This window comes from Bradyrhizobium sp. STM 3561 (assembly GCF_045571455.1).
GTDB classification, from domain to species: Bacteria; Pseudomonadota; Alphaproteobacteria; order Rhizobiales; family Xanthobacteraceae; genus Bradyrhizobium; species Bradyrhizobium vignae.
The window spans coordinates 7,399,714-7,850,023 of the sequence record NZ_CP120695.1; the positions used below are offsets into that span (position 1 = coordinate 7,399,714).

Genomic DNA, 450,310 nt, shown 5'->3' on the forward strand with positions numbered 1-450,310 from the left:
GACAGAGCAGTTGCGAAACCATCATGTTTCGCCACTGAGCAAAGCCTCGATGGGACTCAGCGATCACGACTTGTCGTGCGCGTATTTCTCCAGGACCAGCCGATTGTACTCGTCTCTCACGGCTCTCCGCGAGACATGCCCCTTCCGGTCTTTGGCGATTTTCAGAAGGTCAGGGTCGGTCGGTGCCCGTGATTTCCGCCTAAATCTCGCAAAGAGGGGGCTCGCAGGCTTCGACATCCTTCCAAACAGCCGGTCAAACCATCCCATGGTGTCCTCCCGGACAGGCCGCGAGCCAGAAGACTATCACCATGAAATTAGGTGTTCAACGCACAGTGTGACCGCACCTTTTCGTAGAGGCGGAACCGAAAGCCGATCGATCGCAACGCTTCTGACCCGTCGGGCAAAATACCCACCTCGCAACCAAACCCGTCAACCCCTTTTCATAAAAATATTCCGCTTTACCGAAATTCGGATTTGCTGCACTATTCCGCCATCCCGGTCCTCGAAGAGGGGCGATCGTACGTCGTAACGAACGTGGATCGGGGTGCGATGGACGCGGCAGCGCCGGGCACGCGAAGCGGGAGCAGGGCGAGATGAACCTCGTGAGGTCCTGGCTAGCGTGCGGACGGACGGCGCTGTGTCCGGCGAAGCTACTAAAGCGAAGCCGGGCCGACGCGTACGGCAAAACCGTGTGGTCCTGACCGTCGTTGCTACGGTCAAGCCTTGCGGAGATGCTTCGAGGCTCAACCGGGCCTGGAGGTATCGCCAATTCGCAAGGCGACGGAGGCCAGAAGGAACTCGGCTCCGGGGAGCAACTGTGTTGAAGTAGCCCGGCGATCGGCCGGCCTCAAGGCTGGCGCTGGCGCGCCACCGCCTCCGGCGGCTTCCGGCCTTGACCCCGTCCGCTCGCCGGTCTTCAGGGCGTGCAAGCGCTCGGCGGAAGCCGAGCGGAGTTGCTCACTTCGTACCGGCCGGCGTCCCATTTCTCGCCGCGTGCGATCATGACGTTCAGGATCACGATCAGCTTGCGCATGCAGGCGGTGAGCGCAACCTTCGGCTCCTTGCCTTTGGCGATCAGGCGATCGTAAAAGGCCTTGAGCACGGGGTTATGCCGGGTCGCGGCTCCCATGGACGCCATGTAGAAGACGTTGCGGACCTTGCGGCGTCCGCCCTGGATATGACGGACGCCCCGACGTTTGCCGCTGTCGTCGTCATAAGGCGCAGCACCCAGCAGGGCCGCGGCCACTTTGTTGCCTATCTGGCCGAGTTCCGGCATCGCCCCGATCAGTCCGGCGGATGTGCCCCCGGCAAGACCTGGTACGCTCTCGATGATCTCGGCGAGTTCGGCAAAACGCGGTGTGGTCTTGATCAGGGCTGCGATCGCTGCTTCCAGCTTGGCAATTTCGGCGGCGAGCCGCTTCAGCAGGCGATTTTGCATCTTCTGCACGACGTCAGGAGTGGAATGCTCCGTCCTGTTTCGCAAGCTCGTCTGCACGTCAATCAGAGCCTGGCGCGCACTCACGATCTGCGCCAGCTTCTCGCGTGCCGCATCGTAGGCTTGCCCCCTTGCCTCAATGAAGGTCTCGGCGAACCAGGCAATCATCTCCGCATCGATCGGATCGTTCTTGGCGAGCTGTCCAGCCGATTTGGCGAAGTTGCGCACCCGCTTTGGATCCACCACCAAGCCTTCGATACCATCCTGGCGTAGCACCTTGGCCCACTCCCGCTCATAACCACCGGAAGCCTCCATGGCGGCTTTGCCGACCTTGTGCTTGCGAAGCCAGCGGATCAGCGCTCGCCGACCTTCTGGGCTGCTCGCGAACGTCTGCCGTTGTGACAATGAGCGAATGCACACATCCACCTTGTCCTTGGCCACGTCGATGCCAGCGACAAGGACGTCGTTTTGTGCCATCATCTACTCCCTTCCTTGCTCGGTTCGGGCTCGAAGCCCATGCAACTGTTCGGGTTGAGGAAGACCACCGGATCTGTCCCTCGCTCCCCGACAGGCTCAAGGCCTTTGAGCACGAACGGGCTCAGATCCAGCGACGGGCGGTTTTGCGAGAACCGCCCGTTCGCACATTCTGGCAGATTTTCTGGACACAAGAGCAGGCATAAGCCGTCAAACCACTGCGCAGGGAAGGCCGTGTGTTGGGCTTCACCTGTATGCCGCTGTGCAGTTTTCTGCGTGTGCTTTCGCGCAGCGGACCGTGGGTGCCAGCCGGCACCCGGCCTTCCCCGGCCTTCCCTGCGCCCTTGTGTCCCCGAAATCTGCCAGAATGTGGCAACGGGCGGTTGGATCAGAACCGCCCGTTGCCGGAACTGAGCCCGTTGCGCCCAAAGGCGACAGAGCCTGCTAAAGAGCAAGGGACAGCTCCGGTGTCTTCCTGAACCCGAACAGTTGCAAGGGCTGCGAGCCCGTACCAGGCAAGGAAGGGAGTGGATGATGACACAAGACGATCTGGTTGTCGTCGGCATCGATGTCGCTAAAGACAAGATTGATGCGTGCATTCGGACCGTAACGGAGCGGAAGACTTGCCCAACAACCGCGGCGGGGCGACGGAGCTTGATTGCATGGCTTCGCAAGCATCAGGTCGGCAAGGCAGTGATGGAGGCAAGCGGCGGCTACGAGCGGGTATGGGCCAAGGCGTTGCGCCAAGCAGGGCTGGAAGTACGGATCGTCGATCCCAAACGGGTTCGCCACTTTGCGGAATCGGCGGGACGCCTTGCGAAAAATGACAAGATCGACGCGGAGATGATCTCCTGGTTCGCCGAGACATTCGGCGAGGCTCCCAGCCAAGTCGACAATCCCGCTCACGAGGAGATGAAGGCACTGGTGAAGGGACGCCAAGGCCTGCTTGACGTCAGGGCTCGCCTGGAAATGCAGAAGGAGCATGAGGCGCCGGCCCTTGTTCAGAAGGCTCGCGCGCGTCTTCTTAAGAAGCTGGCTGACGAAATCGCCGCGCTCGAGACCGCGATCGCGGCGACGATCAAGACAACGCCGGACTTTGCCAAACGTGCCGAGATCATCCAGAGCGTACCAGGCTTTGCTGAGGGGACCGCAATGGCGCTGCTTGGAGGACTACCGGAGCTGGGGCAGGTGAGCGACGAAGTTGCCGCCGCGTTGATGGGCGTTGCTCCTTATGACGATGATAGCGGCAAACGTCGAGGTGAACGCTGCATCAAGGGTGGCCGCCGCTGGGTGCGAAATGCCCTCTACATGCCCTGTGTCGGTGCCGCAACGCTGAACAATCCGGTGTTCAAGGCCTTCTACGAACGGCCGCCAAAGGTCGCGATCGTCGCCTGCATGCGCAAGCTGATCATCATCCTCAACACCATGATCGCGCGCGGCGAGACGTGGGATCCGAAGAAATACAGGGTGGCCTGACGAGCGCGCCTATCTCGCGCTCGGACCTCGGCCGAGCGCATGCAAAGCCAACAGACCGGTGAGCGGACGGGGTCAAGGCCGTCAGCCGCCGCAGGCGGGGGCGCGCCAGCGCCAGCCTTGAGGCCGGCCGATCGCCGGGCTACTTCGCCACAGTTGCTCTTCACAGAAGAGGGACAAGGAAACGAGCAAAACTCGGGCGTTTCGGGCCGCGAGAATGCTGCGGCGTGTGTGGAACACTGGTGCTGACGAAACGACCGAGCTTTCTGGCCTTGCGGGTTGCTTGTCTATTAGCGGCGGGCGGCGATCGCCGTCAGCTCCAGCCTGACGCCTGGACCGAGGTCCGCAACGCCAATGGCGGCACGCGCCGGCAGATGGTCCGCGGCGAAATAGCGCTTCCACACCTCGTTGAGCGCCGCCTTGTCGGCGAGATCAGTCAAAAAGATCGTCACCTGCAGAACGCAGGAGAGATCGGAGCCGGCCCCCTCGAGCAGGGTCTTCAACTGGCGCAGCACGTCGTCGGCCTGGCCTGCCATGTCGAGCCCCGCATCCTCGGGAACGATGCCGCCGAGATAGAGCACGCCATTATGCTCGACGATCTCGTGGAGCAGTCCTTCGTAGGGCAGGGAACGTTTGATCACGATCGCGTCTTCGGTCTGTTGCGGGCACGCTGGCCAGGCGGAGGGCTCGCTTGGGAGAACTGGTGCTGCCAGACAGGATTGAACTGTCGACCTCTCCATTACCAATGGAGTGCTCTACCACTGAGCTACGGCAGCATGTGCTGGGATCAGAATCGGCCGCCACGGGGGCCTACCAAGCGGGCCGATATCTGCCACAAGCCCCCCTCCTGTGCAAGCTTGCAAGCCCCGTCAAAACGAGAAAATCGGGTCGATATCGGGGTCAAAATGCCCGTTTTCGCTCGAAACGCGCGACTTTCCGCCAATTCGGGGACAATGCCCCCGCCAACTGGCCAGTTGGTGCAAGGCCCGGATTTGATCCATTTCGCGTTTCGCACGATCGGATCGCGTCGGCCTCTTGAGCTGCCATACTTCGGTGGCATCCTGCCGCTGATCCCGTGAATGGACCTTTGATGACCGACCAGAACGACAAGAGCGCGAGCCAGGCGAGAGCGTCCCGCGATGACCGCCTGAAATCCGCGCTGCGCGAGAACCTGAAGCGGCGGAAGGCGCAGGCGCGCGAACGCGCCGCAATCACCGACCCCTCGCAGAACGACGATCGTTCCCTAGATGAGGGGGCCGCCGGCAACAAGGCCGGCCGCTAGAATTTTGGAGTGCATGCAGTGGCGATGGGGCACGACCAACCGCAACGAACCGACCGTCACGCGCAGATGTTGCGGTTCACGCGCCCCGAGCAGACCTTTCCGGCGCTGACACCCGCCGAGATCGCGCGGATCAGGCACTTCGGCGAAATCCGCACCTACGCGGATGGCGAGTTGCTGTTCGAGACCGGCAAGCCCGGGCGCGGCATGTTCGTCGTCCTGAAGGGCCATGTCGCCATCACGCAGCGCGACGGGCTCGGTCACGTCACCCCGGTGATCGACCAGGGGCCGGGGCAATTCCTGGCCGAGCTCAGCCAGCTCTCCGGCCGGCCGGCGCTGGTCGACGGCCGTGCCGAGGGCGACGTCGAGACGTTGCTGCTGCCGCCGGACCGGCTGCGCGCGCTGCTGGTCGCCGAGGCCGAGCTCGGCGAGCGTATCATGCGGGCGCTGATCCTGCGCCGGGTCAATCTGATCCAGGGCGGCGTCGGCGGCCCGGTGCTGATCGGACCGTCGAACTCCGCCGGCGTGGTGCGCCTGCAGGGCTTTCTCACCCGCAACGGCCAGCCGCATCATCTGCTCGATCCCGATCGCGATCGCGACGCCGCCGAATTGATCGCGCGCTATTCGCCCAAGGCCGAAGACTGGCCGCTGGTCGTCACCGTTGACGGTGCGGTGCTGCGCAATCCCAATGAGACCGAGCTTGCACGTGCCATCGGCATGATCGGCGGCGCGAAAGGCGACCGCATCTACGACGTTGCGGTCGTGGGCTGCGGACCCGCCGGGCTCGCCACCGCCGTGTATGCGGCGTCCGAAGGACTGTCCGTCGCCGTGCTCGACACCCGCGCCTTCGGCGGCCAGGCCGGTGCCAGCGCGCGCATCGAGAACTACCTGGGCTTTCCGACCGGCATTTCCGGCCAGGCGCTGACCGCGCGCGCCTTCACCCAGGCGCAAAAGTTCGGCGCCGACATCATGATTCCGGTCACGGTGAAGTCGCTCGACTGCACGCGCAAGGATGGCGTATTTTCGGTGGCGCTCGAGGGCGCCGATCCCTTGCGTTCGCGCGCGGTGGTGGTCGCGAGCGGCGCGCGCTATCGCCGGCCCGACATCGCGAATCTCGATAAGTTCGAAGGGCGCGGCGTCTGGTACTGGGCCTCGCCGGTCGAGGCGCGGCTCTGCGCCGGCGAGGAGGTGGCGCTCGTCGGTGCCGGCAATTCGGCCGGACAGGCCGCGGTGTTCCTGTCGGGCCACGCGAAAAAAGTGCTGATGATCATCCGCGGCGGAGGCCTCGGGGCCAGCATGTCGCGCTATCTCATCGAGCGCATCGAAGCGACGCCGAACATCGAATTGATGTTCAACACCGAGATCACGGCACTCGAAGGCGACGAGGCCTCGCTGCTGCGGCGCATCCGCTGGAAGAGCCGGCTGTCCGACGACGAAGATTCCGCCGACATCCGCAATCTCTTCCTGTTCGTCGGCGCTGATCCGGCCACCTCGTGGCTTGACGGCTGCGGCGTCACGCTCGATCGCGGCGGCTTCGTCGTGACAGGCGCGCAGTCCGAGCAGAACCAGGGCAAGCTGGTGGCGCCGCTGGAAACCTCCGTGCCCGGCGTCTACGCCGTCGGCGACGTCCGCTCCGGCTCGGTCAAGCGCGTCGGCGGCGCCATCGGCGAAGGGGCGCAGGTCGTAGCCTCCCTGCACGGCTATCTCGGCGACGCCGCAAAACCGGCGCTTTAGTCAAGCAGAAGGCAAGCGCATGGCAAGCCGAATCCGGCTTGCCATCGAGCCGCGCGATGCGTGACTATCCCTCATCCTGAGGAGCGCGCTTGCGCGCGTCTCGAGGGATGAAGGCCCGGATGCATCTGGGCCTGCATGGTTCGAGACGCCTGCTTCGCGCGCTCGTCACCATGAGGAATTACGATAACAAGTTTCAACGGGAGAACTAAATGGCTGAAATCGTCGTGCTATACAAAACACCAAAGGATACTGACGCCTTCGACAAGTATTATGCCGAAACGCACATCCCGCTCGCGAAGAAACTTCCCGGCCTGAAGAAATACGCCGTCAGCAAGGGGCCGGTTGCATCTCCCGCAGGTCCTTCCGGAATCCATCTCGTCGCCATCCTCACCTTCGACAGCGTGGCCGACATCCAGGCGGCATTCGCCAGTCCGGAAGGCAAGGCGACCGGCGCCGACGTGCCGAAATTCGCCAGCGGCGGTGCCGACATGCTGATCTTCGACACCAAGGACGTGTGAGGGATCGATCCAACCTTCGTCGAAAGCCTGAATGCCCGTAGATCCCGGATGGAGCGCAGCGTAATCCGGGGCAGCTATTGCATGTGGCACGTTTCCCGGATTCCGCTTCGCTCCATCGGGCTACAAACTAACAACTGCCGTCATGCGCGACGGCGCTGCAAGAAATTCAGCCATGCGTTTGTCGATTCGCACGATGACGCGTGGCTGCACCTCTGTATGTGGCGACAACGCAGGTGGCAATTCCATGAGGGCCGTAATACTACTCTCATCATCTCAATGCGGAGAGTAGGAGAGATGTCATGGTCCTTGGGTTGAGCCTGCCTGCCGTCACGCTGGTCCATGTCATCATCAGCCTGATCGCGATCGCCGCCGGCCTGGTCGTGATGTTCGGTCTGCTCGGCTCGAAGCCGATGCGAGGCCTCACCGCGATCTTCCTGCTGTTCACCATCCTCACCAGCGCCACCGGATTCCTATTCCCGTCCAGGGAGCTGCTGCCCTCGCACATCATCGGCATCATCTCGCTGGTGCTGCTCGCGATCGCCTGCGTCGCGCTCTACGGCATGAGGCTCGCCGGCGTCTGGCGTCCGGTCTACATCGTGACCGCGATGATCTCGCTGTATTTCAACGTCTTCGTGCTGGTGATCCAGTCGTTCCTGAAGGTGCCGGCGCTTGCCGCGCTCGCGCCCGCCGTACCGCCGGCGCCGCCATCGGGGCCGGTATTCGCCGTCGTGCAGGGTATCGTGCTGGTGTTTTTCGTGGTGCTGACGATCGGCGCCTGGCGCCGCTTCAGGCCGATGGCGTTTGCCTGATCACACGATTCTCGACGTTCCCAGTTGATGCGGGGCATCGCATTCGGAACGTCGCATAACCATCTGCAGATCGTCGGCGCGTGCCTGTTCGCGCGCACCAATTTCACCGAAAGAGAGTAATCCATGCCCACCATCACCAAAGACGGCGTCGAGATCTTCTACAAGGACTGGGGCGCGGGCCAGCCGATCGTGTTCAGCCATGGCTGGCCGCTCTCTTCGGACGACTGGGACGCGCAGATGCTGTACTTCGTCACGCGCGGCTATCGCGTCATCGCCCATGATCGCCGCGGCCACGGCCGCTCGGCGCAGGTCGCCGACGGCCACGACATGGATCATTATGCCGACGATCTCGCCGCGCTGACCGCGCATCTCGACCTCAAGAATGCCATTCATGTCGGGCATTCCACCGGCGGCGGCGAAGTCGTGCACTACATCGCGCGTCATGGGGAAAGCCGGGTGGCGAAAGCGGCGATCCTCTCGGCGGTACCGCCGCTGATGGTGCAGACGGCGGCCAATCCCGGCGGGCTCCCGAAGAGCGTGTTCGACGATCTCCAGAAGCAGCTCGCCGCCAGTCGCACCCAATTCTATCGCGACCTCCCCGCCGGCCCGTTCTACGGCTACAACCGCCCCGGCGCAAAACCGTCGGAAGCGGTGATCCAGAACTGGTGGCGCCAGGGCATGATGGGCGGTGCGAAAGCGCACTACGACGGCATCGTTGCGTTCTCGCAAACCGATTTCACCGAGGACCTGAAGAAGATCAACGTGCCTGTGCTGGTGATGCACGGCGACGACGATCAGATCGTGCCCTATGCCGACTCGGCGCCGCTCTCGGCCAAGCTGCTCAAGAAGGGCATTCTGAAAACGTACAAGGGATTCCCTCACGGCATGCCGACAACGCACGCCGAAACGATCAACGCGGATCTCCTTGCGTTTTTCAAGGACTGAGGCTCTTGCCCTGGAGGGCAGGGTCGATCGCGCGAAGCGCGAGCGGGGTGAAGCGATCTCTCCAATCGGGCACTGCTCAATGCGGAGAGACCGTCACCCCACCCCGTCTCATATTCCGCAGCGCTCCAGGTGAGACGACAAGATCCCTTCGTCAACCATGAAGGCTTGGTGGTGCGGCTGTTGCCGCAGCCTCGCCGCCGGCTGGGCCCGGTGAACCTTGCCGGCTATCCCGGCGGACCGACCTCATTGCGAACGGCCCTGGCGTCAATAAATCCATTGGGTCGGCCGATTGTCGCAGCCGTTGACAGCCGACGGCGAAAGGTCGGTGCTACGCCGGATTTCCCCCGCGGCTCGTGACCTCGACCGAGCAGATTCGGCCGCGCCATGATCCGCGTTGCCCGGAGGGTATCCGCGCGGGATGCTGGAGATGACGGATATCAATAGCCTCTGACCTGCTAGTTTGTACGGAAATTTCGCGGCCCGCGCGCGTTGAGTCCCGTCCGCTCCAAAGGAGAAGTGTCGGCGATGTCGCCCCAGCTCAAACTGATCGCGCTCGACGCCGACGATCTCGCGGTGATCTCCACCCATGTCCAGGACGCCCGAGTCCAGACGTCCGACATCATCTGGCGGCAGAGCGAGAAGCGGCTTGTAGTCGGCATGAGCCGGCTGGATTGGGAGCAGACATTGGAGGGCGAGGCCGAGCCGCGCCGGCTGGTCGCCGCGCTCCGTTTCGACCGTGTGCTCGCCTGCAAGTCGCGCAACATCGACCTCGCTGTGCCGGAAAAGGTGCTGGACCTGATCGGCATTGAATTTCATCCCCAGGATGGGCGGCACGAGGAGCCTGGCGGCAGTGCCCTGCTTTTGTTCGCCCAGGGCGGCGCCATCCGCCTGGACGTCGAGTGCCTGGAATGCGAGCTGACCGACCTCGGGGCGGACGAGTTGGGAGTGGGAATTGAGGGGGAGGGGTGACGTGGCCGGTATACCAGCCAAACGGGCTCAGCCCTCGCCGGAACGGCATCTCCCGAGGGTTGACGCAGCTTCCCCGCCGCGCCATTGAGCAGGGGACCTGCGCCGATCCGCCCCTCAAGACCAGCCAGAAGCCAAGCGAAACATGCCCGTTCGCCTCGACCGCAGCAGCGCCGATTTTGACCAGCGATTCGCCGCCTTCCTCGCCGCCAAGCGCGAGGCTTCGGCCGACGTCGAGGCCGCCGCGCGCGCGATTGTCGATGATGTGGCCAGGCGCGGCGACGCCGCCCTGCTCGAGGCCACGGCAAAATTCGACCGCTTGAGGCTCGATGCATCCTCCTTGCGCGTCTCCGCCGCTGAGATCGAGGCCGCCGTGAAGGCCTGCGACGCCGCGACGCTGGACGCGCTGAAACTCGCGCGGGACCGCATCGAGACCTATCACCGCCGTCAGCTCCCGAAGGACGAGCGCTTCACCGACCCGCTCGGCGTCGAGCTCGGCTGGCGCTACACCGCGATCGAATCGGCCGGCCTCTACGTGCCCGGCGGCACCGCGGCCTATCCGTCCTCGGTGCTGATGAACGCCGTGCCGGCGAAGGTCGCCGGCGTTGCACGTCTCGTGATGGTGGTGCCCTCGCCGGACGGCAAGCTCAATCCGCTGGTGCTGGCGGCCGCGCATCTCGGTGGCGTCACCGAGATCTACCGTGTCGGCGGTGCACAGGCCGTCGCCGCGCTCGCGCACGGCACCGCGACGATCGCACCGGTCGCAAAGATCGTCGGGCCCGGCAACGCCTATGTCGCCGCCGCAAAGCGGCTGGTGTTCGGCAAAGTCGGCATCGACATGATCGCCGGCCCTTCGGAGGTGCTCGTCATCGCCGATGACACCGGCAACGCCGACTGGATCGCCGCCGACTTGCTGGCGCAGGCCGAGCACGACGCGAGCGCGCAATCGATCCTGATCACGGATTCGGCGCGCCTTGCCGCCGATGTCGAAAAGGCGGTCGAGGCGCAGCTGAAGACGCTGCCGCGCGCCGCGATCGCAAGCAGTTCCTGGGCCGATTTCGGCGCCGTCATCATGGTGAAGAACCTCGAGGATGCGATCCCGCTCGCGGATGCCATCGCTGCCGAACATCTCGAGATCATGACGGCGGATCCGGACGCGCTCGCCTCAGAGATCCGCAACGCCGGCGCGGTGTTCCTCGGGCCGCATACGCCTGAAGCGGTCGGCGACTATGTCGGCGGCTCGAACCACGTGCTGCCGACGGCGCGATCGGCGAGATTTTCCTCGGGGCTCTCGGTGCACGACTTCATGAAGCGCACCTCGATTCTGAAATGCGGACCCGATCAATTGCGTGCGCTGGGTCCAGCCGCGATGACGCTCGGCAAGGCGGAGGGGCTGGATGCCCATTCGCGCTCGATTGGATTGCGCCTCAATCTGTCATGACAAAGCCGCCCGAACAGGACGACTCGACCAATCGCATCGTCGCCGTCACGCTCGACGAGGACTCGATCGGCCGTTCCGGGCCGGACATCGAGCATGAGCGGGCGATCGCGATCTATGATCTGATCGAGCAGAACCTGTTCGCGCCCGATGGCGCCGAAGGGAAGGGTCCGTTCACGCTGCATATCGGCATCACCGGCAACCGGCTGATGTTCGATATCCGCCGCGAGGACGGCACGCCCGTGGTCGCGCATCTGCTGTCGCTGACGCCGTTCCGGCGCATCGTGAAGGACTATTTCATGATCTGCGACAGCTACTACCAGGCGATCCGCACCGCGACCCCGGACAAGATCGAGGCCATCGACATGGGCCGCCGCGGCATCCATGACGAGGGATCGCGCACGCTGCAGGAGCGGCTGAAGGGCAAGGTGCGGGTCGATTTCGAGACTTCGCGCCGGCTATTCACGCTCATCACCGTCCTGCATTGGAAGGGGTGAGCGCGCATGATCCCGAAAAGTGGGAACCGGTTTTCGGATCGGATCATGCGCCAAAACGAAAGAGCGTAAGCGATGGCGGGTCCGCCACGCGCACGCGATCCGCAATCGGTGCTGTTCGCCTGTGCGATGAACAGCGTGCGCTCGCCGATGGCCGAGAGCCTGCTGCAGCACATGTTTCCGCAAGGCCTCTACGTGAAGTCGGCTGGCGCCAGGAAGGGCGAGCTCGATCCATTCGCAGTGGCCGTGATGGCCGAGCTTGGCCAGGACATTTCGGCTCACAAGCCGCAGACCTTCGAGGAGCTGGAGGATTGGGAAGGGCTGAATTTCGACCTCATCATCACACTCTCGCCCGAGGCGCATCACAAGGCGCTGGATCTGACGCGGACACTCGCGGCCGAGGTCGAGTACTGGCCGACGCAGGATCCCACCACCATCGAAGGCAGCCGCGACCAGAAGCTCGCGGCCTATCGCGAGCTCTGCGACCAGCTCCTGATGCGCATCCGGCGGCGCTTTGCCAAGGCGGGCGCGGCGAGCGGGTAGCAAGCGGCGTCCGTAACACCCGCGTCACAGAGCGTAGGCACATGCGTGCTGGGCCAGCCTCGAATCACCAAACCACTGGTTCCCGGGTTGTGAAACCGGCCCCCTTCCGATAGGTTCCGCGCGCAATTCACCCCGCTTCATCCCCCCAAATCACCTGATGCTAGGCCGCCCCAAATTCGTACTTGCCTCCGGTTCGCCGCGTCGGCTGTCGCTGCTCAACCAGGCGGGCATCGAGCCGGACGCGCTCCGGCCAGCCGATGTCGACGAGACGCCGAGGCGGGGTGAGCTGCCGCGCGCCTGCGCCAATCGGCTCGCGAGGGCAAAGGCCGATGCAGCACTCAAATCGGTGCAGCTCGACGACGAGCTGCGTGGCGCCTTCATCCTCGCCGCCGACACCGTGGTGGCGGTCGGCCGCCGCATCCTGCCCAAGGCCAATCTGGTCGACGAGGCCGCGCAATGCCTGCGCTTGCTGTCGGGCCGCAACCATCGCGTCTACACCGCGATCTGCCTCGTCACGCCGCGCGAAGCCTTCCGGCAGCGCCTGGTCGAGACCCGCGTGCGCTTCAAGCGACTCTCGGAGGATGACATCCAGGCCTATATCGGCTCCGGCGAATGGCGCGGCAAAGCCGGCGGCTATGCCGTGCAAGGCATCGCCGGCTCCTTCGTGGTCAAGATGGTGGGGTCCTACACCAACGTCGTCGGCCTGCCGCTCTACGAGACCGCGACGCTGCTCGGTGGCGAAGGTTTTCCGATCCGTTTCGGCTGGCTCAACGCCACCGCAGTGTGAGTCGGCGGCCAAGCCGGCGCAGCCCGCTTCGGGCCCCTGCGGAATGCGGGGGTTGCCGTCGAAGGAACCCGTTTGCCGGCCGGCGCTTAAACCCCTTCACCTCAGGTAAACTGCCGACGTCATGGACGACGAAGTCAAAAAACCCGCAAGCCCGCTCAAGACCTGCCCGATCTGCGGCAAGCCGCAGTCGCAGGCCACCCGCCCGTTCTGCTCCTCGCGCTGCCGCGACGTCGATCTGAACCGCTGGCTGAAGGGTTCCTATGTCATCCCTGGCCGCGACGACGATCCGGATGACGTCGAATAAATAAACGATATCAATTCTTTGCGTGAATGTCCGGTCCGCCGCCGGCCAATCGCGGCAAGCCCGTCCTTCCTTGTGCACAGCCGGGCCGTGCCCGGGGAAGCCTCTTGGCGAAGCCGGGTGGACAGGCCGCCCCGAGCCCACTATAAACCGCCCGCTCGATGGGCTTTGGCCCCTCTCTTGGAGCACGCCCAGGTAGCTCAGTTGGTAGAGCATGCGACTGAAAATCGCAGTGTCGGTGGTTCGATTCCGCCCCTGGGCACCATCCCGCCTCAGCGTTCGGGTTTGACGAGGGCCGCTTCCGCTCCGATTGCATCGGAACGGGGCTCCAGATTCTTGTTTTGACGCGTTTTACGCGAAGCCGGTGTCCACTTCGTTGGGAAACGCTCCAGCCGGTTACTGCCGCTTGCCCCGAGCGGAAATGGCCGCAGAGTGCGGCGAACCGAGCTATAGTGCAGTCAATGCACCGCTCGAGAGAACTCCGCGGCCGCGGGGGGGCTGCGACCGATCCGATGAAGGTCCGGATCGAGCCGATGTTGCCTCAATGGTGCGCCGATACGCCCTTGACGCACTGGGTCAACAAATCTGCCGTGGCGGATTGCCCGACATCACCCAGGCTGATCATGCCGACCATCCGCTTGCTCTTGTTGATCACAGGCAACCTGCGGATCTTCAGTGTCTGCATGTGATGCACGGCTTTCGCCAGATCGTCGTCCTCCCGGCAGCAATGGATGCCTTCAGTCATCACGTCCCGTGCTGTCATGCGCGCGGCGTTGAAGTCCCTGCGCGCAAGCCCTTTGCAGACGATGTCGCGGTCGGTCACCATCCCGATCAAATGGTCGTCTTCGCCGATCGGAATGCAGCCGATGTCGTGGCCTTGCATCAACTTCGCGATCTCGGTGATCGGGGTGTCGGGGCTGACCCAATCGACGCCCTTGTGCATTGCCTCTTTGACTTTCATGGAGGACCTCCGTTGCGAACGCAGCCCCCGCGACTTGACTATACAACGAACCGGGCGCGACCGCACGCGTCGCCGCGACGGGCGTGCCGGGAATCATCCCCACTGTCATGCCGCGTCAGTCGTGCATACTGAAGCGTCCATGCGGTGCGTTGGCCGTCAGGCGCGCGAACTGCGCATGGGTGAGCTGAAGCAGCGTCTCGTGATCGCCGGCCTCGATATAGACCTGAGGCTGGTCGCGGATGCTGTCGTCGACGACGAGATCGAGCCCGTAGCACCGGCCGACCGCCGGAACGGCTCCGTGCGCGCAGTCCGCGAACAGCCGGTTGATCTCGGTCTCGTTGGCCATCACAAGATCTTCGCCGAGCCTCTCCTTCAAGTCCGGCAGGTTGAGATGGTGCGATGCTGGCAAGACCGCGAGCATATAGCCCCCGTCATGCCGCAGCACGACGGCCTTGGCGAGGTGATCGCCCGAGATGTGGCAAGCCTGCGCCGTGCGCGCGGATGACATGGTGAAGGCGTGAGGGATCTCGGCATACTCGATGTTCTCGGCAGCCAGATATCGGTGCAATGTGTGGGCAATGGTCATGGCGTAGCCTTTCGGATGGGTGTGCGAGCCATCCACCGTGAGGCTGCCCCCGCCGCACGATGGGCGGCCGCGTGATTGCCGGGCTTCAGCATAGGCCTTGCCCCCGAATGCCGCAATCAGAGCGTTTTCCCGGCAAAATGGCCCGTTTCCTGGATGAATTGTATTTATGTCTCAAATGGATAGGAGTTCGCAGCTTTGGTTTGAAGGGAGTGGCGCTGTGCGTATCGGGCGGGCGAGCGCCGAAGGGGCGCCACGTCCCTGACGTCGAACATCTCCGGCTGCGCCTGAGCCACTAACGCCGTTCGCTATACGCGCCCGGCTGCCGCTGATATGATGCCGGGACGGTAAACGGCAGCTCGCCACCATACTTTTCTGCGATGCCGGCTTTCTGATCGGACTCGATCCCGCTCGCGCCCTTTTTGCGTTGCCTCGACAAGAACGCTGAACAAATTCGTCAAGGGCTGCTGTGTCCCCGCTCACATTGGGAGATGTGCCATGGCTGCATCGGACTGGCGTCTCGAAGGCGAATGGATGAAGAATTGCAATTGCGCGTTTGGCTGCCCTTGCGATTTCAACGCTCTACCGACCCACGGCTATTGCAAAGGCATGGTCGGCATGCGGATCACGAGGGGGCATTTTGAGGGCGTCAAGCTCGACGGCATTTGTTTTGCCGTCGTGGTGGATTTCCCCGGCGCACTGCATCAAGGCAACGGCACGATGCAGCCCATCGTCGACCAGCGTGCCACGCCGGAGCAGCGACAGGCCCTGTTCAACATTCTGTCGGGCAAGCATTCGGCCGAGGGCACGCTGTTCCACATCTTCAGCCTGATCGTGACGACCATTCGCGACCCGGTTTTCGCGCCGTTCGAATTTTCCTTCGACAAGAATGGCCGTATCGCAAAACTCGTCGCCGGCGATGTGCTCGAGACCGAGGTGGAGCCGATCAAGAATCCCGTGACCGGCGCTCCCCATCGCGTTCAGGTGGTCATGCCCGAGGGCTTCGAGCACCGGGCTGCCGAGGTCGCGTCCGCCAATATCCGCTCGACCGGCGCGATCTCGTTCGAGACCCGGGGTACGCACAGCTCGCTCGCCAATGTCGTGCAGACGCCCGAGGGCGTTGCGGCGTGATGCGGCGCTGACACCGAGACGACATCCCGGTGTCAGCTCCTCATCGCCATCCTGGACAACTCGATGCAGGGGCGCCCGATGTTGGAACAGCTGCTCCACCGCGACCGGCTGATCGTCGCGATCGGGACCGCCGCAGTGGTGGCGCTCGCCTGGGCCTACCTCGCTGCAGGCGCCGGCATGGACACCGAGATGATGGCCGACATGCCGGACATGGCGCCGATGCCATGGACGCCGGACTATGCAGTGCTGCTGTTCGTGATGTGGTGGGTGATGATGGTCGCGATGATGGCGCCGAGCGCGGCGCCCACCGTGCTCTTGTATGCGAGCGTCAAGCGCAAGCAGGAGACTGCATCCCGCGCCGCAATCGATGCCTGGATCTTTCTCGCGGGCTATCTCGCGACATGGGCGGGATTCAGCGTCTTCGCGGTGCTGACGCAATGGGCGCTCGAGCGCTTCGGGTTGCTGTCGATGGCGATGGCAAGCACCAGCGCCATCCTCGGCGGCCTCATTGTGGTTGCCGCTGGGCTCTACCAGTTCACGCCGCTCAAGCATGCCTGCTTGCGCTACTGCGACAGCCCACTGCTATTTCTCAGCCGACACTGGCAACCTGGAACGCGCGGGGCATTCCGCATGGGACTTCGCCATGGCAGCTACTGCGTCGGCTGCTGCTGGTCATTGATGGTCCTGTTGTTCGTCGGTGGCGTGATGAATCCTGTCTGGATCATCGCCATCGCGCTCTATGTCGCCGGTGAGAAGCTGCTGCCGTTTGGCCGAAGACTGAGCCATGCGGCAGGCGGGGCCCTCATCCTGTCCGGTGCGATCATGCTTGCACGCGCGATGTGAGAAGCCCCCGCGCGGGTGTGGTAGGACACCATCACTGTCAATACCTGGACACCGCCATGCTGCTCAAAGCCGCCATGCCCCCGTGGTCATACGGACCTCGCAAGCCAAAAGCTAAGCTTTGTTCCAACCGAAACTTAAGGCTGTCCTGACTAGATTCGGGCCATGGACAGGCCCGCGTCCCGCTTTCGGCCGTGGCCGTCTCTGTGCAATCGAGGCGGAGAGAGGCGATGCTGTTTTCGGCGATCAGCACTGTTCGGCCGCTGTGGCTGGCGCGAGCGGGCATGATCATGCGCCCGAGATCACTCCGCAGGGCGGCGCTGACGGTTCTGCGCAATGCGCCACTGCAGATCGCATTGTTCTTCCTGCCCCTGGTCTGGATCGGCTACTTCGCGATCACGTCATCGGAGCGGGCGGACGCGGTCGAGCAGGCGCGGTCGCACGGCGATAGCGTCGCCGAATTGTTCGAGGAAAACACCGAACGTATTTTCGAACAGGTCGATCAGTCGTTGCTGGTGGTGCGCGCACTTTACGCCCAGGACCCGCTGACCTTCAGCCTGAAGTTCTGGTCCGACAAGACCCGCATTGCGAGTGGCGACGTGGTTCAGTTCTCGCTGATCGGACCGGACGGCTACTTGCTCGATACCACGGCGGGCTATTCCGGCCCGCCGCTCTATCTCGGCGATCGCGAGCACTTCATCGAGGCCATGGCGCAAGCCGATGATAGCCTCTACGTGGCGAAGCCGGTGGTGGGGCGGGTGTCGCGCCAGTGGACCATCCAGCTCGCGAGAAAGGTGTTCGACCTTGCCCGGAATCCGGCCGGCGTAGTCGTCGGCTCGATCAGCGTGGACCTCATCGGCAAGTTCTACGAAACGGCAAAGCTGGGAGCCGGAGGAACGCTGGTGCTCAGGAATGCGAACCATGTCGTGCTCGCCGCGCGCGGCGTGGACCAGGGCTCCGTGCTGGGACAACGCGCGCCGAACCGCGTCGAGGGTGAGCTGGGAGACGGCTTCTATGCACAATATTGGAACGAGAACCGGCCGAACCGCAGTGACCGGCTGATCACCGCGCGCAGGTCGCTCGCGTTTCCGCTCATCCTCACGGTCGGCATTTCGGAGCAGGAGATCTATTCCCGCGCCGCCTTCAGACAGAAGGTCTATCTCGGCGGCACGTTGCTGCTCACGTTCATCATCGTGGCCGCCGCGGCATTCCATTGGCGGCGGCAACAGGCGCTGGATCGTGCCCACCGTGAGCTGCGCGATTTTGCCGGCAAGTTCGAGGATGCGCTCCGAAACCTTCCGCAGGGCTTGAGCATGTTCGACGGCCGTGACCGCCTGATCGCGTTCAACCGGCAATGGCTCGAACTCTATGGGCTGGTGCCTGAGGAGATCCGGATCGGCATGGATTTCCGGGATGTATTCGCGAAACAGACCGCCGTGCTCGACGTCGGGGCTTATCTCGTCGATCTGAAGAATCGGCTCGCTCAATCGGAGCACACGTCCAACACCGTCCAGTTTCCGGATGGACGGGTCGTCTACATCTCCTACGGCCGGCGCGAGAGCGGTGGCTGGGTCGCCACCCACGAGGACATCACCGAGCGCAAGGCGTCCGAGGACCGGATCGAGAAGCTCGCGCACTACGACAGCCTGACCGGCCTTGCCAATCGCAATCTGTTCAAGGAGCGTATTGACGAGGCGCTGGCCGGCTCGCGCCCTCTGGAGCCTACGTTTGCAGTACTCCTGCTGGATCTCGACAAGTTCAAGTCCGTCAATGATGCGCTCGGCCATCAATGCGGCGACGCGCTCCTGAAGCAGGTCGCCGTCCGGATCAAGGCGCAGATCCGTGACATCGACATGGCGGCCCGGATCGGCGGCGACGAGTTTGCCGTGATCGTGGCGCCGGGCCGGGCCGCGATGCGCGGCGGCGCTGCAAGTCTGGCGGCGCGGCTGGTCCAGGCCATTGCCGAGCCCTATCATATCGATGGCCATCCGGTCGTGATCGGCTGTAGCATTGGCCTTGCACTCGTGCCCGAGCACGGCACGCGGGTCGACGAGATCCTTCGCAACGCCGATCTTGCGCTCTACAGGTCGAAGAATGCCGGCCGAAGCTGCTTCCACGTCTATTCAGCGGAGCTCAAGGCCGAAGCGGAGCAGCGCAACGTGCTCGAGATCGAGCTGCGCGAAGCGATCTGGCGTGAGGAGATCGAGGTGTTTTATCAGCCCGTGATCGAGCTGGGCACCGGTCGGGTAAAATCGGTCGAGGCCCTGGCGCGCTGGCATCACCGCAGCAGGGGCTACATTCCTCCGGCAGAGTTCATCGCCGTTGCGGAGGCGGGGGGACTGATCGTCGAGCTCGGCAATCAGGTGCTCGCCAGAGCCTGTCGCGATGCGACCAGCATGCCGGCCGACGTCAAGGTCGCCGTCAACCTCTCTGCCCTGCAATTTGCCGGCACCAATCTCGTCGACGCCGTGACGTTTGCGTTGGTGGAGAGTGGCCTTCCGCAAACCCGGCTCGAGCTCGAGATCACCGAGAGCGTATTTCTCGCCGACACAGAGGAGAACCTCAAGACGCTTCAGCGCCTCAAGGCGCTCGGCGTCTCCATTGCCCTCGATGATTTCGGTGTCGGTTACTCGTCATTGTCCTACCTGACGGCGTTTCCGTTCGACAAGGTCAAGATCGACAAGTCATTCATCGACCGGATCGATCGAAGCGAGACCGTCGCCGTGCTGAAGTCCATCGTGCAGCTCGCGAAGACGTTGAAGCTGTCGATCGTCGCCGAGGGGGTCGAGTCCTCTGAACAGGTCAGAAGGCTCCAATCACTCGGCATCCCGCTCGGCCAGGGATTTCACTTCAGCAAGCCCGTGCCGCTCGCCGGCCTCTCCTGGCAAGACCGCACGGGGCGCCGCAAAGGTCGGGCGGCGTGAGCCGAATGCCTTCGGCGTTTGTCATCATGGCGCCACTGCAGCCCTTGCATCCAAGAGCAGAAGCTGAGCAGGTGATCTTCCTTCGTATAAATTGCCTCGGATTATGAATGCCTTAGACGATAAGGCTTGGTCGGCCCACTGACACGTTCGGCCCCCGACGAGAGCCGAAGCAGCGCCGCGCGGAGCTAATTCCCAAGCCAGATCGCGGCCCGACATTTCCTGGCACTGTGCTTGCTCAAGCAGGGCCCAAGCCAGGCCTCGGCGAAGAGGCCGTTTCAGGTTGAGGCAAGCGATGCAGGAAGTGTCCCGTTCTGGTGCTGCTGATGAACTCCGGCTCGACGCGTTGATCGCGGATTTGTGGTGGCGCGTTCGACTGATTAACACCGATATTCTCGAGGAAGAAGCTCGCGCCGGGGTGTTCGACGTGCACCAGCCGACTTACCCGCTTCTTGCGCTCAACCTTCGCGCCCGACGCGATAATCTGGTCGAGACGATCGGCATGCTCGAGCAGCGTGCGAGATCAACGTCGGAGGCGGCTTGAGAGTGGCTTGCGGCTTACACCGGCAACGTCAGCAACGGCGGCAGCCTGCAGGCTGTCGCTTCGAGGACGGGGCCGAATGCAACGAGCATCATCGCATGGCTCGAATGCCTGTCGGCGGCATGAGTTGAATTCACGCCGCGCCTGCCTGTGATATTGGTGGCCCCGACAACCCCGCGAGGCCTCTATGCTCCCCATTCCCGCCGATATCTTCACCGAGCCCGAGGACGTCTCGCCCGACGGACTTGCCAATCTCGGCCCGCTCCGCCGTCTTGCCGGCACCTGGCAGGCCGACAAGGGCATCGACATCAATCCGAAGGCGGAAGGGCCCGAGCGGCGGACGTTCATCGAGCGCATCCGAATGGATCCGATCGATCCGCAGGCCAACGGGCCGCAGCTGTTGTACGGGCTGCGCTATCACATCCACATCAACACACCCGAGGAAGACATCACGTTCCACGACCAGGTCGGCTACTGGCTGTGGGAGCCGGCGACCGGTCTGGTCATGCAGACGCTGGCGATCCCGCGCGGACAGGTGCTGCTGGCCTCGGGCAAGGCCGGGCCCGATGACAGGACAATCTCGGTCACGGCCAAGCGCGGCGACACCGCTTACGGGATCTGCTCGACCGATTTTCTGGAACAGGCCTTCCGCACCGATGCTTACCGCTGCGACATCACCTTCAACGACGATGGCAGCTGGACCTATCTGATCCAGACCGAGTTGTTCGTGCGCGGCGCGCCGTTCAATCATCGCGACACCAACACGCTCCAGCTCGTCGCGCCGCCAAAGCTCAATCCGCTGGCGTTGATCGTGAACGCGCGCGCCAAGGAGAATGCAGGCGGCGATGGATCGGCGGCCTGAGCGCTACTCGGAGGATTGCATGAAGCCGTATGTCATCTGTCTGATGCACTCGAGCCTCGACGGCCGCACACATCCCAGCCGCTGGCGTCCGAAGGGCGCAGGCACGGATTGGTTCGAAAAAATCCACGACGAGCTCGGCGGCGATGCCTGGGTGATCGGCCGCGTCACCGGGTCGGAGTTCGCCAAGGGCAAGCCTTATCCCGCGACGAACGCGAAATTTCCACGCGAGAACTGGTTTGCGCAGCGCGATGCGAAAATCTATGGGGTCGTGCTCGATGCCCAAGGCAAGATCGGCTGGGGGCGTGCGGACATCGGCGGCGATCCGATCGTCGTCGTGCTGACCGAGAACGTTCCGGATTCGCATCTCGCTGGCCTACGCGGCGAGGGCGTGTCCTACATCTTTGCCGGTAAATCCGAGATCGACCTGGCCCTGACGCTGGACATTCTCAGCCATGAACTCGGCGTGAAGCGTCTGCTGGTCGAGGGCGGCGGCGTCGCCAACGGCGCGTTCCTGCGCGCCGGCCTCATCGACGAATTCAATCTGGTCCTCAGCCCCGCGATCGACGGCGCGAAAGGCGCCCCCTTCGTGTTCGATTCGACCGAGGCGGACAGCGAGCGGCGCGCGCCGATCACGGCGATGACGCTGGAGAGCACGCGCGAGCTCGGCGGCGGCGTCCTGCTGCTGCGATATCTGATCGAGAACGATCCTCAAGCCGCGAGCCGGTAAGGCGCGGCCATGTCCGATACATCCGAGCACATCGTGATCGTCGGCGCGGGCGCGGCCGGCCTGATGGCGGCGCGCGAGCTGGCGCGTGCCGGCCGCAAGGTGACGATCCTGGAAGCGCGCCAGCGCTGTGGCGGTCGCATTCATCCGCTACCGGTCTCCGAGTTCGGCTATCCCGCCGATGGCGGCGCCGAGTTCGTTCATGGCGAGGCGCCGGTCACGCGCGCACTCCTGCGCGAGGCCGCGCTGTCGCTTCAGGAGATCGAAGGCGAACAGTGGAGCTTTGACGGGACGAAGCTTTCGCGCGAGGATCGCCTCGATCCTCACGAAGCGGAGCTTCAGGCCGTGCTAGGGGACTTGAAGGACGACCTCACGGTCGCCGACTTCCTGCGCCGGCATTTTTCCGGGGACGAGTACGCGTCGATGCGCCATTCGATCGAACGGATGGTCGAGGGGTATGACGCGGCCGATCCTGAGCGCGCGTCAACGCTAGCGCTGCGCGCGGAATGGATGGATGGCGGACACGCTCCCCAGGCGCGCATCGATGGTGGATACGGCGCGATGATCGACGTGCTGGCCGCCGACTGCCGCAGGCACGGCGTGACTATCCGTCTCGGTTGCGTCGTATCGGCCATTGCGGAGGAGGGCGGCGCGGTAGCCGTTCGATGCGCCGGCGGCGATGTGCATGCCTGCGATCGCGTGATCCTCACCGTGCCGCTGCCGCTGCTGCGCGAGATCGCGCTGCCGGCGGGGGCGCGCGCGAAGCTTGCTGCTGCCGACGACATCGGCTTTGGCAATGTCATCAAGATCGTACTGCGCTTCGCACGGCCATGGTGGCGCGAGCGCAAGGAAGACCTTGCGGACATGACCTTCCTGCTGTCGGACCAGGCGATCCCGGTGTGGTGGACGCAATATCCGAGCCAGCATGCCGTGCTTACGGGCTGGTTCGGCGGTCCGCGCACGATGGAGCTGGAAAGCCTCGATCCGCAAGGCCTGATCGAGGCCGGGCTTGGCTCGCTCGCCGCCGTCTTCAGCCTGCCGCGCGATGACATCGCGCGCCAGCTGGTGGCCGGAGCTGCGGCCAACTGGGCGCATGATCGCTTCGCGCGCGGCGCCTATTCGTGGGCGACGCCGCGGACGCGCGAGGCACAAGCGATCCTCTCGCGTGCAGGCGGGCGGGTGCTGTTTTCCGGCGAAGCACTCTATCGCGGCCGCGACATGGGCACGGTCGAGGCGGCGCTCGCGAGTGGCCTGGAGACGGCGGGGATGATCTTGCAGGGATAGCAAAAGAGGCCCGCATCTCTGCGGGCCGCTTGCGTCTTACCAGCGTCCGCCGCCGAAGCTGAACGTCACGCCGGGACCGCCGCCGTAGTACCCATAGGGGCCGCCGCCGTAATAGCCGTGGCGCGGGTAATAGCCGTAGCTTCTGTAATAGGGCCGGTAATAGCCGTGATGAGGACGCCAATGATGGTGGTGACCATGCCAGCGATGGTGCCTGCGCTGTGCGCTGATGTCGGTGGACTGGCTTTCCTGCGCGGTCTGCCTGGCGCTCGTGCCACCGGCTGCGTTCGCCGCCGATCCGCCAGTAAGCGCCGCAGCGCCGACGGCCATCGCGACAATGAGATATTTCATGTCATCACTCCAGTTGAATGTCGTGTGACAACAGATGAGCATCCAGCGTGTTCCCGCCAGTGCGGGCGTCGAAACGACGCAGATGTGAGGTCCGATCAACACGCGTTAACGTCTGTGAATGTTCGAATGCCGCGCGTTCTATCTTCGCATGACGATGCGTCGGCTGCGGACTTGTGCCCCGAACGCAGCGCAGCGTCTCCTAGATGATGCGATGCTGAGCCGGGGCCCATGTTCCTGGTGTGTCGGCTGCGTGGGTCCCGGCTCTGCGCAGCAGCGCAAGGAACGCTGCAGCGCGTCCGCGACACGGGAGTGAGCACGCAAATTTTCGCGCACACTCTCACGGATGCGGATCGGGAAAGCCGTGGCGCTCGGAGAGCGCGGCGAGGATTGCGTCCTTGTCGGCGATGAAGGCGCGGCCCTGGTGGCTGCCGGTCTGGTGCGGCGACGTCGCCCCAGTCGCGAGCACGAGCAGGGGCAGCGATTGGTTCTCCTCGCCGACCAGCGCAATCACGGCTTGCCGAGGCCGTGGCCAGGGGATTCGTTCGACATCGAGCTTTTCGGCGAGCTGTGGAAACGAGGCCAGCACGCCCTCGATCAGCGCGCAGTGCCAGCAATAGAAGCTTTGGCCGGGAAAAGCCGGATCCTCGAAACCGGGCTGCAGCAGAAACAGGCGGTCGCGCGTCATGGGTCGTTCCGAAGCTTGGCCGCGATGTCACCGGGGAATCACTGACGTCGTGAAAGGACGCCATGGCGAGGCCAATCAGTCAATCGGCTCAACTCAAGTGATCTACAGGCAGCCTGCCCTTGATCAAGCGCAACTTTGACCGCGCGCCGCGCGATGCAATGTCGCCGCGACATTCGAACGGGACGTCGAGGCAGGTCATGAAGCCGTATTTCATCGGCGGTGGCATTGGATCGCTCGCGGGCGCGGCGTTCCTCGTTCGCGATGCGCAGCTGTCGGGGCACGACATCGCGATCTAGGAGGCGCAGCCGCTGGTCGGCGGCAGCTTCGAATGGCACGCAGCTCGCGAACGGCGCCTACTCGCTCCGCGGCGGGCGCATGCTCACCACCGACCATTACGAATGCACCTGGGATCTGCTCTCGAGCATTCCCTCGCTCGAACATCCCGGCCTCAGCGCGAGGAGATGGTCGCGTTCAACGTGGAGAACCCTGCGCACTCCAGGGCACGGTCACTCGCCGTGATCTGAGCTACTTGAACGGGTCCTGGATCGACGGTGCCGACTGGCGAATGCGGCGCACGCTGACCGGCGTGCCGTCGGAGACGAATAGGAGCTCGTAGGTCCGGCCATCGCTGTCGGTCGCCGAGCAGGTGACGTCGTGCACCTTCCTGGCGGCGAAATTGCCGGTCTGGCGGCAGATGCCGGTGGAGGTCTGCTCGGCCGGCACCGGCAGGCCGTCGACCCTCGGGCGGTCCTTGGAGTTGAGCAGCATGCGGTCGATCGGCAGCTCGTAAGAATTGTCGTCGGCGCGCTTGCCGTTCTCGCCCGAGAACGACACGACGTGGCTGTCGTCGCTGGGATCGTCGACCGCGACCGCGAAATTGACCCGGCCCTTGTCGCCGTGGGCATAGGCCACTGTCTTGCACGGGAAGGTGCGGCCTGCGACCCTCAACGTCTTGCAGTGGCCGGACATCAGCGCCAGCAGATCGATGAAGGCGTTCTGCTGCAACTGCGGATTGTCGAGCGGAATGGGTTTGGAAGTCTCGGCAAAACAAGGACTTGCCAGAGCCACGGTCAAAGCGGCGAGGACCGGTCGGCAGAGGCGCATCGTCGGGCTCGTGTGCCAGAGGGCCGTGGCGGCGGAAAGGTTCCGCACCATAACGATCGTATCGCAAATTGGTTGCGATCTCGTTTGTTCTGCAAGTCCCGTCTGGAATACCACCTTGTCACCCCGACAGCGATTCGTCCAAATCGCCCAATCCGTCCCAAGAGGCACCTGCCATCAGAGCGGTGTTTTTTTCGTGGCGGAGCTAGCCTATCGCCCCCTGCCAGCGCTTATCGCGCAGGGACGGCCGGCGGTGCAGACGGGCGTCCAGCACGGCACGGGCGCGGGGCAGCTCACCGCTGCGCATGAGCGCGACGATAAAGGTATCCTCGATCAGCTCGCGTTGGGCATGGCTGCCGCCGATGCGCACGACCTCGCCGAGGAGCGGCGCGAGCATCTGCACGCAAGTCCCGTAATCCTCATCGACGAAAGCCGCGAGCGCCCGGAAGATCGCCGGCACCACGGGGCCGGCCGGCAGCTTACCGTCAGCGAGCCGCTGCTCGATCACCGCAAGGCGCGCGGCCAGCGCCTCGCGGTTCTGCGTGGCGGCCGCGAACAGCGCCATGTGGACGTCGGCAAAGGACAGGCTCGACTTCGGAAACAGCTTTTGCGCCGCGGCGTCGGCCTCGCGCCACAGCGCCTGCGGCACGGTATGACCGTAAGCCGACAGGCGCCAGAGCAGGGAGGCGCTGTCGGTGATGACGTTGAGTGGCGGCGCCCGCGTCGCGGTGGGCTGAAGCACGTCGGCATAGATCGCAAGCGCCCGTGCGGCGTCGCCATGTTCGAGCGCGCCGAGCGCCTGATGCCAGCGGATATGGCCGTGCAGGATTCCGGCGCGGTCGTAAGTCGGAATCCAGTCGTCGACGAGACGATCGGCCGCGTCGATCGATCCATCCTCGAACATCGCGTGCAGGACCGCATGTGCAGCGTGGGCGTTGGCCCGGCGCAGATTGAAGCCGCGCTCGGTGACGGCGCGGCCGCGCGCGACGTCGCCATTCTCCGTCATCGCCCAACCGGACATGGTGAGGAACCACCAGTCCTCGCCGTAATGCTGCGCGACGCGCTCGCAGAGCTCGTGCCGGGCCCGATCGTGGTCGGCCATGCCGGAGAAGGCGAACAGGCCGAACGCGCCGAGCGGCAGCGACAGCACCACGGCGTCGCGGGGCCATGCGTCGACGTGCTTCAGCGTCGATGCGATCGCCTCCGGCAGCCGGCCCTCGATCGCGAGCGCCAGCGTCTCGACATGCGAGCGCTCGCGCTCGGCGCCGCGCTTGGCGACGAGCTCGCGCGCGAGCGCCGCCTTCTGCCGCGCGAGATCGCCCTGCTGGTAGAAAGCATGCACGCGGCCGCGGGCGATATGGGCCAGCGCGAAGTCCGGGTCCGCCGTGATCGCGCACTCCAGCGTCTCCGCCGTGCCGGTCCACCCCGAAAGCATGAGATCGACGCCCTCGCGATAGGCGCTTGCTGCCTCATGCGAGGTGGTGGAGAGCGGAAAGCCGTAGCGGTCTTCAAGCGCCATCGTGGTCTCCCGTTCTCACGCCGTCCGCGCGCGGCGGCCCTCGATCGGATAGGCCGGGTCGTTATAGCCGGGCGTCGACGGATGGCCTGGCGTCACCAGCCGGTCGATCAGCGCCTCATCCTCCGCGGTGAAACGATAATCGAGTGCGCTGATGTAGCCGTCCCATTGCTCCTCGGTGCGGGGACCTGCGATCACCGACGAGACGAAGGCGGAGTTGAGCACCCAGGCGACTGCGAACTGGCCGGCGGTGATGCCCTTCGTCTCCGCGTGCGTCTTGATCTCCTGCGCGAGGTGAAGCGATTCCGGCCGCCATTCCGTTTGCATCATGCGGGTGTCGTTGCGGCCCGCGCGCGTCTCCTTGTCGGGAGCTGCATCGGGCCTGTACTTGCCGGTGAGCACGCCGCGCGCCAAGGGACTATAGGGCACGATACCGAGGCCGTAATAGGAACAGGCCGGGAAGTGCTCGACCTCGGGCATGCGGTTCATGGCGTTATAGTAAGGCTGGCTCACCGCAGGCCGGTCGATGTCGAGCCGATCGCAGATGTTGCAGATCTCGGCAACGCGCCAGGCACGGTAGTTCGAGACGCCGAAATAGCGCACCTTGCCGGCGCGGATCAGGTCGCCCATCGCGCGGACCGTCTCCTCCAGCGGCGTCGCATGATCTTCCTTGTGCAGATAGTAGATGTCGATGTGATCGGTGCCGAGCCGCTTCAAGCTCTCGTCAGCCGCCTGCAGCACCCAGCGCCGCGACAGCCCGCCGCGATTGGGATCATCGCCCAATTCGTTGTTCATGGGATTGGCGAGCTTCGTCGCGAGTATCCAGGCGTGGCGTTTGCTCGCGATGGCATGGCCGACGACTTCCTCGGATGCACCTTTCGAATAGGCGTCGGCGGTGTCGATGAAATTGATCCCGGCGGCGTGCGCCTTGTCGATGATGCGTTGTGACGTGGCTTCATCGGTCGGTCCGCCGAACATCATGGTGCCGAGACAAATCGGCGAAACTTTCAGGCCGCTGCGGCCGAGCTGGCGGTATTGCATGGGCGGGTCCTTGATATTGGTGGAGGGCAGCATAGCCAGCTACAGTCGCCATTGCGAGCGCAGCGAGGCAATCCAGAAATGTGTCCGCGGAGGGATTCTGGATTGCCTCGCCGCGCTCGCAATGACGAGGTTGGGGACGACGACGAGTGTGTGGTTGCGGCGGTGGCAACCTGACCGAACAGCTACCCCGGCCCCTTCAAGATCTTGAACACGCCATTCGCCATCACGATGCAGCGGTTATCCACCGTCACTTCGGTGCTCATGAAGATCAGGCTGCGGGTCGAGCGGACCACGCGCGGGCGAGAGATCAGGATGTCGCCGATCTGGCCGGCTTCCACGAAGTGCGTGTCGAGCTGCACCGTCGCCATGTACTCCTTGCCGGAGACATAGCGGGCGGTCATGCCGCAGGTGCGGTCGGCGAAGGTCATCATCACGCCACCCTGGACCATGCCGCGGCGGTTTTGGTGCTTGTCTTCGGTGGCGAGTGCGAACTCGTAATGACCGTCGACCCTGCGCTCCCACAACGGGCCGATCAGGTGCAGGAAGCCCGTGGTCTCCAGGATGCTCCAGCCGTCGGATTTCAGCCTTGCGGCGGCCTTGTTGGTCATGTCGTCGTCCGTTCCTTGGCCTTGCGAGCTCATTTCATCGGGGGCGGACGTGGTGTAGTCAAGCATCATGAGATCGTTCGACGATGCCACACGACGGAATATCGCGGATGCCTGCGCAGCCTTCACGCGCCTGCGGGGGGATGACGCGCCGGCGACGCTGAAGCGCGCCGCGGTGGCGGTTGCGCTGACCGCGGGCGAGGGCGACGACACTGCGCTGCTGCTCACGCTGCGGGCATCGCATCTGCGCGCCCATCGCGGTCAATGGGCGCTGCCCGGCGGCCGCTGCGATCCAGGCGAGACCCCGGTCGAAGCGGCGTTGCGCGAACTCGACGAGGAGCTTGGTCTTCGGCTCACGGATGCGGACGTGCTCGGTGCGCTGGACGATTACCCGACGCGTTCCGGCTATCTGATCACGCCGGTCGTGGTCTGGGCGGCCGATAGCGCCGCGATCAGACCGAACCCAGACGAGGTCGCGTCGGTTCATCGCATCGCGCTCGCCACGATCGAACGCGAGGACGCTTTCGATTTCGTCGCGATTCCCGAAAGCAGCCGCCGCGTGATCCGCTTCCATCACCAGATGAGCCTGATCCATGCCCCGACGGCAGCGCTGATCTACCAGTTCCGCGAGGTGCTGGCGGGCCGGCACACCCGCGTCATCGACCTGGAACAGCCGATATTTGCCTGGAAGTGACGATGGTAAACGGCGCGTTAACGTGACGGTTACCGGATGCCTGCTAAGAGGGCAGCATGCATCACATATCGATTCGACGCGTCCTGACGCTGGTTCCATTCGCGTTCGTGCTGCTCGCACCGGCCGCGCGCGGTGGCGAGGCCGACACGCTGCCGCCGGCCGTTCGCAATGCCAACGCCCAGCTGCTGTCGCAGTTTTTCGCGCAAGGTGGGGCCTCGCCGGCGGTGCTCGAATATCGCCGCAAGCTCGCCGAATATCAGGCCGCGCGCGCCGCCTTCGATGCCGAGGCCGGCGCCTATTGGAGCCAGATCTCGGAGAAGCGGAAGACCCGCAATGCCAAGCGGCGCAGCGGACAGCAGATCACGCTCGACGATTACGTGCTGGAGCATCCGCCGATCTATACCGGGCCGAAGCGTCCGGTGAACCCGGAGCCGGAGGAGGCGCCTGAACGCCCGCCCCGGAAGCCCATTCCGGTGGTCGCCGATTTGCTGCGCGCGGCGCAGGAGCTCTACCAGTTCACGCCGCAACGCCCGTCCAGCGAGCTCGAGTTCAAGCGCGCCTATGCGCGCTACGCGCTCGCCTCGGGGCTGACGCGCGAGCAGGCGGTGCGGGTCTATTCGTTCGAGACCGGCGGCACCGGCGGTTACGACGTGCAGGCGGGCATCGAGCATGGCGGCAAGCGCGCGATCTCGACGGCAATAGGCTACAACCAGCTGTTGACCACCAACAGCGTCGAGCTGCTTGCTGAGCAGGGGCATGAATTCATTCGTGCGCTCTCGGAGAAGGTGGCGCGAACGTCAGGACCTGCGCGCCAGGCGCTCGAGCACAAGCTCGCCGTGCTCAAGAAGATGGTGGGGCATGCGAAGTCGGTGCCCGACACCTGGTCGGAGCACGAGAAGATCGGCAACACTGCGCAGGGCTGGGCCATGCATGCGATGGTGCTCGACATCGACATCGGACCGATGCTGCAGACCCACAAGCTGCTGACCTCGGTGCTGTTCGCCCGCGCCAAGGGCTACAGCCGTCCGCTCACCGCGGCCGAGCTCGAGATGATGAACCTCACCGGCGACGGCACCGGCCTCGACATGGTGACGATGCCGCAGGCGATGCGCGAGCAGGTGCCGACCTCGAACTTCTTCCAGCGCGGCGGCTATGAGCGCAACCCCGTCGCGATCCGCCACAACACGGTGGCGAAGCTGCTCGCGGTGACGGATGAGCGGATGGACTCGAACAGTAGCAAAGCCGGCGCAAGGGAGCTGGCGGGCGCGTTTTAGCTCTCCGTCCTACCCCATCTCGCCGTCATGCTCCGGCTTGACCGGGTCATCCAGTACGCCGCGGCCTCTCGCTTCAAGCACAACGGCCTCTGGAATACCGGATCACCCGCTTTCGCGGGTGATGACGCCGAGAGTGTGGCGGCTGTGTCGCCCCGCCGCCTCAAGCCCTACTGATCCGGCCCGAACTTGAACTTGCCGTCACCCTCCAGATACGGTCCGGTGCGCATGTAGAGCTGGCCGTTGTGGCCGATGAAGAACAGCGTGCCCTTGGGCACTTTCTTGGCGCCCTTCAGCAGCTCGCCGGCGTTGCTGGTGCCCATCTTGTAGGAATAGGTCTTGCCGTCCTTGTCGTAGGCGTAGCCTATATCGGGCTTGAGCTCCCAAGGCGTCGCTCCCGTTTGCGCCAATGCGGGCCCTGCGAATGCGCCGAGCGCGGCTACGATTGCAAATGTCTTGATTGAAAATGTCGTCATCCCATCCTCCACGGTCGGGACATTCCAGGCTTGAACAAACCACGAACGATGTGTCCGGGTCAATTTGCGAAAGCGCCACAGCGCATCACGTCTTGCCCAGCAGCTTGTGATTTTCCCTTCGTCCCCTCGCGACTATGTTCCGCTTTCCGTCTAGAACGCAACTCGACAAAATTGTTGGTGGGGATGATTCGGATGCGCCATGTGATCAAGCTTTGCTGGGCTGCTTTAGTGTCCCTGACGGCGCTGGCGCCGGCAGCCCGGGCCGATGATTACCAGCTCAGCCACAACCAGCGAATTTCGTGCAGCCGCGGCCTTGCGCCGGGCAAGCTGAACACGGCGACCTGCAAGTCCTACACCTATCTCTTCAACACCAAGACCTCGGAATATTTCCGCTGCCAGGTCTCCCTGGCGCTGACCCGCGACAACAAGGAGGTCATCAACGTCCAGGCCGACGGCGGCTGCACCAAGAAGCCGCGCATCTTCGAGACCGACGGCCACTACGACTTCGATGCCACCGAGACCGAGCCGCCGAACACCAACTCGTTCTTCGGCCCCGGCGGCTATTCGGTCTGGGCCGTCGACGTCACCGCACAGAAGGTGCGCGGCTGCATCATCATCTCCTCCGGTCTCGGCTCCGACATCTCCAAGTGCCTGGATATGACGTTCCAGTAGCACTTGCCAGCTGGGCGAGGCGCGCTCCACCGCCTGACTGCGCCACCTCGCCGCACCCGCTGGTTCCCGAAAATCGAACCAAAGCGGCCACTTGCCGCAGTCCTGTTTTGTCTTTTGGATGGGTTGACCCGCACCCCTCATCCGGCCAATTTCGCCGCCGGTTTGGGGAGTACAACAACCATGAAACGAACGATTTTCGGCGTGGCCGCGGCTCTTGCTCTGGCGGCATCGGCACCTTGCGCGCAGGCGCAATCCTTCATCAACGTGCTGACCGGCGGCACTTCGGGCGTCTACTATCCGCTGGGGGTCGCGATCGGAAAGATCTACGGCGACAAGATTCCGAACGTGAAGACGCAGGTGCAGGCCACCAAGGCGTCGGTCGAGAACCTGATCCTGCTGCAGCAGGGCCGCGGCGAGCTGGCGTTCACGCTCGGCGACTCGCTGAAAGCGGCCTGGGACGGCGAGGAAGAGGCGGGCTTCAAGACCAAGCTCGACAAGCTGCGCGTGATCGGCGCGATCTATCCTAACTACATCCAGATCGTCGCGACTGCCGACAGCGGCATCAAGACGCTCGCCGACCTCAAGGGTAAGAGCCTGTCGGTCGGCGCGCCGAAGTCGGGCACCGAGCTGAACTCGCGCGCGATCCTCGCTGCCGCCGGCATGAGCTACAAGGATCTCGGCAAGGTCGAATATCTGCCGTTCGCCGAATCCGTCGACCTCATGAAGAACCGGCAGCTCAACGCCACACTGCAATCGGCCGGGCTCGGCGTCGCCTCGCTGAAGGACCTGTCGACCTCGAGCCCGATCACGGTGGTCTCGGTGCCGAAGGAGACCGTCGACAAGATCGGCCCGCCCTTCGTCTCGGCGATCATTCCGGCCAACACCTATACCGGCCAGGACAAGGACGTCCCGACTGCGGCCGTAATCAATTATCTCGTTACGAGCTCCGCCGTATCGGACGATCTCGCCTATCAGATGACCAAGCTGGTTTACGAGTCGCTGCCGGAGCTCGCCAACGCGCACGCCGCCGGCAAGGAGATCAAGCTCGAGACCGCCGCCACCGGTAGCCCGGTTCCGCTGCACCCCGGCGCGATCCGCTATTACAAGGAAAAGGGGCTGATCGAGTAACTCTCGTCAGTCATTCCGGGGCGATGCGCACCATCGAACCCCGAATCTCGAGATTTCCGGGTTCGCCTTTGATGGGCCGCCCGGGAATGACGGAGAGGAAAATCGCGAATGCCCGGGACTCTCCCGGGCATGACGTTTTTGGAGCCCGTGCCAATGCTATCAGGCACGGACAGGCTGAGGACGATTTGAAATGCTGGAAAAGGCAGAGGCCAACGAGGCCCCCATCAAGGTCGAGTTCGACAATTTCGAGCATGGCTTCCCCGAAGGCTTTGGCCCGGGCTGGTGGGGCCAGCTCGCCTACTGGATCGGCATCGCATTCGCGAGCTTCCAGCTCTATGTCGCCGCCTTCAACTATCTGCCGAGCCAGGTGGTGCGCGGCGTCCATGTCGGCTTCCTGATCCTGCTCACCTTCGGCCTGATCGCCAACTTCACCGCGAAGAGTCATTTTGGCCGCGCGCTCGGCTGGGTGATCGGGGGCGCCGGCTTCCTCTGCGGGCTCTATCAGTGGATCTTCTACGCCGATCTGATCGCCCGCGACGGCGATCCGACCCGGCTCGATCTCGTGGTCGGCACGCTGCTTGCCGTGCTGATCTTCGAGGGTACGCGGCGGCTGATGGGCGCGGCGCTGCCGCTGATGTGCGGCGCCTGTCTGCTGTATTGGTTCTTCGGCCAGTATCTGCCGTCGCCGCTCAACCATCGCGGCTATGATTTCGACCAGATCGTCACGCATCTGTCGTTCGGCACCGAAGGTTTTTACGGCGTGCCGATCTACGTTTCGGCGACCTACATCTTCCTGTTCATCCTGTTCGGCTCGTTCCTGGAGCGCGCCGGTATGATCCAGCTGTTCACCGACGTCTCGCTCGGCCTGTTCGGCCGCACCCGCGGCGGACCCGCCAAGGTCGCGGTGTTTGCCTCGGGCATGATGGGCACCATCTCCGGCTCGGGCGTCGCCAATGTCGTCACCGTCGGCCAGTTCACCATCCCCCTGATGATCAAGTTCGGCTACCGCCGCGCCTTCGCGGCCGGCGTCGAGGCGACGGCCTCGATGGGCGGGCAGATCATGCCGCCAGTGATGGGCGCGGTCGCCTTCATCATGGCTGAGACGCTCGGCGTGCAATATTCGGAGATCGTGAAAGCGGCCGCTATCCCTGCGATCCTCTATTTCGCCTCTGCGTTCTGGATGGTGCATCTCGAAGCCGGCAAGCACGGGCTCGTCGGCATGAAGCGCTCGGAGATCCCGAGCGCCTGGAAGGCGCTGGTGACGCGCTGGTATCTCGTGCTGCCGCTCGCAGCGCTGGTCTACATGCTGTTCGAAGGCTTTACGCCGCTCTATGCCGGCAGCATGGGCCTCGCGTTGACCGTGACGTTGATCCTCGGTACCGCCATCACGACGGGCGCCTCGTCGATGGTGATCCGATATATTTTCTGGATCGGCCTTGCGCTGGTCGTTGCCGCGCTGTCGCGTGACGGCCTCCAGATCGTGCCGGTGGCGAGCGTCGTCGTTGGCCTAATCGTGATCACCGCCTTCATCCGTGGCGGCTTCAAGGCCTTGCGTGAGTGCCGCGATGCGCTGGCCGAAAGCGCCAAGTCGGCCATCACCGTCGGCATGGCCTGCGCCATCGTCGGCGTCATCATCGGCATGATGTCGCAGACCGGCGTCGGCACCATCTTCGGCAGCTGGGTGATCGGGCTCGGCGAGAAGAGCCTGTTCCTGGCGCTGGTCATGACCATGCTGCTGTCGATCCTGCTCGGCACCGGCATCCCGACCATCCCGACTTACATCATCACCGCCGCGCTCGCGGCGCCCGCGCTGGCGAAGCTCGGCGTGCCCTTGATCGCGAGCCACATGTTCGCGTTCTATTACGGCATCATGGCCGACCTCTCGCCGCCGGTCGCGCTCGCCGCGCTGGCAGCGGCGCCGATCGCGAAGGAGAATCCGGACAAGATCGGCTGGGAGGCGATGCGCATCGCGCTCGCCGGCTACGTCATCCCTTTCATCTTCGTCTATTCGCCGGCCCTGATGCTCCAGGCCGGCGATCCCATGGCGGCAAAGCTCGGCTTCTACGGGGCGGTGGCGCTCGCGACCGTCAAGGCGCTGGTGGCGATCGGGCTGTTCGGCATGGTCGCGATCGGCTTCCTGTTCACGCGGCTGACGATTGTCGAACGCCTCGTCGCGCTCGGCGCCGCGTTCTGCCTGCTCGGCGAATTCCCGTTCAGCGACACCGCGGGCTTCGTGCTCGCTGCGGCGCTCGTGCTGTGGCAATGGCGGCAGCGTCCGCCGGCAGCGGTCGAGGCGGTGTGAGCCTCTGCTTCGCAACGGCGGTCGGTGTGAAGGCGCTGGTGCTGTCCGCGTTCACGCTCGTATGGACGCATTCGATCGCGAAGGTCGACTGGCAGGAAGACTGGCGCGTCACGCCCGCCGGCCTCGAGCTGGTGCAGGCGCGCGTCAAGGGCACCGGCCCCGGCATGGAGCCGCCGCCTGAGGCGAGGCTGGTCGACGGCTGGTTTCAATGGCGGCCGCAGCGACCGCGGATGCCGGAGGTCGTGCTGGGCAATTCGGGCGCGGCGGGAGAGTGGCGGCTGTGCCATGACGGGAAGTGCCGGACACTGTCGGAGATTGTCGGGCATCCGATCGGTGCTAACGTCACGACGATGAGAGTTTGCAAGGATCCGTAGAACCGCAGCCCGGATGAGCGCAACGATATCCGGGCTACAAGAACAACACGGGAGACACAGGATGGATCGGCTCAAGGGCAAGGTTGCGATGGTGGTGGGCGCCGGCTCGATCGGGCCCGGTTGGGGCAACGGCAAGGCGACCGCAGTGACCTTCGCGCGCGAGGGCGCGCAGGTGTTTTGCGTCGATCGCAATGGTGCAGCGGCCGAGGAGACCGCGAAGATCATCACCGGAGAAGGCGGCAAGGCGATGGCGTTCACGGCCGACGTCTCGCGCGCCAGTGAGATCGAGGCGATGGTGGCGGCGTGCCTGAAGGCCTATGGCCGCATCGACGTGCTCGACAACAATGTCGGCATCGCCGAAATGGGCAGCGTGGTCGAGGTAAGCGAGGAGAGCTGGGACCGCGTCTTCAGCGTCAATCTCAAGAGCGCCTATCTGGCCATGAAGCACGTCATCCCCGTGATGGTGAAGCAGGGCGGCGGCTCGATCATCAACATCTCCTCGATCGCCTCGATCCGCCACATGGGCATCTCCTACGTCACCTACGGCACCTCGAAGGCGGCGATGAACCAGATGACGCGCACCACGGCGATCGAGTTCGCGCGCCATCATGTCCGCGTCAACGCGATCCTGCCCGGCCTGATGAAAACGCCGATGGTCGAGCACTCCGCAGGCCTCGCCAATAGTTACGCCAAGGGCGACGTCGAAGCGATGTGGCGCGCACGCGATGCGCAAGTGCCGATGGGCCACATGGGCGATGCCTTCGACGTCGCCAACGCCGCGCTGTTCCTGGCCTCGGACGAGTCGAAATATGTGACGGGCATCGAGCTCGTGGTCGATGGCGGGATCACGTGCAAGGCGGGGGCGTAACCCAACTAGCTCCGTCATCCTGAGGTGCGAGGCGCGCGATGCAGAGCATCGCGCGGGGAGCCTCGAAGGATGAGCGGCCCCGGTGCAGCCGGGCCGTCGCTCTTCGAGGGCCGCTGAAGAAGCGGCCACCCCAGGGGTGACGGGATCACATTGGTGTTGCCGCTACAGAGTTACTGCGCCAGCGCCAGAATCCCGCCGGCAAATGCGTGCCACGCTGCCGTCTCGCTGACCGGCCAGTTCAGCACCTTCACCGCCAAAAGCGCGAGTGTGCCGCAGATGTAGACCGGATGCACGCGGCCCTCGGTGCGCCAGTCGCGCACCATGGCGACGCCGAGCAGAAGGGCGGCGACCACAGCCGGCGCAATCGTCACGGGTACCGGCGGCGGGCCGGGCGGTCCGGGAGGTGCGAGGAAGGTCAGGAACCAGCGCGCAATCGCAGCGTCGAGGATCGAGACCGCGGCGAGCAGCATCAGGCGCTTGTGGATCTCGGGCCTGCGCGTATTCATGATCCCAAGCACGAACACCACCGCGAAGAGCGCGATGCCGCTGAGCGGCACGATCGAGAAGGCGATGCCTGCATCGGCCTGGCCAACGGCAGCGGCGTTCTTCATCGAAGTCACGGATGCGAAGAAGCCAAAAATGACCATCGCGGTCGCGATCGAGACGCCGGCAATGCCGAGCGAGCGGTGGTTGACCACGCGGCCGGAAGCCGCGAGCCAGGTCTGGAGCACGAAATAAAGCGTCCAGGTGAAGAACAAGAGCCCGTGAAAGTGGATCACCGGGCTTGCAGAGAATGTCCGGTGAGCCAGCGGCACCCAATAGGTCGGCGCGAAGCCGAGGAAAGCCGTCGCCGCGCAGGCGAGTGCCATGTGGAGATAAAAATATCGTGCAGGCGACGCATCACGCGCGCGTACACGACGGTCGTCGATCAGGGTTGTCATCAGGAGTGAGTCCGGGGAAGCGGGATTTGGTTCAACGCCTCCCCGTCCACCCTCCAGTGTCGTCCCGGACAAGCGTAAGCGCCGCCGATCCGGGACCATAGCCACAAGAGGGAGTTGTATCGCTCGCTGGCAACTCCGGGTCTTCGCCAAACAGAATTTCGTGGCTATGGGTCCCGAATCGGCGCGCGCTTTGGGCGCGCTTGTCCGGGACGACAGCGGAGGTTTAACCCCCCGCGCTCAATTCTGCGCGATCGAGCTCCTCCTCGAGCCGATGAAACGCATCGTCGCCGATCACCTCGGTGGCGCGCAGATCGAAGATCGCCTTGCGCGCCGCTTCGATGGCGCGGCGGCGCAAGGGATCGGCGGGCAATTCGCCGTTGGCAATGCCTCCGTTCGGATCGGTCTCGGTCTGCATCAGGATGGCGCGATATTCGAGCCGCAGGATCTCCGCCTCCTCCGACGGATCGCTCTCGATGGCATCGAGCGCGGCGCGATAGGCGACGGCGCGCCCGCGGGCGACCTCGATGCCGACGGGATCATCGTCCTTGAGGTCGAAGGCGAGGATCAGCGGCCGCAGCGTCAGGCCCTGGATCACCAGCGAACCAAGCACCACCGCAAAGGCAATGAAGACGACGAAGTCGCGATAGGGAAAATTCTCAGGGAGGGCAAAGGCAGTGGCGAGCGTGACGAGGCCGCGCATGCCGCACCAGGAGATGATGAGGCCGCCCTTGGGCGAGGCGACGGCCTCGGGGTCCTTCGGATGATAGATCCCCTGCGCCACCAGCACACGCAAGGTCATGCGGTAGAACGTCACCCAGCCGAGGCGCACCAGCATGACCGTGAGCAGGATCCAGGCGGCGGCCACGCAATATTCCCAACGCACGTCCGCGTCGAGCCGCGTCCAGATCGGCCGCATCTGCATGCCGATCAACATGAAGGCGAGCACGTTGAGCACGAATACCATCGTCTCCCAGACCGCATAGGAGGGCACCCGCAGCCGCGCCGGGATGCGCGCGGGCGCCGTGCGTGCGACGGTGATGGCATAGACCACGATGGTGAGGATGCCGGAGAGGCCGAGATGCTCGGCGGTGATCCAGACCAGGAAGGTGGTGGCGAACTGCACGATGATGGCGCTCGGCGCCTCCGTCACCCGTTCCATGAACAGCGGAATGATTCGGCCCGCGAGCAGGCCGGCGATGACGCTGCCGACCAGCGCCAGCGCCATGGTCGGAGCGACCTGGCTCCACGTCAGGTGCTGAGTGGCAACTGCGCCGACCGCGATGCGATAGATCAGGAGCGCGGTCGCGTCGTTGAGCAGGCTCTCGCCTTCCAGCACCTTGACCATGCGGTGGGGCAGCTTCACCTGGCTCAGGATCGCGACCGCCGCCGCGGCGTCCGGCGGCGCGACGATGGCGCCGAGCGCGACCGCGGCGGCCCAGGGCATGTCAGGCATCAGCCGGTGCGCGGCATAGGCCACGCCGGCCGTGGTCAGGCCGACCGCGGCGACGACCAGGGTCGAGACCGGAACCCAGTTGTTGCGCAGATCGCGCAGCGAGGTGTCGAAGGCGGCATCGAGCAGGACCGGTGCGACAAAAAGCGCCAAGGCGAGGTCCGGCTCCAGCACCCAGGACGGGCTCGATGGCACGAAGGCGACCAGCGCGCCGCCGATGGCGAGGAAGGTCGGATAGGGGACCTTGATCCGCCGCGCCAGCGCCGATAAGCCAACGGCGCCGAGCAGAAGCGCGATGATCCATTCGAATGTCGACACGACAGTCCCCGAGATCGATTTGAGCGGCGCCACAAGCTAACACCAGATCCGGCCGTATGATGGAAAATGCGGCCCCAACGCAAGAGTGAAGCAAGACCTTCCGACTGCAACAGCATGCGTTTTCAAAAACTCATCCCATGGTCAGCTGTCGCGGTGCTCTCGGCGCTTCCGACCGGCGCGGCTCATGCTGCGACCGGCGGCGAGCCGGCGGCCATCACGCAGGTCGATATCGCGCCATGCCTCGCGGCCAGCGCGGCCGACGACGTCGACAAGGCGACTTACGCCTGCGCGGCCGTGATCGACAACGAGAAGACGACGAAGGCGGACCTGGTCAAGGCGCTGATCGCGCGAGGTGCGCTGCTGGCACGGCACGACCAGATCGATCGCGCGATCGCCGACGACACCCGCGCCCTTTTGCTCGATCCCACGCTCGCGGACATCTTCAACGCCCGCGGCGAGCTCTGGCTGAAAAAGGGCGACAAGCCGAAGGCGGTGCAGGATTTCGGTGCCGCGCTCAAGATCGATCCGAACCACGAGAAGGCCAGGGCCAATCACAAGGCGATGGCGCGCGAGCTCGAGCGGATCGGCGCGCAGATGGCGGTCGCCGGCAAGCCCAGCTTCAACTGCGCCCGCGCGACCCTCGCCGTTGAGAAGACGATCTGCGGCAATCGCGAGCTCGCCGATCTCGACCGCGAAATCTATGGGTCCCATCTGCGCGCCCTCCGCGAGGCCCGGAGCCCGACGGAGGCACGCAAGATCCAGCGCGAGCAGGACGCCTTCGTCGCCCACCGCAACGCCGAATTCGGGCGGCCGGGGTACGATCTGAAAAAGGCGATGCAGGAGCGCTTGCAACAGATCAACGGCGTGGACGGATATTGATGCCGCTCTCTGCCCTTCCGGACCGCGGCGGGAGGGAGAGCGCGCCGTTTGAACCCGTTGCTGGATGGCGGCGACAACGGGGAAAGTCCCTGTCACGGAGTCCAAAGCCATGTGCGGCATGCCCCGTTCCGCGCAAATGTCCTCGTTTGCCAAAACCTCGCTTCGCGCCTTCTTCCTTGGCGCGGCTATGGGCCTGACCCTCATCGGTCCGGCTGCCGCCGGCACAGATTGCGTGCCGGGGAGCAAGGCTGCTCCCGCGGAGCTGATCTCTGCGTGCAGCGTCATCATCGACCAGACGGCCAATCCGGTGTCCGAACGCGCCATGGCGCTCGTCGCTCGTGCCGAAGCCAATGCGCGAACTTCCGGAGGCCAGTCGCAGGCGCTACGCGATCTGGACCGCGCCATCGCGCTCGATGGCAAGAACGCAAAGGCCTGGCGCGTGCGCGGCAACCTCCTGCGCGAAGCCGGCGGCGACCTCAACCGGGCCGCGGCAGATCTGACCAAGGCGATCGAGCTCGATCCACAGGATGCGGAAGCTTACGAGCTGCGCGGCGTGGTCTACACCAACCAGCATCGCTTCGACCGCGCCATTTCAGATTACGACCAGGCCATCAAGCTGAGGTCGGATTTCGCCCAGGCCTGGTCCGACCGCGGCGCGACCTTCTATCTGCGCGGCGACTATGACAAGGCCGTCGCCGACCTCAGCGAGGCGCTGCGGCTCGATCCGAACCGGGCGCGCAGCTACACCAACCGCGGCGCCGCCTATAAGAAGCTCGGCGAGCTCGACAAGGCGATCGCAGACGACACCGAGGCGATCCGGCTCGATCCGAAGGTGCCGGAGTATTTCGACAACCGCGGTCTCACCTATGCCGCGATGAAGGAGTATGACAAGGCGATCGCCGATTACGATCAGGCGATCCGTCTCGAGCAGCGGGTGAACTTCCTGACCAACCGCGGTGACTCCTACCAGTTCAAGGGCGAACTCGGTGCTGCACTGTCGGACTACAACGACGCGCTGAAGCTCGATCCGAATTTTGCCAAGACCTACAACAACCGCGCCGTGCTCTACAAGAAGATGGGCGAGCGCAAGAAGGCCCTGGCCGATTACGAGGCGGCGTTGCGGCTCGATCCCGCCAATGAGAACGCGCAGAGCGGCCGCCGCGCGATGATCGCCGAGATCGCAAAATTTGGCGGCGAGCCGCCCCGTGTGCTGAACGCCGCCGCCAGCGACCCGTCGTTCGACTGCGCCTCCGCCAAGCGCGAGGTCGAGAAGGTGATCTGCGCCGATCCGCAGCTCGGGGTGCTCGACCGCCAGATCGCCGAGGCTTACGAGCGTGTGCTGAAATCCGCGAGCAAGCGCTCGGCGGATGGCCTGCGCAAGTCCCAGCGCGATTTCCTCGCCACGCGCGATGCGAGCTTCCGTCGCCCCGGCTATGACCTGAAGAAGGTCATGCAGGATCGCTTGCAGCGGCTGAATGCGATGGAGGGATAGGCGGGGTCTTTCCTCTCGTAAGATCATGGCATAGCCAATGAAGAAGCGTGGCGGATGGCTCGCCCGCAGCCCATCCTTCGAGACGCCCGCCGATGGCGAGCCCTCAGGATGAGGGCGGAGTGCGCGGCAGCAATTTCAGCCGGCACTAACGTTGCTTAGCCTCATCCTGAGGAGACCGCTGGAAGCGGTCGTCTCGAAGGACGAGGCGCTTGTTCAGGCCGCCACCAAGAAGGCATCTGCGACAACCTCCGGTAAGAACTGGGAGAGGAAGACACGTCCTTTTCAGCTTGAACCGCGGCCCGTTCCCGGGAAAATAGCCATCAAACAAGGCCAGCAATTGATCCTGGTCATGGCGGGACGCCAGTCCTGCCACAAGGGTCGGGGCCAGGCCATAAAGGGAACGGGAGCGCGAAATGAACGTCCAGGGAAAGAGCCGTTATCATGAGGTCCATGCGCGCTCGCTGGCCGATCCCGAAGGCTTTTGGGGCGAGGCGGCCAAGGAGATCGACTGGATCGAGCCGCCGAAGAAGATCTTCGATCCCTCGCAAGGACCCTATGGCCGCTGGTTTGCCGGCGGTATCGTCAACACCTGCTACAACGCGCTCGACCGCCACGTCGAACGCGGCCGCGCCGACCAGGTCGCGCTGATCCATGATTCGCCCTTGACCAATTCGGTCACCAAACTCACTTATGCCGAACTGCTGAACGAGGTCCAGGCGCTCGCCGCCATCATGCAGGAATTCGGTGTCGGCAAGGGCGATCGCGTCATTCTCTACATGCCGATGGTGCCGGAGGCGGTGGTCGCGATGCTCGCCTGCGCGCGGCTCGGCGCGGTGCACTCCGTGGTGTTCGGCGGCTTTGCCGCGAAAGAACTCGCCACACGGATCGACGATGCGCAGCCGAAGCTCATCCTTTCCGCGAGCTGCGGCATCGAACCCGGCCGCATCGTGCAGTACAAGCCGCTGCTCGACGAGGCGATCAGGCTTGCCGGCAGCCAGCCGAAAGCCTGCATCGTGCTGCAGCGTCCGCAGCTCACCTGTGAGATGACGCCAAGCCGCGACTACGACTGGGCAAGCCTGCGCCGCAAGGCGATGAACGACGGCAAGAAGGCACCTTGCGTGCCTGTTGCGGCCACCGATCCGCTCTACATCCTCTATACCTCCGGCACGACCGGCGTGCCAAAGGGCGTCGTGCGCGACAATGGCGGTCATCTCGTCGCGGTGGAATGGTCGATGTTCAACCTCTATGGCGTCAAGCCGGGTGAGGTCTGGTGGTGCGGCTCCGACATCGGCTGGGTGGTCGGCCACAGCTACATCGTGTACGGGCCGCTGCTGCATGGCGCGACCTCGATCATGTACGAGGGCAAGCCGGTCGGCACGCCCGATGCCGGCGCATTCTGGCGCGTGATCTCCGAGCACAAGGCGGTGGCCTTCTTCACCGCGCCGACCGCGTTCCGCGCGATCCGGAAAGAGGATCCCGAAGGAACGTTCATCCGGCGGTACGATCTCTCCAAATTCCGCACGCTGTTCCTCGCCGGCGAGCGTGCCGATCCGCCGACGGTGGAATGGGCGGAGCAGCAGCTCAACGTGCCGGTGATTGACCATTGGTGGCAGACCGAGACCGGCTGGTGCATCGCCGGCAATCCGGTCGGACTCGGCATGCTGCCGGTGAAGCACGGCTCGCCGACGGTGCCGATGCCGGGCTACCAGGTCGATGTCGTCGATGAAGCGGCAAAGCCAGTGGGGCCCAACACCATGGGCTCGATCGTCATCAAGCTGCCGATGCCGCCGGGCTGCCTGCCGACGCTGTGGAATCAGGACGAGCGCTTCAAGGAGGCATACCTCAGCGAATTCCCCGGCTACTACAAGACCTCTGATGCCGGCTACAAGGACGAGGACGGCTATGTCTTCGTCATGGGCCGCACCGACGACATCATCAACGTCGCCGGCCATCGGCTCTCCACCGGCGGCATGGAGGAGATCTTGGCCTCGCATCCCGACGTCGCCGAATGCGCCGTGCTCGGCGTCAAGGACGCGATCAAGGGCGAGGTGCCCTGTGGCTTCCTGGTGCTCAAGGCCGGCGTGAAGCGCCCGCCTGCCGAGATCGAGAAGGAGATCGTCGCGCTGGTGCGCGACAAGCTCGGCCCGGTCGCCGCCTTCAAGCTCGCCATCACCGTCGGCCGTCTGCCCAAGACGCGCTCCGGAAAGATCCTGCGTGGCACCATCAAGAAGATCGCCGATGGCGAATCCTGGACCATGCCGGCGACGATCGAAGATCCCAAGGCACTCGACGAGATCGGGGAGGCGTTGAAGGGACGGGTGTGAGGAAGTCCGCGGTCATCATACGCGTGAGGCGCGAGGCCGTCCCTCCAACCTCAGCTGTCATCACCCGCGAAAGCGGGTGATCCAGTACTCCGCGGCTGTTGTGTGAGCCAATGACCGCTGCGGCGTACTGGATTCCCGGGGAATGACAGCGCGTGAGCAACGGCGGCCAAGGACTTACATTCTCCGCATTCCGCGCTAAACAGGGCCGGCCAACAGGGGACCTCGTATGCCACTTGCCACCGTGCCGCGCCTGCTTGCAGCTATGCTGCTCGCCATCGCTCTCTCCGCCTGCTCGGCACGCTACCAGACGCCGGTGGCGATGGGCGGCGACGACGACGACGCGGTCTGTCAGGGCCGGGGCTATGCCCAGGGCTCGCCGGAATACGTGGCCTGCCGCAAGGACCGCGACGTCCAGCGCAATGCCGCCATCGCCCGCGCCGACCGCCGCCAGCGCGATCTCGGCGAATACATGCTGAACCATCCCGCGCGGCCGTGAGCCGCCCCAGCCTACGAGGCCGTCATGAACGAAGACCAGTTCAACACCAGCCTGCGTAAATTCCTGAAGCAAGTCGGTGTCACCTCGCAGCGCGAGATCGAGAAGGCCGTGCGCGACGCGATCGCGGCGGGCCGGATCAAGGGCCACGAGAAACTCAACGCGAAGATGGTGCTGACGATCGACAACGTCGGACTCGTCCACGAGATCAACGACACAATCGAGCTGGGGTGATCCGCCGTTCGGCGAGCCGCACATACGACTCCCGCGCCGACAATCGGCGCGATCTAGATCGCAAGCCCAAATAAAAACGCGGCGGGTCGGCCCGCCGCGTTCAAACCGGATTCGAAAGCGAACCGACAGAGGAGAGTTACTCCTCTTCCTCCTGCTTCTTGCCGCCGAGCGTCTTCAGCTTGGCGAACACGGCGTCGACGTTGAGATCGTCGCTGGATTTCTCCGCGGGCTCGTACTCGTCCTTGCGGGTGGTCTCGGAGGCCGGCAGCAGGGTCGCACCGCCATAGGTTGCGTCGATCGGCTTTTCCTTGGCGGCTCGCTGTACCTCGAAATCGAGCTCGATCTGCGAGCAGAGGCCGAGGGTGACGGGGTCGATCGGGGTCAGGGACGAGGTGTTCCAGTGGGTACGATCGCGTACGCTGGCGATCGTGCTCTTGGTGGTGCCGACCAGGCGCATGATCTGGGCGTCCTTGAGCTCCGGATGGTTGCGCAGCAGCCAGAGGATCGCGCTTGGACGCTCGTGGCGACGCGAGACCGGGGTGTAACGCGGTCCCTTGCGCTTGGGCTGGGGCGGCAGCACCACCTTGCTCTCCTGGAGGCGGAGCCGGTAATCCGGGTTGTTCTCGCCCTTCTCGATCTCCTCGCGGGTCAGCTGGCCGTTGGAGAGGGGATCCATGCCCTTGATGCCCTGGGCGGCGTCGCCGTCGGCGATGGCGCGCACCTCGAGGGGGTGCATTTTGGTGAAATCGGCGACCTGGTCGAAGGTCAGCGCGGTGTTGTCGAGCAGCCAGACGGCGGTCGCCTTGGGCATCAGAGGTGCGTTGCTCATGGCAAATCTCCTTTGTGCTTCGCCCACCCCTCTGGAGGCGAAACCGGTGGTCATCAGCGATGACAGGGAATTCGCGCTATATAAGCCCGGAGGGGGTAGCCATGCAATGGTTCTGCTATAGATAGTGCCTTGACACCGCCTGAAAGGGGGCCCAATTCCCTTTGAACTGCTGTAAGGTTCAAGCCGACAGCTTTAAGCCCTATTCCATCCATCGACCGCCCCCCGCCAGAAGGCGAAACGGGTGATTCGGTCCCGAGATCGCTCAATGTCAGCCAAACCAGACCTCAAGATCGTGCTTTGTTCTCCCCGTGGTTTCTGTGCCGGGGTGGTCCGGGCGATCGACACCGTGGAACGGGCACTCGATAAGTACGGCGCCCCCGTCTATGTTCGCCATGAGATTGTGCACAACAAGTACGTCGTCGATGGGTTGAAGAAGAAGGGCGCCATCTTCGTCGAGGAGCTCGCGGAGATCCCGGAAAATACCACCGCTCCGGTGGTGTTCTCGGCCCACGGCGTGCCGAAGTCGGTTCCGGCCGATGCCCAGTCCCGCAATCTGTTCTCGCTGGATGCGACCTGCCCGTTGGTGACCAAGGTGCACCGCGAGGCTGCGATCCACTTCAAGCGCGGCCGGGAGATCTTCCTGATCGGCCATTCCCACCATCCCGAGGTGGTCGGCACGCTCGGCCAGCTTCCGCCTGGCGCCGTGACCCTGATCGAGACTGCCGAGGACGCCAAGACCATCACGCCGCAGGACCCCGACAATCTCGCCTTCGTGACCCAGACCACGCTGTCGATCGACGACACCGCGGAGATCGTGGCACTGCTCAAGGAGCGCTTCCCGAACATCAACGGGCCGCACAAGGAAGACATCTGCTACGCCACCACCAACCGCCAGCTCGCGGTCAAGAAGGTGGCGCCGGTGGTGGACGCGCTCATCGTTGTCGGTGCCCCCAATTCGTCGAACTCGCAGCGTCTGCGCGAGGTCGCCGAGCGCGAGGGCTGCAAGATCGCGGTGCTGGCGCAGCGTGCCACCGACATCGATTGGGGCAAGTTCGGCAACATCGCCAGCCTCGGCATCACCGCGGGCGCCTCCGCGCCGGAAGTGATCGTCGAGGAGATCATGGACGCCTTCGCCGAGCGCTACACGCTGCATGTGGAGACGGTCTCGGCCGCGGAAGAGAACGAGTTCTTCCCGCTGCCGCGTCAGGTGCGCCCTGAAGCTGCCGCCGAGTAGACTTTTATGGCGGTCTATACCGACGTCGCCGCCGACGAGCTTGCGGATTTCCTGAAGCAATACGATCTCGGCGAATTGCTCTCCTACAAGGGCATCGCCGAGGGCGTCGAAAACTCCAACTTCCTGCTGCACACCAGCCAGGGGTCGTTCATCCTCACGCTCTACGAGAAGCGCGTGGCGAAGAACGATTTGCCGTTCTTCCTTGCGCTGATGACGCATCTCGCCGAGCACGGCGTCGATTGCCCGTTGCCGGTGAAGGGACGCGACGGCGAGGCGCTGCGCGAGCTGTCGGGCCGCCCCGCCGCGATCATCACCTTTCTCGAGGGCGTCTGGCCGCGCAAGCCGAACGCGACCCATTGCGCCGGCGTCGGCGAGGGGTTGGCCCGGATGCATCTTGCCGGCGCCAATTTCGCGGTCCGGCGTGCCAATGCGCTGTCGGTCTCGGGCTGGCGGCCGCTGTTCGACGCGGCATCGGGCCGGGCCGACGAGGTGCAGCCGGGCCTGCGCGCATTCCTCGCCGCCGAGCTCGATCATCTCTCCAGCGGCATCTGGCCGACCAACCTGCCCGAGGGCGTGATCCACGCCGACCTCTTCAACGACAACGTCTTCTTTCTCGGCGACAAGCTCTCGGGGATCATCGACTTCACCTTCGCCTGCAACGACATGCTGGCCTATGACGTCGCGATCTGCCTCAACGCCTGGTGCTTCGAGCCGGATCACTCCTTCAACGTCACCAAGGCGCGCGCCTTCCTCAACGCCTATGGCCGCGTGCGAAAGCTCACAGAGGCGGAAGAGGCGGCGCTGCCGCTGCTGGCGCGCGGTGCTGCGATCCGCTTCCTGCTGACGCGGCTGGTCGACTGGCTCAACGTGCCGCCGGGCGCGCTGGTCAAGCCGAAGGATCCATTGGAATATGTTCGCAAGCTGCGCTTCCACCAAAGCGTGACGAGCGCGCGCGACTATGGGCTGACGCCGTCGGGGCTGGTGGCGTGAGCGAGCTTCCCAATGTCACGATCTATACCGATGGTGCCTGCTCGGGAAATCCAGGGCCGGGCGGCTGGGGCGCGATCCTGAAGTTCGGCGACAAGGAAAAGGAGCTGAACGGCGGCCAGCCACACACCACCAACAACCAGATGGAGCTGATGGCGGCGATCTCCGCGCTCGAGGCGCTGAAGAAGCCGTGCAAGGTCGATCTCTACACCGACAGCCAGTATGTCCGGCAGGGCATCACCGGCTGGATCTTCGGCTGGAAGCGCAACGGCTGGCGCACCGCCGACAAGAAGCCGGTGAAGAATGTCGAGCTATGGCAGCGTCTCGATGCCGCGCTGAAGCAGCACGAGGTCCGCTGGCACTGGGTCAGGGGCCACGCCGGTCACCCCGAGAACGAACGCGCCGATCAGCTGGCGCGCGACGGCGTCGCGATGGCGCGCTTGCAGCAGAGAGTGAGGGAGTAGCGCACCGTCGTTGCCTCATTCTCAACTGTCATCGCCCGCGAGGCGGGCGATCCAGTATCCCAGAGGCAGTTGTGATTCAGCCGAGAGGTCTCAGGTACTGGATGCCCCGGTCAAGCCTGGCTTGACCGGGGCATGACAGTGTCATTTGCGGCTAAGAACTGCGCGTATGGCTCAGAGCTGCCCGAGCAGCGTATCCCCGCCGGAGACCTCGACCTTGCCGGGCATCGCTTCGAGGTTCAGCTTCTTCACCACGCCATCCTCGACCAGCATCGAATAGCGCTTGGAGCGAATGCCCAGACCGTTGGCGGAGGCATCCAGCTCCATGCCGATCGCCTTGGTGAAGTCGGCATTGCCATCGGCCAGGAAGACGGCCTCATCGCGCTGGTCGGTGTCGCGCTTCCAGGCGTTCATCACGAAGGCATCGTTGACCGAGACGATGGCGATGGTGTCGACCCCTTTGTCCTTCATGGCATAGGCGTTGAGGAAGATGCTCGGCAGATGCATCTTGTGGCAGGTGCCGGTGTAGGCGCCGGGCACCGCGAACAGCGCCACCTTCTTGCCCTTAAAGATATCGTCGGTGCTCTTCACCTGCGGGCCTTCCGCCGTCATCACGCGGAATTTCGCCTCGGGCAGCTTGTCGCCAATCTGGATCGCCATCGTCAGTCTCCCTGAAAATCGGTCCCGCTTTTTAGACCGGGCGGCGGACCTGCACAATATTGCCGGCGGCGGAAGCGGCGAAGGCGGCGGCCGTTCACCATGATGTCATCAGCCGGAAAATCCACCATGATCGAGGAAGGCCTGCTCTTCCTCCGTCGTGTCGCGACCGAGGAGGCGGTTGCGGTGGGGAAAGCGGCCGAACCGCCGGATGATGTCGGCGTGCTCGCGAGCGTATTTCAGGTTCTCGGCATTGTCGGTGTTTTGAAACAGCGCGACGCAGTGCAGCTGGTCAGCCAGGTGCTCGGAATGCATGAAGGGCAAATAGAGGAATTCGAGCAGCATGGGATCGAGCCTGCGGTCGACGCCTCGACCGATGGCGCGGCGGGCGACGTCGCGTGCCTGCGCGTCACTGGCAAAGGTTTGTGGCGTGCCGCGGAACATGTTGCGGGGAAACTGGTCGAGCACGATGACGAGCGCCAGCGCGCCCTCGTCCGTTGTCTCCCATGCTCCGAGTTCACCGGCGACCGCCTTCTGCCACAGGGCGAGAAAGCGGCGCCTGATCTCGGCATCGAAAGCATCGTCGCGCTTATACCAGCGCTCGCGGCCGCCCTCGCGCCAGAAGGCGAGAATGCTTGATGGCTCGATGTCGCCAACCTCAGTCATCGGCCAGAGGCGTCGCCTTACGCCGCTTCCGCCTTCTCGTCGCGAAGCTGTCGGCGCAGGATCTTGCCGACATTGGTCTTCGGCAGGTCGTTGCGGAATTCGATGTGCTTGGGCACCTTGTAGCCGGTGAGCTGCTCGTGACAGAACTTGATCACGGCTTCCGCGGTGAGGTTCGGATCCTTCTTCACCACGAAGGCCTTCACCGCTTCGCCCGACTTGGAATCGGGGATGCCGATCACGGCGCATTCCAGTACGCCCGGATGGCTCGCGATCACTTCCTCGATCTCGTTGGGATAGACGTTGAAGCCGGAGACCAGGATCATGTCCTTCTTGCGGTCGACGATCTTGGTGTAGCCCTTCTCGTCCATCACGCCGATATCGCCGGTGCGGAAATATCCGTCGGCGGTCATCACCTTGGCGGTTTCTTCCGGCCTGTTCCAGTAGCCGGACATGACCTGCGGGCCCTTGGCGCAGATCTCGCCGGGTTGGCCGAGCGGGACTTCGTTGCCGTCGTCGTCGCGGATCGAGATCCAGGTCGAAGGCACGGGAATGCCGATCGTACCCGTGAACTCCGTTGCCGTCGCCGGATTGCAGGTCAGCGTCGGCGAGGTCTCCGACAGGCCGTAACCTTCGGCAATGAAGCAGCCGGTGAGCGCCTTCCACTGATCGGCGACGGGGCGCTGCACCGCCATGCCGCCGCCGTTGGAGATCTTCAGCTTGGAGAAGTCGAGCTTCTTGAAATCGGGATGGTGCATCAACCCGTTGTAGAGCGTGTTCACGGCCGGGAAGCTGTTGACCTGGTATTTCGCCAATTCCTTGATGAAGCCGGGAATGTCGCGCGGGTTCGGGATCAGGAGATTGCAGCCGCCGGCGCGCACCGCCAACAGGTAGCAGGCCGTCAGCGCGAAGATGTGATAGAGTGGCAGCGCGCAGACGATCATGAGCTGGTCGACATGCGGCGGCGCGGCGAGCGCCGGCTGGAGCCAGGCGTCGTTCTGCAGGACGTTGGCGACGATGTTGCGATGGAGCAGCGTGGCGCCCTTGGAGACGCCGGTGGTGCCGCCGGTATATTGCAGGAAGGCGACGTCGCCGGGCGACAGCTTGGGCTTGTTGAAGGTCATGCCGCGTCCGGCCGACAGCGCGTCGTTGAAGGCCACCGCCCCCGGTAGCGACCAGGCTGGTACCATCTTCTTGACCCGGCGGACGACGAGATTGACGATCACGCCCTTGAAGCCCAGCAAGTCGCCCATGCTGGCGACGATGACGTGCTTGACCTGCGTCTTGGCGATCACTTGCTCGACCGTGTGAGCGAAGTTCTCCAGCACGATGATCGCTTCGGCGCCGGAATCCTCGAGCTGATGCTCGAGCTCGCGCGGGGTATAGAGCGGATTGACGTTCACCACGGCGAAACCGGCGCGCAGCACGGCGGCGGTCGCGACCGGATATTGCAGCACGTTCGGCATCATGATGGCAACACGGGCGCCGCGTTGCAGTCCGCGGCCCTGCAGGTAGGCGGCGAGCGCGATCGACATCTGGTCGAGGTCGCGATAGCTGATCGACTTATCCATGCAGATGAACGCCTTGCGGTCGGCGAACTTGGTGAAGCTCTCCTCCAGCAGGTCGACCAGCGATGTGTATTGCGTCGGCTCGATATCGGCGGGCACGCCGGGCGGATATTGCTTGAGCCAGATGCGCTCCATGGAAGACTCCCCTCATTGATCAGAGCCCGTTGTGTCTCGGGCTTGCCGCATTGCCGCCAGTATCCAGCTTGCCGGAACGGGTGGCAAGCCGTCGTGGCTTAGGGCAAAGGTCGGGTCGCAGCTACTGGAATCGTCGCAAACCGCGCTGCCGCAGGTGCGAAGCGCGGGCTACCATGCGAATGCCCAGGGGACGTTAACTGTTGTTCGCCGGCTTGGCGGCAGCGGCGGGCTTCGTTGTAGCCTTGGGCTTGGCAGGCTTCGCCGCCTGATCGCCGCTTGCCGCAGGCTTCTCGGCAGGTTTGGCCGCAGCATGCTTGGCTCCGGCCGGCTTGGTGGGCGCCGGCTTGGCCGCGGTCCTACCGTCGCTCTTGCCGTCGGCCTGCTTGGCGTTCGGTTTCGCCGCCGCCGTCTTGGTGTCCTTGGGCTTGTCCGTCGGCTTGTCGGCCGCGTCGGGCTTCTTGGCGACGCGCGACTTCTTGCCACGTGGCTTGGACGCGGTCTGCTGGTCGGCGTCGGCCGCGACCGCCGCGATCAGCGCGGTGCCGGTGCGGGTCGGGCCGGTATAGACCAGCACGGGTTCGACCGCCGCGGGGGCCGAGGCCATCAGCTCGGAAGCCTTCATCAGCGGCGGCTGCAGGCCCGCCGTGAAGAAGGTGACCTGGGCCTCGCCGCCGGTGGCGGAGGCCGATCCGGTCGTCCCGCCACCGGCCGCAATCAGCGCATCGTCGTCGTCGGTGGCCGGCCGCTTGCGATGGCCGCCGCACATCTCGTCGCGCAGATTCGGCGGAGTGGCGTCGACCGGCACGAGATTTTCGACGGTGCCGAGCGAAGGGCGCAGCCAGGTGAGGTTGTCTTGAGCGAAGCCGCGCTCGAGCAGCTGCGCGGCCTTCACCGCGCGCGCCGTGCCGGAATTGGCGCCCAGCACCACCGCAATTAGCCTGCGGCCGTTGCGCGTGGCCGAGGCGACGAGGTTGTAGCCGGAGGCACAGATGAAGCCGGTCTTGAAACCGTCGGCGCCGGGATAGCGGCCGATCAGCTTGTTGAAATTGCCGGTGACGCGCTTGCCGAACCGGATCGCCGGGATGTGCACGAAATATTCGTATTCCGGCAGGTCGCGCAGGAACGAGCGCGCCAAAATGCCGAGGTCACGCGCCGACGTGATCTGGCCGTCGGCGGGCAGGCCGTTCGGATTGACGTAGCTCGTCTGCGTCATGCCGAGCTTTTTTGCGGTGTCGTTCATCATCGCGGAGAAGCCGTCGATCGAGCCGCCGACGCCTTCGGCGAGCACCACGGCCATGTCGTTCGCCGACTTGACCATCATCATCTTCAGCGCGTTGTCGACGGTGACCTGCGTTCCCGGGCGAAATCCCATCTTCGAGGGCGATTGCGAGGCCGCGGTCGGCGAGACCGTGAGCAGCGTGTCGAGCGTCAGCCTGCCGTCCTTGACCGCCTTCAGGGTGACATAGGCGGTCATGATCTTGGTGACGGAGGCCGGGTACCACGGGACGGTCGCGTTATCGGCCTGTAGGACCTTGCCGCTGTCGGCCTCGATCAGCAGCAGCGCTTCTGCGCTCGCCGCGCGCGGCGCGAGCACTGCGGCACATGCGAGCGTCGCAGCGAACAGTTTGAACAGAAGTTTGCGAAGCAGCGGGCGAAGGGCGTGCACTATCCGATTCCGGTCCTTGGAGATCCGCCTGATACGGACGGCTCTCGTGATCTGATTGTCGATTCTGAAATCCGGCGCCGCCGCTTGCGGCGTGGCAAACCTATACCGGCTGGTGCGTCGATAATAGGGGGATGGGCACGGTATTCCGCAATGAAATGGGCCGAATTTCGACGATGCTGTGGGGACTTGCTGGAGCATGATCCGGAAAAAGCGGCAGCGGTTTTCCGAAAAGATCATGCTCAAACAATAACCTAAAGCGCGATGACGATTGATCCTGATCGCATCGCGCTAGGGGGATTTGGCGGCCGTCGCGGCAGCCTCGGCCGCCGTCACGCTGGCCCGTGCGTTCTCCTGGACCATGAACTGGGCCCTGGCGAGCTCGGCGAAATGGCCGCCTTTCGCCACGAGTTCATCGAAAGTTCCGCTTTCGATCACCCGGCCGTTCTCGAACACCAGGATCCGCGTGGCGTTGCGGATGGTGGAGAGGCGATGGGCGATCACGAAAGTGGTGCGGCCCTTCATCACTTCGTCGAGAGCGGCATTCACCTTGGCCTCGGTGACGGCGTCGAGCGCGCTGGTCGCTTCGTCCAGGATCAGGATCGGCGGATCTTTCAGCAGCGCGCGGGCGATGGACAGGCGCTGGCGCTCGCCACCGGACAGCATGCGGCCGCGCTCGCCGGCATTGATCTCGAAGCCACCGCTGCGCTCGATGAATTCGAGCGCCTGCGCGCGCTCGGCAGCTTCGCGCATCTCGGCCTCGGTCGCGTCGGGCTTGCCGACCTGCAAGTTCTCCGCAATCGAGCGGTTGAACAGCAGCGCTTCCTGGAACACCACGCCGATATTCCGCCGCAGCGAGGTCAGCGTGACGCCGCGCACGTCCATGCCGTCGATCTTGATGACCCCGGATTGTGGATCGAAAGCGCGATGCAAGAGCGCAATCGCCGTCGACTTGCCGGCACCGGTCGGGCCGACCAGTGCGATGGTCTGACCGGGCAGTGCGGTGAAGGAGAGGTCCTCGACCGCAGGGCGCTTGCCGTCATAGGAGAAGGTGACGTCGTGGAACTCGACGAGGCCGGACAACCTGCCGGCATCGATCGCGTCGGGCCTGTCGTGGACCGCGGGCACGGCGTCGAGCACATTGAAGAACTCGCGCAGGCGCGGGGCTTCCATGAACACGTTGTTGATGAAGCTCACGACCTGCTCGAGCTTTTGGATCAAAAGTGTCGCAAAGCTCACGAACATCACGATCTCGCCGACCGAGGTGAGCCCCTGGTCGTGCAGCGCGATGCCGAGGGTGAAGATCGCGAGCACGGTGATGGTGGTGGAGGCGCGCGTGATGACGGTGACGAGCGCCCACCAGGACAGCACCGGCATCTGCGCGGCCAGCAACTCGTCGGCGACGGAGCGCAGCCCTTTGACCTCGGATTCGACGCGGACGAAGCTCTGCACCAGCGCGACGTTGCCGAGCGCGTCGGAGGCGCGCGCGGAGAGCTCGCTGTAATGCTCCTCGACCTCCATCTGCATGCCGAAGGTCTTGCGCACCACGAAGGTCGTCAGTGCGGTGAAGACGATGCAGAGCACGAACAGCAGGATCGCGAGCCGCCAGTTCAGGTACAGCGACAGTGGCAGCAGCACCACGACCGAAAGGATCGCGGCAAAGTGCTCGCGGAAGAAGCCGAGCCATAGCCGCCACAGCGCATCCGTGCCGTTGAGCATCACCTTCATCAGCCGGCCCGAATGGGTACCGGAGTGGAAGGTCAACGGCAGTTGCAGAATGTGCTCGAAATAGTCGGTCAGCACCGCCTGGCGCTGGCGGTGCGAGAGCCGGTCGGCCTGCAAGGCCACGAGCGCGCTGCACGCGATGGTGAAGAGCCCGAACGCGACCCAGGCGGCCAGGAATGGCCAGGCCGAGTTCGATCCGGCCACCGTCTTGCCCGAGAGCACGTCGACGATACGGCCGAACAGCACAGGCTCGGCGAATTGCGAGCCCGCGAGCAGGAGATTGGCGACCGCGAGCAGCCAGCCCAGCCGCGCCTCCTTGCCGAGCAGCTCGAGAACGCGGGTGTAGAGACGGAGCACGGACATGCGGACGACGAACTCGAGCGGATAACGGAGCCCGTATTCTAACCAGGGATCGCGCGTGAGATATAGCGGAAGCCGTCAGTTTTTCTCAATTGATCAGCCGCTCCGCCACCGCCGGCAGGAACTGGTCGTCGAAGACGTCGCGCGCCATCGGCCGCTTGCGGAATTTGAAGTCCTGCGCGATCTGGTCGATCGAGCGCTCCAGGCGCGCGGGCTCGACGCCGCCGAGGCCGTTGCGCTTGACCTCATCGGTCAGGATGTTGTCGGCGAGGACGGTGCGCAGGCGCTCCAGCTCGAGGTTGCGGTCACCGTCTTCGATGCGGCTCGCCGCCTCCTCCGCCGCACGCCCCGGCTCCCTGACGGTGGCATTGATGCCCGCGATCAACGCGCGAACGAAGCCCTTCACGGCGTCCGGCTTTGCTGTGGCGAAGGCCGGATTGACCACCACGGCAAAGCCATAGGCTTCGCAGCCATAATCCGCATAGCGCAGCACGACGAGATCGGCTCCGGGCACGCCGCGGTCGCGCAGATTCACCGCCGAGAGAAAGCTGAAGCCGGCGACCGCATCAACTTGGCCCGCGGACAGGATCGGCTCGCGTACCGCCGCGCCGATCTTGTGGAATTTGACGCGTGATGCCTTGATGCCGTTCTGCTGCGCCAGGGCCGGCCATAGCCGCATCGACAGATCGTTGTCGGCAACGCCGACGGTCTTGCCGTCGAGATCGGGCAGGAGGTGGATGCCGCGGCTCCTGCGCGCGACGATCGCATAGGGAGCGCGGTTGAACAGCACGAACACCGCCTTGACCGGCGCCACGTCGTCCTTGTCACGGAAGCGGATCAGCTCGTTGATGTCGACGAGCGCAAGCTCGCTGTCTCCCTTGGCGACGCGTGCGAGCGCCTCCGGCGATCCGCTCGCACTGTTGAAGGACACGTTGAGACGCTCGGCGCCGAAGCCGCCGTCCTTCGCCGCAAGGAAGAACGGCGCCATGCTCGCATCGATGGGACGGTCGAAGGTGAAGTGGATCGCTGTGGAGGGGACGCCGCTCTCGGCCCCCGTGGCCTCGCACGCAATCAATGCTGCGAACGAGATTGCAAGGGCCAGCAGGCCGTGAAGGGCGATCGTCTTGAATCCTGACATCGATTGCGCCGGTCCCGCATTGTTATGGTTTCGTGACGCTTGCAGCGCCGGCCCGCGGCAAGCGTGCGCGCGCCAACATGAACGGCGGATGAGCGGCGGTTGCGTCACGATTACGCAACCCCGTTCAGCTCGTGTTGGGGTTGGGGAACCCAACTTAGGTACTGCGGGTTTGAGAGGCATGAGCCTGTCCGCAGGCGTCGATTCCAGGTCCCAAAGGAGGGCCCAAGACATGTTCGAGCGATTCTCCAAGTTTGCGGGCCGAAAGGCCGTTCTTGCCACGGCCGCGGTGCTGGCGCTGACCACAATCGCCCCGACTGCGTCATATGCGGGCGGCCGCCACTGGCATGGTGGCGGTGGCGCGGCTGCTGCCGCGGCTTTCGCCGCCATCGGCACCGGTCTTGCCATCGCCGCAAGCCGTGACGCCTACGCCTATGACTACGGTCCGGGCTATGGCTATTACGGCGGTCCCGTCTATTACAGCGCCCCTGCCTATGGGCCGTATTATGGTCCAGGCCCGAACTTCCCGTATCAGCGCTATGGCGGTACGGCACCGTCCGAGTTCTGCGGCCAGGGCTACTATCAGAACTGCTACTAGCCGAAGGGTGACCATGACAGGCCGTCGCGCTTGCCGCGCCGGCCTGTTTTCTGCTTTTATTGCCGCGCGTTAACACGCCCGCCATTTGTTTAGAGTAGTTTTGAGTACCATGAGTGATTCGCTTGAGCGGCTATATCTGGCTGTGCTCGCGGCCAGGGATCTCGATCCGGCAACATCGCGGACGGCCCGGCTGTTTCAGCGTGGGCCCTCCAAAATGGCGAAGAAGCTGGCCGAAGAGGCCATTGAAGTCGTCATCGATGCGGTCAATGGCGATAGTGAGGCCGTGATCCGTGAAAGCGCCGACCTGCTCTACAACCTCACCGTGCTGTGGGCTTCGGCCGGAGTACGTCCGGAGGACGTCTGGCGGGAAATGACGCGGCGAGAAGACTTGCTCGGTATTGCCGAGAAGCTGCCGAAGTCGCCGATGAAGCTGCCCAAAGTCGCGTCACCGCGCATGGCCTCTCGGCGGCCAATTGTCGCGCTCGAAGGCCGCGCCGGGCGCAAGCGCCACTAGAAACGTCAAAAATCGCCTCAATCTCGGCATGGACAAATCCGTCTCATGGTGCTTCATCGCGGCGCCATGCTGAAACGTATCTACGACTGGTGCATCGACGCCGCCCACAAGCCCTACGCGCTCTGGATCATGGGCGCCGTGGCTTTTGCAGAAAGCTCCTTCTTTCCGGTCCCGCCGGACGTGATGCTGATCCCGATGTCGCTGGCGCGCCCAAAGCGCGCCTGGATCTATGCAATGGTCTGTACCATCACATCGGTGGTCGGCGGCATCGTCGGCTACGCCATCGGCGCGCTGCTGTTCGACTCGGTCGGCCAATGGCTGATCCAGGTCTACGGCCTCGGCGACAAGGTCGACGCCTTCCGCGCCTCCTATGCGGAATGGGGTGCGATCATCATCCTGCTCAAGGGGCTGACGCCGATCCCCTACAAGCTCGTCACGATCACCTCGGGCTTTGCCGGTTACAACATCGTCCTGTTCGTCCTGTGCTCGATCGTCGCGCGCGGCGGACGCTTCTTCGTCGTGGCGATCCTGCTCAACCGCTATGGCGACTGGATCCGGGTCCGGATCGAGAAGCATCTCGGCCTGTGGGTTGCGATCGGCGCCGCGGTGCTGGTGCTCGGCTTCGTGGTGGCCATCAAGCTGATCTAGCGCCAGCGGCTTTGCCGCCGCGCCGGCTTCGGTTACGGTTGCCGTCATGATGGTTCGATCCGGCAATCCGGCCATGCGGTTCGGGACGCTGACGTCAGCAGCGATGCTGCTTCTGCTCGGTGGCGGCGGGACAGGGTGGACACAATCCGCCCCGCCGGCGCTCGGCCTCCAGGAGCAGGGATCGACACCCGCTCCATCGGCGCCGCCGGCGCACGAGGAGAATCCCGGGCTGATCAATGAAATGGGCAAGCTGTTCGACAAGCTGCCCTCGTTCTGCCGCCGATCAAAAGCCCGAGCGAGACCATGAACGACCTGTCGCGGCTGGCCAAGCCCTCGACCATGGTGTCGGGGCGCGTGGTCTGCCCGGTCTCGTCCAACGGCGCGCCCGACTGCAAGCAGGCCGCCGACCAGCTCTGCCAGGGCAAGGGTTACAAGGAAGGCAAGAGCCTCAACGCCGACTCCGCAGAGAAATGCTCGGCCAAGGTTCTCATCCCGGGCAGGCAACGTAAGCCGGATGATTGCCGCACCGATACTTTCGTGACCAGTGCGCTGTGCCAGAATTGACGTGATGGCCCAGCGCACAAGCAACAAGGAGCGCCCATGAGCCGGACGGAGCACGACTTCCTCGGACAGCGTGAGATCGCCGACGACATCTATTACGGCGTCCAGACCATCCGGGGTAAGGAGAACTTCCACATCACCGGTATTCCGATGAGCCAGGAGCCCTACTTCGTGAAGGCGCTTGGCTACGTCAAGAAGGCTGCCGCCATGGCCAATCGTGATCTCGGCGCGATCGACGCCAAGGTCGCGGATGCCATCATCGTCGGCTGCGACCGCGTCATCGCCGGCGACATGATGGATCAGTTCGTCACCGACTTCATCCAGGGCGGTGCCGGCACCTCGACCAACATGAACGCCAACGAGGTGATCGCCAACCTCGCGCTGGAATCGCTGGGCTTCACCAAGGGCGACTACCAGCACGTCAGCCCCAACGATCACGTCAATTACGGCCAGTCGACCAACGACACCTATCCGACCGCCTTCCGGCTGGCGCTGATCCTGCGGCTCGAGAGCTACATGACGGCGCTGCGCCAGCTCCAGGAGGCCTTCTTCGCCAAGGGGCGCGAGTTCGACCGCGTGCTGAAGATGGGTCGCACCCATCTGCAGGACGCGGTACCGATGTCGCTGGGAGCCGAGTTCCGCGGTTGGGGCACCACGATCGGCGAGGAGGTCGATCGCATCTCGGAGGCACGCGCGCTGCTGCGCGAGATCAATCTCGGTGCCACCGCGATCGGCACTTCGGTCACGGCCGCGGTCGGCTATCCCAAGCTCGCCGTTCGCCACCTCGGCGCGCTCACCGGCGTCGACTTCGTGCTCGCCGGCGATCTCGTCGAAGCGACCTCCGACACCGGCGCCTATGTGCAGCTCTCAGGCGTCCTGAAGCGCACGGCGAGCAAGCTGACAAAGATCTGCAACGACATCCGCCTGCTCGCGTCGGGCCCGCGCGCCGGCCTCAACGAGATCAACCTGCCGCAGCTGCAGCCGGGCTCCTCGATCATGCCCGGCAAGGTCAATCCGGTGATCCCGGAGGTGGTCAACCAGACCAGCTTCCTGGTCATCGGCCTCGACACCACGGTGACGCTGGCGGCCTCGGCGGGCCAGCTCCAGCTCAACGTGATGGAGCCGGTGATCTCGTTCGCGCTGTTCTTCTCGATCCGCACCATGGAGCGCGCGGTCAACAGCCTGCGCGAGAATTGCGTCGTCGGCATCACCGCCAACGAGGAGCACACCCGCAATATGGTGCTGAACTCGCTCGGCATCGTCACCGTGCTGAAGCCGCTGCTCGGCTACAAGCAATGCGCCGAGATCGCCCGCGAGGGCTACAAGAGCGGCAAGTCGCTGCACCAGATCGTCGTGGTCGAGCGCAAGCTGCTGACGCAGGAGAAATGGGACGAGATGTTCTCGTTCGAGCGGCTGATCAACCCGGATTTGATTGGGTAGGGGCTGTCATCCGCAGCTCTCGCCTCGCACAATTGCGAGGAGCTCTTGCGACGAAGCAATCCAGCGTCCCTCCGCGGAGACAGTCTGGATTGCTTCCCTGCGCTCGCAATGACGGAGGAGGCGGATGAGTAAGAATTCCGCTGCTTGGAATTGCGGTAACTGCATCCGCTGCGGCGCCAAAACGCAATACTTGACAGTGGAAAGATTGCCTTGTTGGTATGGCTCCCAACTCCAGTTTGACCGCCAGAAGAGGATCGTTCCGCAATGTCCATGCCTGCCTTGTTCAAAGGGCGCCTGTCGATCCCCGTGATCGGCTCGCCGCTCTTCATCGTCTCGGTGCCCGATCTCGTGATCGCGCAGTGCAAGGCGGGTGTGGTCGGCTCGTTTCCAGCGCTGAATGCGCGGCCGCCGGAATTGCTCGACGAATGGCTGGCGCGGATCACCGAAGAGCTTGCGGCCTATGACCGCGCGCATCCCGACAAGCCGTCGGCGCCGTTCGCCGTCAACCAGATCGTGCACAAGTCGAACAACCGGCTCGATCACGACATGCAGCTCTGCGCCAAGTACAAGGTGCCGATGATCATCTCTTCGCTCGGCGCGCGCGAAGAGCTGAACCAGGCCGTGCACGGCTGGGGCGGCATCGTCTTCCACGACGTGATCAACCAGAAATTCGCGCACAAGGCGATTGAGAAGGGCGCCGACGGCCTGATCCTGGTCGCAGCCGGTGCCGGCGGCCATGCCGGCACCATCTCGCCGCTGGCTTTCGTCGCAGAAACGCGAAAATGGTTCGATGGCCCGATTGCGCTGTCCGGGGCGATCGGCAATGGCAAGGCGATTCGCGCCGCACGCATCCTCGGCGCCGACTTCGCCTATATCGGCTCGGCCTTCATCGCGACCAAGGAGGCCAATGCCGTCGAGAAGTACAAGGAAATGATCGCGGGCTCGAGCGCCGACGACATCGTCTACTCCAACCTCTTCACCGGCGTGCACGGCAACTATCTGAAGCCCTCCATCCTCGCCGCCGGCATGGATCCGGAGAATCTTCCGACGTCCGATCCCTCCAAGATGAATTTCGGCACCGACGCCTCCGGCGAGCGCGCCAAGCCGAAGGCCTGGAAGGAAATCTGGGGCTCGGGCCAGGGCATCGGCAGCATCGACAAGGTCGTGCCGGCCGCCGAGTTGATCGCGCGCTTCAAGAAGGAATACGACGAAGCGATCGATCCGCCGTTGTGATTGCCGTGTCCCGGACGTGGTGCGGCGCGAAGTGCCGCGCCGCCGAGCCGGGACCCATCGCGCAACGACTGGACCCCGGCTCAGCAGCGCACCGCTTACGCGCTGCGCGGCGTCCGGGGAACGCGCCGTGAGAGTGAGTACCAAATGTCTCCCATCTACCGCGTCGAAGGCAACAGCGTCGTCACCAGTCCGGATGCCGCCGGTCCCTGGGACCGGCGCATGCAGCACGGCTCGGCACCGGCCTCGCTGGTGACGTGGGCGGCCGAACGGATCCCGACGCCAGTCGCGATGGACATCGCGCGCGTCACCATCGATCTGATGCGCCCGGTGCCGGTCGCGCCGCTCACGATTGCGACTGAGGTCCTGCGCGAGGGCCGCAAGATCCAGCTCTGCGAAATCAAGCTGCTCGCCGACGGCGTGCAGGTGGTCGGCGCCACCGTGCTCAAGATCAGGCGACAGGCCCAGGCGCTGCCGGACGAGGTCAAGGAGCTGCCGATCACGCTGCCGTCTCCAGAGGACTCGCTGGTCGAGGACGGTCACGCCGCCACCAGCCCGTTCGTGCGATCGGTGTCGATGCGTGCCGCGCGCGGCCGCTTCGGCCAGGCCGGTGCCGGCGCGATCTGGTTTCGCGTCGACCACCCCCTGATCGCCGGTGAAGCGGTCTCGCAGGCGATGCGCGCGGTGGTCGCCGCCGACTTCTCCAACGGCACCGCCTCCTCGCTCGACTTCCGCGCCTGGACCTACATCAACGCCGATCTCACCGTGAGCTTTGCGCGCCAGCCGATCGGCGAGTGGATTTTGCTCGATGGCGATTCCTGGATCGGCCCTGACGGCGCGGGTCTTGCGATGTCGCGGCTGGCGGACAGGCAGGGCTATTTCGGCCGCGCCGTGCAGAGCCTGGTGATCGAGAAACGGTAAGGAGCGCGACGCCAGCGTATCACTTTCGCTGTCATGCACCGGCTTGGCCGGGGCATGAAGTACGCCGCGGCCTACCTGTTGAATCACAGGCGTCTCGGCGTACTGGATCGCCCGGTCAAGCGGGCGATGACATCTATTGTGTGGTCGCTGTGTCGAATATGCGGAGGCTTGCGGCCGCGTGGACCAATTGAACGGCAGGCTTCCGCCGCCGCGGAAGGGATGCTTGCCATCCTGCCAGTTCACAGACCGTAGAAGATCTTGATCTCCCACAGCACCACGATGATAGCCGTGATCAACGTAACCGCGGCGACTGCACTTTCCAGGGAAGCGACTCTCATGTCTTACTCCGCTTCCCAGCCCCATCAGCGGTCTAGGTGATTCCCTGATTCGCCGGCAATCGGGTGGGCATCGCCGACGCGCACTCCGTTGCCCGCTGTGGTGCCGGGGCCACAACGACACCGTAAGATCCCGGGGTTTTTACCCCACCATCCGGTCCCGCCCGCTCCAGAAGCCCGCGCGCAGCACCTTCTTGTCGACCTTGCCGACGCCGGTCATCGGCAGTTGCTTGACGAACTGGATCTGTTTCGGCGCATGCGCCGAGCCCTTTCGCGTCTTCACGAGATTAATCAGCTCGTCCGGATCGGGCCTTGCGCCGTCACGCGGTACGATGATGGCGGTAACGGCTTCGCCCCATTTCTCGTCGGGAATGCCGACAACCGCGACCATCGCGACGTCGGCGTGCTGCGACAGCACGTCCTCGACCTCGCGCGGGAAGATGTTGAAGCCACCGGAGACGATCATGTCCTTCTTGCGGTCGAGGATGCAAATGTAGCCGCGTTCGTCCCTCCGCGCGATGTCGCCGGTGTGGACCCAGCCGTTCTTCAGCGTCTCGGCGGTGATGTCCGGCCGCTTCCAGTATTTCGCCATCGCATGCGGGGCGCGCACGCAGATCTCGCCGGCCTCGCCGGTCTTCGCTTCCCGGTCGTTGTCGTCGAGGATCTTGACCTCGCACGCCGCGATCGGGAAGCCGCAGGACAGGAACAGCTCCGGGTTCTTGGGGTCATGATCAGATTTGCGCAGCACCGAGATCGGATAGCATTCGGTCTGGCCGTAGAGCTGCGAGAACACCGGGCCGATGCGTTCGATGCCTTCGACTAGCCGGGTCGGCGACATCGCGGAGGCGCCATAGAGCACGAGCTCGAGCGAGGACAAATCGGTCTTGCCGAGCGCGGGCTGATCGAGCAGCACATAGATCATGGTCGGCACGAGCAGCGTGAAATTGATGCGCTCGCGTGCGATCGTGGCCAGCACGGCTTCGGGATCGAAGCTTTTCAGCATGTGCACTCTGCCGCCGCGCATCAGGGTCGGCAGCACCTTTGTGCCGGCGACATGGCTGATCGGGGCGACCGTCAGATAGCGCGCACCCTCCGGGATTTCGAAGTCGGCGAGGATCGCGGCAGCGGCTCCGGCATTTTCGCGGTGGTAGCGCAGCGCGCCCTTGGATTTGCCGGTCGTGCCACCGGTGTAGTTCAGCGTGGAGAGGTCGTCAGAGCCGGCGAGGCATCGCGCGCTAAAATGGCCTCCGGTCTCGATCGCCTGCAACAGGTCGGTGCCATAGTCGGCCGGTCCCATGGTGAAGACCGCCTTCAGCCGGGTCGCCCTCGTAGCGAGCTCGCCGCCGCGGTCACGGAAGGCGACCGCATCGACCACCAGCATCTCGGCCTCGGAATCCTCGAGCTGGAACAGCTGGTCCTCCAGCGATCCCAGTGGATGCAGCCAGGTGATGCAGAGCCGCGCCAGTTGCGCGGCGACGCCGGCGCACCAGGTATCGGCGCGGTTCGCGGTGAGGAAGGCGACGCGCGCGCCGGGCTCTAATGCAAGCCGCATGAAAACGCCCTGGATGCGTCCGATCAGGTCGATGGTGCCCTGATAGCTCAGCGATCCCTCAGGCCAGGCGAAAGCGGTGCGATCGGGATAGCGCGACAGCGCCCGTAGCGTCTGTGCGCAAGCCGGGGATGATGCGTGGAGCGGATCAGACATGTGTTTCCTCGTTGCTTTGTCATCGGCTTCTGGCGTGCCAATGTTGCTGACGACGCTAGCACAGAGACCGCGGGAGGAAACGACAAAGCCCGCGAGAGGGAGGCATGCATGCCATCGGACCGACTGCAACGCTTCGGTGATCGTCTCGCGCTGCCGCTGATCGCGGCGCCGATGTTTCTGGTGTCAGGCGTCGAGCTCATGGCTGCAGCCTGCCGCAATGGCGTGATCGGCAGCTTTCCCACCGCGAATTGCCGTGGCGCGGAACAACTCGATGAATGGCTCACCGAGATCGAGACGCGGCTGCGGCGGCACGAGGACGAAACCGGCCATAAGGCAGCGCCGCTCTGTCCGAACCTGATCGTCCACCGCTCCAACGCGCGGCTTGAGCAGGACCTCGCCGTGCTGCTCCGGCACGGGCCGGAGATCGTCATTACGTCGGTCGGCTCGCCAGCACCGGTGCTGAAGCCGCTGCATGACGCCGGCACACTGGTGCTGGCGGATGTCGCCTCGATCCGCCACGCCAAGCGCGCGGTGGAAGCAGGCGCGGACGGGCTGGTGCTGCTCACGGCTGGTGCGGGCGGGCAGACGGGCTGGCTCAACCCGTTCGCCTTCGTCCGCGCGGTACGCGCATTCTACGACGGCATCGTCGTGCTCGCGGGCGGCATCAGCGACGGCCGCGCGCTGCACGCCGCCGACGTGCTCGGCTGCGATCTCGCCTACATGGGCACGAAGTTCATTGCAACGCGGGAGAGCATGGCGGATGACCGGTACAAGCGGATGCTGGTCGAAAGCAACGCGGACGACATCCTGCTCACCACCGCGTTCACGGGACTGCAGACCAGCATGTTGAGGCCGTCGATCGTCGCCGCCGGGCTTGATCCAGACGATCTGCCGGCACGCGGCGCGATCGACATCGCTGAGGATATCGACGTCGCCGCGCGCGAGAACCGGCCAAAGCGCTGGCGCGACGTCTGGAGCGCCGGCCACTCGGCTTCGGGGGTGACCGACGTGCTCGCGGTCGATGATCTCGTCGCGCGAACAGTCGCCGAATATCGTCAGGCGTGTGCGCGGTAGGCTGTTCGCCTCTCTCCCGCCTACGGGAGCGGCCGATGCGCGCCGATCGATGCGAAGCATCGTCCGAGCGCGGCGGGTGAGGGGGAGCCTCCGCGAGTCCAACTGCCACCTTGGTTTCGGAGAGAGCCCTCCATCACGGTTGATCCCGCACGCTTCCGCTCCGTTCATTTAACGGCAGATTAACCATCGCCCGCCAAGAATCCCCGTCACGGCCGCCAATCAGGAGCGAGAGGGACAGGCGATGGACTTCGATTATCTCAACGGCAAGAGAGCTGCGACGCTGGACGAGATCCGCGTTCGCGTCGCCCATGCGCTGGCCCGCCACCCGCTGTGCCGCAATGTGCGCTTCGACATCGTCAGCGTTCCCCGCACCCGCCGTGGCGGCAATTGGACGGTGACGCTGCAATCGGTCGAGCCGCGCGCGGTCTGGGAGGCCTCGGAGATCGTGGCCGACATCCAGGACGCCTATGATCTCGCGGCAGCTGCCTGATCTGCTTGGGATCCCCGGGCGATGTCGTCGTAGTCCGCGCGATTGCCGCCGCGATGGCACGGTTAAGCCTTAATTATCGCCCAGTTTCCGGGCAGTGATCACTTGAACTTGAAGCCAGACTTGAACTTGAAGCCAGACTTGGACTTCCAGACTTGGACTTGCAGACTTGGACTTGAAGTCGGACGCGGAGGGACGTTTGTCCAAAGCCATCACCATCGTCGCGCTGACCTGTTTCCTCGTCCTCGGCGCCGCCACCACCGCAATTCTCGGCCGCGACAGCGTGCCCAGCATCAGCGCCGAGATGATCGCCCAGACGCCCCCGCCCAAGCCGCTCGCAACGAACCGCGCCGCCAAGGCCGACCGTCTGCTCCCGACGCTCGCTCTGGCCTCGGCTGCAATCGAGCCGGTCCAGGTCGCCGCCGACAAGCCTGCCCAGGCTCCCATGCTGACCGAGCCGCTGCGCCAGGCCTTCGCCGCGGCCACGCCTTCTGATTTCCCGATGCCGAAAGCAAGCGCGCACGAGGCGCCCGCCGCGACCGAGGTTCCAGCCGTCGAAGTTCCGGCCAAGCCGAAGGTCGTCGCCAAGCCGCAGCCGCAGAAGTCCTATTCGCTGCTGTCCGACGTGCAGATCGCCGGCATCAGGGATCGCCTGAAACTGTCGTCGTCGCAGGAATATTACTGGCCCTCGGTCGAGACCGCGCTGCGCAACGTCGCCCGCAGGATCCAGGCGAACAAGCTGTCGAATCCAAACGCGCCGCCCAGCGCGCAGATCGATCCGAACTGCGAGGAGGTGCAGCAGTTGAAGTCGGCCGCGATGCCGCTGCTGTTCCAGCTCCGCGACGACCAGAAGGAAGAAGTGCGCAAGCTCGCTCGCCTCATCGGGCTCGAGAAGGTCGCGCAGCAGATCTGACATGCGCGGTTCCTCTTTGAGGAGCCGCGGCCATCAGGAACATCTGGCAATCCCCACGCGTTGCCCGCTCCAAAACAGGAGTGGATGAATGCGCGCCGCGACAGCCTATTTTGTCGGTGCCGGAACCATCATCGCGGCCATCGCCATCGGTCTCGGCGGCGGTATCGTTGCCGGCAACATCATGAATCCGGTCGCGCCCAAGCAGGGCCCGAACACCGGCAAGATGACGCAGCGCACGGAGGCTTCCACGCCAGCGAGCGCGAATGCCCCGTCCGAGCGCGTCAATTATCTCACCGGCTCCCAAGCCTTTGGCGCGATGATCGCAGTACCCGCGCAGGCCGAAGCAAAACCTGAAGCCGCAAAGCCTGATACGCAAACCACGTCGGCGAATGCTGGACCACCGCCGCCGCAGTCCTCGCAAGGCGCTGCAGTCGAGCCGTCCAAGCCGGCCCCGGCATCGTCACCACAGGCAGCAAAACCTGCCGAGCAGCAGGCCGCCACCGAGCCGTCATCCCCGTCGAACAACGCCTATGCCAAGGCCAGGGATTCCGACATGAAGCGCGCCGCGTCCGAACGGCGCCGAGCCGAGCGTCGCGAGCGCTGGGCCGAGCGCCGGCACTATGAATTCCGCGAGCCGCGCGGCATGCGCGACCGCACCGATTGGGACGACGTTGCGCGCAACATCCGCGAAGATTCCGATGCGCGCGATTCCGCGAGCCGGCCGCGCGGCGGCTTCCCGCAGATCAGGCTGTTCGGGCCTGACGACGATTAGCGCCTAGTCAGTGATCGCCGCAGCTGCGCATTCGGCAATCAGGATCGTCGGCGTCTGGATGTTGCCCGAGATCATGATCGGGGACCACCGAGGCATCGGCGACGTGCAGCCCGTCGATGCCGCGCACCTGCAATCGTTTGGGATCGACCACGGCCAGCTCGTCCGCGCCCATCCGGCAGGTCGAGGCGGCATGATAGAGCGTCGTGCAATGGCCGCGGACATAGTCGGCGATCTCGGTGTCGCTGGTCGCTTCCGCGCTCGGCGTAACCTCGCTTTCGATCATCTCCTTGAGCGGTGATTGCGCTGCGATGCGACGGTTGATGCGCACGCCTTCGATCATGGTCACGATGTCGCTGCCACTCGGGTCCGACGCGAAATAACCGGGATCGATCGCGGGATCTTCGATCGGGTCGCCCGAGCGCAGCGTGATCCGGCCGCGGCTCCTCGGCCGCTGCAAGGTCGCATGCAGGGTGATGCCCGGCTTGGACGACAGGAAGCGCACATAGTCGCGGTGCGGGCTGATCGCGCCATAGAGCTGGAGATCGGGCTCGACATCGGGGCGGCTGTCATCGCGCCGGAGCCGCCGACCATCTTGCCGTGCGGCCAGTAGATGCGCCGTCCGCGGCAGCCTGCTCGCGGCCCGGTGTGAAAGCCCCAATCGACTGATGTGTTGAACATCGTCGGCCAGTCCGACGGAATGTCGGAGGTTGGGCGGGGCAGCGTGACCGGCCTCCAGCACCAGCACCTTGCGGCTTGGATCGGCCGACAAGCGGTTGGCCAGCACGCAGCCGGCCGAGCCGGCGCCCACGATGATCGTGTCGTACGTTGAAGGGCACTCCGCGAAGACATTCATGCCGCGGGCGCTTGCAAGATTCGTGCTTTGCCGATTGGCGCAGCTTAATTCCACTCCCCATGGACAACGGGGAGGTCCACCGCCATCATCGCGCCACGGCTATTTCAGTCCGGCGCGCCGCAAGCCCTGGAGGTAATGCGCACGATCCTCCTCCCGCAGCATCGGCAGCTCGCGCGTGATCCAGGCAAGCGAGACCTCGGGCTGGGCGCGGCGCAGGCCCTCCAGGGCGGAAGCCGCGAGCACCGGATTGCCCAGCATGCCGGCGGCGGCCGTCAGCACGCGGTGTGCGCCGACGAAATCTCCGCGCTGGCGCATCGATTCCCGTGCCATCCGCACGGCCCCCTCATAGTCGCGGCCGACGAACCGGGCATAGGCAGCAACCCCGCAATAGATCGCCGCGAGCGGGTCGCGCGGGCTCAGCCGCAGTGCGCGGCGGGCGGCGGCATCGCCGTCCTGCCATCGTCCGGCATAGCACAGCGTCACGCCGTGGAAGGCATGCGCCATGGCAAAATTCGGATTGAGCCTCAAAGCCAATTCGAATTCAGCCAGCGCGTCGTCGAAGCGGCGGCGGAACAGATAGGTGTACGCGAGGCCGTGATGGGCCCAGGCATCCTCGCGGTCGGCCTCCACCGCCGCGAGCGCCGCACGTTCAGCGACCGGCGCGGTCGCGGCCATGTCGGCCCAGCCCATATGCGCGCCGAACATATGGCTGGTCGCGAGCAGGCCGAGCGCCTTGCCGTAGGCGGGATCGACCGCGACGGCTTCCTCCAGCAGCTTTTGCGCGACGGCATTGTCCTCGCGGGTGATGCGCCAGTAATGCGACAATGCGCGCATCACGAGGTCCCATGCATCCAGGCTGCCCGGCGGCTTCTGCTGGGCTCGGAAGCTTTCGGCGGCATAGAGCTGCGGCTCGATCGCGGCGACGATCGCCTCGGTGATCTCGTCCTGCACCGCGAAGATGTCGGCGAGCTCGCGGTCGTAGCGTTCGGCCCAGAGATGGCTGCCGGTCGAAACGTCGTTGAGCTGGGCCGAGATGCGCACCCGCTCGCCGCTCCGCCGCACGCTGCCTTCGACGACGTAGCGCACCCCGAGTTCCCGCGCGACCTCGTGGATGTGCACGGCGCGGCCCTTGTAGACGAAGGAGGAGTTGCGCGCGACGACGAAGAACCATCGCAGCTTCGACAGCGCGGTGATGATGTCCTCGCTGATGCCGTCGGAGAAATAATCCTGCTCGGCCTCACCGCTCATATTGGTGAAGGGCAGCACGGCGATCGCGGGCCGCTCGGGTAGCGCGAAAGCTGCCTGAGGTTGGGCGATGCGGACCGGTTCCGGCGGAACCGCGCCGTGTTGTGTCTGGACATCACCGACGAAGCGAAAACCCTTGCGGGTGATGGTGCGGATCAGCGCCTGGCTCGCGCCATCGTCGCCGATCGCCTTGCGCGCCGCGTTGATCCGGCTGGTCAGGGTCGATTCGGACACACTGCGCCCGTGCCAGATCTTGTCGATCAGCTCGTCCTTGCTGACCACCCGGTCGCGGTTCTGCATGAGGTGGACGACGAGATCGAAAACCTGCGGCTCCACGGCAACGGGAACCTGCTCGCGGCTCAGCTCGCGCCGGTCGGTATCGAGAAGGTGGTCCCGGAACAGAAACTGCACGTCGAGAACTCAGGCCTCATTTCGAAATCGGGCAAGCAAAACGACAAAATGAAATTTGGGTCGAAAATCGTGTGTCTGGCGAAGGTGGCGCTTGGTTCATCGCGATTGCGTGATGGCTGCCATGCCGTTTCCGGAGGGGAATACGACCGCAGCTTGAATGTTGCGGTCTGGGGCCGATCGCCGAGGCGATCATATTCGTCCATCCAACACCGTCATCCCGAGGCTCTTCGTGCGCTGCTGACATCGTGCGCGACGCGCCGTTGTAAAGCCGGAGCGCGGCAGATGTGGCGAAAGGTGAATGTCCATTGCCGAAAAACGTGGCCTGCGTAAGCTGCCTTCACACCAAACACCAACCACGAAGAAACGCTCATGCCTGCTTTCCCCGCCTCCACCACCGTGCTCGACTCCTTGCTGTTTCGCGACGCCTTCGGCACGCCCGAGATGCGCGAGGTGTTCTCCGACGTCGCGACGGTTGCGCGCTACGCCGAGGTCGAGGTGGCGCTGGCGAAGGCGGAGGCGAAGTGCGGTGTGATCCCGCAGGACGCCGCCGCAGCGATCGCGGCGCGGACCGAGGTTGGCGCGCTCGATTTCGATCTGCTGCGACAGGAGACCGACATCGTCGGCTATCCGATCCTCCCTTTGGTGCATCAGATGGTGAAGCAATGCGGCGAGGCCGGCCGCTACGTGCATTGGGGCGCGACCACGCAGGACATCATGGACACCGCCGTGGTGCTGCAACTGCAGGCCGCGCTCGAGATCGTCGAACGCGACATCGCCGAGCTGCGCAAGATCCTGGCTGATCTGTCGAAGCGCCATCGCGACACGGCGATGGCGGGTCGAACTCACCTGCAGCAGGCGCTGCCGGTCACCTTCGGCTACAAGACCGCGATCTGGCTCGCGATGTTCGACCGCCACGCCGAGCGGCTGGCGCAGCTGAAGCCGCGCGTGCTGGTCGGCCAGTTCGCCGGCGCTGCCGGCACGCTGGCCTCGCTTGGCGACAAGGGGTTCGAGGTGCAGGAGGCGCTCTGCACCGAACTGAAGCTCGGCGTTCCCGCCTCGACATGGCACGTCGCGCGCGACGGCTTTGCCGAGGCGGTGAACTTCCTCGCCCTCGTCACCGGCTCGCTCGGCAAGATCGCGCTCGACATCATGATCATGGCCTCGACCGAGTTCGCCGAGGTCTACGAGCCCTTCGTCAAGGGGCGCGGCGCCTCCTCGACCATGCCGCAGAAGCGCAACCCGATTTCATCGGAACTGATGCTTGCGGCATCCAAGGCGGTGCGCCAGCACGCCGGCCTGATGCTGGACGCGATGGTGCAGGATTTCGAGCGAGCTACCGGTCCCTGGCACGCCGAATGGATGGCGATCCCCGAAAGCTTCGTACTGACCGCCGGCGCGCTGCACCAAGCCAAGTTTGCGCTCGCAGGCCTCATTGTGGACGAGGCGAAGATGAACGACAATCTCGCGATCAGCCGCGGCCTGATTGTGGCCGAAGCGGTCATGATGGGGCTCGCGCCGCAGATCGGCCGGCAGGAGGCGCATGACGTCGTCTATGACGCCTGCCGTCGGGCCACCGAGAAGGGAATGAGCCTTGCCGATGCGCTGTCCGCCGATTCACGGATATCGAGCCGCATCGACCGCGCCACAATCGAGGCGCTCACCTCACCGAAAAATTACCTCGGGCTCGCGCCCGCGATGGTCGACCGGGTGCTGAAATCGGCAACGCGTTGAAAACCAAAATGCGTGAAACCGCGTATCTTTCACGCCTTGCAAGACGCTCGCACACTTGTGTCTTGCGATGCTAGACTTAGATTGAGTGAGAGACTTTCGGCAGAGGGCCCGGCATGACTGATCAACGCAATACTTCCACTCCCATCGATCCCGCGAAGCTCGACCGGCTGGCCGAGGTGGCGGTGAAAGTGGGCCTGGGCTTGCGGCCGGGACAGGACCTGCTGCTGACCGCGCCCGCGATCGCGCTGCCGCTGGTGCGGCGGATCGCCGTGCATGCCTACAAGGCCGGCGCCGGCCTCGTGACGCCGATCCTGTCGGACGAGGAGATGACGCTGGCGCGCTACCGCCACGGTCACGACAACAGCTTCGATCGTGCCGCCGGCTGGCTCTACGAGGGCATGGCCAAGGCGTTTTCGGACAACACCGCACGGCTCGCCATCGTCGGCGACAATCCCATGTTGCTGTCCGGCGAGGATCCTTCCAAAGTGGCGCGTGCGAGCAAAGCCAATTCGATGGCCTATCAGCCCGCGCTGGAGAAGATCGTCAATTTCGACACCAACTGGAACATCATCGCCTATCCGAGCCCGTCCTGGGCGAAGCTGGTGTTCCCTGATGATCCCGAGGACATCGCGGTCGGCAAGCTCGCTGATGCGATTTTCGCCGCGTCCCGTGTCGATCGCGAGGATGCGATCGGCAATTGGGCGAGCCACAATGCGGTGCTGCGCGAACGCACCAATTGGCTCAACGGCCAGCGCTTCCGCGCCTTGCAATATTCGGGTCCCGGCACCGACCTCACCATCGGGCTTGCCGACGGTCACGAATGGGAAGGCGGCGCGTCACTCTCCAAGAACGGCATCAGCTGCAACGCCAATATTCCCACCGAAGAGGTCTTCACCACCCCGCATTGCCGCCGCGTCTATGGTCATGTCGTGAGCTCGAAGCCGCTGTCCTATCAGGGCACGCTGATCGACAACATCGCGGTGCGCTTCGAGGACGGCAAGATCGTCGACGCCAAGGCCTCGCGCGGCGCTGAAGTGCTGAACAAGGTGCTCGACACCGACGAGGGCGCGCGGCGCCTCGGCGAAGTGGCGCTGGTGCCGCATTCCTCGCCGATCTCGCAGAGCGGACTGTTGTTCTACAACACGCTGTTCGACGAGAACGCCGCCTCGCATATCGCGCTCGGCCAGTGCTATTCGAAATGCTTCGTCAACGGCGCCCAGCTCACGCCGCAGCAGATCGCGGCGCAAGGCGGCAACCAGAGCCTGATCCATATCGACTGGATGATCGGTTCGGCCGAGACCGACATCGACGGCATTTTGGCCGACGGCAGCAAGGTGCCCGTGTTCCGCAAGGGCGAATGGGCGAAGTAGCGCTGCTGCTCGTCATGCCCGGGCTTGTCCCGGGCATCCACGTTCTTCTTTTTCCGTAGCAGGGCGTGGATGGCCGGGACAAGCCCGGGCATGACGATCCTTGAAGGTTCAAGCTCGCAAGCGTCAACCCTCACGCGGCCGCGTTGCGCAGCATCGGGTTGTTGTCGATGCTGAAGCGGTTGAACAGTGTCGTGAACGGGCTGCCATCGGTGGCGCGCACGATGGCATCGGAAGCCGCCACGGCCTCGTAAAGCGCGCCGACGGGATCATCCTTCTCCGGCAGCTCGAGCGCGTCGCGGATTTCTTCGCGAGCCTCATTGACCTCATGCTCGTGGTCGAGTGTCGCCTCAAGCGCATCCGCGCGCGGCGCATTTCGGCGAGGTCGCCGCCTGCGGCTCCTCGTCCGGCGCGAAGGAGATGTCGAGGCTGCGGAGCCGGGCGACCACCTCGCCGTTGGCGGTCAGAACCTCGGGCGTGAGGGGCATCGGTGCGGCTCCTTCCGATACTTCGCGCACTTTGTCGCACCCCGGAAAAGATCGGTTCATGTGTAGGGATTTGCAGGGAAATCGCGACGTTAACCGTTTCGCACTTGCAACTAGGGGCTGATTGTCGAGCTCTGCGTAAGAAAGAATTAAAAACCGGCTACTAGCGTCCCAGCTTCTTTCGAAGCAATCCGGGCCGAGACCCGCCCATTCATATTTATATCTCCTGGGGACGCAGATGTCGCGCGCATTGATTGAAATCGGTAGTTGCAACGTGGACCTCGAGCTGCGGCCGATCGAGCCGTCCTGGATCATCGAGGGCAATCCGGTATCCCGCTCGCGCGTCCTGTCGACCAGCGCGGACGGCACTGCCCAGACGATCATCTGGCACTGCACCGAGGGCCGCTTCAACTGGTACTATGACATCGATGAGACGATCATGATCATGGAAGGATCGATCGTGCTCGAAAGTGATGGCATGCCGCCGAAGCGCTACGGCCCCGGCGACGTCATTTTCTTCCGCGACGGGGCGCATGTCAAATGGCATGTCGAAGGCCACGTCAAGAAGATCGCCTTCTGCCGCAAGACCAACCCGGTGATGATCGGCTTCCTGATCCGCGCCGTCAACAAGCTGAAGAAGATGTTCGCGTTGACCGGCGAACGCCGTCCCGCCTCGCTGATGGGTGCCGGCTAAAGCGGACAACAAGGTTTTTCAAGGACGCTTCCCAGCGGCCACGACGAAGAGGGGTCGGGACCAGCATTCCGGCCCCTCTTCTCGTTTCATGGGTCCGCTGGTGTCATAGCCTTGCGCCGTCGTGCTTTGACCTCCACCATCAGCCGAAAATCCTGTGCCGCTGCGGACTTGGCTTCGCCGAGCCAACGGAAGGAATCGTCCGTGATCTCGGTAAAGCTCCAGCGCGTCAGCTCGCCGGATTCGGTCGTGCCCTCCTGCACGATGTCGTTGCCACGCGGACGGCCGATCTGCTGCCGGAACACGCGGCGGCCCGGATCGAACCAGGAAATCCGCCACGCATCGATGGCCGGATCGTAGACGCGCAGCGTCGTGCCGTACCAATTGCCGGCGATCGGAAAGGCTGGGCTGCCCGCAGGCCGGGGAATGATCCAGACGTCCTGAATCGCACGGCCTTCCAGCACCCAGCCGAAGTGGATTTCGCCAATTGCCGTGTGCCTGGCGCCATCAGGCGCATGTACCGTGATCTCGCTGTTCCAGTCGCCAACGAAGCGGCCGTAAAGCCGAAGCGCCGCCTCGTGTTCGGGATGCGGCCCGCTCGCGTGCAGAAGTCTCGCAAAGTCGCTCATGTTGCTCTCCTGTTGCGGAGATTTCAGCACGAACGAGCCGCGGGCGACTTGGAGAAAATTGCCGTCGTCAGGTCTTGCGGCTGCGTTCAGCGCGCGAGATGACGATAACGGTGACAACGACGAGACCCACCAGGATCATGCGAGAGAACGGCTCTCCGAGCACAGGGGTGCCGAGTAGCATCGCGATCACCGGGTTGACGAAGGTATAGGTCGACACCAAGGAGGTCGATACGCTCTCGAGCAGCCAATTGTAGGCGACGAATCCGATCACGCTGCCGGAAATGATCAACCAAAGCGCTGCCGCAAAAGAGCCGATGACGAGGAACCGCTTGTTCATGATTGCTCCGACTGACGTGGCTCTCGGAGCAACCGAATCGTCGACGGCTGATGCGTTCCGGTTCTGGCGCTCAGACCCCGTCGAGGATGATCACGGTCGGGCTCGTCGGCAGCGTATCCCGCGACATCCGGAACGAGCGCTCGATGCGCCGGTCGATTTCGAACTCCTGGCCGATCCGGCGCATGAAGTCGTCTAGCGGGGTGGCGAAGCGGTGCATCGGCAGCACCACCGAGGCGCGCAGCCGCTTGGTGATCTCGGAGATGCCGTCCAGTGACATGGTGTAAGTGCCGTCGATCGGCACCATCACGATGTCTAGCCGTCCGATCTGGGCAAAATGGCTGTCGTCCAGCTTGTGGTGAAGGTGGCCGAGATGGCCGATGCAGAGGCCGGCCGCCTCGAAGATGAAGATGGAATTGCCGTCGCGGATCATGTCGCTGCCGGCATCGTCGCCGTAATAGCGGCGGATGTCGGTCGTGACGTTGCGGATGAAGGTGTCGCTGATACGCTCCGACACGATCGCCGGCTTGCCGTCGTCGCTCCAGCCATGCAGCACGTGGGGAATGCGCTTGTCCGGGTACAAAGAGTAGTGCGTGCTGTGCGCCCGGTTCATGGTGACGACATCGGGCAGCCGCCCGACCTGGTATGCGCCGCTATAGTCGGTCGCGATGCGCAAGCCGGCGGGCGTGTCGATGAAATAGGTGGAGTGGCCGGCATAGGTGATCTCGACCTCGGCCGCAGCTGTCGCCTGCCTGAAGACGACCGGCATGACCCGCGGCGCCGCATTGGCCATCGCCAGGCATTCGCTGCGCTGTGGCTGCTGGGCGAAGGCAGGGGTCAGCAGCCAGCCGAGGAACGCCAAAGCCGCCAGCCATAGTCGTGACATCACTGATCCGTCCGCCATTCAGTCGACGATCCGGTCACTGTATCTTCGAATTGTTCCGGCGTCATGCCGCCGAGGGCATGATTCGGAAAAGTGACGCAGCTCAGAAGAGCTGGGCGGTGACATAGTGGGTCGCACCGCTGGTGTTCTGGACGCTCAGCGCATAGGTCGAGACATCCGCGGCGATGCCGGTCCAACCGAGCTGCAGCGTACCGGACCCGAATCCGATATAGCCGCTGGTGCCTATGGTTCCGAACGCCGGCGACGGCGTGATTGTCGGTGCACCACCCTCCGGTACTGCCGGTCGAGCTTGCCGACAGGTTGATGTTCTGCAGGTCCTGATAGGGAAAGCCGCTCTTGACCACGGGTCGTCCGCTCGTCCGCTCGTCCATGAGCAGGCCGAGATTGTTCGAGAACGTGTAACTTGTCGGAAGATTGCCGGACCACGTGTTGGCGAGCGCCATCGGCATGGGTACGGTCGTGCCGGAGAGGTCGTTGCCGACGAAGCTGATGTTGCCGCTGGTGCCGCTTTCGCGCGCCCAGACCGCCGGCGAGTCATTGCCGCAGGTCGCGTTCTGCACGTTGTTCAGGGCGAGTAGCAGTCGATCTGGAAACCTGCCAGCATGACGTTCGAGGCGCCATCGACGTTCAACACGCGGACCGTCGAGCTGCTCAGCGCGACGAGGATCATCTTGTTACTGACGCCGTCGGAGTTGCCATACCCAAAGGCGGAATAGCCGATCAGGCAGGCGCCGCTGGGAATAACGAGATTGTTGATCTTGTAGGTGCCCGGCGGGATGACCGCCACCGCGGGACCTGCGAGAGCGGCGGCGAAAGCTGCGGTACTGTCGACCGTGTTGGTTGGATCGGCGCCGAACTCGGGATCGGTGACCAGGTTGATCTTCAGATTTCCCGTTCTGGCCTGCAGGGTGGCGATCAGGTTCGCCATATAGGTTTGAAGGATGGCGATGGTCTGTGGGGCACCTGTCAAGAGATCGAGTCCTGATGCTGGAGGGAGGGTGTCTGAAAAAGAGACGATGCTGTCCGAAACTTGTCGGCTGTGTCCGCTCGTGGGACTTCAACTCTAGATTTTTCAAGTCATCGACGGTCAATCAGTCGAAGCGGGCGCTGCGTGGTTCCGCGACCACGTGCCACATTAAGCATGTATTCAACCCTTGCTTGTGACAGTCGCGTTTTCTGCCTACCCGTTTCCGATGGCCTCGGCTGAAAACGTCACCCGATATCATGCGCTCGACAGTTGGCGCGGCATTTGCGCCTGCATGGTTGCGCTGTTTCACTTCGACGTGATCAGCCATCTGTCCTTCCTGCCACTCACCAGACACGCCTATTTGTTCGTCGACTTCTTCTTCGTATTGAGCGGCTTTGTCATCGCCTCGAATTATCGCTCGCGCCTTGCCGAGGGCTTTGGCACCGGCCGCTTTCTCGTGCTGCGGCTGGGGCGCATCTATCCCCTGCATCTCGTGACGTTGCTGCTGTTCATTCCCATTGATGCTGCGAAGGACGGCATCCGTCCCAACCTTCTCCAGGCCATCGTCACAAACGTCCTTCTGCTGCAGGGCCTCGGCATCAATCCGCAAAACTGGCTGAACTTCGCGAGTTGGAGCATCAGCACCGAGTTCGCCGCCTATGCGATCTTCGCCGTCGTCGTAAGCCGGATCGGGCCGGCGATCTTGCCCTGGCTGCTCCCGATCATGGTCGGACCGGCCGTGCTCGCCACCATCAGCCCCGATGGGATGAATGCGACCTACGACTATGGTCTCGTGCGTTGCCTCTATGGCTTTGCGCTCGGCGTTGTCTGTTTCGATTTGCGAGAGCGCTTCCCGGTGTTGCGCGCACGCCTGGGGCCATCAGGCGAAACATGGCTCGAGGCGGCGAGCGTCATGCTCGTCGTGTTCTATGTTTCGGTCGCCGGAAGCAACGTCATACTGCAGGTGGCGTCGCCCATGGTGTTCACGCTGGTCGTTCTGGTGTTCGCGCGTGAGGCCGGTGCGGTCAGCCGTCGGCTGACGGCGCCATCCATGCTCATGATCGGCACACTGACTTATTCGATCTACATGCTGCATCCGCTCGTCAGAGCCGTTGTGCGGGCGATCCTCATGGTCGTCGAACGTCTCGGGCATATGGAGCTGTTTGTTTCCTACGCGCTGAGCTCGGGCCATGAACCGACGAAGGTGGTCTCCCTGAATGGATCGCTCTGGCTGGGGGATCTCCTGCAAATTGCAATGCTGCTGTCGACCGTGCTGCTGTCGGTTGCAACCTATCGCTTCGTGGAAGAGCCCGGACGGAACTGGGTCAGGCGCCTGACGGATCGGCGCAAGGCTGCCGCAGTGCGCAGCGCGCAGCCGGCCTTCGAGACCTGACGTGGCAGGATCGCGCGCTAGGGTATTCGCGCCAATCCGCCGCTTGCCTCGATCAGTTTCACGGCCCTCTTGTCGAAAGAGACGAAGGTATCGGCTCCAAGCCAGTTGCCCTCGTGGGCGATGACACCATCGGCGAAATCACCCCCGGCATCAAGGAACGCCAATCCGGCCTCGGCTGCGGGCCGGTCAACAACCGTATTGGAGGCATTGATTAAGTGCCGGATCGAAGCCGCGATATTGGCAGCCGAAGTCTTGTAGCCTCGAGAGAGAACCCAGGTCAGCTCGCATAATGCGGGGATCGAAATGGCTATGAGGTCTGCCTTCTTGAGAAGGGCTTCGGCCACCTTGCTCTGTTCGGCGTGATCTTCGACCAGAACCCGCACCAGGACATTGGTATCGGGTGTTATCTTCATCGCTTACCGGCCCAAGCGTCAGCAATGACCTCGTTCATTTCCTCGATCGACAGTGATCGATTGTTCGTTTTCCCTTTCAGGAAGCCGAAGGCATCCGAAATCTTTCCGGTTGGTCGAGCGGCTTTCACCTCAACTCGTCCCCCAGGAAGTTTTTCTATCGAGATCTTGTCGCCCGGATGTACACCGAGGTGTTCCAGGAGATCCTTCCGGAGCGTAACCTGCCCCTTTGCCGTGACAGTGAGCGTACTCATCGGAGCCTCAATCCTTGCTCCCCGATAAGTAAGGCGATTTAGCCTTACTTTCAAGTGAGTAGGCCCCCACTCCCGCTCTTACTCCCGCCTGGGGCTGAACTTCCAGGTAAGGGCGACGAGGCTCGCGGTGATCAGGCCGCTGATGAGGCCGGCCAGCGGCAGGGCGAGCAGCAGCGCGGCGGTCGCGGCCCAACCGATCGAGGAGAAGGCTTCGGCGAAGGTTGCAAGCCGCGAAGACGTCTGGCGGCGGCGGAATTGGCTGCGCCTTGCCTGCACCCGGAACCAGAGCTGGATCGCGGCCGCCGAGGCCGCGCTGACGATGATCGCGCCGGCACTCACCGCGGCCTGGAGCGGCGAGGCGAAGGCCAGCGCTCCGACCAGTGGGCAGAAGATGACTGCGATTGCGATCAGCACCACCTCGATCTTGGCGCGGATGACGCTGGACGGCGTCAACGGTGCTGTTGCGACCAGGTCGGGGGCGTCCTCGCCGGAGATCGTCAGCCAGGCGAGCCCGCCGGCGAGCTGTCCCGCCGCCATCACGATCACGGGCGTGATCAGCGTCAGAGCCGCGGAGCTTTCGGCAAAATTGCGCCAGAGCAGCAGCGCCGGCGGCACCAGATAGAGCAGCTGCATCAATGTCTGCGAGATCAACCAGTGATCGCGCCACAGCAGCATGAATTCCTTGCGCCGCAGCGCCTGCTGGCGCGATCCGCCGCGGAACGGGCGCTCCGTGGCGCGGACGCGGCCGGACGTGCCGTACGCCGCCGCATCGATCGCGGTGTCGGCGAATCGATGCGAGAATATCGCCATGACGCTTCCGAGCAGCACCAGAGCGAGCGCGAGAAGCAGCAGCAGCGCCTCGCTGTCGCCCATGGTTGCCCGGGCCGGCCACCACCAGATGCTGCCGATATCAGGCGCGTAGGCGGCAAGGCTCCCCGAGGTCAGGATGGTGAAGCGCGACAACGTGCCGTAGGAGATGATCGCGGCGATCTGAAGCGCGATCACGAAACCGGCGCCGATGATCGCGGCGAGGATCTGGGCAATCAGGCGCGTTCGCGCCGGGCCGATCAGCCGGAATAGGAGAATGGTGACGGCGATGGCGATCGCCGCGGCCGACAGGCCCATCGCAACGACGACGCCGAAGGCGGCGAGCCAGCGCACGCCGCCGCCGATCACGAGAACGTCGATGAAGGGCGTCCCGAACAGCAGCGCGAGCACGGTGACGGTCAGTGCGATCGCGGCGATGCGGACCGAGAACAGATTGGCCAAGGTCGCCGGCGAGGACATGATCAGGTCGAGATCGGCGCGGGCGTAGAACACCCGCGTCACCGATTCGATCGCCTGCGACAGCATCAAGGTCCAGGCGAGAAAGATCGTCGCCGAAATCACGATCAGCGAGGATTTGTCGAGCGGCAGCTGCAGGTCGGCGAAACGGCCGATCACTGCCCAGGCCGGCAGGTGCAGCAGCGCGGCGAAGCAGACGAGGCCGATCACGGCAGCGCGCGTACGTTTGCGCCGGCCGCCCGTCATCATGGCGACCCATTCGCGCCAGGCGAGCCGCAGCTCGTGGCGGGCAAACCAGGACAGCGCGGTTGCCGAGCTCATGCCGCAGCCTGAAGCGTCACCAGCGCGATGAAGAGATCCTCCAGGCTGGTGTCGGCATGGCCATTCCGCTGGCGCAGCTCGCTGAGCGTGCCCTCGGCGACCAGGCGCCCGGACGCGATCACACCGATGCGGTCGGCCATGCGCTCGGCGACCTCGAGAATATGCGTGGTCATGATCACGGTGCAGCCGGCACGCACGCGCGCGCTGAGCAGGCCCTTCACGTGGCGGGCGGAGACGGCATCGAGCCCCGTCAGCGGCTCGTCGAGGATGATGAGGCGGGGATCGTGCACCAGTGCTCCCGCGAGAGCGACCTTCTGGCGCATGCCCTTGGAAAAGCCCTCGCAGCGCTCGTGCCGGTGCGCCTCGAGCCCGAGCGAGCTGAGCAGCTCTTCCGCGACCGGTTCCGAGGCCGACGGGGCGATGCCCCAGAGCCCCGCGACGAATTCGAGATATTCGAGCGGGGTCAGCTTGTCGTAGATCATGGGCTCGTCGGAGACCCAGGCCATCACCTGCTTGGCGGCGGTGGGATTCTCCAGCGCATCGGTGCCGAAGATCGAGACCGCGCCGGCATCGGGCCGCAGCAGGCCCGCAACCATGCGCAAGCTGGTGGTCTTGCCGGCGCCGTTGGGGCCGACCAGGGCGTAGAATTCGCCGGCGTGAATGGTGAGATCGAGGCTGTCGACCGCCAGGCGGTCAAAACGCTTCGTTAACCCTCGAACTTCCAGCGCCGAGTTGCCCGGCTTCATGACGGCCATACCATCCGGTTTTGCATCGCCCGCGACCTTGACTTGAAGATGTTTCGGCACCGTGAATTTACGGCCGACAAATTCCGCCATCCGGGTTGGACTAAAGGCAAGTCACCGTTTGTTGACAGCGCGCGGGCGTTCAGGCTGAATTGATGCCGGACAAATGGCGCTAAGCAGCGAAACGACTGCGTAGCGACTGGACACAAGATGCGGCAAGGTGGTCACGAAGAACCGCTGGTTGCATCGGGAGGATGCGCGGCGATGCTGGATTTCGTTCAGCAGCTGGTCAGCGGTGTTGCGCTCGGCTGCGTTTACGGCCTGATCGCACTCGGTTTCGTGCTCGTCTACAAGGCCACCGAGGTCGTCAACTTCGCCCAGGGCGATCTGATGATGCTGGGCGGCTTCTTCGCCTTCACCTTCATCGGGATGATGGGCCTGAACTACTGGATCGGCTTTGCCGGTGCAGTGGCCGCGATGGCGCTGTTCGGCATGCTGGCCGAGCGCGTGGTGGTGCGGCCGATCCTCGGCTACCCGCAATTCTCGATCATCATGGCCACGATCGGCCTCGGCTATTTCCTGCGCTCGGTCGCCGGCATGATCTGGGGCACCGACGATTTGAAGATCGAGACGCCGTTCAGCCAGGGCGTGCTCCGCATGGGTTCGCTGGTGCTCGCCTACGACAAGCTCTCGGTGATCGCGGCGACGATGATCCTGTGCGCGCTGCTGTGGCTGTTCTTCAACAAGACCATGCTCGGCACCGCGATGCGCGCCAGCTCCGAGAACATGCTGGCGGCCTACTATATGGGCATCCCGGTCAAGCGCGTGGTGTCGGTCGTCTGGGCGATCAGCGCGGCGGTCGCGACCTGCGCCGGCGTGCTGCTGGCGCCGATCACCTTCATTCACTCCAATGTCGGCCTCGTGCTTGGCCTGAAGGCGTTTCCCGCCGCGGTGCTCGGCGGCTTCGGCTCGATCCCGGGCGCCGTGGTCGGCGGCGTCCTGATCGGCGTGATCGAGAGCATGGCCGGCTTCTACCTGCCCGAGGGCTGGAAGGACGTCGCGCCCTACGTGGTGTTGCTGACCGTGCTGCTCCTGAAGCCCGAAGGCCTGTTCGGCCTCCACGTCCGCAAGAAGGTCTGAACATCATGCGCTTCCTGTTCAAGACCGATTACGAGGACGATATCAAGCTGTTCCCGCATTCGGGTTACATCATCTCCTACGGCCTCCTGCTCGCGCTGCTGCTGATCGCGCCCTATGTGCTCTCCAGCTATTTGATGAGCCAGCTCGTCTTCGTCTGCATCTATGCAACCGTCGGCGTGGCGCTGCTGATCCTGACCGGCTTCACCGGCCAGGCCTCGCTCGGCCACGCCGCGTTCCTCGCGATCGGCGCCTACACCGCGGCCTATTTGCAGAAGTACAACGTGCCGTTCCCGGTCTACTTCCTCGCCGCCGGAGCCTCGACCGGCATCATCGGCGCGATGGTCGGTTTTCCCGCCCTGCGCCTGACCGGCATCTACCTCGTCATCGCCACCATCTCCTTTGCCCTGATCGTCGAGGAGATCCTGGCGCGATGGGAGAGCGTCACCAACGGCAATGAAGGCATGCGGGTCAAGACGCTGTCGCTGCTCGGCGTCACCGTGCCGCGCGACAGCCCGACATTTTATTACCTCTGTCTAGCCGTGCTGGTGCTGACCATCGTCGGCACGCTCAATCTCCTACGTTCGCCGACGGGCCGCGCCTTCGTCGCAATCCGCGACTCCGAGACGGCGGCGCGCAGCATGGGCGTCAATGTCGCGCTCTACAAGGTCAAGTCGTTCGCGATCTCGGCGACGATCACCGGCTTTGCCGGCGTGCTGTTCGCGCACAAGCTCTCCTTCATCTCGCCGGAGATGTTCACGCTGCAGCTCTCGATCGAGTTCATCATCGTGATCCTGATCGGCGGCACCTTCAGCCTGCACGGTGCGGTGCTGGGTGCGATCTTCATCGTGATGATCGATCCGTTCCTGACCTATCTCAAGGACGACATGCCCGGCATCATCGCCGGCATCGCCGCAACCTTCGGCGCGAGCCCGGCGACTGCGGGAAATATCCAGTCGAACGCCGCGGCTTTCGCTTCGCTCAATGGTTTGAAGGGAGCGATCTACGGCATCATCATCGTGCTGTTCGTACTGTTCGAGCCGCTCGGGCTCTACGGCCGCTGGCTGAAGATCAAGCTCTTCTTCCAGCTGTTTCCGCTCTACAAGCGCGCCACCTTCAAGCGGCAGAAGATCTACGTGAAGTCGGAGCGCAACCGATGAGCTATTTTCGCGCCGAGAACCTGTCGCTGCATTTCGGCGGCCTCAAGGCGGTCGATGCGGTCTCGTTCGCGGTGGAGAAGGGCGAGATCCTCTCGATCATCGGGCCGAACGGCGCCGGCAAGAGCTCGATCTTCAACCTGATTTCGCGGATCTACCGGCCGACCTCGGGCCGCATCTTCTTCGAGGACCAGGACATCACCGAGCAGCCGCCCTACGACATCGCCAAGCTCGGCATCGCCCGCACCTTCCAGAATATCGAGCTGTTCGAGAACGCGACCGTGCTGTCGAATTTGCTGGTCGGGCGTCACCGCCATTCCACCACGCAGCTCTGGCAGGAGCTGCTGTTCCTGCCGAGCGTACGTGCCAACGAGAAGGTGCATCGCCGCAGGGTCGAGCAGGTGATCGAATTCCTCGATCTGGAACCCTATCGCGACAAGCTGATCTCGGGCCTGCCTTACGGCGTGCGCAAGGTGATCGAGCTGGCGCGTGCCCTGTGCTCCGAGCCGAAGCTGATCCTGCTCGACGAGCCGTCCTCCGGCCTCAACGTCGAGGAGACCGACGACATGTCGTTCTGGATCCGCGACATGAAGAGCGAGCTCGGCGTCACCGTGTTGATGGTCGAGCATGACATGTCGCTGGTGAACCGCGTCTCCGATCGCGTCATCGCGCTGAACTATGGAAGGGTGCTCGCCATGGGCTCGCCCGCCGAGGTGCAAGAACACCCCGACGTCGTCGCGGCGTATCTGGGAGCCTGACGCATGGAAGCCGCGGTGAGCCCGGACATCATCCTGAAGCTCTCCAACATCGAGAGCTATTACGGGCCGATCATGGCGATCCGCGGCATCTCGCTGGAGGTGCCGCGCGGCCGCATCGTCACGCTGCTGGGCGCCAACGGCGCCGGCAAGACCACGGTGCTGAAGACGATCTCGGGCATCCTCGATCCGCAGAAGGGGACGATCGAGTTCATGGGCAAGCCGATCCAGCGCATGGAGGCTGACCGGATCGTGCGGCTCGGCCTCAGCCATGTGCCGGAAGGACGCGAGGTGTTTCCGTTCCTCTCCGTGCGCGAGAACCTGATGATGGGCGCCTATCCGCGCAAGGACCGCGATGGCGTTGTGGAGGATCTGGAGCGCGTCTACGGCTATTTCCCGCGACTGAAGGAGCGCATCGACCAGCCGGCCGGTCAGCTCTCCGGCGGCGAGCAGCAGATGCTGGCGATCGGACGCGCGCTGATGAACCGGCCGACGCTGCTGCTGCTTGACGAGCCCTCGCTCGGCCTGTCGCCGCTGCTGGTAAGGGAGATCTTCACCATCATCCGCCGGGTCAACGAGGAGCAGGGCATGTCGATCCTTTTGGTCGAGCAGAACGCCAAAGTTGCGCTGGAGACGGCGCATTACGGCTATGTCCTGGAGATCGGCCGCATCGTGATGAACGACACCTGCGACCGCTTGATGCATTCCCAGGACATCCAGGAATTCTACCTTGGCGCCAAGGAAGCGGGCGCACGCGGCGAGCGGCGCTGGAAAAAGAAGAAGACATGGCGGTGAGGAAGAGCTGGCAGTAAGATGAGCTCGTCATCCGCAACATAGACCGCCGGCAAGGCAGGCAGCGGAGGCAGGCGACAGGGAGGAGAGGCGCATGGTCCGACCGGCGGTGCTGACGGTCGCTGATACGATCGCAAAGAGCTTTCTGCGCGCCGCCGAGACGCGGGGCGATCGGCCTGCGATCCGCGAGAAGAAGTTCGGCATCTGGCAGCCGACCAGCTGGCGCGAATGGCTCGCGATATCGAAGGAGATCGCCTACGCGCTTGGCGCCATCGGCTTCCTGCCCGGCGACGTCGCTTCCATCATCGCCAATGCCGTGCCCGAATGGGTCTACGCCGATATGGGGATATTGTGCGCCGGCGGTGTCTCCTCAGGAATCTATCCGACCGATTCCCCATCCCAGGTCGAGTATCTCGTCAACGATTCCCGCACCAAGGTGATCTTCGCCGAGGACGAGGAGCAGCTCGACAAGATCCTCACCTGCCGCGCGCGGTGTCCGTCCCTGCAGAAGATCATCGTGTTCGACATGGAGGGGCTCAGCGGCTTCTCCGACGACATGGTGATGTCGCTCGACGAGTTTCGCGCGCTCGGCCGCAACCACATGCTCGGCCGCGAAGCGCTGTGGCAGGAGATGATCGACAGCCGCAGCGCCGGCGATCTCGCGATCCTCGTCTATACGTCCGGCACGACCGGTCCGCCCAAGGGCGCGATGCACGCCAACCGCAGCGTCACCCACCAGATGCGGCACGCCAACGACTTCATCCCGGCGCGAGAGGACGAGGACCGGCTGGTCTTCCTGCCGCTCTGCCACGTCGCCGAGCGCGTCGGTGGCTATTACATCTCGGTCGCGCTCGGCTCGGTGATGAATTTCGCCGAGAGCCCGGAAACCGTGCCGGACAATCTGCGCGAGGTGCAGCCGACCGCCTTCCTCGCGGTGCCGCGGATCTGGGAAAAATTCTACTCCGCCATCACCATCGCGCTGAAGGATGCGACGCCGCTGCAGCAATGGGTCTATCGCCGCGCCATCGGCATCGGCTATCGCATGGTCGACTACAGGCTCGAGGGCCGAGCGCCGCCGCTATCGCTACGCATCGCCAACCGCATCGCTTACCTGGTCGCCTTCCGCAACATTCGCCGCATGATCGGGCTCGACCGCTGTCGCATTGCGTTCACCGGCGCAGCGCCGATCGCGCCCGAGCTGATCCGCTGGTATCTCGCGCTCGGCATCGACATGCACGAGGTCTACGGCCAGACCGAGAATTGCGGGGTCGCCACCATGATGCCCGCGGACAGGATCAAGCTCGGCTCGGTCGGCACCGCCGTGCCCTGGGGCGAGGTCGCGCTGTCGCCCGACGGCGAGATCCTGATCAAGGGCGACTTCCTGTTCATGGGCTATTTGAACCAGCCGGAGAAGACCGCGGAAACCATCGATTCGCGCGGCTGGCTGCACACCGGCGACGTCGGCACCATCGACAATGAGGGCTTCGTCCGCGTCACAGACCGGATGAAGGACATCATCATCACCTCCGGTGGCAAGAACATCACGCCGTCCGAGATCGAGAACCAGCTCAAATTCTCACCCTATATCTCGGACGCGGTCGTGGTCGGCGACAAGCGGCCCTATCTCACCTGCCTCGTGATGATCGACCAGGAGAACGTCGAAAAGTTCGCCCAGGATCACGACATTCCCTTCACCAACTATGCGAGCCTGTGCCGCGCGAGGGAGATTCACGACCTGATCGGGCGCGAGATCGAGCAGGTCAACGGCAACTTCGCCCGTGTCGAGACGATCAAGAAGTTTTATCTGATCGAGCGCCAGCTCACCCCGGAGGACGAGGAGCTGACGCCGACCATGAAGCTGAAGCGCGGCTTCGTGAACAAGCGCTACGCCGCCGAGATCGAAGCGATGTATCGCGAGCGTGAGGTGGCGTGACGCGTCTGCCTAGTCGAGAAGCGAAGGGGCTGTGGCCCTCGCCCTTCGTCCAACACGGGCCTTTAGGAGAGGAGACGTCGATGTCGAAATCGTTCAGCGCATTCGGCCTTGCTGTGAGTGCCGTGGTGCTCACCTGTCTGCCGGCCGGAGCGCAAACCAAGGTCACCAACGAGGGCATCTCGGCGACCGAGATCGTCATCGGCACTCACCAGGATTTGTCGGGTCCGATCAAGGGGTGGGGCGTGCCGGTCGCAAACGGCATGAAGATGGCGACCGAGGAGATCAACGCATCCGGCGGAATCAACGGCCGCAAGATTCGACTGGTCGTCGAGGACAGCGGCTATGATCCGAAAAAGGCCGTGCTGGCTTCGCAGAAACTGATCGAGCGCGACAAGATCTTCGCGATGGTGGGGCCGATGGGGTCGCCGACAGTGCTCGCCGCGCAGGACATCCTCTTCGACGCCGGCGTCCTGCAGCTCTTCCCGCTGACGGCGGCCGAGTTCACCTTCAAATTCGATCCGGCCAAGCCGCAGGAGCGATTGAAGTTCAACAATCTGCTGCCCTACGTCGAGAGCACGCGGGCCGCGCTGAAATACATGATGGAGTGGAAGAATTTCAGGAAGCCCTGCATCATGCATCAGGATGATGAGTACGGTAAGAACGTGCTCGACGGCTTCAACCAGCAGCTCACGGCCATGAAGGTGCAGCCGGCCTCGATCACGAGCTACAAGCGCGGCGCCTCCGATTTCAGCGCCCAGGTCGCCAAGATGAAATCCGATGGCTGCGACCTCGTCGTGCTCGGCACCGTGCTGCGCGAGACCATCGGGGCGATGACCGAAGCCAAGAAGCTCGGCTGGGACGTCACTTTCCTCGGCGCCACCCCCACCAACGTGATGGAGGTTCCGGCGCTGGGCAAGGACGCCGTCGAGGGTCTCTATGCCGCCAGCGGCTTCGAGATTCCCTATGAGGACACGGCCAAGGGCAAAGTGAAGGATTGGCTCGTCAACTACAAGAAGATGTTCGGCACGGACGCCAACACGCAGGCCATCATCGGCTACAATGCGATGATGACGTTTGCGTTCTACGCGAGCAAGGCCGGCAAGGATCTCACTGGTCAGAAGATGCTGGACGCGCTCGAGTCGGGCGAGAAATTCCTCGACATCTTCAACTCGCCGCCGACCAAGTTCTCCAAGACCGACCATCTTGCCAACACCATCACCCAGGTGCAGCAGGTCAAGGGCGGCCGCTGGGTGCTGGTGAAGGACAATCTGATGTTTTGATGCTTCTTCGCCTCTCCCCGCCTGCGGCAGGCCTATCGCATATGACTCGTTGCGGCGGCCTGCGCGCACGCCTCGTCCTTCGAGACGGCGCTTACGCGCCTCCTCAGGATGAGGCCAATCGGCGTCAGTGCCGTTGAAACTGGCGCCGCGCACTCCGTCCTCATCCTGAGCAGCCCGCCTTAAGCGGGCGTCTCGAAGGATGGCCGCAGAGAAAAGCGCTCAAATGCGATAGCCCTGCTACGACCCCCCGCCTGCCGTCCCCGAATTCACCGGGGCCAGTTCGTCCTCACGGCAGCGCCAGCCGTCGGCGGCTTTCACGAAGGCGAAAGTTCGCTGGATCCGCAGGCGGCGCGTGACGTTGAAGGCTTCTGCGGAGCGCTCCTTGTTGCCGGCTCCCGGCTGCGGACGACCCGTCCTCGCGTCCCAGCAGGTCCCGGTGCAGGTGGAGGCGACCTTGCTGCACATGGTGAAGGGCGCCAGCACGGCCATCTCGATCTCGCCCGTGACCTGCGCCTCCTGCTCGGTCACCTGGCTGTCGAGCGCATAGACGCGGTTGATGCGCAGGAAGTTGCCGCAGGAATTGGCCGCATGGATTCGCGCGGCGCAGAAATCGACGGCGTCGGTGTCGGGCGAACGGGCCGCGACCTGCCGGCCGAACACCTTTTTGGGATCGCCCTTCGCCGCGCGGATTTCGTCGCTCTTGCGCTTCAAATGGTCGGCGAGGCAGTCTTCCGCGGATTCCAGCTCTTGCAGCGGCACGTTCTCCTTGCCGACCAGATTGCATTTGCGGTCGCGCTCTCGTGTCCACCTTCCATATTCGGCGAAGGCAAAGCGCGCGGCGGTCGGGTCCAGCTTGCCGATCAGACCGAGCACCTGGCCGTTGAGCTCGGTTTCGGCAAGCGCCAGCGACGGCTCGGCGCAGATCAGCGCGCCCGCCGCGGTATTGGCCGCGAGGCAGTCGAAATCAGGGTCGCGCACGATAGCGGCGCGCTCTTCGGTGACCTTGAGCAGGCACCCCTTCACCCGGTCGAATTCGTCGGCGCGGATCGCGGTCTGGCCGACGATGCCGCAGCTGAGGTTGCGCTGGCGGATCCAGATCGCATTCTCCTCGATTGCGGGAAGGCGATCGGGCAGGCGGGCGAGCCGCGCCTCGATCGCGATGCTCAGCTTCTCGGCGGCGGCGGCAAGCTCGGCGTCAGCGCAGAATAATTGGTTGCCGGGATCGCGAATCTGCTGGCAGTTATTCTTGGCAAACAGCGGCAGCCTCTCGGCGACCGAGCGGTCGGATTGCGCGGACGCGGGCGCCGCCGAGAACGCCAGCAGCGCAAGCACAGACAGCACGATGAATCGCATTCCAGTCGCCCCCGCATGGAAGGCGCCATGCTAGCGTCTGGGATCGCGCGGCGAAATGGGTTTGTGTTGGGAGTGCAGCCGAGGTGATCAGCGCGCCTCGCCGGCCGCCATCGAGACCTGCACCGGTTCGTCGACATACTTCATCACCGCCGACCGGTAGAGCACGAACAGCGGCTGATAGCTCCGCGTCGCGTCGTCCCGGACCATCGTCATGCGGCGATTGTCGAGCATCAGCCACTGGCCGTCGAGCTTCGCTGCGGCAATCGCGTGCTCCTCGCCGGCCCTGACGTCGCGCACCACGACGATGCGGAGGTCTTCAGCGGCAACGCCCGCCAGTCGCAGCGCGGCCAGCTTGGCGATGGCATAATCCTCGCAATCGCCGGCGCCACGCGCGAAGGTCGCAAGCGGCGAGCTCCAGACGTCGTCGGTGCCGTCATTGGCGGCGTGGATGGCGAGGTTGATGGCGCGGTTGGTCTCGCCGAGGCGCGCGCGGCCGTCGCGGGCGCGGGCCTGGTCAACGATGGCGAGCAGTTTCAAGGCCGCCGGGGACGCGCAATTGTCGCGGTCGCCGTCGCAGAGTGCGAGCTGCACCATGTCGTCGTCGAACTTGTCCCTCAGTGCGGACCATTTCTGCTGCAGGCTGCCGGACGAGATGGCGAATGCGAATACGCCGAACGGTTCGGCGGATTTGCGCACGAGGACGCCGGCGCCCGGCGACAGCAGCGTGCCGGCGCGAAGCTCGGCGGCCGATCCGAGCAGGACCAAGCCGCACAAGACAAGGATTGCGCGCCAGGCGCGCGAGCGAGCAGCGGTCTCCATCTGACATCCCCTTCCCGGGCTTCGCGAGATATCCTCGATCTCGACGTGCCGGGCTTTGTTGCTTTCGCGGAGATAGTGTGAGGCGGGCCGTTTTGTTCTGCTTAACGCGCCCAGCACGGGCCCTAAAACCGGGTGACAGGCTGAAACGGACATGCCCGAATTGCGTAAAATTTTACGATTCGAGGGCAAGGAGGGCCTCATTGCCGCGAAATCGAGCCAGTTGCAGGCAGAAGTTGCGGGGCTGCCGATTCCGCCTCTTATGGCTAAGAGCCCGCTATTTCACGGGTTCTGTTAGTTAGCTCACAGATTTGGCCCCGTATTTGCCGCAGGATGTTGCAGGGCACCACGAAGGAAAGATATGACGCAAGTATCGGTTCAACCAACTGTACGATAGATGACTTGGGGTGACGGGAAATGCGTGCATCTAAGCTTGTTTCGACTTCAGAATGCTTGAAATATTACTTTGCCTTTTCTGGGAAAGCGCCGCCCTGGGGCGGCTGTTATGGCCAAGTGACGCGAAATCACACAAGCAGTAGACGGTTTCGCTAAGGACTTGGTAATGCTAAGCAAGCTTAAGCAGTCGATACTTACTTAGATTTTAACCTCTTTACGGTGCCCGGTTGAATTACGCTGGCAAATTTGACGCCGCGACCTCCTTGAACGGCGAGGGTTCCAGCGCGTCCGCCTATGTCCATGCCGATCCCTCTGTGGCCAAGCCCTTCATCGCAAAGGCGCATGGTCATGTGCCTGATGGCGCGTTCATTGTTCCCGACCCCAACCTGATCTTCAACGGCGAGTTCAAGCGCGCCGGCCTCGATCTCGTGCTGTCCCATGAAGGGCATGAGTTCGTGGTTCACGACTATTTCAGGGGCGACAAGCGCGCCGCGATCGCCTCGCCCGACGGCGCCCACCTCACCGGCGACATCGTCAACGCCCTCACCGGCCACGTCCAGATCGCCCAGGCTGCGCCCGGCGCCGCCGCGGCTCAGGTCATCGGTCATGTCACGAAGCTCGTGGGCAGCGCGACCGCGATCCGCAACGGCGTCTCGGTCATCCTGAACAACGGTGACAATGTCGAGAAGGGCGACGTGGTCTCGACCGGCGCCGACTCGACGCTCGGCATCACCTTCATCGACGGCACCGTGTTCGGCCTGTCCTCCAATGCGCGGATGGTGCTGAACGAGATGGTCTATGACCCCAACGGGTCGAGCAACTCCTCGCTACTCAGCCTGGTTGCGGGCACCATCACCTTCGTCGCCGGCGAGACCGCCAAGCACGGCGACATGAAGGTCGACACGCCGGTCGCGACCATGGGCATCCGCGGCACCGCGGTGCTGACCCAGATCAACTTCGTCGTTCCCGCCGGCGGCGGCGATCCGCAGCCGCAGGCGAGCTTCCAGGTGCTGGTCGAGCCGAATGGCACGACGGGCTCCTACATCCTGTTCGACAAGATCACACTGCTGCCGATCGCGACGGTCAACCAGGCCGGCCAGATGATCCAGATCAGCGGCGGCAACGTCTCGATCTCTAATGCGCTGATGTCGCCGGAGGTGCAGAAGCTGATCACGGACGTGTTCACGCTGAAGTTCACCGACAACAACACCAACACCAAGCTGACCACGAACTTCACCGACACGATCACACCGTTCGGCCAGGACCTGGTGTTCAAGTCGGGATCCGGCCCAGTCGTCATCGCGACGTTCGTCAACCTCAATCCGCAGGGACATGACAATCCTGGCACGTCCACGCCGCCCGTCGTCCGCATTCCCGGCCAGCCGATTGCGCAAAGCTTCGATCTCGGCGGCAATGTGAAGACGGCGTTCGCGCTGACCGAACGCGCGGACACCACCGGCGACACGCATGCCGACACGGTTTCCGGTCTGATCAGATTCGTCGATCAAAATCTCGGCGATCGGCCGTCGGTGAGCATGAGCCTCGCCGAGGCGCCGAACTATGTCTACAAGAACGCCGGCCAGCAGGACGTCACCAGCTCGCTCACCGCGCTGCAGAGGCAGGATATCGCGGCGACGCAAATCCACATCAGTGTCGTTGCCGACCCAGCCAACAACAACAACGGCTCGGCGGTCTGGACCTACACGATCCCGGACAAGGTCTTCGACTTCCTGGCCGCCGGCGAAACCCTGACGCTGACCTACATGGTCCGCGTCGATACCAATTTCGTAGTCAGCCCCGAGTCCGCGTTCATCCCGATCACCATCACGATCACGGGGACCAACGACAAGCCGACCGTCGCGACGTCGGGCGGAACCGTCATTGAGAAGGTCGGGACCGGCAACGAGGCCCTCGACACCATCACGGGCACGGTCACCTTCGCCGACGTCGATCTGACGGACCGGCCGATCGTCAGCGCGGCGCTCTCGTCGAGTCAGCCGTTCAAATATCTCGATGCGCAAGGCCACGACGTCACCGCGACGCTGACGCCGCAGCAACTCGCCGCGATCGCAGCCGTCGAGGTGCCGCTGACGGTGGTGCAGGGCGCGGGGAACGCCAACAATGGCTCGGCGACCTGGACCTACAGCGTCCCCGACCACTTGTTCGATTTCCTCGCCGAAGGCGAGACGCTGACCCTCAACTATGTGGTGCAGGTCGATGACGGACATGGCGGCGTGGTCAGCACGCCGATCACGGTGTCCATCAACGGTGCGGACGTCAACGTCGAGGGCACCAACGACGTGCCCACGATCGTCGAGGACTCCACCACCTCGACCGGTGCGGTGACCGAGGATGCGGCGGCCACGCTCACCGCGAACGGCACCATCACCTTCAGCGATCCTGATCTCACGGACACGCACACCGCGAGCTTCGTCCTGAAGTCGACGAATTCGACCGTGCATCTGCCCGGATTCAACGACGGCACCTCGCATATCGGCACGTTCGCGCTTGAACCGGTGAGCGAGAGCCCAGGCGTCAGCTCCCGCGGGTCGGTCGGCTGGACCTTCACGATCGACGACAACGATCCGGTGCTGCAGTCGCTGGCCAAGGGCCAGACCATCACGCAGATTTATACCGTTACGATCGACGACCATCACGGCGGGACGGTGACCAAGGACGTCACGGTCACGATTACCGGCACCAACGACGCCCCGACCATCACGAGCGATGCAAGCGCGGCCACGGGGACCGTCACCGAGGACGCCGGCGCGACGCTGTCGACCGGCGGGACGCTGGCGATCCAGGATCTCGACCTGGTCGACACGCACACCGCGCAGGCCGTGTTCAAGTCGGCGACGTCGAGCGCGCATTTGCCGGGTTTCGACGGCAACACGCAGCTCGGGACCTTCACGATCGATCCGTCGGTGACCGAATCCAACAGCGACACCAGCAACGGTGCTACGCTGGGCTGGCACTTCACGCTCGGCAACGGCAATCCGGTGCTGCAGTCGCTGGCTGAGGGGCAGACCATCACGCAGGTCTATACCGTCACCTTCACCGACAACAACGGTGCGCAGGTATCCCAGGACGTCACGGTCACGATCGTCGGTACCAATGACGCGCCCACGATCACCAGCGATGCAGCAGCGGCCTCGGGGAGCGTCACCGAGGATACCTGCGCCACTCTGTCGATCGACGGCACGCTGGCAATCCAGGATCTCGATTTGATCGACACCCACACGGCGCAGGCCGTGTTCAAGTCGTCGACGTCAAGTGCGCATCTGCCGGGCTTCGACGATGACACGCCGCTCGGCACTTTCACGATTGATCCGTCGGTGCACGAATTCAACACCGACACCGACAATGGTGCGACCCTGGGCTGGCACTTCAGTCTCGACAACAGCAATACGGTGCTGCAATCGCTGGCCGAGGGCCAGACCATCACCCAGGTCTACACCGTCACCTTCATCGACGATCACGGCGCGCAGGTCTCGCAGGACGTCACCGTCACGATCAACGGTGCCAACGACGCGCCGACGATCACGAGTGATGCCGACGCGGCGAGGGGCGCGGTCACCGAGGACGAGGGCGCGTCGCTGACGACCGGCGGCACGCTGGCGATCCAGGACCTCGACCTGATCGACACCCACACGGCGGAGTGGTCGTTCAAGTCGTCGTCCGTCAGCACGGATCTGCCGGGCTTCGGGACCGGTTCGCATATCGGCACGTTCTCGATCGATTCGTCGGTGACCGAAGCCAGCAACGGCGCGACGCTGGGCTGGCATTTCACTTTGGACAATGACGATCCCGTGCTGCAGTCGCTGGCGGAAGGGCAGACCATCACTCAGGTCTACACCGTCACCTTCGACGACCACCATGGCGGCAAGGTTAGCCAGGACGTGACCGTCACGATCACCGGCACCAATGATGCGCCGGCGGTTTCCTATGTGACGTCGGACTACATGAATTTCGACGGCCAGACGATCGCCGTCGGCGAGGTGCCGACTGCGGCCACCGATGACGTGACGCTGGACGGCTGGGTCAACTGGAACGGCGCAGCAGATGCCGGTCACGGCCAGATCCTGTTCTACAACGGCAACACCTCGACCACCGGTTTCGGTCTCCTCGGCACCGTCAACACTGATGGCACGATGGAGCTGCAGATTCTAGCGGGCGGCCGCCAGATCGCCGATACCGGCGTGGCACTCACGGCGTCGCAGTGGCACAACATTGCGCTGACCCGCGAGAATGACACCTTCAAACTCTATCTCGATGGGCACCTCGAATATTCGCACTCATGGACGGTCAACCCGATCGACGGCAGTCCGTCGAATCCGTCTGCGTCCTACATGATGATTGGTGCCGCGAGCGACTCGGGCGCAGCGGGCTTCGGGGCGGAAGGCTTCTACGGCGCGATCGCCGATGTCAGCGTTTGGACCACCGCGCTCACGCAGGCGCAGATCCAGTCGATCGATTTCACCGCGCTCACGGGCAGTGAGACGGACCTTGCAGCGTATTATCAGCTCAGCGACGGCAGTGGGACCACGGCTTCCAATGCCGTCAACCCTGCCAAGAGCCTCGCAATCGAGGGTGATGCGGACTGGACGAGCGGCACCTCCGGCCCGGGTGGGACCATCGCCGATCTCATGGAAACCAATGCCGGCCAGCTTGCGCACGGTGTGCTGGCGGTCTCCGACGTCGACACGATCGATCACGTCACGGTATCGGTCAGCCAGCTGCAGGTCTCTCTCGACGGCATAGCGCAAACCGGCAATGTCGGCGGGCTGTCCCATGAGGCGCTGTTGAACTATCTCGCCGTTCCGTCCGGCGATATCCTGAACGGCACCGCCACTCACGCGCAGTTCAGCTGGTCCTTCAACTCGCAGGGACAGGCCTTCGACTTCCTCGCCGCCGGCCAGACGCTGTCGCTGCAATACACGATCGTTCCGTCGGATGCCCATGGTGCTGGCGCGGGCGCAGTCGTCACCGTCAATATCACCGGCACCAACGATGCGCCGAAGCTTGCCGATCTCCACATCGGCCCGCTCACGGACACGGCTGCGACCGACACCTTCCCTAGCCTCACCGGCCACCTCGCCGGGACCGACGCCGACAGCGGTGAGACGGCGACGCTGACCTATGCGGTCCTCAATGCGGATTGTCATGGGACGGCGACGGGACTGTACGGCTCGCTGACGGTCAACCCGGACGGCAGCTACAGCTACGTTCCGAACGCCGCCGCCATCAACGCGCTGCCGGAAGGCTCCTACTCGGATGTTTTCACGGTGCAGACCACGGACGTGCATGGCGCGACCGGCACTGCAACGCTCACGGTAGACCTGACTGGAGCCAACGACGACAGCGGCCCCGTCATCGATACCACGCACTTCTACGTCTGGCACGACAACGAGGGCGGCACTGATCTCATTACCCATCTAGCGGTCCTCGACACCGATCCCGACGCCGCGACGCATGACTTCAAGATCACGGCGGTCACCGCCCATGATCCGGACAGCAATGTCGATCCGGGCGCAGCGTGGGGATCCCTCGATGACATCAACTCGGTCCTCACGGATGGCGTCACTTATTATCCGGGCGAGACGCCGCCGAATACCGATCAGATCACGCTTACGGTTACGGACAAGACCACCGGCCTGTTCGATACCGTCCACTTCATCTTCAACGAGGCGGGCGACACCGGCCAAGGCGTCACTCTGGAAGGCACCGACGGCAAGGATGTCATTTTCGCGACCGAGACGGGGGACACGCTGACTGGAGGCGCCGGCAAGGACCAGTTCGTGTTCTCGCCGGGCTCAATCGGCTATGGCCCTCAGCCGATCACCGATTTCACGCACACCATTACCGATTTCACGACTGGCGTGGACAAGATCGACCTGCGCCAGTTCTCGGACGTGAGCTCCATCAACGATCTCACCATCGTCCAGCAGTCCGGCGATGCGATGGTGACGTGGCAACAGCAGATCACTCGGCGCGAGGGGGCGCCTGTCATCGAGCACGAGTCCCTGCTGCTGCATAACGTCATTGCCGCGAACCTCAAGGCCGGCGATTTTATCGTCAATGCCTGATTGCCGGCGCGCCGCGCGTCTGCACACGCGATCCGCGCTGCCGTTCGCCGCAAAAGCGTGATATCCAGGCCCTATGAAGCGTCTCAATATCCTGCGGCGGTGGTTTGCCCAGAAGTTCGGCTTTGCGCGGCTGATGTGCCTTGCGCTGCTGGTTCTGTTTGCCGGCGCCCGCCTCTGGGATCCGCCGCCGATCCAGGAATTGCGGCTGCGCGTCTTCGACATGTTCCAGTTGATCGATCCGCGCCACAAGACGGCGCGGCCGGTCACCGTCGTCGACATCGACGACAAGAGCCTCGCCAAGCTTGGCCAGTGGCCATGGCCGCGCACGCGCATCGCCGACATGATCCAGAACCTCACCAACAACGGCGCGGTGGCGATCGGTTTCGACGTGGTGTTCTCGGAAGCCGACCGGCTCAATCCGGATTTGGTCGCGGGTCAGATGCGCTATCTCGATGACGCCACCCGCGGCAAGCTGCGCGAGCTGCCGTCCAACGACCAGATCCTGTCCGACGCGATCAAGCACTCGCGCGTGGTGCTGGGCGAGACGGGGCAGCAGAAGGTCACGTCGGAAATCGACAAGACGCTGCCCTTCACCGGCGTTGCCACGGTCGGAGAAGAGAACGCCGAGCGTTTCCTGTTCGAGTTCCCCGGTCTGCTCCGCAACGTCCCTGTCATCGAGAAGGTCGCGGCGGGGCGCGGCCTGTTCAGTATTCCAATCGAGCGCGACGGCTTGATCCGGCGCGTGCCGATGATCATGCGCGCGCAGGGCAACATCATGCCCTCGCTCAGCCTCGAAATCCTGCGGGTCGTCACGGGAACACCAACCCTGCTGGTGCGCACCGACAAGACCGGCATCCGCGCGATCCACATCAAAGGCGTCGAGATTCCGACCGACGAGAACGGTCAGCTCTGGGTGCACTATGCCCGGCAAGATCCATCGATCTACGTCTCGGCGGCCGATGTCCTCGACAACATGGTGCCGCCGAGCAAGCTTGCCGGCAAGCTGGTGCTGGTCGGCACCTCCGCGGTCGGTCTGAACGACATCAAGACCACGCCGGTGTCGCGGGCCATGCCGGGCGTCGAGATTCATGCCCAGGTGCTCGAAAGCGTGCTGACCGGCGCAGCGATCTCTCGCCCGAATTACGCGCTTGGCGTCGAATTGCTCACCGCGATGATCATCGGCATTCTGGTCATCATCTTCACCCCGAATCTCGGCCCCGTCCGTCTGGTGCTTGCCGGCGCGATGTTCGCGGCGATCCTCATCGGGGTGTCCTGGTTCTTCTACGCGCGGTACCGCTATCTCATCGACTTCACCTATCCGCTGCTCTCGACCACCGCGATCTATCTGACGCTGATCTTTGCCAGCTTCGTCCGCGAGCAGCGCCAGCGCGTGCAGATCCGCGGCATGTTCGCGCAATACATGTCGCCGGTGCTGGTCGAGCAGCTGGCGCAGTCGCCGGACAAGCTCGTGCTCGGCGGCGAGGAGCGCGAGATGACGATCATGTTCTCCGACGTGCGCGGCTTCACCACGATCTCGGAGAGCTACAAGCATGATCCGCAAGGGCTGATCGCGCTGATGAACCGCTTCCTGACGCCGTTGACCGACGTCATCATCGAGCGGAAGGGTTACATCGACAAATACATGGGTGACGCCATCATGGCGTTCTGGAACGCGCCGCTCGACGATGCCGAGCACGAGGTCAACGCCTGCGAGGCGGCGATCCAGATGCTCGAGAAGATCGATGCCGTCAACAGGGAGCGCGAGCAGGAAGCGGCCGACGGCGGCCATGTCTACATCCCGCTCAACGTCGGAATCGGTCTCAACACCGGCATCGGCGTGGTCGGCAACATGGGCTCCGACCTGAAGAAGAATTATTCGGTGCTCGGCGACAGCGTGAACCTGGCCTCGCGCTTGGAAGGCCAGTCGAAGGAGTACGGCTTTCCCATCATTGTCGGCTCCAGGACCGCACTCGCCGCCAAGGAGAAGTTCGCGATCCTCGAGCTCGACTTCATCATGGTCAAGGGCAAGACCGAGCCGGAAGTGATCTACGCCATCGCGGGCCGCGAGGACGTGATGCATTCGGGCGCGTTCCAGCGCCTGCGCAACATCACCATCGAGATGCTCGGCTGCTACCGCAGCCGCGACTGGCAGGGCGCACTAGATGCGATCGAACGGGGCCGCAAGAGCGAGGACGCCGACACGCTGGAGAAGCTGTTCAGGCTTTACGAGGCGAGGATCAGGGATTTCCAGGTCAATCCGCCGGCGGAGGGCTGGACCGGGGCATATGCGCTGCTGACGAAGTAGGGATGTGGGGTGGGCTTCGCAGTCGCCCACACTCCGTCATTGCGAGCGAAGCGAAGCAATCCAGACTGCCGCTGCGGAAAGATCCTGGATTGCTTCGCTACGCTCGCAATGACGAGTCTGCTGAGGCGATTGTGCGCAATAACCCCGGGCGGTCGCCCCAACGAAGGCCGCGACGACCACGTTCATTGAGGCGCGTGCTCGGGCGCCCCTCACTCCACCCCGATCGTCGTCAGATCCTGGAACCAGTGCTGCGCCTGCACGAAGTGCTTGATCTTCGGCGACAGTGCATGCGGGTTGGTGTCGTGGACGACCCAGACCAGCGTGGCATCATCCACGATCAGCGCATGCGCTCGCGCCAGCAATTCATCTTGCTTCGCGCTATCGAAGGTCTGCTTGGCCTCGTCGATCAGCGCGTCGACTTTCGGGTTCTTGTAGCCGCCCCAGTTGACGCCGACAGGCGCGATCTGCCCCGAATGGAAGAAGCGGACGATGGCGTAGAGCGGGTCCGAGGTGACATAGGCGATGTTGTTGGCGGTGATGCCGGCGTTCATCTCGTCGGCCGCGCCCTTGCGCCAATGCGTATAGAGCGTCTCGAGCTCGACGACCTTGAAGTCGATCTCGATGCCGATCTCCTTGAAGCTCTGCTGCAGGAATTCGTTCATCGGCAGCGACAGCATCTGCCCGGTGCCTCCTTGCGCGATGATGAAGGTGGTCTTCAGCGGTTTTGCCTTGGAGTAGCCGGCCTCCTCGACGAGCGTCTTCGCTGCAGCCAGGTCATATTTCAGTTCGAAGCTGGGTTTACCGAACCATGGACTCGACGGATCGACCTGCCCCTTGGCGGGCTTGGCGAGACCGTTCATCAGGCCGACAACCGCCTCCCGGTCGATCGCGAGGTTCAGCGCCTTGCGCAAGCGGATGTCGGTCCAGGGCGAACCCGGCAGCACGCTGAGGTGATAATTCCACACATGCGGCGTGACGTTGTCGACGAGCTTCATGCCGGCCGCCTTCAGCTGCGGCACCGCATCCGGCGCCGGCGTCTCGATCAGGTCCACTTGTCCGGCGAGCAGCGCATTGGTGCGCGTCAGCGCTTCCGGCATCGGCACCAGCACGATCTTGTCGGCCTTGGGAATCCGCTTCTTGTTCCAGTAGTCCGGATTCTTGCTGAGCTCGGCGAGCTCGCGCGGCACCAGCTTCGTCAGCTTGAACGGGCCGGTGCCGGAGGGCTGGCTTGCGAACTTGTCCCAGTCCTTACCGAGCTTTTCGTACTGCGCCGGGCTCGACACCAGGAACCAAAGCATCTGATAGGGGAAGAAGGAATCGACCGTCTTGGTGGTGATCTCCACCGTGAAGTCGTCGATCTTGGCGTAACTGGCGACGGAGGGCAGGCGGGTCTTCACCTGCGCGCTCTGCCGCTTGTCGAATTGCGGCGCTTTATCGTTGAGCACCTTGTCCAGATTCCAGATCACCGCGTCGGCGTTGAACTCGCTGCCGTCGTGAAACTTCACGCCCTTGCGGAGGGTAAAGCGCCATTTGGTCTTGTCGGCATCGTCGACCTTCCATTCGGTGGCGAGGCCCGGCACCAGCTTGCCGGGTCGATCGGCGACATCCATTTCCCAGGCCACCAGCGGATCGTAGATCGTGTAGGCGGTGAACTGATAGGCGCCGGCGCCGCGATCGGGCTGGCCCGTCGTCAGCGGAATGTCCGCCATCGAGATGCCATAGCGCACCACCGTTTCGGCGCCCGCTGAGATCGCGGACAACGCCAGCGCAAGCACGGCGAGACAGGTCGACAGACGAATACGCATGGCCCAAAGCTCCCAGGAGACGTCGAAGCCAAACGTGCAATCTTGATGCCAGAATAGGCAGCGCGCCGTTTCCGCCGGTGCGTCATCACAAGGACTTGTCGCCGCATGGGCAATTTGCAGAATAAGTTTCTCCCTGGCATAGCCATTGCATACGATTGCATCAAAATTAATCATCGAAAGCCGGAAGAGGACTGAGGCGATGCTAATCAAGAACAACAAGACCCGCGCGGCGCTGATTGCGCTCTTGGCGCTCGGCAGCGCGGCCGCATGGCCACGCGCGGTAGCTGCGGAAACTGTGCTGCGCATCGGCATGACCGCTGCCGATATTCCGCGCACCCTGGGCCAGCCCGATCAGGGTTTTGAAGGCAACCGCTTCACCGGCCTCACCATGTATGACGCGCTGACCGGCTGGGATCTGTCCTCCGCCGACAAGGCGAGCGTGGTCATCCCCGGCCTTGCCACCGAGTGGAAGGTCGACGATGCCGACAAGACAAAATGGATCTTCAAGCTGCGCCCCGGCGTCAGCTTCCATGACGGCTCGCCGTTCAACGCGGATGCGGTGGTGTGGAACGTCGAGAAAGTGCTGAAGCAAGACGCGCCGCAATTCGACGCCAGCCAGGTCGGCGTCACGGCCTCGCGCATGCCGACGTTGGCCTCCGCGAAGAAGATCGACGACATGACGGTCGAGCTCACCACCAAGGAGCCCGACAGCTTCCTGCCGATCAACCTCACCAATTTGTTCATGGCGAGCCCGGCGAAGTGGCAGGCCTTCTACGACAAGGCGGAAGGTGCCGATGCCAAGGCGAAGTCGCAGGCCGCGTGGACCGCGTTCGCCAAGGACGCCTCGGGCACCGGCCCGTGGAAGATGGCAAGCTTCACCCCGCGCGAACGGCTCGAGCTCGTCAAGAATGCGAACTATTGGGACAAGGCGCGCGTGCCCAAGATCGACAAGATGGTGCTCTTGCCGATGCCGGAAGCGAATGCGCGCACCGCCGCGCTGCTCTCCGGGCAGGTCGATTGGGTCGAGGCGCCGGCACCGGACGCGCTGCCCGAACTCAAGCAGCGCGGCTTCAAGCTCTACGCCAACGAGCAGCCGCATGTCTGGCCCTGGCAGTTCTCGCGCGTCGAGGGCTCGCCCTGGAACGACATCCGCGTGCGCAAGGCGGCGAACCTCTGCGTCGATCGCGAAGGCCTCAGGGACGGCCTGCTCGCCGGCCTGATGGTGCCGGCAACCGGCACCTTCGAGCCCGGCCATCCCTGGCGCGGCAATCCCATCTTCCAGATCAAGTATGACAAGGCGGCTGCGCAAAAGCTGATGCAGGAGGCCGGCTATGGTCCCAACAAGAAGCTGACCGTGAAGACGCAGACGTCTGCGTCCGGCTCGGGCCAGATGCAGCCCTTGCCGATGAACGAGTACCTCCAGCAGGCGCTGGCCGAATGCTATTTCGATGTGCAGCTCGACGTCATCGAATGGAATACGCTGTTCACCAATTGGCGCCGCGGCGCCAAGGATCCCAGCGCCAACGGCTCACACGCGACCAACGTGACCTATGCAGCGATGGACCCGTTCTTCGCGCTGGTGCGCTTCCTGCAATCGGGCATGGCGCCGCCGGTCTCGAACAATTGGGGCTTCATCAACAACCCCAAATTCGACGAGCTGGTGAAGAAGGCGCGTCAGACCTTTGATCCCGCCGCACGTGACGCCGCGCTCGCCGAGTTGCACGCGGCCTCCGTCGACGATGCGGCCTTCCTCTACGTCGCCCACGACGTCGGCCCGCGCGCGATGAGCCCGAAAGTGACAGGCGTCGTGCAGCCGAAGAGCTGGTTCATCGACTTCTCGCTGGTGTCGATGCAGTAGTGAGGCGCTAGCAAGGTACTCCGTGCACCCTCTCCCCTTGTGGGAGAGGGTGGCTTCGCGACAGCGAAGCCGGGTGAGGGGTCTCTTTCCGCGGACACCCCTTTCGCGTTCGTAACGACTGTATCCGCGGATAGAACCCCTCATCCGGCGCCGCAGCCGAAGCTTCGCTTCGGCGTCGACTTAAGAAACGGCCGCCGGAGGCGGCCTATGCCACCTTCTCCCGCAAGGGGAGAAGGAAGAAAGAAGACCAGTGCTCGCCTATACCGCCAGACGCATTGTCTATGTCGTCCCCATCGTCATCAGCGTGGCGCTGGTTTGCTTCCTGCTCGTGCACATCACGCCGGGCGATCCGCTGGTCGCCGTGCTGCCGGCCGACGCGTCGCAGGAGCTCGCCGCGCAGCTGCGCGCCGCCTACGGCTTCGACCGCCCGCTGCCGGTGCAGTTCGGGCTGTGGCTGCTCCGTGCCCTTCATGGCGACCTCGGCAATTCCATCGCGACCGGGCGCCCGGTTCTGGCCGAGGTCATGCGCGCGGTCGGCAACACCGTCACGCTCGCGATCGCCGCCGCCGTCATCGGCTTCACCATGGGCATTTTGCTGGGCCTGATCGCCGGCTATTTCCGCGAGACCTGGATCGACAAGGTCGCGACCTCCTTTGCCATCGCCGGCGTCTCGGTGCCGCATTACTGGCTCGGCATGCTGCTCGTCATCATCTTCTCGGTCCAGCTGAACTGGCTGCCCGCGGTCGGCGCCGGCCCCAGCGGCTCCAATTCCTGGGCCTGGGACTGGGCGCACCTGAAATATCTGGTGTTGCCGGCGATCACGACCTCGGTGATCCCAATGGGCATCGTCACCCGCACCGTGCGTGCGCTGACCGGCGACATCCTCTCGCAGGATTTCGTCGAAGCCTTGCGGGCCAAGGGCCTGCGCGAAACCGGCGTGTTCCGCCACGTCATCAAGAACGCCGCGCCCACCGCGCTCGCGGTGATGGGGCTTCAACTCGGCTACATGCTCGGCGGCTCGATCCTGATCGAGACCGTATTCTCCTGGCCAGGCTCGGGCTTCCTGCTCAACTCCGCGATCTTCCAGCGCGACCTGCCGCTGCTGCAGGGCACGATCCTGATCCTGGCGCTGTTCTTCGTCTTCCTCAACCTGCTGGTCGACATCGCCCAAGCCGCGATCGACCCGCGCATCAAGCGGGGCTAGCGGGATGAGCGAGCTTCCCTTGTCAGCCACCGCCGACGCCGCGCTGCAGGCCGCGCCTGCCACCAAGGCGCGCGGCTATTGGGCGACGGTCGGACGGCGCATCATGCGCGATAGGGTCAGCATGGCCTGCGCGCTGGTGCTGCTGCTGATCTTCCTCTCCGCGATCCTTGCACCGTGGCTCGGTCTCGAAGACCCCTACAAAGGCTCGATGATCCGCCGCTTGCGCCACATCGGCACGACAGGCTATCCGCTCGGCACCGACGAACTCGGCCGAGACATGCTGGCGCGGCTGATCTATGGCGGGCGGTTGTCGCTGGTGATCGGCATCCTGCCGGTGATTCTGGCCTTCTGCATCGGCACCTCGCTCGGTATCGTCGCCGGCTATGTCGGCGGCAAGCTCAACACCGCGATCATGCGCACGGTGGACGTGTTCTACGCCTTCCCGTCCGTGCTGCTGGCGATCGCGATCTCCGGTGCGCTCGGGGCCGGCATTCTCAACTCCATCGTGGCGCTGACCATCGTGTTCGTGCCGCAAATCACGCGCGTCGCCGAAAGCGTCACCACAGGCGTGCGCAACATGGACTTCGTCGAGGCCGCGCGCGCCTCGGGCGCCGGCGCCTTCACCATCATGCGCGTGCACATCCTCGGCAACGTGCTGGGCGCGATCTTCGTCTATGCGACGAGCCTGATCTCGGTCTCGATGATTTTGGCCGCCGGTCTCTCCTTCCTCGGCCTCGGCACGAAACCGCCGGAGCCGGAATGGGGCCTGATGCTGAACACGCTGCGTACCGCGATCTATGTCAATCCATGGGTCGCAGCCCTGCCGGGTGCGATGATCTTCGCGGTCTCGATCTGCTTCAATCTGCTCTCGGATGGCCTGCGCAGCGCCATGGACATCAGGAATTAGCGAATGATGAGAGTGACGCACACAGTTGCGGTGCTGGAGGTGCTACACCTCTCCCGAAGGGAGGGGTCGGATTGCATCTCAAGATGCAATCCGGGTGAGGGGTTACGCTCGATCGAGTTTGTCGCGCCCCCTCACTTGGCGCTGCGCGCCGACCTCTCCCCGATGTGGAGAGGTGAAGGACAACGGCCATGAGCGAAACCAACACCTCCGTCGCCATGCTGGAGCAGGTCGAGGACGTTGGCGGCGTCGCGCAGCCGCTGCTCCAGGTCAACGGCCTGACCAAGCATTTCCCCGTGCGCGGCGGGCTGTTCGCTGCCAAGCGCACCGTGCGTGCGGTCGACAATGTCTCCTTCTCCGTCGCCAAGGGCGAAACGGTCGGCATCGTCGGCGAGTCCGGCTGCGGCAAGTCCACCACCGCGCGCCTCTTGATGCATCTGATGCCGTGCGATCACGGCGACATCATCTATGACGGGATGACCGTCGGGCAGTCGTTGAGCTTACGCGAGCTGCGCCGCGGTATGCAGATGGTGTTCCAGGATTCCTACGCTTCGCTCAATCCGCGCCTGACAATCGAGGAATCCATCGCCTTCGGCCCCAAGGTCCACGGCATGGCGGACGGCACGGCCCGGGCGCTGGCGCGCGAGCTGCTCGGCAAGGTCGGCTTGCGCCCCGAAAACTTCGCCAACCGCTATCCGCACGAAATCTCCGGCGGTCAGCGCCAGCGCGTCAACATCGCCCGCGCACTGGCGCTGTCGCCGCGGCTGGTGATCCTGGACGAAGCCGTCTCGGCGCTCGACAAATCCGTCGAAGCGCAGGTGCTCAATTTGCTGGCCGACCTCAAGCGCGAGTTCGGCCTGACCTACGTCTTCATCAGCCACGACCTCAACGTCGTCCGTTACATCTCTGACCGCGTGTTGGTGATGTATCTCGGCGAAGTCGTCGAGCTCGGCCCGGTCGACCAGGTCTGGGATCAGCCGGCGCATCCCTACACGCGCGCCCTTCTCGCGGCGATGCCGTCATCGGACCCCGATAGGCGCACCGAGACGCCGCCGATCACGGGCGATCCGCCCAATCCGATCGATCCGCCCTCGGGCTGCCGCTTCCACACCCGTTGTCCGTTTGCGGAGCCGCTCTGCGCAAATGCGACACCAAAGCTCACGGCGCTGGATAATATGGGCCATGAGGCCGCGTGCTACATGGCTATACCGGGTTCAGGCCATAGCCGCGCGCCCAGGGAGAAGACCGAATGACGAGACCGACACCGAAAGAGATCAAGCCGATCGCGCAAATTGCCGGCGTGCCCGTGGACGACGAGATCGCAACCCGCATCTCCAATGCCATCGGACCTGCCTTCGAAGGCTTCGCCGCCATCGCCGGCACGCTGCCATTCGATCTCGAGCCCGCCGGCCATGTGCTCGCGCAGACGCGGAAGGTGTCGAAATGAGCACCGAGCCTGCCTTCATGCCGCTTACCGAGGTCGCGCGTGCGATCGCGATGAAGCAGCTGTCCTCCCATGAGGTGACGCGTGCGCTGCTGCACCGCATCGCGCAATGGCAGCCGCATCTCAACGCCTTCATGTCGATCGAAGCGGAAGCGGCGCTGAAGGCGGCGGATGCCGCCGATGCCGAGCTGGCCAAGGGCAATGTCCGTGGTCCGCTGCACGGCGTGCCGCTCGCGCACAAGGATATGTATTATGACGCGGGCCACGTCTCGACCTGCGGCTCCCTGATCCGCCGCGATTTCGTGCCGACCGTCACGTCCACCGCCCTGCAGCGGCTGAAGGACGCCGGCCAGGTCCGCCTCGGCACGCTGCACCTCGCCGAATTCGCCTATGGTCCGACCGGGCACAACGCCCATTACGGCCCGGTGCGCAATCCCTGGAACGTCGCGCATATTACCGGCGGCTCGTCTTCGGGCTCCGGCTCGGCGGTCGCCGCGCGGCTGACCTATGCCGCGCTCGGCTCCGACACCGGCGGCTCGATCCGCATGCCCGCGCATTTCTGCGGCGTCACCGGTCTGAAGACGACCGTGGGCCGCGTCAGCCGCGCCGGTGCAATGCCGCTGTCGCAATCACTCGACACCGTCGGCCCGCTCGCCCGCACCGCCGAGGACTGCGCGCTGTTGCTGGCGCTGATGGCTGGCCCCGATCCCGCCGATCCGACCTGCAGCCACGAGCCGCTGTCGGACTATGTCGCGGCGACGAACGGCTCGCTGAAGGGTCTCAAGATCGGCGTCCCTGCGTCTTTCTACGTCGACGATCTCGACAGCGAGGTCGCGCGCGTGCTCGACGAGACCATCGCGGTGCTCAAGCGCGAAGGTGCCGACATCGTCAAGGTCGAGCTGCCGGACCAGCGGCAATTGTCGTCGGCCAGCCAGCTCGTGCTCGCCGCCGAAGCTGCCGCCTTCCACAAGCGCTGGATGATCGAGCGTCCGCAGGATTACGGCGCGCAGGTCCTGATGCGGCTCCAGAACGGTCTCGCCGTTCCCGCCATCACCTATCTCGAGGCCATGCGCTGGCGCGGGCCTGCGCTCGCCGCCCACAACGCCGCAACCGCCGGCGTCGATGCGGTGATCGCCCCGGCCTCCCCGGTGCCGGCGCCGACGATCGAGGAGAGCGACGTCGGCGGCGGCTCGAACGCGCCGGCGCTGTTGCAGCGGCTGACGCTGTTCACCCGCCCGGTGAATTTCCTCGGCCTGCCGTCGCTCACCGTGCCCTCCGGCTTCACCAGAAGCGGCTTGCCGGTCGGCATGCAGCTGATCGGCCGCTCCTTCGATGAAGCAACCCTGCTCACCATCGGCGCCGCGTTCCAGCGCGCCACCGACTATCACGACCGGATACCGAAACTGCCGTCATGACAAAACTCGTCGAGATCTCAGGCCTCAACATCCGCTTCACCGGCGAGCGCACGGTCTATGCCGTGAACGACCTCAGCCTGTCGCTCGGCAATAGCGAGGTGCTGGGCCTGCTCGGCGAATCCGGTTCGGGCAAGAGTGTGACGCTACGTGCGCTGATGCGGCTATTGCCGAAGAAGCGCACGCAGATCTCCGGCACTGTCAATGTGATGGGACAGGACGTGCTCGCGATGAACGACGAGCAGCTATCGTCCTTCCGCGGCCAGACCGTCTCGATGATCTTCCAGGAGCCCGCGCTCGCGCTCGATCCGGTCTACACCATCGGCGCGCAGATCGCCGAAAGCGTGGTGCGCCATGAAGGCAAGAGTTTTGCAGAGGGCAGGGCACGTGCGCTGGAGATGCTCGAGGTCGTGCGCATTCCCTCCGCCAAGCGGCGGCTCGATGCCTATCCGCATGAAATGTCCGGCGGCATGCGCCAGCGCGCGATGATTGCCTTGGCGCTCGCCTGCCGGCCAAAAATCCTGCTGGCCGACGAGCCGACCACCGCGCTCGATGCCACCGTGCAGATCCAGATCCTTCTGCTGCTGCGCGAGCTGCAGCGCGAGTTCGGCATGTCCGTCATCTTCGTTACCCACGACATCGGTGTTGCGATCGAGATCTGCGATCGCGTCGCGGTGATGTATGCCGGCCAGATCGTGGAGCAGGGGACGCTTCGCGACATCGTGCGTTCGCCCGTGCATCCCTATGCCAAGGGCCTGCTCGCCTCCACCATCCACGGCGCCAAGCGCGGCGCCCGCCTGGAGACCATCCCCGGCACGCCACCCTCGCTCGCCGAGAAGCCGCACAATTGCTCCTTCGCTCCCCGCTGCGCCGTGGCCCAGCCGCGCTGCCTGGAGCAATTGCCTGCGAGTGTCGAGGTGGGGGCAGGACGAGCGGCAAGGTGTGTGCTGGCAGGGCCGGTGGTTGCAGCGTAGCCACCGCACAACCGGCGAGCCGCGAACAGCATTCACACCCCATTCATCGCGGTTCCCGTTCCATGGCTCCGTTCACGGAGAGGGACCTTACTTATGTACATTTCGAACGAAGGCCTGCTCGTCATCCTGTTCGTTGGCCTGGTCGCCGGCTGGCTTGCCGGCAAGGTGGTGCGGGGCGCCGGGTTCGGCATCATCGGCGACATCGTGGTCGGCGTCGCCGGCGCGCTGGTGGCGAGCTTGCTGTTTCCGAAGCTCGGCATTCGGCTCGGCACCGGCCTGGTCTCCGAGATCGTTTATTCCGCGATCGGCGCGGTCATCCTGCTGCTGGTGGTGCGGCTGGTGCGTGGCGGCGGCCGGCTCTAAAGCATGATCCGGAAAAGTGCGAAGCGGTTTTCCGGAAAGATCATGCGTAAACAACAAGCTAAAGCGCGATGACGATTCATCCAAATCTCATCGCGCTTTAGCCAGCCGCTCGGTTCGATCGGTCGGAACTTGTCGCCTCGCCAGAGTTGGGGAGGACGGCGGCCTCTGCACCAAAAAGCCGCAAAGCCTGTGAAATACCGGACTTGCGTGTGGGGCCGTCAGGGGTAGATGTGGTCCGTCAGGGTTCTGGATGAACTCGGCTGCGTTGGACGCAGAGCGAACGTGATGTTAATCCGGGGCGTGTACCCTGAATGCCCGTGAAATCAGGGGCTGTGGCCCCCACCTGAAAGAGATCAGACTGATGGCAGCCATCCCTGGCGTCCGCCGTTCGGAGCTCGGTGATGCCTTGCGCGCTTGTCGTACGGCATTCATCGGCGTCGGCCTGATGAGCTGCATGATCAACCTGCTCTACCTGACCGGGTCGATCTTCATGCTGGAGGTCTACGACCGGGTGCTGCCGAGCCGCAGCATTCCGACCCTGGTCGGCCTCATCATCCTCGCCAGCTTCCTCTATATGGCGCAGGGCGTGCTCGACATGATTCGCAACCGCATCCTGGGGCGGATCGGTACCTCGCTCGACGAGGCCCTCAACAAGCGCGTGTTCGACACCATCGTGCGCCTGCCGCTCCTGGTCGGCAGCCGCAACGAAGGCCTGCAGCCGCTGCGCGATCTCGACAATGTCCGCTCCTTCCTCGGCGGCATGGGCCCGAGCGCGTTCTTCGACCTGCCCTGGCTGCCGCTCTATCTCGCCATCTGCTTCGCCTTCCACGTCCTGATCGGCGTCACCGCTTTGGTCGGCGCCATCATCCTCGTCGGGCTGACACTGGTCACCGAGTTCATGTCCCGCCAGCCGGCGAAAGAGGCGATGGGTCTCGCCGCCCAGCGCAACGATCTCGCCCAGTCCAGCCGCCGCAACGCCGAAGTGATGGTTGCGATGGGCATGGCCGGCCGGATGAATCAGCGCTGGAGCGAGGCCAACGAAAAATATCTTACGGGCAATCAGCGTGCGAGCGACGTCGCCGGCGGTCTCGGCGCGGTCGCAAAAGTGTTGCGCATGATGCTGCAATCGGCCGTGCTCGCGGTCGGCGCCTATCTCGTCATCCACCAGGAGGCGACCGCCGGCATCATCATCGCCGGCTCGATCCTCTCCGCCCGCGCGCTGGCGCCGGTCGATCTTGCGATTGCGCACTGGAAATCCTTCGTCGCCGCGCGTCAGAGCTGGCAGCGCCTCACGCGTCTGCTGGAGCAGATGCCGGCGCAGACGATGCCCACCCAGCTGCAAGCGCCGACCAGCCGGCTCTCGGTCGAAGGCATCGCCATGGTGCCGCCGGGCGACCAGCGTCTCGTGGTGCAGGACATCACCTTCGCGCTCGCCGCGGGCAACGGCCTCGGCGTGATCGGCCCGAGCGGCTCCGGCAAGTCGTCATTGATCCGCGCGCTGGTCGGGGTCTGGCAGCCGGTGCGCGGCAAGGTGCGGCTCGACGGCGCGGCGCTCGATCAGTGGTCAAGCGACGTGCTCGGCCGCCATATCGGCTATCTGCCGCAGGACGTCGAATTGTTCGGCGGCACCATCGCGCAGAACATCAGCCGGTTCGATCCGGCGGCGACCTCTGAAGGCATCATCGCGGCTGCGAAAGAAGCCGGCGTGCATGAGATGATCATCAAGATGCGCGAGGGCTACAACACGCAAGTCGGCGAGCAGGGCGCCGCGCTATCGGCAGGCCAGGCGCAGCGCGTGGCGCTGGCGCGCGCGCTCTACGGCAACCCCTTCCTGATCGTGCTCGACGAGCCCAACTCCAATCTCGACACCGAGGGCGATGAGGCGCTGACCCGCGCCATCCGCTCAGCGCGCGAGCGCGGCGCGATCGTCGTCGTGGTGGCGCACCGTCCCATCGGCGTCGAGGCGGTCGACCAGATCCTGGTGCTGCGTGACGGCCGCATGCAGGCCTTCGGACCGAAGGAACAGGTCCTCGCCCAGGTGCTGCAGCCGCGCGTGACGCCGCCGGCACCGATCAAGATCGTCAGCGAAGGCGGAGTGGCCAAACCATGAGCACAAAGTCATGAGCACGATGGCCATCGGCGGCTCGAAGCCTGCCGCGAAGAAGACCGTGCGCGAGTCGATCAAGTTCCACCTGATGCTCGGTCTTGGGATCGTGCTGGTCCTCGTCGTAGGCCTCGGCGGCTGGGCCTCGACGGTGCTGATCTCGGGCGCGCTGATCGCGCCGGGTCAGATCGTGGTCGAATCCAACGTCAAGAAGGTGCAGCATCCGACCGGCGGTGTGGTCGGCGAGGTGCGCGCCCGCGACGGCGACCTGGTCAAGGCCGGCGACATCGTGGTGCGGCTCGACGACACCGTCACCAAGGCCAATCTTGCCATCGTCACCAAGAATCTCGACGCCGCGCAGGCGCGTGCGGCCCGATTGCAGGCCGAGCAGCGCGGTCTCGACAAGATCGAATTCCCGCAAAGCCTCCTTGAGCGCGCCGACGATCCCGACGTCAAGGCGCTGCTCGCCGCCGAAACCAAGCTGTTCGACGTCCGCGTCAACGGCCGCACCGGGCAGAAAGCCCAGCTGCGCGAGCGCATCACGCAGCTCAACGAGGAAATCGCCGGTCTCAGCGCCCAGGAGAAGGCCAAGGATCAGGAGATCGCGCTGGTGCAGAACGAGCTCACCGGCGTGCGCGAGCTCTACGACAAGCGTCTGGTGCAGATTTCGCGCCTAACCCAGCTCGAGCGCGATTCGGCCCGGCTCAATGGCGAGCGCGCGCAGTACATCGCCTCACGCGCCCAGGCCAAGGGCAAGATTACCGAGACCGAGCTCCAGATCATCCAGATCGACAAGGACGTGGTCAGCGAGGTCTCCAAGGACCTGCGCGAGACCAACGACAAGATCGGCGAGCTGATCGAGCGCAAGGTCGCTGCCGAAGACCAGCTCCGCCGCGTCGATATCCGCGCCCCGCAGGATGGCATGGTGCTGCAATCGACCGTGCACACGGTCGGCGGCGTCGTCACCGCGGGCGATACCCTGATGCTGATCGTGCCGCAGGCCGATGATCTTCAGGTCGAGGCCAAGGTCAATCCGGTCGACATCGACAAGCTCCAGATCGGTCAGAAGACACTGCTGCGCCTCTCCGCGTTCAACCAGCGCACCACGCCCGAGCTCAACGGCGTCGTCAGCCGCGTCTCGCCCGACGTCACCACCGACCAGCGCACCGGTCAAGGCTACTACACCATCCGCGTCTCGATGCCGCCCGAGGAGGTCGCCCGGCTCGGTGACGTCAAGCTGATTCCCGGCATGCCCGTGGAAGCCTTCGTCCAGACCGGCGACCGCACCATGTTGTCCTATCTGATGAAGCCGCTGCACGATCAGCTGATGCGCGCCTTCCGCGAGAAGTGACGCGCGACAGCGCGTCATCTTCCCTCGCCATTGCGAGCGCAGCGAAGCAATCCAGCCTGTCTCCGCGGACAGATTTCTGGATTTGCTTCGATGCGCTCGCAATGATGACTTGGCTGTCAGTTTGCTATACTGCGATTGCAAACAGCAAACCCGGCGGTCGAACAATGCAATCCCCACCCTCCATCGCCACCGAATCCTTCTCCGATGCGTCCGCGGCCGTCGCGCGGCTCGAAGAGATCTACGAGCGCAATACTAGGGTCTGTACCTAATTAGCGATCTCTGATTCCTTCGCACCAAGTTGATTCGGGATGGGGGACTTCGGTGCGCAAAGGGCTGTTCTGGCTGAACGACAAGCAGTGGGCTCAGATCGAGCCGCATCTGCCAACGAACCAGACCGGCCCGGCGCGCGATGACGATCGACGCATCATCAGCGGTATCATTCACATGCTTCAGTGCGGCGCACGCTGGCGCGATTGCCCGCCCGACTATGGTCCTTACACGACGATCTACAATCGTTTCAATCGCTGGGCTAAGCGCGGACATTGGCAGGCGATCTTTGAAGCGCTCGCCCGCTGCGGCAAGGATGGCGTGACCTTGTCCATCGACTCCACCTCGATCAAGGCGCATCGCTCGGCGAGCGGTGGAAAAGGGGGGAGCATGAACAGGCGATCGGACGCTCGCGCGGTGGGCGGACCACGAAAATCCACGCGCTGAGCGACCCTGATTGCAGACCTTGCGCATTTCATCTCACTCCGGGACAAGACGCAGATATTGCCGCAGGGCCGGCCCTTTTGAAACTCGCGCCGCCCATGTCTGCCCTCATTGGGGACAAAGGCTACGATGGCGACGGCTTTCGCGCCGAAATCGCCAATCGCGGCGCAAAGCCCGTCATTCCAAACAAATCCAACAGGGTGACCCTCCACACCTTCAGCAAACGCGCCTACAAAGGGCGCAATGTTATCGAGCGCTGTTTCTGCCGGCTCAAGGATTTCAGGCGTGTCGCAACTCGCTACGACAAACTTGCCAGGAACTTCTTGGCTGCCGTGCACCTCGCCGCCATCGTCGCCTATTGGATCAATTGAGTCTGAACCCTAGGTTCCTACGCGATCGTTTCGAAGCTTACGTCAATGGCGAGGCGATCACGTCGCGGGTCCGGGCCTATTATCCCTTCGTCCGTCTCACCACGGCGACGCATGCGCGGCTGGATTCGCGTCTCGCTTATGGCTTCGTCCATGGTCCCGGCGTGCACGAGACCAGCGTCACGCGGCCGGATCTGTTCCGCGCCTACCTCACCGAGCAGATCGGATTGCTGCTCCAGAACCACGCGGTGCCGGTCGAGATCGGCGAGTCCGCCGAGCCGATCCCGATCCACTTCGCCTATCGCCGCGACATCAACATCGAGGCCGCCATCACCACCGGCGAGAACTCCGCCGTCACGCGCTCGCTGCGCGATGCGTTCGATGTGCCCGATCTCGCGACGATGGACGATTCGATCGCCGACGGCACTTTCGAGCTCCAGCCGGGCGCGCCCGAGCCGCTGTCCCTATTCCGCGCCGCCCGGGTCGATTACTCGCTGCGCCGGCTCTATCACTACACCGGCACGGACCCTGAGTATTTCCAGAACTTCGTGATCTTGACCAACTACCAGTTCTATGTCGAGGCCTTCGTACAACTCTGCCAGCAGCGGCTTCAGTCCGGCGAGGCTGGTCTCGATGGCTTCGTCGCGCCCGGCAATGTGATCACATGCAGTGGCGGCGTCACCAGTGGGACGGCGCCGGAGCGCGCGCCGCAGATGCCGGCTTTCCATCTGATCGCGCCCGGCTATCGCGGCATTACCTTGATCAATATCGGCACCGGTCCATCCAATGCGCGCAACGTCACTGACCACGTCGCGGTGCTGAGGCCGCACGCCTGGTTGATGCTCGGCCATTGCGCGGGCCTGCGCAACACGCAGCGCCTCGGCGACTACGTGCTCGCGCACGGCTATGTGCGCGAGGATCACGTGCTCGATCGCGAGTTGCCGCTTTGGGTGCCGATCCCAGCGCTGGCCGAAATGCAGGTCGCGCTCGAGGAGGCGGTCGAGGATGTCACGGGGCTCGAAGGCTTCGAGCTCAAGCGCCTGATGCGCACCGGCACGGTGGCGAGCGTCGACAACCGCAACTGGGAGATATCCGGGCCCGACGTGATCCGCCGCCTGTCGCAATCGCGCGCGGTCGCGCTCGACATGGAATCGGCTGCCATCGCCGCCAACGGTTACCGCTTCCGTGTTCCCTACGGCACGCTGCTGTGCGTCTCCGACAAGCCGCTGCACGGCGAGATCAAGCTCGCCGGCATGGCCAGCGAGTTCTACCGCCGCCGTGTCGGTCAGCATCTCGAGATCGGCCTGAAGGCGCTGGAGCGACTGAAGCAGCAGGAATCCGAGCGACTGCATTCGCGCAAGCTTCGCAGTTTTGCCGAAGTCGCGTTCCAGTAGGAGCGAAGCTGCACTTTGCTGCTGACAATTGCAGCGATTTTCCGCATTGTCCGGTGGTGGGGCTCGACCGGGAAGACTTGATGCCGCTGACGCGCGACAAGATCATCGGCCATGACCTTGAACGGCTGGCCTTTCGCTTCACCATGCTCAATGACGGCGATGTGGTGCAGTGCCAGATCAGCGACGCCGCGATGGACGAGCTCGCGGGCATGCAGGGCACCGAAAGCAGTGCGCGGCAGGCGCAATTCCTGTCGCTGCGCGAGACCATCGAGCGGCTCGCGTCGGATCTCTACGACGAGGCGCCGCGGGTGAGGGGGCACGTGGTGCGGTTCTTCACGCGGCATTTGGGGCGGTAGCTGCTGCTATCGCTCCATGGTCGGCTGTCATCGCTCCTCACTCTCGGTGTCATGCCCCGGCTTGCCGCCTTAGCTAAAGCTTCGGCGGCCGAGCACTCTTGTGGCCCCGACGTAGCCTTGGCGGAGCCGGGACCGGGGCATCCAGTACGCCGCGGCCCACCAATTCAATCACAACCGCCTCGGAGTACTGGACCGCCCGGGCTGAACAACAAGCCGGGCGATGACCGTAGTGTTGGTGGCGAGGCTATCCCGGCTCATTTCATCCGCACAGCAACTCACCCCTCGAGCTTCCGCAGCAACAGCTTCAGCGCGGTCGCCGCAAACACCTGCATGTTCGCGAACCGGTCATTGCTATCAGTTTCCAGCGTCATCACCTCTGACGCAGGGCCCGCAACCGCCATGCAGCTATGGCCGGCGGCATCGCCGTAGCGGTTGCCGGTGGGCCCGGCGGCGCCTGTCTCAGACAGGCCCCAGTCGCAGCCAAAGCGGCTCCGCATCTGTTCGGCGAGGAGTTTGGCGTAGGGCTCCGATGAGGAGCGAAAGCCCTTCATTCCTTCGTCCGAAATATCCATCAGCACGCGCCTGGCATCGCGCGTGTAGACCACGGCGCCGCCGAGGTAATAGGCGGAGGCGCCGGGCATCGCGAGCAGGCTGGCCGAGATCAGGCCGCCGGCTGACGATTCCGCAACCGCAATGGTCTGTTTGCGCGCCATCAGTTGGGCCGCGACCTGTTGCGCGATGCCGACGAGTTCTTTCATCTCTGGTACCCCATTCCTTCGCAACCGAGCTCAGCCTTCCTAGCATATGACAGGATGATTGGCCGAGTTGCGGGCGACGGGCAGGCCTGCTTGAATGGCGGGTGCAAGAAGCGACATGCAAGGAAACGTGAGAAGGGAAACGTGATGGCGTCCCTGATTGCCGGCGGCATCGATTGCGACGTGCATCCGGCCGTGCCGCATCTGACCAGCCTGCTGCCATACCTGAACGATTATTGGCGCGATCAGGTGACGACGCGCGGCATGGTCGACCTCGTCTCGCAATCCTATCCGCAGAACTCGCCGATCACGGCGCGGCCGGACTGGCGGCCGGAGACCGGCAAACCCGGCGAGAGTCTGGAGACCATGCAGCGCCATGTGCTCGATCCCTTCCAGCTCAGCTACGCCATCTGCAATCCACTGTACGGCGTGCAGATGGTGTTCTCCGAGGACATGCAGGCCGCCTTCTGCCGCGCGCTGAACGATTGGCTGGCGAAGGAATGGCTCGATCGCGACGCGCGGCTGCGCGGCTCCATCGTGATTCCCACGCAAAGCGTCGAGAAGGCGGTCGCCGAGATCGAGCGCTGCGCCCAGGACAAACGCTTCGTGCAAGTGCTCATGCTGGTGATGGGCGACACGCCGCTGGGCAAGCGAGCGCTGTGGCCGATCTATGAGGCTGCGGAACGACTGGAACTTGCCGTCGGCATCCACGCCGGTTCCGCCTATCACAATCCGCCGACCGCCGTGGGCTGGGGCTCCTATCACATCGAGGATTATGTCGGGCAGGCCCAGGCGTTTCAGACCCAGCTCACCAGCCTGATCGTCGAGGGCGTGTTCGCCAAATATGCGCGGCTGAAAATGGTGATGCTGGAGTCCGGCGTCTCCTGGATCGCGCCCTATCTCTGGCGCCTGCACAAGTTCTGGCGCGGGGTGCGGATGGAGACACCGTGGGTCGATCGTGCGCCGCTGGAGATTGTGCGCAGCAACATCCGCTTCTCGTTACAGCCATTTGATGCGCCGCCGGAACCTGAGACATTAATTCGCCTGTTTGAGCATATGCAGTCCGACGAATTGGTCCTATTCTCCACGGACTATCCGCACTGGCAGTTCGACGGCCAGGACGCGCTGCCCGAAGGTCTGTCCCCCGATCTCGTGCGCAAGATCATGATCGACAATCCCCATGCAACCTACCCCCGCCTGACGTGAGCCCGCTGCCAAAGGAGGCAAGGCGATGAATATCCAGTTCCGCGAGAGCCAAGAAGCCGCTTCCCCACTGACCGTAAGAACCGCGATCGCGGACTGCGACATCCATCCGGCACGCGCCACCCGCACCGAGCTCTATCCCTATCTCGCCAAACGCTGGCAGCATCACCTCGAAGTCTACGGCGTCCACGCCTATCAGGGCATGATGGAAGGCCCGCCCTATCCCAAGGCCCAGCCCAACGCCTCGCGCCGCGATGCCTATCCGCCGGAAGGCGGTCCGCAGGGCTCCTCGCTGTCCTTCATGCAGAAGCAATTGCTCGATCCCAACAATGTGCAGCTTGGGGTGCTCAATCCGCTCAACACCGGACAGGGCATCCGCAATCACGAGCTCTCGGCAGCGTTGTGCTCGGCGATCAACGACTGGCAGATCGATAAATGGACCAGCAAGGACAAGCGGCTGAAGGCATCCATCGTCGTCGGTAATGAGGATGGGCTGTCGGCCGCCGCCGAAATCCGCGAGCGCGCCGGCGACAAGAACTTCGTGCAGGTGCTGCTGCTCAGCCGCAACGTCGAGCCGCTCGGCCAGCGCCGTTACTGGCCGATCTATCAGGCCGCGGAAGAGGCGGGCCTTCCCGTCGGCGTGCACGCCTTCGGCTTCGGCGGCAATCCCATCACGCCGTCGGGCTGGCCGTCGTATTATATCGAGGAGATGGTCGGCCACTCGCAATGCCAGCAATCGGCGCTGGCGAGTATCGTGCTCGAAGGCGTGTTCGAGCGCTTCCCGAAACTGAAGATGGTGATGATCGAGGCCGGCTTCGGCTGGGCGCCGTCGCTTTGCTGGCGCCTCGATAAGGCTTGGCAGCGCCTGCGCAGCGAGGTGCCGCATGTGAAGCGGCCGCCGTCGGAATATATCCGCGAGCAGGTGTGGTGGACGACGCAGCCGATGGAGGATCCGGAGCGGCGCGAGGATCTGTTCGACCTCATCAAATGGATCGGCTGGGACAAGTTGCTGTTCGCAACCGACTATCCGCATTGGGACTACGACGAGCCGTCGCGCGTCTTGCCGGCCGGCGTCAGCGAGGCCAATCGAGAGGCGTTCTATCTCGGCAATGCGAAGAAGCTCTACGGCATTTCCTGATGGCAAGACACGTCATTGCGCCGGTGGACGAGCTTCCGCCCGGCACGCGAAAATTCCTGGAGATCGACGGACGGCCGATCGCGGTCTTCAACATCAAGGGCGAATATTTCGGCCTGATGAACCGCTGCCCGCATCAGGGCGCGGCGCTGTGCGAGGGGCCGCTGATCGGGCTGGCGCAGTCAAAGAATCCCGGCGAGATCGAGTACACGAAACTCGGCGAGATCATTCGCTGCCCCTGGCACGGCTGGGAGTTCGACATCCGCACCGGACAATCCTACTGCGACCCTCGCCGGTTCCGCGTGAAGGCCTATCCGGCCAATGTCGAGCCGGGCGCGAGCGTGGTGAAGGGACCGTATGTTGCCGAGACTGTTACGGTCAGCATCGAGAGCGATTATGTGGTGGTGGAGCTGTGAGCTGCCGCACGGCAGGTGCGCTCCCTCGCCTTCTCTTAGTCTTAGGGGGATAAATCGCGTCCTTCAGGCTTTGTTCTGCGCAGCCGCGAGCACCCATTGCCGGAACGCGGCAAGCTTCGGCGCCTCGCGGCGGCCCTCCGGCGCGACCAGGTAGAACCCGGCATCGGCCGGCAGCGCGATCTTGAAGGGGACCACCAGCCGGCCCTTGGCGATGTCGTCCTGGACGTAGGAGGTCCGCCCCATCGCGACGCCGATGCCGTCGATCGCGGCCTGGATGGTCATGAAGATCATGTCGAAGGTGATGCCAGGCTGCCTCGCGATGTCGGCCGGCAGGCCCGCCGCGGTCAGCCACAGCCGCCAGTCGTCGCTGTTGGCATTGGATGTGTGCAGCAGCGGATGGTTGCGCAGATCCTCGGGCCGGCGCAGCGGTTTGTCGCCGCGCAGCAGTGACGGGCTGCACACCGGAAACAGCTCGTCCGCCATCAGCCATTCGGCGCGCACGCCCGGCCACTGGCCGCGGCCATAGCGGATCGCGGCATCGACATTGTCGCGCTGGAAATCGACGAGGCTGGTCGAGGTGGTGATGCGCACGTCGATGCCGGGATGCTGCTCCTGGAAATCGGTCAGCCGCGGCAGCAGCCATTTTGCCGCGAGCGAGGCCAGCGTCGAGACCGTCAGCACCTTGTCGTCGTCCTTGCGCAGCAGCCGGTCGGTCGCAAGGCGGAGATCGTTGAAGGCGGCGCGCACGCCCGGCAAATAGTCGCGCGCCTCCGGTGTCAGCGCCAGCGCGCGGTTCTGCCGGATGAACAGGCGGATGCCGAGCTCCTCCTCCAGCCTGCGAATCTGATGGCTAATCGCGGTCTGGGTCACGTTCAACTCGCTGGCGGCCAGCGTGAAGCTGAGATGGCGCGCAGCGGCCTCGAACGCCCGCAATCCGTTCAGGGATGGCAATCTGGCAGTCATTTGGCAGCAGGATGCATGACGTTATTTCATGCGAAAAGGTACAAATTGTCGTTTGTCGCAGCGCAGAAGGAGGCAGATATTAGCAATGAACTTAGCTCCAGGAGCTGAAAATGTCTACGTTGACCGACAATTCGATGACAAATCATCATGCACTCGGGCTGCTCTACCAGATCGGCGAGACCCTTCACGTCTGGCACGAGCGCTACCGAACCCGGCGCGAACTGAGCCACTGGACCGCCCGCGACCTCCATGACGTCGGGCTGTCCTGGTCCGACATCGCCTACGAGGCCGACAAACCCTTCTGGCGGGCCTGATTGGCCGCCAGGCCGGCGCCGCCTGTCTGTGGGGCGCCGGCGGTCCCTTTTCCGCATGGCGTGTGTCATGAGCGCCCTTCGCCTCGAAGACCTCAAGCAATATTCCGACGTGATGCGCACCCGACACGGTGAGCGGCTCGATCTCCGCTTCGTCGAGCCGCGCGACACTGACGAGCTGCAGCACTATTTCCGTTCGCTCTCGACCCACTCCCGCTACAACCGCTTCTTCGGCGCCGTCAGCGAATTGCCGAAAGGCCTGCTGCGAGATTTCCTCGAGGTCGGCGAGCGCGATCGTTTCACCATCGTGGCGACGATGATGGTTGACGGCTTCGAGACCATCGTGGCCGAAGCGCGCTATGCCTTCCATACCGAGACCGCGACGCTCGAGTTCGGCCTCTCGGTCGATGATCGCTGGCACGGCCACGGCATCGCCACCGCGCTGATGAAGAATCTCGAATGCCGCGCCGCCGCGCTCGGCGCCGAGCACATGTTCGGCGACACGTTGCGCTCCAACGAGGCCATGGTCTCGCTCGCGCGCAAATCCGGCTTCGCCTTCGTCAACCATCCCGACGACTGGAAGCTGGTGCGCTTCGACAAGGAGATCAGCGTTGGCCCGAAAGAGATCCCTTGCGCGAGCTGGCGCCTCGCCGCCCTTTCCCGTCAGGCCGACAACCCCTCAGCCTCGGCCTGACAACACTCCGAGCCCGGCCTGGCCCAGCCAGAGCCGGGCATTTTTTTCGAGACGAACTCAATCGTATCCCGCAAGAGCGCCGACCCATTCCTCTGCAATCCAGATGCCCCGTTCGCTCGAAGCGGTGAGTATCGCCTCGATGTCTTCAGGTTCCGCCTTGGCCGACGGTATCAACTCGTTCAAGTGATGGAACGTGACATAGCCCGTCTTCTCCGCCAGGACGGCGGATGACCCCAGAGATATCCATTCAGCGCTCCTTGAAATAGGGTACCTGCTATGAAGTAGGGTACCTGCTATATGGAGTCAGCTGATAGTCGGGGTTGCTCGGAGGACCAATCCTACTTCCCCGTGAATACCGCCTTGCGCTTCTCGATGAAGGCCTGAACCGCTTCCTTGTGGTCGGCGGTCGTGGTGAGGCGGACCAGCCGTTCGGCTTCGTGGTCGCGCGCGGTCTCGAAGTCGAACAGCAAGGCCTCGTCGAGATTGTCCTTCATGTAGCGCAGCGCGAGGCGTGGGCCTTCGGCGAGCGATTTGGCCAGCGCGAACGCCTCAGTCTGCAATTTGTCATCGGGCACGACGCGGTTGACGAGGCCGATCGCTTCGGCGCGTGCGGCATCGACACGGTCGCCGGTGAACATCAATTCGCGCGCCCGCGCGGTGCCGACGAGGCGAGTGAGCAGCCAGGCGATGCCGTAATCGCCTGACAGCGCGATGCGGGCGTAGCCGGTGGCGACGAAGGCCGATTGCGCGGCGATGCGAATGTCGCAGGCCATGGCGATGGCGAGGCCGGCGCCGACCGCGGGGCCGGGCAGGGCGGCGATCGTCGGCTTGCGCACCGACACCAGCGCTCCGGTCAGCAGCCTCTGCCGCTCCTGCAGATCGGCGACCTTGTCGTCAAAGGACATGTCGAGCTTTGCCCTGTCGCGATGCGCGCCCATGCCCTTGACGTTGCCGCCGGCACAAAACGCTTCGCCCGCGCCAGTCAGCAGCAGCGCGCCGACATCAGGATTCTCGCCGCAGCTCCGGATCATGCTGCGCAGCGCCGGCGTGAGCGCGTCCGACAGCGCGTTGCGCGCTTCCGGCCGGTTCAGCGTGATAATCGCGACGCGGTCGCGGATGACGCAGAGCAACTCGTTGGTGCCGGTGTCGATGGTGGTTTCCGTGGTCATTGATCCTCCCTGCCGTCATTGCGAGCGAAGCGAAGCAATCCAGAAATGTATCCGCGGAGACAGCCCTGGATGCTTCGTCGCAAGGGCTCCTCGCAATGACGGTTGTTGTGGCGACGTTATCGCCTCAAAAATTCTCCACCCACGGCCGCAGCTCCAGCTCCCAGCTCCAGGCGCTGCGCGGCTGCTGCAACACGTTCCAATAGCTGTACGCGATCGCACCGGGATCGAGCATCGAGTCGGGCTTGTCGTCCGGTTCGGTGCGCGCCGCGCTCCTAATTCCGCCGTCGATGACGAAATGCGCGACATGGATGCCCTGCGGCGACAGTTCGCGCGCCATGCTCTGCGCGAGGCCGCGCAGCGCGAACTTGCCCATCGCGAACGGGGCCGACTGCGCATAACCTTTGACGCTGGCGGAGGCGCCGGTGAACAGGATCGCGCCGTGCTTGTTCGGCAGCATGCGTTTGGCCGCCTGCTGCGCCACGAGGAAACCGCCATAGGCGCTGACCGCGATCGCCTGCGCGACGTCGGCCGGGACGAGGTCGATGAACGGCCCGCGCGTGCGGCCGCTGGCGTTGTAGACGACGAGGTCGGGCGTGCCGATCTCGCGTTCGACGAGGCCGAACAGCCGCTCCACCTCGTCAGGCTCGGTGGCGTTGCAGGCATAGGCCTTGGCCCCGATCTCGGTGCAGAGCGCGCCGAGCTTCTCGATCCTTCGCGCGGCGAGCGCGACGCGGATGCCTTGCGCTGCAAGCAGGCGCGCCAGCGATGCGCTCAGGCCTTCGCCGGCGCCGACGATGAGGGCGATCTTGTATTTCGGATGTTCCATGGCGTGATCTCTCAGGACGGGGAGCCGTTGATCTATGCATGGCCCGCGCGAACAACCAGCCAGAGCGCCCACAATTCCGCAGGGCGAATTGCTCCCTCGCCACGGTCATGCCGCCCTGACGATTTGCGGCTTTATCGGCGTCCGCCTCTGGAGCATGATCGACATCATCCCAAGCGGCAAGCGCAAAGAATTGCCGTCGGGCGGAAACGACGAGGACGATCATGCACAAACCGGCCACAGCGCAGCCACAAAATGTCGCGGCCGCACCATCCGGCCTGCTGGCGCCCGATACGTCAGGCATGAATTTCTACCGCGCCGATCCGGCGCTGGCGGACCTCTTGCGCATCCATCTGCCGGATAATCTGTTCCGCCATATCGAGCCGCATCTCGACCGCCTCGGCGAACTCGCCGGCGGCCATCTCGACGAATGCGCGCGGCTGGCCGACCGGCACACGCCCATCCTGCATCAGCGCGACAAGTTCGGGCGCGACGTGCAATGGATCGAATATCACCCGGCCTACCGCGAGTTGGAAAAGGCTGCATTCGGTGAGTTCGGCATCCACGCGCTCTCGATCCGCAAGGGCATCATGGGCTGGCCAGACAAATATCCCGTCGTCGCCAAGCATGCTTTCACCTTCCTGTTCAACCAGACCGAATTCGGCATGGGCTGTCCGATCAACGTCACTGACGGCTGCGCGAAGCTGCTCGCAAATTTCGGCAGCGAGGCGCTGAAGGCGAAATATTTGGACGGCCTGACCTCGACCGACATGAGCAAGCTGACCCAGGGCGGCCAGTTCATGACGGAGAAGGAGGGCGGCTCCGACGTCGGCACGCTGACCACGCGCGCGGTGCAGGAGGGCGATCATTGGCGTCTCTACGGCGAGAAATGGTTCTGCTCGAACGCCGATGCTGAGGTCGTGATGCTGCTGGCGCGCCCCGAAGGTGCCGGCCCCGGCACGCGCGGCGTCGGCCTGTTCCTGATGCCGCGCTTCCTCGATGACGGTGCGCAGAACCAATACCGGATCGTGCGCCTCAAGGACAAGCTCGGCACGCGCTCGATGGCGTCAGGCGAGATCAAGCTCGAAGGCGCGATCGCCTATGCCGTCGGCAAGCTCGACCGCGGCTTCGTGCAGATGGCCGAGATGGTGAACTCGTCGCGGCTCTCCAACGGGGTCAAATCGGCCGCGCTGATGCGCCGCGCCTATCATGACGCGATGACGGTGGCGACCAACCGCGTCGTATTCGGTCGGCGCATCATCGATCTGCCTCTCGGGCGGCGGCAAATGATGAAGATCATGCTGCCGGTCGAGCAGGCGCTGTCGATGAGCTTTCTCACCGCGGACGCGCTAGACCGCGCCGAAGCCGGAAGCCAGGACGCGGCGGCGCTGCTGCGTATCCTGACCCCGACGCTGAAGTTCCGTGCCACGCGTGACGCGCGAAAGGTCTGCGGCGATGCGCTCGAGATGCGCGGCGGCATCGGCTACATCGAGGAATTCGCCACCGCCCGCCTGCTGCGCGATGCCCATCTCGGCTCGGTCTGGGAAGGCACCGGCAACATCGTCGCAATCGATGCGCTGCGACGCGCCGTGGGCCGTCACGGCGCGGAGTCCGCGCTTGCTGCCGATCTGCACGCCCGGCTCGACGACAGCGTCTCCGTGCCGCAGGCCTGGCGCGACCATCTGCGCGGCCTCACAGATCGCGCGGTCGGCTTCGCACGCGAGGTCGCGGGCAGGTCCGAGAACGAGGCTGATGCGCGCCGCGCCACCAGCCTGCTCTATCATGTTGCAAGCGCCGTCGCGCTCGCCTGCGAGGCGCATCGCATCCACGAGAGGCGCGGCGATGCGCGCCGACTGCTGCTGTCACGCCTCGTCATTGACCATCGGGTTTCGCCGAGCGACCCGTTCCGGCTGACGGAAAATGCAGCGCAGACGAAGATCGCCGAACTGCTGCTCAGCGATCGCGCAGGTGGCATGAGCGAGGTTGGCGAGCTGGTTCTGGCAGCGTAGGCTCTCCGTCCACCTCTCCCCATGGGAGAGGTGGAGTCCCTGCAAGGCAACGAAATCATAACAACGAGGAAACACCGATGAAGGCCGCCGTCCTCTACGAAGTCAACAAGCCGCTCGTCATCGAGGACATCAGCCTGCCGAAGCCGGGTCCGCGCGAGGTTCTGATCCGCACCGCCGTCGCCGGCCTCTGCCACTCCGATCTGCACTTCATGGAAGGGCTCTATCCGCATCCGCTGCCTGCGGTGCTCGGGCACGAATCCGCCGGCGTGGTCGAGCAGGTCGGCTCGGACGTCACTTACGTCAAGCCGGGCGACCATGTCGTGACTTGCCTGTCCGTGTTCTGCGGCACCTGCGACAACTGCACCACGGGCCGGACCGTGCTCTGCACCGACACCACGGTCAAGATGATGCCGGGTCTCTCGAACCGGATGCAATGGTCGAAGCCGGAAAAGCTGCACCAGTTCCTCAATCTCTCCTCCTTCGCCGAGCAGATGCTGGTGCACGAGAACGCCATCGTCAACATCAGGAAGGAGATGCCGCTGGATCTCGCCGCACTGATCGGCTGCGGTGTCATCACCGGCTACGGCGCGGTCGTGAACACCGCGAAGGTGACGGCCGGCGAGACCGTGGCGGTGATCGGCTGTGGCGGCGTCGGCATGGCCGCGATCAACGGCGCACAGATCGCCGGCGCCGGCCGCATCATCGCCATCGACACCAATCCGGCCAAGCTCCAGCTCGCGACCAAGCTGGGGGCGACCGACATCATCAACCCGGCGGACGGCGATGTCGTGAAGCAGGTGCGCGATCTCACCAATGGCGGCGTGCATCATTCCTTCGAGGTGCTCGGCCGCAAGGAGACCGCCGAGCAGGCTTTTGCGATGCTCGCCTCCGGCGGCACCGCAACGATCGTCGGCATGATCCCGTTCGGACAGAAGATCGAGCTGCACGGCTTCGACTTCCTGCGCGAGCGCAAGATCCAGGGCTCCTCGATGGGCTCGAACCACTTTCGCGTCGACATGCCGCGCCTGGTCGATTTCTACTTGCGCGGCCGGCTGCACCTCGAGGACTGGATCTCGGCCAAGCTGAAGCTGAACGAGATCAACGAGGGCTTTGCCAGCATGAAAGCCGGCAAGACGCTGCGCAGCGTGATCGTGTTCGATAGCTGAGGGGCGCGCGGAGCGCGAACCCGGAATCTCGAAATTGTTCTGCTCCGTCATTGCGAGGAGCTCTTGCGACGAAGCAATCCAGACTGTCGACTCGGAAAGATGCTGGATTGCTGCGCTTCGCTCGCAATGACGATCAAGGCTAATCGTCAAATAATGGCGGCGGTTCGAACCCGCCAAATTCGCGCTCGATCAGCTCGGCGAGCTTGAGGGGCGTGCGGTCCTCGAGGAAGGGGCCGACGATCTGCACGCCGACCGGCAGGCCGTCTTTCGACAGGCCGAGCGGAACGGCGGTCGCAGGCAGGCCCGGAAGCGTCGCAACGCCCGGCCAGGCAAGCTGGTCGGAATAAGGGTAGTCTTTGCCGTCGATGCTGATGCGTCGCAGGCGCTGTTCCGGCAAATGATCATGCGGAAAGGCCGGTGTCGGCATGATCGGCAAGATCACCGCGTCGAAGCTGTTGAACAGCGCGCGCCATTGCGCACGCAGGCCGGCGCGGCTACCTGCGTCGAGCACCCAGGCGCGGTGGCTCGCGGTGATGCCGCGCAGTCGTTCGGCGCCGAGGCTCCGGTCCTCCGGCGACAGCCGGCTCGCCCGTGCCTGCGCATCCGCCAGCGCGTCGGGAGGTAAGAACGCGCCGAGGAAGCCCAGCAGCATGCGCATGTAAAGCCACGACGTCTCCGCGAAGTCCGGGAGCAGCGCGCTCTCGCGCGCGACGGTGACGCCGGCCCTCGCAAGATCGGAGAGGCCTACGCCGCCCCGATCAATATCCCCACTGCCAGCACGATGGCGCCGCCGAGCACGATCTGGAATACGGCCTGGAGGAACGGCGTGTCCATGTAGCGCGAGCGGATGAAGGCGATCGCCCACAACTCGAAGAACACGACGACGCAGGCGATTCCGGTCGCGATCCAGAATGCGTTCGCCCAGCTGTCGGGCACGAGATAGGGCGCGGTGTGGCCGAGCCCGCCGAGCGTCGTCATTGCGCCGCAGGTGATGCCGCGCAGCCAGGGCGAGCCGCGCCCCGTGAGCGAGCCGTCGTCGGACAAGGCTTCCGCAAATCCCATGCTGATGCCGGCACCGATCGAGGCGGCGAGGCCGACGAGGAACGTCTGCCAGTTCTGGTGCGTGGCGAACGCGGCCGCGAACAGCGGCGCCAGCGTGGAGACCGAGCCGTCCATCAGGCCGGCGAGGCCCGGCTGCACATATTGCAGCACGAACATCCGCCGGCGCGTGCGGTCTTCCTCCGCGCGCACGTCGGGCTTGAGGATTTCGCCGGTCAGCCGTGCGGCGGTGTGCTCATGGCTCTTCTCGGCTTCGGCGAGATCGCCAAGCAGCCGGCGCACGTTGACGTCCTCGGCCTGCTCGGCGGCTTTCGCATAGAAGCGCTCGGCCTCGAGCTCCATGGTCTCGACTTCCCTGCGGATGGTGTCGAGCGGCAGGTTCTTGGTCAGCCAGATCGGGCGGCGGCGCAGAAAACCCTTGACGTCCTCGCGGCGGATCGGCGGCAGGTGCTGCCCGAAGCGCTGCTCATACATTTCCAGCAGCATGTGACGGTGGCCGCGCTCCTCCTCGGCCATCTGCTCGAACAGCTTTGCCGAGTCGGGATAGCGCTCCTTCAGATCCTCGGCAAAGGTCATGTAGATGCGGCTGTCCTCCTCCTCGGAGGAGATCGCGACCGCCAGCACCTCGCGCTCGGTCAGATCGGCAAAATTCTTCACGGCGGCCCTGTTTCAATTGTTTAGAATTATTCTAAACTATATAGGACGCCACCGTTTCCGGGTCAAATCAGGCCGTGCCGGCCTTTGCGAGAAAGTCGAGCAGCAACCGGCTCACCTCGGCCGGCTGTTCCTGCTGCACCCAATGGCCGGCGCCGTCGACGAGATGGCAGCCGAGCATCTTCGTGCACGCGCGCCCCTGCATCGTCTCGAACACGCCGGGACGCTGGTAAGTGCCCCAATCCTGCTTGCCCGAGATGAAGCAGGAGGGCACGTCGATGCTGCGGCCCGAGAACAGCTGCATCTCGTTGTTGAGCATGCCCGACGTGCCGTAGCGATACCATTGCAGCCCGCCCTGGAATCCGGTGCGGCTGTATTCGGCGCTGTAATAGGCGAGATCGCTGTCCGGCAGCCATTGGTTGGCGGCGACCGCGGCCGGCGACGGCATTTCCTTGGCGACGGTCTCGGCCATGGTCTCGCCGAGGTCCATCACGTAATAGGTCGGCAGCTTTGCGAGCTCGTCCGCCGACCACGACTTCAGCGGATAAGGCTTATTGTCGGCCCAGTCCGCGCTCTTGTGATGATAATAGGCGCGCAGGAAATCATGCACGCCCTGCGGCGCCCGGTGCATGTCGGCGTTCGCCTCGCGCGTCGAGTAGTACCATTGATAGTGTTTTCGCGGCCGCGGCAGCGCGGCGAGCTCGCGATGCACGGGATCTTCGAGCGCAGGCTTGCGCGGGCCATCGACCGTGTCGAACGGCAATGGCGGCGCGCCGCCGAACGGCGCGCTCATCAGCGTCACCGAGCGAAACACATCCGGCCTTATCAGCGCACACCACGCCGCGACCGGGCTGCCGAAATCATGACCGGCCAGGTCGACCTGCCTGTAACCGAACGCTGACACCAGTGAAAGCGCGTCGCGCACGAGGTTCGGAAGCGAGAACGGCGTAAGATCACCGTCATAGTCCGCGGACCATCCGGTGGTGCGGCCATAGCCGCGCTGGTCGGGCGCGAGCACGTGGTAGCCGGCGGCGGCCAGCGCCGACATCACCTTGCGCCAGGAGAAGGCGAGCTCGGGAAAGCCGTGCAGCAGCAGGACGCAGGGACGGTCCCTGGTTTCGAAGCCGGCCTCGAGCACATGCATGCGCAGGCCGTTGATGTCGTCGACATAACGCGAGCGGATGCCGGCGGGAAGGGGAATGTCGGGCAGATCGGCCATGATTGCTTCCTCGTCATGGCCGGGCTTGTTCCGGCCATCCACGTCCTTCGTCGCCATCGATTGTAAGAACGTGGATGCCCGGGACAAGCCCGGGCATGACCGAAAAGTAAGGTCGCCTTAAACCGCCACGCAGACGAACCCGTTGCCCTTGCGCCTGATCTTGCCGACCGACGGCGAGGGGAAATGCGCGGTGCAGCACAGCGTGTCGCTGTCGCAATAGCGCTCCAGGAAGCTGCGGCGCGTTTTCGCCGCCGCGTCCGGATCGACGTCGAACTTGATCGAGAGCTCCGGATAGTGCGTCTGCAACGGCGAATGCATGAGATCGCCGGAGAATACCGCGTCGTCCTTGCCGCGGCCCATCGTGAAGGCGACGTGACCGGGCGTGTGGCCCGGCGTCGGCAGGATGCGGACGTGGTCGCCGATCGCATGGTCGTTGCCGACGAGCTCATGGCGTCCCGCCTCCACGACCGGCAGCACGCTATCGGCGAAAGGGGGGATCTCCGCCTTCGCATTCTGTGCGGACCAGTGATCGAACTCCTGCTTCGCGAAGATGTAGCGCGCCTTCGGGAAGGTCGGGACCCAGCGACCGTTCTCCAGCCGCGTGTTCCAGCCGACGTGATCGACATGCAGATGCGTGCACATCACGAAGTCGATGTCATCGACCGAGAACCCCGCGGCGTTGAGAGCACGCAAATACGTGTCGTCGGTCTTCATGTTCCATTTCGGCCGCTGCGGCCGCGGCTTGTCGTTGCCGATGCAGCTGTCGATCAAAATGGTGTGGTGCGGCGTCTTCACCACATAGGACTGGAAGCACAGCAGCAGCACATCCTGCTGGTCCAGCGCCTTCGCTTCGCGCATCCATGCCCGGTTCTCGGCCAGCACTTCGCCCGTCAGCCCCGGCAGCATCTCAAGCGCCGGGACGAACGAGGTTTCCTGCTCGATGACACGATGGATGGTGAGATCGCCGACCGAGTATGTGAGGCTCATGAGAACTCCTGCGACTACGCCGGAGGCGGCACCGAAATCTTCATGGAGGGCCGCTCCAGCATCTTCTGGTGGAAGGCGTCGAGCTTGGGATAGGCCTTGCGCCAGCCGCAATCGGCGAAGCGGAAGTCGGCATAGCCGAGCACGCAAACGAGGCCGATCTGCGAGATGTCGAACGGGCCGTTCAGCACCTCCGGCATGTTCTCGAAGCGCGCCATGCCGGTCCAGGCCCTGTTCCAATGATCGTCCGACCAGGCCTGCCATTGCAGGCCCTGCGGCCGCACCATCTTCTCGTAGCGGCACAGCAGCATGGAATCGAGCATGCCGTTGATCAGCGAGTGGTTGGTCTTGGCCTTCCAGCGCCGCGGGCCGTAGTCCGGGACCAGGCTGCCGCCGGCCAGCTCGTTGAGATATTCGACGATGACATAGGAGTCCAAGATCACGTCGCCGTCGTTTGTGATCAACACCGGCAGCTTCTTCAGCGGCGTGATGCGCGAATAGTCCTCGTTGGCGGTGCCCGGCGCGACGGTGGCCGGCACGAGCTCGATCTTGTCGATCAGCCCGAGCTCGATCGCGGCGATCCGCACCTTGCGCGCAAAGGGCGAGGCGGGGGAGAAGGTGAGTTTCATGAGGACTATTCCCTGCAATCGATCTTTTGCGAACGGTGTCTCCTCCGTCATGGCCGGGCTTGACCCGGCCATCCACGCGTCGCGGTGTGGTCAGACTGCGAGACGTGGATGCCCGGGTCAAGCCCGGGCATGACGACGGAGTGTGATGCGCGTGCGGCCTACGCCGCCACGATCTCCTGGCGCTGCTCGCCGAGGCCCTCGATGCCGAGCGTGACGACATCGCCGACATTGAGGAAGGTCGGCGGCTTCATGCCGAGGCCGACGCCGGGCGGGGTGCCCGTCGTGATGATATCGCCGGGCAGCAGCGTCATGAACTGCGACACATAGGAGATGCACTTGGCCATGGAGAAGATCATGGTCTTGGTCGAGCCGGTCTGGCGGCGCTGGCCATTGACGTCGAGCCACATCGACAGGTTCTGCACGTCCTTGATCTCGTCCTTGGTGGCGAGCCACGGCCCGAGTGGCCCGAACGTGTCGTGCGACTTGCCCTTGGTCCACTGGCCCAGGCGCTCGATCTGGAATGCGCGCTCGGAGACGTCGTTGCAGACGCAATAGCCGGCGACATGGTTGAGCGCATCGGCTTCCGAGACGTACTTCGCACGGGTGCCGATGATGGCGGCGATCTCGACCTCCCAGTCGAGCTTGGTCGAGCCACGCGGCTTCTCGACCGGATCGTTCGGGCCGGACAGCGAGGTGTTGGCTTTCATGAAGATGATCGGCTCGCTCGGGATCTCTGCGCCCGTCTCCTTGGCATGGTCGCTGTAATTGAGGCCGATCGCCACGAATTTGGAGATGCCGGTGACGGGCGCACCGAGCCGCGGCTTGCCGGAGACGGAGGGCAGCGAGGCGGGATCGAGTGCCGCCAGCTTCTTCAGGGACTCAGGCGAATAGGCCTCGCCGGTGAGGTCCTTCACATGCGCCGACAGGTCGCGCAACTGGCCGGATCTGTCGATCAGGCCGGGTTTTTCCGCACCCTTCTCGCCATAACGAACAAGCTTCATTCTCGTTTCTCCCTGGAGATTGGACCGATCGGTTAATAGCTTCATGGAACAGGGCGGCAGGAAATTCAACCGCTCATAACGGGCCGCATTGCAGGCTTCTGGATTCGATGGGTGCGATCGTGTCCCGGACGCGGTGCAGCGTGCAACGCTGCTCCGCAGAGCCGGGATCCAGATCACTTGTGCCCGATTTGGCGCGGTATGGACCCCGGCTCAGCAGCGCATCACTTCGTGCTGCGCAGCGTCCAGGGCATGAGACCTACGCCAGCGCCACAAACCTGAACGCGTCCCCGTCGCGCCGGATGTGCCCGGCCGCGAAATGCCCGCCGATCACCAGCGTCGGCGTGTCGGCGAAGCGGCCGAACAGCGCTGCCCGCGTCTTGGCAGACTGCGCCCGGTCGGAATCGGCGGTCGAGGACCAGTCGAGATGCGCCATCTGGCAGGGATGATGGGCGACATCGCCGGTGAGCAGGCCCTGTTCGCCCTCAGACTGGATCAGGACACTCATGTGGCCGGGGCTGTGGCCCGGGGTCGGGACAACGCTGATCTCCTCACAGAGCCGGTGGTCGCTCGGAATCAAATCGGCCCTGTCAGCATCGACGATCGGCTGCACGGAATCGCCGAACACGGCCTGCTTGTCCGGCTCCGTCGAATGGTCGCGCCAGTATTCGTATTCGGTCTTGCCGAAAACGTAGCGCGCCGTCGGGAAAGTCGGCACCCATTTGCCGCCGGACCATCTCGTGTTCCAGCCGACGTGATCGACGTGAAGATGCGTGCACAGCACGGTATCGATGCTGTCGGGCGGAAAGCCGGCCGCCGTCATCGTCTCCAGAAATGGCGTGCTGCGGTTGTTCCAGGTCGGGACGTTGCGCCCCTGCTTGTCGTTGCCTAGGCCGGTATCGACCACGATACGCCTGCCGGGCGTCTCCACCACCAGCGAATGGATCGACATTTTCAGCCGGCCTTCTTCAGTTGCGAAATGCGGGATCAACCAGGGCAGCTTGCGGATTTCCTCGTTGCTCGCGAGCGGCAGAATGAAGCGGGTCGAGCCGACCGTCTCCAATTCCACAACTTTGGTGATTTTGACCCTGCCAACCTTCCACCGCATCCGGCACCTTCCCGTGTTCTTGCTTTGGCGCCGAAAGATGCGGCTTTCCGCCATCAAGGCAATGGATCATCTGGCGCAATGCGGCGTTATCGCGGGAACCGGAGGAGGAGCCATGCCAGAGCTTGCAATATCCGCCGACAAGGTCGCCTTCATCATCGAGAAGGCACGCGAATTTGACGTCAAGGAGGCGGGCTCCGATCCGGATTCCGGCTCCAACCCGAGCGATGACGATGCGGTCGATGTCCTCGATGACGATGGCTCCGACCCCGTCATCCAAGAACTCGGAAGCTTCATGATCGCTTTGAATGAGGACGAGCAGCTCGATCTCGTCGCGCTGACCTGGCTCGGTCGCGGCGACGGCACGATCGAGGATTGGGACGATCTGCGGGCCCGCGCCGTCGAGGCGCGAGGGGAGTATCGCAGCCCGCGTCGCGAAACGGTGCACTATCTGCTTGGCGAGCCGATGCTGGGCGACCTGCTCGCCAATGGGCTCGACGAATTCGGCATCGACTGGACCGGCGAGCGCCTCACCGCCGATTCCTCCGATCCCAGCGCGCGGGACGAGGACGAATCGACGAAGCGGCGGTGACCAATATCATGTCGTGTCGCTTGCGAGCCCATCGCCGCGCCCCTTAAGAATGCGGCGCGGGAGCACACCTGCGGTGCCGACTACAGCGTGCCCGGGAACGCACCACCATCCAGCAGAATGTTCTGCCCGGTGATGAAGCCGGCCTTGGCGCCGCACAGGAAGGCGCAGGCGTAGCCGAACTCGTCGGGCTGGCCGAAGCGGCCGGCGGGGTTGAGCTTGGCGCGCTCGGCCAGGATCTGCTCAGGGCTGACGCCGCGCTTGTCAGCTTCGGCCTTCGCGGTGCCGGTGAGCCGATCGGTCTCGAACGGGCCCGGCAACAGGCCGTTGATGGTGACGTTGTTGATCACCGTCTTGCGCGAGAGGCCGGCGATGAAACCGGTGAGGCCGGCGCGCGCGCCGTTGGAGAGGCCCAGGATGTCGATCGGCGCCTTCACCGCGGCCGAGGTGATGTTGACGATGCGGCCGAACTTGCGCGCCATCATGCCGTCGACCGTCGCCTTGATCAGCTCGATCGGCGTCAGCATGTTGGCGTCGATCGCCTTGATCCAGTCGTCGCGGGTCCAGTTGCGGAAATCGCCGGGCGGCGGGCCGCCGGCATTGTTGATCAGGATGTCGGGCTCGGGGCAGGCCTTCAGCACCGCCTCGCGGCCGGCCGGCGTCGTGATGTCGCCGACTATCTCGGTGACCGTCACATCGGGATAGGCCTTGCGGATCTCGTCAGCCGTCTTCTTCAGGGCCTCGGCGCCGCGCGCGGTCAGCGTGACATGAACGCCGGCCTCCGCCAGCGAGATGGCGCAGGCGCGCCCGAGGCCTTTGCTGGATGCGCAGACGATGGCGCGGCGACCTTTGATCCCAAGATCCACTGTTTCACTCCCGTAAATGTCAGGCAGGTTTTGGACGGGACGCACTCTAGCCAACTGTGACGCCTCTGATAAGAGAGACGCTCGCACCAAAATGCATGCGCCTCCGTGCGGCGATGCATATGCGCCTGATCAGATGCGCCGCTCCTGCTTGAGGCGGTCGATCGCGGCCGCAGCCTCCGGCGGCAGCGACTTGAATCCCATTTGGCCGTCAGCCGAGAACAGCGGCCGCAGATGCGAGCCGGCGAGGAACTGCGGCTGCCGGTTGGCCGGCACGATCTGGTCGAACACCAGCACCAGGGTTGTGGCCACGAGGCCGACCCTGATGGCGCCGAGCGCGGCGCCGCCGAGCCGGTCGCCGATGCCGGCCTCGCCGATGGTGTCGTTCAGCGCGATGCGGCCCATATGGCCGAACAGCATGCCGACCACCACGAAGATGGCGAAGAACCAGATCCAGTTCTGCAGCAGCGGCGAGTTTGGATTGGCGGCGATTTGCGGTGCGATCATCGGCATCAGCGCCACCGCGACCGGCGCGGCGAGGAGATAGGCGAGAATGGTCATGCCGCTGCGCAGCAGACCGGTCCTGAAGCCGAAGCCGACCGCGACGGCGAGCACGGCATAGACCGCGAGATCGAAACTGTTCATGAGCGAAAGCCCTGCCTGACGAATGAACGCCGAACCGATCATTCCGGTTTCAGATCGTTAAAATCGTCTGTACTGATGGCTCCAAAAGCGAAGGGTTATCGCCAATGTCAGACCTATTCGACGTCAGTCAAGAAACCATCCTCGTCACGGGCGCGAGCCAGGGGCTGGGCCGGCAGTTTGCCCGGGTGCTGGCGGCGCATGGCGCGGCCGTCGCGCTTGCCGCGCGGCAGACTGACAAGCTGAATAGCTTGGAGGAGGAGATCCGCGGCAAGGGCGGCCGCGCGGCTGCGGTCGCGCTCGATGTCACCGACACGGCCTCGATCGCGAAGGCCGTCGATGCGGCGGAAGCGGCGCTCGGTGCCGTCACGGTGCTGATCAACAATGCCGGCATCGCCATCGAGAAGCTCGCGACCGAGCAGACCGAGGCCGATTGGGATGCCGTGATCGGCGCCAATCTCAAGGGCGCCTATTTCCTCGCGACCGAGATCGCCCGCCGCATGATCGCGCGCAAGCAGTCAGGCAACATCGTCAACATCGCCTCCGTGCTCGGCACCGGCGTCTTGAAGGCTGTCTCGCCTTACGCGATCTCCAAGGCCGGCATCATTCAGGCGACCAAGGCGATGGCGCTGGAGCTCGCCGGGCAGAACATCCGCATCAACGCGCTCGCGCCGGGCTATATCGACACGGAGATGAACCACGCGTTCTGGTCGACGCCGGCAGGCGAGCGCCTCGCCAAACGCATCCCGCAGCGCCGCGTCGGCGCCGAGTCCGATCTCGACGGCGCGATCCTGCTGCTGGCATCGAAGGCGTCGCGCTACATGACGGGGAGCGTGGTGACGGTGGACGGCGGGTTCCTGCTGAATTGATTTTCTCCATCGTCCCGGAGAAGCGCGATTCACTCAGGTGTCGTCCCGGCGAAGGCCGGGACCCATAACCACAGGATCAAGTTGGCAGCGCGCGCAGCGCCGGCGTCTCCATCGCAGACCCGTCGGCTCGCAATGACGGTGTTTGACGATCTACGACATGAGCCGCATCAACTTCTCCAGCCGCGCGATCTTGCCGCCGTAGGGCGGATAGAGATCGGCGAGGCGGTTGAACTTGGAGCGATAGAACACCGGCTTCAGCTTGCTGAACGTCCTAAAGCCCCATTCGCCGTGATAGACGCCGCTGCCGGAGGCGCCGACGCCGCCCATCGGCTGGTTGATTTGCGTGAAGTGAAACAGGCAATCGTTGATCGTGACGCCTCCCGAGACGGTGCGCGCCAGCACCTCATCGCGCGCGCTGCGTTCCTTGCCGAACCAGTACAGCGCCAGCGGCCGGTCGCGGGCGTTGACGAAGGCGATCGCCTTCCGCCGCATCGCGAGTGCCGAGCACCGGCAGCACGGGCCCAAAGATCTCCTCCTGCATCACCGCCATCGCCTCGGTCGCACCAAGGATCAGCGTCGGCGGGAATTTGCGATGCGCCTTCCAGTTGGGATCATCGGGCTTTGCCGGTTGCAGGATTTTTGCGCCACGCTGCGCCGCGTCCGCGACCAGGCCTTCGAGCCGGGCATAATGCCGGTCGGAAACGATGGAGGTGTAGTCCTCATTTGAGGGATCGGTGCCGAACATGCGCCGCATCTGCGCGCGCACTTTCTCGGCCAAGGCCTGCAACGAGCGCTCCGGCACCAGCACATAATCCGGCGCGATGCAGGTCTGTCCGGCATTGAGCAGCTTGCCGTAGGCGATGCGCTCGGCTGCCTCGTCGAGATCGGCCGAGGCGTCGATGATCGCAGGCGACTTGCCGCCGAGCTCGAGCGTAACGGGCGTCAGGTTGCGCCCCGCGGCCTCCGCGACCAGCCGACCGACCCGCGTCGAGCCGGTAAACATGAGATGGTCGAATGGCAGGCCCGCAAAGCCCGTGGCGATCTCGTCCTCGACGCCGGTGACCAGCACCTCCGCGGCATCGAACTTCTCCCCGACCGCCTCTTTCAGCAGCGCCGCGAAGTGCGGGACCAGCTCGCTCGGCTTGATGATGACCCGGTTGCCGGCGGCAATGGCGCCGATCGCGGGCGCGAGCGTGAGCTGGAGCGGGTAATTCCAGGGCGCGATGATGCCGACGACGCCGAGCGGCTGTGGCATCAGCCGGTTGCGTGCGGGCAGGAGTTGCAGCGCGGTGGCGACGCGCTGCGGCGTCATCCAGGTCTTGAGGTGCTTTGTCGCATGCCGGATCTCGGAGAACACCAGCATGATCTCGGCGATGGTGGTCTCGACCGCCGAGCGGTGGCCGAAATCGGCCGAGATCGCCTGCCGGAAGCGCTCTTCATTGTCGGCGACGACGCTGCGCAGCCGCGCCAGCCGGTCGAGCCGCTCGGCAAGGTCCGGCGCCGGCTCGCTCCGCGACCGCACGATCATGGCGTGCAAGGCCTCCTCCAGCGTCCGCAGCGGGGCGGTCGTCAGGGATTTGTCCACGGCTTTCCTCCCTCGACCGGCGTTCCAGCCTTAATCTTGTTGCCGCAAGCTGGCCCTTTGTGGAACTTCTGGCAAGAGCGCGCGGAACGGAGCCGAAATCCGTCCATCTCCCTGTCATAAAGTCGAAAAAAACGTTCCCGCAGCCCTTTCCAAAGGCACCTCGCCTTGATACATACGCCCCGCACCCGACGGGCACTGCCCCCGGGTTGCCTTCCAAGGAAGCCTTTGGGACGGAAGAAGCAAGCTGCGCGAACAGCGCCGGCCTCAACCGACCGTCCCGGCATTTTGGCGAAGGCGCGCAAGTGTTTAACGCGGGGTGGAGCAGCCCGGTAGCTCGTCAGGCTCATAACCTGAAGGTCATAGGTTCAAATCCTATCCCCGCAACCAAATTCGGATTTCACCGGATCCGATGCGAAAATGGCCCGCTTGATGCGGGCCATTTTTTGTTTGGGCGGAGATTATTGCAGGGCCGTTTGGCCTCGTCGGCAGGCTCGGCTCGGCGAGACGTTGCAGCGGTGCGGACTTCTGGTCGCTCAGTCGAATGTGCAGCTCCCGCAATTCCCGAAGGCGGTTACATCCACCACATTCATCTATCTGCCGATGAATAGAATCATTCCGGCCTCGTTCGGATTGAACCCGCGGGGAAAGACAGTGCGATCATCGTATGTCGCGCCGCTCAGCCTTGCCCCGGCAAGACGTACACCCGTCAAATCGGCGCCCCTGAACCATGTGAGACGCCAGTTAGGCAACTCGCTGACGGCATTGGCACCGGAAAGATCGGCGCCGACCAACTTCGCGTTGGTGAAATCCGCACCGCCGATATTGGCCTGACGCAAGTCGGCACCTGACAGATCAGCTCCAATGAAATCGGTCGAACCGCCTAGATTGTCGAGCCCACAATTGGCACCGCGAAGGTCGGCTCGGCGCAGATTGGCGTCATTGAAGGTCGCGCCGCGCAGATCGCAACGCGCCAAAATGGCGCCTTCGAGCACCGCATCGTGAAACATCGCCCAGTAAAAGTTCGCTTCGGTCATGTCGACGCCAGCGAGCTGCGCGAACATCATGTCGCGGCCCTGCTGCACCGTCCTGGCCAGCGAGCAGTCGTTGGGCGGCAGGCGCACCGTGCGGTCCAGAGGATCATCCTCTTCAGGCAAATCATTGGGATCATCAAATCTAACCATGCACCTCTGTCGCGCGATCTGACGTTTTCGTTCGATCCGGGAGCGATTGCGAAAGATCAATGGCTTGAAGGAGGTTCACTGCGTTCGTGACGCGGGAGGTGCCTCGATCTGATCGCAACTTGAAGCGAATGCCGGTATTGGTATTTGCGCCGCCCCGATACGGAAATGGCCCGCGCGAAGCGGGCCATTTCCGTTTTAGATTCGGCCGCTCTCAAAAGTCCCTGATTGCCTTTCGGTCCCGACCAGCTTCGGGGGTGCTTCCCCGCACACCAAGCGATCAGGCTGAAACTTGATCGTCTTTCCGCCCTCGACGAACTCCGCAGAATTGCGCGGCGTTCCAGCCGACCCACGTCTTCGAGGGTCCCAAGATCAAGGGCCGCACGTCGACAGCACCGATCAAGAGCAGCGAGCTCACCATTCAACGATGCGGTTGTGGCGACAGCGCTTGACCGACACGGAGCTGACGGCGGCGTCTTTACTCCGTGGGGCCCGGAGCGTGCGAGATGCGATTGCTGTGACCCTTGATCAAAGCCGAAGACGGCGAAAGATCAGTCCCTGTACGGGCAGACCATCGTCAGATAGAGCAGGGTTGGCGCCTTGTCCTCGCCGTTGGCATATTCCCACTTGAGCCGGATCTCGTGTCGGTGCGCAAACGCATCGCTGGCTGCATGCGTGATGATGTTCGTCTTCATCGGGATCGGCGGCTCGGAGTTGAAGCATTTGCGGACGCTGGCATCGAGCAGATCGCAGCGAGTCAGCGGAATGACGCCGGGCTCGTCGTTGGAGAGCGGCGTGCAGTTCGGCTGGGTGCTGAGATCGACGCGAGCCCGGCCCTTCTCCTTGTGCCAATACGCAGCGCTCCCATCCGGCCATCTGTCGGCCGGCGTCAGGATCAGGTGGTATTGACCATACTCGAGGGTCGGCAGATGAATATCCGGCGACGCCTTCAGAATGTCCACGCTCCGCTGCATGTTTTCCAGCGGGAAATAATTATCGTTCATCAAATCCTTGAATGAAGCCCCGGTGTAAGTTCTCGAGCCCATCGCCTTTCCCTCAATATTTCCTTGGCTTTGCGAATATACATACAACTCCGGCAACGCTGATCAGTCTGGCCGACCTCACGCCGTCGAAAATGTGCCCCATCTTTGCTGGGATTGTTTACGCTACCACTCAGGACTGTGCTTCGTCCAGATCGCCAACCGCACCGTGCCCGCTGACTGAGGAGCGAGCGCGATTGCTAAGCGGTTCTTGATAGGTATTGTTGTCGAAAGTTGCAGGTGGATTCTGATCGACAGAAGAACCGCGACCCTTGAGGCGCAGGGATGCATTGCTTCGCATGTCAGTCGGCGATCGATCCGGACGATAGCTGGTGCTCCAAATGCGGGGCCGCAGTGCGCAAGCAGGTCGATCCCGATAGCGAACGTCGTTTTGTGACGATCCTGCGAGCTGATGTCGTGGATTCCACGGGTCTTGTTGCCGAATTGGAGCCGGAGGAGGCCGTCTCGCGCCTCGAGCCGGCGCTGGCAGCGATGAGGGCCGCGGTACGTCAGTTTGGCGGAATTGTCAGCAAGGAGTTGGGGGACGGGCTGGCGGCGGTCTTTGGCGCCCCGATCGCCGACGACAACCATGCACCCTTGGCCTGCCACGCGGCCATCGAGCTGGTCCGGCGTGTAGGCAGCCTTGGCGATCCCGGACTTCAGGTCCGCGTCGGCCTCCACTCGGGCCATGTGGTGGCCTACATGGTCTCCAGCGAGTTTTCCAAGGTTTATGAGATTGGTGGCGCAGCCCAGCATTTGGCCGCGCGGCTGGAGTCGGCGGCTGAGGCAAACCAGATCTATGTGTCGGAAGCCTGCCAGAAGCTAGCAGACGGGCACGTCCGCTTTGATTTTCTTGGTCGCAAGAGCCTGCGTGGCTTCAGCGAAGCCCTGCCTGTGTATCGCATTGTTGGAGCGAGCGATCTTTCGAGTTGGCGGGTGCGGCGTGCGCGTAGCGTTTCCCGGTTCGTTGATCGCACGATGGAGCGGGCGCTGCTCTGGCGTGCCGCGGAAAGGGTTCCGACGAGTCGGCAGACCGTTCTGCTGATGGGCGACGCCGGCATTGGAAAATCGCGGCTTGCACACGAGTTTGTGCAGGATCTTCGGACCGATGGTTGGCTGCTGGTCGACGCCGAATGCAGCCCTAACCTTCAGGGGGCGCCATTCAGCACCTTGAAGCGTCTGGTGCTTTCTATTCTCGAGGCCGTCGCAAAGGACTGCGCTCGCCGTGGAGATCCTCGAGAGGATTTGTCGGCGGTGCATCGGCTTGCAATCGATGCAGTGCTGGATTTGCCCATTTCCGATCCGCGCTGGAGCGAACTGGAGCCTTACGCGCGTGGTCGCGCGATTTCCGAGGCAAGTTGCGCGATCGTGGAAAGCGTGGTCCGTGGAAAGAGCGCCATTCTGCTCATAGAGGACTTACACTGGGTCGATCGAGCCAGCGACAACGTTATTGCGGCGATTGCGTCGCTCCAGACTCCCAATCTGTTCGTGTTCCTGACGAGCCGACCGAACGGAATGCCGGAATGGATCGCGCGTTGTCGTGCCGAGGTCATTGCGATGCGTCCATTGGACGATGATTCAGGATTGGCGATGCTGACCGACATGCTTGGCACATCAGCGACAAATGGCGACTTGAAGAACCGGATCATTTCCCACACGGCAAACGTCCCGCTATTCATCGAGGAGGTCTGCCGGGGCCTGAAAGATAACGGTACGCTGCGCGGTCAGTGGGGCGATCTGGCTCTCGTTCGGCCGATTGAAGAGCTGGGTATCCCCGCGAGCATCCAAGGCGTGATTGCAGCGCGGCTGGATCGCGTGTCGAGGCAGGAGCGCCTCGTCTTGCAAGTGGCTGCCGCATTGGGGCCGCGATCGAACGAAGCGGTCGTGCAGAAGGTCTCGGAGTTGCCTGAAAGCGCCTTCCAAGATTGCCTTGCGGCGCTCGACCGCGCTGAGCTTCTCGTTCGGATCGATAGCGACCTCGAGAACTCGCTTGAGTTTCGGCATGAAATGGTCCGCCAAGTTACGTATGAATCGATGGTCGAAAAGGTGCGCGAGAGCATACATGCGCGCGTTCTTGCGGCTTTCGAGAGCGACGGTACGTGGAGAGATGATCCCGACTCACTCAGTTACCATGCGGTACGTGCCAAGGACTGGCCGAAGGCGTTCAGCTACGGGAGAAGCGCCGCACAAAAGTGTCTTTTGCGTTCGGCATATGCTGATGCGGTCGACTATTTCCAGACGGCGATGAGTGCGCTCGACAAAACCCCGATGACGCGTTCGCGCGAGATGAATGCCATCGATCTTCGGATGGAAGCGCGCATGGCTTTCATCTGGTCCGGCCGGATTGCCGAGTGGGTCGAGCTGGGAAAGGAGGCCGACCGCAGGGCCAACGAGATCGAAGACGTCGGTAGGAAGGTTGCCGCCATGACAGTCATGGCCGGCGGGCAGAACTTCTACGGGACGCCCACCGAAGCTGTTGCTCTCGGTGAGGAAGTTGTTGGTCTTGCCGAGGAAACAGGTAATCCGGGGTGGCGCAACCTCGCACTATACAATCTCGGCCAAGCGTACTTTCTTGCCGGGCGCTATCGCGAGGCAGAGCAGACCTTCGCACGGGCCCGTACTCATCTCTTGGGGATGGAAGCGAGTGCGCCTTTCGCCACGCCCCCGAAATACACACTCCTCCTCTGCTGCATGATGAAGAGCTTCACCCACACCGTCATGGGCCAGCTCGACGCCGCCGAGCAGCTCCAGCGCGAAGCCGCCACGATCGCCGAGGAGACCGGCCGCCCCTACGACCGCGTCGCCGCCGCCTATAGCGGCGGTTGGCTGAAGCTCGGGCAGAACGATCCGGCGGCGGCCGCCGCCATTCTCGAAGACGGTTTTGTCCTGGCGCAGAAGCACGGCATCCGGCTGTTCGTGCCGGTGCTCGCCTGCCATCTCGGCATCGCCTATCTGGAGCAGGGGCTGTTGGAGCGGGCGCGCGGCATGCTGACCGAGGCGCGCGAGGAGGCGAGGGCGGTCGGCTATACCTCGGCGGTGCTGCGCAGCTCGATCTATCTCGCGCTCGTCACCCACCGCCTCGGCGATATCAGGGCCGCGCAGAACATGCTGCGCGAGGCCCGCAACACCGCCTGTCAGCAGGGGTTTTCGGGCCTCGAGGCCGAAGCCCTGTTCGGCGAAGCCATCGTGACCCCGCCATCGGATGCGGCGAACAAGGCCGCTATCTTTGTCGCTCTGCGCGCCGCCATCGCGCTCGCCTCCGACAGCGGCGCGCTGCCGCTGAAGCACAAGGCCGAAGCGATGCTGAGCGCGATGCTGGCGAGCGGCGACGAGTTCACCTGACTCTGCCTCGGGCCGGTCCGCGATGCTGCTGCGGCCGACCTCAGCGCCGCTGCGAGCGAATTGAGGCCGATCGACCGGTTGTACGTCCCCGCGAGCCTCACTTCACGAGCGGGCAGCCGCCATCCTTCAGCGGCCGGAACGCCTGGTCGGCCGGGACTTCGGCGAGAAGCTTGTAGTAATCCCACGGGCCCTTCGATTCCTCGGGCTTCTTCACCTGGAACAGGTACATGCTGTGCACCATGCGGCCGTCCTCGCGCAGCACGCCGTTATCGGTGAAGGCATCCCTTACCGGCAGCGCGCGCATCTTGGCCATCACCGTCTTTGTGTCCTTGGTGCCGGCGGCCTGCACGGCCTTGAGGTAGTGTAGCGTTGCACTGTAGGTCGCGGCCTGATTCATGGTCGGCATGCGCTTGACGCGCTCCAGGAAGCGCTTGCCGAAGGCGCGGGTCTTGTCGTTGAGGTCCCAGTAATAGGCCTCGGTGATGATCAGGCCTTGCGCCAGCTTTAAGCCAAGGCTGTGCACGTCGGAGATGAACATCACGATCGCAGCCAGGTTCTGGCCGCCGGCGACGATACCGAACTCGCCGGCCTGCTTGATCGCGTTGATAGTGTCGCCGCCGCCATTCGCCAGGCCGATGATCTTGGCCTTGGACGCCTGGGCCTGAAGCAGGAACGAGGAGAAATCCGCCGTGTTGAGCGGATGCTTGACGCTGCCCAGCACCTTGCCGCCGGAGGCCTTCACGACGTCACCTGTGTCGCGCTCGACCGAATGGCCGAACACGTAATCGGCGGTGAGGAAGAACCAGGTATCGCCGCCATTCTTGACGATGGCGCTGCCGACCGTGTGCGCGTTGGCATAGGTGTCGTAGGTCCAATGCGCGGTGTAGGGCGAGCAGGATTTTCCGGTGATATCGGAGCTCGCCGCATCCGTCACGATCATGATCTTCTCGTACTGCCTCGACAGCTCCATCACCGCGAGCGCAGTGGCCGAGGTCGGCAGGTCGATGATCATGTCGACGCCTTCGGTCTCCCACCATTTGCGGGCGATGGTGGAGGCGACGTCGGGCTTGTTGAGCACGTCGGCACTGATCATCTCGATCGGCTTGCCGAACATCTGACCGCCAAAATCCTCAATCGCCATTTTGGTGGCCTCGACGTTCCCCATGCCGCCGATGTCGGAATAGACGGATGAGAAGTCGGAGAGCACCCCGATCTTGAGCGGCGCCTGCTGGGCATGAGAAGGGCAGATGGCAAACGCAGCGAGTGCGGCCGCAAATGCGGCGAACATAGTCCGGCACATGGTATTCCCCCTGATATTATAGTTGGTGCACGAATCCAGATTTGCTGCTCCGGAGTGTCAATTCTTGCGTGCTGGCGCCGCGCGGGCCGGCTAATTTGACGCAGCCAATCGTGCCGACTACGTTTGCGCAAACACAAAACGCTTGAATGCGGTGGGCCGGCGGATGCTCAGGCCACCATTCACGCAGGGTAAAGATTCAGGGGGAAGGACATGACCGGCGACACCGCAGCCAGCATCTCGAAAGCGCGCGAGCATTCCATCGGCGATCTCCTGCGCCGCTCGGCGGGCCGGGAGCCGAACAAGCTCGCGGTGAGCTGCGGCAATGTCGGCTGGAGCTTTGCCGAGATGGATGCGATCTGCAACCGGCTCGGCCGCGGCCTGCTGGGACTCGGCGTCAGGAAGGGCGACCGCCTCGCCGTGCTCTCGCGCAATTCGCACGCCTTCGCCGCGCTACGCTTCACCGTGGCGCGGATCGGCGCGGTGCTGGTGCCGATCAACTTCATGCTCAATCCGGACGAGATCAATTTCATCCTGAAGAGCTCCGGCGCCAAGCTGCTCGCGACCGGACCCGATTTCGTCGAGCCCGGACGCGCGGCCAGCGCCAAGGATTGCGCGGTCGAGAAGATGATCTGGCTGCCCGGCGAGGATCCGGCCACGGCGCCTGCGGGCCTCACCACCTTCGACGATCTCCTCGACGCCGACGGCTCCTTCCTGGACGCTTCCGTCGACAGCCGCGATCTCGCGCAGATCGTCTACACCAGCGGCACGGAATCACTGCCCAAGGGCGCGATGCTGACCCATGAAGCCGTGATGTGGCAGTATGTCAGCTGCATCATCGATGGCGGCATGAGCGTGGAGGACAAGTTCCTGCACGCGCTGCCGCTGTATCACTGCGCCCAGCTCGATGTGTTCCTGGGACCGCAAATCTATCTCGGTGCCTCCGGCGTGATCACGGGCAAGCCGACGGCCGACAACATTCTGGCGCTGATCCAGGCACACAAGATCACCTCGTTCTTCGCGCCGCCGACGATCTGGATCGCGATGCTGCGCTCGCCGAACTTCGACAAGACCGATCTGTCCACCTTGCAGAAAGGCTATTACGGAGCCTCGATCATGCCGGTGGAGGTGCTGCTCGAGCTGCAGCGCCGCCTACCCAACGTCAAGTTCTGGAATTTCTACGGCCAGACCGAGATCGCGCCGCTCGCGACCGTGCTGCGGCCGGAGGATCAGCTGCGCAAGGCCGGTTCGGCCGGCAAGCCCGTTCTCAATGTCGAGACGCGCGTGGTCAACACGGCGATGGAGGACGTGAAGATCGGCGAGGTCGGCGAGATCGTGCACCGTTCGCCGCACCTGCTGTCCGGCTATTACAACGATCCCATGAAGACCGCGGCGGCCTTCTCCGGCGGCTGGTTTCACTCCGGCGATCTCGCCACCGTCGACGAGGAGGGCCACATCACCGTGGTCGACCGCGTCAAGGACATGATCAAGACCGGTGGCGAGAACGTCGCGAGCCGCGAGGTCGAGGAGATGGTCTACCGCATCCCCGCCGTCTCCGAAGTCGCCGTCGTCGGCCTGCCTGATCCGCGCTGGATCGAGGCGGTGACCGCGATCGTCGTGGTCAAGAGCGGCGAAACGCTGGACGAAGACACCGTGATCAAGCACTGCGCCGGCCAGATGGCGCATTTCAAGGTGCCCAAGCGCGTCATCTTCGTGGATAGCCTGCCGAAGAACCCGAGCGGCAAGCTGCTCAAGCGTGAGCTGCGCCAGCGTTTCGTTGGCGGCGAGACGCTCGACAGGGCGATCCAGAAGAATTTTGGCTGAGGGCTGGATTGCTTCGCGGCGCTCGCGATGACTGAGAGGAGGAGGTTGCGGGAACCCAATCTTCTCCGCGTTGCGGCCCTCAATACTTCTTCACCGCCGCGCCAAAGGCCAGCCACAGCGCCATAGACGCGAGGCCGAAGCCGCCGAGCAGCAGGAAGGTCGGGCCGTAGCCGATCCATTGCGCGATCCAGCCGCCGAGTGCGGGACTGAGGCTCGCGCCGACGCCCTGCACCGTGATCACGGCGCCCTGGCCGAGATTGATGCGGCCGGTGCCGTTGAGCGAGCGCGCGACCATGCCGGGGACGGCGACAGTTTGCAGTCCGGTGCCGATGCCGTCGAGCACCTGCATCGGCACGACACCCCACCATCCCGTGACGAAGAAGGCAAGCACGCCGCGGACGGGTAAGAACATGAAGGAGACCAGGATCACCGGCCAGTAATTGCGCTTGCTCGCCGCCTTCATCGCGATCAGCGAGGTCACGATCATCATGCCCTGTGCGATCACGATGGTGGTTGCGACGAAGCTCGGGCCGTTGGCCTGGCCGTCGGCCACCGCCGCAAGTCCATAGAGCGGCACGATGGCGGCGTTGCCGAGATGGAACAGCGCGAGTGTCAGCGCCAGCACGAGCAGCGGCTTGTGCTTGAGCAGCATCGTGAGCGCATCCGGCGGAGCTTTGGAATCGTCCTCCTTGCTGCCGCGCGCGGCGCGATCATCGATCGCCTGGGCTGGAATCATCAGCACGCAGGCGATCGCGATGGCGCCGAATATGGCGGCCAGCAGGAACACGGCGACATACCCGAACTTGTAGCCGAGATAGCCCGACAACGCGGCGCCGACCATGTTGCCGGCGTGGTTGTACGCCTGGTTGCGGCCGTTGAGCGCGTTGAAGCCCTTCTGCTTGGCGATGCCGAGCGTGATACCCGTCACCGCCGGCACGATCGCCGCACTCGCCAGCGATTGCGCGACCTGGGAAAAGGTGACGGCCCAGAAGTTTTGCGAGATCAGGATGATCGCGGAGGCAAGGACCACGCAGATGCCGGGGATGACGACCCACATGCGCTTGTTGCGGCTGGAATCGATGAAGCCGCCGATCGGAGTGGTGATCAGCATGCCCGCAACGTTGCCGATCGTCATTGCGGTGCCGATCAACCCGCTGGCCCAGCCGCGCTCCTGCAGGAAGACGCCGACGAACGGTCCGATGCCGGACTGCATGTCGGCCATGAAGAAGTTGAGCGCGAACAGGGGCCAGATACGAGACGGTGAAGGGCGCGATGTCATCGAGACGCTCAACGCAATGTTGCCGATCGACTGGGATCTCGCATGAGGCGGAGACTGCGGGCTCATAGGTGCCCGGGCGGACCAGAACCTAACCTGCGCTCATCACGTTGGTTCCGATCGCCCTTGCGATCGCGGCCCCGCGACGTCATGTCATACTTGCGACGGTCTCAATAGGACTACGGCCATGCCACTCTGGACCTGCGAAACCTGCGGCGCGCAATTTCCGGATAGCGGACATCCGCCCGCATCCTGTCCGATCTGCGAGGACGAACGCCAGTATGTGAACTGGAAGGGGCAGACCTTCATGACGCGCGAGACGGTGGCCGAACGTCACCGCGTCGTCTGGCGCGACGATCTCGGCCTCACCGGTCTCGCCCTCGAGCCGAGTTTCGCCATCGGCCAGCGCGCGCTGCTGGTGCCGCAGGCGGATGGATGCATGATGTGGGACTGCGTGCCGCTGGCGACGCCGGAGGCGATCGCTCACGTCCGCTCGCTCGGCGGGTTGAAAGCGATCGCGATCTCGCATCCGCATTATTATGGTGCGCTCGCCGACTGGAGCGATGCCTTCGGCGGCGTGCCGGTCTATCTGCACGCGGACGATGGCCAATGGGTGACGCGTCCACATCCGTCGATCGTGCACTGGACCGGCGATCAGCATCGCATCTCCAATGACGTGCTGCTGCTGCGCACCGGCGGCCATTTCGCCGGCGCCACCATGCTGCACTGGGCACGCGGTACGGACGGCGCGGGCGCTCTGCTCACCGGGGACATCGCGCAGGTGACGATGGACCGCCGCTTCGTCAGCTTCATGTACTCCTATCCAAACTACATGCCGCTCAACGCAGCCGCGGTGCGGCGGATCGCTGCTGCCGTCGAGCCGCTCGCCTTCGATCGCATCTATGGCGCCTGGTGGGGACGCAACATCGCCAGCGCTGCCAAGGCCGCGTTCGCGGCATCGGTGGCGCGATATATCGCGGCCATCGCCTGAGACCCGGCGCCCGATCGGATTTGTCTTGCCGGTCCATAATAAATGTACTATAAGTACAGTTATTGAGTGTGACGCAATGGCGCGTCTGCTGCTGGCATGATCGATGCATCGCCGCTGCCGCGTCGCGTCGTGGGGGCCGCGAGCGAGAGTGGGACGCACAATGGCTGAGCGCGATTATGAGATCTTCGAGGCCGGCGACGTCGTGCTCCAATCCGGCGTCGTCTTTCCGAAGCTGAAGCTCGCCTACAAGACCTACGGAACGCTCAGCCCGGCCAGAGACAGCGTCATCCTCTATCCGACCTCGTTCAGCGCGCAGCACTTCGACACCGAGTGGCTGATCGGGCCTGACGGCGTGCTCGATCCCTCGCGCTATTTCATCGTCATCCCGAATCTGTTCGGCAACGGCCTGTCATCCTCGCCGTCGAACTCCGCCGCGCCGTTCCCCGAACTCAGCTATCACGACGCCATCGCCGTTCAGCATCGCCTTCTCGCCGAGCGCTTCGGCATCACAAAGCTCGCGCTGGTGTATGGCTGGTCGATGGGCGGCATGCAGGCCTATCACTGGGCGGCACTGCATCCTGATATGGTCGCGCGTGCCGCGGTCGTCTGCGGCAGCGCGCGTTGCGCGCCCTACAACTACGTCTTCCTGGAAAGCGTGAAGGCCGCCTTGACCGGCGATCCCGCTTTCCGGGACGGCCGGTTCGTCGAAAGGCCCGTCGCCGGCTATCGCGCCATGGGACGCGTCTATGCCGGCTGGGCGATGTCGCACGGCTTCTATCGCGACGAGCTCTGGCGCGAGGCCGGCTTCACCTCGCTCGAGGACTATCTCGTCCGCGCCTGGGATGCGACTTTCGCGCGGCGCGATGCCAACGATCTCCTGGCGCAGATCGGCATCTGGCAGCGCGGCGACATCAGCCGGTGCTCGGCCTTCGGCGGCGATCTCGATCGCGCGCTCGCCGCGATCAAGGCGCATATGCTGCTGATGCCGGGCGCGACCGATCGCTATTTCGACGTCCGCGACAACGAGGACGAACTCGGCAAGCTGATCAATGCAAAGTCAGCCGTGCTGCATCCGATCCCATCGCTGCACGGCCATCGCGCCGGCAATCCCGTCAACAATCCCCGCGACCAGGCCTTCATCAAGGCCGAGATCGCCGGGCTCCTCCGCAAGTAAGACAGGCACCCGATCATGACTGATGCAACCGTTTCCGAGTCCGGCCATCGCCTGAAGCCGCTGAGCCCGGCGATGCTGCGCGAACTGTCGGCCCGCTCCAATTTCCAGGGCGCGGTGCGCAGCCTTTGCCATTACGGCGTGGTCATTCTGGTCGGGTCGTTGATCTGGAAAGTCAGCTCGAGCTATGGCGTCCTTTGGGCGCTGCCGCTGATGGTAATACAGGGCTATTTCGTCGCCTTCCTGTTCATGGCGGTGCACGAGACCGCGCACAAGACCGCGTTCAAGAGCCGCGGCCTCAATCTCACGGTCGGCTATCTCTCGGCCTTCATCATCGGGCAACCTTACGAATATTACTGCTTGTTCCACTGGGACCATCATCGCTACACCCAGGATCCCGAGAGGGACCCGGAGCTGATCGTCGGCGTGAAGCCGAAATCCGACACCCAGATCGTGATCGCCTATAGCGGCTTGCTCCAGGTTGCGGGCCGCCTCCGGCTGATGCTCGGCCATGCCGTCACCGGCAACGTCACGGTGCCCTGGATCCCCGAGAACAAGCGCGCCATTATCGTGACCGAAGCGCGCGTCTATGCCGCCCTCTATGTTCTGCTGCTCGCGCTCTCGCTGTGGTTCTCCTCCGCGCTGCTGCTCATGGTCTGGGTCGTTCCGCTGGTCATCGGGCAATTCTTCCTGCGGCCCTATCTCTTGGCCGAGCACACCGGTTGCGATCGTACCCGCAGCGCCTTCCAGAACACCCGCACCACCTATACCGCTGCCATCGTCAAATGGTTCGCGTGGAACATGCCCTATCATGTCGAGCATCACGCCTATCCCTCGATTCCCTTTCACGCATTACCGAAACTGAACGAGATCGTCGACGGCGAGATCGTCCATCGCGGGCGCGGCTACATCAGGACGACGCGCGAGACCTGGGCGTGGTTTCGCCGACAGCGGCAGGCCGGCTGACACCAAAATCGCTTGAACGAACGCAAAACCCCGGCCGCAATGCGACCGGAGCTTTGTCGTGAACGCGAGTTATCAGTAGATCCCGTAGGCGCAGACATTCACGACGCGCACGCGCAGGCCGTGGCGGGTCCGGACGACGCGCTCCTGGTAGCAGTTGCTGACGCCGGTGTTGACGTAGATGCCGCCATAGCCCCAGCCCGGGCCCCAGCCATGACCCCAGTGATGGAAGCCGTGAGCCGAAGCGGCGGTGGGCGCGAGAGCGGCAGCGCCGAGCGAGCCGGCAGCGATCAGACCAAGAGCGAGCTTACGAAACATCTTCATTCTCCAGTTTGGCGCGAGGCCGTTGTTGTGTCCCTGCGTCTGCGTCGGCGCGAGCCGCGAACTCGTTCATGGCGCGAGGGAAGAATCGTGTTTCAGGATTGTTTCGTCGCTGCGGCAAATGTGCCGCTGTCAGGCTCTTCGTACCGCGCGATAGCGCACAGCCATCGCCTGTGTCAGCTCGGCCATCTTGTCGCGGAGATCGGCGGGTTCCAGCACTTCGGCCTCGGGCCCGAGCCGCAGCAATTCGGCTGCGGCGTGCCACGACGTCTTGCCGACCGGCAGTCGCGCAATGCGCCAGCCGTCTGCGTCGGCCGTCTCATCGAGCTGCGTGCGTGTCTTGACGTAGGGCTGGCTCAGCGCGTCGAGCAGCTTGACGCCGAACGGCGACAGCCGCACGATCGCGACGTTGGGATGCATCTCGGCCTCGAGGCGAAGTGTCGCGGCCTGCCAATAGGCGGCGAGATCGAAATCGGCGGGGCGATCGAAGCGGTCGTCGAGCGCCGTGCAGTCGAGCACGCGCGCGACGCGATAGGTTCGCACGCTGCCGTCGACTTGCCCGGCGAGGTACCAGCTGCCGCCTTTCAGCACGAGGCCGAGCGGGGCGACGCGGCGCTGCCTCTCCGCGCGCCAGCTCTGGTAGCGGATCTTGATCAGCGTGCCGCGCAGGACGGCGCCGGCGATGCTGCGCAGGTGCTTCGGGTCTTCCGCTTCGCCGAACCAGCCCGGCGCGTCGAGGTGAAAGCGCTCCTGCATCCGCCCGGCGTCCTCGCGCAGATTCGCGGGCAGCGCCGCCATCAGCTTGTTCTGCGCGGCGATCATCGCCGCGTCCAGCCCGAGCGCTGCGGCCGGGCCGGGCAATCCCGCCAGGAACAGCGCGCCGGCCTCGCTCTGCGACAGCCCGTTCAGCCGGACGCGATAACCGTCGAGCAGGCGATAGCCGCCTTCCGCGCCGCGGTCGGCGTAAACGGGAACGCCGGACGCGGCGAGCGCGTCAATGTCGCGATAGATCGTGCGCACCGACACCTCGCAGGCCTCGGCGAGCTCGGGCGCGGTGACCTGTCCCCGGGCCTGGAGGGTGGTGAGGATCGACAGCATCCGGCTCGCGCGCATGATCCCTTAAACCATACCTGACACAAGATGTCAGGTATGGTCCGCTACAAGCTGCGCCGTTGCCAACCCGCCAGATGGAGAGTGCCATGACCGATCCGATCCGCGTCACCCTGTTCTATTCGCCGCAGACGCGCGCCACCGGCACGCGGGTGCTGCTGGAGGAGCTGGGAGCACCTTACGATCTCCATATTCTCAACATGAAGGCCGGCGAGCAGCGCAAGCCCGCCTATCTCGCCATCAACCCGCTCGGCAAGGTGCCGGCGGTTCGCCACGGCGAAGCGCTGGTGACCGAGCAGGTCGCGATCACCATCTATCTCGCCGATCTGTTCCCGCAGGCTGGGCTGACGCCCGCCCTGAACGATCCGCTGCGCGGGCCTTATCTGCGCTGGATCGCCTATTACGGATCGTCGTTCGAGCCGGCCCTGATCGACAAGTTCATGCAGCGCGAGCCGGCGCCGATCACGCAATCGCCCTATGCCGATTACGACACCATGCTGGGTGCGCTCGAGGCCCAGCTGGCGAAAGGACCCTATCTGCTCGGCGAGCGCATGACGGCGGCCGATATCTTGTGGGGCGTCGCCTTCAGTTGGACCATGATGTTCGGCATCGTCCCGAAGAAGGACGTCTTCGTAAGATATGCCGAGCGCATGACCGCGCGGCCGGCGTTCCAGCGCGTCACCGCCGCCGACGCCGAGATGGCGGCGCAGCATGCCGCTGCGGCGGGTGGATGAGAGTTCAAAACCGCGGTGCTCTCTTTTCGGCGAACGCCTTGATGCCTTCCTTGATCTCCTCGCCGCGCATGCTGTCGCGGTGGCGCTGGTCGGCGGCTTCCTCATCGAGCTCACCGCGGGCGAACTCGTTGATCGCGCGTTTCATGCCGCGCATCGCCTGCGGCGCGTTGCCGGCGAGGAGGCCAGCGAGCTTGTCGACCTCCTCGTCCAGGAATTCCACCGGCACCATCGCGGTGAGATAGCCGATGCGCAGCATCTCCGGGGCGCTGATCTTTTGTGCGGTCAGGAACAGCTTCTTCGCATTTTCCACGCCGAGGCGGGTCACGTAGCGTTTGATACCGCTCGGGTAATAGTGCAGCCCAAGCCGCGCCGCCGGCATGAACATTTCCGCGGTATCGACGCCAATGCGGAAATCGCAGGCGAGCGCGAGGTCGGTCGAGCCGCCATAGACGCCACCATTGAGCCGGCAGATCGTCGGCACGCCGAGATCCTCGAGCCGGTTGACGACCACCTCGAAGGCCGAGCCCGCGCTCTGCTGCTCGCTGGCGCTGACAGCGCGTTCTGCCACCGAATTGAGATCGTAGCCCGCGGAGAAGGCGCGTCCGGTGCCGGTCAGCACCAGCACGCGAATGTCGCGATCGGCCTCGACCCGGTCGAACAGTCTCGTCAATTCGCCGAGATCCTCCGCCTGGAGCCGGTTGAGATGCTTCGGCCGGTTGAGGCGGATGGTGGCGCGGGCGCCGGTGATCTCGAGCAGGGGGCTGGATGCCGCCTCGGCTGTGTCCGACATTCTTGTCTCCATTACTTGTTCTCGAGCGCACGCCGTTTTGCTTCCGCGTCGATAGTTTCGGCGAGATCGGGATGCCGCGCCATCAGCACGCGGAAATCGATGAGGTCGAGCACCAGAAGCCGCGACACTTTCGTGGTCGAGACGTTCGCGCCGCGCTTGTTGTTGCCGAGCAGCGCCATCTCGCCGAAGAAGTCGCCTTCGCCGAGCTGCACCTTCTTGCCGGGCAGATCGACCTCGACCTCGCCGGCGGCGATAAAATACATGCAGTCGCCTTGCGCACCTTTGCGGATGACCGTGGTGCGCGCCGGCAGCTCGATGGTGCGCAGCATGTGGGTGACGTCGGCGATGGCCGCGGGTCCCAGGGTCGCGAAGAACGGTACCTTGCTGACGGACTCCCAGGTCTTGAGGAAATTGTCGCGCCGCGTCTCCGCGGCGAATCCGGTCGCCAAAATACCGGTCCAGAGGCCGAACACGCCGAGGCCGGAGATCATCACCAGGGCCGCCACCAAGCGCCCTAGCGGCGTGACCGGCACGACGTCGCCATAGCCGGTCGTCGTCAGGGTCACCACCGCCCACCACAGCGCGGCCGGTACGCTGCCGAAGGTCTGCGGCTGCACGTCGCGCTCGAGGAAATATTCGGCGACGGAAGCGAGGAAGACCACCATCAGGAAGATCACGAGCACGCTGAGCAGCGGCCCCGATTCCAGCACCAGCACGCGGCGCAGCTGCCGCAGGCCGGGAATGCCCGGCACCACCTTCAGCACCCAGAGCACGCTGAGCAGCCAGGCCGTCTTCGGCTCAACGCCGAGGAGAAGCGCGACCGGCACGGCCAGCGCCCCGATCGCGTCGACGATGCCGGCGGAGGAGGACACATAGAGCGAAAGACGCCCCTGCCGCGCCATGTGGCGCAGCCGCACCAGCCATTCGAACACGAAATAGGCGAGGCAGGTCCAGAGCAGGGCGTCGACCCAGCCGCGCGCCTCTTTGGCCTGGCTGTCCGTCAGCAACACCATGCTGAGCACGCCGACGATCACCGCGACATAAGCCGCCTTGGTCATGTTGCGGCCGGCCGTGGCGGCCGTGAACTGGGCCAGAGCGGAGATCAGCGGCTTGGACATGCGGGAAGGCTATTCGGTCTCGGGGCAAGTCTCGAGGCCCCGGTTGGGACGTCGACACCAAAGTGCCCGCCCGGGCGGAGGCCGTCAACGATGGCGCAGGCCGTTTTGCAGGCGCCGCTGCGCCGGGCCTTGCCGGTCCGTGCCGCCATCGCTGGCGGAGTGGCTATCTGAAGTGTGGCGGCTCGTCGTAGCCGCGACGGCTGCTGAAGAACAGCAGTACCATCAGCCCGACGCCGACGATGACGGAAAACCCCGCACCCAGCGCCAGCGCCACATAACCTTCAGTCGGGATCGGCTCACCTTCGACCGCCATCGCGGAATAGGCGAAGTAGCCGGCCGCCGCAAGCATTGCCAGAAGGAGGGTGATCAGGAGTGCACGCATGCCGCGTTCTCCGGTTGTAACTGAAAGCCAACGGTTGCGGATGGGCAGGGTTCCAGACCGCCGGCTCACGATCAGGCGGGACATCATAGCCTCAGTGCCGTGCCCCGGGCGCGGCGCAGCACGTATTGATGGCAGCGCATGGTGTGGTGGGTTCCTGGGTCCCGGCTCGGCGCCGCAACGCCTTCGGCATTGCAGCTTGTCCGGGACATGAGGGTGGTGGGTTGGCCCAGCCCGGTGGATCAGGCGCTCTGGGCGGTCTTCACCACCACGACATTGCTGTCGTCCAGCGGGGCCGGGCCGGCATCGCGCGCGGTCTTTTCAGCTTCGCTGGCATGACGTTTCAGATAGTCGCGGCGCATGCCGATTTCGTCGCGGACGAATTCGTAGCCGAGCTTGAAGGTGTCGAGCCCGTCGGTACTGATCGTGCCGTCTCTGAGGCCGATCACGGCGCCGCGCAAGATGGCCTCCAGCTCGTCTTGGAGGCATTCGAGCTGATCCAGCGAGTGGGCGTGCTCGATCCGCTCGCCGATATCGAGAATCGCAGTCGAGAGCTCGCTGGCCTTCTCCGGTGCGATGCGGGTGATCTTGGCGTAGATCGCCGCGAAGATCGAGCCGATGACGCTGAGCGCGGCGGCGCCCAGATACATCATGTCGCTGTACTTATCCATGAACGACTTGGTGTCGTCGTTGATGTAGTCGGCGGCGCCCCGATGCGCGATCACGAAGGCGTCCTTCTCGACGGAGGCTGGCTCTATCCTGGTGGCAAAGCCGTTGTCGAGTCCGAGTGCGGACTTGTTCTCGTAAATGGTGCGTGCGAGCTCGCCGGCGGTGGTCGGGGACATCCTGGATTGTGCGACCAGCAGCCATTCGAGCCCGATCGTGTCGAGATCGTCGTCGGGAATTTGCGGCGAGGTCGACAATGTACCCGCTGTCAGCGTCTCGTCGGAAATACCCGGGAATTTGCGCGCCAGCGCCTTGGCCTCGTCGATCGCGTTCAGCGTGAAGCCGCCGCGTTTGGCGGCTTGCTCATAGGACTTGTCCCGCACCGCCTTCGAAGCGTGGACGATGGCGACCACTGCGCCGAAGCCGTTTGACGGCGCAAACAGCTTGTCGAGTGTTGTGCCCTGCGGCGCCATCTGGATCTTCGCAGCGTCAGGGCCGTCGGGAACGTCGAGGATGCTGCGGACGAAGGCGAGCGAGGCTTCGTTCTCGGCGACGACCGCGACCCTCTTCTTCTTCAGCTCGGCGAGCGACTTGATCTTCTTGTTGCCGGGACCGAGCAGGAGCACGAGGTCGTGCTCGAGGATCGCGAGTGTGCGCGCCCGCAGCGGTACCCTGGCATCTGTGCGCAGCACGGTGAGGTCGGCTTGCCTGCGGTCGAACTGGACGACCGCCTTGGCGTTGTCGGCGTTGCTGACGATCTTGATCCGGAAGCGCGAGGCGTTGTTCTTCAGGAGAGCAGCGAGCTTGGCCGCGAACAGTGCCTCGTCGCTGTTGGGTCCACCGACGGCAAAGGTGAGCGTTTCCGAATTGTGCACCAGCGCGCGGCCGGCCCAGACGGTGGCAAGCGACAGCAGCAGGGTCAGCACGACGTAGAGGAAAACCTGCTGCTGGTTGGTCTTGATCACCTTGGTGCGCCGGGGCGGAGGCACGGTCGGCGATGCGGTGGGGCCTTCAGTACCCATGGCAGCACTCTGGCCTTACTCTTTGATGGCGGGTAGTGCGCTCATGGGCGGACGCCCCGTAATTCGTAAACGCCTGAAAAAAAGAACGATATTCTCTAGCGGCGATGATAGCGCCGGGCTAGCGGAATGCAAAGTTCGAGCCGGAGGGTAACCTTACCCGATGTGGCCGCGGCTATTGGTCATCCTATCACGTTAGCCACAGTTGGCGATTTTCCGGTTCCACCCGGCTGCATTCCGCCGCGGGAGATGTCATAAATCACGCGTCCCGGCGATTTGACCGGTCCAAGAAGAAGTCGCGCTGAACGCTCCAATTCTTCTCGTCACGTCAATGAGGGCGTCAGCTTGTCGTTTCCAACCATGTTATCGGCGATTCCGGTTGAAGCGCTCATTGGCTGGATGTTGCTGCTCACCTTCAAGCACATCATTGCCGATTTCGTTCTCCAAACCGCCTGGATGGCGCACGGCAAGGACCAGAAGCATGGCTGGGCCCTGCCGCTTCTGGTGCACTGCCTGGTCCACCTTGCCGTTGCGCTGCCCCTGATCGTGATCGTGGCGCCAAAATTCTGGTTCGTGGCCTTCATTGATTTCGCGATCCACATCACGATCGACCGCGCCAAGGGATTCGTCTCCGCCAATTTCGGCGTCGACCTCGCGCATCCCTGGTTCTGGACCCTGATCGGAGTCGACCAGGCGCTGCATCACCTGACCGGCTTCGGCCTCTCCATCTTCATGGCGGCGAACTGAGGGCTGCGCAGTCATTCCGGGGCGGTCCGCAGGACCGAACTATGGAGCGCAATTGCGCTCCTGAGAGAATCTCGAGATTCCGGGTTCTCGCTTCGCGATCCCCGGAATGACAGCAATCAGCAAAGCCCGCCCTCCTGATTCGCGGGTCACGCGCAACTACCCCGGACGACTGCCGCCCGGCGTGGTTAACCTTTCGTTAGAGAATTGCGCTGCATCTTCCGCACACGAGGGAGAACTGCAATGTTTTCAAGCCGCGACACCTTTGAAGGCGATTTCTGCCCGGTCCGCGACGAGCTCCTTGGCGAGATGTATCGCGCCAGCGAGAGTGGCCTGCCGAGGCTGGTTGAGAGTGTTTCCCCTGATGTTCGCGCCAGGCTGGCGCTGTTCTGCTACCGCCGCAGCCATCTGCACTCGCTGGCGGTCGCGATCGCAGCAAGCTGCAGCGAGCGCGACCTGATCGAGAACGGCGGCCGCGTCGGCTCGACGCTCTACACGCTGTCGCGCGAAGGCACGGCGAAATCCTCATCGTCGCTGTCGGGCGGGCGCAAGCCGATCACGCTGTCGACCAAACCGCTCTCGGTACTCGCACCGCTCGATGACGAGCTCGACGACGAGATCAGCGAAGCCGTTCCGGCCTAAACGGCCTCTATCATCGGCAACCCGAACTTCCGCCGCGCCATCGCGCATTCGGCATCGCCCGGCATGCAGGTGCGGCACACGTCCGGCCGCACTTCATAGATGCCGCAGGCCGTCGCTTTTCCGATTTCCCCCTGCAAGGCCGCGCAGCGATCACCCTCGCAGCGCATGCCGGACTGGCGCGCGTTGACCAGCGCGTCGGGAATCGCGGCAAGCTCCTCGTCGCTCTCGATCGAGAAGCGCGGCCAGTTCTCCGAATAGCTGCAGCAGGCGCCGCAACCCTGGCAACAGCTCGACAGGTCGATCTCTTCCATCGTCCTCACGTATCCTTTGGCGGACCCCAGACCAGGCTCTGCCGCCATCTTGCGCGCAGCACGTCGCGCCGCTCCGGATATTTCTCGTCGAGATAGGTCGCCTCGACCACGCGATCGGTGCGGAAGCTGCGGAAGTCGCCGCGCAGCTCGCACCAGGCTGCCAGCAGCCGCACCGCTTCGAGATAGCCGACCGAAATCGGCCAGATCACGCGCTCGCTGGGGCGGCCTTGCTCGTCGCGATAGCGCAGCATGATCTTCTTGCCTTCGTGGATATGAGTGCGGGTGCGCGCCATGTCCAGGCGGTCCGGCTCCCTGTTCCAGCTCGGCCGCGCCCGGCTCGCCGGCTCCAGCACGAAGGGCCGCAGGCGCTCAGGCACGGTGTCGGCGATCTTGGCCATCAAGTCTTCGGCCGCGCGCGCCAGAGCGGAGTCGGCGTGGCCTGCGACCCATTGCGCACCCAGCACCGCCGCCTCGATCTCGTCGGGTGTCAGCATGAGCGGCGGGAGGTCAAAACCCTTTTCCAGGATGTAACCCATCCCGGCCTCGCCGCGGATCGGCACGCGCTGGCCGATCAGGGTTGCGATGTCGCGATAAATGGTGCGCTTCGAGGTCTCGAGCTCGGCTGCGATCGCGTCCGCCGTCAGCGGCTTACGCGTGCGCCTCAGCACCTGGATGATTTGAAACAGCCGGTCGGCGCGTCTCATGACAGGTCTCTTATCGCTGCTTTTTCTCGGTGGTCTTTCTCAGAAGGCGGCGTGCGGCTGCTGACAGAATGTTGGCAGCAGGTGAGTTCTATACCGGGGCAACACATCGACTGAAGAGGATTTGTCCATGATCATTCCAACCCATTTCGGCCCGGCCGGCCCGTTGTGGCGGAGCCAGCCTTTCCAGGTGCAGGCGTGGCAGGCTTGGGCATTCAGCCGCCTCGTTTCGCTCGATTTCACCATTGTCGACCTCCGCCTTGCGCTCGGGACCGCCGTGACGCGTTCGCTGGTTCATGCCGCGGATGCGCTGGTCCGCCATTTCATGGGGCTCGCCTGGCGAGGGGCCCGCTTTGCAGAAGATATCACGGCTGCTGCCACCATGGTGGCAGCAGCAGACCGCTAGGTTCCTTCTCGTTCGACAGGTTCAGGAGAGCTCGCATGATCACGCTTTACGGCTTTGGCGCTGGCTTCGGCCTGCCGGAAATCAGCCCCTTCGTCACCAAGACGGAGGTGCAGCTCAAGATGGCGGGGCTGCCATACCGGAAGGAGCGGGCAATGCCGCCGGCTTCGCCCAAGGGGCAGCTGCCTTTCATCGACGACGGCGGCGAGGCGGTGGCCGATTCCACCTTCATCCGCGCCCACATCGAGCGCCGCTACGGCTTCGATTTCGATGCCGGCCTCTCGTTGCAGGAGCGTGCGCAGGCTTGGGCGTTCGAGCGCATGATCGAGCATCACGTCTACTGGGCGCTGGTCGGCGCCCGCTGGGTGGATCCGGTCAACTTCGCCAAGGGCCCTGCGCATTTCTTCGACGGTGCGCCGGAGCACAGCCGCGAAAAACTCCGCGAGGACGCACAGTTCCGCATCGCCGAGAACTATCTGCTCTCCGGCCTCGGCCGCCATGCGCCCGATGACGACGTCGATCTCGCCGTGCGCTCGCTGTTCGCGCTGTCGGTGCAGCTCGGCGACAAGGCGTATCTGATGGGCAACAAGCCCTGCGGCGTCGACGCCACCGCCTTCGGCGCACTCGCCGGGATCTTGACGCCATTCTTCGAATCTGGACTGCGGCAGCGGGCCGAGGGATTTCCAAACCTCACGGCGTATGTCGACCGCATGATGGACGATTACTATCCGGAGTTCGCCTGGACCCCGCTGCGGCAGGCGGCTTAGCGCTTGCAAGTCGGTTATTCGTGAAGCGCCGAACTCCCGACATCGTCATGGCCGGGACAAGCCCGGGCATGACGACCCAGGCGGCAATTTGATCCCGAAGAAGAACAAAAGAGCCGGCCCGATGGGCCGGCTCTCGTCGTCTCAAAACTGTCGCTCTGCCTACTTCACCAGCGAGTACTTGCCGTTCTTCACCGTCAGCAGGATGCGCGAGCGCTCGTCGAGGCCGTAGCGGTCCTTTTCGGTGAAGTTGTAGACGCCTTGACTCGCTGCAAGCTCCTTCTCTGACAGCAGTGCCTGACGAATCGCTTCGCGGAATTCCGGCGTTCCGGGTTTTGCGGTTTTCAGCGCGGTGGGGATCACGCGCTTCAGGATCTCGAATGCATCGTAGGAATGGCCGGCGAACTGGCTGCGGCTGTTCGGACCGTACTTGGCTTCATAGGCCGAGTTGAGCGCGAGGCCCGGCTTCTTGGTGGCAGCTTCGTCCGGCTGGTCTTCGGGGTCCATCACAGGACCCGAGGCCATCAGCACGCCCTCGGCCGCTTTGCCGGCGATGCGGATGAAATCCATGCTGGCCGCGCCATGGGTCTGGTAGATCAGGCCCTGATAGCCGCGCTCGCGCAGCTCGGTCTGCGGCAGCGCGGCGGCGGTGCCGGAGGCGCCGACCAGGATGGCGTCGGGATTGGCCGCGACGAGCTTTAGCACCTGTCCGGTCACCGAAGTGTCAGGACGGGCGAAGCGCTCCTCGTCGACGATGGTCATGCCCATCGGCACCGCCTGCGCCTTGAGGTCGTTGAACCAGAGATCGCCGTAGGAGTCCGAATAGCCGATATAGCCGAGCGTCTTCACACCCTTGGCTTTCATGTGGTCGTACAGAACCTTGCCCACGATCGGAATCGGCTGCGGCATTGCCACCGACCACTTCATGCGCTCCGGCGTGATCGGGAAGGGTGCCAGACCAAAGTGCGGGATGCCGGCTTCGTTGGCGACGTTGGAGACCGCGATCGTCGGCGGCGTCAGCGCCGAGCCCATGATGATGTCGGCCTTGGATTCGGTCACGAAGCGCCGGGCGTTGGTGGTCGCGGTGGTGGGATCGCCGCCGTCGTCGAGCACGATCACCTTCAGCGGCACGCCGCCGATCTCCTTGGGCACGAATTCCAGCGCGTTGCGCTCGGGAATGCCAAGCGCCGCGCCCGGTCCGGTCGTGGTGGTGGTGATGCCGATGGTGATTTCGCTGGTCTGGGCCAGCGCAGGCAGTGCCGGCAGCGCCAGTGCGGCCGCAGTGATGGCAGCGGTCAAATAAAAGCGTTTCATCTATTCCTCCCTTGACGTCGTTCTTTGAAAGCAGAAATCGGGGGCCAATTCAGCCCCCTCTTTTGGTGATGCGGCGATTTAGCGTCCCGTGAATTTGGCGACCATCTCCGGCGGAAACGGTGCCGATTTCAGCTTGTCGGGGTTGGCAGGATCGCGGCCGACCAGGACGCGGGTCTCGAACCCCTCGATCGCCAGCGCCTCGCCCTTGTAGACGTCGTGCTTCACCTCGAAGCTCGAGCGCTTGATGCTCTCGATTCTGGTTTCGATGGTGATCCAATCGCCATAGGTCGAGGGGATGTAGAACTTGGCCCGCGTGTCGACCATGGGAATGCCCACCAGGCCGTACTTGCGGACCAGGTCCTGCTTGGAGAAGCCGGCGACCTCGAACAGGGTCGAGGTCGAATCGTCGAACATCGCGAAATAGCGCGGGTAATAGACGATGTTGGCAGGGTCGCAATCACCCCACTGGATCTGGACCTCGCGCCGGTTCACGAACATGGCTTATGCATCCACTAGCGCTGTGCCACGCCTCTCCCGGAGGGAGAGGTCGAATTGCTCCTTGCGATGCGCAGCATTGTCAAGAGCAATTCGGGTGAGGGGTTACGGTCCCTCGATAGGGCAGGGCCCCTCACCCAGCGCTGCGCGCCGACCTCTCCCGATGGGAGAGGTAAGGTCGAGGTCGCTGTTGCAATCCCGCTCATCAATTTACTTCGGCGCCATGCGCAGCGAGCCGTCGAGGCGCACCACTTCGCCGTTCAGATAGGCATTCTCGACCATGTGCAGGGCGAGTGCGGCGAACTCGTCGGCATTGCCGAGCCGGCGCGGGAAGGGGATCGCGGCAGCGAGCGAGTCCTGGGCTTCCTGCGGCAGGTTGGCGAGCAGCGGCGTCAGGAACAGGCCGGGCGCAATCGTCAGCACGCGAATGCCGAACTGCGCGAGCTCGCGCGCGATCGGCAGCGTCATGCCGACGATGCCGCCCTTGGACGCCGAATAGGCGGACTGGCCGATCTGGCCGTCATAGGCCGCCACGGAGGCGGTGTTGATGATGACGCCGCGCTCGCCGCTCGCCTGCGGCTCCAGCTTGGACATCTCGGCCGCGGCGAGGCGCAGCATGTTGAAGGTGCCGATCAGATTGACCTTGATCACCTTGTCGAAGTCCGAAAGCGCCATCGGACCGTCACGGCCAACGACGCGTTTTGCCACGCCGATGCCAGCGCAGTTGACCAGCACGCGCGCCGGGCCGTGGGCCTTCGTCGCCTGCGCGATCGCGGCTTCAGCGGACGCGGCATCGGAGACGTCGCAGGTCACGGCCACGCCCTTGATCTCGGCCGCAACCGTTTCGGCAAGCTTGGTATTGAGATCGCACACCGCGACCTTGGCGCCCTGCGCCGCCAGCTTTCGCGCGGTGGCCGCGCCAAGCCCTGATGCGCCGCCGGTGACGATGGCTGCCTGATCCTTCAACAACATGGCGTTCTCCTTCGATGATTTCTCAAGCGACCGATATCACACGGTCCGACGGATTGGCAGCGTAGAGCTCGTCGATCAATGCGGTGCGATGTTCCAGCACGGCGCGCTGGTTGATCGAGCCCTTGTCGGTGACCTCGCCCTTGTCGATCGACAGCGGCGTGTCCATCAGGATCGCGCGCGTGATCCGGGTCGAGGAGCCCGTGGCCTGGCTGAGGAAACCGGTCAGGCGCTCGCGGAAAGCCTCGCGAACCAGCCGGTCGCGCGTCGCGACGACCAGATCGTCGGCCGGCAGCGTCGGGTTGATCAGGCGGCAGCCGTCGAGATCGAGCACGACCAGCGCGCAGATCTCGTCGCGGTTGATGCCGGCGATGACGACGTCGCGCACCAAGGGCGCGCAGGCCGCAACGAAGCGCGCGCGCAAGGGGCCGACGCTGACCCAGGTGCCGCTCGCCAGCTTGAAATCCTCGCTGACGCGTCCGTCGAAGTCGAAGCCGGCGTTGAGATCATTCGGGTCGGCGGGCTTGAGCGCGTCGCCCATCTTGTAAAATCCTTCCTCGTCGAAGGATCTTGCGGTGATGTCGGGCTGGCGCCAGTACCCCGGCATCACGTTCGGTCCCTTGGCGCGCACCTCCAGCTTGCCGTTGTTGGGCACCAGCTTGGCCTCGTTGCCTGACACCGGGAGTCCGACATGACCGGAGCGGCTGGTGCGCGGATTGACCGACATGAAGAACGGTGCGGTCTCGGTGGCGCCAAGGCCGGTCAGCATCGGCACGCGATAGCCCTTCTCCTTCACCGCGAGCTCGTCGAGACTATTCCAGACGAACGGCGATAACGCGGCGCCCGAGAAGAACATCGCGTGCAGCCGGTCGAAGAACTTTGCGCGCAGCCCCTGGTCCTCGCGCAAATAGGGCAGCAGCGATTCGTAGCCCTTGGGCACGTTGAAATAGACCGTCGGCGAAATCTCCTGGAGATTGCGCACGGTCTCCTCGATGCCGCCGGGCACCGGTTTGCCGGCGTCCAGATACATCGAGCCGCCATTGTAGAGCGTCAGCCCGATATTGTGGTTGCCGCCAAAGGTGTGATTCCACGGCAGCCAATCGATGATGACGGGCGGCTCGTCCTTGAGGAAGGCGAGCGTTTCGCGCAGCATCACCTGATTGGCGCAGATCATGCGCTGGGTGTTGATGACGGCCTTGGGATTGCCCGTCGAGCCCGAGGTCAGCAGGAATTTTGCGATCGTGTCGGGGCCGATCCTGCTATGGACGTCGTCGAGGTCGCCGCGGATCGGCGCGGCCATGAGGTCGGCAAGCAGGGTGACGTCGCGGCCCGGCACGCTGCCGTAGGACGCGGCGATCTCGGTGCCGAGCGAGACGTTGGCGGCAAGCGCATCGGCGAACTTGTCGGCGTCCTCGGCGAAGACGAGGCCCGGCGTCAGCAGCTTCATCAGGTAAGATAGCTTGCCGTAATCCTTCGACACCAGCGAATAGGCCGGCGACACCGGGCAGAACGGAACGCCTGCGTACAAAGCGCCGAAAGCCAGCAGCGCGTGGTCGATCGAATTGCCGGAGAGGATCACGACCGGCCGCTCCGCCGACAGGCCGCGCTGGATCAACGCGGAGGCAATGTGCCGGCTCGCGGTGAGCAGCTCGGCATAGGTGATCTTGCGCCAGCCGCGGCCGCCTTCACGTTCGGCCATGAAGACGCGGTCCGGCGTGGTCGTGGCCCAGTGATGCAGGCGATCGGTGATGCGGACCGGATAGTCGCCGAGCGGCTGCTTGGGCCTGAGATAGATCGTGCCGTCTTCACGCCGCTCGATGTTGACGACGGGATCGCCGAACGAGATCGGCCGCAGCGGGAAAGTGCTCGCGCCGCGCTCCATGCTGGAAGAGGACGGCTGCGCACTCATGACTTCGGCTTCACCTTTGCGGTCTTGTGCTCGAGGAATTCGCGGATCCTGCGCTTTGCCTCTTTATCGCTCTGCGCGACGGTCGCCATCAGCGACTCCATCAACAGGCCGGTCTGCGGATTGGCCTCGGCGATCATCGGCAACGCCTGGAGCACGGCGAAATTCGTCAACGGCGCGTTGGACGCAACCTTGGTCGCGAGCTCCAGCGCCTTGCCGAGCCCGTGGCCGGCCTCGGTCAGGTATTGCGCGAAGCCGTAGGACGCGCCTTCGGTCGCGCTATAGACGCGGCCCGTCAGCATCATGTCCATCATCCTGGCAACGCCAATCAGCCGCGGCAGCCGCACCGAGCCGCCGCCACCGACGAAGATGCCGCGCTGTCCCTCCGGCAGCGCGAAATAGGTCGAAGGCTCGGCGACGCGGATATGCGCAGCACAGGCAAGCTCCAGCCCGCCGCCGATCACGGCGCCCCTGAGCGCCGCGATGACGGGCACGCGGCTGTACTGGATGCGGTCGAACACCCGATGCCACATCTGGGAATGGAGCAGGCCGCCCGTGGCGTCATGCTCGGTCAATTCGGACAGGTCGAGACCGCTGGAGAAATGGTCGCCGATGCCGTGGATGACGACCGCGCCGATGTCCTCGGGCAGGTTCGCGAAACACTCGCCGATTTCCAGGATGATGCCGTCATTGAGCGCATTGCGCTTGGCGGGCCGGTTCAGACCCACGGTCAGAACCCGGTCTGCCCGCTCGATCCGGAGTAGCCCGGAGGCGCCCGCGTTCGCGGTCTCGGCGTTTCCCTGTGTCATTTGCGTCCTTGTCAGAATAGTTATGTTGTATAACGAATTTTGAGGGAGTCAATATGGGACAGGGTTCCCGCCCCAAGGGGGCGAGGACAGTGGCGACGGCCGCGCCGCGTCTTTGGTCGCAACACCCCGTCGCTAGCCCATCGCCACTCCGTCGCCCTTGGCGCCGTGCTCGCGCTGGTCGAGCCACAGCGTGCCGAGTGCAAACGCCAGCCAGCCGAAATCGTAGGCAAAGCCCATGATGAGGACGATCCCGCCGGGAAGCGGTCCGACGGCGGCACGATCGACGAACTCCGCCAGGTTCGCGGCCGGCGTCGGATGGATGGCGATCTTGCCGTAATAGGCGACCGCCTGGATGACGAGGATCCAAACATAGTTGCGACGCAGCCGCCGTCCTGCGGCGCGGACGAACGAGATGTGGTGACGGGGTGCGGTGTAGTCGCGCGCGAGAATGGCCTGCCAGGTATCGTCGTGTGCTTCGCCCGTGAACATCGGGGCGTAGAAATTCTTCTCCAGCCAGCGCGCGCGAGCCCGCCAAACGTTGAAATAGCGATAGCGCCGCGCCTCCATGGCGAGGAACACGGCGACCAGCAGGCCGACGAGCACCATCGGCAGTGGCGATGCTCCCGGGGTCGAAAAAGTCGTCGACAGCGCGATCCCCATCGTGACGATCGCCCAGTTGGTCGTGTTGTCGAGCCGCGTTCGCCAGATGGTCGAGCGATAGACCTCGCCGCGGTAGAGGTGGGCAATAGCGCCCATTTCGGCAGGATCGAAGCGGTGCTGCGGGCTCGAGCCGCTGGAAGCCATGAGGGACATGGTGGCACTCCCCTGGTCTGCGCAACCTTGCGCCGGACCATCCTGAAACCAGCCGAGCCCTGGGTCAAAGGCGGATTGCGATGCGACTTTCACGTCGCGTCGGGCGCACGTCTGCCTTCTCGCGGTGCGTTTCACTCGTTGTGCCAGACAGCGCTCCCTCGAAATGCTTGGAGGCGCAGGGTAGCTAGCCGCCGGCTGGTACCCGCGCTCCCTGTGCGCAGTTGAGGTATTGCTACTATCGGTTGCAGGAAATTGAATGCCTGCGGGCCAACTTCGTTGGCCGTCCAAGGGACGCACGGACTCCCTCACATCACCTGATGCACGTCGATCACCACGCGGTCCGCATGGCGCGCGGCGGAGGCCACGAAGATGTGCTGCATCAGCCAGCGATACATCTCGTGACCCGTCTCGAATTTCGGTACGGTGCGGAAATAGATCAGCTTCGGATCGACCGGCTCGCCGTGCTTCAGCTTCTGCAACAACTCGACCGTCCGAAGCGCATGCCCTTGTTCTCTACATAGACGATTGCGCCATCGTCAGTCTCGAAGGCGTATTTCGCCTCCAGATCGATCAGCTCGTTGGGACGGATTGTCTGGAAGTCCGCGCCGAACGGCATCACCTTCCCGATGATGGTGCCCGTCACCTCGCCGCCGATGATCGGGATGATGCGACGAACGCCGATGCCGGTCTCGCCGGCGGTGATGACGTCACCGATGCGCGCTGTGATGGTGAATACGTATTTGGTCTCGAGAGTGGGGGTCATCGATCACTCCAACTGTCATGTCAGAAGGCGCCGGCGTCTTCGCCTCTCCCCGCAAGCGGGGCGAGGGGGCTCACCGCCGTTGTGGCGACTGTCCAGCCTCAAAACGTCAATGCGCCATCATGCGCGTCGGCAGCCAGGTCGCCAGCAGCGGGAAGGCGATCAGGATCACGAGGCGCACGAGATCCGTCGCCACGAACGGGATCACGCCCTTGAAGATGGTGGAGAACGAGACGTCCTTCACCACGCTTTTGATGACGAAGACGTTCATGCCGACCGGCGGATGGATCAGGCCGAGCTCGACCGTCATCACGATGATGACTCCGAACCAGATCGGGTCGAAGCCGAGATGCATGATCACGGGGAAGATGATCGGCACGGTGAGGATGATCATCGCCATGGCGTCCATCAGGCAGCCGAGCACGAGGTACATCACCATGATCAGCGCCAGCACGCCGTAGGGTCCGAGGCCGAGCCCGGTGAGGAATTCAGTGACCTTCTGCGGCGTCTGAGTCACCGTGAGGAAATAGCCGAAGATCAGCGCGCCGATCAGCACGGTGAACACCGCGGCCGCAGTGCGCGTCGCCTGCAGCAGCGAGGCCAGCACCTTTTCGCGGTCGAGCCGGCCGGTCAGCACGCCGATGATGAAGGCGCCGGTGGCGCCGACGCCGCCGGCTTCCGTCGGCGTGAAGCGCGGCAGGAACGGCAGGCCATAGAGGCCGCCGATGACGAAGACAAACAGCAGCACCGGCGCCCAGATCTCCTTCAACCCGGCAAAGCGCTCGCGCCATGGCATCACCTTCCCCTTGGGCAGGAAGTCGGGCCTGAAATAGCCGATCAGGAAAATCGTGATCATGTACATGGTCATCGCCAAGAGGCCCGGGATGATGCCGGCGATGAACAGCTTTCCGATGTCCTGCTCGGTGATGATGCCGTAGACCGCAAGCACGGTGGAGGGCGGCAGCATCGCGCCCAGCGTGCCGCCTGCCGCGATCACGCCGGTGGCAAACGATTGCGGATAGCCGAAGCGGCGCATCTCCGGGTAGGCGACGGCGGAGAAGGTCGCGGCGGTCGCAACGGACGAGCCGCAGATCGCGGCAAAGCCGCCGCAGGCGCCGACCGTGGCAATGCCGAGCCCGCCGCGCAGATGTCCGACGAAACCGTTGGCGGCGCGGAACAGCTCGCGGCTCATGCCGGAATGGGAGACGAACGAGCCCATCAGCAGGAACATCGGAATGACGCCGAAGGTGTAGTCGGTCACGGTCCGCATCGAGGTCTGGCCGACCAGTTTCAGCGCCGGCGTCGCGCCGACCAGATAGGAGAAGCCGGAGACGCCGACGAGGCCCATGGCCATGCCGACGGGCACGCGCAGCAGCATCAGGAGAAATAAGGAAACGAAGCCGATAACGGCGACGGCATCGGTGCTCATGGTTACTCCGTCGCCTTGATCTTGGGGTCGTGCATCTCTTCGGGGTGGAAGATCAGCCGGTAGGTGCGGATCGCGATCAGCAGCACGGCGGAGACGTCGCCGATCCAGGCGACCGCGAAGAACGGCCAGGTCGGCATGTGCATGTCGAAGGTCTGGACATTGTCGTTGTAGGTGCCGCGCACCTTGTCGAACAGCGTCCAGGTCTGCACGGTGACGACGAACAGCAGCACCAGTGTTGCGAACACGTCGATCCAGCGCTGGTAGCGCGGACCGACATTGCCCCAGACGAGGTCGACCGTGATGTGGGTTCCGCGATAGGAGGTCGCCGCGATGCCCCAGAAAATGAGGATGCCGAGCAGCATGCGGCCAATGTCGAAGCTGTCGGGGATCGAATAGTTCAGCGTGTTGCGCAACAGCACCGACAGGAAGATGTCGAGCGCGACGAGGCCGACGAAGCCGGCCGCGATCCATTCGATCGAGTCGATCACGCGATCCATCCAGGCGCGCTTCATGGGGTGGTCCTATCGAGTGGCGTCATTTTGGGCTCAGGTCTCGCTGCGCATTTCGCCTCTCCCCGAATTCGCGCGCAGCGTGAATTCCGGGTGAGGGGGACTCTCCGCGAGTCTATCTGTCAGCAACTTTGCGGAAGCAGCCCCTCACCCCAACCTTCTCCCCGTAAGAACGGGGAGAGGGGGAGAGAGAGCCTGCCATCGCCTCACTCCGCGAGCGCGTTGTACTTTTTCAGCGAAGCCTTCAGATCCGCCAGCGCCGCGTCGGGATCGGCGCCGGCCTTCTTGGCGCCCTCGCCCCAGGTCTTGACCAGCGGTTCGGCGGCCTTCTTCCAGGCGGCGGTCTGCTCAGCCGTCAGCTTGTAGACCTCGTGGCCGGATTCCGCCTTCACCTTGTCGATGCCGGCATCCTCGAACTTGCCCCAGTGCTCGCCGACCGCGCCCGCCATCTCGATCGAGCAGTTCTTGTCGATCGCGGCCTTCTGCTTGTCGGACATCGCACTGTACTTGTCCTTGTTGATCACGAACACGAAGGTCGTGGTGTAGAGCGGCGCCTCCATGTCGTACTTCGTCACCTTGTCGATGCCGAACAGCACGAGGGAACCCCAGGGGAAGGTGACGCCGTCGGCGACGCCGCGCTCGATGATGTCGCGGACCTCGGGCGCCGAGGACTGCACGTTGGTGCCGCCGAGCGAGGTCACGAAGTTCGCCATGGTGGCGTGGGCGGGGCGGATCTTCATGCCCTTCACGTCCTCCGGGTTGACGATCTTCTTGGTGCGGGAATGGAACGAGGAGGGCGAATGGACGAAGGCGAGGCAGTATTTGACGTCCTTCATCTCCTTCTCGGCATATTTGCGATACCAGGCGTCCAGCCCCATCGAGCCGCCCTTGGCGTCCGAGATCAGGAACGGCAATTCGCCGGCGCCGATGATCGGGAAGCGGCCGGGCTGGTAGCCGGGATTGACGTAGGTGACGTCGGCGATGCCGTCGCGCGCCATGTCGTAATGGTCGAACGCCTTACCGAGCTGCTGGGCCGGAAACACCTTGCCGGTAATGGTTCCGCCGGAATCCCTGTTCACCGCGGCCACCCAGTCTTCCAGCGATTTCTGCAGCGGGTGCGACGCCGGCACCCAGTGCGAGACCTTCAGGTCGAAGGTCTTGTCCTGCGCGAGCGCTGGGCTCACGCTTGCTGCCAGCAGCAACGCCAGACAGGCTTTTTTCATCACGCGTTCTCTCCCTGTTTTCGACGGCGGGCTTCGATGGCCCGGTCTCGTTAATTAACATGTTATCTAATCGGCCGGCACGTTCAAGCCGGAACTGACGCGCGCCTTGCCGCGCCATCTACGTCAGCCATGTTGCATGGGTTTGTCGCTGCTCGGACGACGAACGCTCCCCTTTTGCCAGACCGTTATATGATATAATTATCGTCTGCGGGCCTTCGCCACAAGCAGGCCGCGACGAAGCCTACAGCATCGGGAGGAGCAAGTATTGCGGACAAAAGTCGCAATCATCGGGGCCGGACCGGCCGGATTGTTGCTTGGGCAACTTCTGCACACATACGGCATAGACAACGTCATCCTGGAGCGGCAGAGCCCGGACTATGTGCTCGGCCGCATTCGCGCAGGTCTCCTGGAAGAAGGAACCGTCGCACTGCTCGATCAGGTCGGCGCTGGGGCGCGGGCCCATGCCGAAGGCCTGGTGCATGAAGGCATCGAGCTCGCCTTTTCCGGCAGCCGTCACCGCATCGACATGAAGGGCGCGACCGGCAAGACGGTGATGATCTACGGCCAGACCGAGGTCACGCGCGACCTGATGAATGCGCGGAAGGCTGCGGGTCTCGTCTCGGTCTATGAGGCCAAGGACGTGCAGCCGCATGATTTCGACGGCAGTCACCCGCGCGTGACCTACGTCAAGGACGGCGTCACCCATACGCTCGATTGCGATTTCATCGCCGGCTGCGATGGCTTCCACGGCGTCAGCCGCGCCAGCGTGCCGTCTTCGGCCATCGAAGAATTCGAGCGGGTCTATCCGTTCGGCTGGCTCGGCATCCTCTCGGACACGCCGCCGGTCAGCCATGAGCTGATCTACTCCAACCACGCCCGCGGCTTTGCGCTGTGCACCATGCGCTCGACCAAACGCAGCCGCTACTATGTGCAGTGCGCGCTCGACGATCATGTCGATCAATGGCCGGACGACCGCTTCTGGGACGAATTGAGACGCCGGCTCGACCAGGAGGCGGCCGATAGCCTGGTCACGGGACCCTCGATCGAGAAGAGCATCGCGCCCTTGCGCAGCTTCGTCGCCGAGCCGATGCGCTTCGGCAAAATGTTCCTGTGTGGCGATGCCGCCCACATCGTGCCGCCGACCGGCGCAAAGGGATTGAATCTCGCCGCCAGCGACGCGCATTATCTGTCGAGCGCCTTGCGCGAGTTCTACGACGAGAAATCCAGCGCCGGCATCGGCGCCTATTCCACCAAGGCGCTGGCCCGCGTCTGGAAAGCCGTGCGCTTCTCGTGGTGGATGACCTCGATGCTGCACAAATTCCCCGACACCGGCACCATCGGCGCCCGCATCCAGCTCGCCGAGCTCGACTATGTCACGCAGTCCAAGGCCGCGATGACTTCGCTGTCGGAGAATTACGTGGGACTGCCGTTTTGAGACGGTGCCCGCCCCACAATAGGTGTCATGTCCCGGCTTGATCGGGGCATCCAGTACGCCGCGGCCTCTCGGTGTCGACGCGCCGCCTCTGGAATACTGGATCACCCGCTTTCGCGGGTGATGACAGTCTTGAGAATTTTGCGACAGCGTCGCCATTTCAAACACTCGCGCAAATCCCGTTTAAAACTTTGTAGGCGGTGAAACCGTCATTCACATCGCGTTCAATGGCGGCAGCCAACGACACGCGAGACAGCCATGACCTCCACTGACATCCCCGCCGGCTTCGAGCCGCATTTCCGCAAGGCGCCGCTCACCGATCCCTGGGAGCCGCTCTATTCGAAGAAGACCGAGAAAGGCGTCACGGTGGGGCTGCGCCTGGCAATGCCGCACACCAACGCGCGCGGACTGATCCATGGTGGGCTGATCGCGGCGCTTGCAGACGCCGCCATGGGCTACAGCTGCGCCCACGCGACGAACTGGACGACGTCCTTCGTCACCATCTCGCTCTCGGTCGACTATGTCGGCGCGGCCGAGATCGGCCAGTGGCTCGCGGTCGAGGGCGACGCAATCAAGACCGGCAATACGATCTGCTTCGCGCAGTGCCTGATCAAGGCCGACGACGCCGTGATCGCGCGCGCCAGCGGCACGTTTCGCGTCGTGCCGAAGAAGGGGTAGCCGCGCTCTCGTGTCCCGACTCTGCGCCGCTGCGCGCTTGTCCGGGACACGCCTTACCCAAACCGCCACTCCGCCGTCTCCACCACGAGATCGATGAACGCGCGCACCTTGGCCGAGAGCAGGCGCGAGGTTGGATAGACGATGTGGATCGGCAGCGCCGGCTGTTCGTATTTCGCCAGCACGACTTTCAAGCGCCCGCGCTTCAGCCCCTCGGCCGCCTGATAGGCCAGCACCCGCGTCACGCCGCCGCCGGCCGCGGCATATTGCAGGGCGGCGTCGGCGCTGTTGCTGGTGAAGCGCGGCGACGGCGTCACCTCGATGTCGCGGCCGTCCTGCACGAAGTGCCAGCTGGCGGACGGGCCGAACTGGATGGTCTGATGTTCGCGCAGCGCCTCCGGCGTCTTCGGCTCGCCATGGCGCTTCAGATAGCTGGGCGCGGCCACCACGATCCGCCGCATCTCGCCGACCTGGCGCGCCACCAGCGAGGAATCGGCGAGATGGCCGATCCGCACCGCGGCATCGACGGCGTCTTCCACGAGATTGACGAGGTGATCGGAGAGCCTGAGCTCGGCGGCGACCTCAGGGTAGCGCTTGAGATAGGCGGTCATGACCGGCCCGACATGCAGCCGGCCGAAGCCGACCGGCGCCGACACAACCAATCGCCCAGTCGGCCGGTTGCGCTCCTGCCGCGCCGAGCCGTCGGCCTCCTCGACATCGGCGAGGATGCGCCGCGCGCGCTCCAGATAGCGCGCGCCGACGTCGGTCAGCGTCACTTGGCGCGTGGTCCGCTGCAGCAGGCGGGCGCCGAGATGCTCCTCCAGCGCCGCGATCATCCGTGTCACCACCGACGGCGACAGGCGCAGCTTGCGTGCCGCCGGCGCAAAGCCGCGCAGATCGGCGACAGTGACGAAGACGTGCATGGCGTCGAGGCGGTCCATGGCATTATTGCATATGCCGCAATGATGAAGTGTCAAGCGGCTAGATTGTTCTAGTCGGCGGAAGCTCCATCTTGATCGACGAAGACGCAGAGATGCGCCGGAATTTTAGGAGAGGTTCCGATGACCACCGCAGCCCACACCTATGCCAGCGACGTCGCCTTCTCGCCGGCGGTGAAGGCGATCCAGGCCCGCAAGGGCTCGCGTGAGGCCTATGCGGATAGCGAGCAGCGTGGCTGGCGCACCGAGGTCGACGATAACGTCGCCGCGTTCCTGGCCGACGCCAACAGCTTCTACTTCGCCACCGCCTCAGCCGAGGGCCAGCCCTATATCCAGCACCGCGGCGGGCCCAAGGGCTTTCTCAAGGTGCTGGACAAGCAGACGCTGGCATTCGCCGACTATGCCGGCAACCGGCAGTTCATCACCCAGGGCAATCTCTCGGAGAATCCCAAGGCCTATATCTTCGTGATGGACTACGCCCATCGCCGCCGCGTGAAGATCTGGGGCGAGGCGCGCGTCGTCGAGGACGACGAAGCGTTGACCACGTCGCTGATGCCGAAGGGCTATCGCGCGCGGCCGGAGCAGGTCATCCTGTTCAAGATCGCCGCCTGGGATACGAATTGCCCGCAGCACATCCCGCAGAAATTCGACGCAGGCGATGTCGCCGCGGCGCTCGCGGCGAGGGACCAGCGGATCGCGGAGCTGGAGGCGGAGCTCGCGGCGTTGAAGGGGGAGAAGGGGACGGGAGCGTCGTAACGCCCTGCTTACTTACCCTCCAGGGGAGGGTAAGAGTCACAACACGCTCGCGCCTTCGTGCTGGAAGCCGAGATAGCTCGCCGCCACGCGCTCGTTCGCGGCGATGTCGCTGGCCTTGCCGCTGAGCACGAACTCGCCGAGCTCCATCACATAGGCCTGGTCCGCGATCTTCAGTGCGGCCTGGGCGTTCTGCTCGACGAGCAGCACGGAAACGCCGCTGGCGCGCAGCTCGGTGACGATGCGGAAGATGTCGGCGACGATGATCGGCGCGAGCCCGAGGCTCGGTTCATCCAGCATCAAGAGCTTCGGCTCGCCCATCAGCGCCCGGCCCATCGCGAGCATCTGCTGCTCGCCGCCGGACAAGGTGCCGGCGAGCTGCTTGCGGCGCTCCTTGAGCCGCGGAAACAGCGCATAGATCCGCTCGATCGAGGACCTCGCCCGGCTCCGCTCGATGCGGAAGGCGCCCAGCTCGAGATTGTCCTCGACATTCATGGTCACGAACAATTCGCGGTGCTCCGGGACGAGACCGAGGCCCATCGCGACGCGGTCCTCGATGTCGAGCCGGGCGAGATCCTGGCCGGCAAAGGTGACGCGGCCCTTCAGCGGCAGGATGCCCATGATGGCGGACAACAGCGTGGTCTTGCCGGCGCCGTTGGCGCCGACGATGGTGACGATCTCGTTGGTGCCGACCTCGAGCGAGACCGAGCGCACGGCCTCGACCTTGCCATAGGCGACATGCGCATCGGTGACGGACAACAGCGCGCTCATGCCGCCACTCCGAGATAGGCCTTGATCACTTCGGGATTGGTCTTGATCGTGGCGGGCGTGCCCTCGGCGATCTTGGTGCCGAAATCGAGCACCACGATGCGGTCGGCGAGGTTCATCACAAAGCCCATGTCGTGCTCGACCAGCAGCACGCTCATCCCGCCGTCGCGCAAGTCACGCAGCAGCGTCGCGAGGCGCTGCTTCTCCATGTGGCGGAGGCCCGCGGCCGGCTCGTCGAGCAACAGCAGCATCGGATCGACACACAGCGCGCGGGCGATCTCGACGATGCGCTGCTGGCCGAGCGAGAGGCTGCCGGCAAGCTGGTGCATCTGCTCGGCGAGGCCGACGCGCTCGATCTGGCGCGCGGCTTCCGCGAGCAGCTTGGCCTCATCAGCGCGGTCGAGCCGCAGCATCGAGGAGATCGGACCGGAATGGCCGCGCAGATGCGCGCCGATCGCGACGTTCTCCAGCACGGTCATGTCGGGGACCAGCTTGACGTGCTGGAAGGTCCTGCTGATGCCGAGCTTGACGATCTCCTGCGGCGGCGCGTTGTCAACCTTCCTGCCGAGCACCGAGATCGAGCCTGATGTCGCCGACAGCACGCCGGTGATCAGGTTGAACGTCGTGCTCTTGCCGGCGCCGTTCGGACCGATCAGCGCGACGATCTCGCGGGCCTGGACGTCGAAGGAGACGTTGTTGACCGCGACCACGCCGCCGAACTGTTTTCGCGCTTTCTCCACCTGAAGCAGAACGCCGGACTCGCCAACCGTGCGGGCGCGATGTTCCAGCTTCAGCGAGGTGTCAGGCTTCCTGCCACCCGTGCGCTCGGGCAGGAACGATATCAGCCAGGGCCACAGGCCGCCGGGCGCGAGCTGCAGCAGCGCCACCAGCATGATGCCGAACACGATGGTCTCGACCTGGCCGGAGCCGGGCAGGATCAGCGGCAGATAGCTTTGCAGCACCTCTTTCAGCACCACGACGATCGCCGCGCCGAGCACGCCGCCCCAGACATACCCGGCGCCGCCGACCACCGCGATGAAGAGATATTCGATGCCGGCCTGTGCGCCGAACGGCGTCGGGTTCACCGCGCGCTGAAGATGCGCGTAGAGCCACCCCGAAAGCCCCGCGAGCACCGCGGCATGGATGAACACCAGGAGCTTGGCCCGCGGCGTGTGCACGCCGAACGCCTCGGCCGCGACATGGCCGCGCCTGAGCGCGCGAATGGCGCGGCCGGTGCGGGAGTCCAGCAGGTTCATCGTCAGCAGCGCCGAGACGATCACCGCGACCCAGATCGCGTAGTAGATCGAGCCGGGCGAGAGCATCTTGAACGCACCGATCGACAGCGGCGGGATGGCCGAGATGCCGTCGTTTCTCCCTAAGAATTCCAGCTTGCTGAAGAGATAGAACAGGCCAAGCCCCCAGGCGAGCGTGCCGAGCGGCAGATAATGGCCGGAGAGGCGGACCGTGATCAACCCGAGCAGCACCGCCAGCGATCCGCTGACCACGAGCGACAGCGGCAGCGTCAGCCACGGCGACAGGCCGTAGGCCGTCGACAGCACCGCGGTGGTGTAGGCGCCGAAGCCGACGAAGGCGGCTTGCCCGAACGAGGTGAGGCCGCCGACGCCGGTCAGCAGCACGAGACCCATCGCGACCAGCGCCGCGAGACCGATATTGTCGAGCAGCACGATCCAGAACGGCGGCATGCCGGGGACGAACGGGATCGCCGCCATGAGAGCTGCGAAAACGAGAATGGGAAGCCGGCTCTGCATGCGCGTCAGTCCTTCTCTTCCTCGACTGCGGGAGCGGCGAGCGAGCGCAGCAGCAGCACGGGGATCAGCAGCATGAAGACGATCACCTCCTTGTAGTTGGAGGCATAGAAGGACGAGAACGCCTCGACGATGCCGACCACCAGCGCCGCGGCGGCGGTGAGGGGATAGCTGACCAGCCCGCCGATGATCGCGGCGACGAAACCCTTCAGGCCGATCAGGAAGCCCGAGTCGTAGTAGAGCGTCGTGATCGGCACGATCATGATGCCTGACAGCGCGCCGATGACCGAGGCCAGCAGGAAGGCGATCTGCCCCGACAGCGTGGTGCGGATGCCCGCAAGCCGCGCGCCCAACCGGTTCACCGCGGTCGCGCGCAGCGCCTTGCCGTAGAGCGTCAGGCCGAAGAACAGCCAGAGGGCGACGATGAAGGCGATGGTGATGGCGTAGACGGTGATGCTCTGGCCGGTGAAGCGCAGCGCGCCGGCAGTGAAGGCGCCGGACAGCACGGCAGGTCCGCGTTGGCCTTCGGCGCCGAAGAACAGCAGGCCGAGGCCTTGTAGCGCGAGATGCACGCCCACCGAGGCGATCAGCAGCACCAGCACGGAGGTGTGCGCCAGCGGCTGGAACGCGATGCGGTAGAGATAGAGGCCGATCATCGCCACGATCACCAGCGACAGCGCGATGCAGACCGGCACCGGCGGCTTCTGCGCGGCGAAGTAGAGGGTCAGCGCCAGCACGATGGAAGGCAGCACGATGTTGGTGATGAAGCTGCGAACCACCAGCCGCGCATGCAGCGCCCTGCGCGCCACGAACAGGTCGAAGGCGAAGGCGCCGATGCCGAGCGCGAGCGCGAGCTTGGCCGTGCCCGGCATCTGGCCCGCCGCCAGCGAGGCATAGGTCAGCGCGCCGTAGGTGACGAATTCGCCCTGGGGAATGAGGATGACGCGGGTGACGGCGAACACCAGCACCAGCGCCAGGCCGAGCAGCGCATAGATTGCGCCATTGGTGATGCCGTCCTGCACCAGGAACAGCATGATGGTGGTATTCAAGACCGGACGCTCCCCCTAATCCGGACCGGTCCTCTCGATTGCGGTGGACGGTCCGCTCACAGCCATTGAAAAACGCATGCGATATTTGATATGGTCCATAACAATTATCAAATATAACATCAAGGGTGGGAAGCGACCCCTCCCGAATTTAGCGGGATTACGAGCACGAGGCGATGACCGTTTCCAAAACCGCTGAAAAGACCTCCGAAAAGCCGGCTGACGCGGCCAAGGGCCGCAAGGATGCGGCCGAGCCGCAGAGCGAAGCTCTCCAGCTCGGCGAGCTATCCGAGCAGCTTGGCTATGTCCTGAAGCGGGCGCAGCTCAAGGTATTCGAGAACTTTCTGCGCTGCATGGCCTCGCTGCAGCTGACGCCGGCGCAGTTCTCGGTGCTGCTGCTGGTCGAGAAGAACCCCGGCCGGAACCAGACCGAGATCGCCTCCACCCTCGGCATCCTCAGGCCGAATTTCGTGGCGATGCTCGACAATTTGGAGAGCCGCGACCTCTGCGCGCGGATCCGCTCCACCAACGACCGCCGCTCGCACATCCTGGTCCTGACCGACAAGGGCAAGGCCGTGCTGGCGCGCGCGAAAAAGCTCGTTGCCACCAAGCACGAGGCCCGGTTGAACGATCTGCTCGGCCAGGCCAACCGCGAGGCCCTGATCGCGATGCTCGCGAAGATCGCGAACGAGTTTTGAGCCCCGCGGCTACCGGCGGTGGATCCTCACTCTCTGCCGTCATCGCCCGCGAAGGCGGGCGATCCAGTACTCCGAGACGGTTGTGATTTGTCGATAAGCCGCGGCGTACTGGATTCCCCGCTTTCGCGCCTCAATCCACCAGGATCACGCGGATATCATTCACATTGGTCAGCGTCGGCCCCGGCTGCAGCAGATCCCCCGTGGCTTCGAAGAACGTCGTCGCGTCGTTGTTGTCGAGATAGGCCTGCGGCTGAAGCGCCAGCGCCTTCATCTTCGCAAACGTCGCTGCGTCGATCAGCGCGCCGGCGGGGTCGGTGGGGTGGCCGGCACCACCATCGGCGCCGTCGGTGTCGCCGGCGAGCGCCGAAATGTCCGGCGTATCCTGGAGCAGCTCGGCGAGCGCCAGCGCGTATTCCTGGTTCGGTCCGCCGCGGCCATGGCCGCGCACGGTCACCGTGAGCTCGCCGCCGGAGAGGATCGCGACGCGCTTGCCCTGGGCGCGGGCTTGCAGCGCCAGCCTGGCATGATCGGCGGCGACCTCGCGGGCCTCGCCTTCGAGATCGGCGCCGAGATCGATGGTCTCGTAGCCGGACTGGCGCGCGAGCTTCACCGCGGCGTCCAGCGATTGCTTGGGCCGCGCGATCAGCTCGAAATGCGCACGCGCAAACGCCGCGTCACCCGGCTTGCAGCTCTCGTTATTGGGATCGTCGAGCGCGCGGCGCACCGCATCGTCGACGTCGAGCCTGTACTTGGCCACGATCGCGCGCGCATCCGCCAGCGTCGTCGCGTCGGGCACGGTGGGGCCCGAGGCGATCGCGGAGGGCTCGTCGTGCGGCACGTCCGAGATCGCGAGCGTGACGATCTCGGCGGCATTCCTGCCGGCGCGCGCCAGCCGGCCGCCTTTGATGCGCGACAGGTGCTTGCGAACGACATTCATCTCGCCGATCGGCGCACCCGAGCGCAGCAGCGCCTTGTTGACCGCCTGCTTCTGCACGAAGCTGATGCCCTCCACCGGCGCGATCCAGTTCGCCGAGCCGCCGCCGGTGAGCAGCACCAGCAAGAGATCGTCGGGCCCGGCCTCGCCGGCGAGCGCCAGCGTGTCGGCGGCGCCCTTCAGGCCGGCCTCGTCGGGCACGGGATGACCGGCCTCGACCACGCGGATGCGGCGCGTCGGCACGCCGTAGCCGTGGCGCGTGGTGGCGATGCCGACCAGCCGCTCCGGCGCGAGCTTGAGCGTATCGAGATAGTGCCGCTCCGCCGCCGCGGCCATCGCGCCGGCGCCCTTGCCGGCGGCAAGACAGATCACGCGTCCCTTGGGGGCAGGCCGCAAATGAGGGGCCAGCACCACGTCGGGATGGGCGGCGGCGACGGCGGCGTCGTAGAGCGCGCGGAGCAAAGGACGGCGGTCGGTCATGGACGATGGCCTTGAGCAGACTGAGGTGGCGGCGACAAGGTCGCCGGCCATCTGCCTACCGCATCGTGCGGCAAAGCGTAAGCGGCCTTTATCATCATTCGATTGTGCAATCGCATGATCATAATCCACGCGCAAGCAAAGCCCCCTGCGATCGTCTCGCGGGGGCTCGTCGTGTGTTTCGCGCTAGCCGCCGGCTTCCGCGTCGATCACGTCGCCGAACAGTTCCCATCGCTCGCCCTTGAAGCGTTGCAGCTGCAGTGAGCTGATCGGGGCGAAGTCGGTCGCCGACGTGTTGATCTTGATGCCGGGTAGCAGCACCTCGGTGCGGAAGTCCTTCAGGCTCGCGGCTTGTTTCATCACATTCGCGCGCGTGAGATCGTCACCGCAGTTCTTCAGCACCTGGACCAGCGTCTGCGCGACGCCGTAGCCGACGATCGTGCCGTTGTCCGTCTTGTCGCCTTCGGGGAAGTACTTCGTCATGAAATCGAGAAATGCCTTCATCCCGGCGTCGTTGGCCCATTGCGCATCGGTGGTGTCTTTCAGATAGGCCGCCGAGATGATGCCTTGCGCGTTCTCGAAGCCGGCGGGCTTGATCACGCTGCCGACCGAGGCGGAGACGTTGTTGAGGAAGTGGATCGGCTTCCATCCGATCTCGGCGTTCTTCTTGATCGCCTGTGCCGCGAATTTCGGCGTGGTGATGTTGACGAAGATATCGGCGCCGGTGGCCTTCAGCTTGACGATGTGGTTGTCGATCGTCGGTTCGGACGTCTCGTAGCTTTCCTCGGCCACGATCATGCTGGCGGCCTTGGCGCCGAGGCCATCCTTCAGGCCCTTGAGATAGTCCTTGCCGTAATCGTCGTTCTGGAACAGGACGGCGATCTTCGCGTTCGGCATCTCCTTCAGGATGTACTTCGCATAGATCTGCGTCTCGCTCTGGTAGTTGGGCTGCCAGCCCATGGTCCAGGGGAAATCTTTCGGATCGTTCCACTTGGTGGCGCCGGTGGCGACGAACAGCTGCGGCACCTTCTTCGAGTTCATGTATTTCTGGATCGCCGAGTTCGACGGTGTGCCGAGCGAGTTGAAGATCAGCAGCACTTCGTCGCTCTCGACCAGCTTGCGGGCCTGCTCCACCGTCTTCGGCGGCGAGTACGCATCGTCATAGCTGATGAAGTTGATCTTGCGGCCGTTGATGCCGCCCTCGTCGTTGACCTTCTTGAAATAGGCGGCTTCGGTGCGTCCGATGATGCCATAGGCGGAGGCCGGTCCGCTGTAGGGCATGATGTTGCCGATCTTGATCTCGGTGTCGGTCGCGCCGGTATCGTATTTCTTCTGGGCTGATGCAGATGAGGCCGAGGCCGCGATGAGCGCGAGCGCCAATGATGCGGCCGCAAGCTTGCCGGTGACAGCAGGCATTCCAATCTCCCTGTTTTTCTTGGTGTGTGCGTCCCTTTTCTTGTCTCGGGTTTTTTGGTGGCGCGACCGCAATTCAATACGATTTGCCCGAAAGCTTCAAGGAAAAGCCCCTGCGACTTGGCCGCAGGGGCTGCGTCTTTAGTCGTTATTCGCGCCTGTCGATCCCCTAGCCTCCGACGTCGCTGCTGAGAACGTCGCCGAACCGCTCCCAGGCTTCCCCCTTGAAGCGGATGAGCTGCAACTGGGAGATCGGAGCAAAGTCGGTGGGGCTGGTGTTAACCTTGACGCCCGGCAGCAGGCCGAGCGGTTCGAAATCCTTCAGGCTGGCCGCCTGCTTCATCACGTTCTCACGCGTCAGATCGTCGCCGCAGGCCTTCAGCACCTGCACGAGACCCTGGGACACGATGAAGCCGTACATCACCGAGGCGTCGGCCCGGTTGGCCTCGGGATAGTATTTGTCCAGGAACTCGTTCCAGGCCTTCATCGCGGGATCGTTCTTCCACTGCGGATCGGTGGGATCCTTGAAATATTGCGAGGAGATGATGCCCTGCGCGTTCTCGAAGCCTGCCGGCTTGATCACGCTGCCGATCGACGCCGACACGTTGTTGAGGAAATGGAGCGGCTTCCAGCCGATCTCCGCATTCTTCTTGATCGCCTGCGCCGCGAATTTCGGCGTCGTGATGTTGAAGAACACGTCCGCGCCGGACGACTTCAGCCTGACGATGTGCGAGTCGATGGTCGGCTCGGAGACTTCATAGCTGTCCTCGATGATGATCATCGAGGCCTTGTTCCCAAGTCCGTCCTTGAAGCCTTTCAGATAGTCCTTGCCGTAATCGTCGTTCTGGTAGAGCACGCCGATCTTGGCGTCGGGATGGTTCTTCAGGATGTACTTTGCGTAAATCTGCGATTCGCTCTGGTAGTTGGGCTGCCAGCCCATGGTCCAGGGGAAATCTTTCGGATCGTTCCACTTGGTCGCGCCGGTGGCGACGAAGAGCTGCGGCACCTTCTTGGAGTTCATGTATTTCTGGATCGCCGAGTTGGGCGGCGTGCCGAGCGAGTTGAAGATCAGCAGAACCTCGTCGCTCTCGACGAGCTTGCGGGCCTGCTCCACCGTCTTCGGCGGCGAGTAGGCATCGTCATAGCTGATGAAGTTGATCTTGCGACCGTTGATGCCGCCTTCAGCGTTGATCTTGCGGAAATAGGCTTCTTCCGTCTTGCCGATCACGCCGTAAGCGGAGGCCGGTCCGCTATAGGGCATGATGTTGCCGATCTTGATTGCGGTGTCCGATGCGCCGGTATCGTATTTCTTCTGCGCTGACGCTACGGTGGACAGAGCGGCAGACAGCGCGAGGGCAGCCGCAAGGGCCCCCAAACGCACATGCATTGCAGGCATCTCGATCTCCCTGGGTCTGTTGAATGTGTCGCTTGTTCTTGATTGGGAGCGCTCGTCTCGTGCCCTCCGGCTCACATTGAATACCCTTCTCCCGCACCCAGCAAGAAAAACGCCCCCGGCGAAACCATCGTCGAGAGCGTGATTTGATCGATGCGGTGCGGAATATTTCCATGCGGCAGTACTGCCGCGCCCGCGATCGCGCGAACCTGGAGTTGCGTCACTCCGATCTAATTAACTCCAAATTGCGGCTGCTCGCGACGGCTCTATTGTCCGAGCTCGCTCGAGATGATGTCGCCGAACAGCTCCCATTTCCGGCCCTTGAACCGCATCATCTGGAGCTGTTCGATCGGGGCGAAATTGTCCGGCGCGGTATTGATCTTGATGCCGGGCAGCAGCGTGTCGGGTGCGAAGTCCTTCAGGCTGGCGGCCTGCTTCATGACGTTCTCGCGGGTGAGATCGTTGCCGCACATCTGCAGCACCTTCACCATGGTCTGCGCGGCGGCATAGCCGAACGCGACGCCGGCATCGAGCTTGTTGGCCTTGGGGTCGTATTGGGCGAGGAAGTTGTAGAATTTCTTCATGCCGTCATCGGCATCCCACTGCGGATCGGAGCCGTCCTTGGTGTAGCTCGCCGACAGGATGCCTTGCGAGATCTCGAACCCCGCCGGTTCGATCACGCCGCCGACCGAGGCCGAGACGTTGGAGATGATCTGGACCGGATGCCAGTTGATCTCCGCGGCCTTCTTGATTCCTTGCGCCGTGAATTTCGGTGTGGTGATGCTGATGAAGACGTCGGCACCGGAGGCTTTCAACTTGACCACGTGCTCGTCGACCGCCGGCTCCGAGGTGTTGTAGGCCTCTTCCAGCACGATCATCGAAGCCTTGGCGCCGAGGCCTTCTTTGAGTCCCTTCAGATAGTCCTTGCCGAAATCGTCGTTCTGGTAGAGCACGCCGATCTTCGCCTGCGGCCTCTCCTTCATGATGTACTTGGCGTAGATGCGCGCTTCGCTCTGGTAGGAGGGCTGCCAGCCCATGGTCCATGGATATTGCTTGGGCTCGTTCCATTTCGACGCACCGCTCGCTACGAACAATTGCGGCACCTTCTTCTCGTTCATGTATTTGCGGATGGCGCTGTTGGTGGAGGTTCCGAGCGAGCCGAAGATCAAGAGCACCCCGTCGCTCTCGACCAGCTTGCGCGCCTGCTCGACCGTTTTCGGCGGCGAATAGGCGTCGTCATAGGAGATGAATTTGATCTTGCGGCCGTTGATGCCGCCCTCAGCATTGATCTTGTTGAAATAGGCTTCTTCGGCCTTGCCGATCGCGGCATAGGCGGAGGCCGGACCGCTATAGGGCATGATATTACCGATCTTGATCTCGGTATCGGAAGCTCCGCTGTCATATTTTTTCTGCGCCAGCACTTCGCTGCTCATTGCAGTGCACAACGCGAATGCGACCCAGAGCGTCGCAACCTGAAAACGAACGGCAGTCATTGTTCTCCTACCCCGAGCTGGATCGGCGCCGCATTGAACAAGATTGCGGCCAGACGTCAACAAAAAGCCCCCGCAGTTGCCTGCGGGGGCTCTTCGCGCTGAATTGTTGCATCAGCGTGTCATTCGGAGGCGACGTCGCCGCTGATGATCTCGCCGAACAGTTCCCACCTCTCGCCCTTGAAGCGCATCATCTGGAGCTGCGCGATCGGAGCGAAGTCGGCGGCGCTGGTGTTGATCTTGACGCCGGGCAGCAGGGTATCCGGCGCAAAGTCCTTCAGGCTCGCCGCCTGCTTCATGAGGTTGGCGCGGGTGAGGTCGTCACCGCACATTTCCAGCACCTTGGCCAGCGTCGACGCGGCGCCGTAGCCATAGACCATGCTGGTGTCGGACTTGTCGGCACCCGGCATGTACTTGTCGACGAACTCGTTCCACCTCTTCATGCCGGGATCGTTGACCCACTGCGGATCCGTCGAATCCTTGGCATAGGCCGCCGACAGCACGCCCTGCGCGCTCTCGAAGCCGGCCGGCTTCATCACGCTGCCGACCGAGATCGACACGTTGGTGAGGATCTGGAGCGGCTTCCAGCTGAGCTCGGCGGTCTTCTTGATGGTCTGGGCCGCGAACTTCGGCGTCGCATAGATCAGCAGCACGTCGGGATTGGCCGCCTTGATCTTGACGATGTGGCCGTCGATCGAAGGCTCGGAGACCTCATAGCTCTCTTCCATGATGATCATGGAAGAGGCCTTGGCGCCGAGCCCGTCCTTGGTGCCCTTGAGGTAGTCTTTGCCGAAATCGTCGTTCTGATAGAGGATCGCGACCTTGGCATCGGGCTTCTCCTTCATCAGCCATTTCGCGTAGATGTGCGCTTCGCTCTGGTAGGAGGGCTGCCAGCCCATGGTCCAGGGGAAGTTCTTCGGATCGTTCCACTTGGTGGCGCCGGTGGCGACGAAGAGCTGCGGGATCTTCTTGGCGTTGAGGTATTTCTGGATCGCCGTGTTCGAGGGTGTGCCGAGCGGATTGAAGACGGTCAGCACCTCGTCGCTCTCGACCAGCTTGCGGACCTGCTCGACGGCTTTCGGCGGCGAATAGCCGTCGTCATAGGTCACGAAATTGATCTTGCGGCCGTTGATGCCGCCCTTGTCGTTGATCATCTTGAAATAGGCTTCTTCGGTCTTGCCGATGATGCCGTAGGCCGACGCCGGACCGCTGTACGGCATGATGTTGCCGATCTTGATCTCGGTATCGGACGCGCCGGTGTCGTATTTCTTTTGGGCGAGTGCAGCGCCGGAGGTGAGAGTGATGGCCGCCGTTGCCGTGACCAGCGCGGCGGATCGCAGTGTTCTTCCGAAAAGCAATTGGGTCTCCTTGGTTAACGACTGTCCTTGAGAGTTTTCAGTTCTTCCTGAGCTTGCCAGCGAGTTGCTGGCCCAGGATTGCGGCCTGTCTTGCGCCGTGCGGCACGAGGTAGATGACGAGGAACAACAGCACCCCGAACACCGCGCCGGAAAGGCCCTTGGAGATGCTTTCCGCCATGTTCGGCACGAAGATGATGAAGGCCGCGCCGACGAACGAGCCGGGCAGCCAGCCGACGCCGCCGACGACCATGCCGAGGAACAGCGAGATCGCGAGCGTGATGGTGTAGCTGTCGGGCGCGACGAATTGCACGGCGATGGCGCCAAGCGAGCCGGCAACGCCGGTGATGCCGGCGGACACTCCGAAAGCGAGCGTCTTGTAGAGCGCGACGTTGACACCCATCGAGGAGGCCGCGATCTCGTTGTCGCGGATCGCCATGAAGGCGCGGCCGGAGCGGGAGCGCAGCAGGTTCACCGAGAAGATGTAGATCGCGACGGTCACGACGAGCGTGAAGTAGTACAGCCACATGTCCTGCGACATCGGCAGGCCGAACGGTGCGTCCGGCTTGGTGACGACGAGGCCTTGCACGCCGCCGGTCCAGTGCTCGAGGAAGTTCAGTTTCAACAGCTGTGGCATCGCGGTGGCGAGTGCGAAGGTCGCGAGCGCGAGATAGACGCCCGACAGCCGCAGCGCCGGCTTGCCGAACAGGTAGCCGAATGCGAAGCAGACCGCGGCGGAAATCGGAATGGTCAGCGCGTAGTTGATGTTGGCGTGCTCCATAAGCACCGCCGAGGTATAGGCGCCGACGGCGTAGAACGCGCTCTGGCCGAGCGAGAACTGGCCGCTTCCGCCGGTCAGGATGTTCAGCGCCAGTACCGCGAGCCCGTAGATCAGGAGCATCGTCATCTGGAAGATGATGAAGTTCTTGACGAACACCGGCACGATCAGCAGCGCCGCCAGCACCAGCAGCGAGGTGCCGGTGCCCAGCGTCATGGCCCGCTTCGGAACCGCCTCGACCGCTTCGTGGCCTTCGGCGACGACTTCTTCTGCAGCGCTCATGATCAAACTCGCTTGACGATGTGCCGGCCGAACAGGCCAGCGGGTTTGACGACCAGGACGGAAATGATCAGCGCGAGCGCGATCGGAAGTTTCAGCTCGTTGCCGACCCCTGGGATGTAGGTGCCGGCGAGATTCTCGAAGACGCCGACCAGGAAGCCGCCGACCACGGCGCCGAACGGGCTCGACAATCCGCCGAGCACCGCCGCGGCGAAGCCGTAGATCAGGACGCCGCCCATCATGTTCGGCTCGAGGAACACGACGGGAGCGATCAGCATGCCGGCGATCGAGCCGATCGCGGTCGCCATGCCCCAGCCGAGCGCGATCATCCAGCTCGTGTTGATGCCGACGAGGCGGGCCGATTCAGGCACCGAGGCGGCGGCGCGCATGGCGAGGCCGATCCTGGTGTACTGGAAGAAGAAATAGAGGCCGAGCAGCAGCAGTACGGTGACGCCGATCATGCCGGCCTGGTGGGTGGAGATCAGCTGGCTGCCCAGGAACGGCGCGGAGCCGAACGGGGTCGGATATTGCTTGATGGTGAAGTCCCAGATCAGGCCGGCCGAGGAGTTGATGATCGCAAACAGGGCGATGAAGCCGGCGACGTTGGTCAGCACCGGTGCCTTGGCGAGCGGCTTGAACAGGATGCGCTCGATCGCGATGCCGGCGACAAAGGAAAATGCCAGCGTAATGATGAAGGCAGCCCAGTAGGACACGCCCCACTGCATCAACTGCCAGGAGATGAAGGTCGAGAACATCGCCATCTCGCCTTGCGCGAAATTGAGATGGTCGATCGCCTGGTAGATCATGACCACGGCGAGCGCCATGCAGGCATAGATCGCGCCGGTGGCGATGCCGGCCAGGACCTGGTTGGTGAAAAGCTCCATGGACCTCGGGCTCCCCTATAGCGCTGCGAGTTGGGATTGAGCGAGAACGGCGTCGGCGACGACACCTCTTCCCAGCGGGGAGAGGTCGGATTGCGAAGCAATCCGGGTGAGGGGGCGCCGCTCCAACGAGAGACCGTAACCCCTCACCCGATTTGCTTTCGCAAATCGACCTCTCCCTTCGGGAGAGGTGTAGCGAGCGCGCGGATAGATCGATTCCATCGATGCACCCACCTCAATAACCCAGATAGGATTTGCGGATTTCTTCGTTGTTCGCGATGTCCTTGGCCTTGCCCGACATCACGATGCGCCCGGTCTCGATCACATAGGCCTGATCGGCGAGCTCGAGCGCGAGCTGGGCGTTCTGCTCGACCACCAGGATCGACACCTTGTCCTCGCGGTTGATCTTGCCGAGGATGCCGAACAGATCGCGCACCACCAGCGGCGCGAGCCCGAAGGAGGGCTCGTCCAGCAGCATCAGGCGCGGCCGCAGCATCAGCGCCCGAGCGACCGCCAGCATCTGCTGCTCGCCGCCGGACAGCGTGCCGGCCTGCTGGGTGTGGCGCTGCTTCAAGACTGGGAAATGCGCATACATGCGCTCGATGTCGGAGACGATGCCGGCGCTGTCCTTGCGGGTGATCGCCCCGAGCTGGAGGTTCTCCTCCACGGTCATGTTGGTGAAGGTGCCGCGGCCCTGCGGCACATGGGCAATGCCGTACCGCACGATGTTCTCGGTCGAGCGGTTGTTCAGCGGCTTGCCGTCGAACTCGATCGCGCCGGTCGAGCGCACCATGTTGCAGATCGCGCGCAGCGTCGTGGTCTTGCCGGCGCCGTTGGCCCCGAGCAGCGTCGTCAGCGATCCCTCGTTGAGCGAGAAGGACAGGCCATGGAGCGCCTGGACCTGACCGTAATAGGCGCGCAGATCCTTGACGTTGAGCAGTGTCGTCATTGGTCTTTGCTCCCGAGATAGGCCTTGATGACGTGAGGGTCCGCCTGCACCTGGGCGGGGGTGCCTTCCGCGAGCTTCTTGCCGAAATTGAGCGCGACCACGTGGTCGGCGATCGACATCACGAGGCCCATGTGGTGCTCGACCAGCAGCACGGTCATGTGGCGCTCATCGCGGATGCGGCGGATGAGGTCGCCCAGCACATAGACCTCCTCATGATTGAGACCGCCCGCCGGCTCGTCGAGCAGCAGGATCTTCGGGTCGGCGGCCAGCGCGCGCGCCAGCTCGACCCGCTTCTGCGTGCCGAAGGGCAGGCCTGACACCACGGTGTGGGCGACGTCCTCGAGATCGAGATAGGCGAGGATCTCGTGCACCTTCTTGTTGACCTCGGTCTCGCTGCGCCGGACCCAGGCCAGCCTTAAGGAGTCGCTGATGATGTCGCTGGAGGTCTTCGAATGCGCGCCGACGCGGACGTTGTCCATCACCGACAGATTCGGGAACAGCGCCACGTTCTGGAAGGTGCGGCCGATGCCGATCTCGGCGATCCGGTGCGGTGGCCGCGACAGGATGCTCACGCCTTCCATCAGAATGTCGCCGGACGACGGCTGGTAGAGCCGGCTGAGGCAGTTGAACAGCGTGGTCTTGCCGGCGCCGTTGGGCCCGATCAATCCGAGGATCTGGCCCTTGTGCATGTCGAAGGACACACCGTTGAGCGCAACGATGCCGCCGAACACGACGCTGACGTCGCGAACTGCGAGCAGGGGCGATGTCCCCCGCGCGAGCTGTGCCTGCGTCATCTCGTCTCGCTCACGTTCTTCAGTGAGCGATGGGGCGATGCGAACCGCTCCCGGTGACGACAAAGGCTATCTGAACCCCTCGGCCACACGCGCAACTTTTCCTCCTGATTTCAGCTTTTTGCTGATGTCTTTTTTGGAATGCGGCATCAGACCCCCGAGCGCCGCTTCGATGTTCCTTACCATCGCAAGCAGACGCGGTCCAATGTCGTTGATCAAACGCTCTTCCGTGAAACGGAATGCTGGCGCGCCGCAATTGAATGCGTAAGGTCCGGTTCCGTCGTTGAGCTTGAGCGCCACTCCGGCGGCGCCGATGTCGTCGTGCCAGTCTCCGACCGAAATGGCGAAGCCATACTTCGCTATGATCTCGCCGGACCGCTCCAAGCCGTCGCGCATCTTCGGCCAGCGGCTGCCGTAATGTTCGCGCAGAATGCGCGACACTTCAGCGCGACCCTCTTCGTCGAGGGCCCAGTAGTAGGCGCGCCCCATCGCGGTAGTTGCAATCGGCACGCGCGAGCCGACGTCAAGTTGAACACCGACCGTCTCGCTGCCGCGACTTTGCCCGAAATAGATCATGCTGTGACGATCGCGGCCGCCGACGGCGACGGCGCCGCCGGTCGCGCGCATCACTTCCTCGCGGAACGGCTCGGACAAATGCCGAACGCCCAGATTGGCTAATGCCGCATAGCCGAGGGACATCGCTGCAGGGGCGAGCTGGTACTTCTCGAACCGGGGAACCGGCGTCAGATAACCGAGCTTGGTCAACGTGTAGGTCAGCCGCGACACGGTCGGCTTGGGCAGCTTGGTGCGGGCCGCAATCTCCTGATTGCCGAGGAGGCCGTCATTGGGTTGGAACGCGCGCAATACATCCAGTCCGCGGGAAAGCGCGACGACGAAATTCCGATCGGTCGCAGCCTTCTTTCCTGTACGCTTCATCCCTGATCTGCTTCTTGCGCGGAGTCGTTGACAACGTCCGTGCTTCAAAATAACCCTGCCGTCAAGATGCGGAATTAAATTCCGCACCGCGAAATCGAACAAAAGTAAATCCCCACCAAGGAGGGACACCGTGAGCGAAGTGGTCAAGCTTGAGCGTCATGACGAAGTCGGGATCGTCACGGTCAACAGTCCGCCGGTCAATGCGCTGAGTGCCGCAGTCCGCGGTGGTATCCTCGAGTGCATCAAGGCCGCAATCGCCGATCCCGCCATCAAGGGCATCGTGCTGACCTGCGCCGGCCGCACCTTCATCGCCGGTGCCGACATCACCGAGTTCGGCAAGCCGCCGAAGCCGCCCGCCCTCAACGACGTGCTGTCCGAGATCGAGAATTCGCCCAAGCCGGTCGTTGCCGCTATCCACGGCACTGCGCTCGGCGGCGGTCTCGAGGTCGCGCTCGCCTGCCATTTCCGCGTGGCGGTGAAAGAAGCCAAGCTCGGCCTGCCCGAGGTGAAGCTCGGCCTGTTGCCCGGCGCCGGCGGCACCCAGCGCCTGCCGCGCGCGGTCGGCCCCGAGCTCGCCGTCAAGATGATCGTCGGCGGCGACCCGATCGGTGCGGCGGAAGCGCTGAAGAACGGCTTGATCGAGGAGATCGTCGAAGGACCAGCGTCCGGCGGCGAAGCCTTCGTGCGCAAGCTCATCGCCGAGAAGCGTCCGTTGCGCCGGCTGCGCGACGACGATTCCAAGCTCGCGGCCGCCAAGGCCGACCGCTCGATCTTCACGAATGCGGTTGCCGCCATGACCAAGAAGTCGCGCGGCCTGGAGGCGCCGTTCGCGGCCGCCGACGCCGTCGGCTATGCCATCGACCTGCCCTTCGACGAAGGTCTGAAGAAGGAGCGCGAAGGCTTCCTCAAGCTCGTCGCCAGCGATCAGTCCAAGGCGCAGCGCTACGCCTTCTTCGCCGAGCGCGAGGCCAACAAGATCGCGGGCGTCCCTGAAGGCACCAAGCCGCGTCCGGTCAACCGTGTTGCCATTCTCGGCGCCGGCACCATGGGCGGCGGCATCGCGATGTCCTTTGCCAATGCCGGTATTCCGGTCACCCTGATCGAGACCGGCGAGGAGCAGCTCAAGCGCGGCATGGGCGTGATGCAGAAGAACTGGGAAGCGACCGCTGCGCGCGGCGGCATTCCGGCCGATGCGCCCGCCAAGCGCATGGCGCTGATCGACGGCAAGGTCGGCATCGAGAATGTCGGCGATGCCGATCTCGTCATCGAGGCCGTGTTCGAGACCATGGCAGTGAAAAAGGAGGTGTTCGGCAAGCTCGACCAGTACGCCAAGCCCGGCGCCGTGCTCGCCTCCAACACCTCGTACCTGAACATCGACGAGATCGCCAAGTCGACCAAGCGTCCGCAGGACGTGCTCGGCATGCACTTCTTCTCGCCGGCCAACGTCATGAAGCTGTGCGAGATCGTCCGCGCCGACAAGACCGCGCCGGATGCTCTCGTGACGGCCGTCACGATCGCGCGCAAAATTGCAAAGGTGCCGGCCGTTGTCGGCGTCTGCGATGGCTTCGTCGGCAACCGCATGCTGGCGCAGCGCGGCAAGCAGGCCGAGAAGCTCCTGTTCGAGGGCGCCCTGCCGCAGCAGGTCGACGCGGTCGTCACCAAGTTCGGCATGCCGATGGGACCGTTCGCGATGGGCGATCTCGCCGGACTCGACATCGGCTGGCGCTCGCGGAAAGACCGCGGCATCAAGTCGGAGATCGCGGACGCGCTGTGCGAAGCCGGCCGCTTCGGCCAGAAGACCGGCAAGGGCTACTACAAGTACGAAGCCGGCTCCCGCGCGCCGCTGCCCGACGCGGAGGTCGAGAAGCTGATCGACGAGACGCTTCTCCGCCTCGGCCGCAAGAAGCGCGTCGTCAGCGACGAGGAGATCCTCGAGCGCATGATGTACCCGATGATCAACGAGGGCGCGAAGATCCTCGAAGAGGGCATCGCGGCGCGCCCCTCCGATATCGACGTGGTCTGGCTCTACGGCTACGGCTGGCCGATCTATCGCGGCGGCCCGATGTACTGGGCCGACACCGTCGGCCTCAAGCACATCGCCGACCGTCTCGCCTTCTATGCCAAAGAGACCAACGACCCCAGCCTCGAGCCCGCGCCGCTGCTGAAGAGGCTCGCGGCGGAGGGCAAGACGTTCGCCTCGCTCGCGGCGGCGTCGAAGGCGGCGTGATGGCCGCTGCTGCCCCTGCCCGAAGGGCGAACTATGGTGCGCAGCTGCGCACCTGAGAATCCCGAGATTCCGGGTTCGGCTCTTCGAGCCGCCCCGGAATGACGGTCTGCGTGGTTTAGAGAAGCAATGATCCATCCCGGCGAACAGTTTTATCCCGAGGGCGTGCGGTGGGACGACACCATCGTCCAGGGCACGCTGCCCGACCTCTTGTCGAAAGCCGCCGCCGATTACGGCCCGCGCACTGCGATCGAGTTTCGCGACCGGCCCATGACCTACACCGAGCTTGCCGCGATGGTGGATCGCGCCGCCGCGGCGTTCTTGCGGGCCGGCTGCGGCAAGGGCACGTCGGTGGCGTTGTTCCTCGGCAACACGCCCGACCACCCCATCAATTTCTTCGGCGCGCTGAAGGCAGGCAGCCGCGTCGCGCATCTGTCGCCGCTCGATGGTGAGATCGCGCTGACCCACAAGGTCTCCGACTCCGGCTCGCGCGTGCTCGTGACCTCGAATCTCCAGGCGCTGCTGCCGACCGCGCTGAAATTTTTGGAGAAGGGCCTGATCGATCGCCTCGTCGTCTGCGAGGACGATCATTGGGGCAAGGTCGGCACGCCGCAGGCGGCGATTCCCGATGATCCCCGCATCGTCACCTTCAAGACCTTTGTCGAGGGCGCGACCGCACCGGCACAGTGGCCGTCCGTGACGGCCGACGACGTGGCGCTGCTGCAATATACCGGCGGCACCACCGGCCTGCCCAAGGGCGCGATGCTGACCCACGGCAATCTCACCGCGGCGGTGTCGATCTACGACGTCTGGGGCAAGCCGGCGCGCGCCGCCCGCGGCGACGTGATCGAGCGCGTGATCTGCGTGCTGCCGCTGTTCCACATTTACGCGCTCACCGTCGTGCTCTTGTCCTCGCTTCGCCGCGGCAACCTGATCTCGCTGCATCAGCGCTTCGACGTCGAGGCCGTGATGCGCGATATCGAGGTGAAACGCGCGACTTATTTTCCGGGCGTGCCGACGATGTGGATCGCGATCGCCGCGCTCCCCGATCTCGACAAGCGCGACTTCTCCTCGCTTGCCACCATCGGCTCCGGCGGCGCGCCGCTGCCGGTGGAGATCGCGAGCTTCTTCGAGCGCAAGATCGGCAAGAAGCTGCGCAGCGGCTGGGGCATGACCGAGACCTGCTCGCCCGGCACCGGCCACCCGCCCACCGGCCCGGACAAGCCCGGCTCGATCGGCCTGATGCTGCCCGGCATCGAGCTCGACGTCGTCGCGCTCGACGATCCCAAACGCGTGCTGCCGCCGGGCGAAGTCGGCGAGATCCGCATCAAGGGCCCGAACGTCACCAAGGGCTACTGGAACAAGCCGGAGGGATCCGCTGAGGCCTTCGTCGACGGCCGCTTCCTCACCGGCGACATCGGCTATGTCGACACCGACGGCTATTTCTTCCTGGTCGATCGCAAGAAGGACATGATCATCTCCGGCGGCTTCAACGTCTATCCGCAGATGATCGAGCAGGCGATCTACACCATTCCGGGCGTGCACGAGGTGATCGTGCTCGGCATTCCCGACCAGTATCGCGGCGAGGCCGCGAAGGCCTTCATCAAGCTCAAGGCGGACGCAAAGCCGTTCTCGCTGGACGAATTGCGCGCGCAGCTCGCCGGCAAGCTCGGCAAGCACGAACTGCCGGCCGCGGTCGAGTTCGTCGACGATCTGCCGCGCACGCCGGTCGGAAAATTGTCGCGCCACGAATTGCGCCAGCAGCAGAAACCGTCACAATCCACCAAAACCGCATCAGGAGGTCGTTCTTGACCGACGCCGTCATCGTTTCCACTGCCCGCACCCCGATCGGCAAGGCCTATCGCGGCGCGCTCAACGCCACCGAGGGCGCAACCCTGCTCGGCCACGCCATCGGCGAAGCCGTCGCCCGCGCAAAAGTCGACCCGAAGGAGATCGAGGACGTCGTGATGGGCGCAGCCCTCCAGCAGGGCGCGACCGGCGGCAACATCGCGCGCAAGGCGCTGCTCCGCGCCGGTCTGCCCGTCACCGTGGCCGGCACCACCATCGACCGGCAATGCGCCTCGGGCCTGCAGGCCATCGCGCTCGCCGCGCGTTCGGTGATCTTCGACGGCGTCGAGATCGCGGTCGGCGGCGGTGGCGAGTCGATCTCGCTCGTGCAGAACGACAAGATGAACGGCTTCCACGCCCAGGATCCGGCGCTGCTCAAGATCAAGGGCGAGGTCTACATGCCCATGATCGACACCGCCGAGGTCGTCGCCAAGCGCTACGGCATCTCGCGCGAACGCCAGGACGAATATTCGCTGGAGAGCCAGCGCCGCACCGCTGCGGCCCAGCAGGGCGGCAAGTTCAAGGAGGAGATCGCGCCGATCACGACGCAGATGGCGGTCACCGACAAGGCAACCGGCGCCGTGTCGATGAAGGAGGTCACGCTGTCGCAGGACGAAGGCCCGCGCCCCGAGACCACGATCGAGGGCCTCGCCGGCCTCAAACCGGTGCGCGGCGAGGGCTTCACCATCACCGCCGGCAATGCCAGCCAGCTCTCCGACGGCGCCAGCGCCTCCGTCATCATGAGCGACAAGGAAGCCGCCAAGCGCGGCCTTGCGCCGCTCGGCATCTTCCGCGGCTTCGTCTCCGCCGGTTGCGAGCCGGACGAGATGGGCATCGGCCCGGTCTTCGCCGTGCCGCGCCTTTTGAAGCGCCACGGTCTCACCGTCGACGACATCGGCCTCTGGGAGCTCAACGAAGCCTTCGCGGTGCAGGTGCTGTATTGCCGCGACAAGCTCGGCATCGATCCCGACAAGATCAACGTCAATGGCGGCGCGATCTCGGTCGGCCATCCCTACGGCATGTCGGGCGCGCGCCTCACCGGCCACGCTTTGATCGAAGGCCGCCGCCGCAAGGCCAAATATGCGGTCGTCACCATGTGCGTCGGTGGCGGCATGGGCGCTGCCGGGCTGTTCGAGGTGCTGCAGTAACGGGCCCCGTCGTTCCCGGGCATTCGCGGCACGCGAATGAACCCGGAACCTCGAGCCAAAATTTCGAGATTTGCGGGTTCGCGCTTCGCGCGCCCGGAATGACGAATAGGGAATAACGTTCACAGGAGGATCCGATGGATCTCGCATTCACGAAAGAAGAGCAGGCGTTTCGCGAGGAAGTGCGGCAGTTCTTCCGCGACAACGTGCCGCCGGATACGCGGCGCAAGCTGGTCGAGGGCCGGCATCTCACCAAGGACGAGATGGTGACGTGGTGGCGCATCCTCAACAAGAAAGGCTGGGGCGTCAGCCACTGGCCCAAGGAATATGGCGGCACCGGGTGGACCGCCGTGCAGCACTACATCTTCAACGAGGAGCTTCAGGCGCATCCCGCGCCGCAGCCGCTCGCCTTCGGCGTCAGCATGGTCGGCCCCGTCATCTACACCTTCGGCAACGAGGAGCAGAAGAAGAAGTATCTGCCGCGCATCGCCAATGTCGACGACTGGTGGTGCCAGGGCTTTTCGGAGCCCGGCTCCGGCTCCGACCTCGCTTCGCTGAAGACGAAAGCCGAGCGCAAGGGCGACAAGTGGATCATCAACGGCCAGAAGACCTGGACCACGCTGGCCCAGCACGCCGACATGATCTTCTGCCTCTGCCGCACCGACCCCTCCGCGAAGAAGCAGATGGGCATCTCCTTCATCGTGTTCTCGATGAAGTCGAAGGGCGTCACCGTGCGTCCGATCCAGACTATCGACGGCGGCCATGAGGTCAACGAGGTGTTCTTCGACGACGTGGAAGTCCCGATCGAGAACCTGATCGGCGAGGAGAACAAGGGCTGGGACTACGCCAAGTTCCTGCTCGGCAACGAGCGCACCGGCATCGCGCGGGTCGGCGTCTCCAAGGAGCGCATCCGCCGCATCAAGGATCTCGCCTCCAAGGTCGAATCCGGCGGCAAGCCGATCATCCAGGACCCGGCCTTCCGCGAGAAGCTGTCGGCCTGCGAGATCGAGCTGAAGGCGCTCGAGCTGACGCAGCTGCGCGTCGTCGCCGACGAAGGCAAGCACGGCAAGGGCAAGCCCAATCCGGCCTCGTCCGTGCTGAAGATCAAGGGCTCCGAGATCCAGCAGACCACCACCGAGCTCTTGATGGAAGTAATCGGCCCGTTCGCCGCGCCTTACGACGTGCACGGCGACGACGGCTCGAACGAAGCCATGGACTGGACCGCCCAGATCGCGCCGAGCTACTTCAACAATCGCAAGGTCTCGATCTACGGCGGCTCCAACGAGATCCAGCGCAACATCATCGCCAAGGCGGTGCTGGGGCTGTGATTGCAACTCGTCGCCATGCACTCGACGTCATGGCCGGGCTTGACCCGGCCATCCACGCCTAGCGGCACGGAGAAACGTGGATGCCCGGCACAAGGCCGGGCATGACGACATCAGATACCGGGAGAGTAGAGAAACATGGATTTTGATTTGAACGAGGAGCAGCGGCTTCTCAAGGAAAGCATCGACGGCCTCTTGACCGATTCCTACGATTTCGAGAGCCGCAAGAAGTACATGGCGGAGAAGGGCGGCTGGAGCAAGACCGTCTGGCTCAAGCTCGCCGAGCAGGGCCTGCTCGGCCTACCCTTCAGCGAGGCCGACGGCGGCTTTGGCGGCGGCGGCGTCGAGACCATGATCGTGATGGAGGCGCTCGGCAAGGCGCTGGTGCTGGAGCCGTATCTCGCCACGGTCGTGATCGGCGGCGGCTTCCTGCGCCATGCCGGCACCGATGCGCAGAGGGCCGCGCACGTGCCCGGGATCATCGACGGCAGCAAGACGCTGGCCTTCGCGCAGCTCGAGAAGAACTCGCGCTACGATCTGTTCGACGTCACCACGACCGCGAAGAAGAAGGGCGATGGCTGGATCATCGACGGCGAAAAATTCGTCGTGCTCAATGGCGAGAATGCCGACACGCTTGTCATCACCGCCCGCACCAGGGGTGACCGCCGCGACAAGACCGGCATCGGCGTGTTCCTGGTCCCGGCGAATGCCAAGGGCGTCGCCAGGAAGGGCTATCCGACGCAGGACGGCCTGCACGCCGCCGACATCACCTTCACCGGTGTCGAGGTCGGCCCGGATGCCGTGCTCGGCAACCCCGAGGATTCGCTCGCACTGATCGAGCGCGTGGTCGATGACGCCCGCGTCGCACTCTGTGCCGAGGCGGTCGGCCTGATGGATGAATCGCTCAAGACCACCGTCGAGTACATCAAGACCAGAAAACAGTTCGGCGTCGCGATCGGCTCGTTCCAGTCGCTCCAGCACCGCGCCTCCGACATGTTCGTCGCCGCCGAGCAGGCACGCTCGATGTCGATGTTCGCGACCATGGCGAACGATTTCGAGAGCGCCAAGGAGCGGTCCAACGCGATCGCCGCGGCCAAGGTGCAGATCGGCAAGTCCGCCAAATTCGTCGGCCAGCAGTCGATCCAGCTCCACGGCGGCATCGGCATGACCATGGAGGCGAAGATCGGCCACTACTTCAAGCGCCTCACCATGATCGAGAACACGTTCGGCGACACCGACTACCACCAGCGCCGCGTCGCGGACGCGGGCGGGTTGATCTGAGTATCACCACCGTCACGTCACTGCGAGCGAAGCGAAGCAATCCAGGATCTTTCCGTTGAGGCAGTCTGGATTGCTTCGTCGCAAGAGCTCCTCGCAATGACGGAGGCCGTTGAAGCATCGAGGCAACGACAATGAAAAACACCCCGTTCGATCTCACCGGCAAAGTCGCGGTGGTCACCGGCTCCAGCCGCGGCATCGGCCGCTGCTCTGCTGAACTCCTGGCGAAGCTCGGCGCCAAGGTCGTGGTTTCCTCGCGCAAGCTTGAGCCCTGCAAGGAGGTCGCCGACGGCATCATTGCTGCCGGCGGCGATGCCCTCGTCATCCCCTGCAACATCGCGCGCAAGAACGAGGTCGAGGCGCTGATTGCAGGCGCGACCAGGCATTACGGAAAGATCGATATCCTCGTCTGCAACGCCGCGGTGAATCCCTATTACGGCCCGCTGCTCGACATCACCGATGAAGCCTTCGACAAGATCATGGGAAGCAACGTCAAGAGCAACATCTGGCTCTCCGCGCTGGCGATCCCGCAAATGGCCGAGCGCGGAGGCGGCTCCGTGATCATCATCTCCTCGATCGGGGGCTTGCGCGGCTCGACCGTGATCGGCGCCTACGGCATCTCCAAAGCCGCGGACTTCGCACTGTGCCGTTCGCTCGCCGGCGAATGGGGCCCGAAAGGCGTCCGCGTCAACTGCATCGCGCCCGGCCTCGTCAAGACCGATTTCGCCCGCGCCCTCTGGGAAGACGAAGCCAACCTGAAGCGCCGCACCGCCACCACGCCGCTCCGCCGCATCGGCGAACCCCACGAAATTGCCGGCGCCGTCGCCTATCTCGCCTCCGACGCCTCGAGCTTCATGACCGGGCAGGCCATCGTCATCGACGGCGGAGTGACGACGGCGGCGGTGTAGGGTTTGACCACTTGCAATTGTATTGAACTGGCGCTTCACTTCACCCTCCCCTGGAGGGGACCCCTCCAGGGGAGGGTAAGAGAAGGGCCGCGCGAGCCGCTACGTTCGGCGGTGCTTCAAGGGTGTCGTCTCTGCCTCGCGCGATCCGTACAGCTCGACATAGATGCATTCGAGAACGGCGGTCAGATCACTCGTGATCTCCGAATTCCAGAATCGGATGACTCGATAGCCTTCGTTCTCAAGCCAGCGTTGACGTTCGAAGTCGCGTGCGGCCGTATCGTCTTCATTGTGGTGGCCGCCATCGAGCTCGATGATGAGGCGCTTGGCTGGACAGAAGAAGTCGACAATGTAAGGACCAATTGGAGCTTGGCGGCGGAAGTGTGAGCCTTGGAGCGGGAGCTCCTTCAGCGCACGCCATAACATCCGCTCGTGCGGCGTGGTGTTGGCTCTCAGCTTCTTCGCGGCCGCGCGTCGGATTGATGTTGACACCATTGCTGTGGCTTCACCCCACCCCGCTCGCGCTAGGCGCGAGCGACCCTCCCCCTCCAGGTAGGGGAATCGCATATGGTGCTGGCAGGGTGTTGCCAAGCGGTTGGAACTGGATTCTTTGGGTGTCTCTCGATTCCAGAGGGAGACCTGAATGCGCAAGCTCAAGCGCCTGTTTCGACCGCTCAAGGACCCGCGCGCCAGCAACACCCGACATGATCTTGTGGAGATCCTCGTCATCGCCTTGGCGGCGACGCTGGCTGGCGCCAAGACCTGCACCGAGTTCGAGTTCTTTGGCCAAGGCCGCGAGGAGCTGTTGCGGCGCTTCCTGGAGCTCAGGCACGGCATCCCAAGCCACGATACGTTCAGCAATGTCTTCCGTGCTCTGGACCCGAAGGGGCTTGAAGCGGTTCTGCGCAAGTTCAGCAAGAGCTTCGGCATCAAGGGGGTGGTCAGCATCGACGGCAAGGCGCTGCGCGGGGCCTACACGCGGGGCCGGCAGGCCACGCCGCTGCATATGGTCAATGTCTGGGCCGCAGGCACTCGCATGGCATTGGCCCAGAGAAAGGCTCCCAACCGCAACGAGGTTGCCGGGGCTCGCGAAGTCCTCGCGCTGCTCGATCTGGACGGGGCTCTTGTCACCGCCGACGCCTTGCATTGCCGGCCCGATACCGCGCAGGCCATCCTCGATCGGAAGGGGCACTACGTGTTGGCCATCAAGAGCAACCGTGGCCGGCTCTTCAAGGCCGCCAAGACGTTGGTCGATACAGCCCGAAAGCCCGCGCGAGCGAGTCAACGAAGAGCCACTGCCCACGGTCGCGCCGAGCGCCGGCAGGCCATCGTCGCGCCGGCTCCTCAGTTGGCGAAGCAATACGACTTCCCCGCTATCGCCGCAGTCGGTCGCATCGACAGCTGGCGCGCAAACTCTGGCAAGACCGCCCGGTCCGATACTTCCTCGCCTCGCGCCTGCTGTCGGCCAAAAAGCTGCTCGAGGTCGTGCGTGCTCACTGGAGCATCGAGAACAACCTGCACTGGGTCCTCGACGTCCTGTTCGACGAGGATGCCTGCCGCAGCCGCAAGGATCACGCCGCCGAAAATCTCGCCCTCATCCGCAAGCTGGCCATCAATACCCTGCAGGCAACGCCCGGTCCTGCCCGCATCAGCCACAAAATGCTCCAAGCCAGATGGAATAATGACTTCCTTCTCTCCGCCCTCGCCCATATGCGATAGCCCTACCCCTCCAGGGGAGGGTAAGCGAGACCTACCTTGACCTTGCCGTCCTAATCCGCTCCCTTTGGCGCGACACAACGACTCCTCTCTGGGAAAACGCCAAGGTTAACTTCCATGTCTTTCGTCCTCGCCATCGACCAGGGCACCACCTCTTCGCGCGCGATCGTGTTTCGCGGCGATATTTCCATTGCAGCGAAGGCGCAAGCCGAGTTTCCGCAGCATTTCCCGGCCTCGGGCTGGGTCGAGCACGAGCCGGAGGACATCTGGACCTCGACCGTGATGGTCTGCCGCGAGGCCATCGAGCACGCCGGCATCAGCGCGAAAGACATCGCCGCGATCGGCATCACCAACCAGCGCGAGACCACCGTGGTGTGGGATCGTGCCACGGGCCAAGCCGTGCACCGAGCCATCGTCTGGCAAGACCGCCGCACCGCCGACATCTGCGCCAAGCTCAAGGCCGACGGCCATGAGCCCGTGATCTCTGAGAAGACTGGCCTGATCATCGATCCCTACTTCTCCGGCACCAAGGTCGCCTGGATCCTCGACCACGTCCCCGGCGCACGGGCACGCGCCGCGCGCGGTGAGCTGATGTTCGGCACCGTCGATTGCTACCTGCTCTGGCGCCTCACCGGCGGCAAGGTGCACGCCACCGACGCCACCAATGCTTCGCGCACGCTGCTGTTCAACATCCATACCGGCCAGTGGGACGACGAGCTCCTGGAGATCATCGGCGTGCCGCGCTCTATGCTGCCCGAGGTGAAGGATTCCTCCGCCCGCTTCGGCGAGAGCACCCCGGATTTGTTCGGCGGACCGATCGCAATTGCCGGCATTGCCGGCGACCAGCAGGCCGCAACTATCGGCCAGGCCTGTTTCCGCCCGGGCATGATGAAATCCACTTACGGCACGGGCTGTTTTGCCTTGCTCAACACCGGCACCACGCCGGTCGCCTCCAAGAACAAGCTGCTCACCACCGTCGCCTATCAGCTCGAGGGAAAACGCACCTACGCGCTCGAAGGCTCGATCTTCGTCGCCGGCTCCGCCGTGCAATGGCTGCGCGACGGCCTCGGCATCATCAAGCACGCCGCCGAGACCGGACCTCTCGCCGATCAGTCGGACTCCATGCAGAGCGTCTATCTCGTCCCCGCATTCGTCGGCATGGGCGCGCCCTATTGGAATCCGCGCGTGCGCGGCGCGCTGTTCGGCCTCACCCGCAACACCGGCCCTGCCGAGCTCGCCCACGCCGCGCTGGAGAGTGTTTGTTACCAGACCTTCGACCTCTGGGCCGCGATGCGCGCGGACTGGCCGAGCTCGGAAACCGCCAGCGTCGTGCTGCGCGTCGACGGCGGCATGACCGCCTCCGACTGGACCATGCAGCGCCTCGCCGATCTCCTGGACGCGCCGGTCGATCGCCCCGTGATCCAGGAGACCACGGCGCTGGGCGCCGCCTACCTCGCCGGCCTCAATGCGGACGTCTATCCCGAGCCGACCAAATTCGCCGACAACTGGCGCCTCGAACACCGCTTCAAGCCGAACATGAGCGAGGCGACGCGGCAGCGGAAGCTCGCGGGATGGGCGAGGGCGGTGAAGGGCGTGCTGGCGAGCGATGAGGGGGAGGGGTAGGCGTAGACACAGCCTCGCAGCTCGATGCCGCGAGGCGCGCGCAACTGCCTTCACGTCGTCATTGCGAGGAGCTCTTGCGACGAAGCAATCCAGACTGCCTCCTCGCAAAAGATTCTGGGTTGCTTCGCGGAGCCTGTCGTCGGGCCGCGCTATGCGCGGACCCGTTGGCTCGCAATGACGGAGTGCGGCGCTGCTGTCTTTCCTCAAAAGACACCGCCCGCTAGCCCATTACGAAGGGAAGCAACGAACCATGATCCTCCCCGACGGATATTCCGACGTGCCCGCCGGCAAGATCGCCGCCGTCGTGACCCATCTGGAGATGACCGCACCTCCCGCGCGCCGCGACGATCCGCCCGGCGCATGGAGCTTGCGCAAGGTCGAAGCTTCGCCGCTTCCCTGGTACCGCGATCTCCACCGCCGCGTCGGCGAGGACTGGCTGTGGTTCTCGCGCGCACGCATGACCGACATGGAGCTCGCCGCAATCATCCACGCGCCGGGCATCGAGGTCTATGCCTTGGCCGTCGACGGCCGCGATGAAGGCCTGCTCGAACTGGACTTCCGCGAGCCCGGCCAATGCGAGCTGGTCTATTTCGGCGTCACCGCCCCCTTGATCGGCACTGGCGCCGCACGCTTCCTGATGAACCGCGCGCTGGAGCTTGCCTGGTCACGCGACCTCCGCCGCGTCTGGGTCCACACCTGCACGCTCGATCATCCCTCCGCGCTCGCGTTCTACCAACGGTCCGGCTTTCGCCCCTTCCGCCGCCAGATCGAGATCGCCGACGACCCACGCCTCGACGGCACCGCGCCGCGGACGGCGGCGAAGCATGTGCCGATCATCGAGTAGAGCCCCGGCCGCCTCCTCCTCCGTCATTGCTGTCGATGTTCAATAATTCGCTGATTGGATCGCGGTGGTCTTGGTAGCGGCGAGCACATGCGGGTGCTGACCGCTGCGAAGCTGGTGCGAGCCAAACGGATCAAGCAGTGGACGATGTATAGGCGCAACGAGACCGCGATCGCTCCGATCAAGCGCGCGATCCAGGACGGCCTATGAGCGTGGAGCGCATGAGGCCGTCGCCGCGTCATTGCGGCCGGCGCAATGCTCCATTTCCGATATATTTGTTGCGCCGCATCGACCTGGTCGTGGAGACTGGCCGGCCCTGCCTTGTCCAATGATCGAGAAGAGCGAGAACCATGTTCCTGATCGGCCAATATGATTCCCCCTTCGTCCGCCGCGTCGCGATCGCGCTGCGGCTTTACGGGCTCGCCTTCGAGCACAGACCGTGGTCGACCTTCGGCGATGCCGACAGGATCGCGCCCTACAATCCGCTGCGCCGCGTGCCGACCCTGGTGCTCGACGACGGCGAGGCGCTGATCGAAAGCATGATCATCCTCGATTATCTCGACGATCTCGTCGGACCCGAGAAGGCGATGCTGCCGCGCGGCAGCACCGATCGCCGCAAGCATTTGCGCATCTGCGCGCTCGCCTCCGGTCTCGGCGACAAGGCGGTCAGCCTGCTCTACGAGCGCGTGCTGCGGAAGGAGCAGCTCGCGCTGTGGGTCGAGCGTTGCCAGGCGCAGATCGCGGACGTGCTTGCCGTGCTCGAAGCCGAGCGCGCCAAGGTGACGACGCCGTACTGGCTGGGGATGCGCATCGGCCATGCCGACATCGCGGTCGCCTGCGTCGTCCGCTTCACCCGCGAGGCACACCCGCAGCTGTTCGAGCCTGCGCGGTACCCGGCGCTCGCGGCACATAGCGAGCGTTGCGAGGCACTGGCCCCGTTCAAGGAGATCGTGCAGCCATTGGCGCCGCCGAAGGGCTGAGGCGGGCTCGTGTCCCGCTCTGCGGCGCAGCGTGCAACGCTGCGCCGGGACCCAGGCGGCACGCGTCGCTGGAGACGTGGGACCGCGGCTCTGCAGCGCATCGCTTCGCGCTGCGCAGCGTCCGGGGCACGAGACCGAGAGCAGGGTGAGGGGCGCTCCCATCCGCCGGAGTGCGAAGGCCGGCACTGCAGCTGATGATGGAATATTACCCCTGTTTTGCCCGACGTCGCAACCCGTTTTCGGCAAGACCGAAATTGCGCAACCTTTTCAACCCCATCGCTACTGTGCATGGGGTTGTTTTCTCATTTTTTGTTTTTAGGCGCGCTTATCCGGCCCCCGCGCGCTTCTTCTGCCAGACGAGGTGCACCGCGCAGGTGCAGCCCGGCGGATGCGAGGCGAGGTCTTTCGGCATCTCGTCGTTCGCCGGCTTGGCCGGGAAGGCCTTGTCTGTTCCCTCCTGCGACGGGATGTAGTTCAGCACCGGCGCGAGCCAGCGCTCGGCTTCCGCGACGCTCATGCCCTTGCGTGCCGCGTAGTCCTCGACCTGATCGCGCTCGATCTTGCCGACGCCGAAATAATAGCTCGCAGGGCTGGCGAAATAGAGCCCGGACACGGACGAGCCCGGCCACATCGCAAAGCTCTCGGTCAGCTTCACGCCGGCGGTGGCTTCCGCATCGAGCAGCGCGAACAGCGTTGACTTCTCGGTGTGATCGGGCTGGGCGGGATAGCCGGGCGCGGGGCGGATGCCCTGATACTTTTCGAGGATCAGTTCCTCGTTGGTGAGCGCCTCGTTCGGCGCATAGGCCCAGAACTCGCGGCGCACGCGGGCATGCATGCGCTCGGCAAAGGCTTCGGCGAGGCGGTCGGCCAGCGCCTTGCACAGGATCGAGGAATAATCGTCATTCGCGCTTCTGAAGCGGTCGGCGACCGCATCCTCGCCGATCCCGGCGGTGACGACGAAGCCGCCGATATAGTCGGGAACGCCGGCGGGCGCGATGAAGTCGGCGAGCGCCGCATTGAAGCGGCCCTCGCGCTTCTCGAGCTGCTGGCGCAGCGTGTGCAGCGTCGCGATGCTCTTGGTCCGGCTTTCATCGGCATAAAGCACGATGTCGTCGCCTTGCGCATTCGCCGGCCAGAAGCCGATCGTGGCGCGGGCCCGGAACCATTTCTCCTTGACGATGGTGTCGAGCATCTTGCGCGCATCGTCGTAGAGCGAGCGCGCGACCTCGCCGACCTTGGCGTCATCGAGGATGGCGGGGAAGCGTCCCGCGAGCTCCCAGGTCTGGAAGAACGGCGTCCAGTCGATGTAGGGCACGAGCTCGGCGAGGTCGTATTCGTCGAAGCTGCGGGTGCCGAGGAAGGTCGGCTTCACCGGCTTGTTCGCGACGAAGTCGACCGGCACGCGGTTGGCACGGGCGTCGCTGAGCTTCAGGCGCTTCTTGTCGGCCTGCGCGCGCAGATGCGCCTCCGAGATCTTGGCGTATTCGGCCCGCACTTCGGCGGCATAGGTCTCGCGCTTCTCCGGCGAGAGCAGCGCAGAGGCGACGCCGACCGCGCGGCTGGCGTCGTTGACGTGGACGACGGGACCGGCGCGATAGCTCGGATCGATCTTGACAGCCGTATGCACGCGGCTCGTCGTGGCGCCGCCGATCAACAGCGGCAGCTTCAAGCCTTCGCGCTGCAACTCGCCGGCGAAGAACGCCATCTCGTCGAGCGAGGGCGTGATCAGGCCTGACAGCCCGACGATGTCGGCCTTCTCCGCCTTCACGGTCTCGACGATCTTCGCCGCCGGCACCATCACGCCGAGATCGATGACCTCGAAATTGTTGCACTGGAGCACGATGCCGACGATGTTCTTGCCGATGTCGTGGACGTCGCCCTTGACGGTCGCGAGCACGATCTTGCCGGCCGACGAGGAGCCTTCGGTGCCGATGCCGCTGGCGAGGTTGCGCGCCTTTTCTTCCTCCATGAACGGCATGAGATAAGCGACGGCCTGCTTCATCACGCGCGCGGACTTCACCACCTGCGGCAGGAACATCTTGCCGTCGCCGAAGAGGTCGCCGACCACGTTCATGCCGGCCATCAGCGGTCCCTCGATGACATCGAGCGGGCGCGAGGAATTCTTGCGGGCCTCCTCGGTGTCCTGCTCGATGAATTCGGTGATGCCGTGCACCAGTGAATGCGACAGGCGCTTCTCCACCGGCCATTCGCGCCAGGCGAGATCGGCTTCCTTGGTTTCCGACTTCTTGCCGCGGAATTTCTCCGCGAGCGCCAGCAGACGCTCGGAGGCGCCGGGATCGCGGTTGAGGACGACGTCCTCGCAAGTCTGCCGCAGCTCCGGATCGATATCGTCATAGACGATCATCTGCCCGGCATTGACGATGCCCATGTCCATGCCGGCCTTGATGGCGTGATACAGGAACACCGAGTGCATGGCCTCGCGCACCGGCTCGTTGCCGCGGAACGAGAAGGACAAATTGGAGACGCCGCCCGAGACATGCGCGCCCGGCAGGTTCTGGCGGATCCAGCGCGTCGCCTCGATGAAGTCGACGCCGTAATTGTTGTGCTCCTCGATGCCGGTCGCGATCGCAAAAATGTTCGGATCGAAGATGATGTCCTCAGGCGGGAAGCCGACCTTGTTCACCAGGATGTCGTAGGCGCGCTTGCAGATCTCGGTCTTGCGCGCGAACGTGTCGGCCTGGCCGACCTCGTCGAATGCCATCACCACGACGGCCGCGCCGTGGCGGCGGGCGATCCTCGCCTCGTGGATGAACTTCTCCTCGCCTTCCTTCATCGAGATCGAGTTGACGACCGGCTTGCCCTGCACGCATTTCAGGCCGGCCTCGATCACGGAGAATTTCGAGGAATCGATCATGATCGGCACGCGCGCGATGTCCGGCTCGGCCGCGACGAGATTGAGGAAGGTCACCATGGCGGCTTCGGAGTCGAGCAGCCCTTCGTCCATGTTGACGTCGATGACTACCGCGCCGTTCTCGACCTGATCGCGCGCGACCTGGAGCGCGGCGGCGTAGTCCCCGGCGGTGATCAGCTTGCGGAAGCGCGCCGACCCCGTGACGTTGGTGCGCTCGCCGACATTGACGAAGGGGATCGCGTCCGTCAGCACGAACGGCTCGAGCCCGGAGAGCCGCAGGCGCGGCGCGATCTCGGGCACGATGCGAGGCTTGTGCGGGGCCACCGCGGCGGCGATCGCGGCGATATGGTCCGGCGTGGTGCCGCAGCAGCCGCCGACGATGTTGACGAGGCCATCGCGCGCGAACTCGCCGATCAGCCGCGCCATGTATTCGGGCGTCTCGTCATACTGGCCGAACTCGTTGGGCAGGCCGGCATTGGGATAGGCACACACGAGCGTATCGGCGACGCGGCCGATATCGGCGATGTGCGCGCGCAGGTCTTCGGCGCCCAGCGCGCAGTTGAAGCCGATGGTGATGGGCCTGGCGTGCCGCACCGAATTCCAGAACGCTTCCGGCATCTGCCCCGACAGCAGCCGGCCGGACTTGTCGGTGATGGTGCCCGACACCATCACGGGCATGTCGATGCCGAGCCCTTCGGTGATCTCGGCGATCGCATAGAGCGCCGCCTTGGCGTTGAGCGTGTCGAAGATGGTCTCGACCAGCAGGAGGTCGACGCCGCCGTCGATCAGGCCGCGGATCTGCTCGCCGTAGGATTTGCGCAAATCGTCGAAGGTGACGGCGCGGTAGCCCGGATTGGACACGTCGGGCGAGATCGAGGCGGTGCGGTTGGTGGGGCCGATGGCACCTGCAACGAAGCGCGGCTTGCCGTCCTCGGCCTCGACGCGGCGGGCAGCATTGCCGGCGAGGCGGGCGCCTTCGCGCGCCATCTCATAGACAATGTCGGTGAGGTCATAATCGGCCTGCGCGATCGAGGTCGTCGAGAAGGTGTTGGTCGCGACGATGTCGGCGCCGGCACGCAAATAGGCGGCGTGGATGTCCTCGATCGCCTGCGGCTGGGTCAGGATCAACAGATCGTTGTTGCCGCGAAGGTCGCGATGGAAATTCTTGAAGCGCTCGCCGCGGAAGGCGGCCTCGTCGAGCTGCAGATTCTGGATCATCGTGCCCATGGCGCCGTCGAGCACGAGGATGCGCTCGCGTGCGGCGTTCAGCAGGGCAGTTCGCTTGGCGGAAACGGGTAAGGTCATTTTCTCTTACGCTGCCTTCTGGGCGGTCTTGGCACGGATGCCGAGCAAATGGCTGATCGCGAACACGAGATCGGCGCGGTTCATGGTGTAGAAGTGGAAGGTATCGACACCGTGCTTGGCGAGCTTCTGCACCTGGCCGGCGACGACGGTCGCCGCCACCAGCTTGCGGGTCTCGGCGTCGTCATCGAGGCCCTCGAACTTCGCGGCGAGCCAGTCGGGCACGGTGGTGCCGTTCCGGGTGACGAAATTGCGCGCCTGCTTGAAATTGTGCATGGGCATGATGCCCGGCACGACCGGAATGTTGATCCCGCGCGCGCGGACGCGGTCGAGATAGCGGAAGTAAAAGTCGTTATCGAAGAACACCTGGGTGATCGCGCGCGTTGCGCCGGCGTCGACCTTGGCCTTCAGCGTGTCGATATCGGCATCGAAGTCGCGCGCCTCGGGGTGCTTCTCGGGATAGGCGGATACCGACACCTCGATATCGCCGTGCCGCTTCTTGATTCCCGCGACGAGGTCGGCCGAGCTCTGATAGCCGTCGGGATGGCTGGAATAGGGTGTTCCGATGCCGCCGACGGGGTCACCGCGCAAGGCCACGATGTGACGCACGCCGACCTCGTGATAGCGGTCGACGATCGCGTCGATCTCGCCGCGCGAGGCGCCGACGCAGGTCAGGTGCGCCGCCGGCAGCAGCGCGGTTTCTTTGAGGATGCGCGCAATGGTCGAATGGGTCCGCTCGCGGGTCGAGCCGCCGGCGCCGTAGGTCACCGAGACGAATTTCGGCTCGAGCGGGGCGAGCCGCTTGATGGTCTCCCAGAGATTGCGCTCCATCTCCTCGGTCTTGGGCGGAAAGAACTCGAAGGAAATCGCAGGCCGCTTCAGGTGCCCGTCTTGCCCATTGGCTTGGCCAGGCGTCGTCGCGTCAGTCATGGCACCACTCACTCCAGGGTCTCGCTCAGCCACAGCGGCCAGCAGCGGCATCCAGCTCGGGGAGGCCTAAGATAGGGCAAAGTCCGTTGGATCGACAGCCCATCAGGGATGGGAAGTGGCCCACTTGGGCCAGGAATTGACGAATTATTGAACGTTGATCGATCTGAGTGGGAAGTCGGCGCAAAAAATATTTCTATTACAAATCAGTGCATTGGCTGGGGTCTGATCGACGTTAAGCGCCTCTCTCCTACGTGGGCGGCGCCAGCATTGCGTCATTGTAGCTGTCTCAATCCCACCCTTCCGCTCGGTCGGGCGTGACGAGCGCTCCGCTGGCACGCATCTGACCTGCGGAGCTGGCCCATTGCCGCTGCGCGGACGTCCATTACCTTAAGCCGCCATGATCCCGCTCTCAGTCCTCGACCTCTCCGTGGTCACCACCGGCACCAAGCCTGCCGCGGCGCTGCGCAACAGCATCGACCTGGCGCGCCACGTCGATGGGCTCGGCTATGTCCGCTACTGGCTCGCCGAGCATCACAACCTCGCGTCCGTCGCGAGCCCCGCGCCCGATGTGATGATCGGGCAGATCGCGGCGGTGACGAAGCACATCCGGGTCGGCTCCGGCGGCGTGATGCTGCCCGACCACGCGCCGCTGGTCGTGGCCGAGCGCTTCAAGATGCTGGAGGCGCTGTTTCCCGGCCGGATCGATCTCGGTCTCGGCCGTGCGCCGGGCACCGATGGCGCCACAGCCTACGCGCTCAGGAGCCGGCTCGACCGTCGCGAGGGCGACGATTTCCTGGAGCGGCTGCACGAGCTGATCCTGTGGGAGACCCGCGAATTCCCCGCTGGGCACCCCTACAACAGCGTCGTTGCGATGCCCGACGATACCAGGCTGCCGCCGATCTGGCTGCTTGGCTCCAGCGATTATTCCTCGGAATTGGTCGCCCAGGTCGGCATGGGCTTCGCCTTTGCCCATCATTTCGCCTCCCACGACGCAATCGATGCGATGGTACATTACCGCAACCGTTTCCAGCCCTCAGCCTGGCGCGCGGCGCCGCATGCGATCCTCGCGGTTGCTCTCATCGCGGCCGATACGGACGAGGAGGCCGAAAGGCTCGCCTCTTCCTTCGACCTCAACCGCCTTCGCCGTGACCGTGGTCAATATCTGCCGCTGCCGAGCGTCGAGGAGGCGATGGCCTATCCGTATACGGACGCCGAGCGCACCTCGATCCTGCGCAACCGCTCGCGCCTGTTCGTCGGCAGCCCCGCGACGGTGCAGAAGAAGCTGCAGCCGCTGATCTACGCGAGCAAGCCGGACGAACTGATGGTGATCACCGCAGTGTACGACCACGAGGCGCGAAAGAAATCTTATTCGCTGCTGGCGGAGGCGTTCGGGCTTGGTAGGACAAGTGGCTTAAGCGATTGATCGTCATTCCGGGCGATGCGAAGCATCGAGCCCGGAATCTCGAGGTTCCCAGGTGCGCAAGTGCGCACCATAGTTCACGCTTGGCGTGCCCCGGAACGACAGCTTCAATCCTGCGTCTCGCTGAATGTCGCCCGGAACGGATGTCCCGGATACACGCCGACGATGCGGAATTCGCGCGAGAAGAATTTCAGCTCCTCGATCGCGAAGGCGAGGCCCTTGTCATCGGGGTGGCCGTCGACGTCGGCATAAAACTGCGTGGCGAAGAAATTGCCGTCGACCATGTAGCTCTCGAGCTTGGTCATGTTGACGCCGTTGGTGGCGAACCCGCCGAGCGCCTTGTAGAGCGCCGCCGGCAAATTGCGCACGCGGAACACAAAAGTGGTGACGAGCGGGCCGGTGCCTTGCGGCGCCCATTTCGGCTCGCGCGCCAGCACCACGAAGCGCGTGGTGTTGTGGGCCTCGTCCTCGATGTCGTCGGCAAGGATGTCGAGGCCGTAGATCTTGGCGGCCAGGCGCGAGGCGATCGCAGCGACGGTCTTGTCCTTGCGCTCGGAGATATCGCGGGCACTGCCGGCGGTGTCGGCGTGCACGATCGGCTTGATGCCGAGTTTGCGGATGATGCGCCGGCACTGGCCGAGCGCATGCACGTGGCTCTCGACGCTCTTGATGTCTTCGAGCTTGGTGCCCTTCACCGCCATCAGCTGATGCCGGACCGGCAGAAACCATTCGCCGATGATGAAAAGTCCGGAGGCCGGCAAGAGATGATGGATGTCGGCAACGCGGCCCGCGACCGAATTCTCGATCGGAATCATGCCGAGATCGGCCTCGCCCGAGGAGATCGCCGACAGCGCGTCCTCGAAGGTGGCGCAGGGCATCGGCTCGGCGTCGGGATAGGCCTCGACGATGGCGATGTGGGAATTGGCTCCGGGCTCGCCCTGGAATGCGATCTTCATCTTGCTCATGGTCGGCCTTGTAGCAGCGGCTCAGGATTTGGAAAGGATGCTGCGCGCGGTTTCGAGATCGGGCGGCGTATCGACGCCCCGGGGGACGCTGTCGACGATCATGATGTCGATGCGCATGCCGGCCTCCACCGCCCGCAGCTGTTCCAGGCTTTCCTGGCGTTCCAGGGGCGAAGGCGGCAGCGACACGAACCGCTCCAGCGCGGCGCGGCGATAGGCGTAAAGGCCGATGTGGTGGTATCGCGGTCCGTTGCCGTAAGGAGCTGTGGCGCGGGTGAAATAAAGTGCCCGCAACCGCTTCGGCCCGATCGGCGAACCGATAGCCTTCACCACGCTCGGGGCGAGGTCCTCCTCCTCGGTGTGGATCTGCGAGGCCAATGTGACGATGTCGACCGCGGGGTCGTCGAAGGGCGGCAGCACCTCGCGGATCGTTGCCGGCGTGATGGTCGGGAAATCACCCTGGAGATTGATCACGATCTCGGCCTTGCCCTCGGGATCGAGCTTTTGCATGGCCTCGTGAATGCGGTCCGAGCCGGAAGGGTGGTCGGCGCGGGTCATCACCGCCTCGCCGCCATGGGCGGTCACCACCGAGGCGATCTCGTCGGTGTCGGTGGCGACCGCGACCCGGCCGATTGCCGCGGCCTCGGCACGGCGCAGCACGTGCACGATCATCGGCAGACCTGCGATATCGGCGAGCGGCTTGCCGGGCAGGCGGGTGGCGGCCATGCGGGCCGGGATCAGCACCAGGATGCGAGGATCGGTCATTTGGATTCAAAGGTCCGGGGTCGAGAGCCTGGAAACCGGGCGTTTTCCGCGCCGAGAAATGGAGTGGGGACGGGCTGAAAGCCGGGTCGCTTATACGGGTTGCCAGACCCCGGGCAAACCGATATCTCAATGACAAAACTCGGGGAAACAATAAGGAACGTTTTGATTCTCCCGAGGCTCGTCCTGGCGGCCATCCGGGCCGCTGTTTCCTTCTTGCGGTGGGGCCTGGCCGGAAATGGACTCTTTCGAACTCAATAAGATTCTCGGTGCCGTGCTCGGCACCTGTCTCGTTCTGCTGGTGACGAGCTTCACCGCCCAGGCGCTATTCTCCCCCAAGATGCCGGAAAAGCCGGGCTTTGAGATCGCGGTGAAGGAAGATGCCGGCCACGGCAAGGAAGGTGGTGCCGCCGCCGCAGCGTCCTCCGAGCCGATCGAAAAGCTGCTCCAGACTGCCTCCGTCGAGAAGGGCGCTGCCGCCGCCAAGAAATGCGGCGCCTGCCACACATTCGAGAAGGGTGGCCCGAATCGGGTCGGTCCGAACCTCTATGGCGTTGTCGGCGAGCCGAAGGGCGAAGGCCGCGGCTTCAACTTCTCGGCCGCCATGAAGGCCAAGGGTGGCACCTGGACCTTCGACGATCTCAACAAGTTCATTGCCAACCCGAAGGGCTTCATTCCGGGCACCGCGATGGGCTTCGCCGGCATTCCGAAGGACTCCGAGCGCGCCGACGTCATTGCCTATCTGAACTCGCTGTCGGACCATCCTCAGTCGCTGCCGACCGCGTCGAAGTAAGGCCTCCAGAACTCATTCGGAATGTGCGGCCGGGCTGAAAAGCCTGGCCGTTTCCTTATCCGGACCTCGCGACGACGTTATCGGGGCGTTTGGCCGCATGCGATGGGTCGTCGGGGCTTCCAAGATGAGGAAAAAGCAACATATTCCGTCGAAACCTCGCCTATATTGGGAACTTAAAGGAGTAGCCTCCTTCAAGACAGGGATGTTGATTTGGCCATTACCCGACGCGATCTCCTGCTCACCGGCACTGCTGCCGCAGCGCTTCCCGCCCTTGGTTCCGTCGCGGGCGTTGCCGTCGGCTCGGCGCATGCGCAATCAGCAGCTGAGCTGCCCTGGCGCCATGCGCTGTCGCTGTTCGGAAAGGTCAAGTACCCCGCCGACTTCAAGCGCTTCGACTACGTCAATCCGGACGCGCCCAAGGGTGGCGTGGCGCGCCAGATCGCCGTCGGCACATTCGACAATTTCAACATCGTCGTATCGGGTGTGAAGGGGCAGGTGGCCGGTGCGATCGCCTTCATCTACGAATCCCTCACGACGCCCTCGCTTGACGAGGTCTCGACCGAATACGGCGCGCTGGCGGAAGCGGTCAGCCACCCCGATGACTTCTCCTTCGTCACCTATCGCTTGCGGCCGCAAGCCAAATGGCATGACGGCAAGCCCGTGACGCCGGATGACGTGATCTTCTCGCTCGATTCCTTCAAGAAGAACCATCCGATGTACTCGGCGTACTACAGCCATGTGGTAAAGGCCGAGAAGGTCGGCGAGCGCGAGGTGCGGTTCGTCTTCGACGCACCCGGCAACCGTGAACTGCCGCAGATCGTGGGACAGCTTATTGTCTTGCCGAAGCATTGGTGGGAGGGGACGGACGCGCAGGGCCGCAAGCGCGACGTTTCCGCCACGACGCTCGAAGTGCCGCTCGGTTCCGGCCCTTACCGGGTCAAGGAATTCGTTGCAGGACGATCGATCGCGCTGGAGCGCGTCAAGGACTATTGGGGCGGCGATCTGCCTGCCAATGTCGGCCGCAACAATTTCGACGAGCTGCGCTACGACTACTTCCGCGACGCCACTGTCGCGATCGAGGCCTTCAAGGCCGACCAGGTCGATTGGCGCACCGAGAACAGCGCGAAGAACTGGGCGACAGCCTACGATTTCCCGGCGGTGACCGAAAAGCGCGTGATCCTCGAGGAATTCCCCAATCGCAGCTCGGGCGTGATGCAGGCATTCGTGCCGAACCTGCGCCGCGCCAAGTTCAGCGATCCCCGCGTGCGTCGCGCGCTCAACTACGCGTTCGACTTCGAGGAGATGAACAAGCAGATCTTCTACGGTCAGTACAAGCGCATCAGCAGCTATTTCGACGGGATCGAAGATCTGATGGCGACCGGCCTGCCACGGGGGAAGGAGCTCGAGATCCTCGAGACCGTCCGCGCCCAGGTCCCGCCCGAAGTCTTCACCACCGCCTACACCAATCCGGTCGGCGGCAGCCCCGAGGCCGTGCGCGACAATCTTCGCGAGGCGCTGCGCCTCTTCAAGGAGGCGGGCTACGAGGTGCGCGACCGCAAGCTGATCGACGTCAAGACCGGTGCCCAGTTCTCTCTGGAACTGCTGAATTCGGATCCGAGCTTCGAGCGGATCGCGCTGTTCTACAAGCCGTCGCTGGAGCGGCTCGGCATTGCCGTCAGCGTGCGTACCGTCGATCCAACTCAATACGAGAACAGGACCCGCGAGTGGGATTTCGACATGGTCACCAACTCCTGGCCCGAATCGCAGTCGCCGGGCAATGAGCAGCGCGAATTCTGGTCCTCCAAGACGGCCGACATCGCCGGCTCGCGCAATGTTGCCGGCATCAAGAATCCGGCGGTTGACAAGCTGATCGAGCGGGTCATCTACGCCACCGATCGCGACGATCTCGTTGCCGCGACCAAGGCGCTCGACCGCGTGCTGCTGTGGAATCACTACGTCGTGCCGCAGTGGAATTATCCAAAGCTGCGTACCGCGCGCTGGGATCGCTTCGGCCGGCCGGGGGAATTGCCCAGATATGGTCTGTCCGGCTTCCCGTTCATCTGGTGGTATGACGCAGAGAAGGCAGCGCGGATCGCAAAGAAGTCGTGAAGGACAACCCCCGCATGACGCAGATGTCACGCCGCCATGTGTTGGTCTTGGGCGTTGGCGGCGCCCTCGGGGCGTCGCTGGGTGCGCAGCCGCTACGCAGTGCGCGAGCGTCGGAAGCGGCGACCGAGGCGCACGGCATCTCGGCGTTCGGCGATCTCAAATATCCGGCCGACTTCCATCATTTCGATTACGTCAATGTCGACGCGCCGAAGGGAGGCACGTTCTCGCTGATCCCGTCGGTGCGCTCGTACAACCAGTCCTACCAGACCTTCAACTCGCTCAACGCTTTCATCCTGAAGGGCGACGGCGCGCAGGGCATGGACATGACGTTTGCACCGCTGATGGTCCGCGCAAACGACGAGCCCGATGCGATGTACGGGCTGGCCGCCCAATCCGTGCGGATATCGCCGGACAAGCTGGTCTATCGCTTCACCATGCGGCCCGAGGCGAAATTCCACGACGGCACGAAGCTCACTGCGCATGATGCGGCGTTCTCGCTGACGGCGCTGAAGACCAAGGGCCATCCGCTCATCATCGTGCAGATGCGCGACATGGTCAGCGCCGAAGCGCTCGACGATGCGACGCTCGTCGTCACTTTTGCCAAGGGACGCGCCCGCGACGTGCCGCTCTATGTCGCCGGGCTTCCGATCTTTTCGAAGGCGTACTACGCGTCTCGCCCGTTCGATGAATCGTCTCTGGAGACTCCGCTGGGCTCTGGTCCGTACAAGGTCGGCAAGTTCGAGGTCAATCGCTATATCGAGTATGAGCGGGTGAAGGACTGGTGGGCTGCCGATCTGCCGCCCTGCCGCGGCACCTACAATTTCGATGTCGTGCGCTATGAGTTCTATCGCGACCGCGATGTCGCCTTCGAGGGTTTCACCGGCAAGAGCTATCTCTACCGCGAGGAGTTCACCTCGCGCATCTGGGCGACACGCTATGACTTCCCGGCCGCGAAGGATGGCCGCGTCAAGCTGGAGGTCGTGCCCGACGACACGCCGTCCGGCGCGCAAGGCTGGTTCATCAACACGCGGCGCGACAAGTTCAAGGACGCGCGCGTGCGCGAGGCCCTGATCAACGCCTTCGATTTCGAATGGACCAACAAGACCATCATGTACGGGGCTTATGCCCGTACCGTGTCGCCGTTCCAGAACTCGGACCTCATGGCGGGCGATGGGCCTCCTTCGCAGGAGGAGCTCAAGCTGCTCGAATCCTTCCGCGGTCAGGTTCCCGACGAAGTGTTCGCTGCGCCGTTTACGCCTCCGGTGTCAGACGGCTCCGGGCAAGACCGCAGCCTGTTGCGCAAGGCGCAGCAACTGCTGAACGAAGCCGGCGTGCCGATCAAGGACGGCAAGCGGGTGCTGCCGAATGGCGAGGTGTTCAGGATCGAGTTCCTGCTGGATGAGCCCTCGTTCCAGCCGCACCATGCGCCCTACATCAAGAATCTGGCGACGCTCGGCATCGAGGCGAGCGTGCGTCTCGTCGATGCCGTGCAACACAAGGCGCGCCAGGAAGATTTCGATTTCGACATGACCATCCAGCGCTTCAGCATGTCGGCGACGCCAGGCGATGCCATGCGCGCGTTCTTCTCCTCGCAGGTGGCGAACACCAAGGGCTCGTACAATCTCGCGGGCGTCGCCAGTCCGGCGATCGATGCAATGATCGAGAAGATCATGGCGGCTGACAGCCGCGAGGAGTTGACGATCGCCTGCCGCGCGTTCGATCGTCTGTTCCGCGCCGGCCGCTATTGGGTGCCGCAATGGTACAACAAGACGCACCGGCTGGCTTATTGGGATCAGTTCGGCCATCCGCAGAAATTGCCGCGCTATGCCAACGGCGTCGGCGCGCCCGACATCTGGTGGCATGAACCCGCCAAGGCGGCCAAGCTCGAGCAGGCAAAATAGCCATGAGCGCCTATATCGCCCGCCGCATCCTCCTGATGATCCCGACGCTGCTCGGAATCCTCTTCGTGTCCTTCGTCGTCGTGCAGTTCGCGCCGGGCGGCCCGGTCGAGCGCGTGATCGCGCAACTCTCAGGCGCCGATACCGGCGGCACGTCGCGCATTTCGGGCGGCGGCGATTTTGCGCAGCGCGCACCTGGGCAGGTCGGTGCCGGCGGCGATGCCATCAATTCGAAATATCGGGGGGCGCAGGGGCTCGACCCTGATTTCATCAAGAAGCTGGAGGTGCAGTTCGGCTTCGACAAGCCGGCACCGGAACGCTTCCTGCTGATGGTGTGGAATTTCGCTCGCTTCGATTTCGGCAAGAGCTATTTCCGCGACGTCAGCGTGCTCCAGCTCATTAAGGAGAAGCTGCCCGTCTCGATCTCGCTCGGACTGTGGCTGACGCTTCTGACCTATCTGATCTCGATTCCACTCGGCATCCGCAAGGCGGTGAAGGACGGCACGCGATTCGACACCTGGACATCGACAGTGCTCGTGCTCGGCTATGCGATTCCCGGTTTCCTGTTTGCGATCCTCCTGATCATCCTGTTTGCCGGCGGCTCCTTCTTCAACTGGTTCCCGCTACGCGGACTGACCTCGGACGGTTGGTCGCAGTTTCCCTGGTACTGGAAGATCCTCGATTACTTCTGGCACCTGACGCTGCCGCTGATCGCCATGGGGCTTGGCGCGTTCACCACCATGACGTTCCTGACCAAGAACTCGTTCCTGGACGAGATCCGCAAGCAATACGTCATGACTGCGCGGGCCAAGGGCTGCACCGAGAGCCGGGTGCTCTATGGCCACGTCTTCCGCAACGCCATGCTGATCGTGATCGCCGGCTTCCCCGGAACCTTCATCCACGCCTTTTTTTCCGGCTCGCTGCTGATCGAGACCATCTTCTCGCTGGATGGGCTCGGGCTGCTCAGCTTCGAGAGCGTGCTCAACCGCGACTACCCGGTGGTGTTCGGCACGCTCTACATCTTTTCGCTGGTCGGTCTCGTGATCAATTTGATCTCCGACCTGACCTATATGTGGATCGATCCTCGGATCGACTTCGAGGCGCGGGAGGTCTGATGACGATTACCGCGCCGACGCCGATCGAGACCACGGCCAAGTCTCCGCTGGGAGGGGTCGTACCGATCACGCGCAAGCCCTACGCGCCTTCGCCACTCAACAGGCGGCGTTGGCAGAACTTCAAGGCCAACCGGCGCGGCTATTGGTCGTTCTGGATTTTCATCGGCTTGTTCGTGGTCTCGCTGTTTGCGGAACTGATCGCCAATGATCGGCCCTTCCTGATCAAATTCGACGGCCGTCTCTATTGGCCGGCCTTCGTGACCTATTCTGAGACGACCTTCGGCGGCGATTTCGAGACGGCGGCGGACTACCGCGATCCCTATTTGCAGAAGCTGATCAAGGACAAGGGCGGCACCATCGTCTGGCCGCTGATCCGCTATTCCTACGACACGCATAATCTCGACCTGCCGACACCGGCACCGTCGCCGCCGACCTGGATGCTGACGGAGAAGCAGTGCAAGCCGGTGGTGGAGAAGAAGGGGCTGAAGAGCTGCCGCGACCTCGAATACAACTGGCTCGGCACCGACGATCAGGGCCGCGACGTGGTGGCGCGATTGATCTACGGCTTCCGCATCTCGGTGCTGTTCGGCCTTTGTCTCACCATCGTTTCGTCCGTTATCGGCATCGCGGCGGGAGCGGTGCAGGGCTATTTCGGCGGCCGGGTCGATCTCATCTTCCAGCGCTTCATCGAGATCTGGACGGCGATTCCCTCGCTCTATCTTCTCCTGATCCTGTCCTCGGTCCTCGTGCCCGGCTTCTTCGTGCTGCTCGGAATCCTCCTGCTGTTCTCCTGGGTCTCGTTGGTCGGTCTGGTGCGGGCCGAATTCCTGCGCGGGCGCAATTTCGAATACATCCAGGCGGCGCGGGCGCTCGGCGTGTCCAACCCGGTCATCATGTTCCGTCACTTGCTGCCGAACGCGATGGTCGCGACCATGACCTTCCTGCCCTTCATCGTGTCGAGCTCGGTGATGACACTGACGGCCCTCGATTTCCTCGGCTTCGGCCTGCCACCGGGCTCACCTTCGCTCGGCGAGCTGCTGTCGCAGGCCAAGGCCAACGTGCAGGCACCGTGGCTCGGCTTCTCAGGTTTCTTCTCGGTTGCGATCATGCTGTCGCTGTTGATCTTCATCGGCGAAGCCGTGCGCGACGCCTTCGATCCGCGCAAGACGTTCAGGTAAGGTCATGGACGCCATCAACCAGCCCCTGCTCAGCGTGCGCGATCTCTCGGTGGCCTTCCATCAGGCCGGCGCCACCACGCTCGCGGTCGACAAGGTCTCGTTCCAGATCAAGCGCGGCGAATGCGTCGCGCTGGTCGGCGAGTCCGGCTCCGGCAAGTCGGTCAGCGCGCTCTCGATCCTCAAGCTGCTACCGTACCCGAACGCCTCCCATCCTTCGGGCAGCATCCGTTTCAAGGGGCAGGAGCTGATCGAGCAATCCGAGCGGCAGATGCGGGAGATCAGAGGCAGCGACATCTCCATCATCTTCCAGGAGCCGATGACCTCGCTCAATCCGCTGCACACGATCGAGGCGCAGATTGGCGAGATCATCCAGCTGCATAATCCGACCAGCAATGCCGAGGCGCGCAGACGGACGCTGGAGCTGCTCACGCAGGTCGGCATCCCCGAGCCCGAGACGCGGCTGAAGAGCTATCCGCACCAGCTCTCCGGCGGTCAGCGCCAGCGCGTGATGATCGCGATGGCGCTCGCCAACGAGCCGGATCTGTTGATCGCGGACGAGCCGACCACGGCGCTCGACGTCACCGTGCAGGCGCAGATCCTGGCGCTGCTCGCCGAGATCCGTTCGCGGCTCGGCATGAGCCTCTTGTTCATCACCCACGATCTCGGCATCGTCCGCCGCATCGCCGATACCGTGTGCGTCATGAAGGGCGGCGTGATCGTCGAACAGGGGCCGGTCGAGCAGGTCTTCAAGACCCCGAAACATCCCTATACGCGCGACCTGCTCGCCGCGGAGCCGAAGCCGGATCCCGCGCCGCCGCAGCCGAGTGCGCCGGTGGTGATGTCGGCCGATGATCTCAAAGTCTGGTTCCCGATCAGGCGCGGCCTGATGCGCAAGACGGTCGGCCACATCAAGGCAGTCGATGGCGTCAGCGTCGCCGTGCGCAAGGGCGAGACGCTCGGGGTGGTCGGCGAATCCGGCTCGGGCAAGACCACGCTGGGGCTCGCACTGCTGCGGCTGATCTCCTCGAATGGCCGTATCGTGTTCTTAGGCAAGGACATCCAGGGCCTGCGCTTCAAGGAGATGCGCCCCTTCCGGCGCGACATGCAGATCGTGTTCCAGGATCCGTTCGGCTCGCTCTCACCGCGCATGTCGGTCGCCGACATCATCGCCGAGGGCCTGTCGGTGCATCAGCCGAAGCTGTCGCGTGAGGAGCGCGAGGCACGCGTCGTCAAGGCGCTGGAGGATGTCGGGCTCGATCCGGAGACGCGCTTCCGCTATCCGCATGAATTCTCGGGTGGCCAGCGCCAGCGCATCAGCATCGCGCGGGCGGTGGTGCTGGAGCCGGATTTCGTCGTGCTGGACGAGCCGACCAGCGCGCTCGACATGCTGTTCCAGGCGCAGATGGTCGATCTGCTGCGCGAGCTCCAGCGCAAGCGCGACCTCACCTACATGTTCATCTCGCACGACTTACGCGTCGTCGCCTCGCTCGCCAGCCATCTCATCGTGATGCGCGGCGGCAAGGTGGTCGAGGAGGGGCAGGCGGCCGAACTGTTTCGGAATCCGAAGACGGATTACACGCGCGCGCTGTTCGCGGCCGCGTTCCGGCTGGAGACCGCGGGGAACGGGGCGGTCGCGACGTAGCGTTCGTGATTCCGGGGCGCGCGCAGCGCGAACCCGGAACCCAGAGATTATGGTGCGAGGTGCTCAGGTGCGCAATTGCGCACCATAGTTCAGGCGCGATGCGCGTGCCCCGGAATCACAAGAACAATCAGAGCCGCTTGATCGCGACGACCTCGCTGCCGGCCTGCTTGATCCGCGCAATCGCGGGCTCGATCGGTTCGATCACGGTCGCCATGTGATGGGCATTGGCGTGAACCATGGTGCTGCCGTCGCGGACGATGGCGACATGGCCCTTCCAGAAGATCAGATCGCCACGCAGCAGGCTGCTCCGCTCATGCGGCTCCAGCGCACGGCCGAGACCGGCGAGCTGCATGTCGCTGTCGCGCGGGCAGCCGATCCCGGCTGATGCCAGCGAGACCTGGACCAGGCCCGAGCAATCGATGCCAAAACTGCTCTTGCCGCCCCAGAGGTAAGGTGTGCCAATGAAGCGCTCGGCCACTGCGACGAAATCCGGCTCGTAATGATCGAGCGGCGCGAGGTGAGTCCGTGGCAAGAACGTTCCGTCCCGCGTCACCGCGAAGGCCCCGTCCTCGCGCGCGATCGTGAGCCTTGATCCCAGGACCAGCGTGGCAGCCGGCGGCAGCTTGATCGACGGGCCGGGAAACGCAAACGTCCGGAGTGCGCTGACCTTGTGCGTCGGCGCGGCCGTCGGCTTCAACAGCGCCGCGTCGGGCAGCCAGCCGACATAGCCGTCGCCATTGAGCTGGCCCCAGGCCCAGCCTTCGCCGTTGCGGTCGTAGACCGTGACGCGCTCGCCCCGCAGCGCCTCCGTCATCAGCATCGCATTCGAGGATGGCTGCTCGCGCAACGGCGCGAGCGCGTCGATGACCTCGAATTCTTCGCCGGTGACGAAGCGCTCCGCCGCAACCTTGCCTTCGAGATACTTCGCGGCGATGTCGCCCCGCGCCGGCGTCAGCCTTGGATCGTGTCCTGGATCACGCATAGCGCTCGCTCAGCAATGCGTAGATGGCGCGCGCGGCCTGGCACTCGCCGCCTTCGGGCCGCGCCGGCTTCGCCGACGGCGTCCAGCCGTAGATGTCGACATGCAACCAGCTCTTGGCGTGCTCGACGAAGCGCTGCAGGAACAGGGCGCAGGTGATCGAGCCGGCAAAGCCGCCCGACGGCGCATTGGTGATGGTCGCCGTCTTGGAGTCCAGCCAGGAATCGTAAGGCGGCCACAGCGGCATGCGCCACAACGGATCGTTCTCCTTCGCCGCGCAGCGCGCGACGTCGACGGCCAGCGTCTCATCATTGGTGTAGAAGGGCGGCAGGTCCGGCCCCAGCGCGACGCGCGCCGCGCCGGTCAGCGTGCCCAGGTCGATCAGCAGGTCCGGCTTCTCCTCGTCGGCCAGCGCCAGCGCATCGGCGAGCACCAGGCGTCCTTCCGCATCCGTGTTGCCGATCTCGACCGTGATGCCCTTGCGCGAGGTAAAAATGTCGAGCGGGCGGAAGGCATTTCCGGCGACCGCATTCTCCACCGCCGGGATCAGCACGCGCAGCCGCACCTTCAGCTTCGCATCCATCACCATGCGCGCCAGCGCCAGCACGTTGGCGGCGCCGCCCATGTCCTTCTTCATGATCAGCATGCCGCTCGACGGCTTCAGGTCGAGGCCGCCGGTGTCGAAACACACGCCCTTGCCGACCAGCGTCACCTTGGGATGATCAGGATCGCCCCAGCCGATGTCGATCAGCCGTGGCGCGCGGCTCGAGGCCATGCCGACGGCGTGGATCAGCGGGAAATTCGTCTTCAGATCCTCGCCGATTGTGCAGGCGAAGCTTGCCCCGAACTCGGCCGCGAGCGCCTGCGCGGCCGCCGCGAGCTCCGACGGGCCCATGTCGTTGGACGGCGTGTTGATGAGGTCGCGCGCGAGCATCGCGGCATCGGCAATACGCTCGATCTCGGCCGGGTCGACACCGTCAGGTGGGACCAGCCGGACCTCGGGGCGATCAGCCTTGCGGTAGCGGGCAAAGCGGTAGCAGCCCAGTGCGAAGGCGAGCGCCGCCAGTCGCGCATCGTGCGGTGCATTGGCAAAGCGATAGGTGCCCGGCGGCAGCAGGCCGGGCAGGGCGCCCGGCCGGAACAGGTCGCGCGATCTGGCGCCCTCGTCCTCGAGACCGAACAGCACCTGCGCGATCGCGCCATCCGGCGCGGGCAGCGCCAGATAGCTGCCTGGCTTGGCGGCAAAGGCGCTCGCCCTTGCGAACTGGCGGTGCGCCGGTGGCAGCGTCTCGGCGACCTGATCCCAGCTCGACTTGGTGACGAAGGTGATCGGGGTGGCGGTGGGTGAGGTCTCGAAGACAGAAGGCATTGGCGGGTCCGGATCGTCGGATCAAGCGGGTCATGCGAACGGACCAGACTTCGCAGAGTTTCGCCGCCGCTGCAATCGGCTTTGCCGTCACCGTTCAGCTAGCCGCTACTCGCCGCAAGGAGGCCATGCTAGGTTCCGGAGAGCGGCCGCCTGAAGTGGAGATCGCCGGCGACCGATGAGGAAGCGCCGGGAGGAAATGCGATGGAATTCGTGTGGAGCGTGGTCACGTTCATCGGCCAGGCCATCGAGGCGATTTTTGGCTATGTCGAGCATCACCATTGGATCTTCGCGTTCCTTGCCGGCGGCTACGTCTTCTATCTCCACGACCGCTCCGTGCACGCGCGGTTCGACGCGCTCGACAAGCGCGTAGACGAAATCCGCAAGCGGCTCGCCGTCGAATATTGACCTGGCGAGACGAAACCGTCCTCGGCGGATCTCGTATCTCACGTCGACGACTGCCGTTCGCAAAAGCACCGCCGCAGGGCTTTACTAGCGTTGTGGTTGTGGCATTATTGACGAATATTTAAAATTGTGCCGTCCGCTCCGCATACACCGAACGCGGACACGCGGCGGCACGCGGTTGATACCTGTCCAGGTTCGTTCTTGGCTGATACGGCCTGAATCTGTTCGTCGAAGCATTTCTCTCATCGTTTGGGCGGCGCAGCATTTGCAGATGAGCGGCGCAAAATGGATAGATCGTTCGTCATTGTGCAGATTTCCGACCTGCATCTGGACGGGTCGGGCCGGCTGCTATCGACCGTCGAGACACTCAGGGCCGCGATTCGCGAAAAGATGACGGGCGTCACGGATGTCCCCGATCGCATCCTGCTGATCACGGGGGATCTGGTGGACGATCCGAATCCGCGCGCGCTCGACGAGGCGCTCGCCGTGATCGCGACTTTCCGGCAGACCGGGCTGTTCACCGACATCCAGGCCGTTGCCGGAAATCACGATGTCAAGCGGCCGAGCCAGCGTGCCGGCCGTCACGACGCCTATGATTACCTGCATCTGCCACGAACCTCGAAGAGTGTCTATTACCGGCAGGCAGGCCTCGAGCTGGCGCTGCTCGATTCCAATCGCGCAAGCCTGATGGCGCTCGCGAGCGGCAAGATCGACGAGAGCACTTACAAGGCGATGGTCGCAGAGTCCGCCCGGCTCAGCGCCGAACTCGCGGCCAGCATGGGTTCTGCGGGGCGCGCCGATTATGCCGAGCCGGCGGAAAACCTGGTCCGTGTGCTGGCCCTGCACCATCATCCGCTGCCGCAGGCGACCGGCGAAGGAAAGCGCTTTCTCGGCGTGCCCGACGAACCGCTGATGTATCTCGCCGCGCCCGCGACCTTCCTCGAGGCTGCCATCTCGCTCGATGTCGATCTGGTTCTGCACGGTCATCGCCACGTCGAGGGACTGACCCGCTATTCCGTCCCCGATCCGCGCGCGACATCGAGCGAGAGCAGGGAGGCGTTCTGGCGCACGATCTACGTGCTCTCATGTCCATCCTCGACCGGCCAAGCCGGCGACGCCGCCGGCTTCAACCTCATCCATTTCGGCCCCGCGTCCCGTGGCTGGCGCACGGAACATCGTTTCGCGATCACCCGCTATTCAAGGCTGCGCAACGATGCCGCCTTCACGCTGCTCGATTCGAACCTGCCTGACGGCGTCATCAGACTGCCGGCAGCGCGGAACTTTTCCCGTGATCCGGCCGTCCAGGCGGCGATCGAGGTCGCCTCATCCGCCTCAGTGAAGCGGGATCAGATCGCGGCGATCACCCGCCGGCTGTTCATGCGCCGCAGCTTTTATGATGAAGCCGACCCGAACTGGGCGGATGCGCTCTACGCCTACGTCGTCTCGTCGCATGCCTGGACTGAGCTCGAAGGCAAGATCGCGAGGTCCGCGCCCAGATCTGACATCGACACGCTTGCGGCGGTGAGAATGCTGCTCGGCCGATTGGTCGAGCAATCCGCCGAGGTGCTCGGCATCGATAGCGCTCAGCTCGGTGAACTCTGCGGGAGGGGTCTGATCAACTGTGACGACTTCCTGCGCCAAGTGCCGCGGTTGCCCTGCGAGGGCGTCGACGTTCAGTGGCAGGCGCGGCAGAGACTGCAACTGCTGCGGGACTTGGACGAACAGGTGAAGACGCTCGGCCTCCATCTGGATCTCGGCGGTGAGGTGCCGTCGTAACAATCGCCGCCGTGAGAGGAGTAGGCCCGAGACGGCGTTAACCGGCCGTTAGGGTTAACATTCTATTGCTGACGCGTTCGGCTCGATCAAGCGGCTCGAGAGTCAAGGCGTCATGCGTCAACGGATCAGTCTTACCCGGCTACTTGCCTCCACGTCGCTGGTCGCGATGCTGGCGATGGGACTCGGCGGCTGCACGGCCATGTCGAAACTCTCCGAGGTGACCGGCTCGGTCGGGCCTCGGGCGGAGGCGGTTCCCACCGATCGTGCGCCCACCGATCCAGCGCGTGCGGTCGAAGTCTATGGCGAGCGCTACCGCGCCAATCCCAAGGATGCCGACGCCGCGCTCGCCTACGGACAGGCCCTGCGTGCCAACGGTCAGCGCGCCCAGGCCGCCGCCGTGCTTGAGCAGGCGACCATCGCCAATCCCGGCAACAAGGCGCTGCTTGCCCTGTACGGCCGCGCACTCGCCGACAACGGCAATTTCCAGCAGGCTTACGACGTTCTGTCGAAGGCGCATTCGCCCGACAATCCCGACTGGCGCCTGCTTTCGGTACAGGGCACCGCGCTGGACCAGATGGGCCGTCACGAAGAGGCGCGATCCTATTACGCGAGCGCGCTGAAGATCGCACCGGGTGATCCCGGCGTGCTCTCCAATCTCGGCCTGTCCTACATGTTGTCGAGAGACCTGCCGAAGGCCGAAGAGGCGCTGCGGCAGGCCTACGCCTCGCCGCGTGCGAGCGCCCGGGTGCGGCAGAACCTCGCTTTGGTCGTCGGTCTCCAGGGCCGCTTCGCGGAAGCGGAGACCATCGTGAAAGCGGACCTGCCACCGGACCAGGCCGCGGCCAATGTCGCCTATCTCAAGGACATGCTGAGCCGCAGCGACGCCCCGCGCGGCGCACCGAAGCGGACGCCGGTTGCCTCGCTGAGCCAGCCCGACTGATCGGATCCGACCGTCTGATCTCGGCTTGATTGGTGAACGGCGCGGTTCGCTCGGGCTCAGTGCATCTCTGTGATCTTGATGCCGGTCGGTCCGAGAATGACCACGAACAGCACCGGCAGGAAGAACAGGATCATCGGCACCGTCAGCTTCGGCGGCAGAGCGGCGGCCTTCTTCTCTGCCTCGTTCATGCGCATGTCGCGGTTCTCCTGCGCCATGACGCGCAGCGACTGGCCGAGCGGGGTGCCGTAACGCTCCGCCTGCTGAAGCGCCAGACACACCGACTTGACGCCCTCGAGCCCGGTGCGACGTGCCAGATTCTCATAAGCGACCTTGCGATCCTGCAAATAGGACAATTCGGCCGTGGTCAGGGTGAACTCCTCCGACAGCGCGATCGACTGGCCCACGATTTCGTTCGCAACCTTGCGGAACGCCATTTCGACCGACATGCCGGATTCGATGCAGATCAGGAGCAGATCGAGCGCGTCGGGAAACGCACGCTTGATCGAGAGCTGGCGCTTGGAGATCGCATTCCTGAGGAACAGCATCGGCGACTGGAGGCCGAGATAGGCCGCGCCGATGCAGATGCCGATCTTGACCGGCATCGCCTGCTCCATATGCGCGATCACGAAGACGTAGAGGGCCGAGCCGATCAAGAGCACGATCGGGGCGACCATGCGGGCGAACAGGAAGGTGATGTACGGCGCCTGGCCGCGGTAACCTGCCATGATGAGCTTGTCTCGCGCAGCCTCCTGCGCGAGCCATTTGGTCAGATTGAAGTCCTCGACCACCTTGGAGACGAGTTGCTTCGGCGTCTGGCGCAGCGAGACCTTTTCGTTCTTGTGAAGACGCTCACGCTCGCGCTGCCGGATGCGTTCGCGTTCGCTCGCCACCGCTTTCATCCGCTTGGAGAGGCCCTCGCCGGCGAACAACGGCATCACCAGGGTATAGACGGTGGCGCTCGCGGCGATGGCCGCGAGCAGCATGGTCATGAAGCGGACGTCGTGCAGTTTCGAGACGAGGAATTCGACCATACGGCACCGTCAGAAATCGAAATTGATCATCTTCTTCATCACCATGATGCCGATCGACATCCAGACGACGCAGCCGACCAGCATCAGCTGTCCGGTGGGATGAGTCCAAAGCAGCGAGATGTATTGCGGCGTCGTGAGGTAGACGAGGAACATCACGATCGGCGGCAGCGAGCCGATGATGCCGGCGGAGGCCTTGGCCTCCATCGACATCGCCTGGATCTTTTCCTTCATCTTCTTGCGGTCGCGAAGCACTTTGGAAAGATTGCCGAGCGCTTCGGAGAGGTTGCCGCCCGACTTCTGCTGGATCGACACCACAATGCCGAAGAAGTTGGCCTCCGGAAGCGGCATGCGCTCATAGAGCCGCGCGCAGGCCTCGCCGAGCGGCATCCCGATCGCCTGCGTCTCGATGATGGCCAGGAATTCGCTGCGGAGCGGCTCGGGCGAGTCCGCGGCCACGACCTTGATCGACTCGAACAGGGGCAGGCCCGCCTTGATACCGCGGACGATCACGTCGACCGCGTCGGGCAGCGCAGCCAGGAACTTGGTTTCACGACGCTTCTTCAGGAAGCCCAGAGCCCAGCGCGGCAGGCCGAAACCACCGGCAAAGGCGAGACCGGCAGCGCCGATCAGGCCGCCGCCGGCGAACAGAGCGACCGCGAAAAATACGCCCGCCACGACGGCGGATACGGTCCAGAATTTCTGCGGCGTCCAGTCTAGCCCCGCCTGCGACAGGCGGACGCTGAGCGGAGCGCTCTTCTCCTGCGCGCGCCGCGCCTCGAGGTCCTTGAGCGTGGTCTCGACCTGCTCACGGCGCGAGCGTTGGGTCTTCTCGGCCTGGCGGGCCGTGGGAGCTTCGGCGCGCGCGACCGAGGCGCGCCGGCTTTCCGCCTTTCGTTCTCCGGACAGCAGCGGATAGAGGAATACCCAGGCGATGCCACCGACCGCTGCGGTGGCGAGGAAGGCGAGGGCGAGGACCTGCATGTTCATGGCGGTGCTGACCTGCTCACGTCTTCGGCGCGACTTCCGCCGCGTCGAGCGCCGCGGCAAGGCGCTTCTCCTCGCCGTAATAGCGGGCGCGTTCCCAGAACTTCGGACGGCCGATGCCGGTCGAGCGGTGGCGGCCGATGATCTTGCCGTTGGCGTCCTCACCGACCATGTCGTAGAGGAAGATGTCCTGGGTGATGATGGTGTCACCTTCCATGCCCATCACCTCGGTGATGTGGGTGATGCGTCGGGAACCGTCGCGCAGGCGTGCGGCCTGGATGATGACGTCGATCGAGGCGCAGATCATCTCGCGGATGGTGCGCGAGGGCAACGAGAAGCCGCCCATCGTGATCATGGATTCGCAGCGCGACAGCGCCTCGCGCGGGTTGTTGGCGTGCAGCGTGCCCATCGAACCGTCATGGCCGGTGTTCATGGCCTGGAGCAGGTCGAAGGCTTCGGGTCCGCGAACCTCACCGACGATGATGCGTTCGGGCCGCATACGCAGGCAGTTGCGCACCAATTCGCGCATGGTGACCTGGCCCTCGCCTTCGATATTGGGCGGGCGGGTTTCCAGCCGCACCACATGGGGCTGTTGAAGCTGGAGCTCGGCGGCGTCCTCGCAGGTGATGACGCGCTCGTCGTGCTCGATGTAATTGGTGAGGCAGTTGAGCAGGGTGGTCTTGCCCGAGCCGGTACCACCGGAAATCAGCACGTTGCAGCGAACGCGGCCGATGATCTGAAGGATCTCGGCGCCTTCGGGCGTGATCGCGCCGAACTTGACGAGCTGATCCAGCGTCAGCTTGTCCTTCTTGAATTTGCGGATGGTGAGCGCGGGGCCGTCGATCGACAGCGGCGGCACGATGGCGTTGACGCGAGAGCCGTCGGCGAGGCGCGCGTCGCAGATCGGCGAGGATTCGTCGACGCGCCGGCCCACCTGGCTGACGATGCGCTGGCAGATGTTGAGAAGCTGTTGGTTGTCGCGGAAGCGGATGCCAGTGCGTTGGATCTTGCCGCCGACCTCGATGTAGACGGTGTTGGCGCCATTGACCATGATGTCGGCGATGTCGTCGCGCGACAACAGCGGTTCGAGCGGGCCGTAGCCGAGAACGTCGTTGCAGATGTCGTCGAGCAGCTCCTCCTGCTCGGCGATCGACATCACGATGTTCTTGATCGCGATGATCTCGTTGACGATGTCGCGGATTTCCTCGCGCGCGGACTCCGAATCGAGTTTGGCGAGCTGGGCGAGGTCGATGGCCTCGATCAGTGCGCCGAAGATGGTCGCCTTGACCTCGTAATAATTGTCCGAGCGCCGGCTCTCCATGGCCGGAGGCGGCGGGGCCTTGGCAGGGGCAAGCGGCGGCGAGGCGACGGCCGGCGGAGGCGGAGCGCGCGACACCGTCGGCGCCTGAGCCTGGGCAGGCTCGAGCGACACGGCGCCGGGCTTGGGCGCCCGAAAGTCGGTGTCTGTTCCGCTACGCTTACCGAACACTTAACAACTCCATGCGGCGGCTTATCTTCCCCGCAACTTCTCAATCAGAGGTGAAAGCAGGGACGACTTTTGTTTCTTGGTCTCGCTGCGGCCGGTCAGACGCTGGGCGATCTGCAGGAACATCTCGATCGACTTGTGGTTCGCGGATATCTCCGCGATCATCTGGCCGTTGTTGGCCGCCGAGCCGAAGATCTGCGGCTCGAACGGGATCGAGACGACCGGCTGGCTCTCGATCGCCTTGGCGAACTCCGCGGCGGCGATTTCGGGCCGTTTCGGCACGCCGACCTGGTTCAGGCAGTAGAGCGGCGGCCGGTCGTTGGGGCGCGCGGCCTTCAACAGATCGAACAGGTTCTTGGTGTTGCGCAAATTGGCGAGGTCGGGCGCGGCCACGATCAGGATATCGTCCGCTCCGATCAGAGCGCGCTTGGTCCAGCCCGACCATTGATGCGGAACGTCGAGCACGATGCAGGGCATGGTGGAGCGCAGCGTGTCGAACACGGCGTCGAAAGCGTCGGTGCCGAAATCGTAGACCCGGTCGAGCGTGGCAGGCGCCGCCAGCAGGCTGAGATGGTCGGTGCATTTCGACAGCAGGCGGTCGATGAAAGCCGTGTCGACGCGGTCGGGCGAGAACACGGCATCGGCAATGCCCTGCGGCGGATCCTGATTGTAGTCGAGCCCGGCGGTGCCGAAGGCGAGGTCGAGGTCGGCGACGACGGCGTCCATCGCGAGGTCGCGTGCGATTGCCCAGGCGACATTGTGGGAGATGGTGGAGGCTCCGACGCCGCCCTTGGCGCCGACCACGGCGATGATGCGGCCGACCGCCTTGGCTTCCGGCGCCGAGAACAGGTTGCAGATCGAGCGCACGACATCGATCGCGCCGACCGGCGCGAGCACGTAATCGCTGACGCCGCGGCGCACCAGCTCGCGATAGAGCGTGACGTCGTTGATGCGGCCGATCACGACCACGCGGGTGCCGGCGTCGCAGACGGTGGCGAGCTGGTCGAGGCCGCCCAACAGATCGCTGCGGCCGTCGCTCTCGAGCACGATCACGTTCGGCGTCGGGGCCGAGCGGTAGGCCTCGATCGCGGCCGCCATGCCGCCCATCTGGATTTTCAGATGGGCCTTGCCGAGACGGCGATCCTCGCCGGCCGACTGGACCGCGGCGGCAGTCTCCACGGTCTCGCAGAAGGCCTGGACTGAGACGCGCGGCGCGGGCGCGATATGCTCCTCGACCGGCGGAGGAGCTGCTGCCGGCTGCTCTTCTTGTGTCTGGCGCGCGTAGCTGATCATTTGCCGGTGTCGCTCAGTTTGGCCTTGTCGGCGTCGGGATAGGTGGTCGCCGTCGTGGTTCCCTTGCGATACTTCTCCAGGCTGGTGATGCGCCGCGCCGTATACGACGGAGTTTCGGGCCGCGGCTGCTCGAGGTCCGATGGATTGTCGACCATGGCCGCGAGGTTGCGCTGATGGGCGCAGCCGTAATTGTAGTAATCCTTGTTCTCGAACCAGCGCTTGTTCTTCATCGAGGGGCCGATGTCCTCCGGCCACAGGCCGCAGGGGCCGGCGACCGCCGCGATCTTGGAATAGGTCAGCCGGATCGGCGGCAGGAAACGCTTGTCTTCCGGTTGATACGGGTGGACGCTGACGCCGCGTGCCGGAACGCCCGCCGCCGCCAGCATCGCCTGGATCTCACGCATCGTATCGGCAACCGGACGAGCATTGGGCGTATTGGAGGGCACGTCGATGCGAATGGCGCCGGTGCCTTCGTGCAACCATGCCGATGCGACGCCCATTACGTCGGCGCGCTGGGCGGCGGTCAATCCACCGCGGGCATGGCCGACGAAGACGACGATCGAGCGGTTCTGCTCCTCGACCGCGATCGGGTGGCGCTGCTTGTAATCGTCGGGAATCGAGGCCGTGAGGACCTCGTCGTGCTGGCAGCCGCCGAGCACGAGCGCCATGCCGACGAGCGCGCCACCGAGGCGGATGGCGCGTTTGCGAAGCTGGGGTGGTCTTGTGATCATCGTGAAGTCCCCGTTCCGCCTCAGTCGGTGATGAAGCCGTAGGTGCCGCGGTAGCTTTTGGCCGGTTCGGTCCGTCCGGGCACGCCGTAGAGCCGGTTGATATTGCCGATCAGCTGGGCCTGCGGATCCGCAGGCGGTGCGAAGCCGTCGTCCGGCCGCGACAGATCCTTTGGTGCCACCGCGCGAACGACATAGGGGGTCACGATCACGACCAGCTCGGTCGCGTTGTTGACGAAGTCGCGGCTGCGGAACAGCGTGCCCAGGATCGGGAGCTGCATCAGTCCCGGCAATCCGCTGATCGCCTGCTTGGTCTGCTGCTGGATCAGACCGGCCATCGCCATCGCGCCGCCGGAGGGAATTTCCAGCGAGGTCTCGGCGCGGCGGGTCCTGATCGAGGGCACCGTCAGCGAGTTCACCGAATTCGAGGTCACCGCCTGCGACAGCGTGATCGCATTCTCGTTCGACAGTTCCGAAACCTCGGTCATCACCCGCAGGCTGATCTTGCCTTCGCTCAGCACCACGGGAGTGAAGTTCAGGGAGATGCCGAACTTCTTGAAGCTGATCTGGGTGGTACAGACATGCGTGGTGGGGTCGCAGGCATAGCCTGCCGGGACCGGGAATTCACCGCCGGCGATGAACGTCGCCGACTCGCCGGAGATCGCGGTCAGGTTCGGCTCGGCCAGCGTGCGGATCACGCCCGCGGTTTCCATCGCGCGCAGGGTGGCCTGCACCGACGGCGCGGCGCCGAACTTCGTGGTCAGGTTATTGCTGTCCACGAGGTTCTTGCCGAGAGCCGTGAACGGATTGGAGTTGGAAAAGCTCACCACCGACGTGCCGTAGTTGAGGTTGGCGGTCAGGTCGATGCCGAGCTGCTTGATGATGCTGCGCTGGACTTCCGCCACCGTCACCTTGAGCATGATCTGGTCGCGGCCGCGCACCACGATCGAGTTCACCACCTTCTCGGGGCCGCCGGCCAGGCGCGCGGCGAGATCGTTGGCCTGCTGCGCCTCCATCGGGTTGGCAGCCGTGCCGGTCAGGACGATACCATCGCCGAGGCCATCGATCTGGATGTCGGCATTGGGCAGGACCTGCTTCAGCGCGGCCCGTACGCCGTTGAGGTCGCGCTTGACCGCGATGTCATAGGCCGCAATCTGCTGACCGGCGGAATCGAAGAAGACGATGTTGGTCTGACCGACCGCGGCGCCGATGATATAGGCGCGCTGCGCCGAGCGGACCACCGCATTGGCGATCTTGGGATCGGCGACCAGCACGTCCTTGATGTCGCGCGGCAGGTCGATCACGATGGACTTGCCGACGCCGAGCGAGAGGAAACGCGCGTTGATCTGGCCGTCCATCGCGGCCGGAGCCACGGGGCGGTAATCGGCAGCGACCGCCGGGTTGAGCGCCAGCGCGAGGGCGGCCGAAAACGACAGGGCACGGACCAGTGAGGTTCGCATCGTCGCCGAATTTGCCCTGCATTTCATATCGACTGTCTTCATCGTGCCTTAGCCGTCTGACTTGGAATGCCGTAGCGAATGATCGAAACACCCTCTCGCTTCTGCGCGGAGTCATCGAGCGTGATTTCGCTCATCTTGACGTCGACGATACTGCGCAGCGCCAGTGACAGCGTGCCGCTCTGCCGCGCCGCGGACAGCGTTGCGGTCTGCGCGGGAGTGAGCTCGAGGGTGACGGTCTTGCCGATCACCGCGTTCTGGCCGTCCTTCTCCTTGGGCGCCTGGTCGATGGCGAGGACGCGGATATTGGCCAGGATGATCTCGGAGGTGACGACGTCGGGGGCGCCGCTGCCCTGGTCCGGGTTCTTCGACCGGCGCGTGAGCAGGACGTCGACACGGTCGTTGGGCAGGATGAACCCGCCTGCGCCGGTCTCCGGCGAGATCTCGGTCGAGATCGCCCGCATGCCGGTGGGCAGGATTGCCGCCATGAAGCCGGAGCCTTCGGCCTTGACCAGTTTCTGGTCGCGGATCGGCTCACCCTGAATGAACGGAGCCCGCGCGATCGAACCGGCCACCTGGGTCGCACCATCGGGGCGCTCGTTGCGGCGGATGAAGGTGGTGCTGGCGGTCGCGGCCGGCCAGGTCTGCCATTGCACGTCTTCGGGCTTTACGGTCTGGCCGAGGCCGATGTCGTTCTTGGCGACGAGGACGTCGACGGTCGGCAGCTGCGCGACCGGAAGCGGAGGCGGCGCAGAATTGTCGGTGCCGCTCGCCAGGTACGCGGCGATGCCGCCGGCGCAGATGGCGACCGTCAGGACGACAATGCGTGCCCTATTCATACGCTTCAACTTTCCAACAATACGCCGCGACGCTACCGCCGCCGTGATCGGCAGTTGACCAGCTATTCGTCAAAGCATGGTTAATGAGGCGTATCTGTAAATCGCCTTAACGCCGGGTTTACCCGGTGCGTTCAGCGCAGTGCGAGGTGAGTGAGGTCGATCGCCTTCACCCATTCGGTCTCCGGGTAGACCATCAACGCGCTCAGCGCGAGCGCGATACCGTAAGGAATGCCGCTCTCCTTGTCGTGCAGCCGTGCGAGCCAGGCCTGAGCCGCGAGCCCGTAGGGCAGCGGCCATTGCCGGACCTGGAGCAGGAGCAGCGTCAGCGCGCCGCCGAACAGCGAAGCGTAGAGCAGGAAGTTCATAAGATGTGCAAAGCCGAACCAGAGCGCGACGGACGCCGCGACTTTGGCATCGCCGCCGCCCACCCAGCCCATGGCAAAGCAGGTGAAGGCCACGACCAGCAGAACCGCACCGGCGCCGATATGGCTCAGCATCTCGTGAGGTGCCATGCCACCGGCGAGGGCGAGCACGAAGAAGCCCGCTACCAGCGCCAGCGAGACGCGGTTCGAGATCGTCATCGTGAATAGATCACTCGCGGCGGCGAATGCCATCAGGGCCGGGAAGAGCAGAAGGCGCGCAAGGTCGAGGATCATGAGCTGCGTCTTGAGGCCTGGTTTAGTCGCGGATCGGGCGTCGCCGCATGCTAGCCGGCAGTGCTAAACAAACCGACAACGGCAGCAATGGTCTGAACAGCAGAACCCGCCGATAGCGAGTTCACAACAGGCTGGCAATGCGCGCGCCGAGTACGATCGTTGCGAGCAGCAGCGCAAGGCAGACCCAATAAGTGGGCGAGCCGGCCTGCGACGCGCCCGCATCGTTCGCCGTCACCGCAGCATCGGTTCTGTACTTACGCAACGCCACTGGAACTCGCCGTCTTCAAAAAACAAAGGCCCCGGAGATCCGGGGCTTTTGCCGTCGTTCGTCGGCTGCTTACTTCAGGCTGGACTGGATCGAGGTGAACTTGGTGTTCAGCGTGCCGCCGAGCTGGTTGACGACGGTGATGATGGCCAGCGCGATGCCGGCGGCGATCAGGCCGTACTCGATGGCGGTGGCGCCGGATTCATCCTTCGCGAAACGCGCAATCACGTTCTTCATGAATAACACTCCGTCTAGTGGGATCGCCTCGCTCGGCGCTGTCTTTGACGCGATGACCATGAGAGCCGAGCTCTTTCGGTAGAGTTAATTCGATCGGGTAAACCCACGCCAGGCGCGATGCTTTTGCCCAGAGTGAATTTCGCCTTAAGACGGCAGCTGCAATTCGTTCCGGTTCCGGATGCATCGGCAGCGCGGCGCCGGCTTCACCCTCCCTTAAATTTCGCGGAGTAGGCCTAAGCAGGACCGGAATTCGCAAGAGAGGCGACGATGTCGAGCCTGCCCATGCAAGTTGCCCTGATGCTCGGCGAGACCATCGTGAAGGTGATCCCCGTCACCTTCGTACTTGCTGCGATCTTCACAGTGCTGGAGCATTTCTGGGCCTGCAATCCCGGCGTGCCGTGGTGGCGCAAGCGGGAGATTCTCACCGACATCTGCTACTGGTTCTTCGTTCCGGTGTTCGCCCGCACCATGCGGATCGGGCTTCTGATCGTCGGTGCCGGCGTCGTCTTCAACATCCACGACGCGGACGAACTCATCGCCTTCTACGACGATGGCCACGGTCCGCTGTCGCAGCTGCCTCTATGGATTCAGGGCCTGCTGTTCCTGGTGCTATCCGATTTCATGCTGTACTGGCTGCACCGGCTTTTCCACGACGGCGGCTTCTGGAAGTACCACGCCGTCCATCATTCGTCGGAGGAGATCGGGTGGATCTCCGCGGCCCGTTTCCATCCCGTCAATCTCTTGCTCGGGACGATCAGCGTCGACGTCGTGCTGCTGATGGCCGGTATCTCCCCGAACATCATGATCTGGGTCGGCCCGTTCACCACCTTTCATTCGGCCTTCGTGCACGCCAACCTGAACTGGACCTTCGGACCGTTCAAATACGTGCTGGCGACGCCGGTATTCCACCGTTGGCACCACACTTCGCTCGAAGAGGGTGGCGACACCAATTTCGCCGGGACGTTTCCGATCTGGGACGTGCTGTTCGGTACCTTCCGCATGCCGGAGGGGAGGCTGCCGCAGGATTACGGCAAGGACGAAGCGACCATGCCGAAGGAGATCGGAGGCCAGCTCGCCTATCCGTTCCGCCATTAGGAGAGACCAGTGGGGCCCGCAAACGCCAGTCCGTTCAAACAATCGTCGGCGAGTTTGCGGAACGTTCACGAATTGGAGGCAGGTTGGCCGGGTCGGGCACCGGCTCCGCTGTTATCTCATCGCTTCTGCCGGTTTGTGACGTCCCGGGGTAAGAGTATGCGTAAAGAATTACTGCGCCGTCATGCGCGCGTCTGTCTTCTGGTTGCCGCCGCGGTGCTGGCATGGCCGGCCGCTGGCCTTGCCGAGCCTACCGCCGACATCATCGCCGTCAATGTCGATCAGGCCAAGCTGGTGCGGCTGCCCGGCAAGGTGGCGACCATAGTGGTCGGCAATCCCTTGATCGCCGATGTCACGCTCCAGCCGGGCGGCATGATCGTCGTGACCGGGAAGGGCTATGGGGCCACCAACTTCATCGCGCTCGACCGGGGCGGCGAGATTCTGGTCGACCGCCAGATCCAGGTTGAAGGCCCGAGCGACCGGCTCGTCACCGTCTATCGCGGGATTGAGCGCGAGTCCTACAGCTGCGTACCGCTTTGCCAGCGTCGCGTGACGCTCGGCGACAGTGACACCTATTTCAACAACACGATGAGCCAGGCCGGCTCGCTCAGCAGCAGTGCCAGCAGCGGCGGTGGTGCCGGTGCGGCCGCCAAACCCAACTAGCCGACCGGCGGGTCTGCCGGGGGGGATCCCCGCCAGGCTCCTTGCGGATTCGCGCGCGGCGCGTTTCCGTGCGCTTCGGTTGGCGTCAGGTTAACGCATTCCTAACGGCGCGGTCCGCCGGACGCGGATCGCTTGAAACATTTAGACAATCAGTTTCCGCTATTGAACGGGCAGATGATCGCCCGTTGCTGGGGAATTTGACCATATGCCATCGCCCGCACCTACGAGGTTCACGCTCCGGAAAGCGCTGGCCCGGTTTCGCGGCAACCGCCGCGGCTCCGCAGCCGTCGAATTTGCGCTGGTCGCACCGATGTTCTTCGCGCTGTTGTTCGCCGTCATCGAGACGGCGCTGATGTTCTTCTCGAGCCAGGCGCTCGAGACCATCGCGCAGGACTCCGCGCGCGCGATTCTGACCGGCCAGGCGCAGGCGCAGGGCGGCTCGGTGGCGGCCTGTCAGACCACCCCCAACACGGTCTCTGCTTGCGATCAGACGACGTTCAAGACCTATGTCTGCAGCCAGATTCCGGCGCTGTTCGATTGCAGCAAGCTTTACGTCGACGTTGTCAGCACCAGTTCCTTCGGCGCGCTAAGCCTCACCAACTATGGCAATTCCTGCAACTTCAATCCCACCACCGGCATGCAGTACAATGCCGGAACTTCCGGTCAGGTCGTCGTGGTGCGGCTGTTCTATCAATGGCCGCTCTTCGTCACCGGGCTCGGCTACAACATGGGATGCAGCAACAAGCGGCTGATGGTGGCGACCGTGGCGTTCAAGAACGAACCCTTCTGAGGCAGATGGATCTGAGCGGACCGATGCAGGCGATTGCGAATATCTGGAGGAATGCACGTTGCTTCGTGCGCGACTTCGTCGCCGACAAGCGCGCGCTTGCGGCGACCGAATTCGCGGTGATCGTACCGCTGATGCTGGTGATGTTCTTCGGCACCGTCGAGTTTTCGTCTGCCGTGGCGATCGACCGCAAAGTCACGTTGATTGCACGGACACTGTCCGATTTGACGTCGCAGTCGACGACGCTCGCCGATGCCGACATGCAGAACACGTTTACGGCAAGCATCTCGATCGTCATGCCTTACGACGCTACCCTCGTGAAGGGCACGATCTCCCAGATCTACATCGATGCCAACAGCATCGCCACGGTCCAGTGGAGCAAGGCCGGCACCATTGCGAGCGGCGCGACACAAGCCACGCTGGTGACCTCGGCTCGGAAGGCCGGGGACAAGGTCACCACGATGATTCCCCCGACGCTCTTGATTCCGTCGAGCTATCTCATCCTGAGCGAGGCCAACTACACTTACACGCCGGCAGTCGGCTACGTGTTGAAGTCGAGCATAACGCTGGGCGATCTCTCCTACACGCGGCCGCGCCAGGTCGCCTGCGTGCCTTACAACGGCGTACCGTCGACGTGTTGAATTTGCGAGCCGACCCTGGAATAAAAAAGGCCGTGCGTCACGCACGGCCTTTTTTAGTTGCCTTGTTTGCTCTGCCTCGCTCGAGCCGGTCGGGGCTCAGGGCCGGCGGGCTCAGCTCGCAGCGCGGAGATTGTCCGCCGCCGACTTGCCGGAGCGGCGGTCGGACACGATCTCATAGGAGATCTTCTGGCCTTCGCGCAGCGAGCCGAGACCGGCGCGCTCCACGGCGCTGATGTGGACGAACACGTCTTGGCCGCCGTCGTCGGGCTGAATGAAGCCATAGCCCTTGGTTGCGTTAAACCACTTCACGGTTCCCATGCTCACGGGGGTAGTCCCTTCTCAGATAACACAATGTCGAAGCCCGCTCGCACGGGCAGGTTAGATCGAATTTCTGGAAGGGTCGTCAGCGTGTCTGAACCGGCTGTACCGGTGGATGCTAATGTCGTCCGGCCGAAAATCGATTAATTCATTTTATCGGAAACAGGGGCCCGAAACAATCCGGACGTGCACGATTTTTTGATCCACCGTGATGTCAACGGCAGATCATCATACAGGTCGGAGTTTTATCTCGCGCCCCCGCGCAGTAGCCGATTAGCGGCGGCGGAACTGGCCGCCACGCTGTCCGGGACGGGGCGGTCCGCCCGCCGTGCTGGGGCGTTCGTCCTTGTGGCGGAAAATCAGCCGGCCCTTCTCGAGGTCATACGGCGACATCTCCACTGTCACGCGGTCGCCCGCGAGCGTCTTGATGCGGTTCTTCTTCATCTTGCCGGCGGTATAGGCAACGATCTCGTGTCCGGCGTCGAGCTGCACGCGGTAGCGGGCGTCGGGGAGGATTTCGGTGACCAGTCCTTCGAACTGGATCAGCTCTTCCTTAGCCATGAATTTCTCCAGGTCGTGGACGGCTAGTGCGAATAGGGTTTGCGGTTCGGTTGGCTGTTTGGCCGACTCTCGCGGCGCAAAAAGGCAACGCCTTGTATCCCATCAGGCGTCCCGGCGCTATGCGCGGAACGCTGTTCCGGACGGTCGACAGGCGATGAGTGCATCTTACCACCGGACCGGCGGCGGCGAGAACCCTTGGACGCATTCGGGCGGCTGCCGGGCCGTCCGTCAGCATGCCTTGCCTCGGCGTGCCGGCCTTCACCGTGCCTGCCGTCGCCTTGCTTGCCGGCACTATGGTGGCGCCCATCGGCATGCCGTTCGTCGCCACGCCGCCCGTCGCCATGCCGTGCGCCTTTTGGGCGCTGGCCGGGACGGCCGCCTGGCCGGCCCTGTCGTTGCTGCGACGGGGCGGGGCCGGCATCGCGACGGCCGGCGTCGGTGCGATGGTCCTCCTGCGGCAGGGCCACGCGGATCAGCCGCTCGATGTCGCGGAGATAGCTGAGTTCCTCGCCGCCGGCGACCAGGGAGATCGCGGTGCCGTCGGCGCCGGCACGCGCGGTGCGGCCGATGCGGTGGACGTAAGTTTCCGGCACGTTGGGCAGGTCGAAATTGATGACGTGGCTGATGCCGTCGACGTCGATGCCGCGGGCGGCGATGTCGGTGGCAACCAGGGTGCGGATCTCGCCCGAGCGGAACTGGGCGAGCGTGCGCTCGCGGTGATTCTGCGATTTGTTGCCATGGATGGCGTTGGCAGCGATGCCGGCCTTGGCCAGCGTCTTCACCACCTTGTCGGCACCGTGCTTGGTGCGGGTGAAGACCAGAGCGCGGTTGATCGTTTCGTCTTGCAGCAGCTTGGTCAGGAAGGCGGGCTTGGCCGAGAAGTCCACCTGCAGGATACGCTGGTTGATCCGCTCGGCGGTCGAAGACACTGGGGTCACCGCGACACGGGCGGGGTCCCGCAGCATGGAGTCCGCGAGCTCGGCGATATCCTTGGGCATGGTGGCCGAGAAGAACAGCGTCTGCCGCTTGATCGGCAGCTTGGCGACGATTTTGCGGATGTCGTTGATGAAACCCATGTCGAGCATGCGGTCGGCCTCGTCGAGTACGAGGAATTCAACGCTCGAAAGCCTCAAGCCGTTGCTATGCACGAGGTCGAGCAGGCGGCCGGGGGTGGCGACCAGTACCTCTACGCCCGGCATCAGGGCGCGGACCTGGCGGCCCATCGGCACACCGCCGATGGCGAGCGTCGAAGACAGGCGGATATGGCGGCCATAGGCATTGAAGCTGTCGAGGATCTGGCCGGACAGCTCGCGGGTCGGCGACAGCACCAGGACGCGTGCTGTCTTGGGCTGCGGCTTGATGCGGTTCTCGAGCAGGCGATGCAGGATCGGCAGCGCGAAAGACGCGGTCTTGCCGGTGCCGGTCTGGGCGATACCCACGACGTCGCGGCCGGTCAGCGCCAGCGGGATGGTCTGGGCCTGGATCGGGGTCGGGGTGACGTAGTTTTCTTCTTGGAGGGCACGGGAAATGGGATCGGCCAGGCCGAAGTCCTGAAAGGAAGTCAAAAGAGGGGTTCTTTCCATGTCAAAAGCGGACGCCCGGCGCATTCAGCGCGGCGCGCGCAAAAGGGTGTCGAGAAGACACCTGCGTGTTTGGGGTGTCGGATGGCTTGGGTGATATGGGGCAAGCCAGAGGCCCGGAGGGGCTTAAGAACACGCGGCTCGCTACGACCCATTGATTCGCAAGAGGTCTCCGCCGCTTATATGGAACATCGAGGAGGCGCTTTCAAGGCAACTCGGTCTCAAACAGCGGTTGCGGCGCAGAAATAGTGATGCCGGAAATTTAGCCAGATTTGGTAATTTGCTCAGAAAATAGCCTGCATGCCGCTTTCGCATACATTTAAATTGCCTGTAGTTTAGGCGGAATGACTGCGGCGAAACTTGGATTTCTGGCGATTTTATAAGTAGAGTCAATGAGTTGATGGGTGCTCAGTCCATGGCATGGTTCTTGCGATTCCGTTAATCGCAGGCGGCCATGGGGCCGTTTCGCAGCGTTTTCACGTCTGCGTCAGGGAGATGAGACACTCATGTTTAGCAAATCCACCCACGATATCGCGGCGTCATTTTGCCGCCGCGGCGTGCTCGCCGCGACGGCCGGACTGGTGCTTGGTCTGGCTTCATTGACTGGCGCGAAGGCCGCGGACGGCACCATCAAGGTCGGTGTACTCCACTCCCTGTCCGGCACCATGGCGATCAGCGAAACCACGCTGAAGGACACCATCCTCTTCCTGATCGACGAGCAGAACAAGAAGGGCGGCGTGCTCGGCAAGAAGCTGGAGGCCGTCGTCGTCGACCCCGCGTCGAACTGGCCGCTGTTCGCCGAAAAGGCGCGCGAGCTGATCACCAAGGACAAGGTCTCGGTCGTATTCGGCTGCTGGACCTCGGTGTCGCGCAAGTCGGTGCTGCCGGTGTTCAAGGAGCTCAACAACATCCTGTTCTACCCCGTGCAGTACGAGGGCGAGGAGAGCGAGCGCAACGTGTTCTACACGGGTGCCGCGCCGAACCAGCAGGCGATCCCCGCCGTCGACTACCTGATGAAGGAAGAGAAGGTGAAGCGCTGGGTGCTCGCGGGCACCGACTACGTCTATCCGCGCACCACCAACAAGATCCTGGAAGCCTATCTGAAGTCCAAGGGTGTCGCCCAGGAAGACATCATGATCAACTACACGCCGTTCGGTCATTCCGATTGGCAGACGATCGTGGCCGACATCAAGAAGTTCGGCTCGGCCGGCAAGAAGACCGCAGTGGTCTCGACCATCAACGGCGACGCCAACGTTCCCTTCTACAAGGAGCTCGGCAACCAGGGTATCAAGGCGAAGGATATCCCGGTCGTCGCGTTCTCGGTGGGTGAGGAAGAGCTCGCCGGCATCGACACCAAGCCGCTGGTCGGCCATCTCGCTGCCTGGAACTACTTCGAGTCGATCAAGACCAAGGACGGATCGAACGAGAAGTTCATCAAGGACTGGCAGGCCTACACCAAGAATCCGAAGCGCGTGACCAACGATCCGATGGAAGCGCACGTGATCGGCTTCAACATGTGGGTGAAGGCGGTCGAGAAGGTGAAGTCGACCGATCCGGACAAGGTGATCGATGCGCTTCCCGGCATCGAGGCGCCGAACCTGACCGGTGGCGTGTCGAAGATGCTGCCGAACCACCACATCACCAAGCCGGTGTTCATCGGTGAGATCAAGGCCAACGGCCAGTTCGACGTGGTCTGGAAGACCCCCGGCCTCGTCGCGGGCGACGCCTGGTCGAAGGAGCTCGAGGGCTCCAAGGACCTGATCGGCGACTGGGTCGGCAAGAAGTGCGGCAACTTCAACACCAAGACCAACAAGTGCCTCGGCTCGGGTTCCTGATCCCGACCTGACGCTCCATTGCACGACCGGAGAGGGCGGCGATCCGGCCGCCTTCTCCACTCATTTCTGCCGGGGTCATTCACAGTGCCAGCCCATCTGTCTGCCCGTCTCTGCTCGCTTGCACTCTCGTTGTTGCTGATCGCGTTCGCGCTGCCGGCCTTCGCCGGTCCGTTCGAGGATGCAGTCGCCAAATTCGCCAATGACGATTTTTCCGACACGGAAGAGGCGATCGGTGTGGTCGCGGGCAGCGGCAACAAGCTGGCCTTCCCGATCATCAGCGCGCTCCAGGACGGCCGCCTCATGGCGGATCCTGACAGCAAGAAGGTTTACGTCACCGGCACCGACGGCAAGTCGATCGATGCCGCGACCGGCGAGACCGTTGCCAGCGTTCCCGACAGCGCGAGCGCGGTTCGCCTCAACAACCGCCTGCGCCGCAGCGTCGATGCCGCGCTCGGTAGCCTGACGCTGCAGTCGCCGGACGTCGGGACGCGCCTGCAGGCTGCGCAATCCGTCTTCAAGTCGCATGAAGAGACCGCGCTTGAGGCGGTCGATGCCGCGCTCGCCAAGGAAACCAACCGATCCGTCAAGGCCGCGCTCGGTGAGGCCCGCGCGGCGATCCTGCTGTTCAAGTCCGATGCGACCGAGGTCGAGAAGCTCGAGGCGGTGGCAACCCTCAAGGCGCGCGGCGACCAGGAGGCGCTGGCGCTGCTTACCGGCATGGGCGACCAGCCGGCGTCGGTCACCAAGGCCGCCACGAGCGCGATCGGTTCGATCCAGAACTCGCTCGCGGTCTGGTCCATGGTGCAGAATGCCTGGTACGGGCTCTCGCTCGGCTCGGTGCTGCTGCTCGCCGCGATCGGGCTCGCCATCACCTTCGGCGTGATGGGCGTCATCAACATGGCCCACGGCGAAATGGTGATGCTAGGGGCCTACACCACCTTCGTGGTGCAGGAGGTGATCCGCAGCCGTTATCCAGGCCTGTTCGACTATTCGCTGCTGATCGCCGTGCCGCTCGCCTTCCTCGTCGCGGGCGCGATCGGCGTGCTGATCGAGCGCAGCATCATCCGCTTCCTCTACGGCCGGCCGCTGGAGACGCTGCTCGCGACCTGGGGCCTGTCGCTGGTGCTGCAGCAGGCGGTGCGCACCATGTTCGGTCCGACCAACCGCGAGGTCGGCAATCCGTCCTGGATGAGCGGTGCGTTCGAGCTCGGCCAGATCACCATTACCTATAACCGGCTCTGGATCCTTCTCTTCACGCTCGCCGTGTTCGCGATCCTGCTCGCGATGCTGCGCTACACCGCGCTCGGCCTCGAAATGCGCGCGGTGACGCAGAACCGCCGCATGGCGGCTTCGATGGGCATCGCCACCTCGCGCGTCGACGCGCTCACCTTCGGCCTCGGCTCGGGCATTGCCGGCATCGCCGGCGTGGCGCTGTCGCAGATCGACAATGTCAGCCCCAATCTCGGCCAGAGCTACATCATCGACAGCTTTATGGTCGTGGTGTTCGGCGGCGTCGGTAATCTATGGGGGACCCTCGTGGGCGCCTTCACGCTCGGCATCGCCAACAAATTCCTGGAGCCGGTCGCCGGCGCCGTGCTCGGCAAGATCGCGATTCTGGTTCTCATCATCCTGTTCATTCAAAAGCGGCCGCGCGGCCTGTTCGCGCTCAAGGGCCGTGCGGTGGAAGCATGACCCCTCACATGCTGACGCGATCGCTGGACCGCGGCGCGACGATCTTCCTCGCGATCGTCGCGGCCTGCGGCATCCTCATCCCGCTCTCCAACCTGCTGCTGCCCGCGGGCTCGTTCCTGCAGGTGCCGACCTATCTCGTCGCGCTCTGGGGCAAATATGTCTGCTACGCGATCCTGGCGCTCGCGATCGACTTGATCTGGGGCTATTGCGGCATCCTCTCGCTCGGCCACGGCGCCTTTTTCGCGCTCGGTGGTTACGCCATGGGCATGTACCTGATGCGGCAGATCGGCACCCGCGGCGTTTACGGCAACCCGATCTTGCCCGACTTCATGGTGTTCCTGAACTGGCAGAAGCTGCCCTGGTACTGGTATGGCTTCGACATGTTCTGGTTCGCAGCGCTGATGGTGCTGGTCGTGCCCGGCCTGCTCGCCTTCTGCTTCGGCTGGCTCGCCTTCCGCTCCCGCGTCACCGGGGTGTATCTCTCGATCATCACGCAGGCGATGACCTATGCGCTGCTGCTCGCCTTCTTCCGCAACGATTTCGGCTTCGGCGGCAACAACGGCCTGACCGACTTCAAGGACATTTTGGGCTTCAACGTGCAGGCGGAGGGCACGCGTGCCGCGCTGTTTGCGCTGAGCTGCCTGGCGCTGATCATCGGCTTCCTGATCTGCCGCGCCATCGTCTCGTCCAAGCTCGGCAAGGTGCTGATCGCGGTGCGCGATGCGGAATCGCGCACGCGCTTCCTCGGCTACCGCGTCGAATCCTACAAGCTGTTCGTGTTCACGGTATCGGCCTGCATGGCCGGCGTCGCCGGTGCGCTCTACGTGCCGCAGGTCGGCATCATCAACCCCTCGGAGTTCGCGCCGGGGAATTCGATCGAGGCGGTGATCTGGGTCGCGGTCGGCGGCCGCGGCACGCTGGTCGGCGCCGCGCTCGGCGCCGTCGTCGTCAACTACGCCAAGACATTCTTCACCTCGGGCGTGCTCGCGCCATACTGGCTGTTCATGCTGGGCGCGCTGTTCATCCTGGTGACGCTGCTGCTGCCGAAAGGCATCGTCGGCACCTTCAACGCCTGGTGGGCCTCGACCAGGGAAAAAAGCACCGCTGCAGCCATTGCGAGCGCCGCGGCCGAAAATGGCGTCGAACCCAAGATGGCGGAGTAGGCGCAATGAACGTCATGGATACCCGCGCGACCTCCGCAATGCTTTACCTGGACGGCGTGCACGTCTCCTTCGACGGCTTCCATGCCATCAACAATCTGTCGCTGACGCTCGAGCCCGGCGAGATGCGCGCCATCATCGGCCCGAACGGCGCCGGCAAGACCACGATGATGGACATCATCACCGGCAAGACCAAACCCGACGAGGGCACCGTGCTGTTCGACGGCGTCACCGACCTGACGCGCCTCGACGAGACCCGCATCGCCGAGCTCGGCATCGGCCGCAAATTCCAGAAGCCGACCGTGTTCGAGAGTCAGACAGTGCAGGACAATCTGCTGCTGGCGCTCAATGTCGATCACTCCGTCCGCGGCACGCTGTTCTGGCGCGGCAGCAAGGCGGAATCCGAGCGGATCGACAAGGTGCTGGAGACGATCCGCCTCACCGACGCCCGCAACCGCCTGGCCGGCAGCCTCAGCCACGGCCAGAAGCAGTGGCTCGAGATCGGCATGCTGCTGGCGCAGGACCCAAAACTCCTGCTGGTCGATGAACCCGTCGCGGGGATGACCGACGTCGAGACGCATCTCACCGCCGAGCTGCTGAAGGAGATCAACAAGACCCACACCGTGATGGTCGTCGAGCACGACATGACCTTCGTGCGCGAGCTCGGGGTCAAGGTCACCTGCCTGCACGAAGGCACGGTGCTCGCGGAAGGTACCATCGACCAGGTCTCGGCCAACGAGCGGGTCATCGAAGTCTATCTGGGACGCTGAGCCATGCTTGAGGTCAAGGACATCAACCTGTTCTACGGCGCGGCGCAGGCGCTGCGCGGTGTCTCGATTTCGGCCGCGCCGGGCAAGGTGACTTGCGTGCTCGGGCGCAACGGCGTCGGCAAGACTTCGCTGCTCCGCGCCATGGTCGGGCAATATCCGATCTCCTCGGGCGCGATCGTGCTCGACGGCAATGATATCACGGGCTTGAAGCCCTACGAGCGGGCGCGCAAGGGTATCGGCTTCGTGCCGCAGGGCCGCGAGATCTTTCCGCTGCTGACGGTCGAGGAGAACCTCAAGACCGGCTTCGGCCCGCTCAAGCGCGAGGACAAGCACATCCCGGACGACGTGTTTTCGCTGTTTCCGGTGCTGCAATCCATGCTCGGCCGGCGCGGCGGCGACCTCTCCGGCGGCCAGCAGCAGCAGCTCGCGATCGGCCGCGCGCTGGTGATGCGGCCGAAGCTGCTTTTGCTCGACGAGCCGACCGAAGGCATCCAACCCTCGATCATCAAGGACATCGGCCGCGCCATCTCGTACCTGCGCAACCTCGGCAACATCGCCATTGTGCTGGTCGAACAATATCTCGACTTTGCCTGCGAACTCGGCGACAGTTTTGCCGTGATGGATCGCGGCGCGGTGAAGTTCACCTGCGACCGCTCCAATCTCGACGCGAGCGAGATCAGCCGCCAGATGGCGCTGTAAGCCAATCTGTCGCGACCGGCTGGGGAGGCAGATGCGCAGCGACGTTTCAACCACGTCAGGGGTTTTCGAGGCGAATCGCGCCCGCGGCGCGGTGCGGTTCGACGTGCACGCACGTGACGGCGTGACGCGACGCGGCACCTTGCATGAATCCGGTTCGCTCCGTGTCCGCTTTCCCTCCCCGGAAGATCAGGGCCTGTCCGGCGTGTTCGTCAACACCGCCGGCGGAGTCGCCGGCGGTGATCGCTTCGACATCGAGATATCGGCGGCGGATCGCGCGCGATTGACGCTGACGACGGCGGCGGCGGAGAAGGTCTATCGCGCGCCGGGGCCCGCGGCGCAGCTCAATATCTCGCTCAAGGCCGGCGCAGGCGCGCATTTGTCCTGGCTACCGCAGGAGACGATTCTGTTCGACCGCGCCCGCGTGCAACGCCGCTTCGACATCGCGCTCGACGAGACTGCCTCGCTTCTGCTTTGCGAGATTGTCGTATTCGGCCGTACCGCCATGGGCGAGCGGATGGAGCAGGGCGAATTTGTGGACCGCTGGCGGATGCGCCGCGCCGGCAAGCTGGTGCTCGCAGAAACCGTCCGGCTCGATGGCGATATCGGCGCAAAGCTCGCGCGATCCGCGGTCGCCAGAGGCGGCGCGGCGATTGGCACGGCCCTGATCGTGCCCGGTGACGAGGCCTTGGTCGAACGCATTCGGGAAGCGTCGGAGTCTTGCTCCGGCGAGGTCGGAATCTCGGCATGGAATGGCTTTGCAATGGCGCGCTTCTGTGCCCAAGATGCGGCGCGCTTGCGCGCCGAGATGATGGCCGCGCTGGCGCGCACCGGCGCGGCCCTGCCACGGCTCTGGCTGAACTGATGATTGGCTGAATTGACGTGTTGAACGGAAGAGATTTCGCATGAACCTGTCTCCCCGCGAAAAGGACAAGCTTCTGATCTCGATGGCGGCGATCGTGGCGCGCCGCAGGCTGGACCGCGGCGTCAAGCTCAACCATCCCGAAGCGGTTGCGATCATCTCCGATTTCATCCTCGAAGGCGCCCGCGACGGCCGCACCGTCGCCGAACTGATGCAATCCGGCGCGCAGGTCCTGACCCGCGACCAGGTGATGCCGGGCATCCCCGAGATGATCCATGACATCCAGGTCGAGGCGACCTTTCCGGACGGCACCAAACTCGTCACCGTGCACGAGCCGATCAGGTAACTAGAATTCACCATTCCGGGGCGCCCGCAGGGCGAACCGGAATCCAGAGGTTTTGGTTTCGAGATTCCGTGTTCTCGCTTCGCGAGCCCCGGAATGACGAGGAGGATAGAATGATTCCGGGCGAACTCTTCATCCAGGACGGCGAGATCGAGCTCAATGCCGGCCGCAAGACCGTGACGCTGACGGTCGCCAACACTGGCGACCGGCCGATCCAGGTCGGCTCGCACTACCACTTCTTCGAGACCAACCCGGCCCTGAAATTCGATCGCAAGAAGTCCCGCGGCATGCGCCTCGACATCGCCGCCGGCACCGCCGTCCGCTTCGAGCCCGGCCAGACCCGCGAAGTGCAACTCGTCGCCATGGCGGGGAAGAAGACGATCTACGGCTTCCGCGGCGACGTCATGGGGAAGCTGTGACCTCCACAGGAACGAGCGCGGCGCGGCACGGTTGAGACCGAAATGGAGGTCCTTGCCATGCTGTCACCCGTTTGTCTCGTCTCGGAAGCTGCCGAGCTTGCCGCACGCCGCCATAACGGCATGGCGCGAAAAGGGCGCGGCAACGATCCTTACATCAACCATCTCGCCGAGGTCGCGAACCTGCTCGCCACCGCGACCGAGGGCGCCGACGCCGAGTTGGTCGCAGCCGGCTGGCTGCATGATACGATCGAGGACACCGACACCACGCGCGAGGAGCTCGCGCAGATATTTTCGGAGCGTGTCGCTTCACTCGTCGTTGAATGCACCGACGACATGGGTTTGCCGAAGGCCGAGCGGCGGCGCCTTCAGGTGCTCGAAGCGCCGAACAAGTCCCCTGGCGCCAAGCTGATCAAGATCGCGGACAAGATCAGCAACACAGAGGCGCGCATTCAAACCGACCCGAGTGCCGAGGAACGCGACGATCTCGCCGATTACGTCGCGTGGGCCACGCAGGTCGTCGCCGGCTGCCGTGGCGGCAATGCGTGGCTCGACACGAAGTTCGACGATGCCGTGAAAGCAGCGAGGGCGCTGCTGTGACCCACCAGACATTCAAACGCAAACGGGGCTTGTGATGTCCGTCAAGATGAAGCGATCCGTCTATGCCGACATGTTCGGCCCGACCACCGGCGACAAGGTGCGCCTCGCCGACACCGACCTCATCATCGAGGTCGAGAAGGATTTCACCACCTACGGCGAGGAGGTGAAGTTCGGCGGCGGCAAGGTGATCCGCGACGGCATGGGGCAGTCGCAGGTCACCAACAAGCAGGGCGCGGCCGACACCGTCATCACCAATGCGCTGATCGTCGATCACTGGGGCATCGTGAAAGCCGACGTCGCCATCAAGGACGGCATGATCTCGGCAATCGGCAAGGCCGGCAATCCCGACATCCAGCCCGGCGTCACCATCATCATTGGTCCGGGCACGGATGTGATCGCGGGCGAAGGAAAGATCCTCACGGCCGGCGGCTTCGACAGCCACATCCATTTCATCTGCCCGCAGCAGATCGAGCACGCGCTGATGAGTGGCGTCACCTCGATGCTGGGCGGCGGCACCGGCCCGTCGCACGGCACCTTCGCCACCACCTGCACGCCCGGCCCCTGGCACATCGCGCGGATGATCCAGTCGTTCGATGCCTTCCCGGTCAATCTCGGCATCTCCGGCAAGGGCAATGCCTCGCGGCCCGCGGCGCTGGTCGAGATGATCAAGGCCGGCGCCTGCGCGCTGAAGCTGCACGAGGATTGGGGTACGGCGCCGGCCGCGATCGACAATTGCCTGTCGGTGGCCGACGATCACGATATCCAGGTGATGATCCACACCGACACGCTGAACGAATCCGGCTTCGTCGAGGACACGATCAAGGCGTTCAAGGGCCGCACCATCCACGCCTTCCATACCGAGGGCGCCGGCGGCGGCCACGCCCCCGATATCATCAAGGTGGCCGGCTTGAAGAACGTGCTGCCGTCCTCGACCAACCCGACGCGGCCGTTCACGCGCAACACCATCGACGAGCATCTGGACATGCTGATGGTGTGCCACCATCTCGATCCCTCGATCGCGGAAGATCTGGCCTTCGCCGAAAGCCGTATCCGCAAGGAGACCATCGCCGCCGAAGACATCCTGCACGACCTCGGCGCGCTCTCGATGATGTCCTCGGATTCCCAGGCCATGGGCCGCCTCGGCGAGGTCATCATCCGGACCTGGCAGACCGCGGACAAGATGAAGAAGCAGCGTGGCTCGCTGCCGCAGGACAAGGGCAAGGACAACGACAATTTCCGCGTCAAGCGCTACATCGCCAAGTACACGATCAACCCCGCGATCGCGCATGGCGTGTCGAAGCTGATCGGCTCGGTCGAGAAGGGCAAGCTCGCCGATCTCGTGCTGTGGTCGCCGGCCTTCTTCGGCGTCAAGCCGGACTGCATCGTCAAGGGCGGCACCATCGTGGCTGCGCCCATGGGGGATCCCAACGCCTCGATCCCGACGCCGCAACCGGTGCACTATCAGCCGATGTTCGGCGCCTTCGGCAAGGCGAGGACCGCGTCCTCCGTCGTCTTCACCTCGAAGGCGGCTGTCACCGGCGGCCTGGCGCGAAAGCTCGGGATCGAGAAGAAGCTCTATGCGGTCCAGAACACCCGCGGCAAGATCTCCAAGAAGAGCATGATCCACAACGACGCCACGCCCGATATCGAGGTCGATCCGGAGACCTACGAGGTCCGTGCCGATGGCGAGCTGTTGACCTGCGCGCCCGCCGAGGTGCTGCCGATGGCGCAGCGATATTTCATGTACTGAAATAGCGCCTCGACGCATGTCCCGCGAGTATATTCGGAGTGCGTGTCCGGGGACGGCTTTTGCCGTTTTGCGTTCGGTCCCGCCTGGTCTAATGTCCCGCCCGGTATCGTAACCTCTAGAAGAAAAGCCGGGAGGATTTCTCGTGATCTACGTCGTCGCCACCCTGACCATCAAGCCCGAGACGCGCGCCGAATTCATTGCAGCCGCCACCGCCTGCATCAAGGAAACGCGGAAAGAGCCCGGCAACATCGCCTATGATCTGCATGAGAGCGTCACCGATCCCAGCAAGATGGTATTCGTCGAGCAGTGGGAGAATGCCGAGGCGCTCGTGCCGCATCGGACCATGGAGCACATGAAGACCTTCGGTCGCGTCGCGGTGAAGTGCTTCACGGCGCCGCCGAAGATCGAGGTGATCACGCCCGAGAAGGTCGAGACACGGTAAAGAGGTAAGACGCATGATCCGGGCGACGCAGGTCAAGGGACAGCACCGCTTCACGGAAGCGCCGGCGGACACGGTCGTGCTCGATTTCGACGATCGGCACCGCCGCCGCATGGCGATGACGGGCACGCGGGGGCTCGAATTCCTGCTCGATCTGGAGCACGCCGTCGCGCTGCGCGGCGGCGATGCGCTGGTGCTGGAGGACGGAAGACTGATCGAGGTGGTGGCGGCGCCGGAGCCGCTGCTGGAGATCCGCGGCCGCGATCCGCATCACCTCATCCGCGTCGGCTGGCATCTCGGCAACCGTCATTTGCCGACGCAGATCATGGCCAAGGCCCTGCGCGTCCGTCGCGACCATGTCATCGAGGCCATGGTGAAGGGCCTCGGTGCGCGCGTGACCGAGATCGAGGCGCCGTTCGATCCCGAAGGCGGCGCCTACGCCGATGCCGGCCATGGGCACGACGATCATGCGCACCACGGTCACGGCCATCACGATCACCATGATCATCACGGCCATGGTCACCACCATCATGATCATGCCGCGCATGACCATAGCCACGAGCACCACCATCACCACGACGAGCATTGCGACCATCCCGACCATCACCACGGCCACAACCATGCTCATGACCACAAATGAGCCGGTCGGCGTCGGTGACCTCGCCCAGGGTGAGGCGGCGGCGCTGTACCGGGTGATGACCTGGCTGTCGCCGGCCTTCCCGGTCGGTGGTTTTTCCTATTCCAGCGGCCTCGAATGGGCGATCGAGGCGGGCGACATCACCGACGTGACGACGCTGGCGGATTGGCTCGATGCGATGCTCGGCGACGGCTCCGGCTTTTGTGACGCGACGTTTCTGGTCCACGCCTATCGCAGCACGGAAGCGGACGAGACGACGGCTTTGAACGAGATCGCCGAGCTCGCCGCCGCCTTCGTGCCGTCGCGCGAGCGGCAGCTGGAGACGACCTCGCAGGGCCGCGCCTTCATCGATATCGTCCGCGCCGCGTGGGATGCCGACGGGCTGGATGCCACGATCGCGGCATGCAGCACGCCGCTGGTCTATCCGGTCGCCGTCGGTGTTGTTGCGGCGAGGCACGCCGTTCCGCTGGCACCGACGCTGCACGCCTTCCTGCATGCGCTGGTCTCGAACTGGATTTCCGCGGCCAGCCGGCTCATTCCGCTCGGCCAGACCGATAGCCAGCGCGTTCTGGTGAGGCTGGAAGCCGCCGTCGCCGCGACCGCCAATCGTGCGCTGAATGCGACATTGGACGATCTCGGCAGTGCCACCTTCCGCGCCGATCTCGCCAGCTTGCGGCACGAGACGCAATATACGCGGCTGTTTCGGTCGTGACCTGTGCGGCCTTTAACCCATTAAGAGAGAGCGAGTTACATGTCGAAATCTCACGGCCCCTTGCGTGTCGGCGTCGGCGGCCCGGTCGGATCGGGCAAGACCGCGCTGATGGACCTGCTCTGCAAGACCATGCGCGAGCGCTATGACATTGCCGCGATCACCAACGACATCTACACCAAATGGGATGCGGAGTTCCTGGTGCGTTCGGGATCGCTGACGCCGGACCGTATCGCCGGCGTCGAGACCGGCGGCTGTCCCCACACTGCGATCCGCGAGGATGCCTCGATGAATCTCGCTGCGGTCGCGGACATGCGCGCGAAATTTCCGGGGCTCGATCTCGTTCTGATCGAGTCCGGCGGCGACAACCTCGCTGCCACTTTTTCTCCGGAGCTGGCCGACCTCACGATCTACGTCATCGACGTCGCCGCCGGCGACAAGATCCCATCCAAGGGCGGCCCCGGCATCACCCGGTCCGACCTCCTGGTCATCAACAAGACCGACCTCGCGCCCCATGTCGGCGCCTCGCTGGAGAAGATGGAGACGGACGCCAGGCGCATGCGCGGCGAGCGTCCTTTCGTGATGACCAACCTCAAGAAAAGCGAGGGCCTCGACCGGATCGTCGGCTTCATCGAGACCAAAGGCGGCCTGAAACGACAGGGCTGACCGGACGCGACCACTTGGCGCAGGCGTTTTTCGCCGTTAACGCCCGGGGCAACGCCGTAACCGCGGAACAAATTTCGGACACGGCGATTAACTACCTCCGGCGCGCGGGGGCGAATTCATCCCGTCCAGACCATCGGCCGGGCGGATTAAGCTTCTCGGGCGACCCAAGTTGCGTACCGATGCCTCCTCCTCCATTATCTCCGGCACTGGGGTTCACCCTGTTTCGGCAGATGGCCGTTCGGGCGGCGTTCATATGCTCCATGTTTATTGCCGACCTCCTGCTTTCGCCTGAGTAGTCGCGTGGTCAGGCTGGGCTTCATCATCGGCTTCATCGCTCTGCTGGGAGCCTTGCTCTCCGGGCTTGCGGCCTACCGCGTCCACGACCAGGAGCTGGCGCTGGATCGGATCGCGCTCGCGCGCGCGATCGACGTTCATGCGAGTCTGGTTCAGGACCGCCTCACCGAGCGGGAGCTGCTCGCGCGTGTCGCCTCAGGCCTGTTCCGCGCGCCATCCGTGATCAAGCCGAACATGCTGGAGCCGCTGCGCTCGGCGATCTACGCCTTCAAGACCGATTTCGTGGTGGCCGGCTGGATCGCCCGGCTGAAGCCGAACGAGCTTGCGGCCGCGCAGACCGCCATTGCCGGCGCCGGCTTCCCAAATCCGCAGCTTCGCTCCTATGACGACAAGCCGATCAATACGGCCGAAATCACCCAGCCGATCGACGTGCTGATGGACCTCGAGCCACGCAGCAACGAGACCAAAACGCTGCCCGGCCGCAGCTACGATCAGGATCCGGTTCGCAGCGCGATGCTGACGCGCGCGCGCGCCGAGAAGAAGTCGGTTGCCTCCGATCCGGTGCCGTTGGTCGGCGGGAACGGCGCGATCGGCATCATCGTGGCTGCGCCCGTCATTCCCGAGGGAGCGATGGAGCCGGCCGGGTTCGTCACGTTTTCCTACGAGCTCGCCTCGCTGATGCTGACCAATGATGACATGTCGTTGTTCGCGGTCGCGCTTAGGGATCCGCGCAAGGAAGGCGGCGAACTGATAGCCAACGATCAGGGTGTGGTCTCGACACGCATGATGGCGGACGGACCGGCGCCCTCGGCGACGCGCACGGTAAGCTTCGGCGGCCGTGATTGGCAGCTCGGCTATTACGCGAAGACCAACTCGATGCGCCGCGCCGAGCAGACCGCGATCATCGTGGCGGCGATCGGATTTGCGATCACGGCAATGGTGTGCGGCCTGTTCGGTTATGTGGCCTACAACAATCTGCGGCTCAGCCGGGAGATCCAGGTCAGAATCGGCTTCGAGCGCCGGCTGACCGCCGTCATCGACGAGCTCAACCATCGCGTCAAGAACATCCTCGCGGTGATCCAGTCGATCGTGACGCGCACCTTGCGCCATGGCTCGGACATCGACATCGCGCGCGAGCTCTTGATCGGACGCATCCACGCCATGTCCAACGTGGTCTCGCTGCTCAGCGAGAGCCAGTGGCAGGGTGTCAAGCTGAAGGGCCTGTTCGAGGCGCGCGCCATCCCGCATGCCGACCGCATCGCCGTCACCGGTCCTGATATCGCGGTCAGCGCACGCGCGGCGCAGAGCCTCTCGCTGCTGTTCTTCGAGCTTGCCTCGCATTCCGACGAGGGTCTGTCGCTGGTTGGAAAGCATCCTCACATCACCGCCACCTGGACGGTGACAGGCGAGGAGGGCGACGAGGTGTTCCGTTTCCGCTGGGAGGAGTTCAACACCAGCGAGGCGACGCGCCGGCCCGACTCCGATTTCGGCCTGATCCTGCTCGACCGCGTCGCGCCCGAGGCGTTAGGGGGCACCGCCAAGCGCTTCTTCACGGACGTTTCCTACGTCTACGAATTGACCGCGCCGATGGAGACGGTGGTCGACATGACCGAGCGCGACCGCACCGACAAGATCTCGGCGCCGGTCAGGCCTGTGCGCAGCTAACCCTTCGGCCGCAACACGAGGTTGACGAGGTTACGTGCGTAAGCCGGCGTGACCGGCGCGATGCCGAAGACATAGCGATAGAACAGGCTGCCATAGATCGCGTCGTAGAGATCCTCAGGAAGCCCTTCGGCCAGAATGCTGCCATCCTTCTGGCCCGCGGCGATCATCTCGACCAGCAGGTCGCGGCGGAATTGCAGATAGCGCGCGTAGAACAGCTCCGCCGAGCCGGTCTTGGAGATGCATTCGGAGATGACAGCGAGCTGGACCCTGCCGAACTCGCCCTGGAGTGCCTCGGCATAAGCGGCCGCATGGCGGCGCGCGCGCGCCGCGGGGCTGCCGGAGCTTGCCGGGGGCAGGGGCAGCATCTGCGCGGCGTGGTGAAGAAAGGCGTCGATCAAAAGCGCCTCGCGGGACGGCCACCATTTGTAGATCGTCATCTTGGAGACCCCGGAGTGCCGCGCGACCGCGTCGATGGTGGTGGCGGCAAGGCCGGTGGAGGCCATCAGCGCATAGGCACTTTCGAGAATGGCGTTGCTGGTCTCGATCGACCTTGGCCGGCCGCGCCGGGGCGCGCTGTCAGCCTCGTCACCCCCGCCTTTCCCCGTCGCCACGCCCGGTCTCCTCACGCAGAGTTCCGGCATAGCGCAGCCGCCGCCTTCGGCCTAGCAGAATCGCACGATTCTTCTTCTAAAGCGCGATGAGATTTGGATGAATCGTCATCGCGCTTTAGCTTGTTGTTTACGCATGATCTTTCCGGAAAACCGCTTCGCACTTTTCCGGATCATGCTTTAGGCCTGTTGCCGCAGGGCCGCGGGCAGGTCCTGCCGCTTCGACCAGGTGATGTAATAGGCGAGTGCGGTCATCGCGGCGAAGCCCGCAAGGCTCACGACGATCTGCATCACGATCAGATTGGGGCCGGTGATCAGGATCAGATGGCCGGCGAAGGACAGGAACACGCCGACGCAGAACACGGCAAGCCATTCCTCACCGCATCTGATGACCGCCTGAAGCGGCTTCAGTTGCAGGCCAGGATGATCGGCCGGAATGAGATGGGTGGCGACGAGCGCGAGGGCGAGGAAGTGGAGCACGCGATAGGGTGCGAGATTTTCCTTGTCGGTCGGCGCGATGTTGTTGAGCAGCAAATCGGGCAGGTAGGCTGACAGCGCCGGCGAATGGCGCATCAGGGTAACCGCCATCGCGAGGACGAGGTACGCGCCTGCGAGGATCCGCAGCCAGATCATGCCGCGCAGCATGCGCCCCGATGCGCCTGTGACGGCAAACCAGCCGCCCAGCACCATCAGCATCTGCCAGCACAGCGGATTGAAGGTCCATTCCTGGTCCGGATAGACCCGAAAGTTCCAGTCGAACCAGCGAGCGGCGACGTACAGCGCGATTGATGCCGCCAGCGTCAGGTTCGGCCATCGCAGCAGGCCCCACAGCACGAGCGGAAAGAACGTCATCAGCGGGATCATCAACTGCAGCAGGTCGAGGTTCAGCGGCTCTTCCTGGAGCACGAGACCACGGATCAGGATGCGCAGCGGGTGCTCGAGAATCCCCGAGATGTTGTACTCGTGGATGATCTCCGGCGCCATCGATTGCGAGGCGACATAGGCGATGGTGTCGATATAGATCACGAACAGCACGACATAGGCAGCGTAGAGCCGCCAGACGCGGCGAAAGATCCGCGTCGCCGCGACCACGTAGCCGCGCTCCAGCGCCATCCTGCCATGGATGATGGCAACGCCGTAGCCCACCACGAACACGAAGAGATCGGCCGCGCCGCTGAAGCCGAAGTTGCGCAGCGTCAGAAGGTTGACGACGTTGTGCGGAATGTGGTCGACGAACACCGACCAATTGGCGATGCCGAGCGTCAAATAGAGCCTGGCGTCGTGCTGGAATGCGGCGAGGTTCGCCTTGACGGACGGTTTCATTGAGTAAAATAGCTTTGGGAATCAGGGTGATGCTTTTACCGGCAACCGTCTGCCCATCCGAGTAGCGTTTCCGTGAACGGCAGGCATTCGTGCCGGACGCGCAAAATTGCGCGGCGTCGCCTGTGTCGATTTCAGATGGATGCGCTCGCAGGACTTGCGACGAAATTTTCTAACCCATTCTGACCGTTACTCGGCAGGTTCGGCCGACACCTCGTCGGATGCACCGGCGCGGCTCGCCAGGATACCGAGGGCGACACCGCCAATCGCCAGGATCGGCAACAGCCGCTTGATCCCGATGGCGCGAACGATCTGAAGTCCGGTGGCGAGGAGCATCGGATCTGCAAGCATGCTCTGCGCCGCCGACTTCGCGGCCCGCTCGGCCGCGATCTGGGCACGCTTCTTCACCTCGCGCTTGTAGCCCCAATAGGAGCCTGCCGCGGCGAGGGTCAGCAGGAAGAAGATGCCGGCGCCGGTAAGACAGGCCTGCACCGGGCCATATTTCTGCAGCACCGAGATGAAGGCGGCGGCGCAAAGGAAGCATGTCGTCACCAACAGCGCGAAGGCCGCGCCTGCGGCAAGGGAGGTCAGCCGAACAGTCGTGCCGGTGGATGCACTGATCCCGTCGATGATGCGCTGAAACATGGCCTTGCTCCTCAAATCCCCCACAAGCCGAACCGCCACACGCCGGCACCGGCGGCGCCGCCATCTCGAGCTCCGTTCCGCAAACCTACCGGCGCCAGGCGACGCCGATCAGGAAACCAATGCCGAGCGCGAGTCCGACGGTCGCGAGCGGCCGCTGTGTGATCGCCTCTTCCAGCGTCTCCTCGATCGAGCCATAGGCGTCCTGTGCTGCCTCCATCATCGCGCTGCCGCGCTCCGACATGTCGTCGATCGTGGAATCCATGTTCTCGCGCGCCTGGCGGTAGCCGCGGCGAGCCTGCCTGCTAGTGGAATTGGCGAAGGTATTGAGTGCGTCGGTGATCTGCTCGGTGAGGGCGGCGATATCGCTTTTCACGGCTGCTACATCCTTCTCGAGGCGTTCTCTGGTGGCTTTGTCGGTCCAGTCTCTCATCCCGGCTTCGGCATTGCTCGTGGACATCGGGAGCTCCAAACTGTTGACGGCTGAGATGTGCGGAGAACGTTTCGTCGACGGGTAAGTTCCGTTCGCTGAAACCGCTCAGGCCTGCGGCAGCTGCGGCGAATCGGCCGGCAACAGATGCTCCTTGAGGATCAGACCAACGATCAGGAGCGGCGACGACAGGAATGCGCCCATCGGGCCCCACATCCAGGTCCAGAATGCGAGCGCAAGCAGAACCGCAAGCGCGTTCAGCGCCAGCCGCCGGCCGATGATGGTCGGGGTGACGAAGTGTCCCTCCAGGAAGGTGAGGCCGCTGAAGGCGAGCGCGGCCATCAGGCCGCCGCCGATGGTCGGGAAGGCGACCAGCCCGACGACGACCAGCACCGCGAACATCGCCACAGGCCCGATGATCGGGATGAAATTGAGCGTTGCCGCCAGCGCGCCGAGCCCGGCGGGATTGGGCATTCCGGTGAGCGCGCAGATGAGGCCGGTGCCAACGCCCACACCGATGTTGATGACGGTCACGGTCAGGAGATAGTTGCCGAGATGGACCTCGATCTCGTTGAGGATCCGCAGCGTGCGCAGCCGCGCGTCATGGTCACTGAAGGTCATGATCATGGCCCGCCGCAGGTCGCGCCAGCTTGCGATGAACAGAATGAGGGTGACGAAGAACAGCACAAATTCGGTAAAGGTCGGTGACAGGAATTCCAGCGTTGGTTGCACCCACTCGAACTTCGGAATCTGAAAGTTAGGGAATTGCTCCGACCCGCCGACCATGCCTTGCAGCTCGCGCCACAGCGCCAGCGGCCGGTCGAACACGTGCAGCTTGTCCCTCAGCTGCGCGCCGAGCTCCGGCAGACGCGTGCTCCACTCCATAATCGGCGAGGCGATCAGCGCGAAGACGAACGCGACCACCGCAGTCCCAGCGACCACGATCAGGACGGCTGCGAGCGCGCGCGGCACCTTGCATCGCTCGAGCAAGCTCGCCGCCGGGGACAGCATGGTGCCGATCACGAAGGCCATCACCACGGGCAGGAAGAATGCTTTTCCGGCATAGAGCACGGTGGCGACCGCAATCAGCAGGAGGCCTGCGAGTGCGAAAGCGATGAACTCGGTGCGGCGGATGACTGGCGGCAGCTCACCGTGGCTGTCGGGAAGCGGTTCGCTCTCGCTGTTGCCGGAAATCAGGCGTTCACTGGGAAGGACGCGCACAATATCTCTCCCGCACGGAAACGCGATCCGCGCGCCCATTGACGACCTCACAACGCGTGGACGGCGTGCCGGTTCCATCGCGCCTTCGTGAATAGCCGCTCGCTTGACTGTGACGTCGCTGCCGCATGCTGCGCCGGAACTTCGATCCAGCCGGCGGAGTTTGTTGGGCAGCGCATCACCCTGATGCACATATCCAACGGGGCAGCACATGAAAAAGTTGTTTGCAGTCCGTCGCAGCTTCTCGCCGCGCGCCGTTACCGCATTCGTTTTCGCAACCGCTCTGCTCGCAGTGCCCTTCGGGACGGCGAGCGCGCAAACGTTCGGCTACGCGCGAATCCAGCCGTGGGCGTACCCGCAGGACCAGGGTTACTCTCATGACGGCTTCAACGAGACGCCGCAGGCCGCCGGCGAGGACGCCCAATTGCCCGATCGGCTGCGCAAGCAGATCGTCAGCTTCGACAGGAGCGAGCCGGCCGGTACCATCGTCATCGATACCAACAATACCTATCTCTATTACGTTCTCGGCAATGGCCGCGCGATCCGCTACGGCGTCGGCGTCGGCCGCGAAGGTTTTACCTGGTCCGGCGTGCAGAGCGTCAGCCGGAAGGCCGAGTGGCCGGACTGGTATCCGCCGGCCGAAATGATCGCGCGTCAGCCCTATCTGCCGCGCTTCGTCGCCGGCGGCCCCGGCAACCCGCTCGGTGCGCGTGCGATGTATCTCGGCTCGAGCCAATACCGTATCCACGGCACCAACGATCCCTCGACCATCGGCAAGTTCGTTTCGTCCGGCTGCATCCGCTTGACCAACGAGGACGTCATCGACCTGTTCAATCGCGTCAATGTCGGCACCAAGGTCGTGGTGCTGCCGAAGAACGCTCCCTTGATGGCCAAGGGAGGCGATAAGGGAGGCGATAAGGGAGGCGACAAGGCCGTCGACCCCGTGCGCAAGCGTCCGGCCGCGACGACGTTGCCGTCGGGCAGGCAGGCGTTGAACATCACGACATCGGCCGTCAACTAAGCATGAGCGAGGTCCTATGAGCAGACGCCTGGTTGGCAAAGTGGTTGGCGGTACGGTGATCTTGATCGCCGTCTCCGCTGGTCTGGTGTCGGCGCATGCGGAGGATTTCTTCTCGGCATTGTTCGGCGGCTTCCGGATGCGGCCGCCGCCGGAGATCCGGATGCCGTTCCCGACCGACGACATGCCGCGCTATGACGCGCCGCGCCAACGGGCCTCCTATGGCGGCGGCACGGCCTATTGCGTGCGCGGCTGCGACGGCCGCTATTTCCCGGCACAGGGAAGCGACGCCGAGAGCAAGGCGCAGTCCTGTAAGAGCTTCTGCCCGGCGTCGGAAACCTCGCTGGTCTACGGCAGCAATATCGACGACGCCATGACGGAGACTGGAAAGTCCTATTCCGACCTGCCGAACGCGTTCCGCTATCGCAACGAGATCGTCGCGGGCTGCACCTGCAACGGCAAGGACCCGGTCGGTCTCGCCCAGGTCAAGGTCGAAGACGACCCCACCCTGCGCAAGGGTGACATCGTCGCGGGTGCCGGCGGCCTCGTGGTCGCCAGCCGCAATGCCAACGACGGCCGCGGCGTCGCGATGAATTTTTCGCCGTTGCCGGCGTCGGTGCGCGCCAAGTTCCGCCAGGTCCCGGTGGTGGCGAAGGAGTAGGGACGCGGGCGTTGGCTAAGTTGCCGCGCTAGCAGCCTTGCAAGGCTTGTCGTCCCGGACAAGCGCGCCAAAGCGCGCGCAGATCGGGGACCCATAGCCACAGGGCGTGGTTCGGCAAAGCCTCGGAGTTGCCAGCTCGCGCGCCAATTGTCCGCTATGGCTCCCAGATCGGCGCTCCGCTCGAGACAACGCTACGCGTCGCCGGAAGCTGCGCTTGTCCGGGAGGACACCGATCGTGTTGCGCCGGCGTACCCTTCGCACGTGCCAGGGCGGGCATCAGCTCGTCGCGGATGCCGCGGATGTATGTCTCGATGTCCTTGTCCATCTGGATGTCGGAGGTCAGCTGACGGTTGCTGGTCGATCGGTCGGAGCGGATGTTCGCCATCGCCTTGAACACATTGGCGGAGGTCGCTGCTACCGCGAGGATCCGGTTCGCCTGCTGAAGCCGGCACCATGAATTCCATGCACTGATCGAGAAGCCGATCACGACGACGAGTGCGGTGGACAGGATCACCGCTTTCAGCAGCGTGGAGACGTTCGAACTTCGAGCGACCAAAGGGATGTATGCAGCAAAGGCGTCGGCCAGCGGCAGACGCTCGAATCGCATTTGGCCTCAAAAGGCTAAAAAACTTAGACAGCAATAGTGCCGTACAATTACAGGCGGAATCGCGCTGCCGACAGAAATACAAAAGATTTCAATAGGTTGCCAGGATGGAACCGGCGCGCTCTGCGAGCGTTAGGACAACGTCAGCAACTTGCCTGAAGGGGGAGCCAGCGATGCTGGTCGGTGTACTCGTCACCTTTCTCGTCGTCATTCTGGTGCTTTATCTCATCAACATGCTGCCGATGGATGGTCGCGCCAAACAGATCGCGCGCGTGATCGTCATCATCATCGGTATCGTGTCGCTGCTGAAATATCTCGCGGTGTTCTAACGAGACGCGGAGCCCGAATGGAGCTTAAAGCGAAATCCGGGTCATGCCTCATGCTGCGAGGGTCCCGGATTACGCTTCTGCTCCGTCCGGGCTGCGCTTCCTCGAACGATAAGCCCCGGTGTGAGCCGGGGCTTCGTCATGCTGTGTCAGTGTAGCGACTTCAGCCAGTCGTCGACGTCTTTGCGAACCTGGTCCTTGGCCTTGCCGTAGCGTTCCTGGAGCCGGCCCTCGAGCTGCTCGCGGCGGCCCTCGATCAATCGGAGATCGTCGTCAGTGAGCTTGCCCCATTTCTCCTTGGCCGATCCCTTGAACTGCTTCCAGTTTCCTTCGATGCGATTCCAGTCCATGACCATCTCCCGTGGTTGATGGCCCGACAACGCTAGGCGTGCGCAGGCGTTCCGGGCCCGCCACGACGTTTCACGCGACAAAAAACCCCGGCTCACGCCGGGGCTTTTGTCATTCAGTGAGATGGCTCAGCCGAGCGCTTTCGCCTCCCGGCGGCGCGCGGTGAGGATGTATTCGGTGTAGCCATTCGGCTGCTCGCGGCCCTTGAAAATGAGGTCGCAGGCCGCCTTGAAGGCGACGCCGTCGAAGGCGGGCGCCATCGGCTTGTAGATCGGATCGCCCGAATTCTGCTTGTCGACCACGACGGCCATGCGCTTGAGCGATTCCATCACCTGGGCCTCGGTGATCACGCCCTGGTGCAGCCAGTTGGCGAGATGCTGGCTGGAGATGCGCAAGGTGGCGCGGTCTTCCATCAGGCCGACATCGTGGATGTCGGGCACCTTGGAGCAGCCGACGCCTTGGTCGATCCAGCGCACGACATAGCCGAGAATGCCTTGGCAGTTGTTGTCAATCTCCTGCCTGACGTCGTCCGGCGCCCAGTTCGACTTCGACACCGGAATGGTGAGGATGTCGGAGAGTTTTGCGCGCGGACCGCCCTTGGTCAGCTCCTCCTGGCGCGCGATGACGTTGACCTGGTGGTAGTGCAGCGCGTGCAGCGTCGCCGCGGTCGGCGAGGGGACCCAGGCGGTGGTGGCGCCGGCCTGCGGGTGAGCGAGTTTCTGCGCCAGCATGTCCGCCATCTTGTCGGGCGCGGCCCACATGCCCTTGCCGATCTGGGCGTGGCCGGGCAGACCGTCGATCAGACCCATGTCGACATTCCAGTCCTCGTACGCCTTGATCCAGGCCTGCGCCTTCATCTCGTTCTTGCGGATCATCGGGCCCGCTTCCATCGAGGTGTGGATCTCGTCGCCGGTGCGGTCGAGGAAGCCGGTGTTGATGAACATGATGCGCTTGGAGGCGCGCTGGATGCAGGCCTTGAGGTTGACGGTGGTGCGCCGCTCCTCGTCCATGATGCCGACCTTGAGCGTGTTCTCGGGCAGGCCGAGCATCTTCTCGACGCGGTCGAAGATCTCGCAGGTGAGCGACACCTCGTCGGGACCATGCATCTTCGGCTTGACGATATAGGCGGATCCCGTGCGGCTGTTCCTGACCTTGGAGTTGCCCTTGAGGTCGTGAATGGCGAGCAGGCCCGACACTGCGGCATCGAGCAGGCCTTCGGGGACCTCCTCGCCCTTCTCGTCCAGCACCGCATCGGTGAACATGTGGTGACCGCAATTGCGCATCAGCAGCAGGCTGCGGCCGTGCAGCTTGAGCTCGCCCTTGCCGTCAGGCGTCTTGTAGACGCGGTCGGCATTGAGCGAACGCGTCAGCGTCTTGCCGCCCTTCTCGAAATCGGCCGACAGCGTGCCGTTCATCAGGCCGAGCGTGTTGCGGTAGACCAGCACCTTGTCCTCGGCGTCGACCGCGGCGACCGAGTCCTCCATGTCGAGGATGGTCGAGACGGCGGCCTCCAAGATCATGTCGGCGACGCCGGCCGGATCGTCCTTGCCGATCGCGCTGCTGCGATCGATCTTCACCTCGACATGCAGGCCGTTGTTGACCAGCAGCACAGCTGACGGCGCGGCGGCATCGCCCTGGAAGCCCGCGAACTGCGCGGCGTTCTTCAGCGCGGTGGCGTTGCCGCTCTTGAGCTTCACCGCAAGCTGGCCCGCGACCACGCTATAGGCGCTGACGTCGGTGTGGCTACCGGTCGCGAGCGGCACGGCGGTATCGAGGAACGCCTTGGCCTTGGCGATCACCTTGTCGCCGCGCGCCTTGTTGTAACCCTTGCCGCTTTCGGAGGGGTCGTGAGGGATCGCATCGGTGCCGTAGAAGGCGTCGTAGAGCGAGCCCCAGCGTGCATTCGCCGCATTCAGCGCATAGCGCGCATTGGTGAGGGGAACGACGAGCTGCGGGCCGCAGATCTTGCCGATCTCCTCGTCGACATTGGCGGTCTCGACCTTCTGAGTCGGCGGCTCCGGGACGAGATAGCCGATCTCCTTCAGGAAGGCGGTGTAGGCGTCGAGGTCGAACGCCTTGCCCTTGTTGGCGCGGTGCCAGTCATCGATCTTGGCCTGCAGCGTGTCGCGGAAAGCAAGCAGTTCGCGGTTCTTGGGGCCCAGCTCGTTGATGATGGCGGCCACCCCGGCCCAGAACGCATCCGGCGCGATCCCCGTTTTCGGGGCCGCTTCCTTGGCGATGAAGTCAAACAGGACGGGAGCGATCTTCAATCCGTGGACGTCGACGCGTTTCATGATGGGCTTTCTTGTTGGAAATGGCTGTTTTTGGCTGCTTTTGACCCGACAGCAGCAAAATGCGCCCACGAAGGGCAGCTTTCGGGACCTATTAGCCCCAAAATCGGGGCGGTGAGAAGACCCCCAGGGGCTTGTCAAAATGTCAAGAAGAGGGGGAGAAGGCCCCACGCACCGGTGTCATTCCCCGCGAAAGCGGGGAATCCAGTACGCCGCAGCTTCTCCGTATCCCAACGCTGTCTCTTCAATACTGGGTCGCCCGGGCAAGCCGGGCGACGACAGCGGGGACTAAAGCATGATCCGGAAAAGTGTGCAGCGGTTTTCCGAAAAGATCATGCTCAAACAATAACCTGAAGCGCGATGGTGATTCATCCTGATCCCATCGCGCTTTAGGGCGGACTCAAATATTCGCAGCGAGGTCCACGACTTCGTCGAACAGGACGCCGGTCGTCTTCAGCATGTGCTCGATCTCGTCCGCCGCCTCGGTCACCGTCCGCTTCGACGTGTCGATCACGAGCTCGGCGGCCTGGGGTGCCTCATAGTCGTTGCCGATGCCGGTGAACGATGCCAGCGCGCCGGCGCGTGCCTTCTTGTAGTGGCCCTTGGGATCGCGCTCCTCGCAAACTTCGGCCGGCGTCGCGACATGGATCTCGCGGAACGCGGTGTCGGCGATGCGGCGCGCGGCGGCGCGATCCTCGCGCGCGGGCGAGACCGCCGCGACGATCGCGATGTGGCCGTTGCGGGCGAGATGCGTCGCGACCTCGGCGAGGCGGCGGATATTCTCGCTGCGATCGGCGGCGGAGAAGCCGAGATCGTTGTTGAGCCCGGCGCGCAGCGTGTCGCCGTCGAGCAGGATCGGCGAGCCGCCATTGGTGAACAGACGCCGCTCCAGCGCCCGCGCCAGCGTCGACTTGCCGGAGGCCGGCAGGCCGGTGAGCCAGACCACGGCACCGTTGTGGCGATAGCGCGCGGAGCGCTCGTCGGGCCGCAGCGCCGATTCCACCGGCACGATGTCGACAGGCATGGCGCGTTGGCCGGCATCGACCGACAGCACGAGGCCGCCGCCGGCGATGCGCCCGGACACCTCGATCACGAGACGGCCGGTGCGTGGATTCTCCGTATAGGGATCTGTGGCAATCGGGTTCGACAGAGAAATGTCGATCTCGCCGACATGGTTACGGCCGATCGCCTTGTTCTCGGTGCTCGACAACTCGCCGGGATCGACGGCCTTCTCGATCGCGACGACGGTGGCGCGGCTTTCCTTCGGCCCGCAGCGCACCAGCAGCTGGTCGCCCTTGGCGAGCGGCTTGTCGTGCAGCCAGAAGATCCGCGCGCGCAGGCGGCGCGTCTCGCGCGGAGCACTGCCCGCATGCGCGATGATGTCGCCACGCTCGATGAACAATTCGCGGTCGAGGGTGATGCCGACCGAGCGGCCGGCGCCATGCCGTCCTGCGAGTGGTGTCACCGGCCAGCTCTCGACCGTCTTGATTTTCGCGATCTTGCCCGCCGGCATGATCACGATCTCGTCGCCGGCAATCAGGCTGCCGGACTCGATGCGGCCCGCCACGATACGGCGGTCGTCGAACTTGTAGATCGCCTGCACAGGCAGGCGCAGCGCCAACGCTTCCAGCGCCCGTGCCGGTTCGAGCCGATCAAGCGCCTCGACCACCGTCGGACCCTTGTACCAGTCGATGCGGTCGGTGCGCTCGGCGACGCCATCGCCGTCGCGTGCGGAAATCGGGATCACGGCGGTCGGCGTCACGCCGAGGCCGCTGAGATGCGCGGAGATCTCGTCGCTGATCTCCTTGAAGCGATCGGCCGAGAAATCGACCCGGTCCATCTTGTTGACGACGACCGCGACCTGCTTCACGCCAAGCAGATGCAGCAGATAGCCGTGCCGCCTGGTCTGGTCGCGCACGCCTTCGAGCGCATCGATGATCAGCACGGCGCCGTCGGCCTGCGACGCCCCGGTGATCATGTTGCGCAGGAATTCGGCGTGGCCGGGTGCATCGATCAGCACGATGTCGCGCGAATTGGTGCGGAAGCGGATCTGCGTGGTGTCGATGGTGATGCCCTGGTCACGCTCGGTCTGCAGCGCGTCGAGCAGGAACGACCATTCGAACGGCATGCCGCGCCGCGCGCTGACGGCTTTGAGCATCTCGAGCTTGCCCTCGGGCAGGCTGCCGGTCTCGTGCAGGAGGCGGCCGACCAGCGTCGACTTGCCGTGATCGACATGGCCGACGATAACAATGCGCACTTGCGGACGCGTGGTGCCGTTCGGAGTGGCCGGCGAAGCCGTGGTGACGATCATGTTCATGCGACGCTCGCGTCCTTGGGAATCAGAGATAGCCGGCGACGCGAAGGCGCTCGAAAGCGTCCTCCGTCTCGTGGTCGAGCGCGCGCCCCGAGCGCTCCGGCACCTTGGTCTGTTCGAGCTCGATCAGGATCTCGTCGATGCTCGATGCGGTCGAAGCGACCGGATTGGTGATGTCCTGATCGCCGAGCGAGCGATAGCGCTTGCCGTCCTTGGCAAGATACAGCGGGATGATCGGGATGTTCTCGCGCTTGGTGTAGGCCCAGATGTCGGCCTCGGTCCAATGCAGGATCGGATGGATGCGTAAGTGCGCTCCTTGCGGCGGCGAGGCGTTGAAGTGATCCCAGAACTCCGGCGGCTGATCGCGCACGTCCCAGTTACCCTCGAGCCCGCGCGGCGAGAACACGCGCTCCTTGGCGCGCGTCGCCTCCTCGTCGCGGCGGATGCCGGCGATCAGGCCGTCGAAGCCATATTTGGCGAGCGCCATCTTGAGGCCCTCGGTCTTGCGCGCGGCGGAACGGGCGGCTGGCGGCAGTGTCGGGTCGACGGCATCGATCGGCGGGCAGGGCTCGACACGCAGGTCGAGATCCCACTCTTTGCCGTAATGATCGCGGAAGCGATACATCTCCGGAAATTTCTTGCCAGTGTCGACATGGAGTGCCGGAAACGGCATGCGGCCGAAGAACGCCTTGCGTGCCAGCCAGATCATGACGTTCGAGTCCTTGCCGAGCGACCACAAGAGCGCAATCTTCTTCAGCCGGGCAAACGCCTCGCGCAAGATGTAGATGCTCTGCGCTTCGAGCTGATCGAGATGGTCCATGCTTGGAGCAAGCTCGGCAGAAAATTTTTGCGTGCGCACGCGCTCGGCGAGCGCCGGATTGCTCAGTCGATCAGCAGCGGAATCGTCCTTGAGAAGATGCATCTCTGCCACTTTGCGTTTGGAGGCGAAAATTCTATAGTTGCAGCACCGAAGAGAAGAAAAAATTTTCTCTTTGCGCGCTCGTAACGAGACATATATAGAAAATAATTCCAGTCAACCCCGTTTGTGGGGAAGCGAGTATCGCATGCGGTTCTTGCCGGTGTTTCTCGATCTGAAGGCCGGTCCGGTGGTCCTCATCGGCGCGGGTGAGCTTTTGCGCGCCAAGCTGCGCGTGCTCGCCGCTGCCGGTGCGCGCATCCGCGTGCATGCGATCGACGGCAATCAGGATTTTGGCCTCGGCTCCGAGGACGCGACGCGCGTCGAAATCGCGGCCGGCGATCCGCTGACCGCTGATCTCTCCGGCGTCATCGCCATCGTGTGCGCGGGTGCGGGCGACGTCGGCGTCGCCATGTCGGTCCGTGCCAAGGCGCTTGGTCTGCCCGTCAACGTCATGGACGATCTCGAGCACTCCAGTTTCATCTTCCCGGCCATCGTCGACCGCGGCGACGTCGTGGTCGCGGTCGGCACCGGCGGCACCTCGCCCGTGGTGGCGCGGCGCGTGCGCGAGAAGATCGAGGCGCTCCTGCCGGCGCGCATCGGCGAGCTCGCCGAGTTCATCGGCACCTCCCGCAAGTCCATCAACGAACGCATTGCCGAGTTTCCGCTGCGCCGCCGCTTTTGGGAACGCGTGATCGACGGCCCGATCGGCGCTGCCGTGCTCGCCGGCCGCAACGCCGAGGCGGACGCGGCACTCGGTGCTATTTCTGATCCCTCCGCATTCGCGCGCGCCGACCAGCCGGAGGGCTCGGTGGCGCTTGTCGGCGCCGGTCCCGGCGACCCTGACCTTCTCACCATCAAGGCACTGCGCGCACTTCAGGACGCGGACATCGTCTTCCACGACGAGCTGGTCTCGCCCGAGATCCTCGACCGCATCCGTCGCGACACCACGCGCGTTGCGGTCGGCCGCCGCGTCGGCAAGCCCGGCATCGGTCAGGACGCCATCAACAAGCGCATGATCGAAGCCGCGCAAGCCGGCCAGCGTGTGGTGCGGCTGAAGGGCGGCGATCCCTTCGTGTTCGGCCGCGGCGGCGAAGAGGTCGAAGCGCTGCGCGCCGCCGGCGTCGCCTATTCGATCATTCCTGGTATCACCGCAGGAATCGGTGCTGCCGCCGATTTCGAGGTGCCGCTGACCTATCGTCACGAAGCGAACCGCATCACCTTCCTCACCGCGCACAAGGCGCGCGATGCCGAAGCTGTGGACTGGTCGACGCTGACCGACACCAAGATGACCGTCGTCGTCTACATGGGCATGACCGCAGCGCCGGCCGTGCGCGCGGGCCTGTTCGCGTCGGGCCGCTCACCGGAGACGCCGGTCGGCGTGTTCGCCCGTGTCACGCGGCCGGATGCGCAAAGCGCGATCGGTACGCTGCGCGACCTGCCCGAGCTCGTGCGGCGGATTCATGGCGGTCCCGCCATCCTCATCATCGGCGACGTGGTCCGGCATGCCGGCTCGCTTCGCCGCCAAACCCCAAAACAAATCATCTCTGACCTCTTGGATGCAGCCGAATGACCTCTCCGCTTGAACAGAAGAAGATCAAGATCGCCGGCCCCTCGATCGTGACCGCCAACCGCACCTGGGACGGCATCGTGGTCTATCGCACCGCTGCCAAGGGCTGGTCCGCGGACCTTTCGGAAGCCGCGATCGTGCGCAACTCCGACGAGGCCAAGGCGTTGCTTGCGGAAGCCGTGGCCGATGACGTCGGTGCTATCGGTCCCTATATCGCGCCCGTGCAGGTCGGCGACGACGGCAAGATCCTGCCGGGCAATCTGCGCGAACAGATCCGCCGCACCGGCGTCACGATCGGGCAGCCGGCCCAGGTTTAAGGCATTCTCTATGTACGCTTACGACGAAATCGACCGCACGCTCGTCAACGAGCGCGTCTCGGAGTTCCGCGACCAGGTGAAGCGCCGCCTCTCCGGCGAGCTCACCGAGGACGAGTTCAAGATCCTGCGATTGCAGAACGGCGTCTATCTGCAACTCCACGCCTACATGTTCCGCGTCGCGATCCCCTACGGCACGCTGGCCACGAACCAGCTGCGGGCGCTCGCGCACGTCGCGCGCAAATATGATCGCGGCTACGGCCATTTCACCACGCGGCAGAACATCCAGTTCAACTGGATCAAGCTCGCCGAGCTGCCGGACGCGCTGGCTGATCTTGCCAAGGTCGGCATCCATGCGATGCAGACTTCCGGCAACAACATGCGCAACGTCACCTCGGACCAGTGGGCCGGCGTCGCGCCGGGCGAGATCGAGGATCCCCGCATCTGGTCGGAGCTGATTCGCCAGCACACCACGCTGCATCCGGAATTCTCGTTCCTGCCCCGCAAGTTCAAGATCGCGATCACCGCGTCGGACCATGACCGCGCCGCGATCAAGATCCACGACATCGGCCTCCGCTTGATCAAGAACGAGAAGGGCGAGACCGGCTTCGAGGTGCTGGTCGGCGGCGGTCTCGGCCGCACGCCGTTCATCGCCAAGACCATCAAGCACTTCGTGCATGGCCGCGACATCCTCAGCTATATCGAGGCTATTTTACGCGTCTACAACCAATACGGCCGCCGCGACAACATCTACAAGGCGCGCATCAAGATCCTGGTGCACGAGCTCGGCATCGAAAAATTCTCGCGCGAGGTCGAGGACGAATGGCAGCAAATCCGCAACTCCTCGCTCCAGATCGACGACGAGGTGATCGAGGACATCCGCTCGCGCTTCACCTATCCTCCTTACGAGAAGCTGCCGCACATGCCGGACGAGCTGCGCCAGGCCGCAGCCGATCCCGAGTTCGAGGCGTGGCGCAAGAACTCGGTCGCCCCGCACAAGGTGCAGGGCTACTCGATCGTCACGATCTCGCTGAAGCCGACCGGCGGGCCGCCCGGCGATGCCACGGCCGAGCAGATGGATGCGCTGGCCGATCTCGCCGATAAATACTCCTTTGGGGAGATTCGTGTCGGCCACGAGCAGAACCTGGCGCTGCCGCATGTCGCCAAGCGCGATCTGCCGGCGCTGTGGAAGGCGCTCGACAAGCTTGGCCTCGCGACGCCCAATGTCAACCTGATCACCGACATCATCGCCTGCCCAGGACTCGACTATTGCTCGCTGGCGAACGCGCGCTCGATCCCGATCGCGCAGGAACTGACGCGGCGCTTCGCCAATCACGAGCTGGCCAACCTGATCGGCCGTCTCCACATCAACATCTCCGGCTGCATCAATGCCTGCGGCCATCACCATGTCGGCCATATCGGCATTCTCGGCGTGGAGAAGAACGGCGAGGAGGTCTACCAGATCACCATCGGTGGCCGCGCCGACGAGAACGCCGCGCTCGGCACCCTGATCGGTCCCGGCGTCAAGTTCGACGAGGTCGCCGATGTCGTCGAGGACATCGTGGAAGCCTATCTGGCGCTGCGCGAGCGGCCCGAAGAATTGTTCATGGATACGGTGAAGCGCCTCGGCGTCGAACCCTTCAAGGAGCGCGTGTATGCCACTCGTTAATGGCGGAAAGATCGTCGACGACAGCTTCGTCAAGCTCGCCGTCGACACGCCGCTGCCCGAGGGCGGTGACATCCTGGTGCCGGCCGAGCGCTTCCTGGGCGAGGCCGAGGGCTTGCTCGAGCGTGCCGGCAAGGTCGGTGTGATCTGGCCCAACAATCGCGACATCGCCGAGCTCGTGCCCTATCTCGGCAAGGTCGCGGCCGTTGCGCTGGTGTTCCCGACCTTCCGCGACGGACGCGCCTACAGCCAGGCGCGGCTGCTGCGCGAACGCTATAACTATCGCGGCGAGTTGCGTGCGACCGGCCAAGTGCTGCGCGACCAGTTCGTGTTCATGCTGCGTGCCGGCTTCGATGCCTTCGAGGTCAAGAAGCAGGCCGACGCGGAAGCGTTCATGCAGACCGCGAAGCGCTATTCGGTGTTCTACCAGCCGACCGGCGACGGCCGCATCACGGCGCTGCACCGGCGCATGCAGCTGCGTCACTCCGAAGGTGTCGGCACGTGAACGTGATCGCACCCCAGCTCTCGTCCGTGTCCGCGTTGCCTTCGGCGGAAGAGCTCGATCGTGCCTTGCGCGATGCTTCGCCCGCGGAGATCATCGCCTCGGCACTGAAGACGGTCGGGCGCGAGAAGCTCGCGCTCGTGTCCTCCTTCGGCACGGAATCGGCGACGCTCTTGAAGGTGATGGCGGATGTCGATCCTGCGATCCCCGTGATCTTTCTCGACACCGGCTGGTTGTTCGAGGAGACGCTGGCCTATCGCGATACGCTGATTGCGACGCTGGGCCTGAAGGACGTCCGCTCGATCAAGCCCGCCGAGGAGACGCTGTCGCGCGAAGATCCCGACCGCGACCTCTGGTTCTCCGATCCCGACGCCTGCTGCCGCATCCGCAAGGTTGAGCCGCTGGCGCGCGCGCTGAAACCGTTCGATGCCTGGCTCAACGGCCGCAAGCGGTTCCAGGGCAATGCGCGCGCCGACATTCCGGTCGTCGAGGACGATGGCGCGCGGTTGAAGGTCAATCCCTTCGCCAATGTCTCGCGCGAGGAGATCGAGGCGATCTTCACCCGCGCCAAATTGCCGCGTCATCCGTTGGCCGCCTCCGGATTCCTGTCGGTTGGGTGTATGCCTTGCACCAGTAGAACGGCTGAAGGCGAGGATGCACGCGCCGGTCGCTGGCGCGGCCGCGCCAAGACGGAATGCGGCATCCACACGATGAAGGTTTGATAGCACAGTCACGCTGCCACGCTGCGAACAAGAAAATGCGGTTCCGTTGACTTAAGAGCGTTTCGCCCCGAGTTATGCCTGCCATCGATGACGCCGATGTCGTCGAGGTGAATGGAGATGGACATGATGCGCCGTATCGTTCCGCTCGTGGCAGGACTGCTCGCAACGGGTTTCTTGGCAAGCTCGGCTCTCGCCGCCGATATCAATCTGTTGAATGTGTCGTACGATCCGACACGCGAGCTGTATGTCGAGTTCAACAAGGCGTTCGCGAACGCCTATCGGAAGGAAACCGGCAAGAGCGTCGAGATCAAGCAGTCGCATGGCGGCAGCGGGTCGCAGGCGCGCGCGGTGATCGACGGGTTGCAGGCTGACGTGGTGACGCTGGCACTCGCCTATGACATCGACGCAATCGCCGGCAAGGGCCTCACCGCCGCCGACTGGCAGAAGCGGCTGCCGCAGAATTCGTCACCCTATACGTCGACCATCGTGTTCCTGGTCCGCAAGGGCAATCCCAAGGGCATCAAGGATTGGGACGACCTGCTCAAGCCGGGCGTCGCGGTGATCACGCCGAACCCGAAGACATCAGGCGGCGCGCGCTGGAACTATCTTGCGGCCTGGGGCTTTGCGCAGAAGAAATACGGCTCGGCCGACAAGGCCAAGGAGTTCATCGGCAAGCTGTATCAGCAGGTGCCGGTGCTCGATACCGGTGCGCGCGGTGCGACCGTGACTTTCGTCGAGCGCGGCGTCGGCGACGTGCTGCTCGCCTGGGAGAACGAGGCGTACCTCGCCCTGAAAGAGTTCGGCGCGAACAAGTTCGAGATCGTGGCGCCGCCGCAATCGATCCTCGCCGAGCCGCCGGTCGCCATCGTCGACAAGGTTGCCGATAAAAAAGGCACCCGTAATGCCGCCGACGCCTACCTCCAATATTGGTACACCAAGGAGGGGCAGGAGATCGCCGCGCGCAACTTCTACCGTCCGCGCGATGCGGAGATCGCCAAAAAGTATGAGAATGCCTTCGCCAAGGTCGAACTGTTCACGATCGACGACGTCTTCGGCGGCTGGACGAAGGCACAGCGGGAACATTTTGCCGACGGCGGCGTCTTCGATCAGATTTACAAGAACTGATCGCGCGCTGTCGTAGGTGGCTTTAGCAGGGGGCCGGGTGAGCGCAGTCGTTGCACGACGTCGGACATTGCCGGGCTTCGGTCTCACCATGGGACTGACGCTTTCCTGGCTATCCGTCATTATCCTGATTCCGCTCGCCGGCCTGTTCCTGAGATCGCTCGAGCTCAGTCCCGAGCAGTTCTGGAACATTCTCTCCAGTCGCCGCACCCTGAACGCGCTCCGCGTGTCGTTTGGGCTCGCTTTCGCGGCGGCCTGCGTCAATCTGGTGATGGGCAGCATCATCGTCTGGGCACTGGTCCGCTACCGCTTTCCCGGCCGGCGCATCTTCGATGCCATCGTCGACGTGCCTTTCGCGCTGCCTACGGCGGTCGCCGGCGTCGCGCTGACCGCGCTGTTCGCCGAGAAGGGCTGGCTGGGCGCGCCGCTCGCAGCACTCGGCATCAAGGTGGCGTTCACCCCGGTCGGCATCTTCGTCGCCATGATCTTCATCGGCATTCCCTTCGTAGTGCGCACGGTGCAGCCGGTGCTCCAGGATCTCGACCCAGAGATCGAGGAGGCTGCGGGCAGTCTCGGCGCCAGCCGCTGGCAGACCATCGTGCGCGTAATCCTGCCGTCGCTCGCACCGGCGCTGCTCACCGGCCTCGCGCTCGCCTTCGCCCGCGCGGTCGGCGAATATGGCTCGGTCATCTTCATCGCCGGCAATCTGCCCAACGTCTCCGAGATCGCGCCGCTCCTGATCGTGATCCGGCTCTCCGAATTCCGCTACGCCGATGCGACCGCCATCGCGGTGGTCATGCTCGTCGTCTCCTTCGTCATCATCTTCGCCGTCAACCGGCTCCAGCGCTGGGCGCAGAGCCGGATCCCGGCACGCTGAGGGCGGATCATGACGATGCAGATCGCAGATTCCGTGTCGCTCTCGGCCTCCGAGGCCAAGGCACGTGCAAAGGCGCGCGCGCATGCGGCGGCGGCCCGCGACAACCTCCGCACAGAGCCGCGCGCGGTACGCATCGTCATCATTGCGCTGGCGGTGATGTTTCTCACCGTCTTCGTCGTGCTGCCGCTCGTCGTCGTGTTCGCGCAGGCGTTCTCGCGCGGCCTCCTCGCCTATTTCGCCGCGCTCGCCGAGCCGGAGGCGATGGCGGCGATCGAGCTGACATTGATTGTCGCGGCGATCTCGGTCGGCCTCAATCTGGTGTTTGGCCTCGTCGCCGCCTGGGCCATCGCCAAGTTCGACTTCAAGGGCAAGACCTTCCTGATCACGCTGATCGACCTGCCGTTCTCGGTCAGCCCGGTGATCTCGGGCCTCGTCTTCGTGCTGCTGTTCGGCGCGCAGGGCTATTTCGGCACCTGGCTGCGCGATCACGACATCCAGATCCTGTTCGCGGTGCCAGGCATCGCGCTCGCCACCACCTTCGTGACCTTCCCGTTCGTGGCGCGGGCGCTGATCCCGTTGATGCAGGAGCAGGGCACGCAGGAGGAGGAGGCTGCGATCTCGCTCGGTGCCTCGGGCTTGCAGACCTTCTTCCGCGTCACCCTGCCCAACATCAAATGGGGCGTGCTCTACGGCGTCCTGCTCTGCAACGCCCGCGCGATGGGCGAGTTCGGCGCGGTCTCCGTCGTCTCCGGCCACATCCGCGGCGAGACCAACACCATGCCGCTGCTGGTCGAGATTCTTTACAACGAGTACCAGTTCGTCGCCGCCTTCGCGATCGCCTCGCTGCTGGCGATGCTCGCGCTGATCACGCTGATCGTAAAAACCGTTCTCGAACGTCATCTCGACGAAGGAGAAGACGCCAGTGACCATTGAAGTCAGAAATCTCGTCAAGAAGTTCGGCAGCTTTGCCGCGCTGGATGGCGTCGACCTCAAGGTCGACAACGGCGAATTGCTGGCGCTGCTCGGTCCCTCCGGCTCCGGCAAGACCACCTTGCTGCGGATCATCGCCGGCCTCGACTGGCCCGATTCGGGCGAGGTCTCGTTCAACGGCGAGGACGCGCTGGCGCAGGGCGCGCGCGAGCGGCATGTCGGATTCGTGTTCCAGCACTACGCGCTGTTCCGCCACATGACCGTGTTCGAGAACGTAGCGTTCGGCCTGCGCGTGCAGCCGCGCGCAGTCCGAAAGGACGAAGCGAGCATCCGTGCGCGCGTAAAAGAGCTGCTCGACCTCGTCCAGCTCGACTGGCTCGCGGACCGCTATCCGAGCCAGCTCTCCGGCGGCCAGCGCCAGCGCATCGCGCTCGCCCGCGCGCTCGCGATCGAGCCGCGCATCCTCCTGCTCGACGAGCCCTTCGGTGCGCTCGATGCCAAGGTGCGGAAAGAGCTGCGCAAATGGCTGCGCTCGCTGCACCACGAGATCAACGTCACCTCGATCTTCGTCACCCACGACCAGGAGGAAGCCCTGGAAGTCGCCAACCGCGTCGTGGTGATGGACAAGGGCAGGATCGAGCAGATCGGCTCGCCCGATGACGTCTACGAGACGCCGGCGACCGCCTTCGTCCACGGCTTCATCGGCGAATGCATCGAGCTGCCGGTTCAGGTCGCGGACGGTGTTATCAGGCTCGGCGAGCAGCCGCTCAAGCTCGCAGCGGATGGATTGGTGCCTGGCGCGTCACGACTGTTCGTGCGGCGACATGACATGCTGGTCGGTCCGCCCGGCAGCGGCGCCTTCGAGGGCGCCGTGCAGCACGTCCGCAATTTCGGTCCCGTGCAGCGCGCCGAGGTCGCCCTGTCAGGCGGCGAAACCATCGAGATCGACGCGCCGCGCGACAAGGAGCTGCGCGCCGGCGACACGATCGGCCTGGAACCTCGCCGTTACCGGATCTTTGCGGGCTAATCCCGTCGTTCCGGGCGCGCGCCAGCGCGAAACCGGAATCCCGAGGTTTTGGCGCGAGATTCTCAGGTGCGCAATTACGCACCATAGTTCGATGCTTCGCATCGCCCCGGAATGACAGCTACGATTTTCCTCAAAATTCACCTTTCAGCCACTGTTGGTATGCAACAACGGCCCCTCATTTGGGGGCTTCTAAAAATGCGCGCTGCGGCCGCAATTCTCATCACTTTGCTGCTCGCCGGCTGTGCCGGCAACGAAGCACCGGTCCAGGAGCCGTCGATGTATACCGACATGGCGGTGCCGGGCTCCAAGCTCGATGCACAGGCCGCCGCGGTGATGATCTCGCAATACCGGCAGAACAACATGCTCGGCGCGGTCGTGGTCGACGCCGACCTGATGCGGCTTGCCGAATCCCAATCCCAGGCCATGGCCGCGGCCAACAAGATGGACCACGACGTCCGTGCGCCCTTGGCCAAGCGCCTTGCCGCCGGCGGTTATCCCGCGACCGTGGCGGTCGAGAACATCTCGGCCGGCTATCATACGCTGGCGGAAGCGTTTTCCGGCTGGCGCGACTCGCCGCCTCACCGCGCCAACATGCTCAAGGGCGGTGTCACAAAATTAGGCATCGCGGCGAGCTATGCTCCCGGCACCAAATACAAGGTGTTCTGGACCATGATCCTGGCCTCGACGGAGCCCCGATAAGCCAGACTTGATCCGGGATGCATTGACGTCGCGGCGGAGTGTCGCCACGGTGGTGCGCCATTTGCTATTGTTTCCGCATGATCGATCATAGTCCGGAATCCACCAGCGTCCCCGCCAATGCGCAACGCGTCCTGGTCCTCCAGGGCGGCGGCGCGCTCGGCTCCTATCAGGCCGGCGCCTACCAGGCACTGTGCGGCTACGGCTTCGAGCCGGAATGGGTCGCCGGCATCTCGATCGGCGCGGTCAACGCTGCCATCATCGCCGGCAACGAGGGCCACACCCGCGTCAAGCGGCTGAAGGAATTCTGGGAAATGGTCTCTGCGCCCGTGCCGTGGAAGCCGGTCGGCAAGAGCGACCACAGCCGCGAGCTGTTCAATTCGACCAGCGCTGCGCTGATCGCGACGTTCGGCGTGCCCGGTTTCTTCACGCCGCGCATTCCGCCGGCGCCCCTCTGGCCGCCGGGACATCCCGAAGCGGAGAGCTATTACGACACCTCGCCGCTCAAGAAGACGCTGGAGCGTCTCGTCGATTTCGATCGCATCAACGATCTGGAGACGCGGCTGTCGGTCGGCGCGGTCGGCGTCACCTCGGGCAACTTCAAATATTTCGACAATTACGAGTTCAAGAAGCTCGGCAAGAAGATCGGCCCCGAGCACATCATGGCCTCGGGCGCGCTGCCGCCCGGCTTTCCCTCCGTGGTCATCGACGGCGAGCATTATTGGGACGGCGGTATCGCCTCCAACACCCCGCTCGACTACGTGCTCGATGCCGGGGTCGAACGCGACATGCTGATCTTCCAGGTCGACTTGTTTTCCGCGCGCGGCGACCTGCCGAATTCGCTGCTTGAGGCCGCCGAGCGCGAGAAGGATATCCGCTATTCGAGCCGCACGCGGATGAACACCGACAAGAACAAGCAGCTGCACAACGCGCGCAGGGCCGTGCGCGACCTGATCGGCAAATTGCCGGACTATCTCAAGAATGATCCTTCCGTCGAATTCCTGGCGAAAGTGTCGCGTGAAAGCACCGTCACCGTGGTGCATCTGATCTATCGCAGCAAGAACTACGAATCCTCGTCCAAGGATTACGATTTCTCGCACGTCGCCATGGTCGAGCATTGGGAGGCCGGCGTGCGCGACGTGCATCTGTCGATGCGTCACAAGGATTGGCTGGAGCGGCCGCAGTCCGGCGAGACCATGGTGACCTACGATCTCACGGGGGACGTCACCGCGCCCCCGGCAAAAAGGAGCGAATAGAATGGGTAGTCTGTCAGGGAAGAACGCTGTCGTGACCGGATCGACCAGCGGCATCGGACTCGCTTATGCGCGCGCCTTCGCCGCCGCCGGAGCCAACGTCGTCATCAACGGCTTCGGCTCGCCCGAGGACATCGAGAAGGAACGCGCCAAGATCGAATCCGACTTCAAGGTCAAGGCAATCTACTCGCCTGCCGACATGACCAAGCCGGCCGAGATCGCCGGGATGATCGCGCTCGGCGAGAAGACGTTCGGCTCGGTCGACATCCTCGTCAACAATGCCGGCATCCAGTTCGTGTCGCCGATCGAGGAATTCCCGCTCGAGAAGTGGGACCAGATCATCGCCATCAACCTGTCCTCGGCCTTCCATGCCATCCGCGCCGCAATCCCCAGCATGAAGAAGAAGGGCTGGGGTCGCATCATCAACACGGCGTCGGCACATTCGCTGGTCGCCTCGCCGTTCAAGTCGGCCTATGTTTCGGCCAAGCACGGCATCGCCGGCCTCACCAAGACCGTGGCGCTGGAGGTCGCGACCCACAAGATCACCTGCAACTGCATCAGTCCCGGCTACGTCTGGACGCCGCTCGTCGAGAAGCAGATCCCCGACACCATGAAGGCGCGCAATCTGACACGGGAGCAGGTCATCAACGACGTGCTGCTCGATGCCCAGCCGACGAAGGAGTTCGTCACCTCCGAGCAGGTCGCAGCCCTCGCTCTGTTCCTGTGCAGCGACGACGCCGCGCAGATCACCGGCACCAACCTGTCGATCGACGGCGGCTGGACCGCGGAGTAGCGGCACCGACTTGTCTTGCCGATGTCATGCCCCGCGCAGGCGGGGCATCCAGTACGCCGCGGCCTCTCGGCTCAACCACAGCCGTCTCTGAATACTGGATCGCCCGGTCAAGCCGGGCGAGGACAGCGAGACGGAACGATGTCCGTCCTTCGCTAGTGGCTCCACGCCAGCGCCGTCACGATCGCCGACGACAAATTCAGCTCCGCGAACATGATCTTGCCGGCGACCACGAACAGCACGCTGGCGAGGGTCAAGCGCAGTACCGGTTCGGGCACGCGCCTTGCACTATAACTGCCGACGACGATGCCGGGCAGCGAGCCCATCAGCAGCACGCCCATCAGGCCCCAGTCGACGTCGCCGAACGCCCAGTGCCCGACGCCCGCGACCAGCGTCAGCGGCACGGCATGGGCGATGTCCGAGCCGACGATGCTCGCCATCGGCAGGCGCGGATAGAGCAGCAGCAAGACGGTGACGCCGACCGCGCCGGCGCCGACGGAGGAGATCGAGACCAGCGCGCCGAGCACGATACCGGTGACGACGGTCGCGACCGCGGTGGTGCGCTCGTCGACCCGCTCCAGGCTCTTGCGGTAGCGCTCCATGAGCGCCTTACGGAAGATCAGCGACGTGGCGGTCAGCAGCAGTGCAAAGCACAGCACCACGTTGACCAGGCTGCGCTCGGTGTCGCTTCTGGGGTCCAGCTTCCACAGCACCAGCAGCGTCAGCGCGCTCGCCGGAATGCTGCCGCAGGCCAGCCGCAGTACCGCCGGCCAGTGCACGCTGCGCGACCAGCCATGCACGATGCTGCCGCCGGTCTTGGTCGCGGCGGCATAGAGCAGGTCCGTCCCGACGGCAGTGGATGGATGGACGCCGAACAACAGGATCAGCAGCGGTGTCATCAACGAGCCGCCGCCTACGCCGGTCATGCCGACGAGCAGGCCGACACCAAATCCGGAGGCGACGTAGAGTGGATCGATCATGGTCCGGGGAATGTTGGGTTATCTCGTCGGTTGAGCAATATGACGTAGAATAAACTTTCCCTGGGGCGCAACTACTTAGGAGGAATAAGAAAAATCATGCTGCCGACCGGGGGCGGGTAGTCGTTTTGCCTCGTTGCCGGGCTTTTCACGCCATGGGCGTTTCTCAAGCGGCAGGGCAGGCGGAGCTATTTACCAAACGCCAGCACGTGCAGTCCCAGTCGCTGCCGCACGATCCAGAACAAGAGCACCGTCTCGAAGCTCAGCGAGATCGAGGTCGCGGCCGCCGCGCCGTGACCGCCGAAGCGCGGCACCAGGATCACGCAGAGCGCAACGTTCATCACGAAGGCCAGCGCATAAGCCAGCGCGCAGATCTTCTGCTGGCCGAGCATGTTGAGCAGGCGCTCGACCGGGCCGATCGCGGCGCGCACCACGAGGCCGATCGCAGCGATGAACATGATGTCGTAGCCGACCGTGAATTGCGGCCCGAACAGCCAGAGCAGCGGCTTGCCGAGCGCGAGCAGTACGATGGTCGCGGCCAGCGACGGCCAGAACGTCCAGCTGATGGCATGCGCCACATAGGCCGACAGGCGCGCCTTGTCTCCGAACGCATTGTATTCCGCAAATCGGTGCGCCGTCGTCGCCGACATCGCGTAATGGATGAACGAGACCAGCGCCAGCGTCTTCACCACGGCGAAATAGACGCCGACCTCGTCGGACGGGCGGAACTGCTGCAGCACCAGCACGTCGGTGTAGGACAAGAGCAGGTAGAAGCTCTCCACCAACAGGATCGGAAGCGACACGGCGAGCCAGCCCCTGACGTCATAGGCCTTCGGGCCCGGATCGATGTGATCGGCGAGCCTGCGGTTCAGCACCACAATCTGCCCGGTCATCGCGATCCAGACCGCGGCGGCGCTCGCCACCATCGCAGCGACCGCGCCGAGGTGATAACCAAGCACGAACGCGCCGGCCGTGATGCCGATGATCAGGGCCTGACGGATGATGAATTGCGGCATCAGGCCGAGCTGCATCCAGTCGTACGAGCGCGCGATGCCGTCCTGGGTGTTGGCGACCACGAAAGCCGGCAGCGTGATGCAGCCGATATAGAGCGGCAGCACCTCGGCCGGATCGATCCAGGGCGACAGCAGCTTGACGATGGCGACGAGGCCGAGCGACACCAGGGTGGATACGGCAAAGGTCAGCCAGCGGCTGCCGGAGAGGAAGCCGCGCAGCAGCGCATGCTCGCCGCTAGTCCGGTACTCCGGGATGATCTTTTGCGCGGAGGCTGAGATGCCGAAATCCATCATGCTGCCAAGTAGCAGCACCCACGTCCAGACATAGACATAGATGCCGTAGTCGGACGTGCCCATCCAGCGCGCCAGCAGCACCTGCGAGACATAGGCAAGCCCGGCGCTGATGACGCGGATGACGAAGATGGTGCCGGCGAGCCGCCGCGTCAGCGACGCCTCGCTCGATCCGCCCGCGAGCTTAGCCCGCAGCCGCGCGATCAGGCCGGCCGCTCCGGTCGTTGCGGGTTGTGCATCCGTCACGGCCAATTCGAAAATCCCCAAGCGCGTTCCGCACGCGCTACAGGGTTGGGACTTAGCAACCATTCGTTAAGATTCGGTTGGGTGGCCGTCCCATCCTCGGTGTCGTCCCGGACAAGCGAAGCACCGATCCGGAGCCCATAGCCCAGGGAGACGTTGGAGCGCGAGCTGTTAACTCCGAGTCTCGGCGCGCGCTTGGGGCGCGCTTGTCCGGGACGACAGCTGAGAGTGGGCGAGACAGCGCAACTCGCTCGCCGCCGTCCTGACCGTTGCCGGGACGACTCTTCACTCCAGATTCGTATTGAACTCGTACGCCTTGTCCGGCCCGACCAGCGTGAACTTCAGCGCGGCGCCCTCGGGCTTGGCGCCCGGCGGCAGACCGTCGAGTTCGAACGTAAACCGCATCACCCCAGGCGGGCTGGGCTGCACCGGCGCCGGAATCGGCAGCGCCCAGTCCGGCGTCGGCCCTTCCACGAACAGATTGACGTTGCGGCTGTCGGGCGCAACCACGTCGACCACGACGTTCTTCGGCCCGTCACGCTTGACGTCGCGGATGGTGAGCGGATTGGGGTCGCCGATATTGGCGGGCTTCGGCACGGTGTCGAGCGCCGCGCGCAGGTTCGCATCCTCGGTCGAGGCGACGCTGTTGAAGCCGAGCTCGGCGTTGGCCTCGACGGGAATGCAGAGTTTCTCGCACACCGCGTAATTGATCTCGGCGCGCAGCGTCACCGGCTTGTCGGCCGATTTGGCGACGATACGCAGGGGCAGTACGATCTGGTCGTGATACCCGATCGAATGGCCGCCCGCGCCGTCGTCGAATTTCAGCGGCGCCGGCCACATGATCGTCACCGCTTCGACATTGTCGGATTTCGAGAAGTCGAACCGGGGTGGAACGCCGGAATCGCCGGGGGTACGCCAGTAGGTCTTCCATCCCGGCTGGAGCTGGAACGCGATACCGCCCAGCAGGACCGCGCCGCTGCGCGATCCCGCCAGTAGCCGCACCGCGGAATGTCCGTCGCGCTGCCACGGCGAAGCGTCATCGGCGCGGGCTGCGATGGCGAACGACGAGGCGAGCAGGGTTGTCGCGACGCCAATCGCCGCACGCAGGGGAACTCTTGTGAGCATGGCACGTCTTTACAGGGTCGTCCCAGGCCAAACCATTGAATTGCTTGTGATGGATGCACTCGAATCCAATCGCCGCAAGCCTTGATTTGACAGCGGCTAGGTCCGACATCAGGATAGGAATTGAAACCGGAGTGCTTCACCGATGGCTCCCACTGGCAAGAGGACGGGCGAAGGCACCCGCAGCTCGGGCCCCCCGCTGCCCAATTCGGCCGGTTATCTCGACGGCCGGCTCCTGATCGCGATGCCCGTGATGGGCGATCCCCGCTTCGAGCGCTCGGTGATCTATCTCTGCGCTCATTCCGCCGAGGGCGCGATGGGCATCATCGTGAACCACCCGGCCGGCAGCATCGACTTCCCCGAGCTGTTGGAGCAGCTCGGGATCATCAAGAAGGGCGACCACATCAAGCTGCCGGAGAATGCCGAAAGCATGAAGGTGCTGCGCGGCGGGCCGGTCGATACCGGCCGCGGCTTCGTGCTGCATTCCAGCGACTTCTACATCGAGAATGCGACGCTGCGGATCGATGACGGCGTCTGCCTCACCGCGACCGTCGACATCCTGCGCGCGATCGCCAATGGCTCCGGCCCCAAGCACGCCATCCTCGCGCTCGGCTATGCCGGCTGGGCGCCGGGCCAGCTCGAGACGGAGATCCAGAGCAATGGCTGGCTGCATTGCGATGCGGATACGGATCTGATTTTCGGCGACGACGTCGACGACAAATACAATCGCGCTTTGCAGAAGATCGGCATCGATCCGGGCATGCTCTCGAACGAAGCGGGGCACGCGTAGCTGGCGCGACACCTTCCGCTGTTGCGCGTCACCCTCGGCTGTCATGCCCCGGCTTGATCGGGGCATCCAGTACGCCGCGGCTTATCTTCTATCACAACCTTCCCGGTGTACTGGATCGCCCGGTTCCCGGCTCCGCTAAAGCATGATCCGGAAAAGTGCGAAGCGGTTTTCCGGAAAGATCATGCGTGAACAACAAGCTAAAGCGCGATGACGATTCATCCAAATCTCATCGCGCTTTAGGCTACGCCGGGCCTACAGGGGTGCTCGGCCGCCGAAGCTTCAGCGAAGGCGGCAAGCCGGGCGATGACACCAGGGCTGAGTAGCGCTGTGCAGTGGTGATTGACCCCTACTCCGCCGCCTGCTGCTGCACCGTCGGCTCGGTCCCCGCCACCGTCGCGCGGCGCATGTCGCGGGGCTGCGACTGGTCGTAGCGGCGAACGCGATGCATGGTCTGACGGTTGTCCCACATCACGAGGTCATGCAGCTTCCATTTATGGACGTAGACGAACTCCGGCTGCGTCGCGTGCTCGTTGAGATCGCGCAGCAGGAGGCGTCCCTCCGGCACGCTCATGCCGACGACCTTGCCGGCATGCGATGAGAGATACAGCGATTTGCGGCGATGCACGGGATGGGTCCGTACCAGCCGCTGCAGCACCGGCTTGAACATCTCCTTCTCTTCGTCGGTGTATTCGGTGAAGCCGAGCGATCCGCGCGAATACATCAGCGAGTGCTCGCAGACGAGGTCCTCGATCTCCGCCTTGATCTCGTCGTCGAGCGCATCATAGGCCGCACGCATGTCGGCGAATTCGGTGTTGCCGCCTTTCGGGTTCACCACGCGTGCCGACAGCAGCGAGAATTTTGCCGGGATGGGGCGGAACGAGCTGTCGGAATGCCAGAGGCAATTGCCGAGGTTGAACAGATGCGTGCGGCTGTCTTTCGGCAGCGGCTTGCCGTCCTTGCCGAGATTGGAGACGTCGTTCAGGCCGGATTGCAGCCGGTAGTCCTTCTCCTTGGTCACGGTGCCGCCGCGCGCGTCCTCGCGCCGGCCGAAATTCAGCGCGAAGGCCATCTGCTGCTCGTCGGTGATGTCCTGGTCATGGAAAACCAGCACCGCATATTTGTCCATAGCCGCCTCGACCTCGCGCGCCTCATCCGGTGTGAGAGGCTTTCGCAGGTCGAGGCCGGAAACCTCGCCGACAAAATGCTTCTGAAGCTGCCGGATGGCGATGGTCATGGCGTTTTCTCCCGCGGATTGCGAGCGGTTGGTCCCGCTCTGTTGGCGAAAAAGCTACTCCCGCAACAGGCGTTGTCAACGCTCGCAGCGCATGGCTGCCCGTAGCACGGATAGAGCGGCAGCGTAATTCGGGAAGTCTTTCCGCGAGGTGAGAGCCCCGGATTACGCGCAGCGAAATCCGGGCTACGCACCTTCGATGCCTCTCACGCATTCCGCGCCATCAGCCCGCCATCGACCGGGATCACCGCACCGGTGAGGAACGACGCTGCCGGCAGGCACAGGCTCAGCGTCATATGCGCGACCTCTTCGGGATCGCCGTAACGGCCGAGCGCAGTACGGCGCTTGGCGTAGATGGTCTTGTGCTCCTCCGGGATGCGATCGGTGATGGCGGTGCGGATCGGACCCGGGCAGATGCAGTTGACGGTGATGCCCTCGCGTCCAAGCTCCACCGCCAGCGAGCGGGTGAGGCTCACGACGCCACCCTTCGCTGCCGAATAGGGGCTGTGCAATGCGGTGGCGCCGAGCGCCTCGGTCGAGGCGATGTTGACGATGCGCGGGCTCTTCGACTTGCGCAGGTAGGGCAGCGCCGCGCGAATGATGCGCGGATGCGCCGTCAACATCACGGCGATGCCCCTGGCCCAGGCGTCCTCATAGGCCTCGTCGTCGATCGCGACACGCACGGAGATACCGGCATTGTTGACGAGGATGTCGAGCCCGCCGAAATGCGCCGCGACATCACCGACCACGCGCTTGATCTCGCCGCCGTCGGCGACGTCGAGCCTCCAGGCCCTTGCAGCGCCACCGCTCGCTGCAATCTCCTTGGCGACCGCATGCGCACCTTGCTCGTCGAAATCCGTGGCGGCAACATTCGCACCCTCGGCGGCGAACACGCGCGCGGTCGCGCGCCCCATGCCGCTGGCCGCGCCGGTGACGAGAACGGTGAGGCCCCTCACGGACCGGCTGAGCTCCCTAAAGTCGGACATGCTGTTTCCTCGCGCGGGGCTTGTTCTTGTTGATTGACAAGGCTGGCATCGATCCGCAGACAGGTCAAACAAGCAAGACAAAGGGGAGGCCGAGAATGGCGAACGAGCTCGATTTCTCAGGCAAGCAGGTACTGGTGGTCGGCGGTTCCAGCGGCATCGGCAACGGCATCGCGCAGGCTTTTCGTACCAAGGGCGCAACTGTTGCCGTTTGCGGCACGCGCGCTCGCGCAACGGAATATTCAGCTGAAGAAGGCTCCGATCTCACCGGCCTCGCTTACGCGCAACTCGACGTCAGCAATGCCGCCGCAATCGAGGCGTTCAAGCCGTTGTTCGACCGGCTCGACATCCTCGTGCTCGCGCAGGGCGCGGTGCTCTATCGCCGCGGCGAGTTCGAGATGGCCGGCTTTCGCAAGGTGGTCGAGGTCAATCTGATGAGTCTGATGGCCTGCGCGAGCCGCTTTCATTCCATGTTGCGGGATTCCAAGGGGTCGCTCATCATCGTGTCCTCGACCGCGGCCTATCATTCCACCATGGGCAATCCCGCCTACAATGCATCGAAGACCGGTGCAGTCGGACTGACGCGCACGCTGGGCGAGGCCTGGGCCGAGGACGGCATCCGCGTCAACGGCATCGCGCCCGGGCTCGTCGACACCAAGATGACGAAGGTCACGACCGACAATCCGAAACGCCTGGAGGGCGCGCTCGCCCGCATCCCGCTGCGGCGATTGGGCACGCCGGCCGACATGGCGGGTGCCGCGCTGTTCCTGGCCTCGCCGCTGTCGTCCTACATCATCGGCCAGACGCTGGTCGTCGATGGCGGGCTCATTCTGTAGGCAATCGCAAGGAACCGCGCTGCTTTTGATCGGTTACTTCGGCTGATCACCGAGGAGGATTATCATGGACGCGGATCGGATCGTTGGATCAGCCAAGGAAATGGCGGGGGGCGTGGAAGGCACCGTCGGCGAGATGGCGGGAGACGCGAAAACGCAGGCCTCAGGCAAGGCACGGGAAGCCGCGGGCACGGTGCAGAATCTCTACGGCCAGGCGAAGGATGCGGTGCGCGATGCCACGGACACCGCCGCGAGCTATGCCAAGGACGCCTATGAGAACAGTGGCGAGAGCTTCCGCGACGGCTCGAAAGCCATCGCGCAGAAGGTGCACGACAACCCGCTTGGCGCGCTGCTGGTTGCTGGCGGCATCGGCTTCGCGCTGGCGCTTCTGATGTCGCGCCCCGCGCGCCGCCCGCCGCCGCGTTGGCGCTATTACGGTTGAGCGACAGCCGATCATCGTGCCCCGGACGCAGCGTAGCACCGTCAGCGCGTTCACGCGCGTCTTCGACGCCGTTGCGTCCGGGACACGAGACCGCAGCTCAGAAGCCTACCGGAACATCTCCGCCGATCGCCCGACGTTGCCCGGCGGGCGCGGGATTGCTGGATTTGAGTTCGGATTGCGCGGCCCTGGGGCTGGCGTCAATTGACGCGGCGGCGGAGGTTGCGGAGAGCCGAAGCCGAAGAAATCCCGGAATGAGGGCGTTGCCTGCGCCGGCTGCTGCGGCGGGACCTGCGGCTTTTTCGGCGCGAGCTTTGGCGGAGCGATCGCCGCGGCCGCCCCTGATGCATTGGGAGAGGCGGCGCCGCCGTCGGGCGTCGTTGCGGCCACCGGCGTATCGCCCTTGGCCTGCTCGCGGCCGACTTCCCGGCGCGGCCAGACATAATCGTCGGCGCGGCCGGCCGGCGCGGCCAGCGGCTCACCCTTCACCATGGTCTTCGCAGCGAGCGCATCGACGGCAGCGGGACGCGTGCCTGGCCCGCCCAGCAATTGATCGGTCGAAATCGAGGCTGCAACCAGCGGCACGATCGGCCCGGCCAGCGGGCGCGGTGCAGGCTTGCCCGGCTCGGCGCTGGTATCGGGGGTCGCAGGCTCGCTCGGCAGCGTGATCGGGCCGGAGCGCCCCGCAAGCAGGCGCGTGATCTCGCGCTCGACATAGTGCGCCAGCTTGCGCGCGCCGGCCTTGGTGAAATACACGCCGTCGGAGCTGCGGAGCTGACGGATCTGGCCTTCGAAATCCGGGCCCTTCTGCAGGAAGCGGCCGGCTTCGTCGACGAAGCCGTCCCACACGTCGACATAGGTTATGCCGGCCTTGGCCGCGCCCTCACGGTACAGCGAATCCAGGAACAGCGTGTCCGCGGTGCCCTTCGGTCCGCGAACTGCGGGGAGGCCGACCCAAAGGACCGGCACGCCCTTGGCCTTGAGGACGCCCGCGAGCTCCTCGATCTTCTTGCCGTAGAGTTCGACCCAGCGCTCGTCGCGGAATTCGTACAGGCCATTGGGATTGCGCGCAGTCTTCTCCGGCGCGGCCGCCGGCGTGTCGGCATTGTCGGCGTCGTCCTGCGGCAGGTCGGCATCGGCAGGCTTATCGTCAGGCTTGGCGGCGGTGTCGGGCTTGGCGTCGCCGGGCCTGGCGTCGCCGGGCTTGGCCGGTTGCTTGGCGCGCGCGCCCTTGTCGTTCTTCTTGTCCTTGTCTGAAGCCTTGTCCGACTTGTCGGCGGCGGGCTCGCGGATCGCGATGCGGTCGTTGAGGCCGAGCATGACGACGATCACGTCGGGCTTCTCGGTCTCGAGAATGCCCTTGGCTGCGGCCGCCCAGTCCGCGGGCTCGCCCTTCGGCTGATACTTGATGAGGCCGGACGTGGTCTTGTGCTTGCGGATCACGCCCATGTCGGGCTGCTCGGCGTAGGCGTCTTCGAGGCCATAGGCGAGCCAGTCGGCCATGGCGTCGCCGATCACCAGCACGTTCTTCTCAGGAATCGTGTCGCGCTTGGCTGGTGCCGGCGCGCGCGAAAAATCCTGGCGCGGTGCCTGCGGCGGCGGCTGTTGGAACGGCGCGAAGAAATCGCCGCCGAACCAGCCGCCACCTCCGCCGCCCCGGGGCGGTGGGGCCGAACGTTGCGGCGGGCCGCCGAAGCCGGGGAAGTTGAAGAACTGTGCCGAGGCAGGTCCTGCGACCGAGACCAGGATCGCAAGCGCCGTCCCCAGCGCGATCAACGGGCCGGTCTCGGTCAGCGCCTTGAACAGGGACTTCTTCGACATGCGATCTCGGGCACGCGCAATGGGGATAGGAGTAGCTCGACATAATAACGGAATCAGGCGCCAAACGGGCAAATTCCATCGCAGATTCTTGTCCCATACACCGGGGAACAGCCGGCTCCGTTAAAGCTGCCGGCCAAAATCCCCGTTCAGGGTTACTTTCGGCGCGATTTTACCGCCCGCGCAGCCGGTCCAGCACGTCGGACGAGGCAAATCCGTCGGCGGGCATCCCGATCGAGGCCTGGAAGTTGCGCAGGGCTTCCCGTGTCTGGCTGCCGAACTGGCCGTCCGGAGTGCCCTTGTAGAAGCCGCGCTGGGCCAAGAGCTGCTGCAGTTCCAGCCGCTCGGTCCGCGACAGCTCGCGCTCCTGGCGCGGCCAGGGCTGCACGAAGGGCTGCCCGCCGCGCAGACGGTCGGCGAAATGGCCGATCGCCAGCGCATAGGCTTCGGCCGGATTGTACTTCATGATGACGCGGTAGTTCTGCAGCATCAGGAAGCCTGGCCCCTGCGCGCCTGCCGGCGCCAGCAGGTAGGCTTTCTCCGCCGGATGCGGGAAGGGCTGGTTATTCGCCCGCCTGAGCCCGAGCTTCTCCCATTGCGCGATCGGCATCGCCTTGGCGCGGTCGGCCAGCATGTAGTTGAATCCTTCGGGCACCACGACCTCGAAGCCCCAGGTCTGGCCGGGCTGCCAGCCATCCTTCTTCAGATTGTTGGCAGTCGATGCAATCAGGTCGGCCGGATTGTCGACGACGTCGCGCCGTCCATCTCCATCGCCGTCGACCGCAAAACGCTTGAACGCGGTCGGCATGAACTGGGTCGGACCGAAGGCGCCGGCCCAGGAGCCGCGCATCTGCTCCGGGCGCAGATCGCCGCGGTTGAGGATCTCCAATGCGGAGAGGAACTCATCTTTGAAATAGGCCTGGCGGCGTCCGATGCAGGCGAGCGTCGCGGTCGATTGCAGCACGCTGCGGTCGCCCATCTGCGTCGAGTAGTTGGATTCGATGCCCCAGATCGAGGCGATGATGTAGCGGTCGACGCCGGTGGCCTTTTCGGTGGCGTCGAACTGCGCCTTGTATTTGGCGAGGATCTCGCGGCCCTTGGCGAGGCGGTTGTCGTTCACCAGGATGTCGAGATAGTCCCAGATCGATTTGGTGAACTCCGGCTGCGAGTCCATGAGGTCCATGATGCGCAGGTCAGGAGAGAGCCCGGCGGTGAAGCGCTCAAAATTCTCCTGGGTGATGCCGCGCCGTGCGGCATCAGGCCACATCGCCGCGACGCAATTGTCGAAGTTGCCGGCGGCCTCGCGGATCGCGGCAGCCGTCATCAGCGGATGGCCGGAGGCGCCGTCCTCGCCGCTCCAAGGCAACGCTCCCGTCTGCGCGCCGCCGGGCGCTGCTTGCGTTGGCGCCGAATTCTGGCCGGAGAAGATGCCGCCGAACAGATTGGACAGGCCGTTCTGCGCCTGGGCGTGCGCGCATGCCGGCATCAGCAAAGCTGCCGCGATCATCGCTGTCCCGGCCAGGAATCCAACCCGTCCTGCCACTGATTGCATCATGTCCCACCCGTCGGCCCGAAAATCCGCCACAGGAGGCCTGGTTAGCGTTGCCAATAGCTTAACAAAGGTGAAATTTTGGTGGCGGCCTTTTTCTTAACTCTGTCGGGGCGAGGCCCCACATCCGCCTTTGTTGGCGGCTGCAAACAGGCTAGCAAGATGCCATTGCTCCGTTCACGTCCTCAGGTATTCGATCGATCACATGAAAATTCGCAAAGCTGTATTCCCAGTCGCCGGCCTCGGCACCCGCGTCCTGCCTGCCACCAAGGCGATGCCGAAGGAAATGCTGACCATCGTCGACAAGCCCCTGATCCAGTACGTCTACGACGAAGCGAAGGAAGCCGGCATCGAGCACTTCATCTTCGTTACCGGCCGCAACAAGAGCGTCATCGAGGATCATTTCGACCGGATGTTCGAGCTCGACGCGACGCTGGCCGCGCGCGGCAAGAAGGCCGAGCAGGACATCCTGGCGCAGAACCAGCCCGACGCCGGTGCCGTCAGCTTCACCCGCCAGCAGGCGCCGCTCGGTCTCGGCCACGCCGTCTGGTGCGCGCGCGACATCGTCGGTGACGAGCCGTTCGCGGTCGTGCTGCCCGACGAGCTCGTGCTCAACACGCCCGGCTGCCTGAAGCAGATGATCGAGATGGCATCCTCGCTTGGCGAGAAATCCAATCTGATCGCGGTCGAGGCGGTGCCCGATCACCTGACCCATCAATACGGCATCTGCGGCGTCGGCAAGCGCAATGGCAAGATGTTCGAGGTCGACGGCATGGTCGAGAAGCCGGCCAAGGGCACGGCGCCCTCCAACCTCTCGATCACCGGCCGTTACATCCTCCAGCCCGAGATCTTCAAGATCCTGGAGACCCAGGAGCGCGGCGCCGGCGGCGAGATCCAGCTCACCGACGCCATGATCGGACTTGCCAAGACGCAGAAATTCTACGGCGTCGAGTTCGAGGGCGAGCGCCACGATTGCGGCTCCAAGCCCGGCTTCCTGCGCGCCAACATCGCCTACGGCATGAAGCGCCCGGAATTGCGCGACGGCCTGATCGCCGAGATGAAGAAGTATCTGGGGCAGTAGCTCCCGCCGTCATTGCGAGCGAAGCGAAGCAATCCAGAATCTTTCCGCGGAGAAAGTCTGGATTTGCTTCGTCGCAAGAGCTCCTCGCAATGACGGGGGGAGAGCGCCTCACGCCACCAGCGACAGCTTCGGCAGGCTCGCGACCACGGACTGGTTGCGCCCACCGGCTTTGGCGGCATAGAGCGCCTTGTCGGCGGCGGCAACGAGGACCGACCAGTCCATGCCGGCGGCAGGGACGAGACCGGCGATGCCGCAGGAGACAGTTGTGCTTGCCTGATCGTCGGACCAGCCCTGCAGCTTGAGGCGGATCGTTTCGGCCACCTTGAAGGCATCGGCAGCCGAGGTGTTCGGCAGCAGCACGGCGAATTCCTCGCCGCCATAACGCGCGGCGCAGTCGCCGGCGCGGCTCACCGAATCGGAAATGCAGATGGCGATGCCCACCAGCACCTGGTCGCCGGCCTGATGGCCGAACGTGTCGTTGTAGGCCTTGAAATGATCGGCATCGATCATCAACAGCGCGATCGGTGCCTTCTGGCGCATGGCGCGTCGCCATTCGGCGTCGATGACGGAATCGAATTTGCGGCGGTTCTTCAGGCCCGTGAGCGCGTCCGTCGTCGCCATCTCCTCGAGCTTGCGCTCGGCATCGGCGCGCCGGCCGATCTCGCGCGCGAGCACCAGCGTCGATCCCAGCACGAACAGCGCGAGCGCCAGCACCACGACGCCGATGCGGAGCGCCTCCTTCTCCCAGAGCGCGAACACTGCGGCCAGGGGTTTGCCCGCCACCACGAACAGCGGTCCACCGTTGCTGCTGCGGACATAGAGCCGCAGCGTCGCATCGACCGGGCCCTGTCCCGAATACGAGGCGCCGGCCGGGAGATTGTCGGCCTTCCAGTTCTGGCGGTCGTTCAGGTTCGTGCCGATGATGTCGAGATCGAACGGCCGCCGCATCATGATGGTGCGGTCGCGCTTGAGCACGGTGATGGTGTCGTCGGGATCGAGGTTCAGACGCTCGAACAATTCGTGGAAATAGCTGAAGCGGATCGAGCCTGCGACGACGCCCATGAAGCCGCCGTCACCGTCACTGATGCGCCGGCTCAGCACGATGGAATAGGCGCCGCGAAACAGCATCGGGCGGCTGATGAAGAGCCCGAGCTCCGAATTGTCGCGATGAACCCTGAAGTAGTCCTCCTCGCTGCGGTTGTCGGGGAGGGGATCGAGCGTGGAGGCGTCGATGGTCAGCCGGCCCTCGGCATCGAATACCTGGATGGCGCCGAAATGCCTGGCGGTGGCCGCATGGTCGAACAGGATCAGTTGACGGATCGGCTTGGAGACCGTCGCGAGCTCGGGCAGCAGCATGTTGGCGGCGACCGCCTTCAGCGACAGGTCGTAGATCTCGATGTTGCGGCTGATGTCGGACTCGATGGTCGTCGCGAGGTTCTCCAGCGTCTGGTGGGCGAGCGCCTCCTCGCCGCGGCGCATGTCCAGCATCACGTTGGCGCAAATGGCGGAGAAGCCGATCACCGTCACCACGGACGAGATGATCAGCAGCTTCGCCGAAATCCGCCACGGCTGGCGGGCCGTGACGTCGCGCCATCCAGACAACATTGTTCGCTCCTGGCACTAGTGGATGCGCCCGAAAGCTTGAGCAGTGTTTAAGGCAGGACGGCGCTGCCGCAATGAGTTAAGAATCGGTGTATGCGGCGCACGGTTTTGGGCAGCCGCATGTGAGCGGGACGAGAGGACGATTGTGAACGACTACCACGCGTTGCGCGATTATCTGATGCGGCAGAAGCAGGACGAGTTCGTGCTGAGCTTCGAGCAGATCGAGGAGATCATCGGCGCGGCACTGCCGCGCGCAGCGCATCGTGCCTCCTGGTGGGACAGCTTGCGCAGCCCCGACATCCAGATGCCGCAACGCGAAGCCTGCCTCGCCGCCGGCTTCGTGGCGATGCGGATGCCTGATGGCCAGAGCGTGCGGTTCAGGAAGCAGAAGAGCGACCGGCGGCGGTAGCGCGTGCGGCACGCTGCCAGCCTCCCTGGAGGGCGGCAGGGCTATCGCATTTGAGAGCATTTGCTGTTGCCATCCTTCGAGACGCCCGCTTTGGGCGGGTTCCTCGGGATGAGGACGCATTGCGCGGCAGCAGTTTCAACGGGCCCTGATGCTGACTAGCCTCATCCTGATGAGGAGGCGCGTAAGCGCCGTCTCGAAGGACGAGGCGTGCGCTCAGGCCGCCACGACTCATATGCGATTCCCCTGCCTTGTGGGCAGGGTAAGAGAACCTAGCTCGCCGCTTCCAGCCGCACTTCCGTCAAGAGGCGCATTGCGGCGTCCGCGTCCATCGGCTCGCCGAAGGCAAAGCCTTGCGCGTATTCGCAGCCCATCTGGTAGAGCTCGACGGCGTCGGAATCGGTCTCGGCGCCTTCGGCCACCACGTCCATGCCGAGATCGTGCGCGAGCGCAATGATCGACTTCAGGATCACCGGGCGGGTGCCGCGGCTGGTGGTGCGCACGAAGGACTGGTCGATCTTGATGGTGTCGAACGGGAAGCGCTGGAGATAGGCCAGCGACGAGTGGCCGGTGCCGAAATCGTCGAGCGACAGCCCGGTGCCGAGCTCGCGGATCCGCGTCAGCATCTGCGCCGCGTGCTCCGGATTCTCCATCACCAGCGATTCCGTCAATTCCAGCTTCAGCGTGCCGCGCGCCACCGAGGAGCGCGACAGCACGGTGCGGACGTCGTGGATGAGGTCGTGGCGCAACAGCTGCCGTGAGGAGACGTTGACGGAGGCGAAGATCGGCTCGCGCGAGCGCATCGCGCGCTGCCAAACCGAGAGCTGCTTTGCGGTCTGGTCGAGCACGAACATGCCGAGGTCGACGATCAGCCCGGTCTCTTCGGCGATGGTGATGAACTCCGACGGCGCCATGCGGCCGAGCTTCGGGTGGTCCCAGCGCGCCAAGGCCTCGAAGCCGGCGATCGAGCGATCCTCCAGCCGCACGATCGGCTGGTACAGAATGGTGATCTCCTGCCGCTCGATGGCGCGGCGCAATTCGCTCTCCAGCGTCAGGCGATCCGTCTTCCGCGCACGCATCGCCGGCTTGTAGACGTCGATGCGGTCGCCTCCGATGCGCTTGGAATGATACATCGCAAGCTCGGCGTCCTTGATGATCTCGTCCGTCAGCTGAACCTGCGGATCGGAGAGCGCAAGGCCGATCGATGCCGTGAGGAATATCTCGCGATCGTTGAAGGCGATCGGCGCGCGGATGGTCTTGCGGATGGTCTCGGCGAAATTGGTGATCCGCGCCGGATCCTGCTCCGACAGCAGGATCAGGCCGAACTGGTCGCCGGCGAGCCGCGCCAGCGTGTCCTGCGGCTTGAGGATGCGGGTGAGACGACGGGCGAGGGTCAGCAGGATGGAATCGCCGACCGCAATCCCGACGGAATCGTTGACCTGCTTGAAGCGGTCGAGGTCGATCACCATCAGCGTCGGCCGCAGCGTCGGTACGGTCTTGGCGAAGTTTGCGACCGCGCCGAGCCGGTCCATGAACAGTTTTCGGTTGGGCAGGCCGGTGAGGTTGTCATGCACGGAATCGTGCAGCAGGCGTTCTTCGGCGTTGCGCAGCTCGGTGACGTCGGTGAGGGTGCCGACCACGCGCGAGACTTCACCATCGGAGCCGACGACGGGGCGGGCCTTCAGCGCGAACCACATGAAATGGCCGTCCGGCGTGCGCAGGCGGAAATCCTGCACCAGGCGGCCGCGGCGTTGGTCGAGCACGCTGTCGAGCGCAGCGCGGAAACGGTCCTGGTCGAGCGGATGCAGCACCTCGAGCCACGAGGCTGCGGGCCCTTCCAGCGTGCCGCGCTTGAGGCCGAGCAGGGCTTCGGTCTCGGGGCTGGTGAAGACCTTGTCGGCGGAGACGTCCCAGTCCCAGATCAGGTCGCCGGAGCCGGCCAGCGCCAGCGCACGGCGCTCGATGTCGGAGACGACGCCGGTGGTGGCGCCGCCGCCGGCAAAGGCGTGCTGCATCACCGTGAAGCCGATCAGCATCACGATCAGCACGAGGCCGCCGAGCAGGGCAGGGCCGACGATGTCGTTGGTGACGGAGCCGGCGACCGTCATGCCGGCTGCGACCACCCAGACCACGAGGAGGAACCAGGTCGGGATTAGCAGCACGGCGCGGTCGAAGCCGTGGGTGGAGAGATAGACGATCAGCGAAAAGCCGGCGAAGGCGATCAGCACCAGCGAGATGCGCGCGATGCCGGAGGCGACGGCCGGATCGAACAAGGCGAGTGCGACGAGAGACCCGAGGAACGCCAGCCAGCCGACCGTGATGTGCGAATAGCGCACATGCCATCGACTGAGGTTGAGATAGGCAAACAGGAACACCAGCAGTGTCGCCGCCAGGATCGCCTCACCCGCCGCGCGCCAGATGCGCTCGGCGTTGTTCGACATGTCGAGCACCTTGCCCCAGAAGCCGAAATCGACCCCGATATAGACCAGCACCGCCCAGGCCAGCGCCGCGGCCGCCGGGAACATGATGCTGCCCTTCACCACGAACAGAATGGTGAGCACGAGAGCCAACAGACCGGAGATGCCGATCACGATGCCCTGGTAGAGCGTGAAGGAGTTGACCTTGTCCTTGTAGGCTTCCGGCTCCCACAGATAGAGTTGCGGCAGCTTGTCGGTGCGCAGCTCGGCGACGAAAGTGACGACGGCGCCCGGGTCGAGCGTGATGCGGAACACGTCGGCGGTGGCGCTTTCCTGACGTTCGGGCCGGTCACCGATCGAAGGCGTGATGGTCGCGATCCGTGATAGCCCGAGATCGGGCCACAGCAATCCTGAGGAGACGATGCGGTAATGCGGGGCGACGATCAGGCGGTCGAGCTGGTCGTCGGTGTTGTTGGCGAGCGCGAACACCACCCAGTTCTGGCCGCCTTCGCGGGCGCGCACCTCGATGCGGCGGACGATGCCGTCGGTACCGGGCGCCGTGGAGACCTGGATGCGATCGGCATCACTGCGCTGATGCTCGAGCACGCCGGTGAGGTCGATCGCGGGCGCGTCGCTACGGACGCTGACGGCGTCGAGCGCACGCGCGGGATACGCGGCGACAAGAATCATGAGGCCCAGCGCGATGGGCGCGAGGCACCTGATCAGACGCAAGGTCAGCTCTCCGCGTTCGACGCAAACTCTTTAGTGCAAGGCGAATCTAAAAGGCGATTTCAGACCGGACCGAGGTGGTTCGGTGCGTCGCGATAGATGCCACGAAAGCGAGGAAAATCAAAGGGTTTCCGGCCTGCTTTGGTGGGCCGGCGGCCTAGGCCTCCAACACAATTTTGCCAATATGTGCGCTCGTCTCCATGCGCCGGTGGGCGTCCGCCGCCTTTTCCAGCGGGAAACTGCTGTCCATCACCGGCTTGATGCGGCCTTCGCGCAAAAGCGGCATCACTTTCTGCTCGATCGCGGCCACCATTGCCGCCTTGTCCGCATTACTACGGGGGCGCAGCGTCGAGCCGGTATGAGTCAGGCGCTTGACCATGAGCTTGGCGATATTGACGCTGACCTTGGGGCCGTTCAGGGTCGCGATCTGGACGATGCGGCCGTCGACCGCGGCGGCATCATAGTTGCGATCGACATAGTCGCCGGCGACCATGTCGAGGATCAGGTTGACGCCGACGTTGTTGGTCTCCGCCTTGACCACGGCGACGAAATCTTCGGTCTTGTAGTTGATGGCGCGGTCGGCCCCCAGCTTGAGGCAGGCGTCGATCTTGTCCTGCGATCCCACAGTGACGAACACCTTCGCGCCGAATGCTTTCGCAAGCTGGATCGCCATGGTGCCGATGCCGGAGGAGCCGCCATGGATCAGCAGGGTCTCGCCGGCCTTGAGGCCGCCACGCTCGAACACGTTGTGCCAGACCGTCATCAGGGTTTCCGGCAGCGCGCCGGCTTCCTTCATCGACAGTGCCGGCGGCACGCTCATGGCCTGGGCGTCCTGCGCGATGCAATACTGCGCATAGCCGCCGCCGGCGACCAGCGACATCACCTTGTCGCCGATCTTGTGCCGCTTGGCGTTGCTGCCGACCGCGACGACTTCACCCGCGATCTCGAGGCCGGGCAGGTCGCTGGCGCCGGGCGGCGGCGGATAGGCGCCGGAGCGCTGCGCGACGTCGGGCCGGTTGACGCCGGCCGCTTCGACCTTGACCAGGATCTCGTCAGGACCCGGCTGCGGCACGGCGCGTTGTTCGGGCACCAGCACCTCCGGTCCGCCGGGCTTGGAGATGGCGACCACGGTCATTTGCGCGGGCAGCTTGTCCATGATGTGTCCTTGAGCAAAGGTGCAGGAGGAAACGAGGCCCTTGCTTAGCCAGCGCCATCCAAGCTGGCAACCATCTCGGCCATGGTCCAGCGCGAATGCAGGAGGAACGACATGCCGATCGAAGACGACGACCGTCCGCGCAAGAAGGTCCCCCACGAAATCGGCCAGGATCTCTCACTCTTGTCGGCCGAGGAACTGACGGAGCGCGTCGCGCTGCTCAAGACCGAGATCGCAAGATTGGAAGAAGCTGCCACCAAGAAACGCGCCTCGCGCGATGCGGCGAACAGTTTCTTCAAGTCGTAGGACTCTCCTCTCGTGTCCCGGACACGGTGCAGCGCATCGCGCTGCTCCGCAGAGCCGGGACCCATGCCTCGCCAAACATCTCAGCCAAAGGACTGGGCCCAGGCTCAGCAGCGCAGCACTTCGTGCTGCACTGCGTCCGGGGCACGTCGGCGGCTCGGCCACTGGCCGACATGGCTAACGAACTCTCAAAAAATTAGCTCGTTTACTTCAGATTAAGCTTTCGGGTTTATGACCGGAACTGTCCTTGTTTGGACACCGAGTGGCTCCTGTCCACTCTGTTTGACGCCTCCCTGTTATCAACTTTCAAAGCCGCCGGTCTCCGGCGGCTCTTTTTTGTTTTGCGTCTATTCCCGGTTGAATTCCAAAGGATGACCCGCGGAAACCATATCCGCGCTTGTCACTGGACTCCGCGCTCCGCCCGCGCAATGATTTGTTCATCATAAGCCGGCGCCCAAGCCGGACAGTCAAACAGTTGCGTAAGAGGCGTTAACCATGGAACGTTTGCAGGCCGAGGGCGCTCTCGTTCAACTCAGCGAGAGGTTCACCAATTCTGCGGCGTTCGGCAACCTGTTCCGTGAAGGCATGGATCTCGTCGAGGAAACCGCCGCCTATCTCGACGGCGCAGGCCGCATCGAGGCCAAGGCGCTCGACCGCGCCGTCAGCCTCACCTATGCGACCGAGAGCATGCGTCTCACCACGCGCCTGATGCAGCTCGCTTCCTGGCTGCTGCTGCACCGCGCGGTGAAGGAAGGCGAGATGACGCTGGTGCAGGCCAACCGCGAGAAGACCAAGGTCAAGCTCACCGCTGCCGATCCCGGCCCCGCCGACACCATCGAGAAGCTGCCCGCACAGCTCCAGGACCTGATCCATCGCTCGATGAGCCTGCAGTCCCGTGTGCGCCGCCTCGACACCACCATCCACACCCCGCCGGCGGAACACTCCGCGATCGGCAACCCGCTGGTGCCGCACCTCAACGCGCTGAAGGCCGCGTTCGAGCGGTAAGGCCCATCTGCCGTCATTGCGAGTGAAGCGAAGCAATCCAGAAATCCCGCTGCAGGGGCAGTCTGGGTTTGCTTCGTCGCAAGCGTTCCTCGCAATGACGGTAGCCGCAAAACAAAAACGCCCCTGGTCTCCCAGGGGCGTTTTTCGTCTCAGCCTTGCGGCCGGATCAATCCTTTTTGAGGAAGCCCGAAAACTTCTTCTGGAAGCGCGAGACGCGGCCGCCACGATCCATGATCTGCGCGGAGCCGCCGGTCCAGGCCGGGTGCGACTTCGGGTCGATGTCGAGGTTCAGCGTGTCGCCTTCCTTGCCCCAGGTCGAGCGGGTCAGGTACTCGGTTCCGTCGGTCATCACGACCTTAATCGTATGATAATTCGGATGAATTTCGGCTTTCATGGCAAATTCCTCGGCGCCCGGCGCCTGTTCTGGTGGCTAGCGAATGACGGATTTGGGCGGCTCTATACCTCACGAAACCCAGCAAAACAAGCCATCCCGGGCGGCTGGACCGGGTTTGCCCCTAAGGGACTTCCCGGATTTGCCACTACCACCACACCGGCCTATTGGGAGCAAAGCAATGCAATAGGTCGGATATCATGAGCGCAGTGGAACGGCTTGATGACCACGAAGTCGAACGGCCTGCAATGAACTCCGCGGACATCCCCTCGATCGAGGCCGAGCTGATCGAACAGCCCGCCAAGGGACGCGCGAAGCTGCGGCCGCTGCTTGCGCTCGCGCCCTATGTGAGCCGCTATCGCGGCCGGGCGGCGCTGGCCTTCGTTGCGCTCACGATCGCAGCACTGACGACGCTGCTGGTGCCGGTCGCGGTGCGCAGGATGATCGATTTCGGCCTGACGCCCGAGGGCATCGAGCTGATCAACAGCTACTTCTCGGTCATGCTCGCGGTCGTCGGCGTGCTCGCGTTCGCGAGCGCCGCCCGCTACTACCTCGTGATGACGATCGGCGAGCGCATCGTCGCCGATTTGCGCCGCGACGTCTTCGCCCATCTGCTGTCGCTCTCACCCGCCTTCTTCGATTCGGCGCGCAGCGGCGAGCTGATCTCGCGCCTCACCGCCGACACCACCCAGATCAAGTCCGCCGTCGGCGCCTCCGTGTCGATCGCGCTGCGCAACCTGATGATGTTCCTCGGTGCCGCCGTGATGATGGTGATCACCAGCCCGAAGCTGTCGGGCTTCGTGCTGCTGGCGATACCTTTGATCGTGCTGCCGCTGGTCGCATTCGGCCGCTGGGTGCGGCGCCTGTCGCGCAATGCGCAGGACACGCTCGCCGAGGCCTCCGCCTATGCGGGCGAGCTGGTCGGTGCGATCCGCACCGTGCAGGCCTATACCAGCGAGCGGTTTGCCGAGACGCGTTTCGGCGGCGAGGTCGAGCAGGCCTATGAAGCCGCGCGAACCTCGACCCAGGCCCGCGCCGTGCTCACGGCCATCATCATCTTCATCGTGTTCGCAAGCGTGGTCGCGATCCTCTGGATCGGCTCGCATGACGTGCTCACCGGCGCCATCACGCCGGGCCGGCTCGGTCAGTTCGTGCTTTACGCCGTGTTCGCGGCAGCGGGCCTCGGCCAGCTCAGCGAGGTCTGGGGCGAGGTTTCGGCGGCTTCAGGCGCGGCCGAGCGCCTGTTCGAGATTTTGCATGTAAAGCCCGAGATCACCGCGCCCGCGGCGCCGCTTGCGCTGCCGCTGCCGGCGCGCGGCGAGGTCGGCTTCGATCGGGTCAGCTTCGCCTATCCGGCGCGGTCCGACGTCAAGGTGCTGGACGCGGTGTCGTTCACCGTGCGGCCCGGCGAGAAGGTCGCGATCGTCGGTCCTTCCGGTGCCGGCAAGAGCACGATCTTTCATCTGCTGCTGCGCTTCTATGATCCGCGCAGCGGGACGGTCGTGCTCGACGGCGTCCCGGTCAAATCCGCCGCCCCCCGTGATTTCCGCGCCCGCATCGCGCTGGTGCCGCAGGAATCGGTGGTGTTCGCGGCCACCGCCCGCGAGAACATCCGGTTCGGCCGGCCCGATGCGACCGATGCCGAGGTCGAGCGCGCCGCCGAGCTCGCCCACGCCGCCGAGTTCATCCGCCGCCTGCCCGAAGGTTTCGAGACGGCGCTCGGCGAGCGCGGCGTGACGCTGTCAGGCGGCCAGCGCCAGCGCATCGCGATCGCCCGCGCCATCCTGCGCGATGCGCCGCTCTTGCTGCTGGATGAAGCCACCTCCGCGCTCGATGCCGAAAGCGAGACGCTGGTGCAGACCGCGCTGGAAGAATTGATGCGCCACCGCACCACGCTGGTGATCGCGCATCGCCTCGCCACCGTGCTCTCTTGCGACCGCATCCTGGTGATGGACCAGGGCCGGATCGTCGAGCAGGGCACGCATGCCGAGCTCGTGGCGGCCAACGGGCTCTATGCGCGGCTGGCGCGGTTGCAGTTCGAGGGGGCGTGAGCCTGATCGTTTCACCACGACAGCTGTCATCTCCCGCGAGGGCGGGGGAGGGTGGCGGCAGCAAACCCCTAGCAGGGCTTCCATACCATCTTCAGCACCGGCCGGCCCGAGGTCGGGTTCACGTCGTCGCCGGCATGGGCAAAGCCGTTGCGCTCGTAGAAGCGGATGGCGCGGACATTGTCCTTGTTGACGAGCAGCGTGACGCCCGACGGCGACAGCCGCTTGGCCTCATCCACCAGCAGCCTTGCCGCATCCGAGCCCCAATGGACGGGATCGACGACGAGCTGGTCGAGATAGCCTTCGCCGTCGATGGTGACGAAACCGATTAGCGCGCCGTCCTGTTCCGCCACCACGACCTGGGCCTTCGGCACCAGATCCTTGCGCCAGCGCTCGCGCCACCAGTCCAGCCGCGCGGCGAAGTCGATCTGCGGATAAGCCTGCTGCCAGGTGCGATGCCAGAGATCGATCGCAGCGGCTTCGTCCTCAGTGCGGTAGGGGCGGAGGTGGAGCGCGCTCACTACCGCTCCGTCAGCTTCAGCTCGATGCGGCGGTTGCGCTTATAGGCCTCCTCGGTGTTGCCGGTATCGAGCGGCTGGAATTCGCCGAAGCCGGCGGCGACGAGGCGCTGGGCCGGCACGCCGAGCGAGATCAGATATTGCACCACCGAGATGGAGCGGGCCGCGGACAGGTCCCAGTTCGACTTGAAGTTCGGACCGTTGACCGGACGCACATCGGTATGGCCGTCGACGCGCAGCACCCAGGGAATCTCGCTCGGGATCTTCTTGTCGAGGTCGATCAGCGCGGTGGCCAGGGTGTCGAGCTCGGCGCGCCCCTCGGGCAGCAGCGTCGCCTGGCCGGTGTCGAAGAACACTTCGGACTGGAACACGAAGCGGTCGCCGACGATGCGGATATCGGGGCGGTTGCCGAGGATGGCGCGCAGCCGGCCGAAGAATTCCGAGCGATAGCGCGACAATTCCTGCACGCGCTGCGCCAATGCAACGTTCAAGCGGGAGCCCAGATCGGCAATGCGGCTTTGCGATTCCTTGTCGCGCTTCTCGCTGGCATCCAACGCCTCTTCCAGCGCCGCCAATTGCCGGCGCAGCGCGCTGATCTGCTGGTTCAGCACCTCGATCTGCGCCAGCGCTCGCGCCGAGACAGCCTTCTCCGACTCCAGCGCCTTGCCGAGCTCGGCGGTCTTGCCCTGCGCGTCGCTGCCGGCGGCGGCTAAGCCCTCATAGAGACCCTTGATGCGGTCGCGCTCGGACTCGGCCGAGGCGAGGCCCGCTTTCAGTTGCGACACCTGGTCGTCGAGCGAGAGCTTGCCGAGCTTCTCCAGCGACAACAGCTCGTTGAGCTGGGCGATCTTGGCGTTGAGCTGCTCCAGCGCCTTGTCCTTGCCGGTGACCTCCTGCGAGAGGAAGAACTGCACCACCAGGAACACCGACAGCAGGAACACGATCGACAGCACCAGCGTCGACAGTGCGTCGACGAAGCCGGGCCAGTAGTTGAATGCGCCTTCGCTGCGGCGGCCGCGCGCTAGAGCCATTTCCGTCTCCGTTTCTCTCGTGTCCCGGACGCGGTGCAGCGCCTTGCCGATGCGCCGCTGAGCCGGGATCCAGCGCTGGTTGAAGATTCTGGGCCCCGGCTCGGCAGCGTATCACTGCGTGCTGCGCTGCGTCCGGGGCACGCGCTCTCCATTGCTGCTAACTCTTCTCCGGCTGCCGCGCGATGCGCTCCAAGAGGCGCCGGATCTCGCGGTTCTGCTCGCCCTGGCCGTCGGCCCATTCGCGGATCATCTGTTGCTCGGTGCGCATGTGCGAGACCAGCGCCTGGATCGCTTCGGCAAGGCTCGCCATCGCCGCCGTGGTGCCGCGGTTGGCGCTGCCTTCCTCGAGCACGGAGCGCAGCCGCTCGACGGCGGCCTGGAGTTCGCCGCTGGCCACGCCACCGCCGCCGGACGCGGCCGCCACTTCGTCCTTGCCATACTCGCGCACGGTGGTGGCGAGCCAGTCTTCCAGGTCGGTGTAGAAGCGGTTCTGCGCCTGGCTCGATTGCAGATCGAGGAAGCCGAGGATCAGCGAGCCGGCAAGGCCGAACAGCGAGCTGGAGAACGAGATGCCCATGCCGCCGAGCGGGGCGGCGAGGCCCTCCTTGAGGGTGTCGAACAGGGAGGCGGCATCGCCGCCGACCTTGAGCCCGTCGATCACCTTGCCCACCGAGCCGACCGTCTCGATCAGGCCCCAGAAAGTGCCGAGCAGGCCGAGGAAGACCAAGAGGCCGGTCATGTAGCGCGAGATATCGCGGGCTTCGTCCAGCCGGGTCGCGATCGAATCGAGCAGGTGCCGCATCGTGGTCTGGGTGATGGTCATCCGCCCAAAGCGCTCGCCACCCAGGATCGCCGCCATCGGCGCCAGCAGCTTGGGGTGGCGGGCCGGGGCAAGGCCAGGATCGGCGATACGGAAATTATTGACCCAGGAGACTTCGGGGTAGAGCCGGATCACCTGGCGGAAGGCCAGCACGATGCCGATGAACAGCACCGCCCCGATCAGGGCATTGAGCCCGGGATTGGCAAAGAAGGCCTGGATGATCTGCTTGTAGAGCACCACGCCCACCAGCGTGCACAGCACCAGGAAGACCAGCATCCGCACCAGGAAGACGCTCGGCGAGGACAGTTTGGTGTACTCGATATCCATGGTGGAGCGGGAAGTGCCAGACCGCATGCCTGTATCATCCGTTACGAAGCTTGATTGCGGGGCGCACTATGGCACAGCGCCAGCCCAAAAAAAGCGCCGGATGCGCCGATTTCGGGGACAGCTTGTCCGCCGCCTGATTGCGCTGTTCCGTCGCAGCACGCCGCGATGGAACTCGACTCACAATCGGGTGAGGCTGCAAAAGCCATCTGAACTCAACGGGATATGCCGTGTGACAATGAGCCGCCCGCGGCATGCGTTGCGTCGCAGCACCGCCATTCTATTTTAACGGCATCGGCCGCGCGCCGCGACCCAGAACGGGCCCGCGCGGAGCGTGATCAGTTTCAACAACACCGGGGCACCCCACTTCATGTCAGGACTTCGTGCGCGATCGGCATGCGTTGCAATGATGCTCGCGGCCCTTGCGCCGCTGCTGGGCGCTTGCGAGGAATCCAGCTCCGCCGTGTCCGCCGCCCAGCCGCCCGACCCTGACGTCAGCATCGTCGTCGTCAAGCCGCAGCCGCGCGCCGTGGTGCGTGAGCTGCCGGGCCGCATCGCGCCGACGCGGGTCTCCGACGTGCGGCCGCGCGTGTCCGGCATCGTGGTCGAGCGTCTGTTCCGCCAGGGCAGCGAGGTGAAGGCGGGTGATCCGCTCTACCGCATCGATCCGCGTCCGTTCGAGGTCGAGGTGATGGCGAGCGAGGCCGCGCTTGCCAAGGCCGAAGCCGCCGCGATGCAGGCGCACCAGCAGGCACGCCGCATTGCCGCGCTCACCAAGGATCGCGCCGCGCCGGAGGCCGAGAACGAGAAGGCCATCGCCGCCGAACGCCAGGCTCAGGCCGAGGTCGACGGACGCAAGGCCGAGCTTGCGCGCGCAAAGCTCAATCTCGACTACGCGACCGTGCGCGCGCCGATCGACGGCGTCGTCGGTGCGGCGCTGGTCAGCGAGGGCGCGCTCGTCGTGCAGAACGAAACCAATCTCGCCACCATCCAGCAGCTCGATCCGATCTATGCCGACTTCACCCAGTCGGTGACCGAGCTCAACCAGCTCCGCCGTGCCTTCGAGACCGGCGACCTCGAGCGCATTGCGGCGGATGCCGCCAAGGTGCGCCTGGTGCTCGACGACAACACCATATACTCGCTCGACGGCAAGCTGCTGTTCTCCGACGCCAAGGTCGATGCCCATACCGGGCAGGTGACGTTGCGCGGCGAGTTCCCCAATCCCAAGCGCGAACTGCTGCCGGGCATGTATGTCCGGGTCCGTATCGACCAGGGCCTCGATTCCGACGCGATCGCGGTGCCGCAGCAGGCGATCCAGCGCAATGGCGGCGGCGGCAGCGAGGTGTTCGTGGTCAAGGACGACAACCATATCGCGGTGCAGCCGGTGCGAACCGGGTCGGTGCAGGACGGACTCTGGTTCATCACCGAAGGCCTGAAGGCCGGCGACAAGGTCGTGGTCGAGGGCTTCCAGAAGTTCGCGGCCGGCGACAGGGTCAAGCCGCAATCCTGGTCGGAAGCGGAGGCAACCGCGGACAACAGGCACGCCCTTAAGCTCACGCGGTAACGCGCCAGCGCCACTCAGAACACCTCTCCCGTAGGGAGAGGTCGGATCGTATCGAAAGATGCGATCCGGGTGAGGGGTTTCAGTTTCACGGAGCGTTGCGGCCCCTCACCCGGATTGCTCTGGACGATGCTTCGCATCGCGAGGTGCAAGCCGACCTCGGACAACCGGCCGAACCTAACTTCATCAAGCCCGAACGAAACAACGAGGGTAAAGCGGCAAATGCCGAGCTTCTTCATCGACAGGCCGATCTTCGCCTGGGTGGTCGCGCTGTTCATCTGCTTGATCGGTACGATCGCGGTGCCGCTGCTGCCGATCGCGCAATATCCGATCATCGCGCCGCCCTCGATCTCGGTCTCGACCAGCTATCCCGGCGCCTCGCCCGAAAACCTCTACAACAGCGTCACGCGGCTGATCGAGGAAGAGCTCAACGGCGCCGCCAACATCCTCAACTTCGAATCGACCAGCGACTCGCTCGGCCAGGTCGAGATCATCGCGAACTTCCAGCCGGGTACCGATACCAGCGCCGCCTCGGTGGAGGTGCAAAACCGCATCAAGCGCGTCGAGGCGCGCCTGCCGCGCGCAGTGATGCAGCAGGGCATCCTGATCGAGGAAGCCTCCAGCGCGGTGCTTCAGATCATCACGCTGAACTCGACCGACGGCAGCTTGGATGAGGTCGGCCTCGGCGACTTCATGATCCGCAACGTGCTCGGCGAGATCCGCCGCATTCCCGGCGTCGGGCGCGCCACGCTGTATTCGACCGAGCGCTCGCTTCGCGTCTGGGTCGATCCGGCCAAGCTCGTCGGCTATGGGCTGACAGCCGACGACGTCAACAAGGCGATCGCCGCGCAGAACGCGCAGGTCGCCTCGGGCAGCCTTGGTGCCGAGCCGTCGACGTCGAGCCAGCGCACCTCCGCACTGGTGCTGGTCAAGGGTCAGCTCTCCTCCCCGGAGGAGTTCGGCGCCATCATCCTGCGCGCCAATGCCGACGGTTCGACCGTACGCCTGCGCGACGTTGCACGCATCGAGGTCGGCGGCCTCAGCTACCAGTTCAACACCCGCCTCAACGGCAAGCCGACCGCCGGTCTCTCCGTGCTGATGTCGCCGACCGGCAACGCGCTGGCGACCGCGAGCGCGGTCGAAGCCAAGATGAAGGAGCTGTCGCGCTTCTTCCCGGCCAACATCACCTACGAGATCCCCTACAACATCACGCCCGTGGTCGAGGCCTCGATCAAGAAGGTGCTGTCGACGCTGGTCGAGGCCGTGGTGCTGGTGTTCGTGGTGATGTTCCTGTTCCTGCAGAATATCCGCTACACCATCATTCCGACCATCGTGGTGCCGGTAGCGCTGTTGGGGGCTTGTTCCACGCTGCTCCTCGCCGGCTACTCCATCAACATGCTCTCGATGTTCGGCATGGTGCTTGCGGTCGGCATCCTCGTCGACGACGCCATCGTCGTGGTCGAGAACGTCGAGCGCATCATGGCCGAGGAAGGTCTCTCGCCGAAGGAAGCGACGCGGAAAGCGATGTCGCAGATCACCGGCGCCATCATCGGCATCACCTTGGTGCTGATGGCGGTGTTCGTGCCGATGGCGTTCTTCCCGGGCTCGGTCGGCATCATCTACCGCCAGTTCTCGGTCACCATGGTCGCGGCGATCGGCTTCTCCGCCTTCCTGGCGCTGTCGCTGACGCCGGCGCTGTGCGCCACCCTGCTCAAGCCCGTTGCGGCCGGCCACGGTCATGCGAGGCGGGGCGTGTTCGGCTGGTTCAACCGCATGCTCGAAGGCGGCAAGGAGCGCTATTCGCGCACTGTCGGCTTCTCGCTGAAGCGCACCGGCCGTTTGATGCTGGTCTATGCCGCGCTGCTGGTCGGCCTGTCCTGGGCCTTCGTCAATCTGCCCGGCGGCTTCCTGCCCGTCGACGACCAGGGCTTCGTCACCACCGACGTGCAGACGCCGTCGGATTCGTCCTATGCCCGCACCGAGGCGGTGATCGAGAAGGTCGAGAAATATCTCGCCGCACGGCCGGGCGTGAAGGATGTCACCTTCCTCACCGGCTTCAGTTTCTCCGGCCAGGGCATGAACACCGCGCAGGCGTTCATCACGCTAAAGGATTGGTCGGAGCGCGGGTCGAAGGATTCCGCCTCGGCGATCGTCAACGACATCAACCGCGACCTGTCCTCGATCCGCGATGCCAAGATCTCCGCGCTGCAGCCGCCGCCGATCGACAATCTCGGCAATTCCTCCGGCTTCTCGTTCCGTCTCCAGGACCGCGGCCAGAAGGGCTATCAGCAATTGATGCGCGCCGCCGACCAACTGATCGCGGAGGCCAATGCGAGCCCGGTGCTGCAGAAGGTCTATATCGAAGGCCTGCCCGAGGCCGGCGTGGTCAATCTCATGATCGATCGCGAGAAGGCCGGCGCCTTCGGCGTCACCTTCGAGGACATCAACAACACGATCTCGACCAATCTCGGCTCGAACTACATCAACGATTTCCCGAACCGCGGCCGCATGCAGCGCGTCGTGGTGCAGGCCGACGCCCGCGACCGCATGCGGACCGAGGACATCCTCAACTACAACGTCAAGAACAGCCGCGGCCAGCTGGTGCCGTTCTCGTCCTTTGCCACGGTGGAATGGGCACGCGGGCCGACGCAGATCGCCGGCTTCAACTACTATCCGGCGGTGCGCATCTCAGGCGAAGCCAGACCCGGCTTCACCTCGGGCGATGCGATCGCCGAGATGGAGCGGCTCGCCGACAGATTGCCGCGTGGCTTCGGCTATGAATGGACCGGACAGTCGCTCCAGGAGAAGCTCTCCGGCTCGCAGGCGCCGTTCCTGCTCGCGCTCTCCGTGTTTGTGGTGTTCCTGTGCCTCGCCGCGCTGTACGAGAGCTGGACCATTCCGCTGGCGGTGCTGCTCACCGTGCCGCTGGGTATCGTCGGCGCGGTCGCCGCAGCGACGCTGCGGAGCCTGCCCAACGACGTCTACTTCACCGTCGGCCTGATCACGATCATCGGCCTTGCGGCCAAGGACGCGATCCTGATCATCGAGTTCGCCAAGGATCTGCGGAAAGAGGGCAAGCCGCTGGTCGAAGCCACCATCGAAGCCTGCCGCCTGCGCTTCCGCCCGATCCTGATGACCGGCCTCGCCTTCATCTGCGGCGTGCTGCCGATGGCCATCGCCCACGGCGCCGGTGGCGCCAGCCAGCAGGCGCTCGGCAGCGTCGTGATGGGCGGCATGATCGCGGTGGTGATCCTGGCACTGCTGATGGTGCCGGTGTTCTTCGTCTCGGTGCAGCGCGTGCTGGGCGGAGATCGGGAGCCGCAGGCGGCGAAGGAAGGCGAGGCGTATGGACCGCCGGCGCCGGTGAAGCCGTAAGGCACATTGTCATGCCCCGCGCAGGCGGGGCATCCACTACGCCGCGGCCTGTCCGTATCAAACTGAGGTCTCTGGAATACTGGATCACCCGCTTTCGCGGGTGATGACAGCGAAGTGGGTGAGCGAGCTTCTGCCTTACGCCGGCTTCCGCAAAATCTTCACCAACTCCCCGTGCACGAACTCATTGCCGCACACGACGTGACCCGTCGCCAGCGCATCGCCCGGCGTGTCGATGTCGCTCACCGTGCCACCGGCTTCCTTGACCATGATCTGCCCGGCCGCGATGTCCCAGGGCGACAAATTCCGCTCCCAATAGCCGTCGAGGCGCCCCGCCGCGACGAAGGCGAGGTCGAGGGCGGCCGCGCCGAAGCGGCGGAGTCCCGCGACGCGGTTCTGGATCGCGGTCATCTCGCGGCGGAATTCCTCATGGTCGCCGCGGCCGATATGGGGCAGGCCGCAGGCCACCACGCATTCATTCAGCTGGCGGCGGCCGGCGACGCGCAAGCGCTGGTCGTTGAGGAAGGCGCCCTTGCCGCGCTCGGCGATGTAGAGCTCGTCATTGGCGGGGTTGTAGATCACGCCGGCGATCACGGTGCCCTCGCGCGCGAGGCCGATCGAGATCGCAAATTGCGGGATGCCGTGCAGGAAGTTGGTGGTGCCGTCGAGCGGATCGACGATCCAGGTGTGGCTCTTGTCAGTGCCCTCGCGCGTGCCGCCCTCTTCGCCGATGAAGCCGTAGCCGGGCCGGGCCTTGGCGAGATCCTGATAGAGGATCTCCTCGGCGCGCTTGTCGGCAAGCGAGACGAAATTCGCCGGCCCCTTCAGCGAGACCTGGAGATGCTCGATCTCGCCGAGATCGCGCTTGAGGCTGCGGCCGGCGCGGCGCGCCGCCTTGACCATGACGTTGATAGTGGCGGAATACAGCATGAGCTTTCGGTCTAGATCGGGGAAATGGCGCAGAACCGCGCCTGTTTGAGGGATGGGGTGCCCTGCGAGGACGCCAACGTCAAGTCATTTGGTCCCGAGCCATTTCCTGGCGGCCGCCTCGGCCTTGGCGCGGTCCTCAGCCGGCAGTTCAGAGAACTGCTTGTCGAGCTCAGGGTCGCCCTTGCCGCCCGTTTTGGCCACCAGGTGCCATTTGAAGCCCTCGACCTTGTCCATGGGGGTGCCCACGCCGTTGATCAGCACCCATGCCAGCCGGTTCTGCGCGATCGCGTTGCCTTGCCGGGAGGCCTTGCGGAGCAACGCGACGGCAGCCGGCTGGTTCTTCGGTGTGCCGGTGCCGTTGAACATCGCGATCGCATATTCGACCTCGGCATCGACATTGTCGGCGAGCGAGGCAGCCTGGAGCAGCCGCACCGCGCGTTCCGGGTCCTTCGGCACGCCGGTGCCTTCCTTGTAGAAGGTCGCGAGTGCGTATTGCGCCTCGGGCAGGCCGGCGTCGGCGGCCTGGCGCAGCAGCTCCGCTGAGCGCCGGACGTCCTGCGGCAGCGTCTGGCCGTCCAGATAGAGCAAGGCGAGGTTGTAGGCCGCCTTGGGCTCGCCGAGCTTGGCGGCAGAGGCCATCAGCTTGACCGCCTCGTTCTTGTCGACCGGACCGCCGCGACCCGAAATGCGCAGCATGGCGAGCGCGAACATCGCCTCGCGGTCGCCGGCATCCGCCGCGCGCTTGTACCATTCGGCTGCCTTGGCGTAGTCGCGCCGGATGCCCATGGCGTTGGAATAGAGCTCGCCGAGCATGGTCATCGCCTTGGGATCGCCGGCTTGTGCGCGGCCGGTGGCGAGCTCGAAGGCCGTCTTGTACTGGCCGCGCTGATAGGCGCCGAACACCAGATCCACATTGGGGTCGTCGTTGGGCGGCGCCGGGATCACGGTCGCGGCCGGCTGGGGTGAGGGCGACGGCTTGGGAGAGGCCGAAGGCTTCGGCGCGGGCGCGGCCTCCTTCTTCTTGGTGATCGTGTGCGGTTTCGGCTTCGGTTTTTCGGCGGGTGCGCTCGGCGTTGTGGCCGGCGGCGTGATCTGGAGCTGTGCGGCCGCGGACGCTGTGAGCAGCAGCGTGGCCAGCATGGTGATGCATGGGAGCTTCATGTCGGGCGCTAGCCGTGCTCCTGACTCGCAGGATCTTGGCCGGCCGGCGCCGTCGCATGGGCCTTCTTGATCGCAGCATCGACCTCGATCAGCGCGGCCTTGGGCCCGCGGGGATCGGCCCAGATGAAGTCGCCGACCAGCACGAAATCGGCGCCGCTGGCGGCGAAATCGTGCGCCTCGTCCAGCGAAATGGCAAAGCCGACGCAGGGCGGCTCGAACAGCTCGGCCCACCAGTCCAGCCGTTCGGCAATGGCCTGGGATGACGGGCGCTGGCCGTTTTTGTCGGGCTCGCCGAACAGAACATAGTCGGCGCCGATCTCGCCCGCGCTCATGGAATCGTGGCGCGTGGCAAGTCCTCCGACGCCCGCGATGCGATCGGGCTTGAGCGAGGGCATCGCCTCCTCCAGGGCGGCGATCCCGGAGAGATGCGCGCCATCGGCGCCGCCGCGCGCGACGATTTCAGGATGACCATCGACGAGGAGCGCTGCGCCTGCCTTCTGCACCGGCGGCGCCAACACCTTGATGCGCGAGATCATGGTGCGCTGATCGGTCTCCTTCAGCCGCAGCAGCACGGCGGCGACATCGGCGGAGGCGAGCAGGGCCGGCAGCTCGGCGACCAGCGCAGCTGGATCATCGACCACAGGCGTCGCGAGGTAGAGACGCGGCGCCGGGCGCGGCGGAGGCGGTTTGTTCGACAAGATCTAGGCTGCCTTCTGTTCCAGGCTGCTTTGCCATTTGCCCTTGGACGCAAGGCCGTTCATCCGGGCGCGATGGCTGAAGGCGCGCTGGCCGGCCGCGACATTCTCGGCTTTGCCCGACCAGGCCTTCTGCGGCGCGGCCTGCAGCGCGCGGCCGTAGGAGAAGGTCAGGCCCCAGGGCAGCGGGCCGAGCTTGTGCATCGCGTTGAGATGCGCGGTTGCCTCCTCGTCGGACTGGCCGCCGGAAAGGAAGGCGATGCCGGGCACCGCCGCGGGCACGCAGGCCTTCAGCAGCCGTATCGTCTTCTCCGCGACCTCTTCCACAGAGGCCTGCTTGGGACATTTCTTGCCTGAGATCGCCATGTTCGGCTTCAGCACCATGCCTTCGAGCGCCACGCGCTGCACGCGCAGCTCCTGGAACGTGTTGTCGAGCACGCGTTGCGTCACCTCATAGCAGCGATCGATGTCGTGGTCGCCGTCCATCAGCACCTCCGGCTCGACGATCGGCACGATCTGCGCGGTTTGGCACAGCGCGGCGTAGCGCGCCAGCGCGTGGGCGTTGACGTTGATCGCGGTCATCGAGGGGATGCCGCTGCCGATGTCGATCACCGCGCGCCATTTGGCGAAGCGCGCGCCGCGCTCATAGTATTTCTTCAGGCGCTCGGCGAGCTTGTCGAGCCCGACGGTCACGAGCTCGCCCGGGCACATCGGCAGGGCTTGCGTGCCCTCGTCGACCTTGATGCCGGGAATGGCCCCGCTCTGCTCGATCAGCTTGATCAGCGGCGTGCCGTCCTTGGCATCCTGCCAGATCGTCTCGTCATAGAGGATGACACCGGAGATGTATTGGCTCATGGCGTCCTTGGAGCGAAACAGCATCTCGCGATAGTCGCGGCGGTTCTCTTCCGTCGATTCCACGCCGATGGCATCAAACCGCTTCTTGATGGTGCCGGAGGATTCGTCGGCGGCAAGGATACCCTTGCCGGGGGCGACCATGGCGGTCGCGATCCGGTTGAGCTCAGTCAGATTCATCGAGAGGTCCTCCCAAAAACGATTCTGCCCTTGCCCGCGAAAATAGACCGTTCTCGGGCAATTGCCGAGTTAACGTTCGTCGCAGGGTAAAGGGGCTTTCTGCCATTCCGGGATGCGCCGAAAGGCGCAGGCCCGGAATCCATAACCCCAGGCTGTGGTTATGGATTCCGGGCCCACGCTTCGCGCGTCCCGGAAACCCGGGAATGGGCTTGAAACGGCTTACGCCACCTTCGCGATCGCTTACGCGACGCGGGGATCGAGCTCGCCCTTGGCGTAGCGCTTGGCCATCTCGGCGGTGGTCAGCACCTTCTTGATCTTGGAGGCCTGGCCCGCCGTGTTGAACTCCTGCAGGCGCTGCTTGCACAGCTTGGTCATGGCTTCCATCGCCGGCTTCAGGTACTTGCGCGGATCGAACTCTTCCGGGCTGTCCTTGAGCACTTTCCGGATCTGGCCGGTCATCGCCATGCGATTGTCGGTGTCGATGTTGATCTTGCGCACGCCGTTCTTGATGCCGCGCTGGATCTCGCTGACAGGTACGCCCCAGGTCGGCTTCATCTTGCCGCCATAGGCGTTGATGATGTCCTGCAGCTCCTGCGGCACTGACGAGGAGCCGTGCATGACGAGATGCGTGTTCGGCAGCTTGCGGTGGATCTCCTCGATCACGTTCATGGCGAGGATGTCGCCGTCGGGCTTGCGGGTAAATTTGTAGGCACCGTGGGACGTCCCCATCGCGATCGCGAGCGCGTCGACCTTGGTCTCCTTGACGAACTTCACGGCCTCGTCCGGGTTGGTCAGGAGCTGGTCGTGGCTGAGCTTGCCTTCGGCGCCGTGGCCGTCTTCCTTGTCACCCATGCCGGTCTCGAGCGAGCCGAGCACGCCGAGTTCACCCTCGACGGAGATGCCGCCGAGATGGGCCATGTCGGTCACGGTCTTGGTGACACCGACATTGTAGCCCCAGTCGCCGGGGGTCTTGCCGTCGGCCTTGAGCGAGCCGTCCATCATCACGGAGGTGAAGCCGGCCTGGATCGCGGTCATGCAGGTCGCGGGCTCGTTGCCGTGGTCGAGATGCACGCAGACAGGAATGTGCGGATAGATCTCGGTCACCGCGTCCATCATGTGCTTGAGCATGACGTCGTTGGCGTAGGAGCGCGCGCCGCGCGAGGCCTGGATGATGACCGGCGCATCGACCTGGTTGGCCGCGTCCATGATCGCCAGCGCCTGCTCCATGTTGTTGATGTTGAAGGCCGGTACGCCGTAATCGTTCTCCGCCGCATGGTCGAGCAGTTGACGTAACGTGATCCGAGCCATCTGTCTTTTTCTCCCGTTGGGGCCTGCAAGGCCGCTTGATTACTTGGTGCGCAGAACTTCGACGCCGGGCAGGGGCTTGCCTTCCATCCATTCAAGGAACGCGCCACCGGCGGTGGAGACATAGGTGAAGTCACCGGCCACATGGGCCTGGTTGAGCGCCGCGACGGTGTCGCCGCCGCCCGCGATCGAGATCAGCTTCTTGGCCTTGGTGCGCTCGGCGGCGTGCTTGGCGGCCGCGACCGTGCCGCGGTCGAACGGCTGCAGCTCGAAGGCCCCGAGCGGTCCGTTCCAGACCAGCGTCGCCGCATCGTCGATCGCGGCGTGGACGCGCGCGACCGATTGTGGGCCGACGTCGAGGATCATGCCGTCGGCGGGGATCGCGTCGAGCCCATAGGCATGCGCGGGCGCGTTGGCGGCGAAATGGTAGGCGACGGTGGCGTCGACGGGAAGGATGATGGCGCAGTTGGCGGCGTTCGCCTTCTCCAGGATGCGCAGCGCGGTCGGCGCGAGGTCCTTCTCGGCCAGCGACTTGCCGATCGCAACGCCCTGCGCGTGCAGGAAGGTGTTGGCCATGCCGCCGCCGATCACGAGCGCATCGACCTTGGTGACGAGGTTTTCCAGCAGGTCGATCTTGGTCGAGACTTTTGCGCCGCCGATGATCGCGATCACAGGCTTGGTCGGCGACCCCAGCGCCTTCTCCAGCGCATCGAGCTCGGCCTGCATGGTGCGGCCTGCATAGGCGGGCAGCTTGTGACCGAGGCCTTCGGTCGAGGCGTGGGCGCGGTGTGCGGCCGAGAAGGCGTCATTGACCCAGATGTCGCCGAGCTTGGCGAGCTCCGCGACGAAGGCAGGATCGTTCTTTTCCTCTTCCTTGTGGAAGCGGGTGTTTTCGAGACACAGGATGTCGCCGTCCTTCAGGCCGGCCACCGCCTGTGCTGCGGGCTCGCCGATGCAATCGTCGGCGAAGGCGACGGGTTTTTTCACCACCTTGGACAGCGCTTCGGCAACCGGCTTGAGCGAGTCCTTGGCATCGCGTCCCTTCGGCCGGCCGAAATGCGCGAGCAGGATGACCTTGCCGCCCTTGTCCGAGATTTCGCTGATGGTCGGCGCAACGCGCTCGAGCCGCGTGGCATCGGTGACGCGCCCGTTCTCCATGGGCACGTTGAGATCGACGCGCAGCAAGACGCGCTTGCCCTTCACGTCGACGTCGTCGAGGGTGCGGAATTTGTTGGTCATCTGAGAGGCCCTTGTCCCGGGCGCACCGCGGCGCGCAGCGCTGCTGTGCAGAACCGGGACCCACGTTGCGGCGAGTCCCGCGGTTGAGATGGGTCCCGGATCTGTGAAGCAGCGTTTCACGCTGCATCGCGTCCGGGACATGGAGCGTCCTCAGATCACCTTGCTCATCGCGACGGCGGTGTCCGCCATGCGGTTCGAGAACCCCCACTCGTTGTCGTACCAGGACATCACGCGCACCAGCGTGCCGTTCTGCACCTTGGTCTGGTCCTCGTGGAAGGTCGAGGAGTGCGGGTCGTGGTTGAAGTCGATCGAGACGTTCGGCGCGTTGGTGTAGCCGAGGATGCCCTTGAGCTGCTGCTCGCTGGCGCGCTTCATCGCCGCGTTGACTTCCTTGGCGTCGGTGGCGCGCTTGGCGACGATCTTGAGGTCGACGACCGAGACGTTCGGGGTCGGCACGCGGATCGCGACGCCGTCGAGCTTGCCCTTGAGTTCCGGCAGCACGAGGCCGATCGCCTTCGCAGCGCCGGTCGAGGTCGGGATCATCGACATCGCCGCGGCGCGGCCGCGGTAGAGATCCTTGTGCAGCGTGTCCAGCGTCGGCTGGTCGCCGGTGTAAGCGTGGATCGTGGTCATGAAGCCGGTCTCGATGCCGACGAGATCGTTCAGCACCTTGGCGACCGGCGCGAGGCAGTTGGTGGTGCAGCTTCCGTTGGAGACGACGAGGTGATCCCTGGTCAGCGTCTCGTGATTGACGCCGTAGACGATGGTGGCGTCGGCGCCGTCGGCGGGCGCGGAGACCAGCACACGCTTGGCGCCGGCGGTCAGATGCGCGGAAGCCTTGTCCTTCGAGGTGAAGATGCCGGTGCATTCCAGCGCGATGTCGACGCCGAGATCCTTCCACGGCAGCTTCGAAGGATCGCGCTCGGCGGTCACCTTGATCTTGCCGCTGCCGAGGCTGATGGAGTCGCCCTCGACGGTGACGGTGCCGGGGAAACGGCCATGGACGCTGTCGTAGCGGAGGAGATGGGCGTTGGTCTCGACCGGGCCGAGATCGTTGATGCCGACGACCTCGATGTCCTTGCGGCCTGACTCGGCGATAGCCCGCAGGACGTTGCGGCCGATGCGGCCAAAACCGTTAATTCCGACGCGGACTGCCATGTTTCGTCTCCTTCAATGACCGTTGTCATCCCGCACAACGCGCGCTTGGCGCGCTTGCGAGGGTTTTTTAGGGGCGGACGCCCGGTTCGGCCGGGCGGTGCTTGATCATATGGGAGATTACGTAGTCCTTTTTTGCGGCAAGCTCAACTCTCAGGAAACGCGCTTCAGCACAGCGTTAACCGCGGCCTCGGCGGTAATGCCGAAATGCTTGTAAAGCTCCTTGGCAGGACCGCTTTCGCCGAAGGAATGCATGCCGATGAACTCGCCGTCCTGGCCGATCACGGCATCCCAGCCCCAGCGCACGGCGGCCTCGATCGCAATCTTGACCGGCGCGTTGCCGATGATTGCGGCGCGTTTCGCCTCTGGTTGCGCTAACAACAGCTCGAGCGAAGGAACAGAGACAACGCGTGACGCGATGCCGCGTTCCGTGAGCTGTTTTTGGGCAGCGACCGCGATCTCGACCTCGGAGCCGGAAGCGAACAGCGTCACCTTGGCTTCGCCCTGGGCTGGGACCAGCTCATAGGCGCCGGCCGCACAGGGATTGTCGTTCGGTGCGGTGGTACGCAGCTGCGGCAGGTTCTGCCGCGTCAGCGCCAGCACGGTCGGTCCGTCCACGCGGTTGAGCGCGAGCTCCCAGCACTCGGCGACCTCGATGGCATCGCAGGGACGGAACACGCGCATGTTGGGAATGGCGCGAAGCGCGGCGAGATGCTCGACCGGCTGATGGGTCGGGCCGTCCTCGCCGAGGCCGATGGAGTCGTGAGTCATCACGTAGACGACGCCGGCACCCATCAGCGCGGCAAGGCGCATCGCGGGACGGGCGTAGTCGGTGAATACCAGAAACGTCGCGCCGTTCGGCGCGAAGCCGCCGTGCAGGAAGATGCCGTTCATCGCAGCCGCCATGCCGTGCTCGCGGATGCCGTAATGGATGAAGCGGCCCTTCGGCGTCTTGGCCGAGAAGGCAGTCGCCGATTTCGCTTTGTTGTTGTTGGAGCCGGTGAGATCGGCGGAGCCGGCCAGGAATTCCATCGGCATCGCGGCGGCGATCGCCTCGATCGCGGCTTCCGATGATTTGCGGGTTGCCGCCGTCAGCGGCTTCTCGAGCAATTCCTTCTTGTGCGCGCGCAGCGCCTTTGCGAGCGACGCCGGACGCTCATGTCGCAGGCGGCGCTCGAACTCGGCACGCTTGCGGCTGCCGAGCTCACTGATCCGTCCTTCCCATTCCTGCCGCGCCACAGCGCCGCGGCTGCCGGCTGCGCGCCAGGCCTTCAGCACGTCGTCAGGCACGGAGAACGGCTCGAGCGAGATGCCGAGATTTTCCTTGGCGGCCTTGAGCTCGTCGGCCCCGAGCGCCTCGCCATGCACCTTCGCGGTGCCGGCCTTGTGCGGCGCGCCGAAACCGATGGTGGTGCGGCAGGCAATCAGCGTCGGCTTGTTCGATTTCCTGGCGCGCGTGATGGCGTCGGCGATCGCGGCCTGGTCCTGGCCGTCGATCTTCTCGGCCGCCCAGCCCGCCGCTTTGAAGCGCTTCACCTGGTCGACGGAATCCGCGATCGAGGTTGGGCCATCGATCGAGATGCCGTTGTCGTCGTAGAGCACGATCAGCTTGTTGAGCTTCCAATGCCCGGCCATCGCGATCGCTTCCTGCGACACGCCTTCCATCAGGTCGCCGTCGGATGCGAGCACATAGGTATGGTGGTCGACGATCTTCTTGCCGAACTCGGCGGCGAGCATCTTCTCGGCGAGCGCCATGCCGACTGCAGTCGAGATGCCCTGGCCGAGCGGTCCCGTGGTGGTTTCGATGCCTTTGGTGCGGAAATTCTCGGGGTGGCCGGGAGTGAGCGAGTTGACCTGGCGAAACTGCTTGATCTGGTCCAGCGTCATCTCGGTATTGCCGGTGAGATACAGCAGCGAATAGAGCAGCATCGAGCCGTGGCCGGCCGAGAGCACGAAGCGGTCGCGGTCAGGCCAGGCTGGCGCGGCGGCATCGAATTTCAGGAACTGCGTGAACAGCACGGTGGCGATGTCGGCGGCACCCATCGGCAGGCCGGGATGGCCCGATTTGGCCTTCTCGACAGCGTCCATCGAAAGGCCGCGGATCGCGTTGGCCATGCGGGTGTGGTCGACCTGCGTATGGGCCATACGGGTGGCATCGAGCTGCATCATGGTGAAAATCCGTCTGGAATGAGGTGCTTGATGGCCGTGTGCGCCGCGCTGGATCGAGACTGGCGGTCACGGGAGCTGGGGCTGGATAGCATCTCGGTTCCGGGAGTCCAAGGCAATCAAGCGCGTTCCGAGCGCGAAAAATCGCCCAAGTATCATCCAGGTATTATCAAGGCATGATCCGGAAAGTGGGAACCGTTTTTCCGAAAGATCATGCACACGGGAACCGGTAGGCCGGGATGCCGGATCCCATCTATCGGTGCATAGCTTTGCGGCGGCGTTGCGCTGGGCTTTCCTGCCACGTAAATTTCTGCTTCTAACCGCTTGCCGAACCGAGTCTTTTGCCGGACGGCAAGCTCCAGGGAAAGGCCACTGGGCAAAGGCCGCCAGGTTCCGCCGCTGACTGCATGAACGATCGCGTATCAAACAGTTCCGCCATGACGGAGTCATCTGCCGTCGAGATCGAGATTGCGACCCGCCGGCTCACGGCGGCGCTCGACGCGCTCGAAAGTGCGGTGGAGCGGCGGCGCGATGCCGATCGCGACGAGAACGAGCTCGCGGCGCGGATTCAGGCGCTCGGCGCGGATCGCTCGCGCCTTGCCGACGAGCTCGACGGCGCACTGGTGAAGGCGCGCAAGCTCGAGCGCGCCAATCGCGAGATCTCTGACCGGCTGGATTCCGCAATCGTCACGATACGCTCGGTGCTCGATACCGGAGAGGACGGATGAGCCACATCAACGTCACCATCAACGGCCGGCAATACCGCATGGCCTGCGAGGAGGGCCAGGAGGTGCGGCTGCTCAAGCTCGCCGAAACCCTGGAGACACGCATCCAGTCGCTGCGCGGAAAATTCGGCGAGATCGGCGATGCGCGGCTCACCGTGATGGCGGCGCTGACCGTGTGTGACGAATTGATCGACACCAGCAACCGTGTCCGAACCCTCGAGCAGGAGCTGACCGAGCTCCGGGATTTCCGCAACGCCGCCGTCGAGCGCGCCAGGATGACGCAGACCGCCGTGGTCAACGCACTGAACGCCGCCGCCGAACGCATCGAGAAGTCGACCCAGGTGCTGAACCGCACCGTCGGCAACGGGATTGCGATCGGGTAGGCGAGAGCCACGCGACCGGTGCGCTCCCTCCCCAGCTCGCGGGCAGGGCTATCGCATATGGGTCGTGGCTGCAGCCTGCGCGCACGCCTCGTCCTTCGAGAGCCCGCCTAAGGCGGGCGTCTCGAAGGATGGCCGCAGGGAAAGGATCTCAGATGCGATAGCCCTGCGCTCGCGGGGGAGGGTTGCGGAGAGGGTGTTTCCGCTGGGCGAGAACCCCCAGGAGGAGAGAGCCCTCACCCGCCGCGCTTCGCGCGTCGACCTCTCGCGCAAGGAGTTGCGAACCAGCCGCGACTCGGGCTGGCGATTCGTCAGTATCGTTGTTAGATTGCCTGAGCGAGGCTGCGACGTGCGTCAGGAGCCATATATCCCCGGGGCCTTATCGATCCTTTAGGGAACTGTCCCTGGCCGGGCCCGTGGGCCCGGACATATGGTGCCCACCTACTTTCGTAGGGAACTCCGGGATCGAGTGCTTCAACGGCGTACGCGGCTTCGCACTTGTCTGCTTGATTTGTTGTCTGCTTGATTTGTGCTTGTTGAAACGACTGCGGCCGGTTCAACAGGTGTCATGCTCCGCCTGGTGCGCAATTGCGTACGGGGGCGGGGCATCCAGTACGCCGCGGCCTTTGTGTGAATCACCACCGGCTCTGGAATACTGGATCGCCTGCTCCAGTGCGCAATGGCGCACAAGGCGGGTGATGACTTTGGGGGACCAGCACATGTCCAACTCGAAATCCGAGCTCCGCGCCAAAGCCCTCGCCAAGCGCGATGCGCTGAGCGAGAAGAAGCGCACTGCCGCCGCCGCAAAGCTCGCCAAGCGCGGGCTGCCGTTCAAGCTGCTGCCGGGCAGCATCGTCTCCGGCTATTCGCCGATCCGCAGCGAGATCGATCCGATGCCGCTTTTGACCAAGCTCGCGGAGGAGGGCGCGAGGCTGGCGCTGCCTTGCGTCACTGCGCGCGGCCAGTCGCTGATCTTCCGCCTCTTCCATCCGAACGATCGCCTGATGCTCGGCCCACTCGGCATTCCCGAGCCGTCGCCTGCAGCGGCCGAGGTCGTCCCCGATATCATGCTGACGCCGCTCGCCGCGTTCGACCGCCTCGGCCATCGCATCGGCTATGGCGCGGGACATTACGATTTCACCTTCGCGCATCTGCGGAAAGCCAAGCACATCGTCGGCATCGGCCTTGCGTTTGCAGCACAGGAGATCGAGACGGTTCCGGCACTATCGCACGACGTCGCGCTGGATTATGTGCTAACGGAAACGGACGTGTTCGATTTCCGGAGTTCTGAAGTTGCGCATTCTCTTCGTGGGTGACGTCGTCGGCCGTAGCGGGCGCGAGGCCGTCGCCGAATATCTGCCCGGCATGGTCAAGGACTGGTCGCTCGATTTCGTCGTGGTCAACGGCGAGAATTCGGCCGGCGGCTTCGGCATCACGGAAGCGATCTACCAGGAGTTTCTCGAGGCCGGCGCCGACGCGGTGACGCTCGGCAATCATTCCTGGGATCAGCGCGAGGCGCTCGTCTTCATCGAGCGCGCCGACCGCCTGGTGCGGCCCGCGAACTATCCGCGCGGCACGCCCGGCCGCGGCGCCGCCTTGGTCGAGACCAAGAACGGCAAGCATGCACTCGTCGTCAACGCTTTGGGCCGCGTGTTCATGACCCCGTTCGACGATCCCTTCGCCGCGCTCGAGCGCGAATTGGGAGCCTGCCCGCTCGGCGTCGCCGCCGACGCCATCGTCGTCGACTTCCATTGCGAGGCGAGCAGCGAGAAACAGGGCATCGGCTTCTTCTGCGACGGTCGCGCCAGCCTCGTCGTCGGCACCCACACGCATGTCCCGACCGCCGACCACCAGATCCTGTCCGGCGGCACCGCCTACATGACCGACGCCGGCATGACCGGCGATTACGACTCCATCATCGGCATGCAGAAGGAAGAGCCGCTGCGCCGGTTCACCACGGGGATTCCGTCGGGGCGCTTCGAGCCGGCCGCAGGCGCTGCGACGCTCAGCGCCGTTGCGGTCGAGACGGACGATGCAACGGGCCTCGCGCTCAGGATCGCGCCGGTGCGTGTGGGCGGAAGGCTGGAGCCCGCGACGCCGAAGTTCTGGTTGAGTTGACGGTCATGCAGCAATCGCCCCTGCCACCCTCCAGGGGAGGGTAAGAGCGGCGCGCTACTCCGCCGTCTGACCCCGCAACTCCGCCACGTCCTTCGCCGTCAGCTTCGAGCCCTTCGCACCGAACCGCGCCGTGACGTAGTTCGCCACCGCCGCGATCTCGTCGTCGGTATACGCATTGCCGAACGCGGGCATCGACAGTGCACCATCAGGCGTATGCCGCTTGGTGCCCGAGATCACGATCTGCGCGACGTTGGTGGCGGCGGGGTCGTTGACGGCCCAGGTGCCGGTCAGCGTCGCCATCGGCGAGACAGGGCTCTCGCCGCTCCAGCCGTGGCAGCTGGCGCAGGCGCTGGCGAACACCTTCTTGCCGCGCGCGTCCGCGGTGACGCCGTCGCGGTGCGAGGCGGGGGCGACGGGCGCCGTGGTGGCCGGCAGGTCGGGCGAGGGCTGCGGCGGCACGCTGCGCAAGTAGGCAACGATGCTGCTGATGTCTTCGGGTGCGAACCGGCTGAAACTGTGGTCGACCGCTTCACCCATCGGACCCGAGGCCGAGCCGTGGCTAGGTGCATGGCCGAGCGACAGATACGAGATCAGATCCTGATCGCTCCAGTTGCCGAGACCGGTCGCCTTGTCGGAAGAAATGTTGAAGGCGCGCCAGCCCGCCGTGATGGCGCCGGCGAACTTCTTGCGGTTGTCGAGCGCGAAGCCGAGATTGCGCGGGGTGTGGCATTCGCCGCAATGCGCCAGCGCCTCGACGAGATACGCACCACGATTCCACTCCGGGCTCTTCGAGGTATCAGGCGCAAAGCGCGTATCCGGATTGAACACCGCCGACCAGACAATCATCGCCCAGCGCTGGTTGAACGGGAAGGACAGCGTGTTCTCGGGCGCCTTGGCGCGCACCGCCGGCAGGCTGAACAGATAGGCCTTCACCGCCAGCACGTCCTCGTCGGTCATGAAGGTGTAGGACGTGTACGGCATCGCCGGATAGAGCCGCGCGCCGTCACGGCGCTTGCCGTGCTGGACCGCGTTCAGGAAATCCTGATCGCTGTAATTGCCGATGCCGGTGTCCTTGTCCGGGGTGATGTTGGTCGAATAGAGCGTGCCGAACGGCAGCTTGAAGGCGAGCCCGCCGGAATACTCCTTCTCGCCAGGCTTGGTGTGGCAGACCATGCAGTCGGCCGCCTTTGCGAGATACTCACCGCGTTCGGCCAGGCTTGCCTTCTCCAGCTTGGCCGGCACGCCCGTCGGCTTGCCGGCGCGGTAGTCCGCCAGCGCCACCTTGGTGCCGCCTGCAAAGTCGAGCGGGCCGGGCCCGCGGATGATCCAGACGCCGAGCGCCACCGCGACGATGGCGATCACGAGCAGGCTCGTGAGGATACGCATCTTGCCGCTCATGCCTTCTTCCCCGCAGCCAGCAGTTTCCGATCGATTGGCAGGCGCCGCAGCGCCACACCGGTTGCCGCATAAATCGCGTTGCGCAACGCCGGTGGTCCGGCATTGACGCCGGCCTCGCCGATGCCGCCCGGCGCCTCGCCGCTCTTGACGACGATCACCTCGATCTTCGGCGTCTCGTTGATGCGCATCATGCGGTAGTCTTGGAAGTTCGACTGCTGCACGCGGCCCTTGTCGATGGTGATCTCGCCATAGAGTGCGGCGGTGAGGCCGAAGATCAAGCCACCCTCGATCTGCGCCTTCACCGTATCGGGGTTGACCGCGATACCGGTGTCGACCACCGAGGTAACGCGGCGGAGCGTGATCTCGCCGATGTCGTCGATCTCGGCCTCGACCACCGTCGCGATGAAGCTTGCGAATGAGGGCTGCACGCAGACGCCGCGGCCGACGCGCGGAGGCAGCGGTTGGCCCCAGCCGGATTTCTCCGCGACCTGGTCGAGCACCGCCAGCATGCGCGGGTTTTTCGTCAGCATGGACTTGCGGAATTCAATGGGGTCCTTGCCCGCCTTGCGCGCGAGCTCGTCCATCGCGCATTCGACCGCGAACACATTGTTGTTCGGGCCGACGCCGCGCCAGAAGCCTGTCGGCACCGACAGCGGTTCGGCACGGACATATTCGACGTGGAAGTTGGCGAAGTCGTAGGGCGCATCGACGGCAGCGTCGACTGCATCGATATCGATTCCCTTCTGGAACGCCGGCGGCAGCCAGCGCGCCAGCACGGCGGAGCCGGCGACCTTGTACTTCCACCCCGAGACCTTGCCGTCGACCAGCGACGCCGTGATCTGATCGCGATAGACCGGGCGGTAGACGTCGTGCTGGATGTCCTCCTCGCGGGTCCACACCACCTTCACGGGGTAGTCGACCTGTTTTGCGATCTTGACCGCCGCGACAACCATGTCCGGCTCGAGCTTGCGGCCGAAGCCGCCGCCGAGCAGATGGTTGTTGACGATGACCTTGTCGACCGGCAGCCCCGCGGCCTTCGCCGCCTCCGACTGCACGCGCGTCATGATCTGCGTGCCGGTCCAGATCTCGCAGGAGTCGGGCTTCACGTGCACCGTGGCGTTGATCGGCTCCATCGAGGCATGCGCCAGGAACGGCAGCTCGTAAGCCGCTTCGAACTTGTCGCCGCTCGCCAGCGCCTTGGCGATGTCGCCGTCGGATCTGGCGATCGCGCCGTCTTTCTGGCTGGCCTTGCGCAGATCGTCCCAGATGTCCTTGGTGGAGATCTCAGCGTTCGACCCCTCGTTCCACTCGATCTTGAGCGCTTCGAGACCTTTCTTTGCCGCCCACATGTGATCGCCGATCACGGCGACTGCGTCATCGAGTACGACGACCTTGCGCACGCCGGCGACTTTCGTCGCGGCGCTGTCGTCGACCTTGCCGACCTTGCCACCAAATACCGGGCAATTGGCGATCGCGGCGATCTTCATGCCGGGGAGGATCGCGTCGATGCCGTAGAGCGCCTTGCCGTTGACCTTGTCCGGCGTATCGAGCCGCTTCAACGGCTGACCGATGAGGACGAAGTCCTTGGGATCCTTGATTGCGACATCTTTCGGAGGCGTCTGGGCCTGCGCGGCAAGCGCCAGTTCGCCATAGCCGAGCTTGCGGCCGCTCGCGTCATGCGCGACCTCGCCCTTCGACGCGCTGCAGCTTGCAGGCTCGACGCCCCATTGGGCGGCTGCGGCCTGCACCAGCATCGCGCGCGCGGTCGCGCCGGCCTTGCGCAGCGGCAGCCACCAGGCGCGGATCGAGTTGGAGTTGCCGGTGACTTGCAGGCCGAAGGTGGGATTGCCGTAGAGCTTGTCATTCGGCGGGGCGTGCTGCACCTCGACCTTGCTCCAGTCGGCATCCAGTTCCTCGGCGAGTACCGCGGAGATCGACGTGTACGTGCCCTGGCCCATCTCGACCTGCGGCATGATCAGCACCGTGCGGCCGGTCTCGTCGATGCGGATGAACGCGTTGGGCGCGAACTTTCCCTGGGTGTTGTCGAGCGGCTGCACCGGCTCGTTGATTGCGGCGCGCAGCGGCAGATGGAAGGCGAGCAGGAAGCCGCCCGCGAGACCGCCGGTCAGCAGCGAGCGGCGGGAGAGGCTGTTGCGTGCATTCATGGCGAACCTCAGGACTGGCGGCCGTTGGCGGCCTGCTTGATGGCCTCGCGGATGCGCACATAGGTGCCGCAGCGGCAGATGTTGCCGGCCATCGCGGCGTCGATATCGGAATCGTCAGGATTCGGCGTTGCCGCCAGCAGCGCCGCGGCCGCCATGATCTGGCCTGACTGGCAGTAACCGCACTGGATCACTTCGGCCTCGAGCCAGGCCTTCTGCACCTTCGCGCCCGCCGGCGTGCTGCCGACATGCTCGATGGTGGTCACATTGCGGTTCTCGACCGCGCTCACCGGCAACACGCAGGAGCGCACCGCCTTGCCGTCGATATGCACCGTGCAGGCGCCGCATTGCGCGATGCCGCAGCCGAACTTGGTGCCGGTCATGCCGAGGATGTCGCGCAGCACCCACAGCAGCGGCATGTCGGGTGGCGCGTCGAACGATTTCGTTTCGCCGTTGATAGAGAGTGTTGTTGCCATGTGCATCCCCTTGCTCGACGAGCGCTTACGGCGTCGGCGATTTGCGCGTGACCCTAATCATATCGATGCGACGCGATGAAGCTTCCAAATTCGCAGCAATGCATATTTGGGCGGTCGAAGCGGCAGACCATGACATTCACGAATTTGTGCGGCGACCGCTGCGCCTATTCCAGGCTATTTGATATGATAAACGTCATATTTCGATGCATTTTCGTCGCTTTGCGTGGTCTAACGCCGCAGATCGTCGTGCGAATGCGCAAAATCATGCGATGACGAAAATCGTGCGATTGGGAAAGTCGGGCGGCCCATTGCTGTGCCCTCTCCCCTTGGGCCCCCTTGAGGCACTTCCAGCAAGTTGAAAGCAAAGAGCTGGAAGTTGGACGGTTGCGCTCGCTGAACAGCGGCGGTCGCCGTCAAACCTGCTCGATCCTTTGATATAGCTCAAAGCGACCTCGCAGTGCGTGATCATTTCTGCGACGGAGCCTGGGGGCGTAACCTACCTGGGAGATTGCCATGTTGAAGACAGTAGTGATCGGAACAACCGCGCTCTTCCTTGCTGCCTCCTCGATTGCCAACGCACAATCCTCGCAAACCTCCTCTCCTGCGATACCGGAACGGTTAAATGCAACCGACCAGAATACACTTACGGATATGAGGGTTGATCTGGTGAAGGCCGCGTTGCAGTTGACACCTGACCAGGAAAAGCTTTGGCCGCCCGTAGAGAGCGCCATTCGTGCCAATGCGGAGGATCGGAGAGCCCGTATTGCAAAAATCCAGGAAACAGTGGGTAGAGCGGCCAACGAAATCCGTGTCGAACTCATGCGCAATCGTGACCCCATCGCCTTTTTGCAACAACGCTCGCAAGCATTGGCTCAACGTTCAGCCGATTTGGATAAGCTCGCCGAGGCGTGGCAGCCACTCTACGGTACGCTTAGCCAAGAACAGAGGCGGCGCATGGCGGCGCTCGCGATCTTTGTAATCCACGATATGAGCAACGTCGTAGATCGGCGCCGTGCGCAGTTTCAGGAGAACGAGGACTGAAGCAAAGTAGTTCGATGCTCAGGCTTAAATAGCCGCGTGTGCTCCGCCCATTATACGGCAGCAGCGGCGATGTCTGCTTTTGTGCAAGGCCGACATCCCCCAGGGTTTGGCGAAGCCGAAGCGTTCGCCAGCCCATGGCAAAGCCGTTTCGGAACTCCGGATCTGTGCCCATCGCGACCGTTTGGGCGCAGCAGGGACATGTCCGAAGTGGAGCGCAGACCGGAAGTCTACTCCGAGAAAGGAGCTATATGATTTCGGTGCAGGACAGTTGGTCTTGTGGCGCCATCGAACAGCACTGTAATGCCTGTTGTGCGAAGGCCGACTTCGACAACAGTGCCGGTGCGAGCCAAATCTGGGCACCGAAGGCCCTAAAGCATGATCCGGAAAAGCGTGCAGCGGTTTTCCGAAAAGATCATGCTCAAACAATAACCTGAAGCGCGATGGTGATTCATCCTGATCCCATCGCGCTTTAGGCTCGCTCATCTTGAGTGCCGACAACAAGCCTGTCGGTCTCTGCGTTTGCCAACAATCATACTGAAAACAGAAGGGCTCAGTGTATCCGATTGGTCAGCACTTCTGCCACAACTGGAAGGTGCATAATCGTACCTCCCGTAAACCGCGCGCTGGCCAAAATCGAAACTTCGAGTGTTGCCGCCCCGATACATCGCATGCTCATCAAATCAGCTACGTTCAGGTCGGAATGCCGCAACAAGTAACTCGCGGTCGTTTCAGACCGAAACGACGGGATGGAGCAATGACAATGAAGAAGTTTTTGCTGAGCACCGTGGCCTTGCTGGCCGTGGGCATGGCCGCGCCCGCGTCGGCGGCTGATCTGGCTGCTAAACCTTACGTCAAGGCGCCGCCCCCGGTCGCGCCGATCTATGATTGGACCGGTTTCTACATCGGCGCCAACGGCGGGTGGGGCCAAAGCCACAATTGCGTGGATTTCGTCACGCTCGCAGGAACAGTCGCAAGCGGTTGCCGTGACCGTTCCGGAGGGGTTGTCGGCGGGCAGATCGGATATCGCTGGCAGACCAATCAGTTTGTGTTCGGATTGGAGGCACAGGGCGATTGGGCCGACCTCAGCAACACCCGTGTCAGCCTGTTCAACCCGACGCTTTCAACCACGGTGAAGACCGATGCCATCGGCCTCTTCACGGGCCAACTCGGTTGGGCATGGAACGCCTCACTGTTCTACGTGAAGGGCGGCGCGGCCGTGACCAGAAACCGCTTTACAATCTTCGACAACACCACCGGGATCGGGCTGGTCTCGGCAGATAACACGCGCTGGGGCGGCACCCTGGGTGTCGGCTGGGAGTATGGTTTCGCACCGAACTGGTCGGTCGGTCTTGAATACGACCATCTGTGGATGGGACACGCCAATAACTCCTTCTCCGTCGCCGATCCGCGCCTTGCGGCCGTACTCAACGATCGGATTAGCCAGGACGTGGATATGGTCACTGTGCGGTTTAACTACCGCTTCGGCGGCTACGGCTATCCTCCGGTCGCGGCCAAATACTGACCCTCTTCTCGACGCTTTTTCCAGCATGATGGGCCGGGCAGGTTTGCCCGGCCTTTTTGTTGCATGCGGATGTCCGAAAAGATTGCGAAGCGATCTATCAGATCATCTCGAACGAACCGCCAAGCGATTGCGGAACGCATCAACGCCGCATTCGAGACCAGCGATATCGCCGAGATTTGTGACGGGCATCCAATGGGCAATCGTTCGAGGTGAAAGTGGACCACGTTCCCGACCAATGGCGGAGGAGTGGGTCCGTGAGATCGAGAGCGCGTGTCGCGAAGCGGCGCGGCATTTTTTTCAAACAATGGGGCGGCGTTCGCAAGAACCGTACTGGCAGGGCAGTATCGGGGGCGCACCTTCGATGAGATGCCGCTTGGGACACTATCGAGACGCCCGAGGTGGCAACTTCGGAATAATAGCATTATGCCCCTGTTTTGCCCGACAAGTCAAAGCGCGCCACGGCTTGCCTGCATAAGCCATTGATTTCGCACACCCCGGCTACTGTGCATGGGGTTGTTTTTCAGGTTTTTGATTCATGGGCCGCAGGAGCGCCCGTCAGCCCTGCCGGAAACCCATCCGGAAGGCGCCCCAGTGCCTGCCCAGGAGCAACTGTGTTGAAGTAGACCGGTGCAGGAGAGCGGGCACTACAGCTTGTAAGCCGTGCGGAATCCGCCCCAGTGCCGTCCCTTGACGCGGATCGGCACGTCGATCTCGCGCATCATGACCGTGCTCCCGTTGCCCATGTCGCGGGCGTAGCTCTGGACCAGGTACGAGCGCTGGTTGTGCGCCGCAGCCAACCCCGCCGGATCGTTGAAGATGCGCCGGTTGCGGCTGTTGGCGGTGTTCCAGGCGATGTCGCCCGGCCGCTGCGGATGCGAATAGATCTTGTTGTGCACCGGCAGGAAGCCGTTGCGGTCGACCATGGCGCAGAACGCCATGCGCGGGTCCTTGGCGAGGAAGGCGTCCTGAAACGGCGGCAGCGCGCGGTCGGCCCAGTCGAGATATTTCGTGCGGTATTGCTGCGGATTGGTGCCGGCGATCTCCACATAGTCGGTGTCGAAGAGGTCCTCCATCTTGACCTCGCCGCGCGCAACCGCCTGCTCGAATATTTTCGTCAGCGCATTGCCCGCCTCCATGGCACGGGTGACGAACTCCGTATTCTCCTCATGGATCGACCAGAGCTTATCCTCGATCTTCTCGTTGAGCGCGGCGTTGGGACCGACGAATTGCGCGCGGGCGCCGGCGCTGGATTGTGCGACCACGCGCAGGCGGCAGGCGCCGATGTCTTCGAGGCTGCCTTCGATCATCGCTTGCGGTGCAAGCCCGCCTGCGTCCGGGCCGCCGATGAGTACGCCTTCCATCGCGATCTCATAGACCGGCATCACGCCACGCGTGGTCTCGAACTTGAGGTGACAGGGCAGCCGCTCGCTCTTGCGGCGGTCGTCGTGCTCGCTCTGACGCAGCAGCACGGCGCAGCGCGATTTCAGCTTCCGAGCAAATGTGGTGACGGCCTTGCCGGCACTGGCGACGCTCTCGCCATGGGTCTCGGCTGCCTTGGTCGCGGCATCGATCTCGGCCGCGCTCTCGCCGACCGAGATGATGAACTCCGAGGCGCTGGCGGCGTTGCCGGAGACTTCGCTCGTGGTGGCAGTCTGCTCGGCGACCGCGCCGTTGACGGTGTCGAACACCGGGCGGATCGCCTCGATCGCCTGCGAAATGCGATGCACGGCATCCGCAGAGCCGGCGGCGTCGCGCTGCAGCGCGTCGATCTTCCGGGTGATCTCTTCCGTGGCGCCTTGCGTCTGCACTGCGAGCGCCTTGACCTCGGTGGCGACGACCGCAAAACCCCTGCCGGCGTCGCCGGCGCGCGCGGCCTCGATCGTCGAGTTGAGCGCGAGCAGCGTGGTCTGCCGCGCGATCTGCGCGATCAGATTGACGACATTGCCGATGGCGGCGGAGGATTCGCGCAAGCGATCGACGTTGGCGCGGGCTTCCTGCGCCGCGGCGCTGGCCTCGTCGGCGAGGATGCCGGCTTCGCGGACCTGCGCGCCGATGCCCTGCGCGGACTGGGTGAACTTGTCGGCGGCATGGGCGAAGGTGGAGGCGGTCGACTGCGCCGCATTGGTGCGGCCGGTCAGGGCGTCGGTGCGGGCGCGAATGGCGGCGAGCGTCGCGGCGGTCGCCTCGGCGCCGCCGGCCACGGAATTGGCGGCGCGCTCGAGCTGGCGAATCATGGCGCCGAGCTCGAGTTCCAGCAGTTCCAGGATTTCCCTGGCGGAATCGCCCTCGCTGGCCGGGGCGGGCTCGGAATGGGCCGCCGTCTGCGCGGCCTGCGGAGCTGCCACGGGCGCAGCGATGTCAGGCAGACGCCTCCGAAATAGTCCGAACGCCATCACGTCTCTCTTGTCGGGGAACGGGCGGAGGCTATTTTTGCAGGCCGGAATGAAATCAGGGTTAACGATGCCCGATCTTTAGGCACGAACCATTACGGCGGCTACCTCTACAGTGCTACCTTGAGACAACCAGAGCCCTTTGATTCCGGTGGGTTGGCAGCCTATAAGGCCGCGCTTCCCACGCTCACCCTTGGCTGACGATTCCTTAAGAGACCACGCATGGCCGGACATTCCCAATTCAAGAACATCATGCACCGCAAGGGGCGGCAGGATGCCCAGAAGTCGAAGATCTTCGGCAAGCTGGCGCGGGAAATCACCGTCGCCGCCAAATTGGGTACGCCCGACCCCGCCATGAACCCGCGCCTGCGTGCCGCCGTGATCGCGGCGCGCCAGGAGAACATGCCGAAGGACAATATCGAGCGTGCCATCAAGAAGGCGATCGGCAGCGAGGGCGAGAACTATGACGAGATCCGCTACGAGGGTTACGGCCCCGGCGGCGTCGCCGTCATCGTCGAGGCGCTCACAGACAACCGCAACCGCGCCGCCTCCGACATCCGCTCCTTCTTCACCAAGTCCGGCGGCAATCTCGGCGAGACCGGCTCGGTGTCCTTCATGTTCGACCGCACCGGCATCATCGAATACGACCGCAGCGTCGCCTCCGACGACGCGGTGCTGGACGCCGCGATCGAGGCCGGCGCAGATGACGTGGTTTCCGGCGAGGGCGGCCACGAGATCTACGCCTCGACTGAAAGCTATCGCGACGTCGCCAAGGCGCTGGAAGCCAAGTTCGGCGAGCCGCGCAAGGCCGCGCTGATCTGGAAGCCGCAGAACACTGTTACGGTCGACGACGAAACCGGCGAGAAGCTGCTCAAGCTGATGGACCTGCTCAACGAGCACGACGACGTCCAGAACGTCTACGCCAATTTCGAGGTGTCGGACGCGCTGATGGCGAAGATGAGTGGCTGATAGCCAGCTCCGAATTCCACTGTCGTCGCCTGGCTTGACCGGGCGACCCAGTATTCCGGAGACACCTGCGAGATCCGGACCAGCCGCGGCGTACTGGATACCCCGCTTTCGCGGGGTATGACGGCATGCCCTGTGGTGGCAGCTCCTGCCCCACTTCCCCTGTTTACTTCCGTTCTGTTTCTGTTTCCCTCGGTCCGGCCAGCCGCTATCACTGGCCCATGACCGAGCTCCCGATTCGTGGCCCCGTTCGCATCATCGGCATCGACCCCGGCCTGCGCCGCACCGGCTGGGGCGTGATCGAGGCCGAGGGCAATCGCCTGATCTACGTCGCCTGCGGCTCGGTGGAACCGCCGGACAATCTGCCGCTGTCGGGTCGGCTGCTCGCGATCCATGAAGGGCTGGCGGCCGTTCTATCCGATCACCAGCCGATGGAAGCCGCGGTCGAGCAGACCTTCGTGAACAAGGACGGCGTCGCGACGCTGAAGCTGGGCCAGGCCCGCGGCGTCGCCATGCTGGCGCCCGCAATGTTCGGCATCTCTGTCGCCGAATACGCGCCCAACCAGGTGAAGAAGACGGTGGTCGGCGCCGGCCACGCCGAGAAGGCCCAGATCGCGATGATGCTGAAGATTTTGCTGCCGAAAGCCGAGCCGCCGTCCGCGGACGCTGCCGACGCGCTCGCCATCGCCATCACCCACGCCCATCACCGCCAGAGCGCGGCGCTCAGGCTGAAGGTGGTGGGGATATGAGTGATCGTCACGCGTCCTCGCCGTCATGCCCGGGCTTGTCCCAGGCATCCACGTTCTTTCTTGTCGGTATCGAAGGCGTGGATGGCCGGGTCAAGCCCGGCCATGACGATGGAGAAGTGTCTGTCGCGACTGAGGTCTGGCTGTGATCGGCAAGCTCAAGGGCCTGATCGATTCCTACGGCGAGGACTTCGTCATCCTCGACGTCGGCGGCGTCGGCTACCAGGTGCACTGCTCGTCGCGCACGTTGCAGCATCTGCCGTCGCCCGGCGAAGCTGCCGTGCTGTCGATCGAGACTTACGTCCGTGAGGATCAAATAAAGCTGTTCGGCTTTCGCACCGACCAGGAGCGCGAATGGTTTCGCCTGCTCCAGACCGTGCAGGGCGTGGGCGCTAAGGTCGCGCTCGCGGTGCTGGGCACGCTATCGCCGGCCGATCTCGCCAATGCCATTGCGCTGCGCGACAAGGCCGCTGTGTCGCGCACGCCCGGCGTTGGCCCCAAGGTCGCCGAGCGCATCGTCACCGAATTGAAGGACAAGGCGCCGGCCTTCGCCAATATCGATCCGCACGTCGTGCATCTTGCCGGCGCCGTCGACGATCAGCGCGCGCCGCGCCCGGTGGCGGATGCGATCTCCGCGCTGGTCAATCTCGGCTACGGGCAGCCGCAGGCCGCCGCGGCGATCGCATCGGCCTCGCGCAGCGCGGGTGACGGCGCCGGGACGGCGCAGCTCATTCGGCTTGGTCTGAAGGAACTGGCGAAGTGAGCGATCCCAAGGCCAGCCGCATGGTCTCGCCCGAACGCCGCAGCGACGATGTCGGCGACACCGCGCTGCGTCCGCAATCGCTGTCGGACTTCGTCGGCCAGCAGCAGGCGCGCAAGAACCTGTCGATCTTCATCGAGGCGGCGCGCAAGCGCGGCGAGGCGCTTGATCATGTGCTGTTCGTAGGTCCCCCCGGTCTCGGCAAGACCACGCTGGCGCAGATCGTGGCCAAGGAGCTCGGCGTCGGTTTCCGCGCGACGTCCGGCCCGGTGATTGCCAAGGCCGGCGACCTCGCCGCGCTCCTGACCAATCTCGAAGAGCGTGATGTGCTCTTCATCGACGAGATCCATCGCCTCAGCCCGGCGGTGGAAGAGGTGCTCTATCCCGCGATGGAGGATTTCCAGCTCGACCTCATCATCGGCGAGGGCCCCGCGGCGCGCTCGGTGAAGATCGAGCTGTCGAAATTCACCCTCGTCGGCGCCACCACGCGCGCCGGCCTGCTCACCAATCCCTTGCGCGACCGCTTCGGCATTCCGGTCCGGCTCAATTTCTACACGATCGAGGAGCTGGAGAGCATCGTCAGTCGCGGCGCGCGCGTGCTCAATGTCGGCATGAGCGCCGACGGCGCCAACGAGATCGCGCGCCGCGCCCGCGGCACGCCGCGCATCGCCGGCCGCCTCCTGCGTCGCGTGCGCGATTTCGCCTCCGCGGCCGATGCCGATAAGATCGATCGCAAGATCGCCGATCACGCGCTCAGCGCGCTCGAGGTCGATGCCGCAGGGCTCGACGCCATGGATCGGCGCTATCTCTCGACCATCGCTCTCAACTATGGCGGCGGCCCCGTCGGCGTCGAGACCATGGCCGCGGCCTTGTCGGAGCCGCGCGATGCCATCGAGGACATCATCGAGCCCTATCTGATCCAGTGCGGCTATCTGCAGCGCACGCCGCGCGGCCGGCTGCTGACCTCGCACGCCTTCCGCCATCTCGGCATCGCCGAACCCTCGCGCGATGCGGCGGCGCAGTTCGGCCTGTTCGGCACGGATGACGGCGACGAGTGACCTGCTGAAGCGTCCGCCGTTCCGGCTTTGATGAACTTCCGGTAATCTCGTGCAGACGATCTGCACGAACGCACCCCAATTCCGCTCCAATCAGATATCATCAAGACGCCGCATCACCATCGAGCTTCCATGATCACGCGCCGTCATCTCATCCGTTCCATCGGCGGCCTGTCCGCTCTCGGCGTCTCGACCGCGGCCTATGGCGTCGGTGTCGAGCCGATGCTGCGGCTCCGCGTTACCCGCTATCATCCGACGCCGCGGCAGTGGCCGGCGGATCTTCCGCTGAAGATCGCCGTCGTCGCCGACATCCATGCCTGCGATCCCTGGATGCCGCTGGACCGGATCGCGGCCATCGTCGATCGCACCAACGCGCTGAAGCCCGACCTCATCGTGCTGCTCGGCGACTACGTGGCCGGCCTGCATCAGGTCACGCGCATCATCCCGTCGAGCGAATGGGCGAGAGTGCTGGCGGGCCTCAAGGCGCCGCTCGGCGTCCATGCCGTCATGGGCAACCACGATTATTGGGACGACGGGACGGTGCAGCGGGCCGGGCAGGGGGCGACCGTCGCGCATCGTGCACTGGAGGCGGCCGGCATCCCCGTCTACGAGAACGATGTCGTGCGCCTCACCAAGGACGGCCGCTCGTTCTGGCTCGCCGGCCTCGGCGATCAGCTCGCCTTCCTGCCGGCGCGACGTTTCCGGAGCATGGTGCGCTTCGGTGCCGATGATCTCAATGCGACGCTCGCCAAGGTCACGGACGATGCGCCCATCATCCTGCTCGCGCATGAGCCCAACATCGCGCCGCGCGTGCCCGCGCGCGTCGCGCTGCAACTGTCCGGCCACACCCATGGCGGTCAGGTCCGCCTGCTCGGCTGGTCGCCGGCCGTTCCAAAGCAGCAGGGCATCCGGCTTGCCTATGGTCATCTCAGGCTGAAATGCGACGTCATCATCTCCGGCGGCCTCGGTTGCAGCATCATGCCCGTTCGTGTCGGCGTGCCGCCGGAGATCGTCGAGGTGACGCTGGGGCGGACTGCGCCGGTCGTGTCCTGACACGCTTGCGCGGACCTCGGTTTTTGCGCAAAACGGGGCCGACAGCGACAAGCGAAGAGGCTCGCGACGTGACTGCCCATCTCGACGGCGAGATCCGCGACGGCCGCCACCACATGCAGGTCCGTGTCTACTACGAGGACACGGATTTTTCCGGCATCGTCTATCACGCCAATTATCTGCGCTACATGGAGCGCGGACGCACCAATCACCTCAGGCTGATGGGCGCCGAGCAGCAGGCGCTGTTCGAGCAGACCGAGACGGAAGGCGCCGGTTTCGCCTTCGTGGTGCGCTCGATGCATCTGGACTTTTTGAAGCCCGCGCGGATGGACGACGTGCTCGATGTCGTGACCTGGCCGATCGCGGTGAAGGGCGCCTCCATCATGCTGGCGCAGGAGGTGCGACGCGGCAACGACGTGTTGGTGAAAGCCGAGGTCCGCGTCGCCTTCATCAGCGGTGGCCGCGCCCAGCCGATCCCGAAGTCGATCCGCACGCTGATGAAAGCCGATTTGATTTCCTGATCGCCCGATAAGTGATCGCCTGATTTGTGATGGCCTATCGACTCCGCCAAACGCGGCGATAAATTCTCGGCCCCCGATCAACCGATGAGGCCATCATGTCGCGCCCGCCGCTTCCACCCTTCACCCGCGAGACCGCCGCGCAAAAGGCCCGCATGGCCGAGGACGCCTGGAATTCACGCGATCCCGTGCGCGTATCGCTCGCCTATACCGAGGACAGCCGCTGGCGCAATCGTTCGGAAGTTTTTCAGGGCCGCGAAGCCATCGTCGCCTTTCTCACCCGCAAATGGGAGAAGGAGCAGGACTACCGCCTGATCAAGGATCTCTGGGCCTTCGACGGCAACCGCATCGCGGTGCGCTTCCAGTACGAATGGCACGATGCAAGCGGCCAGTGGTATCGCTCCTACGGCAACGAGCAGTGGGAGTTCGACGAGCACGGCCTGATGAAGCGGCGCGAGGCTTCGATCAACGACATCGTGATTGCAGAGAAGGATCGCCGGTTTCACTGGGCGGCGCCGGGACCGCGGCCGGCCGATGTGCCGGGGCTGGGGACGGATCCGTTCTGAGCCGCGCAGGCAACTCTCAATCCTCATGGTGAGGAGCCGCGAAGCGGCGTCTCGAACCATGCAGGCCCCGCTGGTGCAGCAGGGGCCTCCATCCTTCGAGACGCGCGCGAGAGCGCGCTCCTCAAGCTGAGGAGATCGCTTTGCGTGCCAGAAACCTAGTAATCGCCCCACCGAGCTTCGCGCTGTCCATCGGCTCCGCCAGCGACGCCCGCGCCGTCGCGACGACATCATCCGGCGCTTTCCCTTCGCGCAGTTCGCAGCAAACTTCCGCGAACGCTACATCGAATTCCGGATGCGGCTGCACTGTCAGCGTCGTGCCGTTGGCATAGAGCAGGCCAGCATGCGGGGTGAAGTCGGACGAGAGGATCGTCAGCGCGTCGTTTGGCGGCTCGATCACCTGATCCTGATGTGAGGCGGCGATCGCGACCGCTTCGCCATCGATGACGCCGTTTTCCGGCAGCACCTGATAGACGTGCCGCCCGATGCCCCAGCCCTTCTCGGATTTGCGCACGGTGCCGCCCAGCGCCTGCGCGATCAGCTGATGGCCGAAGCAGACGCCGACCATCGGTGTCTTGTTGGCGTAAGCCGTGCGCACGAAATCTTCCAGCGGCGCGATCCAGTCGAGCTCGTCATAGACGCCGGCCGCAGCGCCGGTGATCAAGACGGCCTCGAGCTTGCTCGGATCGGGAAGCGCATCGCCGTTCGGAATGCTGACGACCTCGACCGTCGCCGTCGAATCCTCGGCACGGATCATGCGTTCGAACATGTCCGGAAACGAACCGTGGTGCTCGCGATATTTCGGCGGTACCTGCCCGGTCTCGATGATCGTGATGCGTGCCATATGCCCCCAGGCTGAAACGTTGCGCGTGTGATCGCAAGCTCAGTTGCTTTCTGTCCCATGTTGCTGGTGAGGCGCTGTGCGCTCCAGCAGTGCGCTCTCCTTGCGGACCTCGTTGAGAAAGGCCTTCGCCAGACGCGACAGCGGTTCGGCTTCCGACCATAGCATATAGGCGACCGCCTGCGTCGTCGGAGTGAACGGACGGACGACGAGGCCGCTGCCGCCGTTCTGCCGCGGCGAAAAGGGATCGACCACCGCAGCGCCGACGCCCGCGGCCGCGAGCACGCAGGCCGTGTTGCAATAGCGCACCTCCACGCTCGGCTGGAACGGCGCGCCGGCGCGGGCAAAGCTGTCGCGCACGGCTTCGCCCAGCCGCGTGCCGCGCTCGAGGCCGATGAAGGGCAGGCCGGAGAGGTCCGCAGCCGAGATCACCGGCCTGTCGGCGAGCGGGTGCTGCGGCGGCAGCACGCAGACCATCTCGCCGGTGTGGACCACCTCGTGCGCGATGCCGGGATGATGCGTCAGCCCGAGCGCGAAGCCGAGTTCGGCGACACGGCTGAGCACGCCCTCGATGATGCCCTCGTAGCGGCGCACGTCGAAGAACATGCGCGTCTCCGGGCGGCGGCGCAGGAACCCGGACATTGCCGAGGGAATGATGCTGTAGGCGAGCGGCGGCGTCGCGACGATGGCGAGATGCCCGGAGCGGTTCTCGCGCAGATCGCGCACACGGTTTTCGAGCTTGGCGTGCAGCGCGAAGATCGCCTCGCTCTCCTTGTAGAGCGCCATCGCTTCGGCGGTCGGAAACAGCCGGTTGTTGACGCGCTCGAACAGCGCGAAGCCCGCCTGCGCTTCCATCGTTTTCAGCGCATTGCTGACCGCGGGCTGCGACAGCGCCAGTTCGTCCGCCGCCGCAACCGTGGTGCGGTGGCGGATGACGGCACGGAGAATCTCGAGCTGACGCAGGTTCATATCACTGCCGGTTATACTCAGGGCCAAAAGATCATAGCAGAGCGAATTGATTTTGCAGCCCCGCTCACTCGTAATGGCAGCGGATTTGCGCATCGCATCAAAGGGTTCACTCGCCCATTGAGGCAGCACTGCGCATAGATTGGAGGCAATCTTGGTTCGTGTCCTTCGCGCCGCCGCAGCCCAAATGGGGCCGACGCAAAAAGCAGATCCTCGCGAGCACACGCTGGCGCGAATGCTCGCGCTTCTGGAGGAGGCCGCCGGCCGTGGCGCCAGCCTCGTGGTGTTTCCGGAGCTTGCCTTCACGACCTTCTTTCCGCGCTGGCTGCTCGAAGGCGAGGCGCTCGACCGGTATTTCGAGCGCAGCATGCCGAACGCGGCGGTGGCAAAGCTGTTCGACCGCGCACGTATGCTCCGCGTCGGCTTCTATGTCGGCTATGCCGAGCTGACGCCGGACGGTCGGCGCTACAATTGCTCTATCCTGGTCGATCGCGACGGCGAGATTCTCGGCCGCTATCGCAAGGTGCATTTGCCGGGCTCGGTCGAGCCTCGCGAGGGCGCGCGCTACCAGCAGCTCGAGAAGCGCTATTTTGAATATGGCGACCTCGGCTTCCCCGCCTTCCGTGCCGGGTCGGCGTGGGCCCACGCCATCATGGGCATGATGATCTGCAACGATCGACGCTGGCCGGAATCCTGGCGCGTGCTCGGCCTGCAAGGCGTCGAGCTCGTCTGCATCGGTTACAATTCGGCGGCCTACGATCCCAATGGCGGTACGACGGAGGACGGAGCCTTGCGCACCTTCCATTCGACGCTGGTGACGCAAGCCAATGCCTACATGAACGCGACCTGGGCGATCTCGGTGGCGAAAGCGGGCGAGGAGGATGGCTCCGGCCTGATCGGCGGCTCCTGCATCGTCGATCCCAATGGGCGCATCGTCGCGCAGGCGCAGACGCTGGCCGACGAGGTTATCGTCGCCGACATCGATCTCGATCTCTGCCGTCAGGGCAAGGACAAGATGTTCAACTTCGCCGCCCACCGGCGGCCCGAGCAATACAGGGTGATCACCGAACGCGCTGGCGTGATCGAGCCGGCCGTTCTCGATGCCGACTGAGCAAGTGGCACGGCGCTGGCAACGGCGCTGGCAACGGAGCTGACATGGGCAAAGGAGCTGACATGACACGCCTCTCATTTTCTCTCGCTGTTGCCACGCTGGCTGCGGTGACCTCTGCACGAGCCGCCGAGCTGCCGGCGGAGATCAAGCAGGCGGGCGCGTTGAAGCTCACGGTCAACTCCACCTACGCGCCGATGGAATATCGCGATCCCGCGACGGGCGAGCTGGTCGGGCTCGACATCGATCTCGCCAATGAGCTCGCCAAGCGGCTCGGCGGCCTCAAGATCGTCTGGAGTGAGACGCCGTTCGCCGAGCTGATTCCTTCGCTTCAGACCAAGCGCGCCGATTTCATCATCTCCGGCATCTCCGATCGCGCCTCGCGGCGCGAGACCGCCGATTTCGTCGACTACCTCGCGACCGGCCCGCAGTTCTTCGCGATGGCGGACAGTCCGGTCAAGGATGCGACCGATCTGTGCGGCAAGAAGGTCGGCACCACCCGCAGCACCAGCTTCCCGGTCGAGATCGAGAAGTGGAGCAAGCAGAATTGCGAGCCGGCCGGCAAGCCGGCGATCCAGTACGTCCCCGGCGAGAACTCGATCGACGTCCGCAACCAGCTCAAACAGGGCCGCATCGACGCCGCCGTGCAGGGCAGCGAGACGCTGCCTTATGCGCAATCCCAGGAGCCCGGCAAATACCGCATCGTCGGCGAGGCGTTTGCAAAAGGCTACCAAGGCATCATGTTCCGCAAAGACGATGCCGCCTTGCGCGAGGTGGTGACGGAGAAGCTCGCCGCCATGATCGCCGACGGCTCCTACAAGGCCATTCTCGACAAATGGGGCCTCGGGGCCAATGCGGTGGCCCAGCCCATGCTGAACGCGGCGCCGCAATGAAGCCGGCGCCGGCACTCGCAGAGGGTTTCCCCGATCTGTCGGGCATGCGGATCGCGCGCGAGCCGCACTGGTTCCGCTGGCTCAGCGCGGCCCTGATCGTCCTCGTGCTCGCGGCGATCGCGCGCGCGTTTGCGAACGGTCAGATCGAATGGTCTTATGTCGGCCGCTTCCTGACCGTGAAGGTCATCCTCGAAGGCATCGTCAACACCATGGTGATGGCCGTGCTGGCGATGATGCTCGGCATTTTTCTCGGGATCGTCGTCGCGATCATGCGGCTGTCGCCCAATCCGGTGCTGAAGTCCGTTGCTGCCGGCTACACCTGGCTGTTCCGCGGCACGCCGCTGATCCTGCAACTGCTGCTGTGGTTCAACCTCGCGCTGGTGTTTCCAACGATCGGAATTCCTGGTCTGTGGTCCGCGCGGGCCGTCGACGTCATGACGCCGTTTCTCGCCGCGTTGCTCGGGCTCGGCATCAACCAGGGCGCCTACACCTCCGAGGTGATGCGCGCCGGCATGCTGTCGGTTGATGTCGGTCAGTACGAAGCGGCGCAGGCGATCGGCATGGGACGGCTGCGCGCACTGCGCCGGATCGTGCTGCCGCAGGCGATGCGCGTGGTGATCCCGCCGCTCGGCAACGAGTTCATCGGCATGGTGAAGGCGACCTCGCTGGCGAGCGTCATCCAATATCCGGAGCTGCTGCACAACGCCGAGAACATCTACTACGCCAACTCCCGCGTCATCGAGCTCCTGATCGTCGCCGGGCTGTGGTACCTGCTTGTGGTCTCGATCCTGACCCCGTTGCAGATGCTGCTCGAACGCCGCTTTGCGCGCGGCACATTGCGGCCGGCGCGATGACAAAGCCCCTCGTCGCGATCCGCTCCGCCAGCAAGAGCTTTGGAGAGTTCCAGGCTCTCAAGAACGTTTCGCTCGACGTCTGGCCCGGCGAGGTGATGTGCCTGATCGGCGCCTCCGGATCGGGCAAGACCACGCTGCTCCGCTGCATCAACCAGCTCACCACGATCGATGCCGGCGGCATCTGGCTCGACGGCGAGCTTCTGGGCGTGCGCGAGCACGGCGGGCGGCTGCATCGACTGAGCGAGCAACAGATCGGGCGGCAGCGGCTGAAGACCGGCATGGTGTTCCAGCGCTTCAACCTGTTTCCGCACAAGACCGCGCTGGAGAACATCACAGAAGGTCCGACCCAGGTTCAGGGGCGCAAAGCCGATGAGGTACGTGCCGAGGCACTCGAACTGCTCCGGCGCGTCGGGCTGGCAGCCAAGGCGGACTCGTATCCGGCACAGCTCTCCGGCGGCCAGCAGCAGCGCGTGGCGATTGCGCGCGCGCTCGCCATGAAGCCGATGCTGATGCTGTTCGACGAACCCACCAGCGCGCTCGATCCCGAGCTCGTCGGCGAGGTACTCGCGGTGATGAAGGAGCTGGCGAAGAGCGGCATGACCATGATGGTGGTGACGCACGAGCTCGGCTTCGCCCGCGAGGTCGCGGACCGCGTCGTCTACATGGACCAGGGCGCGATCGTCGAGCAGGGCCGCGCCTCGGACGTGTTGGGTGCGCCGCGCGAGGAGCGCACCAAGGCGTTTCTGTCGGCTGTAATCTGAAATAGGGGGCGTGGTGATGAAGAGACTTTTGCTTGCGGCGGCATTCCTGGGCGCCATGAGTGCATCGGTGATGGCGATCGAGTTGCCGCCCGACATCGTCAAGCGCGGCAGCCTCAAGGTGGCGCTGGTGCCGAACTATCCGCCGATGGAGTTCCGCGATCCCGCCACCAACGCGCTGTCCGGATTCGATATCGATCTCGGCGAGGCGATCGGCCGCAAGCTCGGCGTCAAGATCGAGTGGACCGAGACCAGCTTTGCCGAATTCATGCCGTCGATTTCGACGGGACGGGTGGATGCCATCCTGTCGGGTTTCACCGACTATGCCAGCCGGCACGAGATCGCGTCCTTCGTCGATTATTTGCGCAGCGGTCCAAAATTCTTCGTGCAGCAGTCCCGTGCGTCCGAGTTCAAGGACATGGCTGCGCTCTGCGGCAAGAAGGTCGGCGCCAGCCGCCGGACCATGTTTCCCGCTGAGATCGACAAGTGGAGCCAGAAGAACTGCGGCAGCAATCCGGTCCAGTTCGTCGGCACCGACGGCTCGGCCGATGCGCGTAACCAGCTCAGGCAGGGCCGTATCGACGCCGCCGTGCAGGGCAACGAGACGCTGCCCTATCTGATGGACCTCGAGCCGGGCACCTATGCGCCGGTCGGCGATCCCTTCGCGACGCAGTTCACGGGCATCGCGCTGCCGGTCAAGGAAAAGGCCCTTCAGCAGGCCATGCTCGAAGCCGTCGATGCGCTGATCGCGGACGGCACCTATAAGACCCTGCTGACGAAGTGGAAACTGAGCGACAACGCAATAGAGAAGGCGACCATCAATGCTGGACAGTAAGGCACTCGAGAGCATCCCGCTCGTTCCGGCCAACACCGCGGATCCCGCGCCAAACTATCCATGGCCGAAGCCGTACACATCCGCGATGTTCCTGTCGTTCGACGTCGACGCCGAGAGCGCCTGGACCAGCAAGGACGCAGGTCACGCGCAGCGGCTCATCACCATGAGCTATGGGGGCTATGAGGCGCGCGTCGGCACGCCGAAGCTGCTGGAGCTGCTCGACCAGCTCGATCTCAAGGCGACCTTCTTCGTCACGGGTTGGTCGGTCGATGCGCATCCGGCGATGGCCGAATCGATTCTGAAGGCCGGCCACGAGATCGGCCATCACGGCTACCACCATCTGCTGCCCGATCCCGGTGATCCCTGGATCGAGGAAGAGCTGGAGCGCGGCTTCGAGGCGCTGAAGCGCCGGCTCGGCGTCAAACCGACCGGCTATCGCGCCCCTTACGGCGAGTTCACCGAGGAGCTGCGCGTCGCGCTGGTGCGCCACGGCATCGTCTACACCTCATCGTTCCGCGATGACGTGCGGCCCTATCGCCATCGTCTTGCCGACGGCAAGCCCGGCACGATCGAGCTGCCGGTCACCGCGAGCTATGACGACTGGATGCATGGCCTCTCGGCACGCTTCAGTCCGCGCTCGATCTTCCCGAAAGAGCATGTGCTCTCAATGTGGAAGGACGAGCTCGACGAGGTCCGCGACTGGGGCGCGATGGTGACGACGGTGCTGCACCCGCAATGCAGCGGCCGTCCGATGCGGCTGCGGCTGCTGCGCGAGTTCCTGACTTACGTGAAGTCGTGCCCGGATGTCTGGATCACCACCGGCGAGAAGATCGCGGAGAACTTCCTACGCCACGAAGCCGGCAGCCGCTGAGCAGTGCCATGACCCGCCGCCGCATCCTCGTCATCAACCCCAACTCCTCGGCGTCCGTGACGGCGGCGATCGACGATGCAGTGGCGCCGCTGCGGATCGCCGGCGGGCCCGACATCGAAGTGATCGGACTTGCCGAGGGTCCGCCGGGCATCAGCTCGCAGCGCCATGCCGACAGCGTCGTCATGCCGCTGGTGAACCGCGTGGCGCGCCACGATGCGGATGCGTTCGTGCTCGCCTGCTTCAGCGATCCCGGCCTGCATGCGGTGCGTGAGGCGGCCGGCGGACGCCCGGTACTCGGCATTGCCGAATGCGGCATCTTTCGTGCTCTGATGCTGGGCGAACGCTTCGGCGTGATCGCACTGTCGCCGTCGAGCATCCGCCGCCAGCAGCGCATGGTGCGGGTGATGGGCGTCGATCGTCGCTATGCCGGAAGCTGGTCCGTCGGCGCGAGCGCAGCGGAGACGGCAGGCGCCGACATCCGCGGGCGGCTGATCGAAGCCGGCCGCGCGCTGGTCACCCAATGTCGCGCCGATGTTGTGGTGATGGGCTGCGCCGGCATGGCCTCGCATCGCGCGGCGATTGCGGATGCGATCGGCGTGCCCGTGGTCGAGCCGGCGCAGCAGGCGGTCGCGGCCGCGATCGGGGCGGTCTTGTTGAACACGTAAGATCCGGTCAGGAGCCCTTTGTGATGCCTATCTCTCGCCGTTCGCTCCTCAAGGCCGCCGTAGCCATGCCGGCGCTGTCGCTGCCGGGCATCGTCCGCGCCGAATCTCAATCCACGCTGCGCTTCATCCCGGTGATCGATCTCGCCTTCGTGGATCCCATCTACTCGACCGCGCAGGTGTCGCGTAACCACGGCTTCATGGTCTATGACACGCTCTATGGCATGAGCTCATCGCTCCAGGTTTCGCCGCAGATGCTGTCGGGCCATGTCGTCTCCGGCGACCAACTTCAGTGGGATCTCACCTTGCGCGACGGCCTGTTCTGGCATGACGGCGAGCGCGTGCTCGCGCGCGACTGCGTCGCCAGCATCCGCCGCTGGGCGGCGCGCGATGGCTTTGGCGGCGAGCTGATGGAGGCAACCAATGAGCTGTCGGCCGCCGACGACCGCACCATCCGCTTCCGTCTGAAGCGTCCATTCCCGCTGTTGCCGCAGGCGCTCGGCAAGGCCGCGATCAATGCCTGCTTCATGATGCCGGAACGGCTGGCGAGCCAGGATCCGTTCAAGCCGCTCACCGAGGTCATCGGCAGCGGCCCGTTCCGCTATCTCGCCGACGAGCGCGTGCAGGGCGCGCGCAACGCTTATGCCAAGTTCGAGCGCTACCAGCCGCGCACCGACGGCAAGCCGGATTGGACCGCCGGTCCGAAGATCGTGCATTACGATCGCGTGGTCTGGACCACTACGCCCGACGCCGGCACCGGCGTCGCCGCACTCCAGACCGGCGAGCAGGACTGGTAGGAGACCACGCCGCATGATCTCTTGCCGGTGATCAGGGCCGCCGGCGACATCGAGACCCGCATTCTCGATCCCCGTGGCTACGCCTGCATGCTGCGCCTCAATCATCTGCAGCCGCCGTTCGACAATCCCGCCATTCGCCGCGCGCTGCTGGGTGCGATCGACCAGTCCGCCTTCATGACCGCTGTCGCCGGCACCGATCCGGCGTTCCAGGTCTCGCCGATCGGCTATTTCGCCCCCGGCACACCGATGGCGAGCGATGTCGGCCTCGACGTGTTCCGCGGCCCGCGCAACTACGAAAAGGTCAAGGCCGACCTCAAGGCCGCCGGCTATAACGGGGAGAAGATCGTGCTGCTCGTCCCCACCAACTCGCTGGCGCAAAAGCCGCTCGGCGAGATCGCGGTGGACAGCTTGCGCAAGGCCGGCATGAACGTCGAATATGCCGGGCTCGATTTTGCCGTCGTGCTGCAGCGCCAGCTGAAGAAGGACCCGATCGGACAGGGCGGCTGGAGCGCAGCGGTCGGCAACTGGCAGGGCATCGACTGGCTCAACCCGGCCGGCAACACCAACATCCGTGGCGAAGGCAAGGTCGCCGGCTGGTATGCGAGCACGAAGATGGGCGCGTTGCGCAGCCAGTGGCTGGCGGCCTCCGAGCTCGCCGAGCAGCAGCGCATCTGCCGCGAGATTCAGGCGGTCGCGTTCGAGGAAATCCCCTATATTCCGATCGGCCTGTACAAGCAGCCGACCGCCTATCGCAAGGCCATCACCGGCATTCTCGACGGCACCGCCGTGTTCTGGAACGTACGCCCTGCATGAGCACCACAGCAATCTTCGGCAGCTATGTGTTGTCGCGCAAAGACGGCGCGCAGGATGTCTTGCGCGACCATTGGGTCCTGGTCGAAGGCAAGACAATCGCCGCGGTCACGCGCGACAAACCGCGCGCGGACCAGGTCTATGACCGCCCCGGCCGCTTCGTGCTGCCGGGCCTGCTGAATCTGCACAATCACTGCTTCTCGGAAGCCGTGGCGCGCAGCCACACCGAGGACGGCAACGGCCGCAAGAACAACCAGAGCATCGTCTATACGGTGCTGCTGCCGCTGACCAAGCGCGGCGCCGATATCTTGTCGGCGGAAGAGCGCATGGCGGTGGCCCGGCTCGGCATCCTCCAGCTGCTCAAGGGCGGCGCCACCACGGTGATGGAGCCGTTCCGCAATTCGATCCCCGAGATGTTCGACGCGGCCGAGGAGATGGGCATCCGCTTCTACGGGGCGCCCTATCTGTTCTCGACCTCGGATGCCAAGGCCGGCGCTGATGGCGTGGTCCGTTATTCCGGCGACGACGGCGCCGCCGACATGGCGACGTGGGATGCGCTCTACCAGCGCTGGAACAATCGCGGCGACGGCCGCATTGGCCTCGCCATGAGCCCGCATGCGACCGACACCTGCGGCCCCGATCTCCTGAAGGCCTGCGCGGCGCGGGCGCGCGAGCTCGGTGTACCCATCACGACGCACATGGCGCAGAGCCGCGCCGAGGTCGAGACCATCGGCAAGCGTTACTGCGGCCGCACGCCGGCGCAATATCTGGACTGGCTCGGCCTGCTGGCGCCCGACCTCATGGCCGCGCACTGCATGTTCAGCAGCGACGACGATCTCAAGCTGATGGCCGCGCGCGGCATGACCGTGCTGAACTGCCCGCGCGTGTTTGCGCGCGCCGGCATCACCGCCGCCTTCAGCCGCTTCGCCGAGCACGGCGTACGCACCGTGGTAGGCACCGACGGCTACAACATGGATCTGCTCGGCGAGCTCAATGCGGCCTCGCTGATCTCCAAGATCACCTCGGCGCGTCCTGACGTCGCGAACTCACCCGAGTTGATCGAGGCGAACACGGCGGTGGCCGCCGACGTCATCAAGCGGCCGGACCTCGGCCGCATCGAGCCGGGCGCGACCGCCGATCTTACCGTGGTCGATCTCACCCATCCGCATCTTCAGCCGCTGTTCGATCCGCGCCGCGCGCTGATCGCGCTCGCCAACCGTGCCAATATCGATCACGTCATGGTCGATGGCCGCGTGCTGGTCGACGAGGGATGCTATCTCGGCGCCGACGAGGCGGCGATCATTGCGGCGGGCACCGCCGCAATCGGCAAGATCTGGGATTTGCCGGAGGCGCAGGCGGCGTTCAACGGCTGACCACTGTCTCGCCCTGGTCCTCGAACTCCATCAACGCCTTGCGCATGGTCTCGACCAGATCCAGCGCGACCGGCGACGGGCTGCGCTGCGCCGGAAAGACCGCCGAGAATTCGAAGTCGATGCGCGGCAGGAAGCGGCGCACGACGACGCCGCGCGTTGCAAACTCCTGCGCGGTGAAGGGATCGCAGATCGAGACCCCGAGCCCTGACGAGACCATGCCGCACATGATCTCCGACAGCGTGGTCTCGACCCTGAGCACGCGGCGGACGTCGTGGCGGTGGAAGACCTGATCGACGAGATGCCGGCTCGACGATCCCGCCGACAGCGAGATGAAGGTCTCGCCCTCGAAATCGCGCGGCTCCAGCACCGCTTTCTCGGCCAGGCGATGACCGGTCGGCAGCACCGCGACGCGCGCCAATGCCGGCAGCCGCTGGCTCGGCAGGCCGGAATGTGCGATCGGCACTTCGGCAAAGCCGATGTCGCATTGGTTGTTCAGCACCCAATCGACCACGATCGGCGAGATCACGCCGAAGAAGGCGAGGTTGAGGTTGGGCCGCTCCATCAGGAAGTGCCCGGCAAGGCGTGGCAAGTAGCCGTTTGCCAGCGCCGGCAGCGCGGCTATGCGCAGCGAGCCGGTGCGGCGGCCGCGGATTTCCTCGGCTGCCGCCGTGATGCGCTCGAGGCCGACGAAGGAGCGCTCGACCTCGGTATAGAGCGCCATCGCCGCGGCAGTCGGCACCAGGCCGGTGCCGCGCCGCTCGAACAGCTCCATCTTGAGCAGTGCCTGGAGGTCGCGCAGCAGCCGGCTCACCGCCGGCTGGGTCACCACCATCAGCTTCGCCGCCTCGGTGACACTGCCGGTCAGCATCGTCGCCCGGAAGGCCTCGACCTGCCGCGAATTGATCCGCGCCATCCCATCCCTTCATAATATTTCGGCATGCAAAGGGTGCCATTATTCATTGGACGATGGAAGTATAGGTTGCGATCTTTTTCATCAGGACTGGAGACAGCCCGCTTTTTCGGCAGATTGGAGGGGTTCAAACCTCCAGATCGCGCCAAGACCCGCCGAATGGGGGCCGGAGCCCTGATCGGAAACGGATTGGTGCGGAAGGAAATGCGGCAGGCGCTTCAGCCAGCGAGATTCGTCGGCACGTCACCTCATTCCGGTATTGGAGATCGGTCCAAATGAAGACTCTTCGCCTTCTGACAGCGGTCAGCATCGCGGCGCTCATTGCCGCCCCGTCGGTCGCCTCGGCCCAGCAGAAAACGCTCTATGTCGCCGGCTATGGCGGCTCGTTCGAGAAGACCATCCGCGACGAGGTGATCCCGGCCTTCGAGAAGGAGAACGGCGTCAAGGTCGAATACGTCGCCGGCAATTCCACGGACACGCTGGCCAAGCTCCAGGCGCAGAAGGGCAACCAGCAGATCGACGTCGCCATCGTCGACGACGGCCCGATGTACCAGGCGATCCAGCTCGGCTTCTGCGGCAAGCTCGACGGCCTGCCCGCCGATCTCTACGACACCGCGCGCTTCAAGGACGATCGCGCGGTCGCGATCGGGATCGTCGCCACCGGCCTGATGTACAACACCAAGGTGTTCAAGGAAAAAGGCTGGGCGCCGCCGACCTCGTGGAACGACCTAAAGGACACGAAATACGCAAAACAGCTCGTGATCCCGCCGATCAACAACACCTACGGTCTCGAAGCCCTGGTGATGCTGTCGAAGATGAACGGCGGCGGCGAGACCAACGTCGATTCCGGCTTCAAGATCTTCAAGGAGCAGATCAATCCGAACGTGCTCGCCTATGAGCCGTCACCCGGCAAGATGACCGAGCTGTTCCAGTCCGGCCAGGCCGTGATCGCGGTGTGGGGCACCGGCCGCGTCCAGAGCTTTGCCAATACCGGCTTCCCCGTCGACTTCGTCTATCCCAAGGAAGGCGCGGCGACTCTGCTGACGACGGCGTGCCCGATCAACAAGCCCAATGCTTCTCCGCTGGCGGCGAGCTTCGTCAAGATGCTGCTTGATCCAAAAATCCAACTCGTGATGCTGAAGGATTACGGCTACGGCCCGGTGCTGAAGTCGCTGGTGATCCCGCCGGAGCTCGGCAAGATGGCGCCGATCGGCGAGCGCGCGGCCAAGCTCTATAATCCGGACTGGACCGTCATCAACGAGAAGCGCGAGGAGTGGACCAAGCGCTGGAATCGCGAGGTCGAGCGCTGATCTGATCGTCGGCAGCGGAGACAGCGTCATGGCCTATCTCGAGCTCGATCGGGTCGCAAAGCAGTTCGGCGCGCAGACTGTGGTCGATGACTTCAGTTTGTCGGTGGGGAAGGGGGAGTTCATCTCCTTCCTCGGCCCCTCCGGCTGCGGCAAGACCACGACGTTGCAGATGATCGCGGGCTTCCTCGATCCGACACGCGGCGCGATCCGCCTCGAGGGCAAGGACCTGACCGCGGTCCATCCGGCCAAGCGTGGTCTCGGCATCGTGTTCCAGAGCTACGCGCTGTTTCCGCACATGACCGCGGCGGAGAACGTCGCCTTCGGCCTGGAGATGCGCAACGTATCGCGCAATGAGCGGACCGAGCGCGTCCGCGCCGCGCTCGCGATGGTGGGGCTCGCCGGTTACGAGGACCGCCATCCGCGCCGCATGTCGGGTGGCCAGCAGCAGCGCGTGGCGCTGGCGCGGGCGCTGGTGATCAAGCCGAGCGTGCTGCTGCTCGACGAGCCGCTGTCGAATCTCGACGCAAAGCTGCGCGAGGAGATGCAGATCGAGCTGCGCCAGATCCAGCGCACCATCGGCACCACCACGATTCTCGTCACCCACGACCAGAACGAGGCGATGTCGCTGTCGGACCGCATCGTGGTGATGAGCCAGGGCAAGATCGAGCAGATCGGCACGCCGCAGGAAACCTATGAGAAGCCGGCCTCGGCCTTTGTCTCGCAATTCCTCGGCAAGACCAACGATTTTGCCGCGATGATCGATCGGACTGCCGCGGCCGCGAAGCTGGTGGCGGGCTCCTGGAGCGCACCGGCGCCGGCTGGCCTCAACGGTGCTGTGACCGTCAGCGTTCGCCCCGAGCGTATCGGCTTTGGCGATGCGGGCCTCACCGCAAAGATCGTCACGCGCATCTTCCAGGGCAATCACTGGCTGTTCCAGTGCGAGAGCGAATGCGGCCCAGCCATCGTGATCCGCCAGAATGACGGCCAGGCGCAGCCTGCCGAAGGCGAGGCCGTTCGCCTGTCCTGGCGTCCGGAAGACATGAGCGTGCGTGCGAGGGCGGTCGCATGAGCATGGCCGCCGAGGAACGCAGCGCGCGTGCGCCGTGGGCGCTGACGGCGCCCGCCTTGATGCTGTTCGTCGGCGTGCTGCTGATCCCGCTGGCCATGACGGTAATGCTGTCGTTCCACGATTGGGGCCAGTACAAGGGCATCGAACCGGTCTTCATCCTCAAGAACTGGCACGAGATCGCGACCGATCCCTATTACGCCGAAATGTTCTGGCGGACGTTTCGCATCGCGATCCTGACCACGCTGCTCACTGCATTGCTGGGCGCACCCGAAGCCTACATCCTCAACCGCATGAGTGGTCGCTGGAAGAGCTTCTTCCTGCTGGTCATTCTCGGACCACTGCTGATCTCCGTCGTCGCGCGCACGCTCGGCTGGGCGCTGCTGTTCGGCGGTAACAACGGCCTCGTCAACAAGCTGCTGATGTCGCTTGGCGCGATCCGCTCGCCAATTCCCTTCATGTTCACCGAGACGGGAATGGTCGTCGCGCTCGCCCACGTCATGATGCCGTTCATGGTGCTCTCGGTGTGGGCGGCCCTGCAGCGGCTCGATCCGCAGATCGAGAATGCCGCGATGTCGCTTGGCGCCAGCCCTGCGACCATCATCCGCCGCATCATCATGCCGCAGATCATGCCGGGCGTGCTGTCGGGCGCGATCATCGTGTTCTCGCTCTCGGCCAGCGCCTTTGCGACGCCTGCGATCATCGGCGGCCGCCGGCTCAAGGTCGCTGCGACGCTGGCCTATGACGAGTTCCTCAACACGCTGAACTGGCCGCTGGGGGCGGCGGTCGCGACGCTGCTGCTGGTGGCGCTGGTGCTGATCGTCGTCGGCAGCAACGCGCTGATCGAGCGGCGCTACGCGGAGGTGTTCCGATGAGACGGAATGGCCCGCTGGCGCTGATCTTCCACACCATCTTCGTTATCGTCATGGTGGCGCCGATCCTCGTGGTCTGCCTCGTCGCCTTCACGCCCGAAGGTTTTCTGTCGCTGCCGACCAATGGTTTTTCGCTGCGCTGGTTCAGGACGATCGCGAACTACCCCGAATTCATCCATGCCTTCTGGGTCAGCCTCGGCCTCGGAGCGCTATCGTCCTTGGTCGCGTTGCTGTTCGCAGTGCCTGCCGCGCTCGCGATCGCGCGCTATCGCTTCCGTGGCCGCGATGTGCTCGCAGCTCTCTTCCTGTCGCCGCTGATGATCCCGCATGTCGTACTCGGCATCGCTTTCCTGAGATTCTTTACGTCAGCCGGTCTCGGCGGCAGCTTTGCCGCGCTGATCATCGCGCATGTCATCATCGTGTTTCCATTCGCGCTGCGGCTGACACTGGCGGCGGCCACCGGCATGGATCGCTCGGTCGAAATGGCTGCGGTCTCACTCGGTGCGGGCAGCTGGACGCTGTTCCGCCGCGTCACCTTGCCGTTGATCCTGCCCGGCGTGATCAGCGGCTGGGCGCTCGCCTTCATCCAGTCCTTTGACGATCTCACCATGACCGTCTTCCTCGCAGCGCCCGGCACCGAGACGTTGCCGGTGCGCATGTTCCTTTATATCCAGGACAACATCGATCCGCTGGTGACGTCGGTCTCGGCCTGCGTGATCGCGATCACCATGACCGCCCTCATTCTGCTCGACCGCTTCTACGGGCTCGACCGCGTGCTCGCCGGCAAGGGCGACACGGGACGATAGGAGAACCCATGCGAACGGATTACGACGTCGCCGTCGTCGGCGGCGGACTGCTCGGCTCCGCCATTGCCTGGGGCCTCGGCCGCCTCGGCAAGAGCGTCGCCGTGCTCGACGAAGGCGACATCACCAAGCGTGCTTCGCGCGCGAACTTCGCGCTGGTATGGGTGCAGAGCAAGGGCCTCGGCATGCCCGCCTATACGGTCTGGACCGTGCAGGCCTCGCAGGCATGGGGCCGGCTTGCCTCCGAGCTGAAGCAACAGACCGGCCTCGACGTCTGCCTCCAGCAAAATGGCGGTTTTCATCTCACCCTCGGCGAGGACGAATTCGGCCAGCGCGCCGAGCTCGTCAAGCGCATGCACAACCAGGTCGGCGCTGCCGACTACAAGATGGAGATGTTGCGGCCCTCCGAGATCAAGAAGGCGCTGCCGCTGATCGGGCCCGAGGTCTCCGGCGGCAGCTATTGTCCGCTCGACGGCCACGTCAATTCGCTGCGCACCTTCCGCGCCTTCCACACCGGCTTCAGGGCGTTCGGCATCGATTATTTTCCGGAGCGTCCGGTCTCGGCGATCAGCAAGAGCGGCGGCGAATTCCGCCTGACGACGCCCAAGGGCGAACTGCGTGCCGCCAAGATCGTGCTCGCCGCCGGCAATGCGAACCAGACACTCGCACCGATGGTCGGTCTCTACGCGCCGATGGGGCCGACTCGCGGCCAGATCGTCGTGACCGAGCGCACCATGCCGTTCCTGCCGCATCCGCTGACCACGATCCGCCAGACCGACGAGGGCACGGTGATGATCGGCGACAGCAAGGAGGATGAGCTGGATGATCGCGTGCTGAAGCCTTCGATCAGCGGCGTCATGGCCGATCGCGCCCAGCGCATGTTCCCGCATCTGGCGCGGCTCAACGTGGTCAGGAGCTGGTCCGGCATTCGCGTCATGCCGCAGGACGGCTTTCCGATCTACGACCAGTCGGAGACGCATCCCGGCGCCTTCGTCGCCTGCTGCCATTCCGGCGTGACGCTCGCCTCCAACCACGCCTTCGAGATCGCGCGCATGGTGGCGCAGGGCGCGCTCGAGCCGGAGCTGGTCGGGGCGTTCTCGGCCAGCCGTTTCGGTGGCGCTGGCGCGGCGAACAGCAGCGGTTATTAGAGATATCAAGGAGCCAAGAGGCATCCCCATGTTTAGACGATCCGAACAGGACAAGCGGCCGCAGGTGCAGATCTTCGTCGACGGCGTTGCCGTCGCGGCGCGTCAGGGTGACACCGTCTCCGCCGCGCTGCTGGCCTCGGGCCGCGATGCGCGGCGCTCGACTGCGGTGAGCGGCGCGCCGCGCCTGCCTTATTGCATGATGGGCGTGTGCTTCGACTGTCTCGTCACCATCGATGGCGTCGGCAATCGACAGGGCTGCCTCGTGCCCGTCGCCGAGGGCATGCAGATCGAGATTCAGAAGGGCAAGCGGGAGATCGGAAAATGACTGTGGCTCCCAGGCGCGAAGACTACGACGTCGTGGTGATCGGCGCGGGGCCGGCGGGTCTTGCTGCTGCCGCGACCTCCGCCGAGGCCGGCCTGTCGACGCTGCTGCTCGACGAGAACATCGGCCCCGGCGGCCAGGTGTTCCGCGCCATCTCTTCCACGCCGGTGACCGAGCGCGATCAGCTCGGCGCCGATTATTGGGTCGGTGCCGATCTCGTGCAGACGCTGCGCGCCAGCAATGCGGAAGTGATCCAGCGTGCCACGGTCTGGAGTCTCGACCGCAATCTCGAGATCGCCGTCTCGATCGGCGGCGCCTCCGCCTTCATCAAGGCCAAGCGCGTGATCCTTGCGACCGGCGCGCTGGAGCGGCCGTTCCCGATTCCCGGCTGGACGCTGCCGGGCGTGATGACCGCGGGTGCCGCGCAGACCATGCTGAAGTCCTCGGCGATGGTGCCCGATGGCCGCACCGTGATCGCAGGGCAGGGCCCGCTGCTCTGGCTGCTCGCCGCGCAGATCCTGCGCCTCGGCGGTCGCATCGATCGCATCCTCGACACCACCGAGCGCGGCAACTACTTCGCGGCGCTGCCGCATGCCTTTGCATTCCTGACCTCGCCCTATTTCGCCAAGGGCCTGTCGATGATGCGCGAGGTGAAGGCCAAGGTGCAGGTCGTCTCCGGCCTCACCGAGCTTGCCGCGGCTGGCGACGGCCAGCTCGCGAGCGTCAGCTATGTCGCCGGCGGCAAGCGCGAGACCATTCCTGCGGATCTGTTGCTGCTGCATCAGGGCGTCGTGCCGAACGTCAACCTGGCGATGGCGGCCGGCATCGAGCATCGCTGGGACGACCTTCAATTGTGCTGGTCGCCGGTACTGGATGCGAGTGGCAACTCCTCAGTCGCCGGCATCGCGATCGCCGGTGACGGCGCAGGCATTGGGGGTGCCAATGCAGCCGTGGTGCGCGGTCGTATTGCCGCGCGCGCCGCGGTCGAAGCGTTGGCGCCCGCTTCTGCCGCCAAACTCCCCGCAACGGCGACGCTCCGTGCCGAGCTCGCGAAGGCCGAGCGTGGCCGCTTGTTCCTCGACACGCTGTTCCGTCCCGCGCCGCAGTTCCGCATTCCCTCTGACGACACCATCGTCTGCCGCTGCGAGGAGGTGACGGCAAAGGACGTTCTGGATTCCGTGGCGATCGGCGCGACCGGGCCGAACCAGCTCAAGGCCTATCGCCGCACCGGCATGGGCCCGTGCCAGGGCCGGCTCTGCGGCCTCACCGTCACCGAGCTGATGGCGCAGGCGCGCGGCAAGAGCCCGCAGGAGATCGGCTATTATCGGCTGCGCGCGCCGGTGAAGCCGATCACGCTCGCCGAGCTCGCCGCCGTTCCGAAGAGCGAGGCCGACGTCAAGGCCGTGGTGCGCGGATGAGCAAAAACGTGGATGCAATCGTCATCGGCGGCGGCATCCACGGATGCTCGACCGCGCTGCACCTGTGCCTTGCCGGCTTGAAGCCGGTGCTGATCGAGAAGGACTATGCCGGCCGCCACGCTTCCGGCGTCAATGCCGGCGGCGTCCGCCAGCTTGCACGGCACATCCCTGAGATTCCGCTGTCGATCCGTTCGATGGCGATCTGGGAGAAGATTTCGGAGCTCGTCGACGACGATTGCAGTTTCGAGAGCTACGGCCAGGTGCTGGTTGCCGAGAACGAGGACGAGCTCGCGGTCTGCCGCACCCGCGTCGCCGAGCTCAATGCGCTTGGCTTCACTCATGAAGAGCTGATCGATGCGGCGGAATTGCGCCGGCTGGTGCCCGCGGTGGCCGAGACCTGTCCCGGCGGCGTGATCTCGCGTCGTGACGGCGCGGCCAATCCGGCGCAGACGACGACGGCGTTCCGTCGCAAGGCTGAGCAGTCAGGTGTGACCGTGCGCGAGGGCGTGGCCGCTACCAACATCCGACATCGTGACGGCCTCTGGCACGTCGATGTCGGTTCGGAGAGCTTTGCCGCGCCGGTGCTGGTCAACGCTGCCGGCGCCTGGGCCGGCAAGATCGCGGCTGATCTCGGCGAGCCGGTCCCGGTCGAGACCGTGGCGCCGATGCTGATGATCACCTCGCGCGTGCCCCACTTCATCGACCCCGTCGTGATCCTGCGCGGGCGCAAGCTCTCGTTCAAGCAGTTCAAGAACGGTACGGTGCTGATCGGCGGCGGCCACCTCGCGACGCCGTACCAGGACCGCAACGAGACGGTGCTGGACTGGAAGAGTCTTGCGACCAGCGCGCAGACCGTGTTCGAGCTGTTCCCGGTGATGCGCAGCGCGACCATCGTCCGCGCCTGGGCCGGCATCGAGGCGAAGATGAAGGACGACATCCCCGTGTTCGGGCCGAGCAGCCGCCACAAGGGCCTCTATCACCAGTTCGGCTTCTCGCTGCACGGTTTTCAGCTCGGCCCCGGTGCCGGCGCCGTCATGGCGGAGCTGATCGTGAGCGGCGGCACCCAGACTCGCGTCAGCGATCTCGGCATCGACCGCTTCCATCCTTCCACGCACTAGCAACAAGAGGACATCATGAGCATCACCCGCGGCATCCGCACGCCCATCATGCATCGCGCCGTCGAGGCCAATGGCTTCGTCTTTCTCGGCGGCACCATCGCCGACGACACCTCGGTCTCGATGGGCGACCAGACCCGCAATATCCTCGGCAAGATCGCCGGCTATCTGAAGGAAGCCGGCACCGACAAGAGCCGCGTCGTCAGTGCCTCGATCTTCGTCACCGATCTCTCCAAGAAGAAGGAGATGGACGCAGCCTGGACCGAGTTCTTCGGCGATAATCTGCCGACCCGCGCCACCGTCGGCGTCGCCGATCTCGGCGGCGGCGCGCTGATCGAGGTGGTGGTCACCGCGCTCAAGGGCTGATCGCATCGACCCATGGGACGTCAGCGCTCGCCGCGCTGTCGTCTCCTCAAGCTGCGGCTTGATCCTGCACTTCTGCCGCGCAGTCCTGGAAGATTTTCAAAAGCCCGACGCCTGCACCCAGCGCGTCGGGCTGAAAGATTGACTATCAATCGGTGATCCCAACGCCGTTGTTGTGACGCGTATCTCACCGCTTTTCCATTCCGGGAAACTACCGCATCGGAACCGGACGTCGTGCTATGCACCTCCACCCGGTTCCAACGTCTCGCCGATCTCCAGCGGATGAGCCATGGTCTCGTGCAGCGCCTCGCGGTCGAGCTCGCCTTCGGAGATGCTGATGACGACGCAGGCGACGCCGTTGCCGATCAGATTGGTCAGCGCGCGGCATTCGCTCATGAACTTGTCGATGCCGACCAGGATCGCGATCGACTGGATGGGAATATCAGGCACGATCGAGAGCGTCGCGGCGAGCGTGATGAAGCCTGCGCCGGTGACGCCCGAAGCGCCCTTCGAGGTGATCATGGCGATGCCGAGGATGCCGAGCTCCTGCCAGATGGTCAGATGCGTGTTGGTGGCCTGCGCCAGGAACAGCGTCGCCAGTGTCATGTAGATGTTGGTGCCGTCGAGGTTGAAGCTGTAGCCGGTCGGGATCACGAGGCCGACCACCGAGCGCGAGGCGCCGAGATGCTCCATCTTCTGGATCATCTGCGGCAGTACCGTCTCGGAGGACGAGGTGCCCAGCACGATCAAGAGCTCGTCCTTGATATAGGCGATGAAGCGCAGGATCGAGAAGCCTGCCAGCCGCGCGATCGCACCCAGCACGATCAGGACGAACAGGATGCTGGTGAGATAGAACGTGCCGATCAGCGCGGCGAGATTGAGCAGCGAGCCGAGTCCGTAGGCCCCCACGGTGAACGCCATCGCGCCGAAGGCGCCGATCGGCGCGACGCGCACGATGATGCGAATGATGCCGAAGAACATTTTTGCGGCCTTGTCGATCGCGTCCGCAATGGGCTCGCCGGCCTTGCCGAGGAAGGCGATGGCGAAGCCGGAGAGAATCGAGATCAGCAGCACCTGCAAGAGGTCGCCGCGTGCGATGGCGCCCAGATAGCTGTCGGGAATGATCGCCATCAGATGGGCGACGATGCCCTCCTCCTTGGCCTTGGTGACGTAGGTCGCCACTGATCTCGGGTCGATGGTGGCGGGATCGATGTTGAAGCCGTGTCCGGGCTGGAGGATCTCGCCGACGAGCAGGCCAACCGCGAGCGCGACGGTCGAGACCGTCTCGAAATAGATCAGCGACTTCAATCCGACCCGGCCGACACGCTTGAGGTCGCCCATCGAGGAGATGCCGTGCACCACGGTGCAGAAGATGACAGGCGCGATCATCATCTTGATCAGCGCGATGAAGCCGTCGCCAAGCGGCTTCAAGGCTTTGCCGAGATCGGGATAGAAGTAGCCGATCAGCACGCCGAGCACGATCGCGATCAGCACCTGGACGTAAAGGATCTTGTACCAGGGCTGGTGCCGGCGGCGGATGGCTGGCTGGATCGCGACTTGTGTCATAATGTAGGCCCGGGAACGTATTGATCTTGCATGATTTCATCATGTGATGGGCGCCGCAGAAGCGACAATCACATTTTTGTCGGATCGCACGAACATCGATCGCTGGACCGCAACGGGGGGAACATGACGATCGCAACAGACTCGGACGCGCAGGCACAGGGCTATTTTCCGCGCTGGAGACTCAAGACCTCTGGCGTGATCATGCCGGAGGAGCGGCTGTCCTGGGGCCAGACCATCGTTTCCGGTTTGCAGCATTGCGTCGCGATGTCGGGATCGACGATCATCGCGCCGTTGCTGATGGGGTTCGATCCCAACGTTGCGGTGCTGTTCTCCGGCGTCGGCACACTGATCTTCTTCGTCATCGTCGCGGGGCGCGTGCCGAGCTATCTCGGCTCGAGCTTCGCGTTCATCGCCGTCGTCATCGCGGCCACCGGCTATGCCGGGCAGGGGCCGAACCCGAACCTGCCGGTTGCACTCGGCGGCATCGTCGGCGCCGGGGTGCTGTACGGTCTGATTTCGCTGATCGTGATGTGGTCCGGCGTCGGTTGGATCGAGAGGCTGCTGCCGCCCGCCGTCACCGGCGCCGTGGTCGCCGCGATCGGCCTCAACCTCGCGCCCGTGGCGGTCAAGGCGGTGAGCGCCAATGCGTTCGACACCTGGATCGGGCTCGCGACCGTTCTGATCATCGGCGTGGTTGCCGTTGCCGCGCCAGGCCTGTGGCGCCGCCTGCCGATCATCGTCGGTGCAATCGGTGGATATCTCCTGTACTTGCTGTTCGCGAACGGCCTCGGCTTCGGCAAGCCGATCGACTTCGCGCAACTCTCGGCCGCGCCGTGGCTCGGCCTGCCGAACTTCACTGCGCCGAGCTTCCATGCTGATGCAATCTTCCTCATCGCGCCGGTTGCCGTCATTCTCGTCGCCGAGAATCTCGGGCATATCAAGGCCGTCGGCGCCATGACGGGCCGGAGCCTCGACGCCTATCTCGGCCGCGCCCTGTTCGCCGACAGCCTCGCGACCATCGTTGCAGCCTGCGGCGGCGGCACCGGGGTCACCACCTATGCCGAGAACATCGGCGTCATGGCGGCGACGAAGGTCTATTCGACCTTGCTGTTTGCCTTCGCAGCCATTGTGTCGATCCTGCTCGGCTTCTCGCCGAAATTCGGTGCGTTGATCCTGTCGATCCCCGGCGCAGTCATCGGCGGCGTCTCGATCGTGCTGTTCGGGTTGATCGCGGCGATGGCGGGCCGAATCTGGATCGAGAACAAGGTCGACTTCGCCAATCCTGCAAACCTGATCACCGTTGCCGTGGCGCTGACCGCGGGTGCCGGTGATCTCACGCTGAAATTCGGCGCGTTCACGATCGGCGGGATCGGCACCGCGACCTTCGGGGCCATCATCCTTTATCAGATCCTGACTTCGCCGCCGGCGCAGCGCGCCGCGTGAATCCCGGCGATATGCCGGAGGGATGGAACAAAACGCCGGTTCCATCCATGATGATTCATTCCGGAGAGAACACATGCCGCAAACCGAACGCTCAACTTCCTTTCCATCGCGCCTCGTCGGCCAAAACGCCCTGGTGACCGGCGCCTCGCAAGGCATCGGCCGCGCCGTGGCCATCCGCCTGGCGCAGGAAGGCGCGACCGTCGCCATCAACTATTTCGATCACCCTGGGAGGGCCGAGGAGACGCTCGCCCTTGCGCGAACGGCATCGAGCGACCGCGGTCACGGCAGGCTCGATCACATCATCGTCAAGGCCGATGTCGGTAAGGAAGAGGATATCGCTGCGATGTTCGAAACGGTCCTCGCGCGCTGGAAGCGTCTCGACTGTCTCGTCAACAATGCCGGCTTCCAGCGAGAGTCGCCGAGCGAGGCGCTCGACGTCGAAACCTATCGCCGCATCATCGACGTCAACCTCAACGGCGCCGTGCTCTGCGCGCAGAAGGCGCTGGCGCATTTCGTCGCGCGCGGCGGAGGCGGCAGCATCATCAACTGCTCCAGCGTCCACCAGATCATCCCAAAGCCCGGCTATCTCGCTTATTCCATCAGCAAGGGCGGCATGGCCAATCTGACGCGCACGCTGGCGCTGGAATTCGCCGGCCGGGGCATTCGGGTCAATGCCGTTGGTCCAGGGGCGATCGACACACCGATCAACGCGGCCTGGACTGGCGATCCGGAAAAGCGCGGCGTCGTGACCAGCCACATTCCATTGGGCCGCGTGGGGACACCAGAAGAGATCGCCGCCGTGTTTGCCTTCCTCGCTTCCGATGATGCCAGCTACATCACCGGGCAGACCATCTACGCCTGCGGGGGTGTCACGTTGTTTCCGGAGTTTCGCGAGAACTGGGCGAGCTAAGTCGGGCCCGGCAGGCGGGGAGCCGCGCGGCATCTGGCAGAATCCGCCGGCACAGACTACATCTGCGCCATGGCAGATTCCCCACTCCAGGATTTCATCGGCCGGCACGAACGTCTGTTCGTGCTGACCGGCGCCGGCTGCAGCACCAATTCAGGCATTCCCGATTATCGCGACGGCCAAGGCAACTGGAAGCGGACCCAGCCGGTCAACTTCCAGGCCTTCATGTCGGACGAGCATACGCGCCGGCGTTATTGGGCGCGCAGCCTGGTCGGCTGGCGGCGGTTCGGTCAGGCGAAGCCGAACGATGCGCACCGTGCGCTGGCCCGGCTCGAGGCGAAAGGCCGGTGCGGGATGCTGCTGACCCAGAATGTCGACCGGCTGCATCAATCGGCCGGCCATCGGCAGGTCATCGACCTGCACGGTCGGCTCGATCTTGTCCGCTGCATGGCCTGCGGCCGCAAGACACCGCGCGAGGAGTTTCAACATGCGCTTGGTCGCGCGAACGCGGCGTGGCTGACGCTCGATGCCGCCGATGCACCTGATGGCGATGCCGATCTGGAGCACGAGGATTTCTCGTCGTTCCAGGTGCCTGCCTGCGAAGCCTGCGGCGGCATCCTCAAGCCCGACGTCGTGTTCTTCGGCGAGAACGTCCCCCGCGACGTCGTTGCCACCGCGCAGGATCATCTGGCAGAGGCCGACGCCATGCTCGTCGTCGGCTCCTCGCTAATGGTCTATTCCGGCTTCCGCTTCGTCCAGGCCGCCGCGCGCGGTAATATCCCGATCGCCGCGGTCAATCTCGGCCGCACCCGCGCCGACGATCTCCTGACGCTGAAGGTCGAGGAGCGCTGCGAGTCAGCGCTTGCATTCCTGCTCTGATCGCGCCAGCGGCGCACACGCCTTGCCTATTGTATAGGTGCCGCGCAGAATGGCCGGGCACAGCGTTGCCGGCATGCCTCACGGCACGGAAATTGCTGCGTTTTCGAAACCCGGTCTTGACGATCAGCACGGAGAATTTGGAATGCTTGAGGGAGCCGAGGTGCGGCTTGCCGTGGATATCGGTGGCACGTTCACGGACATCGTGCTGGACGTGGGACAGGACCGCAAGACGCGCAAGGTGCTGACGACGCCGCAGCGCCCCGAGCAGGCGGTGCTGGACGGCATCCGCCTCATCCTCACTGATGCGCGTGCGCATATCAGCGACATCGACGTCTTCATTCACGGCACCACGCTCGCGACCAATGCCATCATCGAGCGCCGCGGGGCCAAGACGGCGCTGATCGCGACCGAGGGCTTCCGTGACGTGCTCGATATCGGCACCGAAAGCCGCTACGACCAATATGATCTCAGCATCGACAAGCCGAAGCCGCTGGCGCCCCGTTCCCTGCGCTTCACCGTGCCAGAGCGCATCGACGCCCATGGCGCCGTCCGTCTCCCGCTGGACGAGACTGCCGTGCGCGCGCTCGCGCCGAAATTGCGTGAGCTGGGCGTCGAGAGCGTCGCGATCGCCTTTCTGCACTCCTATGCCAACCCCGAGCACGAGCGGCGCGCGGCCGCGATCATCGGGGAGGAGATGCCCGGCATTTCGGTGACGGTGTCATCGGCCGTGTGTCCGGAGATCCGCGAATATGAACGCACCTCCACCGCGGTCGCCAACGCCTATGTGCAACCGTTGATCGACGGCTATCTCGCCCGCATGGCCGATGCCCTGCAGGTCGAGCAGTTTCGCGGCGCGATCTATCTCGTCACGTCGGGCGGCGGCGTGACCTCGATCGAGACGGCGCGGCGCTTTCCCGTTCGTCTCGTCGAATCCGGTCCGGCCGGCGGCGCGATCTTCGCGGCACAGATCGCGGCGCGGCTCGGGGAGAGCAAGGTGCTGTCCTTCGACATGGGCGGCACCACGGCAAAGATCTGCCTGATCGAAAAATACCAGCCGGAGACCTCGCGCGTGTTCGAGGTCGATCGCGCCGCGCGCTTCCTCAAAGGCTCCGGCCTGCCGGTAAGGATTCCCGTGATCGAGATGGTCGAGATCGGCGCCGGCGGCGGCTCGATCGCGCATGTCGACGCGATGAAGCGCGTCACCGTGGGTCCGGAGAGCGCTTCCTCGGAGCCGGGGCCTGCCTGCTACGGCCGCGGCGGCCAGCGCCCGGCGGTGACGGATGCGGACGTCGCGCTCGGCATGATCGATCCTGATGCGTTTGCGGCCGGCACGATCAAGCTCGATCCGGAGCTTTCGAAGCAGGCGTTGCTGCGCGATGTCGGTGCGCCGCTCGGCCTGTCGGCGGAGACGGCCGCCTATGCCGTGCACGAGGTCGTCTGCGAGAACATGGCGAGCGCGGCGCGCGTGCATGCGGTCGAGCGCGGCGCCGTGGTCGGCCAGCACACGCTGATCGCGTTCGGCGGTGCCGCGCCGCTGCATGCGGCGCGGGTCGCCGAGAAGATCGGCGTCTCCCGCGTCATCGTGCCCTCGAATGCCGGCGTCGGCTCGGCCGTCGGTTTCCTCGCCGCGCCCATCGCCTATGAGTTGGTGCGCAGCCGGCATGTCCGCGTCGATGATTTCGACACCGAGGCGGTCTCCAATCTCTTGCAGGAAATGGCGAATGAGGCGCGTGCGCTGGTCGAGCCCGGCGCCGCCGGTGCGCCGGTGCGCGAGCGCCGCGCGGCCTTCATGCGCTATGTCGGCCAGGGCCACGAGATCACGGTCGAGCTGCCGAACCGGCGGCTGATGACGGCCGATCTCGCCGGTCTGCGGCAGAAGTTCGAGACGGATTATTCCGCAATGTTCGAGCGGCCGATCCCGGGCGCTGCGATCGAGGTGTTGAGTTGGTCGGTGCTCGCCACCACCGAGGCGCGCAACCCGCCCGCCGCCGCTTCCGTCGCGCGCAAGCCCGCGGCCAAGGCATCCGGCAGCCGAAAGTTCTTCGACGGCCGGGCGGGCGCAGTGATCGAGATCCCGCTCTATCGCCGCGAGGACATGACGCCGGGCGCGACCATTGCCGGTCCCGCGGTGATCGCGGAGGACGAAACCTCGACCTTCGTCTCCACCAGTTTCGACGCGCATATCGACGGTGCCGGCAGCATCGTCATGGAACGAAAGGCGGCCTGACCATGAGCAAGGCGAATGGCGCGAGCCTGATCGATCTCCAGATCATGTGGCACCGGCTGATCGCCGTGGTCGAGGAGCAGGCGCAGGTGCTGCTCCGCACCGCGTTCAGCCCGATTGTGCGCGAATGCGGCGACCTCTCGGCCGGCGTGTTCGACCTCAGCGGGCGGATGCTGGCGCAGGCGGTGACCGGTACGCCCGGCCACGTCAACTCGATGGCGGAATCGGTCAAGCATTTCATTGCTCACTTTCCGATCGCGACGATGAAGCAGGGCGATGCCTACATCACCAACGATCCCTGGATGGGCACCGGCCATCTCAACGACTTCGTGGTGACGACGCCCTGCTTCAAGGACGGCAAGGTCGTCGCGCTGTTCTCCTGCACCAGCCATCTCATGGACATCGGCGGCATCGGCTTCGGGCCTGACGCCACCGACGTGTTCATGGAGGGGCTCTACATCCCCATGCTGAAGCTGATCGACCAGGGCGTCGTCAACGAGACGCTGATGGCGATGATCCGCACCAACACGCGGCTGCCGATCGACACCGAAGGCGATACCTATTCGCTCGCCGGCTGCAACGACGTCGGCTGCGAGCGTCTGGTCGAGATGATGAACGAGTTTGGCATCGACACGCTCGACGAGCTCGGCGACTACATATGCGATCGCTCGCGCGAGGCCGTGCTGGCCGAGATCGCCAAGCTGCCGAAGGGCAGCTGGCACAACGCCATGGTGGTTGACGGCTATGATGAGCCGGTGACGCTGGCCGCGACGCTGACGATCTCGGACGACGGCATTCACGTCGATTTCGACGGTACCTCCGCGGCCTCGAAGTTCGGCATCAACGTGCCCTTGTCCTACACCACCGCCTACACCGTGTTCGGCCTCGGCTGCGTCGTCGCCTCACAAATCCCCAACAATGCCGGCTCGCTCTCGCCGCTGACGGTGTCGGCGCCGGCGGGCGCGATCCTCAATGCGCCGAAGCCGGCGCCGGTCGCCTCGCGCCACGTCATCGGCCAGATGCTGCCAGACGTCGTGTTCGGCTGCCTGCGCCAGATCATTCCCGAGCGCGTGCCGGCGGAGGGTACGTCGTGCCTGTGGAATCTCAACGTGCGCGGGCAGACGCGAAGCGGCGTCGGCGGCAATTACGGGTTCTCCATGGCGGTCACCTCCAATGGCGGCACCGGTGCGCGCTTCGGCAAAGATGGTTTGTCGGCAACCGCTTACCCAAGCGGCGTGCGCGGCACGCCGGTCGAGATCGCGGAAACGCAGACGCCGCTGATCTTCTGGCGCAAGGAGCTGCGCCCGGATTCCGGCGGGGCAGGGCGCACCCGCGGCGGCCTCGGCCAGATCATCGAGGTCGGCAGCGGCGTCGATGCGCCGTTCGACATTCTCGCTGCGTTCGACCGCATCGATCATCCGCCGCGCGGGCGCGATGGCGGCCGGGACGGCGAGGCTGGTTATGTCGGCCTGAAATCCGGGAAGAAGCTGCGCGGCAAGGGCTTTCAGCAGGTGCCTCCGGATGATCGCCTCGTGGTGCTGACGCCCGGCGGCGCCGGCATCGGTGCGCCAACCGAGCGCGATCGGGCGGCCATCGAGGACGACATCGAAAGCGGGCTCGTGTCTGCCGACAATGCGGCTTCAGTTTATGGATACGCGCGGTGACGCCATTCGGCGTCTGGCTAGCGAAAGGAGGGGAGCAATTCCTGCCGCGGGTGCTGTACGGATAATGTTTTGCGCCGCCCCGGCCTGCACGGCCGGGACGGCGTTTCCATTTCCGAGCCTTACGCCGCCGCCTTCTTCCGCGCCTGCTCGGCCTTGTACAACTCGAACTCCTCCGCGATCGCCCTAGCAATCGAAGGTCGCTGGCGCAGCCGCTCGTAGTACGCCTTCACGTTCGGCCATTTCGCGAGCTCGATCGGCGGCGTCGCCATGGTCCAGTTGATGACCGTGACGAGATAGGCATCGGCCACGCTGAAATGGTCGAGCAGGAAGTCGCGCCCCTTCAGGTGATTGTCGAGATAATCGAGCCGCGACAGGTACTTCTCGAGCGCATAGGCCTTTGTCTCCTGCGGTGCTTTGCGGTCGAGCACGGGAATGAAGAGGCCCTTGTGCAGCTCGGTGCCGATGAAGCAGAGCCATTGATGCAGCCGCGTGCGCTCGATGCCCGTTGCGGTGCCGAGGCCGGACTGCGGAAAATGGTCCGCGACATATTGCAGGATCGCGGCGTTCTCGGTCAGCACCACGCCTTCGTCGGTGCGCAGCGTCGGCACGAGCCCGATCGGATTGATGGTACGGAAGTCGGAGCCGTCGTTCAGCACCTTCTTGGTGGGTGGATCGACTTCGAGATAGTTCGCCTCGGCGCCGGCTTCATACAGCGCGACGCGTGTCGCCATCGAGCAGGCGAGCGGCGAGAAATAGAGATCCATCTGTAGCCTCCTTGGGCAATTCCTCTTTGGGTGTCGCTCAACCTGGCCAGATTGATTTTTGTACCATCTTGCATAATATGGCGTGGTCAAGGATTATTTTGCGAAATGGTACAAAAATCGAAGCCGCCAGCTGCTGCCAATGAGCCCGAGCGCCGCGGCGAACCCAAGCGCCGAGGCCGTCCCCGCGCCTACGAGCCCGATGTCGCGCTCGGCAAGGCGCTCGATCTGTTCCGCAAGCAAGGCTTCGCGGCCACCTCGCTCGACGATCTCAGTGAAGCGACCGGCATGAACCGGCCGAGCCTTTACGGCGCCTTCGGCGACAAGCGCGAGCTCTACATCAAGAGCTACCAGCGCTATCGCGAGGAGGCCGGCGCTTCCATGGTCGAGATTTTTCGCCAGGAGATGCCGCTGCGGCAGCGGCTGGAGCGCATCTACGCGTCCGCGCTGGACATCTATCTGTCCGGTGACACCGGCCCGCGCGGCTGCTTCACGGTCGTGACCGCGGCGTCCGAGGCCGTTGGCGATCCCGAGATCCGCGCCATGGTGCTCGACGGTCTCACCGGACTCGACAAGGCTTTTGCCAGTTGCTTCCGCCGCGCCAAGGAGAAAGGCGAGTTGCGAGAGAGCGCCGATCCAGTCGCGCTGGCACAGATCGCCTCCGCCACCATCCACACCATCGCCATCCGCTCGCGCGCGCGCGTCCCGCGCAAGGAGCTCGAGGCGATCGTGAAGGGCGCGATCGATGTGATGGTGGGAGCCAAGTCCTAGCTGTCGTCCCGGCCCCTGCGCGCAATTGCCAGCTACGCCGCGCGGATCTGCGCAAGAAAAAGATCGACCTCGTCGCGCAGCCGCTGCGACTGCTTCGACAACTCGATGGTCGAGCCCAGCACTTCCTCCGCGGCCGCATCCGTGGCTGCGATGCCGTCGGCGCCTGATGTCTCGCCTTGCACGGCAATGACCTGCGCGCCGATCTCTTCTGTCGCGAGCACGAGCCCAGCGCGGCGATGCCGATTGAAAGCCACCAGGCACGGTCGGCCGAGGCCTCGTAATCGGCATTGTCCATCACGAGCTCGACGGCGCCGAGCGGCTTGCCGGAAAAGTCCCTGATCGGTCCGAGCATGTGGGGACGACCGCGACTACGAGACGGTCGTACGCCTCTCCGCCGGCCTCAATACCCCCTGACCCGGTCCACCACGTTCTCCAGTGCGCCGCCGGCCTCGAACCGCGCGATCTGCTCGGCGACATAGGCCGAGATCGCGTCCGCATCGGTGTCGGCAGCGTTGTGGGGCGTCAACACCACCTTGGGATGGGTCCAGAACCGGCTGTCCTTCGGCTGCGGCTCCTGCACGAAGACGTCGAGCGAGGCGGCGCCCAGCGTGCCGTCGTCGAGACAGGCGAGAATGTCCGCTTCGTTCTGCAGACCACCGCGGCCGGCATTGATCAGCACGGGCGCGCCGAGCGGGCTGTTGCGGTGGAGCCTTGTGAAGAGGTCGCGCTTGAGGATGCCGTTTGTGTCAGGCGTCAGCGGGAGCAGGCAGACCAGAATGTCGGTCGTGCGCAGAAACGCGTCGATCTGCGCAGCGCCGTGGAAGCACACCACGCCGTCGATCGTCCGCGGGCTGCGGCTCCAGCCGGCGACACGGAAGCCGAGCCGCCGCAGCACGTCGGCCGCATCGGCCCCCAGTGTGCCCAATCCCATGACGCCGACCGTGATCGCGCTTGCCGGCCACTGATATTTTGGTTCCCAGCGTTTCTCGCGCTGCGATTGCCTGAGGTAAAGCTCCTGGCGGTGATGCATCAGCACGTGCAGGACGACATATTCGGTCATGCGATTGGTGAGATCGGGCACGGCGACGCGCACCAGCGGCACATCGGGCAGGCTCCTGTCCGCCATCAGCGCATCAACGCCCGCGCCGAGATTGAAGATGGCCCGAAGATTGGGGAACGCACCGAGATCGCCCGGCACCGGCTTCCACACCGCCGCATAGTGCACCTCCGCCGGATCGAGCCCGGCGTCCGGCAGCAGCACCACGCGGCGGTCGCCGCAGACCGCTTCGAACCGAGCCTTCCAGCGCTCCGGCAGCCAGTTCTGCTGCGTGCTGTTGATGAGGACGGCCAGTGTGCCCAGGGTCATTCGAAGTGCCTCGTCGGTTCCGCTTGATGAAGGACCCTCCTTGGCACGATCTGCCGGATTTTTCTTGCAAATTTTTTCCGCAGCCCTGTCGGGGCGGGGCATATTGGCGCGTCTTCAGAACAGACGAGGAAAGTGCCGGCCATGCTTTACGCCATTCTTTGCTATCACGATGAGGACTTCGTCGGCTCCTGGAGCAAGGACCAGGACGAGGCCGTGATGAAGAAGCTCGCCGTGGTTCAGGAGAAGCTCACCAAACAGGGCCGGCTCGGGCCGGTGGCGCGGCTGTTGCCGACGACCGCGGCGGCGACGCTGCGCAAGGAGGATCCGCCACTGGTGCTCGACGGTCCCTATGCCGAGACCAAGGAGCAGCTGCTCGGCTTCTACATCGTCGACTGCAAGAATCTCGACGACGCGCTCGACGTCGCGCGTGAGCTTGGAGCCGCCAATCCCGGCGGCGCCTACGAGGTGCGTCCCGTTGGCGTGTTCCGGCCCGGAGGAAACCTGACGTGAGCGATGCCGACACCGCTTGGATCGAGACTGCGCTGACCTCGGCGCGACCCCAGGCGGTGGGCGCGCTGCTGCGCTATTTCCGCGATCTTGATACCGCAGAGGAGGCGTTTCAGAACGCCTGCCTGCGCGCGCTGAAAACCTGGCCGCAGAACGGGCCGCCGCGCGATCCCGCGGCCTGGCTGATCATGGTCGGCCGCAACGTCGCAATCGACGAGGTGCGGCGCGCCCGCAAGCAACAGCCGCTGCCCGAGGACGACCAGGCGATCTCCGATCTCGACGACGCCGAGGGCGCGCTCGCCGAGCGGCTCGACGGCTCACACTATCGCGACGACATTTTGCGGCTGATGTTCATCTGCTGCCATCCAGGGCTGCCGGCGACGCAGCAGATCGCGCTGGCGTTGCGCATCGTCTCCGGCCTCACGGTGAAGCAGATCGCGCGCGCGTTCCTGGTCTCGGAAGCCGCGATGGAGCAGCGCATCACGCGCGCCAAGGCGAAGGTCGCCGAGGCCGGGACGCCGTTCGAGGCGCCCGGCGCGGTCGAGCGCTCCGAACGGCTCGCCGGAGTCGCGGCGATGATCTACCTGATCTTCAACGAAGGCTATTCGGCGAGTGGCGACACCGCCGAAATCAGGAAGCCGCTGTGCGAGGAGGCGATCCGGCTGGCGCGGTTGCTGCTGCGGCTGTTTCCGAGCGAGCCGGAGATCATGGGCCTGACGGCGCTGATTCTCTTGCAACATGCGCGCAGCGCCGCGCGCTTTGCCGAGGACGGATCGCTGATCCTGCTGGACGATCAGGATCGTTCCTTGTGGAACGGCACCATGATTGCAGAAGGCCTCGCGCTGATCGACAAGGCGATGCGCCACCGCCGCAGCGGACCCTACCAGATCCAGGCCGCCATCGCCGCGCTGCATGCGCGCGCAGCGACGCCGGGGGAGACCGACTGGACCCAGATCGATCTGCTCTATGGGGCGCTCGAAGTGGTGCAGCCCTCGCCGGTGGTGACACTCAACCGCGCGGTCGCGGTCTCGAAGGTGCGCGGGCCCCAGGCTGCGCTCGACCTGATCGAGCCGCTGGCGCCGAAGCTCGCCAACTACTTCCATTTCTACGGCGTGCGCGGCGCCTTCCTGATGCAGCTCGGCCGCAACGACGAAGCCCGCATCGCCTTCGACCGCGCCATCGCGCTCGCCAATACATCGGCCGAAGCCGCCCACATCCGCATGCATCTCGATCGCCTGATCCGGGACAGCCAGCCGAAGCCGAAGGAGAGCGCCAATGCGAAATGATGTCTCACCGTCATTCCGGGGCGCCCGAAGCGCGAACCCGGAATGACGAGATTCCGGGTCTGGTCCTTCGGACCATCCCGGAATGACGGGCAAGAAAAATCTCATCGGCTCCTGTCGGCCCCTGCCGCGCCCCTTCGTCTTAATCCGGTATCCAAGGAGCCATTCATGCTGAGAGCCGTTGCCATCATTGCCGTCGTGCTCGCGATCGGAATCGCAGGCATTCTCGTCTTCGCCCTCACCAAGCCTGACACATTCCGCGTCGAGCGCAGCCTCGCCGTGAAGGCGCGGGCCGATGCGATTTATCCACTGGTTGCCGATTTCCGCCGTTGGACCGCCTGGTCGCCCTATGAGGGACGCGATCCCGCCATGAAGCGGACGTTCGGCGGAACCGCGGCGGGGAAGGGGGCGACCTATGCCTGGGACGGCAACAACAATGTCGGTGCCGGCCACATGGAGATCCTAGAGGCGAACGGGCCCTCGAAGCTCCGCATCAAGTTGGATTTCGAGCGGCCATTTGAAGGGCACAATGTCGCCGCGTTCACCTTTGTGCCGCAAGGCGATGCCACACTCGTCACATGGGCGATGTACGGTCCGGCCCCGTTCCTGTCCAAGCTGATGCAGGTCTTCATCAACATGGACAGCATGATCGGCAAGGATTTCGAAGCGGGCCTCGCCGGCCTGAAGAAGCTCACCGAGAAGCAATAGATCTCACTGCGAACGAAGAAGAGGAGAGAAACGATGCTCAATCCCTATCTGTTCTATCAGGACACCTGCGAAGCGGCGTTCAACTACTACGCAAAGGTTCTCGGCGGCAAGATCGATGCAATGATGCGGGCCTCGGAGGCGCCGCCGGACATGCCCGCGGCACCCGGCCGCGAGAAGATGATCATGCATGCGCGCATGTCGCTGCCCGACGGCAGCGTATTGATGGCCTCCGACGCGCCGCCCGAGCATTTTCAGAAGCCGCAGGGCTTCTCGATTTCCCTCACGGTCACGGACCTCGCGGATGCCGAGCGCAAGTTCAACGCGCTGGCCGACGGGGGCAGCCTCACCATGCCCTTCAGCAAGACTTTCTGGGCCAAGGGCTTTGGCATGTGCGTCGACAAGTTCGGCATTCCCTGGATGGTGAACTGCCCGGCGGAGGGAGTGTGACGGGCGCGACCGCGCGCGCGATCCGTTGAGTTGCGGTCCCCTCTCTCGATGCTGCGGGAGAGGGATATGCATGGACTCGTTACGGCGCCGATCGGCCGTCTGTCCTCTCACCGGATCGACCCGGTGACGTCCTCGCGCGGCGAAGGCTCCAGGCAACGAGGACAGATCACGAGCTTGCTGCCGAGCTGCCTGTCGTTCTCCGCCTGTATTTCGTCATGGACCGCCCACCATGCCTCGGAATATGGACGCAAAGTACCGAGTACCCTTTCCCGCTCCTGATTGGGATCACTTGCCGTGAGTGCGTGGTCCGTGACGCCCCGCTTCGCGACGTGAGGACGGTTCGGATCCTTGCCAAGACCATCCCACGCGATGGGGCGACGTTCCTGCGCTGGAGCGCCTGCGCCTCCGAGCAGCGCTGTGCAAAAAGTGAGCAAGATGAAGCCGTATCGAATCATGCCAGGCCTTCGCTACGTATGGGACGCACAGAATGCGGGTGAGACACACGCACCACGTCAGTTCGATGGAACTCAAAGCAAAAACAAATCTGCCGGCATGGCCGAATGTGAGTCGTGCTTTCGGCATCACTTTGCGGGCGCAGTGAGGCCGCTTCGTGAAACCAACTGCATCGCACAACAATTGGCGCAATATTGGGCTGTGATCTGCACGCCAGAATCGCTATTGGTGATTCATAAAAGCTACAAACTGGGATGGACGTCACTTGCAAGGGGAGCGACCGATGGCGGCGGCGCTACAGATCAATTTTGCTCTTTGGGGAATGCTCATCTGCGCCAGCGCAAAGCTGGTACCGGTGATACAGACTCTTTTCTGAACGTAGCCAGCGCCTGATGGCGCAGATCACCCGGTGCGCACGCTGGATGCGAGCGCAGGGAACATGGCGTATGGCCTTGAACCAGCCAGGCAAATCGCCTTGATGGTGATGCGGTTCCCAGCGCTCACTCACGTCACGCGCCTGGCGGCTGCCGGCTTTCATCAGCGACAACGCGGATAGATCGCGGCGAGATCACGTCCCTTCAACAGGAGCAACCGCGAGGTGAGGCCGCCACGGCGGCTGATCCAGTCGCGCACCGGGCCGGGATAGGCGGCAAGCACCGCGACCGATGCCTCCGGCTCGGCATAGAAATGTCCGCGCCGGTCCACCGAGCGCGCGGCGTGGAAGCCGAGCACCGCGCGCTTGGTGACGCAGATGCGCTCGCCTGGGACGATGCTGAGCACCAGCGTGCAGGCGGACAGGCAGGGACCATCGATCACCACGCGCTCGCCGCTCTCGCGCACTTTCTCGAACAGATCGAGGAACGGCCCGACCTGTCCGCCTGGGGACTGGATGATGCGGATCTCGGCTCGCGCCGGTCTCGCCGCGATCAACACGGCCGCGAGCATCGTGATGGTGACGAATGCGGCGCGTTGCATGAGCACTCCTACCCGTTGCGGCGCTGGCCGCGCAGCGTCGGCAGGCCGATACCTGCCGCATCGAAACCGCCATCGACGGCCAAAATTTGGCCGGTGATGTAGCTGGCGCGTTCCGAGCACAGAAAGTAGATCGCTTCCGCGAGTTCCTCCTCCAGGCCGTAGCGGTTGAGCGGGATGGCATCGTGGTAATCGGCGCGGATCTCCTTGGTGTGCACCTGCTTCGCCATCGCGGTGTCGACCGGTCCCGGCGCAACCGCGTTGACGCGGATGTTGAGGGAAGCGAGCTCGACCGCGAGCTGCTTGGTGAGGTGCGCAAGGCCCGCCTTGCTGGTGCCGTAGGCCGAACGCAGCGTCGAAGCACGCACGGCCGAGATCGAGGTGATGTTGACGATGGCGCCGCCATTGCCGTCGCGCATCAGCGGCACCGCCGCCTTGGTGCAGAGGAACGGTCCGGTGAGGTTGACCTCGAGCACGCGGCGCCAGTCAGCCTCCGACGTCTCCATCAGCGGCGCGAACACCGCGATGCCGGCGTTGTTGACCAGCGCATCCAACCGGCCGAACCGCCGCTCCATCGTCGTCATTGCAGCGCTGACTGCGGCTGCGTCGGAGACATCGCAGGTCAGCGCCAGCGTCGCCTCGTTTTGGCCGATGTCGGCGATCGCGCGGCCGAGCAGGTCGCCCTCGATATCGAGCAGCGCCACGCGCCAGCCCTCGGAAAGGAACTTCTTCGCGGTCGCAAGCCCGATGCCGCGTGCGGCTCCGGTGACGAGGGCGACTTTTTGCGCGGCTTGCGGCATTGGCTGATCTGTCCTTCTGGCGGAAACGGAAGCCGCACGGGCGGCCAGCGCCTTTTACTTCGCTTCCGTTGCGGTAAGAAGAGCGCCAGTCCATCTCCGTCAGCCTGGGGCCGCCGCTTCTTCAGCGGCAAGGGCAAAGGCCCGGCTGCGTCGGGCCGCTTCATCCTTGGAGGCTCGCCGCGCCTTGCACGGCCAGCGCCGCGCGCCGAGCTGCCAGATAATTTTCGTCATCCATGTCGGTTCCCTGACAGTTCATTCGTCTTGGAAGCGAGGGCGCGTGGCCCCGCCGCTGCTCGCCCCGACAGTGAAAGCAAGGAAACCTCATGCGATTCATGATGCTGATGATTCCGCTTGGCTACGAGAACGCGTCGCCGGACGTGCAGCTCGATCCCGAGCGGGTTGCCGCGATGATGCGCTACAACGAGGCGCTGAAGGATGCCGGCGTGCTGATCACGCTCGACGGCCTGCATCCGCCCTCGATGGGCGCGCGCGTCTCGTTCGCGACCGGCGTGCCTGTCGTGACCGACGGGCCCTTCGTGGAAGCCAAGGAAGTCCTGGGCGGCTATTGGATGATCGAGGTTGCCTCGCGCGAGGAGGCGATCGCCTGGGCGAAGAAGTGCCCGGCTTCGCCGAAAGAAATCATCGAGATCCGGCAGGTACAGGAGATGAGCGATTTTCCGCCCGACGTGCAGCAGGCCGCCGCCGGTTTGGAGGAACTGAAGAAGTAACCACCGCGGCCGCGATGAGATCGCGGCTGTCGTCAATCGATCAACAGATCAATCGATCAACAGAGGAGAGGCCGATGAGCACCGAACACAAATTCCTCGCCGTCTATCTCGGCAGCATGACCGGGTCGAAAATGGCGGCCTGGCGCGCGCTGCCCGAGGCCGAGCGAAAGGCGAAGGAGCAGGAGGGCATGGCTGCCTGGGACGGCTGGGTCGAGAAGCACAAGTCGGTCCTCGTCGAGCTGGGCGGCCCGCTCGGCAAGACCCGCAGGATCGACGCAAATGGCATCACCGAGATCAGCAACGCGCTCACCGGTTTCACCGTAGTGCGCGCCGCATCGCAAGAGGAAGCTGCCAAGCTGTTCGAGAACCATCCGCATTTCGCGATCTTTCCGGGCGAGGCGATCGAAGTGATGCCGGTGCTACCCATTCCGCAGATGTAGCTTCGGGTGAGGTCTTTGCGGGGCCGTTGGGGTCCCGCAGTCATTCCGGGCGATGCGAAGCATCGGACCCGGAATCTCGTGATTCCGGGTCCGGCTCTTCGAGCCGTCCCGGAATGACTGCGGAGAATACGGGGTTAATCCTGCCTCATCGCCGCTAGTGACCTTCACGCCCGGCTCATGTAAAGGTCGTTCACATGAGCTGGCGCAAGGAGCAGCGCCGCGCCGAGCGCGGCTATCACCACGGCAATCTGAAGGAGGCCCTGTTGCAGGCCGCTCTCGGCCTCATCGCCGAGAAGGGCGCGGCGGGCTTCACCTTTGCCGATGCCGCGCGCATGGCCGGCGTCAGCGCAGCGGCGCCCTATCGGCATTTCCGCGACCGTGACGAGCTGTTGTCCTCGATCGCCCAGCGTGGATTCGAGCAGTTCGAGGCGCGCCTGTCCGCGGCTTGGGATGACGGGCGGCCCGACACGGTCACCGCGTTCGAACGTGTCGGCAAGGCCTATCTCGCCTTCGCCCGCGAGGAGCCCGCCTTCTACAATGCCATGTTCGAATCCGGCGTGCCGGTCGATGCCAATCCCGCACTCCAGGCGGCCAGTGAACGGGCCTTCAACATCATCCGTGCCGCCGCCGAGCGCCTCGCCGCGCTGACGCCGCCCGGCACTCCCCGTCCGCCGGCGATGATGATGGCGCTGCACATCTGGTCGATGTCGCATGGCGTCGCCTCGCTGTTCTCGCGTGGCGATGCAGCGCGGCGGAAGCTGCCGATGTCGCCGGACGAGCTGCTGGAGGCCGAGGTGCTGATCTATCTGCGCGGGCTCGGCTTCCCGATTGACCGCCGTCCGGCCGGCAAGAGTGCCGAGCCGCCGCCGGTGCCGCCGGAGGCTCCCTCCGGTTCAGGCGTCCCGCCCGGCGGCCCCTGGGGCAAGCCGAAATAAGATTGCGCAAATAATCACGCGGGCGTGTCTCGCGGCCAGCTTGACAAAATCGCGGGATGGTCTAGCTATGTAAATGTTATTTACATTCACAACGGCGCGGATGCCGTGATGGAGATGGGAAATGGCCTACACCGCTGATGTCAATCGATGGCGCGGCCCTTCGGACCAATACCAACAGTACGAGCGTCCCGGCATGCTCGATACGCCCTGGCATCCCGGCTGGATCGCCGTGACCATTCTCGGCTTCATCATTTGGTGGCCGATCGGACTTGCCCTTCTCTTTTTCACACTCGGGAGCAGAAGAATGTCGTGCTGGAGCCATCAGGATCGCTGGCAGAACAAGATGGAGCGGATGCAGTACAAGATGGATCGCATGCGTGACCGCATGGAGCGCCGCGGCTTCGGCTTTGGCTTCGGCCCGCCGTCCTCCGGCAACCGCGCGTTCGACGAATATCGCGCCGAGACGCTGCAGCGCCTCGAGGAAGAGCAGCGCGAGTTCAAGGATTTCCTGACCCGTCTGCGCCACGCCAAGGACAAGGAAGAGTTCGACCAGTTCATGGCGCAGCACCGGACACGTCCGACCCCGCCGCCGACCGACCAGCAGCAAGGCTGATCTGAAGGTTCGCGCCTCTCAAAGCCTTCAGGCGCATGCCCCCAAAGTCCTGATGGCCCCGAGCCGCCCGTCTGCGTGACCCGCAGGCGGGCGGTTTGGCTTGTACAGCGCCTCGATCGTCAGGCCCCGCGGCCGACAGCAAGCACGTCGCGAAGGCGAGACTGGCGCCTCGATGTGGACCGCCTATATTCGCCGTCACGGCACAGGCGAGCGGAGCGACGATGGCGGAAGCTGCTATGGCGGGTAGCGACAGCCTTTGGCAAAAGGTTCGCGACGAGGCGCAGCGCTCGGCCAATGCCGATCCTGTTTTCGGCAAAGCCGTCGCCGGTGCCATTCTCGCTCATGATGATTTCGCCGCGGCCCTGGCCGATCTCATCGGGAGGCGGCTTGCGAGCAGCGCCACGGAGCGCGTGCGCTTCATGGCTTTTTGCCGCGCCGCCTTTGGGGGCGAGCCGGACTTGATCGAAGCGGCCGGCCGAGACCTCTTGGCCATCGCGCGCCGCGACCCCGCCGTCGCCGACCTGCTGCCGCCACTGCTGCATTACAAGGGGTACATCGCGCTGCAGGCCTGGCGCGTTTCGAACTGGCTCTGGCGCCATGATCATCGCGATGCCGCGCTGCTGTTTCAGAACGAGGCGTCGAACCTGCTCCAGGTCAGTATTCATCCGACGGCCAGCATGGGGTCCGCCGTGTATCTCGATCCCGCCACCGGCATCGTGATCGGCGCCGACGTCGTCGTCGGCGACGACGTCACCATCCTTCAGAACGTCAGCATCGGCCGCAGCAGCGAACTGCCGGCGCGCTCGCCGCGCATCGGCTGCGGCGTCTACATCGGCGCGGGCGCAAGCATCCTCGGCGACATCAGCATCGGCGATCTCGCAAAAATCGGCGCCGGCACTGTCGTGACGAGCGACGTCCCCGCTGGCTGCACGGCGGTCGGCAATCCTGCGCGACTGACCAACTGCCCCGAGTCCGCCTCGGCCGCCTGAGACGTCCTTCGCTTAAAGCATGATCCGGAAAAGTGCGAAGCGGTTTTCCGGAAAGATCATGCGTAAACAACAAGCTAAAGCGCGATGACGATTCATCCAAATCTCATCGCGCTTTAGGCGGCGCGGCGGTGGCTTTCGCCGCCATGAGGCGGCGTGACCGGCTCCGAGCTGGTCTGGCCCGGTGCATCCAGCACGGCGACGTGATGCCGGTAGACCATCTCCCACCCCTTCCATCCCGTGAACAGCAGGATGCCGACCACGACCAGCGAAAGCACCACGCCCCACGGCTTGATCGCAGCCTCCGCACCTTGCGCGTAGCGAAGATAGAAATTGACCAGTGCCAGCACGACGGCCGTGAGATTGCCGACCATGTGGTACCAGGCGTCATTGAGACTGCGGATGCGCGGCTCGCTCAGGAAGTCCGTAAATCCGGCTACGGCGGCAACCAGCGCCATGACGATGCCGGCGCCGATCAGCCACATCGCGGCGCGCGCCCAGAAGGCGTCGCCGGTTCCGATGAAGGCCAGATCGGCAATGGGCGCGCCAACCAGGAACGCGACGGGGAACGGGATGAGCATGGGGTGGAGCGGGTGATCGCCGATCGCGGCGGTCGTCTTTGGGTTGATGGTCATGGCAGGGGCTCGCCGAAAGTCATTTTCCGGACAATATTCTGGGGCGAGGGAGGTTCCCTCGGGTGCACGTGCGCGTGGAACTTACGCCCTCGGACGTCGCTTCGACGATGCGGTGCGTCCGGGACACGAGCCATGGCCGCCCGCCGCCATCCCCCTGCGCTGCCTGCCTTTCCGGCAGCCAAATTCGTGGCCGGTAACCCCGCATTAACTATCGCCGGGCTCTGGTAAGAGCGGACAGTCGCGCCCGAAGCCGTATCGAGGCCCTTAGTTTTGACATCTTGGCGGGGAATGCAGGCGGCCGGCTTTGGACGAGCCTTTGGACCAGCCCTGCACCTCAGAAAGACAAGGCTTTGAGCGGGCTTGCTGGCCCGCGCGCCGGTACTAGCGCGGCTGTTGGGGAATACAGGCAGCGATTTGCTGGCCGAATGACATTAGGTAACGATCGCCTTGAGAGGATACTGCTTATGAATCCGGCCGACGTGGCTCAGTCAGCCCTTCCGGTTGCTGCCTCCGCCGACGTGTCGCTGATTGCGCTGTTCTGGCAGGCTCACTGGATCGTGAAAGCGGTGATGCTGGGACTTCTGTCCTGCTCGGTCTGGGTCTGGGCGATCGCCATCGACAAGGTCTTTCTTTACGCGCGCACCCGGCGGTCGATGGACCGGTTCGAGCAGGCGTTCTGGTCCGGCGAGTCGATCGAGGAGCTCTATCGCACGCTGTCGGCCAAGCCGACGCATTCCATGGCGGCCTGCTTCGTAGCGGCGATGCGCGAGTGGAAGCGTTCCTTCGAGAGCCATGCCCGCTCGGTCGCGGGGCTCCAGATGCGCATCGACAAGGTGATGAACGTCTCTATCGCGCGCGAAGTCGAGCGCCTGGAACGGCGCCTGCTGGTGCTGGCGACCGTCGGCTCTGCCGGCCCTTTCGTCGGCCTGTTCGGCACGGTCTGGGGCATCATGTCGAGCTTCCAGTCGATCGCGGCGTCGAAAAATACCTCCCTGGCAGTCGTCGCCCCCGGTATCGCCGAGGCGCTGTTTGCGACCGCAGTCGGCCTTATCGCCGCCATTCCTGCCACTATTTTCTACAATAAGTTCACGTCCGAGGTGAACCGTCAGGCTCAGCGGCTGGAGGGCTTCGCTGATGAATTTTCAGCCATCTTGTCCCGTCAGATCGATGAGCGGGGCTGACGGACGGCATGTATAGTGTGAAGGGCAATTTGGGCACGCGATCATGGCCATGAACGTTGCGAGTTCGTCCGGCGGCGGTGGACGCCGCGGCCGGCGCAAGCCGGTCGTGGCCGAGATCAACGTCACGCCGATGGTCGACGTGATGCTGGTGCTGCTCATCATCTTCATGGTGTCCGCGCCGATGTTGACGGTCGGCGTGCCGCTCGACCTGCCCCAGACCCAGGCCAAGAGCCTCGAAAACAACGACCAGAAGCCGATCCAGATGTCGGTCGACATCAAGGGCAAGGTGTTCATCAACGATGCCGAGATCGCGATCAACGAGCTGATACCCAAGCTGAAGGCGATCACGGACGCGCGCGGCGGGCTCGAGGAGCGCATCTATCTGCGCGCCGACAAGAAGGCGGATTACGGCACGGTGGCCAAGGTGATGGGCCTGTTGTCCGGCGCCGGATTCAAGAAGCTGGCCCTCGTCACGGAAGCGGATCAGGGATCTTGAAGCCGTGAAGGTGAACGTCGACAAGACACTCGTTGCGTCGATTGCCCTCCATGTCCTGGTGCTGGGATGGGGCCTCCTTACCTTTAGCAGCAAGGCCTACATCGCGCCGGAGGAGTCGCTTCCGGTCGACATCATCTCCACCGATCAGCTCGCCAAGATGATGGCGGGACAGAAGACCGGCAAGAAAGAAGAGCCGAAGCCCAAGGTCGAGAAGATCGCGGAAGCCAAACCGGAGGAAGACGCGGTCGGCAAGGTCACCGAGAAGAAAGAGCTGATCAAGACCAATTCGCAGCCGGAGCCGCCGCCGAAGCCGGTCGAGAAGCCGGTGGAGAAGAAGCCCGAGCCGCCGAAGCCCGTCGCCGAGGCCAAGCCGAAGGAAGAGCCGAAGCCGCAGGAAAAGAAGCCTGATCCGGCCAAGGAAGATCCGATCGCCGAGCTCCAGAAGAAGCTGGAGACCAAGAAGCCGCCGCCCAAGCCCGTGGAGCAGAAGGTCGCGGCAGTGCAGCCGCAGCAGCAGCCGAAGCCGAAGGAGCGCACCTTCGATCCCGCGCAGATCCAGCGCGATCTCGACAAGCGCGCCGCGACCCGGCACGAACTTGCCGGCACGGCGCTGAATGCGTCGGCCTCTCTGGGGGCGGCGACCGGGACGGCCGCCAACAATGTCGCGACCTGGCGCGGTGCATTCCAGGGCGCGGTCAAGCGCTGCTTCACGCCCACCTACAACGGCCAGGACGCCGATCAATACGAAGCCGACATCGACATTCCCATGAAGATCGACGGATCGCTGGCGTCCGAGCCCATCGTCGTCGCGGTGAGGGGACCGTCGCGGTCGATCGCTCAGGCGGTTGCCGAGAGCGCCAAGCGCGCCATCGTGCAGTGCCAGGTCTATTCGTTCATGCCGAAGCAGCAGTATGAGAGCTGGAAGCTCATTCCGATGACCTTCGGTCTGAAAGATATGTTGTGACATCCGAACAAAAGAATTTTGCAATGAATGACGCCCGATCGATCACCCGCCGCCGCTTTATGACCGTCACCGGATCGGCACTTGCCATGCTCGGGGGCGGCCACGCCTTCGCCCAGAGTCAGCCGCGGCTTCGCATCGATCCCACCGAATTCCAGCCGATCCCGATCGCGATCTCCGGCTTCGTGCCAGGCTCCCCGTCCGACGGCGACGTCGGCAACGGCGTCACGCAGGTCATCACCAACAACCTGAAGCGCTCGGGCCTGTTCGCGCCGATCGATCAGGCCGCCTTCATCGAGCGCATCAGCAACATCGACGTCGCACCGCAATTCCAGAACTGGAAGACCATCAACGCGCAGGCCCTCGTCACCGGCCGCATGACGCGGCAGCCGGACGGCCGCCTCAAGGCCGAATTCCGCCTGTGGGACGTGGTCACCGGCCAGCAGCTCGCGGGACAGCAATATTTCACGTCGCCGGAATATTGGCGCCGCATCGCCCACATCATCTCCGACCAGATCTACGAGCGTATGACCGGCGAGAAGGGGTATTTCGACAGCCGCGTCGTGTTCGTTGACGAGACCGGATCGAAGGAGCGCCGCGTCAAGCGGCTTGCCATGATGGACCAGGACGGCGCCAATGTGCGCTACCTGACCCGCGGCTCCGACCTCGTGCTGACGCCGCGCTTCTCGCCGAATTCGCAAGAGATCACCTACATGGAGTTCGGCCAGGGCGATCCGAAGGTCTATCTCTTCAACATCGAGACTGGCCAGCGCGAGATCGTCGGTAACTTCCCCGGCATGACCTTTGCGCCGCGCTTCTCGCCGGACGGCCAGCGCGTCATCATGAGCCTGCAACAGGGCGGCAATTCCAACCTGTTCGTGATGGATCTGCGCTCGCGCTCGACCACGCGTCTCACCGACACGCCGGCGATCGACACGTCTCCGTCTTACTCACCGGACGGCAGCCGTATCTGCTTCGAGTCCGATCGTGGCGGCAGGTCGCAGATCTATGTGATGGCGGCAGGCGGAGGACAGGCTCAGCGCATCTCCTTCTCCAAGGATGACACCAACGCCAGCTATTCGACACCGGTGTGGTCGCCGAAGGGCGATTACATCGCCTTCACCAGGCAAGGCGGCGGGCAGTTCTCGATCGGCGTCATGAAGCCGGACGGCTCCGGCGAGCGGCTCCTCACTTCCGGCTTCCACAATGAAGGTCCGACCTTCTCGCCGAACGGCCGCGTGCTGATGTTCTTCCGCGATCCTGGCGGCAACAGCGGGCCTTCGCTCTACACCGTCGACATCTCCGGCCGCAACGAGCTGAAGGTGCCGACACCGGGCTTCGCCTCCGACCCCGCATGGTCGCCGCTGCTGTCCTCCACGTCGGGCTGACAACATCGCAGTTGAAGCATCGCGTGTTCAGACGCGCGATGTTTTCGAAAAAGCGCGCCGATTTTTCCGCGTTCGTTGCGAAGGGCAAGACTTCCTTCACCTTGTGCCCGGCAAGGCTTGCCTAGCTGCTTGATATGTAAGAAGAAATCGCTTCGCTATTGCCGAAAAACAACTCGGCTTTAACGATGTTCCCTCAGGAAAGCTTCATCTCGGCTCGGTAAGACTACGCGCCGAACAGGACGCGCGTACAAACCAAATGCAGTTCGCAAGCCAGAGCGGAGAGCAGGGGCAGCCGCGGCCGGTCAACCCGGCAGCGCAGATCGATTCGCTCTTTGAAGCGCCGGGACCACTGCTGGCCGGGCTCATCTTCGTATCGATCGGTGCTGCGCTGACGGCGCTGAAGACGGGCGAGCCCCTCGTTTGGGCGTGTGTGGCGTTTCTCGTCTTGGCCGGGTCGGTGCGGGCGATCGATTTGCGCCGCTATCAGGCGCGCAAGTCGAACGTGACCGCCGAGGCGGCCAAACGCTGGCAGACGCGCTATCAAATCGGGGCGATGATTCAGGCCGCTGCGATTGGCACCTGGTGCGGCACGACCCTGCTCGCTACCGACGACGCGGTCTCACATATGATTGCTCTGTCGGTCACTACAGGCATTGCCGCAGGGGGAGCGGGAAGGGCGTATGGACGACCGTCGATCTTCCATTTTCAGGCGGTGCTCATCTTCACCCCGGCGGTCTTGGCATTGGCGTGGCGCGGCACGCCCTACTATATCGCAATGGCCGTTGTGAGTGCTGCCTTCCTGCTCGCGATCATGCAGCTCTCGGCCAACCTCCACAGGATATTCATGGGAGCCGTGGTGGCGCGTGAGCGCGAGTCGGCGCTCGCGGGTCAGTTCGATACTGCCCTGAACAACATGCCGCACGGGCTTTGCATGTTCCACCTCGATGGGCAGCTCGCGGTGATGAATCACCGTTTCGCCGCGATGATGAGCCTGCCCGATAATCTGCCGCAGAGCGGCGCCAGCGCACGCGACATCATCGCCGCCTGTGTCAAAGCCGGGGCCATCTCGGCTGCGAACGGCGAGCAGATCATCGCTGGCCTCGAGAGTTCGCGGGAGAATGAGATCATCACCGTCGATACGAACATCGAGCGAAATCGGTCGCTGTCCTGGACCGTTCAGCCGATGGCGGACGGAGGAGCGGTGCTGCTGCTCGAGGATATTACGGAGCGGCGCAATGCCGAAGCCAAGATCAGTCACCTCGCGCGCTATGATGACCTCACGGCCCTGCCGAACAGGGTCAATTTTCGCGACGAAATCGAGCACCTGCTGGCTGTCTCGCACGACGCGGGGCAGCTCTCCGCGCTGCTGTTCATCGACCTCGACCAGTTCAAGCAGGTCAACGACACGCTGGGCCATCCCTGCGGCGACCAGCTCCTGTGCGCCGTCGCCAACCGCCTGCGCGAGATGCTGCGCCCCGAGGATTTCGTCGCCCGGTTCGGCGGCGACGAGTTCGTCGTGTTCCAGCAGAACCTCAACACGCCCGAGGACGCCGCAGCGCTCGCCCGCCGCATCGTCGAGCGGTTGAGCGAGCGGTATCGCATCGACAATCACCTGGTCGAGATCGGCGCCAGCGTCGGCATCGCACTGACCTCGCCGGACGGCACCAGCGCCGATACGCTGCTCAAGAACGCCGACATGGCGCTGTATCGCGCCAAGGCCGACGGCCGCGGCACGTTCTGTTTCTTCCGCGACGAGATGGCGGCGACCGTCGAGGCGCGCCGCATCCTCGAGCTCGACCTGCGCAAGGCGCTCGCCAACGAGGAATTCGAGCTGTTCTTCCAGCCGCTGGTCAATCTGAAGTCCGGCAAGATCACCACCTGTGAGGCGCTGCTGCGCTGGAATCATCCGGTGCGCGGCACGGTTTCGCCGGTCGATATCATCCCGGTCGCCGAGGACATGGGCCTGATCGTCGATCTCGGCCGCTGGATCCTGCGCCGCGCCTGCATGGAATGCATGAAGTGGCCGGAGAGCGTCAGCGTCGCCGTCAACTTCTCGCCGCAACAATTCCACCAGCGCGATGTCTTGAGCGAAATCCGCTACGCGCTCGAAGTGTCGAGCTTGCCGGCGCATCGACTGGAGATCGAGATCACCGAGTCCTCGCTGCTGCGCAATACCCAGCTCACGCACGACATCCTGTCGCAACTGCACGCGCTCGGCGTGCGCATCTCGCTCGATGATTTCGGCACCGGCTACTCCAGCCTCAGCTACCTGCACAATTTCCCGATGCAGAAAGTGAAGATCGACCGCTCCTTCCTCGAAGGCATCGATGCCGACCGGCCGTTGACGCTGCTGCGCGGCGTCGCGCGGCTGTCCGCCGACCTCGGGATGTCCGTCGTGGTCGAGGGTATCGAGACCAACGAGCAGCTCGAGCTGATCAGCGCCGACGGCACCGTGACCGAAGGGCAGGGTTACCTGTTCAGCCGGCCCGTTCCGGCGGTGCGAATCCGCCAATTGCTCAACGCCTCGCATGGCCGTCGTATGCCTGACGACCAGCTCGCCCTCGTGTCGTCGCGATCGGCCTGATCCTTTTCCGGCGGCTCCTTCATCGCAATCGGCTCGCGCTTGCTCCGTAATCTTGCGGACCCGCAAAGGTTAACCCTAACAGTTCTAAAGCTTTGCAATTTCGTTAAGGAACCATTAATCTGCTGCTACTCGCGGAAGTTGCTTGGAGTTTTGAGGTAGCAGATGAAGTCCGGAGCCGAACCGACCCCGGCGCTCCTTCCCCGAGGGGCCGCGTTGTTTGACCGTATCGATTACCGACTGATCGAGACTCCCGAGGACAAGGACAACCTGTATTTGATGCGCTACCGCGCCTATCTGCAGGCCGGTCTGATCGAGCCGTCGGCTTCACTGCGCGTCAGCGATCGCTTCGACGAAACGCCCAACACCTGGAATTTCGGGATTTATGTTGATGGAGAGCTTTGCAGCTCCGTCCGTATCCATCTTCTGACGTCGGAATGGCGGATGTCCTATACCACCGAGGTGTTCGGCGACATCCTGCATCCCCGCCTCGATCGCGGCGAGGTCTTTGTCGATCCGTGCCGGCTTGTTGCAGATCCCGACAAGCACCATCGCTTCCCCGAGTTGCCCTACCTGACGGTCCGCCTGGCCTTTGTCGCGTGCGATCATTTCAATGCCGACACCGGGCTTGCCATGATCCGGACCGATCATCAGGCATTTTACCGTCGCATTTTCCTGCATGAGACCATTTCGCCGGAGCCGCGGGGCTTTCCGGGCTGGCCCACCAAAAAGGCGGTCCTGATGGCCACCGACGTCCGGCGGCAGCGGGATAAGGTGCTGGCACGCTTTCCGATCATGCGCTCCAGTGCGTTTGAGCGGCGCATGCTGTTTGAGCGCAGCACCTCGCGGCCGGCTGCCACGCGGCCGGTGCTGCTGACCTCGCCGCGGAACCTGGATGTGACGGCCCCAGCATTCGGCTCCGCCTGCTAAAGCGCGATGAGATTTGGATGAATCGTCATCGCGCTTTAGCGTGTTGTTTACGCATGATCTTTCCGGAAAACCGCTTCGCACTTTTCCGGATCATGCTTTAGGACCATCCACACCTTCGATTCGGCCCAAATTTCCAGCAAAAGCCGGCGGGTTTGCCGACCGACGCGGCTTGCCTTCACCCTCGCGCCACATTTACAACTCATTAACCATGCCGGTTGCTTTTCGCTGGTTGGGGGCATTTGACCGGCTGTGGCAAGGTTCCGTCAAGGTTGACGGAACGTTCGCTTAACCAACCCCCTGTAGACCGGACAGCAGTGGACTAACGTGAGCGTGGAGGCTCCGGAATGAAACATCCTATGCGTATCCTCCAGGGATTGAAGCTGGCCGCGGTGCTCGCCGTCGCGCTGTCGATGGGCGCCTGCGCCAACAAGAATGCTGCGACGGATGCGATGGCCAATGCGGCGACGCCCGGCAGCCAGCAGGATTTCGTCGTCAACGTGGGCGACCGCGTGTTCTTCGAAAGCGACCAGACTGATCTGACCCCGCAGGCGATCGTGACCCTGGAGAAGCAGGCGCAGTGGCTCCAGACCTATCCGCGCTACAGCTTCACCATCGAAGGTCATGCCGACGAGCGCGGCACCCGCGAATACAACATCGCGCTCGGCGCCCGCCGTGCCCAGTCGGTGCGCTCGTTCCTCGCCTCGCGCGGCATCGATCCGAATCGCATGCGCACGATCTCCTACGGCAAGGAGCGGCCGGTGGCCGTCTGTAACGACATCTCCTGCTGGTCGCAGAACCGCCGCGCCGTCACTGTCTTGAACGCGAGCTCCTGACGTCCGGTCAGGTGCCGTTCAGCTTCGGAATTGGATGATGCCGGCGCCCTCTCGGGCGCCGGTTTCGTTTCAGCGTTCTGTGACTTAAAACCCCTTGGTACCAGTCACATTTTTGGCGTACTCCACTTCAATGTGTGGCGCGTCGAATGTTCCGCCGCAGGCCATTTCGCTTTTGTCGTCAGGGCAAGATGTCATCCAGATTTAAGGTCTTTACCGGCACCGTGGCGACCGCCGCGCTGCTTTCTTTGGGTTCGCCCGCACTTGCGCAATCGGTCTTCGCGCAGTCGGATGATGCCGACCCGGAGATGCGGATCGAGCGGCTGGAGAACCAGCTGCGCCAGCTCACCGGCCAGAACGAGGAGCTGCAATACCGCAACCGGCAGCTCGAAGAGCGGCTGCGGGCGCTCGAGGGCGGCGCGCAAGGCGCGCCCGGACAGGCACCCAACGTCGCGGCGATGCCGCCCGCGCAGGTGGCACCAAGTCAGATTGCGCCCGGCTATCGCCAGCCGCCGCAACAGCCGGCCGTGCAGCCGACCTACGAGCAGCCGCAGATCGCCGCGCCCGCGCCGATCGTTCAGGAGCAGCCGGCGCCCGGCGCACCCGGCACGCGCCGCCGCGGCGATGCCTTCGACCCGAGCCAGAACCCGAATGCGCCGGGCGCACCGCGCGCGCTCGGCGGCGGCCAGCAGCCGATGCCGGCAGGAACTCCGAGCGGGGCACCCGGCGGCCGTGGCGCCGGCGAGCCGCTCGATCTCGCCAATACCGGCCCCCGCTACCAGCAAGGTGTGCCGCCAGCCGCGCAGCCCGGCTATCCGCCGGCCCAACCCGGCTATCCCGCGCCATCGGGCGGCACTGGCCTGACGACGCTACCGCCCTCGGCGACGGCGCGCGACGAGTTCGACCTCGGCATCGGCTACATGCAGCGCAAGGACTATGCGCTTGCCGAGCAGACCATGAAGAACTTTGCGCAGAAATTTCCGAGCGACCCGCTCGTCGGAGACGCGCAATACTGGCTCGGCGAGAGCTACTTCCAGCGCCAGCAATATCGCGACTCCGCGGAGGCCTTCCTCGCCGTGACCACCAAATACGAAAAATCGGCCAAGGCGCCGGATGCGCTGCTGCGGCTCGGCCAGTCGCTCGCCGCGCTGAAGGAGAAGGAGGCCGCCTGCGCCGCCTTCGGCGAGATCGGCCGCAAATATCCGCGTGCCTCCGCCGGCGTCAAAGCCGCGGTCGACCGCGAACAGAAGCGGGTGAAGTGCTGACGTCCGGGGTCCTGACAACGCGGATGGTGCTGCGCTAGACATCGGAACCATCCGCCGGCGACTGTCAGGGCCGCGTCATGTCAGACGACGACAATTCTCCCATCTCGGCGCGCGAGGCGAGGCGGCTCTTCGCCGGCCTGAAGGCTGCGCCGGCGCTGGTGCTCGCGGTCTCCGGCGGGCCCGACTCGGTCGCGCTGATGTGGCTTGCCGCCCGCTGGCAGCGCAGCCTCGCGCGCGGCCCGCAACTCACCGTCGTCACCGTCGACCACGGCCTGCGCCCCGAGGCAGCCCGCGAGGCACGCGAGGTCAAGCGGCTCGCGAACCAGCTCGGATTGCCGCATCGGACCCTGCGCTGGCGTGGCGCAAAGCCGAAGACGGGCCTGCCTGCCGCTGCGCGCGAGGCCCGTTACCGCCTGCTCGCAGAGGCCGCACGTGCCGCCGGTGCGAGCCATGTGCTGACGGCCCACACCCGCGACGACCAGGCCGAGACCCTGTTGATGCGCCTCTTCCGCGGCAGCGGGCTGGCCGGGCTGTCGGCCATGGCGCCCCTCAGTGAGCGCGACGGAATCGTGCTGGCGCGTCCGCTGCTCGATGTTCCGAAATCGCAGCTGATCGCGACCTTGAGGCGGGCGAAGGTCGGCTTTGTCGAGGACCCCACCAATCGGGACACTGCCTTCACCCGGCCGCGGCTGCGCGCGCTGCTGCCGCTTCTCGCGGCCGAGGGCGGCGATGCCCGCAATCTGGCGCGGCTCGCGGCAAGGCTGGCGCGGGCCAATGCGGCGGTCGAGGTGCTGGCCGACGGCGCCGAGCGCTTCCTCCGTCTGCGGGATCGCGGCGGTGCGCCGCAGGCGGACGTCCGAAGCTTCGAGGCCTCGGCCTTTGCCGCCCTGCCGGAGGAGGTCCGGCTGCGGCTCCTGCTGCGGGCCATCAATGCGCTCGGACATGAAGGACCGGCGGAGCTCGGCAAGGTCGAAACCCTGCTGTCCGCATTGGACGAGGCCATTGCCGCAAGTCTCGATGCCCGCGCCACTGGCCGGCCGGTCCTGAAGCAAACCCTCGCGGGAGCCTTGATCAGCCTCGCCGGCGGGCGTATCCAAATCGCACCGGCGCCGGCAAGGCGCCGTGGGAGTGGATGAGCTCGGGACTGGGGCGGATCATGACACCAGCCATTTCGGCCCCGCGCCATCAGAACACCTTAACCAGGCAGGAAAAACCCCGCTCCGGGCGCCATTATTTCAGCGGGAATCGCTCTAAGATGGGCTAAATAGTCCCATCTCATTCCCTTGGCAGCGACCCGGACGGCACCTAAATTGTATGCGTCTAACCGAGAGGATTCCTTGGGGATTTTCTCTAGCTTGCCCAAGTAGCTCCTGAAGGACCAGGCCGCGATCCGCGCGACCACGAAGGAAGATCGATGAACGCCAATCTGCGCAATTTCGCCCTCTGGGTCATCATTGTTTTGCTGCTGTTGGCGTTGTTCACGCTCTTCCAGAATCCGGGTCAGCGGGCGTCCTCGCAGGACATCGCCTTCTCCCAGCTGCTGAGCGAAGTTGATCGCGGCAATGTCCGCGACGTCGTGATCCAGGGCCCGGACATCCACGGCACCTTCACCAACGGCTCGAGCTTCCAGACCTATGCGCCGAATGATCCGACGCTGGTGAAGCGGCTCTACGACAGCAAGGTGCAGATCACCGCGAAGCCGCCGGGCGACAACGTGCCCTGGTTCGTCTCGCTGCTGGTCTCCTGGCTGCCCTTCATCGCGCTGATCGGCGTCTGGATCTTCCTGTCGCGGCAGATGCAGGGCGGCGCCGGCAAGGCGATGGGCTTCGGCAAGTCGCGCGCGAAGATGCTGACCGAAGCGCATGGCCGCGTCACCTTCGAGGACGTCGCCGGCGTGGATGAGGCCAAGCAGGATCTGCAGGAGATCGTCGAATTCCTGCGCGACCCCGGCAAATTCCAGCGCCTCGGCGGCCGCATCCCGCGCGGCGTGCTGCTGGTCGGCCCGCCCGGCACCGGTAAGACCCTGATCGCGCGTGCGGTCGCGGGTGAAGCCAACGTGCCGTTCTTCACCATTTCCGGTTCGGATTTCGTCGAGATGTTCGTCGGCGTCGGCGCGAGCCGCGTCCGCGACATGTTCGAGCAGGCCAAGAAGAACGCGCCCTGCATCATCTTCATCGACGAGATCGACGCTGTCGGTCGTCACCGCGGCGCCGGCCTCGGCGGCGGCAACGACGAGCGCGAGCAGACGCTGAACCAGCTGCTGGTCGAGATGGACGGCTTCGAGGCCAACGAGGGCGTGATCCTGATCGCCGCGACCAACCGTCCTGACGTGCTCGATCCCGCGCTGCTGCGGCCAGGCCGCTTCGACCGCCAGGTCGTTGTGCCCAATCCCGATGTCGTCGGCCGCGAGCAGATCCTCAAGGTTCACGTCCGCAAGGTGCCGCTGGCCCCCGATATCAACCTCAAGACCATCGCGCGCGGCACGCCGGGCTTCTCCGGCGCCGACCTGATGAACCTCGTCAACGAGGCTGCGCTCACCGCCGCCCGCCGCAACAAACGGATGGTGACGCAGGCCGAGTTCGAGGAGGCCAAGGACAAGGTGATGATGGGCGCCGAGCGCAAGTCGCTCGTCATGACCGAAGAAGAGAAGCTCTTGACGGCCTATCACGAGGGCGGCCACGCCATCGTCGGTCTCAACGTGCCCGCGACCGATCCGATCCACAAGGCGACCATCATTCCGCGCGGCCGTGCGCTCGGTATGGTCATGCAGCTGCCCGAGCGCGACAAGCTGTCGATGTCGCTGGAGCAGATGACCTCGCGCCTTGCCATCATGATGGGCGGCCGCGTCGCCGAAGAGCTGATCTTCGGCCGCGAGAAGGTGACCTCGGGCGCCGCCTCCGACATCGAGCAGGCCACGCGCCTTGCCCGCATGATGGTGACGCGCTGGGGCCTGTCGGAGGAACTCGGCACCGTCTCCTATGGCGAGAACCAGGACGAGGTCTTCCTCGGCATGTCGGTGTCGCGCACGCAGAACGCATCCGAAGCCACCGTTCAGAAGATCGATTCCGAGATCAAACGCCTGGTCGAGGAAGGCTACAAGGAAGCGACCCGCATCCTCACCGAGAAGCGCGCCGATCTCGAGACGCTGGCCAAGGGCCTGCTCGAGTTCGAGACGCTGACCGGCGAGGAGATCGTCGACTTGCTCAGGGGCAAGAAGCCGAACCGCGAGTCCGTGCTCGAGCCGACCACGCCGCGCGCCTCCGCCGTGCCCCCGGCCGGCAAGCCGCGCCCGCGTCCGGATCCGGATCCTGGCCTCGAGCCACAGCCGCAGGCCTGATCGAGAAGCGGCAGATCGAGAAATGAAGAACGCGGCGGAAACGCCGCGTTTTTTTTGGGTAGCCCGCTGGGCGCAGCAAGCCAGCGTGTGAGGCCTGAAGCGGGGGGCAGAAGCGCACCGTGCTCGGGGCAAATGCGCCAAACACTAAAGAAGAACTTAACGCTTGCGGCCTATTTTGGCCCGCTATGACTGATCAAGCCGTCTACAGCGCGGTTCAACCGTTTTCGGCACGTGCCGTGCTCCCCTGGGCCGTGGGGCTCAGCCTCTACACCGTGTTGCTGGCGCTCGGCCCGCGATTGCTCGGCGATCCCGACAGCTATTCCCACATCGAGCTCGGACGCTGGATCATCGCGCACGGCACCTTGCCGACGAGCGACCTGTTTTCCTTTTCGAAGCACGGCGCGCCCTGGATCACCTTCGAATGGCTGTCCGAGGTCATCTATGCCGCCGTCTACGCGCTGGCCGGCTGGCCGGCCGTCGTCGCGATTGCGGCTGCGGCGATCGCGCTCGCCTTTGGCCTGCTCACGTTCTTCCTGCTGCGGGAGCTTTCCCCGGCCCTGACTGTGCTGATGGTGATCGCGGCCATCGTCCTGCTGGCGCCGCACATGCTGGCGCGGCCGCACGTCCTCGTGTTGCCGGTGATGGTGATCTGGGCGGCTGCCCTGGTGCGCTGCATGGATCGCAGCTCGCCTCCGCCATATTGGGCTCTGCCGCTGCTGGTGCTGTGGGCCAATCTGCACGGCAGCGGCGTGCTGGCGCTTGGGCTGATTGGCCCGGCGGTGCTCGAGGCGCTGCTGCGTGAGAAGCGAAGCGAATGGCTGCACGTGTTGCTGCGGTGGCTGCCATTCACGGCACTGGCGGTCGTAGCGTCCTGCCTGACGCCGCACGGGCCGGAACCATTGTTGATGCCGCTGACGACGCTGGCCGCAGGTCCCGCGCTCGCCTGGATCTCGGAATGGCGGCCGCAGGATTTCAGCCATAGCGGTGGCTTCGAATTGCTGCTGCTGGCTGGCATCTTTGCGCTCTCGCGCGGCGTGACACTGCCGGTCGTTCGGGTCCTGGTGGTGATCGGCTTGCTCCATTTCGCGCTGGCGCAAATCCGCAATGCGGATTTGCTGGGCATGCTGGCGCCGCTTTATCTGGCGGCCCCGCTGGGGCGGACGTTCGGCGGACCGACCGGGATCGATGCGGCCGGCCGCTCGCGCGGCCTCAATCTGGTCGCGCTCGGTGTCTTGGTCGCGATGAGCGGGGCGGCGCTGGCGCGGGACATCCGGCCGGCTCCGGCCATCACCCCGCAGGCTGCCATCGCTCAGGCCGACCTGGCCGGGACGGGACGCGTGCTCAACGATTACGCCTTCGGCGGCTATTTGATCTTTGCCGGCATTCCCACCTTTATCGATGGCCGCTCCGAACTGTACGGCGGGCCGTTCATCGACCGCTACAATCGCGCCCTGGCGCTGATCGACCTCGGAGATTTCCTCAGATTGCTCGACGAATACAACATCGACGCGACACTGCTCGCACCGCAAACGCCCGCGATAGCGATGCTCGACCGACTGCCCCAGTGGCAGCGCGTCTACAGCGACGATGTGGCGGTCGTTCACAAGCGGCGAGATACGCCGCGACAATAAGTCGGGCGCCAAGGCGACACATCGGCCCTCGATCGACCCGCTGCCGAAGACCTCTTCGAGGGACGCGTGCCAATTCAGGTTCGAAGTGAGCGGCGGGAAGAGCTCGCTCGTCCGCCGGGTCACTCGTTGATGGTGTGGATCGCCTGTGTCGACGCCGTCGCGTCGCGATCGAAGCCGATTCGTGCCTGCACCACGTAGAGCGGGCGGCGTTTCACCTCGGCATGGATGCGGCCGACATAGAGCCCAACGATGCCCGTCATCAGCATGTTGATGCCGCACAGCAGCGACATGAGGACGATCGTCGAAGACCAGCCGGTCACGAGATGGCTGTCCTTGCTGAGCCACAACAGAATCACCCAGCCGCCGTAGAGCAGCGCAAGGGCCGAGACCGTCAAGCCGCACCAGATCGCCAGCCGCAGCGGCAGATCGGAAAAGCCGAGCGCGGCGTTCACCGCCAGGCGGATCATCTTGAACAGCGGGTATTTGGTTTCGCCCGCGGCGCGCTCGAGGCGGTGGAAGGCGACCTCGGCCTGCCGGAAGCCGAGCCAGGCGATCATGCCGCGCACAAAGCGATCCTGCTCCGGCATCTGCCTGAGCGCGTCGAGCACCTTGCGGTCGATCAAGCGGAAGTCGCCGACATCCGCAGGGATGCCGACGGAGGACATCCTGCCGAGCAGCCGGTAGAACAGATGCGCGGTCGCGCGCTTGAAGCGGCTTTCGCCCTCGCGCGAGAGGCGGCGGGCGTGGACGATGTCGTTGCCCTCCTTCCACTTTGCGATCAACTGCTCGATCACCTCGGGCGGGTCCTGCAGATCGGCGTCCATGACGATGATGGCGTCGCCTTGCGCGGCGTCCATGCCGGCGGTGATGGCGATCTGATGGCCGAAGTTGCGCGACAGGCCGAGGTAGCGAAAGCGCGTGTCGCGCACGGCGAGCGCTCGCAGCACGATCGAGCTGGAATCGCTGCTGCCGTCGTCGACGAAGATCGCTTCCGCCGGCCCGTCGAGCTTGGACATGACCTGGTCGAGCCGGCGCAGCAGGACCGGCAGCACCGCTTCCTCGTTGAATACGGGAATGACGAGGCTGTAGCGGATCGATCTGGAATTGGCCGCCATGCGAAGGAGTCCCGCTGGGTTGGAGGGGCGCAAGTCTATGAGCAGGTGGTTAAGGTCGCCTTTCTCAGGACTTGCGGCGAATCCTGTAGAGAACAAACCGATCCGAGGTCTCCAATATCTCCAGCAGATCCGGCAGCGGATTTGCGGCCCGCGGTCCCAGCACATAGAGGTAGTCGAAATCCCGGTACCAGGTGAGGACAAAGCGCGGCGAGTCCGCCGGCGGGCGGCCCGTTGCAATCGCGGTGAGCAGGCCTGAGGACACCAGTCCGCCATCCGGAGTGGCGAGCTGGCGCACGGCCTCGACGGCCCGAACAGGTTGCTTGCCCGCTTCCGTGAAGAGATTGGGCACGAAGGCGTTGGCATAGTGCACCGCCAGCGTTGGCGCATAATACATCGGATACGCAGTGAGGTCGGCGAAGGGCGGATCGCCAGCTTCGTCCGCATTGCTGACGAGAACGCGCGAGCCGCGTTCGATCTTGCGGAACGACTCGATGGTGGCTGCGTAGTCAGCGCGGTAGGGCAGCCACACTGTGAAGACAACGGCGAGATTGATCAGTGTGATGCCGCTGATCGCAGCGAGCGCGCCCATTCTCCACGCCCGGCTCGGTAACGACAGCGAGCAGAACGCCGGCAGGATCAGCCCCGCAGCAGGAATCACGCGGAGGTCGGCAAACGAGGTCCCGAACAGCCTGGAGGGAATGGCCACGTACAGGAGCGCAAGACCGAGCGCGATCCAGATCCCGGGCGGCTCGAGCCTGAGAACGCCGCGCCTTGCGGCGAACAGCAGCGCGGTCATCATCGTCAGCCCGGTCACCGCCGCGGCCGTCAGATTGTAGCCGTTCATGATGCGGAGCGGCCAGACCGGCTTGAATGCGAGGAACCAATCGTTGCCTTGGCTTCCGATCGCGCCTGCCGTGACATGCATGATCGAAAGCAGCGCAAGCGCCGGCAGGGCCAGCGCGCCGAGCCGCGCGGCCACGACGGGATGCGTGGTCTGCCCTTGGCGGATGCGCGACAGCTCGACAAGGCCCAGCACTGCGCCGTAGACGCCGAGCGAAAAGAAATGCCCCACATAGAGCGCGGCGACGAAGGCCGAATGGGCGGCGAAGCGCAGCGGCCAGGCGCTTTCGGCCAGCATCAGGTAGACGGCCATGCCCCAGAGCGCGAGACCGATCCCGAACTCGAAATTCACAAAACCCCAGCTGAACGGCAGGCAATAGAGGAAAGCGAGCGCGGCGAAGCCGGCGAGATGGATGCGCTTTTTCCGGACCCATTCGAGCAGAAGCGCGCCGGTGACGATCAGGACCTGGCTCAGCAGGAGAAACAGCCGAGTGGCGTCCTCGACGCTCATCAGCCGCGCCAGCTGCGGGACCATCAGGTCCATTCCGAGGTTGGGATAGAAGGCCCAGGTCACCTCGTAATACGGATTGGCACCCGGTGTGCCGTTCTGGCTCAGGACGTACATGCGCGCGAGGTGATTGGGATAATCGACCATCGCGGGAATGGGTGTCAGGAGCACCGGGAGAAACGAGACCGCCGCCAGCAGCGCAAGAACGATGGTCGCCACGATTCGGTCCGGGTCGGGACGCGCCGGATTTTTCGGGGGCGGCTGGCTGGTGGGAACCATCTGATGGAGCAGCTGAGGCCGGAGACGAGCGCTGGAGCAGGTCCTCACTTCGAAGGCGCCGCCGCCGCGCCGTCTGCGGTGTCGCGCACGTGGATCACTGCGATGTCGTCCGCGTAGATCCGCTTCCAGCCCTTGAGCTGGTCGAGGATCTGCGGCCCCGGCGCGTCGGCGACCAATAGCGTCGCGTCGATCTTGTACTCGTCCAGCAGGCGCGGCAGCAGCTCGGGCTTCCTGCCTTCCGTCGCCTCGAAGAAGTCCATGACGAACTTCTCGCCATACAGTTCGGCGCGGCCGTCGACGAAAACGGGAATATCGCGCGAGATCAGATAGCCGCCGAACTGGTAGGCGTTGAAGATGCGCTGTACCTTGCATCGCTCGAGCAGGTCGACCGCCGCAACCGGCGTCTGCCTCATCGTGAAGGTGAAGCGGTGATGCCCCATATAGAGCGACGTCGACGTCCAGCCTGCCGCCACGATCATCAGCGCGGCAAGCGCGGTGACAGTGCGGGCCGGCCAGCGGTCGGCACCGGTGGCGTCAGGCGTCCGGCGCGGGAACATCTCGCCGAGCGGCCTTGCCAGCACCAGCGGCACCAGGAACGCAAATGCCTCGATGCTCCTGACATGGGTCAGCGCGCTCCAGGTCAGGAACAGGATCAGGAAGATCCGGGGCGCCGACAGCACCAGGCCGCGATAATAGCCGAATGCGATCAGGGCGAGCAGGGCGCCCTCGAACGGGGTGAACGTGGCGAAGTTCGCCGGCATCCATTCGCAGATCAGCGACAGCAGCTCGCCGAGTCTGAGGACGTTGCTCGCGCCCTGCAGCGTCCGCCATCCGTACGGCGTGCAGCAGCTCGCGATCAGCGCGCCGATTCCGAACAGCACCCAGCGCATGAACAGCGAAAGACGCCGTCCCTTCTCGGCGTGCTCGACCGCTTCGAGCGAGATCGGACCGATCAGCGCGAGGCCCAGCACGAAGCCGCCATGCAGGTTCGCCCAGAGCGCCATCAGCGGCAGCCAGGTCCAGGACGGCGCGCTCTTGCGATCGGCAGCTGCCATCAACAAGCCGACCCACGCCACCATGACGGGCAGCGCCAGAATACGTGCCAGCACGTGATGGATCGACAGCAGCAGCGCCAGCGTCGCGAACAGTACCGCGCGCGGTGCCTCGATCTGCGCGTCGAGCAGATGGACGAAGATTGCGACCGCGAGCGCGAGAGCGACTGCGGTGAGGATGACGGGACCTGCCCAGCCCCATTGCGCATGGGAGAAGGCGAACGCGACCTGCGACAGCCACGACGTCGATATCCACGGCGCGCCCATTCGCGTGAAGGAATAGAAGTCGGTGGTTGGCATGGCGCCGTGATCGAGGATCCATTGCCCGATCTTGATCTGCCAGAACGAGTCGGAATCCTGAAGCAGGCTATCGCCGAGAAAAAGGAAGAACAGATAGGCGCCGGCGCCGACGCACAGCGGCACCAGGGCCCGCGTGCGGCTCTGCACGGCGATGCTGTTGGCGAAGGAGAGGGACATGCCGTCTCGTTGTCCTGCTTGTTCTTGTCGAGCTGACCGAGCGGACGACATTGGAGCATGGGCGCTCATAACTTCGGGTAAACCGGCTGCGCCAGGCAGATTCAAAGTCTCGACAATTTAATGGACTGTTTTGGATTTCGATTTACCATCGGCGAATACACGCAAACCGCTCGGTGTTTACGCAGTCGAATTAACTGCGGCGCAATTCTTTGCCTCTAGGTTCGGTTCCATGGTCGGGCGGCGCTGGGAAGCCGAAAAGACCGGATCAGTTGTAAGCCTCGTGTACTCATTTGGAGCACTCTATGAAGAACCTCGTTGCGCGTTTCGTGAAGGATGAATCCGGCGCCACCGCCATTGAATACGGCCTGATCGCTGCCGGCATTGCGCTGGCGATCATCACCGTCGTCAACCAGCTCGGCGGCACGCTGAACACCAAATTCACCTCGATCCAGTCCAGCCTGAAGTAAGCTGGCGGACCATCAAGTTTCGAGAGCCCCGTCCTGGACGGGGCTCTTTTCTTTTTGGCGAATGATTCAAAGTCGCTGCCGCTACGCAAACGTGGTGACGGCTGGTGCAGCGTCATTCGGCGAGGCTGACCTGCCAGACCGCCGACGCGGCAGGCGCGCCGGAAATCCGTGACGCGCCGTGCAGCCAACGAACAAAGAGCTTCACCGCCCAGATCGATGCTGCAGCGACGGCGATGCCGCCGACGACGTCAATGACGTAGTGCGCGCCGATCACCGGCGTCGACGCGATCATCAGGAGGTTCAGGGCGGCTGCGATGATGCCGATGCCGCGCACCGGCCACAGCGCCCACATATAGAGCACCGCGGAGGCGGCGTGAAAGCTTGGAAACGAGACGATGCCGGAGAGGAAGAACAGGCGGAGCTCGTGCAGGCTGCCGTCACGAAGTGCGAGAATGTCGCGCAACTGCCCGGCGTAAACGGCGGTGTTGATTTCAGGCAGATGCGCGGCAGGCAGTTGCAGCGCGTAATAGGTGCCGATCGCCGGCACCACGGCGGAGATTGCGATGGTCACCGCAAGCGCGAGGCTCGTCGCAAGCATGAACGATTGCAGGCGCACATAGCGGCCCGTCAACGCCAGCACGACGGGAACGCCGAGCAGTGGCAGCTTGATCAGCCCGTAGCCGCGCGCGAAGATGGTCGCGAGCCAGGGATGATCGTTGACGTATCGCGCGATCGCTTCGGGATCGAGACCGAGCGCGCGGTCGATCGCAAGCAGCGCTTGGTCCTGGAGCGGCCAGCTCAGCTTGCCCGCGACGTAGCTGAGCGGTCCGACGATGGCGCAGGTGAGAATGACCTGCCCGATCGCACCGAGCGAAAACACCAGCTTCGGATCCGCAAGCTCCGCTTTGACGATCCGATGGCCATAGGCGACCGCGAGCAGGAATGCGGCGATCGCCAACGTCACGCCGTAAGCAACCGGCTCGAGGCTCAGGTCTGCCCAAGGCAGGCCGATCGCCAGCAGTCCGCCCATGGCCGCGATCGGAAGCCAGTTCAGATGGAAAAGCTGCCAGGCGGTCCGGGCGTCCGTGTCGACCATGCTGCACCGAGGTGAGATCGCAGTATCCCGTACAGTCGCGGCGCAGTCTTAAGATCGCGGTAACAATCGTGGTTAGCCGTCACCAACCAAGTCGCCGTTATTTTGGGGTGAAGTCCCGCCTCCTTGAGAGACGCTCCACGCATTTCCCATCTTGTCATTCACTCTGAATAGTTGTTCAGTCCTTGCGGGGCGATTTGCATCTTTTGACGTGACGAAGCGTTCGGCCGCAGGGCGTGTGGCTGGCGTGTGGGACAGGAAGCGCGCCATGGTTTATCGGCGGACGCATCAAGTGGTGAAGCGCCTTGCGGCGCGGCGCAGCGCGATTCTTGCGGCGGCGCGGGAAGCAGCGGCGGAAGGCGGAATGGCGGCGGTGCAGATCGCGCCGGTCGCGGTCCGGGCCAATGTCGCAGCCGGCACGGTGTACCGTTACTTTCCCTCCAAGGCCGAGCTGATCTCCGAACTCATTGCCGAGGTCTCTCGCGACGAGCTCGCGGCGATCCGCCGGGCGGCCGATGCCGCTCCAGGACCGTCCTCGGCGCTGGCGGCCGCCGTGACCACCGTGGCGGTCCATACGCTGTCGCAGCGGCGGCTGGCCTGGGGCATCCTGGCCGAGCCCGTCGATGTCGATGTCAGCGCCTCCAGGCTGGCCAGCCGACGCGAGATCGCCGGCGAGATCGCGAGCCGCATCGACGCCGCCGTGCGGGCCGGTCACCTGCCGGCGCAGGACACTGCGCTCGCCGCCACCGCGCTGCTGGGGGCGCTGCATGAGGCTCTGGTCGGGCCGCTTGCGCCCGACAATCTCGGAGATCCCGTCAAGATGCGCGATGCGGTGCAGACCGTGACGCTGCTGGCGCTGCGCGCCGTCGGCGTCATGGACGCCCGCGCCCGCGGCCTGGTGGTGCAGCAGACGCTACTGCCGACGACGAAGGCGCTGGTTGGGGCGTAAAATCGCGCCGCGGTCGAGGCGGCGCCCTGATCGCGCTCAGGTCATTGCCTGAGCGTGCCTTTTCGTGAAATCCCAGCGAGCCCGCCAGTCCGGCCAGGCTACTGTGCATGGGGTTGTTTTTCGACTTTTTTGTTTTGGCCGCGCTGGCGGGCCTACATATCCGCGTCGCCCCCGGGGCCGACCGAGGCGATGCGCACCATGTTGGTGGTGCCGGGAATGCCGAGCGGCACGCCGGCGACGATGATCACGCGCTGGCCCGCGCGGACGAAGCCATCGCGGAACGCAATCTGGCCGGCGCGGCCCACCATGTCGTCCTGGTCGCGCGCGTCCTCCGCCACGACGCAATGCACGCCCCACACCACCGCGAGGCGGCGCCCCGCCGTGATGTTCGGCGTGATCGCCACGATCGGCGGCTTGGGCCGCTCGCGTGCGACCCGCACGGCGGTCGAGCCCGATGAGGTCCAGCAGATCAAAGCGGGCAGGTCCAGGGTTTCCGCCATCACGCGCGCGGCGTCTGCGATGGCGTCGCCGACGGTCGATTCGGGGTCCGGCCGCTGGGCCATGATCACCGAGCGGTAGGTCGGGTCGCGCTCGACCTCCTCGCCGATGCGGTTCATGGTCGAGACAGCCTCGACCGGGAATTTGCCGGCCGCCGATTCCGCCGACAGCATGATGGCGTCGGCGCCCTCATAGACGGCGGTGGCGACGTCCGAGACCTCGGCGCGGGTCGGCACCGGCGACTGAATCATCGATTCCAGCATCTGGGTCGCGATCACCACCGGCTTGCCGGCGCGGCGCGCCATCCGCGTCATCTGCTTCTGCAGGCTCGGCACGCGCTCGAGCGGCAGCTCGACGCCGAGGTCGCCGCGCGCCACCATCAGCGCATCCGATGCCTCGATGATGTCGGCGAGGCGGTCGATCGCCTGCGGCTTCTCGATCTTGGCCATGACCGCGGCGCGGCCGCGGATCATCCTCTTGGCCTCGAGCACGTCCTCGGCGCGCTGCACGAAGGACAGCGCGATCCAGTCGACGCCGGTGACGAGGGCCGCCTCGAGGTCGGCGCGGTCCTTCGGCGTCATCGCCGAGACCGGCAGGTCGGTGTCGGGCAGGCTGACGCCCTTGCGGTCGCTCATCTTGCCGCCGACCACGACGCGGGTCACCGCATGCTCTTTCGAGGTCTCCTCCGCGATCAGCCGCACCTTGCCGTCGTCGAGCAGCAGCGCATGGCCCGGCCGCAGTGCGGCCAGGATCTCCGGATGCGGGAGGTGGACGCGCGTGGCATCGCCGGGCGTCTTGTCGGAATCCAGCGTGAAGGTCTGCCCGTTCTGGAGCTGGACCGCGCCGTCGGCGAAGGCGCCCAGTCTCAGCTTCGGTCCCTGAAGATCGACCAGGATGCCGATCGGCCGGCCATAGCTGCTCTCGACGTTGCGGATCGTCGCCACCAGCTCCCGCATCTTGTCATGCGGGGTGTGGCTCATGTTGATGCGGAACAGGTCGGCGCCGGCCTCGAACAGGCGGCGGATCATCGCGAGGTCTGAAGAGGCGGGGCCCAGGGTCGCGAGAATCTTGATACGGCGAAGACGCCTCATGGCTTATTTCCAGACGGGGGCGGGGGCGCCGGCGGAAGGCCGGGCGCGGCGGGGGGCGTACCACCGGGCGGACTATTGGGCAAACCCGGAACGCCGCCCGGGCCCACCGGCCCGGGCAGGCCAGGTACGCGTTGCTGCGCCGGCTGTTCGTTGGCGTCGGTCAGCTGCACCGTCCAGGCCCGCTGCTCACCGGTGTCGACCTCGAAATAGCCGGTTCGGTCATAGCCGCGCGCCAGGCAGTCCTCGGTGCCGCGGATGGTGAACTCCTTGTCGCGCGAGCACATGAAGGCCTGGCCGGACCACTCGCCGCCGCGGTCATAATCGACGGCGTAGATGTAGTAGTAGCGAGCGACCAGCGTGCCTCGCAGCAGCGTCTCACAGGAACGCGACGAGATGTTCCACCAGCCCTCGGTGGTCCAGCCCTCGGCGTCCTTGTAGCCGAGCGCAATGCCAACCCGGCTCGAAGTGTTGTTGCAGAGGCGGAAATCGGCGGAGGCCGGTCTGGCCCAGAGGCACAGCAGGGCAACCATCAGCACCGGGACCAACCGGGCGAGCAGGCGAAGCGGGAAGCGGGGAGATTCGGCAATCATTGTCGCGGAAGCTATACCAGATCATTGACGATTTGGCGTAGGGCCGGGGAACTGCCCCATAGCCGGGCTGTGGCCCGTTTGCGCCGCGATATGGCAAAATCTGTGACAGGACCCACCTGATCCCGTAAGGGTGACCGCCATCGGGACGGGCCTTAGGGAAGACAGCCATGGCAATCGACGACAAAACCAGAACGGAGCTCGAGGCGGCCGCTTTCCGGCGCCTGGTCGAGCATTTGCGGGGCCGGACGGACGTCCAGAACATCGACCTGATGAATCTGGCCGGCTTCTGCCGCAACTGCCTCTCCAACTGGCTCAAGGATGCCGCGGACGCCCAGGGCGTGCCCCTGAGCAAGGACGAGAGCCGGGAGGCCATCTACGGCATGCCCTACGAGACCTGGAAGGCAAAGTACCAGGGCACGGCCACGCCTGAGCAGCTCGAGGCGATGAAGAAGGTCCATCCCAACGGGCACTGACGCCTCGTCGCGCCGCTCTGAGTCGCACCACACAACAGCTTTCTTCGCGTCGGCGCAGGAAGGTGTGGGCGCGCTGTGGACGAGCGCGATGCTTGCTTGAACGCTGGGAGCGCCGACCCTAAGGGTCTACCCAGCACGCGCGGTGAGGGATGCCGGCGTCACCTCGTTTTGCCAGTTCCATTGGGAGTACCAAGATGGCCACCTCCGCCGCCGTCCGCGAAGACGAGCCCGCGACGAAATTTGCCAAGGACCAGCTCAAATCCATCATCGAGCGCATCGAGCGGCTGGAGGAAGAGAAGAAGGCGATCTCCGACGACATCCGCGACGTCTATGCCGAGAGCAAGGGCAACGGCTACGACGTCAAGGCGCTGCGCACCATCGTGCGCCTGCGCAAGCAGGACCCCAACGAGCGCGCGGAGGCCGAGACCATTCTCGAGACCTACATGCAGGCGCTGGGGATGCTCTGAGGCGTTTTGTCTAGAGGCGTTGCAGCGCACCAAGCTTGGGCGAAATCTCGTCATCTGCTAGAGTGCTCGGTGAAGGGACCGAGCGATGGATGTGCCGGGACCAGAGCGCAGGCTTGCCGCAGTTCTCGCCGCAGACATGGTCGGCTTCAGCCGACTGATGGAGGTCGACGAGGCCGGCACACTTGCGCGCCTCAAGACCCATCGGGTCGAACTCATCGATCCCGCTATTACCAAGAATCGCGGTCGTATCATCAAGACGACCGGCGACGGGTTGCTGGTCGAATTCCACAGCGTCGTCGATGCCGTGCTGTGTGCCGCTGAGGTTCAGCATCGCATGGCGCGGCGCAACGCGGATGTGCCGCCGCCGCGGTGGATACAATTCCGCATCGGCATCAATCTCGGCGATGTCATCGTCGATCAGAACGACATTTTCGGCGATGGCGTCAACGTCGCGGCGCGGCTGGAGACGCTCGCCGAGCCCGGAGGCATCTGCATCTCCAGCGCGGTTCGCGACCAGCTCGGCGAGCGCCTCGATGGCGTCGCATTCGAAGACATCGGCGAGCAGAACGTCAAGAACATCGCGCGCGCCATCCGCGTCTACCGGATCCGATTGGAGGATGTGCCGGCAAGCACGCCAGCCGGTGCGACGGCCGCCGCAAAGCCGACTGGCAAGTCGAAGAAGCCGTCGATCGCCGTGCTGCCGTTCGCCAATATGAGCGGCGATCCGGAGCAGGAGTTCTTCGCCGACGGTCTCACCGAGGACATCATCACCGAGCTTTCACGCTTCCACGATCTGCTGGTGATCTCGCGCAACTCGACCTTCGTGTACAAGGGAAAGTCGGTCAAGGTACAGGATGTTGGCCGCGAATTCGGTGTCGACTACGTCATCGAGGGAAGCGTGCGAAAGGCCGGGGATCGCGTCCGCGTCACCGTGCAGCTGATCGATGCGGAGACGGATCGGCACATTTGGGCCGAGCGTTACGATGGCGAGCTCAAGGACATCTTCGCCATCCAGGACGAGATGACCCGGGCGATCGCCGCCACGTTGCCCGGCCGCGTCGAGGCGGCGACGCACGATCGCGCGAACCGCAAGCCGACGGACAACATGGCGGCCTACGAATGCGTGCTGGCCGCGAAGGTCTTGCATCATCGCTCCAATCGCGAAGACAATGCGCGGGCGCAACTTCTGCTCGACCGGGCGCTCGAACTCGACGCGAGCTATGCGCACGCGCATGCGTGGAAGGCGTGCGTTCTGGGCCAGACCTGGGTCTATAATTGGTGCGCGGATCGCGACGCCACCTTCCAGCAGGTGGCTTCAGAGCTGGAAACCGCGCTGGTTCTCGACGACAATGACGCCGACGTCCACCGCATCCTCGCGGCACTCAATCTGAATCGCGACGACCATGATAAGGCCACTTACCATCAGGAACGCGCGCTCGCGCTCAACCCGAATTATGACCTCGTAGTGGTGCAGCAGGGCGAACTGCTGACCTGGCTGGGAAGACCGGAGGAGGGGATCGACTGGATCAAGAAGGCGATGCGGCTCAACCCGTATCACCCGGAACGATTCTGGAGCCATCTCGGGCGCGCCTATTACTGTGCCGAGAAATACGCCGAAGCCGCCGAAGCCCTCTCGCGGATCTCACGCCCCGATCACACCCATCATGCGTTCCTCGCCGGGATCTTCGCGCAGATGGGCAATGCCGTGGCTGCCGGCGCGCACGCGGCCGAAGTTCTCAAGCGTGAGCCGGCATTTTCCGTCGCCAATCATCTTTCCACCCAGCATTATAAGCGGGAGGTCGATCGTCAGCGCTATGAGGCAGGCCTCCTCCGGGCAGGCCTGCCTCCTTGATCTGGCGCACGGCGGAGACCGATTGCCGATCCATCGAGAGTGAGACTGTGACCGAGCCGATATTGCGGCGCGAGGTGAGCCGCGCCTTCGACGCCTTTCCGGCGCCAATGCGCCGGCGGCTCCTTCAGGTGCGCGATCTGATCTTTGCGACCGCCGCGGCGCATGAGGAGGTCGGCCGGCTCAGCGAAACGCTGAAATGGGGCGAGCCCGCCTATCTGACCGAAGAGACAGGCAGCGGCTCAACGATCAGGCTCGGCCGCCTGAAGGATTCCGATCACGCCGCCATTCTGTTCAACTGCAAGACGACACTGGTCGACACCTTTCGCGAGCGCTTTCCAGATCAGTTCGAGTACCGGCAGACCAGGGCGTTGCTGCTGCCGGTTGCGGGCAAATTGCCGAAGCGGGAGCTCGCCGTCTGCTTGTCGCTGGCGCTGACCTATCATCTGGATCGGCGGGGCAAAAAAGCGCGATAAGGCGGACTTGTAGCCCTGGTGGAGCGCAGCGAAATCCGGGGTCTCGCGCAGCACGCGCCGCTTTCCCGGGTTGCGCTTCGCTCCATCCGGGCTACGAGATTGATTTCTTGAAAATAGTAAGGGCGATCAGCGCAGCGCGGCGGTGCGCACGACGAACGAGGTCGTCTCGAGCTTTGCGGTCGCGCTGCCGGAGAAATTGTCGCAGGACAGGCCCTGCATCGGGTCGTCGGAGAAGCCCATCGCGATCACGGCCTTCGGCTTGACGAAATAGCCGCGCAGCGCAGCCAAATCGAGTTCGCCCATCAGCGTCACCGACATGGCGCGGCTGGCGCTCGGCGATAGCATCAGGATCTTGAGCCAGACGCTCTCGCCCTTGGCTGCGGAGAGGCGGGTCGCGGTTGCGATCCTGCCGTCGATGCTCTTGCCGACCACCGTGTTGATCTCCGTCGCCTGAGCCACGCTGCGGGACGTCGCGGCGGGGCGGGCCGTGCGCGGGATCGGCGCGGAGGCGGCGACGACATTGGCGCGATCGACGGGGGAGGCCGCGGGCGCGTAAGCCAGGGCCTGGAAGGCTGCGTTGGACACGCTCGCGGTTGGTTGCGGATCGGTGGTGGCGGCGAGTGCCTGGCGAGCCTTCAGTGCTGCGACCTGCGCTGGCGTGGCCTGCTGCGGCGCAGCCGGGACATCATCCCAGAAGCCGCGGGCATTGATGATGTCGGCCGGGGTCTCCGGCTTTCCGTCAACAGGCTTGCCAGTCGGCGGCTTGTCAGCCACGGGCCCGGCCTTCGGCTTGGGCGGCGCAACGATCTGCGCATCGGCCGAAGCAAGCTGGAGGGTTGCGCCGATCTGCGGCTTGGCGCGCGGCGTCGGCACCGGCTCGGCGGGCTTAGCGGCGGCTGCGACGACGGTCGGCACCGCCGGCTTCGCGGCCGGGGCGGGCGCGCCCTCGTCATCCTCGTCGCTGGCGGCTGGAGCTGCCGACTTGCCCTTGAACAAGGCGGCGAAGAAATTCGGTTTGCTGCCGGCATCGTCGCCGCTGCCGCGCCGCTCGATCTCGGCCTTGGCGAGCTCATAGCCCTTGAGCGGCGTGCCGTCGGTTGGCAGATGCACCGTCTTGCCGTCCGGGAACACGCGCGCGAGCTGGTCATGCGTCATGCGCGGCCAGTGCCGGATGCTGCCGGTGTCGAGGTGCACGAAAGGCGAGCCGGAGGTCGGGTAGAAGCCGACGCCGCCGCGCTGCAGGCGCAGGCCGGCGAAGCGGATCTGCTCCAGCGGCACGCCCGGGATGTAGAAGTCCATCGCATGTCCCAGCATGTGCTGGCTGAAGCGCGCCACACCGGATGAGCGGCGGCGGAGCATGGCGTTGGTGGCGGGAGAGCGATAGGAGGAGATGATCTGGATCGGCTGCTTGCCGTCGACGTCGCGATAGACTTCCCAGAGGATGTCGAAGAGGCGACGGTCCATCACCGTCTCCTCCTGGGTGCGCCAGTCGCGCAGGAAGTGGTTGAGCTGCTTCAGCGCCGCTTCGTCGTAGCGCCCGTCGCGCTTGAAGGTGACGGTGAGATCTTCGCCGGAATGGGTATGGTGGAAGGAGAGCGTCTTGGTCTCGTTCAGCGCGGCGGCATCATGAACCGAACCGGCGGCCGCAAGCAGCAATGCAGCCGCGAGGCCGATCCGGGATCCGGCCTTCACGCCCGCATGGGACAACGACAGCACAGCGAATTGGCGTGCGAAACCAGTCAGCACGTATGAGCCCACCCAGTCGACGAGCGTTCAAATGGACTCTCCCGCCAACCCCGTTAGCAGCGCGAAAGAGGATGAACGCTTTCTTAAAGCGAGAAGGTTAATTCGAGGTTGACCTTCCCGCCCCCAAACCAAGTCAGACTACGATCCTAAACGGTTGACTGTGGCAAAAAAACGCCCGCTGCCCGAACGCAGGTTGGAGAATGGTTAACGTTAAACGGCCCCATCCAGAGGACAGGGCCGCTGATTTCATTGCAGAATTCTTGTGAACCAGGCGCTGAGCCGGGCTCAGCGGGTAAACACCCGCTGCGGACGACGGCCGACTGGCGCTGGCGGTTGGGTCGAGGCCGGCGCTCCGAACAGCCGCTCGAAGAAGTTTGGTCCAGACGAGCCGAAGCCGCCGCCATTGTTGGCCACCGCGACCCCTGATGGCAGCGTCGTCGCCGGGCGGGAATAGCTCGGCTGAGAATGGGCCACGACGGCCTCGAGGTCCTTGCCGCGGTTGTTCTTCAGGATGTTGAGCATGGTCGCGTCGCGGCCGTAAACGTCCTTGCGGAATTGCAGCTTGCCGGCATCGTCCACGAACGCGGTCTGATAGGTGATGTTGACCGGGATCGGCGTCGGGAATTTCAGGTCGATCTCGCTCTTGCCATACATGCTGCGCACGCGCTCGGGCGTGTACTTCTCGCTCGGCATGGTGATGTTGAGCAGCACGGACGCGTATTGATCCGGATTCTGCACTCGCATGCAGCCATGGCTGAAGGCGCGGTCTTCCTTGGCGAACAGGTTCTTGTCCGGCGTGTCGTGCTGATAGACCAGGAACTTGTTCGGGAAGTTGAAGCGGATGCGGCCGAGCGCGTTGGCTTCACCCGGCGGCTGCGAGATGTGCACCGAGCCGTCGCGGTTCTGTTCGAGCTTGAGGCCCATGCGCTGGAGCACGGTCGGGTCCTGCTGAAGCGCCGGCAGATATTCGTTGTAGACGATCGACGGCGGCACGTTCCAGGTCGGGTTGACCGTGATGTACTTCATCGTCTCGGTCAGCAGCGGGGTGGCGTGCTGCCCCGGCTTGCCGGTGACGACGCGGGTGGTCCAGACCTGCTGGCCGTGCTGCATCACTTTCAGCGTGTAGTCGGGAATGTTGAGGATGACATAGGCATCGCCCAGTGAAGGCGCGCCGAGATCGCGCGGCAGCCAGCGCCAGCGCTCCATGTTCACCAGCACGGTGTCGATCTGCTTATCGCGCTTCGGGGTGTTGAGCGCCTTGACCGTCTTGTCGTCGAGAATGCCGGTCGGCTTCATCTCGGCGCCGCTCTGGAATTTGCGCACGGCGTCTGCGACCGCTGCGTCATAGCGGGTGTCGCTGGCGTTCTCGGTGATACCGAGCTTGGCGCGGAGCTGCGGCACGCGCGGATCTTCCACCACCACCTCAGCCTGCTTCTTGCCGGCCGGGGTGTATTTCAGCGAAGGGCCCTCGGCGATCTCGATCACCGGGCCATTGCCCTGGCCGCGCAGCTCGGCGAGCTTGGCCTTCAGCGCCTTGTAGAGCTTGTGCGGCGGGTTGTAGCTGTCGAGCGCCGCGGAGGCATCCGCCGCGGTCGTGACCTTGGTCAGCACCTCGCTCGGATCGACCGGATGCTCGGGATAGAGGATGTCGGCGCTGACTTGCGACCAGTGCATGCGGCCGCTCTGGGCATGGCGCGCATAGTCGAACATGCTGGCGGTGAGCTTGAGCTCGGCATCCGCCAGCGCATCGGGGGTGGTGGCGGCGGCGAAATCCGGCACCGGATAGTCGGCGGGATTGAGGCCGTCGGACGCCGCGTCCTTCAGCCGCGCGATCACGCCCTTGGCCGCGGCGGTCAGGGCGCCGCCTTGGGTCCAGACCGGCGCGAAATCGCGGGCGCCGTAAAACTTCTCGACCGCCGCGCGCTCGTTCTTGTGGTCGAAATAGCGCGAGGCCTTGGCGCCGATGACGTCCTTGAGCTTGTCCGCGACCGGCTGGTCGGCGGCGGGCACGTTGCTCGCTGCCTTCACGGGCTCAGCGGCGGGAGCCGCTGCGGCAGCAGGTGCCGTGGGAGCGGCCGGCGTGACGGTGGCGGTGTCAGCCTTGGCGGGCTCGGTTTTGGCGGGCTCGGTCTTGGCAGGCTCGGTCTTGGCAGGCTCGGTCTTGGCGGGCTCGGTCTTCGCCGTCTCGCTCTTCGGCGCTTCGGGCGCGGGCGTGGTGGCGACGTCGGACGGCTTGGTCTCGACCTTGTCCGGTGCCGGCGCGGCGTCCGCCTTAATCGACTCCCTCGCAGTTTCCTTGCTGGAGTCCTGCACTGTGGCGGTGCTGTCGAGCTTGATGTCGGCCGCAGTCGGAGGCGGGACGTTGGCCGGCTCGGGGCGCGGGATCGCAGCTTCGATCGCAAGCTCTGCTGCGCTGCTGCGCGCCTGATCCTGCGCCAGGGCCGAGCTGGCCGACACCGTGAGGAAGGTCGCCGCGACCGTCATCAAGACACGGTCAAAGCCCGCACGGTGGTTCAAACAGTCACGCATTGTGTCGCACCCCTCGGGTGAGCTGTCCCCTCGTGGAACAGCTTCGTTATCGCCTATTGGTGAGTTTCGGCTAAACCGCGCCGGCCTCTCGAAAGTTGCACGCCTGCACGCAACGATTCCTACGCAGACGATATACAGGCCCCGATTTTGCAGCCAGCGCTACCGGGAACAACTCACGACAAACTGACTTCAACGGAGCCTCTTGGCAACGGATTGTGCGCTTCTGCCACGCGCTTTTCCCTCTGTCTGTCACTTCCAGGTCACGGTTCAAATCGCAGTCGAATTCTGTCGTCATGCGAACGGCTTACGGCCGTCTCGCGCCGTTGCGCGAACCGCCGTTCGCACTGGACTCAGTGCGTCTCCTCACCGCTTTTGCCGCCATGTCCGGGAACCCCCGCCTCGTCGAGTTTGCGGTACAGCGTTGACCGGCCGATTTTGAGCCGGCGAGCCACTTCGGACATCTGGCCGCGATAGTGCGAGATCGCGAAGCGGATGATCTCGTTCTCCATGTCTTCCAGCGAGCGGACATCCCCCGTCGCGGTGAGCAGGGCGAGAGTTCCTACGGCGGGGAGCGGAGCGATTGGTATTTCACTACCTGAGACCACAGAAGGCATTGGGGGCTCGAGCATCAGCGGCGCGGTCGGAATATCCGTGATGGGATGCGCCTGGGAGGCGAGCAGGGGGAAATCGCAGAGGCCGAGCTGGTCGGCGTCGCTCATCACCACCGCGCGGTAGACCGCGTTCTCGAGCTGGCGGATGTTGCCGGGCCAGTCGAGCTGGGCAAGCTGAGCCACGGCCTCGCCGCTGATGCCGGTGATGGGGCGGTTCTCCTCGGCGGCAAAGCGCGCGATGAAATGTCTGAGCAGATGCGGGATATCCTCACGGCGGGCGCGCAGCGAAGGGATCGTCAGCGGCAGCACGTGCAGGCGATAGAACAGGTCTTCCCGGAAATGTCCCTGCTTCACCCGCTCCAGCAGCTTGCGATTGGTGGCCGAGATGATGCGGACGTCGACCTTGACCGGCTTGCGGCCGCCGACTGCCTCCACGGCTCCTTCCTGGAGCGCGCGCAGCAGCTTCACTTGCGCGGTCAGCGGCAGCTCGCTGACTTCATCCAGAAACAGCGTGCCGCCATGGGCCTCGACAAACTTGCCCATGTGCCGCTCGGTGGCGCCGGTGAAGGCGCCCTTCTCGTGGCCGAACAGGATGGACTCGACGAGATTGTCGGGAATCGCGCCGCAATTGACCGCGACGAACGGCTTGGCCTTGCGCTCGCCGCTGCCATGGATAGCGCGCGCAAACATCTCCTTGCCCACGCCGGACTCGCCCTCGATCAGCACGGGGATCGCGGAGTTTGCCGCCTTCTGTGCGGCTCGCATCACGCCCGTCATGGCCTCCGAGCGCGTGATGATGTCCGAGAAGGTCAGCCGGCCTTCGCGGCTGTGACGGATACGCTGCAATTCGCCTTTGAGCGCCGACGTGTTGAGCGCGTTGCGCAAGGACACCTGGAGCCGCTCCACGCCGACCGGCTTGACGACGAAATCGGCCGCGCCCGCCCGCATCGCCGAGATCACGTTGTCGATGCCGCCATGGGCGGTCTGCACGATGACGGGGATGCTCAGGCCCGCTTCGCGGATCTTCGCCAATACGCCCATGCCGTCGAGGCCGGGCATCACGAGATCGAGGATGACGGCGTCGATGGCCGGTGCATCGGGCGCGGTGAGGGCGGCGATTGCGGCGTCGCCGGAGTCCACGACGACCGTCTCATAGCCGCATTTCTGCACCATGTTCTCGACCAGCCGGCGGGCTACAGCGTCGTCGTCGGCGATCAAAATACTGGCAGCCATGGTGTTCCCCGCACGCTACTACTATCTGTCTCGAATCGGGGCACTCTGGCCGAAGCCGATTAACGCACGCTTAAACCTTGATGCCCCCGCCCGCCGCCGCGATTGTTGAACACAGGTTTCCCACACAATGAATTCGCGCTCCAAGACCGCTCTCACGAAGACCGCTCTCACGAAGACCGCTCTCACGAAGACCGCTCTCACAAAGTCTGCCCTCCGCAAGCCCGCCACCAAGACCACCGCCGCCAAGACATCTGCCGCTAAGACATCTGCCGCTAAGACATCTGCCGCCAAGACATCTGTCGCCAAGACATCTGCCGCCAAGACAAAACCCTCCAAGGCTGCGAGCAAGACCGGCAAGCTTCCGGAGTGGAACCTGGCCGATCTCTATTCCGGGATCGATGCGCCGGAAGTGGCGCGCGATCTCGAAACGTTGGACGCCGACTGCGTTGCCTTCGAGACGGACTACAAGGGCAAGCTGGCGACAGGGACAGCAAACGAAAATGGCGGAAAATGGCTCGCCGAGGCGGTGCGACGCTATGAGGCGATCGACGATCTCGCCGGCCGCCTCGGTTCCTATGCCGGCCTCGTGCATGCCGGCGACAGCGTGGACCCTGCGATTTCAAAGTTTTACGGCGACGTGTCCGAGCGCCTGACGGCGGCGTCCACGCATCTGTTGTTCTTCGCGCTCGAGCTCAATCGGATCGATGACGATATTTTGAATCGCGCGATGCAGGCCACCGAGCTCGCGCACTATCGTCCCTGGATCGAGGATCTGCGCAAGGAAAAGCCCTACCAGCTCGATGACAAGCTCGAGCAGCTCTTCCTGGAGAAGGCACAGACCGGCTATTCCGCCTTCAACCGGCTGTTCGATCAGACCATCTCGGGCCTGCGCTTCAAGGTCGGCTCCAAGGAGCTCGCGATCGAGCCGACGCTCAATCTGCTGCAGGACCGCGACGGCTTAAAGCGCAAGAGCGCGGCGGAGGCGCTGGCGAAAACCTTCAAGGCCAATGAACGCACCTTTGCGCTGATCACCAACACGCTTGCCAAGGACAAGGACATCTCCGACCGCTGGCGCGGTTTCAAGGACGTCGCGGATTCCCGCCATCTGAACAACCGCGTCGAGCGCGAGGTCGTCGACGCGCTGGTCGCCTCGGTGCGCGCAGCCTATCCAAAGCTGTCGCATCGCTATTACGCGCTCAAGGCGAAGTGGTTCGGCAAGAAGCGGCTGGCCTATTGGGACCGCAACGCGCCGCTGCCGTTCGCGGCGACCGACGTTATCGCCTGGCCGGAGGCGCGAAGCATGGTGCTGACGGCCTATCGCGGCTTCTCGTCTGAGATGGCCGATATCGCCGAGCGCTTCTTCACGGACCGCTGGATTGACGCGCCGGTGCGGCCGGGCAAGGTGCCGGGGGCGTTCTCGCATCCCACCACGCCGTCGGCACACCCCTACGTGCTGATGAACTACCAGGGCAAGCCGCGCGACGTGATGACGCTCGCCCACGAGCTCGGCCATGGCGTCCATCAGGTGCTGGCGGCAAAGAACGGCGCGCTGATGGCGCCGACGCCACTGACGCTGGCCGAAACTGCGAGCGTGTTCGGCGAGATGCTCACCTTCAAGCGTCTCCTTGCCCAGACCAGGAACGCAAAGCAGCGACAGGCGCTGCTCGCCGGCAAGGTCGAGGACATGATCAACACCGTGGTGCGGCAGATCGCGTTCTATTCCTTCGAGCGTGCGGTCCACACCGAGCGCAAGAACGGCGAGCTCACCGCGACCCGGCTCGGCGAGATCTGGCTGTCGGTGCAGGGGGAGAGCCTCGGTCCGGCGATCGAGATCAAGGCGGGCTACGAGAACTACTGGATGTACATCCCGCACTTCATCCACTCACCATTCTACGTCTACGCCTACGCCTTCGGCGACTGTCTCGTGAACTCGCTTTATGCGGTCTACGAGAACGCGGCCGAAGGCTTTGCGGAGCGCTATCTCGACATGCTCGCCGCCGGCGGCACCAAGCACTATTCCGAGCTGCTGCGCCCGTTCGGGTTGGACGCCAAGGACCCCAAGTTCTGGGATGGCGGTCTCTCGGTCATCGCCGGCATGATCGACGAGCTGGGGCAATGGGCTGAGGAGAGGGTGCCCGAATTCAGGGCAGGGGCGGCGCCGGGTATCCGTTGAACCGCGGTTCAGCAAAGGCAAGCGAGCGCTTTGGATCCGCGATAATCGGGATTCCAAATGAGCCTATTTGCTGGAAAACCGCCCCTCCGTGCCGTTGCCCTGTCCGACGGTTTAAGGTATCCCAGCCGAAGAATTCGACTTTCGACTGGGGACATCCATGGCAGATCATAGCGAAGTTGCGTACAGCACCGCCGACGGCAACGACTACGTTTCGCACGAGCAGACCTATGAGGGCTTCATCAAGCTGGTGAAGTACGGCACGGCTTCGGTCGCGCTCATCGTGATCCTGATGGCGATCTTCCTCACCTGACCCGTCTTCGGCAGCTGCACACGCCAACGGCAGCTGCTGCTCAGAAAACTTGCATACAAACCGGTCCCAGAACCGGTATCGAACGCCGCGGGAGTAACGCTTAGTTTGCGCGTGCGCTGTCCCGCGCCGCCGGAGGAGCTATGAAGATCGCCGTTGCCAAGGAAATCGATCCGCTCGAGCCGCGGGTCGCTGCTTCGCCCGATACGGTGAAGAAGTTCAAGGCGCTGGGCGCCGAGGTTGCTGTCGAGCCGGGTGCCGGTATCAAGTCGGGCCTGCCGGATTCCGAGTTCACCGCCGCCGGTGCCACCGTCAGCGCCGATGCGCTCAAGGACGCGGATATCATCATCAAGGTGAAACGCCCGGAGGCGTCCGAGCTTTCGCAGTACAAGCGCGGCGCGCTCGTCATCGCCATCATGGATCCCTATGGCAACGAGGCTGCGCTGAGGGCTATGGCCGATGCCGGCGTTGCTGCCTTCGCGATGGAATTGATGCCGCGCATCACCCGCGCGCAGGTGATGGACGTGCTGTCCTCGCAGGCCAACCTTGCGGGCTACCGCGCCGTGATCGAGGGCGCCGAGGCGTTCGGCCGCGCCTTCCCGATGATGATGACCGCGGCCGGCACCGTGCCCGCGGCGAAGGTGTTCGTGATGGGCGTCGGCGTCGCCGGCCTCCAGGCGATCGCGACCGCGCGCCGCCTCGGCGCGGTGGTCACCGCAACCGACGTCCGGCCCGCGACCAAGGAGCAGGTGGAATCGCTCGGTGCGAAATTCCTCGCCGTCGAGGACGAGGAGTTCAAGAACGCGCAGACGGCCGGCGGCTACGCCAAGGAAATGTCCAGGGAATACCAGGCCAAGCAGGCCGCGCTCACCGCCGAGCACATCAAGAAGCAGGACATCGTGATCACCACCGCGCTGATCCCGGGCCGCCCGGCGCCGAAGCTCGTCAGTGCCGACATGGTCAGGTCGATGAAGCCGGGCTCGGTGCTGGTCGATCTCGCCGTCGAGCGCGGCGGCAATGTCGAAGGCGTCAAGGCCGGCGAGGTCGTCGATCTCGATGGCATCAAGATCGTCGGCTACACCAACGTCGCCGGCCGCGTCGCGGCCTCGGCTTCCAGCCTCTATGCCCGCAATCTGTTCTCCTTCATCGAGACCATGGTCGACAAGAAGGAGAAGCAGCTCGCCGTGAACTGGGACGACGAGCTCGTCAAGGCGACCGCGCTGACGAAAGACGGTGCCGTGATCCACCCGAACTTCCAGCCGAAGGTTTAAGGAGAGCCGTCATGGAGCATGTTGCACAGGTCGTCGATCCCTTCATCTTCCGGCTGTCGATCTTCGTCCTCGCCGTCTTCGTCGGCTATTTCGTGGTGTGGTCGGTGACGCCGGCGCTGCACACGCCGCTGATGAGCGTGACCAACGCGATCTCCTCGGTGATTGTGGTCGGCGCGCTGCTCGCGGTCGGCGTCGGCATGGTTTCGAGCGGCTCGGGCTGGGCGCGCGGCTTCGGCTTCGTCGCGCTCATCTTCGCCTGCGTGAACATTTTTGGCGGCTTCCTTGTCACCCAGCGCATGCTGGCGATGTACAAGAAGAAGTCGAAGTAAGCGGCCACCTCGGGCTGAAGGGATCAATGGGGACCTGAGATGAGCGCCAATCTCTCTGCATTCTTGTATCTCGTGGCGGGGGTGCTGTTCATCCTGTCGCTGCGCGGGCTGTCGAGCCCGGCATCGTCGCGCCAGGGCAATCTGTTCGGCATGATCGGCATGGCGATCGCGGTCGCCACCACGCTGGCCAATCATCCGCCGGCGGATGGCCTCGCCTGGGTGCTGGTCATCCTCGCAGTCGCGATCGGCGGGGGCATCGGCGCGGTGATCGCGCGGCGCGTGCCGATGACCTCGATGCCGGAGCTGGTCGCCGCCTTCCACTCGCTGGTCGGCATGGCCGCGGTGCTGGTCGCGGCGGGAGCATATTATGCGCCCGAAGCCTTCGATATCGGTACGCCCGGGCACATCCACACCCAGAGCCTGGTCGAGATGTCGCTCGGCGTCGCCATCGGCGCGCTGACCTTCACCGGCTCGGTGATCGCCTTCCTGAAGCTGTCTGCCCGCATGAGCGGTGCGCCGATCATCCTGCCGGCGCGGCACCTCATCAACATCGCGCTCGCGATTGCGCTCGTCGTGTGCATCGTCGGCCTCGTGATGACCGGCAGCCCGGTGTTCTTCTGGCTGAACGTCATCCTGGCACTCTTGCTCGGCGTGCTCATGATCATCCCGATCGGCGGCGCCGACATGCCGGTCGTGATCTCGATGCTGAACTCCTACTCCGGCTGGGCCGCGGCCGGCATCGGCTTCACGCTCGGCAACTCCGCGCTGATCATCACCGGCGCGCTGGTCGGCTCGTCGGGCGCGATCCTGTCCTACATCATGTGCCACGCGATGAACCGGTCGTTCATCTCGGTCATCCTCGGCGGCTTCGGCGGCGAGACCGCTGCCGCCGGCGGCGGTACGGGCGAGCAGAAGCCGGCCAAGCTCGGTTCGGCGGACGACGCCGCCTTCATCATGAAGAACGCCTCCAAGGTCATCATCGTGCCCGGCTACGGCATGGCGGTGGCGCAGGCTCAGCACGCGCTGCGCGAAATGGCCGATGTCTTGAAGAAGGAAGGCGTCGAGGTGAAATACGCCATTCACCCGGTCGCCGGCCGCATGCCGGGCCACATGAACGTGCTGCTCGCCGAAGCCAACGTGCCCTATGACGAGGTGTTCGAGCTCGAGGACATCAACTCCGAGTTCGCGCAGGCCGACATCGCCTTCGTGATCGGCGCCAACGATGTCACCAATCCGGCTGCGGAAGAGGATAAGTCCTCTCCGATCTACGGCATGCCGGTGCTCCAGGTCTGGAAGGCCGGTACGGTGATGTTCATCAAGCGCTCGCTGGCCTCCGGCTATGCCGGCATCGACAACCCGCTATTCTATCGCGACAACACCATGATGCTGCTCGGCGACGCCAAGAAGGTCACCGAGAACATCGTCAAGGCGATGTAATCGCGGAAGGGACCGTCCCATCCGGGGCGGCCCAAAGCCATGCGCGAGCGGCGCGTCAAATGGCGCTGCCCACAAGGTGGCGTGCAGCTGCCTTGCTGCGGAGCCGTCGCAAGCCCTGGTCTCAACCCGAGGGCGGGCCGTGCAATGATGACCATCGTCAAGTGGATCGCCATTGTGCTCGTGACCGTCTATTGCGCCGGTCTCCTCGTGCTGTATGTCCGCCAGCGCGAGATGCTGTTTCCGATCCCGCCCGTCGGCCGCACCGCTCCCGATGCCGCCGGCCTTCCCGAGGCGGAAGAGCATGTCCTGACCACGTCGGACGGTGAGAGAGTCATCCTCTGGCACGTGCCGGCCAACCCCGGCCATTCCGTGATCCTGTACTTCCCGGGTAATGGCGATTTTCTCGCCGGCCGCATCAGCCGTTTCAAGGCGATGACCGCCGACGGCACCGGCCTCGTTGCCCTGTCCTATCGCGGCTATGCGGGCTCGAGCGGGATGCCGAGCGAGCAGGGGCTGCTGTACGACGCTGCGGCCGCTTACGCCTTCACCGCTGCGCGCTATGCAGCGGAACGAATCGTCGCGTGGGGCTTCTCTCTGGGGACGGGCGTGGCGGTTGCCATCGCCTCGGAACATCGCGTTGGAAAGCTCATCCTGGAGGCGCCTTATACATCGACCGTCGACGTTGCGGCTTCGTCGTTCTGGTTCGTGCCGGTCCGCCTTCTGATGCGCGATCCGTTCCATTCGGACCGGCGCATGGCGCGCGTCACGGTGCCGCTGCTTGTCATGCATGGCACTAACGACCTTGCCATTTCGATCATCTTCGGAGAGCGTCTGTTCGCACTCGCCCATGAGCCCAAGCGGTTCGTTCGCATGGTGGGCGGCGGGCACGACAATCTCGATCAATATGGCGCGATCGAAACGGCGAGAGGGTTCATTGGCGGCTGACAGCTTAGTGCAACGTTGCGTTCTCGTACTCGCTGTCTTCTGCTTGACGCTTCTGCCGCAGAATGCGCTGGCGGCGACGGGGCTCGATGGTGCGGCGATGCGCTGGCCCTATGCGCTGCCCTTTGCCGGCTTGCTGCTGTCGATCGCCTTGGGGCCGCTGCTTTTTGCGAAATTCTGGCACCATCATTACGGCAAGATCGCCGCGGCTTGGGCGCTGCTGGCGCTCGCCTCGCTCGTCTTCTTTGCCGGCGGCATGGCGACGCTGGCGGCGCTCGTTCACGCCATGCTCGCCGAATATCTCGGCTTCATCGTGCTGCTGTTCTCGCTCTACGTCGTGGCCGGTGGCATCCTCATCACAGGGGACATCAAGGCGACGCCGGCGAGCAATTTGGGCATTCTTGCACTCGGCACGTTCGGGGCGAGCGTCGTCGGCACCACGGGTGCCGCGATGATTCTGATTCGCCCCTTGCTCCGCGCCAACCGGCTGCGGCGCCACAACACCCACGTCGTCATCTTGTTCATCATCCTCGTTGCCAATGTCGGCGGCGCGCTGAGCCCGCTTGGCGATCCCCCGCTCTTCGTCGGCTTCCTGCACGGCGTCGACTTCTTCTGGACCACGCGGACCATCTGGTTGCAGACCGTGATCGTGGCCGGGCTGCTGCTCGCGATCTTCGTCGCTGTCGACGTCTGGCGCTTCCGGAGCGAGCCGCCGCTCGATGACACCGGCCCGGCACAGCCGGTCCGCGTCCGCGGGCTGGTCAATTTGCTGCTGATCGCGGCCATCGTCGCCAGCCTGCTCGCATCGGCGCTCTGGAAGCCGGCCATCGCCTTCGACATTCTTGGCACCAAGCTGGAGCTGGAGGATGTCGTCCGCAATCTGGTGCTGCTGGTGATCGCGGCGCTCTCGGTGTGGCTGACGCCCGACGAGCACAGGCAAGCCAACGGCTTCACCTGGGAGCCGATCCGCGAGGTCGCCAAGCTGTTCGCAGGGATCTTCGTCGCCATCATCCCGGTCATTGCCATGCTCAATGCCGGCCATGACGGTGCGTTCGCCTGGCTGCTGTCGGCCGTGACGGAGCCGAACGGCGCACCACGCGAGGCCGCCTATTTCTGGTTCACCGGCCTGATGTCCGCGTTCCTCGACAATGCGCCGACATATCTGTTGTTCTTCGAGCTCGCCGGTGGCGACCCGCGGGTGCTGATGCATGAGCTCTCGGGCACGCTCGCGTCGATCTCCATGGGGGCGGTCTACATGGGTGCGCTCACCTATATCGGCAACGCGCCTAACTTCATGGTGAGCAGCATTGCCAGCGAGAATGGCGTCGAGATGCCGAGCTTCTTCGGCTATCTCCTGCGCGCGGGCGCCGTGCTGGTCCCGCTGTTCCTGCTGCTGACGTTCCTGCCGGTCGCCCCGATCCTGCAGTGGCATTGAATCTCGCGCCTGATTTGATACTGCTCATTCAAGCAACTGGAAGCGGTGGATGAGCGCATATAGTCCGATGCCCCGGTCGGCCTGGATCTTCCCCGCGCTCGCCGTGCTGTTGTTCGCAGCCGTCAGCGCGACCGGTTATGTGTTCACGCTGTCGTTTGGCGGGCTTCTCTTCGCCATCGTCCTTCTGGTTATCCTGTTCGGCACGGTGTTCGCCGCTGTTCATCATGCCGAAGTGATCGCGGAGCGGGTCGGCGAACCCTATGGCACGCTGGTGCTGACGCTCTCGGTGACCATCATCGAGGTGGTGCTGATCACCACGATCATGCTGGGCGACAAGCCTGCGCCGGAACTGGCCCGCGACACCGTGTTCGCCGTGGTCATGATCGTCTGCAACGGCCTCGTCGGCCTCTGCATTTTGATCGGCGGCCTGCGCTATCGCGAGCAGGGTTTTCAGCTCTCCGGCGCCAACGTCTATCTCAGCGTGCTGTTCGCGCTCGCGACCATCACGTTGATCCTGCCGAACTACACCATCACCACACCTGGCCCGGTCTATTCCTCGGTCCAGCTCGGCTTCGTCGATGTCGTCACGCTCGCGCTGTATGGGGTCTTTCTCTACACCCAGATCGTCCTGCACAAGGATTACTTCGTTCATGAACGGACGGAGGGCGAGGGCGGGGAGGGGCACCTGTCGGCCGGGATGTTCGGGCTCACCGTGGCGCTGCTCCTGGTCTCGCTGCTGGCAGTCGTGCTGCTGGCCAAGAAATTCTCGCTGGTGGTTGATGCCGTCGGCGCCAGGATCGGCGCGCCGCCGGCCTTCGCCGGCCTTCTGGTCGCGCTGCTGATCCTGATGCCCGAGGGTGTCGCGGCCATTGCGGCGGCCCGCAAGAACGACCTCCAGAAGAGCATCAATCTCGCGCTCGGCTCGTCGCTGGCGACCATCGGCCTGACCATCCCCGCCGTCGGCGTCGCCACCTACGCGCTCGACAAGGAGCTCGAACTCGGCCTCAGCGCCCAGGGCAGCGTGCTTTTGCTGCTGACCTTCTTCCTGAGCATGCTGACCTTCGGCACGGGCAGGACCAATGTCCTGTTCGGCCTGGTCCATATGGTGGTATTTGCCGTCTACGTGTTCATGGTTTTCGTGCCGTAAAAGGAACTCCAGATGCTTGCCGCCAGGTCCGAGGTTCAGGTCGACAACGAAGAGGTCCGGGTCACGGAATGGCGCCTTCCGCCTGGCAGCGCGACCGGCCATCACACCCACGGCATGGACTATGTGATCGTGCCCGTGGTCGCCGGCGAGATGACCATCGTGGCGCCCAATGGCGAACGGTCCAAGGCGCAACTCGCCGCCGGAAAATCCTACTTCCGCAAGGCGGGCGTCCAACATGACGTACTTAACGAAACCTCAACTGAGATCGTGTTCGTTGAAGTCGAGCTAAAACGTTGAGTTGGCGCGACCGTTTGCCATCGATCCGTCGCAGTTGATCCCTCACAATGCCCTAAAGTTCCCGCATCAGATCGCGCGGGGAGTGGTCGGAATGCTGAAATACCTCGCAAAAATTTCGATGGATATTTTCCCCTCGGTGCTCGCGACGATCATCGGGGCCTACATCGTTAATCATTACATCAACGCCAAGCCGGCGGCCGACACTCCAGCCGCCGCGGTCGCGCCTGCCAAGACCGGCAGTGACAAGCCCACCGATACCGCCAACCTTCCTGCCCCCGGCGTCAAAGCCAAGGGCATCTCCGAGAAGAACGTCACGGACAAGGCGGCGGCCGAGAAGCCTGCCGATCATCAGGCGCCTGTCGAGACCAAGGCCGCAGACGTGGCTCCCGCCGAAATCAGCCCGCGCGGCCGTCCGCGCGACAAGGCCGCGGCCAAGTCCGCTCCGGCTGCCTCTGCTCCTGTGGTTGAGGCCAATTCTGCCGCGACTGCGGCTTCTCCAGCCGCCACCCCCGACGCCAACGATCTCGCGCGTGCCGCGATCGAGCGCCTGCGCAAGTCGCCTGAGGGCAAGGCCGCTGAGGCCAGATCTTCCGAAACCAGGCCCGCCGAGGTTCGCTCGTCGGAGACCAAGCAAGCCGAGCGGCCGGCAGAGCCTGTGGTGCGGGAAGCCACCCGCACGCCGGAGGCTCCGCGGGTCGTCAGCATGGAGCCGGCCCCGGTTCGTCCGCTGCCGCCGCCGATCACTGTATCGACGCCCTCATCTGAGGCCTATGGCAATGGTGGCTCCAATCCGCCCTACACGGCCTCGGTCAGCAGCGACGATCCGAATCGGGTGACGCCGCCGGCTGACATTCCCGTGCCGGTCATCGCGCCACCGCTCGATCTGCGTGCCGACGCTGGCGCCTCCATGCCGCGGCCGAAGAAGACCAATGTCGCCGACGAGATGCTGTCGGGCATGAAGTCGATGTTCAACGCCGTTCTGCCGAAGAGCGCTACCCCCGACTGAGCTGCGCTCCGCGTTGCGCCAAACCGTCAGCCGCCGACGCGGGCGAGGCCGCTGCGGGCGGCGTCATCGCGTGGACGCAGCGCGACCGCCTTGGTGTAGGACGCCGCCGCCTTGGCCCTGTCGCCCAGCCGCTCATAGGCCTGTCCGCGCGTGGTCCAGACCTGGGCGTTGTGCGGATCGGCCTCGGAGGCTTCATCGAGATCGGCTGCGGCCTCCTTGTTCTTGCCGAGCGCAAGATAGCTGTTGGCGCGACCGAGCAGCGGCTCGGCCTTTTGCGGGTTGAGCCCGCTCGCAGCGCTGAAATCGGCGATCGCGAAGTCGTGCTGGTTCTTGCCCTGGTAGATCAGCGCGCGGCCATAAAGCGCCTGCGCATTGTAGGGGTCGAGCCCGACCGCGCGATTGAACTCGTCGAGCGCTGCCGCGGTCTCGCCTGACTTCGCCAGCGACTGGGCCTTTGCGGTGTGGGCCTGAGCTTCGGCGATGTTGCCGGCGCTCACCGCGCTCTCGGTGGGCGCGGCCGTCTTGGGTGCTTCTTGCGGCTTGTCCTTCTCGGGGAGTAGCGATCCGAGATCGAATGAGCAGCCGCAGAGCGCAATCCCCATCACGGCCAGCGCGAACGGCTGCCGCCAGATCTGGCGTAGCCGCGGCAAGCCACGCTCGGGGAAGGGAGAGGCCATCTACGGTTCGCTCGCGCTAGAGCATGCTCCGGAAGTCTGAAGCGGTTTTCCGAAGAGATCATGCTCGAACAAAACCAAAGCGCGATGATAATTCGTCCCAGTCTCATTCGCGCTTTAGCGCCGCATCGGTAGTGCCCGTCCCGGAAAGGCACCGCTCACAAACAATGACGCGGGCCAAGGGCCCGCGTCATCGAAAACTGAGGTCTTACAGGTTCGGCAAATCAGCGCGGGCCGCGCGGGCCTGCACCGGCGCCGCCACGAGCGCCGCGATCACCGCCCGGGCCGGCGCCGAACACCGGCTTCGGCTTCATCGGCAGCAGGCCTTCGCGCTGCAGCTTCTTGCGGGCCAGCTTGCGCGCACGGCGCACGGCTTCGGCCTTTTCGCGGGCCTTCTTCTCGGAGGGCTTCTCGTAATGACCGCGGAGCTTCATCTCGCGGAAAATTCCCTCGCGCTGCATCTTCTTCTTCAGCGCCTTGAGGGCTTGATCAACATTGTTATCGCGAACGAGAACCTGCACGCGGCATCCTCTTCAGGTGGATCGGATTTGAATTCTGGTAAGTCAAAGGGGATGGCAAAAGCCCGGCGCCCTTAACCTTGAGCGCGGGGATGTATCAGACAAAACCAGAGATGTCCACCGGCCAAGCGGGTTTTCGGGCCAAGTTCGGCCATTAAATGCGGCGAAAATACCTCCATGCGGCCCCGATTTTGGAGATTTGGCGCCATTTGGGGGGCCGTGACCGGGGCTTTGTTCCGGCCTCTTTGAAATGAGGGGACTGTCCATGGACATGAAAAAATACGCCGCCGAGGCCATCGGCACCTTCTGGCTCACTTTCGCAGGCTGCGGGAGCGCGGTCATCGCCGCCGGCTTCCCCCAGGTCGGCATCGGCCTGGTCGGTGTCTCCCTTGCGTTCGGCCTGAGCGTCGTCACCATGGCTTATGCGATCGGCCACATCTCGGGCTGCCATCTCAACCCGGCTGTCACGGTCGGTCTCGCCGCCGGTGGCCGCTTTCCGGCGGGTCAGATCCTGCCCTACGTGATCGCCCAGGTGGCGGGTGCGATCGTCGCCGCGTGGCTGCTGTACGTCATCGCGAGCGGAGCGCCCGGATTCGATGTCGGCAAGGGCTTCGCCTCCAACGGCTATGATGCGCATTCGCCCGGCCAGTACAGCATGATCGCGTGCTTCCTCACCGAGGCGGTGATGACCATGATGTTCCTGTTCATCATCATGGGTGCCACCCACGGCCGCGCGCCGGCGGGTTTCGCACCGCTCGCGATCGGGCTCGCGCTGGTGATGATCCATCTCGTCAGCATTCCCGTCACCAACACGTCGGTGAACCCGGCGGCACCGGCCCGGCACTGTTCGTCGGCGGCTGGGCGCTGTCGCAACTCTGGCTGTTCTGGGTTGCACCGCTGATCGGCGGCGCTCTGGGTGGGGTGATCTATCGCTGGGTCAGCGAGGAGCCTACCGGCGTCGTCGCGGGCGTGAAGACCGCGTGATCGCAAAGAGCGGGATCGCAGGTCGAAGCTGCGGTCCCGTTACTTGCCGATGGTGGGGCGCACTTCGGTGACGTGACCCATCTTGCGGCCGGGACGCGGCGCGCCCTTGCCGTAGATGTGGACGGTGGCGCCCGGCACGGTGAGCCACTTCTCGTAATCTTTGATCTCGTCCCCAATCAGGTTGGTCATGGTGACGACCTCGCCATGGCGCACCGGCTTGCCGAGCGGCCAGCCGGCGATCGCGCGGATGTGCTGCTCGAATTGCGAGACCGAAGCGCCGTCGAGCGTCCAGTGTCCGGAATTGTGCACGCGCGGGGCGATCTCGTTGACCAGTACCTTCGCTCCGGTGCCATTGGCGAGCACGAACATCTCGACGGCGAGCACGCCGACATAATCGAGCGCGTTTGCGATTTTGGTCGCGACGCTGCGCGCTTCATCGGCGAGAGCGTCCGGGATCGGTGCCGGTGCGCGGGAGATTTTCAGAATGTGGTCGCGGTGTTCGTTCTCGGTGACGTCGAAGCACTCGACCTGGCCTGTGGCCGACCGTGCAGCGATCACGGAGATCTCGCGCTCGAACGGCACGAAGGCCTCCAGGATCGCCGATTTGGTGCCGAGACTGGTCCACACCTTGGCGATGTCGTCGCCCTCGCGGATGATGGCCTGGCCCTTGCCGTCATAGCCGAAGCGGCGGGTTTTCACCACGGCCGGGAGGCCGATTCTCAGGATCGCCTCGCGTAGCGAGGAGACGGAGGTGACGTCGGCATAGGCCGCAGTGCCGATGCCGAGCTTCGTCACGAAATCCTTCTCGGCGAGCCGGTCCTGGGTGGTCTCGAGGATCCTGCGATTGGGCAGCACCGGGCGGCGCGCGTCCAGCACCATCGCGGCGGCGGCAGGCACGTTCTCGAATTCGTAGGTGATGACATCGACGTCGCTCGCGAACAGCTCGAGCGCTTCGACATCGGCGTATTCGGCGCAGGTCGCGTTCAGCACGACGTCGAAGGCCGGCGAATCCGGATCGGGCGAGAACACCTGACAGCGCAGGCCGAGCCGGGCCGCGGCCATGGCCAGCATCCGGCCCAATTGTCCGCCGCCGAGGATTCCGATGGTGTCACCGGGCTTCAGCTTCACGTGCCTGGTGTCGGTCACGCCTTGTCCTCCGGGCGCTCGGCGACCGCCTCAGTTTGAGCCTTGCGCCAGGCGGCGAGGCGATCGGACAAGGCCGGGTCGGACAATGCCAGCACGGCGGCTGCCAGCAGCGCGGCGTTGATCGCGCCAGCCTTGCCGATGGCGAGGGTGCCGACCGGGATGCCCGCTGGCATCTGGACGATCGAATAGAGCGAATCGACGCCCTTCAGCGTCTTGGATTCGACGGGAACGCCGAATACCGGGAGTTCCGTCAGCGCCGCCGCCATGCCGGGCAGATGTGCGGCGCCACCGGCGCCGGCGATGATGACCTTGTAACCCGCGGCCTTGGCGCCCTTGGCGAAAGCAAACAGCCGGTCGGGAGTGCGGTGGGCCGAGACGACGCGGCTGTCGGCGGCAATGCCGAGCGCGTCAAGCGTGTCGGCGGCATGCCGCATCGTGTCCCAGTCCGACTGGCTTCCCATGATGATGGCGATCGGCGCGGTCATGACATCAAATGTGCCCGGAAAAACAGAAAGATAGGCCAGATTAAAGGTTCCGGCCGGCGGCTCGCAAGGCGGTGGCAAGGAGAAGGGAATCCACTATCCTGTCTTGGTGAATCCCCGCAAGCCTTCATTGAGCAGGATGCCCATGAAGAAACCAAAAAGGGCTAGCGCCGCGAAGGCCAAAGAGGGCCGGAAGACCAGCGCCGGCCGATCCAATGCCGCCCCCAAACGGCCGACCAAGCGTCGGGCGAAGCCGTCGCGGCGCGCCGCGTTGGATGATGACGGAGCCAGAGACAACGTCAGGGCGACGATCCGGGGCTTGCGGGCCAAGCTCAAGGAAGCGCAGCGCCGGGTCGCGGAGCTGGAAGCTGCGGCCGACACCGATTTCCTGCTCGAAATTCACAACCGGCGCGGCTTCGAGCGCGAGCTCGCGCGCGCCATCGCCTATATGAAGCGCTACCGCGCCAGCGGGGCGCTGATCGTGCTCGACGTCGACCGGCTGAAGCCGATCAACGATTCCTTCGGCCATGCCGCCGGCGACGAGGTGCTCAAGGCGATTGTCGCCACGCTGACGCGACAGGTGCGCGCCTCCGACGTGGTCGGCCGGCTCGGGGGCGACGAGTTCGCGCTGCTGCTCTGGAATCTCAGCGAGACCGATGCCAAGGCGAAGGCCACGGCCTTGGAGCAGGCGATCGACGAATTGTCCTTCGTCTTCCGCGGGCAGCACGTGACCGCAGGCGCCTCTGCCGGCGTCGCGTTGCTCGGTCCCCACTCCGACGCAGGCCGCGCCCTGGAGGAGGCCGATGCCGCCATGTACGTCCGCAAGGCGCACCGCCGGCACGAGCCGCGGATCAGGCTGGCCAGCGGCGAGCGTTAGAGAGTCGCAAGATCTTCGGGCACGTTGCCGAATTTGCGCAGCAGCGTCGCGTCACCGAACTCGCCGGTCATGGGATCGCCGCTGCGGCTGAACGCGATCGCGCCGATATGGCCGGCGCCGCGCGCGAGAATCTCTGCGCGTCGTAGCGCCGCCGTCGAGGACTGACACTCCTCCGCGGCGCCCGCGACCGGCGAGCCGTCGGCATCGATCAAGAAGGGCATTGCAACGTAGTAGGTCACATCTGACATGGCGTTGCTCCAATGATGAACTCAGGCGGCGCTGCTCTTGCTCCGCGAGGTTTCCGGAATGCAGCCGGCCGAAATCGCCGCCTGCAATTCCTCCAGCTCGGCTTCCAGATATTCGTTGGCCATGATCAGCGCCTTGATGGTGCTGCGCAGATTGCCGTCGCACATCGCGATCGCCTGATCGCAGGCCTGTTCATAATGGCTGTTGTCGAGAAGAGGCGTTGCCGACATCTGCGTTGTCCTTGTGCCTTGTCTTTGCATTTTCCTGGGGCCGCTGGGATCCTTCGAATGTTCCTATTTTGTTCTTTTTGAGTCAAGTGGATTCAGCTGCGGCGAGCGCCGCGAAAGACCGGCTTAGGCTCAGGCGATGATGTCGGGGGTAATCTGGTCTTCGATGAACGCGATGCGGTCGCGCAACAACAGCTTGCGCTTCTTGAGCCGCTGTAACCGCAATAGGTCGGGCGCGGGCGATTGATGCAACGCATCGATCGCCGCATCGAGATCTCGGTGTTCCTGCTGCAACCGGGTGAGCTCGGCTTCGAGCTCACGCTCATCTTCATTGGTCATGTCTGCGGTGGCCGAAAACCGATAGCCGTGAATCTGGGCTGTGGATGCCCTGTGGAAATTATCGTCCTTGCGCGGCGTGATCGCAAGCGATCTGCGACCCTCGCTCGCCGATCTCCCGCAACATATTTCTGCGAGGAGCTGTGGCCTTGCGCAGCTGCATTGATATCATGGATTTTTCCCGCGTGGTTCCCTTGGTCACGCTTCCTTACATATGAACTTTCAAAAATGACGGCGCGACAACGGATACCCATCGACAGGACGAATCGGTGATGTAGACTTGGCTGTCCGGATCGAATCCTGAGGTTCAACCCTACCGAGGAGGTTTCGAATGACAATTCAGGCACATCTTGTTGAATTGGAACGGAAGCACAAACTTCTCGAAAACGAATTGCACGAAGCTCTTGTGCACCTTTCAACAGACGACCTGCAAATTGTTGAGTTGAAGCGCCGGAAGTTGATGGTCAAGGACCAGATCGAGCGTCTGAAGCAAGGCGACACGCTCCACTAGTAACCCCGTAACACCGCAGAGTTGATCACATCCTTCGCAGGGGTGAGAGCATTCGTGCTCATCCCTGCTGCAGGGTGCACGCCGTGCAAGATCTTTGCACGGCGCTGGTCTTTGTTTGGACGCGTTGCCCTGACGCGAACTGGTATCCACTTCGCACGAAGACGCTCTAGATGCCTGCGAGCTCGGCGACGTGATCGGCGATCGCGAGCGACGACGTCAATCCCGGCGATTCGATGCCGAACAGATTGATCAACCCTGCGACGCCGTGATCGTGCGGGCCTTGCATCAAAAAATCCTGCGTGGCCACGGCCGGCGGCACGATCTTCGGGCGGATGCCCGAATAGCTCGGCATCAGCGCGCCATCGGGCAGTGTCGGCCAGTATTTGCGGATCGCCGGGTAGAAGCGCTCGGCGCGTGAAGGATCGACCTCGTAGTTGATCGTTTCGATCCACTCGACGTCAGGCCCGAAGCGGGCCTGCCCTGCCATATCCAGCGTCAGGTGCACGCCCAATCCGCCGGGTTCGGGCACCGGATAGATCAGGCGCGAGAACGGCGCCTTGGCGTTGCAGCTGAAGTAGTTTCCCTTGGCGAGGTAGGCCGGCGGAATCCGGTCCAGCGGCATGCCGTCGATGTTGCGCGCCACATTCGTCGCCGAGAGGCCGGCAGCGTTGACGAGAAGGTCGCATTGCAGAGTCATCGGTGCCTCGCCGCCGGCATCGATCTCGATGACACCGGCCGCCGCCTTGGCGCGGATCAGCGGGGTGTGAAACGCGAAGGCGGCGCCGGCGTCCTCGGCCTCGCCGCGCAGCGAGAGCATGTAGGCGTGGCTGTCGATGATGCCGGTTGACGGCGACAGCAGCGCGGCGTCGCAGGCGAGCGCCGGCTCCAGCGCGCGTGCGGCCTCGCCCGAAAGCAGCTGCATGTCGAGCACGCCGTTGGCTTCGGCATGCGCCTTGATCGATTGCAGCTTCTCGGTCTCCTTCGGGCTGGTCGCGACGATCAGCTTGCCGCAATTCTTGTGAGGGATGCCGCGGTCGGCGCAGTAGCGGTAGAGCGCGTGCTTGCCGGCAACGCACATGCGCGCCATCCAGCTTCCGGCGCGGTAGTAGATGCCGGCATGGATCACCTCGCTGTTGCGCGAGGAGGTGATGGTCCCAATGGCCTCGGCTTCCTCGAGCACGATCACCTCGCGCCCGGTCTGCGCGAGCTTTCGGGCCACCGCGAGACCGATCACGCCGGCTCCGATGACGACGCAGTCGACCCTATCCATGGTTGCGCAGGATGTCCGCTGGAAGCGCCGGTGGCGTCAGGCCTGGAAGCGGCGGCGCAGGGGAATTTTCCGTTAAGAAAGCATTTATCATGTCAGGGCAATTGCCGTATTTCGCGTCACATTTTTCTATTGTGGGTACAAGCGTTTACCCGATCCAAACCCGCGAGGCCAGACAATCCACGTTGAAATCGCGGGTGGCTGATGGCTGAGAAGAACTGGCACGTGGGCAGCACGCTTCCGATTGCTGTGCAGGCCGTCATGTGCCTGGCCGGCGCGGCCGCGCCTGTGCGCGCCTTTGCGGCTTCGGTCGGGTTCACCGTTCCGGGCGATCTCACCAAGCTTGATCCCAACGTGATCTGGGAAGCCCTGATCGCGGGCATCGTCATCTGCGCGTTCCTCGGCGCGATCGCGCTGTGGATCCATTCCTCGCTGCGTCAGACCCGGCGTTTGCAGTTGCGGCGCAATGCCTTCATCTCGTCCGCCCTGAACAATCTCAACCAGGGCGTGGTGATGACGGATGCGCAGCGGCGCATCATCTTCTGCAACGACCGCTATCTCGATATTTACGGCCTGACCCGCTCCGACCTTTGGACCGGCATGACCGCCCATGATATCCTCGAGCTGAGGCGCAAGCGGGGCGTCCTCGGCGGCGTCTCTGACAACGAGTTCTACGAGAAGGCGGCAAGCCCTAATGGTCTGATCACCGAACTGCCCGACGGGCGGGCCATCCTGGTGAAATATTTCGTGCTGCCGAATGGCGGCTCGGTTGCGACGCATCTGGACGTCAGCGAGCAGCGGAGGCTGTCACGGCAGCTCGCCTCGACCAAGCAGTTCCTGGAGACGGTGCTGGACAACGTGCCGGCCTGCGTCGCGGCGAAGAACATCGAGGACGGCCGCTACATTTTCGCCAATAGCGCCTGCGAGCGGTTCTGGGGGTTCTCGCGGGATCATGTCGTCGGCAAGAATGCGCGCGAGTTGTTTGCGCCGGTCTCGGCAGCCACGATCGAGGCGACCGACCGGGCGGCGCTCAATTCGCCGGACGGCGAGTTCCGCAACGAATTCGAGCTCGAGCGGGGCGAAGAACGGCGCATGGTCGCTTCGATCCGGATCGTGGTCCGCAACGAGAGCGACAAGCCCGAATTCCTGCTCATCGTGTTCGAGGACATCACCGACCGCCGCTCGCTGTCGAAGGAGCTGGAGAGCACCAAGAAGTTCCTCGAGCTCGTGGTCGACAATATTCCGGTCGCGCTGATCGTGGAGCAGGTCAAGGACGGCCGCTATCTGCTCGCCAACCGCAGCGCGGAGACGATCCTCAACCGCAGGCGCGAGGAAGCCACCGGCCTGACCGCCTCCGACATCTTCAACGCCAAGGAAGCGAAGCTGATCATCGGGCGCGACGAGGCCGCGATCAAGAAACGCGGGATGATCACCGAGGAGCATCCGATCTCCACCAAGGACGGTCTGCGGCTGTTCCTGACCCGCCGCGCCACCGTGCTCAGCGACGCCGGCGAACCGCAATATCTGATCAAGACCCACGAGGACGTCACGGATCGCCGGCAGACCGAGTCGCGCATGGCGCACATGGCCTATCACGACGGTCTCACCGATCTGCCGAACCGCGCCGCCTTCCTGCAGGCGCTGACTCAGATGATCGAGGCCTGCGAAGGCACCGGCGAGGAGTTCGCCGTGCTCTGCGTCGACCTCGACGGGCTCAAGGAGGTCAACGACGTCTTCGGCCATGCGCTCGGCGACAAGCTCCTGATCGAGGTGGCCCAGCGGCTCCAGGACTCCGCCCGCGGCGGCGTGGTGGCGCGCCTGTCCGGCGACGAGTTCGGTCTCATCATCGACGGCAAGCAGCCGCAAGCGGGGCTCGCGCTGGCGCAGCAGATCGGCGAAGCCGTCGCGGAGGAGTTCCAGATCGATGGCCGGCCGGTCCGTGCCGGCGTCACCACCGGCATGTCGATCTTCCCGCACAACGGCACGGATGGCGCCTCGCTGCTCGCCAACGCCGGCGCCGCGCTGTTCCGCGCCAAGCAGAAGTCGCGCGGCACGATCAGCCTCTACCAGCCGGAGATGGACCAGCAGATCCGCAATCGCCGCGTGCTGCACCAGGATCTTTCGATGGCGATCAAGAACGGCGAGCTCTCGCTCGCCTTCCAGCCGCAGGGGGCCGCCCGCCACAGCGTCGCCGAGAGCGAGATCATCGGCTTCGAGGCGCTGGCGCGCTGGCAGCATCCGGTCCGCGGTCAGGTCTCGCCGGCCGAATTCATCCCGATCGCTGAGGAGAGCGGCCTGATCGTCGAGATGGGCGAGTGGATCCTGCGCGAGGCCTGTCGCGAGGCGGCGTCCTGGCCGAAGCCGCTGCAGGTCGCGGTCAATTTGTCGCCGGCGCAGTTCATGCACGGTGACGTGGTTGGCCTCGTCCATTCGATCCTGATCGAGACGGGCCTTGCACCGGGCCGGCTCGAACTCGAGATCACCGAGGGTGTGCTGATCGAGGATTTCGATCGGGGCCTTGCGCTGCTGCGCCGCCTCAAGGCGCTCGGCGTGCGCATCTCCATGGACGATTTCGGCAGCGGTTACTCCTCGCTGAGCTACCTCCAGGCGTTCCCGTTCGACAAGATCAAGATCGACCGCGCCTTCATCATCAATCTCGGCCGCAACCCGCAATCAGCGGCGATCGTGCGTGCCGTTATCGACCTCGGCCACGGCCTCGAAATGTCGATCATCGCCGAGGGCGTCGAGACGGTGGAGCAACTCGCCTTCCTCGCCAAGGAGGGCTGCGACGGCGTGCAGGGCTATCTGCTCGGCAAGCCGCTGCCGATCGGGAAATATGCCGATCTCGTCGGCCGCGCCGAGGTCATGGAGCTCGCGCTCAAGACCGGCTAGTGATGCTGAGCGCTACCAACGCTCCCATTCGACGGCCTCATGGCGGACTACGATCTTGCGATCATCGGCGGCGGCCTGAACGGTGTCAGCCTCGCGCGCGATGCGGCTGGCCGCGGCCTGCGCGTGATTCTGTTCGAGCAGGGTGATCTCGCCGGCGCCGCGTCGTCGGCGACACCGCGGCTGATCCATGGCGATCTCGCGGTGCTGGAGCGCCGTGGCTTCTGGCGGGTGCGCCGAGCGCTCGCCGAGCGCCGGATCTGGCTCGCCATCGCGCCGCACCTGGTCCGGCCGATGCGCTTCGTGATTCCGGCCCATGCGGACGAGCGTCCACCGTGGCTGCTGCGCGCTGGCCTGTTCCTCTATGACAGCCTCGCCAGCCGGAACGGCCTGCCCGGATCGACGACCCTCGACATCACGCATCATCCGGTGGGCAACGCGCTGAAACGTCCGTTCGGCACGGCGTTCGAATATTCGGACTGCGTGGTCGACGATTCCCGTCTTGTCGTGCTCACGGCCCTGGATGCCGCCGAGCGTGGCGCTGCGATCCGGACCGGGGCGCGCTGCGTCCGTGCCGACCGAAGCGAGATCTGGCGCCTCGCGGTGGTCGATCGCGGACACCGCCGTACCGTCACGGCGCGGGCGCTGGCCAACGCGACCGGCGGCTGGACCTCGATGGTCGCGGAGACCGTGCTGCGGCAGCCGCAGCCGGTGATGGCGGCTACTCAGATGAGCCAGATCATCGTGCCCAGGCTGTTCGATTCTGAAAACGTCTACGTCTTCCAGAACAATGATGGACAGCTGATCTTCGCCCGGCCCTTCGAGCGCGATTTCACGCTGATCGGCACGGTCACGCACGCCTTCACGGGCGATCCCGCCATCGTTGCGATGCGAGGAGCCGACATCAGCTATCTCTGCGAGGCCGTCAGCCGCTATTTCCGCGAGCGCGTCGCCCCGATCGACGTGGTCCGCACGGTCTCGGGCGTCAACCTGACGCTGGCGTCCGCGCGCGGCCGCGACGAGACGACGCTGTTCCACGCGCGCCGGGGCAAGGCGCCGCTGCTCACGATGTTCGGCGGCGACGTCACCACCTCGCGCTTGCGCGCGGAGTGGGCGGTGACGAAGCTGACCCCGTTCTATCCGATGTCGCCGCCCTGGACCGCGGGTGCGGCGTTGCCCGGCGGAGATTTCGCCTGGGATCGTTTTGACACCGAGGTCGATCTTGCGCGCGACCGCTGGCGCTTTCTGCCGGAGTCGGAAGCCCAGCGCCTGGTTGCGGCCTACGGCTCGGGATTGTCGGCCGTGCTCGGCGAAGCAAGGACACGCGAAGAGCTTGGTCCGGCTTTCGGTCCCCGACTGACCGGCGCCGAGGTGCGCTATCTCGTGACCCGCGAATGGGCGCGTTTTCCGGATGACGTTCTGTGGCGCCGTTCCAAGCTGGGCCTGACAATGCCTGCGGCGGACTGTGAGGCGCTGGCGGCGTTCATGGCGGATTTGACTTAGGCGGGACCTCGCGCACCCGGCATCCCTCCGGGATCGCGAGCCCCATGGCGGATGGCATATGCGGCAATTGCCGTTCTCTCGTCATCCGACAGGATGACAGGAGGCGCTGCATCGGTACCGGCAAGCTGGAGTACGATGCGGGCAATATCGTCCTGCGCGTCTGCGGGCAGACTGCGTGCGATCTCCAGGGCCTGATCCGGCAACTTGGTCATGTCCTGATCATACGCCCTTTGACGCGCGTCGCATGAAGGCCAATTTCCGGTCATCCGCCCTGAACCGGTTGAGCTAAACACGATCGACCGCTAGCGTGCGGCGGAATCGGGGTTGGCAGGGATCATGGCGGAAGAGCTGCCCGGAAGGGATGTTCAAGCGGATGTGACTGGCGGAGATGCGCTTCCCGCGGCGGGCCAGCCGTTGCTGCGCATCGAGGGCGTGGCCAAGCGCTTTGGAACGTTCCGGGCCGTGGACGGCGTGTCGCTCGACATCAAGTCCGGCGAATTCTTCGCGCTGCTGGGGCCGAGCGGCTGCGGCAAGACCACGCTGCTGCGCATGCTGGCGGGCTTCGAGGCGCCGGACGAGGGACACATCCTGCTCGGCGGCAAGGATATCGCGCAGGCGCTACCCCACGAGCGTCCGATCAACATGATGTTCCAGAACTATGCGCTGTTTCCGCATCTGTCGGTGCGCGACAACATCGCCTTCGGCCTCAAGCGTGCCGGCATGGCGCGCGCCGAGATCGCCACCCGCGTCGCGGAAATGGTCGCTCTGGTGAAGCTCGAGGGCCTGGAGAAACGCAAGCCGGACCAGCTCTCCGGCGGCCAGCGCCAGCGCGTGGCGCTCGCCCGCGCCCTGGCGCGCCGGCCGCAACTCCTGTTGCTCGACGAGCCGCTTGCGGCCCTCGACAAGAAGCTGCGCGAGAGCACGCAAGGTGAGCTGATGGAGCTGCAGCGCCGGCTCGGCATGACCTTCATCATCGTTACCCACGACCAGGAAGAAGCGATGACGATGGCGAGCCGGATCGGCGTGATGAAGGCCGGCAAGCTCGCGCAGGTGGCTAGTCCTCGCGAGCTCTATGAGGCACCACGCTCGCGCTGGATCGCCGAGTTCGTCGGCGACATCAATCTGTTCGACGGTGAGACAAAATTGCGCGACGGTCATCGTCTGGTCATCGGCACGCGTGATGCGGGTGCGCTGGTGGTCGCCGAGCCGCGCGAACCGCTCGGCACGGGAAAATTCGCGGTCGCGATCCGCCCCGAGAAGGTCAAGCTGTCGCGTCGCGCCCCAGTGAGCGAGGCGGGCCGTGAGACGGCGATCAACCTGCTGGACGGCGTCATCGCCGACATCTGCTATCTCGGCGGCACCACCACCTACAAGGTGAAGCTCGATTCCGGCGGGATGCTGCAGGCTTCGGTCGTCAACAGCGCGCGCCTCGACGTCGATGCCTACAGCCTCAACCAGCATGTCGTCGCCTGGTTCACGCCCGACGATTGCGTGGTGCTGCCGTCATGAGCTCCCGCCGCATCTTCGCGCGGCCGGCGCGCTTCGCTGCGATCGCACCCTATGTCTGGATGGCGCTGTTCTTCCTGGTGCCGTTCGCCTTCGTCCTCAAGATCAGCCTGTCGCAGACCGCGATCGCGCAGCCGCCCTATGAGCCCGTGTTCGACCTGACGGCGGGATGGGAAGCGCTCAAGGCCGCCTTAGCCGCGCTGTCGATCGACAATTTCAGGCTGCTCGGTTCCGACGACATCTATGTCTTTGCTTATGTCCGCAGCCTCACCGTCGCCGTGACCGCGACTGCACTGTTGCTGCTGTTCGGCTATCCCATCGCCTATGGCATGGCGCGATTGCCAAAACGCTGGCAGGCGGTGGCGATGGTGCTGGTGATCGTGCCGTTCTGGACCTCGTTCCTGATCCGCATCTATGCCTGGATCAACATCCTCCAGCATGATGGCCTGCTCAACCAGATCCTGCTGGCGCTGCATCTGGTCAGCCAGCCCGTGGTGTGGCTCTCCACCGACACCGCGATGTATATCGGCATCGTCTATTCCTATCTGCCGTTCATGATCCTGCCGCTCTACGCCACGCTCGCCAAGATGGAGCCGGCGCTGGAGGAGGCGGCCTCCGATCTCGGCGCGCCGCCCTGGCATGTGTTCTGGCTCGTCACCTTTCCGCTGTCGCTGCCCGGCGTCGGGGCCGGCGTGCTGCTGTGCTTCATCCCGATCGTCGGCGAGTTCGTGATCCCTGATCTCCTGGCCGGCTCCAATGCGCTGATGATCGGCCAGACCCTGTGGCTGGAATTCTTCACCAACAAGGACTGGCCGGTCGCCTCCGCCGCGGCCATCGTGCTGCTGGTCGTGCTGCTGCTGCCGCTGCTGCTGTACGAGCGGCTGCAGAAGCGGCAGCTGGAACAGAGGCGCTGAGACGATGCGCAAGGTTTCGCGCCTATCACGCTTCAACATCGCGTCGCTGGCGCTGGGCCTGGCGTTTCTCTATTTGCCGATTCTCATCCTCGTTCTCTATTCCTTCAACGCCTCCCGGCTGGTGACGGTGTGGGGCGGGTGGTCGCTGCGCTGGTACCGCGAGTTCTTCAAGGACCGCGCCATGATCGAGGCGGCCTGGATGAGCCTGCGGGTCGCGGTCTCCTCCGCGACGATCGCCACGCTGCTCGGCACGCTCGCGGCGGTGGCGCTGTCGCGCGGTGAACGCTTCCGCGGCCGCACGCTGTTTTCCGGCATGCTCTATGCGCCGCTGGTGATGCCGGAGGTGATCACCGGATTGTCGCTGCTCTTGCTGTTCGTCGCGCTGAACGCCGAGCGCGGCTTCTGGACGGTGACGATCGCCCACACCACGCTGACGATGTGCTTCGTCGCGGTGGTCGTGCAGTCCCGACTCGGCTCGCTCGATCGTTCGCTGGAGGAGGCCGCGATGGACCTCGGCTGCAACCCGGTTCGGGCGTTTATGGCCGTCACCCTGCCGCTGATCGCGCCTGCGATCGTCGCAGGCTGGATGCTCGCCTTCACGCTCTCGCTGGACGATCTCGTCATCGCGAGCTTCACCACCGGCCCCGGCTCGGCGACGCTGCCGATCCGCATCTATTCGGAGGTGCGGCTCGGTGTGAAGCCTGAGATCAACGCGATCTGTACGCTGGTGATCGCCCTGATCGCGGTCGTCATCGTCATTGCCTCGCTCGCCTCGAAGCTGTCGAGCTCGCAGGGCGAGAGCGCGGCACCGCTTTAGAGCAGGATGAGTTTTTGCTTGAAACGATGCGAGCCCAGGAGGCAGATCACCTCTCCCGACGGGAGAGGTCGGATCGCATCAAAGATGCGATCCGGGTGAGGGCTTGAGGTCTCGCTGATCGCTGCGGCCCCTCACCCGGATTGCTCAGGCGCGCAATTGCGCGCCGAAGCAATCCGACCTCTCTCCGCCGGGGAGAGGTGAACCGAAGCCGCCTCGATACGCACTCAGGACTTCACCGCACCCGCCGTGAGCCCGCCCACCATGTAGCGGCGGAAGGCGTAGTAGACCGCGGCCGGCGGCAGCGCGTAGATGAAGCCGGTCGTCATCAACAGCTCCCACGGCGAGTCGTCCGCGGCGAGGAAGTTGCCGAGCGCGACGGGGAGCGTGATCTCGCGATCGTTCGAGAGCAGCAGGAACGCGTAGAGATATTCGTTCCAGGCCAGCAGCACCGCATAGGTGCCGATCGCGACCAGCGAGGGCATCATCAGCGGCAGATAGACCAGTCGGAAGATCTGCAGCGTCGTGGCACCGTCCATCACCGCGGCCTCGTCCAGCTCCACCGGCAGCTTGTCGGAGGCCTGCTTGAGCACCCAGATCGCGTAAGGCGAGGCGATCGTCACCATGGCCAGGATCAGCGACCAGTGATTGTTGAGCAGGCCGTAATTGCCCATGGTGCGATACATCGGCACCGCGAGGAACGCCGCCGGGATGAAGTAGGTGAAGAGCGCGAGGTTCAGCACCATGCGTCCGCCCGGCACCTTCAGCCGCGAGATCGAGAACGCCGCGGCCGTGGCGATGAACAGCGTCAGCACGCCGACGGATGCCGCGATCAGCGTCGAATTCCAGAACTGGACGTAGAAGTCGCGCAGGAAATAGTGCTGCTGCTTGAACACGATCTCGAAGTTGTGCAGCGTCGGATGGTCCGGCCACAGCTTGCCCGAGAACGCGTCCTCCTTCGGGGAGATCGCGAACAGGAACATGTGATAGATCGGGATCATCGTCCACAGGAAGACGGGAATGCCGATCAGGAGCAGCCGCGCTTCCGTCGCGACGTCACGGAGAGAGGGAAGCTTCATCGCGACAACCGTTTCATCATGAAGTACACGAGCGGCAGGACGAACGGCATCGCGCAGACGATGGAGGCCATCGCGAGCGAGAGCTGGTCGAGCCGGAGATAGCGGATGCCGAGCGTCGACAGCACGTGCGTGAGGTCGGCCGGGCCACCGCCGGTGAGCAGGTAGACGCTGTTGAAATCGCCCAGCGTCCAGATCATCGAGAGCAGCGTGCAGGTCACGTACAGCGTCTGCATCGACGGCCAGGTGATGTAGCGGAACTTCTGCCACCAGCTGGCGCCGTCCACTTCGGCGGCCTCGAACAGATCGTGCGAGATCGCAAGGCGTCCGGTGATCAGGATCAACGTCCAGAACGGCAGCGATTTCCAGATGTGCACGGCGATCGCCATGCTCAGCGCCACTGTCGGATCGTTCAGCCAGTTCGGGCCGTCATCGCCGGTAAGAGAGAAGATGAAATGGTTGATCATGCCCCACTCGGGATTGAGCATGAAGCGCACCGACAAAATGGTGGGGATCGACGGCACCGCCCAGGGCAGGATGAAGATCACCGAGAGCCATTTGATCCAGGTGCGCTGCTGCGCGAAGAAGCCGGACAGGAACAGCGCGATCAGCATCTTGATGTTAATGCCGATGACCAGGAAGATCAGCGTGTTGACCGCGGCGCGCGCGAAGATCGGATCGTTGTAGAGCGCGACGTAGTTTTCCGGCGCGCGTGCCAGCCACAAGCCGTAGCCGACGGGATAGACGACGAAGGCCAGGAAAACGAGCAGATAGGGCGCGAGCAGGATGATGCCCCAGACCTGCGCCGGGCTCAGCCGCGACGACAGGGGCGGGCCGGGAATTGCCTGATCGCCAGAGAGCGTGATTGCCATTTTCGGACTCTTCAAAGAGAAGCCGGCCGCGAAACGCGGCCGGTGTTGTTCTTATACCTCTCCCTGCAACGCGGGGAGAGGGGCCGATGACTAACCTGCAACCTGCTTGATGCGGGCGATCAGTTCGTCGACAGCCTTGTCGACCGGAACCTTCTCGCTGACGACGCGGTTCATCGCCTTCGCCCACACGTTCTCGTTGTTGAGAATCGTGAACTTCCAGTTCTTGGTGAAGTCGAACGCCGCGGTGCCGCCCTTGAACTGCGTGTAGACGGCCTTGCGGTGCTTGTCAGCCTGCCAGAACGGGCTTTCCTGGCTTTCCTTCGTCACCGGGAACCAGCGGCCGAGCGCACCCTCGATATAGGGACGGACGTTCTCTTCCTGGAGCAGGAAGCTGATGAACTGCTTGGCCTCGGCTTTGTTCTTGGCCGCGGTGAAGATCAGACCGGTCTTGACGTCGGAGCGGTACTTGATGGTCGAACCATCCGGCGCCTTCGGGAAGGACGCCGTGATGATGTCCTGCTCATAAGCCTTCTTGCCGGCCTCGCGCTGTTCCGGCGTGAGGTTCTGATTCTGGGAATCCTCGTACCATTTCGCAGCGATCGAGATCGTGAAGTTGTGGGTCATCACGATCGTCTTGTTGTGGAAGGCGACGTTGTTGTCGGGATCCTTCCAGGTGGTCGAGGACGGCGGGGTGCAGCCCTTGATGTAGGTGTCGGTATAGTCCTTCATCGCCTTGATCAGGCCGTCGCGGACCTTGGGATCATCGACCAGCAGCTTGCCGTCGTCGTCGACCAGCTTGACGTGGTAGGCATCCATGAAGGTGTAGAAGGACTGGAAGGCGTCGGTGGATTCCACGCCCATCGGCTGGCCCACGGCGTAGATGCGCTGGCCGGTGGCCTTGCGGATCGCCGGCTGCACCTTGTCGCACCAGAACGTCCAATAACCCGTCCAGTCGTTCGGGATATCGCTCTGCTTGAAGCCGGCCTTCTCCAGCATGTCGTTCCAGATCTGGACGTGCATGCTCTGCTGCTTCAGCGGGAAGCCATAATAGGCCTTCTTCTTGGTGACATCATTGTAGAGGATCGACGCATCGAGCGTGTTCTGCACGAACCGGTCTTTGATCGGCTCCATGATGTCCGTGAGGTCCTCGAGCTTGCCCTCATAGGCCCACTTGCCCTGCGCCTGCACGTCATAGGAATCGGAATAAGCCACATCGGGAACGGTGCCGGCATCGAGCGCTGCGACCGTCTTCGGGATCATGTCCTGGATCGCGTATTGCGACAATTCGACCTTGATGCCGGTCTTGGCTTCGAATTTCTTGATCGTCTCCAGCAGCGCGTCGTCTTCGGAACGATAGAAGCCCTTGCCCCACCAGACCGTGATCGTCTTCTGCTGCGCAAAGGCGGGTGCAGTGGCGGCAAACAGCCCAACCGCAGCGACCGCCAATGATACTGCGCCAATAACCTTGGATTTCACGTTTTTCTCCCTCAAACGGCCGGTGTTTTAACCGGTCGTATAAAACACTAGCGCATGGCCGTCCTCCGATCTAGCGACTTCTTGTCAGACCAATGTCCTGGGGGTGGAGGGGCTGTGGCGAATTCGCGCATTGATCCAAAGCTCGCATCAATACATGCCAATCAATTCGCCTCGTGGCCTTGTCATCGTTTCCCTTTGAGGCCGGTCGAAGCGGCATTCGGGCTCGTGTCAGCGGATCGGGATCGTGGCCTGCCTTGTCCGCTCGTCCGGGAAGGCGAGCGCCATGCCTCGAGCAGCATCTTGAGAAATTGGCTGGCATGAGGAGATAGTGTCGCCCCATGCCTGCGCACGATTCCGATCGTCCGCGACACCTCCGGCTCGACCAACCGAACCGTGTGAATGATGGGGTGGCCGGCCGCCGGCGTCGCGAGCCTCGGCAGCACGGCGATGCCAAGTCCCGCTTCGACCAGGCCGAGCGAACCGGAGAGGTGGGCGACTTCATAGGACCAGTTCAGCTGCAGGCCATGTCGCGCCAGCGCATTGTCGATCAGCGCGCGATTGCCGCTGTTGCGACCGACCGTGATGACCCGGTGCGACACGATTTCCGACCAGCTGACCTGTTTGCGCGATGCCAGCGGATGGTCATGGCGGCAGGCCAGGACGAAAGGATCCTCGACCAGTTTCTCGAATTCGATTTCCGCATGCGAAGCGCCGATGAAGTTGATGCCGAAATCGGCTTCTCCGCGTGCGACCGCTTCCAATCCCTCGTTGGCACCGATGTCCAGAATCCGGATGCGAATGCGCGGATACGCTTCGGCAAATCGGCCGATCGCACGCGGCAGGAAGTAGAACACCGCCGTCGGCACCGCAGCCACCGAGACGAGGCCTGAACTGCGCGCGCCGATATCGTGGATGGCGAGCACCGAGGTCTCGAACTCGTCGATGAGGCGGCGCACCTTCGGCAGGAAGTCGCGGCCGGTCATGGTGAGATTGACGTGGCGCGTCGACCGTTCGAGCAACGGCGCACCGAGGCCTTCTTCCAGTTTCTGAATGCGTCGGCTCAGCGCCGGCTGCGACAGGTTCAGCGCCCTCGCGGTGCGGACGAAGCTTCCCGTCTCCGCCACGGTGATGAACGCCTTGAGGTCGAGCAGTTCTGCGTTCATGGCGGCAGCCTCCAATTATATCGATAATCGGAATAATACCTCAGATATTTGCATTTCACAAAAGAGTTCTGCCGGAGGATGCTCTGGCTCGCGCGAAGATGTCGCCAAACGGAAGAGCTCCATGAACGATCAGATTGCCATTCCCTGTGTGGTCATGCGTGGGGGAACCTCACGCGGGCCGTTTTTCCTGGCCCGTGATCTTCCGGCCGACCCCAAACTGCGCGACGCGGTCCTGCTGTCCGTGATGGGAGGAGGACACGACCTTGGAATCGATGGGATCGGCGGCGGCAATGCCGTCATCAACAAGGTCGCGATCGTCGGACCGGCAACGGTGGCCGGCGCCGATGTCGATTACCTGTTTGCCCAGGTGCGGGTTCGAGAGGGGATCGTCGATACCTCGCCGAATTGCGGGAACATGCTGGCGGCTGTGGGGCCGTTCGCAATTGAAGCCGGACTGGTCGCCGCCGCGGCAGATCGCACCCATGTGCGCATCCACAACGTCAATACCGGCAAGTTGATTGACGCGACCGTTCCGACACCCGCAGGACGCGTGACCTACGACGGCGAGGCGCGGATCGACGGTGTTCCGGGGACGGCCGCGCCGATCGAACTGTCGTTCCCCAACGCGGCCGGTGCACGCACTGGCCGCCTGCTGCCGACGGGACGTCCGGTCGACCGCATCGAAGGGATCGATGTGACCTGCCTCGACGCGGCGATGCCCGTCATGTTGGTCCGCGCGGCGGATCTGGGATGGACCGGCAGTGAGGCGCCCTCTGACTTCATCGACGGCCGCTTTCGCGCGCGTCTTGAAGACTTGCGCATCGAGGCGGGGCGCCGGATGGGCTTTCCAGATCCCGCAACGATGGTGATCCCGAAACCGGTTCTGATTGCGCCCGCGAGGGAGGCGACGTTGAACGTCAGGTACTTCATGCCGCATGACTGTCACAACGCGCTGGCGGTGACCGGCGCCGTCGCGATCGCGACGGCGTGCGTCACGCCTGGAACGATCGCGGCAGAGATGGTCGGATCACTGGCGCCGCCGGTGCCGATCACGCTTGCCCATCCTTCCGGCCAGCTCGTGGTCAGGCTGGAGCCCGGCCCGGTTGCACGGGTGCTGCGAACAGCTCGGCGAATCTTTGAGGGCCACGTCTTTGCCCGTCGGTCGCACGTGACTCATTCGGTGCTGGCGGCCTGAAGCCCGCCGCTTCCGAAACCATCAAGAACAATCAGAGCCATGGGAGAAACGAGAATGCAAAAGGAAGCACCGGTTGGGCATCCGAGCACCGAGGCGGGAAAGCCATTCTACCGGATTCTCTATGTCCAGGTGCTGATCGGCCTCATGCTGGGTGTCCTCACGGGCCATTTCTGGCCTGAATTTGGCGCCGCGCTGAAGCCCTTTGGCGACGGCTTCGTCAAGCTCGTCAAGATGATGATCGCGCCGATCGTGTTCTGCACCATCGTCAGCGGCATCAACAGCATCAGCGATTCCCGCGAGGTCGGCCGCACGTTGGTGAAATCCATGGCGCTGTTCTACCTGCTGACCGGGCTCGCTTTGCTGGCCGGGCTGATCGCAGTGTCCCTGATCCAACCGGGCGCCGGCATGCATGTTGCGGTCAATACGCTGGACCCATCGGTGGCCGCGAAATTCACCAAGCAGGCCGGTGCGACCGGATTCGCGGACTTCATGCTGCACATCATCCCGCATTCGTTCTTTGGAGCGTTCGCCGATGGTGAGGTGCTGCCGGTCCTGCTGATCTCCATCCTGATCGCCTTTGGCCTCAGCCGTGCCGGCGATGGGGGTGTCGTGGTGACGAAGGCAGTCGCCTCGTTCTCACAGGTGCTGTTTGTGTCTTTCGGCTTCATCATGAAGCTCGCCCCGCTCGGCGCCTTCGGCGCCATGGCGTTCACCGTGGGCCGCTACGGCATCCGTTCGATCGGGTCGCTCGGACTGCTGATCCTGACCTTCTATATCGCTTGCTCCGTCTTCGTGGTGGTCGTGCTGGGTGCGCTGGCGCGGCTGAACGGCTTCAGCCTGTGGAAGACGATCCGCTACTTCAAGGAAGAGCTGCTGATCGTGCTCGGCACGTCGTCGTCGGAGCCGGCGCTGCCTGGAGCGCTGCGCAAGCTGGAGCAGCTTGGATGCCGGAAAGGCGTGTCGGGGCTCGTGTTGCCGATGGGCTATTCCTTCAATTTGGACGGCAGCGCCATTTATCTCACCCTGGCGTCCATCTTCATCGCGCAAGCCTGTGACATTCACCTGTCGTGGGGGCAGATCGCAGCAATGCTCGGACTGATGCTGCTGACGTCCAAAGGGGCCGCCGGTGTCACCGGCAGCGGCTTCGTCGCGCTTGTCGCCACCCTCTCTGTCATGCCGGATCTGCCCGTGACCGGCGTGGCGCTGCTCGTCGGCATCGACCGCTTCATGTCGGAGGCGCGGGCGCTGACCAGCATGATCAGCAACTGTGTCGCATCCATTACCATTTCGCTGTGGGAGGACGCCTGTGATCGCGAGGTGTTGGCCCGTGAGCTGGGACAAGGCAGCACTCTCACGCCCGCGGCAGGAATGAAGACCGGCGAGGCAACGGCGGTGCGGGAGGATAAAAGCTGGATCGCGACCACGCAATCGGCCGCTTGACGGCACGTTGCGATCGAGCCGCTCGCAATGTCCAATCAAGCAATCGAGCCCGTGGCGCTGAAGTGCCGAACCCGACAGAGCGCGTTAGTTGGACTTGGCGCTCTCTTTGGCGTTCTCCGCCGTCGGCGATTCCGCCGGTGCGGGACGCTTTCCGGTGCCGGTGATGCGCTCGATTGCGGAGCGCACGGCGTCACCCCCCTTGCGGTCCTTCAGCATGTCGAGCAGCGGCGCGGAGGCCGGCGAGCGGCGGATCAGGCTTTCCGGATCCGGGAAGATCAGCGGATCGTCCCAGGGGCCCTGCACCACGAAGGGCAGTTCGAACCCCGACGCGCCGTTGAGGCTCGCCACGCCCTTCATGTCGTATTCGCGTGCCGGCACCGAGGCGGTGCCGGTGAGCGTGATCTTCGTCGCCGGCCCCTCGACGCGGATGTCCTCGGCGGTGGCGATCCCGTCGGAGAATTTCACGGCGATGGTGAGATTGTCGTAGGGCGTCGAGCCGCTGCGGAAATTGCCGCCGCCCGACAGCGGCCGCCGCTCCAGCCGCTTCAGGAGCTGCTCGGCGTTGAAGCCCGAGATCGCACCGTCATGCCCGGTCACGGTGGCGCTTCCGTCGAGTGACTGCACGAGGCCGAACGGGCTCGATCCGGAGGCGAGCAGCGAGACGTTGATGTTGCCGCGGCCTGACAGCTTGTTGAGACCGAACAGTTCGGTGGCGCAGGCCTGGAGATCGACGTCGGTGAACTGGAATTGCGCCTTGATGTCGGCGACGGTGTCGGACCGCGCGATACCGAACGAGCCCTTTGCGATCCCGCCATAGACCTGCGCCTCGCCGACGGAGAGCGCCAGCGTGCCGTTGCGCAAATTGGCGCCGATCGCGGTGCGGCCGAGCTTCGTCGGCCCGACCGTCAGCCTTGCAGCCGACAGGCGCATGTCGAGGTCGGTGGTCGACAATCCATTGAGATCGAACAGCTGCCTGTTCCAGTCGCGCGCGCCGCTCGCGAGCAGGCGGAACGTCGAGATATAGGGCGTGAAGTCGAGCGCGTCGGCGGCGAGCGTCGCCTGCAGCGTCTGCCGGCCGTTGTTGGCGTAGGTCATGACGCCCTCGGCGGCATTGCCGTCGAGCTCGACATTGACATTGGTGAGCGCGATCGAGGCGCCGACGACGTTGGCGCGCGCCTTCAGCGCGAAGCGGCCGAAGCCGCCGCTGCCGGGCTGCGGCTGCGCGGTCCAGCGCAGCGCGTTGCGCAGGGACGGGCTGTCGACCGTGAGCGTGCCTTCCATCATCGGGCTGGTGCGATTGGCGACGCTGCCGTCGAAGGCGAGCTTGACCGGCGCGCTGGCGATTCGCGCCTTCAGGCCGGACCGGTCGCCGGAGAGGGCGGCAACGAAATCGGAGAAGCTGATCGAGCCGTCGACGCGCTCGCCGCGCCAGTCGAACTGTCCGGTCGCAGCAAAGGAGCGCGAGATCGAAGGCCAGGCCAGCGACAGGTCGATGTCCTCGAGCTTCTCGGTGGCATGCGTGGCGGGGTCCTCGTAGTCGAGCACGCCGTCCTGGATGCGGATTTCGGAGAACGAGACCTGGTTCTCCGCCCCGGGCTTCATGGTGCGTGCGATGGTCTGGATGAAGGGCGTCCAGTTGCTCTCGCGGTCCGGTTTGAGGCTGACGTGGATGCGTGGCCGCAGGAGCATCAGGTCGGCGATCTCGAATCGTTGCAGCAGCAGCGGCAGCAGCCGCAAATTCGCGGTGAGCACCTCGACCTGGAGCGCGGGAGCGCTGGTGCCGCCGCCCTTGAGGCCGACGTCGTGGAAGGAGATGTAGCTCGCCGGCAGCACCGAGATGTCGATGCTGCCCGCGACGCTGAGCTCGAGCCCGGTGACGTCGCGGATCTGCGTTTCGACCGCCCTGCGCAGCGCGTCGCGGTTGATGAGCCAGGAGGTCGCGATCAGGGCGATCAGCGCGACGCCGAGCAGCGCCGCGATCGGCGTCCCGAGGCGCTTCATTCCTTGGGCCATGGTCAATGGCATGTCCTGATCGGGTTGGTCGCTGGAGCCAGAAGGGCGGGCCGGGAAACCTGCGCGCCCACGCCCAACCCCCGCAACTTGATGGGTTTTCTTGACGCTTTCAAGGCCGCGGCACGGTTATGCCCACGGCGTGGGCAGCTTCTATCACCCAGCGGCGGAGCGGAGAACCCCGTATCATTGACGGCTTCGGACGATTTCGCCTAATAATCGCCGCCAATAAGGCGCGACGCCTGCAAGCCGAAGGTTCAGTCGAGGTTTTTTGCATGAATAAGGTCTATCCCGACGCCAAGTCGGCGCTGTCAGGCATTCTAAAAGACAACATGATGATCATGTCGGGCGGCTTCGGCCTCTGCGGCATCGCCGAGGAGCTGTCGGACGCGATCCGGGAGTCCGGCGTCAAGGGCCTGACGGTGGTCTCCAACAATGCCGGCGTCGACGGCATCGGCCTCAGCCGCCTTCTCGAAACCCGCCAGATCAAGAAGATGATCTCGTCCTATGTCGGCGAGAACAAGCTGTTCGCCCAGCAATTCCTCGCCGGCGAGCTGGAGCTCGAATTCAACCCGCAGGGCACGCTGGCCGAGCGCATCCGCGCCGGCGGCGCCGGCATCCCGGCCTTCTACACCAAGACCGGCGTCGGCACGCTGATCGCCGAAGGCAAGGAAGTGAAGGAGTTCGACGGCGAGAAATATCTGATGGAGCGCGGTCTGTTCGCCGACCTCGCCATCGTGCACGCCTGGAAGGGCGACACCGCCGGCAACCTCATCTACCGCAAGACCGCGCGCAATTTTAACCCGATGATGGCGACCGCCGCCAAGATCACCGTGGCCGAGGTCGAGCATCTGGTTCCGGCCGGTGAACTCAATCCCGACCACATCCATACGCCCGGCATCTTCGTGAAGCGCATCGTCGAGGTCGGTACGGCCAAGAAGCGCATCGAATTCCGCAACACCCGCCCGCGCCCCAGCGCATGATCCGGAAAAGTGGAAGCCGGTTTTCCGATCAGATCATGCGCCACTAAAGAATCGACAGGAGACCAAGATGGCCTGGACCCGTGAACAGATGGCTGCGCGCGCCGCGAAGGAATTGCGTGACGGTTACTACGTCAATCTCGGCATCGGCATCCCGACGCTGGTCTCGAACTACATCCCTGACGGCATGGACGTCTCCTTGCAGAGCGAGAACGGCATGCTCGGCATGGGCCCGTTCCCCTATGAGGGCGAGGAAGACGCCGATCTCATCAATGCCGGCAAGCAGACCGTGAGCGAGCTGCCCTCGACGTCCTATTTCTCCAGCGCGGATTCCTTCGGCATGATCCGCGGCGGCCACATGGATCTCTCGATCCTCGGCGCCATGCAGGTGGCTCAGAACGGCGATCTCGCCAACTGGATGATCCCGGGCAAGATGGTCAAAGGCATGGGCGGCGCGATGGATCTCGTCGCTGGCGTCAAGCGCGTCGTCGTGGTGATGGAGCATTCCGCCAAGGATGGTCCGAAGCTGCTGAAGAAGTGCAACTTGCCGCTGACCGGCGAACGCGTGGTCGACATGGTCGTCACGGATCTTGCCGTCTTCACCATCGACAAGCACGGCGACGGCGGCATGGCGCTGATCGAACTTGCCGACGGCGTCTCGCTCGACGAGGTCAAGGCCAAGACCGAAGCCGAATTCCGCATCGCGCTGAAGAACACCTGAGGCTTCAGAACACCTGAGGCTTCGCGAAGGGGGCGCGCATGACGATACGGTCTGCGCGTCCCGAAGAGATTCAGGGGCGGCGCTGATCAATGCGGCTCTGCGGGTCAACATCGGAAGCATCCTTCATCTGAAAAGGTTTTGATGACGGGTGCAGTGTGCGCCGATCACGATAAGAGTGTTTGCGCTGCGACAAGCTTTTGCCGGATTCACGCTGGCGCGCCGTCGCCACGATGGGCGTGCCGGCGCCGGCTCGCTGAACTCAAGCTGCAGTCGCCGAGGGCGGCACGGTGAGAGGCCGCACGCCCTTGCGCCAGTCGGTGATGGTGCAGCCGAACCGGCCGCGGAACCAGCGCGCCATGGCGCTCTGCGCGGAGAAGCCAAGCTGCACCGCGATGTCCGTCAGCGGCCGGCCGGGGTCGTCGATCAGCCGGGTCACGAGATCGGCGCGTTGCGCATCCAGGATGGCCGAGAAGCTGGTGCCCGATGCGGCGAGGCGGCGGTGGATGGTGCGGCGGGTGCAGGCAAGATGCTCGGCGACGCGCTCGACCGTGCAGTCGCCGCCGGCGAGCAGGAGGCGTACGACCTCGTCGACCTTCTGCTCCCAGCTTGCGGGCCGTGTTTCAATCGCCTCGATCCGCTTGCGTAGGTAATTCGCGATCAGTGGATGCGCGCTCGGGATCCGGCGTCCCAGATCGTGCGCCGACAACAGGATCGCGTCATGCTTCGCGTTGAAGACCACGCGGCAGCCGAAGAATTCGCGGTAGCGCTTGCGGTCGTGCGGCGGTGGATAATGCAGGTGCACCTCCTGCGGCCGCCAGTCGTGACCGAACAGCGACTGGATGATGCGGTGGACGCTGCCGAGCGCCATGTCGATCGACTGGCGCGACGCGCTCGGGTGCCGGCCACGCAGATGCATCGCGACGGTCACGGTCTGCTTGCCGCGCGCAACGTCCAGTCGCATGCCATCGTGATGGATATGGATGAAGCGCGAGAACGCATCGATGGCCTCACCGACGGTCGCTTGTTCGCGCACGATCAGGCTGACCGCGCCGAAATTGATCAGGCCGCCGCGCTCGGCGAGACGCAAGCCGAAATCTTCGGAGCCGGACGCCTCCGCCGACAATTCGAGCAGACGGCGCAGGGCGGCGACGGCAATGGGCGTGTCGGGCTTGTCGAGGCAGGCTGGCGGCAGCCTCGCCTTGCGCATCATCTGCATGGGGTCGAGCCCGACTGACCGGGCAACCTCCGGATAATAACTCAGGCTTGAGCTGCGAATGAGGTCGGTCATGCGAACCGTTCCTGCCAGCCATTCCCAAGGATGTCCCGAAATGTAAAATTTCTGTCCCGGTCAGTCAAATCCAGGAACGGGACGGAACATACATAGGGGGAGACCGAAGCACGGGCGTGAATGCCGTGTTGACGACGGTGCGGCAGGGCGATGGAGCCGGCTACCGTCTCGGGCCATTTGACCAGGACATTGCTGGATCGGGATCGTGCCGGGAAACATGCTTTCCAAGGGTGAGATATTCGTCGTCGATACCGACGCTGCCTCCCGCGAACAACTTTCGACCGCGCTCCAACAGAACGCCTATGAGGTGATCTGTTTCGCCGACGGTGCGTCTCTCTTGTCTGCAGCAAAGGCGCGGATGCCGGCCTGCGTGCTGCTGGAGCTGCCGTCCGATCACTCTGGCCTCGAGGTGCTCAAGCGGCTGCGCGGCGAGAACTGCATGGCGCCGGTACTGGTGACCTCCGCGAACGGCAGCATTGCCATGGCGGTCGACGCCATCAAGAGCGGCGCGGCCGACTTCATCGAAAAGCCGTTCCGCACCCACGACGTCGTCGGCCGGATTGATGCCGCCATCGATGAGTTCGCCCAGCCCGCAGCGATCCGGCAATGCTGGCTGCCCGGTTGCGAGCCCCTGACCGAGCGCGAAGGCGACGTGCTCGAGCATCTCGCCGTTGGTCTCACCAACAAGGAGATCGCCCGGCGGATGCATCTGAGCGCCCGGACGGTCGAAGGTTATCGCGCCAGCATCCTGAAGAAGGCCGGCGCCCGCAACGTGACCGATCTGCTCCGGCGCATCTTCGGCCAGGGCGCGCCGACCCAGGCCTAAAGGGACTTCAAAGCGTTCAGCGGCCATGGTGCCGCCGCGTCGGCGCCCGCGGAAACCCCAATCGAACCGGTTCCTTCCCTGCCGCGTCCAACCACGATGGCGAGGCATTTCATCGCGCGCGTCCGGCTGGCGGCGCGGCGATAGGCAGGAGGGACTTCATGCGCATCACCGCAAGAGACTTGGCAACCACGGGCCTGGTCCTGGTGACCACGGCCATTGCGTCGCCGTCAGGGCGGCCAACGTGGACGCCACGTCGACGATCGAGACGGTCACCGTCTATCCGGACGGCGCCACCGTCACCCGTGTCATTTCGTCGGACCTCGCCTCCGGTGATTCGACGCTGGTCGCCAAGGACTTTCCGCTCTCGCTCGATCCGTCTTCCCTCCGCGTTGAAGGCGAGGCGGGCGCCAAGCTCACCATCGGCACGATCGATGCGCGGCCGCCGAAGGCCGCACCGCCCGCGAACCTCTCCGGGCTGGACAAGCGCATCGAAGCACTGAGGGATCAACGGGCCGACCTGCAGGTGCGATCGACTCGGCCAACGCGCGGCGCAAGTTTGCGCAGCACTTTGCCGAAGCCTCGCCGGCCGGCCTCGGCGAGAAGGGCGAGGCGCGCCCGATTACCGAATGGCGCGCGGCCTTTGCGGCGGTTGCCGAGGAGATCGCGACCGCGGACACCGCAATTCGCGATGCCACGCGAAAACAGCGCGAGATCGATCGCCAGATCGCCGAATTGGAAGCCGAGCGCTCGGCCAAGCCGCCCAGCATGCTGGAGGTGCGGATCGACGTGGCATCGGCCGCCGCGACCAAGGCGACGCTGCGCGTGACCTACACCGTGCGCAACGCGCGCTGGGTGCCGCTCTACGATGCCCGGCTCGACACCGGCGCTAGGG

The 450,310-nt window shown here is 64.4% G+C and carries 416 protein-coding genes, 3 tRNA genes, 1 other RNA gene and 10 pseudogenes (1 of these 430 cut by a window edge); 251 read left to right on the top strand and 179 right to left on the bottom strand.

Annotated features, from left to right (window positions below):
- Positions 1–916: 916 nt before the first annotated feature.
- Positions 917–1,915 carry an IS110 family transposase gene (locus tag P6U28_RS35045; RefSeq protein WP_122402735.1) on the bottom strand — a complete coding sequence of 333 codons (999 nt, stop codon included), beginning with the start codon at positions 1,913–1,915 and terminating at the stop codon, positions 917–919.
- A gap of 528 nt (positions 1,916–2,443) precedes the next feature.
- Here P6U28_RS35045 and P6U28_RS35050 point away from each other — a divergent pair.
- Positions 2,444–3,385: an IS110 family transposase gene (locus tag P6U28_RS35050; RefSeq protein ID WP_407123140.1), complete on the top strand. Its 942-nt coding sequence runs from the start codon at positions 2,444–2,446 to the stop codon at positions 3,383–3,385.
- 287 nt (positions 3,386–3,672) lie between these two features.
- On the opposite strand, the gene P6U28_RS35055 is transcribed toward P6U28_RS35050, so the two are convergent.
- Together P6U28_RS35055 and P6U28_RS35060 are read right to left on the bottom strand one after the other, a co-directional pair.
- Positions 3,673–4,023 carry a RidA family protein gene (locus tag P6U28_RS35055; protein ID WP_209295493.1) on the bottom strand — a complete coding sequence of 117 codons (351 nt, stop codon included), beginning with the start codon at positions 4,021–4,023 and terminating at the stop codon, positions 3,673–3,675.
- A gap of 60 nt (positions 4,024–4,083) precedes the next feature.
- A tRNA-Thr gene (locus P6U28_RS35060) sits at positions 4,084–4,158 on the bottom strand.
- A 314-nt stretch (positions 4,159–4,472) separates the two neighbouring features.
- Here P6U28_RS35060 and P6U28_RS35065 point away from each other — a divergent pair.
- From P6U28_RS35065 to P6U28_RS35120, 12 genes are all read left to right on the top strand, one after another.
- Complete coding sequence (locus P6U28_RS35065) at positions 4,473–4,664, top strand: hypothetical protein (protein WP_122405936.1); 192 nt, start codon at positions 4,473–4,475, stop codon at positions 4,662–4,664.
- A gap of 24 nt (positions 4,665–4,688) precedes the next feature.
- Positions 4,689–6,395 (top strand): FAD-dependent oxidoreductase, encoded by a 1,707-nt coding sequence (locus P6U28_RS35070; RefSeq protein WP_407123141.1) that lies wholly within the window; start codon positions 4,689–4,691, stop codon positions 6,393–6,395.
- Between the two features lie 209 nt (positions 6,396–6,604).
- Positions 6,605–6,913, top strand: a complete 309-nt coding sequence (locus tag P6U28_RS35075; protein WP_122405934.1) for an EthD family reductase — start codon at positions 6,605–6,607, stop codon at positions 6,911–6,913.
- A gap of 299 nt (positions 6,914–7,212) precedes the next feature.
- Entirely contained in the window at positions 7,213–7,722 is a 510-nt protein-coding gene (locus P6U28_RS35080) for a hypothetical protein (protein WP_122405933.1), read from the top strand.
- Positions 7,723–7,845: 123 nt separating this feature from the next.
- The gene (locus P6U28_RS35085; RefSeq protein WP_209295494.1) at positions 7,846–8,667 is read left to right on the top strand and encodes an alpha/beta fold hydrolase; all 822 of its coding nucleotides are present in this window, start codon (positions 7,846–7,848) and stop codon (positions 8,665–8,667) included.
- A gap of 525 nt (positions 8,668–9,192) precedes the next feature.
- Positions 9,193–9,636 (top strand): DUF2948 family protein, encoded by a 444-nt coding sequence (locus tag P6U28_RS35090; protein ID WP_162500484.1) that lies wholly within the window; start codon positions 9,193–9,195, stop codon positions 9,634–9,636.
- Between the two features lie 142 nt (positions 9,637–9,778).
- Positions 9,779–11,074, top strand: a complete 1,296-nt coding sequence (gene hisD / locus P6U28_RS35095) for a histidinol dehydrogenase (RefSeq protein ID WP_209295495.1) — start codon at positions 9,779–9,781, stop codon at positions 11,072–11,074.
- Positions 11,071–11,568 carry a UPF0262 family protein gene (locus P6U28_RS35100; RefSeq protein WP_122405930.1) on the top strand — a complete coding sequence of 166 codons (498 nt, stop codon included), beginning with the start codon at positions 11,071–11,073 and terminating at the stop codon, positions 11,566–11,568. Before hisD ends, P6U28_RS35100 begins: the two co-directional genes overlap by 4 nt.
- Positions 11,569–11,640: 72 nt before the next feature.
- Positions 11,641–12,108, top strand: a complete 468-nt coding sequence (locus tag P6U28_RS35105; protein WP_122405929.1) for an arsenate reductase ArsC — start codon at positions 11,641–11,643, stop codon at positions 12,106–12,108.
- Positions 12,109–12,265: 157 nt separating this feature from the next.
- The gene (locus P6U28_RS35110) at positions 12,266–12,895 is read left to right on the top strand and encodes a Maf-like protein (RefSeq protein WP_122405928.1); all 630 of its coding nucleotides are present in this window, start codon (positions 12,266–12,268) and stop codon (positions 12,893–12,895) included.
- Between the two features lie 121 nt (positions 12,896–13,016).
- Positions 13,017–13,199 (top strand): DNA gyrase inhibitor YacG, encoded by a 183-nt coding sequence (yacG, locus tag P6U28_RS35115; RefSeq protein ID WP_122405927.1) that lies wholly within the window; start codon positions 13,017–13,019, stop codon positions 13,197–13,199.
- Positions 13,200–13,385: 186 nt separating this feature from the next.
- Positions 13,386–13,461 (top strand) — tRNA-Phe (locus P6U28_RS35120).
- A gap of 276 nt (positions 13,462–13,737) precedes the next feature.
- On the opposite strand, the gene P6U28_RS35125 is transcribed toward P6U28_RS35120, so the two are convergent.
- A complete protein-coding gene (locus tag P6U28_RS35125; RefSeq protein WP_122405926.1) occupies positions 13,738–14,157 on the bottom strand; it encodes a CBS domain-containing protein in 420 nt (139 codons plus the stop codon).
- Between the two features lie 115 nt (positions 14,158–14,272).
- Complete coding sequence (locus P6U28_RS35130) at positions 14,273–14,743, bottom strand: aminoacyl-tRNA deacylase (protein WP_174221614.1); 471 nt, start codon at positions 14,741–14,743, stop codon at positions 14,273–14,275.
- Between the two features lie 495 nt (positions 14,744–15,238).
- Between P6U28_RS35130 and P6U28_RS35135 the strand changes: the two genes are divergently transcribed.
- The 7 genes from P6U28_RS35135 (at position 15,239) to P6U28_RS35165 (ending at position 23,043) form a co-directional block, all read left to right on the top strand.
- A complete protein-coding gene (locus tag P6U28_RS35135) occupies positions 15,239–15,871 on the top strand; it encodes a DUF1326 domain-containing protein (protein WP_122405925.1) in 633 nt (210 codons plus the stop codon).
- A 78-nt stretch (positions 15,872–15,949) separates the two neighbouring features.
- On the top strand, positions 15,950–16,714 hold the full coding sequence (locus P6U28_RS35140) for a DUF2182 domain-containing protein (protein ID WP_244607831.1): 765 nt from the start codon (positions 15,950–15,952) through the stop codon (positions 16,712–16,714).
- A 227-nt stretch (positions 16,715–16,941) separates the two neighbouring features.
- Entirely contained in the window at positions 16,942–19,635 is a 2,694-nt protein-coding gene (locus tag P6U28_RS35145) for an EAL domain-containing protein (RefSeq protein WP_129142795.1), read from the top strand.
- Positions 19,636–19,927: 292 nt separating this feature from the next.
- Complete coding sequence (locus P6U28_RS35150) at positions 19,928–20,176, top strand: hypothetical protein (RefSeq protein WP_407120673.1); 249 nt, start codon at positions 19,928–19,930, stop codon at positions 20,174–20,176.
- Between the two features lie 184 nt (positions 20,177–20,360).
- A complete protein-coding gene (locus P6U28_RS35155) occupies positions 20,361–21,035 on the top strand; it encodes an FABP family protein (RefSeq protein ID WP_122405921.1) in 675 nt (224 codons plus the stop codon).
- A 19-nt stretch (positions 21,036–21,054) separates the two neighbouring features.
- A complete protein-coding gene (locus P6U28_RS35160; protein ID WP_209295498.1) occupies positions 21,055–21,762 on the top strand; it encodes a RibD family protein in 708 nt (235 codons plus the stop codon).
- Between the two features lie 9 nt (positions 21,763–21,771).
- The gene (locus P6U28_RS35165; protein ID WP_129142793.1) at positions 21,772–23,043 is read left to right on the top strand and encodes an NAD(P)/FAD-dependent oxidoreductase; all 1,272 of its coding nucleotides are present in this window, start codon (positions 21,772–21,774) and stop codon (positions 23,041–23,043) included.
- Between the two features lie 36 nt (positions 23,044–23,079).
- On the opposite strand, the gene P6U28_RS35170 is transcribed toward P6U28_RS35165, so the two are convergent.
- Both P6U28_RS35170 and P6U28_RS35175 read right to left on the bottom strand, forming a co-directional pair.
- Complete coding sequence (locus tag P6U28_RS35170) at positions 23,080–23,391, bottom strand: hypothetical protein (protein ID WP_164936791.1); 312 nt, start codon at positions 23,389–23,391, stop codon at positions 23,080–23,082.
- Between the two features lie 337 nt (positions 23,392–23,728).
- Positions 23,729–24,076 (bottom strand): DUF3088 domain-containing protein, encoded by a 348-nt coding sequence (locus P6U28_RS35175; RefSeq protein WP_122405919.1) that lies wholly within the window; start codon positions 24,074–24,076, stop codon positions 23,729–23,731.
- Positions 24,077–24,273: 197 nt separating this feature from the next.
- Between P6U28_RS35175 and P6U28_RS35180 the strand changes: the two genes are divergently transcribed.
- Both P6U28_RS35180 and P6U28_RS35185 read left to right on the top strand, forming a co-directional pair.
- Entirely contained in the window at positions 24,274–24,372 is a 99-nt protein-coding gene (locus tag P6U28_RS35180; RefSeq protein ID WP_283810433.1) for an oleate hydratase, read from the top strand.
- 79 nt (positions 24,373–24,451) lie between these two features.
- Entirely contained in the window at positions 24,452–24,595 is a 144-nt protein-coding gene (locus P6U28_RS35185) for a hypothetical protein (protein ID WP_283810432.1), read from the top strand.
- Positions 24,596–24,601: 6 nt separating this feature from the next.
- Here the strand turns inward: P6U28_RS35185 and P6U28_RS35190 are convergent, their stop codons facing one another.
- From P6U28_RS35190 to P6U28_RS35205, 4 genes are all read right to left on the bottom strand, one after another.
- Positions 24,602–25,180: a hypothetical protein gene (locus P6U28_RS35190; protein ID WP_122406959.1), complete on the bottom strand. Its 579-nt coding sequence runs from the start codon at positions 25,178–25,180 to the stop codon at positions 24,602–24,604.
- 202 nt (positions 25,181–25,382) lie between these two features.
- Positions 25,383–26,696, bottom strand: coding sequence for a tetratricopeptide repeat protein (locus P6U28_RS35195; RefSeq protein ID WP_407120674.1), 1,314 nt, complete (start codon positions 26,694–26,696; stop codon positions 25,383–25,385).
- Positions 26,697–26,711: 15 nt separating this feature from the next.
- Positions 26,712–27,734: an aldo/keto reductase gene (locus P6U28_RS35200; protein ID WP_209295501.1), complete on the bottom strand. Its 1,023-nt coding sequence runs from the start codon at positions 27,732–27,734 to the stop codon at positions 26,712–26,714.
- Positions 27,735–27,916: 182 nt separating this feature from the next.
- Complete coding sequence (locus tag P6U28_RS35205) at positions 27,917–28,342, bottom strand: PaaI family thioesterase (protein ID WP_209295502.1); 426 nt, start codon at positions 28,340–28,342, stop codon at positions 27,917–27,919.
- Positions 28,343–28,406: 64 nt separating this feature from the next.
- Between P6U28_RS35205 and P6U28_RS35210 the strand changes: the two genes are divergently transcribed.
- Positions 28,407–29,033 carry a CoA pyrophosphatase gene (locus P6U28_RS35210; RefSeq protein ID WP_129142790.1) on the top strand — a complete coding sequence of 209 codons (627 nt, stop codon included), beginning with the start codon at positions 28,407–28,409 and terminating at the stop codon, positions 29,031–29,033.
- Positions 29,034–29,089: 56 nt separating this feature from the next.
- Complete coding sequence (locus P6U28_RS35215) at positions 29,090–30,307, top strand: hypothetical protein (protein ID WP_129142789.1); 1,218 nt, start codon at positions 29,090–29,092, stop codon at positions 30,305–30,307.
- Positions 30,308–30,474: 167 nt separating this feature from the next.
- On the opposite strand, the gene P6U28_RS35220 is transcribed toward P6U28_RS35215, so the two are convergent.
- Complete coding sequence (locus P6U28_RS35220) at positions 30,475–30,780, bottom strand: hypothetical protein (protein ID WP_407120675.1); 306 nt, start codon at positions 30,778–30,780, stop codon at positions 30,475–30,477.
- Between the two features lie 192 nt (positions 30,781–30,972).
- Between P6U28_RS35220 and P6U28_RS35225 the strand changes: the two genes are divergently transcribed.
- From P6U28_RS35225 to P6U28_RS35245, 5 genes are all read left to right on the top strand, one after another.
- Positions 30,973–31,452 (top strand): hypothetical protein, encoded by a 480-nt coding sequence (locus P6U28_RS35225; protein ID WP_162500481.1) that lies wholly within the window; start codon positions 30,973–30,975, stop codon positions 31,450–31,452.
- 180 nt (positions 31,453–31,632) lie between these two features.
- A complete protein-coding gene (locus P6U28_RS35230) occupies positions 31,633–32,580 on the top strand; it encodes a TAXI family TRAP transporter solute-binding subunit (protein ID WP_209295503.1) in 948 nt (315 codons plus the stop codon).
- Positions 32,581–32,770: 190 nt separating this feature from the next.
- Positions 32,771–34,882: a TRAP transporter permease gene (locus P6U28_RS35235; RefSeq protein WP_209295504.1), complete on the top strand. Its 2,112-nt coding sequence runs from the start codon at positions 32,771–32,773 to the stop codon at positions 34,880–34,882.
- A complete protein-coding gene (locus P6U28_RS35240) occupies positions 34,843–35,256 on the top strand; it encodes a DUF1850 domain-containing protein (RefSeq protein ID WP_129142786.1) in 414 nt (137 codons plus the stop codon). The genes P6U28_RS35235 and P6U28_RS35240 overlap by 40 nt, the downstream gene beginning before the upstream one ends.
- Before the next feature lie 61 nt (positions 35,257–35,317).
- Positions 35,318–36,124: an SDR family NAD(P)-dependent oxidoreductase gene (locus P6U28_RS35245; protein ID WP_122405911.1), complete on the top strand. Its 807-nt coding sequence runs from the start codon at positions 35,318–35,320 to the stop codon at positions 36,122–36,124.
- Positions 36,125–36,294: 170 nt separating this feature from the next.
- Here the strand turns inward: P6U28_RS35245 and P6U28_RS35250 are convergent, their stop codons facing one another.
- Positions 36,295–37,065, bottom strand: a complete 771-nt coding sequence (locus P6U28_RS35250; protein WP_407120676.1) for a hypothetical protein — start codon at positions 37,063–37,065, stop codon at positions 36,295–36,297.
- 223 nt (positions 37,066–37,288) lie between these two features.
- Entirely contained in the window at positions 37,289–38,866 is a 1,578-nt protein-coding gene (locus tag P6U28_RS35255; protein WP_129142784.1) for a sodium:proton antiporter, read from the bottom strand.
- 81 nt (positions 38,867–38,947) lie between these two features.
- On the opposite strand from P6U28_RS35255, the gene P6U28_RS35260 reads away from it, so the two are divergent.
- From P6U28_RS35260 to P6U28_RS35280, 5 genes are all read left to right on the top strand, one after another.
- The gene (locus P6U28_RS35260) at positions 38,948–39,712 is read left to right on the top strand and encodes a tetratricopeptide repeat protein (RefSeq protein WP_407120677.1); all 765 of its coding nucleotides are present in this window, start codon (positions 38,948–38,950) and stop codon (positions 39,710–39,712) included.
- Positions 39,713–39,821: 109 nt separating this feature from the next.
- A complete protein-coding gene (locus P6U28_RS35265; protein ID WP_209295505.1) occupies positions 39,822–41,204 on the top strand; it encodes a tetratricopeptide repeat protein in 1,383 nt (460 codons plus the stop codon).
- Positions 41,205–41,617: 413 nt separating this feature from the next.
- Complete coding sequence (locus tag P6U28_RS35270) at positions 41,618–43,528, top strand: propionyl-CoA synthetase (protein WP_407120678.1); 1,911 nt, start codon at positions 41,618–41,620, stop codon at positions 43,526–43,528.
- A 226-nt stretch (positions 43,529–43,754) separates the two neighbouring features.
- Positions 43,755–44,024 (top strand): hypothetical protein, encoded by a 270-nt coding sequence (locus P6U28_RS35275; protein ID WP_407120679.1) that lies wholly within the window; start codon positions 43,755–43,757, stop codon positions 44,022–44,024.
- 24 nt (positions 44,025–44,048) lie between these two features.
- Positions 44,049–44,255 carry a DUF6494 family protein gene (locus P6U28_RS35280; protein WP_027575415.1) on the top strand — a complete coding sequence of 69 codons (207 nt, stop codon included), beginning with the start codon at positions 44,049–44,051 and terminating at the stop codon, positions 44,253–44,255.
- 136 nt (positions 44,256–44,391) lie between these two features.
- Here P6U28_RS35280 and P6U28_RS35285 read toward each other — a convergent pair whose 3' ends face one another.
- A complete protein-coding gene (locus P6U28_RS35285; RefSeq protein WP_164936786.1) occupies positions 44,392–45,084 on the bottom strand; it encodes a DUF1013 domain-containing protein in 693 nt (230 codons plus the stop codon).
- Positions 45,085–45,349: 265 nt separating this feature from the next.
- Between P6U28_RS35285 and ispH the strand changes: the two genes are divergently transcribed.
- The 3 genes from ispH to rnhA are packed head-to-tail and all read left to right on the top strand — an operon-like array spanning position 45,350 to position 47,769.
- The gene (ispH, locus tag P6U28_RS35290; protein ID WP_122405903.1) at positions 45,350–46,318 is read left to right on the top strand and encodes a 4-hydroxy-3-methylbut-2-enyl diphosphate reductase; all 969 of its coding nucleotides are present in this window, start codon (positions 45,350–45,352) and stop codon (positions 46,316–46,318) included.
- A 6-nt stretch (positions 46,319–46,324) separates the two neighbouring features.
- Positions 46,325–47,308 (top strand): homoserine kinase, encoded by a 984-nt coding sequence (locus P6U28_RS35295; RefSeq protein WP_407120680.1) that lies wholly within the window; start codon positions 46,325–46,327, stop codon positions 47,306–47,308.
- A complete protein-coding gene (rnhA, locus tag P6U28_RS35300) occupies positions 47,305–47,769 on the top strand; it encodes a ribonuclease HI (protein WP_122405901.1) in 465 nt (154 codons plus the stop codon). Before P6U28_RS35295 ends, rnhA begins: the two co-directional genes overlap by 4 nt.
- A gap of 171 nt (positions 47,770–47,940) precedes the next feature.
- Here the strand turns inward: rnhA and P6U28_RS35305 are convergent, their stop codons facing one another.
- From P6U28_RS35305 to P6U28_RS35330, 6 genes are all read right to left on the bottom strand, one after another.
- A complete protein-coding gene (locus P6U28_RS35305; protein WP_122405900.1) occupies positions 47,941–48,426 on the bottom strand; it encodes a peroxiredoxin in 486 nt (161 codons plus the stop codon).
- Between the two features lie 108 nt (positions 48,427–48,534).
- Complete coding sequence (locus P6U28_RS35310) at positions 48,535–49,089, bottom strand: DUF924 family protein (RefSeq protein WP_129142777.1); 555 nt, start codon at positions 49,087–49,089, stop codon at positions 48,535–48,537.
- A 17-nt stretch (positions 49,090–49,106) separates the two neighbouring features.
- Positions 49,107–50,789, bottom strand: a complete 1,683-nt coding sequence (locus tag P6U28_RS35315; protein WP_209295509.1) for a long-chain fatty acid--CoA ligase — start codon at positions 50,787–50,789, stop codon at positions 49,107–49,109.
- 193 nt (positions 50,790–50,982) lie between these two features.
- Entirely contained in the window at positions 50,983–52,455 is a 1,473-nt protein-coding gene (locus tag P6U28_RS35320) for a D-alanyl-D-alanine carboxypeptidase family protein (protein WP_209295510.1), read from the bottom strand.
- A gap of 288 nt (positions 52,456–52,743) precedes the next feature.
- Positions 52,744–54,540 carry a glucan ABC transporter ATP-binding protein/ permease gene (locus tag P6U28_RS35325; protein ID WP_209295511.1) on the bottom strand — a complete coding sequence of 599 codons (1,797 nt, stop codon included), beginning with the start codon at positions 54,538–54,540 and terminating at the stop codon, positions 52,744–52,746.
- Between the two features lie 85 nt (positions 54,541–54,625).
- Complete coding sequence (locus P6U28_RS35330; RefSeq protein WP_162500476.1) at positions 54,626–55,675, bottom strand: ABC transporter substrate-binding protein; 1,050 nt, start codon at positions 55,673–55,675, stop codon at positions 54,626–54,628.
- 229 nt (positions 55,676–55,904) lie between these two features.
- Between P6U28_RS35330 and P6U28_RS35335 the strand changes: the two genes are divergently transcribed.
- The 7 genes and pseudogenes from P6U28_RS35335 (at position 55,905) to P6U28_RS35365 (ending at position 61,584) form a co-directional block, all read left to right on the top strand.
- The gene (locus P6U28_RS35335) at positions 55,905–56,270 is read left to right on the top strand and encodes a hypothetical protein (protein ID WP_122405894.1); all 366 of its coding nucleotides are present in this window, start codon (positions 55,905–55,907) and stop codon (positions 56,268–56,270) included.
- Positions 56,271–56,379: 109 nt separating this feature from the next.
- Positions 56,380–56,784 (top strand): phosphoribosyl-ATP diphosphatase, encoded by a 405-nt coding sequence (gene hisE, locus P6U28_RS35340; RefSeq protein ID WP_129142772.1) that lies wholly within the window; start codon positions 56,380–56,382, stop codon positions 56,782–56,784.
- A 45-nt stretch (positions 56,785–56,829) separates the two neighbouring features.
- Entirely contained in the window at positions 56,830–57,432 is a 603-nt protein-coding gene (locus P6U28_RS35345) for a YqaA family protein (RefSeq protein WP_208738470.1), read from the top strand.
- 46 nt (positions 57,433–57,478) lie between these two features.
- Positions 57,479–57,996, top strand: a pseudogene (locus P6U28_RS35350) (hypothetical protein).
- 36 nt (positions 57,997–58,032) lie between these two features.
- Positions 58,033–59,433, top strand: a complete 1,401-nt coding sequence (locus P6U28_RS35355) for an aspartate ammonia-lyase (protein ID WP_122405891.1) — start codon at positions 58,033–58,035, stop codon at positions 59,431–59,433.
- Between the two features lie 264 nt (positions 59,434–59,697).
- Entirely contained in the window at positions 59,698–60,666 is a 969-nt protein-coding gene (locus tag P6U28_RS35360; RefSeq protein WP_122405890.1) for a nitronate monooxygenase family protein, read from the top strand.
- A gap of 144 nt (positions 60,667–60,810) precedes the next feature.
- The gene (locus P6U28_RS35365; RefSeq protein WP_122405889.1) at positions 60,811–61,584 is read left to right on the top strand and encodes a thioesterase family protein; all 774 of its coding nucleotides are present in this window, start codon (positions 60,811–60,813) and stop codon (positions 61,582–61,584) included.
- A 477-nt stretch (positions 61,585–62,061) separates the two neighbouring features.
- Here the strand turns inward: P6U28_RS35365 and P6U28_RS35370 are convergent, their stop codons facing one another.
- Positions 62,062–63,624 (bottom strand): AMP-binding protein, encoded by a 1,563-nt coding sequence (locus tag P6U28_RS35370; RefSeq protein WP_209295513.1) that lies wholly within the window; start codon positions 63,622–63,624, stop codon positions 62,062–62,064.
- Between the two features lie 108 nt (positions 63,625–63,732).
- Between P6U28_RS35370 and P6U28_RS35375 the strand changes: the two genes are divergently transcribed.
- The 4 genes from P6U28_RS35375 (at position 63,733) to P6U28_RS35390 (ending at position 66,870) form a co-directional block, all read left to right on the top strand.
- Complete coding sequence (locus tag P6U28_RS35375) at positions 63,733–64,698, top strand: nitronate monooxygenase family protein (protein WP_162500474.1); 966 nt, start codon at positions 63,733–63,735, stop codon at positions 64,696–64,698.
- 241 nt (positions 64,699–64,939) lie between these two features.
- Positions 64,940–65,188, top strand: coding sequence for a hypothetical protein (locus P6U28_RS35380; protein WP_122405886.1), 249 nt, complete (start codon positions 64,940–64,942; stop codon positions 65,186–65,188).
- Between the two features lie 196 nt (positions 65,189–65,384).
- Positions 65,385–66,098 (top strand): hypothetical protein, encoded by a 714-nt coding sequence (locus P6U28_RS35385; RefSeq protein WP_407120681.1) that lies wholly within the window; start codon positions 65,385–65,387, stop codon positions 66,096–66,098.
- A gap of 88 nt (positions 66,099–66,186) precedes the next feature.
- Positions 66,187–66,870 (top strand): hypothetical protein, encoded by a 684-nt coding sequence (locus tag P6U28_RS35390; protein WP_122405885.1) that lies wholly within the window; start codon positions 66,187–66,189, stop codon positions 66,868–66,870.
- 7 nt (positions 66,871–66,877) lie between these two features.
- Here P6U28_RS35390 and P6U28_RS35395 read toward each other — a convergent pair whose 3' ends face one another.
- Both P6U28_RS35395 and P6U28_RS35400 read right to left on the bottom strand, forming a co-directional pair.
- Positions 66,878–67,723, bottom strand: coding sequence for a GMC oxidoreductase (locus tag P6U28_RS35395; RefSeq protein ID WP_244607829.1), 846 nt, complete (start codon positions 67,721–67,723; stop codon positions 66,878–66,880).
- A gap of 99 nt (positions 67,724–67,822) precedes the next feature.
- Positions 67,823–69,379 carry a winged helix-turn-helix domain-containing protein gene (locus tag P6U28_RS35400; protein WP_122405884.1) on the bottom strand — a complete coding sequence of 519 codons (1,557 nt, stop codon included), beginning with the start codon at positions 69,377–69,379 and terminating at the stop codon, positions 67,823–67,825.
- Positions 69,380–69,748: 369 nt separating this feature from the next.
- Between P6U28_RS35400 and pcaB the strand changes: the two genes are divergently transcribed.
- Together pcaB and P6U28_RS35410 are read left to right on the top strand one after the other, a co-directional pair.
- A complete protein-coding gene (pcaB, locus tag P6U28_RS35405; RefSeq protein ID WP_122405883.1) occupies positions 69,749–71,110 on the top strand; it encodes a 3-carboxy-cis,cis-muconate cycloisomerase in 1,362 nt (453 codons plus the stop codon).
- Positions 71,111–71,223: 113 nt separating this feature from the next.
- On the top strand, positions 71,224–72,480 hold the full coding sequence (locus tag P6U28_RS35410; RefSeq protein WP_122405882.1) for an aminopeptidase: 1,257 nt from the start codon (positions 71,224–71,226) through the stop codon (positions 72,478–72,480).
- A 347-nt stretch (positions 72,481–72,827) separates the two neighbouring features.
- Here the strand turns inward: P6U28_RS35410 and P6U28_RS35415 are convergent, their stop codons facing one another.
- The gene (locus tag P6U28_RS35415) at positions 72,828–72,965 is read right to left on the bottom strand and encodes a hypothetical protein (RefSeq protein WP_244607828.1); all 138 of its coding nucleotides are present in this window, start codon (positions 72,963–72,965) and stop codon (positions 72,828–72,830) included.
- Between the two features lie 235 nt (positions 72,966–73,200).
- Between P6U28_RS35415 and P6U28_RS35420 the strand changes: the two genes are divergently transcribed.
- A complete protein-coding gene (locus P6U28_RS35420; protein ID WP_162500472.1) occupies positions 73,201–73,656 on the top strand; it encodes a cupin domain-containing protein in 456 nt (151 codons plus the stop codon).
- A gap of 86 nt (positions 73,657–73,742) precedes the next feature.
- Here P6U28_RS35420 and P6U28_RS35425 read toward each other — a convergent pair whose 3' ends face one another.
- The 5 genes from P6U28_RS35425 to P6U28_RS35445 all read right to left on the bottom strand — a co-directional run bounded on the left by P6U28_RS35425 (position 73,743) and on the right by P6U28_RS35445 (position 76,490).
- Complete coding sequence (locus tag P6U28_RS35425; protein ID WP_162500471.1) at positions 73,743–74,282, bottom strand: hypothetical protein; 540 nt, start codon at positions 74,280–74,282, stop codon at positions 73,743–73,745.
- Between the two features lie 67 nt (positions 74,283–74,349).
- Entirely contained in the window at positions 74,350–74,619 is a 270-nt protein-coding gene (locus P6U28_RS35430) for an EamA family transporter (protein WP_244607827.1), read from the bottom strand.
- Positions 74,620–74,689: 70 nt separating this feature from the next.
- Positions 74,690–75,502, bottom strand: a complete 813-nt coding sequence (locus tag P6U28_RS35435) for an MBL fold metallo-hydrolase (RefSeq protein ID WP_122405879.1) — start codon at positions 75,500–75,502, stop codon at positions 74,690–74,692.
- Positions 75,502–76,080 carry a hypothetical protein gene (locus P6U28_RS35440; protein ID WP_122405878.1) on the bottom strand — a complete coding sequence of 193 codons (579 nt, stop codon included), beginning with the start codon at positions 76,078–76,080 and terminating at the stop codon, positions 75,502–75,504. The genes P6U28_RS35435 and P6U28_RS35440 overlap by 1 nt, the downstream gene beginning before the upstream one ends.
- 5 nt (positions 76,081–76,085) lie before the next feature.
- Entirely contained in the window at positions 76,086–76,490 is a 405-nt protein-coding gene (locus P6U28_RS35445) for a glycosyl hydrolase family 28-related protein (RefSeq protein ID WP_129142764.1), read from the bottom strand.
- Between the two features lie 223 nt (positions 76,491–76,713).
- Here P6U28_RS35445 and P6U28_RS35450 point away from each other — a divergent pair, with 223 nt between their 5' ends.
- Positions 76,714–77,880, top strand: coding sequence for an acyltransferase (locus P6U28_RS35450; protein ID WP_122405876.1), 1,167 nt, complete (start codon positions 76,714–76,716; stop codon positions 77,878–77,880).
- 17 nt (positions 77,881–77,897) lie between these two features.
- Here P6U28_RS35450 and P6U28_RS35455 read toward each other — a convergent pair whose 3' ends face one another.
- From P6U28_RS35455 to P6U28_RS35470, 4 genes are all read right to left on the bottom strand, one after another.
- Positions 77,898–78,293 carry a type II toxin-antitoxin system VapC family toxin gene (locus P6U28_RS35455; RefSeq protein ID WP_122405875.1) on the bottom strand — a complete coding sequence of 132 codons (396 nt, stop codon included), beginning with the start codon at positions 78,291–78,293 and terminating at the stop codon, positions 77,898–77,900.
- Complete coding sequence (locus P6U28_RS35460; RefSeq protein ID WP_122405874.1) at positions 78,290–78,544, bottom strand: AbrB/MazE/SpoVT family DNA-binding domain-containing protein; 255 nt, start codon at positions 78,542–78,544, stop codon at positions 78,290–78,292. Before P6U28_RS35460 ends, P6U28_RS35455 begins: the two co-directional genes overlap by 4 nt.
- A 78-nt stretch (positions 78,545–78,622) precedes the next feature.
- Positions 78,623–80,149 (bottom strand): permease, encoded by a 1,527-nt coding sequence (locus P6U28_RS35465; RefSeq protein ID WP_407120683.1) that lies wholly within the window; start codon positions 80,147–80,149, stop codon positions 78,623–78,625.
- Complete coding sequence (locus tag P6U28_RS35470; protein WP_162500655.1) at positions 80,146–80,895, bottom strand: ABC transporter ATP-binding protein; 750 nt, start codon at positions 80,893–80,895, stop codon at positions 80,146–80,148. The genes P6U28_RS35465 and P6U28_RS35470 overlap by 4 nt, the downstream gene beginning before the upstream one ends.
- 261 nt (positions 80,896–81,156) lie before the next feature.
- Between P6U28_RS35470 and P6U28_RS35475 the strand changes: the two genes are divergently transcribed.
- The 6 genes from P6U28_RS35475 (at position 81,157) to P6U28_RS35500 (ending at position 87,946) form a co-directional block, all read left to right on the top strand.
- Complete coding sequence (locus P6U28_RS35475; RefSeq protein ID WP_122405871.1) at positions 81,157–82,032, top strand: branched-chain amino acid ABC transporter permease; 876 nt, start codon at positions 81,157–81,159, stop codon at positions 82,030–82,032.
- Between the two features lie 5 nt (positions 82,033–82,037).
- A complete protein-coding gene (locus P6U28_RS35480) occupies positions 82,038–83,189 on the top strand; it encodes a branched-chain amino acid ABC transporter permease (RefSeq protein ID WP_122405870.1) in 1,152 nt (383 codons plus the stop codon).
- On the top strand, positions 83,186–83,944 hold the full coding sequence (locus tag P6U28_RS35485; RefSeq protein WP_129142761.1) for an ABC transporter ATP-binding protein: 759 nt from the start codon (positions 83,186–83,188) through the stop codon (positions 83,942–83,944). The genes P6U28_RS35480 and P6U28_RS35485 overlap by 4 nt, the downstream gene beginning before the upstream one ends.
- A gap of 3 nt (positions 83,945–83,947) precedes the next feature.
- The gene (locus P6U28_RS35490; RefSeq protein ID WP_122405868.1) at positions 83,948–84,736 is read left to right on the top strand and encodes an ABC transporter ATP-binding protein; all 789 of its coding nucleotides are present in this window, start codon (positions 83,948–83,950) and stop codon (positions 84,734–84,736) included.
- 91 nt (positions 84,737–84,827) lie between these two features.
- Positions 84,828–86,666, top strand: a complete 1,839-nt coding sequence (locus P6U28_RS35495) for an AMP-dependent synthetase/ligase (RefSeq protein ID WP_407120684.1) — start codon at positions 84,828–84,830, stop codon at positions 86,664–86,666.
- An 80-nt stretch (positions 86,667–86,746) separates the two neighbouring features.
- Complete coding sequence (locus P6U28_RS35500) at positions 86,747–87,946, top strand: ABC transporter substrate-binding protein (protein ID WP_122405866.1); 1,200 nt, start codon at positions 86,747–86,749, stop codon at positions 87,944–87,946.
- 237 nt (positions 87,947–88,183) lie between these two features.
- Here the strand turns inward: P6U28_RS35500 and P6U28_RS35505 are convergent, their stop codons facing one another.
- On the bottom strand, positions 88,184–89,299 hold the full coding sequence (locus P6U28_RS35505) for a lysozyme inhibitor LprI family protein (protein WP_122405865.1): 1,116 nt from the start codon (positions 89,297–89,299) through the stop codon (positions 88,184–88,186).
- Between the two features lie 87 nt (positions 89,300–89,386).
- On the bottom strand, positions 89,387–90,118 hold the full coding sequence (locus tag P6U28_RS35510) for a transglutaminase-like cysteine peptidase (RefSeq protein WP_122405864.1): 732 nt from the start codon (positions 90,116–90,118) through the stop codon (positions 89,387–89,389).
- Positions 90,119–90,774: 656 nt separating this feature from the next.
- On the opposite strand from P6U28_RS35510, the gene P6U28_RS35515 reads away from it, so the two are divergent.
- Both P6U28_RS35515 and P6U28_RS35520 read left to right on the top strand, forming a co-directional pair.
- Positions 90,775–96,597: a VCBS domain-containing protein gene (locus P6U28_RS35515; protein WP_407120685.1), complete on the top strand. Its 5,823-nt coding sequence runs from the start codon at positions 90,775–90,777 to the stop codon at positions 96,595–96,597.
- A gap of 73 nt (positions 96,598–96,670) precedes the next feature.
- On the top strand, positions 96,671–98,902 hold the full coding sequence (locus P6U28_RS35520) for a CHASE2 domain-containing protein (protein WP_122405863.1): 2,232 nt from the start codon (positions 96,671–96,673) through the stop codon (positions 98,900–98,902).
- Positions 98,903–99,111: 209 nt separating this feature from the next.
- Here the strand turns inward: P6U28_RS35520 and P6U28_RS35525 are convergent, their stop codons facing one another.
- On the bottom strand, positions 99,112–100,707 hold the full coding sequence (locus P6U28_RS35525) for an ABC transporter substrate-binding protein (protein WP_122405861.1): 1,596 nt from the start codon (positions 100,705–100,707) through the stop codon (positions 99,112–99,114).
- A 199-nt stretch (positions 100,708–100,906) separates the two neighbouring features.
- On the opposite strand from P6U28_RS35525, the gene P6U28_RS35530 reads away from it, so the two are divergent.
- From P6U28_RS35530 to P6U28_RS35590, 13 genes and pseudogenes are all read left to right on the top strand, one after another.
- A complete protein-coding gene (locus P6U28_RS35530) occupies positions 100,907–102,565 on the top strand; it encodes an ABC transporter substrate-binding protein (RefSeq protein ID WP_122405860.1) in 1,659 nt (552 codons plus the stop codon).
- A 250-nt stretch (positions 102,566–102,815) separates the two neighbouring features.
- The gene (locus P6U28_RS35535) at positions 102,816–103,769 is read left to right on the top strand and encodes an ABC transporter permease (RefSeq protein WP_122405859.1); all 954 of its coding nucleotides are present in this window, start codon (positions 102,816–102,818) and stop codon (positions 103,767–103,769) included.
- 4 nt (positions 103,770–103,773) lie between these two features.
- Positions 103,774–104,676 (top strand): ABC transporter permease, encoded by a 903-nt coding sequence (locus P6U28_RS35540; protein ID WP_122405858.1) that lies wholly within the window; start codon positions 103,774–103,776, stop codon positions 104,674–104,676.
- A gap of 188 nt (positions 104,677–104,864) precedes the next feature.
- Positions 104,865–105,926, top strand: coding sequence for an ABC transporter ATP-binding protein (locus P6U28_RS35545; protein ID WP_162500470.1), 1,062 nt, complete (start codon positions 104,865–104,867; stop codon positions 105,924–105,926).
- Entirely contained in the window at positions 105,923–106,120 is a 198-nt protein-coding gene (locus tag P6U28_RS35550; protein ID WP_129142753.1) for a hypothetical protein, read from the top strand. Before P6U28_RS35545 ends, P6U28_RS35550 begins: the two co-directional genes overlap by 4 nt.
- Complete coding sequence (locus P6U28_RS35555; protein ID WP_122405856.1) at positions 106,117–107,532, top strand: amidase; 1,416 nt, start codon at positions 106,117–106,119, stop codon at positions 107,530–107,532. Before P6U28_RS35550 ends, P6U28_RS35555 begins: the two co-directional genes overlap by 4 nt.
- The gene (locus P6U28_RS35560) at positions 107,529–108,503 is read left to right on the top strand and encodes an ABC transporter ATP-binding protein (RefSeq protein ID WP_122405855.1); all 975 of its coding nucleotides are present in this window, start codon (positions 107,529–107,531) and stop codon (positions 108,501–108,503) included. The genes P6U28_RS35555 and P6U28_RS35560 overlap by 4 nt, the downstream gene beginning before the upstream one ends.
- Before the next feature lie 93 nt (positions 108,504–108,596).
- The gene (locus P6U28_RS35565; RefSeq protein ID WP_122405854.1) at positions 108,597–108,866 is read left to right on the top strand and encodes a GlsB/YeaQ/YmgE family stress response membrane protein; all 270 of its coding nucleotides are present in this window, start codon (positions 108,597–108,599) and stop codon (positions 108,864–108,866) included.
- Between the two features lie 361 nt (positions 108,867–109,227).
- Complete coding sequence (locus tag P6U28_RS35570) at positions 109,228–110,976, top strand: type I secretion system permease/ATPase (protein ID WP_122405853.1); 1,749 nt, start codon at positions 109,228–109,230, stop codon at positions 110,974–110,976.
- 10 nt (positions 110,977–110,986) lie between these two features.
- The gene (locus P6U28_RS35575) at positions 110,987–112,321 is read left to right on the top strand and encodes an HlyD family type I secretion periplasmic adaptor subunit (RefSeq protein WP_122405852.1); all 1,335 of its coding nucleotides are present in this window, start codon (positions 110,987–110,989) and stop codon (positions 112,319–112,321) included.
- Between the two features lie 321 nt (positions 112,322–112,642).
- A pseudogene (locus P6U28_RS35580) lies at positions 112,643–113,403 on the top strand (IS5 family transposase).
- A 5-nt stretch (positions 113,404–113,408) separates the two neighbouring features.
- Positions 113,409–114,794 (top strand): annotated as a pseudogene (locus P6U28_RS35585) (AMP nucleosidase); the annotation flags it as partial.
- An 80-nt stretch (positions 114,795–114,874) separates the two neighbouring features.
- Positions 114,875–115,150, top strand: a complete 276-nt coding sequence (locus tag P6U28_RS35590) for a DUF1488 family protein (RefSeq protein WP_407120686.1) — start codon at positions 114,875–114,877, stop codon at positions 115,148–115,150.
- 275 nt (positions 115,151–115,425) lie between these two features.
- Here P6U28_RS35590 and P6U28_RS35595 read toward each other — a convergent pair whose 3' ends face one another.
- Positions 115,426–115,908, bottom strand: coding sequence for a CinA family protein (locus tag P6U28_RS35595; protein WP_407120687.1), 483 nt, complete (start codon positions 115,906–115,908; stop codon positions 115,426–115,428).
- Between the two features lie 144 nt (positions 115,909–116,052).
- Here P6U28_RS35595 and P6U28_RS35600 point away from each other — a divergent pair, with 144 nt between their 5' ends.
- Genes P6U28_RS35600 through P6U28_RS35610 form a run of 3 tightly spaced genes read left to right on the top strand, consistent with a single transcriptional unit; the run spans position 116,053 to position 118,659 of the window.
- The gene (locus P6U28_RS35600; RefSeq protein WP_122405850.1) at positions 116,053–117,111 is read left to right on the top strand and encodes an amidohydrolase family protein; all 1,059 of its coding nucleotides are present in this window, start codon (positions 116,053–116,055) and stop codon (positions 117,109–117,111) included.
- A gap of 25 nt (positions 117,112–117,136) precedes the next feature.
- Positions 117,137–118,246: an amidohydrolase family protein gene (locus P6U28_RS35605; RefSeq protein WP_122405849.1), complete on the top strand. Its 1,110-nt coding sequence runs from the start codon at positions 117,137–117,139 to the stop codon at positions 118,244–118,246.
- Positions 118,246–118,659: a Rieske (2Fe-2S) protein gene (locus P6U28_RS35610; protein WP_122405848.1), complete on the top strand. Its 414-nt coding sequence runs from the start codon at positions 118,246–118,248 to the stop codon at positions 118,657–118,659. The genes P6U28_RS35605 and P6U28_RS35610 overlap by 1 nt, the downstream gene beginning before the upstream one ends.
- A gap of 63 nt (positions 118,660–118,722) precedes the next feature.
- Here P6U28_RS35610 and P6U28_RS35615 read toward each other — a convergent pair whose 3' ends face one another.
- Positions 118,723–119,622: a transcriptional regulator GcvA gene (locus tag P6U28_RS35615; protein ID WP_122405847.1), complete on the bottom strand. Its 900-nt coding sequence runs from the start codon at positions 119,620–119,622 to the stop codon at positions 118,723–118,725.
- Between the two features lie 110 nt (positions 119,623–119,732).
- Here P6U28_RS35615 and P6U28_RS35620 point away from each other — a divergent pair, with 110 nt between their 5' ends.
- Positions 119,733–119,936 carry a DUF1127 domain-containing protein gene (locus P6U28_RS35620; RefSeq protein ID WP_407120688.1) on the top strand — a complete coding sequence of 68 codons (204 nt, stop codon included), beginning with the start codon at positions 119,733–119,735 and terminating at the stop codon, positions 119,934–119,936.
- Between the two features lie 67 nt (positions 119,937–120,003).
- Entirely contained in the window at positions 120,004–120,627 is a 624-nt protein-coding gene (locus P6U28_RS35625) for a GNAT family N-acetyltransferase (RefSeq protein ID WP_407120689.1), read from the top strand.
- A 57-nt stretch (positions 120,628–120,684) separates the two neighbouring features.
- Here the strand turns inward: P6U28_RS35625 and P6U28_RS35630 are convergent, their stop codons facing one another.
- The 3 genes from P6U28_RS35630 to P6U28_RS35640 all read right to left on the bottom strand — a co-directional run bounded on the left by P6U28_RS35630 (position 120,685) and on the right by P6U28_RS35640 (position 122,622).
- Positions 120,685–120,924: an RNA polymerase sigma factor region1.1 domain-containing protein gene (locus P6U28_RS35630; protein ID WP_407123142.1), complete on the bottom strand. Its 240-nt coding sequence runs from the start codon at positions 120,922–120,924 to the stop codon at positions 120,685–120,687.
- Positions 120,925–120,965: 41 nt separating this feature from the next.
- Positions 120,966–121,796, bottom strand: a complete 831-nt coding sequence (locus P6U28_RS35635; protein ID WP_122405843.1) for an enoyl-CoA hydratase — start codon at positions 121,794–121,796, stop codon at positions 120,966–120,968.
- A 124-nt stretch (positions 121,797–121,920) separates the two neighbouring features.
- Positions 121,921–122,622, bottom strand: a complete 702-nt coding sequence (locus P6U28_RS35640; protein WP_122405842.1) for an SDR family oxidoreductase — start codon at positions 122,620–122,622, stop codon at positions 121,921–121,923.
- Between the two features lie 221 nt (positions 122,623–122,843).
- On the opposite strand from P6U28_RS35640, the gene P6U28_RS35645 reads away from it, so the two are divergent.
- Both P6U28_RS35645 and P6U28_RS35650 read left to right on the top strand, forming a co-directional pair.
- On the top strand, positions 122,844–124,628 hold the full coding sequence (locus tag P6U28_RS35645) for an acyl-CoA dehydrogenase family protein (protein WP_122405841.1): 1,785 nt from the start codon (positions 122,844–122,846) through the stop codon (positions 124,626–124,628).
- 77 nt (positions 124,629–124,705) lie between these two features.
- Positions 124,706–125,794 carry a Zn-dependent alcohol dehydrogenase gene (locus P6U28_RS35650; protein WP_407120690.1) on the top strand — a complete coding sequence of 363 codons (1,089 nt, stop codon included), beginning with the start codon at positions 124,706–124,708 and terminating at the stop codon, positions 125,792–125,794.
- Positions 125,795–125,933: 139 nt separating this feature from the next.
- Here the strand turns inward: P6U28_RS35650 and P6U28_RS35655 are convergent.
- From P6U28_RS35655 to P6U28_RS35685, 7 genes and pseudogenes are all read right to left on the bottom strand, one after another.
- Positions 125,934–126,530: pseudogene (locus tag P6U28_RS35655) on the bottom strand (amidase family protein); the annotation flags it as partial.
- Between the two features lie 8 nt (positions 126,531–126,538).
- On the bottom strand, positions 126,539–127,510 hold the full coding sequence (mbfA, locus tag P6U28_RS35660) for an iron exporter MbfA (RefSeq protein WP_122405839.1): 972 nt from the start codon (positions 127,508–127,510) through the stop codon (positions 126,539–126,541).
- Positions 127,511–127,577: 67 nt separating this feature from the next.
- On the bottom strand, positions 127,578–128,726 hold the full coding sequence (locus tag P6U28_RS35665) for an alpha/beta fold hydrolase (protein ID WP_407120691.1): 1,149 nt from the start codon (positions 128,724–128,726) through the stop codon (positions 127,578–127,580).
- A 117-nt stretch (positions 128,727–128,843) separates the two neighbouring features.
- A complete protein-coding gene (locus P6U28_RS35670) occupies positions 128,844–129,713 on the bottom strand; it encodes an MBL fold metallo-hydrolase (protein ID WP_122405838.1) in 870 nt (289 codons plus the stop codon).
- A 14-nt stretch (positions 129,714–129,727) separates the two neighbouring features.
- Positions 129,728–130,339, bottom strand: a complete 612-nt coding sequence (locus P6U28_RS35675; RefSeq protein ID WP_122405837.1) for a glutathione S-transferase family protein — start codon at positions 130,337–130,339, stop codon at positions 129,728–129,730.
- 158 nt (positions 130,340–130,497) lie between these two features.
- Entirely contained in the window at positions 130,498–131,340 is an 843-nt protein-coding gene (locus P6U28_RS35680) for a fumarylacetoacetate hydrolase family protein (RefSeq protein ID WP_122405836.1), read from the bottom strand.
- 256 nt (positions 131,341–131,596) lie between these two features.
- Positions 131,597–132,445, bottom strand: a complete 849-nt coding sequence (locus tag P6U28_RS35685) for an MBL fold metallo-hydrolase (RefSeq protein ID WP_162500467.1) — start codon at positions 132,443–132,445, stop codon at positions 131,597–131,599.
- Between the two features lie 112 nt (positions 132,446–132,557).
- Between P6U28_RS35685 and P6U28_RS35690 the strand changes: the two genes are divergently transcribed.
- On the top strand, positions 132,558–133,034 hold the full coding sequence (locus P6U28_RS35690; protein WP_122405834.1) for a DUF3775 domain-containing protein: 477 nt from the start codon (positions 132,558–132,560) through the stop codon (positions 133,032–133,034).
- Positions 133,035–133,114: 80 nt separating this feature from the next.
- On the opposite strand, the gene P6U28_RS35695 is transcribed toward P6U28_RS35690, so the two are convergent.
- Both P6U28_RS35695 and P6U28_RS35700 read right to left on the bottom strand, forming a co-directional pair.
- Positions 133,115–133,897: an SDR family oxidoreductase gene (locus P6U28_RS35695; RefSeq protein ID WP_122405833.1), complete on the bottom strand. Its 783-nt coding sequence runs from the start codon at positions 133,895–133,897 to the stop codon at positions 133,115–133,117.
- A 129-nt stretch (positions 133,898–134,026) separates the two neighbouring features.
- Positions 134,027–134,539 carry a CvpA family protein gene (locus tag P6U28_RS35700; protein WP_122406949.1) on the bottom strand — a complete coding sequence of 171 codons (513 nt, stop codon included), beginning with the start codon at positions 134,537–134,539 and terminating at the stop codon, positions 134,027–134,029.
- A 104-nt stretch (positions 134,540–134,643) separates the two neighbouring features.
- Between P6U28_RS35700 and P6U28_RS35705 the strand changes: the two genes are divergently transcribed.
- Positions 134,644–135,405 carry an SDR family oxidoreductase gene (locus tag P6U28_RS35705; protein ID WP_122405832.1) on the top strand — a complete coding sequence of 254 codons (762 nt, stop codon included), beginning with the start codon at positions 134,644–134,646 and terminating at the stop codon, positions 135,403–135,405.
- A 150-nt stretch (positions 135,406–135,555) separates the two neighbouring features.
- On the opposite strand, the pseudogene P6U28_RS35710 reads toward P6U28_RS35705, so the two are convergent.
- Positions 135,556–136,933 (bottom strand): annotated as a pseudogene (locus P6U28_RS35710) (coniferyl aldehyde dehydrogenase).
- Positions 136,934–137,300: 367 nt separating this feature from the next.
- Here P6U28_RS35710 and P6U28_RS35715 point away from each other — a divergent pair.
- Positions 137,301–137,377: transfer RNA gene (locus P6U28_RS35715), tRNA-Met, on the top strand.
- A 203-nt stretch (positions 137,378–137,580) separates the two neighbouring features.
- Here P6U28_RS35715 and P6U28_RS35720 read toward each other — a convergent pair.
- The gene (locus P6U28_RS35720) at positions 137,581–138,231 is read right to left on the bottom strand and encodes a pentapeptide repeat-containing protein (RefSeq protein WP_145987096.1); all 651 of its coding nucleotides are present in this window, start codon (positions 138,229–138,231) and stop codon (positions 137,581–137,583) included.
- Between the two features lie 488 nt (positions 138,232–138,719).
- Positions 138,720–139,214 (bottom strand): hypothetical protein, encoded by a 495-nt coding sequence (locus P6U28_RS35725; RefSeq protein WP_122405830.1) that lies wholly within the window; start codon positions 139,212–139,214, stop codon positions 138,720–138,722.
- A 279-nt stretch (positions 139,215–139,493) separates the two neighbouring features.
- Between P6U28_RS35725 and P6U28_RS35730 the strand changes: the two genes are divergently transcribed.
- On the top strand, positions 139,494–142,550 hold the full coding sequence (locus P6U28_RS35730; RefSeq protein ID WP_122405829.1) for an adenylate/guanylate cyclase domain-containing protein: 3,057 nt from the start codon (positions 139,494–139,496) through the stop codon (positions 142,548–142,550).
- Between the two features lie 97 nt (positions 142,551–142,647).
- Here P6U28_RS35730 and P6U28_RS35735 read toward each other — a convergent pair whose 3' ends face one another.
- Positions 142,648–143,838 carry an ABC transporter substrate-binding protein gene (locus tag P6U28_RS35735; protein WP_407123143.1) on the bottom strand — a complete coding sequence of 397 codons (1,191 nt, stop codon included), beginning with the start codon at positions 143,836–143,838 and terminating at the stop codon, positions 142,648–142,650.
- A 222-nt stretch (positions 143,839–144,060) separates the two neighbouring features.
- Here P6U28_RS35735 and P6U28_RS35740 point away from each other — a divergent pair, with 222 nt between their 5' ends.
- On the top strand, positions 144,061–145,671 hold the full coding sequence (locus tag P6U28_RS35740; protein WP_122405827.1) for an acyl-CoA synthetase: 1,611 nt from the start codon (positions 144,061–144,063) through the stop codon (positions 145,669–145,671).
- 79 nt (positions 145,672–145,750) lie between these two features.
- Here the strand turns inward: P6U28_RS35740 and P6U28_RS35745 are convergent, their stop codons facing one another.
- Positions 145,751–146,950, bottom strand: a complete 1,200-nt coding sequence (locus P6U28_RS35745; RefSeq protein ID WP_122406948.1) for an MFS transporter — start codon at positions 146,948–146,950, stop codon at positions 145,751–145,753.
- Positions 146,951–147,134: 184 nt separating this feature from the next.
- On the opposite strand from P6U28_RS35745, the gene P6U28_RS35750 reads away from it, so the two are divergent.
- The 3 genes from P6U28_RS35750 to P6U28_RS35760 all read left to right on the top strand — a co-directional run bounded on the left by P6U28_RS35750 (position 147,135) and on the right by P6U28_RS35760 (position 150,075).
- On the top strand, positions 147,135–147,938 hold the full coding sequence (locus P6U28_RS35750) for an MBL fold metallo-hydrolase (protein ID WP_122405826.1): 804 nt from the start codon (positions 147,135–147,137) through the stop codon (positions 147,936–147,938).
- 160 nt (positions 147,939–148,098) lie between these two features.
- Positions 148,099–149,112 carry an alpha/beta fold hydrolase gene (locus tag P6U28_RS35755; RefSeq protein ID WP_122405825.1) on the top strand — a complete coding sequence of 338 codons (1,014 nt, stop codon included), beginning with the start codon at positions 148,099–148,101 and terminating at the stop codon, positions 149,110–149,112.
- Between the two features lie 15 nt (positions 149,113–149,127).
- Complete coding sequence (locus P6U28_RS35760) at positions 149,128–150,075, top strand: fatty acid desaturase (RefSeq protein ID WP_122405824.1); 948 nt, start codon at positions 149,128–149,130, stop codon at positions 150,073–150,075.
- Positions 150,076–150,147: 72 nt separating this feature from the next.
- Here the strand turns inward: P6U28_RS35760 and P6U28_RS35765 are convergent, their stop codons facing one another.
- Complete coding sequence (locus P6U28_RS35765) at positions 150,148–150,390, bottom strand: hypothetical protein (protein WP_122406947.1); 243 nt, start codon at positions 150,388–150,390, stop codon at positions 150,148–150,150.
- Between the two features lie 135 nt (positions 150,391–150,525).
- Entirely contained in the window at positions 150,526–151,506 is a 981-nt protein-coding gene (locus P6U28_RS35770) for a YafY family protein (protein WP_122405823.1), read from the bottom strand.
- An 86-nt stretch (positions 151,507–151,592) separates the two neighbouring features.
- Between P6U28_RS35770 and P6U28_RS35775 the strand changes: the two genes are divergently transcribed.
- Positions 151,593–152,237, top strand: coding sequence for a glutathione S-transferase family protein (locus P6U28_RS35775; RefSeq protein ID WP_122406946.1), 645 nt, complete (start codon positions 151,593–151,595; stop codon positions 152,235–152,237).
- A gap of 4 nt (positions 152,238–152,241) precedes the next feature.
- Here the strand turns inward: P6U28_RS35775 and P6U28_RS35780 are convergent, their stop codons facing one another.
- From P6U28_RS35780 to P6U28_RS35795, 4 genes are all read right to left on the bottom strand, one after another.
- Entirely contained in the window at positions 152,242–153,027 is a 786-nt protein-coding gene (locus P6U28_RS35780; RefSeq protein ID WP_122405822.1) for an enoyl-CoA hydratase/isomerase family protein, read from the bottom strand.
- An 11-nt stretch (positions 153,028–153,038) separates the two neighbouring features.
- Positions 153,039–154,145, bottom strand: a complete 1,107-nt coding sequence (locus P6U28_RS35785; protein WP_407120692.1) for a cyclic nucleotide-gated ion channel — start codon at positions 154,143–154,145, stop codon at positions 153,039–153,041.
- 163 nt (positions 154,146–154,308) lie between these two features.
- Entirely contained in the window at positions 154,309–154,527 is a 219-nt protein-coding gene (locus P6U28_RS35790; RefSeq protein WP_122405820.1) for a hypothetical protein, read from the bottom strand.
- Positions 154,528–154,766: 239 nt separating this feature from the next.
- Positions 154,767–156,212, bottom strand: a complete 1,446-nt coding sequence (locus tag P6U28_RS35795; RefSeq protein WP_407120693.1) for a TAXI family TRAP transporter solute-binding subunit — start codon at positions 156,210–156,212, stop codon at positions 154,767–154,769.
- Between the two features lie 396 nt (positions 156,213–156,608).
- On the opposite strand from P6U28_RS35795, the gene P6U28_RS35800 reads away from it, so the two are divergent.
- Positions 156,609–156,956, top strand: coding sequence for a DUF3307 domain-containing protein (locus P6U28_RS35800; RefSeq protein WP_174221653.1), 348 nt, complete (start codon positions 156,609–156,611; stop codon positions 156,954–156,956).
- Between the two features lie 240 nt (positions 156,957–157,196).
- Positions 157,197–157,595 (top strand): hypothetical protein, encoded by a 399-nt coding sequence (locus P6U28_RS35805; protein WP_162500465.1) that lies wholly within the window; start codon positions 157,197–157,199, stop codon positions 157,593–157,595.
- On the opposite strand, the gene P6U28_RS35810 is transcribed toward P6U28_RS35805, so the two are convergent.
- A complete protein-coding gene (locus tag P6U28_RS35810; RefSeq protein ID WP_162500464.1) occupies positions 157,592–157,906 on the bottom strand; it encodes a YkgJ family cysteine cluster protein in 315 nt (104 codons plus the stop codon). The two genes, P6U28_RS35805 and P6U28_RS35810, sit on opposite strands and share 4 nt — an antisense overlap.
- A 5-nt stretch (positions 157,907–157,911) precedes the next feature.
- On the bottom strand, positions 157,912–158,610 hold the full coding sequence (locus P6U28_RS35815) for a YafY family protein (protein ID WP_122405816.1): 699 nt from the start codon (positions 158,608–158,610) through the stop codon (positions 157,912–157,914).
- Positions 158,611–158,737: 127 nt separating this feature from the next.
- On the opposite strand from P6U28_RS35815, the gene P6U28_RS35820 reads away from it, so the two are divergent.
- Together P6U28_RS35820 and P6U28_RS35825 are read left to right on the top strand one after the other, a co-directional pair.
- On the top strand, positions 158,738–159,013 hold the full coding sequence (locus P6U28_RS35820; protein ID WP_122405815.1) for a hypothetical protein: 276 nt from the start codon (positions 158,738–158,740) through the stop codon (positions 159,011–159,013).
- Positions 159,014–159,048: 35 nt separating this feature from the next.
- Positions 159,049–159,777 (top strand): glutathione S-transferase family protein, encoded by a 729-nt coding sequence (locus P6U28_RS35825; protein WP_122405814.1) that lies wholly within the window; start codon positions 159,049–159,051, stop codon positions 159,775–159,777.
- Between the two features lie 159 nt (positions 159,778–159,936).
- On the opposite strand, the gene P6U28_RS35830 is transcribed toward P6U28_RS35825, so the two are convergent.
- The 10 genes and pseudogenes from P6U28_RS35830 to P6U28_RS35875 form a co-directional block, all read right to left on the bottom strand.
- A complete protein-coding gene (locus P6U28_RS35830; protein WP_122405813.1) occupies positions 159,937–161,088 on the bottom strand; it encodes an ABC transporter substrate-binding protein in 1,152 nt (383 codons plus the stop codon).
- Positions 161,089–161,166: 78 nt separating this feature from the next.
- Positions 161,167–161,586 (bottom strand): thioesterase family protein, encoded by a 420-nt coding sequence (locus P6U28_RS35835; RefSeq protein WP_122405812.1) that lies wholly within the window; start codon positions 161,584–161,586, stop codon positions 161,167–161,169.
- A gap of 207 nt (positions 161,587–161,793) precedes the next feature.
- Positions 161,794–162,555, bottom strand: a complete 762-nt coding sequence (locus tag P6U28_RS35840; protein WP_122405811.1) for an SDR family NAD(P)-dependent oxidoreductase — start codon at positions 162,553–162,555, stop codon at positions 161,794–161,796.
- Positions 162,556–162,577: 22 nt separating this feature from the next.
- On the bottom strand, positions 162,578–164,461 hold the full coding sequence (locus tag P6U28_RS35845) for a feruloyl-CoA synthase (protein WP_407120694.1): 1,884 nt from the start codon (positions 164,459–164,461) through the stop codon (positions 162,578–162,580).
- Positions 164,458–165,267 carry a crotonase/enoyl-CoA hydratase family protein gene (locus P6U28_RS35850; RefSeq protein ID WP_122405809.1) on the bottom strand — a complete coding sequence of 270 codons (810 nt, stop codon included), beginning with the start codon at positions 165,265–165,267 and terminating at the stop codon, positions 164,458–164,460. Before P6U28_RS35850 ends, P6U28_RS35845 begins: the two co-directional genes overlap by 4 nt.
- 132 nt (positions 165,268–165,399) lie before the next feature.
- Positions 165,400–166,080: a DUF2270 domain-containing protein gene (locus P6U28_RS35855; RefSeq protein WP_122405808.1), complete on the bottom strand. Its 681-nt coding sequence runs from the start codon at positions 166,078–166,080 to the stop codon at positions 165,400–165,402.
- 305 nt (positions 166,081–166,385) lie between these two features.
- A pseudogene (locus P6U28_RS35860) lies at positions 166,386–166,843 on the bottom strand (DUF3237 domain-containing protein).
- 106 nt (positions 166,844–166,949) lie between these two features.
- A complete protein-coding gene (locus tag P6U28_RS35865; RefSeq protein ID WP_122405806.1) occupies positions 166,950–168,269 on the bottom strand; it encodes a TRAP transporter large permease in 1,320 nt (439 codons plus the stop codon).
- A 2-nt stretch (positions 168,270–168,271) separates the two neighbouring features.
- Entirely contained in the window at positions 168,272–168,781 is a 510-nt protein-coding gene (locus P6U28_RS35870; RefSeq protein ID WP_122405805.1) for a TRAP transporter small permease, read from the bottom strand.
- 203 nt (positions 168,782–168,984) lie between these two features.
- The gene (locus tag P6U28_RS35875; RefSeq protein WP_122405804.1) at positions 168,985–170,001 is read right to left on the bottom strand and encodes a TRAP transporter substrate-binding protein; all 1,017 of its coding nucleotides are present in this window, start codon (positions 169,999–170,001) and stop codon (positions 168,985–168,987) included.
- 265 nt (positions 170,002–170,266) lie between these two features.
- Between P6U28_RS35875 and pobA the strand changes: the two genes are divergently transcribed.
- Together pobA and P6U28_RS35885 are read left to right on the top strand one after the other, a co-directional pair.
- A complete protein-coding gene (gene pobA / locus P6U28_RS35880; protein WP_122405803.1) occupies positions 170,267–171,436 on the top strand; it encodes a 4-hydroxybenzoate 3-monooxygenase in 1,170 nt (389 codons plus the stop codon).
- A gap of 255 nt (positions 171,437–171,691) precedes the next feature.
- Positions 171,692–172,111, top strand: coding sequence for a PaaI family thioesterase (locus P6U28_RS35885; protein WP_122405802.1), 420 nt, complete (start codon positions 171,692–171,694; stop codon positions 172,109–172,111).
- A gap of 53 nt (positions 172,112–172,164) precedes the next feature.
- Here P6U28_RS35885 and P6U28_RS35890 read toward each other — a convergent pair whose 3' ends face one another.
- Entirely contained in the window at positions 172,165–173,049 is an 885-nt protein-coding gene (locus P6U28_RS35890; protein ID WP_122405801.1) for a LysR family transcriptional regulator, read from the bottom strand.
- A gap of 120 nt (positions 173,050–173,169) precedes the next feature.
- Between P6U28_RS35890 and P6U28_RS35895 the strand changes: the two genes are divergently transcribed.
- Complete coding sequence (locus P6U28_RS35895) at positions 173,170–173,802, top strand: pyridoxamine 5'-phosphate oxidase family protein (protein ID WP_407120695.1); 633 nt, start codon at positions 173,170–173,172, stop codon at positions 173,800–173,802.
- Positions 173,803–173,838: 36 nt separating this feature from the next.
- Here P6U28_RS35895 and P6U28_RS35900 read toward each other — a convergent pair whose 3' ends face one another.
- From P6U28_RS35900 to P6U28_RS35910, 3 genes are read right to left on the bottom strand one after another with little or no spacing between them, the layout of a single operon-like run.
- Positions 173,839–174,570, bottom strand: coding sequence for an ABC transporter ATP-binding protein (locus tag P6U28_RS35900; protein ID WP_122405799.1), 732 nt, complete (start codon positions 174,568–174,570; stop codon positions 173,839–173,841).
- Positions 174,567–176,336, bottom strand: a complete 1,770-nt coding sequence (locus P6U28_RS35905; RefSeq protein ID WP_122405798.1) for an ABC transporter permease subunit — start codon at positions 176,334–176,336, stop codon at positions 174,567–174,569. Before P6U28_RS35905 ends, P6U28_RS35900 begins: the two co-directional genes overlap by 4 nt.
- A 5-nt stretch (positions 176,337–176,341) precedes the next feature.
- Entirely contained in the window at positions 176,342–177,382 is a 1,041-nt protein-coding gene (locus P6U28_RS35910) for a branched-chain amino acid ABC transporter permease (protein ID WP_162500463.1), read from the bottom strand.
- A gap of 173 nt (positions 177,383–177,555) precedes the next feature.
- Between P6U28_RS35910 and P6U28_RS35915 the strand changes: the two genes are divergently transcribed.
- Entirely contained in the window at positions 177,556–178,077 is a 522-nt protein-coding gene (locus P6U28_RS35915) for a MarR family winged helix-turn-helix transcriptional regulator (RefSeq protein WP_122405797.1), read from the top strand.
- 130 nt (positions 178,078–178,207) lie between these two features.
- Here P6U28_RS35915 and P6U28_RS35920 read toward each other — a convergent pair whose 3' ends face one another.
- The 10 genes from P6U28_RS35920 to P6U28_RS35965 all read right to left on the bottom strand — a co-directional run bounded on the left by P6U28_RS35920 (position 178,208) and on the right by P6U28_RS35965 (position 189,753).
- Positions 178,208–179,491, bottom strand: coding sequence for a glycerate kinase (locus tag P6U28_RS35920; RefSeq protein WP_122405796.1), 1,284 nt, complete (start codon positions 179,489–179,491; stop codon positions 178,208–178,210).
- A gap of 183 nt (positions 179,492–179,674) precedes the next feature.
- Complete coding sequence (locus tag P6U28_RS35925; protein ID WP_122405795.1) at positions 179,675–180,904, bottom strand: ABC transporter substrate-binding protein; 1,230 nt, start codon at positions 180,902–180,904, stop codon at positions 179,675–179,677.
- Positions 180,905–181,070: 166 nt separating this feature from the next.
- Positions 181,071–182,297 carry an ABC transporter substrate-binding protein gene (locus P6U28_RS35930; RefSeq protein ID WP_122405794.1) on the bottom strand — a complete coding sequence of 409 codons (1,227 nt, stop codon included), beginning with the start codon at positions 182,295–182,297 and terminating at the stop codon, positions 181,071–181,073.
- Between the two features lie 263 nt (positions 182,298–182,560).
- Positions 182,561–183,787, bottom strand: coding sequence for an ABC transporter substrate-binding protein (locus P6U28_RS35935; RefSeq protein ID WP_122405793.1), 1,227 nt, complete (start codon positions 183,785–183,787; stop codon positions 182,561–182,563).
- Positions 183,788–183,906: 119 nt separating this feature from the next.
- A complete protein-coding gene (locus P6U28_RS35940) occupies positions 183,907–185,142 on the bottom strand; it encodes an ABC transporter substrate-binding protein (protein ID WP_162500462.1) in 1,236 nt (411 codons plus the stop codon).
- A gap of 37 nt (positions 185,143–185,179) precedes the next feature.
- Complete coding sequence (locus P6U28_RS35945) at positions 185,180–186,199, bottom strand: branched-chain amino acid ABC transporter permease (protein ID WP_122405792.1); 1,020 nt, start codon at positions 186,197–186,199, stop codon at positions 185,180–185,182.
- A 2-nt stretch (positions 186,200–186,201) separates the two neighbouring features.
- Positions 186,202–187,080: a branched-chain amino acid ABC transporter permease gene (locus P6U28_RS35950; RefSeq protein WP_122405791.1), complete on the bottom strand. Its 879-nt coding sequence runs from the start codon at positions 187,078–187,080 to the stop codon at positions 186,202–186,204.
- Positions 187,081–187,312: 232 nt separating this feature from the next.
- Positions 187,313–188,026, bottom strand: a complete 714-nt coding sequence (locus tag P6U28_RS35955) for an ABC transporter ATP-binding protein (protein WP_122405790.1) — start codon at positions 188,024–188,026, stop codon at positions 187,313–187,315.
- Positions 188,023–188,820, bottom strand: a complete 798-nt coding sequence (locus P6U28_RS35960; protein WP_122405789.1) for an ABC transporter ATP-binding protein — start codon at positions 188,818–188,820, stop codon at positions 188,023–188,025. The genes P6U28_RS35955 and P6U28_RS35960 overlap by 4 nt, the downstream gene beginning before the upstream one ends.
- 66 nt (positions 188,821–188,886) lie before the next feature.
- Entirely contained in the window at positions 188,887–189,753 is an 867-nt protein-coding gene (locus P6U28_RS35965) for an IclR family transcriptional regulator (protein ID WP_407123144.1), read from the bottom strand.
- Positions 189,754–189,883: 130 nt separating this feature from the next.
- Here P6U28_RS35965 and P6U28_RS35970 point away from each other — a divergent pair, with 130 nt between their 5' ends.
- The 6 genes from P6U28_RS35970 to P6U28_RS35995 all read left to right on the top strand — a co-directional run bounded on the left by P6U28_RS35970 (position 189,884) and on the right by P6U28_RS35995 (position 198,481).
- The gene (locus P6U28_RS35970) at positions 189,884–191,980 is read left to right on the top strand and encodes a 3-hydroxyacyl-CoA dehydrogenase NAD-binding domain-containing protein (RefSeq protein WP_407120696.1); all 2,097 of its coding nucleotides are present in this window, start codon (positions 189,884–189,886) and stop codon (positions 191,978–191,980) included.
- A 126-nt stretch (positions 191,981–192,106) separates the two neighbouring features.
- Complete coding sequence (gene pimA / locus P6U28_RS35975) at positions 192,107–193,789, top strand: dicarboxylate--CoA ligase PimA (RefSeq protein ID WP_407120697.1); 1,683 nt, start codon at positions 192,107–192,109, stop codon at positions 193,787–193,789.
- A complete protein-coding gene (locus P6U28_RS35980; RefSeq protein ID WP_129142676.1) occupies positions 193,786–194,973 on the top strand; it encodes an acetyl-CoA C-acyltransferase in 1,188 nt (395 codons plus the stop codon). The genes pimA and P6U28_RS35980 overlap by 4 nt, the downstream gene beginning before the upstream one ends.
- Before the next feature lie 134 nt (positions 194,974–195,107).
- Positions 195,108–196,298, top strand: a complete 1,191-nt coding sequence (pimC, locus tag P6U28_RS35985) for a pimeloyl-CoA dehydrogenase large subunit (RefSeq protein ID WP_122405785.1) — start codon at positions 195,108–195,110, stop codon at positions 196,296–196,298.
- A gap of 135 nt (positions 196,299–196,433) precedes the next feature.
- Positions 196,434–197,576: a pimeloyl-CoA dehydrogenase small subunit gene (gene pimD / locus P6U28_RS35990; RefSeq protein ID WP_407120698.1), complete on the top strand. Its 1,143-nt coding sequence runs from the start codon at positions 196,434–196,436 to the stop codon at positions 197,574–197,576.
- 131 nt (positions 197,577–197,707) lie between these two features.
- Positions 197,708–198,481, top strand: coding sequence for an SDR family NAD(P)-dependent oxidoreductase (locus P6U28_RS35995; protein WP_407120699.1), 774 nt, complete (start codon positions 197,708–197,710; stop codon positions 198,479–198,481).
- 99 nt (positions 198,482–198,580) lie between these two features.
- Here P6U28_RS35995 and P6U28_RS36000 read toward each other — a convergent pair whose 3' ends face one another.
- The gene (locus tag P6U28_RS36000) at positions 198,581–199,129 is read right to left on the bottom strand and encodes an endonuclease domain-containing protein (RefSeq protein ID WP_244607825.1); all 549 of its coding nucleotides are present in this window, start codon (positions 199,127–199,129) and stop codon (positions 198,581–198,583) included.
- On the opposite strand from P6U28_RS36000, the pseudogene P6U28_RS36005 reads away from it, so the two are divergent.
- The 4 genes and pseudogenes from P6U28_RS36005 (at position 199,122) to P6U28_RS36020 (ending at position 203,638) form a co-directional block, all read left to right on the top strand.
- Positions 199,122–200,197 (top strand): annotated as a pseudogene (locus P6U28_RS36005) (ISAs1 family transposase). The gene P6U28_RS36000 and the pseudogene P6U28_RS36005 overlap by 8 nt on opposite strands.
- Before the next feature lie 114 nt (positions 200,198–200,311).
- The gene (gene glpK / locus P6U28_RS36010) at positions 200,312–201,817 is read left to right on the top strand and encodes a glycerol kinase GlpK (RefSeq protein ID WP_122405780.1); all 1,506 of its coding nucleotides are present in this window, start codon (positions 200,312–200,314) and stop codon (positions 201,815–201,817) included.
- A 250-nt stretch (positions 201,818–202,067) separates the two neighbouring features.
- Entirely contained in the window at positions 202,068–202,661 is a 594-nt protein-coding gene (locus P6U28_RS36015) for a GNAT family N-acetyltransferase (RefSeq protein WP_407120700.1), read from the top strand.
- A 347-nt stretch (positions 202,662–203,008) separates the two neighbouring features.
- Positions 203,009–203,638 carry a glutathione S-transferase family protein gene (locus P6U28_RS36020; RefSeq protein ID WP_122405778.1) on the top strand — a complete coding sequence of 210 codons (630 nt, stop codon included), beginning with the start codon at positions 203,009–203,011 and terminating at the stop codon, positions 203,636–203,638.
- Between the two features lie 325 nt (positions 203,639–203,963).
- Here the strand turns inward: P6U28_RS36020 and metH are convergent, their stop codons facing one another.
- Positions 203,964–207,815, bottom strand: coding sequence for a methionine synthase (gene metH, locus P6U28_RS36025; RefSeq protein WP_122405777.1), 3,852 nt, complete (start codon positions 207,813–207,815; stop codon positions 203,964–203,966).
- 6 nt (positions 207,816–207,821) lie between these two features.
- Positions 207,822–208,742, bottom strand: a complete 921-nt coding sequence (gene metF, locus P6U28_RS36030; RefSeq protein WP_162500461.1) for a methylenetetrahydrofolate reductase [NAD(P)H] — start codon at positions 208,740–208,742, stop codon at positions 207,822–207,824.
- A gap of 397 nt (positions 208,743–209,139) precedes the next feature.
- On the opposite strand from metF, the gene P6U28_RS36035 reads away from it, so the two are divergent.
- Positions 209,140–210,165 carry an LLM class flavin-dependent oxidoreductase gene (locus P6U28_RS36035; RefSeq protein ID WP_407120701.1) on the top strand — a complete coding sequence of 342 codons (1,026 nt, stop codon included), beginning with the start codon at positions 209,140–209,142 and terminating at the stop codon, positions 210,163–210,165.
- Between the two features lie 104 nt (positions 210,166–210,269).
- Here P6U28_RS36035 and P6U28_RS36040 read toward each other — a convergent pair whose 3' ends face one another.
- Entirely contained in the window at positions 210,270–211,127 is an 858-nt protein-coding gene (locus tag P6U28_RS36040; RefSeq protein ID WP_122405775.1) for a prephenate dehydratase, read from the bottom strand.
- 21 nt (positions 211,128–211,148) lie between these two features.
- Entirely contained in the window at positions 211,149–211,889 is a 741-nt protein-coding gene (locus P6U28_RS36045) for a 3-deoxy-manno-octulosonate cytidylyltransferase (RefSeq protein ID WP_122405774.1), read from the bottom strand.
- 235 nt (positions 211,890–212,124) lie between these two features.
- Here P6U28_RS36045 and P6U28_RS36050 point away from each other — a divergent pair, with 235 nt between their 5' ends.
- The 6 genes from P6U28_RS36050 to P6U28_RS36075 all read left to right on the top strand — a co-directional run bounded on the left by P6U28_RS36050 (position 212,125) and on the right by P6U28_RS36075 (position 220,621).
- Positions 212,125–212,679 carry a cytochrome c family protein gene (locus P6U28_RS36050; RefSeq protein ID WP_122405773.1) on the top strand — a complete coding sequence of 185 codons (555 nt, stop codon included), beginning with the start codon at positions 212,125–212,127 and terminating at the stop codon, positions 212,677–212,679.
- Between the two features lie 210 nt (positions 212,680–212,889).
- Complete coding sequence (locus tag P6U28_RS36055) at positions 212,890–214,788, top strand: extracellular solute-binding protein (protein ID WP_407120702.1); 1,899 nt, start codon at positions 212,890–212,892, stop codon at positions 214,786–214,788.
- A 14-nt stretch (positions 214,789–214,802) separates the two neighbouring features.
- Positions 214,803–216,689 (top strand): extracellular solute-binding protein, encoded by a 1,887-nt coding sequence (locus P6U28_RS36060; protein WP_209295284.1) that lies wholly within the window; start codon positions 214,803–214,805, stop codon positions 216,687–216,689.
- Between the two features lie 2 nt (positions 216,690–216,691).
- A complete protein-coding gene (locus P6U28_RS36065; RefSeq protein WP_122405770.1) occupies positions 216,692–217,801 on the top strand; it encodes a microcin C ABC transporter permease YejB in 1,110 nt (369 codons plus the stop codon).
- Positions 217,801–218,979, top strand: coding sequence for an ABC transporter permease (locus P6U28_RS36070; protein ID WP_122405769.1), 1,179 nt, complete (start codon positions 217,801–217,803; stop codon positions 218,977–218,979). Before P6U28_RS36065 ends, P6U28_RS36070 begins: the two co-directional genes overlap by 1 nt.
- Positions 218,980–218,983: 4 nt before the next feature.
- Positions 218,984–220,621 carry an ABC transporter ATP-binding protein gene (locus P6U28_RS36075; protein ID WP_407120703.1) on the top strand — a complete coding sequence of 546 codons (1,638 nt, stop codon included), beginning with the start codon at positions 218,984–218,986 and terminating at the stop codon, positions 220,619–220,621.
- 127 nt (positions 220,622–220,748) lie between these two features.
- On the opposite strand, the gene P6U28_RS36080 is transcribed toward P6U28_RS36075, so the two are convergent.
- Both P6U28_RS36080 and P6U28_RS36085 read right to left on the bottom strand, forming a co-directional pair.
- Positions 220,749–221,603, bottom strand: a complete 855-nt coding sequence (locus P6U28_RS36080; protein WP_122405768.1) for a C40 family peptidase — start codon at positions 221,601–221,603, stop codon at positions 220,749–220,751.
- Complete coding sequence (locus tag P6U28_RS36085) at positions 221,596–222,969, bottom strand: M17 family metallopeptidase (protein WP_122405767.1); 1,374 nt, start codon at positions 222,967–222,969, stop codon at positions 221,596–221,598. Before P6U28_RS36085 ends, P6U28_RS36080 begins: the two co-directional genes overlap by 8 nt.
- A gap of 201 nt (positions 222,970–223,170) precedes the next feature.
- On the opposite strand from P6U28_RS36085, the gene P6U28_RS36090 reads away from it, so the two are divergent.
- The 3 genes from P6U28_RS36090 (at position 223,171) to P6U28_RS36100 (ending at position 226,087) form a co-directional block, all read left to right on the top strand.
- Entirely contained in the window at positions 223,171–223,374 is a 204-nt protein-coding gene (locus tag P6U28_RS36090; protein WP_122405766.1) for a hypothetical protein, read from the top strand.
- A gap of 282 nt (positions 223,375–223,656) precedes the next feature.
- Positions 223,657–225,147, top strand: coding sequence for a metallophosphoesterase (locus P6U28_RS36095; protein ID WP_122405765.1), 1,491 nt, complete (start codon positions 223,657–223,659; stop codon positions 225,145–225,147).
- 112 nt (positions 225,148–225,259) lie between these two features.
- Entirely contained in the window at positions 225,260–226,087 is an 828-nt protein-coding gene (locus P6U28_RS36100) for a tetratricopeptide repeat protein (RefSeq protein ID WP_122405764.1), read from the top strand.
- A gap of 56 nt (positions 226,088–226,143) precedes the next feature.
- Here the strand turns inward: P6U28_RS36100 and P6U28_RS36105 are convergent, their stop codons facing one another.
- The 10 genes from P6U28_RS36105 to P6U28_RS36150 form a co-directional block, all read right to left on the bottom strand.
- A complete protein-coding gene (locus tag P6U28_RS36105) occupies positions 226,144–227,118 on the bottom strand; it encodes a type II secretion system F family protein (RefSeq protein ID WP_122405763.1) in 975 nt (324 codons plus the stop codon).
- Between the two features lie 9 nt (positions 227,119–227,127).
- Positions 227,128–228,105 carry a type II secretion system F family protein gene (locus P6U28_RS36110; protein ID WP_122406940.1) on the bottom strand — a complete coding sequence of 326 codons (978 nt, stop codon included), beginning with the start codon at positions 228,103–228,105 and terminating at the stop codon, positions 227,128–227,130.
- Between the two features lie 16 nt (positions 228,106–228,121).
- Positions 228,122–229,591 carry a CpaF family protein gene (locus tag P6U28_RS36115; protein WP_122405762.1) on the bottom strand — a complete coding sequence of 490 codons (1,470 nt, stop codon included), beginning with the start codon at positions 229,589–229,591 and terminating at the stop codon, positions 228,122–228,124.
- A 21-nt stretch (positions 229,592–229,612) separates the two neighbouring features.
- Positions 229,613–230,881, bottom strand: a complete 1,269-nt coding sequence (locus P6U28_RS36120; RefSeq protein ID WP_122405761.1) for an AAA family ATPase — start codon at positions 230,879–230,881, stop codon at positions 229,613–229,615.
- On the bottom strand, positions 230,878–231,612 hold the full coding sequence (locus tag P6U28_RS36125) for a CpaD family pilus assembly protein (protein ID WP_407120705.1): 735 nt from the start codon (positions 231,610–231,612) through the stop codon (positions 230,878–230,880). The genes P6U28_RS36120 and P6U28_RS36125 overlap by 4 nt, the downstream gene beginning before the upstream one ends.
- A gap of 20 nt (positions 231,613–231,632) precedes the next feature.
- Positions 231,633–233,096 (bottom strand): type II and III secretion system protein family protein, encoded by a 1,464-nt coding sequence (locus tag P6U28_RS36130; protein ID WP_162500652.1) that lies wholly within the window; start codon positions 233,094–233,096, stop codon positions 231,633–231,635.
- A gap of 11 nt (positions 233,097–233,107) precedes the next feature.
- A complete protein-coding gene (gene cpaB, locus P6U28_RS36135; protein ID WP_162500459.1) occupies positions 233,108–233,905 on the bottom strand; it encodes a Flp pilus assembly protein CpaB in 798 nt (265 codons plus the stop codon).
- A gap of 131 nt (positions 233,906–234,036) precedes the next feature.
- Positions 234,037–234,561 carry a prepilin peptidase gene (locus P6U28_RS36140; protein ID WP_407120706.1) on the bottom strand — a complete coding sequence of 175 codons (525 nt, stop codon included), beginning with the start codon at positions 234,559–234,561 and terminating at the stop codon, positions 234,037–234,039.
- A 121-nt stretch (positions 234,562–234,682) separates the two neighbouring features.
- Complete coding sequence (locus P6U28_RS36145; RefSeq protein ID WP_164937099.1) at positions 234,683–234,829, bottom strand: hypothetical protein; 147 nt, start codon at positions 234,827–234,829, stop codon at positions 234,683–234,685.
- A 69-nt stretch (positions 234,830–234,898) separates the two neighbouring features.
- A complete protein-coding gene (locus P6U28_RS36150) occupies positions 234,899–235,063 on the bottom strand; it encodes a Flp family type IVb pilin (protein WP_122405756.1) in 165 nt (54 codons plus the stop codon).
- A gap of 267 nt (positions 235,064–235,330) precedes the next feature.
- Between P6U28_RS36150 and P6U28_RS36155 the strand changes: the two genes are divergently transcribed.
- The 4 genes from P6U28_RS36155 to P6U28_RS36170 all read left to right on the top strand — a co-directional run bounded on the left by P6U28_RS36155 (position 235,331) and on the right by P6U28_RS36170 (position 238,246).
- The gene (locus P6U28_RS36155) at positions 235,331–236,158 is read left to right on the top strand and encodes a sterol desaturase family protein (RefSeq protein ID WP_407120707.1); all 828 of its coding nucleotides are present in this window, start codon (positions 235,331–235,333) and stop codon (positions 236,156–236,158) included.
- 156 nt (positions 236,159–236,314) lie between these two features.
- Positions 236,315–236,818 (top strand): pilus assembly protein N-terminal domain-containing protein, encoded by a 504-nt coding sequence (locus tag P6U28_RS36160; protein WP_122405754.1) that lies wholly within the window; start codon positions 236,315–236,317, stop codon positions 236,816–236,818.
- A 205-nt stretch (positions 236,819–237,023) separates the two neighbouring features.
- Entirely contained in the window at positions 237,024–237,608 is a 585-nt protein-coding gene (locus tag P6U28_RS36165; RefSeq protein ID WP_407120708.1) for a TadE/TadG family type IV pilus assembly protein, read from the top strand.
- Positions 237,609–237,631: 23 nt separating this feature from the next.
- Positions 237,632–238,246, top strand: coding sequence for a TadE/TadG family type IV pilus assembly protein (locus P6U28_RS36170; protein WP_164937100.1), 615 nt, complete (start codon positions 237,632–237,634; stop codon positions 238,244–238,246).
- 111 nt (positions 238,247–238,357) lie between these two features.
- Here the strand turns inward: P6U28_RS36170 and P6U28_RS36175 are convergent, their stop codons facing one another.
- The 3 genes from P6U28_RS36175 to P6U28_RS36185 all read right to left on the bottom strand — a co-directional run bounded on the left by P6U28_RS36175 (position 238,358) and on the right by P6U28_RS36185 (position 240,732).
- Positions 238,358–238,570 carry a cold-shock protein gene (locus P6U28_RS36175; protein WP_122405751.1) on the bottom strand — a complete coding sequence of 71 codons (213 nt, stop codon included), beginning with the start codon at positions 238,568–238,570 and terminating at the stop codon, positions 238,358–238,360.
- Positions 238,571–238,837: 267 nt separating this feature from the next.
- Positions 238,838–239,125, bottom strand: coding sequence for a translation initiation factor IF-1 (infA, locus tag P6U28_RS36180; protein ID WP_024340539.1), 288 nt, complete (start codon positions 239,123–239,125; stop codon positions 238,838–238,840).
- 23 nt (positions 239,126–239,148) lie between these two features.
- Positions 239,149–240,732, bottom strand: coding sequence for a DEAD/DEAH box helicase (locus tag P6U28_RS36185; RefSeq protein ID WP_407120709.1), 1,584 nt, complete (start codon positions 240,730–240,732; stop codon positions 239,149–239,151).
- A gap of 479 nt (positions 240,733–241,211) precedes the next feature.
- Here P6U28_RS36185 and urtA point away from each other — a divergent pair, with 479 nt between their 5' ends.
- The 15 genes from urtA to P6U28_RS36260 all read left to right on the top strand — a co-directional run bounded on the left by urtA (position 241,212) and on the right by P6U28_RS36260 (position 255,239).
- On the top strand, positions 241,212–242,540 hold the full coding sequence (gene urtA, locus P6U28_RS36190) for an urea ABC transporter substrate-binding protein (RefSeq protein ID WP_122405749.1): 1,329 nt from the start codon (positions 241,212–241,214) through the stop codon (positions 242,538–242,540).
- Positions 242,541–242,624: 84 nt separating this feature from the next.
- Positions 242,625–244,232 (top strand): urea ABC transporter permease subunit UrtB, encoded by a 1,608-nt coding sequence (urtB, locus tag P6U28_RS36195; protein WP_122405748.1) that lies wholly within the window; start codon positions 242,625–242,627, stop codon positions 244,230–244,232.
- A complete protein-coding gene (gene urtC, locus P6U28_RS36200) occupies positions 244,229–245,395 on the top strand; it encodes an urea ABC transporter permease subunit UrtC (RefSeq protein WP_122405747.1) in 1,167 nt (388 codons plus the stop codon). The genes urtB and urtC overlap by 4 nt, the downstream gene beginning before the upstream one ends.
- Before the next feature lie 5 nt (positions 245,396–245,400).
- Positions 245,401–246,162, top strand: a complete 762-nt coding sequence (urtD, locus tag P6U28_RS36205; RefSeq protein WP_129145007.1) for an urea ABC transporter ATP-binding protein UrtD — start codon at positions 245,401–245,403, stop codon at positions 246,160–246,162.
- A gap of 3 nt (positions 246,163–246,165) precedes the next feature.
- Positions 246,166–246,861 (top strand): urea ABC transporter ATP-binding subunit UrtE, encoded by a 696-nt coding sequence (urtE, locus tag P6U28_RS36210; RefSeq protein WP_122405745.1) that lies wholly within the window; start codon positions 246,166–246,168, stop codon positions 246,859–246,861.
- A gap of 31 nt (positions 246,862–246,892) precedes the next feature.
- A complete protein-coding gene (locus P6U28_RS36215) occupies positions 246,893–247,723 on the top strand; it encodes an urease accessory protein UreD (protein ID WP_407120710.1) in 831 nt (276 codons plus the stop codon).
- A gap of 40 nt (positions 247,724–247,763) precedes the next feature.
- Positions 247,764–248,066 carry an urease subunit gamma gene (locus P6U28_RS36220; RefSeq protein WP_027553946.1) on the top strand — a complete coding sequence of 101 codons (303 nt, stop codon included), beginning with the start codon at positions 247,764–247,766 and terminating at the stop codon, positions 248,064–248,066.
- Positions 248,067–248,176: 110 nt separating this feature from the next.
- The gene (locus tag P6U28_RS36225; RefSeq protein WP_129145009.1) at positions 248,177–248,482 is read left to right on the top strand and encodes an urease subunit beta; all 306 of its coding nucleotides are present in this window, start codon (positions 248,177–248,179) and stop codon (positions 248,480–248,482) included.
- Between the two features lie 57 nt (positions 248,483–248,539).
- A complete protein-coding gene (locus P6U28_RS36230) occupies positions 248,540–249,079 on the top strand; it encodes an HD domain-containing protein (protein ID WP_407120711.1) in 540 nt (179 codons plus the stop codon).
- A gap of 34 nt (positions 249,080–249,113) precedes the next feature.
- Positions 249,114–250,829 (top strand): urease subunit alpha, encoded by a 1,716-nt coding sequence (gene ureC / locus P6U28_RS36235; RefSeq protein WP_407120712.1) that lies wholly within the window; start codon positions 249,114–249,116, stop codon positions 250,827–250,829.
- A gap of 142 nt (positions 250,830–250,971) precedes the next feature.
- Positions 250,972–251,271 (top strand): putative quinol monooxygenase, encoded by a 300-nt coding sequence (locus P6U28_RS36240; RefSeq protein WP_122405741.1) that lies wholly within the window; start codon positions 250,972–250,974, stop codon positions 251,269–251,271.
- 13 nt (positions 251,272–251,284) lie between these two features.
- Entirely contained in the window at positions 251,285–251,908 is a 624-nt protein-coding gene (locus tag P6U28_RS36245; protein WP_407120713.1) for an urease accessory protein UreE, read from the top strand.
- On the top strand, positions 251,889–252,617 hold the full coding sequence (locus tag P6U28_RS36250; protein ID WP_407123145.1) for an urease accessory protein UreF: 729 nt from the start codon (positions 251,889–251,891) through the stop codon (positions 252,615–252,617). The genes P6U28_RS36245 and P6U28_RS36250 overlap by 20 nt, the downstream gene beginning before the upstream one ends.
- A gap of 39 nt (positions 252,618–252,656) precedes the next feature.
- Entirely contained in the window at positions 252,657–253,280 is a 624-nt protein-coding gene (ureG, locus tag P6U28_RS36255; RefSeq protein WP_122405738.1) for an urease accessory protein UreG, read from the top strand.
- 300 nt (positions 253,281–253,580) lie between these two features.
- Entirely contained in the window at positions 253,581–255,239 is a 1,659-nt protein-coding gene (locus P6U28_RS36260) for an HWE histidine kinase domain-containing protein (RefSeq protein WP_407120714.1), read from the top strand.
- On the opposite strand, the gene P6U28_RS36265 is transcribed toward P6U28_RS36260, so the two are convergent.
- From P6U28_RS36265 to P6U28_RS36285, 5 genes are all read right to left on the bottom strand, one after another.
- A complete protein-coding gene (locus tag P6U28_RS36265; protein WP_407120715.1) occupies positions 255,236–255,880 on the bottom strand; it encodes a TetR/AcrR family transcriptional regulator in 645 nt (214 codons plus the stop codon). The genes P6U28_RS36260 and P6U28_RS36265 overlap by 4 nt on opposite strands.
- Positions 255,881–256,027: 147 nt before the next feature.
- Positions 256,028–257,170, bottom strand: a complete 1,143-nt coding sequence (locus P6U28_RS36270; protein ID WP_122405736.1) for an OpgC domain-containing protein — start codon at positions 257,168–257,170, stop codon at positions 256,028–256,030.
- Positions 257,171–257,356: 186 nt separating this feature from the next.
- Positions 257,357–257,812, bottom strand: coding sequence for a hypothetical protein (locus P6U28_RS36275; protein ID WP_162500458.1), 456 nt, complete (start codon positions 257,810–257,812; stop codon positions 257,357–257,359).
- Between the two features lie 85 nt (positions 257,813–257,897).
- Positions 257,898–258,269, bottom strand: a complete 372-nt coding sequence (locus tag P6U28_RS36280) for a YqjD family protein (RefSeq protein WP_122405735.1) — start codon at positions 258,267–258,269, stop codon at positions 257,898–257,900.
- Positions 258,270–258,347: 78 nt separating this feature from the next.
- Complete coding sequence (locus tag P6U28_RS36285; protein ID WP_164937102.1) at positions 258,348–259,460, bottom strand: AI-2E family transporter; 1,113 nt, start codon at positions 259,458–259,460, stop codon at positions 258,348–258,350.
- 208 nt (positions 259,461–259,668) lie between these two features.
- Between P6U28_RS36285 and P6U28_RS36290 the strand changes: the two genes are divergently transcribed.
- Together P6U28_RS36290 and P6U28_RS36295 are read left to right on the top strand one after the other, a co-directional pair.
- Positions 259,669–260,478, top strand: a complete 810-nt coding sequence (locus P6U28_RS36290) for a L,D-transpeptidase (RefSeq protein WP_407120716.1) — start codon at positions 259,669–259,671, stop codon at positions 260,476–260,478.
- 16 nt (positions 260,479–260,494) lie between these two features.
- Positions 260,495–261,136, top strand: a complete 642-nt coding sequence (locus tag P6U28_RS36295; RefSeq protein ID WP_407120717.1) for a DUF2865 domain-containing protein — start codon at positions 260,495–260,497, stop codon at positions 261,134–261,136.
- Positions 261,137–261,290: 154 nt separating this feature from the next.
- Here the strand turns inward: P6U28_RS36295 and P6U28_RS36300 are convergent, their stop codons facing one another.
- Positions 261,291–261,743, bottom strand: coding sequence for a hypothetical protein (locus tag P6U28_RS36300; RefSeq protein WP_407120718.1), 453 nt, complete (start codon positions 261,741–261,743; stop codon positions 261,291–261,293).
- Positions 261,744–261,913: 170 nt separating this feature from the next.
- On the opposite strand from P6U28_RS36300, the gene P6U28_RS36305 reads away from it, so the two are divergent.
- Positions 261,914–262,069, top strand: a complete 156-nt coding sequence (locus tag P6U28_RS36305) for a Thivi_2564 family membrane protein (RefSeq protein WP_008546817.1) — start codon at positions 261,914–261,916, stop codon at positions 262,067–262,069.
- Positions 262,070–262,215: 146 nt separating this feature from the next.
- Here the strand turns inward: P6U28_RS36305 and P6U28_RS36310 are convergent, their stop codons facing one another.
- The 4 genes from P6U28_RS36310 to cysD all read right to left on the bottom strand — a co-directional run bounded on the left by P6U28_RS36310 (position 262,216) and on the right by cysD (position 267,839).
- Complete coding sequence (locus P6U28_RS36310; RefSeq protein ID WP_162500456.1) at positions 262,216–262,416, bottom strand: CsbD family protein; 201 nt, start codon at positions 262,414–262,416, stop codon at positions 262,216–262,218.
- A 126-nt stretch (positions 262,417–262,542) separates the two neighbouring features.
- Complete coding sequence (locus P6U28_RS36315; protein ID WP_209295702.1) at positions 262,543–264,708, bottom strand: malate synthase G; 2,166 nt, start codon at positions 264,706–264,708, stop codon at positions 262,543–262,545.
- Between the two features lie 397 nt (positions 264,709–265,105).
- Positions 265,106–267,022, bottom strand: a complete 1,917-nt coding sequence (cysC, locus tag P6U28_RS36320) for an adenylyl-sulfate kinase (protein ID WP_407120719.1) — start codon at positions 267,020–267,022, stop codon at positions 265,106–265,108.
- A gap of 22 nt (positions 267,023–267,044) precedes the next feature.
- The gene (cysD, locus tag P6U28_RS36325) at positions 267,045–267,839 is read right to left on the bottom strand and encodes a sulfate adenylyltransferase subunit CysD (protein ID WP_122406936.1); all 795 of its coding nucleotides are present in this window, start codon (positions 267,837–267,839) and stop codon (positions 267,045–267,047) included.
- A 244-nt stretch (positions 267,840–268,083) separates the two neighbouring features.
- Between cysD and cysG the strand changes: the two genes are divergently transcribed.
- The 12 genes from cysG (at position 268,084) to P6U28_RS36385 (ending at position 279,407) form a co-directional block, all read left to right on the top strand.
- The gene (cysG, locus tag P6U28_RS36330; RefSeq protein ID WP_407120720.1) at positions 268,084–269,508 is read left to right on the top strand and encodes a siroheme synthase CysG; all 1,425 of its coding nucleotides are present in this window, start codon (positions 268,084–268,086) and stop codon (positions 269,506–269,508) included.
- Positions 269,505–269,822, top strand: a complete 318-nt coding sequence (locus tag P6U28_RS36335; RefSeq protein WP_122405727.1) for a DUF2849 domain-containing protein — start codon at positions 269,505–269,507, stop codon at positions 269,820–269,822. The genes cysG and P6U28_RS36335 overlap by 4 nt, the downstream gene beginning before the upstream one ends.
- Before the next feature lie 10 nt (positions 269,823–269,832).
- Entirely contained in the window at positions 269,833–271,488 is a 1,656-nt protein-coding gene (locus P6U28_RS36340) for a nitrite/sulfite reductase (RefSeq protein WP_122405726.1), read from the top strand.
- Positions 271,475–271,990, top strand: a complete 516-nt coding sequence (locus P6U28_RS36345) for a DUF934 domain-containing protein (RefSeq protein WP_407120721.1) — start codon at positions 271,475–271,477, stop codon at positions 271,988–271,990. The genes P6U28_RS36340 and P6U28_RS36345 overlap by 14 nt, the downstream gene beginning before the upstream one ends.
- A complete protein-coding gene (locus P6U28_RS36350; RefSeq protein WP_407120722.1) occupies positions 271,987–272,709 on the top strand; it encodes a phosphoadenylyl-sulfate reductase in 723 nt (240 codons plus the stop codon). Before P6U28_RS36345 ends, P6U28_RS36350 begins: the two co-directional genes overlap by 4 nt.
- 123 nt (positions 272,710–272,832) lie before the next feature.
- On the top strand, positions 272,833–273,834 hold the full coding sequence (locus P6U28_RS36355) for a sulfate ABC transporter substrate-binding protein (RefSeq protein ID WP_162500455.1): 1,002 nt from the start codon (positions 272,833–272,835) through the stop codon (positions 273,832–273,834).
- 67 nt (positions 273,835–273,901) lie between these two features.
- Positions 273,902–274,708, top strand: a complete 807-nt coding sequence (gene cysT / locus P6U28_RS36360) for a sulfate ABC transporter permease subunit CysT (RefSeq protein WP_283811084.1) — start codon at positions 273,902–273,904, stop codon at positions 274,706–274,708.
- Positions 274,709–274,717: 9 nt separating this feature from the next.
- Positions 274,718–275,641, top strand: a complete 924-nt coding sequence (cysW, locus tag P6U28_RS36365) for a sulfate ABC transporter permease subunit CysW (protein WP_122405721.1) — start codon at positions 274,718–274,720, stop codon at positions 275,639–275,641.
- Complete coding sequence (locus P6U28_RS36370; protein ID WP_122405720.1) at positions 275,631–276,665, top strand: sulfate/molybdate ABC transporter ATP-binding protein; 1,035 nt, start codon at positions 275,631–275,633, stop codon at positions 276,663–276,665. The genes cysW and P6U28_RS36370 overlap by 11 nt, the downstream gene beginning before the upstream one ends.
- A gap of 195 nt (positions 276,666–276,860) precedes the next feature.
- Positions 276,861–277,364 (top strand): CAP domain-containing protein, encoded by a 504-nt coding sequence (locus P6U28_RS36375; RefSeq protein ID WP_122405719.1) that lies wholly within the window; start codon positions 276,861–276,863, stop codon positions 277,362–277,364.
- Positions 277,365–277,441: 77 nt separating this feature from the next.
- Positions 277,442–278,617, top strand: a complete 1,176-nt coding sequence (locus P6U28_RS36380) for a patatin-like phospholipase family protein (protein ID WP_122405718.1) — start codon at positions 277,442–277,444, stop codon at positions 278,615–278,617.
- A gap of 1 nt (position 278,618) precedes the next feature.
- Positions 278,619–279,407, top strand: coding sequence for a 3-hydroxybutyrate dehydrogenase (locus P6U28_RS36385; protein WP_129145022.1), 789 nt, complete (start codon positions 278,619–278,621; stop codon positions 279,405–279,407).
- Between the two features lie 152 nt (positions 279,408–279,559).
- Here P6U28_RS36385 and P6U28_RS36390 read toward each other — a convergent pair whose 3' ends face one another.
- From P6U28_RS36390 to P6U28_RS36400, 3 genes are all read right to left on the bottom strand, one after another.
- Positions 279,560–280,384: a sulfite exporter TauE/SafE family protein gene (locus P6U28_RS36390; RefSeq protein ID WP_407120723.1), complete on the bottom strand. Its 825-nt coding sequence runs from the start codon at positions 280,382–280,384 to the stop codon at positions 279,560–279,562.
- 185 nt (positions 280,385–280,569) lie between these two features.
- On the bottom strand, positions 280,570–281,937 hold the full coding sequence (locus tag P6U28_RS36395; protein WP_407120724.1) for a flippase: 1,368 nt from the start codon (positions 281,935–281,937) through the stop codon (positions 280,570–280,572).
- Between the two features lie 276 nt (positions 281,938–282,213).
- Positions 282,214–283,053: a protein-disulfide reductase DsbD domain-containing protein gene (locus tag P6U28_RS36400; RefSeq protein WP_122405714.1), complete on the bottom strand. Its 840-nt coding sequence runs from the start codon at positions 283,051–283,053 to the stop codon at positions 282,214–282,216.
- A 142-nt stretch (positions 283,054–283,195) separates the two neighbouring features.
- On the opposite strand from P6U28_RS36400, the gene P6U28_RS36405 reads away from it, so the two are divergent.
- Positions 283,196–283,840 (top strand): YqgE/AlgH family protein, encoded by a 645-nt coding sequence (locus P6U28_RS36405; RefSeq protein ID WP_129146431.1) that lies wholly within the window; start codon positions 283,196–283,198, stop codon positions 283,838–283,840.
- A gap of 346 nt (positions 283,841–284,186) precedes the next feature.
- Here P6U28_RS36405 and P6U28_RS36410 read toward each other — a convergent pair whose 3' ends face one another.
- Together P6U28_RS36410 and P6U28_RS36415 are read right to left on the bottom strand one after the other, a co-directional pair.
- Positions 284,187–285,074, bottom strand: a complete 888-nt coding sequence (locus tag P6U28_RS36410) for a TauD/TfdA family dioxygenase (protein ID WP_129144424.1) — start codon at positions 285,072–285,074, stop codon at positions 284,187–284,189.
- A gap of 203 nt (positions 285,075–285,277) precedes the next feature.
- Positions 285,278–286,057, bottom strand: coding sequence for an SDR family NAD(P)-dependent oxidoreductase (locus P6U28_RS36415; RefSeq protein ID WP_407120725.1), 780 nt, complete (start codon positions 286,055–286,057; stop codon positions 285,278–285,280).
- Between the two features lie 95 nt (positions 286,058–286,152).
- On the opposite strand from P6U28_RS36415, the gene P6U28_RS36420 reads away from it, so the two are divergent.
- Positions 286,153–286,890: an SDR family NAD(P)-dependent oxidoreductase gene (locus P6U28_RS36420; protein WP_122405710.1), complete on the top strand. Its 738-nt coding sequence runs from the start codon at positions 286,153–286,155 to the stop codon at positions 286,888–286,890.
- 64 nt (positions 286,891–286,954) lie between these two features.
- A complete protein-coding gene (locus tag P6U28_RS36425) occupies positions 286,955–287,329 on the top strand; it encodes a CsbD family protein (protein ID WP_122405709.1) in 375 nt (124 codons plus the stop codon).
- 105 nt (positions 287,330–287,434) lie between these two features.
- Here the strand turns inward: P6U28_RS36425 and P6U28_RS36430 are convergent, their stop codons facing one another.
- Positions 287,435–289,147, bottom strand: a complete 1,713-nt coding sequence (locus tag P6U28_RS36430) for an SGNH family hydrolase (protein WP_122405708.1) — start codon at positions 289,145–289,147, stop codon at positions 287,435–287,437.
- Positions 289,148–289,316: 169 nt separating this feature from the next.
- Positions 289,317–290,696 carry a lytic murein transglycosylase gene (locus P6U28_RS36435; protein ID WP_245162817.1) on the bottom strand — a complete coding sequence of 460 codons (1,380 nt, stop codon included), beginning with the start codon at positions 290,694–290,696 and terminating at the stop codon, positions 289,317–289,319.
- A gap of 202 nt (positions 290,697–290,898) precedes the next feature.
- On the opposite strand from P6U28_RS36435, the gene P6U28_RS36440 reads away from it, so the two are divergent.
- A complete protein-coding gene (locus P6U28_RS36440; protein WP_122405707.1) occupies positions 290,899–291,774 on the top strand; it encodes a UTP--glucose-1-phosphate uridylyltransferase in 876 nt (291 codons plus the stop codon).
- 108 nt (positions 291,775–291,882) lie between these two features.
- Here P6U28_RS36440 and P6U28_RS36445 read toward each other — a convergent pair whose 3' ends face one another.
- Entirely contained in the window at positions 291,883–293,379 is a 1,497-nt protein-coding gene (locus P6U28_RS36445; RefSeq protein ID WP_407120726.1) for a diguanylate cyclase, read from the bottom strand.
- 142 nt (positions 293,380–293,521) lie between these two features.
- Here P6U28_RS36445 and P6U28_RS36450 point away from each other — a divergent pair, with 142 nt between their 5' ends.
- A complete protein-coding gene (locus P6U28_RS36450) occupies positions 293,522–293,785 on the top strand; it encodes a hypothetical protein (protein WP_162500452.1) in 264 nt (87 codons plus the stop codon).
- Between the two features lie 269 nt (positions 293,786–294,054).
- On the opposite strand, the gene P6U28_RS36455 is transcribed toward P6U28_RS36450, so the two are convergent.
- Entirely contained in the window at positions 294,055–296,931 is a 2,877-nt protein-coding gene (locus tag P6U28_RS36455) for an EAL domain-containing protein (protein ID WP_162500451.1), read from the bottom strand.
- A 154-nt stretch (positions 296,932–297,085) separates the two neighbouring features.
- A complete protein-coding gene (locus P6U28_RS36460; RefSeq protein ID WP_407120727.1) occupies positions 297,086–298,084 on the bottom strand; it encodes an NAD(P)H-quinone oxidoreductase in 999 nt (332 codons plus the stop codon).
- 111 nt (positions 298,085–298,195) lie between these two features.
- Here P6U28_RS36460 and P6U28_RS36465 point away from each other — a divergent pair, with 111 nt between their 5' ends.
- Positions 298,196–298,387 (top strand): DUF1192 domain-containing protein, encoded by a 192-nt coding sequence (locus P6U28_RS36465; RefSeq protein ID WP_209295081.1) that lies wholly within the window; start codon positions 298,196–298,198, stop codon positions 298,385–298,387.
- Between the two features lie 492 nt (positions 298,388–298,879).
- Positions 298,880–299,389 (top strand): DUF1465 family protein, encoded by a 510-nt coding sequence (locus P6U28_RS36470; RefSeq protein ID WP_209295082.1) that lies wholly within the window; start codon positions 298,880–298,882, stop codon positions 299,387–299,389.
- Positions 299,390–299,555: 166 nt separating this feature from the next.
- On the opposite strand, the gene rpmE is transcribed toward P6U28_RS36470, so the two are convergent.
- Complete coding sequence (gene rpmE, locus P6U28_RS36475; protein ID WP_027573780.1) at positions 299,556–299,783, bottom strand: 50S ribosomal protein L31; 228 nt, start codon at positions 299,781–299,783, stop codon at positions 299,556–299,558.
- Positions 299,784–299,980: 197 nt separating this feature from the next.
- Between rpmE and P6U28_RS36480 the strand changes: the two genes are divergently transcribed.
- On the top strand, positions 299,981–301,831 hold the full coding sequence (locus tag P6U28_RS36480; RefSeq protein ID WP_407120728.1) for an ABC transporter ATP-binding protein/permease: 1,851 nt from the start codon (positions 299,981–299,983) through the stop codon (positions 301,829–301,831).
- A gap of 68 nt (positions 301,832–301,899) precedes the next feature.
- Here the strand turns inward: P6U28_RS36480 and P6U28_RS36485 are convergent, their stop codons facing one another.
- The 3 genes from P6U28_RS36485 to P6U28_RS36495 form a co-directional block, all read right to left on the bottom strand.
- The gene (locus P6U28_RS36485; RefSeq protein ID WP_407120729.1) at positions 301,900–302,349 is read right to left on the bottom strand and encodes a GNAT family N-acetyltransferase; all 450 of its coding nucleotides are present in this window, start codon (positions 302,347–302,349) and stop codon (positions 301,900–301,902) included.
- Positions 302,349–303,377, bottom strand: coding sequence for a peptidoglycan -binding protein (locus tag P6U28_RS36490; protein WP_122405701.1), 1,029 nt, complete (start codon positions 303,375–303,377; stop codon positions 302,349–302,351). The genes P6U28_RS36485 and P6U28_RS36490 overlap by 1 nt, the downstream gene beginning before the upstream one ends.
- 157 nt (positions 303,378–303,534) lie before the next feature.
- Positions 303,535–304,551, bottom strand: a complete 1,017-nt coding sequence (locus P6U28_RS36495) for a flagellar motor protein MotA (RefSeq protein WP_407120730.1) — start codon at positions 304,549–304,551, stop codon at positions 303,535–303,537.
- Between the two features lie 340 nt (positions 304,552–304,891).
- Here P6U28_RS36495 and P6U28_RS36500 point away from each other — a divergent pair, with 340 nt between their 5' ends.
- Positions 304,892–306,085 (top strand): efflux RND transporter periplasmic adaptor subunit, encoded by a 1,194-nt coding sequence (locus P6U28_RS36500; RefSeq protein ID WP_407120731.1) that lies wholly within the window; start codon positions 304,892–304,894, stop codon positions 306,083–306,085.
- Between the two features lie 219 nt (positions 306,086–306,304).
- The gene (locus tag P6U28_RS36505) at positions 306,305–309,457 is read left to right on the top strand and encodes a multidrug efflux RND transporter permease subunit (RefSeq protein WP_407120732.1); all 3,153 of its coding nucleotides are present in this window, start codon (positions 306,305–306,307) and stop codon (positions 309,455–309,457) included.
- Positions 309,458–309,592: 135 nt separating this feature from the next.
- Here the strand turns inward: P6U28_RS36505 and P6U28_RS36510 are convergent, their stop codons facing one another.
- From P6U28_RS36510 to tkt, 8 genes are all read right to left on the bottom strand, one after another.
- Complete coding sequence (locus P6U28_RS36510; RefSeq protein ID WP_122405697.1) at positions 309,593–310,384, bottom strand: inositol monophosphatase family protein; 792 nt, start codon at positions 310,382–310,384, stop codon at positions 309,593–309,595.
- Between the two features lie 84 nt (positions 310,385–310,468).
- Entirely contained in the window at positions 310,469–311,545 is a 1,077-nt protein-coding gene (locus tag P6U28_RS36515) for a tetratricopeptide repeat protein (RefSeq protein ID WP_129144415.1), read from the bottom strand.
- An 8-nt stretch (positions 311,546–311,553) separates the two neighbouring features.
- Positions 311,554–312,243, bottom strand: coding sequence for a thiamine phosphate synthase (locus P6U28_RS36520; protein ID WP_407120733.1), 690 nt, complete (start codon positions 312,241–312,243; stop codon positions 311,554–311,556).
- 3 nt (positions 312,244–312,246) lie between these two features.
- Positions 312,247–313,272, bottom strand: a complete 1,026-nt coding sequence (locus P6U28_RS36525) for a class I fructose-bisphosphate aldolase (RefSeq protein WP_129144413.1) — start codon at positions 313,270–313,272, stop codon at positions 312,247–312,249.
- A gap of 240 nt (positions 313,273–313,512) precedes the next feature.
- On the bottom strand, positions 313,513–314,580 hold the full coding sequence (fba, locus tag P6U28_RS36530; protein WP_122405693.1) for a class II fructose-bisphosphate aldolase: 1,068 nt from the start codon (positions 314,578–314,580) through the stop codon (positions 313,513–313,515).
- Between the two features lie 39 nt (positions 314,581–314,619).
- Positions 314,620–315,816 carry a phosphoglycerate kinase gene (locus P6U28_RS36535; protein WP_122405692.1) on the bottom strand — a complete coding sequence of 399 codons (1,197 nt, stop codon included), beginning with the start codon at positions 315,814–315,816 and terminating at the stop codon, positions 314,620–314,622.
- Positions 315,817–315,966: 150 nt separating this feature from the next.
- Complete coding sequence (gene gap / locus P6U28_RS36540) at positions 315,967–316,974, bottom strand: type I glyceraldehyde-3-phosphate dehydrogenase (protein WP_122405691.1); 1,008 nt, start codon at positions 316,972–316,974, stop codon at positions 315,967–315,969.
- A 150-nt stretch (positions 316,975–317,124) separates the two neighbouring features.
- Entirely contained in the window at positions 317,125–319,140 is a 2,016-nt protein-coding gene (gene tkt, locus P6U28_RS36545; protein WP_122405690.1) for a transketolase, read from the bottom strand.
- 404 nt (positions 319,141–319,544) lie between these two features.
- Between tkt and P6U28_RS36550 the strand changes: the two genes are divergently transcribed.
- The 5 genes from P6U28_RS36550 (at position 319,545) to P6U28_RS36570 (ending at position 322,360) form a co-directional block, all read left to right on the top strand.
- The gene (locus P6U28_RS36550; protein WP_164937020.1) at positions 319,545–319,865 is read left to right on the top strand and encodes a DUF4164 domain-containing protein; all 321 of its coding nucleotides are present in this window, start codon (positions 319,545–319,547) and stop codon (positions 319,863–319,865) included.
- A complete protein-coding gene (locus tag P6U28_RS36555; protein WP_061025095.1) occupies positions 319,862–320,245 on the top strand; it encodes a cell division protein ZapA in 384 nt (127 codons plus the stop codon). The genes P6U28_RS36550 and P6U28_RS36555 overlap by 4 nt, the downstream gene beginning before the upstream one ends.
- A 333-nt stretch (positions 320,246–320,578) precedes the next feature.
- Positions 320,579–320,739: non-coding RNA, 6S RNA (ssrS, locus tag P6U28_RS36560), on the top strand.
- Between the two features lie 222 nt (positions 320,740–320,961).
- Positions 320,962–321,558 carry a 5-formyltetrahydrofolate cyclo-ligase gene (locus P6U28_RS36565; protein WP_122405688.1) on the top strand — a complete coding sequence of 199 codons (597 nt, stop codon included), beginning with the start codon at positions 320,962–320,964 and terminating at the stop codon, positions 321,556–321,558.
- Positions 321,536–322,360 (top strand): TIGR00282 family metallophosphoesterase, encoded by an 825-nt coding sequence (locus tag P6U28_RS36570; RefSeq protein ID WP_162500449.1) that lies wholly within the window; start codon positions 321,536–321,538, stop codon positions 322,358–322,360. Before P6U28_RS36565 ends, P6U28_RS36570 begins: the two co-directional genes overlap by 23 nt.
- 54 nt (positions 322,361–322,414) lie before the next feature.
- Here the strand turns inward: P6U28_RS36570 and P6U28_RS36575 are convergent, their stop codons facing one another.
- Genes P6U28_RS36575 through P6U28_RS36585 form a run of 3 tightly spaced genes read right to left on the bottom strand, consistent with a single transcriptional unit; the run spans position 322,415 to position 326,396 of the window.
- A complete protein-coding gene (locus P6U28_RS36575) occupies positions 322,415–323,758 on the bottom strand; it encodes a cytochrome c (RefSeq protein WP_122405687.1) in 1,344 nt (447 codons plus the stop codon).
- Positions 323,755–325,923, bottom strand: coding sequence for a molybdopterin cofactor-binding domain-containing protein (locus P6U28_RS36580; protein ID WP_407120734.1), 2,169 nt, complete (start codon positions 325,921–325,923; stop codon positions 323,755–323,757). The genes P6U28_RS36575 and P6U28_RS36580 overlap by 4 nt, the downstream gene beginning before the upstream one ends.
- A gap of 8 nt (positions 325,924–325,931) precedes the next feature.
- The gene (locus P6U28_RS36585; protein WP_174221612.1) at positions 325,932–326,396 is read right to left on the bottom strand and encodes a (2Fe-2S)-binding protein; all 465 of its coding nucleotides are present in this window, start codon (positions 326,394–326,396) and stop codon (positions 325,932–325,934) included.
- A gap of 513 nt (positions 326,397–326,909) precedes the next feature.
- On the opposite strand from P6U28_RS36585, the gene P6U28_RS36590 reads away from it, so the two are divergent.
- The 3 genes from P6U28_RS36590 to P6U28_RS36600 all read left to right on the top strand — a co-directional run bounded on the left by P6U28_RS36590 (position 326,910) and on the right by P6U28_RS36600 (position 329,434).
- Complete coding sequence (locus P6U28_RS36590) at positions 326,910–327,437, top strand: Spy/CpxP family protein refolding chaperone (RefSeq protein WP_407120735.1); 528 nt, start codon at positions 326,910–326,912, stop codon at positions 327,435–327,437.
- 760 nt (positions 327,438–328,197) lie between these two features.
- Positions 328,198–328,959 carry an outer membrane protein gene (locus tag P6U28_RS36595; RefSeq protein ID WP_122405683.1) on the top strand — a complete coding sequence of 254 codons (762 nt, stop codon included), beginning with the start codon at positions 328,198–328,200 and terminating at the stop codon, positions 328,957–328,959.
- 235 nt (positions 328,960–329,194) lie between these two features.
- On the top strand, positions 329,195–329,434 hold the full coding sequence (locus P6U28_RS36600) for a hypothetical protein (RefSeq protein WP_376707284.1): 240 nt from the start codon (positions 329,195–329,197) through the stop codon (positions 329,432–329,434).
- Positions 329,435–329,603: 169 nt separating this feature from the next.
- On the opposite strand, the gene P6U28_RS36605 is transcribed toward P6U28_RS36600, so the two are convergent.
- Positions 329,604–331,352 (bottom strand): methyl-accepting chemotaxis protein, encoded by a 1,749-nt coding sequence (locus P6U28_RS36605; RefSeq protein ID WP_407120736.1) that lies wholly within the window; start codon positions 331,350–331,352, stop codon positions 329,604–329,606.
- A gap of 219 nt (positions 331,353–331,571) precedes the next feature.
- Here P6U28_RS36605 and P6U28_RS36610 point away from each other — a divergent pair, with 219 nt between their 5' ends.
- The 7 genes from P6U28_RS36610 (at position 331,572) to P6U28_RS36640 (ending at position 337,010) form a co-directional block, all read left to right on the top strand.
- Entirely contained in the window at positions 331,572–332,318 is a 747-nt protein-coding gene (locus P6U28_RS36610) for a YebC/PmpR family DNA-binding transcriptional regulator (protein WP_407120737.1), read from the top strand.
- 218 nt (positions 332,319–332,536) lie between these two features.
- The gene (gene ruvC, locus P6U28_RS36615; RefSeq protein ID WP_407120738.1) at positions 332,537–333,064 is read left to right on the top strand and encodes a crossover junction endodeoxyribonuclease RuvC; all 528 of its coding nucleotides are present in this window, start codon (positions 332,537–332,539) and stop codon (positions 333,062–333,064) included.
- Between the two features lie 142 nt (positions 333,065–333,206).
- Positions 333,207–333,824 (top strand): Holliday junction branch migration protein RuvA, encoded by a 618-nt coding sequence (gene ruvA / locus P6U28_RS36620; protein ID WP_407120739.1) that lies wholly within the window; start codon positions 333,207–333,209, stop codon positions 333,822–333,824.
- Positions 333,821–334,879 (top strand): Holliday junction branch migration DNA helicase RuvB, encoded by a 1,059-nt coding sequence (gene ruvB / locus P6U28_RS36625; RefSeq protein ID WP_407120740.1) that lies wholly within the window; start codon positions 333,821–333,823, stop codon positions 334,877–334,879. The genes ruvA and ruvB overlap by 4 nt, the downstream gene beginning before the upstream one ends.
- A 129-nt stretch (positions 334,880–335,008) precedes the next feature.
- Positions 335,009–335,929 carry a metallophosphoesterase gene (locus P6U28_RS36630; RefSeq protein WP_122405675.1) on the top strand — a complete coding sequence of 307 codons (921 nt, stop codon included), beginning with the start codon at positions 335,009–335,011 and terminating at the stop codon, positions 335,927–335,929.
- Between the two features lie 68 nt (positions 335,930–335,997).
- Positions 335,998–336,447: a tol-pal system-associated acyl-CoA thioesterase gene (gene ybgC / locus P6U28_RS36635; protein ID WP_027577544.1), complete on the top strand. Its 450-nt coding sequence runs from the start codon at positions 335,998–336,000 to the stop codon at positions 336,445–336,447.
- 95 nt (positions 336,448–336,542) lie between these two features.
- Positions 336,543–337,010, top strand: coding sequence for a nuclear transport factor 2 family protein (locus tag P6U28_RS36640; protein WP_122405674.1), 468 nt, complete (start codon positions 336,543–336,545; stop codon positions 337,008–337,010).
- A gap of 121 nt (positions 337,011–337,131) precedes the next feature.
- On the opposite strand, the gene P6U28_RS36645 is transcribed toward P6U28_RS36640, so the two are convergent.
- Both P6U28_RS36645 and P6U28_RS36650 read right to left on the bottom strand, forming a co-directional pair.
- On the bottom strand, positions 337,132–337,851 hold the full coding sequence (locus P6U28_RS36645) for a type 1 glutamine amidotransferase (RefSeq protein WP_407120742.1): 720 nt from the start codon (positions 337,849–337,851) through the stop codon (positions 337,132–337,134).
- Positions 337,852–337,890: 39 nt separating this feature from the next.
- Positions 337,891–338,817 carry a LysR family transcriptional regulator gene (locus P6U28_RS36650; protein ID WP_407120743.1) on the bottom strand — a complete coding sequence of 309 codons (927 nt, stop codon included), beginning with the start codon at positions 338,815–338,817 and terminating at the stop codon, positions 337,891–337,893.
- 151 nt (positions 338,818–338,968) lie between these two features.
- Here P6U28_RS36650 and P6U28_RS36655 point away from each other — a divergent pair, with 151 nt between their 5' ends.
- From P6U28_RS36655 to P6U28_RS36695, 9 genes and pseudogenes are all read left to right on the top strand, one after another.
- Positions 338,969–339,925, top strand: a complete 957-nt coding sequence (locus P6U28_RS36655) for an N-carbamoyl-D-amino-acid hydrolase (protein WP_129144405.1) — start codon at positions 338,969–338,971, stop codon at positions 339,923–339,925.
- Positions 339,926–339,987: 62 nt separating this feature from the next.
- On the top strand, positions 339,988–340,815 hold the full coding sequence (locus P6U28_RS36660) for an ABC transporter substrate-binding protein (RefSeq protein ID WP_407120744.1): 828 nt from the start codon (positions 339,988–339,990) through the stop codon (positions 340,813–340,815).
- Entirely contained in the window at positions 340,812–341,669 is an 858-nt protein-coding gene (locus P6U28_RS36665) for an amino acid ABC transporter permease (RefSeq protein WP_162500446.1), read from the top strand. The genes P6U28_RS36660 and P6U28_RS36665 overlap by 4 nt, the downstream gene beginning before the upstream one ends.
- Complete coding sequence (locus tag P6U28_RS36670) at positions 341,666–342,430, top strand: amino acid ABC transporter ATP-binding protein (protein WP_407120745.1); 765 nt, start codon at positions 341,666–341,668, stop codon at positions 342,428–342,430. Before P6U28_RS36665 ends, P6U28_RS36670 begins: the two co-directional genes overlap by 4 nt.
- 16 nt (positions 342,431–342,446) lie before the next feature.
- Positions 342,447–343,262 carry an ABC transporter substrate-binding protein gene (locus P6U28_RS36675; protein WP_164937016.1) on the top strand — a complete coding sequence of 272 codons (816 nt, stop codon included), beginning with the start codon at positions 342,447–342,449 and terminating at the stop codon, positions 343,260–343,262.
- On the top strand, positions 343,249–344,133 hold the full coding sequence (locus tag P6U28_RS36680; RefSeq protein WP_122405667.1) for a polysaccharide deacetylase: 885 nt from the start codon (positions 343,249–343,251) through the stop codon (positions 344,131–344,133). The genes P6U28_RS36675 and P6U28_RS36680 overlap by 14 nt, the downstream gene beginning before the upstream one ends.
- Positions 344,134–344,141: 8 nt before the next feature.
- Positions 344,142–344,798 (top strand): aspartate/glutamate racemase family protein, encoded by a 657-nt coding sequence (locus P6U28_RS36685; RefSeq protein WP_407120746.1) that lies wholly within the window; start codon positions 344,142–344,144, stop codon positions 344,796–344,798.
- 23 nt (positions 344,799–344,821) lie between these two features.
- Positions 344,822–346,405: pseudogene (locus tag P6U28_RS36690) on the top strand (ABC transporter substrate-binding protein).
- Positions 346,402–347,775, top strand: a complete 1,374-nt coding sequence (locus P6U28_RS36695; RefSeq protein WP_407120748.1) for an amidohydrolase family protein — start codon at positions 346,402–346,404, stop codon at positions 347,773–347,775. The pseudogene P6U28_RS36690 and the gene P6U28_RS36695 overlap by 4 nt, the downstream one beginning before the upstream one ends.
- Here the strand turns inward: P6U28_RS36695 and P6U28_RS36700 are convergent.
- Positions 347,765–348,688 (bottom strand): LysR substrate-binding domain-containing protein, encoded by a 924-nt coding sequence (locus tag P6U28_RS36700; protein WP_129144398.1) that lies wholly within the window; start codon positions 348,686–348,688, stop codon positions 347,765–347,767. The genes P6U28_RS36695 and P6U28_RS36700 overlap by 11 nt on opposite strands.
- 272 nt (positions 348,689–348,960) lie before the next feature.
- Between P6U28_RS36700 and P6U28_RS36705 the strand changes: the two genes are divergently transcribed.
- The 9 genes from P6U28_RS36705 to P6U28_RS36745 are packed head-to-tail and all read left to right on the top strand — an operon-like array spanning position 348,961 to position 357,105.
- Complete coding sequence (locus P6U28_RS36705) at positions 348,961–349,995, top strand: ABC transporter substrate-binding protein (RefSeq protein ID WP_129144397.1); 1,035 nt, start codon at positions 348,961–348,963, stop codon at positions 349,993–349,995.
- A 28-nt stretch (positions 349,996–350,023) separates the two neighbouring features.
- Complete coding sequence (locus P6U28_RS36710; RefSeq protein ID WP_122405661.1) at positions 350,024–351,064, top strand: ABC transporter ATP-binding protein; 1,041 nt, start codon at positions 350,024–350,026, stop codon at positions 351,062–351,064.
- Positions 351,061–351,936 (top strand): ABC transporter permease, encoded by an 876-nt coding sequence (locus P6U28_RS36715; RefSeq protein ID WP_122405660.1) that lies wholly within the window; start codon positions 351,061–351,063, stop codon positions 351,934–351,936. The genes P6U28_RS36710 and P6U28_RS36715 overlap by 4 nt, the downstream gene beginning before the upstream one ends.
- Positions 351,933–352,739, top strand: coding sequence for an ABC transporter permease (locus P6U28_RS36720; protein WP_122405659.1), 807 nt, complete (start codon positions 351,933–351,935; stop codon positions 352,737–352,739). Before P6U28_RS36715 ends, P6U28_RS36720 begins: the two co-directional genes overlap by 4 nt.
- An 8-nt stretch (positions 352,740–352,747) precedes the next feature.
- Complete coding sequence (locus tag P6U28_RS36725) at positions 352,748–353,884, top strand: NAD(P)/FAD-dependent oxidoreductase (protein WP_407120751.1); 1,137 nt, start codon at positions 352,748–352,750, stop codon at positions 353,882–353,884.
- A gap of 28 nt (positions 353,885–353,912) precedes the next feature.
- A complete protein-coding gene (locus P6U28_RS36730; protein ID WP_122405657.1) occupies positions 353,913–354,209 on the top strand; it encodes a (2Fe-2S)-binding protein in 297 nt (98 codons plus the stop codon).
- Complete coding sequence (locus tag P6U28_RS36735) at positions 354,206–355,624, top strand: NAD(P)/FAD-dependent oxidoreductase (protein ID WP_407120752.1); 1,419 nt, start codon at positions 354,206–354,208, stop codon at positions 355,622–355,624. Before P6U28_RS36730 ends, P6U28_RS36735 begins: the two co-directional genes overlap by 4 nt.
- Positions 355,621–356,742 (top strand): NAD(P)/FAD-dependent oxidoreductase, encoded by a 1,122-nt coding sequence (locus tag P6U28_RS36740; RefSeq protein WP_407120753.1) that lies wholly within the window; start codon positions 355,621–355,623, stop codon positions 356,740–356,742. Before P6U28_RS36735 ends, P6U28_RS36740 begins: the two co-directional genes overlap by 4 nt.
- 15 nt (positions 356,743–356,757) lie before the next feature.
- Positions 356,758–357,105, top strand: coding sequence for a RidA family protein (locus P6U28_RS36745; protein WP_122405654.1), 348 nt, complete (start codon positions 356,758–356,760; stop codon positions 357,103–357,105).
- Positions 357,106–357,339: 234 nt separating this feature from the next.
- Here the strand turns inward: P6U28_RS36745 and P6U28_RS36750 are convergent, their stop codons facing one another.
- Positions 357,340–358,668 (bottom strand): dicarboxylate/amino acid:cation symporter, encoded by a 1,329-nt coding sequence (locus P6U28_RS36750; RefSeq protein ID WP_407120755.1) that lies wholly within the window; start codon positions 358,666–358,668, stop codon positions 357,340–357,342.
- Between the two features lie 123 nt (positions 358,669–358,791).
- Here P6U28_RS36750 and P6U28_RS36755 point away from each other — a divergent pair, with 123 nt between their 5' ends.
- From P6U28_RS36755 to P6U28_RS36775, 5 genes are all read left to right on the top strand, one after another.
- On the top strand, positions 358,792–360,111 hold the full coding sequence (locus tag P6U28_RS36755; protein ID WP_407120756.1) for a solute carrier family 23 protein: 1,320 nt from the start codon (positions 358,792–358,794) through the stop codon (positions 360,109–360,111).
- Positions 360,112–360,184: 73 nt separating this feature from the next.
- Positions 360,185–361,021, top strand: a complete 837-nt coding sequence (locus tag P6U28_RS36760) for an SDR family oxidoreductase (RefSeq protein WP_129144393.1) — start codon at positions 360,185–360,187, stop codon at positions 361,019–361,021.
- A 69-nt stretch (positions 361,022–361,090) separates the two neighbouring features.
- Positions 361,091–361,897: an NAD-dependent protein deacetylase gene (locus tag P6U28_RS36765; protein WP_407120757.1), complete on the top strand. Its 807-nt coding sequence runs from the start codon at positions 361,091–361,093 to the stop codon at positions 361,895–361,897.
- A gap of 142 nt (positions 361,898–362,039) precedes the next feature.
- Positions 362,040–364,124: a hydantoinase/oxoprolinase family protein gene (locus P6U28_RS36770; RefSeq protein WP_407120759.1), complete on the top strand. Its 2,085-nt coding sequence runs from the start codon at positions 362,040–362,042 to the stop codon at positions 364,122–364,124.
- 2 nt (positions 364,125–364,126) lie between these two features.
- Positions 364,127–365,785: a hydantoinase B/oxoprolinase family protein gene (locus P6U28_RS36775; RefSeq protein ID WP_407120760.1), complete on the top strand. Its 1,659-nt coding sequence runs from the start codon at positions 364,127–364,129 to the stop codon at positions 365,783–365,785.
- Between the two features lie 119 nt (positions 365,786–365,904).
- Here the strand turns inward: P6U28_RS36775 and P6U28_RS36780 are convergent, their stop codons facing one another.
- Positions 365,905–366,549, bottom strand: coding sequence for a glutathione binding-like protein (locus P6U28_RS36780; RefSeq protein ID WP_407120761.1), 645 nt, complete (start codon positions 366,547–366,549; stop codon positions 365,905–365,907).
- Positions 366,550–366,654: 105 nt separating this feature from the next.
- Between P6U28_RS36780 and P6U28_RS36785 the strand changes: the two genes are divergently transcribed.
- Entirely contained in the window at positions 366,655–367,317 is a 663-nt protein-coding gene (locus tag P6U28_RS36785) for a TetR/AcrR family transcriptional regulator (protein ID WP_129144389.1), read from the top strand.
- A 32-nt stretch (positions 367,318–367,349) separates the two neighbouring features.
- Here the strand turns inward: P6U28_RS36785 and P6U28_RS36790 are convergent, their stop codons facing one another.
- Together P6U28_RS36790 and P6U28_RS36795 are read right to left on the bottom strand one after the other, a co-directional pair.
- Entirely contained in the window at positions 367,350–367,571 is a 222-nt protein-coding gene (locus P6U28_RS36790) for a hypothetical protein (RefSeq protein WP_407120762.1), read from the bottom strand.
- A 146-nt stretch (positions 367,572–367,717) separates the two neighbouring features.
- The gene (locus P6U28_RS36795) at positions 367,718–368,683 is read right to left on the bottom strand and encodes a glyoxylate/hydroxypyruvate reductase A (RefSeq protein WP_122405645.1); all 966 of its coding nucleotides are present in this window, start codon (positions 368,681–368,683) and stop codon (positions 367,718–367,720) included.
- A 141-nt stretch (positions 368,684–368,824) separates the two neighbouring features.
- Between P6U28_RS36795 and P6U28_RS36800 the strand changes: the two genes are divergently transcribed.
- The 4 genes from P6U28_RS36800 (at position 368,825) to P6U28_RS36815 (ending at position 371,628) form a co-directional block, all read left to right on the top strand.
- Positions 368,825–369,193: a YciI family protein gene (locus P6U28_RS36800; protein ID WP_024337611.1), complete on the top strand. Its 369-nt coding sequence runs from the start codon at positions 368,825–368,827 to the stop codon at positions 369,191–369,193.
- Entirely contained in the window at positions 369,190–370,476 is a 1,287-nt protein-coding gene (locus P6U28_RS36805) for an RNA polymerase sigma factor (RefSeq protein WP_407120763.1), read from the top strand. The genes P6U28_RS36800 and P6U28_RS36805 overlap by 4 nt, the downstream gene beginning before the upstream one ends.
- Before the next feature lie 165 nt (positions 370,477–370,641).
- Entirely contained in the window at positions 370,642–371,181 is a 540-nt protein-coding gene (locus P6U28_RS36810; protein WP_407120764.1) for an SRPBCC family protein, read from the top strand.
- A gap of 33 nt (positions 371,182–371,214) precedes the next feature.
- Complete coding sequence (locus P6U28_RS36815; RefSeq protein ID WP_407120765.1) at positions 371,215–371,628, top strand: VOC family protein; 414 nt, start codon at positions 371,215–371,217, stop codon at positions 371,626–371,628.
- A gap of 107 nt (positions 371,629–371,735) precedes the next feature.
- Here P6U28_RS36815 and P6U28_RS36820 read toward each other — a convergent pair whose 3' ends face one another.
- Positions 371,736–372,083, bottom strand: a complete 348-nt coding sequence (locus tag P6U28_RS36820; protein ID WP_407120766.1) for a hypothetical protein — start codon at positions 372,081–372,083, stop codon at positions 371,736–371,738.
- Between P6U28_RS36820 and P6U28_RS36825 the strand changes: the two genes are divergently transcribed.
- A complete protein-coding gene (locus tag P6U28_RS36825; protein WP_407123210.1) occupies positions 372,046–372,474 on the top strand; it encodes a hypothetical protein in 429 nt (142 codons plus the stop codon). The genes P6U28_RS36820 and P6U28_RS36825 overlap by 38 nt on opposite strands.
- 144 nt (positions 372,475–372,618) lie before the next feature.
- On the opposite strand, the gene P6U28_RS36830 is transcribed toward P6U28_RS36825, so the two are convergent.
- Both P6U28_RS36830 and P6U28_RS36835 read right to left on the bottom strand, forming a co-directional pair.
- Positions 372,619–373,056 (bottom strand): hypothetical protein, encoded by a 438-nt coding sequence (locus P6U28_RS36830; RefSeq protein ID WP_407120767.1) that lies wholly within the window; start codon positions 373,054–373,056, stop codon positions 372,619–372,621.
- A gap of 8 nt (positions 373,057–373,064) precedes the next feature.
- Positions 373,065–373,853, bottom strand: a complete 789-nt coding sequence (locus P6U28_RS36835) for an SDR family NAD(P)-dependent oxidoreductase (protein WP_407120768.1) — start codon at positions 373,851–373,853, stop codon at positions 373,065–373,067.
- Between the two features lie 323 nt (positions 373,854–374,176).
- Here P6U28_RS36835 and P6U28_RS36840 point away from each other — a divergent pair, with 323 nt between their 5' ends.
- From P6U28_RS36840 to P6U28_RS36860, 5 genes are all read left to right on the top strand, one after another.
- On the top strand, positions 374,177–374,581 hold the full coding sequence (locus tag P6U28_RS36840; RefSeq protein ID WP_407120769.1) for a YciI family protein: 405 nt from the start codon (positions 374,177–374,179) through the stop codon (positions 374,579–374,581).
- A gap of 74 nt (positions 374,582–374,655) precedes the next feature.
- Positions 374,656–375,021, top strand: a complete 366-nt coding sequence (locus P6U28_RS36845) for a hypothetical protein (protein WP_407120770.1) — start codon at positions 374,656–374,658, stop codon at positions 375,019–375,021.
- Positions 375,022–375,215: 194 nt separating this feature from the next.
- Positions 375,216–375,956, top strand: coding sequence for a TetR/AcrR family transcriptional regulator (locus P6U28_RS36850; RefSeq protein ID WP_122405636.1), 741 nt, complete (start codon positions 375,216–375,218; stop codon positions 375,954–375,956).
- 121 nt (positions 375,957–376,077) lie between these two features.
- Complete coding sequence (locus P6U28_RS36855) at positions 376,078–376,569, top strand: DUF2852 domain-containing protein (RefSeq protein WP_129144384.1); 492 nt, start codon at positions 376,078–376,080, stop codon at positions 376,567–376,569.
- 221 nt (positions 376,570–376,790) lie between these two features.
- Positions 376,791–377,558, top strand: a complete 768-nt coding sequence (locus P6U28_RS36860) for a serine acetyltransferase (RefSeq protein WP_407120771.1) — start codon at positions 376,791–376,793, stop codon at positions 377,556–377,558.
- 113 nt (positions 377,559–377,671) lie between these two features.
- On the opposite strand, the gene P6U28_RS36865 is transcribed toward P6U28_RS36860, so the two are convergent.
- Positions 377,672–378,190 carry a DUF2231 domain-containing protein gene (locus P6U28_RS36865; RefSeq protein WP_407120772.1) on the bottom strand — a complete coding sequence of 173 codons (519 nt, stop codon included), beginning with the start codon at positions 378,188–378,190 and terminating at the stop codon, positions 377,672–377,674.
- Between the two features lie 464 nt (positions 378,191–378,654).
- Here P6U28_RS36865 and tolQ point away from each other — a divergent pair, with 464 nt between their 5' ends.
- The 11 genes from tolQ (at position 378,655) to P6U28_RS36920 (ending at position 392,790) form a co-directional block, all read left to right on the top strand.
- A complete protein-coding gene (tolQ, locus tag P6U28_RS36870; protein WP_122405632.1) occupies positions 378,655–379,371 on the top strand; it encodes a protein TolQ in 717 nt (238 codons plus the stop codon).
- A gap of 43 nt (positions 379,372–379,414) precedes the next feature.
- Positions 379,415–379,867, top strand: coding sequence for a protein TolR (tolR, locus tag P6U28_RS36875; protein ID WP_122405631.1), 453 nt, complete (start codon positions 379,415–379,417; stop codon positions 379,865–379,867).
- 4 nt (positions 379,868–379,871) lie between these two features.
- Entirely contained in the window at positions 379,872–380,831 is a 960-nt protein-coding gene (locus P6U28_RS36880; protein WP_122405630.1) for a protein TolA, read from the top strand.
- Between the two features lie 23 nt (positions 380,832–380,854).
- Entirely contained in the window at positions 380,855–382,216 is a 1,362-nt protein-coding gene (gene tolB, locus P6U28_RS36885) for a Tol-Pal system beta propeller repeat protein TolB (RefSeq protein WP_174221611.1), read from the top strand.
- Positions 382,217–382,472: 256 nt separating this feature from the next.
- A complete protein-coding gene (locus P6U28_RS36890; RefSeq protein WP_407120773.1) occupies positions 382,473–384,800 on the top strand; it encodes a putative bifunctional diguanylate cyclase/phosphodiesterase in 2,328 nt (775 codons plus the stop codon).
- A 162-nt stretch (positions 384,801–384,962) separates the two neighbouring features.
- Complete coding sequence (locus P6U28_RS36895; protein ID WP_122405628.1) at positions 384,963–385,727, top strand: N-acyl amino acid synthase FeeM domain-containing protein; 765 nt, start codon at positions 384,963–384,965, stop codon at positions 385,725–385,727.
- Between the two features lie 344 nt (positions 385,728–386,071).
- The gene (gene pal, locus P6U28_RS36900; protein WP_018641585.1) at positions 386,072–386,560 is read left to right on the top strand and encodes a peptidoglycan-associated lipoprotein Pal; all 489 of its coding nucleotides are present in this window, start codon (positions 386,072–386,074) and stop codon (positions 386,558–386,560) included.
- Between the two features lie 188 nt (positions 386,561–386,748).
- A complete protein-coding gene (gene ybgF / locus P6U28_RS36905) occupies positions 386,749–387,822 on the top strand; it encodes a tol-pal system protein YbgF (protein WP_407120774.1) in 1,074 nt (357 codons plus the stop codon).
- 77 nt (positions 387,823–387,899) lie between these two features.
- Positions 387,900–388,958, top strand: a complete 1,059-nt coding sequence (gene tilS / locus P6U28_RS36910; RefSeq protein ID WP_407120775.1) for a tRNA lysidine(34) synthetase TilS — start codon at positions 387,900–387,902, stop codon at positions 388,956–388,958.
- Positions 388,959–389,236: 278 nt separating this feature from the next.
- The gene (gene ftsH / locus P6U28_RS36915; protein ID WP_027573106.1) at positions 389,237–391,159 is read left to right on the top strand and encodes an ATP-dependent zinc metalloprotease FtsH; all 1,923 of its coding nucleotides are present in this window, start codon (positions 389,237–389,239) and stop codon (positions 391,157–391,159) included.
- A 185-nt stretch (positions 391,160–391,344) separates the two neighbouring features.
- Positions 391,345–392,790 (top strand): hypothetical protein, encoded by a 1,446-nt coding sequence (locus P6U28_RS36920; protein ID WP_407120776.1) that lies wholly within the window; start codon positions 391,345–391,347, stop codon positions 392,788–392,790.
- A gap of 119 nt (positions 392,791–392,909) precedes the next feature.
- Here the strand turns inward: P6U28_RS36920 and P6U28_RS36925 are convergent, their stop codons facing one another.
- The 3 genes from P6U28_RS36925 to P6U28_RS36935 all read right to left on the bottom strand — a co-directional run bounded on the left by P6U28_RS36925 (position 392,910) and on the right by P6U28_RS36935 (position 397,061).
- A complete protein-coding gene (locus tag P6U28_RS36925) occupies positions 392,910–393,905 on the bottom strand; it encodes a glycosyltransferase family 2 protein (protein WP_122405623.1) in 996 nt (331 codons plus the stop codon).
- A 64-nt stretch (positions 393,906–393,969) separates the two neighbouring features.
- Entirely contained in the window at positions 393,970–395,532 is a 1,563-nt protein-coding gene (locus P6U28_RS36930; protein ID WP_407120778.1) for a hypothetical protein, read from the bottom strand.
- A gap of 44 nt (positions 395,533–395,576) precedes the next feature.
- The gene (locus P6U28_RS36935) at positions 395,577–397,061 is read right to left on the bottom strand and encodes a hypothetical protein (protein WP_407120779.1); all 1,485 of its coding nucleotides are present in this window, start codon (positions 397,059–397,061) and stop codon (positions 395,577–395,579) included.
- A gap of 302 nt (positions 397,062–397,363) precedes the next feature.
- On the opposite strand from P6U28_RS36935, the gene P6U28_RS36940 reads away from it, so the two are divergent.
- Positions 397,364–397,528 carry a Flp family type IVb pilin gene (locus P6U28_RS36940; protein WP_122405621.1) on the top strand — a complete coding sequence of 55 codons (165 nt, stop codon included), beginning with the start codon at positions 397,364–397,366 and terminating at the stop codon, positions 397,526–397,528.
- A gap of 112 nt (positions 397,529–397,640) precedes the next feature.
- Here the strand turns inward: P6U28_RS36940 and P6U28_RS36945 are convergent, their stop codons facing one another.
- On the bottom strand, positions 397,641–398,624 hold the full coding sequence (locus P6U28_RS36945) for a phosphatase PAP2 family protein (protein ID WP_122405620.1): 984 nt from the start codon (positions 398,622–398,624) through the stop codon (positions 397,641–397,643).
- A 265-nt stretch (positions 398,625–398,889) separates the two neighbouring features.
- On the opposite strand from P6U28_RS36945, the gene P6U28_RS36950 reads away from it, so the two are divergent.
- A complete protein-coding gene (locus P6U28_RS36950; protein ID WP_122405619.1) occupies positions 398,890–399,570 on the top strand; it encodes a TetR/AcrR family transcriptional regulator in 681 nt (226 codons plus the stop codon).
- A 152-nt stretch (positions 399,571–399,722) separates the two neighbouring features.
- Here P6U28_RS36950 and pyk read toward each other — a convergent pair whose 3' ends face one another.
- Both pyk and P6U28_RS36960 read right to left on the bottom strand, forming a co-directional pair.
- Positions 399,723–401,159: a pyruvate kinase gene (gene pyk, locus P6U28_RS36955; RefSeq protein ID WP_122405618.1), complete on the bottom strand. Its 1,437-nt coding sequence runs from the start codon at positions 401,157–401,159 to the stop codon at positions 399,723–399,725.
- Complete coding sequence (locus P6U28_RS36960) at positions 401,156–401,749, bottom strand: DUF1036 domain-containing protein (protein ID WP_122405617.1); 594 nt, start codon at positions 401,747–401,749, stop codon at positions 401,156–401,158. Before P6U28_RS36960 ends, pyk begins: the two co-directional genes overlap by 4 nt.
- A 167-nt stretch (positions 401,750–401,916) precedes the next feature.
- Between P6U28_RS36960 and P6U28_RS36965 the strand changes: the two genes are divergently transcribed.
- The 4 genes from P6U28_RS36965 to P6U28_RS36980 all read left to right on the top strand — a co-directional run bounded on the left by P6U28_RS36965 (position 401,917) and on the right by P6U28_RS36980 (position 405,014).
- Positions 401,917–402,222, top strand: coding sequence for a DUF1244 domain-containing protein (locus tag P6U28_RS36965; RefSeq protein WP_407120780.1), 306 nt, complete (start codon positions 401,917–401,919; stop codon positions 402,220–402,222).
- Between the two features lie 194 nt (positions 402,223–402,416).
- Positions 402,417–402,689 (top strand): DUF2312 domain-containing protein, encoded by a 273-nt coding sequence (locus P6U28_RS36970; RefSeq protein ID WP_407120781.1) that lies wholly within the window; start codon positions 402,417–402,419, stop codon positions 402,687–402,689.
- 85 nt (positions 402,690–402,774) lie between these two features.
- Positions 402,775–404,541 (top strand): adenylate/guanylate cyclase domain-containing protein, encoded by a 1,767-nt coding sequence (locus tag P6U28_RS36975; protein ID WP_407120782.1) that lies wholly within the window; start codon positions 402,775–402,777, stop codon positions 404,539–404,541.
- Positions 404,542–404,588: 47 nt separating this feature from the next.
- Complete coding sequence (locus P6U28_RS36980; protein ID WP_122405614.1) at positions 404,589–405,014, top strand: DUF1801 domain-containing protein; 426 nt, start codon at positions 404,589–404,591, stop codon at positions 405,012–405,014.
- 126 nt (positions 405,015–405,140) lie between these two features.
- On the opposite strand, the gene P6U28_RS36985 is transcribed toward P6U28_RS36980, so the two are convergent.
- The 3 genes from P6U28_RS36985 to P6U28_RS36995 all read right to left on the bottom strand — a co-directional run bounded on the left by P6U28_RS36985 (position 405,141) and on the right by P6U28_RS36995 (position 411,133).
- On the bottom strand, positions 405,141–406,760 hold the full coding sequence (locus P6U28_RS36985; RefSeq protein WP_312016175.1) for a DUF882 domain-containing protein: 1,620 nt from the start codon (positions 406,758–406,760) through the stop codon (positions 405,141–405,143).
- Between the two features lie 285 nt (positions 406,761–407,045).
- Entirely contained in the window at positions 407,046–409,289 is a 2,244-nt protein-coding gene (locus tag P6U28_RS36990; protein WP_407120783.1) for a L,D-transpeptidase family protein, read from the bottom strand.
- Positions 409,290–409,639: 350 nt separating this feature from the next.
- Positions 409,640–411,133, bottom strand: coding sequence for a sigma-54-dependent transcriptional regulator (locus P6U28_RS36995; protein ID WP_407120784.1), 1,494 nt, complete (start codon positions 411,131–411,133; stop codon positions 409,640–409,642).
- 127 nt (positions 411,134–411,260) lie between these two features.
- On the opposite strand from P6U28_RS36995, the gene P6U28_RS37000 reads away from it, so the two are divergent.
- From P6U28_RS37000 to P6U28_RS37045, 10 genes are all read left to right on the top strand, one after another.
- The gene (locus tag P6U28_RS37000) at positions 411,261–413,306 is read left to right on the top strand and encodes a M3 family oligoendopeptidase (RefSeq protein WP_407120785.1); all 2,046 of its coding nucleotides are present in this window, start codon (positions 411,261–411,263) and stop codon (positions 413,304–413,306) included.
- 157 nt (positions 413,307–413,463) lie between these two features.
- Positions 413,464–413,616, top strand: a complete 153-nt coding sequence (locus P6U28_RS37005) for an aa3-type cytochrome c oxidase subunit IV (RefSeq protein ID WP_122405609.1) — start codon at positions 413,464–413,466, stop codon at positions 413,614–413,616.
- Between the two features lie 140 nt (positions 413,617–413,756).
- On the top strand, positions 413,757–414,884 hold the full coding sequence (locus tag P6U28_RS37010) for a Re/Si-specific NAD(P)(+) transhydrogenase subunit alpha (RefSeq protein WP_209295118.1): 1,128 nt from the start codon (positions 413,757–413,759) through the stop codon (positions 414,882–414,884).
- 11 nt (positions 414,885–414,895) lie between these two features.
- Entirely contained in the window at positions 414,896–415,213 is a 318-nt protein-coding gene (locus tag P6U28_RS37015; protein ID WP_091888212.1) for a proton-translocating transhydrogenase family protein, read from the top strand.
- Between the two features lie 39 nt (positions 415,214–415,252).
- Positions 415,253–416,650: an NAD(P)(+) transhydrogenase (Re/Si-specific) subunit beta gene (locus P6U28_RS37020; protein WP_164937303.1), complete on the top strand. Its 1,398-nt coding sequence runs from the start codon at positions 415,253–415,255 to the stop codon at positions 416,648–416,650.
- Between the two features lie 147 nt (positions 416,651–416,797).
- The gene (locus P6U28_RS37025) at positions 416,798–417,595 is read left to right on the top strand and encodes an alpha/beta hydrolase (protein WP_407123146.1); all 798 of its coding nucleotides are present in this window, start codon (positions 416,798–416,800) and stop codon (positions 417,593–417,595) included.
- Between the two features lie 97 nt (positions 417,596–417,692).
- A complete protein-coding gene (locus P6U28_RS37030; protein WP_244608055.1) occupies positions 417,693–419,027 on the top strand; it encodes a sodium:proton antiporter in 1,335 nt (444 codons plus the stop codon).
- A gap of 49 nt (positions 419,028–419,076) precedes the next feature.
- Complete coding sequence (locus tag P6U28_RS37035; protein ID WP_129144608.1) at positions 419,077–420,174, top strand: calcium:proton antiporter; 1,098 nt, start codon at positions 419,077–419,079, stop codon at positions 420,172–420,174.
- A gap of 12 nt (positions 420,175–420,186) precedes the next feature.
- Positions 420,187–420,471, top strand: coding sequence for a cupin domain-containing protein (locus tag P6U28_RS37040; RefSeq protein WP_129144609.1), 285 nt, complete (start codon positions 420,187–420,189; stop codon positions 420,469–420,471).
- A 91-nt stretch (positions 420,472–420,562) separates the two neighbouring features.
- Entirely contained in the window at positions 420,563–421,477 is a 915-nt protein-coding gene (locus tag P6U28_RS37045; protein WP_129144610.1) for a hypothetical protein, read from the top strand.
- Positions 421,478–421,503: 26 nt separating this feature from the next.
- On the opposite strand, the gene P6U28_RS37050 is transcribed toward P6U28_RS37045, so the two are convergent.
- Both P6U28_RS37050 and rpsU read right to left on the bottom strand, forming a co-directional pair.
- Positions 421,504–422,154, bottom strand: coding sequence for a tetratricopeptide repeat protein (locus P6U28_RS37050; protein ID WP_122405602.1), 651 nt, complete (start codon positions 422,152–422,154; stop codon positions 421,504–421,506).
- Between the two features lie 221 nt (positions 422,155–422,375).
- A complete protein-coding gene (rpsU, locus tag P6U28_RS37055) occupies positions 422,376–422,672 on the bottom strand; it encodes a 30S ribosomal protein S21 (protein WP_027573137.1) in 297 nt (98 codons plus the stop codon).
- Between the two features lie 262 nt (positions 422,673–422,934).
- Between rpsU and aqpZ the strand changes: the two are divergent.
- Positions 422,935–423,653, top strand: a pseudogene (aqpZ, locus tag P6U28_RS37060) (aquaporin Z).
- A 39-nt stretch (positions 423,654–423,692) separates the two neighbouring features.
- On the opposite strand, the gene P6U28_RS37065 reads toward aqpZ, so the two are convergent.
- Both P6U28_RS37065 and purE read right to left on the bottom strand, forming a co-directional pair.
- Positions 423,693–424,799: a 5-(carboxyamino)imidazole ribonucleotide synthase gene (locus P6U28_RS37065; RefSeq protein WP_129144612.1), complete on the bottom strand. Its 1,107-nt coding sequence runs from the start codon at positions 424,797–424,799 to the stop codon at positions 423,693–423,695.
- Positions 424,796–425,284 (bottom strand): 5-(carboxyamino)imidazole ribonucleotide mutase, encoded by a 489-nt coding sequence (gene purE, locus P6U28_RS37070; protein ID WP_122405599.1) that lies wholly within the window; start codon positions 425,282–425,284, stop codon positions 424,796–424,798. Before purE ends, P6U28_RS37065 begins: the two co-directional genes overlap by 4 nt.
- Positions 425,285–425,426: 142 nt before the next feature.
- On the opposite strand from purE, the gene P6U28_RS37075 reads away from it, so the two are divergent.
- Positions 425,427–426,158, top strand: coding sequence for a GGDEF domain-containing protein (locus P6U28_RS37075; RefSeq protein ID WP_162500444.1), 732 nt, complete (start codon positions 425,427–425,429; stop codon positions 426,156–426,158).
- On the opposite strand, the gene P6U28_RS37080 is transcribed toward P6U28_RS37075, so the two are convergent.
- From P6U28_RS37080 to P6U28_RS37090, 3 genes are all read right to left on the bottom strand, one after another.
- Positions 426,155–426,406, bottom strand: a complete 252-nt coding sequence (locus P6U28_RS37080; RefSeq protein ID WP_129144613.1) for a hypothetical protein — start codon at positions 426,404–426,406, stop codon at positions 426,155–426,157. The two genes, P6U28_RS37075 and P6U28_RS37080, sit on opposite strands and share 4 nt — an antisense overlap.
- A 21-nt stretch (positions 426,407–426,427) precedes the next feature.
- Complete coding sequence (locus P6U28_RS37085) at positions 426,428–426,634, bottom strand: hypothetical protein (protein ID WP_122405596.1); 207 nt, start codon at positions 426,632–426,634, stop codon at positions 426,428–426,430.
- Positions 426,635–426,763: 129 nt separating this feature from the next.
- Positions 426,764–426,970, bottom strand: coding sequence for a YdcH family protein (locus P6U28_RS37090; protein WP_008546179.1), 207 nt, complete (start codon positions 426,968–426,970; stop codon positions 426,764–426,766).
- A 328-nt stretch (positions 426,971–427,298) separates the two neighbouring features.
- Between P6U28_RS37090 and P6U28_RS37095 the strand changes: the two genes are divergently transcribed.
- Positions 427,299–427,478: a YdcH family protein gene (locus P6U28_RS37095; RefSeq protein WP_025034152.1), complete on the top strand. Its 180-nt coding sequence runs from the start codon at positions 427,299–427,301 to the stop codon at positions 427,476–427,478.
- Positions 427,479–427,644: 166 nt separating this feature from the next.
- Here the strand turns inward: P6U28_RS37095 and P6U28_RS37100 are convergent, their stop codons facing one another.
- Positions 427,645–428,748 (bottom strand): NAD(P)/FAD-dependent oxidoreductase, encoded by a 1,104-nt coding sequence (locus tag P6U28_RS37100; RefSeq protein ID WP_122405595.1) that lies wholly within the window; start codon positions 428,746–428,748, stop codon positions 427,645–427,647.
- Between the two features lie 201 nt (positions 428,749–428,949).
- On the opposite strand from P6U28_RS37100, the gene P6U28_RS37105 reads away from it, so the two are divergent.
- Together P6U28_RS37105 and P6U28_RS37110 are read left to right on the top strand one after the other, a co-directional pair.
- Positions 428,950–431,637 carry an EAL domain-containing protein gene (locus tag P6U28_RS37105; RefSeq protein WP_407120787.1) on the top strand — a complete coding sequence of 896 codons (2,688 nt, stop codon included), beginning with the start codon at positions 428,950–428,952 and terminating at the stop codon, positions 431,635–431,637.
- A 39-nt stretch (positions 431,638–431,676) separates the two neighbouring features.
- Positions 431,677–433,137, top strand: coding sequence for a glycerol-3-phosphate dehydrogenase (locus P6U28_RS37110; RefSeq protein WP_209295122.1), 1,461 nt, complete (start codon positions 431,677–431,679; stop codon positions 433,135–433,137).
- Here the strand turns inward: P6U28_RS37110 and P6U28_RS37115 are convergent.
- On the bottom strand, positions 433,134–433,349 hold the full coding sequence (locus P6U28_RS37115) for a hypothetical protein (RefSeq protein ID WP_129144615.1): 216 nt from the start codon (positions 433,347–433,349) through the stop codon (positions 433,134–433,136). The two genes, P6U28_RS37110 and P6U28_RS37115, sit on opposite strands and share 4 nt — an antisense overlap.
- A 124-nt stretch (positions 433,350–433,473) precedes the next feature.
- Between P6U28_RS37115 and P6U28_RS37120 the strand changes: the two genes are divergently transcribed.
- The 3 genes from P6U28_RS37120 to P6U28_RS37130 are packed head-to-tail and all read left to right on the top strand — an operon-like array spanning position 433,474 to position 436,374.
- Positions 433,474–434,646 carry an ABC transporter ATP-binding protein gene (locus P6U28_RS37120; RefSeq protein ID WP_129144640.1) on the top strand — a complete coding sequence of 391 codons (1,173 nt, stop codon included), beginning with the start codon at positions 433,474–433,476 and terminating at the stop codon, positions 434,644–434,646.
- A complete protein-coding gene (locus tag P6U28_RS37125; RefSeq protein ID WP_129144616.1) occupies positions 434,643–435,557 on the top strand; it encodes an ABC transporter permease in 915 nt (304 codons plus the stop codon). Before P6U28_RS37120 ends, P6U28_RS37125 begins: the two co-directional genes overlap by 4 nt.
- 4 nt (positions 435,558–435,561) lie before the next feature.
- Complete coding sequence (locus tag P6U28_RS37130; RefSeq protein ID WP_129144617.1) at positions 435,562–436,374, top strand: ABC transporter permease; 813 nt, start codon at positions 435,562–435,564, stop codon at positions 436,372–436,374.
- A 224-nt stretch (positions 436,375–436,598) separates the two neighbouring features.
- Here the strand turns inward: P6U28_RS37130 and P6U28_RS37135 are convergent, their stop codons facing one another.
- The 4 genes from P6U28_RS37135 to P6U28_RS37150 form a co-directional block, all read right to left on the bottom strand.
- A complete protein-coding gene (locus P6U28_RS37135; protein ID WP_122405588.1) occupies positions 436,599–437,450 on the bottom strand; it encodes a carbohydrate ABC transporter permease in 852 nt (283 codons plus the stop codon).
- Positions 437,447–438,319 (bottom strand): carbohydrate ABC transporter permease, encoded by an 873-nt coding sequence (locus tag P6U28_RS37140; protein WP_122405587.1) that lies wholly within the window; start codon positions 438,317–438,319, stop codon positions 437,447–437,449. Before P6U28_RS37140 ends, P6U28_RS37135 begins: the two co-directional genes overlap by 4 nt.
- A 90-nt stretch (positions 438,320–438,409) precedes the next feature.
- Positions 438,410–439,795: an ABC transporter substrate-binding protein gene (locus tag P6U28_RS37145; RefSeq protein ID WP_122405586.1), complete on the bottom strand. Its 1,386-nt coding sequence runs from the start codon at positions 439,793–439,795 to the stop codon at positions 438,410–438,412.
- Between the two features lie 182 nt (positions 439,796–439,977).
- A complete protein-coding gene (locus P6U28_RS37150; RefSeq protein WP_129144618.1) occupies positions 439,978–440,958 on the bottom strand; it encodes a LysR family transcriptional regulator in 981 nt (326 codons plus the stop codon).
- Positions 440,959–441,079: 121 nt separating this feature from the next.
- Here P6U28_RS37150 and P6U28_RS37155 point away from each other — a divergent pair, with 121 nt between their 5' ends.
- Together P6U28_RS37155 and dctA are read left to right on the top strand one after the other, a co-directional pair.
- A complete protein-coding gene (locus P6U28_RS37155) occupies positions 441,080–442,153 on the top strand; it encodes a 4-oxalomesaconate tautomerase (protein ID WP_129144619.1) in 1,074 nt (357 codons plus the stop codon).
- Between the two features lie 54 nt (positions 442,154–442,207).
- Entirely contained in the window at positions 442,208–443,593 is a 1,386-nt protein-coding gene (gene dctA / locus P6U28_RS37160) for a C4-dicarboxylate transporter DctA (RefSeq protein ID WP_129144620.1), read from the top strand.
- 84 nt (positions 443,594–443,677) lie between these two features.
- On the opposite strand, the gene P6U28_RS37165 is transcribed toward dctA, so the two are convergent.
- A complete protein-coding gene (locus P6U28_RS37165) occupies positions 443,678–445,606 on the bottom strand; it encodes an AsmA family protein (RefSeq protein ID WP_407123147.1) in 1,929 nt (642 codons plus the stop codon).
- 272 nt (positions 445,607–445,878) lie between these two features.
- Here P6U28_RS37165 and P6U28_RS37170 point away from each other — a divergent pair, with 272 nt between their 5' ends.
- Both P6U28_RS37170 and P6U28_RS37175 read left to right on the top strand, forming a co-directional pair.
- Complete coding sequence (locus P6U28_RS37170; protein ID WP_122405582.1) at positions 445,879–446,586, top strand: CoA transferase subunit A; 708 nt, start codon at positions 445,879–445,881, stop codon at positions 446,584–446,586.
- Positions 446,587–446,653: 67 nt separating this feature from the next.
- Positions 446,654–447,304, top strand: a complete 651-nt coding sequence (locus P6U28_RS37175) for a CoA transferase subunit B (protein WP_122405581.1) — start codon at positions 446,654–446,656, stop codon at positions 447,302–447,304.
- Positions 447,305–447,563: 259 nt separating this feature from the next.
- Here P6U28_RS37175 and P6U28_RS37180 read toward each other — a convergent pair whose 3' ends face one another.
- Positions 447,564–448,592, bottom strand: coding sequence for an AraC family transcriptional regulator (locus P6U28_RS37180; protein ID WP_407120788.1), 1,029 nt, complete (start codon positions 448,590–448,592; stop codon positions 447,564–447,566).
- Between the two features lie 217 nt (positions 448,593–448,809).
- On the opposite strand from P6U28_RS37180, the gene P6U28_RS37185 reads away from it, so the two are divergent.
- The gene (locus tag P6U28_RS37185) at positions 448,810–449,418 is read left to right on the top strand and encodes a response regulator transcription factor (RefSeq protein ID WP_174221652.1); all 609 of its coding nucleotides are present in this window, start codon (positions 448,810–448,812) and stop codon (positions 449,416–449,418) included.
- A 158-nt stretch (positions 449,419–449,576) separates the two neighbouring features.
- Positions 449,577–450,310 (top strand): annotated as a pseudogene (locus tag P6U28_RS37190) (mucoidy inhibitor MuiA family protein) (it continues 944 nt past the right edge of the window).

Excerpts from the sequence above, each read along its gene's own strand:
- P6U28_RS35045 (WP_122402735.1), bottom strand. The coding sequence starts at position 1,915 with ATGATGGCACAAAACGACGTCCTTGTCGCTGGCATCGACGTGGCCAAG.
- P6U28_RS35050 (WP_407123140.1), top strand. The coding sequence starts at position 2,444 with ATGACACAAGACGATCTGGTTGTCGTCGGCATCGATGTCGCTAAAGAC.
- P6U28_RS35065 (WP_122405936.1), top strand. The coding sequence starts at position 4,473 with ATGACCGACCAGAACGACAAGAGCGCGAGCCAGGCGAGAGCGTCCCGC.
- P6U28_RS35070 (WP_407123141.1), top strand. The coding sequence starts at position 4,689 with ATGGGGCACGACCAACCGCAACGAACCGACCGTCACGCGCAGATGTTG.
- P6U28_RS35075 (WP_122405934.1), top strand. The coding sequence starts at position 6,605 with ATGGCTGAAATCGTCGTGCTATACAAAACACCAAAGGATACTGACGCC.
- P6U28_RS35080 (WP_122405933.1), top strand. The coding sequence starts at position 7,213 with ATGGTCCTTGGGTTGAGCCTGCCTGCCGTCACGCTGGTCCATGTCATC.
- P6U28_RS35085 (WP_209295494.1), top strand. The coding sequence starts at position 7,846 with ATGCCCACCATCACCAAAGACGGCGTCGAGATCTTCTACAAGGACTGG.
- P6U28_RS35090 (WP_162500484.1), top strand. The coding sequence starts at position 9,193 with ATGTCGCCCCAGCTCAAACTGATCGCGCTCGACGCCGACGATCTCGCG.
- hisD (WP_209295495.1), top strand. The coding sequence starts at position 9,779 with ATGCCCGTTCGCCTCGACCGCAGCAGCGCCGATTTTGACCAGCGATTC.
- P6U28_RS35100 (WP_122405930.1), top strand. The coding sequence starts at position 11,071 with ATGACAAAGCCGCCCGAACAGGACGACTCGACCAATCGCATCGTCGCC.
- P6U28_RS35105 (WP_122405929.1), top strand. The coding sequence starts at position 11,641 with ATGGCGGGTCCGCCACGCGCACGCGATCCGCAATCGGTGCTGTTCGCC.
- P6U28_RS35110 (WP_122405928.1), top strand. The coding sequence starts at position 12,266 with ATGCTAGGCCGCCCCAAATTCGTACTTGCCTCCGGTTCGCCGCGTCGG.
- yacG (WP_122405927.1), top strand. The coding sequence starts at position 13,017 with ATGGACGACGAAGTCAAAAAACCCGCAAGCCCGCTCAAGACCTGCCCG.
- P6U28_RS35125 (WP_122405926.1), bottom strand. The coding sequence starts at position 14,157 with ATGAAAGTCAAAGAGGCAATGCACAAGGGCGTCGATTGGGTCAGCCCC.
- P6U28_RS35130 (WP_174221614.1), bottom strand. The coding sequence starts at position 14,743 with ATGACCATTGCCCACACATTGCACCGATATCTGGCTGCCGAGAACATC.
- P6U28_RS35135 (WP_122405925.1), top strand. The coding sequence starts at position 15,239 with ATGGCTGCATCGGACTGGCGTCTCGAAGGCGAATGGATGAAGAATTGC.
- P6U28_RS35140 (WP_244607831.1), top strand. The coding sequence starts at position 15,950 with ATGTTGGAACAGCTGCTCCACCGCGACCGGCTGATCGTCGCGATCGGG.
- P6U28_RS35145 (WP_129142795.1), top strand. The coding sequence starts at position 16,942 with ATGCTGTTTTCGGCGATCAGCACTGTTCGGCCGCTGTGGCTGGCGCGA.
- P6U28_RS35150 (WP_407120673.1), top strand. The coding sequence starts at position 19,928 with ATGCAGGAAGTGTCCCGTTCTGGTGCTGCTGATGAACTCCGGCTCGAC.
- P6U28_RS35155 (WP_122405921.1), top strand. The coding sequence starts at position 20,361 with ATGCTCCCCATTCCCGCCGATATCTTCACCGAGCCCGAGGACGTCTCG.
- P6U28_RS35160 (WP_209295498.1), top strand. The coding sequence starts at position 21,055 with ATGAAGCCGTATGTCATCTGTCTGATGCACTCGAGCCTCGACGGCCGC.
- P6U28_RS35165 (WP_129142793.1), top strand. The coding sequence starts at position 21,772 with ATGTCCGATACATCCGAGCACATCGTGATCGTCGGCGCGGGCGCGGCC.
- P6U28_RS35170 (WP_164936791.1), bottom strand. The coding sequence starts at position 23,391 with ATGAAATATCTCATTGTCGCGATGGCCGTCGGCGCTGCGGCGCTTACT.
- P6U28_RS35175 (WP_122405919.1), bottom strand. The coding sequence starts at position 24,076 with ATGACGCGCGACCGCCTGTTTCTGCTGCAGCCCGGTTTCGAGGATCCG.
- P6U28_RS35180 (WP_283810433.1), top strand. The coding sequence starts at position 24,274 with ATGAAGCCGTATTTCATCGGCGGTGGCATTGGATCGCTCGCGGGCGCG.
- P6U28_RS35185 (WP_283810432.1), top strand. The coding sequence starts at position 24,452 with ATGCTCACCACCGACCATTACGAATGCACCTGGGATCTGCTCTCGAGC.
- P6U28_RS35190 (WP_122406959.1), bottom strand. The coding sequence starts at position 25,180 with ATGCGCCTCTGCCGACCGGTCCTCGCCGCTTTGACCGTGGCTCTGGCA.
- P6U28_RS35195 (WP_407120674.1), bottom strand. The coding sequence starts at position 26,696 with ATGGCGCTTGAAGACCGCTACGGCTTTCCGCTCTCCACCACCTCGCAT.
- P6U28_RS35200 (WP_209295501.1), bottom strand. The coding sequence starts at position 27,734 with ATGCAATACCGCCAGCTCGGCCGCAGCGGCCTGAAAGTTTCGCCGATT.
- P6U28_RS35205 (WP_209295502.1), bottom strand. The coding sequence starts at position 28,342 with ATGACCAACAAGGCCGCCGCAAGGCTGAAATCCGACGGCTGGAGCATC.
- P6U28_RS35215 (WP_129142789.1), top strand. The coding sequence starts at position 29,090 with ATGCATCACATATCGATTCGACGCGTCCTGACGCTGGTTCCATTCGCG.
- P6U28_RS35220 (WP_407120675.1), bottom strand. The coding sequence starts at position 30,780 with ATGACGACATTTTCAATCAAGACATTTGCAATCGTAGCCGCGCTCGGC.
- P6U28_RS35225 (WP_162500481.1), top strand. The coding sequence starts at position 30,973 with ATGCGCCATGTGATCAAGCTTTGCTGGGCTGCTTTAGTGTCCCTGACG.
- P6U28_RS35230 (WP_209295503.1), top strand. The coding sequence starts at position 31,633 with ATGAAACGAACGATTTTCGGCGTGGCCGCGGCTCTTGCTCTGGCGGCA.
- P6U28_RS35235 (WP_209295504.1), top strand. The coding sequence starts at position 32,771 with ATGCTGGAAAAGGCAGAGGCCAACGAGGCCCCCATCAAGGTCGAGTTC.
- P6U28_RS35240 (WP_129142786.1), top strand. The coding sequence starts at position 34,843 with ATGGCGGCAGCGTCCGCCGGCAGCGGTCGAGGCGGTGTGAGCCTCTGC.
- P6U28_RS35245 (WP_122405911.1), top strand. The coding sequence starts at position 35,318 with ATGGATCGGCTCAAGGGCAAGGTTGCGATGGTGGTGGGCGCCGGCTCG.
- P6U28_RS35250 (WP_407120676.1), bottom strand. The coding sequence starts at position 37,065 with ATGACAACCCTGATCGACGACCGTCGTGTACGCGCGCGTGATGCGTCG.
- P6U28_RS35260 (WP_407120677.1), top strand. The coding sequence starts at position 38,948 with ATGCGTTTTCAAAAACTCATCCCATGGTCAGCTGTCGCGGTGCTCTCG.
- P6U28_RS35265 (WP_209295505.1), top strand. The coding sequence starts at position 39,822 with ATGTGCGGCATGCCCCGTTCCGCGCAAATGTCCTCGTTTGCCAAAACC.
- P6U28_RS35270 (WP_407120678.1), top strand. The coding sequence starts at position 41,618 with ATGAACGTCCAGGGAAAGAGCCGTTATCATGAGGTCCATGCGCGCTCG.
- P6U28_RS35275 (WP_407120679.1), top strand. The coding sequence starts at position 43,755 with ATGCCACTTGCCACCGTGCCGCGCCTGCTTGCAGCTATGCTGCTCGCC.
- P6U28_RS35280 (WP_027575415.1), top strand. The coding sequence starts at position 44,049 with ATGAACGAAGACCAGTTCAACACCAGCCTGCGTAAATTCCTGAAGCAA.
- P6U28_RS35285 (WP_164936786.1), bottom strand. The coding sequence starts at position 45,084 with ATGAGCAACGCACCTCTGATGCCCAAGGCGACCGCCGTCTGGCTGCTC.
- ispH (WP_122405903.1), top strand. The coding sequence starts at position 45,350 with ATGTCAGCCAAACCAGACCTCAAGATCGTGCTTTGTTCTCCCCGTGGT.
- P6U28_RS35295 (WP_407120680.1), top strand. The coding sequence starts at position 46,325 with ATGGCGGTCTATACCGACGTCGCCGCCGACGAGCTTGCGGATTTCCTG.
- P6U28_RS35305 (WP_122405900.1), bottom strand. The coding sequence starts at position 48,426 with ATGGCGATCCAGATTGGCGACAAGCTGCCCGAGGCGAAATTCCGCGTG.
- P6U28_RS35310 (WP_129142777.1), bottom strand. The coding sequence starts at position 49,089 with ATGACTGAGGTTGGCGACATCGAGCCATCAAGCATTCTCGCCTTCTGG.
- P6U28_RS35315 (WP_209295509.1), bottom strand. The coding sequence starts at position 50,789 with ATGGAGCGCATCTGGCTCAAGCAATATCCGCCCGGCGTGCCCGCCGAT.
- P6U28_RS35325 (WP_209295511.1), bottom strand. The coding sequence starts at position 54,540 with ATGTCCGTGCTCCGTCTCTACACCCGCGTTCTCGAGCTGCTCGGCAAG.
- P6U28_RS35330 (WP_162500476.1), bottom strand. The coding sequence starts at position 55,675 with ATGTCAGGATTCAAGACGATCGCCCTTCACGGCCTGCTGGCCCTTGCA.
- P6U28_RS35335 (WP_122405894.1), top strand. The coding sequence starts at position 55,905 with ATGTTCGAGCGATTCTCCAAGTTTGCGGGCCGAAAGGCCGTTCTTGCC.
- hisE (WP_129142772.1), top strand. The coding sequence starts at position 56,380 with ATGAGTGATTCGCTTGAGCGGCTATATCTGGCTGTGCTCGCGGCCAGG.
- P6U28_RS35345 (WP_208738470.1), top strand. The coding sequence starts at position 56,830 with ATGGTGCTTCATCGCGGCGCCATGCTGAAACGTATCTACGACTGGTGC.
- P6U28_RS35355 (WP_122405891.1), top strand. The coding sequence starts at position 58,033 with ATGAGCCGGACGGAGCACGACTTCCTCGGACAGCGTGAGATCGCCGAC.
- P6U28_RS35360 (WP_122405890.1), top strand. The coding sequence starts at position 59,698 with ATGTCCATGCCTGCCTTGTTCAAAGGGCGCCTGTCGATCCCCGTGATC.
- P6U28_RS35365 (WP_122405889.1), top strand. The coding sequence starts at position 60,811 with ATGTCTCCCATCTACCGCGTCGAAGGCAACAGCGTCGTCACCAGTCCG.
- P6U28_RS35370 (WP_209295513.1), bottom strand. The coding sequence starts at position 63,624 with ATGTCTGATCCGCTCCACGCATCATCCCCGGCTTGCGCACAGACGCTA.
- P6U28_RS35375 (WP_162500474.1), top strand. The coding sequence starts at position 63,733 with ATGCCATCGGACCGACTGCAACGCTTCGGTGATCGTCTCGCGCTGCCG.
- P6U28_RS35380 (WP_122405886.1), top strand. The coding sequence starts at position 64,940 with ATGGACTTCGATTATCTCAACGGCAAGAGAGCTGCGACGCTGGACGAG.
- P6U28_RS35390 (WP_122405885.1), top strand. The coding sequence starts at position 66,187 with ATGCGCGCCGCGACAGCCTATTTTGTCGGTGCCGGAACCATCATCGCG.
- P6U28_RS35395 (WP_244607829.1), bottom strand. The coding sequence starts at position 67,723 with ATGAATGTCTTCGCGGAGTGCCCTTCAACGTACGACACGATCATCGTG.
- pcaB (WP_122405883.1), top strand. The coding sequence starts at position 69,749 with ATGCCTGCTTTCCCCGCCTCCACCACCGTGCTCGACTCCTTGCTGTTT.
- P6U28_RS35410 (WP_122405882.1), top strand. The coding sequence starts at position 71,224 with ATGACTGATCAACGCAATACTTCCACTCCCATCGATCCCGCGAAGCTC.
- P6U28_RS35415 (WP_244607828.1), bottom strand. The coding sequence starts at position 72,965 with ATGCCCCTCACGCCCGAGGTTCTGACCGCCAACGGCGAGGTGGTCGCC.
- P6U28_RS35420 (WP_162500472.1), top strand. The coding sequence starts at position 73,201 with ATGTCGCGCGCATTGATTGAAATCGGTAGTTGCAACGTGGACCTCGAG.
- P6U28_RS35425 (WP_162500471.1), bottom strand. The coding sequence starts at position 74,282 with ATGAGCGACTTTGCGAGACTTCTGCACGCGAGCGGGCCGCATCCCGAA.
- P6U28_RS35430 (WP_244607827.1), bottom strand. The coding sequence starts at position 74,619 with ATGAACAAGCGGTTCCTCGTCATCGGCTCTTTTGCGGCAGCGCTTTGG.
- P6U28_RS35435 (WP_122405879.1), bottom strand. The coding sequence starts at position 75,502 with ATGTCACGACTATGGCTGGCGGCTTTGGCGTTCCTCGGCTGGCTGCTG.
- P6U28_RS35450 (WP_122405876.1), top strand. The coding sequence starts at position 76,714 with ATGGCCTCGGCTGAAAACGTCACCCGATATCATGCGCTCGACAGTTGG.
- P6U28_RS35455 (WP_122405875.1), bottom strand. The coding sequence starts at position 78,293 with ATGAAGATAACACCCGATACCAATGTCCTGGTGCGGGTTCTGGTCGAA.
- P6U28_RS35460 (WP_122405874.1), bottom strand. The coding sequence starts at position 78,544 with ATGAGTACGCTCACTGTCACGGCAAAGGGGCAGGTTACGCTCCGGAAG.
- P6U28_RS35465 (WP_407120683.1), bottom strand. The coding sequence starts at position 80,149 with ATGAGCTCGGCAACCGCGCTGTCCTGGTTTGCCCGCCACGAGCTGCGG.
- P6U28_RS35470 (WP_162500655.1), bottom strand. The coding sequence starts at position 80,895 with ATGAAGCCGGGCAACTCGGCGCTGGAAGTTCGAGGGTTAACGAAGCGT.
- P6U28_RS35475 (WP_122405871.1), top strand. The coding sequence starts at position 81,157 with ATGCTGGATTTCGTTCAGCAGCTGGTCAGCGGTGTTGCGCTCGGCTGC.
- P6U28_RS35480 (WP_122405870.1), top strand. The coding sequence starts at position 82,038 with ATGCGCTTCCTGTTCAAGACCGATTACGAGGACGATATCAAGCTGTTC.
- P6U28_RS35485 (WP_129142761.1), top strand. The coding sequence starts at position 83,186 with ATGAGCTATTTTCGCGCCGAGAACCTGTCGCTGCATTTCGGCGGCCTC.
- P6U28_RS35490 (WP_122405868.1), top strand. The coding sequence starts at position 83,948 with ATGGAAGCCGCGGTGAGCCCGGACATCATCCTGAAGCTCTCCAACATC.
- P6U28_RS35495 (WP_407120684.1), top strand. The coding sequence starts at position 84,828 with ATGGTCCGACCGGCGGTGCTGACGGTCGCTGATACGATCGCAAAGAGC.
- P6U28_RS35500 (WP_122405866.1), top strand. The coding sequence starts at position 86,747 with ATGTCGAAATCGTTCAGCGCATTCGGCCTTGCTGTGAGTGCCGTGGTG.
- P6U28_RS35505 (WP_122405865.1), bottom strand. The coding sequence starts at position 89,299 with ATGCGATTCATCGTGCTGTCTGTGCTTGCGCTGCTGGCGTTCTCGGCG.
- P6U28_RS35510 (WP_122405864.1), bottom strand. The coding sequence starts at position 90,118 with ATGGAGACCGCTGCTCGCTCGCGCGCCTGGCGCGCAATCCTTGTCTTG.
- P6U28_RS35520 (WP_122405863.1), top strand. The coding sequence starts at position 96,671 with ATGAAGCGTCTCAATATCCTGCGGCGGTGGTTTGCCCAGAAGTTCGGC.
- P6U28_RS35525 (WP_122405861.1), bottom strand. The coding sequence starts at position 100,707 with ATGCGTATTCGTCTGTCGACCTGTCTCGCCGTGCTTGCGCTGGCGTTG.
- P6U28_RS35530 (WP_122405860.1), top strand. The coding sequence starts at position 100,907 with ATGCTAATCAAGAACAACAAGACCCGCGCGGCGCTGATTGCGCTCTTG.
- P6U28_RS35540 (WP_122405858.1), top strand. The coding sequence starts at position 103,774 with ATGAGCGAGCTTCCCTTGTCAGCCACCGCCGACGCCGCGCTGCAGGCC.
- P6U28_RS35545 (WP_162500470.1), top strand. The coding sequence starts at position 104,865 with ATGAGCGAAACCAACACCTCCGTCGCCATGCTGGAGCAGGTCGAGGAC.
- P6U28_RS35550 (WP_129142753.1), top strand. The coding sequence starts at position 105,923 with ATGACGAGACCGACACCGAAAGAGATCAAGCCGATCGCGCAAATTGCC.
- P6U28_RS35555 (WP_122405856.1), top strand. The coding sequence starts at position 106,117 with ATGAGCACCGAGCCTGCCTTCATGCCGCTTACCGAGGTCGCGCGTGCG.
- P6U28_RS35560 (WP_122405855.1), top strand. The coding sequence starts at position 107,529 with ATGACAAAACTCGTCGAGATCTCAGGCCTCAACATCCGCTTCACCGGC.
- P6U28_RS35565 (WP_122405854.1), top strand. The coding sequence starts at position 108,597 with ATGTACATTTCGAACGAAGGCCTGCTCGTCATCCTGTTCGTTGGCCTG.
- P6U28_RS35570 (WP_122405853.1), top strand. The coding sequence starts at position 109,228 with ATGGCAGCCATCCCTGGCGTCCGCCGTTCGGAGCTCGGTGATGCCTTG.
- P6U28_RS35575 (WP_122405852.1), top strand. The coding sequence starts at position 110,987 with ATGAGCACGATGGCCATCGGCGGCTCGAAGCCTGCCGCGAAGAAGACC.
- P6U28_RS35590 (WP_407120686.1), top strand. The coding sequence starts at position 114,875 with ATGCCGCTGACGCGCGACAAGATCATCGGCCATGACCTTGAACGGCTG.
- P6U28_RS35595 (WP_407120687.1), bottom strand. The coding sequence starts at position 115,908 with ATGAAAGAACTCGTCGGCATCGCGCAACAGGTCGCGGCCCAACTGATG.
- P6U28_RS35600 (WP_122405850.1), top strand. The coding sequence starts at position 116,053 with ATGGCGTCCCTGATTGCCGGCGGCATCGATTGCGACGTGCATCCGGCC.
- P6U28_RS35605 (WP_122405849.1), top strand. The coding sequence starts at position 117,137 with ATGAATATCCAGTTCCGCGAGAGCCAAGAAGCCGCTTCCCCACTGACC.
- P6U28_RS35610 (WP_122405848.1), top strand. The coding sequence starts at position 118,246 with ATGGCAAGACACGTCATTGCGCCGGTGGACGAGCTTCCGCCCGGCACG.
- P6U28_RS35615 (WP_122405847.1), bottom strand. The coding sequence starts at position 119,622 with ATGACTGCCAGATTGCCATCCCTGAACGGATTGCGGGCGTTCGAGGCC.
- P6U28_RS35620 (WP_407120688.1), top strand. The coding sequence starts at position 119,733 with ATGTCTACGTTGACCGACAATTCGATGACAAATCATCATGCACTCGGG.
- P6U28_RS35625 (WP_407120689.1), top strand. The coding sequence starts at position 120,004 with ATGAGCGCCCTTCGCCTCGAAGACCTCAAGCAATATTCCGACGTGATG.
- P6U28_RS35635 (WP_122405843.1), bottom strand. The coding sequence starts at position 121,796 with ATGACCACGGAAACCACCATCGACACCGGCACCAACGAGTTGCTCTGC.
- P6U28_RS35640 (WP_122405842.1), bottom strand. The coding sequence starts at position 122,622 with ATGGAACATCCGAAATACAAGATCGCCCTCATCGTCGGCGCCGGCGAA.
- P6U28_RS35645 (WP_122405841.1), top strand. The coding sequence starts at position 122,844 with ATGCACAAACCGGCCACAGCGCAGCCACAAAATGTCGCGGCCGCACCA.
- P6U28_RS35650 (WP_407120690.1), top strand. The coding sequence starts at position 124,706 with ATGAAGGCCGCCGTCCTCTACGAAGTCAACAAGCCGCTCGTCATCGAG.
- P6U28_RS35665 (WP_407120691.1), bottom strand. The coding sequence starts at position 128,726 with ATGGCCGATCTGCCCGACATTCCCCTTCCCGCCGGCATCCGCTCGCGT.
- P6U28_RS35670 (WP_122405838.1), bottom strand. The coding sequence starts at position 129,713 with ATGAGCCTCACATACTCGGTCGGCGATCTCACCATCCATCGTGTCATC.
- P6U28_RS35675 (WP_122405837.1), bottom strand. The coding sequence starts at position 130,339 with ATGAAACTCACCTTCTCCCCCGCCTCGCCCTTTGCGCGCAAGGTGCGG.
- P6U28_RS35680 (WP_122405836.1), bottom strand. The coding sequence starts at position 131,340 with ATGAAGCTTGTTCGTTATGGCGAGAAGGGTGCGGAAAAACCCGGCCTG.
- P6U28_RS35685 (WP_162500467.1), bottom strand. The coding sequence starts at position 132,445 with ATGCGGTGGAAGGTTGGCAGGGTCAAAATCACCAAAGTTGTGGAATTG.
- P6U28_RS35690 (WP_122405834.1), top strand. The coding sequence starts at position 132,558 with ATGCCAGAGCTTGCAATATCCGCCGACAAGGTCGCCTTCATCATCGAG.
- P6U28_RS35700 (WP_122406949.1), bottom strand. The coding sequence starts at position 134,539 with ATGAACAGTTTCGATCTCGCGGTCTATGCCGTGCTCGCCGTCGCGGTC.
- P6U28_RS35705 (WP_122405832.1), top strand. The coding sequence starts at position 134,644 with ATGTCAGACCTATTCGACGTCAGTCAAGAAACCATCCTCGTCACGGGC.
- P6U28_RS35725 (WP_122405830.1), bottom strand. The coding sequence starts at position 139,214 with ATGGGCTCGAGAACTTACACCGGGGCTTCATTCAAGGATTTGATGAAC.
- P6U28_RS35730 (WP_122405829.1), top strand. The coding sequence starts at position 139,494 with ATGCATTGCTTCGCATGTCAGTCGGCGATCGATCCGGACGATAGCTGG.
- P6U28_RS35735 (WP_407123143.1), bottom strand. The coding sequence starts at position 143,838 with ATGTTCGCCGCATTTGCGGCCGCACTCGCTGCGTTTGCCATCTGCCCT.
- P6U28_RS35740 (WP_122405827.1), top strand. The coding sequence starts at position 144,061 with ATGACCGGCGACACCGCAGCCAGCATCTCGAAAGCGCGCGAGCATTCC.
- P6U28_RS35745 (WP_122406948.1), bottom strand. The coding sequence starts at position 146,950 with ATGACATCGCGCCCTTCACCGTCTCGTATCTGGCCCCTGTTCGCGCTC.
- P6U28_RS35750 (WP_122405826.1), top strand. The coding sequence starts at position 147,135 with ATGCCACTCTGGACCTGCGAAACCTGCGGCGCGCAATTTCCGGATAGC.
- P6U28_RS35755 (WP_122405825.1), top strand. The coding sequence starts at position 148,099 with ATGGCTGAGCGCGATTATGAGATCTTCGAGGCCGGCGACGTCGTGCTC.
- P6U28_RS35760 (WP_122405824.1), top strand. The coding sequence starts at position 149,128 with ATGACTGATGCAACCGTTTCCGAGTCCGGCCATCGCCTGAAGCCGCTG.
- P6U28_RS35765 (WP_122406947.1), bottom strand. The coding sequence starts at position 150,390 with ATGTTTCGTAAGCTCGCTCTTGGTCTGATCGCTGCCGGCTCGCTCGGC.
- P6U28_RS35770 (WP_122405823.1), bottom strand. The coding sequence starts at position 151,506 with ATGCGCGCGAGCCGGATGCTGTCGATCCTCACCACCCTCCAGGCCCGG.
- P6U28_RS35775 (WP_122406946.1), top strand. The coding sequence starts at position 151,593 with ATGACCGATCCGATCCGCGTCACCCTGTTCTATTCGCCGCAGACGCGC.
- P6U28_RS35780 (WP_122405822.1), bottom strand. The coding sequence starts at position 153,027 with ATGTCGGACACAGCCGAGGCGGCATCCAGCCCCCTGCTCGAGATCACC.
- P6U28_RS35785 (WP_407120692.1), bottom strand. The coding sequence starts at position 154,145 with ATGTCCAAGCCGCTGATCTCCGCTCTGGCCCAGTTCACGGCCGCCACG.
- P6U28_RS35790 (WP_122405820.1), bottom strand. The coding sequence starts at position 154,527 with ATGCGTGCACTCCTGATCACCCTCCTTCTGGCAATGCTTGCGGCGGCC.
- P6U28_RS35795 (WP_407120693.1), bottom strand. The coding sequence starts at position 156,212 with ATGGGTACTGAAGGCCCCACCGCATCGCCGACCGTGCCTCCGCCCCGG.
- P6U28_RS35800 (WP_174221653.1), top strand. The coding sequence starts at position 156,609 with ATGTTGCTGCTCACCTTCAAGCACATCATTGCCGATTTCGTTCTCCAA.
- P6U28_RS35805 (WP_162500465.1), top strand. The coding sequence starts at position 157,197 with ATGTTTTCAAGCCGCGACACCTTTGAAGGCGATTTCTGCCCGGTCCGC.
- P6U28_RS35810 (WP_162500464.1), bottom strand. The coding sequence starts at position 157,906 with ATGGAAGAGATCGACCTGTCGAGCTGTTGCCAGGGTTGCGGCGCCTGC.
- P6U28_RS35815 (WP_122405816.1), bottom strand. The coding sequence starts at position 158,610 with ATGAGACGCGCCGACCGGCTGTTTCAAATCATCCAGGTGCTGAGGCGC.
- P6U28_RS35820 (WP_122405815.1), top strand. The coding sequence starts at position 158,738 with ATGATCATTCCAACCCATTTCGGCCCGGCCGGCCCGTTGTGGCGGAGC.
- P6U28_RS35825 (WP_122405814.1), top strand. The coding sequence starts at position 159,049 with ATGATCACGCTTTACGGCTTTGGCGCTGGCTTCGGCCTGCCGGAAATC.
- P6U28_RS35830 (WP_122405813.1), bottom strand. The coding sequence starts at position 161,088 with ATGAAACGCTTTTATTTGACCGCTGCCATCACTGCGGCCGCACTGGCG.
- P6U28_RS35835 (WP_122405812.1), bottom strand. The coding sequence starts at position 161,586 with ATGTTCGTGAACCGGCGCGAGGTCCAGATCCAGTGGGGTGATTGCGAC.
- P6U28_RS35840 (WP_122405811.1), bottom strand. The coding sequence starts at position 162,555 with ATGTTGTTGAAGGATCAGGCAGCCATCGTCACCGGCGGCGCATCAGGG.
- P6U28_RS35845 (WP_407120694.1), bottom strand. The coding sequence starts at position 164,461 with ATGAGTGCGCAGCCGTCCTCTTCCAGCATGGAGCGCGGCGCGAGCACT.
- P6U28_RS35850 (WP_122405809.1), bottom strand. The coding sequence starts at position 165,267 with ATGACACAGGGAAACGCCGAGACCGCGAACGCGGGCGCCTCCGGGCTA.
- P6U28_RS35855 (WP_122405808.1), bottom strand. The coding sequence starts at position 166,080 with ATGTCCCTCATGGCTTCCAGCGGCTCGAGCCCGCAGCACCGCTTCGAT.
- P6U28_RS35865 (WP_122405806.1), bottom strand. The coding sequence starts at position 168,269 with ATGAGCACCGATGCCGTCGCCGTTATCGGCTTCGTTTCCTTATTTCTC.
- P6U28_RS35870 (WP_122405805.1), bottom strand. The coding sequence starts at position 168,781 with ATGAAGCGCGCCTGGATGGATCGCGTGATCGACTCGATCGAATGGATC.
- P6U28_RS35875 (WP_122405804.1), bottom strand. The coding sequence starts at position 170,001 with ATGAAAAAAGCCTGTCTGGCGTTGCTGCTGGCAGCAAGCGTGAGCCCA.
- P6U28_RS35885 (WP_122405802.1), top strand. The coding sequence starts at position 171,692 with ATGACCTCCACTGACATCCCCGCCGGCTTCGAGCCGCATTTCCGCAAG.
- P6U28_RS35890 (WP_122405801.1), bottom strand. The coding sequence starts at position 173,049 with ATGGACCGCCTCGACGCCATGCACGTCTTCGTCACTGTCGCCGATCTG.
- P6U28_RS35895 (WP_407120695.1), top strand. The coding sequence starts at position 173,170 with ATGACCACCGCAGCCCACACCTATGCCAGCGACGTCGCCTTCTCGCCG.
- P6U28_RS35900 (WP_122405799.1), bottom strand. The coding sequence starts at position 174,570 with ATGAGCGCGCTGTTGTCCGTCACCGATGCGCATGTCGCCTATGGCAAG.
- P6U28_RS35905 (WP_122405798.1), bottom strand. The coding sequence starts at position 176,336 with ATGCAGAGCCGGCTTCCCATTCTCGTTTTCGCAGCTCTCATGGCGGCG.
- P6U28_RS35915 (WP_122405797.1), top strand. The coding sequence starts at position 177,556 with ATGACCGTTTCCAAAACCGCTGAAAAGACCTCCGAAAAGCCGGCTGAC.
- P6U28_RS35920 (WP_122405796.1), bottom strand. The coding sequence starts at position 179,491 with ATGACCGACCGCCGTCCTTTGCTCCGCGCGCTCTACGACGCCGCCGTC.
- P6U28_RS35925 (WP_122405795.1), bottom strand. The coding sequence starts at position 180,904 with ATGCCTGCTGTCACCGGCAAGCTTGCGGCCGCATCATTGGCGCTCGCG.
- P6U28_RS35930 (WP_122405794.1), bottom strand. The coding sequence starts at position 182,297 with ATGCCTGCAATGCATGTGCGTTTGGGGGCCCTTGCGGCTGCCCTCGCG.
- P6U28_RS35935 (WP_122405793.1), bottom strand. The coding sequence starts at position 183,787 with ATGACTGCCGTTCGTTTTCAGGTTGCGACGCTCTGGGTCGCATTCGCG.
- P6U28_RS35945 (WP_122405792.1), bottom strand. The coding sequence starts at position 186,199 with ATGAGCGCTGCAGAAGAAGTCGTCGCCGAAGGCCACGAAGCGGTCGAG.
- P6U28_RS35950 (WP_122405791.1), bottom strand. The coding sequence starts at position 187,080 with ATGGAGCTTTTCACCAACCAGGTCCTGGCCGGCATCGCCACCGGCGCG.
- P6U28_RS35955 (WP_122405790.1), bottom strand. The coding sequence starts at position 188,026 with ATGACGACACTGCTCAACGTCAAGGATCTGCGCGCCTATTACGGTCAG.
- P6U28_RS35960 (WP_122405789.1), bottom strand. The coding sequence starts at position 188,820 with ATGACGCAGGCACAGCTCGCGCGGGGGACATCGCCCCTGCTCGCAGTT.
- P6U28_RS35965 (WP_407123144.1), bottom strand. The coding sequence starts at position 189,753 with ATGAAGCGTACAGGAAAGAAGGCTGCGACCGATCGGAATTTCGTCGTC.
- pimA (WP_407120697.1), top strand. The coding sequence starts at position 192,107 with ATGATCCATCCCGGCGAACAGTTTTATCCCGAGGGCGTGCGGTGGGAC.
- pimC (WP_122405785.1), top strand. The coding sequence starts at position 195,108 with ATGGATCTCGCATTCACGAAAGAAGAGCAGGCGTTTCGCGAGGAAGTG.
- pimD (WP_407120698.1), top strand. The coding sequence starts at position 196,434 with ATGGATTTTGATTTGAACGAGGAGCAGCGGCTTCTCAAGGAAAGCATC.
- P6U28_RS35995 (WP_407120699.1), top strand. The coding sequence starts at position 197,708 with ATGAAAAACACCCCGTTCGATCTCACCGGCAAAGTCGCGGTGGTCACC.
- glpK (WP_122405780.1), top strand. The coding sequence starts at position 200,312 with ATGTCTTTCGTCCTCGCCATCGACCAGGGCACCACCTCTTCGCGCGCG.
- P6U28_RS36015 (WP_407120700.1), top strand. The coding sequence starts at position 202,068 with ATGATCCTCCCCGACGGATATTCCGACGTGCCCGCCGGCAAGATCGCC.
- P6U28_RS36020 (WP_122405778.1), top strand. The coding sequence starts at position 203,009 with ATGTTCCTGATCGGCCAATATGATTCCCCCTTCGTCCGCCGCGTCGCG.
- metH (WP_122405777.1), bottom strand. The coding sequence starts at position 207,815 with ATGACCTTACCCGTTTCCGCCAAGCGAACTGCCCTGCTGAACGCCGCA.
- metF (WP_162500461.1), bottom strand. The coding sequence starts at position 208,742 with ATGACTGACGCGACGACGCCTGGCCAAGCCAATGGGCAAGACGGGCAC.
- P6U28_RS36035 (WP_407120701.1), top strand. The coding sequence starts at position 209,140 with ATGATCCCGCTCTCAGTCCTCGACCTCTCCGTGGTCACCACCGGCACC.
- P6U28_RS36040 (WP_122405775.1), bottom strand. The coding sequence starts at position 211,127 with ATGAGCAAGATGAAGATCGCATTCCAGGGCGAGCCCGGAGCCAATTCC.
- P6U28_RS36045 (WP_122405774.1), bottom strand. The coding sequence starts at position 211,889 with ATGACCGATCCTCGCATCCTGGTGCTGATCCCGGCCCGCATGGCCGCC.
- P6U28_RS36050 (WP_122405773.1), top strand. The coding sequence starts at position 212,125 with ATGGACTCTTTCGAACTCAATAAGATTCTCGGTGCCGTGCTCGGCACC.
- P6U28_RS36060 (WP_209295284.1), top strand. The coding sequence starts at position 214,803 with ATGACGCAGATGTCACGCCGCCATGTGTTGGTCTTGGGCGTTGGCGGC.
- P6U28_RS36065 (WP_122405770.1), top strand. The coding sequence starts at position 216,692 with ATGAGCGCCTATATCGCCCGCCGCATCCTCCTGATGATCCCGACGCTG.
- P6U28_RS36070 (WP_122405769.1), top strand. The coding sequence starts at position 217,801 with ATGACGATTACCGCGCCGACGCCGATCGAGACCACGGCCAAGTCTCCG.
- P6U28_RS36075 (WP_407120703.1), top strand. The coding sequence starts at position 218,984 with ATGGACGCCATCAACCAGCCCCTGCTCAGCGTGCGCGATCTCTCGGTG.
- P6U28_RS36080 (WP_122405768.1), bottom strand. The coding sequence starts at position 221,603 with ATGCGTGATCCAGGACACGATCCAAGGCTGACGCCGGCGCGGGGCGAC.
- P6U28_RS36085 (WP_122405767.1), bottom strand. The coding sequence starts at position 222,969 with ATGCCTTCTGTCTTCGAGACCTCACCCACCGCCACCCCGATCACCTTC.
- P6U28_RS36090 (WP_122405766.1), top strand. The coding sequence starts at position 223,171 with ATGGAATTCGTGTGGAGCGTGGTCACGTTCATCGGCCAGGCCATCGAG.
- P6U28_RS36095 (WP_122405765.1), top strand. The coding sequence starts at position 223,657 with ATGGATAGATCGTTCGTCATTGTGCAGATTTCCGACCTGCATCTGGAC.
- P6U28_RS36100 (WP_122405764.1), top strand. The coding sequence starts at position 225,260 with ATGCGTCAACGGATCAGTCTTACCCGGCTACTTGCCTCCACGTCGCTG.
- P6U28_RS36105 (WP_122405763.1), bottom strand. The coding sequence starts at position 227,118 with ATGGTCGAATTCCTCGTCTCGAAACTGCACGACGTCCGCTTCATGACC.
- P6U28_RS36110 (WP_122406940.1), bottom strand. The coding sequence starts at position 228,105 with ATGAACATGCAGGTCCTCGCCCTCGCCTTCCTCGCCACCGCAGCGGTC.
- P6U28_RS36120 (WP_122405761.1), bottom strand. The coding sequence starts at position 230,881 with ATGATCAGCTACGCGCGCCAGACACAAGAAGAGCAGCCGGCAGCAGCT.
- P6U28_RS36125 (WP_407120705.1), bottom strand. The coding sequence starts at position 231,612 with ATGATCACAAGACCACCCCAGCTTCGCAAACGCGCCATCCGCCTCGGT.
- P6U28_RS36130 (WP_162500652.1), bottom strand. The coding sequence starts at position 233,096 with ATGAAATGCAGGGCAAATTCGGCGACGATGCGAACCTCACTGGTCCGT.
- cpaB (WP_162500459.1), bottom strand. The coding sequence starts at position 233,905 with ATGAATAGGGCACGCATTGTCGTCCTGACGGTCGCCATCTGCGCCGGC.
- P6U28_RS36140 (WP_407120706.1), bottom strand. The coding sequence starts at position 234,561 with ATGATCCTCGACCTTGCGCGCCTTCTGCTCTTCCCGGCCCTGATGGCA.
- P6U28_RS36150 (WP_122405756.1), bottom strand. The coding sequence starts at position 235,063 with ATGAAGAACGTGATTGCGCGTTTCGCGAAGGATGAATCCGGCGCCACC.
- P6U28_RS36155 (WP_407120707.1), top strand. The coding sequence starts at position 235,331 with ATGTCGAGCCTGCCCATGCAAGTTGCCCTGATGCTCGGCGAGACCATC.
- P6U28_RS36160 (WP_122405754.1), top strand. The coding sequence starts at position 236,315 with ATGCGTAAAGAATTACTGCGCCGTCATGCGCGCGTCTGTCTTCTGGTT.
- P6U28_RS36165 (WP_407120708.1), top strand. The coding sequence starts at position 237,024 with ATGCCATCGCCCGCACCTACGAGGTTCACGCTCCGGAAAGCGCTGGCC.
- P6U28_RS36170 (WP_164937100.1), top strand. The coding sequence starts at position 237,632 with ATGCAGGCGATTGCGAATATCTGGAGGAATGCACGTTGCTTCGTGCGC.
- infA (WP_024340539.1), bottom strand. The coding sequence starts at position 239,125 with ATGGCTAAGGAAGAGCTGATCCAGTTCGAAGGACTGGTCACCGAAATC.
- P6U28_RS36185 (WP_407120709.1), bottom strand. The coding sequence starts at position 240,732 with ATGCGCCGGGCGTCCGCTTTTGACATGGAAAGAACCCCTCTTTTGACT.
- urtA (WP_122405749.1), top strand. The coding sequence starts at position 241,212 with ATGTTTAGCAAATCCACCCACGATATCGCGGCGTCATTTTGCCGCCGC.
- urtC (WP_122405747.1), top strand. The coding sequence starts at position 244,229 with ATGACCCCTCACATGCTGACGCGATCGCTGGACCGCGGCGCGACGATC.
- urtD (WP_129145007.1), top strand. The coding sequence starts at position 245,401 with ATGAACGTCATGGATACCCGCGCGACCTCCGCAATGCTTTACCTGGAC.
- urtE (WP_122405745.1), top strand. The coding sequence starts at position 246,166 with ATGCTTGAGGTCAAGGACATCAACCTGTTCTACGGCGCGGCGCAGGCG.
- P6U28_RS36215 (WP_407120710.1), top strand. The coding sequence starts at position 246,893 with ATGCGCAGCGACGTTTCAACCACGTCAGGGGTTTTCGAGGCGAATCGC.
- P6U28_RS36220 (WP_027553946.1), top strand. The coding sequence starts at position 247,764 with ATGAACCTGTCTCCCCGCGAAAAGGACAAGCTTCTGATCTCGATGGCG.
- P6U28_RS36225 (WP_129145009.1), top strand. The coding sequence starts at position 248,177 with ATGATTCCGGGCGAACTCTTCATCCAGGACGGCGAGATCGAGCTCAAT.
- P6U28_RS36230 (WP_407120711.1), top strand. The coding sequence starts at position 248,540 with ATGCTGTCACCCGTTTGTCTCGTCTCGGAAGCTGCCGAGCTTGCCGCA.
- ureC (WP_407120712.1), top strand. The coding sequence starts at position 249,114 with ATGTCCGTCAAGATGAAGCGATCCGTCTATGCCGACATGTTCGGCCCG.
- P6U28_RS36245 (WP_407120713.1), top strand. The coding sequence starts at position 251,285 with ATGATCCGGGCGACGCAGGTCAAGGGACAGCACCGCTTCACGGAAGCG.
- P6U28_RS36250 (WP_407123145.1), top strand. The coding sequence starts at position 251,889 with ATGCTCATGACCACAAATGAGCCGGTCGGCGTCGGTGACCTCGCCCAG.
- ureG (WP_122405738.1), top strand. The coding sequence starts at position 252,657 with ATGTCGAAATCTCACGGCCCCTTGCGTGTCGGCGTCGGCGGCCCGGTC.
- P6U28_RS36265 (WP_407120715.1), bottom strand. The coding sequence starts at position 255,880 with ATGCCGGAACTCTGCGTGAGGAGACCGGGCGTGGCGACGGGGAAAGGC.
- P6U28_RS36270 (WP_122405736.1), bottom strand. The coding sequence starts at position 257,170 with ATGAAACCGTCCGTCAAGGCGAACCTCGCCGCATTCCAGCACGACGCC.
- P6U28_RS36275 (WP_162500458.1), bottom strand. The coding sequence starts at position 257,812 with ATGTTTCAGCGCATCATCGACGGGATCAGTGCATCCACCGGCACGACT.
- P6U28_RS36280 (WP_122405735.1), bottom strand. The coding sequence starts at position 258,269 with ATGTCCACGAGCAATGCCGAAGCCGGGATGAGAGACTGGACCGACAAA.
- P6U28_RS36290 (WP_407120716.1), top strand. The coding sequence starts at position 259,669 with ATGAAAAAGTTGTTTGCAGTCCGTCGCAGCTTCTCGCCGCGCGCCGTT.
- P6U28_RS36295 (WP_407120717.1), top strand. The coding sequence starts at position 260,495 with ATGAGCAGACGCCTGGTTGGCAAAGTGGTTGGCGGTACGGTGATCTTG.
- P6U28_RS36300 (WP_407120718.1), bottom strand. The coding sequence starts at position 261,743 with ATGCGATTCGAGCGTCTGCCGCTGGCCGACGCCTTTGCTGCATACATC.
- P6U28_RS36305 (WP_008546817.1), top strand. The coding sequence starts at position 261,914 with ATGCTGGTCGGTGTACTCGTCACCTTTCTCGTCGTCATTCTGGTGCTT.
- P6U28_RS36310 (WP_162500456.1), bottom strand. The coding sequence starts at position 262,416 with ATGGACTGGAATCGCATCGAAGGAAACTGGAAGCAGTTCAAGGGATCG.
- P6U28_RS36315 (WP_209295702.1), bottom strand. The coding sequence starts at position 264,708 with ATGAAACGCGTCGACGTCCACGGATTGAAGATCGCTCCCGTCCTGTTT.
- cysC (WP_407120719.1), bottom strand. The coding sequence starts at position 267,022 with ATGAACATGATCGTCACCACGGCTTCGCCGGCCACTCCGAACGGCACC.
- cysD (WP_122406936.1), bottom strand. The coding sequence starts at position 267,839 with ATGGACCATCTCGATCAGCTCGAAGCGCAGAGCATCTACATCTTGCGC.
- cysG (WP_407120720.1), top strand. The coding sequence starts at position 268,084 with ATGCGGTTCTTGCCGGTGTTTCTCGATCTGAAGGCCGGTCCGGTGGTC.
- P6U28_RS36335 (WP_122405727.1), top strand. The coding sequence starts at position 269,505 with ATGACCTCTCCGCTTGAACAGAAGAAGATCAAGATCGCCGGCCCCTCG.
- P6U28_RS36340 (WP_122405726.1), top strand. The coding sequence starts at position 269,833 with ATGTACGCTTACGACGAAATCGACCGCACGCTCGTCAACGAGCGCGTC.
- P6U28_RS36345 (WP_407120721.1), top strand. The coding sequence starts at position 271,475 with ATGCCACTCGTTAATGGCGGAAAGATCGTCGACGACAGCTTCGTCAAG.
- P6U28_RS36355 (WP_162500455.1), top strand. The coding sequence starts at position 272,833 with ATGATGCGCCGTATCGTTCCGCTCGTGGCAGGACTGCTCGCAACGGGT.
- cysW (WP_122405721.1), top strand. The coding sequence starts at position 274,718 with ATGACGATGCAGATCGCAGATTCCGTGTCGCTCTCGGCCTCCGAGGCC.
- P6U28_RS36375 (WP_122405719.1), top strand. The coding sequence starts at position 276,861 with ATGCGCGCTGCGGCCGCAATTCTCATCACTTTGCTGCTCGCCGGCTGT.
- P6U28_RS36380 (WP_122405718.1), top strand. The coding sequence starts at position 277,442 with ATGATCGATCATAGTCCGGAATCCACCAGCGTCCCCGCCAATGCGCAA.
- P6U28_RS36385 (WP_129145022.1), top strand. The coding sequence starts at position 278,619 with ATGGGTAGTCTGTCAGGGAAGAACGCTGTCGTGACCGGATCGACCAGC.
- P6U28_RS36390 (WP_407120723.1), bottom strand. The coding sequence starts at position 280,384 with ATGATCGATCCACTCTACGTCGCCTCCGGATTTGGTGTCGGCCTGCTC.
- P6U28_RS36400 (WP_122405714.1), bottom strand. The coding sequence starts at position 283,053 with ATGCTCACAAGAGTTCCCCTGCGTGCGGCGATTGGCGTCGCGACAACC.
- P6U28_RS36405 (WP_129146431.1), top strand. The coding sequence starts at position 283,196 with ATGGCTCCCACTGGCAAGAGGACGGGCGAAGGCACCCGCAGCTCGGGC.
- P6U28_RS36410 (WP_129144424.1), bottom strand. The coding sequence starts at position 285,074 with ATGACCATCGCCATCCGGCAGCTTCAGAAGCATTTTGTCGGCGAGGTT.
- P6U28_RS36415 (WP_407120725.1), bottom strand. The coding sequence starts at position 286,057 with ATGTCCGACTTTAGGGAGCTCAGCCGGTCCGTGAGGGGCCTCACCGTT.
- P6U28_RS36420 (WP_122405710.1), top strand. The coding sequence starts at position 286,153 with ATGGCGAACGAGCTCGATTTCTCAGGCAAGCAGGTACTGGTGGTCGGC.
- P6U28_RS36425 (WP_122405709.1), top strand. The coding sequence starts at position 286,955 with ATGGACGCGGATCGGATCGTTGGATCAGCCAAGGAAATGGCGGGGGGC.
- P6U28_RS36430 (WP_122405708.1), bottom strand. The coding sequence starts at position 289,147 with ATGTCGAAGAAGTCCCTGTTCAAGGCGCTGACCGAGACCGGCCCGTTG.
- P6U28_RS36435 (WP_245162817.1), bottom strand. The coding sequence starts at position 290,696 with ATGCAATCAGTGGCAGGACGGGTTGGATTCCTGGCCGGGACAGCGATG.
- P6U28_RS36440 (WP_122405707.1), top strand. The coding sequence starts at position 290,899 with ATGAAAATTCGCAAAGCTGTATTCCCAGTCGCCGGCCTCGGCACCCGC.
- P6U28_RS36445 (WP_407120726.1), bottom strand. The coding sequence starts at position 293,379 with ATGTTGTCTGGATGGCGCGACGTCACGGCCCGCCAGCCGTGGCGGATT.
- P6U28_RS36460 (WP_407120727.1), bottom strand. The coding sequence starts at position 298,084 with ATGGACAAGCTGCCCGCGCAAATGACCGTGGTCGCCATCTCCAAGCCC.
- P6U28_RS36465 (WP_209295081.1), top strand. The coding sequence starts at position 298,196 with ATGCCGATCGAAGACGACGACCGTCCGCGCAAGAAGGTCCCCCACGAA.
- P6U28_RS36470 (WP_209295082.1), top strand. The coding sequence starts at position 298,880 with ATGGAACGTTTGCAGGCCGAGGGCGCTCTCGTTCAACTCAGCGAGAGG.
- rpmE (WP_027573780.1), bottom strand. The coding sequence starts at position 299,783 with ATGAAAGCCGAAATTCATCCGAATTATCATACGATTAAGGTCGTGATG.
- P6U28_RS36480 (WP_407120728.1), top strand. The coding sequence starts at position 299,981 with ATGAGCGCAGTGGAACGGCTTGATGACCACGAAGTCGAACGGCCTGCA.
- P6U28_RS36490 (WP_122405701.1), bottom strand. The coding sequence starts at position 303,377 with ATGGCTCTAGCGCGCGGCCGCCGCAGCGAAGGCGCATTCAACTACTGG.
- P6U28_RS36495 (WP_407120730.1), bottom strand. The coding sequence starts at position 304,551 with ATGCGGTCTGGCACTTCCCGCTCCACCATGGATATCGAGTACACCAAA.
- P6U28_RS36500 (WP_407120731.1), top strand. The coding sequence starts at position 304,892 with ATGTCAGGACTTCGTGCGCGATCGGCATGCGTTGCAATGATGCTCGCG.
- P6U28_RS36505 (WP_407120732.1), top strand. The coding sequence starts at position 306,305 with ATGCCGAGCTTCTTCATCGACAGGCCGATCTTCGCCTGGGTGGTCGCG.
- P6U28_RS36510 (WP_122405697.1), bottom strand. The coding sequence starts at position 310,384 with ATGCTGTATTCCGCCACTATCAACGTCATGGTCAAGGCGGCGCGCCGC.
- P6U28_RS36515 (WP_129144415.1), bottom strand. The coding sequence starts at position 311,545 with ATGAAGCTCCCATGCATCACCATGCTGGCCACGCTGCTGCTCACAGCG.
- P6U28_RS36525 (WP_129144413.1), bottom strand. The coding sequence starts at position 313,272 with ATGAATCTGACTGAGCTCAACCGGATCGCGACCGCCATGGTCGCCCCC.
- fba (WP_122405693.1), bottom strand. The coding sequence starts at position 314,580 with ATGGCTCGGATCACGTTACGTCAACTGCTCGACCATGCGGCGGAGAAC.
- P6U28_RS36535 (WP_122405692.1), bottom strand. The coding sequence starts at position 315,816 with ATGACCAACAAATTCCGCACCCTCGACGACGTCGACGTGAAGGGCAAG.
- gap (WP_122405691.1), bottom strand. The coding sequence starts at position 316,974 with ATGGCAGTCCGCGTCGGAATTAACGGTTTTGGCCGCATCGGCCGCAAC.
- tkt (WP_122405690.1), bottom strand. The coding sequence starts at position 319,140 with ATGATGCAGCTCGATGCCACCCGTATGGCCCATACGCAGGTCGACCAC.
- P6U28_RS36550 (WP_164937020.1), top strand. The coding sequence starts at position 319,545 with ATGAACGATCGCGTATCAAACAGTTCCGCCATGACGGAGTCATCTGCC.
- P6U28_RS36555 (WP_061025095.1), top strand. The coding sequence starts at position 319,862 with ATGAGCCACATCAACGTCACCATCAACGGCCGGCAATACCGCATGGCC.
- P6U28_RS36565 (WP_122405688.1), top strand. The coding sequence starts at position 320,962 with ATGTCCAACTCGAAATCCGAGCTCCGCGCCAAAGCCCTCGCCAAGCGC.
- P6U28_RS36575 (WP_122405687.1), bottom strand. The coding sequence starts at position 323,758 with ATGAGCGGCAAGATGCGTATCCTCACGAGCCTGCTCGTGATCGCCATC.
- P6U28_RS36580 (WP_407120734.1), bottom strand. The coding sequence starts at position 325,923 with ATGAATGCACGCAACAGCCTCTCCCGCCGCTCGCTGCTGACCGGCGGT.
- P6U28_RS36585 (WP_174221612.1), bottom strand. The coding sequence starts at position 326,396 with ATGGCAACAACACTCTCTATCAACGGCGAAACGAAATCGTTCGACGCG.
- P6U28_RS36590 (WP_407120735.1), top strand. The coding sequence starts at position 326,910 with ATGTTGAAGACAGTAGTGATCGGAACAACCGCGCTCTTCCTTGCTGCC.
- P6U28_RS36595 (WP_122405683.1), top strand. The coding sequence starts at position 328,198 with ATGAAGAAGTTTTTGCTGAGCACCGTGGCCTTGCTGGCCGTGGGCATG.
- P6U28_RS36600 (WP_376707284.1), top strand. The coding sequence starts at position 329,195 with ATGGCGGAGGAGTGGGTCCGTGAGATCGAGAGCGCGTGTCGCGAAGCG.
- P6U28_RS36605 (WP_407120736.1), bottom strand. The coding sequence starts at position 331,352 with ATGGCGTTCGGACTATTTCGGAGGCGTCTGCCTGACATCGCTGCGCCC.
- P6U28_RS36610 (WP_407120737.1), top strand. The coding sequence starts at position 331,572 with ATGGCCGGACATTCCCAATTCAAGAACATCATGCACCGCAAGGGGCGG.
- ruvC (WP_407120738.1), top strand. The coding sequence starts at position 332,537 with ATGACCGAGCTCCCGATTCGTGGCCCCGTTCGCATCATCGGCATCGAC.
- P6U28_RS36630 (WP_122405675.1), top strand. The coding sequence starts at position 335,009 with ATGATCACGCGCCGTCATCTCATCCGTTCCATCGGCGGCCTGTCCGCT.
- P6U28_RS36640 (WP_122405674.1), top strand. The coding sequence starts at position 336,543 with ATGTCGCGCCCGCCGCTTCCACCCTTCACCCGCGAGACCGCCGCGCAA.
- P6U28_RS36645 (WP_407120742.1), bottom strand. The coding sequence starts at position 337,851 with ATGGCACGCATCACGATCATCGAGACCGGGCAGGTACCGCCGAAATAT.
- P6U28_RS36650 (WP_407120743.1), bottom strand. The coding sequence starts at position 338,817 with ATGAACCTGCGTCAGCTCGAGATTCTCCGTGCCGTCATCCGCCACCGC.
- P6U28_RS36660 (WP_407120744.1), top strand. The coding sequence starts at position 339,988 with ATGACACGCCTCTCATTTTCTCTCGCTGTTGCCACGCTGGCTGCGGTG.
- P6U28_RS36665 (WP_162500446.1), top strand. The coding sequence starts at position 340,812 with ATGAAGCCGGCGCCGGCACTCGCAGAGGGTTTCCCCGATCTGTCGGGC.
- P6U28_RS36670 (WP_407120745.1), top strand. The coding sequence starts at position 341,666 with ATGACAAAGCCCCTCGTCGCGATCCGCTCCGCCAGCAAGAGCTTTGGA.
- P6U28_RS36675 (WP_164937016.1), top strand. The coding sequence starts at position 342,447 with ATGAAGAGACTTTTGCTTGCGGCGGCATTCCTGGGCGCCATGAGTGCA.
- P6U28_RS36680 (WP_122405667.1), top strand. The coding sequence starts at position 343,249 with ATGCTGGACAGTAAGGCACTCGAGAGCATCCCGCTCGTTCCGGCCAAC.
- P6U28_RS36685 (WP_407120746.1), top strand. The coding sequence starts at position 344,142 with ATGACCCGCCGCCGCATCCTCGTCATCAACCCCAACTCCTCGGCGTCC.
- P6U28_RS36695 (WP_407120748.1), top strand. The coding sequence starts at position 346,402 with ATGAGCACCACAGCAATCTTCGGCAGCTATGTGTTGTCGCGCAAAGAC.
- P6U28_RS36700 (WP_129144398.1), bottom strand. The coding sequence starts at position 348,688 with ATGGCGCGGATCAATTCGCGGCAGGTCGAGGCCTTCCGGGCGACGATG.
- P6U28_RS36705 (WP_129144397.1), top strand. The coding sequence starts at position 348,961 with ATGAAGACTCTTCGCCTTCTGACAGCGGTCAGCATCGCGGCGCTCATT.
- P6U28_RS36710 (WP_122405661.1), top strand. The coding sequence starts at position 350,024 with ATGGCCTATCTCGAGCTCGATCGGGTCGCAAAGCAGTTCGGCGCGCAG.
- P6U28_RS36715 (WP_122405660.1), top strand. The coding sequence starts at position 351,061 with ATGAGCATGGCCGCCGAGGAACGCAGCGCGCGTGCGCCGTGGGCGCTG.
- P6U28_RS36720 (WP_122405659.1), top strand. The coding sequence starts at position 351,933 with ATGAGACGGAATGGCCCGCTGGCGCTGATCTTCCACACCATCTTCGTT.
- P6U28_RS36725 (WP_407120751.1), top strand. The coding sequence starts at position 352,748 with ATGCGAACGGATTACGACGTCGCCGTCGTCGGCGGCGGACTGCTCGGC.
- P6U28_RS36730 (WP_122405657.1), top strand. The coding sequence starts at position 353,913 with ATGTTTAGACGATCCGAACAGGACAAGCGGCCGCAGGTGCAGATCTTC.
- P6U28_RS36735 (WP_407120752.1), top strand. The coding sequence starts at position 354,206 with ATGACTGTGGCTCCCAGGCGCGAAGACTACGACGTCGTGGTGATCGGC.
- P6U28_RS36740 (WP_407120753.1), top strand. The coding sequence starts at position 355,621 with ATGAGCAAAAACGTGGATGCAATCGTCATCGGCGGCGGCATCCACGGA.
- P6U28_RS36745 (WP_122405654.1), top strand. The coding sequence starts at position 356,758 with ATGAGCATCACCCGCGGCATCCGCACGCCCATCATGCATCGCGCCGTC.
- P6U28_RS36750 (WP_407120755.1), bottom strand. The coding sequence starts at position 358,668 with ATGACACAAGTCGCGATCCAGCCAGCCATCCGCCGCCGGCACCAGCCC.
- P6U28_RS36755 (WP_407120756.1), top strand. The coding sequence starts at position 358,792 with ATGACGATCGCAACAGACTCGGACGCGCAGGCACAGGGCTATTTTCCG.
- P6U28_RS36760 (WP_129144393.1), top strand. The coding sequence starts at position 360,185 with ATGCCGCAAACCGAACGCTCAACTTCCTTTCCATCGCGCCTCGTCGGC.
- P6U28_RS36765 (WP_407120757.1), top strand. The coding sequence starts at position 361,091 with ATGGCAGATTCCCCACTCCAGGATTTCATCGGCCGGCACGAACGTCTG.
- P6U28_RS36770 (WP_407120759.1), top strand. The coding sequence starts at position 362,040 with ATGCTTGAGGGAGCCGAGGTGCGGCTTGCCGTGGATATCGGTGGCACG.
- P6U28_RS36775 (WP_407120760.1), top strand. The coding sequence starts at position 364,127 with ATGAGCAAGGCGAATGGCGCGAGCCTGATCGATCTCCAGATCATGTGG.
- P6U28_RS36780 (WP_407120761.1), bottom strand. The coding sequence starts at position 366,549 with ATGGATCTCTATTTCTCGCCGCTCGCCTGCTCGATGGCGACACGCGTC.
- P6U28_RS36785 (WP_129144389.1), top strand. The coding sequence starts at position 366,655 with ATGGTACAAAAATCGAAGCCGCCAGCTGCTGCCAATGAGCCCGAGCGC.
- P6U28_RS36795 (WP_122405645.1), bottom strand. The coding sequence starts at position 368,683 with ATGACCCTGGGCACACTGGCCGTCCTCATCAACAGCACGCAGCAGAAC.
- P6U28_RS36800 (WP_024337611.1), top strand. The coding sequence starts at position 368,825 with ATGCTTTACGCCATTCTTTGCTATCACGATGAGGACTTCGTCGGCTCC.
- P6U28_RS36810 (WP_407120764.1), top strand. The coding sequence starts at position 370,642 with ATGCTGAGAGCCGTTGCCATCATTGCCGTCGTGCTCGCGATCGGAATC.
- P6U28_RS36815 (WP_407120765.1), top strand. The coding sequence starts at position 371,215 with ATGCTCAATCCCTATCTGTTCTATCAGGACACCTGCGAAGCGGCGTTC.
- P6U28_RS36820 (WP_407120766.1), bottom strand. The coding sequence starts at position 372,083 with ATGATTCGATACGGCTTCATCTTGCTCACTTTTTGCACAGCGCTGCTC.
- P6U28_RS36830 (WP_407120767.1), bottom strand. The coding sequence starts at position 373,056 with ATGCAACGCGCCGCATTCGTCACCATCACGATGCTCGCGGCCGTGTTG.
- P6U28_RS36835 (WP_407120768.1), bottom strand. The coding sequence starts at position 373,853 with ATGCCGCAAGCCGCGCAAAAAGTCGCCCTCGTCACCGGAGCCGCACGC.
- P6U28_RS36840 (WP_407120769.1), top strand. The coding sequence starts at position 374,177 with ATGCGATTCATGATGCTGATGATTCCGCTTGGCTACGAGAACGCGTCG.
- P6U28_RS36845 (WP_407120770.1), top strand. The coding sequence starts at position 374,656 with ATGAGCACCGAACACAAATTCCTCGCCGTCTATCTCGGCAGCATGACC.
- P6U28_RS36850 (WP_122405636.1), top strand. The coding sequence starts at position 375,216 with ATGAGCTGGCGCAAGGAGCAGCGCCGCGCCGAGCGCGGCTATCACCAC.
- P6U28_RS36855 (WP_129144384.1), top strand. The coding sequence starts at position 376,078 with ATGGCCTACACCGCTGATGTCAATCGATGGCGCGGCCCTTCGGACCAA.
- P6U28_RS36860 (WP_407120771.1), top strand. The coding sequence starts at position 376,791 with ATGGCGGAAGCTGCTATGGCGGGTAGCGACAGCCTTTGGCAAAAGGTT.
- P6U28_RS36865 (WP_407120772.1), bottom strand. The coding sequence starts at position 378,190 with ATGACCATCAACCCAAAGACGACCGCCGCGATCGGCGATCACCCGCTC.
- tolQ (WP_122405632.1), top strand. The coding sequence starts at position 378,655 with ATGAATCCGGCCGACGTGGCTCAGTCAGCCCTTCCGGTTGCTGCCTCC.
- tolR (WP_122405631.1), top strand. The coding sequence starts at position 379,415 with ATGGCCATGAACGTTGCGAGTTCGTCCGGCGGCGGTGGACGCCGCGGC.
- tolB (WP_174221611.1), top strand. The coding sequence starts at position 380,855 with ATGAATGACGCCCGATCGATCACCCGCCGCCGCTTTATGACCGTCACC.
- P6U28_RS36890 (WP_407120773.1), top strand. The coding sequence starts at position 382,473 with ATGCAGTTCGCAAGCCAGAGCGGAGAGCAGGGGCAGCCGCGGCCGGTC.
- P6U28_RS36895 (WP_122405628.1), top strand. The coding sequence starts at position 384,963 with ATGAAGTCCGGAGCCGAACCGACCCCGGCGCTCCTTCCCCGAGGGGCC.
- pal (WP_018641585.1), top strand. The coding sequence starts at position 386,072 with ATGAAACATCCTATGCGTATCCTCCAGGGATTGAAGCTGGCCGCGGTG.
- ybgF (WP_407120774.1), top strand. The coding sequence starts at position 386,749 with ATGTCATCCAGATTTAAGGTCTTTACCGGCACCGTGGCGACCGCCGCG.
- tilS (WP_407120775.1), top strand. The coding sequence starts at position 387,900 with ATGTCAGACGACGACAATTCTCCCATCTCGGCGCGCGAGGCGAGGCGG.
- ftsH (WP_027573106.1), top strand. The coding sequence starts at position 389,237 with ATGAACGCCAATCTGCGCAATTTCGCCCTCTGGGTCATCATTGTTTTG.
- P6U28_RS36920 (WP_407120776.1), top strand. The coding sequence starts at position 391,345 with ATGACTGATCAAGCCGTCTACAGCGCGGTTCAACCGTTTTCGGCACGT.
- P6U28_RS36925 (WP_122405623.1), bottom strand. The coding sequence starts at position 393,905 with ATGGCGGCCAATTCCAGATCGATCCGCTACAGCCTCGTCATTCCCGTA.
- P6U28_RS36930 (WP_407120778.1), bottom strand. The coding sequence starts at position 395,532 with ATGGTTCCCACCAGCCAGCCGCCCCCGAAAAATCCGGCGCGTCCCGAC.
- P6U28_RS36935 (WP_407120779.1), bottom strand. The coding sequence starts at position 397,061 with ATGTCCCTCTCCTTCGCCAACAGCATCGCCGTGCAGAGCCGCACGCGG.
- P6U28_RS36940 (WP_122405621.1), top strand. The coding sequence starts at position 397,364 with ATGAAGAACCTCGTTGCGCGTTTCGTGAAGGATGAATCCGGCGCCACC.
- P6U28_RS36945 (WP_122405620.1), bottom strand. The coding sequence starts at position 398,624 with ATGGTCGACACGGACGCCCGGACCGCCTGGCAGCTTTTCCATCTGAAC.
- P6U28_RS36950 (WP_122405619.1), top strand. The coding sequence starts at position 398,890 with ATGGTTTATCGGCGGACGCATCAAGTGGTGAAGCGCCTTGCGGCGCGG.
- pyk (WP_122405618.1), bottom strand. The coding sequence starts at position 401,159 with ATGAGGCGTCTTCGCCGTATCAAGATTCTCGCGACCCTGGGCCCCGCC.
- P6U28_RS36960 (WP_122405617.1), bottom strand. The coding sequence starts at position 401,749 with ATGATTGCCGAATCTCCCCGCTTCCCGCTTCGCCTGCTCGCCCGGTTG.
- P6U28_RS36965 (WP_407120780.1), top strand. The coding sequence starts at position 401,917 with ATGGCAATCGACGACAAAACCAGAACGGAGCTCGAGGCGGCCGCTTTC.
- P6U28_RS36970 (WP_407120781.1), top strand. The coding sequence starts at position 402,417 with ATGGCCACCTCCGCCGCCGTCCGCGAAGACGAGCCCGCGACGAAATTT.
- P6U28_RS36975 (WP_407120782.1), top strand. The coding sequence starts at position 402,775 with ATGGATGTGCCGGGACCAGAGCGCAGGCTTGCCGCAGTTCTCGCCGCA.
- P6U28_RS36990 (WP_407120783.1), bottom strand. The coding sequence starts at position 409,289 with ATGCGTGACTGTTTGAACCACCGTGCGGGCTTTGACCGTGTCTTGATG.
- P6U28_RS36995 (WP_407120784.1), bottom strand. The coding sequence starts at position 411,133 with ATGGCTGCCAGTATTTTGATCGCCGACGACGACGCTGTAGCCCGCCGG.
- P6U28_RS37000 (WP_407120785.1), top strand. The coding sequence starts at position 411,261 with ATGAATTCGCGCTCCAAGACCGCTCTCACGAAGACCGCTCTCACGAAG.
- P6U28_RS37005 (WP_122405609.1), top strand. The coding sequence starts at position 413,464 with ATGGCAGATCATAGCGAAGTTGCGTACAGCACCGCCGACGGCAACGAC.
- P6U28_RS37010 (WP_209295118.1), top strand. The coding sequence starts at position 413,757 with ATGAAGATCGCCGTTGCCAAGGAAATCGATCCGCTCGAGCCGCGGGTC.
- P6U28_RS37015 (WP_091888212.1), top strand. The coding sequence starts at position 414,896 with ATGGAGCATGTTGCACAGGTCGTCGATCCCTTCATCTTCCGGCTGTCG.
- P6U28_RS37020 (WP_164937303.1), top strand. The coding sequence starts at position 415,253 with ATGAGCGCCAATCTCTCTGCATTCTTGTATCTCGTGGCGGGGGTGCTG.
- P6U28_RS37025 (WP_407123146.1), top strand. The coding sequence starts at position 416,798 with ATGACCATCGTCAAGTGGATCGCCATTGTGCTCGTGACCGTCTATTGC.
- P6U28_RS37030 (WP_244608055.1), top strand. The coding sequence starts at position 417,693 with ATGCGCTGGCCCTATGCGCTGCCCTTTGCCGGCTTGCTGCTGTCGATC.
- P6U28_RS37035 (WP_129144608.1), top strand. The coding sequence starts at position 419,077 with ATGAGCGCATATAGTCCGATGCCCCGGTCGGCCTGGATCTTCCCCGCG.
- P6U28_RS37040 (WP_129144609.1), top strand. The coding sequence starts at position 420,187 with ATGCTTGCCGCCAGGTCCGAGGTTCAGGTCGACAACGAAGAGGTCCGG.
- P6U28_RS37045 (WP_129144610.1), top strand. The coding sequence starts at position 420,563 with ATGCTGAAATACCTCGCAAAAATTTCGATGGATATTTTCCCCTCGGTG.
- P6U28_RS37050 (WP_122405602.1), bottom strand. The coding sequence starts at position 422,154 with ATGGCCTCTCCCTTCCCCGAGCGTGGCTTGCCGCGGCTACGCCAGATC.
- purE (WP_122405599.1), bottom strand. The coding sequence starts at position 425,284 with ATGACCGCGCCGATCGCCATCATCATGGGAAGCCAGTCGGACTGGGAC.
- P6U28_RS37075 (WP_162500444.1), top strand. The coding sequence starts at position 425,427 with ATGAAGAAACCAAAAAGGGCTAGCGCCGCGAAGGCCAAAGAGGGCCGG.
- P6U28_RS37080 (WP_129144613.1), bottom strand. The coding sequence starts at position 426,406 with ATGTCAGATGTGACCTACTACGTTGCAATGCCCTTCTTGATCGATGCC.
- P6U28_RS37085 (WP_122405596.1), bottom strand. The coding sequence starts at position 426,634 with ATGTCGGCAACGCCTCTTCTCGACAACAGCCATTATGAACAGGCCTGC.
- P6U28_RS37090 (WP_008546179.1), bottom strand. The coding sequence starts at position 426,970 with ATGACCAATGAAGATGAGCGTGAGCTCGAAGCCGAGCTCACCCGGTTG.
- P6U28_RS37095 (WP_025034152.1), top strand. The coding sequence starts at position 427,299 with ATGACAATTCAGGCACATCTTGTTGAATTGGAACGGAAGCACAAACTT.
- P6U28_RS37100 (WP_122405595.1), bottom strand. The coding sequence starts at position 428,748 with ATGGATAGGGTCGACTGCGTCGTCATCGGAGCCGGCGTGATCGGTCTC.
- P6U28_RS37105 (WP_407120787.1), top strand. The coding sequence starts at position 428,950 with ATGGCTGAGAAGAACTGGCACGTGGGCAGCACGCTTCCGATTGCTGTG.
- P6U28_RS37110 (WP_209295122.1), top strand. The coding sequence starts at position 431,677 with ATGGCGGACTACGATCTTGCGATCATCGGCGGCGGCCTGAACGGTGTC.
- P6U28_RS37115 (WP_129144615.1), bottom strand. The coding sequence starts at position 433,349 with ATGACCAAGTTGCCGGATCAGGCCCTGGAGATCGCACGCAGTCTGCCC.
- P6U28_RS37120 (WP_129144640.1), top strand. The coding sequence starts at position 433,474 with ATGGCGGAAGAGCTGCCCGGAAGGGATGTTCAAGCGGATGTGACTGGC.
- P6U28_RS37125 (WP_129144616.1), top strand. The coding sequence starts at position 434,643 with ATGAGCTCCCGCCGCATCTTCGCGCGGCCGGCGCGCTTCGCTGCGATC.
- P6U28_RS37130 (WP_129144617.1), top strand. The coding sequence starts at position 435,562 with ATGCGCAAGGTTTCGCGCCTATCACGCTTCAACATCGCGTCGCTGGCG.
- P6U28_RS37135 (WP_122405588.1), bottom strand. The coding sequence starts at position 437,450 with ATGAAGCTTCCCTCTCTCCGTGACGTCGCGACGGAAGCGCGGCTGCTC.
- P6U28_RS37140 (WP_122405587.1), bottom strand. The coding sequence starts at position 438,319 with ATGGCAATCACGCTCTCTGGCGATCAGGCAATTCCCGGCCCGCCCCTG.
- P6U28_RS37150 (WP_129144618.1), bottom strand. The coding sequence starts at position 440,958 with ATGAACGCAGAACTGCTCGACCTCAAGGCGTTCATCACCGTGGCGGAG.
- P6U28_RS37155 (WP_129144619.1), top strand. The coding sequence starts at position 441,080 with ATGAACGATCAGATTGCCATTCCCTGTGTGGTCATGCGTGGGGGAACC.
- dctA (WP_129144620.1), top strand. The coding sequence starts at position 442,208 with ATGCAAAAGGAAGCACCGGTTGGGCATCCGAGCACCGAGGCGGGAAAG.
- P6U28_RS37165 (WP_407123147.1), bottom strand. The coding sequence starts at position 445,606 with ATGGCCCAAGGAATGAAGCGCCTCGGGACGCCGATCGCGGCGCTGCTC.
- P6U28_RS37170 (WP_122405582.1), top strand. The coding sequence starts at position 445,879 with ATGAATAAGGTCTATCCCGACGCCAAGTCGGCGCTGTCAGGCATTCTA.
- P6U28_RS37175 (WP_122405581.1), top strand. The coding sequence starts at position 446,654 with ATGGCCTGGACCCGTGAACAGATGGCTGCGCGCGCCGCGAAGGAATTG.
- P6U28_RS37180 (WP_407120788.1), bottom strand. The coding sequence starts at position 448,592 with ATGACCGACCTCATTCGCAGCTCAAGCCTGAGTTATTATCCGGAGGTT.
- P6U28_RS37185 (WP_174221652.1), top strand. The coding sequence starts at position 448,810 with ATGCTTTCCAAGGGTGAGATATTCGTCGTCGATACCGACGCTGCCTCC.